This window comes from Pseudoalteromonas sp. 1CM17D (assembly GCF_023161805.1).
Lineage (GTDB): Bacteria > Pseudomonadota > Gammaproteobacteria > Enterobacterales > Alteromonadaceae > Pseudoalteromonas > Pseudoalteromonas atlantica.
The window spans coordinates 403,701-838,460 of the sequence record NZ_JALNTP010000001.1; the positions used below are offsets into that span (position 1 = coordinate 403,701).

Annotated in this window: 370 protein-coding genes, 3 tRNA genes and 2 pseudogenes (1 of these 375 cut by a window edge); 164 read left to right on the forward strand and 211 right to left on the reverse strand. The window is 40.5% G+C overall.

The window, feature by feature from the left end:
- The 6 genes from MSC25_RS01800 to MSC25_RS01825 all read left to right on the forward strand — a co-directional run.
- Window positions 1–149, forward strand: partial view of a hypothetical protein gene (locus tag MSC25_RS01800; protein ID WP_248442279.1) — the end only. Its footprint begins 1,906 nt before the window's first position; only the last 149 of its 2,055 coding nucleotides appear in the window; the start codon falls outside the window, past its left edge; the stop codon is at window positions 147–149.
- Between the two features lie 35 nt (window positions 150–184).
- Window positions 185–595, forward strand: a complete 411-nt coding sequence (locus MSC25_RS01805; RefSeq protein WP_248442281.1) for a hypothetical protein — start codon at window positions 185–187, stop codon at window positions 593–595.
- Complete coding sequence (locus MSC25_RS01810) at window positions 592–1,029, forward strand: hypothetical protein (protein ID WP_096041701.1); 438 nt, start codon at window positions 592–594, stop codon at window positions 1,027–1,029. The genes MSC25_RS01805 and MSC25_RS01810 overlap by 4 nt, the downstream gene beginning before the upstream one ends.
- A gap of 80 nt (window positions 1,030–1,109) precedes the next feature.
- Window positions 1,110–2,273 (forward strand): hypothetical protein, encoded by a 1,164-nt coding sequence (locus MSC25_RS01815; RefSeq protein WP_248442283.1) that lies wholly within the window; start codon window positions 1,110–1,112, stop codon window positions 2,271–2,273.
- 89 nt (window positions 2,274–2,362) lie between these two features.
- Window positions 2,363–3,157 carry a hypothetical protein gene (locus MSC25_RS01820; protein WP_248442284.1) on the forward strand — a complete coding sequence of 265 codons (795 nt, stop codon included), beginning with the start codon at window positions 2,363–2,365 and terminating at the stop codon, window positions 3,155–3,157.
- A gap of 382 nt (window positions 3,158–3,539) precedes the next feature.
- Complete coding sequence (locus MSC25_RS01825) at window positions 3,540–6,596, forward strand: ATP-binding protein (RefSeq protein WP_248442285.1); 3,057 nt, start codon at window positions 3,540–3,542, stop codon at window positions 6,594–6,596.
- A gap of 17 nt (window positions 6,597–6,613) precedes the next feature.
- Here MSC25_RS01825 and MSC25_RS01830 read toward each other — a convergent pair whose 3' ends face one another.
- The 6 genes from MSC25_RS01830 to MSC25_RS01855 all read right to left on the reverse strand — a co-directional run bounded on the left by MSC25_RS01830 (window position 6,614) and on the right by MSC25_RS01855 (window position 13,548).
- On the reverse strand, window positions 6,614–7,453 hold the full coding sequence (locus MSC25_RS01830) for a UDP-2,3-diacylglucosamine diphosphatase (protein ID WP_029773612.1): 840 nt from the start codon (window positions 7,451–7,453) through the stop codon (window positions 6,614–6,616).
- Window positions 7,454–7,681: 228 nt separating this feature from the next.
- Window positions 7,682–9,406, reverse strand: coding sequence for a proline--tRNA ligase (locus MSC25_RS01835; protein ID WP_248442286.1), 1,725 nt, complete (start codon window positions 9,404–9,406; stop codon window positions 7,682–7,684).
- A gap of 90 nt (window positions 9,407–9,496) precedes the next feature.
- Entirely contained in the window at window positions 9,497–10,201 is a 705-nt protein-coding gene (tsaA, locus tag MSC25_RS01840; RefSeq protein ID WP_004586655.1) for a tRNA (N6-threonylcarbamoyladenosine(37)-N6)-methyltransferase TrmO, read from the reverse strand.
- Window positions 10,202–10,493: 292 nt separating this feature from the next.
- Window positions 10,494–11,063 carry an outer membrane beta-barrel protein gene (locus MSC25_RS01845; protein WP_024033565.1) on the reverse strand — a complete coding sequence of 190 codons (570 nt, stop codon included), beginning with the start codon at window positions 11,061–11,063 and terminating at the stop codon, window positions 10,494–10,496.
- A gap of 240 nt (window positions 11,064–11,303) precedes the next feature.
- The gene (locus MSC25_RS01850) at window positions 11,304–11,768 is read right to left on the reverse strand and encodes an acyl-CoA thioesterase (RefSeq protein WP_004586653.1); all 465 of its coding nucleotides are present in this window, start codon (window positions 11,766–11,768) and stop codon (window positions 11,304–11,306) included.
- 133 nt (window positions 11,769–11,901) lie between these two features.
- The gene (locus MSC25_RS01855; RefSeq protein WP_248442287.1) at window positions 11,902–13,548 is read right to left on the reverse strand and encodes an electron transfer flavoprotein-ubiquinone oxidoreductase; all 1,647 of its coding nucleotides are present in this window, start codon (window positions 13,546–13,548) and stop codon (window positions 11,902–11,904) included.
- A gap of 206 nt (window positions 13,549–13,754) precedes the next feature.
- Here MSC25_RS01855 and MSC25_RS01860 point away from each other — a divergent pair, with 206 nt between their 5' ends.
- Both MSC25_RS01860 and MSC25_RS01865 read left to right on the forward strand, forming a co-directional pair.
- Window positions 13,755–14,504: an electron transfer flavoprotein subunit beta/FixA family protein gene (locus tag MSC25_RS01860; protein WP_121637524.1), complete on the forward strand. Its 750-nt coding sequence runs from the start codon at window positions 13,755–13,757 to the stop codon at window positions 14,502–14,504.
- On the forward strand, window positions 14,505–15,431 hold the full coding sequence (locus tag MSC25_RS01865) for an FAD-binding protein (protein WP_248442288.1): 927 nt from the start codon (window positions 14,505–14,507) through the stop codon (window positions 15,429–15,431). It abuts the gene before it with no gap.
- Between the two features lie 50 nt (window positions 15,432–15,481).
- Here MSC25_RS01865 and MSC25_RS01870 read toward each other — a convergent pair whose 3' ends face one another.
- The gene (locus MSC25_RS01870) at window positions 15,482–16,414 is read right to left on the reverse strand and encodes a substrate-binding domain-containing protein (protein ID WP_248442290.1); all 933 of its coding nucleotides are present in this window, start codon (window positions 16,412–16,414) and stop codon (window positions 15,482–15,484) included.
- A gap of 151 nt (window positions 16,415–16,565) precedes the next feature.
- Window positions 16,566–17,963, reverse strand: coding sequence for an asparagine--tRNA ligase (asnS, locus tag MSC25_RS01875; protein WP_024033570.1), 1,398 nt, complete (start codon window positions 17,961–17,963; stop codon window positions 16,566–16,568).
- Between the two features lie 447 nt (window positions 17,964–18,410).
- Here asnS and MSC25_RS01880 point away from each other — a divergent pair, with 447 nt between their 5' ends.
- Window positions 18,411–18,845 carry an ATP-binding protein gene (locus MSC25_RS01880; protein ID WP_004586647.1) on the forward strand — a complete coding sequence of 145 codons (435 nt, stop codon included), beginning with the start codon at window positions 18,411–18,413 and terminating at the stop codon, window positions 18,843–18,845.
- A gap of 18 nt (window positions 18,846–18,863) precedes the next feature.
- On the opposite strand, the pseudogene MSC25_RS01885 reads toward MSC25_RS01880, so the two are convergent.
- From MSC25_RS01885 to bioA, 7 genes and pseudogenes are all read right to left on the reverse strand, one after another.
- Window positions 18,864–19,310, reverse strand: a pseudogene (locus tag MSC25_RS01885) (CatB-related O-acetyltransferase); the annotation flags it as partial.
- A gap of 312 nt (window positions 19,311–19,622) precedes the next feature.
- Window positions 19,623–19,811, reverse strand: a pseudogene (locus MSC25_RS01890) (chloramphenicol acetyltransferase); the annotation flags it as partial.
- 18 nt (window positions 19,812–19,829) lie between these two features.
- The gene (locus tag MSC25_RS01895) at window positions 19,830–20,843 is read right to left on the reverse strand and encodes an ABC transporter ATP-binding protein (RefSeq protein ID WP_004586644.1); all 1,014 of its coding nucleotides are present in this window, start codon (window positions 20,841–20,843) and stop codon (window positions 19,830–19,832) included.
- Between the two features lie 14 nt (window positions 20,844–20,857).
- Entirely contained in the window at window positions 20,858–22,357 is a 1,500-nt protein-coding gene (locus MSC25_RS01900; protein ID WP_126007128.1) for an iron ABC transporter permease, read from the reverse strand.
- Window positions 22,358–23,398 carry an extracellular solute-binding protein gene (locus tag MSC25_RS01905; protein WP_248442292.1) on the reverse strand — a complete coding sequence of 347 codons (1,041 nt, stop codon included), beginning with the start codon at window positions 23,396–23,398 and terminating at the stop codon, window positions 22,358–22,360.
- Window positions 23,399–24,211, reverse strand: coding sequence for a hypothetical protein (locus MSC25_RS01910; RefSeq protein ID WP_004586641.1), 813 nt, complete (start codon window positions 24,209–24,211; stop codon window positions 23,399–23,401).
- A 163-nt stretch (window positions 24,212–24,374) separates the two neighbouring features.
- Window positions 24,375–25,676 carry an adenosylmethionine--8-amino-7-oxononanoate transaminase gene (gene bioA / locus MSC25_RS01915; RefSeq protein WP_248442295.1) on the reverse strand — a complete coding sequence of 434 codons (1,302 nt, stop codon included), beginning with the start codon at window positions 25,674–25,676 and terminating at the stop codon, window positions 24,375–24,377.
- Window positions 25,677–25,768: 92 nt separating this feature from the next.
- Between bioA and bioB the strand changes: the two genes are divergently transcribed.
- The 6 genes from bioB to htpX all read left to right on the forward strand — a co-directional run bounded on the left by bioB (window position 25,769) and on the right by htpX (window position 32,394).
- On the forward strand, window positions 25,769–26,809 hold the full coding sequence (gene bioB / locus MSC25_RS01920; protein ID WP_004586639.1) for a biotin synthase BioB: 1,041 nt from the start codon (window positions 25,769–25,771) through the stop codon (window positions 26,807–26,809).
- Between the two features lie 11 nt (window positions 26,810–26,820).
- The gene (locus MSC25_RS01925) at window positions 26,821–27,978 is read left to right on the forward strand and encodes an 8-amino-7-oxononanoate synthase (protein WP_248442297.1); all 1,158 of its coding nucleotides are present in this window, start codon (window positions 26,821–26,823) and stop codon (window positions 27,976–27,978) included.
- A complete protein-coding gene (locus MSC25_RS01930) occupies window positions 27,975–28,871 on the forward strand; it encodes a methyltransferase domain-containing protein (protein ID WP_248442299.1) in 897 nt (298 codons plus the stop codon). The genes MSC25_RS01925 and MSC25_RS01930 overlap by 4 nt, the downstream gene beginning before the upstream one ends.
- A 29-nt stretch (window positions 28,872–28,900) precedes the next feature.
- Window positions 28,901–29,584, forward strand: a complete 684-nt coding sequence (bioD, locus tag MSC25_RS01935; protein ID WP_248442301.1) for a dethiobiotin synthase — start codon at window positions 28,901–28,903, stop codon at window positions 29,582–29,584.
- Window positions 29,585–29,729: 145 nt separating this feature from the next.
- The gene (locus MSC25_RS01940; protein ID WP_248442302.1) at window positions 29,730–31,301 is read left to right on the forward strand and encodes an FAD-dependent oxidoreductase; all 1,572 of its coding nucleotides are present in this window, start codon (window positions 29,730–29,732) and stop codon (window positions 31,299–31,301) included.
- A gap of 229 nt (window positions 31,302–31,530) precedes the next feature.
- Window positions 31,531–32,394, forward strand: a complete 864-nt coding sequence (gene htpX / locus MSC25_RS01945; RefSeq protein WP_248442304.1) for a protease HtpX — start codon at window positions 31,531–31,533, stop codon at window positions 32,392–32,394.
- 82 nt (window positions 32,395–32,476) lie between these two features.
- On the opposite strand, the gene gloA is transcribed toward htpX, so the two are convergent.
- On the reverse strand, window positions 32,477–33,004 hold the full coding sequence (gloA, locus tag MSC25_RS01950) for a lactoylglutathione lyase (RefSeq protein ID WP_248442306.1): 528 nt from the start codon (window positions 33,002–33,004) through the stop codon (window positions 32,477–32,479).
- Between the two features lie 115 nt (window positions 33,005–33,119).
- Window positions 33,120–33,503, reverse strand: a complete 384-nt coding sequence (locus MSC25_RS01955) for a hypothetical protein (RefSeq protein ID WP_064387312.1) — start codon at window positions 33,501–33,503, stop codon at window positions 33,120–33,122.
- A 308-nt stretch (window positions 33,504–33,811) separates the two neighbouring features.
- On the opposite strand from MSC25_RS01955, the gene MSC25_RS01960 reads away from it, so the two are divergent.
- Entirely contained in the window at window positions 33,812–34,321 is a 510-nt protein-coding gene (locus MSC25_RS01960; RefSeq protein WP_096041721.1) for a YetF domain-containing protein, read from the forward strand.
- A gap of 76 nt (window positions 34,322–34,397) precedes the next feature.
- Here MSC25_RS01960 and MSC25_RS01965 read toward each other — a convergent pair whose 3' ends face one another.
- Window positions 34,398–35,018, reverse strand: a complete 621-nt coding sequence (locus tag MSC25_RS01965; RefSeq protein ID WP_058550084.1) for a trimeric intracellular cation channel family protein — start codon at window positions 35,016–35,018, stop codon at window positions 34,398–34,400.
- Window positions 35,019–35,433: 415 nt separating this feature from the next.
- Between MSC25_RS01965 and MSC25_RS01970 the strand changes: the two genes are divergently transcribed.
- From MSC25_RS01970 to MSC25_RS01980, 3 genes are all read left to right on the forward strand, one after another.
- A complete protein-coding gene (locus MSC25_RS01970; protein WP_248442310.1) occupies window positions 35,434–36,030 on the forward strand; it encodes a cold shock domain-containing protein in 597 nt (198 codons plus the stop codon).
- 301 nt (window positions 36,031–36,331) lie between these two features.
- On the forward strand, window positions 36,332–36,967 hold the full coding sequence (locus tag MSC25_RS01975) for a hypothetical protein (protein WP_096041723.1): 636 nt from the start codon (window positions 36,332–36,334) through the stop codon (window positions 36,965–36,967).
- A gap of 202 nt (window positions 36,968–37,169) precedes the next feature.
- Window positions 37,170–38,126: a 5'-nucleotidase gene (locus MSC25_RS01980; RefSeq protein WP_096041724.1), complete on the forward strand. Its 957-nt coding sequence runs from the start codon at window positions 37,170–37,172 to the stop codon at window positions 38,124–38,126.
- Window positions 38,127–38,370: 244 nt separating this feature from the next.
- Here the strand turns inward: MSC25_RS01980 and MSC25_RS01985 are convergent, their stop codons facing one another.
- Both MSC25_RS01985 and MSC25_RS01990 read right to left on the reverse strand, forming a co-directional pair.
- Window positions 38,371–38,973 carry a thiamine biosynthesis protein ThiC gene (locus tag MSC25_RS01985; RefSeq protein ID WP_096041725.1) on the reverse strand — a complete coding sequence of 201 codons (603 nt, stop codon included), beginning with the start codon at window positions 38,971–38,973 and terminating at the stop codon, window positions 38,371–38,373.
- A 403-nt stretch (window positions 38,974–39,376) separates the two neighbouring features.
- The gene (locus MSC25_RS01990; RefSeq protein ID WP_096041726.1) at window positions 39,377–40,078 is read right to left on the reverse strand and encodes a metal-dependent hydrolase; all 702 of its coding nucleotides are present in this window, start codon (window positions 40,076–40,078) and stop codon (window positions 39,377–39,379) included.
- Between the two features lie 420 nt (window positions 40,079–40,498).
- Here MSC25_RS01990 and MSC25_RS01995 point away from each other — a divergent pair, with 420 nt between their 5' ends.
- The 4 genes from MSC25_RS01995 (at window position 40,499) to MSC25_RS02010 (ending at window position 46,127) form a co-directional block, all read left to right on the forward strand.
- The gene (locus MSC25_RS01995; RefSeq protein ID WP_167381761.1) at window positions 40,499–41,221 is read left to right on the forward strand and encodes an ATP-binding cassette domain-containing protein; all 723 of its coding nucleotides are present in this window, start codon (window positions 40,499–40,501) and stop codon (window positions 41,219–41,221) included.
- A complete protein-coding gene (locus MSC25_RS02000) occupies window positions 41,221–42,669 on the forward strand; it encodes a DUF3526 domain-containing protein (RefSeq protein ID WP_096041728.1) in 1,449 nt (482 codons plus the stop codon). Before MSC25_RS01995 ends, MSC25_RS02000 begins: the two co-directional genes overlap by 1 nt.
- Entirely contained in the window at window positions 42,666–43,928 is a 1,263-nt protein-coding gene (locus MSC25_RS02005; RefSeq protein ID WP_248442312.1) for a DUF3526 domain-containing protein, read from the forward strand. The genes MSC25_RS02000 and MSC25_RS02005 overlap by 4 nt, the downstream gene beginning before the upstream one ends.
- Before the next feature lie 90 nt (window positions 43,929–44,018).
- Complete coding sequence (locus MSC25_RS02010) at window positions 44,019–46,127, forward strand: TonB-dependent siderophore receptor (RefSeq protein ID WP_248442314.1); 2,109 nt, start codon at window positions 44,019–44,021, stop codon at window positions 46,125–46,127.
- A 53-nt stretch (window positions 46,128–46,180) separates the two neighbouring features.
- On the opposite strand, the gene MSC25_RS02015 is transcribed toward MSC25_RS02010, so the two are convergent.
- The 3 genes from MSC25_RS02015 to msrA (MSC25_RS02025) form a co-directional block, all read right to left on the reverse strand.
- On the reverse strand, window positions 46,181–46,939 hold the full coding sequence (locus MSC25_RS02015) for a transporter substrate-binding domain-containing protein (protein ID WP_248442316.1): 759 nt from the start codon (window positions 46,937–46,939) through the stop codon (window positions 46,181–46,183).
- 137 nt (window positions 46,940–47,076) lie between these two features.
- Window positions 47,077–47,991 (reverse strand): 2OG-Fe(II) oxygenase family protein, encoded by a 915-nt coding sequence (locus MSC25_RS02020; protein WP_248442318.1) that lies wholly within the window; start codon window positions 47,989–47,991, stop codon window positions 47,077–47,079.
- Between the two features lie 201 nt (window positions 47,992–48,192).
- On the reverse strand, window positions 48,193–48,792 hold the full coding sequence (gene msrA / locus MSC25_RS02025) for a peptide-methionine (S)-S-oxide reductase MsrA (protein ID WP_138576380.1): 600 nt from the start codon (window positions 48,790–48,792) through the stop codon (window positions 48,193–48,195).
- Between the two features lie 236 nt (window positions 48,793–49,028).
- Here msrA (MSC25_RS02025) and MSC25_RS02030 point away from each other — a divergent pair, with 236 nt between their 5' ends.
- A complete protein-coding gene (locus MSC25_RS02030; RefSeq protein ID WP_004586615.1) occupies window positions 49,029–49,223 on the forward strand; it encodes a CPXCG motif-containing cysteine-rich protein in 195 nt (64 codons plus the stop codon).
- A gap of 63 nt (window positions 49,224–49,286) precedes the next feature.
- On the opposite strand, the gene MSC25_RS02035 is transcribed toward MSC25_RS02030, so the two are convergent.
- On the reverse strand, window positions 49,287–49,490 hold the full coding sequence (locus MSC25_RS02035; protein ID WP_004586614.1) for a hypothetical protein: 204 nt from the start codon (window positions 49,488–49,490) through the stop codon (window positions 49,287–49,289).
- A 99-nt stretch (window positions 49,491–49,589) separates the two neighbouring features.
- Between MSC25_RS02035 and MSC25_RS02040 the strand changes: the two genes are divergently transcribed.
- The 3 genes from MSC25_RS02040 (at window position 49,590) to MSC25_RS02050 (ending at window position 51,771) form a co-directional block, all read left to right on the forward strand.
- Window positions 49,590–50,072: a GNAT family N-acetyltransferase gene (locus tag MSC25_RS02040; protein ID WP_248442320.1), complete on the forward strand. Its 483-nt coding sequence runs from the start codon at window positions 49,590–49,592 to the stop codon at window positions 50,070–50,072.
- Window positions 50,073–50,244: 172 nt separating this feature from the next.
- Window positions 50,245–50,856, forward strand: a complete 612-nt coding sequence (locus MSC25_RS02045) for a MarC family protein (protein WP_096041735.1) — start codon at window positions 50,245–50,247, stop codon at window positions 50,854–50,856.
- Between the two features lie 30 nt (window positions 50,857–50,886).
- On the forward strand, window positions 50,887–51,771 hold the full coding sequence (locus MSC25_RS02050) for an alpha/beta hydrolase-fold protein (RefSeq protein WP_096739640.1): 885 nt from the start codon (window positions 50,887–50,889) through the stop codon (window positions 51,769–51,771).
- Between the two features lie 344 nt (window positions 51,772–52,115).
- Here the strand turns inward: MSC25_RS02050 and MSC25_RS02055 are convergent, their stop codons facing one another.
- Both MSC25_RS02055 and MSC25_RS02060 read right to left on the reverse strand, forming a co-directional pair.
- A complete protein-coding gene (locus tag MSC25_RS02055; protein ID WP_096739641.1) occupies window positions 52,116–53,252 on the reverse strand; it encodes an MFS transporter in 1,137 nt (378 codons plus the stop codon).
- Window positions 53,253–53,455: 203 nt separating this feature from the next.
- A complete protein-coding gene (locus MSC25_RS02060; protein ID WP_096739642.1) occupies window positions 53,456–54,667 on the reverse strand; it encodes a porin in 1,212 nt (403 codons plus the stop codon).
- A gap of 637 nt (window positions 54,668–55,304) precedes the next feature.
- Between MSC25_RS02060 and MSC25_RS02065 the strand changes: the two genes are divergently transcribed.
- The 5 genes from MSC25_RS02065 (at window position 55,305) to MSC25_RS02085 (ending at window position 62,569) form a co-directional block, all read left to right on the forward strand.
- The gene (locus MSC25_RS02065; protein WP_083901794.1) at window positions 55,305–56,894 is read left to right on the forward strand and encodes an ABC-F family ATPase; all 1,590 of its coding nucleotides are present in this window, start codon (window positions 55,305–55,307) and stop codon (window positions 56,892–56,894) included.
- Between the two features lie 150 nt (window positions 56,895–57,044).
- Complete coding sequence (gene purE, locus MSC25_RS02070) at window positions 57,045–57,527, forward strand: 5-(carboxyamino)imidazole ribonucleotide mutase (RefSeq protein WP_024033606.1); 483 nt, start codon at window positions 57,045–57,047, stop codon at window positions 57,525–57,527.
- Between the two features lie 2 nt (window positions 57,528–57,529).
- Window positions 57,530–58,681, forward strand: coding sequence for a 5-(carboxyamino)imidazole ribonucleotide synthase (locus MSC25_RS02075; RefSeq protein WP_248442322.1), 1,152 nt, complete (start codon window positions 57,530–57,532; stop codon window positions 58,679–58,681).
- A gap of 115 nt (window positions 58,682–58,796) precedes the next feature.
- Entirely contained in the window at window positions 58,797–59,960 is a 1,164-nt protein-coding gene (locus MSC25_RS02080; RefSeq protein ID WP_248442326.1) for an endonuclease/exonuclease/phosphatase family protein, read from the forward strand.
- 104 nt (window positions 59,961–60,064) lie between these two features.
- Window positions 60,065–62,569: a prolyl oligopeptidase family serine peptidase gene (locus tag MSC25_RS02085; RefSeq protein WP_248442327.1), complete on the forward strand. Its 2,505-nt coding sequence runs from the start codon at window positions 60,065–60,067 to the stop codon at window positions 62,567–62,569.
- A gap of 78 nt (window positions 62,570–62,647) precedes the next feature.
- Here the strand turns inward: MSC25_RS02085 and rrtA are convergent, their stop codons facing one another.
- Window positions 62,648–63,232 (reverse strand): rhombosortase, encoded by a 585-nt coding sequence (gene rrtA / locus MSC25_RS02090; RefSeq protein ID WP_248442329.1) that lies wholly within the window; start codon window positions 63,230–63,232, stop codon window positions 62,648–62,650.
- 97 nt (window positions 63,233–63,329) lie between these two features.
- On the opposite strand from rrtA, the gene ggt reads away from it, so the two are divergent.
- The 3 genes from ggt (at window position 63,330) to MSC25_RS02105 (ending at window position 67,825) form a co-directional block, all read left to right on the forward strand.
- A complete protein-coding gene (ggt, locus tag MSC25_RS02095) occupies window positions 63,330–65,108 on the forward strand; it encodes a gamma-glutamyltransferase (protein ID WP_248442332.1) in 1,779 nt (592 codons plus the stop codon).
- A 142-nt stretch (window positions 65,109–65,250) separates the two neighbouring features.
- Window positions 65,251–66,945 carry an NAD-dependent malic enzyme gene (locus tag MSC25_RS02100; RefSeq protein ID WP_004586602.1) on the forward strand — a complete coding sequence of 565 codons (1,695 nt, stop codon included), beginning with the start codon at window positions 65,251–65,253 and terminating at the stop codon, window positions 66,943–66,945.
- A gap of 151 nt (window positions 66,946–67,096) precedes the next feature.
- Window positions 67,097–67,825 (forward strand): SIMPL domain-containing protein, encoded by a 729-nt coding sequence (locus MSC25_RS02105; protein WP_248442333.1) that lies wholly within the window; start codon window positions 67,097–67,099, stop codon window positions 67,823–67,825.
- Here MSC25_RS02105 and MSC25_RS02110 read toward each other — a convergent pair.
- Complete coding sequence (locus tag MSC25_RS02110; RefSeq protein WP_248442335.1) at window positions 67,815–69,173, reverse strand: DUF2254 domain-containing protein; 1,359 nt, start codon at window positions 69,171–69,173, stop codon at window positions 67,815–67,817. The genes MSC25_RS02105 and MSC25_RS02110 overlap by 11 nt on opposite strands.
- A 118-nt stretch (window positions 69,174–69,291) precedes the next feature.
- Between MSC25_RS02110 and MSC25_RS02115 the strand changes: the two genes are divergently transcribed.
- From MSC25_RS02115 to MSC25_RS02185, 15 genes are all read left to right on the forward strand, one after another.
- Window positions 69,292–69,666, forward strand: a complete 375-nt coding sequence (locus MSC25_RS02115; protein ID WP_054982679.1) for an MAPEG family protein — start codon at window positions 69,292–69,294, stop codon at window positions 69,664–69,666.
- Between the two features lie 11 nt (window positions 69,667–69,677).
- Window positions 69,678–70,307: a sulfotransferase gene (locus MSC25_RS02120; RefSeq protein ID WP_248442337.1), complete on the forward strand. Its 630-nt coding sequence runs from the start codon at window positions 69,678–69,680 to the stop codon at window positions 70,305–70,307.
- Between the two features lie 75 nt (window positions 70,308–70,382).
- On the forward strand, window positions 70,383–70,955 hold the full coding sequence (locus MSC25_RS02125) for a tRNA-(ms[2]io[6]A)-hydroxylase (RefSeq protein WP_024033616.1): 573 nt from the start codon (window positions 70,383–70,385) through the stop codon (window positions 70,953–70,955).
- A gap of 183 nt (window positions 70,956–71,138) precedes the next feature.
- Window positions 71,139–73,058 carry a pilus assembly protein N-terminal domain-containing protein gene (locus tag MSC25_RS02130; protein ID WP_248442339.1) on the forward strand — a complete coding sequence of 640 codons (1,920 nt, stop codon included), beginning with the start codon at window positions 71,139–71,141 and terminating at the stop codon, window positions 73,056–73,058.
- Entirely contained in the window at window positions 73,055–73,732 is a 678-nt protein-coding gene (locus MSC25_RS02135; RefSeq protein ID WP_248442341.1) for a hypothetical protein, read from the forward strand. The genes MSC25_RS02130 and MSC25_RS02135 overlap by 4 nt, the downstream gene beginning before the upstream one ends.
- 396 nt (window positions 73,733–74,128) lie before the next feature.
- Window positions 74,129–74,518, forward strand: coding sequence for a hypothetical protein (locus MSC25_RS02140; protein WP_024033620.1), 390 nt, complete (start codon window positions 74,129–74,131; stop codon window positions 74,516–74,518).
- A gap of 64 nt (window positions 74,519–74,582) precedes the next feature.
- Window positions 74,583–75,350: a hypothetical protein gene (locus MSC25_RS02145; RefSeq protein ID WP_248442343.1), complete on the forward strand. Its 768-nt coding sequence runs from the start codon at window positions 74,583–74,585 to the stop codon at window positions 75,348–75,350.
- Window positions 75,351–75,356: 6 nt separating this feature from the next.
- Window positions 75,357–76,655 (forward strand): ATPase, T2SS/T4P/T4SS family, encoded by a 1,299-nt coding sequence (locus MSC25_RS02150; protein ID WP_248442345.1) that lies wholly within the window; start codon window positions 75,357–75,359, stop codon window positions 76,653–76,655.
- Window positions 76,648–77,523: a type II secretion system F family protein gene (locus tag MSC25_RS02155; RefSeq protein ID WP_121637481.1), complete on the forward strand. Its 876-nt coding sequence runs from the start codon at window positions 76,648–76,650 to the stop codon at window positions 77,521–77,523. The genes MSC25_RS02150 and MSC25_RS02155 overlap by 8 nt, the downstream gene beginning before the upstream one ends.
- Window positions 77,520–78,335 (forward strand): type II secretion system F family protein, encoded by an 816-nt coding sequence (locus MSC25_RS02160; protein WP_121637480.1) that lies wholly within the window; start codon window positions 77,520–77,522, stop codon window positions 78,333–78,335. Before MSC25_RS02155 ends, MSC25_RS02160 begins: the two co-directional genes overlap by 4 nt.
- Window positions 78,336–78,344: 9 nt before the next feature.
- Entirely contained in the window at window positions 78,345–79,508 is a 1,164-nt protein-coding gene (locus MSC25_RS02165) for a hypothetical protein (protein ID WP_248442347.1), read from the forward strand.
- The gene (locus MSC25_RS02170) at window positions 79,505–82,336 is read left to right on the forward strand and encodes a response regulator (protein ID WP_248442349.1); all 2,832 of its coding nucleotides are present in this window, start codon (window positions 79,505–79,507) and stop codon (window positions 82,334–82,336) included. The genes MSC25_RS02165 and MSC25_RS02170 overlap by 4 nt, the downstream gene beginning before the upstream one ends.
- 337 nt (window positions 82,337–82,673) lie before the next feature.
- Entirely contained in the window at window positions 82,674–83,498 is an 825-nt protein-coding gene (locus MSC25_RS02175; protein ID WP_248442351.1) for an alpha/beta hydrolase, read from the forward strand.
- A gap of 466 nt (window positions 83,499–83,964) precedes the next feature.
- Window positions 83,965–84,276, forward strand: coding sequence for a hypothetical protein (locus tag MSC25_RS02180; protein WP_248442353.1), 312 nt, complete (start codon window positions 83,965–83,967; stop codon window positions 84,274–84,276).
- Between the two features lie 95 nt (window positions 84,277–84,371).
- Window positions 84,372–85,004 (forward strand): DNA/RNA non-specific endonuclease, encoded by a 633-nt coding sequence (locus MSC25_RS02185; protein WP_248442355.1) that lies wholly within the window; start codon window positions 84,372–84,374, stop codon window positions 85,002–85,004.
- A 729-nt stretch (window positions 85,005–85,733) separates the two neighbouring features.
- On the opposite strand, the gene MSC25_RS02190 is transcribed toward MSC25_RS02185, so the two are convergent.
- From MSC25_RS02190 to MSC25_RS02215, 6 genes are all read right to left on the reverse strand, one after another.
- Window positions 85,734–86,693: a sugar-binding transcriptional regulator gene (locus MSC25_RS02190; RefSeq protein ID WP_004586535.1), complete on the reverse strand. Its 960-nt coding sequence runs from the start codon at window positions 86,691–86,693 to the stop codon at window positions 85,734–85,736.
- 164 nt (window positions 86,694–86,857) lie between these two features.
- The gene (gene ugpC, locus MSC25_RS02195; protein WP_029772719.1) at window positions 86,858–87,871 is read right to left on the reverse strand and encodes a sn-glycerol-3-phosphate ABC transporter ATP-binding protein UgpC; all 1,014 of its coding nucleotides are present in this window, start codon (window positions 87,869–87,871) and stop codon (window positions 86,858–86,860) included.
- Window positions 87,872–87,881: 10 nt separating this feature from the next.
- A complete protein-coding gene (locus MSC25_RS02200; RefSeq protein WP_004586533.1) occupies window positions 87,882–88,712 on the reverse strand; it encodes a carbohydrate ABC transporter permease in 831 nt (276 codons plus the stop codon).
- A gap of 2 nt (window positions 88,713–88,714) precedes the next feature.
- Entirely contained in the window at window positions 88,715–89,587 is an 873-nt protein-coding gene (locus MSC25_RS02205) for a sugar ABC transporter permease (protein ID WP_024033631.1), read from the reverse strand.
- A gap of 118 nt (window positions 89,588–89,705) precedes the next feature.
- A complete protein-coding gene (locus MSC25_RS02210; RefSeq protein ID WP_029772292.1) occupies window positions 89,706–91,010 on the reverse strand; it encodes a sugar ABC transporter substrate-binding protein in 1,305 nt (434 codons plus the stop codon).
- A 139-nt stretch (window positions 91,011–91,149) separates the two neighbouring features.
- A complete protein-coding gene (locus MSC25_RS02215) occupies window positions 91,150–92,472 on the reverse strand; it encodes a hypothetical protein (protein WP_248442357.1) in 1,323 nt (440 codons plus the stop codon).
- A 466-nt stretch (window positions 92,473–92,938) separates the two neighbouring features.
- Between MSC25_RS02215 and MSC25_RS02220 the strand changes: the two genes are divergently transcribed.
- From MSC25_RS02220 to MSC25_RS02240, 5 genes are read left to right on the forward strand one after another with little or no spacing between them, the layout of a single operon-like run.
- The gene (locus tag MSC25_RS02220; RefSeq protein WP_248442359.1) at window positions 92,939–93,322 is read left to right on the forward strand and encodes a response regulator; all 384 of its coding nucleotides are present in this window, start codon (window positions 92,939–92,941) and stop codon (window positions 93,320–93,322) included.
- A gap of 12 nt (window positions 93,323–93,334) precedes the next feature.
- A complete protein-coding gene (locus MSC25_RS02225) occupies window positions 93,335–94,240 on the forward strand; it encodes a MoxR family ATPase (protein WP_248442361.1) in 906 nt (301 codons plus the stop codon).
- Between the two features lies 1 nt (window position 94,241).
- Window positions 94,242–95,237, forward strand: a complete 996-nt coding sequence (locus MSC25_RS02230; protein WP_248442364.1) for a DUF58 domain-containing protein — start codon at window positions 94,242–94,244, stop codon at window positions 95,235–95,237.
- Entirely contained in the window at window positions 95,230–97,191 is a 1,962-nt protein-coding gene (locus MSC25_RS02235; protein ID WP_248442366.1) for a DUF3488 and transglutaminase-like domain-containing protein, read from the forward strand. The genes MSC25_RS02230 and MSC25_RS02235 overlap by 8 nt, the downstream gene beginning before the upstream one ends.
- Window positions 97,192–97,199: 8 nt before the next feature.
- A complete protein-coding gene (locus MSC25_RS02240) occupies window positions 97,200–98,522 on the forward strand; it encodes a Na+/H+ antiporter family protein (protein WP_054982498.1) in 1,323 nt (440 codons plus the stop codon).
- Between the two features lie 212 nt (window positions 98,523–98,734).
- Here the strand turns inward: MSC25_RS02240 and MSC25_RS02245 are convergent, their stop codons facing one another.
- Genes MSC25_RS02245 through MSC25_RS02255 form a run of 3 tightly spaced genes read right to left on the reverse strand, consistent with a single transcriptional unit; the run spans window position 98,735 to window position 100,840 of the window.
- Window positions 98,735–99,166, reverse strand: coding sequence for an acyl-CoA thioesterase (locus MSC25_RS02245; RefSeq protein WP_029772286.1), 432 nt, complete (start codon window positions 99,164–99,166; stop codon window positions 98,735–98,737).
- A 5-nt stretch (window positions 99,167–99,171) separates the two neighbouring features.
- Window positions 99,172–99,990: a M23 family metallopeptidase gene (locus tag MSC25_RS02250; RefSeq protein WP_248442368.1), complete on the reverse strand. Its 819-nt coding sequence runs from the start codon at window positions 99,988–99,990 to the stop codon at window positions 99,172–99,174.
- Window positions 99,983–100,840 (reverse strand): 6-carboxytetrahydropterin synthase, encoded by an 858-nt coding sequence (locus tag MSC25_RS02255; protein ID WP_248442370.1) that lies wholly within the window; start codon window positions 100,838–100,840, stop codon window positions 99,983–99,985. Before MSC25_RS02255 ends, MSC25_RS02250 begins: the two co-directional genes overlap by 8 nt.
- Before the next feature lie 204 nt (window positions 100,841–101,044).
- Between MSC25_RS02255 and fabA the strand changes: the two genes are divergently transcribed.
- Window positions 101,045–101,560 (forward strand): bifunctional 3-hydroxydecanoyl-ACP dehydratase/trans-2-decenoyl-ACP isomerase, encoded by a 516-nt coding sequence (gene fabA, locus MSC25_RS02260; protein WP_004586523.1) that lies wholly within the window; start codon window positions 101,045–101,047, stop codon window positions 101,558–101,560.
- 66 nt (window positions 101,561–101,626) lie between these two features.
- Here the strand turns inward: fabA and rmf are convergent, their stop codons facing one another.
- Window positions 101,627–101,797 carry a ribosome modulation factor gene (gene rmf / locus MSC25_RS02265; protein WP_004586522.1) on the reverse strand — a complete coding sequence of 57 codons (171 nt, stop codon included), beginning with the start codon at window positions 101,795–101,797 and terminating at the stop codon, window positions 101,627–101,629.
- Window positions 101,798–102,407: 610 nt separating this feature from the next.
- Between rmf and MSC25_RS02270 the strand changes: the two genes are divergently transcribed.
- The 3 genes from MSC25_RS02270 to MSC25_RS02280 all read left to right on the forward strand — a co-directional run bounded on the left by MSC25_RS02270 (window position 102,408) and on the right by MSC25_RS02280 (window position 104,570).
- On the forward strand, window positions 102,408–103,040 hold the full coding sequence (locus tag MSC25_RS02270; protein WP_248442372.1) for a TetR/AcrR family transcriptional regulator: 633 nt from the start codon (window positions 102,408–102,410) through the stop codon (window positions 103,038–103,040).
- Window positions 103,041–103,090: 50 nt separating this feature from the next.
- Entirely contained in the window at window positions 103,091–104,080 is a 990-nt protein-coding gene (locus MSC25_RS02275; RefSeq protein WP_248442374.1) for an MDR family oxidoreductase, read from the forward strand.
- A gap of 73 nt (window positions 104,081–104,153) precedes the next feature.
- Window positions 104,154–104,570, forward strand: coding sequence for a VF530 family protein (locus MSC25_RS02280; RefSeq protein WP_004586518.1), 417 nt, complete (start codon window positions 104,154–104,156; stop codon window positions 104,568–104,570).
- A 255-nt stretch (window positions 104,571–104,825) separates the two neighbouring features.
- Here the strand turns inward: MSC25_RS02280 and MSC25_RS02285 are convergent, their stop codons facing one another.
- A complete protein-coding gene (locus MSC25_RS02285) occupies window positions 104,826–105,257 on the reverse strand; it encodes a DUF3859 domain-containing protein (RefSeq protein WP_004586517.1) in 432 nt (143 codons plus the stop codon).
- A 164-nt stretch (window positions 105,258–105,421) separates the two neighbouring features.
- Here MSC25_RS02285 and MSC25_RS02290 point away from each other — a divergent pair, with 164 nt between their 5' ends.
- On the forward strand, window positions 105,422–106,417 hold the full coding sequence (locus MSC25_RS02290; protein WP_248442375.1) for a YHYH protein: 996 nt from the start codon (window positions 105,422–105,424) through the stop codon (window positions 106,415–106,417).
- Between the two features lie 23 nt (window positions 106,418–106,440).
- Window positions 106,441–106,965, forward strand: coding sequence for a hypothetical protein (locus MSC25_RS02295; protein ID WP_248442377.1), 525 nt, complete (start codon window positions 106,441–106,443; stop codon window positions 106,963–106,965).
- 55 nt (window positions 106,966–107,020) lie between these two features.
- Here the strand turns inward: MSC25_RS02295 and MSC25_RS02300 are convergent, their stop codons facing one another.
- A complete protein-coding gene (locus MSC25_RS02300) occupies window positions 107,021–108,838 on the reverse strand; it encodes a serine/threonine protein kinase (protein WP_248442379.1) in 1,818 nt (605 codons plus the stop codon).
- Between the two features lie 235 nt (window positions 108,839–109,073).
- Between MSC25_RS02300 and MSC25_RS02305 the strand changes: the two genes are divergently transcribed.
- Window positions 109,074–111,089 (forward strand): TonB-dependent receptor, encoded by a 2,016-nt coding sequence (locus MSC25_RS02305; RefSeq protein ID WP_248442381.1) that lies wholly within the window; start codon window positions 109,074–109,076, stop codon window positions 111,087–111,089.
- A gap of 60 nt (window positions 111,090–111,149) precedes the next feature.
- Here the strand turns inward: MSC25_RS02305 and MSC25_RS02310 are convergent, their stop codons facing one another.
- Window positions 111,150–111,809: an NAD(P)H-dependent oxidoreductase gene (locus MSC25_RS02310; RefSeq protein ID WP_248442383.1), complete on the reverse strand. Its 660-nt coding sequence runs from the start codon at window positions 111,807–111,809 to the stop codon at window positions 111,150–111,152.
- 162 nt (window positions 111,810–111,971) lie between these two features.
- Window positions 111,972–112,772, reverse strand: coding sequence for a hypothetical protein (locus tag MSC25_RS02315; RefSeq protein ID WP_248442385.1), 801 nt, complete (start codon window positions 112,770–112,772; stop codon window positions 111,972–111,974).
- 429 nt (window positions 112,773–113,201) lie between these two features.
- Between MSC25_RS02315 and MSC25_RS02320 the strand changes: the two genes are divergently transcribed.
- Complete coding sequence (locus MSC25_RS02320) at window positions 113,202–114,401, forward strand: Nramp family divalent metal transporter (protein ID WP_024032231.1); 1,200 nt, start codon at window positions 113,202–113,204, stop codon at window positions 114,399–114,401.
- A 13-nt stretch (window positions 114,402–114,414) separates the two neighbouring features.
- Here MSC25_RS02320 and MSC25_RS02325 read toward each other — a convergent pair whose 3' ends face one another.
- The 4 genes from MSC25_RS02325 to MSC25_RS02340 form a co-directional block, all read right to left on the reverse strand.
- Window positions 114,415–115,320 (reverse strand): cation diffusion facilitator family transporter, encoded by a 906-nt coding sequence (locus MSC25_RS02325; protein ID WP_248442387.1) that lies wholly within the window; start codon window positions 115,318–115,320, stop codon window positions 114,415–114,417.
- A 76-nt stretch (window positions 115,321–115,396) separates the two neighbouring features.
- The gene (locus tag MSC25_RS02330; protein WP_248442389.1) at window positions 115,397–115,852 is read right to left on the reverse strand and encodes a hypothetical protein; all 456 of its coding nucleotides are present in this window, start codon (window positions 115,850–115,852) and stop codon (window positions 115,397–115,399) included.
- Window positions 115,853–115,869: 17 nt separating this feature from the next.
- Window positions 115,870–116,106 (reverse strand): hypothetical protein, encoded by a 237-nt coding sequence (locus MSC25_RS02335; RefSeq protein WP_029772273.1) that lies wholly within the window; start codon window positions 116,104–116,106, stop codon window positions 115,870–115,872.
- A 71-nt stretch (window positions 116,107–116,177) separates the two neighbouring features.
- On the reverse strand, window positions 116,178–117,191 hold the full coding sequence (locus tag MSC25_RS02340; RefSeq protein WP_248442390.1) for a DUF5924 family protein: 1,014 nt from the start codon (window positions 117,189–117,191) through the stop codon (window positions 116,178–116,180).
- A 556-nt stretch (window positions 117,192–117,747) separates the two neighbouring features.
- Between MSC25_RS02340 and MSC25_RS02345 the strand changes: the two genes are divergently transcribed.
- Together MSC25_RS02345 and MSC25_RS02350 are read left to right on the forward strand one after the other, a co-directional pair.
- On the forward strand, window positions 117,748–118,722 hold the full coding sequence (locus MSC25_RS02345; protein WP_248442391.1) for a DUF1852 domain-containing protein: 975 nt from the start codon (window positions 117,748–117,750) through the stop codon (window positions 118,720–118,722).
- 29 nt (window positions 118,723–118,751) lie between these two features.
- Window positions 118,752–119,783 carry a methionine synthase gene (locus MSC25_RS02350; protein WP_096041772.1) on the forward strand — a complete coding sequence of 344 codons (1,032 nt, stop codon included), beginning with the start codon at window positions 118,752–118,754 and terminating at the stop codon, window positions 119,781–119,783.
- 113 nt (window positions 119,784–119,896) lie between these two features.
- Here the strand turns inward: MSC25_RS02350 and MSC25_RS02355 are convergent, their stop codons facing one another.
- Together MSC25_RS02355 and MSC25_RS02360 are read right to left on the reverse strand one after the other, a co-directional pair.
- A complete protein-coding gene (locus tag MSC25_RS02355; protein ID WP_248442392.1) occupies window positions 119,897–120,700 on the reverse strand; it encodes a Stf0 family sulfotransferase in 804 nt (267 codons plus the stop codon).
- A gap of 490 nt (window positions 120,701–121,190) precedes the next feature.
- Window positions 121,191–122,165, reverse strand: coding sequence for a transposase (locus MSC25_RS02360; protein ID WP_248442394.1), 975 nt, complete (start codon window positions 122,163–122,165; stop codon window positions 121,191–121,193).
- A gap of 90 nt (window positions 122,166–122,255) precedes the next feature.
- Here MSC25_RS02360 and MSC25_RS02365 point away from each other — a divergent pair, with 90 nt between their 5' ends.
- Entirely contained in the window at window positions 122,256–122,888 is a 633-nt protein-coding gene (locus MSC25_RS02365; RefSeq protein ID WP_248442397.1) for a hypothetical protein, read from the forward strand.
- A 697-nt stretch (window positions 122,889–123,585) separates the two neighbouring features.
- Window positions 123,586–123,786, forward strand: coding sequence for a phage integrase N-terminal SAM-like domain-containing protein (locus MSC25_RS02370; protein ID WP_248442633.1), 201 nt, complete (start codon window positions 123,586–123,588; stop codon window positions 123,784–123,786).
- Between the two features lie 100 nt (window positions 123,787–123,886).
- Here MSC25_RS02370 and MSC25_RS02375 read toward each other — a convergent pair whose 3' ends face one another.
- From MSC25_RS02375 to MSC25_RS02405, 7 genes are all read right to left on the reverse strand, one after another.
- Window positions 123,887–124,657, reverse strand: a complete 771-nt coding sequence (locus MSC25_RS02375; RefSeq protein ID WP_248442399.1) for an SDR family oxidoreductase — start codon at window positions 124,655–124,657, stop codon at window positions 123,887–123,889.
- A gap of 9 nt (window positions 124,658–124,666) precedes the next feature.
- The gene (gene mmsB / locus MSC25_RS02380) at window positions 124,667–125,566 is read right to left on the reverse strand and encodes a 3-hydroxyisobutyrate dehydrogenase (protein WP_248442401.1); all 900 of its coding nucleotides are present in this window, start codon (window positions 125,564–125,566) and stop codon (window positions 124,667–124,669) included.
- Window positions 125,563–126,726 (reverse strand): enoyl-CoA hydratase/isomerase family protein, encoded by a 1,164-nt coding sequence (locus tag MSC25_RS02385; protein WP_248442403.1) that lies wholly within the window; start codon window positions 126,724–126,726, stop codon window positions 125,563–125,565. Before MSC25_RS02385 ends, mmsB begins: the two co-directional genes overlap by 4 nt.
- The gene (locus MSC25_RS02390) at window positions 126,726–127,511 is read right to left on the reverse strand and encodes an enoyl-CoA hydratase (RefSeq protein WP_248442405.1); all 786 of its coding nucleotides are present in this window, start codon (window positions 127,509–127,511) and stop codon (window positions 126,726–126,728) included. Before MSC25_RS02390 ends, MSC25_RS02385 begins: the two co-directional genes overlap by 1 nt.
- Before the next feature lie 10 nt (window positions 127,512–127,521).
- Window positions 127,522–128,679 carry an acyl-CoA dehydrogenase family protein gene (locus MSC25_RS02395; RefSeq protein WP_248442407.1) on the reverse strand — a complete coding sequence of 386 codons (1,158 nt, stop codon included), beginning with the start codon at window positions 128,677–128,679 and terminating at the stop codon, window positions 127,522–127,524.
- Between the two features lie 140 nt (window positions 128,680–128,819).
- Window positions 128,820–130,310, reverse strand: a complete 1,491-nt coding sequence (locus tag MSC25_RS02400) for a CoA-acylating methylmalonate-semialdehyde dehydrogenase (RefSeq protein WP_248442409.1) — start codon at window positions 130,308–130,310, stop codon at window positions 128,820–128,822.
- A gap of 103 nt (window positions 130,311–130,413) precedes the next feature.
- A complete protein-coding gene (locus MSC25_RS02405) occupies window positions 130,414–131,595 on the reverse strand; it encodes an acetyl-CoA C-acyltransferase (RefSeq protein ID WP_064385417.1) in 1,182 nt (393 codons plus the stop codon).
- Between the two features lie 330 nt (window positions 131,596–131,925).
- Between MSC25_RS02405 and MSC25_RS02410 the strand changes: the two genes are divergently transcribed.
- The 9 genes from MSC25_RS02410 to MSC25_RS02450 all read left to right on the forward strand — a co-directional run bounded on the left by MSC25_RS02410 (window position 131,926) and on the right by MSC25_RS02450 (window position 141,499).
- Window positions 131,926–132,360 (forward strand): MerR family DNA-binding transcriptional regulator, encoded by a 435-nt coding sequence (locus tag MSC25_RS02410; protein ID WP_004587901.1) that lies wholly within the window; start codon window positions 131,926–131,928, stop codon window positions 132,358–132,360.
- A 46-nt stretch (window positions 132,361–132,406) separates the two neighbouring features.
- Window positions 132,407–133,582: an isovaleryl-CoA dehydrogenase gene (locus MSC25_RS02415; protein WP_024034119.1), complete on the forward strand. Its 1,176-nt coding sequence runs from the start codon at window positions 132,407–132,409 to the stop codon at window positions 133,580–133,582.
- A 10-nt stretch (window positions 133,583–133,592) separates the two neighbouring features.
- Window positions 133,593–135,200, forward strand: a complete 1,608-nt coding sequence (locus MSC25_RS02420) for a carboxyl transferase domain-containing protein (RefSeq protein ID WP_248442411.1) — start codon at window positions 133,593–133,595, stop codon at window positions 135,198–135,200.
- Between the two features lie 13 nt (window positions 135,201–135,213).
- Window positions 135,214–135,984, forward strand: a complete 771-nt coding sequence (locus MSC25_RS02425; protein WP_248442413.1) for an enoyl-CoA hydratase/isomerase family protein — start codon at window positions 135,214–135,216, stop codon at window positions 135,982–135,984.
- 8 nt (window positions 135,985–135,992) lie between these two features.
- Window positions 135,993–137,984 (forward strand): acetyl/propionyl/methylcrotonyl-CoA carboxylase subunit alpha, encoded by a 1,992-nt coding sequence (locus MSC25_RS02430; protein ID WP_248442415.1) that lies wholly within the window; start codon window positions 135,993–135,995, stop codon window positions 137,982–137,984.
- Window positions 137,984–138,886: a hydroxymethylglutaryl-CoA lyase gene (locus tag MSC25_RS02435; RefSeq protein WP_248442418.1), complete on the forward strand. Its 903-nt coding sequence runs from the start codon at window positions 137,984–137,986 to the stop codon at window positions 138,884–138,886. Before MSC25_RS02430 ends, MSC25_RS02435 begins: the two co-directional genes overlap by 1 nt.
- Before the next feature lie 45 nt (window positions 138,887–138,931).
- Window positions 138,932–139,630 carry a CoA transferase subunit A gene (locus MSC25_RS02440; RefSeq protein WP_004587895.1) on the forward strand — a complete coding sequence of 233 codons (699 nt, stop codon included), beginning with the start codon at window positions 138,932–138,934 and terminating at the stop codon, window positions 139,628–139,630.
- 15 nt (window positions 139,631–139,645) lie between these two features.
- Window positions 139,646–140,302, forward strand: a complete 657-nt coding sequence (locus MSC25_RS02445) for a 3-oxoacid CoA-transferase subunit B (RefSeq protein WP_248442420.1) — start codon at window positions 139,646–139,648, stop codon at window positions 140,300–140,302.
- Window positions 140,303–140,617: 315 nt separating this feature from the next.
- Window positions 140,618–141,499, forward strand: a complete 882-nt coding sequence (locus MSC25_RS02450; RefSeq protein WP_248442422.1) for a LysR family transcriptional regulator — start codon at window positions 140,618–140,620, stop codon at window positions 141,497–141,499.
- An 853-nt stretch (window positions 141,500–142,352) separates the two neighbouring features.
- On the opposite strand, the gene MSC25_RS02455 is transcribed toward MSC25_RS02450, so the two are convergent.
- Window positions 142,353–143,108, reverse strand: coding sequence for a transporter substrate-binding domain-containing protein (locus MSC25_RS02455; RefSeq protein ID WP_004587892.1), 756 nt, complete (start codon window positions 143,106–143,108; stop codon window positions 142,353–142,355).
- A 115-nt stretch (window positions 143,109–143,223) separates the two neighbouring features.
- A complete protein-coding gene (gene msrA, locus MSC25_RS02460) occupies window positions 143,224–144,513 on the reverse strand; it encodes a peptide-methionine (S)-S-oxide reductase MsrA (RefSeq protein WP_248442424.1) in 1,290 nt (429 codons plus the stop codon).
- A 196-nt stretch (window positions 144,514–144,709) separates the two neighbouring features.
- Here msrA (MSC25_RS02460) and pxpB point away from each other — a divergent pair, with 196 nt between their 5' ends.
- From pxpB to MSC25_RS02480, 4 genes are all read left to right on the forward strand, one after another.
- Window positions 144,710–145,369 (forward strand): 5-oxoprolinase subunit PxpB, encoded by a 660-nt coding sequence (gene pxpB / locus MSC25_RS02465; RefSeq protein ID WP_248442426.1) that lies wholly within the window; start codon window positions 144,710–144,712, stop codon window positions 145,367–145,369.
- A gap of 1 nt (window position 145,370) precedes the next feature.
- A complete protein-coding gene (locus MSC25_RS02470) occupies window positions 145,371–146,303 on the forward strand; it encodes a biotin-dependent carboxyltransferase family protein (protein ID WP_248442427.1) in 933 nt (310 codons plus the stop codon).
- A gap of 438 nt (window positions 146,304–146,741) precedes the next feature.
- A complete protein-coding gene (asnB, locus tag MSC25_RS02475) occupies window positions 146,742–148,415 on the forward strand; it encodes an asparagine synthase B (protein WP_248442428.1) in 1,674 nt (557 codons plus the stop codon).
- Window positions 148,399–149,238 (forward strand): PhzF family phenazine biosynthesis protein, encoded by an 840-nt coding sequence (locus MSC25_RS02480; RefSeq protein ID WP_248442429.1) that lies wholly within the window; start codon window positions 148,399–148,401, stop codon window positions 149,236–149,238. Before asnB ends, MSC25_RS02480 begins: the two co-directional genes overlap by 17 nt.
- A gap of 4 nt (window positions 149,239–149,242) precedes the next feature.
- Here the strand turns inward: MSC25_RS02480 and egtD are convergent, their stop codons facing one another.
- A complete protein-coding gene (egtD, locus tag MSC25_RS02485) occupies window positions 149,243–150,217 on the reverse strand; it encodes an L-histidine N(alpha)-methyltransferase (RefSeq protein WP_248442431.1) in 975 nt (324 codons plus the stop codon).
- Window positions 150,214–151,488 (reverse strand): ergothioneine biosynthesis protein EgtB, encoded by a 1,275-nt coding sequence (gene egtB / locus MSC25_RS02490; RefSeq protein WP_248442433.1) that lies wholly within the window; start codon window positions 151,486–151,488, stop codon window positions 150,214–150,216. The genes egtD and egtB overlap by 4 nt, the downstream gene beginning before the upstream one ends.
- Window positions 151,489–151,923: 435 nt before the next feature.
- Here egtB and MSC25_RS02495 point away from each other — a divergent pair, with 435 nt between their 5' ends.
- The gene (locus tag MSC25_RS02495) at window positions 151,924–153,504 is read left to right on the forward strand and encodes a BCCT family transporter (RefSeq protein ID WP_248442435.1); all 1,581 of its coding nucleotides are present in this window, start codon (window positions 151,924–151,926) and stop codon (window positions 153,502–153,504) included.
- A gap of 118 nt (window positions 153,505–153,622) precedes the next feature.
- Here the strand turns inward: MSC25_RS02495 and MSC25_RS02500 are convergent, their stop codons facing one another.
- From MSC25_RS02500 to MSC25_RS02520, 5 genes are all read right to left on the reverse strand, one after another.
- Window positions 153,623–154,327 (reverse strand): 3'-5' exonuclease, encoded by a 705-nt coding sequence (locus MSC25_RS02500; RefSeq protein ID WP_248442437.1) that lies wholly within the window; start codon window positions 154,325–154,327, stop codon window positions 153,623–153,625.
- A 3-nt stretch (window positions 154,328–154,330) separates the two neighbouring features.
- Window positions 154,331–156,226, reverse strand: coding sequence for a DUF294 nucleotidyltransferase-like domain-containing protein (locus tag MSC25_RS02505; protein WP_248442439.1), 1,896 nt, complete (start codon window positions 156,224–156,226; stop codon window positions 154,331–154,333).
- Window positions 156,227–156,363: 137 nt separating this feature from the next.
- Window positions 156,364–159,441, reverse strand: a complete 3,078-nt coding sequence (locus tag MSC25_RS02510) for an efflux RND transporter permease subunit (RefSeq protein ID WP_248442442.1) — start codon at window positions 159,439–159,441, stop codon at window positions 156,364–156,366.
- Window positions 159,442–159,443: 2 nt separating this feature from the next.
- Window positions 159,444–160,460 (reverse strand): efflux RND transporter periplasmic adaptor subunit, encoded by a 1,017-nt coding sequence (locus MSC25_RS02515; protein WP_248442444.1) that lies wholly within the window; start codon window positions 160,458–160,460, stop codon window positions 159,444–159,446.
- A 253-nt stretch (window positions 160,461–160,713) separates the two neighbouring features.
- On the reverse strand, window positions 160,714–161,721 hold the full coding sequence (locus MSC25_RS02520; RefSeq protein WP_248442447.1) for a rhodanese-related sulfurtransferase: 1,008 nt from the start codon (window positions 161,719–161,721) through the stop codon (window positions 160,714–160,716).
- A gap of 198 nt (window positions 161,722–161,919) precedes the next feature.
- Here MSC25_RS02520 and MSC25_RS02525 point away from each other — a divergent pair, with 198 nt between their 5' ends.
- Both MSC25_RS02525 and MSC25_RS02530 read left to right on the forward strand, forming a co-directional pair.
- Entirely contained in the window at window positions 161,920–163,245 is a 1,326-nt protein-coding gene (locus tag MSC25_RS02525; protein ID WP_248442449.1) for a DEAD/DEAH box helicase, read from the forward strand.
- A gap of 2 nt (window positions 163,246–163,247) precedes the next feature.
- Complete coding sequence (locus tag MSC25_RS02530; RefSeq protein WP_248442451.1) at window positions 163,248–164,078, forward strand: S1-like domain-containing RNA-binding protein; 831 nt, start codon at window positions 163,248–163,250, stop codon at window positions 164,076–164,078.
- Window positions 164,079–164,327: 249 nt separating this feature from the next.
- Here MSC25_RS02530 and MSC25_RS02535 read toward each other — a convergent pair whose 3' ends face one another.
- From MSC25_RS02535 to gyrA, 10 genes are all read right to left on the reverse strand, one after another.
- Window positions 164,328–164,702 (reverse strand): hypothetical protein, encoded by a 375-nt coding sequence (locus MSC25_RS02535; protein WP_004587876.1) that lies wholly within the window; start codon window positions 164,700–164,702, stop codon window positions 164,328–164,330.
- Window positions 164,703–164,793: 91 nt separating this feature from the next.
- Window positions 164,794–165,498 (reverse strand): orotidine-5'-phosphate decarboxylase, encoded by a 705-nt coding sequence (gene pyrF / locus MSC25_RS02540; protein ID WP_248442454.1) that lies wholly within the window; start codon window positions 165,496–165,498, stop codon window positions 164,794–164,796.
- 46 nt (window positions 165,499–165,544) lie between these two features.
- Complete coding sequence (gene lapB / locus MSC25_RS02545; protein WP_054982456.1) at window positions 165,545–166,681, reverse strand: lipopolysaccharide assembly protein LapB; 1,137 nt, start codon at window positions 166,679–166,681, stop codon at window positions 165,545–165,547.
- Window positions 166,682–166,683: 2 nt separating this feature from the next.
- Window positions 166,684–166,965 (reverse strand): LapA family protein, encoded by a 282-nt coding sequence (locus tag MSC25_RS02550; protein WP_248442456.1) that lies wholly within the window; start codon window positions 166,963–166,965, stop codon window positions 166,684–166,686.
- A gap of 21 nt (window positions 166,966–166,986) precedes the next feature.
- Window positions 166,987–167,274: an integration host factor subunit beta gene (gene ihfB, locus MSC25_RS02555; RefSeq protein WP_004587872.1), complete on the reverse strand. Its 288-nt coding sequence runs from the start codon at window positions 167,272–167,274 to the stop codon at window positions 166,987–166,989.
- A gap of 65 nt (window positions 167,275–167,339) precedes the next feature.
- A complete protein-coding gene (gene rpsA, locus MSC25_RS02560; protein ID WP_004587871.1) occupies window positions 167,340–169,007 on the reverse strand; it encodes a 30S ribosomal protein S1 in 1,668 nt (555 codons plus the stop codon).
- A gap of 95 nt (window positions 169,008–169,102) precedes the next feature.
- A complete protein-coding gene (gene cmk, locus MSC25_RS02565) occupies window positions 169,103–169,813 on the reverse strand; it encodes a (d)CMP kinase (RefSeq protein ID WP_248442458.1) in 711 nt (236 codons plus the stop codon).
- 107 nt (window positions 169,814–169,920) lie between these two features.
- Window positions 169,921–171,198, reverse strand: a complete 1,278-nt coding sequence (aroA, locus tag MSC25_RS02570) for a 3-phosphoshikimate 1-carboxyvinyltransferase (RefSeq protein WP_248442460.1) — start codon at window positions 171,196–171,198, stop codon at window positions 169,921–169,923.
- A complete protein-coding gene (serC, locus tag MSC25_RS02575; RefSeq protein WP_024034095.1) occupies window positions 171,198–172,280 on the reverse strand; it encodes a 3-phosphoserine/phosphohydroxythreonine transaminase in 1,083 nt (360 codons plus the stop codon). Before serC ends, aroA begins: the two co-directional genes overlap by 1 nt.
- Before the next feature lie 110 nt (window positions 172,281–172,390).
- A complete protein-coding gene (gene gyrA / locus MSC25_RS02580) occupies window positions 172,391–175,090 on the reverse strand; it encodes a DNA topoisomerase (ATP-hydrolyzing) subunit A (RefSeq protein ID WP_054982454.1) in 2,700 nt (899 codons plus the stop codon).
- Between the two features lie 178 nt (window positions 175,091–175,268).
- Between gyrA and ubiG the strand changes: the two genes are divergently transcribed.
- The 5 genes from ubiG (at window position 175,269) to yfaE (ending at window position 180,830) form a co-directional block, all read left to right on the forward strand.
- Complete coding sequence (gene ubiG, locus MSC25_RS02585) at window positions 175,269–175,979, forward strand: bifunctional 2-polyprenyl-6-hydroxyphenol methylase/3-demethylubiquinol 3-O-methyltransferase UbiG (protein WP_004587866.1); 711 nt, start codon at window positions 175,269–175,271, stop codon at window positions 175,977–175,979.
- Window positions 175,979–176,659: an HAD-IA family hydrolase gene (locus tag MSC25_RS02590; RefSeq protein ID WP_248442462.1), complete on the forward strand. Its 681-nt coding sequence runs from the start codon at window positions 175,979–175,981 to the stop codon at window positions 176,657–176,659. Before ubiG ends, MSC25_RS02590 begins: the two co-directional genes overlap by 1 nt.
- A gap of 412 nt (window positions 176,660–177,071) precedes the next feature.
- A complete protein-coding gene (nrdA, locus tag MSC25_RS02595; RefSeq protein ID WP_054982452.1) occupies window positions 177,072–179,354 on the forward strand; it encodes a class 1a ribonucleoside-diphosphate reductase subunit alpha in 2,283 nt (760 codons plus the stop codon).
- Between the two features lie 73 nt (window positions 179,355–179,427).
- Window positions 179,428–180,558 (forward strand): class Ia ribonucleoside-diphosphate reductase subunit beta, encoded by a 1,131-nt coding sequence (nrdB, locus tag MSC25_RS02600; protein ID WP_004587863.1) that lies wholly within the window; start codon window positions 179,428–179,430, stop codon window positions 180,556–180,558.
- Complete coding sequence (gene yfaE, locus MSC25_RS02605; protein WP_248442464.1) at window positions 180,558–180,830, forward strand: class I ribonucleotide reductase maintenance protein YfaE; 273 nt, start codon at window positions 180,558–180,560, stop codon at window positions 180,828–180,830. The genes nrdB and yfaE overlap by 1 nt, the downstream gene beginning before the upstream one ends.
- A gap of 2 nt (window positions 180,831–180,832) precedes the next feature.
- Here yfaE and MSC25_RS02610 read toward each other — a convergent pair whose 3' ends face one another.
- Together MSC25_RS02610 and MSC25_RS02615 are read right to left on the reverse strand one after the other, a co-directional pair.
- The gene (locus MSC25_RS02610; protein WP_248442466.1) at window positions 180,833–181,435 is read right to left on the reverse strand and encodes a DUF1287 domain-containing protein; all 603 of its coding nucleotides are present in this window, start codon (window positions 181,433–181,435) and stop codon (window positions 180,833–180,835) included.
- Between the two features lie 27 nt (window positions 181,436–181,462).
- On the reverse strand, window positions 181,463–181,936 hold the full coding sequence (locus tag MSC25_RS02615; RefSeq protein ID WP_248442467.1) for a hypothetical protein: 474 nt from the start codon (window positions 181,934–181,936) through the stop codon (window positions 181,463–181,465).
- Window positions 181,937–182,295: 359 nt separating this feature from the next.
- On the opposite strand from MSC25_RS02615, the gene MSC25_RS02620 reads away from it, so the two are divergent.
- From MSC25_RS02620 to MSC25_RS02630, 3 genes are all read left to right on the forward strand, one after another.
- On the forward strand, window positions 182,296–182,727 hold the full coding sequence (locus MSC25_RS02620; RefSeq protein WP_248442635.1) for a hypothetical protein: 432 nt from the start codon (window positions 182,296–182,298) through the stop codon (window positions 182,725–182,727).
- Window positions 182,728–183,273: 546 nt separating this feature from the next.
- Window positions 183,274–183,474, forward strand: coding sequence for a hypothetical protein (locus tag MSC25_RS02625; protein ID WP_248442468.1), 201 nt, complete (start codon window positions 183,274–183,276; stop codon window positions 183,472–183,474).
- A 254-nt stretch (window positions 183,475–183,728) separates the two neighbouring features.
- On the forward strand, window positions 183,729–183,899 hold the full coding sequence (locus tag MSC25_RS02630; RefSeq protein WP_248442469.1) for a hypothetical protein: 171 nt from the start codon (window positions 183,729–183,731) through the stop codon (window positions 183,897–183,899).
- Window positions 183,900–184,395: 496 nt separating this feature from the next.
- Here the strand turns inward: MSC25_RS02630 and MSC25_RS02635 are convergent, their stop codons facing one another.
- The gene (locus MSC25_RS02635) at window positions 184,396–184,824 is read right to left on the reverse strand and encodes a tetratricopeptide repeat protein (RefSeq protein ID WP_248442471.1); all 429 of its coding nucleotides are present in this window, start codon (window positions 184,822–184,824) and stop codon (window positions 184,396–184,398) included.
- Between the two features lie 212 nt (window positions 184,825–185,036).
- On the opposite strand from MSC25_RS02635, the gene MSC25_RS02640 reads away from it, so the two are divergent.
- Window positions 185,037–185,426, forward strand: coding sequence for a YkgJ family cysteine cluster protein (locus tag MSC25_RS02640; protein WP_248442473.1), 390 nt, complete (start codon window positions 185,037–185,039; stop codon window positions 185,424–185,426).
- Window positions 185,427–185,550: 124 nt separating this feature from the next.
- Window positions 185,551–187,932, forward strand: a complete 2,382-nt coding sequence (locus MSC25_RS02645; RefSeq protein WP_248442475.1) for a TonB-dependent receptor — start codon at window positions 185,551–185,553, stop codon at window positions 187,930–187,932.
- A 267-nt stretch (window positions 187,933–188,199) separates the two neighbouring features.
- Here the strand turns inward: MSC25_RS02645 and MSC25_RS02650 are convergent, their stop codons facing one another.
- The 7 genes from MSC25_RS02650 to MSC25_RS02680 all read right to left on the reverse strand — a co-directional run bounded on the left by MSC25_RS02650 (window position 188,200) and on the right by MSC25_RS02680 (window position 193,657).
- Window positions 188,200–188,820, reverse strand: coding sequence for an FKBP-type peptidyl-prolyl cis-trans isomerase (locus MSC25_RS02650; protein WP_004587856.1), 621 nt, complete (start codon window positions 188,818–188,820; stop codon window positions 188,200–188,202).
- Window positions 188,821–188,889: 69 nt separating this feature from the next.
- Window positions 188,890–189,276, reverse strand: a complete 387-nt coding sequence (locus MSC25_RS02655) for a hypothetical protein (protein ID WP_248442477.1) — start codon at window positions 189,274–189,276, stop codon at window positions 188,890–188,892.
- 53 nt (window positions 189,277–189,329) lie between these two features.
- Window positions 189,330–189,420: transfer RNA gene (locus MSC25_RS02660), tRNA-Ser, on the reverse strand.
- A gap of 128 nt (window positions 189,421–189,548) precedes the next feature.
- Window positions 189,549–189,926: a hypothetical protein gene (locus tag MSC25_RS02665; RefSeq protein WP_024034084.1), complete on the reverse strand. Its 378-nt coding sequence runs from the start codon at window positions 189,924–189,926 to the stop codon at window positions 189,549–189,551.
- Between the two features lie 204 nt (window positions 189,927–190,130).
- Window positions 190,131–190,679 carry an NAD(P)H nitroreductase gene (locus MSC25_RS02670; protein ID WP_004587853.1) on the reverse strand — a complete coding sequence of 183 codons (549 nt, stop codon included), beginning with the start codon at window positions 190,677–190,679 and terminating at the stop codon, window positions 190,131–190,133.
- Between the two features lie 242 nt (window positions 190,680–190,921).
- Complete coding sequence (locus tag MSC25_RS02675) at window positions 190,922–191,605, reverse strand: DoxX family protein (RefSeq protein ID WP_248442479.1); 684 nt, start codon at window positions 191,603–191,605, stop codon at window positions 190,922–190,924.
- Between the two features lie 90 nt (window positions 191,606–191,695).
- Window positions 191,696–193,657, reverse strand: a complete 1,962-nt coding sequence (locus tag MSC25_RS02680; RefSeq protein WP_248442481.1) for an NADPH-dependent 2,4-dienoyl-CoA reductase — start codon at window positions 193,655–193,657, stop codon at window positions 191,696–191,698.
- A 219-nt stretch (window positions 193,658–193,876) separates the two neighbouring features.
- On the opposite strand from MSC25_RS02680, the gene sppA reads away from it, so the two are divergent.
- Both sppA and ansA read left to right on the forward strand, forming a co-directional pair.
- Window positions 193,877–195,742, forward strand: coding sequence for a signal peptide peptidase SppA (gene sppA / locus MSC25_RS02685; RefSeq protein WP_054982445.1), 1,866 nt, complete (start codon window positions 193,877–193,879; stop codon window positions 195,740–195,742).
- A gap of 82 nt (window positions 195,743–195,824) precedes the next feature.
- Window positions 195,825–196,835 carry an asparaginase gene (ansA, locus tag MSC25_RS02690; protein WP_248442483.1) on the forward strand — a complete coding sequence of 337 codons (1,011 nt, stop codon included), beginning with the start codon at window positions 195,825–195,827 and terminating at the stop codon, window positions 196,833–196,835.
- Window positions 196,836–196,901: 66 nt separating this feature from the next.
- Here ansA and gndA read toward each other — a convergent pair whose 3' ends face one another.
- Window positions 196,902–198,275: an NADP-dependent phosphogluconate dehydrogenase gene (gndA, locus tag MSC25_RS02695; protein WP_024034078.1), complete on the reverse strand. Its 1,374-nt coding sequence runs from the start codon at window positions 198,273–198,275 to the stop codon at window positions 196,902–196,904.
- A gap of 384 nt (window positions 198,276–198,659) precedes the next feature.
- Here gndA and pyk point away from each other — a divergent pair, with 384 nt between their 5' ends.
- Window positions 198,660–200,096, forward strand: coding sequence for a pyruvate kinase (pyk, locus tag MSC25_RS02700; protein WP_004587847.1), 1,437 nt, complete (start codon window positions 198,660–198,662; stop codon window positions 200,094–200,096).
- Window positions 200,097–200,158: 62 nt separating this feature from the next.
- On the opposite strand, the gene MSC25_RS02705 is transcribed toward pyk, so the two are convergent.
- The 10 genes from MSC25_RS02705 to thrS all read right to left on the reverse strand — a co-directional run bounded on the left by MSC25_RS02705 (window position 200,159) and on the right by thrS (window position 210,722).
- Window positions 200,159–200,983 carry a LytTR family DNA-binding domain-containing protein gene (locus MSC25_RS02705; protein ID WP_248442485.1) on the reverse strand — a complete coding sequence of 275 codons (825 nt, stop codon included), beginning with the start codon at window positions 200,981–200,983 and terminating at the stop codon, window positions 200,159–200,161.
- Window positions 200,980–202,053, reverse strand: a complete 1,074-nt coding sequence (locus tag MSC25_RS02710; protein ID WP_024034075.1) for a histidine kinase — start codon at window positions 202,051–202,053, stop codon at window positions 200,980–200,982. Before MSC25_RS02710 ends, MSC25_RS02705 begins: the two co-directional genes overlap by 4 nt.
- A 231-nt stretch (window positions 202,054–202,284) precedes the next feature.
- Entirely contained in the window at window positions 202,285–203,841 is a 1,557-nt protein-coding gene (locus MSC25_RS02715; RefSeq protein WP_004587844.1) for a SulP family inorganic anion transporter, read from the reverse strand.
- Window positions 203,842–203,970: 129 nt separating this feature from the next.
- A complete protein-coding gene (locus MSC25_RS02720; protein ID WP_002960703.1) occupies window positions 203,971–204,429 on the reverse strand; it encodes an Lrp/AsnC family transcriptional regulator in 459 nt (152 codons plus the stop codon).
- Between the two features lie 90 nt (window positions 204,430–204,519).
- Complete coding sequence (locus MSC25_RS02725; protein ID WP_248442487.1) at window positions 204,520–205,161, reverse strand: MBL fold metallo-hydrolase; 642 nt, start codon at window positions 205,159–205,161, stop codon at window positions 204,520–204,522.
- 1 nt (window position 205,162) lies between these two features.
- The gene (locus MSC25_RS02730; RefSeq protein WP_248442488.1) at window positions 205,163–206,980 is read right to left on the reverse strand and encodes a M14 family metallopeptidase; all 1,818 of its coding nucleotides are present in this window, start codon (window positions 206,978–206,980) and stop codon (window positions 205,163–205,165) included.
- 421 nt (window positions 206,981–207,401) lie between these two features.
- Window positions 207,402–207,764, reverse strand: a complete 363-nt coding sequence (gene rplT / locus MSC25_RS02735; RefSeq protein WP_004587841.1) for a 50S ribosomal protein L20 — start codon at window positions 207,762–207,764, stop codon at window positions 207,402–207,404.
- Window positions 207,765–207,779: 15 nt separating this feature from the next.
- Window positions 207,780–207,980 (reverse strand): 50S ribosomal protein L35, encoded by a 201-nt coding sequence (rpmI, locus tag MSC25_RS02740; protein ID WP_004587840.1) that lies wholly within the window; start codon window positions 207,978–207,980, stop codon window positions 207,780–207,782.
- A 211-nt stretch (window positions 207,981–208,191) separates the two neighbouring features.
- Window positions 208,192–208,752 carry a translation initiation factor IF-3 gene (gene infC / locus MSC25_RS02745; RefSeq protein WP_024034072.1) on the reverse strand — a complete coding sequence of 187 codons (561 nt, stop codon included), beginning with the start codon at window positions 208,750–208,752 and terminating at the stop codon, window positions 208,192–208,194.
- A 59-nt stretch (window positions 208,753–208,811) separates the two neighbouring features.
- Window positions 208,812–210,722, reverse strand: a complete 1,911-nt coding sequence (gene thrS, locus MSC25_RS02750) for a threonine--tRNA ligase (protein ID WP_004587838.1) — start codon at window positions 210,720–210,722, stop codon at window positions 208,812–208,814.
- A gap of 383 nt (window positions 210,723–211,105) precedes the next feature.
- On the opposite strand from thrS, the gene MSC25_RS02755 reads away from it, so the two are divergent.
- Window positions 211,106–211,552, forward strand: a complete 447-nt coding sequence (locus MSC25_RS02755) for a DUF3010 family protein (RefSeq protein ID WP_004587837.1) — start codon at window positions 211,106–211,108, stop codon at window positions 211,550–211,552.
- A gap of 304 nt (window positions 211,553–211,856) precedes the next feature.
- Window positions 211,857–213,590, forward strand: coding sequence for an AMP-binding protein (locus MSC25_RS02760; RefSeq protein WP_248442490.1), 1,734 nt, complete (start codon window positions 211,857–211,859; stop codon window positions 213,588–213,590).
- A 62-nt stretch (window positions 213,591–213,652) separates the two neighbouring features.
- Here the strand turns inward: MSC25_RS02760 and MSC25_RS02765 are convergent, their stop codons facing one another.
- The 5 genes from MSC25_RS02765 to MSC25_RS02785 all read right to left on the reverse strand — a co-directional run bounded on the left by MSC25_RS02765 (window position 213,653) and on the right by MSC25_RS02785 (window position 218,368).
- Window positions 213,653–214,117 carry a DUF1456 family protein gene (locus tag MSC25_RS02765; RefSeq protein ID WP_054982440.1) on the reverse strand — a complete coding sequence of 155 codons (465 nt, stop codon included), beginning with the start codon at window positions 214,115–214,117 and terminating at the stop codon, window positions 213,653–213,655.
- Window positions 214,118–214,230: 113 nt separating this feature from the next.
- On the reverse strand, window positions 214,231–215,475 hold the full coding sequence (locus MSC25_RS02770) for a lipoprotein-releasing ABC transporter permease subunit (RefSeq protein ID WP_248442492.1): 1,245 nt from the start codon (window positions 215,473–215,475) through the stop codon (window positions 214,231–214,233).
- Window positions 215,465–216,163: a lipoprotein-releasing ABC transporter ATP-binding protein LolD gene (gene lolD / locus MSC25_RS02775; protein ID WP_029774428.1), complete on the reverse strand. Its 699-nt coding sequence runs from the start codon at window positions 216,161–216,163 to the stop codon at window positions 215,465–215,467. The genes MSC25_RS02770 and lolD overlap by 11 nt, the downstream gene beginning before the upstream one ends.
- Window positions 216,156–217,373 (reverse strand): lipoprotein-releasing ABC transporter permease subunit, encoded by a 1,218-nt coding sequence (locus MSC25_RS02780; RefSeq protein WP_248442494.1) that lies wholly within the window; start codon window positions 217,371–217,373, stop codon window positions 216,156–216,158. The genes lolD and MSC25_RS02780 overlap by 8 nt, the downstream gene beginning before the upstream one ends.
- Before the next feature lie 125 nt (window positions 217,374–217,498).
- Window positions 217,499–218,368 carry a LysR family transcriptional regulator gene (locus MSC25_RS02785; RefSeq protein WP_029774426.1) on the reverse strand — a complete coding sequence of 290 codons (870 nt, stop codon included), beginning with the start codon at window positions 218,366–218,368 and terminating at the stop codon, window positions 217,499–217,501.
- A 131-nt stretch (window positions 218,369–218,499) separates the two neighbouring features.
- Between MSC25_RS02785 and MSC25_RS02790 the strand changes: the two genes are divergently transcribed.
- Window positions 218,500–219,621, forward strand: coding sequence for an S-(hydroxymethyl)glutathione dehydrogenase/class III alcohol dehydrogenase (locus tag MSC25_RS02790; protein WP_004587830.1), 1,122 nt, complete (start codon window positions 218,500–218,502; stop codon window positions 219,619–219,621).
- Between the two features lie 68 nt (window positions 219,622–219,689).
- Window positions 219,690–220,532 (forward strand): S-formylglutathione hydrolase, encoded by an 843-nt coding sequence (gene fghA, locus MSC25_RS02795; RefSeq protein WP_055253436.1) that lies wholly within the window; start codon window positions 219,690–219,692, stop codon window positions 220,530–220,532.
- On the opposite strand, the gene MSC25_RS02800 is transcribed toward fghA, so the two are convergent.
- Window positions 220,486–220,860 carry a hypothetical protein gene (locus tag MSC25_RS02800; protein WP_248442495.1) on the reverse strand — a complete coding sequence of 125 codons (375 nt, stop codon included), beginning with the start codon at window positions 220,858–220,860 and terminating at the stop codon, window positions 220,486–220,488. The two genes, fghA and MSC25_RS02800, sit on opposite strands and share 47 nt — an antisense overlap.
- A gap of 158 nt (window positions 220,861–221,018) precedes the next feature.
- Window positions 221,019–222,512: a BCCT family transporter gene (locus MSC25_RS02805; RefSeq protein WP_248442497.1), complete on the reverse strand. Its 1,494-nt coding sequence runs from the start codon at window positions 222,510–222,512 to the stop codon at window positions 221,019–221,021.
- A 228-nt stretch (window positions 222,513–222,740) separates the two neighbouring features.
- On the opposite strand from MSC25_RS02805, the gene MSC25_RS02810 reads away from it, so the two are divergent.
- Window positions 222,741–223,157, forward strand: coding sequence for an MgtC/SapB family protein (locus MSC25_RS02810; RefSeq protein ID WP_004587826.1), 417 nt, complete (start codon window positions 222,741–222,743; stop codon window positions 223,155–223,157).
- Between the two features lie 169 nt (window positions 223,158–223,326).
- Complete coding sequence (locus MSC25_RS02815; RefSeq protein WP_248442637.1) at window positions 223,327–224,511, forward strand: acyltransferase family protein; 1,185 nt, start codon at window positions 223,327–223,329, stop codon at window positions 224,509–224,511.
- A 62-nt stretch (window positions 224,512–224,573) separates the two neighbouring features.
- Here MSC25_RS02815 and MSC25_RS02820 read toward each other — a convergent pair whose 3' ends face one another.
- The 3 genes from MSC25_RS02820 to MSC25_RS02830 all read right to left on the reverse strand — a co-directional run bounded on the left by MSC25_RS02820 (window position 224,574) and on the right by MSC25_RS02830 (window position 230,288).
- Window positions 224,574–225,599, reverse strand: coding sequence for an energy transducer TonB (locus MSC25_RS02820; RefSeq protein WP_121637411.1), 1,026 nt, complete (start codon window positions 225,597–225,599; stop codon window positions 224,574–224,576).
- Between the two features lie 390 nt (window positions 225,600–225,989).
- Window positions 225,990–227,798 carry a DNRLRE domain-containing protein gene (locus MSC25_RS02825; RefSeq protein WP_248442499.1) on the reverse strand — a complete coding sequence of 603 codons (1,809 nt, stop codon included), beginning with the start codon at window positions 227,796–227,798 and terminating at the stop codon, window positions 225,990–225,992.
- Window positions 227,799–228,380: 582 nt separating this feature from the next.
- Window positions 228,381–230,288, reverse strand: a complete 1,908-nt coding sequence (locus tag MSC25_RS02830; protein ID WP_064385486.1) for a beta-ketoacyl synthase — start codon at window positions 230,286–230,288, stop codon at window positions 228,381–228,383.
- A 124-nt stretch (window positions 230,289–230,412) separates the two neighbouring features.
- Here MSC25_RS02830 and MSC25_RS02835 point away from each other — a divergent pair, with 124 nt between their 5' ends.
- Window positions 230,413–231,423, forward strand: coding sequence for a helix-turn-helix domain-containing protein (locus MSC25_RS02835; protein ID WP_248442501.1), 1,011 nt, complete (start codon window positions 230,413–230,415; stop codon window positions 231,421–231,423).
- 75 nt (window positions 231,424–231,498) lie between these two features.
- Complete coding sequence (locus MSC25_RS02840; RefSeq protein WP_248442502.1) at window positions 231,499–232,725, forward strand: EAL domain-containing protein; 1,227 nt, start codon at window positions 231,499–231,501, stop codon at window positions 232,723–232,725.
- Window positions 232,726–232,769: 44 nt separating this feature from the next.
- On the opposite strand, the gene MSC25_RS02845 is transcribed toward MSC25_RS02840, so the two are convergent.
- The 3 genes from MSC25_RS02845 to MSC25_RS02855 are packed head-to-tail and all read right to left on the reverse strand — an operon-like array spanning window position 232,770 to window position 235,806.
- Window positions 232,770–233,282 carry an MgtC/SapB family protein gene (locus MSC25_RS02845; RefSeq protein ID WP_029774420.1) on the reverse strand — a complete coding sequence of 171 codons (513 nt, stop codon included), beginning with the start codon at window positions 233,280–233,282 and terminating at the stop codon, window positions 232,770–232,772.
- 16 nt (window positions 233,283–233,298) lie between these two features.
- The gene (locus MSC25_RS02850; RefSeq protein WP_248442503.1) at window positions 233,299–234,408 is read right to left on the reverse strand and encodes a GNAT family N-acetyltransferase/peptidase C39 family protein; all 1,110 of its coding nucleotides are present in this window, start codon (window positions 234,406–234,408) and stop codon (window positions 233,299–233,301) included.
- Window positions 234,409–234,411: 3 nt separating this feature from the next.
- A complete protein-coding gene (locus MSC25_RS02855; protein WP_248442504.1) occupies window positions 234,412–235,806 on the reverse strand; it encodes a RimK family protein in 1,395 nt (464 codons plus the stop codon).
- Window positions 235,807–236,111: 305 nt separating this feature from the next.
- Between MSC25_RS02855 and MSC25_RS02860 the strand changes: the two genes are divergently transcribed.
- Window positions 236,112–236,450, forward strand: a complete 339-nt coding sequence (locus tag MSC25_RS02860) for a zinc ribbon domain-containing protein YjdM (protein WP_096041827.1) — start codon at window positions 236,112–236,114, stop codon at window positions 236,448–236,450.
- Window positions 236,451–236,614: 164 nt separating this feature from the next.
- Here MSC25_RS02860 and MSC25_RS02865 read toward each other — a convergent pair whose 3' ends face one another.
- The 5 genes from MSC25_RS02865 to MSC25_RS02885 form a co-directional block, all read right to left on the reverse strand.
- Window positions 236,615–237,109 (reverse strand): transposase, encoded by a 495-nt coding sequence (locus tag MSC25_RS02865; RefSeq protein WP_004587815.1) that lies wholly within the window; start codon window positions 237,107–237,109, stop codon window positions 236,615–236,617.
- Between the two features lie 197 nt (window positions 237,110–237,306).
- Window positions 237,307–237,783 carry a GreA/GreB family elongation factor gene (locus tag MSC25_RS02870; protein ID WP_024034053.1) on the reverse strand — a complete coding sequence of 159 codons (477 nt, stop codon included), beginning with the start codon at window positions 237,781–237,783 and terminating at the stop codon, window positions 237,307–237,309.
- 116 nt (window positions 237,784–237,899) lie between these two features.
- Window positions 237,900–238,832 (reverse strand): protein translocase subunit SecF, encoded by a 933-nt coding sequence (gene secF / locus MSC25_RS02875; protein ID WP_248442505.1) that lies wholly within the window; start codon window positions 238,830–238,832, stop codon window positions 237,900–237,902.
- On the reverse strand, window positions 238,825–240,663 hold the full coding sequence (secD, locus tag MSC25_RS02880; RefSeq protein WP_248442507.1) for a protein translocase subunit SecD: 1,839 nt from the start codon (window positions 240,661–240,663) through the stop codon (window positions 238,825–238,827). The genes secF and secD overlap by 8 nt, the downstream gene beginning before the upstream one ends.
- A 105-nt stretch (window positions 240,664–240,768) precedes the next feature.
- Window positions 240,769–241,230 (reverse strand): hypothetical protein, encoded by a 462-nt coding sequence (locus tag MSC25_RS02885; protein WP_248442509.1) that lies wholly within the window; start codon window positions 241,228–241,230, stop codon window positions 240,769–240,771.
- 98 nt (window positions 241,231–241,328) lie between these two features.
- Between MSC25_RS02885 and MSC25_RS02890 the strand changes: the two genes are divergently transcribed.
- From MSC25_RS02890 to MSC25_RS02900, 3 genes are all read left to right on the forward strand, one after another.
- Window positions 241,329–243,110, forward strand: coding sequence for an ABC transporter ATP-binding protein/permease (locus MSC25_RS02890; protein ID WP_248442511.1), 1,782 nt, complete (start codon window positions 241,329–241,331; stop codon window positions 243,108–243,110).
- Window positions 243,111–243,204: 94 nt separating this feature from the next.
- On the forward strand, window positions 243,205–243,930 hold the full coding sequence (locus tag MSC25_RS02895) for a YebC/PmpR family DNA-binding transcriptional regulator (RefSeq protein WP_248442513.1): 726 nt from the start codon (window positions 243,205–243,207) through the stop codon (window positions 243,928–243,930).
- A gap of 73 nt (window positions 243,931–244,003) precedes the next feature.
- Window positions 244,004–245,299: a leucine-rich repeat-containing protein kinase family protein gene (locus MSC25_RS02900; protein WP_248442515.1), complete on the forward strand. Its 1,296-nt coding sequence runs from the start codon at window positions 244,004–244,006 to the stop codon at window positions 245,297–245,299.
- Between the two features lie 69 nt (window positions 245,300–245,368).
- Here the strand turns inward: MSC25_RS02900 and gap are convergent, their stop codons facing one another.
- The 5 genes from gap to glk form a co-directional block, all read right to left on the reverse strand.
- Window positions 245,369–246,373, reverse strand: coding sequence for a type I glyceraldehyde-3-phosphate dehydrogenase (gap, locus tag MSC25_RS02905; RefSeq protein ID WP_029773117.1), 1,005 nt, complete (start codon window positions 246,371–246,373; stop codon window positions 245,369–245,371).
- A 10-nt stretch (window positions 246,374–246,383) separates the two neighbouring features.
- Window positions 246,384–247,004 carry a bifunctional 4-hydroxy-2-oxoglutarate aldolase/2-dehydro-3-deoxy-phosphogluconate aldolase gene (gene eda / locus MSC25_RS02910; RefSeq protein ID WP_004587806.1) on the reverse strand — a complete coding sequence of 207 codons (621 nt, stop codon included), beginning with the start codon at window positions 247,002–247,004 and terminating at the stop codon, window positions 246,384–246,386.
- Window positions 247,005–247,038: 34 nt separating this feature from the next.
- Window positions 247,039–248,889 (reverse strand): phosphogluconate dehydratase, encoded by a 1,851-nt coding sequence (edd, locus tag MSC25_RS02915; protein ID WP_029773525.1) that lies wholly within the window; start codon window positions 248,887–248,889, stop codon window positions 247,039–247,041.
- Between the two features lie 325 nt (window positions 248,890–249,214).
- Complete coding sequence (locus tag MSC25_RS02920; RefSeq protein ID WP_024034047.1) at window positions 249,215–250,228, reverse strand: LacI family DNA-binding transcriptional regulator; 1,014 nt, start codon at window positions 250,226–250,228, stop codon at window positions 249,215–249,217.
- Window positions 250,229–250,262: 34 nt separating this feature from the next.
- Complete coding sequence (glk, locus tag MSC25_RS02925) at window positions 250,263–251,255, reverse strand: glucokinase (RefSeq protein WP_024034046.1); 993 nt, start codon at window positions 251,253–251,255, stop codon at window positions 250,263–250,265.
- 279 nt (window positions 251,256–251,534) lie between these two features.
- Between glk and MSC25_RS02930 the strand changes: the two genes are divergently transcribed.
- Window positions 251,535–252,551, forward strand: coding sequence for a LacI family DNA-binding transcriptional regulator (locus tag MSC25_RS02930; RefSeq protein WP_248442517.1), 1,017 nt, complete (start codon window positions 251,535–251,537; stop codon window positions 252,549–252,551).
- 108 nt (window positions 252,552–252,659) lie between these two features.
- Here MSC25_RS02930 and MSC25_RS02935 read toward each other — a convergent pair whose 3' ends face one another.
- The 6 genes from MSC25_RS02935 to MSC25_RS02960 form a co-directional block, all read right to left on the reverse strand.
- Entirely contained in the window at window positions 252,660–255,071 is a 2,412-nt protein-coding gene (locus MSC25_RS02935; RefSeq protein ID WP_248442519.1) for a glycoside hydrolase family 15 protein, read from the reverse strand.
- A gap of 9 nt (window positions 255,072–255,080) precedes the next feature.
- On the reverse strand, window positions 255,081–256,580 hold the full coding sequence (locus MSC25_RS02940; protein WP_248442520.1) for an MFS transporter: 1,500 nt from the start codon (window positions 256,578–256,580) through the stop codon (window positions 255,081–255,083).
- On the reverse strand, window positions 256,573–258,432 hold the full coding sequence (locus MSC25_RS02945; protein WP_248442522.1) for an alpha-amylase family protein: 1,860 nt from the start codon (window positions 258,430–258,432) through the stop codon (window positions 256,573–256,575). Before MSC25_RS02945 ends, MSC25_RS02940 begins: the two co-directional genes overlap by 8 nt.
- A gap of 88 nt (window positions 258,433–258,520) precedes the next feature.
- Window positions 258,521–260,377 (reverse strand): glycoside hydrolase family 13 protein, encoded by a 1,857-nt coding sequence (locus tag MSC25_RS02950; protein ID WP_248442524.1) that lies wholly within the window; start codon window positions 260,375–260,377, stop codon window positions 258,521–258,523.
- Window positions 260,377–261,870 carry a tryptophan halogenase family protein gene (locus MSC25_RS02955; RefSeq protein ID WP_248442526.1) on the reverse strand — a complete coding sequence of 498 codons (1,494 nt, stop codon included), beginning with the start codon at window positions 261,868–261,870 and terminating at the stop codon, window positions 260,377–260,379. Before MSC25_RS02955 ends, MSC25_RS02950 begins: the two co-directional genes overlap by 1 nt.
- Before the next feature lie 115 nt (window positions 261,871–261,985).
- On the reverse strand, window positions 261,986–264,772 hold the full coding sequence (locus MSC25_RS02960; protein WP_004587796.1) for a TonB-dependent receptor: 2,787 nt from the start codon (window positions 264,770–264,772) through the stop codon (window positions 261,986–261,988).
- A 652-nt stretch (window positions 264,773–265,424) separates the two neighbouring features.
- Here MSC25_RS02960 and MSC25_RS02965 point away from each other — a divergent pair.
- Window positions 265,425–267,050 carry an alpha-glucosidase family protein gene (locus MSC25_RS02965; protein ID WP_096041840.1) on the forward strand — a complete coding sequence of 542 codons (1,626 nt, stop codon included), beginning with the start codon at window positions 265,425–265,427 and terminating at the stop codon, window positions 267,048–267,050.
- A gap of 126 nt (window positions 267,051–267,176) precedes the next feature.
- On the opposite strand, the gene MSC25_RS02970 is transcribed toward MSC25_RS02965, so the two are convergent.
- Window positions 267,177–267,728: a TIGR00645 family protein gene (locus tag MSC25_RS02970; protein WP_096041841.1), complete on the reverse strand. Its 552-nt coding sequence runs from the start codon at window positions 267,726–267,728 to the stop codon at window positions 267,177–267,179.
- A gap of 235 nt (window positions 267,729–267,963) precedes the next feature.
- Between MSC25_RS02970 and MSC25_RS02975 the strand changes: the two genes are divergently transcribed.
- Entirely contained in the window at window positions 267,964–268,206 is a 243-nt protein-coding gene (locus tag MSC25_RS02975; RefSeq protein WP_004587793.1) for a hypothetical protein, read from the forward strand.
- Between the two features lie 119 nt (window positions 268,207–268,325).
- On the opposite strand, the gene topA is transcribed toward MSC25_RS02975, so the two are convergent.
- Window positions 268,326–271,022, reverse strand: coding sequence for a type I DNA topoisomerase (topA, locus tag MSC25_RS02980; protein WP_248442528.1), 2,697 nt, complete (start codon window positions 271,020–271,022; stop codon window positions 268,326–268,328).
- A 249-nt stretch (window positions 271,023–271,271) separates the two neighbouring features.
- The gene (locus MSC25_RS02985; RefSeq protein WP_248442530.1) at window positions 271,272–274,577 is read right to left on the reverse strand and encodes an Ig-like domain-containing protein; all 3,306 of its coding nucleotides are present in this window, start codon (window positions 274,575–274,577) and stop codon (window positions 271,272–271,274) included.
- A gap of 188 nt (window positions 274,578–274,765) precedes the next feature.
- Here MSC25_RS02985 and MSC25_RS02990 point away from each other — a divergent pair, with 188 nt between their 5' ends.
- Window positions 274,766–276,097: a dicarboxylate/amino acid:cation symporter gene (locus MSC25_RS02990; RefSeq protein WP_004587790.1), complete on the forward strand. Its 1,332-nt coding sequence runs from the start codon at window positions 274,766–274,768 to the stop codon at window positions 276,095–276,097.
- 62 nt (window positions 276,098–276,159) lie between these two features.
- On the opposite strand, the gene sohB is transcribed toward MSC25_RS02990, so the two are convergent.
- Together sohB and MSC25_RS03000 are read right to left on the reverse strand one after the other, a co-directional pair.
- Window positions 276,160–277,176, reverse strand: coding sequence for a protease SohB (gene sohB, locus MSC25_RS02995; RefSeq protein WP_248442532.1), 1,017 nt, complete (start codon window positions 277,174–277,176; stop codon window positions 276,160–276,162).
- A gap of 100 nt (window positions 277,177–277,276) precedes the next feature.
- Window positions 277,277–279,706, reverse strand: a complete 2,430-nt coding sequence (locus MSC25_RS03000) for a VolA/Pla-1 family phospholipase (RefSeq protein ID WP_248442533.1) — start codon at window positions 279,704–279,706, stop codon at window positions 277,277–277,279.
- Window positions 279,707–279,933: 227 nt separating this feature from the next.
- Here MSC25_RS03000 and MSC25_RS03005 point away from each other — a divergent pair, with 227 nt between their 5' ends.
- The gene (locus MSC25_RS03005) at window positions 279,934–280,680 is read left to right on the forward strand and encodes a YciK family oxidoreductase (RefSeq protein ID WP_004587787.1); all 747 of its coding nucleotides are present in this window, start codon (window positions 279,934–279,936) and stop codon (window positions 280,678–280,680) included.
- A 228-nt stretch (window positions 280,681–280,908) separates the two neighbouring features.
- Here the strand turns inward: MSC25_RS03005 and rluB are convergent, their stop codons facing one another.
- The 4 genes from rluB to MSC25_RS03025 all read right to left on the reverse strand — a co-directional run bounded on the left by rluB (window position 280,909) and on the right by MSC25_RS03025 (window position 283,691).
- Window positions 280,909–281,778, reverse strand: a complete 870-nt coding sequence (gene rluB / locus MSC25_RS03010; protein WP_004587786.1) for a 23S rRNA pseudouridine(2605) synthase RluB — start codon at window positions 281,776–281,778, stop codon at window positions 280,909–280,911.
- The gene (gene scpB / locus MSC25_RS03015) at window positions 281,775–282,365 is read right to left on the reverse strand and encodes an SMC-Scp complex subunit ScpB (RefSeq protein WP_248442535.1); all 591 of its coding nucleotides are present in this window, start codon (window positions 282,363–282,365) and stop codon (window positions 281,775–281,777) included. Before scpB ends, rluB begins: the two co-directional genes overlap by 4 nt.
- Window positions 282,366–282,516: 151 nt before the next feature.
- Entirely contained in the window at window positions 282,517–283,038 is a 522-nt protein-coding gene (locus MSC25_RS03020; RefSeq protein ID WP_004587784.1) for an EF-hand domain-containing protein, read from the reverse strand.
- Between the two features lie 221 nt (window positions 283,039–283,259).
- Complete coding sequence (locus MSC25_RS03025) at window positions 283,260–283,691, reverse strand: exonuclease III (RefSeq protein WP_248442536.1); 432 nt, start codon at window positions 283,689–283,691, stop codon at window positions 283,260–283,262.
- Between the two features lie 241 nt (window positions 283,692–283,932).
- On the opposite strand from MSC25_RS03025, the gene xthA reads away from it, so the two are divergent.
- The 3 genes from xthA to MSC25_RS03040 are packed head-to-tail and all read left to right on the forward strand — an operon-like array spanning window position 283,933 to window position 286,189.
- On the forward strand, window positions 283,933–284,739 hold the full coding sequence (xthA, locus tag MSC25_RS03030; RefSeq protein ID WP_248442537.1) for an exodeoxyribonuclease III: 807 nt from the start codon (window positions 283,933–283,935) through the stop codon (window positions 284,737–284,739).
- 5 nt (window positions 284,740–284,744) lie between these two features.
- A complete protein-coding gene (locus MSC25_RS03035; RefSeq protein ID WP_248442539.1) occupies window positions 284,745–285,392 on the forward strand; it encodes an energy-coupling factor ABC transporter permease in 648 nt (215 codons plus the stop codon).
- Entirely contained in the window at window positions 285,389–286,189 is an 801-nt protein-coding gene (locus MSC25_RS03040; protein ID WP_248442540.1) for a putative RNA methyltransferase, read from the forward strand. The genes MSC25_RS03035 and MSC25_RS03040 overlap by 4 nt, the downstream gene beginning before the upstream one ends.
- Before the next feature lie 132 nt (window positions 286,190–286,321).
- On the opposite strand, the gene yfbV is transcribed toward MSC25_RS03040, so the two are convergent.
- Entirely contained in the window at window positions 286,322–286,768 is a 447-nt protein-coding gene (gene yfbV, locus MSC25_RS03045) for a terminus macrodomain insulation protein YfbV (protein ID WP_054982400.1), read from the reverse strand.
- Window positions 286,769–287,068: 300 nt separating this feature from the next.
- Between yfbV and MSC25_RS03050 the strand changes: the two genes are divergently transcribed.
- The 7 genes from MSC25_RS03050 to MSC25_RS03080 all read left to right on the forward strand — a co-directional run bounded on the left by MSC25_RS03050 (window position 287,069) and on the right by MSC25_RS03080 (window position 293,724).
- On the forward strand, window positions 287,069–288,283 hold the full coding sequence (locus tag MSC25_RS03050) for an acetate kinase (RefSeq protein WP_126008737.1): 1,215 nt from the start codon (window positions 287,069–287,071) through the stop codon (window positions 288,281–288,283).
- Window positions 288,284–288,285: 2 nt separating this feature from the next.
- Entirely contained in the window at window positions 288,286–290,445 is a 2,160-nt protein-coding gene (gene pta, locus MSC25_RS03055) for a phosphate acetyltransferase (RefSeq protein ID WP_004587777.1), read from the forward strand.
- A 226-nt stretch (window positions 290,446–290,671) separates the two neighbouring features.
- Complete coding sequence (locus MSC25_RS03060) at window positions 290,672–291,061, forward strand: ACT domain-containing protein (RefSeq protein WP_029772079.1); 390 nt, start codon at window positions 290,672–290,674, stop codon at window positions 291,059–291,061.
- On the forward strand, window positions 291,062–291,559 hold the full coding sequence (locus MSC25_RS03065; protein ID WP_248442542.1) for a PTS glucose transporter subunit IIA: 498 nt from the start codon (window positions 291,062–291,064) through the stop codon (window positions 291,557–291,559).
- Window positions 291,560–291,563: 4 nt separating this feature from the next.
- Window positions 291,564–291,908, forward strand: a complete 345-nt coding sequence (locus MSC25_RS03070; RefSeq protein WP_096041847.1) for an ArsC family reductase — start codon at window positions 291,564–291,566, stop codon at window positions 291,906–291,908.
- Window positions 291,908–293,038, forward strand: coding sequence for a succinyl-diaminopimelate desuccinylase (gene dapE, locus MSC25_RS03075; protein ID WP_055253265.1), 1,131 nt, complete (start codon window positions 291,908–291,910; stop codon window positions 293,036–293,038). The genes MSC25_RS03070 and dapE overlap by 1 nt, the downstream gene beginning before the upstream one ends.
- A complete protein-coding gene (locus tag MSC25_RS03080; RefSeq protein ID WP_248442544.1) occupies window positions 293,038–293,724 on the forward strand; it encodes a M15 family metallopeptidase in 687 nt (228 codons plus the stop codon). The genes dapE and MSC25_RS03080 overlap by 1 nt, the downstream gene beginning before the upstream one ends.
- Window positions 293,725–293,788: 64 nt before the next feature.
- On the opposite strand, the gene MSC25_RS03085 is transcribed toward MSC25_RS03080, so the two are convergent.
- Window positions 293,789–294,661, reverse strand: coding sequence for a DMT family transporter (locus MSC25_RS03085; protein ID WP_054982394.1), 873 nt, complete (start codon window positions 294,659–294,661; stop codon window positions 293,789–293,791).
- Between the two features lie 383 nt (window positions 294,662–295,044).
- Here MSC25_RS03085 and MSC25_RS03090 point away from each other — a divergent pair, with 383 nt between their 5' ends.
- The 4 genes from MSC25_RS03090 to MSC25_RS03105 all read left to right on the forward strand — a co-directional run bounded on the left by MSC25_RS03090 (window position 295,045) and on the right by MSC25_RS03105 (window position 298,157).
- Window positions 295,045–296,409, forward strand: a complete 1,365-nt coding sequence (locus tag MSC25_RS03090) for an adenine DNA methylase (RefSeq protein ID WP_248442546.1) — start codon at window positions 295,045–295,047, stop codon at window positions 296,407–296,409.
- An 8-nt stretch (window positions 296,410–296,417) separates the two neighbouring features.
- A complete protein-coding gene (locus MSC25_RS03095; protein ID WP_024032667.1) occupies window positions 296,418–296,843 on the forward strand; it encodes a YcfL family protein in 426 nt (141 codons plus the stop codon).
- A gap of 11 nt (window positions 296,844–296,854) precedes the next feature.
- On the forward strand, window positions 296,855–297,472 hold the full coding sequence (gene lpoB / locus MSC25_RS03100; protein WP_024032666.1) for a penicillin-binding protein activator LpoB: 618 nt from the start codon (window positions 296,855–296,857) through the stop codon (window positions 297,470–297,472).
- A gap of 217 nt (window positions 297,473–297,689) precedes the next feature.
- The gene (locus MSC25_RS03105) at window positions 297,690–298,157 is read left to right on the forward strand and encodes a glycine zipper 2TM domain-containing protein (protein WP_004587767.1); all 468 of its coding nucleotides are present in this window, start codon (window positions 297,690–297,692) and stop codon (window positions 298,155–298,157) included.
- Window positions 298,158–298,242: 85 nt separating this feature from the next.
- On the opposite strand, the gene MSC25_RS03110 is transcribed toward MSC25_RS03105, so the two are convergent.
- Both MSC25_RS03110 and MSC25_RS03115 read right to left on the reverse strand, forming a co-directional pair.
- On the reverse strand, window positions 298,243–299,460 hold the full coding sequence (locus MSC25_RS03110; RefSeq protein WP_004587766.1) for a pyridoxal phosphate-dependent aminotransferase: 1,218 nt from the start codon (window positions 299,458–299,460) through the stop codon (window positions 298,243–298,245).
- A 264-nt stretch (window positions 299,461–299,724) separates the two neighbouring features.
- Window positions 299,725–300,069, reverse strand: a complete 345-nt coding sequence (locus MSC25_RS03115) for an Hpt domain-containing protein (protein WP_055253260.1) — start codon at window positions 300,067–300,069, stop codon at window positions 299,725–299,727.
- 137 nt (window positions 300,070–300,206) lie between these two features.
- On the opposite strand from MSC25_RS03115, the gene MSC25_RS03120 reads away from it, so the two are divergent.
- The 3 genes from MSC25_RS03120 (at window position 300,207) to MSC25_RS03130 (ending at window position 302,360) form a co-directional block, all read left to right on the forward strand.
- Window positions 300,207–300,803 (forward strand): tRNA-uridine aminocarboxypropyltransferase, encoded by a 597-nt coding sequence (locus tag MSC25_RS03120; RefSeq protein WP_248442547.1) that lies wholly within the window; start codon window positions 300,207–300,209, stop codon window positions 300,801–300,803.
- A 16-nt stretch (window positions 300,804–300,819) separates the two neighbouring features.
- On the forward strand, window positions 300,820–301,602 hold the full coding sequence (locus MSC25_RS03125) for a CLCA_X family protein (protein ID WP_248442549.1): 783 nt from the start codon (window positions 300,820–300,822) through the stop codon (window positions 301,600–301,602).
- Window positions 301,603–301,700: 98 nt separating this feature from the next.
- A complete protein-coding gene (locus MSC25_RS03130) occupies window positions 301,701–302,360 on the forward strand; it encodes a type IV pili methyl-accepting chemotaxis transducer N-terminal domain-containing protein (RefSeq protein ID WP_248442551.1) in 660 nt (219 codons plus the stop codon).
- 93 nt (window positions 302,361–302,453) lie between these two features.
- Here the strand turns inward: MSC25_RS03130 and dcd are convergent, their stop codons facing one another.
- Both dcd and apbC read right to left on the reverse strand, forming a co-directional pair.
- Entirely contained in the window at window positions 302,454–303,041 is a 588-nt protein-coding gene (gene dcd / locus MSC25_RS03135) for a dCTP deaminase (protein ID WP_004587761.1), read from the reverse strand.
- Between the two features lie 7 nt (window positions 303,042–303,048).
- Window positions 303,049–304,125 carry an iron-sulfur cluster carrier protein ApbC gene (apbC, locus tag MSC25_RS03140; RefSeq protein ID WP_248442553.1) on the reverse strand — a complete coding sequence of 359 codons (1,077 nt, stop codon included), beginning with the start codon at window positions 304,123–304,125 and terminating at the stop codon, window positions 303,049–303,051.
- 187 nt (window positions 304,126–304,312) lie between these two features.
- Between apbC and metG the strand changes: the two genes are divergently transcribed.
- Together metG and MSC25_RS03150 are read left to right on the forward strand one after the other, a co-directional pair.
- Complete coding sequence (metG, locus tag MSC25_RS03145) at window positions 304,313–306,334, forward strand: methionine--tRNA ligase (RefSeq protein WP_248442555.1); 2,022 nt, start codon at window positions 304,313–304,315, stop codon at window positions 306,332–306,334.
- 266 nt (window positions 306,335–306,600) lie between these two features.
- Window positions 306,601–307,257, forward strand: a complete 657-nt coding sequence (locus MSC25_RS03150; protein WP_248442556.1) for a bifunctional 4-hydroxy-2-oxoglutarate aldolase/2-dehydro-3-deoxy-phosphogluconate aldolase — start codon at window positions 306,601–306,603, stop codon at window positions 307,255–307,257.
- A 57-nt stretch (window positions 307,258–307,314) separates the two neighbouring features.
- Here MSC25_RS03150 and MSC25_RS03155 read toward each other — a convergent pair whose 3' ends face one another.
- The 12 genes from MSC25_RS03155 to MSC25_RS03210 form a co-directional block, all read right to left on the reverse strand.
- Window positions 307,315–307,959 carry an MOSC domain-containing protein gene (locus MSC25_RS03155; RefSeq protein ID WP_248442557.1) on the reverse strand — a complete coding sequence of 215 codons (645 nt, stop codon included), beginning with the start codon at window positions 307,957–307,959 and terminating at the stop codon, window positions 307,315–307,317.
- Complete coding sequence (moaE, locus tag MSC25_RS03160; RefSeq protein WP_248442558.1) at window positions 307,960–308,439, reverse strand: molybdopterin synthase catalytic subunit MoaE; 480 nt, start codon at window positions 308,437–308,439, stop codon at window positions 307,960–307,962.
- Window positions 308,439–308,732 (reverse strand): MoaD/ThiS family protein, encoded by a 294-nt coding sequence (locus tag MSC25_RS03165; protein ID WP_096041864.1) that lies wholly within the window; start codon window positions 308,730–308,732, stop codon window positions 308,439–308,441. Before MSC25_RS03165 ends, moaE begins: the two co-directional genes overlap by 1 nt.
- Window positions 308,710–309,180: a cyclic pyranopterin monophosphate synthase MoaC gene (moaC, locus tag MSC25_RS03170; RefSeq protein WP_096041865.1), complete on the reverse strand. Its 471-nt coding sequence runs from the start codon at window positions 309,178–309,180 to the stop codon at window positions 308,710–308,712. The genes MSC25_RS03165 and moaC overlap by 23 nt, the downstream gene beginning before the upstream one ends.
- A 1-nt stretch (window position 309,181) precedes the next feature.
- Window positions 309,182–309,721 carry a molybdenum cofactor biosynthesis protein B gene (gene moaB, locus MSC25_RS03175; RefSeq protein WP_004587753.1) on the reverse strand — a complete coding sequence of 180 codons (540 nt, stop codon included), beginning with the start codon at window positions 309,719–309,721 and terminating at the stop codon, window positions 309,182–309,184.
- Window positions 309,718–310,344, reverse strand: a complete 627-nt coding sequence (locus tag MSC25_RS03180; protein ID WP_096041866.1) for a molybdenum cofactor guanylyltransferase — start codon at window positions 310,342–310,344, stop codon at window positions 309,718–309,720. The genes moaB and MSC25_RS03180 overlap by 4 nt, the downstream gene beginning before the upstream one ends.
- Before the next feature lie 2 nt (window positions 310,345–310,346).
- Window positions 310,347–311,318 (reverse strand): GTP 3',8-cyclase MoaA, encoded by a 972-nt coding sequence (moaA, locus tag MSC25_RS03185; RefSeq protein WP_096041867.1) that lies wholly within the window; start codon window positions 311,316–311,318, stop codon window positions 310,347–310,349.
- A 16-nt stretch (window positions 311,319–311,334) separates the two neighbouring features.
- Entirely contained in the window at window positions 311,335–314,025 is a 2,691-nt protein-coding gene (locus tag MSC25_RS03190) for a nitrate reductase (protein WP_096041868.1), read from the reverse strand.
- 21 nt (window positions 314,026–314,046) lie between these two features.
- The gene (locus tag MSC25_RS03195) at window positions 314,047–315,573 is read right to left on the reverse strand and encodes an FAD-dependent oxidoreductase (protein ID WP_096041869.1); all 1,527 of its coding nucleotides are present in this window, start codon (window positions 315,571–315,573) and stop codon (window positions 314,047–314,049) included.
- Between the two features lie 228 nt (window positions 315,574–315,801).
- Entirely contained in the window at window positions 315,802–316,995 is a 1,194-nt protein-coding gene (locus tag MSC25_RS03200; RefSeq protein ID WP_248442560.1) for an alginate export family protein, read from the reverse strand.
- A 9-nt stretch (window positions 316,996–317,004) separates the two neighbouring features.
- Window positions 317,005–318,744: a bifunctional protein-serine/threonine kinase/phosphatase gene (locus MSC25_RS03205; protein WP_096041871.1), complete on the reverse strand. Its 1,740-nt coding sequence runs from the start codon at window positions 318,742–318,744 to the stop codon at window positions 317,005–317,007.
- A gap of 13 nt (window positions 318,745–318,757) precedes the next feature.
- Complete coding sequence (locus tag MSC25_RS03210) at window positions 318,758–320,227, reverse strand: NarK family nitrate/nitrite MFS transporter (RefSeq protein WP_096041872.1); 1,470 nt, start codon at window positions 320,225–320,227, stop codon at window positions 318,758–318,760.
- Between the two features lie 286 nt (window positions 320,228–320,513).
- Here MSC25_RS03210 and moeB point away from each other — a divergent pair, with 286 nt between their 5' ends.
- On the forward strand, window positions 320,514–321,272 hold the full coding sequence (moeB, locus tag MSC25_RS03215; RefSeq protein WP_096041873.1) for a molybdopterin-synthase adenylyltransferase MoeB: 759 nt from the start codon (window positions 320,514–320,516) through the stop codon (window positions 321,270–321,272).
- A gap of 39 nt (window positions 321,273–321,311) precedes the next feature.
- Here the strand turns inward: moeB and MSC25_RS03220 are convergent, their stop codons facing one another.
- The 3 genes from MSC25_RS03220 to modA are packed head-to-tail and all read right to left on the reverse strand — an operon-like array spanning window position 321,312 to window position 323,767.
- Window positions 321,312–322,349, reverse strand: coding sequence for an ATP-binding cassette domain-containing protein (locus MSC25_RS03220; protein ID WP_096041874.1), 1,038 nt, complete (start codon window positions 322,347–322,349; stop codon window positions 321,312–321,314).
- Window positions 322,342–323,028, reverse strand: a complete 687-nt coding sequence (gene modB / locus MSC25_RS03225; RefSeq protein ID WP_004587743.1) for a molybdate ABC transporter permease subunit — start codon at window positions 323,026–323,028, stop codon at window positions 322,342–322,344. Before modB ends, MSC25_RS03220 begins: the two co-directional genes overlap by 8 nt.
- Entirely contained in the window at window positions 323,015–323,767 is a 753-nt protein-coding gene (gene modA / locus MSC25_RS03230; protein ID WP_096042569.1) for a molybdate ABC transporter substrate-binding protein, read from the reverse strand. The genes modB and modA overlap by 14 nt, the downstream gene beginning before the upstream one ends.
- A gap of 47 nt (window positions 323,768–323,814) precedes the next feature.
- Here modA and glp point away from each other — a divergent pair, with 47 nt between their 5' ends.
- Window positions 323,815–325,029, forward strand: a complete 1,215-nt coding sequence (gene glp / locus MSC25_RS03235; protein ID WP_096041875.1) for a gephyrin-like molybdotransferase Glp — start codon at window positions 323,815–323,817, stop codon at window positions 325,027–325,029.
- 54 nt (window positions 325,030–325,083) lie between these two features.
- Here glp and MSC25_RS03240 read toward each other — a convergent pair whose 3' ends face one another.
- From MSC25_RS03240 to MSC25_RS03265, 6 genes are all read right to left on the reverse strand, one after another.
- Window positions 325,084–325,536, reverse strand: a complete 453-nt coding sequence (locus tag MSC25_RS03240; protein ID WP_096041876.1) for a DUF1311 domain-containing protein — start codon at window positions 325,534–325,536, stop codon at window positions 325,084–325,086.
- Between the two features lie 278 nt (window positions 325,537–325,814).
- Window positions 325,815–326,981 carry a 2-methylaconitate cis-trans isomerase PrpF gene (gene prpF, locus MSC25_RS03245; RefSeq protein WP_096041877.1) on the reverse strand — a complete coding sequence of 389 codons (1,167 nt, stop codon included), beginning with the start codon at window positions 326,979–326,981 and terminating at the stop codon, window positions 325,815–325,817.
- A gap of 12 nt (window positions 326,982–326,993) precedes the next feature.
- Window positions 326,994–329,603 (reverse strand): Fe/S-dependent 2-methylisocitrate dehydratase AcnD, encoded by a 2,610-nt coding sequence (gene acnD, locus MSC25_RS03250; protein ID WP_096041878.1) that lies wholly within the window; start codon window positions 329,601–329,603, stop codon window positions 326,994–326,996.
- A 116-nt stretch (window positions 329,604–329,719) separates the two neighbouring features.
- Complete coding sequence (prpC, locus tag MSC25_RS03255; protein ID WP_096041879.1) at window positions 329,720–330,847, reverse strand: 2-methylcitrate synthase; 1,128 nt, start codon at window positions 330,845–330,847, stop codon at window positions 329,720–329,722.
- Between the two features lie 47 nt (window positions 330,848–330,894).
- A complete protein-coding gene (gene prpB / locus MSC25_RS03260) occupies window positions 330,895–331,773 on the reverse strand; it encodes a methylisocitrate lyase (protein WP_055253209.1) in 879 nt (292 codons plus the stop codon).
- 253 nt (window positions 331,774–332,026) lie between these two features.
- A complete protein-coding gene (locus tag MSC25_RS03265) occupies window positions 332,027–332,713 on the reverse strand; it encodes a GntR family transcriptional regulator (protein WP_096739737.1) in 687 nt (228 codons plus the stop codon).
- A 265-nt stretch (window positions 332,714–332,978) separates the two neighbouring features.
- Between MSC25_RS03265 and rsmF the strand changes: the two genes are divergently transcribed.
- Window positions 332,979–334,430: a 16S rRNA (cytosine(1407)-C(5))-methyltransferase RsmF gene (gene rsmF / locus MSC25_RS03270; RefSeq protein ID WP_096041881.1), complete on the forward strand. Its 1,452-nt coding sequence runs from the start codon at window positions 332,979–332,981 to the stop codon at window positions 334,428–334,430.
- Window positions 334,431–334,649: 219 nt separating this feature from the next.
- Here the strand turns inward: rsmF and MSC25_RS03275 are convergent, their stop codons facing one another.
- From MSC25_RS03275 to yceD, 14 genes are all read right to left on the reverse strand, one after another.
- A complete protein-coding gene (locus tag MSC25_RS03275) occupies window positions 334,650–336,509 on the reverse strand; it encodes an alkaline phosphatase D family protein (RefSeq protein WP_096041882.1) in 1,860 nt (619 codons plus the stop codon).
- 3 nt (window positions 336,510–336,512) lie between these two features.
- Complete coding sequence (locus MSC25_RS03280; protein ID WP_029773701.1) at window positions 336,513–337,292, reverse strand: YchF/TatD family DNA exonuclease; 780 nt, start codon at window positions 337,290–337,292, stop codon at window positions 336,513–336,515.
- Between the two features lie 371 nt (window positions 337,293–337,663).
- A complete protein-coding gene (locus tag MSC25_RS03285) occupies window positions 337,664–337,990 on the reverse strand; it encodes a PilZ domain-containing protein (RefSeq protein WP_004587696.1) in 327 nt (108 codons plus the stop codon).
- 11 nt (window positions 337,991–338,001) lie between these two features.
- Window positions 338,002–338,916: a DNA polymerase III subunit gene (locus MSC25_RS03290; RefSeq protein WP_096041883.1), complete on the reverse strand. Its 915-nt coding sequence runs from the start codon at window positions 338,914–338,916 to the stop codon at window positions 338,002–338,004.
- A gap of 1 nt (window position 338,917) precedes the next feature.
- Entirely contained in the window at window positions 338,918–339,544 is a 627-nt protein-coding gene (gene tmk / locus MSC25_RS03295) for a dTMP kinase (RefSeq protein ID WP_004587694.1), read from the reverse strand.
- A 7-nt stretch (window positions 339,545–339,551) separates the two neighbouring features.
- On the reverse strand, window positions 339,552–340,538 hold the full coding sequence (gene mltG, locus MSC25_RS03300; protein WP_096041884.1) for an endolytic transglycosylase MltG: 987 nt from the start codon (window positions 340,536–340,538) through the stop codon (window positions 339,552–339,554).
- Window positions 340,532–341,335, reverse strand: coding sequence for an aminodeoxychorismate lyase (gene pabC / locus MSC25_RS03305; protein WP_096041885.1), 804 nt, complete (start codon window positions 341,333–341,335; stop codon window positions 340,532–340,534). Before pabC ends, mltG begins: the two co-directional genes overlap by 7 nt.
- Before the next feature lie 73 nt (window positions 341,336–341,408).
- Complete coding sequence (fabF, locus tag MSC25_RS03310) at window positions 341,409–342,647, reverse strand: beta-ketoacyl-ACP synthase II (RefSeq protein ID WP_004587691.1); 1,239 nt, start codon at window positions 342,645–342,647, stop codon at window positions 341,409–341,411.
- 272 nt (window positions 342,648–342,919) lie between these two features.
- Window positions 342,920–343,156: an acyl carrier protein gene (acpP, locus tag MSC25_RS03315; protein WP_004587690.1), complete on the reverse strand. Its 237-nt coding sequence runs from the start codon at window positions 343,154–343,156 to the stop codon at window positions 342,920–342,922.
- A 250-nt stretch (window positions 343,157–343,406) separates the two neighbouring features.
- The gene (fabG, locus tag MSC25_RS03320; RefSeq protein ID WP_096041886.1) at window positions 343,407–344,153 is read right to left on the reverse strand and encodes a 3-oxoacyl-ACP reductase FabG; all 747 of its coding nucleotides are present in this window, start codon (window positions 344,151–344,153) and stop codon (window positions 343,407–343,409) included.
- An 11-nt stretch (window positions 344,154–344,164) separates the two neighbouring features.
- Window positions 344,165–345,091 carry an ACP S-malonyltransferase gene (fabD, locus tag MSC25_RS03325; RefSeq protein ID WP_054982359.1) on the reverse strand — a complete coding sequence of 309 codons (927 nt, stop codon included), beginning with the start codon at window positions 345,089–345,091 and terminating at the stop codon, window positions 344,165–344,167.
- A gap of 53 nt (window positions 345,092–345,144) precedes the next feature.
- Window positions 345,145–346,182 (reverse strand): phosphate acyltransferase PlsX, encoded by a 1,038-nt coding sequence (gene plsX / locus MSC25_RS03330; protein WP_096041887.1) that lies wholly within the window; start codon window positions 346,180–346,182, stop codon window positions 345,145–345,147.
- An 11-nt stretch (window positions 346,183–346,193) separates the two neighbouring features.
- On the reverse strand, window positions 346,194–346,364 hold the full coding sequence (gene rpmF, locus MSC25_RS03335) for a 50S ribosomal protein L32 (RefSeq protein ID WP_004587686.1): 171 nt from the start codon (window positions 346,362–346,364) through the stop codon (window positions 346,194–346,196).
- A 10-nt stretch (window positions 346,365–346,374) separates the two neighbouring features.
- Window positions 346,375–346,899, reverse strand: coding sequence for a 23S rRNA accumulation protein YceD (yceD, locus tag MSC25_RS03340; protein WP_004587685.1), 525 nt, complete (start codon window positions 346,897–346,899; stop codon window positions 346,375–346,377).
- 131 nt (window positions 346,900–347,030) lie between these two features.
- Between yceD and MSC25_RS03345 the strand changes: the two genes are divergently transcribed.
- Entirely contained in the window at window positions 347,031–347,624 is a 594-nt protein-coding gene (locus MSC25_RS03345) for a Maf family protein (RefSeq protein ID WP_029772049.1), read from the forward strand.
- Here the strand turns inward: MSC25_RS03345 and MSC25_RS03350 are convergent.
- Window positions 347,621–348,280, reverse strand: coding sequence for an HAD-IA family hydrolase (locus tag MSC25_RS03350; RefSeq protein WP_096041888.1), 660 nt, complete (start codon window positions 348,278–348,280; stop codon window positions 347,621–347,623). The two genes, MSC25_RS03345 and MSC25_RS03350, sit on opposite strands and share 4 nt — an antisense overlap.
- On the reverse strand, window positions 348,280–349,239 hold the full coding sequence (rluC, locus tag MSC25_RS03355) for a 23S rRNA pseudouridine(955/2504/2580) synthase RluC (RefSeq protein WP_004587682.1): 960 nt from the start codon (window positions 349,237–349,239) through the stop codon (window positions 348,280–348,282). Before rluC ends, MSC25_RS03350 begins: the two co-directional genes overlap by 1 nt.
- A gap of 756 nt (window positions 349,240–349,995) precedes the next feature.
- Between rluC and rne the strand changes: the two genes are divergently transcribed.
- Entirely contained in the window at window positions 349,996–353,145 is a 3,150-nt protein-coding gene (rne, locus tag MSC25_RS03360) for a ribonuclease E (protein WP_248442562.1), read from the forward strand.
- Window positions 353,146–353,534: 389 nt separating this feature from the next.
- Here rne and yejK read toward each other — a convergent pair whose 3' ends face one another.
- A complete protein-coding gene (gene yejK / locus MSC25_RS03365; RefSeq protein WP_024032606.1) occupies window positions 353,535–354,551 on the reverse strand; it encodes a nucleoid-associated protein YejK in 1,017 nt (338 codons plus the stop codon).
- Window positions 354,552–354,613: 62 nt separating this feature from the next.
- Here yejK and MSC25_RS03370 point away from each other — a divergent pair, with 62 nt between their 5' ends.
- The 6 genes from MSC25_RS03370 (at window position 354,614) to MSC25_RS03395 (ending at window position 360,382) form a co-directional block, all read left to right on the forward strand.
- Window positions 354,614–354,826, forward strand: a complete 213-nt coding sequence (locus tag MSC25_RS03370; protein ID WP_004588923.1) for a DUF1414 domain-containing protein — start codon at window positions 354,614–354,616, stop codon at window positions 354,824–354,826.
- Between the two features lie 5 nt (window positions 354,827–354,831).
- Window positions 354,832–356,328, forward strand: a complete 1,497-nt coding sequence (locus MSC25_RS03375; RefSeq protein ID WP_064386469.1) for a DUF3413 domain-containing protein — start codon at window positions 354,832–354,834, stop codon at window positions 356,326–356,328.
- Between the two features lie 82 nt (window positions 356,329–356,410).
- Entirely contained in the window at window positions 356,411–356,890 is a 480-nt protein-coding gene (locus tag MSC25_RS03380; protein ID WP_029772054.1) for a hypothetical protein, read from the forward strand.
- Window positions 356,891–357,090: 200 nt separating this feature from the next.
- Complete coding sequence (gene aceK, locus MSC25_RS03385; protein ID WP_096041890.1) at window positions 357,091–358,809, forward strand: bifunctional isocitrate dehydrogenase kinase/phosphatase; 1,719 nt, start codon at window positions 357,091–357,093, stop codon at window positions 358,807–358,809.
- A gap of 17 nt (window positions 358,810–358,826) precedes the next feature.
- Window positions 358,827–359,765: a LysR family transcriptional regulator gene (locus MSC25_RS03390; protein ID WP_024032602.1), complete on the forward strand. Its 939-nt coding sequence runs from the start codon at window positions 358,827–358,829 to the stop codon at window positions 359,763–359,765.
- A gap of 173 nt (window positions 359,766–359,938) precedes the next feature.
- Window positions 359,939–360,382, forward strand: a complete 444-nt coding sequence (locus tag MSC25_RS03395; protein ID WP_096041891.1) for a PA2169 family four-helix-bundle protein — start codon at window positions 359,939–359,941, stop codon at window positions 360,380–360,382.
- 302 nt (window positions 360,383–360,684) lie between these two features.
- On the opposite strand, the gene MSC25_RS03400 is transcribed toward MSC25_RS03395, so the two are convergent.
- Genes MSC25_RS03400 through MSC25_RS03410 form a run of 3 tightly spaced genes read right to left on the reverse strand, consistent with a single transcriptional unit; the run spans window position 360,685 to window position 365,380 of the window.
- The gene (locus MSC25_RS03400; protein WP_248442564.1) at window positions 360,685–363,720 is read right to left on the reverse strand and encodes a TonB-dependent receptor; all 3,036 of its coding nucleotides are present in this window, start codon (window positions 363,718–363,720) and stop codon (window positions 360,685–360,687) included.
- Window positions 363,721–363,728: 8 nt separating this feature from the next.
- The gene (locus MSC25_RS03405) at window positions 363,729–364,808 is read right to left on the reverse strand and encodes a FecR domain-containing protein (RefSeq protein ID WP_096041892.1); all 1,080 of its coding nucleotides are present in this window, start codon (window positions 364,806–364,808) and stop codon (window positions 363,729–363,731) included.
- A complete protein-coding gene (locus MSC25_RS03410) occupies window positions 364,805–365,380 on the reverse strand; it encodes an RNA polymerase sigma factor (protein WP_004588915.1) in 576 nt (191 codons plus the stop codon). Before MSC25_RS03410 ends, MSC25_RS03405 begins: the two co-directional genes overlap by 4 nt.
- 119 nt (window positions 365,381–365,499) lie before the next feature.
- Between MSC25_RS03410 and MSC25_RS03415 the strand changes: the two genes are divergently transcribed.
- Window positions 365,500–366,015, forward strand: coding sequence for a DUF2937 family protein (locus tag MSC25_RS03415; protein ID WP_248442566.1), 516 nt, complete (start codon window positions 365,500–365,502; stop codon window positions 366,013–366,015).
- On the opposite strand, the gene MSC25_RS03420 is transcribed toward MSC25_RS03415, so the two are convergent.
- Window positions 365,995–366,882, reverse strand: a complete 888-nt coding sequence (locus MSC25_RS03420) for a LysR family transcriptional regulator (RefSeq protein ID WP_248442568.1) — start codon at window positions 366,880–366,882, stop codon at window positions 365,995–365,997. The genes MSC25_RS03415 and MSC25_RS03420 overlap by 21 nt on opposite strands.
- Window positions 366,883–367,002: 120 nt before the next feature.
- Here MSC25_RS03420 and MSC25_RS03425 point away from each other — a divergent pair, with 120 nt between their 5' ends.
- The 8 genes from MSC25_RS03425 to MSC25_RS03460 all read left to right on the forward strand — a co-directional run bounded on the left by MSC25_RS03425 (window position 367,003) and on the right by MSC25_RS03460 (window position 376,043).
- The gene (locus tag MSC25_RS03425) at window positions 367,003–367,653 is read left to right on the forward strand and encodes a peroxiredoxin-like family protein (protein ID WP_096041894.1); all 651 of its coding nucleotides are present in this window, start codon (window positions 367,003–367,005) and stop codon (window positions 367,651–367,653) included.
- On the forward strand, window positions 367,653–368,420 hold the full coding sequence (locus MSC25_RS03430; RefSeq protein ID WP_055255349.1) for a haloacid dehalogenase type II: 768 nt from the start codon (window positions 367,653–367,655) through the stop codon (window positions 368,418–368,420). The genes MSC25_RS03425 and MSC25_RS03430 overlap by 1 nt, the downstream gene beginning before the upstream one ends.
- A gap of 381 nt (window positions 368,421–368,801) precedes the next feature.
- On the forward strand, window positions 368,802–369,410 hold the full coding sequence (locus MSC25_RS03435; protein ID WP_054982349.1) for a PilZ domain-containing protein: 609 nt from the start codon (window positions 368,802–368,804) through the stop codon (window positions 369,408–369,410).
- A gap of 57 nt (window positions 369,411–369,467) precedes the next feature.
- A complete protein-coding gene (locus tag MSC25_RS03440) occupies window positions 369,468–370,523 on the forward strand; it encodes an agmatine deiminase family protein (RefSeq protein WP_248442570.1) in 1,056 nt (351 codons plus the stop codon).
- Window positions 370,520–371,413, forward strand: coding sequence for a carbon-nitrogen hydrolase (locus MSC25_RS03445; protein ID WP_248442573.1), 894 nt, complete (start codon window positions 370,520–370,522; stop codon window positions 371,411–371,413). The genes MSC25_RS03440 and MSC25_RS03445 overlap by 4 nt, the downstream gene beginning before the upstream one ends.
- Window positions 371,414–371,464: 51 nt before the next feature.
- Complete coding sequence (gene mfd, locus MSC25_RS03450; protein ID WP_248442575.1) at window positions 371,465–374,938, forward strand: transcription-repair coupling factor; 3,474 nt, start codon at window positions 371,465–371,467, stop codon at window positions 374,936–374,938.
- Window positions 374,938–375,774, forward strand: coding sequence for a peptidoglycan binding protein CsiV (locus tag MSC25_RS03455; protein ID WP_248442577.1), 837 nt, complete (start codon window positions 374,938–374,940; stop codon window positions 375,772–375,774). The genes mfd and MSC25_RS03455 overlap by 1 nt, the downstream gene beginning before the upstream one ends.
- 17 nt (window positions 375,775–375,791) lie before the next feature.
- A complete protein-coding gene (locus tag MSC25_RS03460) occupies window positions 375,792–376,043 on the forward strand; it encodes a hypothetical protein (RefSeq protein WP_004588905.1) in 252 nt (83 codons plus the stop codon).
- A 67-nt stretch (window positions 376,044–376,110) separates the two neighbouring features.
- On the opposite strand, the gene MSC25_RS03465 is transcribed toward MSC25_RS03460, so the two are convergent.
- The 3 genes from MSC25_RS03465 to MSC25_RS03475 all read right to left on the reverse strand — a co-directional run bounded on the left by MSC25_RS03465 (window position 376,111) and on the right by MSC25_RS03475 (window position 381,547).
- Window positions 376,111–377,463 (reverse strand): hypothetical protein, encoded by a 1,353-nt coding sequence (locus MSC25_RS03465; RefSeq protein WP_024032591.1) that lies wholly within the window; start codon window positions 377,461–377,463, stop codon window positions 376,111–376,113.
- A gap of 103 nt (window positions 377,464–377,566) precedes the next feature.
- A complete protein-coding gene (locus tag MSC25_RS03470; protein ID WP_138579716.1) occupies window positions 377,567–380,269 on the reverse strand; it encodes a TonB-dependent receptor in 2,703 nt (900 codons plus the stop codon).
- An 852-nt stretch (window positions 380,270–381,121) separates the two neighbouring features.
- Entirely contained in the window at window positions 381,122–381,547 is a 426-nt protein-coding gene (locus MSC25_RS03475) for a hypothetical protein (RefSeq protein WP_138579715.1), read from the reverse strand.
- Between the two features lie 339 nt (window positions 381,548–381,886).
- On the opposite strand from MSC25_RS03475, the gene ccoN reads away from it, so the two are divergent.
- The 11 genes from ccoN (at window position 381,887) to ttcA (ending at window position 391,934) form a co-directional block, all read left to right on the forward strand.
- Window positions 381,887–383,320, forward strand: a complete 1,434-nt coding sequence (gene ccoN / locus MSC25_RS03480) for a cytochrome-c oxidase, cbb3-type subunit I (RefSeq protein WP_004588826.1) — start codon at window positions 381,887–381,889, stop codon at window positions 383,318–383,320.
- A gap of 12 nt (window positions 383,321–383,332) precedes the next feature.
- Window positions 383,333–384,007 carry a cytochrome-c oxidase, cbb3-type subunit II gene (gene ccoO / locus MSC25_RS03485; protein WP_004588825.1) on the forward strand — a complete coding sequence of 225 codons (675 nt, stop codon included), beginning with the start codon at window positions 383,333–383,335 and terminating at the stop codon, window positions 384,005–384,007.
- A gap of 5 nt (window positions 384,008–384,012) precedes the next feature.
- Window positions 384,013–384,198, forward strand: coding sequence for a CcoQ/FixQ family Cbb3-type cytochrome c oxidase assembly chaperone (locus MSC25_RS03490; protein ID WP_004588824.1), 186 nt, complete (start codon window positions 384,013–384,015; stop codon window positions 384,196–384,198).
- Window positions 384,195–385,229, forward strand: a complete 1,035-nt coding sequence (gene ccoP, locus MSC25_RS03495; RefSeq protein WP_248442579.1) for a cytochrome-c oxidase, cbb3-type subunit III — start codon at window positions 384,195–384,197, stop codon at window positions 385,227–385,229. The genes MSC25_RS03490 and ccoP overlap by 4 nt, the downstream gene beginning before the upstream one ends.
- Window positions 385,230–385,370: 141 nt before the next feature.
- Window positions 385,371–385,862 carry a FixH family protein gene (locus tag MSC25_RS03500; RefSeq protein ID WP_004588822.1) on the forward strand — a complete coding sequence of 164 codons (492 nt, stop codon included), beginning with the start codon at window positions 385,371–385,373 and terminating at the stop codon, window positions 385,860–385,862.
- A gap of 8 nt (window positions 385,863–385,870) precedes the next feature.
- The gene (locus MSC25_RS03505) at window positions 385,871–388,246 is read left to right on the forward strand and encodes a heavy metal translocating P-type ATPase (RefSeq protein WP_248442581.1); all 2,376 of its coding nucleotides are present in this window, start codon (window positions 385,871–385,873) and stop codon (window positions 388,244–388,246) included.
- Window positions 388,243–388,410: a cbb3-type cytochrome oxidase assembly protein CcoS gene (gene ccoS, locus MSC25_RS03510; RefSeq protein WP_002963071.1), complete on the forward strand. Its 168-nt coding sequence runs from the start codon at window positions 388,243–388,245 to the stop codon at window positions 388,408–388,410. Before MSC25_RS03505 ends, ccoS begins: the two co-directional genes overlap by 4 nt.
- A complete protein-coding gene (locus MSC25_RS03515) occupies window positions 388,403–389,074 on the forward strand; it encodes a sulfite exporter TauE/SafE family protein (protein WP_029774532.1) in 672 nt (223 codons plus the stop codon). The genes ccoS and MSC25_RS03515 overlap by 8 nt, the downstream gene beginning before the upstream one ends.
- Window positions 389,075–389,142: 68 nt before the next feature.
- Window positions 389,143–389,880 (forward strand): FNR family transcription factor, encoded by a 738-nt coding sequence (locus tag MSC25_RS03520; protein WP_024032585.1) that lies wholly within the window; start codon window positions 389,143–389,145, stop codon window positions 389,878–389,880.
- Window positions 389,881–389,986: 106 nt separating this feature from the next.
- Window positions 389,987–390,913 carry a universal stress protein UspE gene (gene uspE / locus MSC25_RS03525; protein ID WP_248442583.1) on the forward strand — a complete coding sequence of 309 codons (927 nt, stop codon included), beginning with the start codon at window positions 389,987–389,989 and terminating at the stop codon, window positions 390,911–390,913.
- 103 nt (window positions 390,914–391,016) lie between these two features.
- Window positions 391,017–391,934, forward strand: coding sequence for a tRNA 2-thiocytidine(32) synthetase TtcA (gene ttcA, locus MSC25_RS03530; protein ID WP_029774533.1), 918 nt, complete (start codon window positions 391,017–391,019; stop codon window positions 391,932–391,934).
- Between the two features lie 63 nt (window positions 391,935–391,997).
- Here ttcA and MSC25_RS03535 read toward each other — a convergent pair whose 3' ends face one another.
- The 10 genes from MSC25_RS03535 to MSC25_RS03580 form a co-directional block, all read right to left on the reverse strand.
- Window positions 391,998–393,065, reverse strand: a complete 1,068-nt coding sequence (locus MSC25_RS03535) for a hypothetical protein (protein ID WP_248442584.1) — start codon at window positions 393,063–393,065, stop codon at window positions 391,998–392,000.
- A gap of 87 nt (window positions 393,066–393,152) precedes the next feature.
- Window positions 393,153–394,214 (reverse strand): hypothetical protein, encoded by a 1,062-nt coding sequence (locus MSC25_RS03540; protein WP_248442586.1) that lies wholly within the window; start codon window positions 394,212–394,214, stop codon window positions 393,153–393,155.
- Window positions 394,215–394,680: 466 nt separating this feature from the next.
- Window positions 394,681–395,079 carry a hypothetical protein gene (locus tag MSC25_RS03545; RefSeq protein ID WP_096042570.1) on the reverse strand — a complete coding sequence of 133 codons (399 nt, stop codon included), beginning with the start codon at window positions 395,077–395,079 and terminating at the stop codon, window positions 394,681–394,683.
- Window positions 395,080–395,773: 694 nt separating this feature from the next.
- Complete coding sequence (recD, locus tag MSC25_RS03550; protein ID WP_248442587.1) at window positions 395,774–397,732, reverse strand: exodeoxyribonuclease V subunit alpha; 1,959 nt, start codon at window positions 397,730–397,732, stop codon at window positions 395,774–395,776.
- Window positions 397,729–401,292 (reverse strand): exodeoxyribonuclease V subunit beta, encoded by a 3,564-nt coding sequence (gene recB / locus MSC25_RS03555; RefSeq protein WP_248442589.1) that lies wholly within the window; start codon window positions 401,290–401,292, stop codon window positions 397,729–397,731. The genes recD and recB overlap by 4 nt, the downstream gene beginning before the upstream one ends.
- Window positions 401,279–404,581: an exodeoxyribonuclease V subunit gamma gene (recC, locus tag MSC25_RS03560; RefSeq protein WP_248442591.1), complete on the reverse strand. Its 3,303-nt coding sequence runs from the start codon at window positions 404,579–404,581 to the stop codon at window positions 401,279–401,281. The genes recB and recC overlap by 14 nt, the downstream gene beginning before the upstream one ends.
- A 160-nt stretch (window positions 404,582–404,741) precedes the next feature.
- Window positions 404,742–405,803 carry an alkaline phosphatase D family protein gene (locus MSC25_RS03565; RefSeq protein WP_248442593.1) on the reverse strand — a complete coding sequence of 354 codons (1,062 nt, stop codon included), beginning with the start codon at window positions 405,801–405,803 and terminating at the stop codon, window positions 404,742–404,744.
- Window positions 405,800–406,927, reverse strand: coding sequence for an alkaline phosphatase family protein (locus tag MSC25_RS03570; RefSeq protein WP_248442638.1), 1,128 nt, complete (start codon window positions 406,925–406,927; stop codon window positions 405,800–405,802). The genes MSC25_RS03565 and MSC25_RS03570 overlap by 4 nt, the downstream gene beginning before the upstream one ends.
- 71 nt (window positions 406,928–406,998) lie before the next feature.
- Entirely contained in the window at window positions 406,999–409,272 is a 2,274-nt protein-coding gene (locus MSC25_RS03575) for a TonB-dependent receptor (RefSeq protein WP_055255334.1), read from the reverse strand.
- 508 nt (window positions 409,273–409,780) lie between these two features.
- The gene (locus MSC25_RS03580) at window positions 409,781–410,824 is read right to left on the reverse strand and encodes an alkene reductase (RefSeq protein ID WP_121637301.1); all 1,044 of its coding nucleotides are present in this window, start codon (window positions 410,822–410,824) and stop codon (window positions 409,781–409,783) included.
- Window positions 410,825–411,239: 415 nt separating this feature from the next.
- Here MSC25_RS03580 and MSC25_RS03585 point away from each other — a divergent pair, with 415 nt between their 5' ends.
- Entirely contained in the window at window positions 411,240–411,632 is a 393-nt protein-coding gene (locus MSC25_RS03585) for a DUF2750 domain-containing protein (RefSeq protein WP_004588808.1), read from the forward strand.
- Between the two features lie 102 nt (window positions 411,633–411,734).
- Here MSC25_RS03585 and MSC25_RS03590 read toward each other — a convergent pair whose 3' ends face one another.
- From MSC25_RS03590 to MSC25_RS03670, 17 genes are all read right to left on the reverse strand, one after another.
- On the reverse strand, window positions 411,735–413,060 hold the full coding sequence (locus tag MSC25_RS03590; RefSeq protein ID WP_248442596.1) for an OprD family outer membrane porin: 1,326 nt from the start codon (window positions 413,058–413,060) through the stop codon (window positions 411,735–411,737).
- A gap of 179 nt (window positions 413,061–413,239) precedes the next feature.
- Window positions 413,240–414,718 carry a VWA domain-containing protein gene (locus tag MSC25_RS20310; RefSeq protein ID WP_248442598.1) on the reverse strand — a complete coding sequence of 493 codons (1,479 nt, stop codon included), beginning with the start codon at window positions 414,716–414,718 and terminating at the stop codon, window positions 413,240–413,242.
- Window positions 414,711–416,252 (reverse strand): AAA family ATPase, encoded by a 1,542-nt coding sequence (locus tag MSC25_RS03600; RefSeq protein ID WP_248442600.1) that lies wholly within the window; start codon window positions 416,250–416,252, stop codon window positions 414,711–414,713. Before MSC25_RS03600 ends, MSC25_RS20310 begins: the two co-directional genes overlap by 8 nt.
- A gap of 11 nt (window positions 416,253–416,263) precedes the next feature.
- On the reverse strand, window positions 416,264–416,794 hold the full coding sequence (locus MSC25_RS03605) for a HEPN domain-containing protein (RefSeq protein ID WP_138739908.1): 531 nt from the start codon (window positions 416,792–416,794) through the stop codon (window positions 416,264–416,266).
- A gap of 125 nt (window positions 416,795–416,919) precedes the next feature.
- A complete protein-coding gene (locus MSC25_RS03610) occupies window positions 416,920–417,624 on the reverse strand; it encodes an amino acid adenylation (protein WP_248442602.1) in 705 nt (234 codons plus the stop codon).
- A gap of 94 nt (window positions 417,625–417,718) precedes the next feature.
- A complete protein-coding gene (locus MSC25_RS03615; RefSeq protein WP_248442605.1) occupies window positions 417,719–419,053 on the reverse strand; it encodes an McrC family protein in 1,335 nt (444 codons plus the stop codon).
- A gap of 10 nt (window positions 419,054–419,063) precedes the next feature.
- Window positions 419,064–421,409, reverse strand: a complete 2,346-nt coding sequence (locus tag MSC25_RS03620) for an AAA family ATPase (RefSeq protein ID WP_248442607.1) — start codon at window positions 421,407–421,409, stop codon at window positions 419,064–419,066.
- Between the two features lie 43 nt (window positions 421,410–421,452).
- Complete coding sequence (locus MSC25_RS03625; protein ID WP_248442609.1) at window positions 421,453–424,500, reverse strand: DEAD/DEAH box helicase family protein; 3,048 nt, start codon at window positions 424,498–424,500, stop codon at window positions 421,453–421,455.
- Window positions 424,501–424,522: 22 nt separating this feature from the next.
- Entirely contained in the window at window positions 424,523–425,707 is a 1,185-nt protein-coding gene (locus MSC25_RS03630; RefSeq protein ID WP_248442610.1) for a restriction endonuclease subunit S, read from the reverse strand.
- Window positions 425,704–426,948, reverse strand: coding sequence for an N-6 DNA methylase (locus tag MSC25_RS03635; protein WP_248442611.1), 1,245 nt, complete (start codon window positions 426,946–426,948; stop codon window positions 425,704–425,706). Before MSC25_RS03635 ends, MSC25_RS03630 begins: the two co-directional genes overlap by 4 nt.
- An 81-nt stretch (window positions 426,949–427,029) precedes the next feature.
- Window positions 427,030–427,284, reverse strand: a complete 255-nt coding sequence (locus tag MSC25_RS03640) for a type I restriction-modification system subunit M N-terminal domain-containing protein (protein WP_248442613.1) — start codon at window positions 427,282–427,284, stop codon at window positions 427,030–427,032.
- Window positions 427,285–427,341: 57 nt separating this feature from the next.
- Window positions 427,342–430,785 carry a DEAD/DEAH box helicase family protein gene (locus MSC25_RS03645; RefSeq protein ID WP_248442615.1) on the reverse strand — a complete coding sequence of 1,148 codons (3,444 nt, stop codon included), beginning with the start codon at window positions 430,783–430,785 and terminating at the stop codon, window positions 427,342–427,344.
- A 70-nt stretch (window positions 430,786–430,855) separates the two neighbouring features.
- On the reverse strand, window positions 430,856–431,992 hold the full coding sequence (gene csm6, locus MSC25_RS03650) for a CRISPR-associated ring nuclease Csm6 (protein ID WP_248442617.1): 1,137 nt from the start codon (window positions 431,990–431,992) through the stop codon (window positions 430,856–430,858).
- Between the two features lie 128 nt (window positions 431,993–432,120).
- A complete protein-coding gene (locus MSC25_RS03655; RefSeq protein ID WP_248442619.1) occupies window positions 432,121–432,786 on the reverse strand; it encodes a hypothetical protein in 666 nt (221 codons plus the stop codon).
- A 450-nt stretch (window positions 432,787–433,236) separates the two neighbouring features.
- Window positions 433,237–433,326, reverse strand: a tRNA-Ser gene (locus MSC25_RS03660).
- A 166-nt stretch (window positions 433,327–433,492) separates the two neighbouring features.
- Window positions 433,493–434,533, reverse strand: coding sequence for a quinolinate synthase NadA (nadA, locus tag MSC25_RS03665; protein WP_248442620.1), 1,041 nt, complete (start codon window positions 434,531–434,533; stop codon window positions 433,493–433,495).
- Window positions 434,534–434,683: 150 nt separating this feature from the next.
- Window positions 434,684–434,759: transfer RNA gene (locus MSC25_RS03670), tRNA-Lys, on the reverse strand.
- Window position 434,760: the final 1 nt, after the last annotated feature.

Consider the following 434,760-nt stretch of genomic DNA (forward strand, 5'->3'; position numbering starts at 1 on the left):
AGTTTAAATACTGGTATGAAGAAAATTTAAGGCAAGAGTCGATTGACGCATTTTTAAAAGATGACTCTTATAGCATTATTGGTAAAGCCACAGCAGTAGCCGATGATCTTTATAAAAAACTAAAAAGTGAACGTAAAAATAATAATTAAGAGTGAATAAGGGAACGTTATGTTAAAAAAAAACCATGTGTGTATTGCTCTGTTCATTAGTTTTGCAAGGGTGTGTAGACTCCCACTTAGTGACGGGGGTTATTGAAGATTCAATTAAGTTTGAATCTGGCGATAGCATGTTAATCTATGATGTAAGCATTGAGGGTAGTAAGCATAGCTGCACAATGCTATTGGCTGTAATGGGAGAGGACTTATGGGCGCTAGAAAACGAAGATACCTTATTAGGGGGGTTAGCATGTATTGATAAAGAGGGTCGAATTTTATCTGGTCCTCCGGAAGTAGATGGTTTTACTTGGAAACCAGTAGAGGGCGGTTTTGAATTTACTATGAACGCGACTGCTACAGAGCAAAATAATAAAAGTGAAAAACTTAATATTTACACAACGTCCCCCTTATTTGTTCCGTTAACAAAGGATTTGAAATGAAATCACAATTAATAGCGCTTTCTAGCATCATATTTTTAAGCACAGCAGCTTTTGCTGATGAATCTAACGTAAATTTGCCAGCCAAGGATAATCAAGATCCATTATTTATAAAAAAATGCGAAGAATTTAGACAAGCAAAAGCTGATAAAGACATTGATACTTTGATGACTTTTGTACCAAAGCATTTTAAAGATACGGAAGACGAAAAAAAACGAGCTATTGCATATTTGAGTAAAGAAGCTGAGAAGTTTCAGGAGTATGCACAAGATCCTAATTTTGAGATTACCTCTATTAAAATATCTACTAAAGCACCTAAAAAAAATGCATCCGTTAGGATTGAAGCTAAATCAGGTGATAAACGTAGTTACTCTACGGGTTGTGCTTTTGAAAAAACAAAAGCTGACGGTTGGATAATCATTGTTGCGTCTAGTTAATTAGCTTTTCGACTACTTTAAGTATTTTTATATTATGAGAGTATGTAACTAAGCATACTTTTTTATTCAAAGAGGGAATTTTGGCTAATTCAATTATATTAAAATCACTATTAGAAACGATTAAATGGCTATTTATTTGGCTAACATTAGCAGGGCTTGTGCTAGGTGTTTTAAGTCAAGGCTTTATTTTTGATACAAGCGATGGGCTTGATGTTTTATTAATTATTGTGCTTTTGATGTTTCAACACCGATTAAAATTTGATGAACACAATAATCGAATAGATATAAAGTTGGGGGCTTATTTTTTTAAGAAAGAAATCTTCACGTATAGTCACCACAGCATTGATACAAACAGTATAAACACAATATCGTTTAGAGCAGATAAAGCTGTAAATATCATAGATATTAATTACACTTCAGCAGAAGGTAAATTGAGCACTTATACGTTTAGGTGTTTCAAGCAAGACAAACAAGCACAGCTAGTAGTGAGTAAACTCTCAACTGTTGAGCGCGTTTATGCAGCTAAACGTGAAGAGGCCGAGGCTGAAAAAACAAACTCAGCAACGGTGAACAAATTTACAAAAATATTTCCGCAACATACTATTTTAGGTAATGCGGAGGCTAAAAATAATATTCCCATACTTAGGTGTGCGCTACCGCTCCCTGATAGTAAGAAAAGCTTAGTTCATTTTGTCGTCGTGTGTTTTGCTTTGCTTACACTATTTATTGCTTTTTCATCACAAAATTGGAAATCATCTTTTGCATTTTTAGTAATAACTTATGTAAGTTATCACTTTGCTAGGGTTATTGTTTGTAATAAATACTATTTTATAAAAACAGCGCCTCTAAGCTCCATTATAGTAAATGGTGACGAGCTTTATTTACCCGCACTATTATTTACTGATAAAACACCGCGTACATTAACTAAGCAGGATATTATTAGCATTGAGGCTAAATGGAATTACAACTACGATTCAATTGATGACTCTATTGGCAGAACTACAAAAAGGTCACACTTAATATCGCTTGTTTTTAATACCACAAAAGGGCAGAGCATTTCGCTGACGCACTGGAGTGTTGATAGTGAAGCCCTAGTATATTCGTTATTAAAATACCAATACCCAGTTTCATTAGATAGAGCAAGCGAAATGGTTTACCCATTTAAGCGGCACGTAGGATTATTCGTTTTATTATTCATACTCATTATACTTGTTATGAACCTAGAAAAAGTTATATCTATTTAATCTAATAGGTACTTTATTACATGCGCTGATAACAGCTTAATATAGCGTGTTATATCGCTTTTTAGCTCCTAAGTTTTAAGGATGAAATTTTGAAAAATATTGTTAAGTTAATAGTTTTTATCACTGTGGTTTTTTGTGGTTATGCACATGCGCAAAATAGCCTAACACTTAATTATCAAGTCACTAAAGAGTTAAATCATTTCGCACATATTAAAATAAAGGTCACCGATAAATACCTTCGTACAGATTATATTTTGCCAAATAAAACCTTTACAGAAATGACCATTAAAGATGATGGCCAATATATTCTAGATCATCAAAAAAACATTGCTTACAGAACTGATTACTCAGTTACGTATAAGCGCGCAGAGGATGCTTTAAAAGGAATGCTGCAATACGCTCCAGGATTTACCAAAGAGCAAATTTATGAAATGAGCTTAGATCCTAAAAATGACCCTAATAATTACATTGCTTATGAAAAGGAAGGAGATAACTTATTTGTAGGATATTTAGATGGTGATAAAGTAAAAACAGTTAAAATAAGTGCATTCCCAAATCAATTTATATCATCTACTGAATATACTTGGCTGTTAAAACGAGCAAAAGAAGATACTTATTTTGGAAAAGCGTTGGTTGGTTTTTTAGACGTGCCTTTAATAGACTTTATGCGCAAATTTAAATACGACACAGGTCAATTACCGACGGAAATCACATTGCACAATGAAGGAAAAGCTGTTTTTTTAAAGACAGTTAGTAACGATGGCATAGATCAAGACGATCTTGAAATAGAGTCTAAGTTTATAATTAAAGACATAACACATGAATCGATTCAATTTTTGAATAATTTAAAGAATATCGCCAAAGAAACAGGGGTAATAGAATGAAAAACTTCACTGTAATAATTATTTCATCTTTAATAGCTTTATTTATATTGAGCTATGGCCTTTTTTCGATGACTCTAGACTCTGATTCGAGCCCATTAATCAACTATATCTGTATTGGAGGAGGGTTTACCTTTTGTGTGGTTATAGCGATATTTGTTGTAAAAGAAGGTTTGCATAACCAGAAGACTCCTAAGTAGCTCCTTGATTGAGCGCTTGTTCATCTTGGGTTAACTCTTTGAGGTGGTTATTTGTTTTGTCTAATACATTAGTACTTTAATTATTAAAAATATTAAAGTTAATAACGATAAGTAGTTAGTTTTGGGCTCCTTTTTAGCTTTTAATACTCTATACTGTAGCGAGTAAAATCTGTTGGTGAAGGTTAATGTTAGAAAGGAATGTATTTATAACAGCAGCAAAAGGTAATAAATTATTACTGGTTGCCATTATTGTTTTTTTAGTTATTGCATTGCCTTCGGTGTATGTGTTTGAAAAAAAAGTACGCGCAGAGATATATAACGATGCTCGTAGTGAACTCAATCGTGAGCTTGAAACAAAAGCCGCGTCTTTAAAAAATCATTTAAACGACAGTATTACCGCGATTCGCTTTTTAAACGCCACTCCACCTATTCAAGGTATATCTAGAGCGACCGACAACCAATTAATTGACCCTCTATTACAAACCCCAATTGCTGTATGGCAAGACCGCCTTGCTGATATTTTTAGCGGGTTTATGCAAACCGACGATTCTATTTTGCAAGCACGTTACATTATGCTTGCTGAAAATGGCCAAGAGATAGTACGAGTAGACCGCTTTTTAGGTGACATAATTAGGCTAGAGGGCGCACAACTGCAAAAAAAAGGCGGGCGAGACTACGTACTTAAAGCCAGCATGCTTGATGAAAAAAGCGTGTATATATCGCCTATTAACTACAACCGCGAAAACGGTGAAATACAAAAACCCTTTGTGAGTACATACCGCGTAGCTAAGCCTGTTTTTGATCATTTAAAGCAAGTGTTTGCAATTTTAGTGACAAACTACTCCGCAGATAAGTTATTTGAAAGTTTAACGTTTGAACTTCCACCTGGGATTAATATTTATTTGCTTAATAATGAAAGCGAATTTTTATACCACCCAAATCCAGATTTACGGTTTGGCTTTGAATTTAACCAAGCCAAAACCTGGAGCGATGAATTTAGCCCCACACAAAACATGAACTCTCACGAAACCTTGTTAATAGGTGATGCGCCAAAACAGTACTTTTTAAATAAACGAGTAAGTTTTGAAGGCGATATTGCCATGCTGCCGTTAGAGATGGCCGTTTCTATTGATTCTGAAACCTTGTTGGAACGCGTTGCAAAAAGGCGCGAAAGTTTTATTGCCATCACCGCCACATTTTTTACCATATTTATAATTATTACGCTGTTGTATCAGCGCTATATTAATCGCAAGCTGCTTATACACTCTTTAACAGAGCAAAATAATAAAGTGATTGAAAATTCACTCGACGCTATTTTTACCATAGACAGTGATGAAACTATTATTCACTGTAATCAAACGGCTAAAAAAGTTTTTGCAAGTAGGCTAGGTAATGACAACACCCGCTTTAGTAACTTATTTACCCTTGCAGATGAAGATAAAAACTGCATTAATGAAACCATAGAGCATGGCTCTAAAATGCCATTTGAAGCGGTTTATACTGGTGATGATGGCAATAAAGAATATTATTCAATCACGCTGACCAGCGTATTTGATGTATTTAGCAACCGTTATCAGGTTGCTGCTATTTTACGTAATATCAGCTCGTTAAAGCAAACTCAATCACAGTTACAGGGTTTAAATAGCACCTTAGAGTTAAAGGTATCTCAGCGTACTGTTGAACTTGAGCGAGCGATTGACCAAGCCCTTGCCGCAAGCCAAGCAAAAAGTGACTTTGTAGCCAATATTTCCCACGAAATACGCACACCCATGAACGGTGTTTTAGGCATGCTTGAAATGCTTAAAGAAGACAGCCTCACTGAGCAACAGCAACACTATTTAAAATTAGCTAATAGCAGTGCGCACTCGTTAATGAATTTAATTAACGATATTTTAGATTTTTCTAAAATTGAAGCGGGTAAACTAGATATTGATAATCACTCGTTTGATGTTATCTCTGTCTGTAGCGATATGATTAATTCAATTGCGCTGCAGGGCCAACGTAAAGGGCTAGAGGTCTTTTTAAATACCCAAAACGTGGTTGATAGAATGGTTATTGGTGATAGCCATCGCCTTAAGCAAATTTTAATTAATCTAATAAATAATGCGTTTAAGTTCACGCATAAAGGCGAAGTAAGTTTGACCTTAAACTCTAAATATATTACCGACAGTAAAATTTTAATGAGCTTTATAATTAAAGACACCGGTATTGGTATTGCCCCTGAAAACATCGATAAACTGTTCGATGTGTTTACCCAAGAAGATTCAAGCACAACCCGCCATTTTGGTGGCACCGGTTTAGGGTTATCTATATGTAAAAAACTGGCGCAATTAATGGGCGGTAATATCACCGTTAGCAGTGAAAAGGGCGTAGGCAGCACCTTTGTTGCAACGGTAGAGCTACATGTGGCGCAACAGCAAAAACTTAATACCGGCATCGAGCTTTCTAAAGAGGTCAGTGTGGCGGCGCTTATTGCCCGCGATAACGTATTTAAAAATGTATGCGGATTATTAACTCAAACCTGTAAAATTCAGCCAAGCCATATTACAAGGCTCGACTACTTTAGTGAACACAGCGAATTTGATGCCGATTTACTGATTATTGATGACGAACACCCGCAAGTTAATGCGCTAATAAGCTACTGCGAAAAGGCAGATAAAAAATATGTGCTTATATTGCGAGACATGGTGGTGAATAAGCAATCTAAAAAGGTGTTTCCTGAGCATAGCCACATTTTGCACAAACCACTTACGCAAGATCAATTTACCTATAAGCTAGGCAGTATTTTTGGCGCTAATAATGAGTTTGTTTTAACCGCGCCTAAACAAGCAAACGACATAGAGCCAGAGCCTGAGTTGTCTAAGTATCATGTATTATTGGTAGACGACAACATGATTAACATTGAGGTAGCGAAGGCTATTTTAAAACGCACTGGGATAAAAATTACCTGTGCAAGTGATGGTATAGAAGCACTCTCTGCCCTTAAATTTAATCAAGAGCAACCGTTTGACTTAATTTTAATGGATTGCCAAATGCCTAACCTAGATGGCTACGATACCACCAGCGAGATAAGAAATGCTAAAGCTGGGGTTGAGTATATTAGCATTCCAATTATTGCCATGACCGCAAGTGCAATGGAAGGCGATAGAGAGCGTTGCATTACCGCCGGCATGAATGATTATATTACCAAGCCAATAAAGCCTAAAACACTTAAAAATAGGCTACTAACCTGGTTAAACTAAATGGGCTAAGTCAGCAGTTACGCTGCTGACTTACTTGGTTTGGTATCAGTTTGAATAGGTTTAACTAAGCTGGTTACATCGGCTGTATCAAGTACTTTTTGCGTATCAGACCAATGCAACAGCTCTATTTTACCGTTTGGTTGCTCAACTAATGCGGTACAGCTTTCAATCCAATCACCATCATTACAATATACTATGCCATCTACTACTTTAATTTTAGGGTGATGGATGTGTCCGCAAATAATGCCATCGACCTTTTGTTTTTTTGCCTCATGAATAGCGGCATCTTCAAAAGCGGCAATGGCTTCACGGGCTTTATGTACACGTGCTTTTATCCATGCAGCAAGAGAATAGTAGTTACCGCCAAACACTTTACGAACTCGGTTAGTCCAACGATTTAAAAACAGCAGTAAGTCGTAACCTGCATCGCCTGCAATACTTATGAGCTTGTTGTAGCGGGTTGCCGAGTCAAAGTCATCACCGTGGATCAGTAAAAAGCGCTTATTGGCTTTTGTGGTATGGATAAACTGCTGGTGGACTTCTACACCAAATAAAGTTTGATTTATGTAGTGACGAAAGGTCTCGTCGTGGTTACCAGGTATGTATATTACACGGGTGCCATCAAGGGCTTTTTGTTGAATACAACTAAGCACTTGGTAGTGAGATGGGTGCCAATAAAAACTGCGCTTCATCGACCACAGATCAACAATATCACCCACTAAATAAAGCGTATCGCATTCAATTGAGTTTAAAAAATCTAATAAGTAGTCAGCTCTACAGTCTTTATACCCTAAATGTACATCCGATATCCAAACGGCTGGATAATGTTGTTTTTTACGCTGTTGATTGTTTGTCATGCCCGTCATCCATAGTGTAATAATTAAACACTGTAGATAAATCTAATGACACTTATGAGACACTTTAGCGAAGCCTCCATGACAATTTATATCAAACCAGCTAATTAAAGTTTATTGTTATGGAAAGGAGATTAGGTGAGCAGTTTTATATACATTACCATTAAACGCGCATAAAAAAGGCCGCATGTTTAAATGCGGCCTTATAGTTTGTTTTAAGCGTAGGTGTTATTAACCTTTAACAGCCGCTTTTATAGTCTCTATTGCGGTGCCTAAATCAACCATTAACTTTTCACCGGTGCGGCGATTTTTAAGCTCAACCTTATTTTCATCAAGGTTACGCTCACCAATCACTAAAGTATAAGGTACACCCATTAATTCCATGTCGTTAAACATAACGCCAGGGCGCTCTTTACGATCATCAAATAAAATATCTAAGCCTGCATCTTTTAAACCTTGGTATAGATTATTAGCAATATCAGGAATACGATGCGACTTATGCATGTTCATTGGCACAATAGCTAAATCAAATGGGGCAATAGATTGTGGCCAAATAATACCGTAATCATCATTATTTTGCTCAATAGCCGCTGCCACAATGCGCGAAACACCAATACCGTAACAACCCATAGTCATTACTTGGTTTTTACCCGACTCGCTCAGTACGCCTGCTTTCATGGCTTCTGAGTACTTAGTACCAAGTTGGAAAATATGACCAACTTCAATACCGCGTTTAATTTGTAAAGTACCTTGTCCACACGGGCTCGGATCGCCTTCAACAATGTTACGAATATCAGCAACTTGATATTCTTTAACATCGCGATCCCAGTTAATTCCGCTAAAGTGCTCGTCATCTTTATTAGCACCGGCAACAAAATCTGCCATTACATTAGCGGTTCTGTCTACAATAATTGGCATTGTTAAACCCACAGGGCCAAGTGAGCCTGGCTTTGCACCAATTGCTGCAACAATGTCAGCCTCAGTGGCCATTTCAAGTGGAGAGTCTACAAGTGGGTGCTTTTCAGCCTTTAATTCGTTTAACTCGTGATCGCCACGTAGTACAAGCGCAACTAAACCACGTTGTTCGTTTTCATCAGGCGTACCGTACACAATTAATGTTTTAACACCGCGGTGTGGTTTAACGCCGTAGTGCTTTTTAAGCTCGCTAATGGTTTTAGCATCTGGTGTAGGAAACGCTTTAAGCTCTTTAGATGGCTCAGGACGACTTTGAGTTGGAGCTAACGCTTCTGCTTTTTCGATGTTAGCTGCATAATCGCTTGCATCACTAAAGGCAATTGCGTCTTCACCCGATTCAGCAAGCACATGAAACTCATGCGATAAGCTACCACCAATAGAGCCCGTATCAGCAAGTACTGGGCGGTATTCTAAGTTTAAGCGTTCAAATATATTACAGTACGCTTTGTGCATTACTTTATATGTGGCATCTAAACACGCTTCACTTAAATGAAATGAATACGCGTCTTTCATCGTAAATTCACGTGCACGCATTACACCAAAGCGTGGGCGTCTTTCATCGCGCACTTTAGTTTGTACTTGGTACAAAGTAACAGGCAGTTGTTTATAGCTGCTAATCTCTTTACGAACAAAATCTGTAATTACTTCTTCATGCGTAGGACCTAGCGCAAACTCACGGTTATGGCGGTCATTAAAGCGCACAAGTTCAGGACCAAATTGCTCCCAACGGCCAGACTCTTGCCATAAATCAGCAGGTTGAATAACCGGCATCAACATTTCTATTGCGCCTGCTTTATCCATTTCTTCACGAACAATATTTTCTACTTTACGAAGCACGCGTAAACCAGAGGGTAACCATGTATATAAACCCGAAGCGACGCGACGGATCATACCTGCTCTAAGCATTAATTGATGCGAAACAATTTCAGCATCTGATGGCGTTTCTTTAAGTGTTGCGAGTATATATTGACTGGTACGCATGATTTTTCCGAAATTAAGTAATATGTTCTTTTTAATAGGGCGCTAAGTTTACCAGCGCTTGCTTTTACACTAAAGCGCTAACTGCACTTTTTAGTTATTTTCTATACTTGTTACTAAGTTATGCTCGCCGTTAACCTGCCAGCGTATATTATAATTATACAGTGTCATACCATAACTTTGCTCGCCTTGTTTTTGTTTTTTATAGGCAGGGCGTGGGTCTTGTTTTAGTACATTAGTAATAAAATCTTCAAGCTCAGGGTAGTGTGTTTGCTTGGCAATAAAGTCAATTGCCTCGGGTGAAAACGCGACGCTCATTTGTGTTTCTGGTCGGGTATCGGCAAAACCGGCACTGGCGTCATGCATTGCATCTGAATACGGTAAGTAAGGCTTTATATCCACAATAGGCGTGCCATCGAGTAAATCTATACCAGCAAGCAGTAAACTAAGTTGGCCGTTTTTATACTCAACACCTTCAAGTTTTACAGCGCTCATCCCAATGGCGTTGGGTCTAAATGTGGCACGCGTTGCAAAAACGCCTTTGCGCTCATTGCCGCCTAAACGTGGTGGGCGCACCATAGCTGAATACCCTTTATCGGCGGTTTCATGAAACCTAAATAACAGCCAAATATGGCTAAATTCTTCAATACCTCGCACAAATTCTTCACGATTAAACTCAGCAGTAAAAATAAGTTTGGCTTTAGCTTGAGGCACTAAACGTGGTTGCCTAGGTATTGCAAACTTTTGTTTATAAGGGGATTGAATGTGGCCAACAGCCGAAATGCTATAATCGCTCATAATGCTCAGTTAACAAAAAAATAGGGCCCTATTCTACCTCTATTTAGTATTTATAGCAGTACAGTTAATGCGTTATATTTTAGACTAGCTGGTTTAATTGAGTATTAGACTAAACGGTTTAAAATATAGCGATTAGTGTTTATTCCAATTTGCTAAATTAAGTGGAGCTATTTTGAGGCTGGAGCGACACGTTTAGCGCCGCGATATGATTAGCTATTATTACGGATGGATATTATGTATAAGCAACAAAAAGGTGAGCACATGGCTCACCCTTAAGTGTTTTAAATGCTAATTAAAACATGTATTGAATTGATACTGATGCAACATCCATTTCTGGGTCAATTTCATCATCTAGTTCGTAGCGTTCGTACTCTAAGCGCATTTGAACATTGCTAGAAAACGCGTATTGAATACCCGCGCCGTAAAACACGTCGCCGCCGTCTTGTGATGCTGAAATGCTACCAACAGGAAGCTCTTGCTCTACATCTGCATCCCATTCAAACCAACCACCTTTAGCATATACTGAAAAGCTTTCAGAAAGCGGAGCCGCTAAAATAGCTGCTAATGACACACCATCAACTTCTGCTTTGCTGTCGATGTCGCTCACTTCATCAAAGTTTTGATAAGCTAACTCAACGCTAAAGTGTTCGTTAAATTGTGTACCAATGTAACCTTTTAGCATTTGTGCATCGTCATCAAATTCAGTGTCGTTTTCGCTGTCTTCAAATTCAAATGAGTATTGGCCATAACCAACACCTGTATAAATGCGAGGAGAATCAAAATCCGTAATGTCAGCGTGTGCTGCAGAGTTAAAACCCAGTGTTGCTAAAGCAATTGCAGAAAGAGAAAGTGTTTTAATCATTGTATAGCTCCTTTAAAAAAATAATAAATGTTTGATTTAACTTATCAAACGACAATTAGTTATTTGCAGTGAGCATGCCAACAATAGGCTGTGGTTACAAAATAGCCGTAAAAACGACTTATACGGCATTTTTACGGCTATTTTGTATTTTTTATAAGCAGGGTGAACTTTTTTAGTTTTTTGTTTTCTAAGTAAAGGTTGTACCTTTTACATGGTCTATGTGAATTTTACATTGTACTTTTATACTTTATGAAGCAAATTTTCTGTCTCAATTGCAATTTGTTTCATTTTAATAGCGTAGTTTTCCAATTTAATATCTTCTTCTGTTTGTGCTTTAAAAGCAGGAACCTCTACCGGGTAACCTGTTTCGTCCATTGCTACAAAGCTAATAACACAGTGGTTTGTTTCTACCATGTTTTGAGTTTTAGGATCGCCACACCGTACCTGAATAAATATCTGCATACTTGTTGACCCTGTATGCGCAATCTTTGCTTCAACTTCGACAATCTGCCCAACCAAAATAGGGCGTCTAAATTTAACCCCAGCAACAGAAACGGTAACGCAATAATGGCCGCTCCAACCTGCAGCGCAGGCATAACCCGCTTGGTCAATCCATTTCATGACCACACCACCATGAACCTTCCCACCAAAATTTACATCGGTAGGCTCTGCTAAAAAACGAAATACAACATTTGACGACGGCATATTAAATACTCACTTTATGAAACTTACCTATGAGCATACCGTAAAAAAGGGGCCGAAGCCCCTGCAATTTAGGATAGGTTTATAATTTATATGTAAAAGATAGGTTTTTAATGCACCTTTGTGCATAAAATAGTTACATATTAGGGTAGTTTGGCCCGCCAGCGCCTTCGGGTGTTACCCACGTAATGTTTTGGCTTGGGTCTTTTATGTCGCAAGTTTTACAATGCACACAGTTTTGAGCATTAATCACAAACTGATCTTCACCTTCAATTTGTTGCACTTCGTATACCCCTGCAGGGCAATAGCGCTGTGCGGGCTCGTCAAACTTTACTAAATTAACCGCAATAGGAATGGCGGGATCTTTAAGCTTTAAATGGCAAGGCTGCGACTCTTCATGGTTAGTATTAGATAAAAACACGCTAGAGAGTTTATCAAAGCTAAGTAGGCCATCAGGCTTAGGGTAGTCAATGTGAGGGCTGTTAGCTGCATCTTTTAGCGTGTCGTAATCGGGCGTGTTGTCTTTAAAGGTAAAGGGCAGTGCACCGTTGAAGATGTTTTGATCAAGGGTATTATACGCCCCCCCAGCAAACTTACCTAATGTATGCATAGCGGGGCCAAAATTACGCGATTGGTAAAGCTCTTTATAAGCCCAAGATTTTTCAAACGCGTTTTTATAATCGGCTAAATCAGTATTAGCTTGGCCATTTTGGAGTGCTTTAAAAATAACATCTGCCGCCACCATGCCTGATTTCATTGCGGTATGGTTACCTTTAATTTTGGCAAAATTGAGTGTACCGGCATCGCAACCTATTAATAAGCCACCAGCAAAATGCATTTTTGGCAGCGAGTGAAGGCCGCCTTTTGCAATTGCACGGGCGCCATAGGCAATGCGTTCACCCCCTTCAAGGGTTTGCTTAAAAACAGGGTGGTGTTTCATTCGTTGAAACTCATCAAATGGGCTTAAATGCGGGTTAGAATAATTTAAATCAACAATTAACCCTACAACCACTTGATTGTTATCGCAGTGATACATAAAAGAGCCGCCATTGGTATCGCCACTTAGCGGCCAGCCCGTACCATGCACTACTTTACCTTGCTGGTGCTTACTGGCATCTATTTGCCAAATCTCTTTAAAGCCTAAGCCATAGTGCTGTGGTGACACATCTTTATCAAGCGCAAACTCGTTGATAAGCTGTTTACCTAAATGCCCGCGACACCCCTCAGCAAATACAGTGTATTTAGCGCGAAGTTCCATACCTGGCATATAACCATCTTTTTCATTGCCGTCTTTATCAACGCCCATATCGCCCGTAATAATGCCTTTAACGGTGTCTTGCTCAATAATTAAAGAGTGAGCGCTAAAGCCTGGGAATATTTCAACGCCTAAATTTTCAGCTTGCTCGGCAAGCCATCGGCACACATTGCCCATAGAAACAATGTAATTACCTTCATTATGAAATGTTTTAGGGGTCGCAAAGTGAGGGAGAGTAGTGGCTTTTTCACTGTTATTAAACCAATAAATTTCATCCTGTGTCACTTGTGTAGTGACGGGGGCGCCAAGCTCTTGCCAGTTAGGCAAAAGCTCATCTAAGGCTTTGGTTTCAAATACCGCGCCTGAAAGAATATGCGCGCCTACCTCGGAGCCTTTTTCTACTACACAGATAGTTTGTTCTTGTTGTTTTTCTTGCGCTAGCTGTGCGAGCTTAATTGCACTGGCAAGGCCGGCTGGGCCCGCACCTACAATAACTACATCAAATTCCATGGTTTCACGTTCGACCATAATAACCTCTTAATCAATGACGGGCTTAGCTAAATTAGATAAGCAATGCAGCCTTTTTAATACTTGCACATTAAATGTTACAGGCTGTGAATACTTTAAGGTTATTTTAGGTTGACGTTTACGTCAACAGGAAGTAGTCTGAATTCATAAAATAAATAGGTTGACGTACACGTTAGCTTGTAGGTTTAAATATAGATGGAGTTCCTATGAAAGTTCTCGTTCCAATAAAAAGAGTGATCGATTACAACGTTAAAGCACGCGTAAAGGCTGATAACAGCGACGTTGACTTAGCAAATGTAAAAATGGCAATGAACCCATTTTGTGAAATTGCGATAGAAGAAGCCATTCGATTAAAAGAAGCGGGCACTGCAACTGAGGTTATAGCGGTAACAATTGGTGCAAAAGCAGCGCAAGAGCAGCTACGCACCGCACTTGCATTAGGTGCAGATAAAGCCATTCACATCGAAACCGATGAAAAACTAGAATCGCTGCACATTGCTAAATTATTAGCAAAATTAGTTGAGCAAGAAGCCCCAGAACTGGTTATTTTAGGCAAGCAATCTATTGACTCAGACAACAACCAAACAGGCCAAATGCTGGCGGCTTTAACTAAGCGCGGCCAAGGTACGTTTGCCTCTAAGGTGGATATAAACGGTAACACAGTGAATGTAACCCGTGAGGTAGATGGTGGCTTACAAACTGTTGCACTAAAACTGCCCGCTATTGTAACTACCGATTTACGCTTAAACGAGCCTCGCTATGCATCGCTGCCTAATATAATGAAAGCAAAGCGTAAACCACTTGATGTAATAGCAGCAGATTCGTTAGGTGTTGATTTAACACCCCGCGTACAGTTAATAAAAGTAGAAGAGCCGGCTAAGCGCAGTGGCGGTATTGTTGTTGAAGATGTAGCCCAGCTGGTAGAGAAACTTAAAACAGAGGCAAAGGTGATTTAAATGAAAACACTTGTAATTGCAGAGCACGATAACGGTGCACTAAAACCAGAAACCTCAAAAACAATCAATGCGGCAAGTAAATTAGGCTTTGATATAGATGTACTTATTGCGGGTTTAAATGTAGGCGCAATGAGCGAACAGGTTGCCAGTATTGAAGGTGTTACAACTGTACTCACCGCCGATAATGCACTTTATCAGCATCAGTTAGCTGAAAATATGGCTGAGCTTGTTTTAACTATTGCCGATAATTATACACATATTGTTGCCAGTGCAACCACCACAGGTAAAAACTTTATGCCTCGCGTTGCAGCGCTTTTAGATGTAGCGCAAGTGTCAGAAATAATAGAAGTAATAGATAGTGATACATTTAAACGCCCCATTTACGCCGGTAATGCAATTGCCACGGTTAAATCGCTTGATAGTAAAAAAGTGATCACCGTACGAGCGAGTAGTTTTGACTTACAAAGCCAACAATCACCTGCCAGCATAAATGCATTAGATACGTTAAGTGATACTCAATTAAGTGACTTTGTAAGTGTTGAACAAACCGAGTCAGAGCGTCCTGAGCTAACTGCAGCAGAGGTAATTATATCAGGTGGTCGTGGCATGCAAAATGGTGAAAACTTTGCTTTATTAAACGGTATTGCTGACAAGTTAGGCGCTGCAATTGGTGCGTCTCGTGCTGCCGTTGATGCAGGCTTTGTACCGAACGATATGCAAGTAGGGCAAACGGGTAAAATCGTGGCGCCTAATCTGTATATTGCCGTGGGCATAAGTGGTGCTATTCAACATTTAGCAGGTATGAAAGACTCAAAAGTTATTGTAGCGATTAATAAAGACCCAGACGCACCTATATTTCAGGTGGCTGATTACGGCCTGGTTGCTGATTTATTTGAGGTATTACCGCAGCTTGAAAACGCGCTATAAACATATTCTGGTTGTAAAGCCGCGGTGAACTTAGGTTCCTGCGGCTTTTTTTATTCCACCTCAAGCATAGAATAATGATGCGCTGACAAAGTATCTAAAACACGCTTATTTTTTAATAAATTGAGCAACACCTCTGCTTGTTCTACAGAGCGGCTAGATTGGCTATTTACCAATAAAATTAGGGGGCGAACAAACGTATATTCACCATTTTTAATAGTTTCATCTGAAACATTAACGCCATTAATACCCAGTAAATTTATTTTATTTATTTTTTTAGAGCCAAGCAGCTGCGAGACTGCACCGTAAGAGTCAAAAGCAATGGCATTGGGCATGCGTTGTACTATGCCAAGGGCTTGGTTAAATTCGTCATACATCTGCACTTCCATTTTAGGAAATAACCCGTGGTTACCTGCCTGCTTTAGTTTAATTGTATTACCATTTGGAACCCGCATAAAAGATAGGTTTAAAAACTCTAATAAAATATCAAAGGTGCCATGGTTATAGGCCTTACTAAACAGGAGAATTTTATTATCTCTTTGTGTCTCTGGTTTATAATCTGGGTTAACTTCTTGCCACGTTTTATATTTGCCCGCATAAATGTCGCTGAGTTGCTCTACGCTTAGCGAATCAATGTTATTTTTTTTGTTAGTAAAAAATACCAGCGCATCTTGCGCAATAACAATTTGACGTACATGAGGGTATTGCTCTTGCTCTGCATTGGTTAAATAGCGCGATGAAGTGCCAATATCAATAATGTTTTGTGCTATGGCTTTAATGCCTTTAGTGCTGCCCATAGAGCGGACTTGCATGGCCGTATTAGTTTGCTCTTCATAGTTGGGCTTTAATAAAAGCAACAGGTGCGAGACCGAAGAAGAGCCGCCAATAAGTAAAGGCTTGTGATCGGGGGCGATATCAGAAACTGATGTTGCAATGTTAGAGGAAGAAAGCAGAACGGTGGCTGCTAAAATAAGGTTTTTTATCATGCTATTAGCCAAATAACGAATACGTTATAAAACTATAGTTCAAAATTTATAAATCTCTAATTTATAGACAGTATTTAACAAAGCCATAATTAAAAACAACAGGCATTAAAAAGCCAGCAAAAAAGCTGGCTTTTAAAATCAATTAATTTGATTAGTAGGTTGCGCTGCCTTTAGTACGAGGGAAGGCAATTACATCACGTACGTTGCCCATACCTGTAACATAAGCAACTAGGCGTTCAAAACCTAAACCAAAGCCAGAGTGTGGCACGCTACCGTATTTACGTAAATCGCGGTACCAGCTGTAATCTTCTTTGTTTAAGCCCATTTCATCTAAACGCGCATCAAGCACATCAAGGCGCTCTTCACGTTGTGAACCACCAATAATTTCACCAATGCCTGGTGCTACAACGTCCATAGCGGCAACGGTTTTACCGTCTTCGTTTTGGCGCATGTAAAACGCTTTAATATCGCGCGGGTAGTTTTTAATAACAACCGGTGCTTTAAAGTGCTCTTCAGCTAAGTAGCGCTCGTGCTCAGATTGTAAATCTACACCCCATTCAACGGCGTACTCAAACTTTTTACCACATGATTTAAGTATTTCTACGGCGTCAGTGTAATCAACTTGGGCGAAGTCTTTTTCTACAAACTCTTCTAAACGGCTAATCGCTGTTTTTTCGATACGTTGTGCAAAAAATTCCATGTCGTCACGGCGCTCTTCAAGTACTGCTTTAAATACGTACTTAAGCATGTTTTCAGCAAGTTTTGCAATATCTTCTAAATCAGCAAATGCTACTTCAGGTTCAACCATCCAAAACTCAGCCAAGTGACGAGACGTGTTTGAGTTTTCTGCACGGAATGTTGGGCCAAAGGTGTAAATTTTTGACATAGCCGATGCGTATGTTTCACCATTTAACTGGCCAGATACCGTTAAAAAGGCTTCTTTACCAAAAAAGTCTTCGCTGTAATCAACGTCGCCTTTATCAGTGCGTGGCAAGTTTTGCATATCAAGTGTTGATACGCGGAACATTTCACCTGCGCCTTCACAGTCACTGGCTGTGATGATTGGGGTGCTGATCCAGTAAAAGCCTTGCTCGTGGTAAAAACGGTGAATAGCTTGTGCTAAACAGTTACGCACACGTGTTACTGCACCTATCATGTTTGTACGTGGGCGAAGGTGAGCGTGCTCACGTAAATACTCAATGCTGTGGCGCTTAGCGGCCATAGGGTATGAATCTGGGTTTTCTACCCAACCTAAAACTGTGACAGAATTAGCTTGAATTTCAAATGACTGACCTTTACCTGCAGATTGCACTAACACACCAGTAACCGACACAGAACAACCGGCTGTTAAGCTAGTAACTTCATCATAATTATTTAGTGAATTAGGAACTACCGCTTGAATAGGATCAAAACACGAACCGTCATGAACGGCTAAAAATGATATTCCTGCTTTTGAATCGCGGCGTGTACGGATCCAGCCTTTTACTGTTACTTGGCTGTCTACCGCAACATTGCCTTTTAATAGCTCTGAAATCGCTAAATGGCTCATCTTCACTCCAATGATATAAGTTGCCTAACTGTATAATATTAACTACTCAACGCAGCGGTTAAATTTAGTGCGTTGAACTTGAACCGTGTATCTTACCTAGTTAAATAAAATAAAAAAACTATTGTGAGCAACTCTTTAAAAGTTTTTATGCAAGTGGGTTACTTTTAAAGCGTTTTTTGCTTTAAATTACCACTATTGTTATTTGGTGCTCTGAAATTTAGTGATTTTGTGGCATTATTACTGCGTGTTGACTCTACGGATTGAAATTAGCCAACCTTAAGGCTATTCAATCACCGAGCAAAATTTGTAAGCTAGTGGGCGCGCTAACTGCTTCAGCGTTATTCTAATGGCTTACAATGATGAAATAATAAGTAACAATTAAGCCGGTAAATCAGCACATCATAATTTTAACTATTTAATATTTACCATTACCCAGAAATGGATGCTATGAAACAAGTTTTTATTTTAAGAGGGCTACCAGGAAGTGGTAAGTCTTACTATGCACAAACCCTAGCCGATGAGCTTGGTGGAGTAGATACAAGCCAGTATTTAATATGTTCAACCGATGACTACTTTGTCAATGAACAGGGCGAGTATCACTTTGATAAATTTAAACTACCGCAATATCATAATTTAAATTTAGCGCGCTTTATAAATGCTTTAGCGCAAAATATTCCGCTTGTAATTGTTGATAACACCAATATAAAAAAATGGGAGTTTATTGCGTACTCTCAAGCAGCACATGCACTTGGTTATCAAGTTAAAGAAGTTATTGTTGGTGAAGTAAAAGACAAGTCTATGCAGCATTTATATGCTAAGCGCAACACGCATAACGTGCCTTTAAAAACCATTAGTAAAATGGCGTACATGTTTGAGTGGTAGGTGAGTGTTACTTATGGGTTATTTAAGCTTTATTAAAGCGCTTAAATCACATTGAGTAATGGCATCTAGATGAGCAGTGATTTTTTCATTGCTCCAATCCCACCAAGCTAAATCTAATAACGTACTTATTGTGTTGCTATCAAACCTGGGCTTAATTACTTTTGCCGGATTACCACCTACCACGCTATAAGGGGCTACATCGCAGGTAACCACCGATTTACTTGTAATGATAGAGCCACTGCCAATATTTACCCCTGGCATTATGGTTGCGTCATAACCAATCCATACATCGTGACCGATAACCGTATTGCCTTTAAAGGGTAACTCGCCAGCCTGCGGGGCCGATTTTTCCCAGCCGTTGCCAAATATAAAAAATGGATAGGTAGAAAACCCCGCGGTTTGATGATTAGCGCCGTTCATTATAAAGGTCACATTTTTAGCTATGGCGCAAAACTTCCCAATAAGGGTCTGTTTACCTTTCAGGATTAAAATTTGTTCAAACTAGTGGCAATTTAATCGCGGCGCGAGGTTTGTGACCTAGTGGGCTAAGTGAAAACGGAGCAAAGCTTCCGCATCCTGCTCACGCCCCTTACCTACATCCATGTAGGCAACAAAGAGTTAATTGCCCCTAGGCAGAACCCTTCGGGCAGTGCGTGTTTGGTCTTTATACTGCGTTATCGGCTATTTATGTGAAATAACCACACTACATAGGCTCTGCCTTGTCTAAAAACCAAACACACTACTGCAAATTTAATCTCGAAAGATAAACAGACCCTCTCGATCCCCAATAAAATCGAAATGGTAAAGGACATTTTTTTCGAAGTTTTCAGGGCCGTCAGGATCGTCGTAATAGGTATAATCACCCACCACTATATTAGGCGAGGTAATAAAGTTTTTTAAAAAGCCAACCTGAGGAAAGCCCTCAACAGGGGCAGGGTTATTTGGATTAGGGCCCTGTTTAGACATAGCTACCTCATAGTTTAATTATTGTTTTTTATACACAGCCAGCGGGTGGGTAGTAACAATAGATACATGAACGCTGTCACCCGGATTAACCACAACCTCGTGGCTTACACGGCTAGTAACGAGCGTATTACAGCTTAATTTAACCGCACATAAACGGCTGCCACCTTCAAAGCGTACCCAAACAACTTCACCGTTAGGTTGATTTAAGTTTTGAATAAGTTGTACATCGTCAGGGCGAAGCAACACATCTACATCGCCACTGTCGCAGTCTATACCTTGGCCAGGTGCTACGCCAATGCTAGTGGTTGCTTGGCCATTTTCAAACTGCCCAGCAATAAAGCTTGCTTCACCTAAAAAGCGCGCTACAAAACGGTTGTTTGGCATGCTAAAACATTGTTCAGGGCTGTCGAGTTGCTGTATTTTACCGTTTTGTAATACACCTACACGGTCACCTACCGAAAGCGCTTCTTCTTGGTCGTGAGTAACCCAAACGGCAGGTACTCCCGCTTCTTTTAGGGCGTTTCTTATATCCCAGCGCAGCATATCCTTTAATGCGGCATCAAGGTTAGAAAGTGGTTCATCAAGTAACACAAAATCTGGCTGGTGAGCAAGTGTACGGGCAAGTGCTACACGCTGTTTTTGACCACCAGAGAGGGTGGCTGGCTTTTTTGCTCTAAAATCATTTAGACCAAGTAGTTTAATCCAATGATCGGCAATGGCGGTGTCTTTTAATCTAAAACAAATGTTTTGCTCAACCGTTAAATGAGGAAACAATGCAAAATCTTGAAACACCATACCAACACTGCGTTTTTCAGGGGGGACATTACGTTTTGGTGTTGCGCGCCATTTGCCTACGTTTATTTCACCCTCGCTAATGGGGATAAGCCCTGCAAGTGCTTGCAATATTGTACTTTTACCGCAGCCCGTAGGGCCTACTAGCATGAGAATTTCATTTTCACCTAACGATATATTTAAATCGCTTACTACACGGTTACTGCCGTAATCTATAGACAACTGGCTTACAGATAGCATTTGTTTTTAAATCCTCAATGTTCGAGTTGGTTACGTTTTTCGCCAGACATCATAATAGCTAAGCCACAGGCAGAAATCACCACTAACAATAAACCGGGAATGGCAGCGCGGCCAAAATAACCGGCTTCGTACACACGCCATAAATAGGTTGAAAGGGTTTCAAACCCGGTTGGGCCTAGCAATAGCGTTGCTTCAAGCTCGCGCATTGATTCTAAAAATACCAATGCAGCACCGGCAATAATACCACGCATTGTTAGCGGCAGGGTAATGCGAGTAAAGGCTTCACGCGGGCTTGCGCCTAATACGCGCGCCGACTTTATTAAGCTTTGATCTAAATGCTCTGTACTGGTGCGAATAGAGCCAACGGCAAGCGGTAAAAATCGTAGCATGTAAGCAATAATCAGAAGCGCTAATGTTTGATATAAAAACGGGAGTTGCAAGCCGCCATATACCAGCGCGGTGCCCATCACAATGCCAGGAATACCAAAACCAAAATAGGTAACACGCTCCATTATTCTGCCGGCTTTACCACTTAATGCGGCATGAGCAACAGGAATAGCCACAATAACCGCCACTATGGCAGCAATGGCTGAGGCATACGCTGAGTTCCACGCTATGCTAAAGTCAAAATTGCTGTAACCATCGCGTGCTAGCCAAACAAAAAATATCGCCAGCGGTAAACCAATAGCTAACAATAAAATAGGGCCAAACGCAGCAATCATTGCGGTTATTTGCCATTTAGTTGGAAATAAAACCAGTGGGCGGCCGTGTCGTTCAGAGGCGGTTTTTATTTGTGATTCTATTAAAAGTAAAAAGCCAACAATAACCATTAATTGCAGCGACAACATCGCCGCGCGCCCTAATGCAAACGCATTGTATTCTACGTAAATTACCCGGGTAAAGGTATCTAGGCGCATCATTGCGGGTGTACCAAAGTCTGAAAGTGTATAAAGCGCCACTAATAATGAGCCCGCTGCAATACCGTTAACTACACGGGGTAAAATTACTTTAAACACACTTTGTGTCATCGACATACCCAAGGTACGCGCTGCATTTACCATGCTGGCATCTAAACTGAGCAGGGACGAGCGTGTGGTCATCATTACAAAAGGGAAGGTATACAAGGTCATTACAATGGCTGCACCGCTTAACCCGTACATGGGTGGGGTTTCAAAGCCAAGTAGGTTATTTATTTCACCCCCTGGGCCAAACGCAGCGTACAAAGTAAATGCGCCAATATAACTTGGAATAGCCAAGGGCGCGGCAAAAATCACCAGCCATATTTTTTTAAAAGGCAAATGCACATAAGCACTTATAAAAGCCAGTGGTACCCCAATCAAAATTGAGCCTAATACGGTTAAGCCCATTAGCGATAACGTATTGCCCAGTATTTTTAAATTATGACTGTCAAAAAGGGTACTGGTGTCGCTAGCAAGGGTAATTAAAATATAAACAGGGGTAATCGTAATGAGCGCTGCAAGCAGCGCCATTGGGTAAGAAGCAGGTATTCGCATTTATAAAACGCCGTTGTTGCGCATCAAGTTGATGGTGGGGCGTAAATCCGCAAGTTGAGTTAAATCAACCTTTGGTGGAGATATGTCACTCAGCGACGGTAAGCCTGCCGGTTGAGTAATGCCATTAACAAGCGGTATTTCATACGCTTCTCGGGCTAAATAACCTTGTACTTCTTCGCTTAATAAGTAACGCATAAAGTTAGTAGCAAGTGGGTCATCGTTTAGCGTTAAAATACCCGAGGCATTGACTAAACAACCTGCATCTTGCTCGGTAAAGGCTAAGTCTAATTTAGCATCTGGTTTACCCGATTTAAGACGCAGCGTGTAGTAGTGATTAGCAAAACCAATATCTACTTCACCACGTTCTACCGCCATTACAACACCGAGTTCACCGGCGTATGTTTTAGCGCGCTTTTTAACTTTTTTAAGCCATTTAGCGGTTTTATCATCGCCTTCTAAAATACGCATAGCGGTAACAAACGATTGAAACGATGCATAAGCAGGGGCCCAACCAATTGATAAATCGCTATCTGCAATGTCCATTATGCTTGTTGGAATTTGATCTTTAGTTAAACGTGATGTGTTATACGGCAAGGTTCTGATCCGACCGGTAACCGGCGCCCATTGATCGTATCTAAATTGCGTTTGTAACTGTGCAGATAAATCACTCGGCAATGGCTTTGCAAGGCCTGCATCGGTAACTAGGCCAATAGCGCCTGAGTCAACCGCCCAAAATAAATCGGCACGGCGTACACCTGCCTTTGCCTCTGCCACTATAGTATTGGCAAGTGCAGCAGTCGGACCGCGGCGAATAGCTAAGTTAAAGTCAGGATTATTTTTCTGAATCGCTTGTAATACATTTTCATACAAACCACCTTCACCACGGCCTAAGTATAAGGTTAAATCACCTTTAAGCTTTGGTAAATTATCAACAGAAACTGGGTTTGCTATATCGGCAGCTAGTGCGCGAGAAAGGGGCAGTGGCAAAGCGCCAACAACCCCTAACGCAGCTAGGCCTTGTATAAAGGTCCTACGCTTCACTTAAAAAACATCCTTACGCGACTTCTCCGCTTTTTCTATTAGCGTTTTAGCGCGGTCTAATTTAGTGTGCATATCACTTACCACATCACGTACTTCATCAACGCTTTTAGCGCTTTTAATTGTTTGCGGTAGTGTTACGTTAAAATCTTTTTCCAGCACTTCTACTAATTTTGCATCTTGTTCGATAAGCGTACCTTCTACGCCTTCAAAAAGATGTAAATACGTATCGTGAACAATTTCAGTGGCTTCTTCGTTTAAGCGCTCTGCAAATTTAGCAACAACACGGTCAAGCTTGTGCTTGATTTCGTCAATGGTGGCACTTTGGGTCATGCCTTCTGTAGCAGTGGCTTTAACTGTATCAAGTAAGCCTTTTTGCTGGAATTTTGCCGCAAGCTTAACAGCACCGAGACCTTGCCACAAGGCTATGTTCATGGCTTTTTGTTGATTGCGCACTTCTTGGGCAGGCTTGTTGTTATCAATAGCCATTTTTACACCATAAATACCTTGCCAAATAGAGGCATATACAGGCACAAAGTTAGTTTCAATGGCGCTGTGAAACTTAACCGACTCCCAATATTCAATTAAATCGTCGCTGTTTACAGCCTTAGCACCGCTTTTGCTGTAGTCAGTTACCATGGTGTCTACTTTACCAACCATCCATTCAACTTCTTCTGAATAGTCTTTAATGTTTTCTTGTAAATGGTTTACGTGTTCACCAATTGGGCCGTTAGCTAGCGCCGGTTGCGTTACAAAAGCAGAAGCTAACAATAAGCTTGCACCTAATGTTTTTACAGATTTAGAAAGGTGTTTCATAGTAAAGATTCCGAAAAGGTAATTGTAAATGATAGACATTATCATATCCGTAATATTTACTAAAATCAATATAACAAATACGTCAATGAAAAGCTCAAAACCTGAGCAAAATTAATACCTAACAGGCAAATAATGACTATGCCTCTTAGGTATAATTTAACGCTTAGCAGTAATGCTTACCTGCAATTGCAGTGTAAATGGCATCACATAAGGTGTTTATACTGGCTGAGTCACTTATATACGGGGGCATTAGGTAAATAAGTTTACCAAAGGGTCTAATCCATACGCCTTGTTCTACAAAAAAGGCTTGAATTTTAGCAACATCTACATTGCCAGCAGCATTAGTTAGCTCTACAACACCTATTGCGCCTAAGGTACGCACATTGGCTACCGCATCTAATTCATTGCACTTTTTAAGCTGTTGTAGTTGAGTGTTTATATCGCTAATGCGTTGTTGCCAATCCTGCGCCAAAAGTAAATCTATACTGGCGCACGCAACCGCACAGGCAAGCGGGTTGCCCATAAATGTAGGTCCGTGCATCAAAACGCCGGCTTCGCCTTCACTAATGCCTATGGCTATTTTATCACTGGTTAGTGTGGCCGAAAGGGTCATTGAGCCACCGGTAAGGGCTTTGCCAATACATAAAATATCGGGCTCTATATTAGCGTGCTCTACAGCAAATAATTTACCTGTGCGGCCAAACCCTGTGGCTATTTCATCGCAAATCAGTAATACATTATATTGCGTGCATAATTTACGAACGCAGGCTAAATACGCGGGGTGATAAAAGTTCATGCCGCCGGCGTTTTGTACTATGGGCTCAATAATAAAGGCGGCTACCTCGTGGTGGTGCGTTTTAAAGTATTGTTCAAGCGTTTGGGCTTCTGCTTGGTTAAACTCGCCATCAAATTTACTTACAGGGGCGGGTACAAACACATGCTCTGGTAAAAAACCTTTATACAAACTGTGCATTGAATTAACCGGATCGCACACGCTCATAGCGGCAAATGTATCACCATGATAACCCTTATACGGCGTCATTAATTTTTGCTTGTGTGTAAACCCTTGGCTTAACCAATATTGCAGCGCCATTTTAATCGCTACTTCTACACTTACCGAGCCGCTATCGGCTAAAAACACCTTAGTTAAACTTTTTGGGGTAATTGTAATAAGCCTTTTACACAGCTCTACCGCGCTATTATGGGTAATGCCGCCAAACATTACATGGCTCATACTATTAATTTGTTCAATCATGGCGTTATTTAATACCGGATGATTATAGCCATGAATTGCGCTCCACCATGAGGCCATGCCATCAATGAGTTGCTCGCCGGTTTCTAGATAAATTAAATTATGATTTGCATGAGTAACAGGGTAAACCGGAATAGGCTGTGTCATTGATGTGTAAGGGTGCCAAATATGGTCACGATCAAAATCAAGGTCAATCGCTTGTTTTTTATTCATATGTAAACTTTAACGTGGTGGGTTTCGTTGACAATGGTACTTCAAGACGTAGACTAATCCAACATCACCACTGAGAAAAATAAGAGACTACTATGGAACTTGCACCTGTTCGCCACGATTGGACCCATGCCCAAGTAAAGGCATTATTTGAAATGCCATTTAACGATTTATTATTTAAGGCGGCATCGGTTCATCGCGCTAATTTTAATCCTAACGAAGTACAAATATCTACTTTATTATCAATTAAAACAGGGGCTTGCCCAGAGGATTGTAAATACTGTCCGCAATCGGGGCATTATAAAACCGATTTAGAGCGCGAGCGCCTACTAGAAGTAGAAAAAGTGGTAGAGCAAGCACGCCTAGCTAAACAAAAAGGCGCAACCCGTTTTTGTATGGGCGCAGCATGGTCAGATCCAAAAGACAGAGACATGCCGTATATTTCTAAAATGGTAAAAGAAGTAAAAGAACTTGGCCTAGAAACCTGTATGACGCTTGGTAAACTTACCAACGAAAAAGCACATGAGCTAAGTAGTGCAGGGCTTGATTACTACAATCATAACCTCGACACTTCGCCTGAATATTACGAGCAAATTATATCAACGCGTACCTTTGAAGACAGATTAAATACCATAGATCACGTACGCGATGCCGGCATGAAAGTATGCTCAGGCGGTATTGTCGGTATGGGCGAGCAAGCAAGCGACCGTTACGGTTTATTAATGCAGCTGGCAAATTTACCGCAACAACCTGAAAGCGTACCTATTAATATGTTGGTAAAAGTTAAAGGCACACCGCTTGAAAACGTAGACGATTTAGATCATTTTGAATTTATACGTACCATAGCTACCGCCCGTATTATGATGCCACACAGCTATGTGCGTTTATCGGCAGGTCGCAGCGCCATGAACGAGCAAATGCAATCAATGTGCTTTTTTGCAGGCGCTAATTCAATATTTTATGGTGATAAGCTACTCACAACCGAAAACCCAGAAGCCGATGCCGACATGAAGCTAATTAAAAAATTAGGCATGAACCCAGAAAAACACCAAGACTACTCAGACGAAGCCGTTGCCGCATCGCTGTCATCGCAAGTGGCCGATAAAGCAACGTCAGCCTTATTTTACGAAGCCTAAGCTTACCCTTTATGCCATTTGAATTTTTAAATACGCATTTGCAGCAACAACAGCAACATGCGTTATTACGTAAACGCCATGTGGTGCAGCGCGCTACAGCACGTACCATTACGGTAAATAACGCAACGTACCTTAATTTTGCCAGTAATGACTACCTAGGTTTTGGTGATTGCAGTATTAACCTTGAGCAAAACAACGTACTCGGTAGCCAAAGCTCACCTTTAGTGACTGGGTATCAGGCGCAGCAACAACAGCTAGAGCAATACTTATGTAGCGCGCTTGGCTACGAGGCTGGCATGTTGTTTAACTCGGGCTTTAGTGCAAATAGCAGTGTAATTAAAGCGCTGTTTAACGATAAAAGCACTGCGCAAAACAGTGCTATTTTTCAAGATAAGCTAAACCACGCTAGCTTGATTGACGGCGCAATGCACTCAAATGCCGCATTGATCCGCTTTAACCATAACGATTTAAAGCATTTACGTTCGCGGCTCGAAAAATCAAAAGCACACAATAAGCTAATTATTAGCGAAGGGGTGTTTTCGATGGATGGCGACACCGCCCCTATAAAAGAGTTGCTTGCTTTAGCTAAAGAGCACAATGCTTGGCTTATGATTGACGATGCACATGGTTTTGGTGCACTAGGTAAAACCGGTTTAGGTAGCTGTGAGGCATTATTAGATGAAGGCTTAGCACTTCCCGATATACTGGTTATTACTTTTGGAAAAGCAGTAGCAAGCAGCGGAGCCTGTGTATTAGCAAATAACCAATTTATTAATTACATGCTGCAGTTTAACCGCGACTACACGTATTCAACCGCTATGTCGCCGCTTATGGCTGCACTTACGCTTACGCGCTTGCAAGCCATTAAATGTGCAGATGTTAAACGCGAGAAGCTTAGTAGTAACATTGCTTTTTTTAAGCAGCTTTGTAAACAACATGCCATTGCGGTAATGGAGTCAAACACTGCTATTCAGCCCATTATACTTGGCTGCGCCGAACAAACGTTACACGCAGCACAAAGGCTAAAACAGCAGGGTATTTGGCTAACCGCTATTCGCCCACCCACGGTTGCGCATAATACCGCGCGGTTACGTGTAACCTTAACAGCGGCGCATACTCATGCAGATATAACAGCACTTGTTGAGCAATTAAAAGGCGCCATAGCATGATTGCGCAGGCTTTAGCTCATACCCACAGTAAGCAAGCTTTAAATAAAAAGCCCGCGCTTTTACCTATAAATGGGGCTCCACAAAATAGTGCGCTTATACAAAGTGCTGAGCAAGTACGCCCTCATACAGCGCTTAAAAAGGGGGCGAATGATAAGTTTTCTAAAGCAGCTGAGCAATACAACAGCCATGCCAATGTACAAAAACAGGCAGCAAGCGATTTATTTAAATTAATAAACTCTCAGTCGCACAACCAAAATAAGCGCTGTTTAGATTTAGGAGCTGGCCCACTGGTTAATACCTCACAGCTAAGCAAACAATACGGCCAAGTAATTGCCATAGATTTAAGCTTAAACATGCTTAAAAGCGCTGCATTAACTAACCCAAAAATTTGCGCCGATATGGATAACCTGCCGCTACAAGCAAACAGTATTGACGCTATATTTAGTAACTTTGCAGTGCAGTGGTCGGCTAATTTTGAAAAATTAATGCATTCGCTTTTTAAAAGCTTAAAGCCTGGCGGGCAGGCTTATATAAGCACAGTGGTTGCGGGTTCGCTTAACGAAATTAAAACAGCGTTTGCAGCGCTTGATAACCGTAGCCATATAAATACCTTTAATACACACGCTTATATAAACCAGTCGGTCCAAAGGGCAGGGTTTAGTATTAATAGCTCACAAAAAGTAATTTATACCGATTGTTATTCAAGCCCGTTAAAAGCCATTAAATCTATTAAAGCCATTGGTGCTACAACGCAAAATCATGCTAATTCACGCCAAGGGTTATTAACTAAGTCGGCGCTACAGCGGGTGTGTAATGCGTATCCGCTTTTAAACAATCAAGCGTGTGTATCTTACCATGTGGTATTGTTATCATTACAAAAAAGCCATGAGTAGCTAATACTAAAATTAATCAAGGCATTAAAATGAAAGAATTTTTTATTACCGGTACCGACACCGACGCCGGAAAAACCCACGTGACTAGTTTGCTATTAAAGCTACTTGCCCAACATAAAAAAAACGCAATTGGCTTTAAGCCACTTGCCGCAGGCTGCGAAATGGCGTTTGATCAGCTAGTAAATGCTGATGCACTAATGCTAATGGAAAGCGCCACGGTCAGTGCCAAATACGATGTAATAAACCCCTTTGCCTTTGCGCCGCCCATTGCGCCGCACATAGCCGCAGAGCAAGTAGGGGTTAATATTACGCTCGATAAACTAAGCGCAGCGTACTCAACACTCAAACAACAAGGTGCCGATTACCACCTAACCGAAGGCGCTGGTGGCTGGGCACTGCCAATTAATAATACCGACTATTTATACGACTGGGTTAAGGCCGAGCAACTACCCGTAATTTTAGTAGTAGGCATGAAACTAGGCTGTTTAAACCATGCTTTACTCACCGCTGCCCATATGCAAAGTTTAGGCATTAACTGTGTAGGCTGGATTGCCAACCAAGTAGAGCCAAATATGGACGAATACCAAGCTAACCTTGATTCGTTAAAAGCACGCTTACCATTTCCTATTTTGGCTATAAGCCCATACAGCGAGCAAACCCCTAAACTGCAAATATACAAAACCTTGCTTAATACCCTCAATATACAGAGCTAATTGTGGCTGCTTTGCGTTTTTAAATGCAAAGCAGTTTTTATATTAAATACATGAGCTTATTAATTGTATTTACGCCTTGAAATTACCCCCTTTAGTACACATATTACAAATTAAAGCTATTGTTACTAAGGAAATAAACCGCTACATGACGCACCCATACATTAAACGCTTCGCTCAAAACACACAGGTAACGGGGGAACCCGAGGTAAAGCCAAGTGCTCAGCCTAAAACCCGTGTGGGCATTTTAGGTGGCGGCACAGCAGGGGCAACAATAGCTATTCGATTGGCAGCGCTAGGGATTCAGACCACTATTTTTGAGAAAAAAAAGTCACTTATAGATGGCCCACCTATGTGCCATTTACATGCTGGTGGTAATTTATACCGTGAAATACCAGACGAAGACTGCATAGATTTACTCAAACAATGTATCGATATTTTACGCCTATACCCCTACACCATAGATGTACGCCCAACCGTGTTTGCAGTGCCTACGCGCGATGACGACTCACCCGATGATTTACTACCACGATTAAATAAAATCACCAACGCGTATAAAGAGTTAGTTGAGCAAGACCCTAACAACAAAGTACTTGGCGAGCCCGACAATTACTACCAGCTGTATAGCCATGAACAAATGATAGCGCTGAGTAAAAAAGAGCAGGTTAGTGAGCCTAAAACGCTAGATGAGTGGATGATCCCCGTTGCTAAGCACCTAAACTTAAACAAAGTAAAATACCCGCTAATTGTTGCTCAAGAATACGGATGGAATATTTTTAGGTTATCGGCCAGCGCCCAACTTGCGCTTGCCCAGTACGAACACGCTAATGTACTTACCAGCACAGAGGTAAAGCAAGTTAGCCAAGTTGAGCAAACCAGTGCTAATAACCAATCGCCAACCTGGAAAATTGAATACCAAAATAACCAAAGCGTCTCTACGCAAACACTAGAGGTAGACTACCTAATTAATGCCTGTGGCTTTCAAACCGGTATTGTAGATGACATGGTAGGCGTAGAGGCCAAACGTATGGTCGAATTTAAAGCCTCTTACATTACGCATTGGCAAGGTGCTGGCGGGCAAATTCCAGAAATTATTATTTATGGTAACCGTGGCACGCCAGAGGGTATGGCACAGCTAACGCCTTATCCTAATGGCTATTATCAGATTCATGGTATGACCAACTCAATTACCTTGTTTAACGATGGTCTAGCCGATACCAACGAACAAAGTGCACAGCCGCAATTGCCAGCTAAATACTTAAATTACATAAACAATGGGTGGGATCAGCAGGTACTAAAAGCACGTAGTCAAAAAGCCATTGATTATGTAGCCGAGTTTGTTCCGGCATTTAAAAACGCCAACACGCAAAACAATGCCTTGTTTGGTGGCCAGCAAATCCCAGGAGAAGACGACACCTTGCGCGTCGCAGATGTTAGCTTATATTCGCATATTAGCTACGCACGTGCTGAAAATGTAAAAGCGTCATCTACCTTAATCGCTGCCGATGAAATAGTGGCTGAATTTACTAAACTTGGCCTAATAAGCGACGATGCGCACATAAATGAGCATCGTACTCATCACCAGTGGACGTATCTTCAACAACACAACCATGCAGATATAACCAAGGTGGCACAATTACTCGCAAAAGAGCGCGGTTTTCCTACAGATATGGCAACAATTAATAATTGCATTACAACTAGCGGCATAACCAGCAACTAATTGTTTTTATTGGCGTAACGAAGTTTCATAATTGCGTTACGCCACACTTAACTCCCTTTTTAAACTCCCCAAAAAATTTATTAATAAACCTGCAAATAACCCTTGCGTTATGACATAGTTTGTCACAGAATAGCCTCAATGCTATGACATAGTGTGTCATAACGTAATGATTGCTTTAACCTAATTTAATTTTATGTTCGGTGATCAAACCTATTTTTGTGAGGACAATATGAAACGTATATTTTTGTTTTTATTAACTAACCTAGCGGTTATGTTGGTATTAGGTGTAGTGCTTTCAATAATAATGAGCGCGCTGGGTTTAAGCCATCGTAGCCTTGGCGGAATATTACTTATAGCCTCTGTATTCGGCTTTGGTGGCTCGTTTATTTCGTTATTTATGTCTAAGTGGATTGCTAAAAAATCAACGGGCGCACAGGTAATTACTCAACCGCGCAACGAAACCGAGCACTGGCTTTTACAAACGGTATCAGCACAAGCTCAAAAAGCAGGTATAAAAATGCCTGAAGTAGCAATTTACGACAGCCCAGAAATGAACGCCTTTGCAACTGGCCCAAGTAAAAACAACTCGCTGGTGGCGGTAAGTACAGGTTTATTACATAACATGAATCAAGACCAAGCCGAAGCCGTACTAGCCCACGAAGTATCGCACGTTGCTAATGGCGACATGGTAACGCTTACGCTAATACAAGGCGTGGTAAATACCTTTGTAATATTTGCCGCAAAAGTACTGGCAGGCATAGTTGATAACTTTTTAAATGGCGATGAAGAAGAGGGCGGTAGTAGCTGGTCTTACTTTTTATTCGACATGTTATTCCAAGTTGTATTTGGTGTGCTTGCAAGCATAGTGGTTGCAAGTTACAGCCGTAAGCGTGAATTTGCAGCCGACAGCGGCGCAGCTAAATTAGTAGGTGCAGACAAAATGCGCTCAGCGCTTGAGCGATTAAAGCAAAACCATCCATCGCAATTACAAGGCTCAATGATGGCCTTTGGTATTGCAAGTGGTAAAGGTGTGGCTGAGCTGTTTTCATCTCACCCACCGCTTGATGCGCGAATAGACGCCCTGCGTAAATAAGCTAACCCTTATTTAAAAACACAAAAGCCAGCTAATTAGCTGGCTTTTTAGTATGTGGTAAACGGTTTATCAAGCGTTCAGATTATTTACCAAAAATAATATCGGTAATGCCCTCAGGTGAAAGTATTTCAATCCAGTAGCCGTCAGGGTCTTTTATAAATGCTAAGCCCTTCATTGAACCATCATCTGGCTTTTTAACAAATTCTACATCGTACTTTGCAAAGCGCTCACTCGCGGCGTATACATCGGGTACGCTAATACCAATATGGCCAAAGCCTTTAGGCTCTTGGTTACCGCTGTGGTAGCCCTCAAAGCTATCGTCGTCTTCTGTGCCCCAGTTATGGGTAAGCTCAATTAGCGCAGGGCGACCAAATACCCATTTAGCTTTGGTTTTATCATCACCTTGCGGCTGTTCTGGCTCGTAGCCTAAAAAGTACAATGTAAACTTCATTTCAGGAAAGTCATACTTACCTAACAGCTTCATACCTAATACACTTTGATAAAATTCGAGCGACGGTTTGGGATCTTTAATACGCAACATAGTTTGCTGCATCACATAGCCTTTAGTGGCTTGTTCTATTTGCTCTGGAGATTCGTTATAGCTAGACATGGTAATCCTTTGTATAAATTAAGAAGCGAAAACTTAGATATAATGCTTAAGTTATCATAATCAACCATCGTTTAAATTTAAACTGCCCTGAGCATAAAAGAGTGGTGCAAAATAGTCAGTGAAGCTTAATATCATTTATCATTAATGCGCCCCATGTAGTTTCATCGCTACAGCCATTTATTTCTGAGCTTATAAACATACACCCATACCCATTGGCTTCTGTTTTTTGAATTTCTGTGTAAACACTAGCACCATCATCAGATAACCAAGTAGTGGTGCGTTCACGGCCATAAGGTAATATAAGAGGAATAGGAATGATTGGCGAAATTATAACACCCACCCATTTAAAGCCATCTCCATACTTAATTTGTTTAACGGCGGTACCTTTAACTGGCTTTTGGCCTGAAGTATACGTTTCAACGTGCACTAAATCGTAAGAAACACACCCTTGTACCAGTATTAATACTCCGATAACTATCGCTTTTTTAATTAATTTCAAGATAAATCCCTTTATAACGTTATTGAGCAAAGAAAACTGTTAATTTGTACCTAAAATGATAATCACATTATCCTTTGAAAAAGTAAACTTATAACTCCATATCGGTTACTTTGAATACTTGTGTAATACGTAGGTACCTATGCCGATAAACAAAGTACGATGCAAAGTAAAATTGAGTTTGTAAAACAATTAGCAAAATAAAATAGGGCGCTTTATTCATCGTTATTTAACTATGTGCCATGTAGGGTTTAATTAACTATTGCAGGAACTACTTACAGTAAGTAAATAACGCATATAAAGGAGTAACTATGTTTTTTGATGATATGCAGGGCTTAATACGCGTACTTATTATTGGCGTACTTGGTTATGTGGCGCTGGTGTTTTGGCTGCGTATATCGGGTAAGCGTACGCTTTCTAAATGGAACGTGTTTGATTTTATTGTCACTATTGCGCTGGGCTCTATTTTAGCCTCGGTGATCATTACAAAAAGCGTTGCGCTGCTAGAGGGCATGCTCGCGTTTGTTGTATTAATAGGGCTGCAATATTTTATTACGTGGCTAAGTGTTCGCTCATCTAAATTTGCTTCGCTTATAAAAGCAGAGCCTACGCTATTGCTGAGTAATGGTGAATATTGCACGGCGGCACTTAAATCGCAGCGGGTAACTAAATCAGAAATTCGCGCTGCCATTCGTGGCGCGGGTATATTAGCCATAGAAGATGTAGCCGCTGTAGTGCTAGAAACCGATGGCAGTTTTAGCGTACTAAAACAAAATAACAGTGGGTTAAAAACCGCGTTAAGTGATGTAAGCGAGCAATAAAGTAAGGCGCTAGTACTTATACTTATATTAATTAAGGCAGGTTTAATACCTGCCTTAATTTGTATTAGAGCCTAAGTTATTTAGCGTGCTGCTCTAACAAACTAAAGGTAGGTAAGCGCCACTTAAAGCGAATTGACGCCATACGTATTAAGTAGCCTGCAACAAGGCTTACAATAATGCTGATATTGTCATCAATATTGTAATGGTGCAGTGCCAAGAATAAGCAGGCAACCAGTAACGATACACTCGCGTATAACTCGTTATGTAATACTAAAGGCGCTTGGCGACAGATTAGATCGCGCAGTAAGCCACCAAAAACACCGGTTACAACCGCAGCCACAACACAAATACCATAGTGCAGGCCCATATTTAGCCCAACTTGGCAGCCTATAATGCTAAACGCCGCAAGCCCTAGCGCATCTAAGCGCATAAAAATGCCTTTAAATTTAACCACCCACTTAGCAAGCCACGTAGTCACAATGCCCGCTATACAAGTAATTAAAAGGTATTCAGGGTGCTGAACCCAGGTAAGTGGGTAATTGCCAAGTAAAATATCTCGCACACTGCCACCACCAATTGCTGTTGCACTGGCAACCAGTACAACGCCAAACCAATCCATTTTCATTCGCCCAGCGCTAAGTGCGCCGGTCATGGCTTCTGCAGTAATACCAATAATATAAACAACGGTTAATAGCATGAGATAATCACTTGAAAATTGCACGTAAAAATAAGGTGTGGATTGTATAGATAAATTAAGTAAATAACGAATGAAAAATCACACTAAAAACGCTTAATTCAGATAGAAATAACTAATAACAAAACCGAGTGTAAACAAGCTGTTAAGCTAATCGCTTCGCAAAAGTTAGCAGTCCTAGAATAAAGGACAAATGGCCGTAATTTATAAAATAAAACAGGCTATTTTTTGCTGATTTTAAAAGCTCATAGCTCGGTATTTTCCCTATATGGTTAAGTGTTTTGCCAACTAATTGGCGTGTTTAAATTAACCTAATATGAATATTTGGTTGCGTGGTAGCAATTTAGGAACGTATACTAACAACTCTTAACTTAAATGGAATTTGCGTAATCGCAGCTTAATCAGCACAGGTAAATACATGAACAAAGGATTGTTAAAAGCGTGGAATGACGAAAAGGGCTTTGGTTTTATTAAATCAGATACCCTAGCGCACGACACCTTTATACACATTTCAGCGCTCAAACACATGAGCCGCAAGCCCAAAGTGGGCGACACCATTTATTTTGAAGTCGCTACACAGCCCGATGGTAAAACCAAAGCCGTAAATTGCCGGATAGAAGGCGTAGCTGCGCTTAAAGTCACGCCTAAAAAACCAAACCATCATCGTGTTGCTAAATCTAATTTTACCGATAGTTTTTTAGGCAAAGTCGCTTCAATTAGCATTATCGCCGTACTTGGCTTTATCGCAGTAAATAAATACACCCATTATAAAAGTAACGAGCAATTTAATAACCACACTCCCGTTATTACCAACGCCGATTTAGCCACATTTGATGAAAAATACCCAAAAATTGTAATTCCTCAAAACACACAAAATTTTACCTGCGATGGCAGGCAGCACTGTAGCCAAATGACTTCCCGTGCAGAGGCGGTGTTTTTTATAAATAACTGCCCAAATACAAAAATGGATGGCGATAGAGATGGCGACCCGTGTGAGAACGATACAAGGTTTTAGTGGCTAGGGCATTTATAATTTTTGTAGTTAAAGAATAAGTAAAGATAGGATTTATCGTGTGCTGTATGTAAATACAGTGGTGCGCAATTTATCCCATAACATTATTAAAAAGCGTTTGGGGTTAAATAACAAAGGCTACTGAGTAGCAATTGTTATTGTCTGATTATAAAGGGGTTGTTTGGTGTAATTATCGAACAAAGTAATATACGCCGTTTTGGGGCGTTATAACTCCCCAAAGTGGTATTCAATAAGCTGTTAGCTTTACTTAAGTTTGTGTTGTCAATTTATAAAAGGAATGTAGATGAGTCTGAAGTGGTGGGAAAAAACGGTTGAGTACTTTTTTATCCGTAATTGTATTGGCGATTCAATGGTTATTGCCCCGTTAGATGGTAAAGAAGAAAGAGCGGGAGATTCAATTTTTTCCCAAGGCAACAAGTGGGTTCTGATCGAGTTTAAAAACAAACTCGAAAGCTTAAAAAGTGAAGAAGATAAATTTAGTAATTTTGAAACTGCCAAAGCACACTTTTTAGATAAAGATTCACATCATTTTCTTGTATATGGTGGAATGTTTGAAAACAAAGAAAAAAACGGCCAAAAGTTTGGTATTTCAGTCACTACTTATTTTTCTAGGAACTCAGTAAAGAATGTTAAATCAATGCTGTCAGCCGGATTGGAGGGAGATGACTTTTTCGCATATATAAAAGATTTCACCTCGTTCAAAAAAGTTAGTGGCGAATCAGGTGGTGGCCTAAGTTTTGAATCATATGGTTTAGTTGCTGGCATCAATAGTGAAAATCAAATTGTTGAGTGCATCAGCCTTGCGGAACTTGGACAGGAATTAGGATTAGATTTGACGCCTGAAGTAACCCCAGAGCCGCCTAGTCCTTCTCCATCACCATCTAGCTCAAGAGGAATGTCAGGTCCCGGTGGCATGTAAAGCTAACAAGTCGTTTAAAAGGACAAAAAACAGTTAGCTTTTGCTCCTTCGTTGCTTATTTTAGCCAACAATTTTTTGCCTCTTAACGAGGCGTTAACATATAAAAGCAATATAGTAGGGTAATGTGACGTAAAAGGATTCAAAGCCAAAGCAAAGCGTTAGAGTTCTCAGTAGTTCATCATTAATATTTTGGAGTGTATATATGCCCTATGATTTGGGTAAAAGGTTAGTAATTGGCGTTGCATCAAGTGCAATGTTCGATTTAACTGAGTCTGATAATGTTTTTCGTACTAAAGGTGAAGAGGAGTATCGTAAATATCAGTCTGATAACATTGATAATCCTTTAGAAAAAGGGGTATCATTTTCGTTTGTTAAACGTCTACTTTCTCTAAATGATTTGAGTGATAAGCCGGACATAGATCCACTGGTAGAAGTCGTATTGTTGTCGCGAAATGACCCAGATACAGGGCTTCGTGTTATGAAATCAATTGAGCATCATAGCTTGCCTATTTCGCGTGCGATTTTTATGCAAGGTAAATCTCCATATGACTATATTCCAGCTTTAAGTATTTCTTTGTTTCTATCAGGTAATTCGTCTGATGTGAAAGAGGCGATAAGGTTAGGTTATCCGGCAGGTCATGTAATGCAATCGACGATTATCGATGAAGATGATGACGACTTACGAATCGCTTTCGACTTTGACGGTGTTCTTGCTGATGATGAATCAGAATCTGTTATGCACAACACTAACGATCTTAGCCAGTTTCATCAACATGAAACTAAGAATGTATTGCAACCTCATAATCCAGGTCCGTTGAAAGAGTTCTTAGTTAAAGTCTCAGCAATTCAAAAAATTGAAGAGAAGAAGAAGCAATCAGAACCTGATTATCGTAATCGTCTAAGAGTTTCAATTGTTACGGCAAGGAATGCACCTTCACATGAGAGGGCTTTAAATACACTTAATGAGTGGGGCGTAATGACAAATGATGCATTCTTCTTAGGTGGTGTTGATAAAGGTCTTATATTAGGGGTACTCAAGCCTCATATATTCTTCGACGACCAGTCTGGTCATTTAAGCTCGACTAGCTCAGTCGCTCCGTCAGTTCATATACCATTCGGTGTTAAAAATACTGAAGATAGTGCGGAAAAAGAACTCTAACAAAGTGTTTAAGTTGATTACCAACGTTTTATTAGCCCTCTAAAGCGAAGCGCCTCATAACCTCTTTGTGAATTAGTCTTTAGAGATTACGAAGAGGGCATTAACTTGGGATACGGTAGACGAACGCTTTAAGTTGAAAGTGGGCGTCACTTTAAACGTAAAACATCGGCGAATTAGCATCTCTAATACACGCCAATGTTTATAACTTATTTAAATAAGCACATTACTTGTAAGGTATTAAACCTTAGTCTTGTTTACGGTAAAGGCTTATTAAACAGATTGCTAAAAGTAATGTTGCAATCATACCTGAGGCACCAGCAACACCTGATGGCAAGAATCCATCACGGCCAAAGGTGATTAAAATACCATTGGCAAGCATTGCAACTGCGCCTGCTAAGGCTGTAAGGCCGCCAATGGCTTTGCCACCTTTAGCTAAGTAAGACAGGCCAAAAACAACAGCTGCTAATCCTAATAGTAATTTAGCTGCGTAGTAAATCATGAATGACAAAGACACCACACCACCAATTAAAGGTTGTGCGCCTTCTACTGCTCCCGCTACTTTGCCAAATGTTGAAAACAACGTTAGGCCAATGCTTACCTGTACTATGTTTAATATTGCGCTAAATGTGATAGCCGACCAACCTAGTTGAGCGTTTTTAGCTTGTACCATAGTGGTACTTGCAAAGGCCACAAGCACAGTAAACAGCACGGCTTCTAGTCCCCATGCATACTGTCTTGAAAAGCTAATTTCAGCACTGTAAAGGGCAGTAAAAATAGCCTGGGTTATCGCCAACGCCAACAATAACGATGCTGTAATTAGGGTGGTGCGCTTATGTGTAAATTCCATTATGTACCTCTTATAATTTTATATTTGACGCTTTAAAAGTTGCAGTTGCTTTGCATACATCAAACAGATGAAAGTATTGCTGCTATAAGACAGGTAAAGCGGAGTAATTATTTCACTAAAACCAATAAAAATAATAATTAATATCAAATAGGCTAAAACTTGCGCTTTTAATGAAACTTAAATTGGCAAAGCCGCATTGAGTTAAGCTGTTAAGCCTATAAAAGCGAGGCGCCTCTTATCCTCTTTGTGAATCAACTTTTAAATTAAATGTTGGGGTGATTTCGACTAACTAAGGTGGCTGTTTTTAAGAAAAAGCCTTAAAACAATCACTTCAAAAAAGCATTTATACCCATAAACAATGTTTATGGGTATTTTGTGTGACTAAGCCTATAAATGTTATTTATTAAGATAAAAGCCTAAAGTGAGACCAATCACTTAATGCGGTAATAGTTTGCTCTGTAGGCGGGGCTACATAGATTAAACCTGCAATGGCAATTATTGATGCCAAGGTAATTAATTTATTGTCGAAGTCGGCTATTTTTAACGCGGTGCCGAAAGAGCGTTTAATGGTTACATTATTTAAATCTACACTGTAAAGCTCATCGAGTAATAAATGGATTAACCCGCCGAGTAAAATAAACCCACCTGTTAACCAGGCAAAGGTGGCTGCTTGTGTGGTTGTTTGCTCGTTTAGTTGCCACGTTACTTGCGTTGTTAACAGCGCGCATAGCACTAAAAATAATAATGAGTGGCAGCTGCCTCTGTGCACGGTGATCCATTCAAAAATGGGCCTAATAATGTATTTCATGAACCCGTACACCAATAACGGCACTACTATTAGCTCAATAAAGCTAATTTCGATTATTAGCTCGGTGGTTATGTAATGCAGCACCAGTAATACAGCGCTTAGTGCGAATAAGTTAAAAATAGTATTGAGCGAGCTTGAGTTATCTGAATCTATGTCGGGTAATAAGCCGCCAATTGAGCCTAAAAACCATAACCAAAGTGCGCCGTTTAAATCAATATGGCCTGCAGTTAATAAAGTGGCCGAGCCTAAACCTGTGATGATGACTGCAGTATTAAGATGAGTATTGAAATTTGCCATTGTATCTCTTGATAGAAAAATAGGTTGGCATTTTAGCAATTTAAAAGTTCATTGTTCAATTTACTTTAAAGGTAAGGCGTAAATAACTTAAGTACTTAATTTTAAACGCTGCGTTTGAAATGATTTTAGCCTAAATGGTGATGGATTTTGTAATAGGCAAAACCCGTTGAATAAACCAACGTGGGTAACACTATTAAAACATCTGCATCATTTGTTAATTATTAATATGTTATAGTGTTGCAATATATATTTGATATAGTATAACATTCACTGCATTCTAATTTCCCTTAATAGAGTTTGAATGTGAGTACACCTACAGCTGTTAATCAAACATCACCGAAAGAATCTCCACGTGTGGAACAAACACGTAATGAAGCCCTAAATACAACTCAAGCCGCTACTCAAGCAGCTACTCAAACAATTAAAAGCGAAGCCATTATTGAAGTGGACTCGTTAAGTTTTAGCATTAAAAACAACGCTATTTTAAAAAACTTAAACTTTAGCGTAGGCTCAGGCGAAATTTACGCGTTACTTGGCGGTAATGGTGCGGGTAAATCAACCACGTTAAAAACCTTGCTTGGGTTTAATAAACCCACTCAAGGCTCTGTAAAAGTAGCGGGCAAAGAGGTAACACAGGCACTTGATTTTGTACGCGGTAAAACGGCGTATTTGCCAGAGTCGGCCACGTTATATCCGCATTTAACTGCCCGCGAAAACGTGGCGTATTTTTTATCGCTTGCTGATATTAAAAAAACCGATGAGCAAATTAATGCTGCGTTTAACCGTGTAGCGCTACAGCAAGCTGCATGGGAGCGTCCTATGCAAACGTATTCTAAAGGCATGAGGCAAAAAACTGCGATTGCACTGGCTATTTTACGCCAAGCCCCGATATTTTTGCTCGATGAGCCTACATCGGGCCTTGACCCTGTTGCTATTGATGAGTTTAACCAGTTAGTGCGTGAGCTTGCATTAACCGGCGCCACTATTTTAATGGTAACGCACGATGTATACGGCGCATGCCAAGTTGCAAACCGAATTGGTTTATTAAGAGCGGGCGAGCTGGTGGGCGAATTTGACGCGCCAGAAAAAGGCCGTATTGATACCGAGCAAGTTCATGCCGCGTTTGCGCAAAGAGGCGCGTAATGAGCAAAAATAATTTTTCAAAAATGGTGATAGTTGCCAAAGATGAGTGGCGCTATTGGCTTCGCTCAAAACTGGCGATGACCGTTTTAGCCATTGGTTTATTACTTACGCTTTCATCTGTGGTGGTTACTGCCATAACAATGCACGAACTTAGCCACACTCGTAATGAATTACAAAGCAATGCAGAGCAAAGCTTTGCTGAGCAACCCGATCGCCATCCACACAGAATGGTGCATTACGGGCATTACGCTTTTAGAACGCCAACACCACTTAGCACACTCGACCCAGGGATTGATGCCTACACAGGTAACTCAATATTTTTAGAAGGGCATAGGCAAAATAGTGCAATGTTTGCCGAGCAGCGACAAGGCACAGCTTTAACAAAACTGGGCAGCTTAACGCCTGCTTTTATTGTGCAAACATTAGCGCCGTTACTGCTTATTTTAATTGGTTACAGCTCTATTAGCCGTGAGCGCGAATCGCAAACGCTGTCGTATTTATTGGCGCAAGGCACCAAGGGCAGCACGCTTATTGCGGGTAAAGGGCTGGCGCTTTTGTGTGTTGTTGGGTTAATTATTGCGCCATTAGCGGTGTCGGCGTTATTTACGCTTAGCGCGGGTGAGAGCCTTTTAGCAGTTGTTAGTTTTATTGTGGGCTATGCATTGTATTTAAGCGTGTGGGTGTTAGTTGTTTTATTAGCATCGAGCGTGTTTAGTAAAAATAGTGGTAGCTTTACAGCGCTTGCGTTTGTGTGGATTTTACTGTGCATTGTTATGCCGCGCGTAGCAAGTACCAGTGCCTCTACGGCTGTGCCATCGGCCGGTAAAATAGAAACCGACTTTGCAGTAAAAGCTGAACTTAGAAAACTAGGTGATGGCCATAACACCAACGACCCCGCCTTTAAGCAATTTAAACAATCTCTGCTTAAAAAATACAACGTAAACAGCATTGATGAGCTGCCAGTAAACTTTAGAGGGTTAGTGGCCAGTGAATCAGAGGCCAAACAAACTAAGGTATTAAACCAGTTTGCCGAGCAGCGCATGCAAAGTGAGCTTAAACAAACGCAGGTATCGCGTTACTTTGGTTGGGTATCGCCTATGGTGGCTATTCGCTCGCTGTCGATGATTGTAGTGGGCACAAGCATAGAAACCCATCATCGCTTTTTACGCGAAACCGAACAGCTGCGCTTTGATTTTGTGCAAGGGCTTAACAAAGTACACATTGAAAAGCTTGATTACCAAGTTGATATGAACCGCAACGCCAATACCGAGGCTACTAAAAAAGCGCGCGTAGGATCAGAGAACTGGCAAATACTGCAAAACTTTACCTTTGATGTAGATAGCGCAGATGTTCGCGCGCAAAGAAGTGTACCTGCTTTTTTACAGTTAATACTGTGGATTGTAGTACTTGTAGGCGGTATTAAATTGGTAGGAAAACGTTTGATATGAGTTATTTAATTACACAACTTATACGAGAATGGGGCTTTTTACTCCGTCAAAAGTACCTTGTGGTATTGCTGTTATGTAGCTTTGTTTTATCGGGCTTTGCAATATATAGCGGGATTAGCGAAGTAAGCGCGCAGCAGCAAACAATAGAGCGTTTAAAAGCTTCAGATCAAAGCGATCGCGCTAAAGTGCAGCAAAAGCAAGACGATCCGGGCATGTTGGCTTATTACAGTTTTCATTTAACGTATTCTCAGCCATCTAACCTTGCTTTTGCAGCATTAGGGGAACGCGATATTTTCCCGTGGAAACACCGTATTAATTTATTGGCCATAGAGGGGCAAATTTACGAAAGCGATGCACAAAATGCCGAGCTGGCACAGGCCGGTAAAATTGATTTTGTATTTGTAATTAGCGCCTTAGCACCACTGGTTATTATTTTGCTGTTTCATGACTTATTTGCAAACGAGCGCACCAGCGGCAGGCACGACTTACTGGTTACTACAGCTAAATCGTACTTTGCTTTGTGGGGCGCACGTATAACGGTAAGGTTTTTAGCTGTAATAGTGTGTTTAATGCTGCCATTTTTTATAGGTGCATTTATAGCTGGGGCAAGCGCGTTTGAAATTGCGTATGTATCGCTGCTTTGTATTACATACCTTGCATTTTGGACTGCGCTGAGTGTGTGGTGGGGCAAAAACGCAACTAGTGCCCCGCGCGTGGCCTCTGGCCTAATTGGCTTATGGGTATTATTTGCTTTTATTATTCCTATTTTAGGCGACCTTGCTATAAACAAGTCGGTGCATTCGCCTAAGGGTGGCGACATTATGCTTACTCAGCGTGAAGCCGTAAACGATGCATGGGATTTACCAAAATCTGCCACTATGCAGCCTTTTATTAAAGAGTACCCAGCACTTGCTCCATACATTGCTATGAGCAGTGAGTTTGAGTGGAAATGGTATTACGCATTTCAGCAAATGGGCGATTTAAAAGCAGCGCAGCTCTCTAAAGCATACCGAGACGCAGCCGCTAAAAAATATGATTTAGCAGGCGTTGTGTCGTGGTTTTCGCCACCGCTATTATTGCAGCGCAGCTTAACACGCGCCGCCCAAACCGACTCAGTAGCGGCGTATGCATACGAGCAGCAAATTCGCGATTATCATCAGCAATTACGTGAGTTTTATTACCCTTGGTTATTTTATAAGGGTAACCCGCCTAAATCAGTTCTCAATAACATGCCACGCTTTGAGGCTATAGCAAAGTAATCCTTACTAGGCGCGCTAACCGCCGCTGTTTAGCGCACCTAGTAACAACACCATAATTATAAAATACTTATATTACTAACAAGGTTCACAATGAAAACCAACACAACAGGGCTTAAGCTCACCTATTTAAGTGCGTGCCTAGTAAGCTTATTTAGCAGCCAGGTTTTAGCTGCTGATCAAAACCAGCAAACACACAGTGCTAACACAAACATTGAAAGGCTGTCTGTGGTTGCTACGCGTCAAGCTTACCAAGGTAACTTTAGCCAACTAGAAACTCCACAATCAGAGCTTAAAATTGATTTAGAAGCCCTTGAAAATGCAGGTGCAGTAAGCCTTGACCAAGCGCTTGACTTATCGGCCTCTGTTGCACGGCAAAATAACTTTGGAGGGCTTTGGAATAGTTTTTCGTTACGTGGCTTTGTAGGCGATGAAAATCTACCCAGTAACTACTTAGTAAATGGTTTTAATGCTGGGCGCGGTTTTGGTGGCTCGCGTGATTTGTCGGGTATTGAGTCGGTTGAGGTTTTAAAAGGCCCGCGTGCGGCTTTATTTGGCCGTGGTGAGCCAGGTGGTACAGTAAACCTAGTTACTAAACGCCCAACGTTTGATACGCAAGGTGAAATTAAGCTCTCGGTAGCAAGTTTTGATACTTACCGCGCCGATGTAGATTACACCACAGCGCTTAACGATGACGTTGCAATTAGACTGGTTGGTTTTTACGAAGACGCCCAGAGCTTTAGAGACACCATAGAAACCACTAAACACGGCTTTAGCCCGTCAATAGTGTGGAATATTAACGACAGCAGCCAACTTGTTTACGAGCTTGAATACAGCGACCAAGAAGTGCCGTTTGATAGAGGCGTATTAGCCATAGATGGCGAGCTTGGGCTTATTCCACAAAGCCGTTTTTTAGGTGAGCCGGGCGATGGCCCAATTGAAGCCGATGTACTAGGGCATCAGTTAGAGTACATTCATGACTTTGATGATAACTGGAGCATTTTATTTGGTGCAAACTACCGTGATACCTCTATGGAAGGCTTTGCAACCGAAACCGGTTTTGGCGGCGTAGTTGATGGCGAAGTAAACCGCTTTAGGCGCTACCGCGATTTTGATGCTCAATACCATGTATTGCGTGCAGAGCTAAGCGGCAGCCTTGAGCTTGGCGGTTTTGAGCACCGTTTAATTATGGGTGTTGACGCTGATAAATTTGAAAACGATCAATTTATTTTACGTGTACGGGGCGATCAATACATTAATGTATTTAACCCTGTATACGGCGCGTATGAATTACCAACGCCTACATCTAATACCGACCGCGTAGAGATTCAAGAGTCGGTAGGGGTATTTATTCAAGACCAAATAAGCGTAACCGATAAGTTAGATATTCGTATTGGTGCCCGTTTTGATGATTACGAGCAGCGCTTAAATAACCGTTTAGCAGGCACTAATACTAAACAAACGCAGTCGCGCGTGAGCCCGCAGTTTGGTGTGGTGTATGAAGCCGGTGATTATGTATCTATATATGCAGCCTATGGCGAAAACTTTCGCCCGCTTTCGGGTGCTGATGCCAATGGCGATGGTTTTGAGCCAAACCAATCTACCTCTGCTGAGCTAGGTGTAAAATTTACCCTTAACGATGGCGCGTTATTTGGTACCGTTGCCGTATTTAAAGTAGATCAAGACAACATGCTAGTAGTAGATGACCCAACAGCGTTTACCTACGCAGCCATTGGCGAAGCGCAAAGTAAGGGAATAGAAATAGACCTAACGGGTGAGCTTAGCGATAGTTTAGAAATTTGGGCGTCGTATGCGTATGTAGATGCCCAAATAGAAAACTCATTTTTTGATGCTAACTTTGGCTACACAGTAGAGGCCGGCGAGTCACTTTTAAATGTACCAGAGCATCAACTTAGCTTTCAGCTTGTTAAATCGGGCGAGTTATATGGCAATGCAATTAAATTTGGTGGCGGGCTATTATTTGTAGACGAACGCAATGGCTATTTTGGTACCGACTTTAAACTACCCAGTTATACAACCGCGCGTGTATTTGTAAATTACGATGTAACAGACGCGATTGGTGTTACGGCTGAGGTAAATAACCTGTTTGATGAAACGTATTACACAAACTCGTTTGCCGATGCATGGGTACAACCTGGTACACCGCGTAACGTTAAATTTTCTGCCTCTTATAAGTTTTAATTGGTATTTTGCGCTGTAAACGTAAAAAGGTCGCTTAGTTAAAGCGACCTTTTTTATTTGGCGTGTTTGTATTTTTTTAATATTTTAGAGTACTCGCCTGAATTTTTTAACTTTTGCAGCTGAATATTAAAGTCATCACGTAATTTTTTTGATTTAAATAAATAGCCACTAGGGCTTTTACCAAACAGCGCAAAGTGATCTACAGGTTGTGTGCTATCAATACCTTTAAGGGTTGAGCGATAGTAATCAAAACTTTGTTTATCCATTTGAATGACATTAGCCTTGTTTGAAAAAAGCATTTTAACTTGAAGAGATTGGTCGTGCACTTCGTAATATTGTGTATTGGCTTTTGCCATTTTTGCATATTCTTCACCTAAATGTATGCCGGCGCTGGGCCACGAGATTAAGCTGTAATGTGTTAAATCTGAGATTTTAGTAAAGTTAAAATGCTTGCTCCTTAGGGCTATCGCAACGTTTTCGTATTCATAGGCTTCATTTGAAATATAACCGCTTAGGAGATTACCGTTTTCTGTGCTTAAGTTTATGTCGGCTAGTATGTCGAGCTTTCCATCTATATACTCTTTAGCGCGGCGAGTATAAGGGTAATAGCGTGGCTCTATTTGATAACCTAAAGGCGTTAATGCGGCTTTAATAATATCGAGGGTTAGCCCGCTGTTGGTATGTGACATTACAAAAGGTGGTAGGGTTTCGCCAAAACCTACAACTAATTTTTGTTTAGTAGGCGATGCACAGGCAAAAGAGGATACAAGCAGTGTAGTTATTGTGGTTATTATAAAAAAGTTTAACTTCATTAGGCTGTTTAAATTAACTTGGCATACTAAAAAGATAGTAACTAAGTGGTTATGCAACAAGTAAATAGCCCATTAAAGTATTATTAAATATCTTTAATGGGCAAGTATTAGGCACAAAAGGTTAAACTTGGCACCGTTTAAAAAGGTGCGTAGCCGTCTGGCGTTGTTTTAGGCGTAGTCCAACGCTCTTTTGCGTCAATATCTGTACGTTTTGACCCCGGTGCTGGTATACGGCCATTATCGCCAAAAAGCCATAACACTAGGTTTGTTCTGTCGCCACTGGTTATAGGTTTTGCCGCGTGTGGCACATTGCCTTTGTGGATCATGGCGGTGCCTGGTTTAAAGCTAAGTTGTACAACTTTTGCGTTTACTTGGTCGTAAAAATCAAGCTCTGATCCGCTAAATTCTTCCCCAGGTAAGTTTAAATTAATATTTAATGTTACTGATGATGCATCGGTATGCGGACGAATAGACGCATCTGTACTTGGGTCGTAATAAATAGAAAACCCAAATGTTTGGGTATCGAAACCTATGATTTCAGGAAACAATAAACGTGAAATAGGGCGCATGTATGTATTTAATACTTGGTTATAAAATGCCTGAAAACTAGGAGCAGCTAAATAGCCCTCTGAGCGTTCGTCGAGCATAGCTCCGCGGCGGTTTAATACAATACCGTATGGTGGACGCATAGGAATGTTAGCATTCCATACTTTTTCTAGGTAACCACGTAAAACTGCTAGGCGCTCAGGATCAAAAAATTGAAACTGATACACATCAGTTGCTACTTCTTCTAGTAGTGATTTTACTAAATGCTCTTTTGATGGATCTTGCCATGCAGCATTAACGGCTTCACGTAAGTTTTTATCTAGTAATGAATCGTCAAGGGTAAAGGTGGTTGTATCTACTTCGGTTTCTTCCCACTCTTTCCAGGCTTGTGTAAGTAGTTGGTCGTTGTTGTACCAAAAATGCTGTACAGAGTGCTCACGATTTAACATGGCCTCTCTCGAAGGTAACGCTAGAGCACGAGCAAGTTGTAATTGGGTGGCAGACATAATGTGTAACTCCAGTTGTTGAATTAGGTTTTATCAATCTAGGAGTGCAATTTATTATATTTATAAAGTTAGATAAATAAGCTGTTTTAGGAAACAGTATCAAAATAATGTTTATAATTAGGGGCGGAATGAATAGAATTAGCAGATAGCTGTAATGGGGATGGGTTTGTGTAAACCCATCAATTGTTCTAACAATAGTTTTTAATGTGTGACTCTATCGCCCCAAATTTCTTCTAGGCGGTTATCGCGTCCGCAGCGCCAGCGGTAGGTATTGTAGCGTATGGGGTTATTTTTATAATAATCCTGGTGGTAGCTTTCTTTACCTTTAATTGGGTAAAAAGTGCTGGCATTAAGTATTGGCGTGACCACTGTTTGATTTGGGAATTCTGCTATTACGGCTTGTTTGGTTTGCTCTGCTATTTTGCGCTCTTGCTCGTTAGCTACAAATATGGCGCTTAAATAACTTGGGCCTTTATCGCAAAATTGGCCTTTGGCATCAAAGGGATCAATATTTACCCAAAAATGATCAAGTATGCCTTTGTAGCTTACTACATCAGGGTCGTAAGTAATTTGTACTGCTTCGTAATGACCTTGATGGTTACCATTGTAGGTCGGGTTTTTAATTTTACCGCCGGTAAAACCCGATATAACATCTTTTACGCCTTTGAGCTTTTCAAAGTCGCTTTCCATACACCAAAAACATCCACCGGCTAAAACTGCTTTTTCGGTTTTGGCTGCATGTGAAAAGGTGCTAAACAACATTGCGGCAGATGTTAATGCAAGCGTAAGTGATTTTTTCATATAATAATCTACCTCTAGTATGAGTTTAAATACATATTCTTAATAGTTAGACCCTTTAACTGTAAAACCTATTTCATTGTTTTTAGTAGGCTAACGTGAATAGCGGAAAAAGTAATATACGTAATGGTTTTTAATTAAGGCCATACGTACATTAGCTAACCTCAATAGCACAATGTTGTATTATTAGAGTGTGTTTATTAAAGTGAAAGCATTGAGATAAAAGTAGCAGGTGTTAAATGAACCAGTTAACCGAAAAATCGATAAGTTGCCCGTATTGCGGCGAAAGCATAGAAGTATTATTAGACGCTGCAGATATTGGTGAGCAATACATAGAAGACTGCCAAGTATGTTGTAAGCCTATTTCGTTTGTTGTTTTTGAAGATGAAGACGAGTTAAAAGTAAATGTATACAGTGAAGACGATACATTTTAATCCTTCGTTACTCTATATATAGTTGGCTGCACAGTGGCAGCCACTTCCGTTTATACACGGGCGCTAGCTATTATTTTGCTCTCGGGCTAGTTGGTTTGGTAACAGCTCTTCTACTATTTCGCGTGCGGGGAGTGTATAACGTGTGCCGTCAAACATTACCGAGGTAAACTCGTTTATATTAGTAATGCCTGTTAGGGTCCAGCCCTCACCACGTTTAGGGCAGTATACGGTTGTGGTAGGTTGAATTACTTTAAAATCGTCGCTCATTATTGCTCTCAATATTGGCTATAAAGATAATACTTGTGAATACGCTATGGTAAGTTAATAATGCTTAACCATAAAGCGCTATTTTAACTCCTGTATAAAATGTTTAAAACAACTCAGCTTGAACGCGTTACATTGCGTTTAATTACCCATAAGCATGCCCCGCAGTTATTTTCTATTTTGAATCACCCGCAAGTGAGCGAATTTAACGACTATATAACCCCATTAAGTAAATGCCAAATTAAGCAATTAATACAAGACGATATTACCGCCTATTACGAAGGCGAAGTGATAAGAGTGGCAATTGAACATAATATAAATGGCAAACTTATGGGCACCTGCGGGCTTTATAATTTATCGCCTTGTAAAAGTAGGGCGTTTATTGGATTTGAGCTTGATCCTATGTATTGGGATAAGGGCATTATGTTTGAGGTAATTACCGGCTTTGTTAAAACACTTAAAGAGGCTATACCGCTTAATTACTTAGCGGCGCAGGTAAGTGCACATAATGCGCGTTCGCATAACTTATTAGTTAAATTAGGCTTTAGCTTGGGTGAGCATTCTATCTGGTATAAACACGTTTAGTACTGCATTAGTAATGTATTAGTGCTGCATTTGCATTATACACGTTAGTAAATTTCATCATAAGAGGAACAAATGCAATATAAAAAATAGCCAATTTGGCTTATAGTTAAGCGTAAGCAAATGAATTTGTTACCCGAGTTTTTAAAACGTGTTCGCTTAACAAGGATTTTATATGCTAGAAAAACTATCTCAAGATGCCCTCGTTATTTGGGCCACTATTGACCCAATAGGGACTATGGCGCTTTTTGCTGCGCTCACTTCTCATTTAACTGATCAACAACGTCGTAAAACTGCGTTTAAAACTGTGCTATATGCAGGCGCTGTGTTACTTGGCTCTATTTTAATAGGGCAGCTTATTTTAAATGCGATGGGTATACGGCTGGTATCGTTTCAGTTAGGGGGCGGGATAATTTTATTTTTGTTTGGCTTACAAATGATATTTGGCAATGATTCTAACAAAGCAAAACAAGACCCAGGGCACGATATTGCAGTGTTTCCGCTTGCTATACCTGCTACTGCCACACCAGGGGCTATTTTAGCCGTTATATTACTTACCGATAATCACATTCATCCAATTACAACCCAAATAGGCACAGCGTTAATTACACTGGCAGTGTTGGGTGTAACCTTAATTTTGTTGTTGCTGTCGGGCAAAATTATAAAGCTAATTGGTATTGGCGGGGCGTCTATTTTAACGCGTGTGATGGGGATGATACTGGCCGCTTTTTCTGTAGAGCTGATTATGACTGCACTTGAAGTTAAGCAGTGGGTTAAGCTCGATTAAATAACTCCTAAACATCTAAAGGAATGACGCATGGCAATAAAAATAACAAAACACTATTTTATTAATTTAAGTTTAGCCGTAGTCATTTTTGCTATCGGTATTTTAGCCATACGCTATTACAACCATTATGTATCGCACTATACCGACGTAACAATTAACTCAAGCGTGCTTAATGAGTCGCGCAAAGTGTTTATAAGATTACCCGTTAATTACGATCCTAAAAGAGCGTATTCGTTAATTATTAAAACCGATGGTAACTTTAATTTAGATACATGGGATAAAGTACTTACAAAACAAGCTAAGAGCGAAAAAGGGGATAAGGCTATATTGGTGTCTATTCCTAATTTGTTTTTTACAGATACACGTAATCGCGATTTAGTGCCTCCTTATGCTCGCCAAGATGTAAATACACAAGCGCGCACAGAAAATGAAACACTTATAGAGCCAAATGGTGAAGCTGACAAGTTTTTAGCGTTTATTGAAACTGAGTTACTTCCGTATTTATCGGTAAAATATAAGCTTAGTAATAACCGTGTATTAAGTGGTTTTTCGGCAGGTGGCAGCTTTGTGCTTTATACACTGCATACAAAACCTGAACTGTTTAATGGCTACTTTGCTTTTAGCCCAGCGGCTTGGTATGACGATATGACAGTGGTTAATAATGTAGAAGCATTTTTAACTACTCAAGCAAATAAAATTAAGTCGCCTACTTATTTATACCTTTCTGTGGGTGGTGCAGAACATCCGTTAATGTTAAAAGCGTTTGATAATTTAGAGTCTGCTTTAATAGCAAACCCTAATAACAACCTTGTGTGGCAAAGCGCTATAAACGAAGGTGCTGAACATTCAGATAATCCAACACTGAGTGTATCAAAGGGGTTAGCTGGCTATAGTACATTTATTAAAAATAGGTAGATAGTCTCAAACGATAACTGTATGCATATACAGCTATCGGTGTTTTATCTATTTATGATAAGGAATTAACTGGATAGCACTTCACTTAGTTTAATGTTATTAACGAGTTACAGAGGGAAGTTGTTTTAATTTATTTTTGCACAAAAAATAAATTAAACTGTGTTTATATACTCTTAATGCAATTAATACAAATTCGCTGGTGGCTTTACAGCAAAAGAACACATCATACTAAGTTATCGTTAAGTGCTTAACTTAGCTAATGAGTGAAAAAGAATAAAAGTAGCCAATAAATGGGAGATAATTGGCTACTTAATTTGATAATTTTACCGGTTATTGATTGCTACTTAGTGCGCTTTAGGTTTTACAAGAAGGGCGATAGCTACAACGGCGCTTAAAATACTGCATATTATAAATACGTTATGTTCACCCCCAGGTATGTACTCCATAAAAGAGGTAAAAAACTGACCGGAGAACACCGCCATTGTAAAATACGATAAGTTACGTCCGCGAACATTTTCAGGGCTTAGCTCTACGGTCATGTGGTTTAAAAGAGGAATGCTAAAACCAAAGCCAATACCAATTAATAGCGCGCCTAATACTAATATCAATGTACTTGATTGTATAAAGCAAAGGTATGATAAACCAAAGGAAAAAAATGCGATTGCTAGTACATTTTTCTCACTAAGGCGTTTAGTTGCTTTAGGCATAAATCCCGCTGTAAATACCGCAATTAACGATATAAAAGCCAATAGTTGGCCTATTTCAGACTCGTTAAAATTTAGTGCGTGCAAGGTAATAGGTAAAAGCACGGTAGAGGTAAAAAATATGGTCATAGCTAGGGTTGATACTATATAAACCCCTTTAAGCGTTAATGCATTTGAATTGCTCTTTTTTATTTGTTGAGTTTGCTCTGTGTTTTGGGCGTTCAATTGCTGCTTACGGGGGACAAACATGAGCAACATAGCTAAAAATACCCACGCAATTAAATACAAAGCAAGGGGTAATCCCCAATACATTGACGCTAAAACCCCGCCTAAAAATAAAAATATAACGCCACCTAGCTCTATCGCCATGCCTTGTTTGGCAATCATATTCAGTCGGGCTTCGCCGCTGTACCACGTTGAAATTAATACGGTGCAACTTGCCATCACTATTGCTGTAATACCACCTAATGCAAAACGATTAATAAATACTAAGGTTGGGCCATGTAAAAAGTAGGCACATGCACCCACTAATCCGTATAAAAATAAACCTATTATAAGTAAAGGGTATGCGCCGTACTTGTCTATTAATCTTCCGGCTAGGGGGGCAAACACCACCGCACCTAAAGAAGGTAAAGTAATTAATAATACGCTGTTGCTTTGTATGCCTAAGCCATCAGCAATAGTAACTAAACCCGGCGCTAACAGGGTACCAACCATTATGGTTAAGCTGGCTATGCATAGTAGAGTAAAATTACCGGCGGTTTTGAGTGAACTCATTTTCTCTCCATTAATTTTCGGGTGAATTTATAAGCATGCTTACAAGGAATAAATAATACGCAGCGCACACAGCTTTTATAAAGTGTTATAACAAATAATAGCGATTGTTAACGCCTTCAAACATTTAATTTTTTTCATCATTTAACGTTTAAAATAAAAAGCCCAGCATATAGCTGGGCTTTGTGTGTTGTTATGGTGGGAAATTAAAACTTGTATCTAAAACCAAATGCAATCCCGTCGTCTTCTGTGGCTTCCATTTGTGATTGCTGGTCTTTGTCATCACTTTCAAAGTCGCTAAAATCTTTACGGGCTTCAGCGTAGGCAATGGTGTTTTCGTCAATTAAGTAATGAACACCAATCACAGCAAATTGACGTTTGAATACATCATTAGGATCGGTATTAAAGTTAGGTTGAATAACGTAATCGTCACCGGCATCTAAAATGTTATAAGCCACAAAAGGGCGCACATCGTTATCAAAACGGTACGACATAAAGGTTTCTACACCAATAGAGTCTTTAATTAAGCGCCCTAGGTTATCGGTATCGTGGTTTTCACTTTTATTTATGTTAGCGGCAACGTATAAACCTGGTTTTTCAATGCTGCCCCACATTACACCCGCACCAAAAATTAAGTCTTCAACAGTTTGTGTTGTGCCATCGCCATACGTTACATCAAATTCACCACGGTTTACGCCTGCTGTTAACGTTAGCATGTCGGTTGCGTTATAAGTTACAGACCCACCAAAGGTGTAGTTAAATTCTACTTCTTGAGCTGCACTGTCGCCAGTATTCCATAGGGCTTCACACGCTTCTTCAGAAATGTCATCAACATCACAGGTATAAAATTCGCTGTTTTTAAGTTGCGCTTGAACTGCAAAGCTAAAGTCGTTGTAGCTATTACGGTATTGAATTAGTTTATCACCACGGCCAGTACCATTTACTGCACCGTCGTCTTTATTGTATGTGTAAACACCCGCAGCATTACCATCCCATACAAAGCTGTTATTGGTGCCATAAACTACGTCGTACCACGCACCCCATTGTTTACCAATGGTAATTTGCCCGTACTTTTCGTGCGAAAGGCCAGCATAACCTAAACGGTTATATAAAAACTCATCTTGAATAGATTCAAAGCGGTTATTATAAATAATGTCGCTACTACCAACAGGGTTTACACCCCATTCAACTAGCGCTAGTGCCGACCAGTCTTTTTTAAGTTGGCGAGTAAAGCCAAAGTTTATACGCGATGTACCATTTACCACTTCGGTTTGGTTTTGCGTATTAATAACGCGCACATCAAGGTAACCACCTACTTTAATAGTGTTCTTTTCATCCTTATAGAGCTCTACTGCTGAAGCAGCTGGCGCAACTACTATGCTTGTTCCTAATAGTAGGGTTACAAAGTTTTTAATCATTTGTGATGCCTTGTGTGTATTAACTTTAAAAAGTGACATTAAATTTAGAAGGCATGAAGACTAGCAAAGCCCTAATAGGCTCAAAAGTGAAAAATAATCAATGAAATTAACACCAAAAATGAATAAATATTCACTGGAGGTTAATGGTGTTTTTTATCTGTTAAGGGATAGGTTTTTTTTGATTAAAAACTACGTAAATAGTGCTGAAAATAGCGCAAGTAAGTGGGTTTTAAATTGAGTTTTTTTCATGTTGGATAAAAATAAAACGCTAGTGCAAAAAATCTAAAAAGCATTTTATATCATAAATATATACCCAGTTATCTGTTTTTTAAAATGCTTTGCGATAAACAATCGACTTATTAAGTTAAACGGGTTTATTAATTAAAATTTAAACCCTGATATGGCGTACAAATCGCGCTATTATTTTTAGCTAAGCGCATTTTTTTAGTTGAATAAGCATTCACTGGCTTAATCGCGTTTTTAGGCACTATTTGTTAGGCATTAATTTACGCCTTTAATGAGTGGAATAGGGCATAGTTCATACGCTTTCAACCTTAAACTTTCATAGAAAAAAAGCTGTATTTAGTTTAAACTGCGCGCAATTTAAATACATCATGTCCCCTTGGAGGGTAGCGCTATTATTAGTACAGCTAACATCACCATGCAATTTGGTGCTAAACCGTTATTTGAAAACATATCTGCAAAGTTTGGCGAAGGAAACCGTTACGGTTTAATTGGTGCAAACGGCTGTGGTAAATCTACATTTATGAAAATCCTAAGTGGCGAACTAGAGCCCTCTGCAGGTAACGTAAGTACAGATCCAAATGAACGTGTGGCTAAACTAAACCAAGACCAGTTTGCTTACGAAGAATACTCTGTAATTGATACTGTGATCATGGGCCATAAAGAATTATGGGATATTAAACAAGAGCGCGATCGCATTTACTCATTACCAGAGATGAGTGAAGAAGACGGCATGAAAGTAGCCGATTTAGAAACTGAGTTTGCCGAAATGGACGGCTATTCAGCTGAGTCTAAAGCGGGTGAGCTTTTATTAGGGGTAGGTATTTCGACAGAGCAGCATTACGGCCCTATGTCTGAAATAGCACCCGGTTTTAAACTACGTGTGTTACTTGCGCAAGTACTGTTTTCTGACCCTGATATTATGCTACTTGATGAGCCAACCAATAACTTGGACATTTACACCATTAAATGGTTGGAAGATGTGCTTAATCAACGCGACTGCACCATGATCATCATCTCGCATGACCGTCACTTTTTAAACTCAGTATGTACGCACATGGCCGATATTGATTACGGCGAACTTCGTATTTACCCAGGTAACTACGATGAGTACATGTTTGCAGCAACACAAGCACGTGAGCGCCTATTAAGTGAAAACGCGAAAAAGAAAAGCCAAATTGCTGAACTACAACAGTTTGTATCGCGCTTTTCTGCAAACGCGTCAAAGGCTAAACAAGCAACGTCGCGTGCAAAACGTATTGATAAAATTCAGTTAGAAGAAGTAAAAGCCTCTTCTCGCCAATCGCCGTTTATTCGCTTTGAGCAAGAAAAACAGCTATTTCGTAATGCATTAGAAATGACCAACCTAAGCCAAGGTTTTGAAGACAATACGTTGTTTTCAAATTTAGAAGGTTTAGTAGAAGTAGGCGAGCGCATTGCTATTATCGGTGAAAACGGTGTAGGTAAAACAACCTTACTTAATACGCTTGCTGGGCGTTTAGCACCTAAGTCGGGCGAGTTTAAGTGGTCTGAAAATGCCAATATTGGTTACTACGCGCAAGATCATGCTGACGAGTTTGAAAAAGACATGAACTTGTTTGAGTGGATGGAGCAATGGCAACAAGAAGGCGACGACGAGCAAGTGGTTCGTGGCTTTTTAGGACGCATGTTGTTTTCGCAAAACGATATTAAAAAGTCTGTAAAGGTTATTTCAGGTGGTGAACAAGGCCGTATGTTATTTGGTAAAATTATGATGCATAAACCAAATATACTGTTAATGGATGAGCCAACAAACCACATGGATATGGAGTCTATCGAGGCGTTAAACCTTGCATTAGAAGCGTACGAAGGCACTTTACTGTTTGTATCGCACGATCGCCAGTTTGTATCATCGGTTGCTACCCGTATTTGGGAGATAAAAGACGGCCAGGTGATTGACTTTAGAGGCAACTATAGCGAATACCTAGCAAGCAAAGAAGTATAAGCACTTTGTAACTGCAACCCTTTAAAAGCCATGTTTAAACGTGGCTTTTTTTGTTTTTGTGAGTCGCAATTAAACTTGGTTTGGGTATAATACCCGCCTAAAACCGGACATAAGTCCGCTATTTTTAAAATACATTACTGAGGAGTATTTATGACTGTTGGCATTATTATGGGTTCTAAATCAGATTGGCCAACCATGGAACACGCAGCGCTCATGCTCGAAAAATTTGGTATTGAGTACGAAACAAAAGTGGTCTCTGCGCACCGCACTCCTCAACTTCTTGCAGATTATGCAAATTCAGCCGCAGATCGTGGTATAAAAGTGATTATTGCTGGCGCCGGTGGTGCTGCGCATTTACCGGGTATGGCAGCGGCATTTACATCGCTTCCTGTGCTTGGTGTTCCAGTTAAATCTAAAGCCTTAAACGGTGTAGATTCATTGTTATCTATTTGCCAAATGCCAAAAGGCGTAGCCGTAGGTACACTTGCTATTGGTGAGCCAGGCGCTGCTAACGCAGGTTTACTTGCTGCACAAATTTTAGGGTGCCAAAACCCAGAAATTTTTGCAAAAATTGAAGCATTTCGTAAAGAGCAAACCGAGACTATTTTAGCTAACCCTAATCCTGCAGAGTAAAAATGAAAATTTTAATTTTAGGTGCCGGCCAACTTGCGCGAATGATGAGCCTAGCAGGCGCCCCCCTTAATTTAAATGTGGTTGCGTACGACGTAGGCAGCCAAAAAATTATGCATCCGTTAACCGGTGAAATTTACACAACGACACTTGAGCAGGCAATTAGTGACGCTGATGCGATTACCGCAGAGTTTGAGCATATCCCCGATGATGTACTTACACTTTGCTGTAACAGTAATAAATTTTACCCAGGTAAAGCTGCCATTAAAACCGGTGGCGACCGCGCATTAGAAAAAGCGCTACTAGATAAAACAAACGTAGCATGTGCGCCGTATCAACTGATCACAGAAAAAGCGCATTTAGAATCAGCGGTTAAAACCCTAGGCAAACCGCTGGTTATTAAAACGTGCCAAGCAGGGTACGATGGTAAAGGGCAGTGGCGTTTAAAATCAGATGACCAAATAGAGCAAATTTGGTCGGAAATGGCTGATTTTATTGCCTGTGGCACACAGGATGCTCCACACAGCATTATTGCTGAAAAAATGATCCCGTTTGACCGTGAAGTCTCTATTATTGGTGCACGCGATAAGCAAGGTAATGTGGCTATTTACCCAATTACTGAAAACGAGCACACCAACGGCGTGCTTACTTTGTCAATTGCAGGTAAAAATAACACGCTGGTTGAGCAGCAGGCCCATAGTGCATTTACAAAAATTGCCAACGAGCTTAATTATGTTGGCGTACTTGCCATTGAGTTTTTTGATGTAAACGGTACTTTACTGGTGAACGAAATTGCGCCGCGAGTTCATAACTCAGGGCACTGGACACAGCAAGGCTGCCATTGTTCGCAGTTCGAAAACCACATGCGAGCTGTAGCGGGTTTACCGCTAGGTAATACAGAGCTTAAGCATATTACCGCCATGGTTAATGTGTTGGGCCAAGGATGTATTCCTACCGAGGTTTTAACAGTCAGTGATGTAACCAGCCACTGGTACGGAAAAACGGCAAAACCTGGGCGTAAAATGGGGCATATTAATGTATCTGCAGATAACATTAATAACCTTGCCGATAAGCTTGGGCAACTTACCGATTACCTACCTGAGCAAGCGTACCCCGGCATTTTAAAAGCTGCTACTGCACTTATGCTAAGTGAGTAAAGGCTGCAATTAACTAATTAAATACCGGCTTAAGCCGGTATTTTTTTGTCATAAAAATAGGTATTAATTGTGTAATACTGGTAAAGTCTATTTTTTAATTTTTTGAAGTAAAAAAATGAAACTAAACATACTTTATGGCGCATTAGCCATTGCCGCTTCATTTAGTTTAAATGCTACAGCCAGCCAAAGCCTTCGTATTGCCACCTTTAATGTGAGTATGGATGCAACTAATCACACGCCAAAAGGCGAGCAAGTTAACCCCGATGCGCTAGTTAATGCACTAAAATCAAACCACCAGCAAATAAAAAATATAGCCGAAATAATTCAGCGTGTTCGCCCTGACATTATTTTATTAAACGAGTTTGACTATGTACCAAAAGCGCAAGGTATAGATTATTTTAAACGCCAGTTTTTAAATGTAAGCCAAAATAAACAAGACCCCATTGATTACCCATACAGTTTTATTGCCCCTGTAAATACAGGCCTTGCTACTGAGTTTGACCTTGATAACAACGGTAAAAAAACCGCTGTAATGGGCGATGCGCAAGGTTTTGGTTTTTTTGAAGGCCATTACGCGATGGCTATTTTATCTAAATACCCCATTAACTTTGAGAAACTGCGCACGCTTCAAACGTTTAAATATAAAGATATGCCTAATGCGCAAATGCCAATAGACCCTAAAACAAAAGAGAATTGGTATAACACGCAAGAATGGCAAGCGCTTAGGCTTAGCTCTAAATCGTTTTGGGATGTACCTGTTGTAGTAAACAATAAAACAGTGCATGTACTTGCCTCGCACCCAACACCGCCGGTGTTTGATGGTGACGAAGACAGAAACGGCAAACGTAATCATGACGAAGTTAGGTTAATTGCCGATTATGTTGCTAATAAAGCCTATATTTACGACGATAACGGCCAAAAAGGTGGATTAAAAGCAAACTCGCGGTTTGTTATTTTAGGTGACTTAAACGCCGCGCCTGAAGGGGATAAAGCACGGGTTGAAACCACCAATCAAATTTTAAATAACCCACTTATAAATTCGCAATTTATACCGCAAAGCGCCGGTGCTAAAGAGCAGTACCCGCAGTCATACGCAAAGCACTTTACCGCTAACTGGCAAGCGCGTGTAGATTATGTATTACCCTCTACCTATGGGTTTAAAATACACGATGGCGGGGTGTTTTGGCCCACTAAAAACAGCGAGCAATATAGATTAATAAAAGATAGAAACGCATCGAGCGATCACCGATTGGTGTGGCTCGATTTGCTAATAGAGTAAACTCAGCTTTACCGTGAAAATGCGTTATTTATCTTAAAAAATTGCAATAACTCAAGTGCTTCTGCTTAAATACGGCTCAATTATAATAACCGTATAGAAGCACTATGATTTTTAACCTATCGTCATCAAAAACATTAGTAGCGCTTGCTGTAACCTCTAGCATTATGCTTGCAGGTTGTAGTGCTACCGCTAATACCTCTTCATCACAGCAAAGCGCTTTACCAGCAACTCCCGTTGCTGCGGTTGTAAACACACCTGCTGATGCTGGCTCGCAAAATATTACGCTAGAACAAGCCATGGCAAATCCTGATTGGATTGGCAACCAGCCTAAAAATGCGTACTGGGCAAGTGATTCAGCCACCATTATTTATGCTCAAAAGCAGCAAGGCAGTAACTTAAACGATATTTATAGCCAGCCAATTAACAGCAAAAAAGCGATGCAAGTTTCACTTGATAAACTGCATACTGTAGGTGCTTCTAAAGCGGTTTATTCATCAGATAGAACACTTCAAGCTTATACGTTTAAAGGCAATGTATTTGTTAAAAACCTAACAACGGGTGAACTTAAACAAATAACAGCCACCTCAGCTAATGAGTCTAAACCACAGTTTTTAAACAATGGCGATTTAGTTTACCGCCAAGGCAATGTGTTTTTTAAAGTTGATTTAAAAACAGGGCTAAGTACAGAGCTTGCTAACTTAAAATTGGCCGATGAGCCAAAAGGCTTACAAGAGCCAACTAGTTACATAGCAAAAGAGCAGCATAAACTGATTGAGTTTGTGGCGCTGCAACATAAAAACAAACAGGATACACAAACACGCAATGAACAAATAAACGCGCAAAATAGCTCCATTGCTAACACCGCTTTTTATTTAGGTGATGGCAATGTAATTAAAGAAGCGCAACTATCGCCAAACGGTGATGCTTTAATTGTTGTGCTGCAAAAGCAGCAATCGTGGCGTGATAAAGGCGATATTATGCCTAACTACATCACCGATGATGCCACTATTGAGCCTAAAAAAGTGCGCCGTCGTGTGGCTGATGCAAAAGAGCAAACATCATCGGTGATACACATTAACCTTATAGATAAAACACAAACGCCACTGAGCTTTGATACGCTACCGGGCTTTGATGAAGATGTTTTAGCCGAGGTTAAAAAAGAAAACTACGCGCGTGATGGTAAAACGTATAAATCTAAAAAAGCGCCACGCGGTATTAACTTAATTACTAATTGGGGTTTAAACCAAGCTCCCATAGTGTGGAACGATGACGGCACGCAAGTTGCCATTATGCTAGAGGCGTGGGATAACAAAGACCGCTGGATAGCCACAATCGACTTTGATAAAAACGAGCTTGTGTCGCAGCACCGCCTGCATGATGATGCTTGGATAGCTTACGCGTTTAACAATTTTGGCTGGTTACATAATTCAAACACCCTGTATTACTTATCAGAAGAGTCGGGCTATAGTCAGCTTTACAAAAAACCGCTTAACGGCAAAGCAACCGCTTTAACTAGTGGCCAGTTTGAAGTATCGGACATTACGTTAACTCATGATAATAGCGCTATTTATTACAAGGCAAACGTAGAACACCCAGGCCTTTACGAAATTTACCGTGTTAACCCACAAACAGGTAAAAACGAGCAAGTGACAGACCTTAACGGTATGACCGACTACACGTTAAGCCCAGACGAAAGTAAATTACTGCTTAAGCACTCTAAAATAACAATGCCAACAGAGCTTTTTGTTGCCGATGCTAAAGCTAACACCACGGCTACACAGCTCACCCATACGGTGTCGGATGAATTTTTAGCTAAAAAGCTCACCGCACCTAAAATAGTTGCCGTGCCATCTAGCCACACAGAGCAACCTATTTATGCCAAGGTGTATTACCCAAGTGACTATGTAGAAGGTGAAACAGGCAAAACCCGTAAAGCGGTTATTTTTAACCACGGAGCAGGGTACTTACAAAACTCACACATGGGTTGGTCTGTGTATTTTCGTGAGTTTATGTTTCATTCATTACTTGCCGATGAAGGTTACATAGTGATGGATATGGATTACCGCGCTTCTAAAGGTTATGGCCGCGATTGGCGTACTGCGATTTATCGCCAAATGGGTACACCTGAAACGCAAGATTTAGCAGATGGCGTTAAATGGATGGCGCAAAACGCAAATGTTGATACCAACGCAGTAGGCACATACGGTGGCTCATACGGCGGGTTTATGACCTTTATGGCGCTATTTACTGCCCCTGAGCTATTTCAATCTGGGGCAGCACTTCGTCCAGTAACCGATTGGGCGCATTACAACACCGCTTACACGGCTAATATTTTAAATCACCCAGATGTAGATCCCATTGCGTATGAGCGCAGCTCGCCAATTTATTACGCTGAGGGCTTAAACAAGCGCTTATTAATTAACGCACCTATGGTTGACGATAACGTGTTTTTTCAAGACTCAGTACGTTTAGTACAGCGATTAATTGAACTTGAAAAACAAAACTTTGAAACAGCTATCTTCCCGGTAGAGCCGCATGGCTTTGTGCAGCCGTCAAGCTGGTTAGATGAATACCGCCGTATTCATAAATTATTTAAAGAAACGCTTTAATCTTAAATTTTTAAATTAAAGTATAAAAACAAAAACGCCGCGTTAACTAACGCGGCGTTTTTATTAATATTGAAAAGCTTAATCGCTATTTTTTAAGTATTTAATTGCTAAAGGTATGCCTAGTAATGTGCCGCCCACCGCGCCAATTAAGTGCGCATCAATGGCAACCGTTGAATCAATTAATTGGCCAATACTTGCATCGGGGCCGTTTACTTGCTCCATTATTATTTTTATCCACACGCCTATAAATAATAAATAACCCGATTTAAGCGATAGGGTAATGTCTTTCACCGCTCCCCAAATAATGACACCATGCAATAGGGCGCTTAACCCCGTGTAAATAGATATAGCAGGGCAAAACCATAATACGCCGAGCCCACACCACAGTGCTAAAAAACACACATTAAAGGCATAACGCGCAGGCGACGTGTATTCGCCATGCAGCAACCAAATTAAAAATACGCCTAATGCGTTTAATCCTAAATGCGCCCAGTTAGCATGTACAAATTGACTGGTAAACACTCGCCAAACTTCGCCGTTTTCAATGAGTGCTCGGTTAAATTCAAGTAAATTATTTAAATCAAATGCAGCAAAAACAATACTAAAAAGCATCAAAAATAATGGTGGAAGTAAATAACGAGGTTGTAGCGGTAAATTAAGCATTTTATTATGTTTTTTTAGTCAAAATTTTTGCATATTGTGCCCGTTTAACTTTAAGATGCCAAATACAACTACGTAATTAAGTGTTTTTAGTATTTTTATGCATTTTAAACTTAAGTCATTATTTACTATTGGTTTGTTTGCAGTAACGCTGCCAACAATAGCAAAAGAACCTGCAAAATTAGAAATTCGCGAGCCAGAAGCCACCACCTCAATTGTACAAAAACAATTAGTAACTGGTGATCAATACATGGTGGCCGCGGCCAACCCGTATGCCTCACAAGCTGGACAACAGATTTTAGCTAAAGGCGGAAGCGCGGTAGATGCGGCAATTGCAACGCAATTAGTACTTACCTTAGTTGAGCCACAATCATCGGGCATTGGTGGTGGTACATTTATGATGTACTACAACAAAGCCGATAACCTACTTACAAGCTTTGATGGCCGTGAAACCGCGCCACAAAATGCAGACGAAAACCTGTTTTTAGATAAACACGGTAAAGCCGTTAAGTGGATTGAAGCAGTTGTTGGCGGTCGCTCTGTGGGTGTGCCAGGTATTTTGCATGCCTTTGCAAGTGCGCATCAACAATACGGTAAACTTGCGTGGAGCGAGTTATTTAAACCCGCTATTAAACTTGCCGAGCAGGGCTTTGAAGTGTCGCCACGTTTACACGGTTTATTGGCACGCCAATTAAACCCAGGTGTAATGAGTATGCCGGTGATTAACGAGTACTTTTACCCTAATGGCGAATTAATTAAAGCCGGTACGATTAAAAAAAATCAGCCCTTAGCTAATTTATACAAAGACATTGCTAAACAAGGCATTGATGCATTTTATAAAGGCGATAACGCTAAGCAAATGGTAAACGCAGTGCAAAATTCAAAAATTGCACCGGGTACATTAAGCGAATCAGACCTGGCTAATTACAAAAGCAAGCAACGCGACGCAGTATGTATTAAATACCGTGCTTATAATGTGTGCTCTATGGCCCCACCGAGCAGTGGTGGTGTAGCGGTATTACAAATTTTGGGCTTGCTTGAACACAAAGACATGAGCGCGCTTAAACCTAATAGCGAAGAGGCAATTCATTACTTTAGCCAAGCCTCACGCATAGCATTTGCCGATCGTAATATGTACATGGGTGACCCAGATTTTACACAAGTGCCTACCAAAGAGCTGTTAAATAAAAAGTACATTGCATCGCGCGCCAAGCTTATTACTGAGCAAGACACAAAAGCAGTTGCAGGTAATCCGGTAGGCTATTTAAGCTACGCAAAAGATGATTCTTTTGAACTGCCATCAACATCGCATGTATCCATTGTAGATAGCTTTGGTAATGCCGTATCAATGACCAGTTCAATTGAAATGGCGTTTGGCTCAACTGTGATGGTTAATGGCTTTATTTTAAATAACCAATTAACCGATTTTGCGCTTTCGCCACGCATTGGCGGCAAATTAGTAGCTAACCGCGTTGAGGCGGGCAAACGCCCACGCAGCTCTATGTCGCCAGTAATGGTGTTTAACAACGACGGCAGCTTACGCTTAGTGGTTGGCTCGCCAGGTGGCAGCCGTATCATTGATTATGTAGCGCAAGTGGTTATTGGTGTGCTGGATTGGAATTTATCGGCACAAGAGGCGATTAACCTGCCAAGAACCACCAATCGTAACGATTACACGAGCCTTGAAAAAGGCACTGCGCTTGAAGCCATAGCCCCGCAATTAACTAAACGCGGCCATGCTGTACGTGTACTTGATTTAAACTCTGGCTTACATGCCGTAGAGGTTAAAAACAATAAATTGTATGGCGGTGCCGATCCGCGCCGTGAAGGGGTTGCTTTGTCGGATTTAACTGACAAAAACGCCACTATCAAATTTTAATTTATGTATAATAGCCATGCAGGCAGTGAAGCCTGCATGTGTTTTCTCTCAATGGTCTGACAAGCTTAATTGTCATTGCAATTTAACCTTTTACAATGATAATGGCAGATCATAACTTAAGACTCCGTTAAAGCCTGGAAATATGACAACTAATACTGATCCTAACTACCTTTATATTCCTTACTCTGGCCCTGGCCTAATTGAAACTCCGCTTTTAAACAAAGGCAGCGCGTTTAGTAAAAAAGAACGCGAAAACTTTAACCTTGCGGGTTTGCTTCCTCCACGTTTTGAAACAATTGAAGAGCAGGTTGAGCGTTGTTATCAGCAGTATTCAAGCTTTAACGATAACTTAAACAAGCATATTTACTTGCGTGCCATTCAAGATAACAACGAAACACTTTACTACCGTTTAGTGCGTGATCATCTTGAAGAAATGATGCCAATTATTTACACGCCAACGGTTGGTGATGCCTGTGAAAAATTCTCAGATATTTACCGCAGTGCACGTGGCTTATTTATTTCGTACGAAGATCGCTATCAAATTGACGACATTCTACGTAACGCCACCAAAGGCAAAGTAAAAGTAATTGTGGTTACCGATGGCGAACGTATTTTAGGCCTAGGCGATCAGGGTATTGGTGGCATGGGTATTCCTATTGGTAAGTTATCACTTTACACAGCGTGTGGTGGTATTAGCCCAGCGTACACATTACCTGTAATGCTTGATGTAGGTACTAACAACGAAAAACTGCTTAATGACCCTATGTACATGGGCGCGCGTCATAAGCGTATTGCGCAAGATGAATACGATGAGTTTTTAGACTTATTCATTAAAGCAGTTAAACGTCGCTGGCCAAATGTATTACTGCAGTTTGAAGATTTTGCACAGCCAAACGCTATGCCATTACTTAAACGCTACCGTAACGAAATTTGTAGCTTTAACGATGACATTCAAGGTACTGCAGCGGTAACTGTGGGCTCTTTATTAGCTGCATGTCGTGTTAAAGGCTCAACCCTTAGCGAGCAAAAAGTGGTATTTGTTGGCGCAGGCTCAGCCGGTTGTGGTATTGCTGAGCAAATTATTAGCCAAATGGTGTTTGAAGGTATTAGCGAAGCACAAGCGCGCAGCCAAGTATTTATGGTTGACCGTTTTGGCCTACTCACTGAAGGCATGGAAGGCTTACGCGATTTCCAACAAGCACTAGCGCAACCACAAGCTGCATTAAGCGAGTGGACTTACAGCGGCGAATACGCTTCATTATTAGATGTAATGCACTGTGCAGCACCTGATATTTTAATTGGTGTATCGGGTCAACCGGGCTTATTTACCGAGCAAGTTATCCGCGCTATGCACTCAGGCTGTGAGCAGCCGATTATTTTCCCATTAAGTAATCCATCTAAGCAGGTTGAAGCACACCCAGCAGATGTTATTAAATGGACTGAAGGTAAAGCACTTGTAGCAACGGGTAGCCCATTTGAACCAGTAGAGTTTAATGGTGAAGTGTTCCCAATTCCACAGTGTAACAACAGTTATATTTTCCCAGGTATTGGCCTAGGTGTAATTGCAGCAAAAGCAACACGCATTACCGATGCAATGCTGAGTATGTCGAGCGAAATGCTTGCTGAGTCATCACCACGTGCAAATACCGGTAAAGGCAGCTTATTACCTGCACTGACTGAAATTGAAACGTTAAGTAAGCGTATTGCATTTGCAGTGGCTAAAAAAGCAATTGAAGAGGGCGTAGCTCTTGAGATTAGCGACGATGCACTGTGGGCTGCGATTGATAGAAATTACTGGTTACCTAAATACCGTAACTACAAACGTTGTAGCATTTAATTACGCTAAGTAACGTTAAGTAAATAAGGCTGTACGTTGGTTACAGCCAGTTACAAAAAACAGGCAATTGCCTGTTTTTTTGTGCTTGTTCATTTATTGTTAACCACGTAGGCTCTTTAATGGTGACAACAAAAATACAATGGATAATGCAATGAAAACACACATTCTTTTATTAAGTAGCGCAATTGCCTTAAGTACCTTGAGCCTTGATGCGTATGCAAACTCAACACCTAATGCTCCTCATATTTATGTTAAAGGTGAAGCAACCGTAACCACTATGCCTGACTACGTACAATTAAGCTTAGGCATTGTAGAAATAGATAAAGACCTAATTGATGCTAAAAACAAGGCCGATAAAACCATGGCTAAAGCGATCAAATTAGTAAAAGAGCTTGGCATTAAAGACGGTAATATTAATGCAGGGCATATTTCTATAAATCGCGAAAGCCAATACAACAGAAGCTCTGGCGAGCAAGAATTTAAAGGCTTTAGAGTGTCGCGCACGTTAAGCGTTAAGCTCTCGCAAATCGAAAAATACCCTCAGCTGTTACAAAACCTAGTAAATAACGGCATTAACCAAATAAACCAAACGCAATTTTTAGCGAGCAACTATGAAGAGCTGCACAAACAGGCGCAAAAATTGGCCATTCAAGATGCCCGTAAAGCCGCCAAAGAATTAAGTGCCGATTACGGCGTTGAGCTTAAAGGGTTATATACGGCGTCGCTAAGCCCAATGAACGTACCTGCGCAGCCTTATGCACGCTCAGAAAAAACCATGATGGTGGCAGATACCGCACCCGGTAACTTTGTTCCTGATGCGTATCATGCTGGAGAAATTAAAGTAACAGCGTCTAGCTATGCGGTTTACTTTATTGACTAGTGTGCTGGCAGGTAAAACGAGCCACTAGTTTATCCCCTTGTGGCTTGCTAATGCGGGCAATAGCGTTAAGCATGTTGGTAATTTCTTGTCTGTCGTATTCGTTACTTACATGCTCGTTTATGTCATCTACAATGGCATTTAAGTAATTAAATAGGCTGTTTCGGGCTGCATCATTGCCATGCGCCACAAACAATATATTTTTAAATGCCTCTAAAACGTTTGTCATTACATACGCATCGCCTTTTGCATAATTACGCAGTGGCGTAAAGTTATCGTGTAGTAACTCATCAAAACTGGTTTCGTGTATAAAGAGTAACGGGGCGTTGTCGCTGTGTTTAAACGAATAATTTGTATCGTTAAGCGACAGGCGCTCAATTAATAAAATACTCAGCATATCTATCGATTTAACCGCTGTACCGGGATCGTTAATACCTGGGCTCATTGCTTTAACGGCAATTTCTGAAATTTGCGTTAATCCATAACGGTAATGGTCGCTAATGTACTCTTCTATATAAAAAATAAAGCAGTCTAAAATTTTAGCGATAAGTTCTTCGTTATTTGAAATGTCTTTATCGCATTTTAAAAACGGATAGCCTTTAACGGTAAAGTAACCTTGGTTTACCGAGATATACACCCGAATATTTTCCTCGGCTAATATGGCGCATAACTTATCTGTATGCACCCCTTTGTAATAACCCTCGGTGGTGCTATTAACTGAGTGCCATTGTGTAAAATCAGGAAAGTCAGTGAATGGTTTTTCTGATTGCCTATCAATAATGGCTTTAATTTCGCGTTTAGTTTGGCTAAATAAACCGTTAAGTACATTATCTACTTGAATGGCTTTAGATATTGAATGAATAAAAAATACAAACAAGCCAAGCGATACTAAGCCAAACACCAATGACAGCAGCACCCCAAGCGATGGAATAGCGGTATCGCCACCTTCAAGCTTATTAATATTAATGAGCATAATAATTGAGTAAATTATGCTGCCTAAATAAAAGCCCAATACCATTTGATGCGATTTACGGGTAATAAGCCCAGGTACAACCCGTGGAGATAAACTGGCGCTGGCCGAATTTAAAACCACCATCACCATAGAAAAACTAAACACCGTAAGCGATATAATACTGCCTGCTAGGGTGCTTAAAATGGTGCGGGCATTTTCGGCGCTATCTACCAGCACAACAGATATAAACGCCTTGAGCTGCTCTACAGGCGCTATGTATTCAAGCGACATGGTAATTACAGCAAAAAGTAAAAAACCAACCGAAAGTACAGAAGGGTAAAAGCCAATGCTGTTGATCATTTCACGATAGCGGTCGGCTACTTTGCGAGGGACAAACATAAATTCCTTTCATTGCGTTATAAAATTCAACTAATACACACTGTAGCATAGTTACTAAGTAAACTTATGATTGTGCAAAACTATGTTATTATTGCCAAAAGTAAAATAGGACAACACCGTGATAGTTTCTACGTATGCTGCGCTTTTAGCGTTTTATTATATTTACTTAAGTTTTAATGTGATCAAAGTGCGCCGCAGTGAGCAAGTGTCACTTGGCGATAACGGCAACCCTAAATTACAACGTGCTGTGCGTGCCCATGCTAATTTTATGGAATACGTACCCTTTGCGATTATTTTGCTTTTTTTAGCCGAATACCAAGGCCTTGCCAGCCATTATTGTAATATTTTAGGGGGCGCATTATTAATAGGGCGCGTTTTTCACAATTTAGGCATTGTTGAAAACAATCTTAAATATCGCCAAATTGGTACCATTGCCACCTTTTTAGTGATGGTTATTAGTGCCTTTTTGTTGCTTGTAACACGCAATAGTTAGTAATAGATGTTATGAGTAAAATATTTATAATAGGGCTTCCGCGTACAGGCACCACCAGTGTATGCCACGCATTTTTAGAGTTTGGCATTGCCACGGCGCACACTGCGTACACCTCGTATTGTTTTGAAAACGCCACAGCCATAGCCGATACCCCTGTGTTTAATGACTACCCAGCATTAGATAGCCATTACCCCGGCGCTAAATTTATATATTTAGCGCGCGAAAAAACACCCTGGATTGCCTCAATTAGGCAATTGCTGCTGCGAATGCATACTAATTTAACGCGCCCAGACGGTGGTTTTAATATTCATATAAAAAGGTGTTACTTAACGACCTTTACTGACTTATCTATTGATAATATTAACCAAGATGATTATTTAACAAAGTGCTACAACACACATTTAGCAAACGCGCGTGAGTATTTTAAGCACCGCAGTAACGACTACTTAGAAATTGATATAGCAAAGCCACAAAGTTTTGCCCAGCTTACTGCGTTTTTGGGCATTAAAAGCGAGCGCACCGACTTTGAAAAAATGAACATAGGCGGCAAAGTGACCGCATGGAATGATATTAAACACCCGTTAAAAATTGACTCAACAGCAAAAGGGCGCATAGATAAGCATTTACCTTATATGCGTTAATTTTGCTCTGCGCTGCAAGATTTTTACTATTAAATACGCTAAAATCCCCGCATTATTTTTTAAGTAGTACAAAAAATGTTTGAATTAAAATACAACACCCCCTTTGAATGGACCGAAGCGGTTTTAGCCGACTTTAATACGTTTTTACAAGACCACGCTGCTGCTGAGAAAAAGGCATCGGGCATGGCTATTTCTATGCTGTCTCATTACCCAGACAAACGTAAACTGGTAAAAGCCATGACCGATTTAGCGCTTGAGGAGTTAATCCACTTTAAACAAGTGCTTAAACTGCTTATTGAACGCGATACTAATTTAGGTGATGACAAAAAAGATCCATACATAAAACAAATACGCGCTTTATTTAGACATGGCCGTGATGGATTTTTAATGGATAGATTACTGGTTGGCGGTGTTATTGAAGCCCGCGGCCACGAGCGCTTTTCATTGGTTGCCCAAGCATTACCAGAGGGTAAAGAAAAAGACTTTTATGTGGCGATTGCTAAATCAGAAGAAAAACATAAAAACTTATTTGTAGAGTTAGCGTACGAATACTTTGATAAAGAAGAAGTTGATGTTCGTTTAGAAGAGCTACTAGTCGCTGAAGCTGAAATTTGTAAAAACATTCCTTTTACTGCCGCACTGCATTAATACTTTTGGCACAAAGCACTGCTTTGTGCCTTCTCTCCTAACTTCATTTGCATTTTGCAAATCAAAATACTAAAGCCGCCTGTGCTTATATCTCCAATCATTTTAATTTATTGAATTTAAAGCTAAATATTTGCTGGTCTTAAACTTGCTCTGTTAAACCAACGCATACTTGAGGACGCGCATATGTTTAAAGCCATTATTTTTGTAATACTTTTTTTACCGTGCTGTGTATACGCCAAGCAAAGCAATTTAAATTACATAGAAAACGCCAATGGCGATAGAGTAAAAAAAGTATCCCACTTAGTTAAGTGGACCCATACTCGCTTTGTATTTAACCGCGATATAGCACGTGTTGCGCTAGGCCACGAAACCACACTCGATGTAAACGTAGTAAACGGACGCGAGCTATTAATTTTAGCTAAAAAGTTGGGCCGCACCTCTATGATGGTTTGGTATGACGACAACACATCAGAAACATTTTTACTGGGCGTGACCGAAGACTACAGCGTACTTGAAAATGCGCTTAACGATATTCACCCTAACTTAGCGCTCACCATCGCACCTGATAGGCACGCGGTAGTTCTACGCGGCGAAGTACCTACGCTTAATTATCGCCATGCAGCCCACGAAGCGGCAAAAAATTATTTATATGCAAGTAGCTCGCAATCGACGCAACCTGTTATTACCTCTACGCCTAACCAAGGAATGTTTAATTCTTTAGCCCAGCGTTTACAGGGCATGGGTAATTTAAACAATGGTTTAGCACAAAGCTCAAGTAAAGTAGCGATTATTAACCTTATTAAAGTTACGCAAGCGCCAAAGCCTAAGGAGGCGCGCATAGCGCAGGTGTTAAAATCGATGGGGGCTGACAAAGTAACTGTAAAACGTATTTCGGTTGATGAGTTATCAAACGATGATAACGATGTGTTTATGCTCAGCGGCACTGTTAAAAATCAAATTGAACTGGTGCGTTTGTTAAATACCATCAATAAATTATTTGAACCAGAGCAAGCAAGCCAAGCACCCACTTCGGCACTAGATCCAAACGGGCTTATCAGTAGTGCAACGCAAAAAGAAACAAGCGCTATTGAAGTACTCGCAAATGAGTCTGGCGGGTTATTAAATGGCGATTCTGGCCTGACTTTAAGCAATGTAAATTCAAACGTAGCGCGGGCTACTTTGCTTTCGGTGGCTAAAGGTAAAGTGCTCTCAAGCATTGAAGTAGAAGACTTACCTCAAGTGAGGGTGTCGGTGCAGCTTTATGAAGTTAATCAGCGCCGCTTAAAGCAATGGCGTCCAGATATTAGTGTGCTTTCTAATGGGTATAACAACGAGCAAGGTTTATTTGGCCTAGAAGGCATGAATGCCCGTGAGTCTGGCTCAGCATCAATAGAAAACGCACTGCAATTAATTGGCGGACAATTAACAAATAACTTGCAGTTATCAACCTCGCAATTTGCCATTGATATGTTGTTTTCTTTGCTAGAGCAAGAGGGAATTGCAAGAACGCTTTCGCGACCTACACTTACCGTACTTGCAGGCGAAAGCGCGGTATTTAAAGTAGGCGGCGAAGTGCCAGTACCTACAAGCTACAGCCCATCTGGCGTTACCAGCGGGCAACAAGGTAACAGCGGTTCAGTGTTTAGTGGTACTGAGTTTAAATCGTTCGGCGTTGAGCTCAATGTTCGTGCTTTAGTGGATGACAAAGACCGCATAACCCTTGATTTAAACCCGGTTATTTCATTGCCAGACACCACACTCACAGCAGAAATAGCACAAAGCACCGGCAGCAGTTTAAACAGCAGTGCATTTAATACGCGCAGTATGCAAACATCTACCCGTTTACAAGACGGGCAACCTTTAATTATTGGTGGATTAATTAGTACAGATAACAACGCTAGTCACGACTTTGTACCCGATGCAAACGGCGAGAGCCTGTTTGGTAAATTAAGCGAAACAACCAGTAAAAGCGAAAACAACCGCGAGTTGATTATTGTGGTTACCCCTAATTTAGTCCGCGAGCCGGTTAATAATTTACGTGTGTGGCAAACAGTTGATTTAGATAGCCAAATGGCCAGTTTTATACAGGAGCAAGGGTTATGAAAATAATATATATCGTTATTTTACTGAGTATATCGGGCTGCGCACATATAGATTATGCGCCCAGTGTAAACCCACATACTGCACTAAGTGAAATTGTTACTAAGTATGCATTAAACAGCAGTGCTTTAACTTGTGAAGGGGTAAGCGCGGTTAATTGTTTAGCCTTAGTGCATGAGCTTAATCAGTTAATGCTTGAGCACCCAAACAATAAGGTCATTTTATCTGTATCAGCTTATGCACTTTATAAAAGCGGACGAGCTAATCAGGCGCAATCGGTAATAAACAAGCTTCTTAATTTACCTAATCCGCCTTTAAACGCGCTATCTTTAGGCATTAACTTGGCTATTGAGCAAGGCAATTTAGCCAAAGCAAAACAAATTGCCCAGTACGCTATTGATGAATTTGGTACTGAGGCTTCACCGTATTTACAAATGGCGTCTATTTATTATGCGCAAGGGCATTATGTTATCGCAGCTAATTATTTAGAGCTTGCCTATAAATTTGGCACGCATAAAAGCCATTATTACTATCACAAAGGGCTAATAGCTGAGGCGACACCTGATAACGCATTGGCGTGTCATTATTATAATGAGGCAATAGGTTTTGATGCGCAGCACAGCCAAGCCACAGCGCGCTACGCGAAGCTTTCGGTACTTGGTAATTGTAAAAGTTAAGGCCGCAAGGCCTTTTTATTTTATAAAACTGCGCACTCCTTAGTTAAACCCGCTCATAAAAAGTAAAAACAACGTACCGACCTAAACAATTAAAATACCCTTACTCGTCGTTGTTTAAACCTATCTCGCTTTGTGAATAATCCCCCTCTAATTGCTAGTCACTCTTGCTTTTAAAAGCTTTGTATAAATGAGTTAACAGCTTGCCTTTTAATTAATCTCTGCTTGCGTTGTAACGTACTTTAATAATGATTTGCAAAATGCGAATCATAACAAGGATAAACAAAACATATTTTAAATAGCAAAAATAAACCATTGATTTTCATGGGCTTAATTAATGGCACGGTCCTCGCTATATGTAAAGTGGGCATAAGCTCTAACACATTTAAGGTGATCATTATGAAAACTATGAAAAGCAACTTAAACGGTAAAAAACAACAAGGCTTTGTACTTACTTCTGAGCTAATTATTCTTTCAACTTCTATGGTGGCAGCGCTGGTAATTGGTTTATCAACCTTACGAGACTCTGTAACCAGCGAGCTTGAAGATGTAGCAGAAGCAATTGGCTCGTTAGATCAAAGCTATGTATTTGATGGCATGATCAACGCCGAAGGCACTGCAGAAATTTCAGGCTCAGGCTATGTTGATGCAGTAGATGTTTACGCAGGCGATGGTAGCTCGTTTACTTTTGTTGCCTCTGACTTTAGTGAAAGTGCTGCACTTATTAATGCAACGCCAAGTGGCGATGCTGCAACACGTACAGCAGCAGGTGGTTCACAAGGTAATTAAAATTATAACTACCTAAATCACACTGCCACAACCGTGTGGCAGTGAAATTTGTCAGGAGGAAATTATGAAAAGTAAAAATAATAAAGGGGCGACTACCGCTGCACTCACCTTACTTATCACCTCTGGCATGTTGGCCTCAGCGCTTGGCATCAGACAAGTAAACGAACAAGACTTAGTTACTGCCTGGGTGGTAAATAAAAATATGTCGGCGGGGCAAGTAGTGAGTGTGCACGATATTGCCCAAAAAGATGTAAACCCCAGTAACTATGCAAATATGGCGCTAAGTATACAAAATCCCCGCGCCTTTATTGGTAAGCAATTAGCCACTAATAAAATGGGTGAACAACCACTACTTGAAACAGATTTTAAGCAGGTTAAAAGCCAAAATTTATCAGAGGCGATCCCCGCAGGCAGAGTGCTTTATACATTAAAATTAACCACTTTAGATATTCCATTATCGCGGGTGCACAAAGGCGACCGCTTAGATATTGTTGCTAAAACAAACCGGCTTGTAAGAACCGTTGCGCGCGATGTGCAGCTCATTGGCATTTCAAAAGGTCATGGCAGTAAAGCGCAAAAAAATGGCGTGATGGACAGCCTAGCAAAAAAGGAGCCGGCAACCAGCGCGGGTGTGTCATTAGTGTTGGCTGTACTTCCTAAAGATGTGTATTCGTTAGCCGCAATTGATACCCAAGATAAGGTATCGATAATTGTGCACAGCGCTTATGACATTGAACAAGGGCGCTTACAAAATTTCTCCCAATTACAAACTAGCCGAACAATTCAAGTGGTTAAAGGCGTTAAAAACCAAGCTGTTTATGTAGCTAAGTGAGGCGCTATGTTTAATTTATCAAGTAAACCAGAGTCTGTAGAAGCCAATTTAAATACCTTTGAATCACTTAAAAAAATTCTCCACGATGCAGTAATTGAAGAATATGAGCAAGACCCAAGTGCTTTACTGAATGATGCGCTGCTTGAAAAAATATCCGCCCTTTGCAGTGATATTGACGAATTTGCACAATCATCATTTAACAGCCATCAACAAGCTCAAGTAGTACAAGCCGTTTACGACGAAATACAAGGTTTAGGACCAATAGCGCAATTTATGCTGGATGACCAAGTAAGCGATATTTTAATTAACGATACGCAAAATATTTGGATAGATAAGCAAGGTAAATTGCTATGTACAGCCAGTAAGTTTGACGATGAACGTCACTTACGTCGTTTTGTTGATAGATTAATTGATAGTTGCGCTCGACAAGTTAACGCTCTGACTCCCATTGTAGATGGCAAACTAAAAGATGGCAGCAGGGTACATATTGTAGTGCCACCGGCATGCACCAGTGCTGCTATTGTTTCGATTAGAAAATTTAATCACAAAAAAATTAACGATGATTTTTTAATCGACAATAAGTTTTTAAGCAAAAACTGCCTCACTTTTTTAAAAACCGCGGTGGCCTTAGGGGTTAATATTTTAGTGTGTGGTAATGCCGGCGCAGGTAAAACTACTTTGTTAAATGTACTGGCTAATTCAATAAATACTAACGAGCGGGTAGTAACTATAGAAGAAAGTGCAGAGCTAAATTTGCACCATAATCATGTGGTGCAATTAGAGGCGCACGACACCAACAGCGATGGAAAAGGCGCCGTTACCCTGCGTGATTTAGTAAAAGCGGCACTAAGAATGCGCGCCGATAGAATACTCGTAGGTGAAGTACGCGCAGGTGAAATAATAGACATGCTGCAAGCCATGAACTGCGGCCACCAAGGCTCAATGACCACCGTACATGCTAATAGTGCAAGCGATGCGGTAACCCGATTATCAACGCTAGTGCAATTACATAACGCGCAGCTAAGCGATACCCACACCAGCGCATTAATCGCATCAAGCATTCAGTTAATTGTACATGTTTCTAGAAATACAAACGGTGTAAGAACCCTAAAAAGTATTGGCGAAATAAAGCGTGTAGATGGACGTGCGCAATACTCTGCGCTTTATAGCGTAAGTGATACCGAGCAAGTAAATGATAAGGCAATTAGTACCTCAAGCGTGGTGAGCTTTATGCAAAGCCAAGGTGCCAATGCAAACGAAATAAGTGCATTACTGCAACCGGCCAGGGAGCGTAATTATGAATAAGCTTGATTACTTACTGGCCATAGCAAGTGTTATGTCATTTACTTTAGCACTGAGTGTTTTTATAACACTTAAAGTAAAAACACACGCTGCAAATACTAAGCACGAGGTTGATGTACTTGAAGAAAAAGACATTATCACAGTGTCACTGCGGGTACTTGGGATTAACATCAGTAATGCTTTATTTATAAGCGTTGCTTGCTCGCTTGCCACCAGTACTTGGTATGTTGCACAGTACTTTTATCCTCAAGCAACTACAAGTGCATTAATCGTTTCTTTGGTTGTATTTATAACCTGCTTTATAGTGATTATTGATTTAGCGCACTATAAATTAGCCAGGTTTGAGCACTTATTTTTAGAGTACATAGAAACCGTACAATCGTGTTTAAGTACTGGGCTTTCACTTGTTCAGGCTATGCAATTTGCCGACGAACACGCCGATAAATACATTAAACCCCAAAGTCATTTATTACTGCAGCGCTTAAATATGGGCAGTGATATACAAAGCTCGTTTGCCCCTTTGATTAAACGCTACAACTGCGAAACCGTGCGGTTATTTTCACATAGCATAATTACTCATACACAAAGCCAGTGCGATTTAACTGACATGCTTAAAAGTGTATGCAAAATGATGTCGTTAAGAACGCTAGATCGCCAGCAGCTCAAAGCTAAGCTTTCTGGTACTAAATACGCTGCGCTGTTTAGTGGCGTTTTACCCTACGCTTTAGTGCCTTTATTTAATTACACCGATCCAACCTGGTTCGATCCGCTGTTAAATAACCCCAATGGCATGGCCTTTATTACCGTTGCTGTGCTTTGCCAGTTATTTGGCTTTTTATGGCTTCGCCTAAGCTTGAGGGTAACGCTATGATAGACATATTTTTATTTGTTGGCTTATTGGTGAGCATGGGTGCATTTATCCATATTCAAAAGCAGTCATTAAAGGCTGAGGTTCAGCAATCTATCAAAACCAATATAAATTGGTATCCATTAATTGTTATTTCAAAAAGCCAATTTAGACAAGCAGGGTATCAGTTAAATAAAATTTTATTGAGCATGTACTGCTTTAAAATGGCCGCCACATTTTGTGCTTATACTGCCATAGAGATCACTGGTTATGTATTAAGTACACCGCTTGTAGCCATTATCTGTTTTATTAGCTTTTTTGCGCCTGATATGTGGTTTTTATTTAAAAAAGGCCAGCGTAAAGTACAAATAAACAATAGCTTAGAGTTTTTTTTAAGTGTGCTGTTAGTGTATATGCGCGCTGGCTTTTCGCTAGAGCGCGCATTTGCTTTAGCGGTTGATCACGGGTTAAGTAAAAAACACCCTTTATATAAAGAGCTTAAACTATTTTTGTTTGAGCTCAGTGCCGGTAAAGACCGCGAAACAGCCTTTAATTCGTTATATGACAGAACAGGGGTTTCGGGTTTAAAAAAATTAGCTAATTTAATGCTTATTGGCTCTAAGCTTGGCACCCCGTTAATACAGGCGGTTGAGTCACAATTAGAAAGCTTTGCGCTTAAAAAAAATATTTTATTAGCTAAAAAAGTAAATAAAAAAGCATTGCATACCACCTTTCCCATTATCTTAATTTGTTTTCCTATGTTTTTAGTACTGGTGTTTTTTCCTGCGGCGCTGCAGGTAATGAATGTACTAAAAATGCTGGTTGAAGTGCTATAGGAGCGCTCTATGAATAAACAATACCAACAGGGCTACATACTCACTATTGAGCTGATTTTAATTATTACCATTTTAATTATTGGCTCTATTGGGGGTGTTATTTTAGTGCGCGATGCACTTATTAAGCGCTATCACACAAAAGTAGATAACCAAATAACAGTGGTTGATGCTAATAACACCCCTTTAGGAATCGCCATTGGGTTTGATGAGCACCAGGCCCCTTTAATTTTTTACACAGACCGCCAAGCAAATGCAACATACCGTGCTTTAATTGGGATACGCGATGACAGGTTCACCTCACGAGAAGCCATTTATTACGATGCGCCTAATTGCCAAGGCAACCCGTGTATAAAAAGTTTAAGTGATGAGTTTTCAGATAGTTTAGGAGTTAGTAACACCGCTAATAGTGGCAATGTAAGTTATATCAATGCGCTACAACAAGGCCCTAATTATGCCATTGGGCAATTAAGTAACTCCGTAATGGGGCAATTACTAAAAAGTACAGCATTAGCGTGCCCCGCAACAGGTGACGAAATTGTATCGCGCTATATGTCTCAAAAGGTAGTTACTGGTAACCCGTGCGAAAGCTTTTCAATTGCTAAACAGCAAGCCGATAGTAGTTGTTTGGTTGGTGTAACTGCACTTGGTAATCCGTTATTAGGCATAGACAGTCAGCAATTATCGCAGTCGTGCAATAGTTGCCAAACAGGGTATGAGCCGCAAGGCGATATTCTTGATTTATATTTGCCACAAGTTGAAGTGTTATTAGGAACCGCGCTTGATGCACTTTCGCTCATAGGTGTAGCAAGCAGAGTAGATGTAGAGCTAGGCAGTATTTGCTGCCCACAAGGTACGCAACTAGAAGAAGATGAAAATATAGTAGAAACACTGGTATTTACAATTTTAGAAACAACCTTTGAGCTGCTAGGTATCGATTTAATAAATAACGACATAATTATTCAAACGCTGGCCCTTATTGGCATAGAGCCTGGCGTAACTTACTGCGAGGCTTCGCTCAATTTAACTTCGGCAGAGCCGGTGTTAAATACAAAAGGCGAACCTGCTTTAAATAACTTACTTCCGCCATTTAGAGTAAAACTTCCATCACATACAAGTGCTAACAGCACGCGTTGGATTTCTACACCGCCGAAAGGTGAAGGAGTGCGCCCATGAACAGCTCATATGCAAATAATATAAATGAATTTAACAACACACAAATAGATGAAATAAAACAAGAAATAACCGAAACGCTGACCCTAATGAAGCAGTTTTATGATGTTTCTATTGTTAAGTTCGTTGATTATAATGCCTTGTATACGCAACAAATTATTAGCTGCGATGACCCATACAAAGCCGACAGTGAATTAAATAGCTTGGCACAAACGTGCACACAAGAAAAACTCTACATAATTGAAGACACCTTATTTGACCCACTAACAAAAGGGCGCTTCCAACAGGTACGCTTTTACTCTCAATATCCCATTTATAATTTAGATAACAGCTTAATTGGCGTACTGATCATTGCCGATATTTCACCTAAAACACTTATAGGCTCTCAAAAAGAACAATTTGTATCTTTTGCGCAATTACTGCAAACCCAGCTTAATAAGCATTTTACCCCAACTAAGGCAATTAAACCGAGTGAGACAAAATCACTGAATCGATTTGTTCACTTATTTAGCTTAGCGCCTGTGGCCTTTTTAATTGCGCTGGTTATTTGCTCGTTCTCGGCTTTGCTTTTATATACGTTAGATAAAAAAGATAAAAAAAGTGCCTATGCCATACAAACTCAGCAGTTAAGGCAAACGCTGTTTGATGCATTAGAGCGCTTTGACAACCAAGCACTTTATATTACTCAAAAAGATAAAATTGTCGCAGGCTTTTTAAAAAGCCAACAAAGTTATACTCAGCAACAATTAAGTGATTTAGTAAAAACGCAGGTATCAAGCAGTTTAACGTATAAAGGTTTTGTTGTATTTGATAATGACTATAAACAACTTGCCATATGGTCTAAAAACAACTTTGATTTAGCAGCTTACGGCTTTACTAATTGGCTAAACGCATTTTCAATGCGAGCAAATAAACAATCAGTAGAGGTATTTACTGTTGCCGATACAGCGTTTTTAATTTCAGAAATAAACATGGGTAATAGCGCAATTTATACACTCACAGCCTTTGATTTAAGTAAGTTTTTAAATGCCATAATAGGTAAGCTAAATACGCAAAATTATAATTTATTTATATCAACCCCTCAGTTTATATTAGGAAGTAGGGGGGAGCTAAATGTTAAAACTATCCCTAACAGCATAAGCGCAGCAAGTAGTCGTTTTCCTGCTACGTGGCGCTTGCATGTGCAACCCATTAAACCGATAACGCCTGCTAATGTATCTAGGTTCGACTTATTTAAACTGGCATTAATTAGCTTAGCTATATTTGCATTTGTTTATTACTTTTTACGTTTACCAAGGCGCTTGCATGATGAAATTAAGCAAAAAAATACCCTTATACTTAATAGAGAATCGCTGTTTTCAAGCTCGCTTGATGCGCTGCCGCATGGCTTTGCCATTTTTAATAGTAACGAATTTCCGGTAATAACTAATCAGGCATTTAACGAATTGTTTTCTCATGTTATTCAAAACAATAAGCAATTAAGTTACAGCCAAATAATGAGTATTTCTCAACAAAATAATATTATTACCCATTATCAAGAACATAATAAATTAGCTAATGAACATAGCCAATTAATAGATATCGGCTTTAGCGATGGCCGCTGGATCACCGTTGTGCAAAGGCATACCGACTTTGGTGGCTTTGTTTGTTACTTTAGAGATGAAACACAAGCGCATCAAAAAGAGTTATTACTTGCCCAAGTAGTAGAAAAATCTAAGCAAGCTAACCAGCTAAAAGATAAATTTGTAGCACGCTTAGCAATGCAATTAAAAGCACCACTTAGTTCACTGCAATCTATAGTAGAGCTTAATTATAAAAACAGTAAAGGCAATTTTAACAATGAGTTAGAAAATGCATGCACACAGTTAAGTTGTGTTGTGCAGCAATTAGTTAATATAAATAAAACCGATACCGGTAAATTAAAGCTTAAAATGAGCGCTATTAATTTATCTGACTTACTTAAAAATACGGCCGATATTCTTAATAAAGACTCTGATGATAAAAATATAATCATTAATAACAACATGCCCATAGATAAAGGCATAAGCAGTGATGAAAAACTGATTATGCAATTAATTATTCAGCTTGCTAGTGAGCTTATAGAAAGCACACATCAAGGTAAATTGTCGTTAAATTCTGAGCTGATTAACGAGCAAGGTAAACATTATTTGTCGCTGGACTTTTCTATAAATAACTTAGCAAATCAGGGCAGTTTTTATAGTCAGTTACAAATGGTATGCAAACAACAGTCTTTTGAAAGCGATATTAATTTTGATGCTACATTAGAGCTGCGGTTTTTTATCTCAATTTTTAAAATGCTCGGCGGTAAAAATATTACTGTGCACGAGCGCGGTAAAACAACATCTATTAATTTATCGTTATTAGTTAACACCGTAGAATTGTTACCCGTAAGTGCAAACAAGCAAGAACCCATTACTGTAACTACAACGCATACAGAATTTAACAACACCAAATCGTTGTTATTAGTTGATGATGAACCGCTCGTAGAAATGGTTATTAAAGCCATGCTGAAAGATGAAAACGTAGCAATAGATTATGCAAGCAATGCAATAGAAGCTATGTTGATGGTGTCGCAAAATAATTACGATATTATTTTAATGGATATTGTTATGCCAGAACTCTCGGGCACTGACGCGATGCTTAAAATAAAAAAACATAATGCAGACATGCAAACCAAAATTATTGCCCACACTTCAGATTCTGACACAAATAGTAATGCTAAGTATGTTGAACTTGGGTTTGACGACATGCTTGAAAAACCAGTAAAGCAGCAAGTATTAATTAATAAAATTAAGCATTTGCTAAGCTAGTCCAAATTAAACAATATACAATTGTAAAATACACAGGGCCTATTCTTTTAATAGGCCCGAACTGGCAGTAATTATTTCATGTAGCTGCTACTTTATTTCATAATTTTAAAAATGAAGGTTATTTTATAACTCTTTATTTTTTACTCTTTTCGCTTAACTCAAAATAAATCCTACTTACTATTAATAGCCGCAGACCGCATTTTAAAACGCTCTCAGGTTTTTGTAATTACTAAAACATCAAAAAAATTATGTAAAAAACAAGCTGGGATGATAATTGCTCATCACTATACATACACAGGTTTAGGCTAAATTTTAAATATTGATGAGGATAGTAAGTATGAGTAAAACACAAACCATTACCGTTGAAGGCCACAAAATAGCGTATCAAGAAATGGGCGAGGGGACACCTCTACTATTATTACATGGTATTCCGACTAACAAATCGCTATGGCGAAATGTTATGCCAACACTGAGTGAGCAACATCGTGTTATTGCACCTGATTTACTCAATTACGGCGAATCTGATATGCCAAAAAATACCGATGTATCAATTAATGCCCAGTGCAAAATAATCAGTCAATTTATGGATGAGCTAGGTATTGCTAAAGCAAACGTTGCCTCTCATGATATAGGTGGCGGAATAGTACAACTCATGGCGGTAAATTACCCAGAAAAAGTAAACAGCTTAATATTAATTGATAGTGTTTGCTTTGATTCTTGGCCAATACCCGAGTTTGAACCTTTGCTTGAGCCTGGTGTAGAGCAAGAAACATCGGTTGATGAGTTTGTTGATACGCTAAATGAATTTATGCCAAAAGGTGTATACGATAAAAGCATAATGACCGACGAACTTAAAAAACAGTATTTAAAGCAATGGAGTAATGAGCAAGGTAAAGCAGCGTTATTTAATAATATGCGCCGACTTAATAAAGAGTACACACAAGCAATTGCCGGTGAGCTTAAAAGCTTAAAGCATGAAACCCTCATTTTATGGGGTGATGAAGATAACTTTCAAAAACCTAAATATGCACCTCAGTTAGCTCAAACCTTACCAAATGCAACACTAACTTGGATAGAAAAAGCAGGGCACTGGGTTATAGATGAAAAACCAGAACGAGTAACTTCGTTAATGGGTGAATTTTTGGCTGATAAAAAGTTTTAAAATACCTTAATTTAGAAGGCCTTGTTAGCCACTTTGGCTAACATGTATATAAAACCATGCCGTTTGAGCTGTATTAATTTTTATAAATTAGTTACTCAAACGGCTTTTTTATTTTCATCTTTTTTAGTATTAAACCATTTAAGTATAAATCGCTATTAATAGCTCAATATTCATACATTAAAAGTGTGCGCATACGCTTTATATTAGGGTGATTACGCATGGGAAACTATAAACAAGCTAATTTAACATAATGCATGTAGGTATATAAAAACACCTTTATTCGCTAGATCTACAAGTGACGTTACTGCGTTAAATATAAGGCGAGGGTAACTGTATACTCGCGACTTTTATTAGTAATACCAAAAGCCTAAGACGATATTATTGTATTTATAAACAATTAGTTAGATACATATTGCTGTAATAATACACTGCTAATTTTTACCCTCATTTAATTGAGGATAAAACAATGAAGACAATAATAAAGGCATCAATAGTACTTACAGGTTTATGTTTTGCACACAGTGCAAGTGCAGACAATTGTTTACACGGTTGCCCAACAGGTTTAGATAATGGCAATACAATTGAGCGAAGTATTTATACTTTAAAAAATAATCGTTATACAAAGTTTGAAGATTGGGTGGCTTACCATGTTACGACTAGCACTATGAGTGGACCATCGAGAAGCAGAAGTTGGAAAGCCGCTCCTGATCTATACTCACTATACAAAGGGCGTGCCTGTCTTTCAGGATTAAATTTGTTCGAACTAGGGGCTATTTAATCGCGGCACGAGTTTTGTAACCTAGTGGGCTAAGTAAAAATCGAGTAACAAAGAGTAAATAGCCCCTAGAAAGAACCTTACTAGGCAACGCGTGTTTGGTATTTATGCTGCGTTATCGCCAATTTATGGGGAATAACCACACTACATTGGCTCTGCCTTGCCTAAAAACCAAACACACTGTTGCAAATTCAATCTCGAATGACTGGCACGCCCTTAAACCTAGTGATTACACCGATGCATATGCAACAATAAATACCGATAGAGGCCATCAAGTTCCATTAGCATCTTTCAGTAATACGGCTGATTGGAAACTAACAAACTTACTTTCTAATATTACGCCGCAATCATCCGCATTAAATCAAGGCCCATGGGTTAGGCTTGAATCTGCAGTGCGAAATCACGTAGGAAATGGAAATGATCTATATGTAGTAACAGGTCCATTATACGAATATTATTTTGCAGAGTTACCACAAGCTAACGAAGCGCATACCATTCCAAGTGGCTATTTTAAAATTGTTATGCAGCAAACTGGTAGCACAAATAAAGCATCGGCATTTATTATGGAGCAAACAGCAAGTCGCAGTGATAACTTTTGTAATACCGAAGTAAGTATTGATGAAGTTGAATCGCGCTCGGGTATAAATGTAATGCCAAACTTATCGTATAACAGTGCACAAACAATTGAATCATCAGTGTATGGTTTAAGGTCTGAACTAGGTTGTAACTAAGCCATATTATTTTTGCGTTAGGCCTTAGGTTTTGAAGAACTTAAATCTAAGGCTTTAAATTAAACCTGATATGAGTCGCAAAAAATCTTGTAGCAATAAGTTAGCTTCAAATAAAATGATAGAAACGAAAATTACAAAATTTGAGCCTGTTTAAAAAAGGTAATTAATTTTTATAAAGGGAATATAGAGGCAGCTATATGGAATTTGTAATTGCTAGGCTTTATAAGATTGAAATACTAAATAAACATTAGCGAAAATATCGGTGTAAAATGTAGTGCGTAAGTTGTTGTTAAAAGTTACTGTGCATAACAATTTAAACGGTTAACTGAAAGACCAACTTTAAAAGACTATTACTCAAAACACCATAAATAGGGGTTTATACGTAAATAATAGAAGCTACTTACTTTGATTACGTATTAATTTACCTTATTTAACATAATATAAATTATAGGTAGTTATGTGTATTATAATAAAGAGTGCGTATTACACTCCTGCTATGTCCAATACTAGACGGTATCGGACATTAAGATTATTTTTACCAAGCTATACCAAGCCTTACTTTGCTAAGTGCTTTTAGTTTATTTCTGGTCATTACGCTTTTATTATCCATTACACTTAAAACTTTACTAACTATATTAATGAGCCTATTAGTTTTCCTTTTTGAAAAAAAAGGCTCATTCTGTCAGTTATTATCCGTAGATTTTAAAAAGCTACCTAAAACAACCTTAGCTAATCCATACTTAAAATACGTTCTGCTGTGTATTCGTTAGTAATTAAACCACTGATCATATTTGATCTAACTGCACCAAGTATCGCAAGTACTTTATCTTCACCGGCGGCTATAGCGTAAATTTGTTTATTACCTTCAATTTTTAATGGCGTACTGGCAACACGTTGGTTTACAGTGCAGTCAATTAATTGGCCGCGTTTGTCGTAAACCCAGCTGATCATTTCGCCCACAGCCCCTAAATTTTGTAGCTCTTTTAGCTCTTGCTCATCAACAAAGCCATCAATATGCAATGGCGATTTTTCGCCTAGGCTACCTACACCCACAAACGTTACGTCGGCTTGAGTGGCCAATTTTAGGTTACTGGTAATATTATGTTGTGAATGCAATTGCTGCTTTTCTTCAACACTTCTTGGTAATACAGGAAGCGGCATTGGGTAATGCTTTGCATTTATATGCTCGGCCATTCTAACGACTACATCATAAGGTGAAGCCGACCCATCAAGTGCCATATTACCTAGCATCGCCACTACTTTGTGTTGGCTACAATCTAACGTTGGCAGTTCATCAACGCATGCACGTAATACGCGCCCAGTACCCATAGCTAAAATTTTCGGTGTTTCTGATTTTAAATGGCGTTGTATTTCAGCAGCACCGGCTTGCGCTAAACCCACTGTTGAGTTTGGATCTGAGCCATCGCTAGGCACTACTTCACAAGAGTCTAAGCCAAAACGGCTTTTAATTTTTTCTGCTAAATCCATACATTTAGCAATAGGATGATCGAGCCTTACTTTAATAAGCCCTTGGCTTACAGATAATGCCACCATACGTTGAGCCGATTGACGAGATACATTGAGCTTTTTGGCAATTTCGTCTTGTGTTTTACCCGCAACATAATAGAGCCACCCTGCTCTAGCTGCATCATCGAGCTTACGTATTTCTGTATTTGATAGCTTTGCCACATAAACCTCTTATTTTGATAAGCCGCTTAGTTTTAGCGATAAATCATTTTATAATATTTGCAAATATATCATTCATTTATAAAATGCCGAAGTGTCACATTAATTTAATAGCCAATACTTTAGGTAAATTTGCTATTCCTAAAGTAATGGCTTAAAACGCTCGATTAAACTGTTGGGTTTTTAATCGTTAAACCATTTTTATCAAATCTATGTACCTTGTGCTCAGGCGCACTTAAATAAATTGTATCGCCATATTGTAGTGGGCAATCGCCATCTGCTTTTACCGTAACCGTACTGCCATCGTTAATAGTTACATGTAAAAAGCTTTCAGAACCTAAATGCTCGATTACGCCCACTGTACCTTGCCAAGTTCCTGACTCAGTTGAAATTTCAAAGTGCTCAGGACGCACACCTAAACTATGCGTTTGTGCATGGCTATCGTTATCTACTTCAATAAAGTTCATTTTTGGTGAACCAATAAAGCCTGCCACAAATTTATTTACCGGGTGCTGATACAGCTCAAGTGGCGTACCGACTTGCTCAATAATCCCGCCATTAAATACCGCAATTCTGTCTGCCATTGTCATCGCTTCAACTTGATCATGTGTTACATAAATCATTGTTGTAGCTAAGCTTTTGTGTAGCTCAGAAATTTCTAAGCGCATATTTACACGCAGTGATGCATCTAAATTTGAAAGCGGTTCGTCAAACAAAAAAGCCGACGGTTGCCTAACAATTGCACGCCCTATTGCTACACGTTGGCGTTGCCCGCCCGATAATTGCCCTGGTTTACGGTCTAGGTAATCAGTTAAATTAAGTATTTTAGCGGCATTTGCTATTTTACTTTCAATTTCAGCAGGGCTTACTTTTGCACGTTTTAGTGGAAACGCAATGTTATTGCGTACACTCATGTGCGGGTACAAAGCGTACGACTGAAATACCATAGCCAAACCACGTTTTGCCGGTGGCGTCTGTGTTGCATCTTGGCCATCAATCTCAATTGTCCCGCTGGTTGTGTCTTCCAATCCGGCAATCATACGTAGTAATGTTGATTTACCACAGCCCGATGGCCCTACAAATACAATAAATTCACCGTCTTTTATCTCTAAATCAAGCGGTTTAATTACGTTAACTTCATCAAAACTTTTGGTTACTTTTTTTAGTGTGATGCTGCCCATGTGTGTTCTCCTACTTTACTGCGCCAAAGCTTAAGCCGCGCACTAATTGTTTTTGACTAAACCAACCAAGAATTAATATTGGCACAATGGCCATGGCAGAAGCTGCCGACAACTTGGCGTAAAATAACCCTTCTGGGCTTGAGTAACTGGCAATAAATGCCGTTAGTGGAGCGGCATTCGCAGCGGTTAAAATGAGTGTCCAAAATGCTTCGTTCCATGCCAAAATTACGTTTAACAGTAATGTTGAGGCTATGCCGGGTAATGCGATTGGAAGTAATACATGAAATATTTCCTCGCCAATAGTTGCACCATCCATTCGTGACGCTTCTAAAATTTCACCCGGAATCTCTCTAAAGTAGGTATATAACATCCATACCATAATCGGTAAGTTTATTAAGGTCATAACAATAACTAAGCCCAGTTTTGTATCTAATAAGGCAAAGTCTCTAAAGAGTAAATAAATAGGAATTAACACCCCTACCGGCGGGAGCATTTTTGTAGAAAGCATCCACATAAGTAGGTTTTTAGTTTTTTTTGTTTGCACAAACGCCATTGACCACGCGGCTGGTACGGCTATTAGTAAGCCCAATAAACTTGAACCGAGTGATATAACCACCGAGTTCCAAAAGTGATCAAAATACGGCGAGCGGGCTAACACATCTTGATAGTTTTCCAGTGTCCAATCAAAAGCAAATAACGCTGGTGTGGCTGATATTGCTTCTGCTTCGGTTTTAAAACTGGTGATTAATGTCCATAAAATTGGGAAAAATATCATCCCACTGATGGTCCATGCTGCCAGGGTATAAATTAGTTTTGATTTTTTATTTGCTGCACTAGCCATGATTAACCCTCTAAGTTTTTACCAATAAGGCGCATTAAAAATATGGCTACAATATTGGCAATAATTACTGCAACTATGCCCCCTGCTGAGCCCCCGCCTACATCAAATTGTAATAACGATTGGGTGTAAATTAAGTAAGTAATATTGGTTGATGCATACCCAGGCCCGCCACTGGTTGTCACTAAAATTTCTGCAAAAATAGACAGTAAAAATATAGTTTCAATTAAAATAACAGCGGTAACAGCGCGTGATAAATGCGGCAGCACTATGTAAAAAAACTTACTAAAAGGCCCTGCTCCATCTAAATCGGCAGCTTCGAGTTGTTCGCGGTCAAGGGATTGTATTGCCGTGAGTAATATCAACGCAGCAAACGGTAACCACTGCCAAGAAACAATAATAATGATTGAAAACAAAGGCATTTGCGCAAAAAAGTCGATAGGTTCAAAGCCGAGCCAAATTGCAAAGTGTGCAAATAATCCATTTACAGGGTTCATAAACATGTTTTTCCACACCAAAGCCGATACGGTTGGCATAACAAAAAATGGGGCGAGAACCATAATACGAACATAGTTTCGCCCCCATATTGCTTGGTCGAGGAGAACAGCTAAACCGATACCACCACAAATTGTGATAGCTAATACACCCGTTACTAAATAAAGGGTATTAAAAAAGGATTCAACAAATGCGGGATCTGTTAAAAAAAACTCGTAGTTTAAAAAGCCTACAAATTCACGTTCACCAGGAATAAGTAAGTTGTAATCTACAAACGAGAAATAGAGTGTCATGCACAGCGGCACTATCATCCATCCTAGTAATAAAATTACACTAGGAAATAGCATTATGCGTGCAAGCGTACGAGACTGTGTAGTTGCCATATCAGTGACCTTCAAAAAGTCAGCATTATCCTTAGCAACAACGACAAACGGCTACTAGATAACATGCTAATGCTGACGAAAAATACGAGGTAAGCGTTAAACTTACCCGCCTACTTATTTATTTTGGGTAGCGTGCTTTACGCATTGTGCGCTCAACTAGGCGTTGTGATGTGTTAAGCGCTTGCTCAACAGTCATTTGCCCAGTAAGTGCAGCGGAAAACTGCTGCCCAACAGCAGTGCCAATTCCTTGAAATTCAGGGATAGCAACAAACTGAATGCCAACATAAGGCACGGGTTTAACAGTAGGGTTTTTCGGGTCGGCCGAATTAATAGAATCAAGCGTTATTTGTGCAAACGGTGCTGCATTCATGTATTGCTCGTTTTCATAAAGTGATGCGCGAGTACCCGGCGGTACTTTTGCCCAGCCTTTGTTATCGGCAACTAATTGGCTGTACTCTTTTGATGTAGCCCAGCTAATAAATTTCATTGCAGCATCAGATTTTTTACTGCTAGAAGGAATTGCAAGTGTCCATGACCATAGCCAGTTACCACGTTTACCTAGGCCATTATCTGGTGCAAGTGCAAAGCCTACTTTATCAGCGACTTCAGAATCTTTTTTATTGGTTACAAATGCGCCAGCAACCGTTGCATCAATCCAAATACCACATTTACCCGTTTGAAATAACGCTAGGTTTTCGTTAAACCCATTCGCTGACGAACCCGCAGGTCCAGACTCTTTCATAACATCTACATAGTACTGGAGTGTGGCTTTCCACTCAGGGGTATTAAATTGTGGTTTCCAATTTTCATCAAACCAGCGAGCGCCAAACGAATTTGCCATTGAAGTAATTAAAGCAACATTTTCGCCCCAACCTGCTTTACCACGTAAGCAAAGGCCATAAACACCTTCATCTTTATTGGTCATCGCTTTTGCAGCTTTTTGAATAAAGCTCCACGTAGGCGCGTTTGGCATTTCTAGGCCGGCTTTTTCCATTAGGTCTGTACGGTACATAACCATAGAGCTTTCGCCATAAAATGGGGCCGCGTATAATTTGTTATCTATGGTTAAACCACTGCGAATAGCCGGTAGTAAGTCATCAACGTCGTAATTTTCACCTAGGTTATCAAGCTCAGTTAGCCAGTTTTGTTTACCCCAAATTGGCACTTCATATGTGCCAATTGTCATTACATCGTATTGGCCGCCTTTTGTGGCAACATCGGTTGTTACACGTTGACGTAAAATATTTTCTTCTAGTGTTACCCATTTTAATGAAATATCTGGGTTTTGTTCTTCAAAATGATTGCTTAGCTCTTTCATGGTGATCATGTCACCATTATTAACAGTGGCAATGGTTATGGTTTCTTTAGCGGCTACGTTAATAGCCATAACTGAACACGCGAGCATTAATAATTTAGTTTTCATCGGGTTAACCCTCATAAATATGTTAAATGACGCTTAAAAAATAACTGTAAAGCGCCTTAGTAAATAAAGCGGTGAGTAATTTCAACGTATTTACAGCGCTGAAATTACCTTTAAACCAAACAGTAAGTTAGTAAGCTATTTAAAATTTAACTGAGATTTCTGAGGTGAAACCGTCAAAACCACGACCAATTTGGCCGCCTGAGTTTGCGCCTTCTTCTTGGTTTACATACTCAACTTTTAAAAGTGTAGAATCTGTAAACCAGTAACCTGCGGCTACTTGTAAGCGCTCAACGGTGTTATCTTTTTGGCTGATTAAATCGGAAGTGTTTTCTGACTCTGCATAGCGTGCGGCTACGTAAAGTTTTTCAGGAATGATATATTGCTGTGCTTCAACGGCGTAATATTCTACTGAGCTTTCGCCTTTAATTACACTGTTAGAATCAAACGAGGTACCGTTTTCGTCTGCCACGCCATCTGTACCAAAGTAGGTAATACCTGCCACTGCGTTACCTGCAGAGTCTGCAAAGGTATAATCGTCAGACGATTTACCCAACATTAAAATGATGCTGGTTTGATCTGATGGCTGATACGCTAAATTTAATTGAATGATTGACTGATCAAGCCCTGGCATAACACCTACGTGAGTATCACGCTCGCTTGATGGAGAAGCCGAAAAGTTATAGTTTTCGCCATCACCAAAACGGTAATTTGTTGTTGTGAGTCCATCTAAGCTCGCTACGCCATTTTCAAAACGAAGTTGGTCGCCTTGGTTAGCTTGTAAGTAATTTAAGCCAACTTTAAAGCCACCTTCAAACTCTAATGTACCTTGTAAGCGGTAATTAAAGCCTCTATCTTCTTGAAATGCTTCGCCAAAACTTGATGTAGTAATGTGACCTGCCACGTTATAAGAACGAAGCACACCACTATCAAAATTTTCTGTGTAACTTAATTGTGCACCGTTTTCTGCGGTTGCGTAGTCGTTAATGCCGTTACCAATTAAGGCATTACCTTGGTTATCAGCGCCGTCTTGAAAACCTTTAAACTGAAATGGAGACGCGCCAATATTACCTAAACGAAGCGTTAAATTTTCGTTTTCGTTTGGTGTGCCGTATAAGCCAAGTAAATCAAATTCAATACCTGCAAAGTCGTTATGGAACGAAAAATCACGGTCGCCGCCGCCAAAATCGTTTGGCTCTTCGGCTATATCAATGTCGGCAGTAATGTATTCATTTATATGAAACTTAAGCATTAAGTTAGCTCTAATACGCCCAAAACCTGATGATTGCTCTTCATCTCCAGGGCGAAATGCACCGTCTTTAGCTTGAATAGACTGAAAGTTTTGCATTGCTAGAAAGTTAACGTCAAGGCGGTCAAAGTAATCTGACATCTCTGCTTGTGCAGGCGCCGCCAACGCTGCTGCTACTAAAGTTAGCGCAAATTTAGCTTTCTTATTATTTAACATAATGAACTCTCTATTTAGTGTGTTGTGTATTTTCAGTGTGCAGCTAAAGCAAATGGGCATTTTATTTAAATGTGTTTTTAAACTTCGTAATGGGCATTGGCTCAGCTAGTGAGCATAATCACAAATGAATAATGTAACGTCAACATCTTTTATTACAAAACATTTACATGAAATCGTGTTTATAAAAATTTACATTTATAAACAAGGGTTTAATAGTTTTGAATTCCAAAATAAAATTGCCAGTTATGACTAAAGTCTTATTTAAAATGTTCTGTAGAGGGCTATTGAAGAGCGTTATTTAACATTTATTAACCAATTAAATGGTGTGGGCGTTTAATTAATACGGCAGGTTTAGGCGCGTAAAAGCGCTAATTGGTTGTTTTTTGATTTACTTTCTTGAGCTTATACAGTGCTTAGCATAAAATTAAATTACTTTAGATGTATAAAAAATAGAAGTAATTAACATATGGAATTTGTGCGCCCGCTTGAGCCTATACTTATTATTGATGACGTTAAGGAAATACGTGACTACCTAAACCAAATATTAACGGAGCTAGGCTTTGAAGATATTTTAGAAAGCAACGATTACCTTTCTGCAAAACCCCTTCTTGATAAAAAATCACCCAATGTCATATTTTTGGATGTGGACTTACCTGATTCTGAAAGCTCTGATATTCTAGAACATATTAATGATAGCTACCCTCACGCTCACGTTGTTATGTGCTCGGGTCATAACACCCTTGAAAACGTGCAAAACACATGGGAATTAGGCGCTAAAGGCTTTATAGAAAAACCTTTTAACGCTAAAAAAGTTTATTCTGTTATGAAGCGCCTCGAACTAAGCGAATAATATAAGGTCAGTATGCAAAGCACTGTTACGGCAATTATCGACGATTTATCGAGTGTTATTTTTGGAAAAAAACAACAAATAAAACTAGCACTCACCTGCTTATTCAGTGAAGGACATTTACTGATAGAAGATTTACCCGGTATGGGCAAAACTACGCTCTCACATGCACTTGCTGCTGTGCTTGGGCTGTCGTATCAGCGTATACAATTTACAAGCGATCTTTTACCTGCCGATATTTTAGGAACTAATGTATTTAACGCTAATGAGCACACGTTTACATTCCATAAAGGGCCGATTTTTAGCCAAGTTGTATTAGCAGATGAAATAAACCGCGCGGGCCCTAAAACGCAAAGTGCATTGCTTGAGGCAATGGAAGAGCAGCAAGTTACAGTAGATGGTACTAAGTACACATTACTAAATCCTTTTTTTGTAATTGCCACGCAAAACCCGCTTTATCAGTCGGGTACTTACCCACTACCAGAATCGCAGTTAGATCGATTTTTAATGCGTATAAGTTTAGGTTTTCCTCCTAAAGAGGCTGAAAAACAACTTATTTTAAACATTAAACCGCGAGACTACAGCAAATTACCACAAAGAATAGACGCTAAGCAGCTACAACAAATTCAAACCTTAATTAACCAAATTGTGATAAGTAGCCCTGTAATCGATTATATTATTGAATTAGTAACGCATACTCGTCAAAGCGCAGCATTTGCAGGCTCGCTGTCTCCACGGGCAAGTATGGCGCTTGCCAAAGCGGCTAAGTCGTGGGCATTTATTGAAGGGCGAGAGTTTGTAACCCCTGACGATGTACAAGCTGTATTTGCAAGTGTGTGCCAACACCGCTTAGGACTGCATAACGAGTCGGGAGAAGCGCAAGTAAATGAAATCTTAAAAACCGTTGCTGTGCCAGTTTAACGTGTTATTTAAAAAAAAAGCCAAAAAGGTCAGTATATTAGGCGCATTAAAAAAGCGTTTACTTAATAAACTACTTAAAAACAAGCATTCAAAGCAATCCATTACGCTGGCTCATAACAATATATATGTAGTGCCCTCGCAACTCGGCTTTTACTTTATTATTGTGGCTATTTTAAATTTTGTTATGGGCATTAATTATCAAAATAACTTAATTTTGGTGATGGCTTATTTAATGTTTGTGGTGATGATTATTGCCGTTCTGCTTGGTTATACAAATGCCAAAGGGCTAAAAGTTGAATATATAAAAAGTTTTGCCAGCTTCTCACCAAATAAAGGCTCGGTTAAATTTATTTTAAAAGCCCCTACACTTACGCAATCAGTATCGCTTAGCTACTCGAGTGACCCAGAATACGCAAAGCACTTAGCGCAAGTTACGCCCAAAGACAGCGCTTTAATTATTAACCTACCTTATAATGCCCGCGGTAAATATACCCTTGAACGTTTTAAAATACACAGTAATTACCCATTTGGGCTGGTAAGCGTGTGGAGTTATATACAACCCAATGACTCTGTTTACGTTTACCCTGCGCCAGAGCATGTATTAAACGACACTTACAACAGTACGTTTGAACACACAACGCAAACAGGCAGTATTAAAGAGCCCGGCAGCGAAGAGTTTGATGAGCTAATTACGCATTTACCAGAAATGGGATTGCAGCGAATTTCATGGAAACATTACGCTAAATCACAGCAGTTACTCGTAAAAGAATTTATAGATTATAAAAAGTCCGATATTGTTTTTGATTTTAACCTGCTAACGGGTAACACCGAGCAACGCTTGAGTCAGCTTTGCTTTTTAGTGTGTAATGCATGCGAAAACAACACACCGTTTACACTGATTTTGCCCTCAGCAAATTACAAAGCAACTAACAACGCGCACGATAAATCACAGTGTTTAGCACTTCTGAGCGAATACGGCGGAGCAAATAATGGCTGAGCTATTAAATTACCGGGCAATTAATTCAGCAATGAGCTTTATATACGCCTGCTTATTTGCGTTTTATTTATCGCATATGCCTGTACTGTTTATTGGGGTTTTATCGCTTTTATGCCTTTGGAACGTGTACTTAACACTGACTAACAACCCTAAACCTAACGCGTGGCTTGCAAATATTTTGGCTGGACTAGCTTTAATATTAATGATTTACACCATAGGTATAGGCGATACAGTAATATTATTTGTTGCTATGTTATTGCTCTCTAGTATTTTTAAATTACTGCAGGCTAAAACAAAAAAACATTACCATATTATTGTCACACTCACGTTTTTTTCTATTTCATCGGCGTATTTGTTTAACCAAAGCATAATAACCACCTTAACCATGAGCGCCCTATTTTTACTCAACTTTGCTGTATTGAGCTTAATTGAATCTTCTCATAGTTTAAAATTAGCCTCTAAACAAAGTGCTAAGCTGTTATTTATTGCTTTGCCTTTAGCAATATTTTTGCTGTTGTTTTTACCTAAAATGCCTGCTTTTTGGCAGTTACCTGGGCCAAAGCTTGCTAAAACAGGGCTCTCTGAACAGGTAGACCCGTTTGATATTGCAAAGCTGTCTAATTCTGATGAACTGGTTTTTAGAGCACGTTTTGATAACGACACGCCCGTCTCGCCTTATTATTGGCGAGCACTTGTACACGATACCTTTGATGGTAAAGCGTGGAAAACATCTGATTTATTAAAATATAATAATCAAAGTGCTGATCCCAATAAACAAATTGCAGTACAAAATACCTACACTATTATTGCCGAGCCTGCTAATCAAAAATGGTTATATGGGCTTGATTACGCAATTAGTAACAATAAAAATGTTGAAAGTAATGCGCTAGGCCTTTTACGAAAAAAACAATATCAAGCTAAAAGCTTGCAGTATCAGGTATCAAGTACAGCACTGAGTACAGAGCAACTTTCAGATTGGCAAACCGCTTATTACACACGCTTAAATAACCAAACAAACCAACAAGCAGCCAAGCTTGCTGCCAAACTTAAACAATCAACCACCTCGCAAAGCGACTTTTATAATGCATTGCTTAGCTACTTTGCTAAACAAGAATTTAGCTACACGTTAACCCCTGAGCCAATGACCGGTGACAGCACTATTGATCAATTTTTATTTGATAAAAAACGCGGCTTTTGCGGCCATTACGCCAGTGCAGCAGCGTATATTTTTAGAAGCGCCGGTATTCCCGCGCGCTTGGCCAGCGGTTATTTAGGTGGCGAAAAAAACCAAACAAATAACTATTTATCGGTTCGTCAATACGATGCCCACGCTTGGGTTGAAGTGTATATTAATAATCAGTGGCACATTTTTGATGCCACTGCGGTGGTCGCCCCTGAGCGTTTAAATGGTTCACTTTCGCAAAACGAAGAACTCAATGATGAATTTAAAAGTAATCTCGATTTTGGCTTAGTGAGCTTAAGTAACTTTGCAGCCGTTAATTGGTTAAGGCTCAAACTAGAAACCCTTGATTACCAATGGACCAGCTGGGTACTTGGCTTTGACGAAGAAAAGCAAAGCAACTTTTTAAAATCACTTTTTGGTAGTAAACATCTTTGGCTGGTACCTTTAGCTGTTATTTTAGGACTTGCTTTTAGCTTTGCTGCTTACTTTATTTATTTAAATTGGCCACGCAATAAAAGTAAACGGCCGCCGTTAGTTTCAGAATTTGAAGCAGTTAGGCACTGGGCAGATAAAAACGACATAGCGGCGCCTAGTCACTATTCTCCTAATCAGCAGTTAATATACTTTGCTGAGCAAATCCCTGATGCTGCGGAACCATTAAGCGAATTTAGCTATTTATTTAACCAAGTGCGCTACGCTAAAAAACCTTTTACTAAAGAACGTAAAAATCAGGCTAAAGATCTGATAAAATTAATTAAATCTTCAAAATAGAGAAAACTATGAATGCGGTTGTTATAGGCGTTATTTTAATGCTTGGGCTCTCCTTAGCCCGTGTAAATGTCATTGTAGCTATGATAATTAGTGCACTTGTAGCTGGTTTAACAGCGGGTTTAGGGATAAAAGAAAGTGTTGATGCATTTAATTCTGGCTTGTCGGCCGGCGCTGAAATTGCACTAAGTTACGCAATGTTAGGTGCCTTTGCAGTGGCTATTTCAAAATCGGGATTAACCCGTATCCTCGCCGAAAAGCTATTAAACAAAGTGAATGCACAAGGTGCTGGCAGCGAAACCTTTTTAAGCTATTTTATTTTATTAATTATATTAGGCTGCGCTATTTCTTCTCAAAATTTAGTGCCTGTGCACATAGCCTTTATACCTATTTTAATCCCCCCTTTGCTGGTTGTGTTTAATCAACTACGTTTAGACCGCCGCGCTATTGCTTGTATATTAACGTTTGGTTTAGCTACCTCTTACATGGTATTGCCTTATGGATTTGGTGGCATTTACTTATACTCTATTTTGCATAAAAACTTAGTTGATAACGGCCTAGACATAGTTAACACACAAGTGCCTATGGCAATGATTATTCCTGCCTGCGGTATGTTGGTTGGGTTAATTATCGCGGTGTTTATAAGTTACGCAAAGCGCCGTGACTACCAAGCGCAACCGTTAACAACACAAAGTAAAGCTAGCGACATTGAGAAACCAAAAAAAGTGATGATCGTGGGTTTGTTTGCTGTGCTTTCATCATTGGTTGCACAAAACCTAAGTGGCTCTATGATATTAGGCGGCCTTGTTGGCGTAATGATATTTAGTGTATTTGGTGTTGTTAAGTGGGAAGAAAACGGCGACGTATTTAGTAAAGGCGTCGCCATGATGGCGATGATTGGCTTTATTATGATTTCGGCTCAAGGATTTGCCTCAGTAATGAAAGCAACCGGTGATGTAGCAAGTTTAGTTCACAGTGGCGCTGCATTATTTGATGGCAATAAGCCCCTCGCTGCGGCCTCTATTTTATTGGTGGGATTATTGATAACAATGGGTATTGGTAGTTCGTTTTCTACAGTGCCAATTATAGCTACCTTATTTGTTCCTTTATGTTTAGATTTAGGTTTCTCGGTTATGGCGACCGCGGCTTTAGTGGGTACTGCGGGTGCATTAGGTGATGCGGGCTCTCCTGCCTCAGACTCTACACTTGGGCCAACCTCGGGTTTAAATGCCGATGGTCAACATGACCATATACGAGATTCGGTGATCCCCACCTTTATACATTTTAATATTCCATTACTTATATTTGGTTGGATTGCGGCTATGGTGCTTTAATACCTCTGCACTTACAGTGTGTAAAATTCGTTATTTTTAAGGCATGCATTCCATGCCTTTTTTATACTTACCTCTTTGCTGACTTAATCTATATATTTTTATAGCTGCTAAGATTGCTTTTACAATTCACTAGTATGATGTGTTCTTTTGCTATAATTAAATAAGCACCTAATAAAGATGCTTATTTAAAGGCCGCTTGCCTTAATATTTACTTATTCAAAACCGTAAATCATTTTATCGCACACAACCGGTGTCGGTCTGTGGTCATCATCTACCGCTACAAAGGTAAAGCTGCCTGAAATAGCCGAGTGCTTATCATCTTTATGCATGGTTTCTAAACAAATATCCACATCCACTTTAAGTGATGTATTGCCCACATGCACAACTTTAGCAATTAGCTCAGCAAAAGTCCCCGCTGGAATAGCCTCTTTAAAATCAACTCTATCAGATGAAATAGTCACTAACGGCTTTCGGCAAAAACGAGTGGCGGCAATAAAAGCAACCTCGTCCATCCATGCTAACGCATCGCCACCAAATAATGTGTTGTGATGATTAGTGCGCCCAGGAAAAACCGTTTTAGTAACCGAGGTAGTTGAGTCTTCAATACGCTTTGCAATAATTGCATCGCGGTTAATGTCTGTCATAGTATCTACTTTTTATTAGCAAGCTTATCTTGCATCAATAATGCTGGGTCTAGGCGCTCGCCTTCCCAGTTAAAACGCCAATCAAGGTGTGGGCCTGTTACACGCCCTGTTGCACCTATTTCAGCAACTTTGTCGCCTTGGCTTATTGTATCGCCTACTTTTACATCTAATTTGCTTAAATGAATATATGTAGAGGTAACGCCATGGCCGTGGTCAATAATAAGCGTACCGCCCGAGTAGTATAAATCGGGATCAGCAAACACCACGGTGCCACTAATCGGTGCATAAACAGGCGAGCCGGTTTTATTGGCAATATCTAAACCAAAATGTGGGCGTCGCGGTTCACCGTTAAAATAACGTTGGCTACCATAAACACCCGATATACGCCCTTGTGCAGGCTTTAATACCGGGTCTAAAAAGTACTGTAAATCAGAGTTAACTGCGCGCGCTTTACGTATTGCTTGTGCCTCACGGCTAATACGTGCGCTTACTTCTTTAGGGGGCGACACATACTTTTTTGCCACACCGGTAATTTTATCAATTTTATAATCACGTTTAGTGATCATTAAATCTTGCGTGTGTGTTTTACCGTTATTATCTACCCACGTAAGGGCGTGTTTTGCTTTCGCGTCGCGACCAAAGCCAAACACAAAATCGCCAGAGTCTGATAACTTTAATGTTTTACCATCTAGCGATACCGACTTCACATTTTCAAGCTTGCCTGTCACTAAGCCGCCCTGCGTAAGGTGCCCTTTTAGCTCAAGCGCTAATGCACTAAAGCTAGTTGTGGTTACAAGCGCTGTTGCTAAAAGAGTTTTAAGCATAACTAATCGATCCCTTTCCTACGCCTTCATATGCGGTAATTTTTACGTCTTTGTCTGGGTATTCTGCCTTAACTTGCTCAGCAAGGTGTTGAGCAATACATTCTACCGTTGTATCAACAGGTAAAATGTCACAGCGTGACTCGCTAATCGCCATTTCAAAGTAACCTTGTGCAGCGGTATAAGCAAAACACACATCATCGTTTTTAGCGCTTATGTGTTTTAATTCGCTTGCAGAGATTTGGTCTTCACGTGTGGCTAAGTAAATATCTTGCCATTTTTCTGCCCATTGTTTTTGTAAGCGTGGCATAGACATACCATCTAAACTAATACCAATTTGCGAACGATGGCCATGAATAATACGCTGACAGTTGCCATCGTGCTTTTTAAGGCCATGGCTGTAATGGTAATAAAAACTTTGGCTGTGCTCTGGTTTAAGCGACAACTCAATTTTTTCAATGTTTCCTGGCAGTTTTGGTAAAATAGTGTCGATTAAAAACTCAGTCACTGATTCAACGCTAATTTCTGGCGCATCTATCATGCAATAAGCTTGATGCGGAGCACTCATGGCTAAATGGTGGTTACCACCAAATGTGCAATCGAGCGTTTTGTGCGAATCAAATTCTTGTACTGTGCCATTTAAACCTTTAGCAATTGCTAATTTGTGGTCTAAACAGTCGTCAATTATGCCTTTAATTTGCTTTTTAACTAAGCCAAAGTCTAACACCATAGACTCTTCATTTAGCTTGCCATGCAACGTTAAATCAACAATCCAGCTCTCGCCAACGGCGCCGCGTTTGTTACATAAGTAAGAAAAATCAATCACTGTTAGTGAGTTAACAAAAAGGATCATAAACTTCCTTTAAACTGGTTATAAGTCAGGGCTAATTATAATGATTTCTGATTGTAATTGCGCGGTTTTATAGTGCAAAAAGCAATCGCCACTACTGATTGGCGATAAATCACGCAAAAAAGTGTTTTTTTCAACTGCTCCGAGTTGTTTAGCGTACAAGTGTACGCTAAAGTACTTGGCAATTTCTAAGCGAAGATAAGTGTTATGGAACCTAAAAATAGCTATACAAAAGAAGATTTGATCCTATGTGGTCAAGGTGAAATGTTTGGTGAAGGTAACTGCCGTTTACCAAGCGACAACATGTTAATGATGGACCGTATTACTTCAATCACTGCTGATGGCGGCGAGCACGGTAAAGGCCAAATTGTAGCTGAGCTTGATATTGACCCAAGCCTATGGTTTTTCGATTGCCATTTTAAAGGCGACCCAGTTATGCCAGGTTGTTTAGGCCTAGATGCTATGTGGCAACTCGTTGGCTTTTTCTTAGGCTGGTCTGGTGGCCCTGGTTTAGGCCGTGCTTTAGGCGTGGGTGAAGTTAAATTTACCGGTCAAATTTTACCTACCGCTAAAAAAGTAACATACCGCCTTGATATGAAACGTGTAATTAAGCGTAAACTATTTATGGGTATGGCTGATGGCACAGTTGAAGTAGATGGCCGCGTAATTTACGAAGCAAAAGATTTAAAAGTAGGCTTATTTCAAGACACAAGCGCATTCTAAAGTTAGTAATGTATGCAAAAAGGCCTCCAGTTGGAGGCCTTTTTACATTAATTCTTATCTGATGAATTAGGTTTTATACATGTTTCGGTTTTCAATTGCTTCACGCCAACCGCCTAACCATTCGGACTTAGGATCGATTTGCTGATAAGGGCATAGCTCTTTTGAGCGCCCGGCTAAACCTGCTTTAAAACCTTGAGAATGAGCTCTTTCTAAACGATCTCTTTTTTGTCTCTTCATCGGTAATATCCTCACCTTTTTTAATTATAAATTTTGTAGCATTAGTGAAATCTACATTTAATGAATAGTTAATAAAAATGTTAAATTCAAATAGCAAAATTAATTAATTTGTTTGACATTAACTAACATGCTGATGCAAAAATAATTTAACATTAATAAAAACACAGTGGTCGTACCACTTCATTTCTTACTGCTTCTTTAATTTACAATACGGCTATTTAACCGCTTAAATGCACTTATGTGCTAAGGCGTGTTCTACTTTGCTGATTTAAATATCTCCATTAAAGCGATTAAATAACTGCTTAATGAAAGCAGCTAATGGGAAGCATATAGTTGGTATTTATGGTGCTTTACCGCCTTGTCTAAATGCCAAACACCACTGCAAATTTAACCAGCAAAAATCAACACGACCTATTTATCCGACACAGCTTTTTTGGCTAAGTTCCAAACAAAAATGTAATCATGACGATTTTATTGCAATTTGCCCTTTTGTTTAAAAAACAGCTTTAACGATTTATTTTTAAACAATTGGTATTTATGCTTGATTAATTAAAGTCGATCGGTCTAATATGGGTTAACTTTAAAAAAAAGCTATTAGGGGTTACTTATAATGAACACAGCTCAGACACCTGCACGGCGCGGAAGACCCCCTAAAATACCTCGCGAAAACGCCGATACCAAAGCGCACCTTATTAGGGTTGGCCTAGAAACCTTAACTGAATTTGGTTTTAGCGCAACTGGCCTTGATACCATTTTAAAAAAAGCCGGCGTGCCTAAAGGCTCATTTTATCATTACTTTAAAAGTAAAGAAGCGTTTGGTATTGCCTTAGTAAATGCCTACGATGACTACTTTATTACTAAGCTCAAAAAATATTTAACCGATAGCAATACACCGCCCCTGGAGCGCTTAATTCACTTTACGCAAAGTGCCATTATGGGCATGCAAAAATACCAGTACAAACGCGGTTGTTTGGTCGGCAATTTAAATCAAGAGCTAAATCATTTAAGTGATGAATTTAAAATCCGCCTACTACAAAGCTACGTAGCATGGCAGCAGCAAGTGGAGCAGTGTTTAAATGAAGCACAGCAACAAGGCACGATTGCTAAAACTGTTGATACGCAGCTTATGAGTGAATATTTTTGGATTGGCTGGGAAGGCGCCGTTATGCGCGCTAAACTTACCCAATCAAGTAAACCCCTTACGTTGTATACAGAAATGTTTTTACGCGCATTACTTACCTAATGCGCATTTTATTTAGCCATTAAAAACCGATCGGTCTAAAAGGATATGTTATGAGTAACTCAGTTAAAGCTATTGTAATTACGAAAGACGAAAACTACGCTGCGGCGCTTAGTGAAGTGCAGCAAAGTAACCTACCAGATCAAAACGTGCAACTTGATGTACTTTACAGCACGCTCAATTACAAAGATGGGCTAGCCATTACTGGTAAAGGCCCTGTTGTGCGCAGTTTTCCTATGGTGCCAGGCATCGATTTAGTGGGCAAAGTAAGTGAAACAAGTACGGATGAATTTACTGTTGGCGATAATGTAATTTTAAATGGCTTTGGTGTGGGCGAAAAACACTGGGGGGGCCTTGCACAAAAGGCATCGCTTAATAGTGATTGGTTAATCCCCCTCCCTGCAGCGCTTTCGCCAAAACAAGCAATGCAAATTGGCACCGCGGGCTACACTGCAATGCTAAGTGTTATTGCCCTTGAAAAACAAGGCATCACTCCAAGTGATGGTGAAATATTAGTGACCGGTGCAAACGGCGGTGTTGGCAGCTTTGCCATTTATTTATTAAATCAGCTGGGCTATAACGTAACCGCTGCAACAGGTAGAATGGAGCAAAGCGATTACTTAAAAGAGCTAGGTGCGTCACAAATTATTAGCCGAGATGAGCTTTCAAACCCAGGTAAGCCACTTCAAAAAGAGCGCTTTGCAGGTGCTGTAGATTCGGTAGGCAGCCACACGCTTGCTAATATTTGTGCATCGCTTAAATACGGTGGTGTGGTTACTGCGTGTGGTTTAGCCCAAGGCATGGATTTACCCGCATCAGTAGCGCCCTTTATTTTACGTGGTGTATCTTTAATTGGTATAGACAGCGTTATGCGCCCTAAAAAAGACAGAGTAGAAGCATGGGACAGACTAGCAAGCTTAGTTAAAGCCGATTACCTTGATAAAATATCAACCGAAATTACACTTGAACAAGTAATCGAAAATGCCGAGCAACTTATGGAAGGTAAAATTCGCGGCCGCGTAGTTGTTAATTGCCAAAGTTAAGCAATTTTATCTATTAAAGCCTCGTTATTAAATTTATAATGGCATTTGTATTTTTATTAATGAGGCAACACCTATGAGCAACCAAGATCTTTACAGTAATAACCCACTGCAAGGCGTAAAATTAGAGCAAGTGGTTGAAGAACTGGTTGAGCAATATGGGTGGGAGCTACTACACGCTTATTTGCAATTAAACTGTTTTAAAAACAATCCTGATGTAAAATCGGCGGTTAAGTTTTTACGTAAAACACAATGGGCACAAGAAAAGGTAGATAACTTTTACCTATACCGCCTTAAAAACTTACCTAAGCCCGACGATGTGCAATACGAGTTACCACCACGAGATAGAGTTATTCCTGCGGATCATAAACCGGGGGAGCCGTGCGAATTAAGTTTTAGTGATGCAAAGCGAATTATGGAAAAAAAGGCCACTAAACAACGCGCAAGGGCACGAAAACAACGCTCAAATGCAACTAACCCGTGGGGTAACTAAGTTAACCTCAACTCTGGATAATAAATCTATCTCTAGCAGCTATTTTCAGCGCTAACAGCGTTGAATTTACTTGCAATAGGCTAGCTATTGACGCGTAAATTCGCCTTGTTTTCACCGAAAACCGCTGGCTAGAGAATTAAGCTTAAAGATCATCATGATAAATTATGTTGGTATATCTCTTAACCAGAGTTCAGGTTAAGTTATATTTTTAAAGCCAATGTATATTGGCTTTTTTTAGCTCTGCAATTTTAGGACTTAGTAACCTCGTTTACGCCAAAAATCATTAACAGAGCCTTGCTCTTCAAGTGCAACGTTAAATGTTTTATCGGCAATAATTTTATTATTTAGGGTGAGTGTCATTCGCCAATCACCTAATTTATTTTCAATAGGCTCCCACAGCGTATCACCTAAATAAAACTGCCAGTCGTTCTCTTTAATGTATTCAACGCCTTCAAAGGGCGGCATTATTTCGCCATTACTGTCTGGTATATCGGGGTGATAAATACAAAAGTGAAGTTTTTCGCCTTTTGCTTTTTTGATATTAATTATTAAACCAAATTCAACATCAAGCTTGGCAATTACATTGGTTGTAAACTGCTCAATTTGTGGCAATGCTTTACTTTTGCTATCCCATGTAGAATAAATCCCACAACTTTGAATCGACACCTCAGGTTTTGATTTTGCCATTACACCATTCTTTACTTTAGGCTGTTAATGCACTGATTTTATAATACATGCAGCTTAAGTAAAATCACCTGATTAACAAACATACTCAATGTTGATTTATTTTTGCACATTGCTTGCACATTTAAGATCAAAAATAGCGTCAATTAGTACTTAATTGGCTGTGTATGATAAATCACTCTCTATGTAATAAAGTTAAACTATTAAAAATTTCGTTATTAAGCGCAGCAATTTCTTCTCTTGTTGCATGTGGCAGTGATGAGCAAAACCTAACAACCGCCACTGATGAAAGTACAAGTTTAAGCAGTGACAGCACAACAGCAACAAGTGGCACCATCTCAACCGAGCAAGTGCTATGTGAATACAGTTACAATGAATACAACGACTCAACATCAGTGCAAACCACCAGCACTGCTGATTGGGCATGCACAGGTACAACACGCGATGTAGTTGCTAATGGCATTCCAGATCATGATGTGGGCACGTTTCCTAACCCCGATAATCCAAACACCATTTCTGAGCAAACAGTGAATGAGAGCTTTACGTTAACGCCTATACAAAGCGATACCGCAACCTTAATGGGCGGCCCTCGAGGCGTGTTAGGCATAGTACTAAATGGCGTTAAAATTGATGCTGGTACCGGCGGCGGTTGTGATGACTCTGGCGATAATTGCTCGCTTGGCGATAACAGTGGCAACTGGAGTATTGAAGCACTAAGCCAAGATATCTTTAGTTTTGGTACTGACGATAACAACGCACACGTACAGCCCGATGGCACATATCATTATCATGGCATGCCTGAGGGATTTATCTCCCTTAGAGGCGGCAACAGCTCAACAATGACTCTAATTGCATGGGCGGCTGATGGGTTTCCTATTTATGCGCGTTATGGCTATAGCACCGCAGATGATGCAAGTTCGTCACTTAAAGTCATGACTGGTAGCTACCAACATATTATTACGGTAAGCGATAACCGCCCTTCTACCGAGATTTATCCACTAGGAACTTTTGCACAAGATTGGGAGTATGTAGCTGGCTCTGGCGATTTAGATGAGTGTAACGGGCGCTTTGGGGTGACCCCTGAATTTCCACAAGGCATATACCATTACTATGCAACCGATACTTATCCGTTTTTTCAACGCTGTGTTAAAGGCGAACTATAAATTTACTTATAGGCAAAGTGAGCATGATGAAATTACATAAAAAAGCACTGGTTGCACTTATTTTAGTGGCCAACATTGTTATAGCACCGGTTGTTTATGCACATTTAATGGTGGCTCAACACGGAACATTAAACGTGATAGATAACCATGCCTTTATTGTGCTCTCGCTGCCTATTTCTGCATTTAATAACCTTGATGATGATTTAAATAAAAAAGTATCTATGGATGAATTTAACGCCCATAAAAAGCAAATCAGCAAAACCATAATGCGAGGGGTTTATTTAAACGATCATCATTATAAGTTTTCTTTAGAGGGCTTATTACTAAACCCTGAAGTGTCGCATACTGATACTAATAACATTGAGTACATAACGATTACGGGCCGATATACAGTGCCCGATATAAGCGCACAGCTAAAATTAAACGTTAGGTTATTTAGTCAAAATTCTGATTTAAATAAGTACCACATTACCGCCACTAACAAACAGCAAAAAATGACTCATCAGTTTGCTTTAACACCGCGTACGCCTTTTAGCACAGTGTTTTAAACTAACAATTAAGTAGCCAAGGGCAGACTTAATATTAAGCTGCCCTTTTTTATTTTTACTGCGCTAATAATTTTGGATTTTTAGGAAAGAAATTCTCTGGTTGTTTTTCGCAAAGCGAAAATTCGCGAGTGTTTTTATAAGGAAGCTTCATAAATCCTGCTACCCCCACATCAGTAATGTTAACTGCATACTGCATTAATTTATTAAGTAACCGTTTAAACTCTACTTCTTTGCTTTCATCGAGTAAGCGATAGTAATGGTGTATTTTCATTCTATCTGGCAGGGCTTCAAATATAATACAGCCAGTATGATGAATTTGGTTTAACTCAAACACGCATCTAATCACTTTTTTAGGCAGTTGTAGCTGCTCATCAGGGTCTTTACCGTCTTCAAAGTAAGAATGTGGACGTGCAATTTCGTTTGCCTTCATACTGACCACTTCATAATCAAGCTCAGGGAGGTTATCAAACTTAAACGCCCCGGTTCCATCTCGCTCTAATTGAATGGTTTTACGCGCATCAAATAAACAACACTTAAATAAACCTTTTTGACTTATCGCTTGTGCAAGCATCACGGTATTATTAATGGCATCGGTAAAGGCTGTTTTTAAACTTTCATCATGCATAATAAGCGATGACTCAACAAACACCGACTCATCTTTCCAATGAAAACTCAATCCACCCACTACCGGGTATTTAGCTAGGCGGCTAATAGAGGCCAAAAAGGCTTTTTCGGTATCGCCGGTATCAAACAAAAACTCTTTATAGTAGCGATCTAATTGAGCATCGTTTACATCAAGCAATTGCTGATTATGATCGGCTTGTCGTAAAAACTGCTTGCGCGAGCTATATACTACGGTGTCGGGCTTATCGCCTTTGCCAAACCAATAAGGTATAGCAGGACGAGGCTCCGCTTTTTTAAGCTCAGGTAAATACGCCTTAGCCATTTTGGTAATGTTACGCATAAAGTAATCGCCAGCGCCATCGCGTATGGTTTTATTTTTAGACAGCATGCCATCAATTACATTGGCAAGCTCTTTGGGTAAGCCAAGCGAGCTTGCAGGAATGGCTTGCGCACCAAAACGACACGACTGAGCGGAGGCAAGTGCATATAAAGTAGAAGCCACGCCTTGTTCATCAAATCGTGGCGATGACTGCTCACCAGACATTTGCGCATCACCTATAAAATACACATCGCCCATTCTGGCATTAGTAGTGCTTAAATCTCCCGACATTAAATCCATAAAATTACTGGCTATAGGCTCACCCTTACTATCAACCTGTGCGTAAACAGAGCTTCCCCAATCAACTAAAGACAGCGCATCGCTTTGCTCATCCCATACTAAGTTAGAAGGTTTAATATCGCCATGCACTATAGGTTGAGGGGTTAAACCATTTTTATGATTACGCAGGTCAATTAATACATTACGCAGCCGCACCGCTAATTGCATAATATGGGCGGCACTAAAACGCCCTTTTTTTAGCGATACTTTTTCAAGGTCTTCTCCAATGGCGCGGGCCATCATTAAAATACCTTGCTTTTTTATACGCTCAAAAGCATAAAAGCTGGGCACTAGGGGGTTATTAATTTGCGAGAGCATATACGCTTCGTCTTCTAGGCGGTCGCGTACGCTTTGGGCAAGCGTAATACGCGAGAACTTAAACACCCAAGGTAAGGCATTTTCGTCATTGCCAGCAAACACAAAGCCAAACGCACCAGAGCCAATCATCTCTACATTTTTATACCCAAGCGCACTCAGTTGTTTAATACAAATATTAAGCCATTGACGGTGTTTTTTGGCATCTCTATGTGACAGCAAATAAACAGATTGCTCTTCGTTAATATAAAAATTGCGAATTTCTTTGGCTTTCAATACAGGCTCTTTGTTTTATAGGTTAAATAGTGAGTTAGCCACATGATTATTAGTGTTATATAGCCAGATTACAATACTCACCAGTTAGTTTTTACTCATACCTAAAAAGCTAACTAGCTTAGTGCTAAACATGCAGTATTACACCTTGCTAACAAATGTTGCATCCAATCGATTAGCTAAGCCGTATTTAAACTATCTGCTTATTTTAGATAGTAAATACATAGGGATTTTAGCGATGAAGAGATTAGCTTTACTTACACTGAGCACGTTATATAGCATTAGCACCTACGCGAATATAGAGACCCTTACTGTTTATGGACATAGAGATGGTTTAATTGGCGAGTCTATCAGTGCCTCAAGCGGTATTATTGGTCAAGGAGAAATACAGCAGCGCCCCATGCTCAGAAGCGCCGAAATGTTAGAGCTTATTCCAGGCATGGCGGTTACACAACATAGTGGCTCGGGTAAGGCTAATCAATACTTTATTAGAGGCTTTAATTTAGATCATGGCACCGACTTTGCCACCAGCATTGAAGGTATGCCCATAAATATGCGAAGCCATGGACACGGGCAAGGTTATACCGATCTTAATTTTATTATTCCAGAAGCTATTTCAACTATAAATTACCAAAAAGGATCATACAGCGCTACACAAGGCGACTTTTCAAGTGCGGGGAGTGCGCAATTTAATTTAGCTAATAACTTAAAGCACAAGCAAATAGAGCTAAGCATTGGTGAAGATAACTATAAACGTGCAGTAGTGCTTAGTGCAGTTGATGTATCTAATGCCAAGTTAATAGCAGCAGCTGAGTGGCAAGGCTATGATGGCCCATGGGATGATATAGACGAAAACGTAAATAAGAAAAATGCCCTACTTCGTTATGTTGGCAAAGCTTTAAATGGAGATTTATCTATTACAGCAATGGCCTACGACAACACATGGCAATCAGCCGATCAAATTCCACAGCGCGCAGTGTCACAAAATATAACGTCACCCTTAGGGTCGCTTGATACCACCCTTGGGGGGAGTTCGGGTCGCTATAGCCTATCAAGTGTTTGGCAAGGCAAGCATATAAAAACCAGTATTTATGCCATAAATTATGATTTAACGCTGTTTTCTAACTTTAGCTATTTTTTAAACGACCCTATAAATGGCGATCAGTTTAACCAACAAGATAGCCGCACTATTTATGGTGGTGAGCTAAGTTATCAATTTGACTCCCTTACTGCTGGTTTGAATATGCAGCACACTGCTGGGCTTGAGGTTCGCCATGACGATATAGACAAGGTAGGACTTTATAACACTAAAGCGCGAGAAAGACTCAATACAATAAGACAAGATGCAATAAAACAAACAAGCTATTCGAGTTATTGGCAAACAAAAATACTTTTCACACCTAAATTAGAGGCCAATGCAGGCGTGCGGTACGACTATTTTGATACCGATGTAAGCAGTATTACACAGGTAAATTCGGGAAAAGAAAACGATGACTTAGTAAGCTTTAAAGGCAGTTTAAATTATAAACTTACTGATTTGTTAGTCGCTTATGCAAACTGGGGGCAGTCTTTTCATTCAAACGATGCCCGCGGCACTACCATTAATATTGACCCTGTTAGCCAACAAAGTGCCGAAAAAGTAGATTTACTGGTAAAAAGTGAAGGTGCTGAACTAGGCCTGCGTTTTGCCGATGATAAAAACGTTAATTTATCAGCCGCTTTATGGTGGCTTACACTCGACTCAGAGCTTTTATTTGTAGGTGATGCGGGTAATACAGAGCCCAGTGATGCATCAAAACGTTATGGTCTAGAGCTAAGTGCGTATTATTGGATTAATGAACGCTTTAGCCTAGACATGGAAGCCTCGTTTACTCATTCAAGATTAAATATAAACTCTGACAAAAACTATATAGAAGGCGCAGTACCTGTTGTTGCAAGTGCAGGTTTAAATTGGCATATAAGTCAAATGTGGCAATCATCATTTAGAGTACGCCACATAGGTAAACGTACGCTTTCTGACTCTGGTGATATTCGATCTGAACCATTAACGGTAATTAATAGTGCTATTAGCTATAAACAAACTCACTGGAAAGTCGATTTTGAACTACTGAATTTATTTGATAGTACCGATCACGATATAGATTACTACTACGCTTCGCGCTTACCGGGCGAGCCTGCACAAGGTGTAGAAGATAACCACTTTCATCCTATTGAGCCTCGCACAGCCCGCTTATCAATTAGCTTATTGTTTTAATCGAGTAAAATACTGTATATAAAAACAGTACACATATAAAAGCGCACCTTAATACATTTTTTAAGGTGCATTTCGCTGAGATGGCGCTGTTTTAAAACTTTTTAACATAGCGTGGGGATCTACGTTTTTACTATGTTGGCTGCTCGCCTGTGCCCACCACATCAGTTGGCTAAAAGTACGCGAATAATAATTAAACCACGATTTTTCGTCTTCACCCTCTTGCATTGAACCATCGCTATTTAGCACCTCTTGAGCCTTTGGTACATGAACCATTGCAGAGACTGGCAAACACCCAAGTTCAGATAAAAAGGTACGTAAACTAATTGCCGCACGTAATCCTCCCCATTGCCCTGCCGAATAGGTGACAATAGCGCTTGGCTTGTACGAGAACAACGAGCTGCCAAAATGGTTTAGCAAATCAGCTAATGCCGGGCTCATACTATGATTGTACTCTGGGCTTACGATTATATAGCCATCGGCTTGGGTAATTTTATCTGCTAAGGCTGTTAAATGTGCTGGAGCTTGGCTTTTTGCATAGGCAAAATGAGGTTTAAATACATCCTCTGAAGGAAAGTCGAGCGCGTCTATAAGTTCAAACTCGTGCTCGCTGTAGCGCTCGTTTAAACAATTGAGGCATGACTCAGCCACTCGCTCTCCTAATCGTGCTGGCTTAGGGGGTGTGCTATCTCTAACGGTGCCTAAAAAAACTAAAAATTTCATAAAAGCCTCTTTAATTGAGTGTTGTACCCACTATACCTTAAACCTAAAACATATTAAAAATGCGAGGCTTTTATTTGTTTGCACAATTTTTAGCACTCTAAACAAAAATTAATAAGGGTGGCACCCATCACTTACGCTTTAACGCTAACGCCAAGCCTACCCTCAATTAAATTGATAACTAACACCAAACCCTGCCCAAAATAAGGAGCGTAAATGTTCATCACCGCTATAGTGTACAGCATCTTTGTTTATTGCAACGCTGTAACTGGCATAGCCAGATAGCATGACATTATTTAATAGTTGATAAGATAAATTAGCAGCAAGTTTTACGTTATTAAGGCCATTGTGGCCATCGCTTACATAACCACTATTAAAACCCGCCGCAGTTTGCAGCTCCAATCGCATTAAATCACTAAATGCATACTCTTTTGTAATTCCCACCTCTATAAAAGAGCCGCTTAGCGATAACGAGTGGTAGATACTCGCTATTGCATGTATATCCCAATCATATGCATAGCTTATATCGAGGCTAAGCTCATTATCATGGGAATTTACTCCTTCCTCGCGTGCTTTTATATGGTTGTAACCTGCATACAAAGTTAGGTGCTCTGCAAGCTCAGTTGAATAAATAGCATTTAAATTTAGCTCATCGTAGTCATTATCAGTGCCTGTTGCTAACCAAGGGATAAACGTAAAGTCATTGTAATTTATTTCGCCCGCAATAGAGGCTAAAGCGCTACCGGGCAAGTTATCGCGCCCTTCTGTCACATAATGGCTTTCCCATAAAGGATGAATATGAATATTAAATTTTTTATTTGCGTGATCAGGGTGTGCAACGCTTTTTATATTCCCGCCTACACCTACCTCAAGCTCTTGTAGCGACTCATTCGCAGCGCTTTTACTCGTACCTAAAGCCAGCGACATAATGCAGATTATGTGAGAGATTTTTAAATTAGTTTTCATTAAAAGGTCCAAAACCAAAAAGTTGCGCATAATAGTGCTATATAACGAAGCTCAGCAATAAAAAGATGCCTTTTTAAACAATTTATTTAAAAAATTGCCCACATCATTAAAAAACTAAGTAACTTGCTCATTTTACAATCTATAAGGTAGGATAAAAATGAGAAACCAACAACGCACATGGCTGATTTATAAATATAACTCGCGCATATTGTGCATTTAACAAGCAGGTAATCGTTTGGCTCTTTAAATCTATATATAAGTTGGTATCCTACGCGGCTTTTTGGTAGTCATATTAAAATAATTACCCAGAGTGTAAGGTTAATTAGCCAAGGTGGGGCTCTCGCTGCATGGCACGTAAAGTGGCAGCGATCTAGGTTCAACGTAATAAAACGTTGTTCTAAATTTAAAAGCAAATATTAAGGTAACAGTATGCGATTTGGCCCAGGATTACTTGTAACAGCCGCATTTATTGGCCCCGGAACAATCACAACGGCAAGTGTTGCCGGTGCAAACTTTGGGTTTGCATTAATTTGGACATTACTATTTTCGGTTATTGCCACTATTTTGTTGCAGTCTATGGCTGCTCGATTAGGAGTAGCAACAGGGCAAGATTTAGCACAAGCGTTACGTGCACACATTAAAACCCCTTATCTTAAAGCGCTTGCTAGTTTTTTAGTAATAAGTGCAATTGGTGTGGGTAGCGCTGCATATGAAGCAGGAAACCTCAGTGGTGCAAGTATGGGGCTAGTTGGTATTTTCCCAGGGGTAAGTGCACAAATATGGACGCCGTTAATTGCTGTATGTAGCGCTATTCTTTTATACAGTGGTAAGCACAAAGTGGTAGAAAATGCATTAATACTGCTAGTGATCCTTATGAGCCTGGTATTTATATCTACCCTAATTATGGCTGCGCCACCAATGGCTAAAGTCCTCGCTGGGTTTATACCTACAATGCCAAGTGGCTCAATTACAACGGTATTGGCCCTCATTGGCACAACCATTGTACCGTATAACTTATTTTTGCACTCTGGTGTTTTAGCAGCGCAAGATCATTCTAAAAGTGATAAAGACACTGTTATTAAACAAACTAACTTAGATACAGGTTTATCAATTACGCTCGGTGGGGTGATCACCCTTGCCATTTTATCAACCGCGTCTGTTGCCTTTTATGGCACCGATGCCGGTAAAATTAGTGCAGCAAATATGGCCGTGCAACTTGAGCCTTTACTTGGCGAAGCAGCGCATTACTTTTTTGCTATTGGCTTATTTGCCGCAGGATTAACAAGCGCAATAACAGCCCCATTAGCAGGCGCGTATGCGGTATGTGGCATGCTTGGTTGGTCAAGCGAAATGAGTAACACCCGTTTTAAAACAGTCGCCATTACTATTTTAGCTTTCGGTGCATTTGTGGCCTCACTGGGGCTTGACCCTGTTGCGGTAATTATATTTGCACAAGCTGCGAATGGATTACTACTGCCCATAATTACCGCGTATTTGGTGTGGTTAGTGAATCAAAAATCAGTCATGGGAAAATACACCAACTCAACACTTTTAAATGTAGTTATATTACCCGTGCTACTACTCATTTTTTCGTTAAGTTGTTACAAGCTATCAGGGTTAATTTTTTAAAACCAATTAACGTTTAACCATGGGCATGCCCATGGTTAAACATACAACCTGTGCTGCCTTGGCTGCTTTCAACTTGAATGGTGGCATGTTCAATGTCAAAGTGGTCATGTAAATGGTGCTGTAGTTCAATTAAAAAGTCGTTATTTAATGCGTTGTTGTCAGTTACTAAGTGAACAATAAGCGCAGACTCTGTGGTACTTAGTGGCCACACATGTAACCCATGCACACCTGTTACATGCTCAATGCTTAAAAAATACTGCTTTAGTTTTTCTATACTAATATTTTTGGGTACGGCGTCTGTGGCGTAATTGAGCGAGTCTTTAAATAATCCCCATGTGCCAATAAACACAATCACGACAATACTCAAACTTACAACAGGGTCTACCCACTGCCAGTTTTTAAATAAAATAACAATGCCGGCAATTACCACACCTAAAGACACCGCAGCATCGGCCGCCATATGTAAAAAAGCACCTCGAATATTTAAATCGTGCTTTTGACCTTGCACAAACAACAACGCAGTTAATGTGTTAATTACTACACCAATAAGCGAAACCACTATAACCGTCATGCCTGTAACCGGCTGAGGGTTTTCAAAACGTTCTATGGCATGCCAGGCTATGCTAGCAAGGGCAGCCATAAGTAAAACAGAGCTCATTAATGACGCTAACACCGTTGATTTTTTATAGCCAAAGGTGCGCTTGTCGGTAGCGGCTTTACTTGCCAAAACATTTGCCCCCCACGCAAGTAATAAACTAACCACGTCGCTTAGGTTATGCCCTGCGTCGGCTAAAAGCGCGAGGGAGTTGGCAAAAAAACCGTACCCTGCTTCTATCACGACAAATATAAGATTGAGTAAAACGCCTATAGCAAACGCGCGATTATAGTGACTAATATGATGGCTGTGATCGTGACTCATGTTGCTCCTTACATAGTAAATAACTTGATTAACCTGAGCTGTGAAAAATCTATTTTTAGCGCTCGCTGTGTTTAATTTATACAGTTAATGAGGTATGTGTTCGGAAAAGTTTAAGCGTACCTAATAAATAAAACAGCCCATAAATACTGCATACAATTGAGCTTACAATCCAAAATACAATGGAGTTGTGATGAATTAACTGACTGGTTGTTACAAAAGGAGCTATTAACCCTGCTATCCCCCTTAGTAAATAAACACCTGTTATTAATACCAAAGCCGTTTTTAAAAAAGGCAGCTTTAAAATAACACCTGCGCCAGAGAGCGCATACATGCCCCATATAGCAAGTATGGCTGATATAATTAAAGTAACAAAGGTAGGATACGTACTTCCCTGCTCAGCCAACTGCGCCATGTGCTCACCAGCACCAAAAAAGCGATACCAATCAGGGCCGCCAAAAATACAGGCAATATGTAAAAGTGACGCTATAAAACTTAAAACCCCCGCTATAACCAATAGCTTATTAAACTTCATATACTTATAAACCTAAGTTATTGGCTTATGTAAGCAACAAAACCAATTAACGCTGCGTAAAAGCTAAAGCCAAGTAAACATATTAGGTAAACGTTTTTAGCTTTATTTGCCTTAAAGCTCACATAATCTTTAATGTCAGCTTTAAACTTACCAAAGGTGAAAACGTTTAAAATTGCACAGCCGGTAGAGTACAAAATAAACCCTAAAATGGTTTCTATCATTAGCCACATAACAATATCTAAAGCAATGCTCATAACACTCATCCATTAAGTAATGTAAAAACAGCGTATCAAATCTATAGTTGATTATCAGCGTATTTATAGCGTTAAGGTGTAACAATAAATTTCGTAAGCCCTATTAATTGCCCAGACTCAGTTACCACTTTTACTTGCCACTTACCTTTAGCATCATGCGGAAAATTTACTTTATGAGTCCATGCTCTGTAGCCTTGTTTTCGCCCGCCATTAATATTGAGCGTAATTCTGTCGACCTCTTTTTTATTGTGTATCCATACATGAAATATTTTTTCGTTTAGGCCTCTTGGCGCTTTTACTGCGGTCCATGTGTATAACCCTTCATGATGAAGTGTATATAAATCAAGAGTATCAATGCTACCTAGTGGTTTTTTATGCTCAACATCTACTTTGTGTGCCAAGGTAATATCGGTTAAACGCAGGGCTGCTGGCGGAACAAAGCTGCGAAGCTGCCAAACCCCGGCGCTTATTACGCATAAAATTAAAACTAAAATAGGAAAACGCCACCAGCGCGCATCAGGCATTAAGTTTGTTAAGCTAGGTAAAGTAATAAGTACTGAGGTTACAAGCGCAATTGCTAAGCTTTGGCTCGTAGTTAGGTTTAATAAAATAGGTAACGTAACAAGCAAAACCACAAATAATGCAAAGTTATGAAATACTGTAAACAGCGTGCGGTTTTTAGCTAACTTTTTATAGTAAAATGGATCTATTACCGATATGAAGGCACATATAATTATCAGCGATGTAAAGAGTGCTTGTGGGTGATCCCACTGAGTAACCGCTAAAAAAAACGGTAACGCAAAAAATAGGCTTTCTTGTTGCACCATTTGCAGTGCAAAGCGCATTACATTAGGAGATACGGCTACCCCAAAGCGCTCTTGTACTTTATCGCGTAGCCAGTTGTCGATGATCAACCAAAACCAGCTCACCAGTAAAACAATGGCAATAACCTGCGAGAGCGACTCTTTTCTATCAACCATTACATAGCTTGCAACACCTGAGCAAAACGCCAATACAGCCAATAGCCCTGGGCGCTTTTGCATTGCCACTATAAATTGAGTAATGAGATTTTTTAGTTTGTTCATTTATTTTAGTGTCCGTACATAATATACTTTATTATTATCAAGTTAGTTAAGTCAGTGTAACTAAGCTTAGATGAACAACACATAGATGCCTGCAGGTATTATTGTTAGTTGTTGCATTAAAAACCACTCCCTTTTAACCGCTATTTTAATAAATAAGTGCCTATAACTCGCCGTAAAATTACAGTAATTTTTAAAACTGTAACTTTAAGCGTTAATTAAAATAAGGGTTACAGCCGTGCCTGAATTTTATTTATGCGCAACGTGAAATTATCACAACAAACACATCTAGACGTCTAAACACCTATAAATTATACGCTGCACTATTTTTTTACATGCCTAAACACAGGTATATGTTCTCTCAGTAACACATTTAATTTATATAAATGAATCAAACTCATGTTTTATGTGAAATTAAACCGTTTTTATTAAAGCACCAATCAACGTATAAATTATCCATCGGCCAGCGCTTATAAGCATTAAGCCTGTTTATTACAAAACCACCCTTTGAGCACGCTAAAGGCTCAGGTTTTAAATATACAATATGGATAGAGTCACCATGAGTAAAAACATTACATTTAATATTAAAAGTCAGCGCCTTGATGAAAACTACCAACCCGCTGAAAACACCCGTATTACCACTAATTTTGCAAACTTAGCACGAGGCGAACACCGCCAACAAAACTTAAGAAAAGCGCTAAATATGATCAACAACCGCTTTAACACCCTTGCTAATTGGGATAACCCAACCGCTGAGCGCTACAGTGTAGAGCTTGAGATTATTTCTGTAGATATTGGTTTAGATGAAAACAGCCAAAGCTTTCCTTCTATAGAAATATTAAAAACGAATATTATTGATACCAAAACAAACAAGCGCATAGAAGGTATTGTTGGTAATAACTTTTCATCGTACGTTCGCGACTACGACTTTAGCGTGTTACTTCAGCAACATAATAAAAATAAACCACAATTTAGTATTCCCGATAATTTTGGTGAGCTGCATGGTAAATTATTTCAATCGTTTGTACGCTCAAACACCTATAAGCAACACTTTAAAAAGCCACCGGTAATATGCCTCAGTGTGTCAGATAACAAAACCTATCATCGCACTGCCAACGAGCACCCTATTTTAGGTATTGAATACCAACCAAACGAATCTTCGTTAACAGAGCAATACTTTAAAAAAATGGGCCTACAGGTGCGTTACTTTATGCCTGCAAATAGTGCCGCACCTTTTGCCTTGTTTTTCTTTGGTGACTTACTAAACGATTACACCAACCTTGAGCTAATAAGCACCATTAGCACAATGGAAACCTTTCAAAAAATTTATCGCCCAGAAATTTATAACGCCAATGCCAAAGCGGGTAACGCCTTTAAGCCTAATTTAAAAAATGCCGACCACTCACTCACGCAAATTATTTACGACAGAGATGAGCGCAGTAAATTAGTCGCAGAACAAGGCAAGTTTGCTGAAGAGCATTTTATAAAACCGTATAAATCAGTGCTTGAGCAATTTACAACAGCAAACGTTTAACCTTATTTTAATAGAGGGTCACTCTTATTATGAAAACATTATTACCTACATCTACAGCAGGCAGTTTACCAAAGCCCTTATGGCTTGCAGAGCCAGAAACCCTTTGGTCGCCGTGGAAGCTTCAAAACAACGAACTCATTGAAGGCAAAAAAGACGCACTGCGCATTGCACTTCACTCACAACAACTCGCTGGTATTGACATAGTGAGCGATGGCGAGCAAACACGCCAACATTTTGTAACTACATTTATAGAGCATCTAAACGGTGTTGATTTTGAAAAACGAAAAACGGTAAAAATACGCGACCGTTACGATGCAAGTGTACCAAGCGTAGTGGGCCCTGTTAGCCGCCAAAAACCTGTGTTTGTAGAAGACGCTAAGTTTTTGCGCTCGCAAACTAACCAACCTATAAAGTGGGCACTACCCGGCCCAATGACCATGATAGATACACTTTATGACGACCACTACAAAAGCCGCGAAAAACTAGCCTGGGAATTTGCCAAAATACTCAACCAAGAGGCCAAAGAACTAGAAGCCGCAGGCGTAGATATTATCCAATTTGATGAGCCCGCGTTTAATGTATTTTTTGATGAAGTAAACGATTGGGGCATTGCCTGTTTAGAGCGCGCAATTGAAGGGTTAAAATGCGAAACTGCTGTGCATATTTGTTATGGCTACGGCATTAAAGCCAACACCGATTGGAAAAAAACACTTGGCAATGAATGGCGCCAGTACGAAGAAGCTTTTCCTAAATTACAGCAATCAAATATTGATATTATCTCACTTGAGTGTCACAACTCACACGTACCTATGGACTTACTTGAACTGATCAGAGGTAAAAAAGTAATGGTAGGCGCTATTGATGTTGCCACCAATGAAATAGAAACACCCGAAGAAGTAGCCGCTACTTTACGCAAAGCCCTACAGTTTGTAGATGCCGACAAACTCTACCCCTGCACAAACTGCGGCATGGCCCCGCTTTCGCGCGAAGTTGCGAACGCTAAGCTTAATGCATTGAGTAAAGGCGCGGAAATAGTAAGAAAAGAGCTATTAGAGAAGTAAAGGTTTATCTAAAAGTGACTATCATTAAATTGGCCCACTAGTATATTTTTACTAATGGGCCATTAAATATAAAAAGCACGAGGAAAAAATCGCTTAACCTATAAATATACAAATTAAGACAACACTTTCTTAACCTTTTTCTTAATCTTTTTTATAAGTTCAGGTTTTTGTTCAGGAATTAATTTGCTTGATAAGTTAAACTCTGAGCAAAAACGTTCTTCCCAGTCTTTGTTTAGCTTATTACTTTGTTTACTCGTAACTTGTTCAGTAGGTATATCTTCAACATTTACTGAAACACCCATAAATTTAGCTATATCAGAAATAGTCTTATCCAAATTATTTTTGACGTTATCAAAATTCATTTCCATATAATTACAGTCACTCGCCGCGAGAGAATATCGCCAAGACGAGTTATTTTTAATAATACTTTTAAGACTTTTATCAATACTCGAGTAATCATATTCAGGGTTTTCGTTTACAGGCTCTTGCCCCGCAATCCATACCCCAGTTTGGCTTGCTATTGATAAAGACACAGCTTGATTAAGCACATTTTCTCTTGATAACAAAACATAATAAGCATCAGGAAAATAATTAACTAATTGTTCAAATCCACCAAATTCTTCAATGTGCTGATAATGTAACTTTATTCCAAATACCCCATTGGGTGATGTTCTGCGTTTTTGTATCTCATCTAAAACCTCATAAAAATCATCGGTTTTAAATTTTTCTTTCCATTTTTTTAAATTAGCAGGATTGGCATATTCTAGGGGAAAACCGAACGCATGCGTATTATGTAAAGCATGACCAAGCATATGACTACCACAACGTTCAGTTGATGCGATAATAAGCACTTTTGTAGGTTTAGAAACTCGTGGGTAATCATGCTCTTCTAAAAACTGTTCCTCATATAAGTGCATAAACAGATCCTTGTTGTTTAGTGAAAATAATAATAAATCATTAAAAATACTACACCTATAGAATAGGCTTGTAAATATTGTATATTTTCATTAAGCAACATATATAGTGCAATAGATTGATAATAAAGGGATTAAAAAGTTCAAATATTGTACACACGCATTATTCTTCAGAATAATCTACATTGTATAATTTTGTTAAAAAAACGATAAATCCTATCGTATTGAAAATATATTAGATCCGTATTTTAAATAAACAGAGAATTTTAAATAACAATCCAATTTTCTAAAAACCTCTAGAGCCTTATTAGTTAAGGGTACAAATAGCAAAATCGATAACTATTTTGTACTGACTAAAAAAAAGCGAGCTAATAAACCATGAGTCACTTGTATTTCATCCATTAAAGAAGTCATTAGCATTCCCAAACCTGAATTACACGCATGAAAATAACTGCAAGATTGCAGTTTTAATTTTTACTGAGTAATTTTTAATTTATGCGAGTAGCTTTTCGCAATTGCTAATATTTGAACGCCGTTTGCGCTTTAAATTTTCACAGTAACTTGCTTGTGAAGTGGGCCTCCCTACTGCACCATGAAATACGCGCGTAAATTGTGTGGTAAGTTTTAACCAGTTTTCAGGCGATATATTAAGCCTTTCTAACAAAGGAATGGTCATATTATTTATATGCCCAAGCTTATCCTCTCGCATTATTCGCCCTGTTAGCTCAACGAGTTCAAGGTACGATTTAAGCTCAAACGGCAGTCCTTTAGGCATAATCTGACGTGGCATACCTGCAAAACGTAGTAACTGCTTAGGTTGTTTACCTTCTGCCGCGCATGTTAAGCGATTTTGTACACTGGTATGGTCTGATTCTTCTGGTTTGTTAGCCATTTTAGCTCTAATGGGATTTAAATCGACATAGGCCATACAGGCTGCAAGTGCTGCTTCATCAAGAAGTGCTTGAGATTTGAATCTACCTTCCCAGAAACGCCCTGTGCAGTTATCTTCTTTATTTGCTCTGCGAGCAATGTTTTCATTTAACAACCGCATAAACCAGCTGATACTTGATAGGCGCTCTCGGTATTGCTTTACTGTTTGATTAAAAAAGATAAGTTCAACTTTACTTAGCTTTTCACCCTGTATGTATTTTTGTGTTAACAATGTGCCTTTACAGAGTTTATGCCAGCGAATAATAATCGCTTTATCATTTAGCCTATTCGCTTTTTTATCATCTACATACAGTACTAAGTGCGTGTGATTACTCATAACGGCATAAGCACACACGTCGATACAAAATACCTTAGCTAATTCAAGCAACTTATCCTCAACCCACCCTCGTCGATGCTCGTAAGATTGACCAGTAAAACGGTCTTCCCCACATAAACAAGCACGACGAACACACCGTGAAATACAATGGTAGTATTTTGTATCAACCAAACTTACTTGTCGCTTTCTTGCAATTGCCATAAGACACCCAGCTCGTTTTTTACACTGATTAAAACGTAGTCTTCGATTTTAAAAAGAGCAAAATTTAAGATGGGTGTCTAATTTATTTTTATGTATTTTTTTGATAAAGAGCGAAAAACCTCGGCGGATGGAATTGAACTCAATTTTGCAGTGCATGTCGTTGGCCCTTATGCATTAACAGTTCACTTGATGCCTTTGTTAAAAGAAACAAAGGATGCAAAAGTGATCACTATGTCTTCTACAGAACATAATGGTCATCCTGTTGATTTAAAGGATTTACAACTTACACAGAAGTTTTCAGAAAAAGGGAATATGGAGGCGTATTCTCGCAGTAAATGGGCAGGATTAGCGATGATGTATGAATTGGATCGTCAATTTAAGAAAACCAATTATTCACTTCATAGCTTGGCTGCGCATCCAGGAGTTTCAATCACTGGAATTCAGCACAAAGGTAACCCAACGGCTATTCAAAAAATAGCGATTTGGTTATTTGGAAAAATAGTAGCAGGTAAACCAGAAGATGCTACTCAACCATTAGTCATGGCAGCTTTGCAGGGAAAAAGTGGACAGTTTTACGGTCCAACTGGATTTAAGCAATTAAAAGGCAAAGCTGGATTGGTTGGTGCTGATATAAAAACAAAGAACACAGTCTATGGTAAAGAAATTCTCCGTCAAGTGTGTGAATTAACAGAGCTTAATATTCTAGATGTATTAAGCCCTTAATTAAATATGACTGACTTAACAATGCAATACATAACGCCGCAAACAAAGGCGAGCGTTAGCGAGTCCAGCACTGAAAGTGCGTTTTTGATTTGCTTTGTTATAAGTTTCTCGGTTTATGTTCATATTGCTTACGTTCGCTTTCTGAGATTACATGTTTTTTCATTGCTAATTCACATGAACCAAGTTCTTTGAAATTGTGTCTACCTTCTCGGAGAGTTATCCCGTGATTTGGACCAGACCCTAAATCGATCTCATCTACATCGTGGCCGTCATCTTCCCAAAAGCAGATAGGGCATATTAGATAATTGCCACGCTCTGCTAGAGAAATATAGTCACAACACGGGCATTGCTCGCGCGGAGTAGGATCTTCAGGTTCATACCACTCCGGCTTCTTGTTTTTAAAAATGCTAACGATTTTTTCGAACATGACTTACTTATAACAATTTTGTCTACGACATTTGTCGTTTTATAAACCGACAAATGTCCATATATTACAGTCCATTTATCTTAAACATCAAATAAAAACCTGTAAACAATTAGTTAACTGGAAAATATTTTTAATCAATGCACAAATACACCGAAATGGTGGAGATCAGTAATATTAGACAAAACAACAAGCTCTGTCTATATATACAGTTAATTTTTACTAGAGATTCATATCATGAAATCATCTTTTTTAACTAAGATAGCCGAACAAATGTATCTAAAGCGTTTTGCTAAAAGTACCATTAAAGCGTATTTATACTGGATAGCTTCGTTTATTCGATTTAACTCTATGAGGCACCCAACAACAATGGGAAATAATGAGGCCGAACTTATTTTGAATCACTTAGTCAACCAAAAAAAGTGGCTCCTAACACTCAAACCAAGCCTTAAATGCGTTGAGCTTATTATTTAAAGAGGTGATTCAAAAGCCACTCTTATTAGGCATTTTTTAAAACAAAAAAGCACAGCCCACAAGCGCCATGCTTTTTAAATCAATTTTAACCCAGTTCGGTTTACAAACGAATACCGCCGTCTATTTCAACCACGCGACCGGTGAAAAAGTCGTTTTCGATTATGTACTGTGCAGTATGGGCAATTTCGTCGCTTTCGCCTAAACGCCCTACGGGTGTTACTGCAAGCATACGTTGTTTGGCTTCGGGTTTCATGGCGTCGGTCATAGCGGTACTTATTACACCTGGTGCAATAGCGCCTACGCGTATACCAAAACGGCCAAGCTCTTTAGCCCACGTGGTTGTAAGTGCCACTACGCCTGCTTTTGATGCCGCGTAGTTTGTTTGCCCTATGTTACCTGCTCGCGCTACGCTCGACATATTGACTATAACGCCGCCTTTGCCTGATTCAATAATATGGCTTGCAGCTTCACGCCCTGCTAAAAATACGCCAGTGAGATTTACATCAATTACTGATTGAAATTGCTCAAGGGACATTTTTTTAACCACTTTGCCGTCTTTAGCTTTTATAAACATGCCGTCGCGTAAAATACCGGCATTGTTTATAAGCACGCCAATGTGGCCAAAATCGCTTTTAATGGTATTAAATACGTTTTCTACTTCGCTCTCAACAGTTACGTTTGCGGCGTAGCCTTTAATAGTGCCAGATACACCTTCCAGCTGTGTTAGTTTCTCGCACGCTGTGTTTAATAACTCTTGCGCCATATCTATAAGTGCGATGTTAGCGCCCATAAGGGCAAATTTTTGCGCCATTGCAAAGCCTAAGCCTTGTGCGCCACCGGTTATTACTACCGTGTTATTTTTAATTTCCACGCCTTGCTCCTACTTAGAAAACAGTTTAAAAATGGCGCTAAAATCATCACTGCCAGCACCTTGGTGCTGTAGCATAGTGTATAAATTTTTAGCCATTGAACCCATTGGGGTTGCAGAATTACTTTGCTGCGCGGCTTCCATGGCAAGCCCTAAATCTTTAGCCATTAAATCGACCATAAAGCCAGGTTTGTAATCGTTACTTGCAGGGGCTGCATCCATTACACCTGGGCATGGGTTGTAAAGTTCAAGGGTCCAGTTACGGCCAGAGCTTGCAGTCATAATGTCGCTGAGTACTTTTGCATCTAGCCCATTATTAATACCCATTTGCAGGGCTTCGCTCGTACCTGCCATTAAAATACTGAGAAGCATGTTGTTGCATATTTTTGCAACTTGTCCTGCGCCAATATCGCCTGCATGAAATATGTTTTTACCCATATCATTAAGCACAGGTTGTGCGGTATTAAACGCGGCTTTACTACCACCAACAATAAACGTAAGCGTGCCTGCGGTTGCTCCAGCAACACCGCCCGATACCGGTGCATCTACAAAGCTAATACCCTGCTCGCCAAGTGCGCTGCCAACCACACGGGCCGACTCTGCATCTATTGTTGAGCAATCTATCACTAAGGTGTTTTTGCTAAGTACCTTAATTAAGCCGCTATCATCGTTATTGCCTAAATAAAGTGATTTAACATGTTTGCCCGCAGGTAACATACTAATAAGTATATCGGCATTGGTTGCACATGCATTTGCATTTTCAGCTGCGTGTGCGCCTTTACTTGCAAGTTCATTTAAGACCGACTGGTTTAAATCAAATGCTGTAACATTATGGCCGGCTTTAATTAAGTTAGCCGCCATAGGGCCGCCCATATTACCTAAGCCGATAAAACCAATATTGAGTTTAGTCATCGTCTTTCCTTTATGTGTGTTGGGGTGTCTAAGCCATTGAGTGGGTGATTTTCGCCAAAACGGTTAGCAAAAAAGCTCTCTATTATGGCTTGTGGTACATCATTCAGTGTTTTGTATTGCCAATTAGGCGCGCCGTCTTTATCTATTAATAGTGCTCTTACGCCTTCTTGAAATTCACCTACTTCGCCAGCGCGTACCGACATGCCCAGCTCCATTTTAAAACACGCTAGTAAGCTTTTGCCTTTACTGGCTTTTAGCTGCTCACTTACTAGCGCGCAACTTAGTGGGCAACCATGCTTAAGTGATTTTTGGGCGCGTTGCAGCCATTTATCGTCCGTAGCTAGGCCTAAAATATAATCAACTTGTTCTTGTAGCGTATTAAATTCAGCTAATTTTTGAATGGTTGCTAAGTTAGCTTTAATATTGCCTTTGGGCATACGCGCAGATTGGTTATCTAAATCGGTTAATAATTTAGTCAAACGCTCATGATTTACACTTGCGGTTTTGCCCCACTTAGCCGCTAAAATTTGTGCTAGCATGGCATCATATTTAGTGCTGTCGATAAAGTGATCGGCAAGCGATACAAAGCGTGCATCTTCACAATTAATAGAGGCCGATGTTAACCCTAAAAATAGCCCCACACCTTGTGGCATTTTATGTAAAAAGTAACTACCGCCTACATCTGGGTATAAGCCTATGGTTTGCTCTGGCATGGCAATGCGCGATGTTTCGGTTACTACGCGGTGGCTAGCACCGGCCATTAGGCCTAAACCACCGCCCATAACAATGCCATTACCCCATACTAAAAGTGGTTTTTCGTAGCAATGAATAAGGTAGTCAAGCTGGTACTCTAGGGTAAAAAAGTCTTCCACTAAGCTTGTGGGTTTTCCTTGCGCCATTGCATGATGAAGACTCACTACATCGCCACCGGCGCAAAATGCTTTATCCCCTGCGCCTTTTAACAATACCATTGCGATTGCATCATCGCTTTGCCAAGCGCGCAGCTGCGGCTCGAGTAATTTGATCATATCAAAATTAAGGGCGTTTAATGCTTTAGGTACGTTGAGTGTAATAAGCCCAATTAAGCTGCCGTTTGCTGCACTTGCCGTTTCAAATAGCACGGGGTCGTCGGCATTATTTAATAATGTTAAATTACTCATTAGCCATTTACCCAATTAGCGCGGCGTTTTTCTAAAAAGGCATTAACGCCCTCTTGTTGATCTTGTGTATCAAACAGCCCTACAAACAATTCACGCTCAAGTGGTAATACACTTGCCATAGGTTGATGTCGCCCTTTTTGAATTAGTGTTTTACATGCAGCTACCGAGCTTGGGCTTTGTTCGCTTACTTGGTTGGCAAGTTTTAACGCCGCTGCAAAGCTTTCCCCTTGTGGGACTACTTCCTCTACTAAGCCAATTTGCAGGGCTTTATCGGCTTTTAAGCGCTCGCCACATAAAATCATGCGTTTTGCCCAGCCTTCACCTACAAGCCATGCTAAATTTTGCGTGCCACCCGCGCACGGTAACAAACCCACTTTTGCCTCTGGCAGTGCCATTTGTGCTTGCTCTTCTGCTATGCGAATATCACACGCAAGCGCAACTTCTAGCCCGCCGCCCATGGCATAACCGTTAATGGCCGCAACCGACACCCCTGTAAAATTAGTCAGTGCTTCAAAGGCTTCACCAAATACACGCGACATATCAGCGGCAACGCCTTTATCGCCACTAGCAAATACATTTAAATCGGCACCGGCGCTAAAAAACTTCTCGCCTTCGCCAGTAAGCACTAAGGCATAAATGTTTTTGTTGCTATTAAGCTCGTTAACTTTGTTTTTTAAGTCAATTAAGGTGTCTTTTGTCCAGGTATTAGCTGGTGGGTTAGACATAGTTAAAATAGCAACATGGCCTTCGGTAGTCAGTTCAATACTCGGGTTAGATTGTGACATAACTTGCTCCTTATAAAACGTCGCTTGCAGATTCAGCTAAAATACGGCGCGCTATAATTACACGCATAATTTCGTTAGTGCCTTCTAAAATTTGATGAACGCGTACATCACGTACATGGCGCTCAAGCGGGTATTCTTTTATGTAACCGTAACCACCATGTACTTGCAGTGCCTCGTTACACACAGTAAAGCCAACGTCGGTGGCAAAGCGTTTAGCCATGGCGCAATAGGTGGTTTTTTCACTATCGCCGGTATCAACTTTAAATGCCGCCAGCCTTACCATTTGGCGTGCAGCTACAAGCTCAGTGTTCATATCTGCAATTTTAAACTGCAAAGCCTGAAACGCAGCTAAGGGCTTACCAAATTGAGTGCGGTCTTTTAAGTACTCTTTTGCCGTGTTTAGCGCAGCTTGTGCAGTACCAATTGAGCATGTGGCAATATTAATACGCCCGCCATCTAGGCCTTGCATGGCAAATTTAAAGCCTTCGCCCTCTTTACCTAATAAGTTATGCGCCGGAATACGCACATCTTCAAAACTAATTAAGCGTGTTGGTTGTGCGTTCCAACCCATTTTTTCTTCTGCTTTACCGTATTCAACGCCTTGTGCGTCGGCAGGGACTACAAATGCCGAAATACCCGCAGCACCTTCGCCACCGGTACGCGCCATAACCACTAAAACTTCAGTTTCACCCGCACCCGATATAAACATTTTTGAGCCGTTAATAACGTACTCATCACCTTCAAGCACAGCTTTTGTTTTTAGTGATGCTGCATCTGAGCCCGCCCCTGGCTCTGTTAAACAATAAGAGGCAAGTAGCTCGCCCATTACTAGTTGCTCTACGTATGCATCTTTAACTGCATCTGTACCAAAACTTGCTACCATCCACGTGGCCATATTATGAATAGTTAGCATGGCCGTTGTAGCTGTACAGCCCATCGCAAGCTGCTCAAATATAATGCTTGAATCTAAGCGTGATAAACCAAGGCCGCCGGCTTCCTCTGGCGTATATAAACCGCAAAAGCCAAGCTCGCCTGCCGCTTTAATCGTATCTTTAGGAAAAATATGCTCGCGATCCCACTTTGCTGCATGTGGAGCAAGTTCTGATTCTGCAAATTGACGTGCAGTTTCTGCAAAGGCTTGTTGATCTTCTGATAAGTTAAAGTCCATGGTAGACCTCTTTAATTGTGTTGTTAGTGTGTCCCATTAGGGTAAATGAGTGAAGAGCGGCAAAGACTGATGTGTGTGTTCTAGTTGCTTGTCAGCGAGTTTAGCCTTTGCGCCCTTCTTTATTATTATTTTTGGTGTGTTTATTTTAAATTAATGCTCATGTTTGGACCTGAAGCGATGTCGTCTTCAAACCAACGTGAGGTAATAGTTTTAGTTTCTGTGTAAAAACGTATACCTTGCTTACCATAGGTGTGTGTATCGCCGTAAAACGAGCCTTTCCAACCCGTAAACGAGAAAAACGGCAGCGGCACCGGAATAGGCACATTAATACCCACTTGGCCTACTTCAATTTCGTGTTGAAATTCACGAGCCGCAGCACCACTTGATGTAAATAACGAGGTACCGTTGCCGTACGGGCTTTCGTTAATAAGAGCAATTGCCTCATCAAGCGTATCTACAAACATACAGGCAAGCACAGGGCCAAAGATTTCTTCTTTGTATAAGTCCATGTCTTTTGTCACATCGGTAAATAGTGTTGGGCCAACCCAGTTACCTTGATCAAAGCCCTCTACTGTGTAGTTTGAGCCATCAATTAAACAGGTGGCGCCTTGCTCTTTACCGCTTGCTATAAGCGATAAAATACGCTCTTTTGCTGCTTTTGATGTTTGTGGGCCGTAGGCTGCGTCTTTGTCATCCCATACGCCTGGGCGTACGTTTTCAAAGCCTGCTTTTATTTCATCTACCCACTCACTTGCTTGGCCTACAAACACAGCCACCGAAATACCCATACAACGCTGGCCTGCAGCACCAACCGATGCGCCAACTAGGTTATTTACCACGTGCGATTTACTCGCATCTGGCATAATAACCATGTGATTTTTAGCACCCACACACGCTTGTACGCGCTTAAGGTTTTGTGTGCCTTTAGAATAAATGTATGCGCCTACACCACACGAGCCCACAAACGAAATTGCACGTACGGCTTTGTCTTCTAATAAGCGGTCTACTTGCGGTTTTGTACCATGAACCACTTGTAATACGCCTTTTGGTGCGCCGGCTTCAATAAATAGCTCAGCTAAACGCATTGGTGTGAGTGGGTCTTGCTCAGAGGGTTTTAAAATAAAGGTGTTACCACATACAATAGCTAGCGGAAACATCCAAAGTGGGATCATCGCCGGAAAGTTAAACGGCGTGATGCCTGCACATACGCCAAGGGGCTGCATGTAAGAATAGGTATCGATTTTACGGGCAACGTTTTCCATTGTTTCGCCCATCATTAGTGATGGTGCGTTAGCTGCTTGTTCTACTACTTCAATACCGCGCCATACATCGCCTTTTGCATCTTCAAACGTTTTACCTAGTTCGTGGCAAATAATGGTCGCAAGCTCATCGTGGTGCTCTTTTAACAGCGCCGCGTATTTCATCATAATGCGAGCACGCTCGGTAATGGGCACATCTTTCCATGTTTTAAATGTTTCTGAGGCCGAGGCAATAGCTGCATCCATTTCTGAGTCGGTAGTGCATGGAACTTGCGCAAGTACTTCTTGGTTTGCTGGGTTAATTACATCAATAAGCTCGTTTGAAGCCGACTGAACAAATTCGCCATTTATGAGTAGTGGAACTTGGTGCATGGGTAAATCCTGTTGTTAGTGTGTTCTTTTAAAAAATGGCACCGTTTTGTTATTAGTATGAGTACGGTGCATTTTAGTTGCTGTTAGTTAATTAACTTTTTTGTTAGTAAGCCTCTACAGCCATGGCTACAGCTTCGCCGCCGCCAATACATAAAGACGCAATTCCTTTTTTAAGGCCACGGTTTTTAAGTGCGTGAATAAGCGTGACTAAAATTCTCGCGCCGCTGGCACCAATTGGGTGGCCAAGTGCACACGCCCCACCGTTTACGTTTACTTTGCTCTCATCAAGTTTTAATTCGTTAATAGCAAGCATGGTCACCATGGCAAAGGCTTCGTTAATTTCCCAAAGATCTACATCAGCGGTTGTCCAGCCTGCTTTTTCAAGCACGCTGTTCATTGCGCCTACAGGTGCTACTGTAAATTCGCTTGGTTTTTGAGAGTGCGTGCTGTGCGCTACAATTTTACAAAGCGGTGTTAAGCCTTGCTCTTTAGCTTTTGATTCGCTCATTAATATAAGCGCTGCGCCACCATCAGAAATTGACGATGAATTAGCCGCAGTGATGGTGCCGTCTTTTTTAAAAGCAGCACGCAGGCTTGGTATTTTTTCTGGGCGGGCATTACCGGGTTGCTCATCAACCGATACGGTTACATCGCCTTTGCGAGTTTTTATGGTGTGCGGCGCAATTTCGTTTTCAAAGCTGCCGTTTTCAATTGCCGCATTAGCTTTACTTAAAGAGCTAAGTGCAAACTCATCCATTTGCTCACGGCCAATGCCGTACTCATCGGCAGTATCTTGTGCAAAACAGCCCATTGCTTTGTTATCGTAAGCATCTTCTAGGCCATCGCTCATCATATGATCTTTAATTTCGCCGTGGCCCATACGCATACCGCCACGTGCTTTAGGTATAAAATACGGTGCGTTACTCATGCTTTCCATGCCACCAGCAATTGCACTGCTAATTGAGCCCGCTTTAATTAAGTCGTTAGCGAGCATGGCGGCTTTTAAACCAGAGCCACATACTTTATTAATGGTGGTAGCTCCCGTGCCCAGAGCAAGGCCTGCTTTTAACATGGCTTGGCGTGCTGGCGCTTGGCCAAGGCCCGCCGGCAATACACAGCCCATAATTACTTCATCTATTGCATCATTTGCTAAACCAGTTTGTGCAAGCGCACTTGCAATGGCGGTTGCGCCAAGCTCGGTAGATTGTGCATCGGTCAATGCGCCCATAAACCCGCCCATTGGCGTACGCTTTGCTGCTACAATTACCACTGATTCTAAAGTCATAATTAACTCCGTTGTATTTATATGCAAATAGTTGTTAGAATATTTGCTCTATTAATTTAGTATTCATTTATTGTTTAACACCCTTACACAATACTAACGTTTACGCTAACGTCAACTAAAAAGCGTTTAATTTTTAGTTTTAAAAGTGTAAGCATTATTTTCCAGTAACGGCGAAGTGAACAATTAATAAAAATAAACTATTGAATATTAATAATATAATTTAACATTTCACATCAACACTCCTTTATAAATAGTTTCATACCACACCAAGCTTTACCTTTACGTAAACTTCACTTATATTGGAGTTATTCGAATGAGGTAAACACAACTATGAAACCAGATAACCAAACAAACTTTGCAAGTTCTGCAAAAGCGCCAAGCAGTAACGATCAAACCTTTAGTATTAGCGATTTAGCTAAAGAGTTTGATATTACCACCCGCTCTATTCGTTTTTACGAAGACCAAGGTTTAGTAAGCCCAGAGCGCAATGGCCAAACCCGTATTTATTCAAAACGCGACAAAGTTCGCTTAAAACTAATACTGCGTGGCAAACGCTTAGGCTTTACGCTTGCAGAAACAGGCCGTTTGTTTGAACTGTACGACGCTGATAAATCAAGCGCTAAACAGCTGGTCACTATGCTCGATTTAATTGCAGAGAAAAAAGCCGACCTATCTCAGCAAATGGACGACATAAAAGTTGTGCTTATGGAATTAGTGACAGCGGAGCGCCGCTGCAGAGACACACTTAATAAAATAGACGAGTAGCCTATTTTAATAATAAAAACACACTGACAACACACAGGAATGAATCATGAGCACTATTTCACTTTATAAAGAGATGAACTTTGGCCTTGGCGAAACCGCCGATATGATCCGCGACCACGTAAATAGCTTTGCAAGCCAAGAAATTGCGCCACTGGCTGAACAAACCGATATGGACAACGCGTTTCCTAATCAGCTTTGGCCGCAAATGGGCGAAATGGGTGTACTAGGCATGACCGTATCTGAAGATTTTGGCGGTGCAGGCTTAGGCTACTTAGAGCATGTAATTGCCATGGAAGAAATTAGCCGTGCGAGTGCATCAATTGGATTAAGCTATGGTGCGCATTCAAACTTGTGTGTAAATCAAATTAACCGTAACGGTAACCAAGCACAAAAAGAAAAATACTTACCAAAGCTTATTAGCGGCGAACACATTGGTGCCCTTGCCATGAGCGAACCAAATGCAGGCTCTGACGTGGTATCAATGAAACTTAAAGCTGAAAAAAAAGGCGATAAGTACATTTTAAATGGCAATAAAATGTGGATCACCAACGGCCCTGATGCACACACATTTGTTATTTATGCAAAAACAGATTTAGAAGCCGGCGCTAAAGGCATTACCGCATTTATTGTTGAAAAAGACTTCCCTGGTTTTTCTACCGCGCAAAAGCTAGACAAGCTTGGTATGCGTGGCTCAAACACGTGTGAGCTGGTGTTTGAAAACTGCGAAGTACCAGAAGAAAACATTTTAGGTAACCTAAACGAAGGCGTTAAGGTACTAATGAGCGGCCTAGATTACGAACGTGTAGTACTTGCTGCAGGCCCGCTTGGCATAATGCAAGCCTGTATGGATATTGTTGTACCGTACATTCATGAACGGAAACAATTCGACACCCCTATTGGCCAATTTCAGTTAATTCAAGGCAAAGTAGCCGACATGTATACGCAAATGAACGCAGCGCGCTCATACGTTTATACCGTTGCAAAAGCGTGTGACCGCGGCGAAACCACCCGTAAAGATGCCGCCGGCGCCATTTTATATGCTGCGGAGCTTGCCACTAAAATGGCGCTCGATGCCATTCAAATTTTAGGGGGTAACGGCTACATAAACGAATACGCCACAGGGCGCTTATTGCGTGATGCCAAACTATATGAAATTGGTGCTGGCACATCAGAAATACGTCGCATGCTTATTGGCCGCGAACTCTTTACCGAAAGCCGTTAAGGATTAAATTATGACGATATTAAAATCGAGCGTTAATCCTCACGATCCTACTTTTGTGCAAAATCACAAAAACATGGCAGCTTTGGTTGATGATTTACACAGTAAAGTAGCCACCATAAGCTTAGGCGGCGGCGCTGCGTTAAAAGAGCGCCATGAAGGCAGAGGTAAGTTATTTGTACGCGACCGTATTAGCACTTTATTAGATGAAGGCTCACCGTTTTTAGAAATTTCGCAATTTGCAGCCTTTGGTGTGTACGAACAAGAAATTGCCTGTGCGGGTGTAGTTGCTGGTATTGGCCGTGTTAAAGGTATTGAATGCATGATCATTGCAAACGATGCCACGGTAAAAGGCGGTACGTACTTTCCGCTTACCGTTAAAAAGCATTTACGCGCGCAAGATATAGCCGAGCGCTGCCACTTACCGTGTATTTATTTGGTTGATTCGGGCGGTGCCAACCTGCCTGAGCAAGACGATGTATTCCCTGATAAATTACATTTTGGCCGTATTTTTTATAACCAAGCCCGTATGTCGGGTAAAGGTATTCCTCAAATTGCTGTGGTAATGGGGTTATGTACCGCAGGTGGCGCATATGTACCCGCTATGGCCGATGAAAGCATAATAGTAAAAGAGCAAGGCACTATATTTTTAGCCGGCCCGCCACTTGTAAAAGCAGCGACTGGTGAAGTAGTCAGCGCCGAAGAATTAGGCGGCGCCGATGTGCATTGTAAAACATCGGGGGTGGCTGACCACTTTGCAGAAAATGACGAGCATGCGCTGTCTATTGCCCGCCAATGTATTGAGCGTATTAATTACACGCGCCCTACAGCCCCTCTTTTAGAGGATGTAAAACCACCACGTTACGATATAAACGAGCTTTACGGCATTGTAGGCACCGACCTTAAAAAGCCATTTGATGTGCGTGAAGTTATTGCCCGTACGGTTGATGATTCATCGTTTGATGAATTTAAACGCTACTTTGGTGAAACGCTCGTCACCGGCTTTGCCAGCATTTACGGGAACCCTGTAGGCATAGTAGCTAATAACGGCATTTTATTTAGTGAGTCGGCGCAAAAAGGCGCGCACTTTATTCAGCTATGTGCACAGCGCAATATTCCTTTAGTGTTTTTACAAAATATTACCGGCTTTATGGTGGGTAAAAAATACGAAGCCGAAGGTATAGCAAAGCACGGCGCTAAAATGGTGATGGCAGTTTCGTGTGCCGATGTACCTAAATTTACGGTGCTAATTGGTGGCTCTTATGGCGCTGGTAACTACGGTATGTGTGGTCGCGCATTTGAACCCACCTTGATGTGGATGTGGCCCAATGCCCGTATTTCGGTAATGGGTGGCGAGCAAGCCGCCGGTGTAATGGCGCAAGTTAAGCAAGATGGCTTAGCACGTAAAGGCCATAGCATGAGCGAGCAAGAAGTTAGCGATTTTAAAAAGCCAATAATTGATCAGTACGAAGAGCAAGGTCATCCGTATTACGCAAGCGCCCGCTTGTGGGACGACGGCATTATTGACCCTGCCGATACCCGTAACGTATTAGGCCTTGCCTTAAGTGCAGCTCAAAATGCACCACAGCAAGACTCTAAGTTTGGCGTATTTAGAATGTAACCGGAGCGCAAAAATGTCAGTAACACTACAAATAACAAAATCTAATGTGGCTGTACTTGTTTTAAGCCGAGTTGAAAAACGTAACGCATTTAATAGTGAAGTAATACACGAGCTAATTCAGTGCATAGAGCATGCAAATACGCTCGATATTCGCGCTTTGGTTTTAAAAACTGAAGGCAAGCACTTTTCTGCCGGTGCCGATTTAGCCTGGATGAAATCAATGGCTGATAACAACTACGCCGATAATCTGGCCGATTCTATGCAGCTCGCTAAATTAATGCAGGTACTAGCCGCCTCTCCTCACCCAACCATATGTGCTGTACAAGGCGCTGCGTTTGGCGGCGCTCTGGGCTTAATTGCATGTTGCGATATTGCCCTAAGTAAAGACGATGCGCAGTTTTGTTTAAGCGAAGTAAAGCTAGGGCTTATCCCTGCGGTAATCAGCCCGTATGTAATTAAAGCCATTAGTGAGCGTGCCGCGCGCCGCTACTTTTTAACTGCCGAGGTGTTTGATGCCCACACAGCAAAACAACTTGGTTTGGTTCATCAGGTGACCGGTAATTTAGACTGTGCCCTTGATAACATGCTGCAAACATTAATCGATAACGGGCCAGTCGCTGTAAAAGCCGCTAAATCATTAATTAACGATGTAGCAAATAAGCCTATTAATGATGATCTTATTGAACTCACGGCCGAACGTATTGCAAATATTCGGGTATCGGACGAAGGCCAAGAAGGACTAAGCGCCTTTTTTGATAAACGCCCTCCCGCTTGGCAACTGTAGGACTAATTATGAACACACACACATTAAAAAAGATACTCATTGCCAACCGTGGTGAAATTGCATGCCGTATAATGCGAAGTGCAAAGCAAATGGGCTTAACAACGGTGGCTGTTTACTCTGACGCCGACAAACACGCACAACATGTAAAAATGGCTGATGAGGCCTACCACATTGGCCCTGCACCAAGTAAAGACTCATACCTTGTAACAGATAAAATTTTACAGGTTGCAAAAACAAGCGGTGCCGACTGTATACACCCTGGGTACGGTTTTTTATCTGAAAACAGCGAATTTGCTAACGCCTGTGAAGCTAACAACATTGCGTTTATTGGCCCACTTGCAAGCAGCATAGAAGCCATGGGCTCTAAAACCCGCGCCAAAGAAATTATGGCCGCGGCAAATGTACCATTAGTGCCAGGCTACTACGGTGATAACCAAGACCCTGCTTTTTTACAATCTGAGGCTGAAAAAATTGGCTACCCCGTGCTCATTAAAGCGGCCTTTGGTGGTGGCGGTAAAGGCATGCGCGTTGTTGAGCATGCCAAAGACTTTATAACTGCACTTGAGGGCGCGCAGCGTGAAGCAATAGCGGGCTTTGGTAACGACTTAGTACTGCTTGAGCGCTATGTTAACCAGCCTCGCCATGTTGAAGTACAAGTTTTTGCCGATAACCACGGTAACTGTGTTTATTTAGGGGATCGTGATTGCTCATTACAGCGCCGTCATCAAAAAGTAATTGAAGAAGCCCCAGCGCCTGGTTTGTCTGATGAACTGCGTAAAGAAATGGGTGAAGCCGCAGTACGCTGTGCCCTTGCAATAAACTACAGAGGTGCAGGTACGGTTGAGTTTTTACTGTGTGGCGATGAGTTTTTCTTTATGGAAATGAACACGCGCCTACAAGTAGAGCACCCTGTAACCGAAATGGTAACCGGCGTAGATTTAGTAAATTGGCAAATTAATATTGCCGCTGGGCAAACACTGCCACTAACGCAATCAGATATACAACTCCAAGGCCACAGCTTTGAAGCGCGTATTTACGCAGAAGATCCAAGTAACGACTTTATTCCCTGCTCGGGCACAATAGAAGCGTTAAGCACACCACTTAACAGTGAGTTTGTACGAATTGATACCGGTATTGCACAAGGCGATGAAATAAGCCCGTTTTACGACCCTATGATTGCAAAGCTTATAGTACATGATGATAACCGAGAGCAAGCATTATCGCGTTTACGCCAAGCACTTGAGCAATTTCACTTAGCGGGTTTTAGCACTAACATTGGCTTTTTACACAACTTAGCAAGCCACCCTACATTTGCTCAAGGTGCGCCAAGCACCCACTTTATTGCCGAGCAAGGCGATGCATTGGTAAGTGTTGATAGCTCAGCACTTGAAAAAGCACAACTAATTGCAGCCTTTGCCTACCTTGAATCGCTTGGTGCTAAAAAGGCAACTCAGCAAAGCGCAAGCCCGTGGCAACAACTCAGTGGTTTTACGCTTAACGCACCCCAAAAAGTGGATGTACCATTTACAGACTTAGCTATAAGCGCCGTTAAAACTAAAACGGGTTATGTTGTAACGCATAATGATAAGTCGTTCGATATAGCAGGCTCTGTAAACCAAAACGTATGTAATGTGTTTATTAATGGGGAAAAATTTACCGCCCATGTTAGCCACGTTGATAATAGTATTAGCGTGATGTTTGCTGCGCTGCAAATTAAGCTTGCTTTAAACACTAAACATTACATTAGCAGCCATGAAAGTGACGCCCTGCCCCTTGCGGCGCCACTTAATGGCACTGTGGTTAAGCATTTAGTTGATGTAGGCAGCACCATTACCAAAGGCGATGCCGTAGTGATTATTGAAGCCATGAAAATGGAATACACGCTCAACGCCCCGCACGATGGTATTTTACAAAGCTACTGCTTTGATGAAGGCGAATTAGTTTCGCACGGCGCTTTATTAGCAATTGTAGAAGACACCACGGCGCAGGAGGCATCGTGATGGCTTCTTTCCCAACTAAAGTTAAAATTGTTGAAGTAGGCGCGCGAGATGGCCTACAAAACGAAAAGTCAGTCACTGCATCTGATAAAATTTCATTAATAAATGCACTCAGTGATGCTGGCATAAAAAATATTGAAGCCGGTGCTTTTGTATCGCCTAAATGGGTGCCACAAATGGCCGATTCGGCCGAGGTGATAACAGCGCTTAATTTACCCCATGTAAATTTAAGTGCGCTTACACCCAACTTAAAAGGCGCTCAAGCGGCCCATGCCGTTGGCATAAAAGAATTTGCCATATTTACCGCGGCAAGCGAATCGTTCTGTCAAAAAAATATAAATTGCAGTATTGATGAGAGTATTGAGCGTTTTAGCGATGTTATGGCATTTGCAAAAGCCAATAACATACGTGTACGCGGTTATGTAAGTTGTGTACTCGGTTGCCCTTATGAAGGAGAAATAGACCCGCATAAAGTACTTAGCGTTTCGCAAAAGCTTTTAGATTTAGGCTGCTACGAAATAAGCCTTGGCGATACCATAGGTGTTGGCACTGCAAATAAAGTTACCCAGCTTTTAACACTTTTGCTTGAACATATTGATAAATCAAAACTGGCAGTGCATTTTCATGATACCTACGGGCAAGCGCTCACAAATATTTACGCAGCGTTAAGCTTAGGTATAGCAACGGTTGATGCCGCTGTTGCAGGCCTTGGCGGCTGCCCTTATGCCAAAGGCGCGTCAGGAAATGTTGCCACCGAAGATGTGGTTTACTTACTCAATGAGCTTGGCATAGAGCATGGAATTGATTTACAAAGGTTAAGTAGCGCTGGTTGGAAAATTACACAAGCACTTGGCAAAACGCCTGTAAGCAAAGTTTCAATTGCATTAGGCAACACACAAAAATAATAGCTTAACTTGCCAAATGGCAGTTAACACAATGAGGAGAGTCTCATGGCCGGTTTTGATAAAGTGGTTTCTAGTTACGAAGCTGCAATGGCAGGGTTAAAAGACGGCGATACCGTTATTGCTGGCGGCTTTGGCTTATGCGGTATTCCTGAGGGCTTAATTAAACAAATTAAGGCAATGAACACCAAAGAGCTAACCGTGGTTTCTAACAACTGTGGTGTAGATGACTTTGGATTAGGAATTTTACTTAAAGATAAACAAATTAAAAAAGTAATTGCCTCATACGTGGGTGAAAACGCCCTATTTGAGCAGCAATTACTAAGCGGTGAAATAGATGTAGAGCTTACCCCGCAAGGTACCTTGGCTGAAAAAATGCGGGCGGGCGGTGCAGGTATTCCTGCATTTTATACCGCTACAGGTTACGGTACGCCCGTTGCAGAGGGTAAAGATGTAAAAGAATTTGACGGTCGCCCTTATATTTTAGAAGAGTCGATCACCGGTGAGTTCGCCATTGTAAAAGCGTGGAAAGCCGACCGATACGGTAATTTAGTATTTAGGCACACTGCCATGAACTTTAACCCAATGGCCGCAACAGCAGGTAAGATTACCGTTGCCGAAGTAGAAGAAATAGTAGAGCCCGGTGAACTTGAGCCAAGCCAAATTCATACCCCCGGCATTTTTGTAAATCGCGTTATTAAAGGCGACTTTGAAAAACGCATTGAACGTGTAACAACACGAGATTAAGCAGGAGCATAGGTTATGGCATTATCACGTGAACAAGTTGCAATGCGCGTTGCACAGGAACTACAAGACGGCTTTTACGTTAATTTGGGCATAGGAATTCCGACACTCGTCGCAAACTATGTACCTGATGGTATTGAAGTTATGTTACAGTCAGAAAATGGGCTTTTAGGTATGGGTCCCTACCCAACAAAAGCCGAGCTAGACGCAGATATGATAAACGCGGGTAAAGAAACCGTGACAGCTGCCACAGGTGCAGCCATATTTAATAGTGCAGATAGTTTTGCCATGATACGGGGTGGTCATGTAGACTTAACCGTTCTGGGTGCATTTGAAGTAGACCAAAGCGGCAACATTGCCTCGTGGATGATCCCTAGAAAGCTGATAAAAGGCATGGGGGGCGCAATGGATTTAGTCGCTGGGGCAAAGAATATTATTGTTACTATGACCCATGCCAGTAAGCATGGTGATTCTAAATTATTAGAGTCGTGCACATTACCGCTAACGGGCGTTAATTGCGTTAAAAAAATAGTAACAGATTTGGCCGTACTTGAAGTTAAAGACGGCGCATTTCATTTACTCGAGCGCGCTCCGGGCGTATCGGTTGATGAAATCATTAGTAAAACAGCAGGTAAATTACTTGTTGACGGTGAAGTACCAGAAATGGTTTTTTAACGCTTTACCATGAACCGACCTCATTCCCAGTGCCAATGGCGCTGAGTTACCCAAAATCCCTCGCAAGAGGGATTTTTTTTGCCTGCCATAAACTTTTTTTCAGTTTTAATACAGTTGTAGTAAATATTATCTATAATACAAATAGCTTTTAATGTAAGCGCTTAGATTATTTGCACTAATTTGTGGATTGTCTGCACCTTTTTTGTGAACTAGTGCTATATTTAAAATTAAACTATTGATATTATTATATTAAATTATTGGTTCGATTATTGCCTATTAAAGGCGTCTTAAATTAATTAAACAATTCTGGAAAACATGCAAACTCCTATTCGAGGCCTCCGCTCTTTTTGCTTTGCAGCAAAAAGCTTAAGTTTTAAACATGCAGCTAAAGAGCTGTACTTAACGCCCTCTGCGGTAAGCCATCAGATAAAACAACTTGAAGAACAACTGGGCATTGAACTCTTTCAACGCCAAACCCGATCCATTAGTTTAACGGCTGCGGGTAAAAACTTTTTTGATGCCATTTCGCCTATTATCTATACGCTTGAAAACACCATCAATGAGTTCAGTCAATTGCAGCAAAATACTAATATAACCATTACGCTGCCTGAATTTTTTGCCAGTGAACTACTTATGCCTAAATTAAGTGAGTGGACATCTGAGCACCCTAATATAAATTTACAAATGGATACGCTCAAAACCCGTAAAGAGCTAACCCGTCACAGTGATTTATCGATTGTTTTATCCTCAAGTAAACCCTCTGAGGGCCTTACTACAGAGCTATTTAATCTTGAATATATACCGGCGTGTAACGAAAAACTGTTAAAACAGTGGAAAGACGATCACTGCCAAGCACTAAACCAAGTACCATTAATCCTTCACAAAGCAAGGCCGTGGGCATGGCACCAATGGGCAGAAAAAGCAGGTATAGATGACTTTTCGCCTACGCAAATTATACAAATTGATAGTATGTTTGGGGTCGCTCGTGCAGCGCAACAGGGTATTGGCATTTCACTTATACCGCTGCCTATTAGCCAAAGCTGGTTTGATGAAAAATGGCTTTATAAATTATTTCAACAGCCCCTTACCACCAAAGATAAATACTATTTAGTACAGCATGAAGCTAATTCGCCAAATCCCGCGCTAGATTTATTTGCCAAATGGGTTGTATCCACATTTAGCAACATTCAAGGTTAGTGCTGCCTTAGTAAATTCAATTTACATTTTGGTTTGAATACGCCAATTTTAATGTGTGCAGCACGTAGCAAGTGCTAAAGCTGCACACAATAAACTGTAAAGCTCCTTCTTTTTTACTTTCCTGAAACTTAACAACACCATTTAGTGATTTATTATTAATTAAATATTTTTATTTAATCATTCGTTTTTTCCCTACAAGCTAACCTATATAAATTTATCATTTAAAATCAATAAAATAACACAACACGTTAGACTAAATCTATAGCTTAATTTTTTTCACTTATTGGTTTTATTTTTATCGTTTGTCTGACTTTTACGATTATTTTAAAGTTAACCCATCGCAAGCAAACAGCTAAACGTTTTTACTAATTAGACATTATTTACTGTTTTGCACCAAATAAATGCAACCTTTTTAGATGTGATAGCTCTAACAAGGTAAGAAAAGAATCTTATATTGTGTGTGTAAGATGTTGTCAGTGTGAAAAGGCAGTTCAAGTCAGGTGGTGACTTGGTTTGAACTGTTTTTTATTCCACCAGCAGCACGCAGCAATAACGTAATTAGCTACTTTGTAGCAAACCAAATCTTATATTGTGTGTGTAAGATGTTGTCAGTGTGAAAAAGCAGTTCAAGTTAGGTGGTGACTTGGTTTGGACTGTTTTTTATTCCACCAGCAACACGCAGCAATAACGTAATTAGCTACTATATAGCAAACCAAATCTTATATTGTGTGTGTAAGATGTTGTCAGTGTGAAAAGCGGTTCATGTGAGGTGGAGACCTTATATGGGCCGTTTTTGTTTTATAAACACGATTACCTGCCCCACCGTTTTATACCAATTCGCTTAAATTTAGTATTATTCAACTATAAAGTTATGTTTTTGTTTAAGCTCTTCAATGGCATTTTCATTGTCTTTTAAAAATACATTAAACTTTTTAACGAGCTGTGGGTGTTTAATGCTCGATAACATAAATGCTTGGTGATCAACAGGCAACTGATGTTGAAAAAACACAGGGACGGGAGTATCAAAAAATTCTTCTATATTGTATTTAAGTACATCGTGTGAAATATATATACAATCAACTCGCTCTTTATGCAGCAGATAAATCATCTCAATAACGTTATCATTTTCGAGTACTTGCAAGCCTGGCATTGAGGTTAACTTTTCAAGCCCTTGCAATGTAAAGCCACGCACTTTTGCAAGTGATTTACAATCTTCAAGTTTAATATTGTCCTTTAAGCTCGCTATCCCTGTATGTGTAACTAATGAAGGCACAGAATAATTAATATCTTGTTGATGCTGATTTTTATAACTTACTTGCCAATTAGGGTTGTCGGGGTATTTAAAGTCAACATGGTGATGCTCTATAAATTCTTTATAAAGGCGCGGAATAGGCAAAGTGTAAAATTCAAATTTAATATTTTGTTGTTTTGCAAATAGTTCCAGTAACTCTTTACTAAAACCAAAATAATCACGCTTACTAGTGCCACTGCCATCGTAATAAGGTAGGTATTCTATATTCTCTACCCCTATTACATATTTTTCGGTTGGCTGTGCTAATACAGGGCTTATAGTTATAAGCCCTGATACAAGTGCTAACGTGTTAATCAATTTGATAGTAAATGCCGTTTATATCGTTTGGATTATTAATTTATATATCATAATCACAGTTAATTAAAGTTTAGATTTATTAAATATAAAAGAGCGAATTAATCGCTCTTATAAATTAGCTTTTGTCACGAGGTATAAACTCTAACACAGTAGCATTAATACAGTATCTATCTGTGCCTCTTGGCCCCTCACCTTTAAATAAATGCCCTAAATGTATACCGGTGCTTTTTGATTTAAGCTCAATTCGAGTCATCCCCCAGCTGGTATCTTTATGCTTAGTAACACTATTTTTAACCGGATGTTTAAACGACAGCCACCCCGTGCCCGAATTAAATCTATCGCGAGTATCAAATAATGGCTCACCACTTAATTTATCAACAAATACGCCATCGGGAGTGTTTTTAAATTCTTTATACTCTTTACAGTAAGGTCTGTCGGTGCGCTCATTAAATGCGACTTCGTAGGCATCACTATCGCCTAGCTTAAAGGCGCCAAGCGCTTTGTAAAATTCAGCGGGGCTTGCATAGCCTTGACGCGCGTACACCTCTTTTCCATTTTCTAAAAACAAAATGGTGGGGGTTGCCCAAGTTGCCGATTTTATAGTTAGGCCATTAAGCTCATCGGCGTGACGAAATGTCAGTGGGATTGAACCTTTGTAATTGTTAGCGACTGTTTTTTTAAATTTTTCACAGTAAGGGCAGTATTCGCGCGAATCAAGTACCACAATCTGCTTGCCCGTGAGTAAAACACTATTGTCTACATCTGCTTTTTTAGTTTTATTAAATACCACACCCGTGGCGTGATCTGGGCAATAGCCATTTGGGTTCTTTTGTAAATAATTTTGATGGTACTCCTCAGCAGATACAAACCCCTCAAGCGGTTTTATTACTGTTTTAATTGCCCCATAACCGGCTTCACTTAATAACGGCTGATACTCGGCTTTAACTTGCTCTGCAAGCTGCGCTTGCTCTTTAGTGGTAGTAAGAATAATTGATCGATACTGCGTGCCAATATCATTACCTTGGCGATTCGATTGTGTAGGATCATGGCTTTCAAAGTAATTTTGTAATAGCGCTTTAGAAGAAATGATATTGCTGTTGTACATCACTTGCACTACTTCAGCGTAGTTGTTTTCGTCAAACCGGCGAGATTGGTCGGTGATATTTTTATAGCTTGCTTTAAAGCCGTGCCCGTCTGCATAGCCTGATTCTGCATCAATAACCCCTTCTAGTGCTTCGTAGCGCTTTTCGGCTCCCCAAAAACAGCCAGAGCCTAACACAATGGTTTTTATATGCATTGTGGCCTCTACGTTACTGTGCTCTATTTTTTCGGTTGATAAAGCAAAACAGCCGGCGCTAAATGTAATTGCGGCGCCTAATAAATAAACTGAGCGAGAAAATGTCATAAATACCTCTTAATACCTGCGTGTTTTAATTAAGACCCAACATCCCTTGTTTTAATTTCAGAAAATAAATACGTGCTAAATTTGAATACAGTTTGAGTCTGCATTTCTTTTTCGTTTATTTTTCTTATGGCTAGGTACTGAATAAATTGACAAAACTATGTTAGCTTTGCTGCACGTTGTATAAAAAGATTAAATTATGACTGCATTTTTACAGGTATTTACTTTAACAAATAACAGTTTGCTATTAGATGCCACACAGCATAAACAAAACAATGTGTTAGACACTCAAAAAAAAATTTGGGCACTCACTAAGCAGCTAAAGCAAAGTAACGAATTTATTGATTTAGTCCCAGGCATGAACTCTTTAACGCTTTATTTAAAATCGGCAAGTAATTTAAAAAAATGGCAAAACGCCTTGCCTGATTTATGGGACAAAGTACAAGCAACAACATTTAAAGGCACTCACCATAAAATACACACTACTTATGAAGGAGAAGATTTAGATTTTGTTGCCAAACAAACTAATTTAACACCCCAGCAAATTATTCAAATACATAGCCAAGCCACTTACCACGTTTTATTTTTAGGGTTTCAGCCCGGGTTTGCTTATCTACATGGATTAGATTCACGCTTGCATATCCCACGCAGAGACACGCCGCGTACTAAAGTCCCTAAAGGTGCCGTTGCTTTAGGCGCAGAGCAAACTGCCATTTACCCAGCAGAAACACCTGGCGGTTGGCATATCATTGGCCACACAAACACGCCCCTTTTTGATAGCACACACCCAGATCCTTGCTTATTTAAACCCGGCGACACGCTATCGTTCGTTTCAATAAACACAGTGCAAGGAGCATAAAGTGATAAAAGTTCTTAAACCCGGCGTACAACTTACAATTCAAGATGGCGGGCGCTGCGGTTATCGTCATTTAGGTATTAGCCAAGCGGGTTGTTTAGACCCTTACGCACAAATAATTGCCAATAAATTAGTGGGTAACAAAGATAATGAAGCTGTGCTTGAGGTTACGTTAGGCCTGTGCGAGTTACAGTTTGAAACCGATACTATTATTGCCCTACAAGGTGCTGATTTAAATGCTGCGCTTGATGAAACGCCCTTGTACCCTGGCTGGAGTTACCAAGTAAGAGCCAAACAAACTTTAAGCTTTGATACAGGCCGCGCTGGTTTGCGTGCCTATGTAGCCGTACAAGGTGGCATTGATGTTAAAGATATCATGGGCTCAAAATCAACCGATTTAAACGCGCTCTTTGGTGGTTTAGCAGGTAAAGCACTTAGCGAGGGCGACATTATTCCTATTAAAACATCGCCCGTGCCAATAACGCGCTTTATACAGCGCGGCGCTATTACTCCGCCTAAACTAAAGGTGATTAGGGTACATGCAAGCCCACATGCGCAACTATTAGGTGATACGCTACTTAAACAGTTTTTTTCAACGGCGTTTAAAGTAAGCCATAACAGCAACAGAATGGGCCTTAGGCTAACAAACGAAAGCCCCCTAACTCATAGTCACTCACTTGCCTCTCTTGGTACAGGCCCGGGCTCTATTCAATTACCTCCCAGTGGTGAGCCTATTGTATTACTTAACGACGCTCAAACAACCGGTGGCTACCCATTACTTGGCACGGTAATAGAGGCTGATTTACATCAATTTGCGCAATTTAGACCCGGTGACTCAATTGAATTTAAGCAAGTAACCCATGAGCAAGCTAGCTTAGCAAAACAAAAGCTTAAAGGTCACTTACATCAGCTCAGCTTGGCGCTTAAATATAGTTAACTCTAAGGTGAGATATAAACCTATTACAAGGAGCTAATAAAAGTACAAGCGGCGCTCTACTTAACTTGCAATAGGTAGGCTTAGATTGGTTAATTAAGCGCATAAAATTAAAACACGCTAACGCAAAAAATTATAATAAGGCAATTTAAGCTCTGCTTTAATTTTCGCACACACTTGGTGCATTTGTGCAGTGTGCTTTTTTGCAAACACTGCACTGAATGCCTTACTAACGCCACTTTAAGCACCAAAGGTGTTGTAAATATAGCCACACCTGCGCGCAGCGCACTAATTTGGTGCGCGCACTTTTCAGTTGGTGCATAAATTATTCTTAATTAATTGTAAAAGCAGTGTGACTTGAGTAATTATTTCTGATAAAACAAGGTTTCGCAGCACAGCAAAGTTGCCCTGCTGCACACATAATAGGAATGAGGAGTTACTATGTGTTCAATTTTTGGTGTATTAGATATTAAATCTAACGCCACTCAGTTGCGTACCCAAGCAATTGAAATGTCAAAACTACTGAGGCACCGTGGCCCAGATTGGTCTGGTGTGTATTCATCTGAAAAAGCGATTTTAGTGCATGAACGCTTAGCCATTGTTGGTGTATCAAGCGGCGCACAACCATTATATAACCCTGAAAAAACAAATATTTTAGCGGTTAACGGCGAAATTTATAACCACAAAGAGCTGGCAGCAGAGCTAGAGGTAGATTTTGAATTTCAGACTCAATCAGACTGTGAAGTTATTTTAGCGTTATACAAACAAAAAGGGCCTGAGTTTTTAGATGACTTAAATGGTATTTTTGCATTTTGTTTATACGATGAAGAAAACGATGCGTACTTAATTGGCCGCGATCACATTGGTATTATTCCGCTTTATACTGGTCACGATGAGCATGGTAATTTTTATGTTGCCTCAGAGCTTAAAGCGCTTTCACCAATTTGTAAGCACATTGAAGAGTTTCCACCAGGGCACTACCTATACAGCAAAAATGGTGAACTAACGCCTTATTATAAGCGCGATTGGGAAACCTTTGATTCAGTTAAAGATAACAGCGCACAAGCGCAAGACGTAAAAGAAGCGCTAGAAAGCGCTGTAAAACGCCAGCTAATGTGTGATGTACCGTATGGTGTATTGCTATCGGGCGGTTTAGACTCGTCGGTTATTTCGGCTATTACGCAACGTTTTGCTGCTAAACGTATTGAAGATAACGATGAAAGCGACGCATGGTGGCCTAAGCTGCATTCATTTTCTGTTGGGCTTGAGGGTTCACCTGATTTAGCCGCTGCGCAAAAAGTAGCGGATATGATTGGCACAGTACATCACCCTATTCACTTTACCATTCAAGAAGGTATTGATGCGCTTCGTGAGGTTATTTACCACATTGAAACGTACGATGTAACCACCATCCGTGCCTCAACGCCAATGTATTTAATGGCGCGCCAAATTAAAGCTATGGGTATTAAAATGGTATTATCAGGCGAAGGCGCTGATGAACTATTTGGTGGCTATTTATACTTCCATAAAGCGCCAAACGCACAAGAGTTTCATGAAGAGCTAAACCGTAAAGTGTCAAAGCTGCATATGTTTGACTGTTTACGTGCCAATAAGTCAATGGCTGCATGGGGCGTAGAAGCACGCGTACCGTTTCTTGATAAAGAGTTTGTTGATGTGGCTATGCGTATCAACCCTGAAGCAAAAATGTGTAAAGATGGCAAAATTGAAAAGCACATTTTACGCGAAGGCTTCGATGGCTACCTGCCTGAAGAAGTACTGTGGCGTCAAAAAGAGCAATTCTCAGACGGTGTTGGCTACAGCTGGATAGACACGTTAAAAGAGTTTGTAAACGAGCAAGTAAGCGACCAAGAGCTTGCTAACGCTAAGTTTAAGTACCCTATTAACACGCCTGATTCTAAAGAAGCGTATTACTATCGCTCTATTTTTGAATCACACTTCCCAGGTGATGCATCAGCTAAATGTGTACCACATGGTAAGTCGGTTGCGTGTTCAACCCCTGAAGCACTTGCATGGGATGCATCATTTCAAAATAATGCTGATCCTTCAGGCCGTGCTGCTGGCGTTCACAACGACGCGTATGCAAGCAAAGGCTAAACGCACCCTTTTATCGCAACGTAGGCTACAACAGCCTAGGTTGCGATATATAAAGCACCTTTATTCAGTTCCTGTATTTTCTAGTTCACAGCATAACTTAGCTGGTTCAAGTGCGTTAATTGTTATTTATACGCAAGGGTTAAGTACGCGTGTAATGCAAAAAATTGCATCAAATTCGCAGCACCCTGCTAGCGTTTTTTTAAATGAAAATGAAATTTCTCACCGGGTATGTAACATTCGCTGGTTTAACCAAACATCAGAAATTAAGCGCTGCGGCCATGGCACCCTTGCTGCTGCAAAATGTTTATTAGCACACTTTGGTTTTTGCCCTTCACACTTTATTTCAAACGATAAAGAACGGTTTAAAATCAAGCGATCTACAGGCCAGGTTCAACTTCAGCTAGCGGCTATTAATTTAAAAAAGAGTGATGAGGTTAACAGCCTTAGTGATGTGTTTTCGCACTCTATAAAAGCTACTTACTCAACAGCTTATAAAAATGGCTATACCGTTGTACTGTTTAAAAACATGGCTGATTTAAAGCATTTAGAGGTTAATTTTACACATTTAGTAAATGTGCATAACAATGCGGTAATTGCACTGCAAATACATAGTATTAATAAAAACAGCGCAAGCGCATATTTTAGGTATTTTGCGCCGCAATTTGGGGTAAATGAAGATACGGCTACAGGCTCTGCTGTGTCGGTTATTGCGCCCCTTATTTTTAGACTGCATGGTTTAAATAAAGTAGGCCTTATGCAGCAGTCACCAAAGGGCGCGCTGCTAAACTACACGTTTAGCAGCAATCAGGTAGTTGTAAATTAAGCTATTACATTGGCCTTAGTAGGCAAAGTGCAAAGTAGCTTTTCTCGTCTTGCCATGTTTGTTCAAGCGATAAATTAGCCTGAGCAGCAAGATTTTTAAACGACTCAAGCGTATATTTGTGCGAGTTTTCAGTGTGAATACTCTCTCCCGCTACAAAGTCTATTTGCTTATCGTTAATGACCACGCTTTGATTACACTTGCTCACTAAATGCATTTCAATACGGCTGTGCACTTCGTTAAATCGCGATTCGTGTTTAAAATTATCTAAAATAAACGTGCCATTTAACTCGTTATTTATACGCTGGAGCAAGTTTTTATTAAAGGCGGCGGTAATGCCGGCCTTGTCATCGTAAGCATCAAGTAACACTTGTCGCTCTTTTACTAAATCAATACCTATTAATACATAGCCATCAACACCACATAAACGGTGGAAATTATTCATTATTTCAATGGCTTTTACTGGCGCAAAGTTACCCAGTGTAGAGCCTGGAAAATAAACTAAATTTGTTTGGCTGTCTAAGGCGGTGTCTTTTGTTAACTGCTTAACCATTTTGCTATGGGTAAAATCACCTAGCAATGGCGTAATGGCCAGCTCCGGAAATAACGGTGATAAATGCGCTAACGAGTAATTAAGCATCTCTGATGATATTTCAAAAGGAACAAAGGTTTTTACATTGCTCATATGGGCGAGTAAATACGCGACCTTTTTACCCGAGCCACAACCAGGCTCAATAATTGATAGGTTCCCGGGCAGTCTATTAGCGATAGCTTTTGAGTAATCTTCTAATATGGCAAGTTCAGTGCGGGTAACATAGTACTCTTGCAATGAGGTTATTTGCTCGAATAAAGCAGCCCCTTTATCATCGTAAAAATACTTACACGGCAGCGACTTTTGCTGTTGAGCAAGCCCATGTAATACATCATTTAAAAAGTCTAGATCGGTTATTGATTGCTGATTAATTGCTGTTACTTGGCTCATAGTATGTCCTTTGCTAGTCTAATGCCGCTGCACATCCACGCTTGGTGCGGATAAAAAAAGTTACGGTAGGTCTGTCTTAAATGATCTTTTGGGGTAAATACACACCCGCCACGCAAAACCATTTGGTTATTCATAAATTTACCATTGTATTCCCCTGCAGCTCCGCTAAAGGGTTTAAAGCCTGGGTAAGGTAAATAGGCGCTATTAGTCCACTGCCAGCATGTATCGCTTAACTGCGAGATAACATCTGGGTTTTTACATACACATGGCGTAAGCAAATCGTTTTGCTGTTGCTTAAGTGCTTGCTGCTGCGCTACATACTCCCATTCAAACTCAGTAGGTAGGCGCGCATTTACAAAATTAGCATAGGCTGCCGCTTCAAAATAACTTACATGGCTCACTGGCGCATCTAAATTTAAAGGCTGCATTCCGTAGAGAGTAAATTCAAACCACTGCCCGTCAATATACTGCCAGTATAAAGGGTGACTAAGTTGCTCGGTGTTTATATTAGCCCAGCCATCACTTAACCAAAATGAAGGGTTTTTATACCCGCCCGCCTCTATAAATTGTAAGTACTCTCTATTAGTCACTAATCGATTAGCAAAACTAAACGCATGGATAAGGGCCTGATGTTTAGGTTGTTCGTTATCGTACGAAAAGCCGTTTTTAGCATCAGCCCCTATATTGGTTATGCTTTGGCTAAATTCGGTATATTTTAAAGTGACTAACGAATCACTCACCTTTATTAAGTTATTTGGGGTTTGGCTGTAGGCAGGAAAGCTTGGATTAACCGAAAAATTATATTTAATATCCATTAGCATGAGCTCTTGATGTTGCTGCTCATGATTCAGCCCAAGTTCTATAATATTGCACAGTGTTTGGTTAGTGCCTAATTGAAGCAGCTCGTTTAGCGCATTATCAACATAGGTTCTGTAGCGCAACACCACCTCTAAACTGGGGCGAGATAAACATCCTCTATTAGCACGCTTAAACTGCTCACCTATGCCGTTATAGTAGGAGTTAAAAAGTACCTTAAATTGTTCATCAAAGAGCGTGTAGTTAGGCAGATACTTAGCAAGTAAAAATGTTTCAAAAAACCACGTAGTATGAGCTAAGTGCCATTTCATTGGGCTTGCATCATCCATTGCTTGTAGTTGGCAATCTTCTGCGCTGAGGTTTTTTATAAGTGTGAGACTATGTTGGCGAATTGACTGAAATTGAGCGTGTATTTTTTCAGTACTGTGCGCTTCATTCGTTTTCGTGTTTAGCATATTAAAGTTAGTCCTTTTCACTCTTTGCGATTAAATAAAGCCTACCCCAGATTTTACCTTTATGCATGTTACATAATGATTAAATCAAACCCTCTACCCATTTAAAACGTAGACCAATGTATTAACGACTAAACGAGTTTGGTGGCGCTGCTTTAATTTTAGTTTAATAACAAACTAATTTTTAACACTCACTGAATTAACAATAGCTTATCTTTTTAGTGATAAATAGCTTTTAGCGCTAAGTAATCAGGCATATATAACCAAATAGTTTTACATTTACGATTTAACTCATACACTATTAAGGGTATGATCAGCGATTAATTTAGTTAGTCCTCAAATAAGTTTTATTGTAAATAATGCAACTTACTTTGTGGCTAATTAACTTAGTGTTATGCCGGAACTCTCTGGCTTGTTAGGACAACATAAGAGGTATTCATGAGCGAAAATCATGACAAGTATAGTATTGATAATACGGACTACACCGTAGGTCAAGATAACGTGCAAAAATGGGGGTTTGATATACATAATCCTGTTTTTGGTATTAGTGCCGGTTTGATTGTCATCTTTTTAGTCGCCATTCTCGTTTCGGATGCGCAAACAGCCAAAGCAACGCTTGATGGTATTAAGCTCGATATAATAAATAACTTTGATGCGTTTTTTATGTGGGCAGCAAACTTCTTTGTTATATTTTGTTTGGCATTAATTGTATCGCCCTATGGTAATATTCGTTTAGGCGGAGAAGGAGCTAAACCAACGCACTCGCGTATGTCATGGCTTGCTATGTTATTTGCCGCAGGTATGGGTATTGGGTTAATGTTTTGGGGTGTTGCAGAGCCTGTAGCTTACTTTACCGGCTGGTACGAAACCCCACTTAATGTAACCGCAAATACGCCTGAGGCTGCAAAAGTGGCCATGGGTGCAACCATGTTTCACTGGGGTCTTCACCCGTGGGCTATTTATGCCGTTGTAGCGCTCTCACTTGCGTTTTTTACTTATAATAAAGGTCTTCCTTTATCAATCCGTTCAATTTTTTATCCACTATTAGGCGACAGAGCTTGGGGCTGGCCTGGTCATATTATTGATATTCTTGCCGTGCTTGCCACTTTGTTTGGTCTTGCAACCTCGTTAGGTTTAGGCGCGCAGCAGGCTTCTGCAGGTATTAATCATGTATTTGGTACTGATGGCGGCGTAGGCGCACAATTATTGGTTATTATTGGCGTTACCTTACTAGCTATTATCTCAGTAGTACGCGGCATTGATGGCGGCGTAAAGGTCCTTAGTAATATAAACATGCTTATTGCATTTGCCTTACTTCTGTTTGTTGGTTTAGTTGGCTTTGCTGTGGCAATCGGTAACGTACCAAATACGGTTATGGGTTATGTTGAAAATATTATTCCACTGAGCAACCCACATGGCCGTGAAGACGAAACATGGATGCACGGTTGGACTGTATTTTACTGGGCATGGTGGATTTCGTGGTCACCGTTTGTAGGTATGTTTATTGCGCGTGTTTCTCGTGGTCGTACAATTAGAGAGTTTTTAATCGCTGTATTATTAATTCCTACTGCGGTTACTATTTTATGGATGTCTATTTACGGCGGCATTGCAATAGACCAAGTTGTTCAAGGTGTAGGTAGCTTAGGCATAAACGGTTTAACCGATGTACCTATGGCGATGTTCCAAATGCTAGACGAACTGCCTATGTCGAGCGTGCTTTCGTTCCTAGCTGTGGTTTTAGTATTAGTGTTTTTCATTACCTCTTCTGACTCGGGTTCATTAGTTATCGACTCAATTACAGCAGGCGGTAAAGTGGATGCGCCAGTACCACAACGCATCTTTTGGGCTACGGTTGAGGGCTCTATTGCTGCTGCTCTATTATGGATTGGCGGTACAGAGGCGATTCAAGCATTACAAGCGGGTGCTGTTTCAACAGGTCTTCCGTTTACTTTAGTGTTACTACTAATGTGTGTAAGCCTATTATTAGGATTACGTACTGAGCCTCGCGCTGTTAAATAATTAGTCGCTTGCCAGTAAACTAAAAAACGCCGCATAATATGCGGCATTTTTATTGGCTAAGCTAAACGCTGGTTAATAATTTAACTCTGTATTGCATTCGCTAAAATTTAAAATAGATTTAACTTAGTAATTCAGCCAGTGGCGTATCATCGCGGTAATGGTATTGCAGCTGTGCAATCAACAGCTCTGCTGTGGCTAATGCATCAGTTAGCGCATTGTGATTATGATAAGCAGGCAAAGAGTATCGACTGCGGCAATCTGTGAGTCTAAGAGAGCCTACCTTTTGATTAAAAAAACGCCCTATTAAGCCTTGGCGGGCGCGCAACGCTCGTTGCTCAATTTCCATGGTATCGACTAATGCAAACTGGATCCCTTCGTTAATTCTCGCAAGTAATGCATTGTTTAAAAAGTGCCGCTCTATCGCTGCATAATGCACCACCACCACTTTACCACTAAGTGCATTAAGTAGCGGCCCTAGTCGAGAGTTTAAATCAGGAGCATCATCCACTTCTGAATGCGTAATACCATGAATAACAATCGACTCCTCGCTTAAGCTTTTACGAGGCTGTACTACCCAATGCTTAGCATGTGTGCAATATACTCTTTGCACTGTAAAGGGGACTAAGCCAATACTGACTATATCGTCCACCTCACTATTTAGACCGGTTGTCTCAAAATCAAGAGCCACAAACGAAATGTCTTTTATGGGCGTGTGCGTATCACCATAAGCGTGCTGATAAAACGCTTTTAAATGCTCATTTTTAGCGTTGTTAGCCAGTGTTTTATAATGAGCCTGCCAGTCAAAATACGATTGCTTAGCCATTCGCTACTTAACACCCGCATTGGCTGAGTAGCTAAACTTTAAGTAGCTTTGTGCTTTTTCGAGTATGGCAAACGCCTCTTTTAAATTGCGTTGCTCAAACGGCGAAAGCAAATGCGGGTCTATGTCGTTATCGGGCTCTTCTTCTTGCTCTATTTGCCATGCTTGATGGCGAATTCGCATCATGGCAATGTATTCTAACGCGTCACGTAAATCTTGTGCTTTACCCTCAGGTAACAGGCGCGATTCAATAATATCTTCAAGGCGTTCAAACGAATTTTGCTTACGAGAGCCTATCGCCAGTGCATGCACTCTTATCACATCAGAAAGCGGTGCGGTGCCTCTGCGTTTTAAGTTCATTGAGCGCTTATGCTGGCCGTTATGTTCAAGCACAAAGCCTTTAAAAAACCCAAGTGGCGGTGTGCGGTTTCGGGCATTGGCAGCCATATTTGCTAAAAACACACGGTTTTGTTTACTTTGCTTAGCAATAAAAATTTTAAGCTCCTCGGCCCATTTTGTTTTACCCCACACCCCATCTAAATCAAAAAATATTGAGCTGTTAAGCAGTGCTTGTGGTTTAGGTAAGGCTATCCACTGTGAGAATTGATCAAACCATTGCGAGCGTGTTTTACGCCATTTTTTGAACGAGGCCATAATTTCGCCGCTGCAATAGGTATAACCACATTGCGCTAAGCCATCACACACAAAATCAGAAATATTTTGAAAGTACTCGTTGTGTTTTTCATCATCGTAATTGTCATCCAAAATAAGCGCGTTATCTTGATCTGTTACAATAAGTTGTTCGTCTCGCGCCATAGAGCCTAACGCTATAAAACAGTAAGGTACTGGCGGCGGGCCATATTTTTCTTCAGCCAGTACTAATAAGCGCTGTTTAAAAGTACGCCCTATTACCGCCATTGCCGTACCAATCATATGTGAATTAGCATCTTCGTTTACCATACGTACAAATACATTGGGCAGCTGGCGCGCGTAATGTGCTAAATCTTCAATGGTTTGCTGCGCTAAAATACCGCGCACCAAGAGTAGACTACTTTGCGACTCGTACCTTAAAATATCGGATAGTGAAATAACCCCAATAGGTCGGCGCTTTTGTACCACAGGTAAGTGGTGCAAGTTGTCGCGCAGCATGGCAAGGACGGCTTCAAATACATAAGCATTAGAATCAAGCAGTACAAGATTAGTCGACATAATTTTATCTGCGGTAACATCAAGCCCTAGGCCTTCGGCTACCACTTTTGTGCGTATATCGCGGTCGGTAATAATGCCTACTATTTGCCCATCGTCTTCTTCTGGGTCGTCGCTTATTGGTTTGTCTAAATCGGTAACTAACACAGAAGATACCGCTTCTTCTGTCATTACTTTAGCCACATCCTGTATGGTGGTTTGCGTACTTAGCGTTACCACATCGCGATGAATGAGCGACTTAACTTTGGCGGTTGTTAAATCGTTGCTGTCGGCTTGCTCAACTAACGCTTGGCGAAGGCGTACATTGCCATCGGCTTCAAAATAATCAGCAAAGCCGTCAAACTCGTCACAAAAACGGTTAAACAGCGTAAAGTTAATACAGTACACTAGGGTATCTTCGAGCGCCTTTGCAGGAAAGCGCACTTTACGATTCATCAACAAGCCCATTTGGCCAAAAATACCGCCCACATCTAAGCGGTTATAAAGCTCGTTATTACGACGATAAATTTCTACAGAGCCACTGCGAATTATAAATAAATCAGCGATGTCTTGGCCTAACGTTAAAATATCAGTTTGCGAGCGGTAGTAAGCTACCTCAACTTGTTGCGCAAGCTCGTTTAAAGCGTTTGTCGGTAAGTCATCAAATGGCGGGTGCTGCGCTAAAAACTGCGCAATTTCAACTTGTTCGGCTTGCATTGGGGATTCCTTGTGGCCACACAAAAAGGCATGTATATGCTTAAGTGGCTATCTTAACAAACAAGTAGTGCCAATCAAGCCATAACCATGCCCAGCACACTTTTAATTTAAAAACGTTGCTGGGCATGGCTTTAAGGTTAGATTTTTTCAAGCTCTTGTGCGAGCTGCTTAGATTCATCCCCCCTTGGCGTGGTAAAGCGTGCTAAGCCTAAGTAAATTACCGGAGTAAGATAAAGCGTAAACAACACCGCAAGTGCTAATCCGCCAAACACCACCCAGCCAATTGCATTTCGGGCCTCAGCCCCTGCGCCTGTAGAGAGAATTAACGGCAATGCGCCAAGTAATGTAGATATAAGGGTCATCGTAATTGGGCGTAAACGTACCAGCGCAGCTTGCTCGACGGCTTTTCTGACCGTTAAACCTTGATCGCGTAATTGGTCTGCAAATTCAACAAGCAAAATTGCGTTTTTAGCGATTAAGCCTATCAGCATCACTAAACCAATTTGAGAGTAAATATTTAACGACGTGCCGGTTAAATAAAGCGCTAATATGGCCGAGGTAATACCAAAGGGAACGGTTATCATAACCACAATGGCACTATTTACATTTTCAAATTGAGCAGCCAATACTAAAAATACAATTAAAAAAGCAAGTACATAAGTTACAAGTACTTCGCTGGATGTTTCTTCATACGTTAGCGCTTCGCCTTTAAACGCAAGTGCAATACCTGGCTCTAACGATTGCTCAGACACCGTTTTTATTTGCTCTACTAAAGCAGCAATGGTTAACGATTCTGGCAACTCCATACTGAGCTCTATTGAGCGGCGCTGGGCATGACGTTCAAGCTCTGCAGCCACCCCCTCTTCAGAAATATAGGCCACACTACTTAATGGTACTAAACTGCTATTACCCGCTCTGATATATAAATTAGCCAAATCACTTGGACTGTTTATGGTTTGGTTTTGCGCTTGTAGCATAATTGGCACAGACTGATCGCCAATGTTTAAATCTTCTACATCGTCGCCATTTATTGCTGCGCGCAAGGTAATGGCAATGTCGTCTAGCGATACACCGAGCTCTTGTGCACGGCGTCTGTCTATATTTACTCTAAGTTGTGGTTGCGATGGCTGATACGAAATACGCACAGGTGCCACCTCAGGAACGGCTTTTTCTAATGCCGCAGAAAACTGCTGAGCCGCTTTAAATATTTGCAAATAATCTTGCCCAAGCAACGCTATTTCAACGCCTCCCCCTTGGCCACGTAAATTTAAACTATTAGCCCCACCAGGATAGGCCGGTGCTCCTGGAATATCGCCAAGTGGCTGGCGTATCTTATTAATAATTTCTTGTTGGCTAAAATGGCGCTCATCCCAATGCTTTAATGGCACAGTAATAAACACAATATTAGGGTCCCATTGACCTACCACAGTATAAATAGACTCAATTTCTCCGCTATCGACAAACGGAAGTAAAATATCTTCCATTTTTATCGCTTGCCTATCCATAAAGTTTAGTCCTACACCATCTGGGCCACGTGCAAATATACGAATTTTACCTCGGTCTTCTGTGGGTAAAAGCTCGCTGTCTAAACTGGCGTATAACGCTCCTGAGCCTGCTGCAACCAATAAACAAAGCGCAAACGTAAGCCATGCATGGTTAAGCACTTTATGAATTGTTTTTGTATAAATACCACCCAACCAATGGCCTAGTTTAGCAAATGGGTGAAAACCGCCCTGCTTTAACTTTAATTTGGAGGTAAGAGCAGGCACTAATGAAAGTGCCACAAAGCTTGATATAATTACCGCACCGGCAAGTACACCACCAAACTCTCTAAATAATCGACCCGCAGTAGAGGGTAAAAACGCAATAGGTATAAATACAGCGGCAAGTACAGCCGTGGTTGCTACAACAGCAAAAAACACCTCGCGCGTGCCTATTACAGCAGCTGCCCGACGCCCTAAACCTAGCCCCCGCTGGCGCTGAATATTTTCACTTACTACTATGGCATCATCAACAATTAAGCCTGTGGCTAATACTAGCGCCAACAAGGTTAAAATATTTATTGAAAAACCCAGTGCCCATATAAGTGCTAAAGAACCTATTAAAGCAACAGGAATAGCAAAAGCAGGCACTAAAGTGGCGCGCCAAGAACCAATAAATACCCACAAAGTGACAACCACTAACAATACTGTAAGCAATAAAGAGTAAATTACTTCATCTACTGAGCTTCTTATAAATTGTGCGTCATCGGAGGTAAGTGTAAATTCCATTTCTGGAAAGCGCGTTTGCATGCTTGTAATAAGCTTTAGCACTTCATCTGATATTTCAATTGTATTTGATTGTGCTTGTCGAATAATTTCCATACCAATAACGGGCTTACCGTTTAGCCTTACCATAGAGCGCGGATCGGCAGGGCCAAAATACACAGCTGCAATATCACTAATTCGGGTATCGCCTTGTATTATAATATCGCCAACTTGTTCTGGAGTAATAGAGGTTGCATCGGCACGTACAATAATTTGCTGATCGTTTGACTTTAAACTCCCTGCTGGCACATCAAACGGTGCTTGGCTAAGCACTTGTGCTACATCGGGCACTGTTAAATTAAAGCTACTTAGTTTTAGCGGGTTTATCCGTACTCTTAATACGCGTTCTCTATCACCGTTTAAGCGTACATCTGCGACACCCGGAATAGTTAAAAATTGCGGCGCTAAGTCAACATTTACGCGCTCGGTAAGTGCTTCAAGCGATAAATTTTCACTTGAAACAGTGAGAGACACAACTGCTTCGGCGTCGTTGTCGGCTTTAATAATAGAAACACGCTCGACCTCCTCTGGAAGGTCTCGCTCTACACGTGCAACAGACTCACGCGTTTCATTCGCGGCGTCATCTAAATTTATGCCTGGTCTAAATTCGACCACAATACGTGCATTTCCCTCTTCACTTTGTGCCCGTATCGATTTAACGCCACTTACACGCGATACTGCGCCTTCTAACTTGCTGGTTACTTCGGTATCAACGGTCTCAGGCGAGCCACCAGGAAATGGCGCCGAAACCGTAATACGTGGTCTATCTACATCAGGAAGCTCTCTTACTTCAACACCCGCAATAGCGGCAATACCTGCAATAATAATTAATAAGTTAAGCACCACAATAAGTACTGGGCGGCGAATCGCCATTGAGGGCAAGTCTTGCATCATAGGTTGCTGTTTCATACCTACTCCTGCGAATCTTGTAAGGGTAAATTAAAGCTTAGCTCTTGGCCTGCACGTAAGCGTTGTACCCCTTCAATTACTAAAGTATCGCCTTTATTTAACGGCCCAGAAACCAATAATCGCCCCGCCAAGCGCTGCTCTATTTTTACATCAACACGTGTGGCTTTTTTATCAACGCTGGTCCATACATACGGGCCTGTTGCCCCCCACAGTAATGCAGCCTCAGGAACTGCAGCAAAACGCTCGCCTAACACTTCAATATGTACTCTAAAGCTCATACCAGGTAAAAATTGTTGTTTTTCATTATTTAGCTTGGCTTTAACACGTAAAGTACGAGTTTGTGGGTCTACGCGTGAGTCTAAATAAGCAATATCAGCGTTAATGGCAGTGTCTGATTGCCAAGGAAACACCGTTAAGTTGCTTTTATTACGCAGCATACTGATAGCCGACTCCGGTGCGTTAAAATTTATGTACAAGCTTGTTGTGTCATCTATTGTGGCAATGGGTGTTTGCTCGGTTATTCTATCGCCTACCTCAACATCTGTTAAACCCATAATGCCATTTATTGGCGCAATTACTTTTCTGTCTTCAAGCTCAGTTTGGGCCTGTATGAGGGTGACTTTGGCAAGCTCTACAACGGTTTTAGCATCATCAACATCGCTTTTAGGTACTGCGCCTTTGGCCTGACTTTGTTCTAATCGTTTTAGTATTCGCTGGGTGTCGGCAAGTTTAATTTTAGCCTCATCAAGCGCTGCTTTTTGCCTACGAGAATCAAGTTCGAGTAAAGTATCGCCTTTTTTTACTTTATCACCTGGCTTAAAAAAAACGCCTGTTACTCTATCGCCTACTGCAGGGTACATTACAACCGAATGTATTGCCTCTGTATTTCCTACCGCTTGCACTTGTTGTTTAGCACTTTCGAGGGCAATTTTTTGTACAACAACGTTCGCGCTCATTGCAGGAACGCTGAAAAACAGCAGCGAACTAAGCACACCGATTAAAAAGTTTTGCGATTTCAAAGTAACACCTTAATTAATTATTATTTCCATTACCTTACGAAGTCTAACAGCTGATTGATCAATAGGTAGGATAGAACGATAAATTAGCAAAACTATAAGATGAAATTAAATTGGTAATACCAATTAATTTTTGAAAAAGGCGCCTAATGACTAAGCATTTATACAAATACAGGCAGGATTAAACTAAAAAGTGGCTATATAAATAAAAAAGCCCAGTATAAACTGGGCTATGTAGATAATAGGTAGTTAAAGATTATTTACCGCGCTGGGCTTCTTTTTGTGCTTTTTTAGCTTCTTTACGTTGTTGTAAAACCGCTTGCGCTTCATTACCAATGTGCCCTTCACCACGTGCTTGTGCTAATTCTATTTGCTTTTGACGCTCAGCAAAACGAGCACGTTGCTCATCGGTTACATTATCAATACAGTGATGACACGAAACACCTTCCATGTATTCTGGCTTTTGCTTTTCTTCTTCTGTAATCGGCATACGACACGCATGACATTGATCGTAAGAGCCTTTTTGTAAATCATGATTTACTGCTACACGATTATCAAAAACAAAACACTCGCCTTCCCACATTGTGTCTTCTTTTGGCACTTCTTCTAGGTATTTTAAAATACCGCCTTCAAGGTGGTAAACCTCATCAAACCCTTGCTCTTTCATGTAAGCCGTTGATTTTTCGCAGCGAATACCACCGGTACAAAACATGGCTACTTTTTTGTGTTTTTCTGGGTCTAAATTTTCTTTAGCCCACTGAGGGAACTCTCGGAAAGTTTTGGTATTAGGATCGACTGCATTTTGAAAAGTGCCAATTTCAATTTCGTAATCGTTACGTGTATCAATCAAAATCACTTCAGGGTCTGATATTAATGCATTCCACTCTTTAGGCTTAACATAGCTTCCCACTACTTTTAGTGGGTCAACCCCTTCAACGCCCATAGTAACAATTTCGTTTTTTAGCTTTACTTTAGTGCGGTAAAACGGGCATTCATCATCGAATGATTCTTTAGTCACTATGTCTTTTAGGTTTTCTTGTGTTTCTAACCACGCAAGTAAGTTATCTATTCCTTCGCGCTTAGCCGATACAGTACCGTTAATACCTTCAGCAGCAAGCAATAAAGTACCGCGTACTTCGTTTGCTTCCATCACATCTAAAAGAGGTTTACGTAGCGCTTCAAAATTTGGCAAACCTACAAATTTGTACATTGCACACACTATAAAGTGCTCGTTTGTTACATCATCTTTATGAACAGCAGTCATTTTACTTCCTATTTTGCTTTGATAGCCTTAAGTGGCGTTTACCGAATCGTAAATCCGGCGCATATGGGGCGCGTATTTTACGCTTTTTATAATTAATTGCAAAAAATAGCGCGTTAGAATGGTTTTTACTGTCGGCATAACCCTTGTGTAAGCTATAATGCGGCCATTAATTTAAGTTGCACATTGGAGAACACGACTTTGCACTTTACTGATCTTGGGATTGATACTCGCCTTGAAACACAATTAGCACATCAAGGGATCACCCAGCCCACAGATATTCAAGCACATGCAGTGCCTACCGCACTTGCAGGGCATGACATTTTTGCTCAGTCTAAAACTGGGTCGGGCAAAACATTAGCGTTTTTATTACCTGCTGTTCAGCGAGTTATGAAACAAAAAGCGCTCAGTAAACGCGATCCACGTGTCCTCATTGTTGCACCAACCCGTGAGCTTGCAACGCAAGTATTTACGCAATTGCGTTTATTAATTGCGGGCACAAACATTAAAGCTGTAAAAATACTCGGTGGCGAGAACTTTAACGATCAAATTAAAGCCCTTCGTAACGACCCGCACTTTGTTGTGGCAACCCCAGGGCGTTTGGCCGATCACATCACAAAACGCTCATTACAATTAAGTGGGTTAGAGCTATTAATTTTTGATGAAGCCGACCGTATTTTAGACTTAGGTTTTACTGAACAGCTGAAAATGATTAACGAGCAAGCTAATCACCGCTTGCGCCAAACATTGTTGTTTTCAGCGACACTAGATCACGCTCAAGTAGATGCCCTATCGCGTAATTTATTAAAAAAGCCAAAACAAATTACACTGAGCGCCGCTAACGAGCAACACAGTGATATTAAACAAACACTCTATTTAGCCGATCACCTTGATCATAAAGAAGCGTTACTTGAGCATTTTTTAAAACAAGATGATGTTGGCCAATGTATTATATTTACAGCAACCCGTGCCGATACCAGCCGTTTAAGTGAAGCATTAAATGCAAAAGGTTTTAAATCGGTGGCTTTAGCTGGCGATTTAACACAGAGCAAACGCCTTGAGATCATGGACTCGTTTAGCCGCGAAAACTTTAAAATTTTGATCACCACTGATGTCGCTTCGCGAGGATTGGACTTATTAAGTGTAACGCACGTAATCAATTTTGATTTACCAAAACACGCTGAAGAGTATGTACACCGTATAGGTCGTACAGGCCGCGCCGGATTTAAAGGTAATGCATTATCGCTAGTAGGCCCTAAAGACTGGGCAAGCTACTTAGCAATTAAGTCGTTTTTGAACGACGAGCTGGCTTTTGCAAGCGTTGATGGCCTTAAAGCTAAATTTAAAGGTATAAAAGAGAAAAAGCCAGCAACAGCCGCTGTAAAAACTAAAAAAGTTGCACAGGTCAAAAAGCCGCAAGTTAAACGCAAGGCAAAACCTAAAAAACCAGCTGCACCTATAAAAGCCCCAATGAACATTGATGGCAATTCACCAATGCGCCGTAAAAAAAAGCCTGAGCAGGAATAATTATGAGTTACCTAGGAACAACACAAACCTTATTTGTAAAAGAAGTGAGCAATGAAGGTGCTTACCTTGATGGCCACGATTTAGGGGAAGTGTTTTTACCAAAACACGAAATTAAAGATGAACTTGAAGCTGGCGATAGCATAAGCGTTTTTATCTTTTTAGATAACGCCAATTTAGCTACAGCAACAGTAAAAAAACCCCATGCCCAAGTAGGTGAATACGCACTGCTTCGTGTTAAAGAAATAAATAGCATCGGCGCTTTTTTAGATTGGGGTCTTGAGAAAGATGTTTTAGCTCCATTTAACGAGCAAAAACCACGTATGCAAGAAGGTCATTCTTACTTAGTTCGCTTATATTTAGATAATGCAAGCCAACGTATTTGTGCATCAAGCAACTTTAATCGCTTTTTATCAAAAGATGAGCCTGAGTACACTTATCTTCAAGAAGTTGATTTAATTGTTGCTGGAAAAACAGATATTGGCTACAAAGTGCTTATTGAAGAGTCTCACTTTGGGGTTGTGTTTTACAACATGGTATTTAAAAACTTATTTGTAGGGCAAAAGCTTAAAGGGTTTGTTCAAAAAGTACGAGAAGACGGAAAAATCGACGTTATACTTGAAAAGCCAGGCATGGGTAAAGTAAGTGAACTTGGCGATAAAATAATGGAAAAGCTTAAAAACGAAGGCGGCATACTAGCCATTGGTGATAAATCTGATCCTGAGCTTATCAAAAAAGTATTTTCAACCAGTAAAGCTAACTACAAAAAAGCCATTGGTGGTTTATTTAAGCAAGGCTTGATAGACATAGAAGCCAAATCTATCCGCTTAAAATAATTGTACACTTTTTATAAGCGCTAACATTATGTTGGCGCTTATAGTTAAATTTTTTCTAAATAGTTTAATTAAATGATTATTCAAAGATGATAAAACGTTTTGATGAATAAAAAACGTTATTTAGCTATTATCACTAACGGCACTTATATTGCCCTATTTTCTGCCCTCACCTTCGCGTAAATGAAGGTTTTAAACAAAGCTAACACTAGGTTTACCCTTCAAGAATAATTATGGAATTACTAATAGGCATTAGCCCATAATACGCTTATACGGTAACGTGCATTCTGTATATTGCTTTGAATAATCAAGTATCTCAGCTTTGGTTTCTAAGCTTAGTGGCGCCAACCTAAATACTTTATTTTCACATTCACTTTGTTTGTCGTCGTGATTTGAAATGCAATCTGACGTAGTTACGTTTTGGCGCGTTAAGCGCTCTTCATTTTTATAGCATAAGTGGTGTGCGTAGCCATGCATGGTTTGCTTAAATTCAAATAAATCGACAGGGTAATTTGCGACTAAGTCAGTAATCGTCGCTACTCCATCATAAGCTTTACTAGAAAAAACATATTTATTTACTGAAAAACCTGCAACAACAATTAAAATAGATCCAAAAATTAACTTCAAAATAAACCCCTTACTGCATTCTTAGTACTAATGTAGCATAAAAATGTATTCATAAAAGGGGTTTAGCACTAAATAATTGCTTTTTGTTAACTTAAACTAGTGATTTATTAACATCGGCTAAAGTTTGTACCGGATCTGACGATTGTGTGATTGGTCTTCCAATCACTAAGTAATCGCTACCCGCTTCAATAGCTTGCTTAGGTGTCATAATGCGTTTTTGGTCGCCCACATCACTACCAGCCGGACGAATGCCTGGAGTAACTAGCTTAAACTCGCTACCTAATTGTGCTTTTAGCGCTTTCGCTTCTTGGGCAGAACATACTACGCCATCAAGCCCTGCATCTTTTGTTAATTTAGCTAAATGAATAACTTGTTCTTGCGCTGATTTTTCAACACCCAAACGCTTTAGTTCAGCTTCGTCCATGCTGGTTAGCACTGTCACTGCAATTAATAAAGGTGCTTTATCACCAAACTTTTCAAGTGCCTGCTTTGCCTTATTCATCATTTCAAAACCACCTGATGCATGAACGTTTACCATCCAAACGCCCATATTAGCCGCTGCGGTGACCGCTTTTGCAACTGTATTAGGGATATCATGAAATTTTAAATCTAAAAATACGTCAAAGCCTAAATCGATTAACTGTTTAACGAATGCAGGGCCAAAATAAGTAAACATTTCTTTGCCTACTTTTAAGCGACACGTATCTGGTGAGAGTTTTTTTACAAAATTAAGAGCCGCGTCTTGTGAATCGTAATCTAGGGCAATAAGAACTTTTTTTGTATCTTCTAAAGACATAACTATCCTAATGAATGGCAGTAAAGTTATAAATAGTTGGGGGTTATTAAAATCCGTCTAGGCCTCTACTTGGCACAATGGTTTCCCAATGTTTACAAGATGGGCAGTTCCAATAAATAGTGTGGCTTGTAAAACCACAATGTTGGCATTGAAAGTCTGGTTTTGTAGCTATATACGACGTAACTAGCTTATCAATTTCATCAAGTACTTCTTTGGTATTTGGATTTTTATCACCCATTAGCTGTAGTAAAAAGCTAAAACCTCGAATTGTAGGCTGACGTTTTAAGCTGTCGGTTAAAAAATCAAATGCCTGTTTAGTATTTCCTTGCTCTAACAGTGCTTGGCAATGTTTTATTTTTATTAGCACCCCGCCTTTATCGAGCAAGTCACATAATAAATCATGAAACTGATGTGTTAAATTTAACTGCTTATAACTATGTGCAAGCTGGTCAATAAACAAAGGCGCAAATAACGTAAATTGGCAAACGAGTTCACGCCAATAGTAAATTGCTTTTACGTAGTCTTCACTTGTGTAAGCCGATAACCCTAATTCGTATAAAGGGCGAACCGCTTTGTAATTTAAGCTAATGGCTTTGTTCATTAATTGTGGTTTATTTTCGCTTAAGGCAGCTTCGCTGTAAAAATTAGCAATTGCTTTAAAATGCTGCTCTTTGACAAATAACTCACTATGGGCTTCGAACATATTAATGCCCTTTTCCCACTCTCGGGTTTGCGAGTATAAAGTAATAATTGGGTCAAGTGCTTGTTCATGCCCAGCTTTAACAAGCCACACTAAATGCTCTTCTGCACCGTCTAATAAGCCGGCCATAATATAATCTTCAGCTAATTCTAAACGGCTAGCGGCAGCTTGTTGTTCATTTAAGCTTGGGTGTTTTAAAAGGAGTTCATGAATTTTTATTGCGCGGTCAAGCTCACCTCTTCGGCGAAACATGGTAGCAAGGGTTGAGTAGTGGTCAACAGAGTCAGCAGCCACTTCTAATAGGTTTATTAGGTGCTCTAAGCCCTGATCTTCTTCTCTGTCTAGTAAAAACTTTAAGCCTTTACTGTATTCTGAAGTGATTTGGCGATTGAGTTGATGAGCTTGGTTTTTTGCACTATTTTTGCCCATAATCCAGCCATAACCGGCAGCAACAGGCAGTAGTAAAAACAAAAGCTCAATCATGATTAGGTGTCTTTATTAGCAATAAGCTTACTATTATTTTTTTCTGGCGCTAATTGTTTTTTTAAGCGGTAATTTTGCCACTTTAATTTAGAAAACAATTTAAAGCTAATAAAACACCCTATTATTACACCCAGTATAAAGCAGATACTTATTATTACAGCGAGTGGCAAGGTATTACTGGCAATAATATAATTGATTTTTACTAATTGTGGATTTTGAGAGCCCAATAAAAATGCGCAAAATAGGCATAGTACAACCAGAATAATTTTTAATACCTTAAACAAGTAACTACTCCAACTGGTTAACTAGGCAATACTCTCGTTTACGCGGTCGCGTAATTCTTTGCCTGGTTTAAAATGAGGTACGTGCTTACCATCAAGCTCTACTGTATCGCCAGTCTTAGGATTACGACCTGTGCGAGGAGCGCGGTAATGCAAAGAGAAACTACCAAAACCTCTGATCTCAATACGATCTGAAGTAGATAATGAGCCGGCCATTTGTTCAAGAATTTCTTTTACTGCATTTTCAACATCTTTCACTGGAACGTGTGCGTGCTGTTCGGCAAGTGTTTCTATCAGTTCTGACTTAGTCATAGCGTTTCCTTAAAGAGAATAGTGGAAGGGCAAAACTGCCCTTCCAATTAAAAACTAATTAGTAATTAGTCTTTTTGTGCATTTGCGAAAGCAGCTGCCATTGCGTTTTCAAACACTGGCTCTTCTTTCTTAAGCTTCTCTAGTACTTCTTTCTCTTCTGCTTCGAAAAGAGCTTTAACAGATAAGCTTAAAGTGCGGTTCTTACGATCAACGCCAACGTATTTAGCTTCGATTTCGTCGCCTACAGAAGCAACAGTTGTTGCATCTTCAACGCGCTCTTGAGCGATATCAGCTACACGGATGTAACCTTCAACGCCTTCGATAAGCTCTACAGTTGCGCCTTTCGCATCAACTTCAGTCACTTTACCTTTAACAATAGCACCTTTTTTGTTTGCATCAAGGTAGTTATTGAACGGGTCAGCTTCGATTTGCTTAACACCTAGAGAGATACGTTCACGCTCTGGGTCAACTTGCAATACGATAGCAGTGATTTCGTCGCCTTTCTTGAATTCACGTACAGCTTCTTCGCCAGGCGTGTTCCAAGAAATGTCTGAAAGGTGTACAAGACCATCAATACCACCGTCAAGACCGATAAAGATACCGAAGTCAGTGATTGATTTGATCTTACCAGTAACTTGGTCGCCTTTGTTTTGTAGACGAGCAAATTCCTGCCAAGGATTAGCAATACATTGCTTAAGACCAAGAGAAATACGACGACGTTCTTCGTCGATTTCAAGAACCATAACTTCAACAGTGTCACCTAGTGAAACAACTTTTGAAGGGTGGATGTTCTTGTTAGTCCAATCCATTTCAGAAACGTGAACTAGACCTTCAACGCCTTCTTCGATTTCTACGAAGCAACCGTAATCAGTAAGGTTAGTTACACGACCAGAAAGCTTAGAACCTTCTGGGTAACGACCAGCGATAGCTGCCCATGGATCTTCGCCAAGCTGTTTAAGGCCTAGAGATACACGAGTTTTATCTTTGTCGAATTTAAGAACTTTAACTGCGATTTCGTCGCCAACATTAACGATTTCTGAAGGGTGCTTAACACGCTTCCACGCCATATCAGTGATGTGTAGTAGACCATCAACACCACCAAGGTCAACGAATGCACCGTAGTCAGTAAGGTTCTTAACGATACCTTTAACTTCTTGACCTTCAACAAGGTTAGCAAGAAGCTCTTCACGTTCTTGTGAGTTTTCAGATTCGATAACTGCACGACGTGAAACAACAACGTTGTTACGTTTTTGGTCAAGCTTGATTACTTTAAATTCAAGCTCTTTGCCTTCAAGGTGAGTTGTGTCACGTACTGGACGAACATCAACAAGTGAACCAGGTAGGAAAGCACGGATTGAATCAACTTCAACTGTGAAACCGCCTTTAACTTTACCGTTGATAACACCAGTAACAGTCTCTTGCTCTTCACATGCTTTCTCAAGACGGATCCACGCTTCGTGACGCTTCGCTTTCTCACGAGAAAGGATAGTTTCACCGAAACCGTCTTCGATTGCATCTAGTGCAACATCTACTTCGTCGCCTACAGCAACTTCTAGTTCACCAGCAGCATTTTTGAACTGCTCTGCAGGGATAGCACTTTCTGATTTAAGACCAGCATCTACAAGTACAATGTTATTCTCGATAGAGATTACTGTACCTTTAACAATAGAGCCTTGCTCTGCTTCAAAACCCTTTAAGCTTTCTTCAAATAACTGCGCAAAATTTTCTGACATACGAATATACGTCTCATATATTAATACCAATAAGCAACCATGCTGCATGGGGTTGTTAAAATAGCACTGGCGTCCTGCTGGTGCATAAAATGTGTTTAGCTTCGTTTAGGAAACTTGCCTTGTGAGATAGCAATATCGACTAAAGTTATAACTTTATCAAACACTTGCTGAGCATTAAGCTCGCTTGTGTCTATTTCAATTGCATCATCAGCAGGAACAAGCGGCGCAACGGTGCGATTCATATCGCGCTCATCACGAGCTTGAATGTCCTGTAATAGACCACTTAGTGTAACATCAAGGCCGCGCTCATTCAACTCAACATAACGTCTGCGCGCGCGTTCTTGTGCACTAGCGGTTAAATATATTTTTAATGGTGCGTCTTGAAAAACCACGGTGCCCATATCTCGGCCATCAGCAATTAAGCCCCGTTCGGTTTTAAACGCACGCTGGCGTCGAAGTAACGCTTCACGTACACGCGGTAATGCAGCCACTTTTGAAGCAGCTGCCCCAACCTCTTCATTACGAATTGTCGAGGTTACATCTTCGCCTTCTAAAATAACTTTTCCAGCATTAGTTTGGCTATCAACCAAAAACTGCACATCTAAGTTTGCAGCAAGCGGGACAAGCGCTTCTTCGTTGTCTAATGCTATTTGGTGATGAAGTGCGGCAAGGGATAATACACGGTAAATTGCGCCGCTATCCAATACATCCCACCCCAATTTGTCGGCTAACAAGCGACAAACAGTTCCTTTACCTGAACCACTTGGGCCATCAACGGTGATTACGGGCATTAATAACGCCTGCATTTAAAACCTCCTGCAATGCACACCTAAATAAAACCGCGATATTATACGTCACTTCTGCAAATAGATCCGCTTTAGTGTGTAACTTTTTATAATTATTTATAAAAAGCCTACTCACTCACTGATGCTAAAACCTTGAAAAAGGTTGGAAAAGTTTTATATGTACACTTAGGATCGTTGATTGTAATAGGCTTTCCGCCTACGGCAACCATTGCAAAACACATCGCTATACGGTGATCGTCATACGTATCTATAGCCACATCATTGAATGCACTCGGTGGTGTAATTTCGATAAAATCTTCACCCTCTACAACCTCGGCACCCACTTTACGAAGTTCAGTTGCCATTGCATATAAACGGTCGGTTTCTTTTACACGCCAGTTATAAATATTGCGAATAGCCGTAGGCCCTTTAGCAAATAAAGCAACCGTAGCAAGTGTCATTGCCGCATCAGGGATAGCGTTAGCGTCAATATCTACACCTTTTAATTCGCCTTTACGAACAACTAAACGCTCGTCATACCATTTTATTTCAGCGCCAACTTGTTCCATCACTTTAGCAAAACCAATATCACCTTGAACTGATTTAGCGCCCACGCCTTTAATTTCAATTTCGCCACCGGCAATGGCCGCTGCCGCAACAAAGTAAGACGCTGATGATGCATCACCCTCCACCATAATACGCTCTAGTGATTGGTATTGTTGGCCGCCTTTAACTTTAAATGTTGTATAGTCGCTGTGCTCAACTGTCACCCCAAAACGCGCCATTACATCTAACGTAATATCAATGTAAGGCTTAGATACCAAAGTACCCTTAATGGTAATTTGCGTATCACCACTAAATAAAGGGGCAGCCATTAGCAATGCTGTTAAAAATTGGCTAGAAATACTGCCATCAATTTCAACAGTACCGCCTTTAATTTGCCCACCAATTATTTTTAGTGGTGGGTAGTCTTTATGTTTTGTGTAGGTAATATCGCCGCCAAGTGCTTGTAGCGCATCGACCAAGTGCCCTATTGGGCGCTCTTCCATGCGCGGCTCACCTATAAGCTCATATTCCCCAGCTACAGCAGCGAGTACCGCTGTTAAAGGACGATACGCTGTACCTGCATTGCCTAAAAATAAAGGGTCACTTGGGGTTTTAAATACACCGCCAACCCCTTCTACGGTTGCCACAGTGCGATCATCATTAAGCGTTACGTTAACACCTAGTAGTTTTAATGCACCCAACATGTGGCGAATATCATCGCTATCTAACAGGTTTTCTACAACGGTAGTCCCTTGAGCCAGCGCTGCTAATAATAAAATACGGTTTGATAGGCTTTTAGACCCTGGTAAGGTAACACTGCCATTTACACGAGAAATAGGCTCTAAACGAAGTTGTTCCATTAGCTGTGCTCCTGTGCAAATGCCGCCATAAAGTCAACCAAGGCTTGCACACCTGCAAGTGGCATTGCGTTATAAATACTTGCGCGCATACCGCCTACAATTCTGTGCCCTTCTAGGGCAAGTAAGCCGGCTTCTTTAGATTGCGTTACAAACTTTTCGTTTAAGCTTTCATCGTTTAGCCAAAACGGTACATTCATACGCGAACGACAATGCGTCGCTACTTTATTAGTATAAAAAGGCGATTCATCAATAAAGTCATAAAGCAGCTTAGCTTTAGCAATATTTTGTGCTTCCATTGCCTTAACGCCACCGTTTTGCTCTAGCCATTCAAATACTTCGGCCGCTAAATACCATGCAAAAGTAGGCGGTGTATTAAACATGCTGCCTTGTTTTGCTTCAAGTGCGTAATCTAAAATGCCAGGTTTAGCTAAACCTTCACGCTCAAGTAATGTTTTGCGCACAATAACAATAGCTATACCTGATGGACCTATATTTTTTTGTGCACCGGCATAAATTAAATCAAATTTATTTACGTCAATTTCTCGCGACAAAATAGTCGACGACATATCAGCAATAATAGGCGCTGTTGGGTGACTAGGCACATCAAAAATCTCTAATCCGTCTACCGTTTCATTTGGGCAGTAGTGAATGTAAGATGCATCTGCAGGTAACTCCCACTGCGCCACTTCTTTTATAGAAAACAGCCCGTTTGCGTCATTTCTAACGTTGATTGAATGGGTTTGAGTAAATTTATTAGCTTCGTCAGTGGCACTTTTAGACCAAACGCCGTTCTCGCAGTAAACCGCCGTTTTACCATTTTGATGTAAATTTAATGGCACAGCGCTAAATTGACCGCGACCACCACCGTGCATAAATAACACTTCAAATTCATCGCTAATGTTCATTAAACGACGAAGGCTGGCTTCGCATTTTGCTGTAAGCGCTAAAAAATCTTTACTACGATGACTTATTTCCATCACAGATACGCCTAAGTCTTGCCAGTCTAAAAATTCTTTTTGTGCTTTTTGCATAACAGCTTGTGGAAGCATAGCTGGCCCCGCACAAAAATTATATTTACTCATTACCTTTGCCTCATTCCAGTAATTTAAACTCTTTTGATAAACAAAAAAGGATTATTAATTTTTTTCAACATGATAAAAAAAAGCGGCCTTAGCCGCTTTTTCAATTTCAGTTATTCAGAAGGTGGATTATCATCCGTTGCTTCTTCATTTACTGTATCAACCGTTTCAACGTCTTCAATATCAACTAAGTCACTGTCTGTAACTTCAATCTCTTCGATACGTTGTAAACCAACTACTTGCTCTTCGTCAATAGTTCTGATCAAAATAACACCTTGGGTGTTACGTCCAACCGTCGATACTTCATTAACGCGGGTACGTACTAGCGTACCACGGTTTGAAATAATCATTATTTCGTCGTTGTCGTCAACTTGTACAGCGCCAACTACTGCGCCATTACGCTCACTCACCTTAATAGATACAACACCTTGTGTTGCACGGCTCTTAGATGGGTAATCTTCAAGTTGAGTACGTTTACCGTAACCATTTTCAGTCACAGTTAAAATAGCACCGTCAGACTTAGGCACAATTAACGACACTACGCGTTGGTCGTCGGCCATCTTAATACCACGAACACCGGTAGCAGTACGACCCATAGGGCGAACACCTTTGAAACGAATTTCAGGGTTGCCTTCTTCGTCGAGTACCGGGTTGCCGTTTTCATCAACAACAGCAGACTCTTCCGCTTCTTTAAAGCGTACAACTTTACCTGCATCAGTAAACAACATAATTTCGTTGCTACCGTCGGTAATATCAACCCCAATTAGGCTATCGCCTTCGTTAAGGTTTACCGCAATAATACCGCTTGCACGTTGACGGCTGTATGCCGTTAGTGGGGTTTTCTTCACAGTACCAAATGCAGTTGCCATGAAAATGTATTTATCTTCTTCGTACTCGCGTACAGGTAAGATAGCAGTAATGCGCTCATCATCTTCAAGTGGCAGTAAGTTAACAATTGGCTTACCGCGAGCGGCGCGACTAGCCAGTGGTAACTGGTATACTTTAAGCCAGTACAAACGACCCGCAGTAGAGAAACATAAAATGGTATCGTGGGTATTAGCCACTAAAAGACGCTCAATGAAATCTTCATCTTTCATCTTCGTTGCTGACTTACCTTTACCACCACGGCGCTGCGCTTCGTAATCAGACAATGCCTGATACTTAACGTAACCTTCGTGAGATAGGGTCACAACAACATCTTCTTCGTTAATTAAATCTTCAAGGCTAATATCGTGCGCTGCCGCGTTAATTTCTGTACGACGCTCATCACCATATTGCTCTTTAATTTCTACTAACTCATCACGAATAACTTCCATTAAACGCTCAGGGCTAGCTAAAATGTGTAGTAGCTCAGCAATTAAATCTAACAGCGATTGGTACTCTGCTAAGATTTTTTCATGCTCAAGACCGGTTAGTTTGTGTAAACGTAAATCAAGAATTGCTTGTGCTTGCTGCTCAGAAATATAGTACTGACCATCGCGAATACCCAGCTCACTTGCCAGCCAATCTGGGCGTGCTACGTTGTCTTCGCCTGCTTTTTCAAGCATAGCTTGTACGTTGCCTAAATCCCATGGGCGAGCTGTTAAGGCTACTTTAGCCTCTGCTGGGGTTGGCGATTTACGAATTAGCTCAATAATTGGGTCGATGTTGGCAAGCGCAATTGCTAAACCTTCAAGGGTATGAGCACGGTCGCGCGCTTTACGTAAATCAAATACGGTACGGCGTGTAACCACTTCACGGCGGTGAATAACAAACTCTTCAAGCATTTCTTTTAAGTTGAAACACTTAGGTTGGTTGTTAATTAATGCAACCATATTCATACCAAACACAGTTTGTAACTGAGTTTGTGAATATAAGTTGTTGAGGATAACTTCACCTACATCACCACGTTTGATCTCAATAACGATACGCATACCGTCTTTATCTGATTCATCACGTAGTGCGCTAATGCCTTCAATTTTTTTATCTTTAACAAGCTCAGCAATTTTTTCAATTAAGCGTGCTTTGTTAACCTGATAAGGAATTTCGTGCACGATAATGGTTTCGCGGCCTGTTTTTTCATCGGTTTCGATGTCGGCGCGTGCACGCATGTACACTTTACCACGGCCGGTTAAATAAGCATCTTCAATGCCTTTTTTACCATTGATAATGGCAGCCGTTGGGAAATCAGGACCCGGAATGTAATCCATTAATTCATGAATCGTTAAATCAGGGTTTTGAATAAGCGCTAAACAACCATTAACCACTTCAGTTAAGTTATGAGGTGGAATGTTTGTTGCCATACCTACCGCAATACCCGATGAACCGTTAACGAGCAAGTTAGGCACTTTGGTTGGTAAAACGTCAGGAATTTGTTCGGTACCGTCGTAGTTAGGAACGAAATCAACCGTTTCTTTTTCAAGATCGGCTAATAACTCATGCGACATTTTTGCCATACGTACTTCTGTATAACGCATTGCCGCTGCTGAATCACCATCAACCGAACCGAAGTTACCTTGGCCATCTACAAGCATATAACGTAGTGAGAATGGCTGTGCCATACGCACGATGGTGTCATAAACTGCACTGTCGCCGTGTGGGTGGTATTTACCGATTACGTCACCGACCACACGGGCCGATTTTTTGTAAGGCTTATTCCAGTCATTACTAAGCTCGTTCATTGCAAACAAAACGCGGCGGTGAACAGGTTTTAAACCATCACGTACGTCTGGTAATGCACGTCCTACAATTACGCTCATTGCGTAATCAAGGTAGGAGTTTTTTAACTCGTCTTCAATATTGACTGGCAGAATTTCATTGGCGAGATCAGTCATTTGATATCACATTCCTTCAGTATCAGCTCTTAGCAACCCGGTATTAGGCGCCAAGAGTATTTGTTATTATTTCTAAGCGACCATGCTATCACAATTAATTTAAATTTACAGGCGCAAAACTTTGCGATTTATCAATTTAGCCCTATATAATGGCCTCAGATTGACGAGGAAGTATTTTATGACCGAACATCAAAATGTAGATAACGCAGAAATAGCAAAATTTGAAGCCATTGCAGAGCGATGGTGGGACCAAGACGGAGAGTTTAAACCTCTTCACGAAATTAACCCATTACGATTAGACTTTGTGGCTAACAAAACCCAAGGCTTATTTGATAAAGAAACACTCGATGTAGGCTGTGGTGGCGGCATTCTTAGCGAAAGCATGGCACGCATGGGCGCACACGTAACCGGTATAGACATGGGGCAAGAGCCACTCACCGTAGCAAAGCTTCATAGCCTAGAAACCGGTGTAAATGTTGACTATATAAAAGTACCAGCGGAAGAATTTGCAACCCAGCACCCTGCTCGCTTTGATGTAATAACCTGTATGGAAATGCTAGAGCATGTACCTGACCCTGCTTCTATTATTCATGCAGTCGCAGAGCTTGCCAAGCCAGGGGCTGATGTGTTTTTCTCAACCCTAAATAAAACACCTAAAGCTTATTTGTTTGCTATTGTAGGTGCTGAAAAGCTGTTAAAAATGGTGCCTGAGGGCACACACGATCACAACAAATTTATCAAACCTGCACAACTTATTGCATGGGCTGAACAAGCCGGTTTAAAAGTACGTGCCAGTGCTGGCCTGGGCTACAACCCGCTTTCTAAGCAGTATTCATTAAATACAGATGTGAGTGTTAATTACATTCTTCATTTTGAGAAGTTAGCGTAATGGCTAGCTCTCATACCCCCTTAACTCCTTTTGAGTACGACGCTTTCTTATTTGATTTAGATGGCACCTTGCTTGATACAGCAGACGATTTAGGTGCTGCTTTAAATGCTGTACTTAAAAGTGAAGGTGTTGTGCAAGTTACGCCTGAGGCGTATAGAAAAGTAGCGTCTAATGGCGCCGGCGCACTACTTGAACTTGGCTTTAAAGCGCAATGGGCATCGCAACCACAAACTGAACGTATAAAACAGTTAGTCAGCCACTACAGCCAAAACCTAGCGACACACACCCGCTGCTTTGAAGGTATAGAATCATTACTCATAGCCCTTGATAACCAAGGTATAAAATGGGGAATAATGACTAATAAGCCAGGGTTTTTAACCGATCCATTAGTGGCTGCTATACCCGCTTTAAAAAATGCACACGTTGTGATCAGTGGCGATACCCTCACCGAGGCTAAACCATCACCTTTACCCTTACTACACTGTACAAAACTGATGAACGTAGATCCTAAGCGTTGTTTATACATAGGTGATGCTCAACGTGATATAGAAGCAGGTAAAGCCGCAGGTATGCACACAGCAACAGCCCTTTGGGGCTATATACCAAGTATTGATGAGGCCAAGGGCTGGGAAGCCGATTTTAACTGGCACACCCCTATTGATGCTTTTAACCATATATAGTGCCATGTAAATTTTTAAGCACTATATATTGTGATTGTGTTAGTTTTTATGCAAAGCTTGATGATAAAAAAAGCAGTCGAAATTTATTTTCAAAATGCGTAAATTTAGCAGATCATTAGTTGATTTTTAGCTATTTCAACTTAAATGATTGTTCGAAGGTGAGTGACTACTAACACAAATACGTTATCCCAAAGTTATCCACAAATAGGGGCAATTATGTCCCTTGCAAATCAGCTCAGACCACACTATCTTGTGATCTCTAAATTGAACAACACCAGATATTGTGGCCAAATGTTATTCAATTAAATTCGCCAATACGGTGAAACTTATAATAAATGAATACGTACCTTGCTTTGGCGAGGTATAAAGCATTGGTCAAAATACACAATTCCCAAGGAATACAGGCAAAGCTATGAACCAACAGTTATCTGTAAGCAAGCGTGACGGGCGTAAAGAGCCTTTAGATCTTGATAAGATCCATCGCGTTATTGAATGGGCCGCCGAAGGTTTAAACAACGTATCGGTTTCACAGGTTGAATTAAAGTCACACATTCAATTTTACGACGGTATTCGTACAAAAGACATTCACGAAACCATCATTAAAGCAGCAGCCGATCAAATTTCAAAAGAGTCGCCTGACTACCAGTACTTAGCTGCCCGCTTAGCTGTATTCCATTTACGTAAAAAAGCGTATGGCCAGTTTGAGCCACCACGTTTATTTGACCATGTTACAAAAATGGTTGAAGACAAACGCTACGACGCGCACTTACTTGTTGATTACACAGAGCAAGAGCTTGACGAGCTAGATGCTTATCTTGATCATTCGCGCGATCTTAACTTTAGCTACGCAGCAGTAAAGCAGCTTGAAGGTAAATACCTGGTACAAAACCGCGTAACGGGTGAGATTTACGAAAGCGCTCAGTTTTTATATATCTTAGTGGCTGCGAGTTTATTCTCTGACTACCCGCGCGAAACGCGTACTGACTACATCAAACGTTTTTACGATGCAGTATCAACGTTTAAAATCTCTTTACCTACGCCAATTATGTCGGGTGTGCGTACGCCTACGCGTCAGTTTAGCTCGTGTGTACTTATTGAATGTGGCGACAGCCTTGATTCAATTAACGCCACATCATCTGCCATTGTTAAGTACGTTTCACAACGTGCAGGTATTGGTATTAACGCTGGCCGTATTCGTGCTTTAGGTAGCCATATCCGTAATGGCGAGGCGTACCACACAGGTTGTATTCCTTTTTATAAGCACTTTCAAACAGCAGTTAAAAGCTGCTCGCAAGGTGGTGTACGTGGCGGTGCTGCAACGTTATTCTACCCGCTTTGGCATTTAGAAGTAGAAAACCTACTGGTACTTAAAAATAACCGTGGTGTTGATGATAACCGTGTTCGTCATTTAGATTACGGCGTACAGTTTAATAAACTAATGTATTCTCGTTTAATTAAAGACGACTACATTACATTATTTAGCCCATCAGATGTGCCTGGCCTTTACGATGCATTCTTTGAAGACCAAGACGAGTTTGATGCGTTATACGTAAAATACGAGCAAGACGAGTCTATTCGTAAAAAGCGTATTAAAGCGATTGAGCTTTTCTCAATGTTCGCACAAGAGCGTGCCAGCACAGGTCGTATTTATTTACAAAACGTGGATCACTGTAATACGCACAGCCCGTTTATTTCTAAAGTTGCGCCAATTCGCCAATCTAACTTATGTTTAGAAATTGCATTGCCAACTAAGCCGTTAAATAACGTAAACGATGAAGAAGGCGAAATTGCACTTTGTACGCTATCTGCATTTAACCTAGGCGCTATTGAGTCACTTGATGAACTTGAAGAACTTGCAGAGCTTGCAGTACGTGCACTTGATAACCTACTTGATTTCCAAGACTACCCAGTACCGGCTGCACGTAATGCCACTATGGGCCGTCGTACGTTAGGAATAGGCGTAATTAACTACGCTTACTACCTTGCTAAAAATGGTAAGCGTTACTCAGATGGCAGTGCTAATGCACTGACTCACAAAACGTTTGAAGCAATTCAATACTACCTAATGAAAGCATCAAACGAGCTGGCTAAAGAGCGTGGCGCGTGTCCTAAGTTTAACGAAACAACGTACTCTCAAGGTATTATGCCAACTGATACGTACAAACGTGACTTAGATAAAATTTGTGATGAGCCACTGCACTTAGATTGGGATTCATTACGTGCCAGCATTAAAGAGCACGGCATGCGTAACTCAACACTTAGCGCATTAATGCCTTCAGAAACATCGTCGCAAATCTCTAACGCAACTAACGGTATTGAGCCACCACGTGGTCACATTAGCGTTAAAGCAAGTAAAGACGGTATTTTAAAACAAGTAGTTCCTGAGTACGAACGCTTAAAAGATAACTACGAGCTACTGTGGGATATTCCATCAAACGATGGTTACTTACAGTTAGTGGGCATAATGCAAAAGTTTATTGACCAAACTATTTCGGCCAATACTAATTATGATCCAAACAAATACGAAGGCGGTAAAGTACCTATGAAAGTCTTATTAAAAGACTTACTAGGTGCATACAAGCTTGGTGTTAAAACACTTTACTACCATAACACCCGCGATGGCGCATCAGATGCACAAGACGACACTCCAGAAGTGGAAGATGATGATTGTGCAGGCGGCGCGTGTAAAATTTAATAGTTAAACTTAAAGCGGGCTCTTTGCCCGCTTTGTCCTGATAGTTTTAGTGATAGTTTTTTGAGTGATAGACATGTCTTATACTACTTTTAGTCGTAACCATAATGATCAAATGCAAGAGCCAATGTTTTTTGGCCAAACCGTTAACGTTTCGCGTTACGACCAACAAAAATACCCTATTTTTGAAAAATTGATTGAAAAGCAACTTTCGTTTTTTTGGCGTCCAGAAGAAGTAGACGTAAGTAAAGACCGTTTAGACTTTCAAGCATTACCAGAGCACGAAAAGCACATATTTTTAAGTAACTTAAAATATCAAACGCTGCTTGATAGTGTACAAGGCCGCTCACCAAACGTTGCCCTACTCCCCATTGTATCTATTCCTGAGCTAGAAACATGGATAGAAACATGGGCATTTAGTGAAACTATTCACAGTCGCTCTTACACCCACATTATTCGTAACGTTACACAGTCACCAGAACTTATTTTTGATGACATAGTAAGTAACGAAAAAATTAGCGAACGTGCTGATGCGGTAACCACCTACTACGATGATTTAATCAATGGCGTGTCGCTTTATAACCTGTATGGCGAAGGCAAGCACGAAATTAACGGTCAAACCGTTGTGATTAGCTTATTTGATCTTAAAAAGAAACTTTACCTTGCCATGATGTCGGTAAATATTCTTGAAGCCATTCGTTTTTATGTCAGCTTTGCGTGTTCGTTTGCCTTTGCTGAGCGTGAATTAATGGAAGGTAACGCTAAAATCATCAAGCTAATAGCACGTGATGAAGCGCTTCATCTGTCGGGTACGCAGCATATTTTAAACATTATGCAAGATGGTAAAGATGACCCTGAAATGGCGATTGTTGCCGCGCAGTGTCGTGAAGAAGCCATTAAAATGTTTGTTGAAGCCGCAGAGCAAGAAAAAGAATGGGCAGAGTACTTATTCAAAGATGGCTCTATGATTGGTTTAAACAAACACATTTTATGTCAGTATGTTGAATACATCACTAACGCACGTATGACCGCCATTGGCCTGCCTGCGCAATTTGAAAACAACAGTAACCCAATTCCATGGATCAACTCATGGCTTGTGTCTGACAATGTGCAAGTTGCACCGCAAGAAGCAGAAATTAGCTCATACCTTGTAGGTCAAATTGACTCACAAGTAGATGCCTCAGAATTTGGTGACTTTGATTTATAATGTGTGACAAACCCACTGCAAGTATAACGCTTGCAGATAACAGCCAGTGTATAGAGTTTAGCACTGGCTGCCCTTCTGTTTTAGATTGCTTAGAAAACCAAAAAATAGACGTAGCGTATCAATGCCGCGAAGGTTATTGTGGCGCGTGCAGAGCCACGTTAGTCTCAGGCCAAGTGCACTATAACGAAGAGCCTTTAGCGTTTGTACGCGAGGGAGAAATACTGCTGTGCTGCTGTAAGCCAAACGGTAATATAAGTATTAATTTAAAATAAATTTACTGCGTTTTATTCAAATGCTGTGGTTCAAACCGGTAGTGCCCTGTGATTATATAATCAAAAAGCATATCGGTTTTTTCTGCCCCACGCCCAATGTTATGTACAATTAATGGATTGCCAGTTTGTACTGAACGCTCATTAACTACCATACCTATATGTGGCAGGTTACCCGGTAACATCCAAGTCACTATATCACCTGTTTTATAATCTTCAGGGCTATCAGATAACACTAACGCACGACCCTGTCTTTTAAAGTAGGTTTGTAAGTTAGGCACTCTTCGGTGGTCTATATTTTTATCAGGCTTATTTAAACCCCAAATACGTTTAGATGGATACAGTGTAAAGTTATTTTGCATGTCTTCATGCACGAGTTTCTGTAAATCGATGCCTAACTTTCTGTAACTTCTAATTATTACATCGGTGCACACACCTACATTCTCAGGTACATCACCACCAGGATAGCCAATAGAGCGATAAGACCCATCGTAGGTAACGTTATGTGTTGTTCTTTCAAGTAATGCAGCCACAATATCGTCATCAAACGATGCCGCATAGGCATTTACACTAAGTAAGCTCAGTAAAAAAACAGTAAAGCGTGTCATATGCAATCCTGTGAAAATGTTAATTAACTACAAAGCTTGAACCACGTGTTCAGGCACGTTTATTTTATTGCCATTATTTGTAAAGTGCTTATCAAGACCATACGCCATTACTTCAAGTGGCGCAGCTGCATAACCAACCTGCTGAATTTCGGTTAAGTAACGTAACATAAAAGCCTCGGCGCCAAGTTCACTCCATTGGGCTACGTGAACAAGTTCATGAAAATGTACAGCTAAATTATCAGCTACGTAAGGAAGCATGTAATAAGTGTTTTTGTATGTAGTACCTGCGGCATCCATGTCAATAAAATCGTCTAATCCCATTTCACGCAAAAAAGGAAAGTTAGGTTTGGGTATTTCATCGACAATAACGTAAAAGGCATTTTTTAAAAATTCGACAGGATAAAACCCTGTAAACTCACTAGCAAATTTCTCACAACTGATTCTTTGGGTTTTATATTTAATATTTGTTGCATCAATCCATTGTTCTATTTGTTCGAGCACGTCCTTTCTCCAAAATACTAACTTAACATTGTATAAGTGTTGTAAGCCAACAACTCAATTGTAACAAAAGTAAATTAACGAATCTCTTTTTTAAAATTTAAAAATGTTAATCACTCTTCGGTTTAATTTAAAGACAGCGCGTATTTGCCATGTACAGGAAGTAAGCACATAAAATAGGCGTGGTTTACCTTAAAACCAAACTCTATGCTAATAATTTCAACATAGAAAAATAAACAGTTCCTAGATAGTTAGACGTCTTCTTTATACTTAAAAAACTGTTATTATTTGTAACTAAAATCGTAACTAAAACACTTATGTATAAATTTAACCTTACATACGTGAATTTGAGTATTAACACAATGCGTTTATGTGCAAGCCTTTTACTAATTTTACTTTCTGGTACAGCTAATGCTGAAAATATAAAACCCTTTACATCAGATGGGTGTAGCTCATTCCCTGATGGGACCATACAGCATAAAAAGCTCTGGTTAGCGTGCTGCACAGCGCATGACTATGCCTATTGGCAAGGTGGTACGTACGAGGAACGTTTAAAAGCAGATAAAGTATTACAGCAGTGTGTTGCTGATGTAGGCGAGATACATATAGCTAATCTCATGCTTGCTGGGGTACGTATTGGTGGAAGCCCTTTTATACCAACCACGTTTAGGTGGGGCTATGGCTGGTCTTATCCTAGGTTATATCAAGCATTAACAGCAGATGAGGTTGAGCAAATCACTGCTTTAAAAACTGAGTTAACTAAATCTGACCAAGGTCTTGTTGTAAAAAACTGACTATAAAAATAATATCAAAAGGAATTGAATCACTGTGCTTATACTTATACTACTGAACGTCGTTTTAATTTTATTTCCAACAGTAATATCTTACTTTATTGCGCGTAATTACGCTAAAACCGCGAAATCAACAAATAAAGGAGCCTATATTAGAGCAGTGCTTTGGCCTAGTGTTTTTTCGTGGACAATTTTTGCTGCTTTTGGGCACGGTGCAATCATCTTTCCCCTACCCTCAATACTCGCCGCAGTATTATATTTTTGTTTTTATGGCGAACGAGACGTCTATTATAACCCCCATGTTTTACTAAGCCCAACTATTCCAATAGCGGTTTATTTAATAAGTTATTTCAAATGCAAAAAAGCTGCCAATAAAGAGCTGACGCCCTAACCTACTGCATACTTGATAGTACGTTCTAAAATCACACATACTATTACTGTATTCCTATTAGTTATAATAACGTGAACACTATTAACTGAATATAATTGTGTAAATAACAGGTCTGGTAAATTAATAAAGCGTCATTACCAAAAATAACGAGTTTACTTATGCACCCAGATATACAAAAAAACTTTAAAATAAAACCTGCTCACATCATTTCATTCATTGTGTTTTTACTAGTTTCTATGTCTACACTAACCGCCAAAGTGTATGCCGCTGATGCTGTATGGCCTTCAAAAACCACTTACAAATATGCAAATGTAAATGGTAAAAAAAATCGTCTATCGAGAAGCTGGTACACAACATAAACAAACTATTATTTTATTACATGGTTATCCATCATCGTCACATAGCTACCGTGAACTAATTCCTCTTTGTCTGGGCGCTACCACGTAATAGCGCCTGATTATTTAGGTTCTGGTTATAACGCACGCTCAAACCCAGAAACTCAAAAATATACTTTTGATTTTCTGGCTCAATACTTGAAGAGTTACTAACAACGCTTAAAGTAAGGCGCTACGGCCTATATATACAAGACTTTGGAGCACCTGTGGGCTTTAGCATGTTGTTAAGTAACCCAATTAGACTTGTTGCACTTATTGTACAAAATGGCAATGCGTATTTAGAAGGGCTAACCCTACCGAGGCAAGCGTTTTTTAAAGCCGCGAATGAGCAGAAAACACAAGCTCAGAGGGATAAATTTATTCATTCACGTCTAATAAAGCCATTATAAATAAGCAATATTTATGATACGTACAAAGTAACCCAGAAGTGACGAGCCCAGATAGCTGGACTCACGTTCTTCACTTTTTACAAACCAAATCCGATAGAGTAATTCAAGTACAATTGCTACAAGATTACTACAACAACCTTCTCGACTATCCAAAATGGCAAGCTTATTTACGCAATTACCAACCCCCAACGTTAATTGTATGAGGTAAAAACGACCCTGCGTTTATAGCCGCAGGCGCTAAAGCATACTTAAAAGATGTACCGAACGCTGAACTACATTTACTCGGTTCAGGACACTTTAGTGTTAAAGAAAAACCAGTAGAAATTGCAAAGTACATTGTCGATTTTATGAATAAGCTAGCTCAATAGTAAGCCTTTTCTTTTGGTTTAGTATTTATAGCGAACATAAAAAAGCACTGAGGGTATAAACCATCAGCGCTTTATTAAGCTTAAGCCAAATCCACAAGAATCACATTTAATATGGATAAGTTATGTATTTAGCCTTCTTCTTCAATAAGTGACTCTAGTAGGTCGTGTATTTCGGCTTTAAGCGCTTTATCTTCAATTTTATTAGCGCTGACCTTGGCATTTTTTAAGTTTTTAATCGCTTCGTTTTTTTGTCCAAGCTCTATTTGTAGAGTTGCCATTGAATAAGCAACCGACGACATATGATCTTTATTATTGATTGCAACCGACTTCTGTAGCGCTTTTTCATACGTGGTAATTGCCTCTTCAAGTTCTTCGGTAAAGTCAGCTAAGGTTTCCCACTGTACAGGGTGATCTTTTGAAGTATTCTCGTTTTCTTCACAAATAGCTTTGAGCCTAGAAAATAATAATTCAAACCTTTTACGGTCGTTTCTATTTGCAGCTTCCATCAGTTGCTCTGCTAAATCATGTACTGCTTTATATACTTTGGTGTTCATCATCAGGAACTATCCTTAACTGGTCACTAAACTAACTATTTAGAGGCGCCCTAATCTTATTAGAACGGCTAATTATTTAGGTGTAATAATACATTAATAATAGATAGCGGGTTGGAATTAAAAGTGTGGTTTTAAAATTATATATAAAAAAGTAATCCACGTTAGTTACAGTGATACACTGAAAAACAAATGGACACCTAATATACTGGCTAAAAATGAAAGAGTGCAACCAATGCGGTAAATGCTGTATTAAATACGGTGGGGGCGATTTAAGTGCAACCGTACAAGAAATTGAAATGTGGGCACTGTTTAACCCAGAGATTTATCAATATGTTAAAGATGATGAAATTTGGTTTGATCCAAAAACGCAATTGAGACTCTCCACTTGCCCCTTTTTAGAAATAGCGCCCAAAAAAGAGCCCTCCCATAAAACAATTTATACCTGTAGCATTTACCTAGATAGGCCAGAAGATTGCCGCCATTATCCAAGCCTGGTCTCAGAAATGATACGTGATGAATGCGAAATGATAGAACCTATCGATGTAAAAAACCAAACTAGAGCACAACATAAGCTTAATATAATTATGCTTGATAGCCGCTCTTAAACAACTTATCTTATTTGCGTGTTTATTCATCGAAAAACATTAAGCTATAGTATAACATTGTTGATAAGTCAAAAACGCAGTGTTATATTATATCACAACATAGTAACCGCGAACCTTTAAGACAATGACAAAGTTAACATTAATTTCCTCTGCAGTTTTTTCTGTTTTATGTTCTCATTCAGCATTTGCTGCTACCATTACCGGTAAAATAACAGACGATAAAAACCAACCTATTGAAAACGCAGCTGTACACGTACATGGTAAAGACCAAGGTGTAAAAACCAACGCACAGGGCGAATTTTCTATTGATGTAGACTCTCAAAGTCAATTGCATGTAAGTAAAGACAACTTTATAGACTCGCGTATTGCGGTAAATGAAAACTCAAGCAATGTAACGGTGTCGCTTACCCCAACCTCGGTAGAAACCGTTGTTGTATATGCCTCTGCACTACATAAAAATAGCTTAGAAATGATTTCGCCGGTAAGCGTTTTATCGGGTGATGAGCTTAAAAACAAATCAAAAGCGACCCTTGGCGAAACACTAAAGGGCTTACCAGGTGTTAATGCCAGTTATTTTGGTCCAGTGTCATCAAGCCCTATTATCCGTGGTTTAGATGGCCCTCGCGTTAAAATTACCCAAAACGGTTTAGATGCCAGCGATGCATCGCGCATTGGTCCTGACCATGCAACCTCAAGCGACAGCTTAGCAGCGGAACAAATTGAAGTATTGCGCGGACCAAGCACCCTACTTTATGGCTCAGGCGCAATAGGTGGTGTGGTAAATGTGGTTGATAACCGTATTCCAACGAGCAATTTAGATGATTTAACCGGTGCTGCTGAATACAGCCATGACACGGTTTCTAACTCAAATACCGTGGCTGCAAAACTAGAAACAGGAAATGACGGATTTAACTTTCATTTTGATGGGACTAAACGCAGCGGCGATGACTATGAAACGCCTACATTTAACATTACAGATGAAGATGGTGATGTAGAAACCCATAACTCTGTAGAAAACACTTTTATTGATAGCGACACATTTAATGTGGGTACGAGTTATGTGGGCGATCATTTAACGGTTGGCTTTTCTTACGGTAGCATTGAAACCGATTACGGTATTCCTGGGCATGAGCATCATGACCATGACCATGAAGGTGAAACCGAAGAAGAACACGATGAGCACGCAGATGAAGAGGAAGAAGAGTCTGTTTATGCACATCTAGAGCAAGATCGTTGGCAAGGTCTTATAAGCTATGCGCTCGATAACAACTGGATTGAAAATATTAACCTTCGTGTTGGCTACACTGATTACAAACACAGTGAAATTGAAGACGGTGAAATTGGCACCACCTTTAAAAACGAAACAACCGAAGCACGCTTAAATGTAGAGCACAAGTTAGCGCAGTGGCACGGTATGATGGGCTATCATTATAGCGAATCGGACTACGACGCAATTGGCGAAGAAGCATTTACTCCTGCAAGTGTAACCACTACACATGCGTTATACCTACTTGAAGAACGTGAATTTGGTGATGTTACACTAGAGCTTGGTGCGCGTATTGAAGATTACGAAATAACAAGCACAATTACCGACAGCGAGCACGCACATGATCACGATGAAGAAGAAGATCATGACGAAGGCGAAGAAGAAAGCATTGCATACAGCGAAAGCTTTACTAATGTAAGCGCCTCTGCCGGTGCTATTTGGCAATACACACCAGGGCAAAGCGTAGCACTTAGCTTATCTCACTCTGAGCGTGCGCCCCTTTCTGCTGAGCTTTTATCAAACGGATTACACATTGCTACAGGTACTTACGAGCTAGGCCTTGGCTATCATATTGAAGATAACGAGGTTCACTTTGAGCCAGAAGACATTAAACAAGAAAAATCGACCAATTTAGATTTTAGCTTTAGGCGTTTTAGCGGTGACTTTGGTTACACAGTTAATTTTTTCTATAACGATATTAAAAACTTTTATTATCAACAAAACACTGGATTAGTTTACGACGAAGAAGATGGTTTAGAGTCTGCAATTGGCGCTCACGATGATGCGGTTGCCGTATATCAATTTGCCAGCAAAGATGCTGAACTCTATGGTGTAGAATTTGATGTACACTATCAAATTGACCCTAATGCCATGGTTAAAATATTTGGTGATTCAACACGCGCTAAGCTAAAAGACGACGAAGGTAACTTGCCGCGCATACCAGCAAATAAATTAGGCTCTGAATTACAATATAATGTAGGCGATTTACAACTAACACTCACAGGTACGCACTACTTTGAGCAAGATAATATTAGCGCCTATGAAACTAAAACCGACGGCTACACAATTGTTGATGCTCAAGCTAATTATCAGTTAAGTTTAGGCGCTATAGATACGCAGTTATACTTAAATGTAGATAACATTACAGACGAACTTGGCTTTGTTCACAGCTCGTTTATAAAAGATAAAGCCCCACTACCAGGTAGAAACTTCCGCTTTGGTATTAGAGGTTATTTTTAATAACGCTTTGGCATTTATTCAGTTACTTTTAAAGCCGCATTTTATATGCGGTTTTTTTATGCCTACTCATATAATTAACTAGGTTATTTACTTGTTGTAATAGCGTTTGTAGCGCAGGTAGCAAGTTTACCTTTCCCCCAAAATAACTCACTTAATTATGCGGATTGGCCTAAATTATTAACGTTTTATAGCTTGGAATTAAACCACAAGACACAAAAAAGCCGCGGTCAAGACCACGGCTTTATAAATACTGACTTAATAACTAAATTAAGAAAGGATTTCGTGCAGCTCAACGTCAAATACAAGCGTTGAGAAAGGTGCAATTGCAGCACCTGCGCCACGTTCACCATAAGCAAGCTCATGAGGAACGTAAATACGCCATTTAGTGCCAACTGGCATCATTTGTAAAGCTTCAGTCCAGCCTTTGATCACGCCACCTACTGGGAATTCAGCTGGTTGACCGCGCTCGTAAGAGCTATCAAATACTGTACCGTTAATTAATGTACCGTGGTAATCAACACGTACTGTAGACTCAGCAGTTGGCTTTTCGCCTTCGCCTGTTGCTAGTACTTCGTATTGTAAACCAGACTCGGTAACAGTGATTTCAGGACGCTTAGCGTTTTCTTCTAAGAATGCAATACCTTCAGCAGAAAGTACTTTTGCTTCTTCTTCACGACGCGCTTGGATCTCTTCGTTAATTTTTTCAAATGCAGCTTGGATCTCAGGGATCTCAACTTGAAAAGCGCTACCAGCGTACGCATCTTTCATGCCTTCAAATACTGAATTTAGGTTTAAGCCTTCAAAAGGGTTAGACTTAAGTTGCTCACCCATTTGTAAGCCAATACCGTAACTTGCTTTTTCAGCATCTGTAGTAAAATTATCTGACATAATGTGTTTTTCACGTTTTGTTAGTTAAAAGACGCGTACATGCTAACATAAAATAAAACCGGTTTGGGGCTAGTTTTTACTGTGTTTTACCTTAATTTTGCCAACTATGTAGCTACAAAGGGGTAAACTGAATAAAAATCCAACAAGCAATGGCCACGCTAGTAAACCGCCACTGCCAAACAGCACCAATGGCACTAATACTAAACCAACTAAAGCAATAAAAGCAGCGCCAATGACAGGCCAATGCGTATCGTATTTAGTAATAAGATGCGCAGTTAATACGTTAAAGCCAATACCATACACAAAGGCGGTGATAAGCGCTGCGTCTGGTTGTGCATCTGCTGCCATTTTTATTAATAAATTAATCGCGCTTTGATAACAGTAGCCAAATACAATCCACAGTAGTACATGCTTTACTAAGCGTTGCGATGTTGTAAGGTTTGCTTCTTTTGACATTTATTAAACTCCACAAAGCAAAAAACCGCCCATAAGGCGGTTTTTTTAAATAATGGTGGAGAGATAGGGATTTGAACCCTAGATAGGCTACAAACCTATGCCGGTTTTCAAGACCGGTGCATTCGACCACTCTGCCATCTCTCCGTACGGCGCGAATAATAGGGGGTATTGAGCAACTTGTAAAGACCTAAATGTAAATAATTAGCTAAAAACAGCATTTGGTTCAAAAAAACACCACAAATAGCTAAAAACCTACATTGCTCATTGCCCTATTAATAATATTGCTTTGGCCTACGTGCAATCCACGAACAAATTAAGCACAGTAATAAACTGAGTGCTAAAAATGTAACGCTTTGAAATATTAAATCAAAACGGTTTAAATCATCACTTGGTACTACCACAAATAAAAATGCAGGTAATACACTAAGCAATAACACATAAAAACAAATTTTAAAGGCCCGACCAAAATCAAACCTTTTTGACTGCTGCATCCACCAGGTTAATAAAACAAGCATTCCCATAGCAGAGCCAGCTATAAAATGTGCAGTATTCGTGCTCATTGCCACATAAAGTGTAATAAAAGCACCCACTATTCCCCAAATTGACCATGCCAGCCAATTCTCTTTTTCTTGTAAAAATAAATTTCCCATCGTTTTCGTCTTCTTTATCGTTATTTTTATTAAGACTTTCCATACTTTAACAAAAAACAACCGATTAAAAAACAAACTGAAGAAGAAAAAGTTAACCTATATTGCTTCCGTGCACTTCTCACAGCTAAATCAAAAAAGGACGAGCCTAACAGCAGCAACCTTAATGCTATATGACTGCGCAGAACTATAATAGTTCATTATTTATTATAAATAAGTGAAGTAATCATCTGGTTTATGCTTAGCTGCCTTTTTGCACTCAATCTCTGGGGTGCCTAAATATAAATACCCAACAATTTCATCTTGCTCGTCTAAATTAAGGGCATTTTTGACTGCTGTGCTTTGTGCAAAATACCCTGTACGCCATACACCACCTAAACCTTGTGCAAATGCGGCTTGTTGCATGGCAAGTACACTGCAACCGGCGCTTTGTACTTGCTCAATACGCGGCACTTTTGGATGGGCTTGATACTTAGCAATAGCAATAATGATCATCGGTGCGCGCAGCACAAGCTCTTTTGCGCGTTTAATCACTTTTTCTTCTTGCTGCTCAGCAACGGCGCTTTGATGGTATATCTCACCTAATTTATGGCGGGCATCACCTTGAACAACAATAAACTGCCAAGGCGCAATACATCCGTGATCAGGCACCCGTAACGCGGCTTGCTTTATTATATCGAGCTGCTCTGAATTTGGCCCTGGGGCGGTTAATTTAGCGTCAGATTGGCGGGTTAGTAAAAGCTCAATAGCATCCATAGCGTACTCTCATAATTCAAAACGTTAGAGTACCATTTATGCCTTTAAAAAATAAACTCTGCGTAATTATCAATTTTATTAAAACCCTACTTATTCTCTCGTATTACAGCGCCATTACTGCGTAAACAATATTCATATACCACTGTATAAATCCGAGAGAGGCGCGATGCGTTTAACACACGTTACAAACAAAAAGGGCGTATAAAAAATATTTATACGCCCTTTTTAAACCAATTTGTTTGCTACTCTTTTACTACTGCACGCCTGAGCCAATAATCAACACTAACAAAGCGACCGCCACCTACAAAAAACAAGCTAAGTAACATAGCAAAATAAATAGCAGAAAATTCAATACCGTTATTTATTATGGAAGGTTTCCCTTTTTCATATAAGTAATCAGTAAATCCGTGCTCTTCAACTATGCCCCTAATTTTACCTATACGTTCTTGTACTTCTAGTGAGTTTTCAAGGCTTTCTTTAGCCCCTGGAATTGATAACCAATCAAGTACTTGAGCTGAACTGGTTGTAGGGCTTGATGGCGCTATAGCAAACCAACCATTATGCCAATGCACAGTTGTTGCTGCCACAACCATTGTAAACATCAGCGGAATGCTTACTAAGCGGGTAAATAGCCCAAAGAGTAAAAACCACCCGCCTAAAAATTCACTCCAGCCTGCTAAAAAGGCAAGTAAGTCTGGAAATGGTAAGCCTAAACCCCATTCACTATTGCCAAACCATTGCACAACGCTTGCATCAGCAAGAAAATAGCTAAAAAAGCCGTCGGTTTCTCCACTTAGGGCTAATTTATTAAAGCCCGCAATAATCATTACGGGGGCTAAAATTAAGCGAAAAAGTAACGCAGGTAATCCGTCGGCATACGATAGATTACCCATGATTTTATTATACAAACGAAATAATTTACTCATGTGTGGCCTGCTTTGTCAGTGTATTAAGTTATGGACTCTATACACACAAGACCTGAGGGCACTGTAAATTATTTCATTTTATTAACACTGTTAAATGGCTCTGGCCACTTGAAGCGCTTCAAAAATTGCACGCTTTGCATCAATTGCTGCTGCTAATTTAGCGCCACCAATAACATGTACCTTTGCATTTTCCCGGTGTTGCTCAAGCACTTCATTATTAGAAACCTGCCCTATACACGCAATAACCGTATCAACCGGCAGTACTTGTTTTTCTCCGGCAACAGTAACTGTAAGGCCATTGTTATCAAAACTGTGGTACTGGCAATCAGCAATTTGTTTAACACCATGTTGCTTAGCAACTTGACGATGTATCCAGCCTGTGGTTTTTCCAAGCCCGCTACCAAAGCGCCCTGCACTGCGTTTTAGCATGTATAATTGTCGCTCATCTTTATCCGGCTCTGCCTCGCACTCAATACCCCACTGCTTTTTAAACTCAGGAATAGATTGCGATTTGTGCTCACTTAAAAAAGCAACCATATCAAAGCCAATACCGCCGGCACCTAAAATGGCTATTGATTTGCCCAGTTCGACCTCACCGCGTATAACTTCATCATAAGCAAATACACGCTTAGAGTCTGCGCATTCAATTGCAGCTTCACGCGGGCGTACACCTGTGGCAAATACGATATCATCGTATTTTTGTAACATTGCATCATCGTAGGCTTTACCAAGTTCTACATTTACGTTGAGCCTTTCAAGTTCATTAGTAAAGTAGCTAAGCGTATGATTAAAGTCTTCTTTACCTGGAATTTGCATAGCTAGATTAAATTGGCCACCCATTTGTGTTTTTTGATCGATAAGCGTTACTGTGTGCCCTTTTTCAGCCAAATAACAACTTGCCGAAAGCCCAGCAGGACCCGCTCCAACAACTAATACATTTTTAGCGTTAGTAGCTTTATCTAACGGGTAATCAAGTTCAAAGGCGGCTTGTGGATTAACTAAACAAGTTGCACGTTTATTTTTAAAAACGTGGTCTAAACAGCCTTGGTTACAGCCAATACAAATATTTATTTGTTTAGTTTGCTGATTTTGATATTTGTTAAAAAACTCCGGATCGGCCAATAAAGGGCGCGCCATTGAAATTAAATCGGCTTCATTATCGTTAAGGATTTGGTTGGCTATATCCGGCGTATTAATACGGTTTACAGCTATAACAGGTACATTCACCACTGACTTTAATCGTTTTGAAGCTTCTTTAAATGCTCCAGGAGGCACCATACTGGCGATTGTTGGCACGCGTGCTTCATGCCACCCAATGCCAGTATTAAAAATATCAACACCGGCCTGCTCAAGTGCTTTTGCCTGAATAGTGACTTCATCAGGGGTTGAGCCATTCGGGATTAGGTCCATAACAGATAATCTAAAAATAATTAAAAACGTATCAGATACTTTAGCCCTAACGGCTTTAACTATTTCAAGCGCTAATCGCATTCTATTTTCTAGGCTGCCACCAAATTCGTCATCGCGCTTATTGGTGTGTGGCGCCATAAATTCATTAATTAAGTAACCTTCAGAGCCCATAACTTCAACACCATCGTAACCTGCTTTTTCTGCCATATGAGCTGAGTGCGCAAAGTCTTTAATGGTTTTTTTAATCGAGCCTAACGACATTTGTTTAGGTTTGTATGGATTTATAGGCGCTTGAATAGCGCTCGGGGCTTGGTTAAACGGATGATAAGCGTATCGACCAGCATGTAAAAGCTGCAAACATATTTTTCCGCCATGTTTATGAACGGCGCCTGTGTATGCACGGTGTTTAAATACATCATAATAGCTGTTAAATGATGAAGAAATAGGCGTTAATTTACCGCGCAAGTTAGGGCTGTAGCCCCCGGTAATGATCATGGCCGTGCCGCCTTTAGCACGCGCCTCGTAAAAAGCGCTTAACCTTTTGCGGTTGTGCCAGCCCTCTTCAAGGCCTGTATGCATTGAGCCCATTACCAAGCGGTTTCGTAATTGTGTGTGTTTTAATTGTAATTGTTGTTCTAACATCCTGTGCCCCGTTAACTGGTCTAACCTGTATACATTAGCTAATTCTGCTTTAATGGCAAGTAATAAGCAATATGTGCCTGCATTTAATTAAAAATACTATTAAAAACGTATATTTATGTTACCTCATAAACACTTCGTTACGATTTAGCAGTTAAAATTATTTTTATTCTAGGCTAAGATGGAACTAATGTATTAGCTGTACCAAATTAAGGAGCTATTTTGATAGCAAAGGTATTTAGAGGTATTTGGGCTGGAATAAACTTTTCTCGTCGTTTAATACTCAACATTTTGTTTTTATTACTGGTTGTTGTATTTTTTATGTCGCTATCAAGCGATGACGATACAATAATAATAGAAGATGGCTCTGTACTTAGGCTTAATCTTAATGGGCCTATTGTGGAAGAAAAAACATATATAGACCCTGTCGAAGCAGCCATTAACGATGCTACGTCTAATTCAGAAGCACCTAGTGAAATTTTACTTGATGATGTAGTCAAAGTGATTGATGAAGCCACTAATGACGAGCGCATCAGCGTTATCTTACTAGATTTGCAAGAAATGCCGAAAGCCCACCTAAATAAGCTAAAGCGTATTACTAAATCGTTAGATGCCTTTAAGCAAGCGGGTAAAAAAGTGATTGCATCGGGCTACTATTACACTCAATCGCAATATTATATTGCTTCGCATGCCGATGAAATTGCAATGCATCCTTATGGTTCGGTAGCCATTGAAGGCTATGGAATGTATCCACTTTACTTTAAAGAAGCACTAGAAAAACTTAAAGTAACGCAGCATATTTTCCGTGTCGGTACGTTTAAGTCGGCGGTAGAGCCGTTTATTCGTAACGATATGTCTGAGGCTGCTAAAGAAGCAAACCGCGTTTGGCTTGGTGCATTATGGAGCGAATATAAGCAAGATGTTGCTGCGGTTCGCCCTTTTGATGAATCTAACTTTGACGAAACCATGGATGCTTACCTTGCTAAAATGAAGGCGGCAAATGGCGATGCAGGTAAATATGCACTTGACCATCAATGGGTCGACTCGCTTAAAACAACTCAGCAAATTCGCCAACAACTCATTGATTTAGTTGGCGCACAAGAAGACGGTAAAACATTTAAGCAAGTGTCTTTTCGTGAATACTTAAGCTTAGTTAAACCCCCTATCGAATTTGATAACCCAATTACAGAAAAAGTTGCTGTAGTTGTTGCTAAAGGTACGATTGTTGATGGTGAGCGCAAAGCAGGTGAAATTGGCGGTGACTCTACCGCAGCACTACTTCGCAAAGCACGCCTTGATGATAAAGTAAAAGCGGTTGTTCTACGTATTGATTCAGGTGGCGGCAGCATGTTTGCCTCTGAGGTTATTCGTGCTGAAGTATTAGCACTTAAAGCCGCAGGCAAACCTGTAATCGCATCAATGAGCTCAGTTGCCGCATCTGGCGGTTATTGGATTGCCTCAGCAGCTAACGAAATTTGGGCAGCACCAAGTACTATCACCGGCTCTATTGGTGTGTTTGGTACATTTATGACTTTTGAAGATACTTTATCTGAAATTGGTGTGTACTCAGATGGTGTTGCAACGTCAGAAATGGCTGGATTTTCTATTACTCGCCCGCTTAATGAAAAAATGGCGCAAGTTATTCAAATGAGTGTTGAAGAAGCTTATAGCCGCTTTATAGATGTGGTTGCTGATGCGCGCAATATGACACCAGAGCAGGTTGATAAAATTGCACAAGGGCGTGTGTGGATTGCTTCACAAGCACAAGAGCTTGGCCTAGTTGATAAGCTTGGTGATAAACAAGATGCGATTGATGCCGCAGCGGCGCTTGCAAAACTTAATCACTACGAAGTGAAAACAATTAAGCAAGACCTAAGCCCGCAAGAAAAAATGCTGCAAGATATTTTTGGCAGTGCATCCGTTAAATCTATGCTTGGCTTAAATACAGATACAGCCTCTGTTTTAGCCACTCAAGCTAATATTAATACGGTGATAAAGCGCCTAAGTAGTGAAGTAGCTGATTTGAAAGATTATAACGATCCGCAAGGTGTATACGCACGTTGTTTAGAGTGTAGCGTTGCACAATAAAAGTGCACGTATTTACTCAAGCAGCTGTATTTAAAACAACTTAACGTTATACTAAGCCCAGTTTTTTTACTGGGCTTTTTTTATGAAACGTAAACGCATTTATATCGCATACACTGGCGGTACCATAGGTATGAAAAAATCGAGCCGTGGCTACATTCCGGCTGAAGGTTTTTTAACAAAAACAGTGGTCAATAACGCAGAATTTAACCGTGAAGAAATGCCCCTTTTTGATATTCACGAGTACTGCCCTTTAATCGATTCATCAGATATGTCGCCAGCGCATTGGCAACTAATAGCTGATGACATTAAAAGCAAATACCACGATTACGATGGTTTTGTGGTACTTCATGGCACCGATACAATGGCTTACACAGCCTCTGCTCTGTCGTTCATGTTCGAAAACTTAACTAAACCCGTTATTGTTACTGGCTCACAAATTCCTTTATCGCAATTACGCTCTGACGGCCAAGTTAACTTATTAAACGCCATGTTTTTAGCGGCTAATTACCCCATTGCTGAAGTGAGCTTATTTTTTAATAACCAATTATTTAGAGGTAACCGAGCCACGAAAGCACATGCCGATGGTTTTAATGCCTTTGCGTCTCCTAACCTAGAGCCTTTAGCGTTATCTGGAATTAATATTCAGCTAATTAAAGGTCAGCTAAGTCCTTATGTAGAAAACGAACTACAGGTAACCACCATTACACCTCAGCCAATTGGTGTACTTTATTTATACCCAGGCATTAGTAAAGACGTGGTTAAAAGTTTGGTTAATGACAATATAAAAGCACTAGTATTGCTTAGCTTTGGCGTAGGTAATGCCCCACAAGACCCCGACTTTTTAGACGTGCTAAGTGAGGCAAGTAAACGCGGCATGGTTATTGTTAATTTAACGCAGTGTTTAAAAGGCCATGTAAATATGGGCGGTTACGCTACGGGTAACGCGTTATTAAATATTGGTGTAATAAGTGGCTACGATATGACACTAGAGGCGTGTTTAACAAAGCTGCATTATTTGTTTAGCCAAAACCTAGAAATTGAAACGATTCGCCATTTAATGCAAGACAATTTACGCGGTGAATTAAGCCGCTAATTTTAGTGACCAAAACGCAAAAGGCACGCTAAATAGCGTGCCTTTATTAATTTATAAACGCGGTAATTATCTTACTTTCGCGTCTATACCCACTAAATCAGTTAAGTGGCACACTTCACCTGAGTGAGTTTTAATACCATGCTCACCAAAGTAATCACGCTGAGCTTGTACTAAATGCCCATTACTTGGTGTGGTTAATGTTGCTAAATACGTTTGTGTTGATGCAAGTACAGGGAACGCTAAGCCAGTCATTACAGCTTGCCCAGTTACTTTGCGAAGCGCATTAGATTCATTTTCAAGCGTATCAATGTATTCAACGCCTTGCGCTACACTATCTAGGTAGTCAGCGCGAATAATACAACCAGCACGCCATGTTTGCAGCGTTTTAGACAAGTCTACTTTCCACTGATGGGTACGAGATGCCCCTTTAATTAACGCTAAACCTTGGCGATAAGCTAATAAACTCGCCAATGTAAAGGCATCTTTTAGCTCTTCAAGGTCAATATCAACCTTGTTTGTAGCTTTAGCGGCATATGTCATTTCTTGTGCTGCGGTGGTGTCACATACATTGGTTAAGTGGCGAGCTTGCACCGCGGCAACCAGAGAAGGAACAGCAATACCCAGTTCAAGTGCATTTTGCGCAGTCCACAGGCCTGTGCCTTTTGCGCCTACTTTATTATCAATTAAATCAACAAGCGGCTCTTGCTTGGTGTTTTCAAGAGATAAAATATGGCTAGAAATAGCAAGTAAGTAGCTATTTAAGTGACCGGTAGACCAGTCATCAAAAATTTCAGCCACTTCTTTTGGTGAGCGGCCTGTGCCAATACGAAGTAGTTGATACACTTCAGCAATAAGCTGCATAATTGCGTATTCAATGCCGTTGTGAACCATTTTTACAAAATGGCCACTGGCCGATTGACCAACGCGTGCAAAACACGACTCGCCATTGTAGCTAGCGGCTACTTTTTCAAACCACGGTTCGATTCGCTCCCAACCGCCTTCTGAGCCACTTGCCATCATTGCGGGACCATGACGAGCGCCTTCGGCACCGCCAGAAATACCCATGGTGGCAAATTCAAATTTGTTTTGATACTTAAGTTTACGATTAATACCGTCTTTGTAGTTACTGTTACCACAATCTACAATCATATCGTTACACTGTACGCCAGCTTCAACAAGCTCATTACACACAGCATCAACCAGTTCGCCTGCAGGCACTAATAATAAAATAGAGCGAGGTGCTTCTAAACGCCTTACCATGTCTCCTAAATCAGAAACAATATGAAGTCTATCGGCCATGCCTTGCGATTTAGCACAACTTAATAACTCTTCACCCGCATGTGGATTTTTATCATATGCGACTAACGTTATGCCTTTTTCAATCATGTTTAAGGCAATATTTTTGCCCATAACGCCTAACCCGACTAATGCAACTTGCATTTAGTGTCCTCCTCGGTAACAACTATTTGGTTAGTAAACTAAGTAATTCATTAAATAATACCGCGTGCATTATACTCATACCGTCATAAAATGCGAACGTTGAGCTAATACAGCATGCTTTTTTATTACGCTATTAAAAAGCACTGCAATTGTATCAAATATAAGGGCTGTGCGGTTACAAATACTCTGCGTATTTTGAATTTAAGATCATTGACGGATTTTGACACCGGTGTCATAATGATGACATATTCGTTTTGTATAAAATAGTGGCAATACTAACTAGTTTGCCTATAACTAAAAATGTTTATACATAAGTTATAAGTATTTTGAAGTCACAAAATAACCGTCAACCTGCTTACACATCTAAGCACACAGGAGAATTTGATGCTAAGACGCACAAAAATAGTCGCTACACTTGGGCCTGCAACAGATCGAGATAACAATCTAGAAAAAATTATTCGCGCTGGCGCTAATGTAGTACGTTTAAACTTCTCACATGGTGTTGCACAAGATCATAAAGACCGTGCACAAGCTGTACGCGAGATAGCCACAAAATTAGGTAAACATGTTGCTATCCTTGCAGACCTTCAAGGTCCTAAAATTCGTGTTTCAACGTTTAAAGAAGGTAAAGTAAACCTTGAAGTAGGCGCTAAATTCACCCTAGATGCAAAAATGGAAAAAGGTGAAGGCGACGTAAACGCGGTAGGTATTGATTACAAAGAACTACCACAAGATGTAAGCCCTGGCGATTTATTACTATTAAACGATGGCCTTATTCAACTAACCGTTGAGCAAGTAGAAGGTCACTTAGTGCACTGCTCGGTTACGGTAGGTGGTGTATTATCAAATAATAAAGGCATTAACCGTTTAGGCGGTGGTTTAACAGCCCCTGCGTTTACAGAAAAAGACAAAGAAGATTTAATCACTGCCGCTGAAATAGATGTTGATTACATTGCAGTATCGTTCCCACGCAGTGGCGATGATATGCGTTATGTACGCTCTTTAGCAGAAGCTGCAGGTTCTAAAGCACAACTACTTGCAAAAATTGAACGTGCAGAAGCCGTAGAAACACAAGAAGCCGTAGATGACATTGTTTTAGCATCAGACGCTGTAATGGTTGCTCGTGGCGATTTAGGTGTTGAAATTGGTGATGCTGCGCTAATGGGTAAACAAAAACTCATTATTCGTCGTGCTCGTTCATTAAACCGTACTGTTGTAACGGCAACACAAATGATGGAATCGATGATCGATAACCCAATGCCAACACGCGCAGAAGTTATGGATGTGGCAAACGCGGTACTTGATGGTACTGATGCAGTTATGCTTTCAGCAGAAACCGCTGCCGGTGATTACCCTGAAGAAACAGTCGCTACAATGGCACGTGTTTGTTTAGGTGCAGAATCGCAAAAAGAAACCCATGTATCTAAGCACCGTTTAGACAGCCGTTTTTCTAACAATGCAGAATCTATCGCACTTTCAGCTATGTACGCTGCTAATCACTTAGATTCGGTTAAAGCCATTGTTACCTTAACTGAGTCAGGTAGCACCGCTAAACTTATGTCGCGTATCAGCTCTGGTTTACCTATTTACTCGCTTTCACGCCATGCAAGCACGCTAGGCCAAACAGCGCTTTATCGTGGTGTTTACCCTGTGTTTTTTGATTCTACAAAAACTGAAAAAGACGGAATGGTTAAAGCCGCACTTGATACCCTTGTAGCACAAGGTTCATTACACTCTGGCGATACAGTAATTATTACTCACGGTGACTCTATGGAAACTGTGGGCGCAACGAACACAATGAAAATTGTAACTGTTGCGTAATTTCTGCCTTATATAAAAAATGCGAGCTAAGCTCGCATTTTTTATGCCTGTAAAATACCAAACTAGCTGGCTAGCGCTGCTTTTACTTTATCGCGGTAGCTTCGGCTTACTTTAAGCTCTTGTCCGTTTTCAAGCACTAATAAATACTCACCGCTTACTTGTGTAACCAGCTTGCTTATTTGTTTTGTATTTACAATTGCACTGCGGTGAACGCGCACAAACAAATGTGGGTCGAGCTCTTGCTCAAGCTCTTTCATTGTTTTGCGCAAAATATGTGTTTGCCCATCTTGGCAATGTAAACACATATAATCGCCGGCGGCATCAACCCACTGAATTGTCGCAACCGGGACACGAATAATTTCACCCTGCTCTTTTACCGCCAGTGATTCTGGGTAACGTTTGTCGGTTAGGGTATCGCCTGTGGCTAATTTTTTAAGTATTTCTTCACAGTTATTACCTGTAATACCGGCAACAAAACTCGCTAGTTTTTTCTTATGGGCGTTGTCTTGCTGTGTTTTTAAGTAACTATGCACTTTTTCTACCGCCTGTTTTAGTCTGTTATCGTCAACGGGTTTTAAAATGTAATCCAAAGCATGTATTTCAAATGCCTTTACTGCAAATTGATCAAATGCAGTAACAAACACAATCGCGGGTAACGCTTTAGTGCTTTCGCTTAAGGCACGGGCAACTTCAAAGCCATTCATTCCTGGCATTTGTATATCTAAAAAAACTAAGTCTATAGGGTGCTCTTTACATGCTGCTATTGCTTCAGAGCCTGAACTACACAGTTTAATTACTTCTATATCAGTATATTCTTCAAGTCTTACTGCTAAGCCCTTTCTTGCTAATGGTTCATCATCAACAATGATGGTTTTAATTTTAGTCATTTCTTCACAGCCTTCTCAAACGGTACTCGCAGATTAACTTTCAATCCACTTGGCGTATTATGTGATAATACAAACGAATAATTATTTTCATAGAGCGTTTTTAATCTGTCTTTGGTATTTGCCACCCCTACCCCTTGTGCATTTACAAGTTGTCCGTCTATTAGCTCGGTACCGGGGCCATTATCACCTACTTCAAGTAATAGCTCGTTGGCAAAAACCTGTGCTTTTATGTCTATCACACCGCCTTGTGACATATGCGCAATGGCATATTTAATTGCGTTCTCAATTATCGGTTGCAAAATTAAGCTTGGCACAAGTGCCTCTTTTGCTTGCTCGCTTACATCTACATTTACTTTTAAGCGCTCATCAAATCTAACCCGCTCTATTTCTAAATACAGCATTAATGCGTGTAGCTCTTGCTCTAAAGGCACTTTTTTAATGGGATCGGTATTTAGTGTATAACGCAAAAAGTCGCTTAACCTTGCCACCATTAAGTTAGCATCTTTGTTTTCTTTTACCAAAACTAATGTAGAAATAGCATTAAGCGTATTAAATAAAAAATGCGGATTAAGTTGATATCTGAGCATTTTTAATTGCGCTTCATGGGCCATTGTAGTTGCTTTAAGCGCTTTTTGTCGCTCACTTTGTAATAGCTGGTAATACTTTATGCCAAAGTATAAGCCACTCCAACATAAAATTATGTAAACAGAGTCTAAGCCATGCTGTAAATAGTAAAACCAATCTTCTGGGCGATAACCATGGCGGTATATTTCCCATAAATTAAATTTTTGTACAATTGCCCACAACGTACCTGTAATGTACGAGGCACCAAATACAACCACCATTAATATCCACGGCGATGCATTCCAGGTTTTTCGATAAATATAACGAAGTGGGACTGTCATTAAACAGCCCGCATAGGCATTTAATAATATAACAAACACGTAAATATCACGCATTTCAAATACTTTAGAGCCGATATAATTTACAAGCGCATAACCAATCCAGCCCGCAATTTGCAATAGCCAAAAAAAGCGTTGCCTGTTATCAACTAAAGATTGCCAATTCAAAATAAAATACAACTCCGTATAAGTTAGCCAATAAGTTAAAATTACGTTAGCTAATTTAACCACTGGTTTGGTTATTATATCGATTATTACAAAGTGTTAGCAGTACCAACTGTCTTAATTTTTAAGAGCCTTACCGCAAAGTTAAGCCAATAAAAAAGCGAAAGGCTTTAACACCTTTCGCTTTTAAAATGCCGATTCAATCAGCTCGTATTGGCAAAGCCACCTTATATACTAGGCAAGTTTATCAGAGGCTACTTTATAAGTTGGGTCTTCAATTACGTTTACCTCAACTAAGTCACGCGCTTTGTGTAACAGCTGCTTACAGTCTTTACTTAAATGACGTAAGTGAAGCTGTTTACCTGCTTTAGTGTACTTATCAGCTAAGCTGTCGATGGCTTCTATGGCACTGTGATCCGCAACACGGCTGTGTTCAAATTCAATAATTACATCTTTAGGGTCGTTTTTAACATCGAATAACTCAGAAAAGTTTTTAACTGAGCCAAAAAATAGCGGGCCGTGAAGCTCGTAAACTTTAGCACCTTGCTCATCAATGTAATTAGTTGTGTAGATATGTTTTGCATGATTCCAAGCAAATACCAAGGCAGAAACAATAACACCAACACACACGGCAATCGCTAAATCGGTTACTACGGTTACGCCAGATACCAATACAATTACAAAGGCATCAGACAGTGGTACGCGCTTCATCATTTTAAAGCTTGCCCATTCAAACGTACCAAGTACAACCATAAACATAACACCTACAAGCGCAGCCAGTGGGATCATTTCAATTAAACTTGAAGCAAATATAATAAATGCAAGCAGCATTAGTGCAGCACTTATACCCGACAAGCGCGAGCGCCCGCCCGAATTAATGTTGATCATTGATTGCCCAATCATGGCACAGCCACCCATTGCGCCAAAAAATCCACAGGTTACATTAGCAGCACCTTGGCCAATACACTCTTTATTTGAGTGACCACGGGTTTCGGTAATTTCATCAATCAAGCTAAGCGTTAATAACGACTCAATTAAACCAATAGCCGCTAAAATTAATGCATACGGAAAAATTATATAAAAAGTTTCCAGGGTAAATGGAACCATAGGAATGTGAAATTCAGGTAAGCCGCCAGCAATGGTAGCCGCTTCATTACCTGTCATCCCTTTTAGGAAATCAAGTACAGTGCGCGAGTCTAAATCAAGGCCTATTACTAACGCGGTTACCGTTACAATAGCCACTAAAGAAGAAGGCACTGCAGTGGTGAGCTTAGGTAAAAAGTGAATGATAGCCATGGTTAATGCAACTAAACCTAACATGATGTAAAGCGGGTTGCCCGTCATCCATTGCTGGCCGCCTGCGCCATCTGGCACTTTAAACTGCCCAAGTTGCGCTAGAAATATTACTATCGCTAATCCATTTACAAAGCCGAGCATAACTGGGTGGGGGACCATGCGAATAAACTTACCGAGCTTAAATATCCCCGCGAGTATTTGCAGTATTCCCATCAGCAACACCGTGGCAAATAAATACTCAACACCGTGATCAAGTACCAAACTTACCATTACAACAGCTAATGCACCGGTTGCGCCCGAAATCATACCAGGGCGACCACCAAAAATAGCCGTAATTAAACCAACGATAAACGCGGCGTAGAGACCAACTAAAGGTTCGACATTTGCAACAAAAGCAAACGCAACAGCTTCTGGAACTAAAGCAAGTGCTACAGTTAAGCCAGATAAAATATCGTTTTTAGCAGAGCTAGGCGCTTTGCTGAGTAAGTTAAACATTGAGTTCCTCAGGGGGTTATTAGGTTAGGATCGAAAAAGCGCTAAATGTTACCAAATTAGCGCTCATTTAACAATTCGCACACACCGTTATTAGCTTTCTTAGTATAGCTTAACTTTGTGTCGTTTATTTTATAGAGGAAGAGATGTACTGCGTTTTACACATGTCATGGTTACGTTAGAGTGTACCTCTTGAACGTATTCTAAGCTGAGTAAATTGTCACGTACAAAGTGCTCATAGCCTTCTATACCTTGTGAGATTATACGCAGCATAAAATCCATGGTGCCGGCCATTGTGTAACATTCTGTCACTTCGTCATAGCTCATGATTAGCTTTTCAAATTCAGCTAAGTTTTTCTTGCCATGATTTGATAAGCGCACATGTGCGTATACAAGCATGTCAAAACCAAGCTTTTTCTCATCTAAAAGCGCAACTTTACTTTTGATATAGCCATCTTGTTCAAGCTTTGCAATGCGTCGCCAACAAGGTGATTGAGATAAGCCTACTTTGTCTGCAATTTCAGCAGTTGAAAGACTTGCGTCCTGTTGTAAAAGTGCCAAAATTTGGCGATCTACGTGATTTAGAGACATTTTATTTCTTATTTATCTAATAAACTGGTTAAATTATACAGCCAATTTAAAATTCCGTCTGCAATAATTTTGCATTTTCATGGATTTTAATTAACCAAATTGGCCACTTACAAATGGATTAGTGCGTTTTTCATGGCCTACAGTGGTATCTTCACCATGGCCAGCTAAAATACGCGTGTTGTCATCAAGTGTTAAAATATGGCTTTTAATAGACTCAATGAGCTGCTCAGTATTGCCTTTAGGGAAATCTGTACGCCCTACAGCACCTTTAAAAATAACATCGCCAACAATAACGCATTGCTGATCAGGCTCATAAAACACAATATGACCCGGTGTGTGCCCGGGGCAATGCTTAACACTAAAGCTAAGTTTGCCAAGCGTTAATACATCATTATGATTAAGCCAAATATCAGGGTAAAAAGCATCAATAGCTGAAAAACCAAACATTTGTGCTTGCATAGGCAGGTTATCAAACCAAAATGACTCATCTTTTTGCGGGCCAATAATTTGCACATTGTAGTGTGAGCGTAATTCATCTGCCGCACCTACGTGGTCTAAATGCCCGTGTGTAAGCCAAATAGCGCTCAGTACTAATTTGTGCTCACTAAGCGTGGCTATAATTTTTTGTGCGTCACCACCTGGGTCTATCACCACAGCTTGCTTTGTTTCTGTACAGCTAATAATTCTGCAATTTTGAGAAAAAGTAGTCACGGGTATCGTAATAACGTGCATATTAAATTTCTTTATCTTTTTGATCGGGAATAACGGCTACTTGCTCATACGACATTAAAATTGGGTATTTCAAATACGCTTCGTCATAAAATGGCGTGTGTGAATATAACCAGTGCAAACGTGCATTGGCATCTTGCGCAAATGCTTTATCTTGAAGTTTTTTATCAAACTCGAGAGCAAGTTTTGGGTTGTCTTTAAGCATTTTCCTTGCGTAAGGGATTAACGCGTAGTTTTCCATGTACTCTGTTCGTTGAAAAATTGTATTAAACTCACCCCACGCAAAAAATGAATCAGGAGCCTCTGGGTGTAATAAATGAACCGCTAACTCACCTGCTTTTTGCTGCGTATTTACTTGATACCATCCGTCTAAATCTACATTTATTGCTGGTACATAATCAAAACTTGCAGAGACTCTAAAGCGCCCTTCAAATGGGGCTTTATCAAACGAGTAATCAAGTATTTTGGCAAGCTTTAAAGGTTGCGTATTCGCGCCTTTAAGTTTGTTTACTGACACCCCATGTAACTTAAGCTTTTCTATTATATCGCTATATACAGGCGGAACAAAAAACGCTTGGGGCACATCAACAACTCGTTCAACCTCTTTTTGCCAATAAATCGGTAAGTCAGTGTAGGTATAGGCTTTACCTAAATATTTAACCTCAGTTTGCCCCGAAAGCGCACTTACACTTGATGTGTATTCGACCCCTTTAAACTCACTGATTGTGTCTGCTTGTTTAGCATAACCTCGTTTAACAATTAGTTTCTCAGGTACAAATTCTTGCTCTTTTTTAACGGCGTTCGAAAGCTCATGACTGTACTGAGAAAGCGCGTTTATTGCCCCATCTAAAAATACATAGGTGCCTAATACGCGTTGTTGATAAGGTTTTAAAGAATGGTTTTCGACTAAAATTGTTGGTAATGATTTTAAATCCCCCCACCCGTTTGAAAAACGCGGTGTAGCCACCCAACCTGCAAGGCCTTTTTTAAAGTCGCGTTTATCCATAACAAATACCAATGGCCCAGGTATATGCCCTTGCTTTTGTAATGTTTCGTCAATAACCGGCTTTATATACTGATCTAACGCATCAGATATAGCAGGCGATTCGCTTGCAAATACAGGGTTATAACCATAGGTCACATCGTACTGATAATCGGCGCCATCGGTAACATGCACATCAATGTATAAGTTTGGGTTGTAATCATTAATAACCTTTAAAACACTTCTCACCTCTGGTGTATCTAATTTAGTGAAATCGCGATTAAGGTTTAGATTATTTGCATTGGTTCTAAAGCCCATTTTTTTAGGGCCGCGCTGATTTATGCGATTAAATGCGCTGCTGCGTTCATGCCCATCTACGTTTAAAATAGGAATAAAAAGTATGTTTACCTTTTTTAAAATATCACGGCGCTTACCTGTTGCAATATCGCGCAGCAACATAAACATGGCGTCTTTACCATCTATCTCACCTGCATGAATACCGGCTTGGATAAAAACGGTTGGCTTAGTGCTGTTGGCCATTTGCCCCGCTTCAAAAAAACCTTGTTCACTGGCAACCACCATTTTAATAGCACGATTACTATTACTGTAGCCTATTATTTGAGACTGAAACTGCGTGGGGTTTGCCGCTACAAGCCTATCTACAAACGCCATAGTATCGGCATAGTTTGGCGAGGCTTTGCCCTGAGATAACTCAAAATCAGTGGTTAACGGCCCTTGCTGCTGTAATAACGAAACGCTATCACCTTGCCAAGGAATAAGAGGCGGTAAATGACTGTTATCTGCCACAATTGCAGATAAAAATAACAGGCTTGCAAACATAGTTTTCTCTAACAAACGCTTTAATAAAATAAATTATACCAAGTAAACATAGCGATATTATAAAAGTGCGGTGATTCAACAAAAAAGAAAGCCCGTTTATATCCTTGCACTTAATAAAGTGATTATTAAAGTAGTTAATTTTAAGGCTAGGGAAAAGTGTCAATAGCTTAGCAAACAATTCGTTGTTTATACCAATCCGCTTAATTAAGCGATCTATTTTAGAATGGATAAACGTGTTAATAGCTAGGGAAAATTCGCTATTTAGTAGTTCTTAATGAGAGTTTTATAACGCAGATAACGACACATTTAGCCCCACAAAATAATAAAGTATTATTGCGGGGGGATATTATTAAGCGAGTCTTAAATTACAGGCACAAAAAAAGGAGCCTAGGGCTCCTCTTTATTACTTATTTAAAAAAGCTTAAGCTGCCGCTAGGCCTTCTTTTGCTTTTTCAACAAGCGCTGCAAATGCAACTTGGTCGTAAACAGCGATATCTGCAAGGATCTTACGATCGATTTCTACAGAAGTCTTTTTAAGACCATTGATAAAACGGCTGTAAGACAGACCATTTTGACGTGAAGCAGCATTGATACGTGCAATCCATAATTGACGGAAAGTACGTTTCTTAGCACGACGGTCACGGTAAGCGTATTGACCCGCTTTAGTAACTGCCTGGAAAGCTACGCGGTAAACACGTGAACGTGCTCCGTAGTAACCTTTAGCTTGCTTTAAAACTTTTTTGTGACGTGCACGTGCGACAACGCCGCGTTTAACTCTTGCCATTTCTAAAAACCCCTATTAAGCGAATGGTAACATACGTGAAACTAGACCATGGTCATTTTTATGAACCATCATCTTAGGACGTAGGTGTAACTTACGCTTAGAAGTTTTCTTAGTCAGAATGTGACGAAGATGCGCTTGTTTACGCTTGAAACCGCCAGAAGCAGTTTTCTTGAAACGCTTAGCAGCGCCTCTGTGACTTTTTAGCTTATAAGCCATTGCAATAACTCCAAATGTATTGCTTAAAAATTAGTAAGCAGGCGTGAGATATATTTCTATAGCTCCACTTTTAGGCCTAACTTACTGCCATATTCCGGTGAAAACCCAGCAAAAATGCCGCAATTTTACTTTAAAACCGGTTAGCACAGGTGAATATTTGCATATTACTTGGGTACCTGCGCTAAATTCGGTGCGCATTATCGCTTAAAAATTATTTTTTAGCAACAGGCGCCATCATCATAACCATTTGGCGGCCTTCAACACGATTTGGGAAAGACTCAACTACTGCAAGTTCTTCTAAATCAGCCTTAACACGGTTTAATAATTCGATACCAATTTCTTGGTGAGCCATTTCGCGGCCACGGAAGCGGATAGTAATCTTAGCTTTATCGCCAGCTTCTAAGAACTTACGTAAGTTGCGCAGCTTAACCTGATAGTCACCTTCATCCGTGCCAGGACGGAATTTGATTTCTTTAATCTGGATTTGCTTTTGCTTCTTCTTCTGCTCTTTTAGTTCTTTGCTTTTTTCAAAGATGAACTTACCGTAGTCCATAACCTTACAAACAGGCGGCTCAGCGTTTGGGCTAATCTCTACAAGATCAACACCCGCTGCATCAGCCATAGCTTGTGCGTCTTTTAATGACTGAATTCCGGCTTGTTCGCCTTCGATGTCGATTAAACGAACTTCTTGAGCTGTAATTTCTTCGTTAATACGATTTTTTTGAGCTGTTTGTTGCCCTTTCTTGCCGCCTCTAATGGTACGTTCCTCCAAGAATATCAATAATATAAGCGTGTAGTTGGCTGTTTGTGATTGCCCTACACGCTCGATTTTTACTGTCGATTTTTAATTTCTTCGCTAATTTTAGCTACAAAATCATCAACATTAAATTTGCCTAGGTCTTCACCTGTGCGGGTACGTACTGCTACTTCCTGTTGTTCAACTTCTTTATCGCCGACAACGAGTAAGTAAGGAATACGCTTAAGTGTATGTTCTCGGATTTTAAAGCCAATCTTCTCATTTCTCAAGTCAGCAGCGGCTCTAATTCCAAGTTTATTTAATTTTTGTACAATTTCGTGCACGTAATCTGCTTGTTTATCGGTAATGTTCATAATTACCACTTGCTTTGGAGCAAGCCACGTAGGGAATAAACCAGCGTATTCTTCAGTTAAAATACCAATAAAGCGCTCAATTGAGCCTAAAATAGCACGGTGTATCATAACTGGAGTGCGTCGTTCGTTATTTTCTGCTACATAAGTAGCGCCTAAACGACCCGGTAATGCAAAGTCGAGTTGCACTGTACCACATTGCCACGCTCTGTCTAAACAATCGTACAAAGTAAATTCAATTTTAGGTCCGTAAAAGGCACCTTCACCTGGTAGGTAATCAAATTCAATGTCGTTTGCTTTAAGTGCATCGGCTAATGCAACCTCTGCTTTGTCCCAAATTTCATCGTCGCCGATGCGTTTTTCAGGACGCGTAGAAAGCTTAACTACAATTTTGTCAAAACCGAATGTCTCATATGTATCATAAACCATCTTAATACACGCTGAAACTTCGTCCATTACTTGCTCTTCTGTACAGAACACGTGAGCATCATCTTGTGTAAAGCCACGTACACGCATTAAGCCGTGTAAAGCGCCTGATGGTTCGTTACGGTGACAACAACCAAACTCGGCCATACGCAGTGGTAAATCACGGTACGATTTTAAACCTTGGTTAAAAATTTGCACGTGACCTGGGCAGTTCATTGGTTTTATAGCGTATTCACGTTTTTCTGACTCTGTGGTAAACATGGCGTCTGAGTATTTTTCCCAGTGACCTGATTTTTCCCACAAAGAGCGGTCCATCATCATTGGACCTTTAACTTCTTCGTAGCTGTACTCACGCAGTTTTTCACGAACAAATTCTTCAAGCTCGCGGTAAATGCTCCAACCATCGTTGTGCCAAAATACCATACCTGGCGCTTCTTCTTGCCAGTGCCATAAATCAAGCGCTTTACCAATACGGCGGTGATCGCGTTTTTCAGCCTCTTCTAAGCGTTTAAGGTACGCTTTAAGTTGCTTTTTATCGCCCCACGCTGTGCCGTAAATACGCTGTAGCATTTTGTTTTCAGAGTCGCCACGCCAATAAGCGCCAGCTACTTTCATTATTTTGAAGTTTTGGCAGAATTTCATGTTTGGTACGTGCGGGCCACGACACATGTCTACGTATTCTTCGTGGTGGTATAATCCTGGGCGATCATCTTTTGCGATGTTTTCGTCCAAAATTTCCATTTTATATGTTTCGCCACGCGCTTCAAACGTATCGCGTGCTTCTTGCCAGCTTACATTTTTTTTCACTACGTCGTAGTTTGTTTTTGCAAGTTGCAACATACGCTTTTCAATGGCGTCTAAGTCTTCTTGAGACAAAGAGTGTTCCATATCAATATCGTAGTAAAAACCGTTATCAATAGTTGGACCAATAGCCATTTTAGCGTCTGGGAAAAGCTGCTTAACTGCGTGACCGATTAAGTGAGCACATGAGTGACGAATAATCTCTAGGCCGTCGTCATCTTTTGCGGTGATGATCTCAAGACGCGAATCTTCGTTGATCATATCGCACGCATCAACACGCTCGCCATTAACGCGACCAGCAATGGTTGCTTTAGCAAGGCCTGGGCCAATGTCGTTAGCTACATCAAGAGTACTTACAGGGTTTTCAAAACTACGCTGACTGCCGTCAGGAAGAGTAATAACTGGCATTATAAATCCTTACATACAGTGGTGACACCTACAATGTATCACGTGTATTTTTAAATAAATTAAATGAGAATGACTCGACAACGCTTTTACGAATAAGCATTGACTATTTTTCGCCATACATGACTAATGTAGATGCTGAGTCTGCTCAACTACAAAAAAGATATTGTCGCGTGATAGAGTATCAATTACAAGTTTAAAGCGCGCTCATTACTTGAAATTTCACCTAAAATTGTCATTTTTTTGTTTTTCGCTCGCTAATTTAAATTAAGCATGTGACAACTTGAGTTTATTGATTATTAAAATGCACCTGCACCGCCTTGCTCTCGCAATTTATTAGATGTTGGGTATAATACCAAGCAATTAAGTTATATTAGAGAACAGCAATGAGAACATGTGGTGTAGAAATTACCGGTAGTGATGTACTACTTTGTATTTTAAGTAAAGATAACGACGTATTTGATATTCGCGATGTGCGCCAAACACGCTTTACCTTAGGTAACGGTAACGACACTGAAATAATGCGTAAATTTCAATTTGATTTTGCAAAACTAATGCAAGATTACCAAATTGATTCTGTTGCCATTCGTGAGCGCCAACCTAAAGGTAAATTTGCAGGCAGTGCAAAGGGCTTTAAAATGGAAACAGCGATTCAATTAATTGAAGAGTTAGACGTTCGCGTGTTCTCAACGACCGAAATTAAAGAGCAGCTTAAACGCAACCCTATACCTATTGCGTTTGAAGACACAGGCCTTAAAAAGTACCAAGAAAACGCTTTTGTTAATGCCTATGTATACATTATGAAAAAAACCTACCGCAGTGACGAGCTATAAGTCACAAAGCGATTAAAACAAACTATAAAAACGCCATTTAGTGGCGTTTTTTTATGCCTTTATAAAAGTTAGTTTTTATTGCCCATCTGTAAAACGTTTCATTTAACTTTTCTTTATGCTTAGTACATTAGTCTAACCACCCTTTCTTTGTCGACAATTTGTGTTTATTTTAACTACAACCTATAACAATTCGTTTAACTATTTTTTATTTTGCTACACAGCTATTCGTAGCTAAGCAAATAAAAACTGACTTATCAGCACGAATTGATATAAGTAACTGACGCACACTAATACGGAGAAGCACATGCACACACCATCGCGCTCGGTAAAAGAAGTAGAAAAAATAAACACATTACCGCTTACAAAAAGCTATTTTAAAGGGGCGCAAAGCACGCCGCTCACGGATAAAACAATTGGCGAGTACTTTGACTTTATTGTCGACAAACACCCTGATTCGCTCGCTGTCGTTGTTAGCCATCAAAATGTACGTTTAACGTATAAAGCATTTCAAAATGAAGTTAATCAACTCGCTATGGGGCTACTAGCAATAGGCGTTAAACCAGGAGATAGAGTAGGAATATGGTCACCTAATAACATTGAGTGGTGTTTAACCCAATTTGCGAGCGCCAAAATAGGTGCCATTATGGTCTGCATTAACCCTGCCTACAGACCAAATGAGTTAGCCTATGCTTTGAACTCGGTAGAATGCAGCACGCTAATTACTGCGTCACATTTTAAAGGCAGTAATTATATAGATATGCTTAACAGCTTAGCGCCTGAACTTACCCAATGTGAACCCGGTGAGCTAAATGCACATGCCCTACCTAGCCTTAAAAATGTAATACGCATTGGCAATGAAAAAAGCCCTGGTATGTTTACGTTTGATGATGTGATGAATTTTGCCACCCCAGCCCACAAGCTTGAATTAAATGCGATTGCAGCAAATTTAAACGCGGATCAAGACATAAACATACAGTTTACCTCTGGCACCACGGGCAACCCTAAAGGCGCTACACTCACCCATAAAAACATACTAAATAATGCGCTATTTGTTGCAGAGGCTATGCATTTTACAGCGCAAGATAAACTGTGCATACCTGTGCCTCTGTATCATTGTTTTGCGATGGTTCTTGGCAGCCTGCTATGTGTAAGTAAAGGCGCCGCAGCTATATATCCAAGCGATGCGTTTGATGCAAAAACCACGCTTGATGTTGTCCAGCAAGAGGGCTGCACCGCGCTGCATGGTGTGCCTACTATGTTTATTAGCCAACTAGAGCTGCCTAATTTTACTAATTATAACCTCAGCACTTTACGCACCGGTGTAATGGCGGGCTCAACGTGCCCTGAGCAAGTCATGCGTAAAGTACAAACACAAATGAACATGCATCAAGTATTAATTGCGTACGGGCAAACTGAGTGCAGCCCAATCAATAATATAACCGAAACCGACTCATCAATAGAGCGCCAAGTAACAACCGTTGGCCGTGCCCTTGCTCACACTGAGGTTAAAATTATTGACGAACTGGGTAACATTCAAAAAATAGGTGTACCTGGTGAGGTCTGCAGTAAGGGCGCCGGTATAATGCGCTGCTATTGGAATGACGAAGAAAAAACAAAAGCCACTATAGATGACGAAGGCTGGTTACACTCTGGTGATTTAGGGGTAATGGACAGCGAAGGGTTTGTGAGTATTGTTGGCCGCATTAAAGACATGATCATTCGAGGTGGCGAAAACATTTACCCACGCGAAATTGAAGAGGTTCTTTACACTTACCCAGGTATTCAAGATGCCGCTATATTTGGTATTAGTGATGAGAAGTACGGCGAAGAAGTGTGTGCGTGGATCCAGCCAAAAGAAGATGCAGTACTTGATGAGCAAGCAATACGTGCATTTTTAAAAGACAAACTCGCCTATTTTAAAATGCCCCGTTATATTCGCTTTGTAGAGAGTTACCCAATGACAGTAACAGGCAAACTGCAAAAGTTTAAAATGCGAGAGCAAATGCAGCAATCACTTACTGATAAGGCCTTTTCTTAACCGCAAACATTAATTACAAAAAAGCTCAGCAATTGCTGAGCTTTTAGCGTTAAATAATTTACTTACTCTGCAGGGCGATACTGCTGCTGAACACCTGTTAAAAACAAGCGCAAAACCTGGTCGTTACACACACGGTAATGTTTATTTTCTACTTTGCGAGAAAACGCACTGAGCTCATGTTTACTTAATTCAAAGTCAACCTGTGCAAGTGTTGCTATTACATCTTCTGCTTTCATGTTTAAAGCAATACGTAGCTTCATAAAAATAATATTATTATTTAACTTAGCCTCTGGCACCGGCTGTGGGCCTTCGCGCTTGCCACGCTTAGTATTAATAAAGCCATTTAAAAACGTAGCAAACTCAGTGTCTGACATTTTAACAAACCCTTGCTCACCCTCTTTTGTTAACCATGCAACGACTTGCTCAGTGGTAACTGTAGCCTCTGCGGCGGCAAAAATACCGACCATGGCAGTATCGGTTAAATTAAAGGTATAGCGAACACGGCGTAAAATATCGTTATTTGTCAAAGTAATTTCCTGAGTAGAGAGCGAGGCTAAATTAGAGCGCCCACGTTAAATGAGCGCGCAGTTTAGCAGCTTAAGGCACGCTGCCCTATTGATATTTACACTATAAAGAGTTGTTAATTACCCAATACCTTGGCAGGGTCGACTCGAGTTGCTTGCCACGCCGGGTAAATAGTAGCAAGTACAGCTAAAATAAAGGTAACAATAACTGTTATTCCAATATCACTGAGTACTAATTTACTGGGTAAAAACTCAATAAAATAAACACCTTCAAGCGGATTAGCTGCAAATAACTGGCTAACCCATGTAAACAGCTCACTAATGTTAAGCGCTAATATAACCCCAACTAGTGTGCCAAGTAACACGCCAACAAAGGCTTGCGTTAAACCTTGCATGACAAAGGTAGCTAAAATGGTACTGTCTTTAGCGCCCATGGTTTTTAAAATAGCTATGTTGCCTTGTTTTTCGCGCACTTCCATTACAAGCGACGATACAATGTTAAAACTAGCTACCGCTATAATTAAAAACACCACAATGTACACAATTGTGCGCACCATTTGAATATCTTGATACAGGCTACCTTGCGTTCTAAACCAGCTAGAAACATACACATAATCACTAATAGTTTGCCCTACTCGCAGTGCAATTTGATGTGCAGCAAACACATCATCTACGCTCAATCGTAAACCTGTTACTTGGCTGGCGTCGTAACCTAAAACTGACTGTGCTTTATTTAAGTGAATAAATGCAGCGCTACTGTCAATTGGCCCACCCATTTCTATAATGCCCGCAAGTGTTAACGTTACGCGTTTAGGGGCTAATAGAGACTTGCCTTGCTCGCTAATTTTAGGAATCAGTAAAGTAATGTTATCGCCTATATTAGCGCCTAATTGCTTTACAATTTGCTTGCCTAAAATAACGTCATCCGTGCGCAGCTGACTAACCAGTGTGCCTTTGGTAAATTGATTTATGGCCGATACATTCCCTTCATAGCTAGGTTCAACGCCGCGTATTTCTACCGCTTTAAGCTGGCTTTTAAATTGCGCCATACCATTTACTGCTATAAATGGCGCAGCACCTGTAACATGAGGCTCTGCTTTAAGTTTTTCTACTTTGTTAGGCCAATCAGCAATCGGTCGGCTAGGCGCTACGTATTCAACTTGCGGTACCACACTTAATAGACGATGCACTAATTGCTGCTCAAAGCCATTAATAACCGAAAGTGCAACAATTAACACCGCCACCCCTAATAAAATACCAACGGTAGAGGCTTTGGCAATAAAGCTTACAAATGCGTTTTTTTCGTCTTTATGACCAGAATAGGCTCTAAAGCGTTCACTTAAAAATAAACTAAGCAACATGGTGCGACTCTTTAATGGCAAGTTTCCCATCATCTAAATACGCAATTTTACCTAGTTTGTCTGCAAGCTCTAAGTCGTGAGTAACCACCACAAAACTAGTATTTAAGCTTTTATTTAGCTCATTAATTAAATCGTAAATTTTAATCGCGTTTTGCTTATCAAGGTTACCGGTAGGTTCGTCGGCTAACACTAATGCGGGTTTAGTCACCAGCGCTCGAGCAATAGCAACACGCTGGCGCTCTCCACCAGACAGTGCCGAAGGTTTATGCTCACTGCGATGCGCTAAGCCTACTTTATCTAGCATTTGCAAGGCTTGCTCTTTCGCCTCTTTTGCGTTTAGCCCTTTAATTAGTAGCGGCATAGCCACGTTTTCAACCGCACTAAATTCCATTAATAAATGGTGAAACTGATAAATAAAGCCCAAGTTTTTATTTCTAAACGCCGCTTGCTCTGTTCGCGATAATTTAGCAACGTCTTGATTTTTTATTTTAGCGCTACCCGATGTAGCCGTATCCAGGGTTCCTAAAATATGCAATAAGGTACTTTTTCCTGAGCCTGAGCTGCCTACTATAGCCAGCATATCCCCTTGGTTAAGAGATAAGTCCACCCCTTTTAATACTTCTACTTGATTTTGACCATCTTGATAAACTTTACTTAAGTTTTGACAGCTAATAACTAAATCATTCATAACGCAATACCTCTGCTGGTTTTACTTTTGCGGCTTTGCGCGCAGGATATAAAGTGGCTAAAAAGCTCATTGCAATACTGCTAAGCGCAATAATAACGAGGCTTAACACATCAAATTTTACCGGAAGCTCTACACCTGCTAGTAGGTTTAGCCCCACAGCAGCGAGTAGTTCATTAATATATAAGCTAAACAACACACCTAAAAGTGCCCCTATCGCGGTGCCAATCACCCCGTTATACAAGCCTTGCACCATAAACACTTTTTGTACTTGTGAAGGCGTTAAACCTAAGGTTTGTAATATCGCTACTTCGCCTTGTTTTTCACTCACCATCATAGTCAGTGCCGAAACAATATTAAATACAGCCACTAATACAATCAGCCCTAACAACATAGACATAATACGTTTTTCCATGGCAACCGCGGCAAATAAAGTACCTTGGCTACTGCGCCAGTCACTTACTTGGTAGTCGCGTAAAATGCGCTGCCTGTCCTTTGTAAATTGCGCTAATTCAAAGGGTTCATGTAACGACACACTTAAGTTAGGCGCGGTATTTTTGTTAAGCTTTAATACCCGCTGTAAAGATGCGCCGCTGGTAAATGCAAGGCTCATATCTATCTCTGAGCCGGTTTCGTATATTGCGGCTATTTTAAATAAACGCTGACTAGGTACGCGCCCAAGTGGCGTGTAAGTTGAGGCATTAGGCATAATTACGCGCAGTTTTTCTCCCATACCTACGCCAAGTTTTCGGCTTAAGTAACGGCTAATAGCTATGTTGTAGCTATTATTTAAAACGTTTTGCCAATTGCCCTGCACAACTTTATCAGTAATTTTATATAGCGATCCGTTATCGCCATACAAGCCTTGCAGTAATACGCCGTGTAAATCTTTATTGGTTTGCAAAATGGCTTCACCGTGGCGGTAAAGGCTTACGTGATCTACATAATCTGAGCGCTCTAAATCGGCTTTTAACGCTGTCATTTGTTCGCTGGTGTGTTTATTGGCTTGTACTTCTACGTGAGGAATGAGCCCTAACATATTTGTTTTTAAACTGTTTTCAAAGCCATTCATTACACTGCTTACAGTGAACAAGGCCATTAGCCCTATGGCTATTCCGGCAATAGAAAAAAACGAGATAAACGATATAAACGCATTTCCTTTGGAGGAGCGGCTATATCTGAGCCCTATAAATAAGCTAACCGGTTGAAACATATTATTTAAAACATTTATGCTAAAAGTGTGCGGCTATAGTAGCACGAACTAAGATGAATTGAATATGACCATAAATGTAAGAAATAATTTATAAATCTTATACTTGGCTATATTTTAAGCGCGCTTTATTCAAGCCCAGCCACTAAATAATCAAGTAATACTCTTACGTTAGTGGCAACAAACTGACGCGGTGGGTAAATTCCCCACACGCCTTCTTGATCTGGCTGATAAGAAGTTAATACTGGCACAAGCTCGCCCGTTCGTAGCTCATTTTCAATGTAATAATTTGGCAGCTGCACTATTCCTAAGCCTTTTTTTGCACCATCAACTAATGCCCAACCACTATTACAGCGCAAGCGTCCTGCAATTTTAATGTGTTTATCGCGGCCGTTTTCGTTTACTCGCCAGTAACTGCTGTTACCAATTAAACATTGATGTTGGTTTAGCTCGCCTAGGGTATGAGGCTCACCTACTCGGGATAAATAATCTGGGGAGGCACACATTATAAAGCGCCTAGCACTTAAACGTCGTGCTCTGTGGCTTGAATCTTTTAAATGCCCTAACCGAATAGCTAAATCAAACCCACCTTCGAGTAAATTTTCTTGCTCGTTAGAAAGCGTAGCAATAACTTCGACCTCAGGATGAGCGTGCATAAAATTGTGCACAATGGGCATAATAAAAGTTTCACCATACATAACCGGTGCTGTTAATTTAATTTTACCTTTAGGCGTTGTTTGCTGCGTTGCTAAGCTTTGCGTGGCATCGTCCATAGCGTGTTGTAGTTGCTTAGTTTGATGTAAAAAGGCTTCGCCTTCTTTGGTTAATACCACTTTGCGGGTTGTACGGGTGAGTAACTGGGTATTTAAACGCTGCTCCAGCGCCGTAACATGGCGACTTATATGGGCAACCGACAACCCCAGTACATTAGCCGCTGCTGTAAAACTACCCTCTTCTCCCACTGCTATAAATTCGTCTATGCCATCCCAACGCGCCATTATTACTATACTGTAAAAGTGTTTTAATAAATCAGAGATTATCATTATTTGAGAAACAAATACAATAGAGCCATCACCCAAACAAATTGGGGCTACAATTGTTATTTAAAACCACTACAAAGGATAAACACATGTCTGAATTTATAAAATCAAAAGCAGCTATTGCGTGGGGTCCAAACCAACCATTAAGCGTAGAAGAAGTTGATGTAATGATGCCTAAAAAAGGCGAAGTAATGGTAAAAATTACTGCTACTGGTGTTTGTCACACTGATGCATTTACTTTATCAGGTGAAGATCCTGAAGGTATTTTCCCAGCAATTTTAGGCCATGAAGGTGCAGGCGTTGTATATGCAGTGGGCGAAGGCGTAACCAGTGTTGAAGTAGGCGATCACGTTATTCCACTTTACACCGCTGAATGTGGCGTATGTAAAATGTGTACTTCAGGCAAAACTAACCTGTGTTCAGCAGTGCGCGAAACACAAGGTAAAGGCCTAATGCCAGATGGCACTACACGCTTTTTTAAAGACGGCCAACCAATTTATCACTACATGGGGACGTCTACTTTTTCTGAGTACACAGTACTTCCAGAAATTTCACTCGCAAAAGTAAACAAAGAAGCGTCGCTTGAAGAAATTTGTTTATTAGGCTGTGGCGTAACCACAGGTATGGGCGCGGTAACAAACACTGCAAACGTAAAACCTGGCGATACCGTGGCTATTTTTGGCTTAGGTGGCATTGGTTTATCGGCCATTATTGGTGCAAAAATGGCAGGTGCGGGTCGCATTATTGGTGTAGATATTAATACCAGCAAATTTGACCTTGCAACAAAACTTGGCGCAACCGATTTAGTAAACCCTAAAGACTTCGACAAGCCAATTCAAGAAGTGATTGTTGATATGACCGATGGCGGTGTTGATTACTCGTTTGAGTGTATTGGTAACGTTGATGTAATGCGCTCAGCACTTGAGTGTTGTCATAAAGGTTGGGGTGAGTCGGTAATTATTGGTGTAGCCGGTGCTGGCCAAGAAATTTCAACCCGTCCTTTCCAACTAGTAACTGGCCGTGTATGGCGCGGTAGCGCATTTGGTGGCGTTAAAGGCCGTTCACAGTTACCTGAAATTGTTGAGCGTTACATGGCAGGCGAATTTGCTCTTAACGACTTTATTACGCATACCATGAGCCTTGAAGAAATTAACGATGCGTTTGATTTAATGCACGAAGGTAAAAGTATTCGTACAGTAATTCACTACTAATACGTTATTGGTAACCTATGTATTAAAAAGCCGTAATACTTAATTGTTTGCGGCTTTTAAGGATTTTTATGTTAGAAAATATCTCAAGTACAAAAGTAGCAGGTGGTTGGCACAAACAATATACCCACACTGCAACAAGTACCCATTGCACAATGCGTTTTGCGGTATTTTTACCACCTGGCGCAAGCGAAACAAATAAAGTGCCAGTGCTTTATTGGCTATCGGGTTTAACCTGTACAGACGAAAACTTTATGCAAAAAGCCGGCGCATTTAAAAAGGCGGCTGAGCTAGGTATTGCTATTGTAGCGCCTGATACAAGCCCTCGTGGTGATAATGTCCCTGATGACGACAACTACGACTTTGGCCAAGGCGCAGGCTTTTACGTAAACGCAACACAAGCACCGTTCAATACACATTTTAATATGTATGACTATGTAGTTGATGAACTACCTATGCTTATTGAGCAACACTTCCCAGTAACCAGTACTAAAGCAATTAGTGGTCACTCTATGGGCGGGCACGGCGCTTTAATGGTGGCACTTAAAAACCCTAAAGCGTTTGTTAGCGCTTCGGCCTTTAGCCCTATTGTTAACCCAATTGACTGCCCATGGGGCGTGAAAGCATTTACGGGTTACTTAGGCACTGACAAAGAGCTCTGGGCTCAATACGATTCGTGCGAGTTGATGAAAAAAGCGCAGCAGGCTGATTTTCTCCCTATGCTTGTTACGCAGGGCGAAGCCGATGGGTTTTTAGAGGAGCAACTTAAGCCACAAAATTTAGCGGCTGTTGCTAAGAATAAAGGTTACCCGCTTAGCATTGAAATGCAAGCTGGCTACGATCATAGTTACTTTTTTATAAGCAGCTTTATTGACCAACACTTATCATTTCATAGTCAGTTTTTAACTGCGTAATCTCATTAGTGTGTAGATCAGACTTATCTACTTCTACACACTCTTTCAATACTTTACTCACTTGCCTACACAATTGTACCGTATTGCCCTCACCTTTTACTAAATTGATCAGCAATGAATCTATTTTTAACCCTATATCGGTAAAACTAAACCCGTTTTTGTCTTTCGGTACAGGTTCGAGTGGATTTTTATAAGGCTCAGAGCGAGCTGGGCTATTACTATATTTATTGGCGCGTGCATTTGACTGTGCCTGCCCATCAATTATAACACCAGCGACTGTGCAGCCACTTAGGTAAATAACACATAAACATAAAGTTAGCGCTCTCATGACTCATCCTGATCAAAAACATTACCTAAATTATAAACATCTTTAAAAATAGTATTGTAAAAATATGTATACCTGTTCTATATACTTAATTTTGAACGGCCTAAGCGTACAATTTAATACAGTGCGTCATCCTTTTATTAATAAAATGGGTTTAAGCCCTAATACTTAAATTCACTTATACACTCTTTTATAAAACCCACCAGCTGTAAAATAAAAATAACTAAAAACGGTAAAGCGCCAATAATAGCAATGGTCCTGTTTAGTGGCTCATTATTTTGTATCAGCAATATAAAAGCACAAAGCCCAAGGGCGAGTGACCAACCATAAATACTCCATGCTTTTGCCTTTTTGCTATTTGTTAAATCACGTATTACTAATATCGCCGAATCGGCTGAGGTAACCACAAAAATAAGTAACAGTAACAAGCTTGACCAAATAAGTACGGCGCCTTGCCAGCCTAACTGCTGAAAAAATATAAATAGCCCTTGGGTATAGTCGGCTTTAATGGCATCTAAAATACCGGCATGGTAGGTTTTATCCCATGCGATAGCCGAGCCCGAAAACACACTAAACCACACAATAGTCACAAGCGTAGGCAGCAAAACTACGCCCAATATATATTGCCACACTGGCCGGCCTTGGCTAATTTTAGCTAAAAACACGCCAACAAAAGGTCCCCACGCTAACCACCAAAAATAATAATTGTAGGTCCAGCCATTTGCCCACTCGGGGTTATTAAGTTGGCTTTGTAATTGCCATGTCCCTGTAAAAATAAGCCGTAGGTAATCCCTTGTGCCCTCAATGGCAATAGCCATTATAGGCTGTATGGGCATTAACAAAAGCAGCCACAATAAAAGTAAAAAAGCTAGCCAAACATTAAACTTACTCAGCGTTTGAATACCTTTTTTAAGCCCAAGCTTGGCCGATATTGTATACAGCAATACAATTAAGCTGATTATGATAAAACCAGATACAAGCGCGGACTCTATCCCTAGGTTTATTTCAATTCCCTTGCGTAGCAATAACGTAGAGTTTGCAATTGTCCCAACCACACCAAAAAAAATGGCGAGCACGGCCACTAATTTAACAATAAAGGTAAGCTTGTTTTGGTATTTTATATTTATTGCGCCTTTTAATGCACTGATTACCGGTGCGCTAATATCACCACTGCAATGACTGTTTTTTGTTAAGCCACCTAACACAAGCCCAAATACTGCATAAAGAGCCCACGCATGCGCCCCCCAGTTAACCAACGTCAGCGCTAAAGCACTACTTACTTTGTCAGGGTAAAGTGTATGTTTTAAAGGAGAGTTGACTACATTCAACGCAGGCTCTGCAACTCCCCAAAAAATTAAACCCGACCCCATCCCTGCGGCAAAAAGCATAGAAAGCCAGCCAAATAAGCCAAATTCAATACGGGCATTGTCACCGCCTACTTTTCGCCTACCAAGCGGGCTTATGGCAATAACGATGACTGCAAGTAATAAAAAATTTACTAACAAAAAAAACGGCGCCCCTAAAAAACTTAAAGCGTTATTTATAAGCGGTTGCAAATGATTAGTAAGTAATTGAGGCGCCAAAAATGCAATAGCACAAAGAGTAAGGCAAAGTAATAACGCTGTTTTTTCAAGCTTGGTTGTATGTAAAGGCAAGTGAAATACTGTTTATTAATGTTTAATAATAAAATAATACGCACTTTGCATAATTATTTAAACGCATAGGCAGGGTTTATCTGTAAAAGCGTAAATTAACTATGTAAATGTTACCAATTAATCAATTAACGCCTCTCACATTTAAATTTAACACATTGATTTTAAGCAATAAAATAAGCTGGCCTGTAGGTTGCTATTAGTTTACACCCTTAACCAATAGAGACCATTATGGAAATTGATTTACAGTGGAACGAAATCATCGATAATTTAGTACACCTTGGCATTGCCTACATACTCGCACTGCCTATGGCTTACGACAGGGAGCGAAGCCACCATGGCGCAGGGTTAAGGACTTTTCCACTTGTGGCAGTTGCCTCATGCGGCTATGCGGTAATTGCTATGTCAGTGCTAGAAGGTGCAGAAGCGCAATCTAAAATGCTACAAGGGATTATTACCGGCATAGGCTTTATTGGCGGTGGTGCAATTTTAAAAAATAATAAATCTACATCGGGTACCGCAACAGCAGCAAGCATATGGAATATGGGTTTAATTGGTATAGCGGTTGCTTACAGCCGTTACGAAATTGCTATTTTATTAGCTATCATTAATTTTATAACACTGAGGTACATTAAAAAGTTTAAGTAATGCTAAGGTGTACCATTATGAAATTACTAAAAAGAAGATAAATTGTGAGTAACTACTGCAACCTAAATTAATGTAATAAATGAAGGCGCTTAAAAGCGCTCAAGCTCGCATGACGATACTATATAACATATAATATCGGCAAATTTATACAACGTATTTGAGCTTAATGATGTCGTCTCACTCTACAGCCCCTCGGTTACATCATATTGATTTATTGCGTGGCATTATCATTATATTTATGGTGATTGACCATGGTATGTATTATTGTCTTAATTACTCAGTAACCGATCCTATGGCGGTTCCGGGTACCAGCCCTGTTACTTTTTTCACCCGCTTTATTTCGCACTTTTGCGCCCCTTTATTTGTTTTTTTAGCAGGCCTTTCAGCAGCTGTTACCGAGCATAAATACGCTTCAACTAAGGCATTTTCTTACAATTTAATTGTCCGTGGTTTGGTGCTAATCATTTTTGAATTTACCATTGTTTCGTGGTCATGGAGCTTTAACCCCGCTTTTCCAATGTTATACGCACAGGTCATTTGGGCGATAGGCTGGGGATTTGTCATATTAGGCTTATTACGTTTATTAGGCATTTATGCAGTGCTAATAAGTGCTTTATTGTTGGTGTTTGGCCATAATCTATTTGATGGCGTAAGCTTTGAGCCAAATACGCTTGCGCATACACTTTGGTCTATTGCACATCAAAAAAATGTACTTGAACTACCTTTGGGCATAAAAATGAGAACAACTTACCCAGTTGCGCCCATTGTAGGTTTAATGGCTTTAGCTTACTGCGCGGGAGTATATTATAAAAAACACCAGTACAAAGCCCAGGTGATGAATTATGCAGCTATATTAGGTGCAAGCTGCCTTGCTTTATACACTGTGCTGCGCGGTTTTAATTTATACGGCGACACTTCAGTATTTACTATTCATACCAATACTATTACTACTGTTATGTCGTTTTTAAATCCGACTAAATACCCACTGTCATTACAATTTATGTTGCTAACCGTGGGCCTTGGGCTAATTGCGCTTAAACTTTTAAGCCATGTTAAAGCCGACTTTTCTCGTAACTTTTTACAAGTGCTTGGTAAAACCAGTATGTTCTCATACCTTGCGCATTTGTATTTATTGCACGCTGTCGCTTGGTTGCTTATTCCTGTTTTAGGGCTTAGTTTTAGCGATATGACTTACGGCGACACATTAGTAGGCCTTCCACCGGGTTACGGTATGAGTTATGGCGCAACTTTGGTATTTATAGCTGTGGTTATAGGCTTAACCACTTTACTTGCAAAACGCTATTTAGGCTGGAAGCGCAATAATAAGCACACTCTAATTGCTAAGTATATATAACAAAAACCCCACATAATAATGTGGGGTTTTTATTTAAGTGTTTATTACCAATAAAATACTTTTTATAAAAAGCTTTCACCAGTTTGTTTTAAAGTAACCGTTTGCGCCTGTGCACTTTTAATTAATAGCCCACAACGAATATCATTTTTTGAAATTAATATTTTATCAATCTCGTTGGTATTATAATTAACGACTTTGTTTTCACAGCGAAGTTGTACTTTAGATAACGGTTTACTCGCGCTAAGTTCAACCGTACCTTTAGAAAGTAAAGGTAAAACCGCTTTTTCAGACTCAAGCGTTATTTGCTGATTTATAGCGCCAGAATTTTTATAAATGTCATTCACTTGTGCAAGTAATTGCGCTCTATTTTCCTCGCTAAACGTTATTGATTCAATATCGCCTAATGCATCAATTGCATCGTAAGCACGTACGTAGTCTTGTTTTGAAATAAACCACTGTAAGGCATTTTTAATAACACGTTTTTTTATTTGATCCGGTAAGTTATCTCTAAACAAAAAGGCTTCATAAATTGACTTATCAAAGCTTTTCCAATCTTGCACAAAGTAGCTATGTTGGCTTTTAAGCCAAGCCAATAAAACTATTTCGACTGTGTTTTTAGTGTGTTCGTTTTCAAGCTCAGTAATATACGTTTTAGCTTCATCGTACTTTTTATCATCAATAAGCTGGCTGGCTTTCTCATAATCGTCAAAAAACGCCGGGGATGCCTGATCGTTCGAAAAACTAGCATGTACATTTTGCGAGCTTACCGTAATAGTTTTCGCCGTAGGCACGGCACTGCCATTTATCTGTGCACTTTTATAATTAAGCTTAGAAACATAATCGAGAACTTCTCGTTGATATTTTTTTTGACCAAGCGAAGCCACAATTTCGATATCACTCACTTGGCCGTTTTCATCAACCACGTAGCTACTTAAATTAATCCCTTCTAACCTTGATGCACGCGGCGAAGTATTAGTAAGCTGGTCGTAATTTTTATTAATAATTTCAGCAGCTACAAAATCATCTGCTGATACTGATAAGTGAGTAAAGGTTGAAGCGAGAGAAAGTGCTAGTAAAAGTTTTTTCATCGATATATCCATCCTAGATTATGTTTCTATTATAAAAACAAAGGTACTCCATAAATGCAAGTTAATCCATAAAAAACACGTCATTTTTTAATCAACTTTATACCAATCCGCTTTATTAAGTGATCTATTTTAAGGTTGGAGAACGTGTTTGTAGCTAGGTAAAAAATTCGCTATTTAATTATTCTAATTGAGAATTTTAACGCAGGTAGCGACATGTTTAGCCACGCAAAATGATTGAGTATTACGGATTGGTATTATTATGGGTTTTATAAAAGACACAGGCATAAAAAAGGCGCCTTAAACAGCGCCTTTGCTACACGTCGCTAAGTAAATAGTTTAAATCAGTATTCATTTTTATGTAGCCGGTTACCCTAAATTTTAATACTAATTTTACTCTTGGTTTTTCCATACTTTGACATAATCAACAAGCATTGTGGCCACAAAATCATCATCAATATTACGAGTATTACCGTCCCATCCACCGACTTGTAATGATAAGATCACATATGAGGGTAAGCTGCCAATCCGCTCGCTTTCATGTTCCCATACTTTTTCACCATCGATATACATTCCAACGTAATTAGGGGCCCAATGCATACCAAATAGATGAAAGTCATCTTCTGTTTCATTAAGGTAAAGTTTATCTGACTCTACTGATGCATGTTTACTACCGTATCCATCCCAATGTAGAGCAGCCCAACTGACACCGCTGCCCCACACGCCTAAATACTCCATAATATCGAACTCCATACCCCTACCAAAAGTGGTTGATGTATCGCCCCACACATCTTTAACCAATAAAACGGGCTCCTCGCCATAGTTTTTTTTAGCATACTCACCACCACGAACTGTTGCATCATCAGTTATTTCTATATTTGTGTCATTAACAACAAGTACAGGCCTATCAGCTGAGTTTTCTGCCTCATTACTGAATATTTCTAAGAGCTGTTTTCTCATATAGTTATCGACTAAGGCAAAGCTGGCAGCACTTTCCGCATTTTTCTGCTTTTGAATATAATCAGTAACATCAACCTCAATAATATCACCAGATGAAGCACCATAACGGTGAGTAAACCAAATGGGGTCAATCTTCGGCTTTGTATCCCACGTTACTGTACTCTGAGACCAATCACTCGAAAGTGTTTTATGTACTGCAACACTGCTTTTATTTGTTGCTTTAGAGACCTTAAGCTTTAGAAGTGCTGAGTCAACCGTATCTGATATGTCATCAAGACTAAATTTTAATAAAGCTTGGCGCCTGTAAGTATCACTCCCATAAATCCCTTTATCAGCTAACAGCCAAAAAGCAGGCCAAGTACCGTGTATTGAGTCATACTTAATCTTGGCTTCGAAGTATCCATATTGCTGTCTAAACTGGCCAAAAGTACTGATCTCAGCCCCTTTATAATGATGCGTTTTATCTCCTTGACTAAAGAGTTCTCGCTCGGCTTTGAACATCAGCATACCGTTTTCAACACTAATATTTTCACTCCCTGCATTAGCAGCAATGCCACTCATACCTAAGTATTGCTTGCCAACTTTCCACTTATCAGGGTTGAGGGTGTTTTGGTTAAAGTCATCTTCAAAAGTAAGTACCCAATTCCCTGGCGCCGGAGGGTTAGTAGTTACAATCGATTTATTCTCTTTAAAGTAGACTGAATCCATATAAAATATACCTGTGCCATAAGGGCCCTGAACACCTACTGCGAGTACATTCTCTCCTTCGTTTAAGTTAAAGTGCTTAAGGTATATTTGAACTGTATGCCATGTGTCATCTAAGTAGTCATTATGCCCTGGCTCGCCATTAATGGTCCAAAACTCGCTATTAGAATCATCTAGATTTATCTTTAAAGAGTTTTTCCCCCTACGAAACATAAGGGTCCCTTTACTACCTGACTTTCGGTATATTTTTGCTTCGAGGATAGTATCTTCATATGGCGGTACTTGTGCAATGCGCAAACCAGATTGGGTCCAATGATGGGCTGACATTACGATTGCTTGATCGCCATCAGCTACTGGTTCACCTATCTGCGTTAAGCTTGATTCACTGGATGAAGTAGACCACAAAGAGGTGCCATTTTGAGGGTAATCATCAAATAAAACGGTTGCAGCAATACTAATGTGCGGTAAAACCAACAAAATATAAAAGCTAAGTAAAAACTTACCTTTTATCCGACGAATTATTAAGGTTAATTTCATTGCTATTCCTAAACTAATTAATAATTTGAATATTTACCTAAGCAGAAATTAATCCTTAACTGTTCAGGCGTACGTTAAATTTCAAAGGGTGGTAAATAAAGTTCATAGCCAAATTAGTAATTATTTAATTGTAGGAGTAGTTTTGATATGGCTTATCTATTAAAAATAGTATGGAACATCACTAGTATTTTTCAACTATTTTTATTGTTTTATACTAGTTATAAGTTATTAGCTTTATCTTTTTTAAACTTGATATCATAGAGTTAAAAATATAATTAAATTTTTATTAAAGTGTGTTTTTACCGCAAAAATATACTTACTATTTATTCATCAATCTAATCGTGGCTTTAACAGTTATGAGCTATAAAGCACCTCTTAAGCTCATATAAATGATCACATCTGTTAGTAAGTAGAAAAAACTAAACCAGCGTGATTCGCTATTATTTACAATAATCATCGTCAACATCTAGATAAAACTTCAAAGCAGTATATTTTAATTACAAAACACGCCGTAGGTTTAGCTGATTGAAAAGATGAAAAAAAGGCGCCTTAAACAGCGCCTTTGGATTCAAGTATGTGTGCTTAAAACATATCTTGATAGGAGTTGGTTGTATTAAACGAAATTGCTTTATCAAAACCGGGAAGCTCTATTCCGTCTTCGCCAATTACAATATCGTTATCGTCAATGGCGCCATCACCAAAACGATATACTAATTCGTACTTACCAAGGTCAGCTTGCGCTTTATAGGTATTTTGCGCAGCAACAACGGATGTGTTTTTATCAGCGTAATCACTCATCGCTTTTTCACCATGACGCTTAGCAAGCATTTGTAGTGTTACTTTAGCGCTAAGTACAGTAGCAGTGGCGTTATTACCTCCAAAACCTTTTGAGTTTATAAAGGCTATGTCCATATCGCCACAATCATAATGACTGTTACGTATATCTAAGTGATCAGCATAAACATCGTCGGCAACTTTATCTATGGTAGTAATACCCGGCATAATATTATGACTAAATACACCCAGCGCAATAGCGAGCTGATCGCCACTGGCGGGGGCAATTGTATGCCCTACATAAGCTTTTGGCGCCGTCACTTTCCAGCTATCAATGGCAAACGTTTGTGCCACTTTATGATAAATAAGTGACTCTGTTACTCTATTTTGCGGCGTACTAGAACCATGCGCTAAAATAAAGCTGCGTTTTTGTAGCGCCTCTTTACCTAATAAGCTTGTTGCAAGCGCTGCAGATTTGGCCATTGTAATGTAGTTACCAGGGCCCGGTGAAGTGATTGATTTTTTAATGCCATCGGCATTTACAAATACATCAGGCACTGAGCCCATAATGTCTGCACCTAGTTCAAGTGCTAACGCATCGTCCATTAAAATGGCCACTTGTGCGCCTTCACCTAATGTAAAGCCACAGTTTTCACCGAATGGGCGGCTGCTTTTACGGTAATTAGGCTCTTGTTCACTGCTTAAATTATCTAAACGGCGCAGACCTTCAACATTGGCAAGGGCGCTCATATTACCAAAGCCTTCTACTACTTCAGGCGTAATAGCGCATTCAACACTTGCTACCACCGCAACACGGGTGCGCCCTGCTTGAATATCGTTTACTGCAGCGCGTAGGTTATATAAAAATGTGGCACATGCACCCGAGGTAGAAAACGTAGTACCTACATTACCTGTAACGTAGGCGTTTATAAAATCAGTCGACATAGTGTTTAGGCCAAGTGCTAATTGCTTTGTACTAACACGATCGCCCTGCTGGCGTGCTTTAACTAAACCGCCTAATCCTTTGTCGTCCATTTGGCCAATAACCGAGGCTGAATAAGTACCAATTTTATCTGGCTCTACGCTATTCATTATGCGTTGCCAATCAAGACCAGTTGACTTAATAGCATCGTTTGCTGCAAATATAGTGGCTTGCAAACCACGTGGCTGGTAACGGCTGTTATACATTATTGATGGATCAAACCCGGTAGGAAACTGACCTGCCGATTTAATTGGGTTATCACGGGTAGAATCTAATTTTACATCTAGCTCTGCCGCTATAGTCACTTTTACTTTTTTGCCTTCAAGCTCTTGAACTTTCCAACTGGCAGGCACTGGGGTTGGTAAATCGCGTGCGCGCGTTTCAAACACAATTGCGTTTTCATCAGAGGACTTTAACGTCATCTTTTGCTGCCAAGGCGTGGCATCTGCATCAAAGTGCTCTTTTTCAATTTTACGAATAAGTGTGCCAGCAATAATTTGCTCACCAAAGCGTGCTTCTATGTCGCTTTGCTCAACATTATTACCGTTTGTGTCTTGTAATTGACCATCAACAACGCGTACTAAGTTCATTAATGTGGCGAGGCCTAAAAATGTTTCACTACGAGCTTGTGCGTTTAATGCGTCTAACACGATACGGCGGTAACCTTGATGAAAAGAAGTACGGCCCGCGGCGTTAATACCACCCATGCCTACTATTACGGGTAATGCTGTCATAATTAACCTTTAAAACGTGTTATAGGAGAAGCAAACAGTTTAATTGGATTAACCACAACACTTTGTGCTTTAATAGCCAAATATTCAGCATTAAAGGCCAAAAAGTACTGGTCGGAGCATTCACATGCATAAAAAATCAGTAAACCCAGCGTTAAATATTGCCATAGCAGTGTACCCGCATTTACTTATTACCAGTTTAACACTGCCTATTGAAATGCTAAGAGCCGGTGAGGCTTATGCAAAAGGCCATTTAAGCAACACGGACTTTAGACCGCTTAGTATAAATTTGATTGCTAAAAATAATGAGCCAATACAAAACCGTACTGGGCTTGCCATAGTTCCCGACTGCACCACACACAACGCGCCCTACAACGACTTAATTATTGTGCCCGGTATATGGCGAAACCCTCGTCCGGTCGTACGTACTAATAAAGAAGTAGTTGAATGGCTACAAGAAAGCTTTGAAACCGGCAGTCATATAATTGGTGTAGGCACGGGTAATTGCCTAGTTGCAGAAGCGGGCTTACTGGATGGGCACCCTGCAACAACCCATTGGCATTACGCTAAACAATTTAGCAACGACTACCCATTAGTGCGCTTAAAGCCCGACTTTTTTATCACCCAATCTGAGCGCATGTATACGGTGGCAAGCTTAAATGCCCTTGCCGATGTGATCGTTCATATTATTAGCCAATACTATGGCAAAGCCGCTGCGCAACATGTAGAGCGTAACTTTTCGCACGAAGTACGTAAACCATACGAAGATCAGCGCTATCTTGAAGGCGCAGTTGACCGCCATCCAGATGAACTCATAGCGCAAATTCAGTTTTGGCTTAAAACTAATTTAGCCAGCGAGTTAAACTTACAAGAAGTAGCCGCCCAATTTAGTTTGAGTTATCGTACATTTACCCGCCGCTTTAAGCTTGCGACTAATCAAAGCCCTATAGAGTATTGGCAACAATTACGGGTAGAAGGCGCTAAAGAGTTATTAGCTTCATCTAATTTAACGATTCAAGAGGTGGCACTTGAGGTCGGCTATAACGACCAAGGTCATTTAACCCGCGTGTTTAAAAAAGTGCTTAGCCAAACGCCAAGCGAGTACAGAAAAGTAGTACGAAGAAAATTATTTGGCTAATACAAAGCTGCAATTAAGTGGCTTTTTTCCTTATATAAATTACACTATTAGCTAAAATCCTAGCTAGGTTATTGTATGAGCGATGAAATAAAACAGCACCTTTTTGAACAACAAAATAATGGCTCAGTGGACGAAAAGTTATTAAGGTTACTTTCGCTTGTTCGCAAACATCTTAAAATGGATGTGGCGTTTATATCAGAATTTACACAAACAGATCGGGTTTTTAAGGTGGTCGATAATCATACCGATAACCACTGCGTATCAGTAGGTAATTCAGATCCTATTTGTGAGACTTACTGCAAAAAAATTTCAGACAACGACCTTGAACCAATAATTCCTAACACACATAAACACCCTATTACTAAGGCTATGCCGGTCACCAAAAAATTAAATATAGGCGCTTACATAGGTGTACCGATTGTTTTAGCATCAGGCAAAACGTATGGTACCTTTTGCTGTTATAAAACCACATTTGATGACAACTTAAATGATAGAGATCTGGCTTTTTTAAAACTAATTTCAGAGCTTGCTACCGAGCTCATTGAACAAAGATCACAATCAGAGATCATAAGTAATGAGACAAAAATACTCATAGAAAATATTATAAAAACAAATGCCATCACTATTTATTTTCAGCCCATTTTTAACCTAGCGACGAATCGGCTATCGGGTTATGAATCGCTTTCACGCTTTTTTACTCAACCTTACAAAACCCCCGATGTATGGTTTAAAGATGCCGACAACTTAGGGCTAGGTGAAGCCCTAGAAATTCTTGCTATACAAAACACCCTGCATTGTATGGATGAACTTGCTCCACATGCCTACGTGACTATAAATACATCCCCTGCACATATATTATCGGGCTCAATTAATAATGTATTACAAAATGTTGATTGCACCCGCATTATATTAGAAGTCACAGAGCACTCGCCTATTTTAGATTACCAAGCTATGCGCGCGGCACTTGAGCCATTGAGAAATAAAGGCGTAAAATTAGCTATTGACGATGTAGGCGCTGGGTTTTCGTCTTTTCAGCACATATTGGAGTTAGAAGCCGATATTATAAAACTTGATATAAGCCTGACTGAAAATATAAATAACGACCAAAGAAAGTTTTTACTCGCAAAAGCATTATGTGGTTTTGCAAAAGCAATTAATTGTACGATTGTAGCTGAAGGTATCGAAAATAAAGAAGAGCTTCTCACATTGAGGCAGCTAAAAGTAGATAACGTCCAAGGCTACTTTATTGGTCGCCCTGCGCCTATTAACGAGGCAATCGAGTACCAAGCAGTCACGCTTTAGCTAATACACTCATATAATAACGCCACTAAATTAGTGGCGTTAAATCAGTGGCTTTCTGGGTCGTTAAAGTCTTTTCGGTAGTAACGTTTTTGATAATTTTTTACTTTAGTGTGCACGCCTTTGCTTAGGCTTTTAAATTTTGCCTCCAGTACATCTACACCGTATAAAATACCAACCACCAGCACCGAAAGTTTAATGGCAGCACCTAAATTGTCGGTGGCTATCATTACGCCAATTGAGGCAAGCACCCAAATGGTTGCAGCAGATGTCACCCCTACTACAGCGCCGTCTTTTGCAAGCATGACCCCTGCACCTAAAAAGCCAATGCCTGTAATTATTTGCCCCACTACACGCGAATGATCAATCACATCGCCTTGTAAGTTAAACGCGGTTGATAAAAACAAATACGTGCCCAGCGTTATGAGTGCAGAGGTACGAATACCCACAGGTTTACCGCGCAATTGCCGTTCTAAGCCAATTATGGCACCGCAAAAAGCGGCGGTGCCAATGGCTGCCCACGAATAAGGCGCTACATCAATTAAATCTAAAAAAGTCACTCTTAACGAAAACCTATTAATTATTAGCAATGGCCACCGCGGTTCTTAAACGTTGGCTACCAAATGCTGACATTTTACTAAAATCACTGCGCGCTATAGGTACGTACTGGCAATCTATAGCGAGTTGTTTGTCGCTTCCTGGCTCGCAAAACGGGTCATGAACATACACGCAGTGCTCATCAAGGTGGGTAACGCACACCCAATGAGGTGATTTTTTACCATCAAAACTGTATGTGCTAATTAGTAACAGCACACTAAAGCCTTGGCTTAACCACTGTTCAATATGCTCAAGCTCTACATCTTTATAGCTAAGCGGTATATTTGCCTGCGCTATACCCTCTACAAATTGTTGGTGTACTGTTGAAAGCACCACTTTTTTGTTTTCATTGCGTACGCCATCTAAAAACAAAGGCTCTGTGGTATTTACCATTACCTCGCTTTTAAAGCCGCGTTTATTAGCCGCCAACGCTAAACCAAACGGATGGCAACCACCGTGGCCCGATGTCATAAAAATGGTGGTGCCTTCGCGCCAAAGAGCCAGCTCATGTGATTGGCTAAGCTTAGTTGTTGGCTTAAGTGCCCCCATTGCCATTAATAGCGCAGCAGGCCCACAGGTAAACTCGGTAGTTTGTTGGTACCACGGCGTTAACCGCGCTACTTTTAGCTCATGCGTTTGGCGAATATTTTTTTGCATTCGCAGCGCATCACTGTGATCGTCATAATAATCGCTGTATTGACCAAATACTCTGTAGCCCAAACTTTTATAAAGCCCTATCGCACTTTCGTTATTTACCGCCACTTCTAAACGTAAGTAAAGTCGCCCACGCTCGCTGGTTTGTTTTTCAAGCGCAGCTAATAGCATTTTGGCAATGCCTTTACCTTGCATTGTGGGTAGTACAGCAAGCGAATATAAACGCGCTAAACGTGTGCCTTTATGGCACCACACCAGCCCATAGCCGCATACTTGCTCGCCGTTATCTGCAACGAGCAATATACCGTGCTTAGCATTTAACCAGCGCTTTAAGCTACGCGGGCTCAATTTATCGTTATTAAAGCACGCATTTTCAAGGTCTATTAGTGCGATTAAATCACTGCTAATTGCCTTTCGAATAACAAGGTTACTCATGTATTAGCCACGGCCTCGCGCTTCTAAGCGTTGTTTAAATTCATCCATAATGATCATGTATAGCTCGTCGCCTAAATAGCCGTCTTCTACTTTGTGATCAATACTTGGGTTGTCATTTACTTCAAGCACATATGCTTTGCCTTGATGTTCTTTAACATCTACGCCATATAAGCCTTTGCCCACAGTTTTACATGCTTTTAAAGCGGCATCTAACACGGCTTTCGGTAACTCAAAGGTAGGTAACGTTTCAAAGCCACCAGAGAAAAACCGTTTAGCATCATGATTATAAATTTGCCAATGGTTGCGCGCCATCAAGTAGCGACACGCATAAATAGCGCGGCCATTTAATACACCCACTCGCCAATCGTATTCTGTGTACATGTATTCTTGTGCAAGTACCAATGCGCTATATTCAAACAGCTCGGTTAATTTAGCTTCAAGCTCACTGCGGTTTGCAACTTTAAACACCCCTTTAGAAAACGACCCTTCAGGCATTTTTAAAACCAGCGGATAGGTAAACGCCTCTTCTAATTGCTCAAGCGTTTGCGCTGATTGATCAGCCACTACCACCGTTTTTAAACTGGGCACTTTTTGATAATTAAACGCATCGTGTAAATACACTTTATTACAACAACGTAAAATAGACTCAGCGTCGTCAATAACCACTAAACCAAGGCTTTGCGCTTTACTTGCAAGGCGATACGTTGGGTGGTCAATCGCTGTAGTTTGGCGAATAAATAACGCATCAAACTGGGCAATGTTGTCTATTTCTTCAAAGCTTAATGCTTGAGCATTAATACCATGCTTAGCCGCTGCTTTTATAAAGCGAGCTATGGCGTCTTTATCGCTCGGTGGTACTTTTTCGTTATGATCAACAAGGATTGCCATATCCCATCTAAAACGGCGCTGCACAGTACCAATGTGCCATTGGGTTTGAGTAAACGTATTTAGTTTTTCTACAAAATTGCTATATTGCTCATCGCTTAAAGTGCTAAGCGAACCTTGCTGTAACAAGCCTTGCTCATCTACATATAAAATAGGCGCTGGGTATTGCTTAAATACCGATTTAGCCGCTTTGCTTTGTAGCTCGTTTAAGGCATTACCAAAGTAAATTTCGCCATCAATTTGCCCAACATTTAACATAGGAGCTTGACCGCTTCGAAGCGCGTTTATTGTTTTAACACTGGGTAACACCTGATGTTTACGGGCCTCTGCAAGCAATGAGCAATAGTAACCCTTACTTAAGTATTGGCTTGAGTCGCATAAATTAATAATGCGGGTTTTAGGTTCATTATGTTTTGGGTAATCACGTAAGTAACTATTAAACGTAATTACATTTTCGAACGATTGAGCAAGTGTTTGCTCGTTGTTATCAACCACTATTAAGGTTTTAAACACGACTTTTCCTAGTTAAGTCAGAAATATAAAAAGCATGCCTAATAAAATACTCAGCACTATAAATAGAAACACCCATCGTACTAAGTGGGCATTGCGCGTATCACTTAATACGATGGGTGCTTTAACAAATACCTACTGTAAGTGTTAGCGCTTAAATTGCTTAAGCGACATCTGCTTTATATGCCCTTTTTAAAAACCACACAAACGAGATATTTTTAGCGTGAAGATAAAAAATATTGATTAACTATATTTTCCTATTAATGCAGATTAAAATACGCAAAATTAATATTTTATGAGCGTTATAAATGTCACATCCTACCTGCCCACAATGCCAATCTGAATATGTTTACGAAGACCAACAACTGCTTATATGCCCTGAATGCGCCTACGAATGGAACCCAAACAGTACAAACGATGAAGACGCAATTTCAGTTAAAGATGCCAACGGCACCTTACTTACTGATGGCGATAAAGTAACCGTAGCCAAAGATTTAAAAATTAAAGGCAGCTCACAAGTCATTAAAATTGGCACAAAAGCAGTCGTTAGACGTGTGCTTGATAAAAAAGATCACGAGCTAGATTGTAAAGTAGACGGCATTGGCGAAATGATGGTAACAGCGAAGTTTGTGAAAAAGGCTAACTAGTTGGATAGGTCGGATAAATGGCGAAGCCATGCCATCCGACGCGTAATAAAGGCCGAAATTATTTCATTTAACAAAAACTTTTGTACAAAATTAAAGTGTATTATGAAGCTATAGCTTTGTCGGATGGCGCTTCGCTTATCCGACCTACGAAATATTTATATTTTTTATCCGCACCAATTATTTGCATAAATGCCTTGTTTCACGGCTCTATGAAAACTTGAATAAGGCCAATCAGCTACTTGACTAACTAGGCCATGTTTTAACGGATTAAAATGAACATAGTTAACATGATGCCAATAATCATTATCATCCCTAATAGTATGTTCCCAAAAACGGCGCTGCCAAATTCCACGTTCATTTTTACGTTTCCGTGTTTGAGTTAAAAACTCTGTCTTTGGGAGTGATTTTGAAAATCGCTTTTTAATTTCTCGCCAGCGACTCGAATAATCCACATCATCATCTGGTAAAGTTAAAACTGCATGAAGGTGATCGGGCAGCACAACCCATGCATCTATATAAAATGGCCTTTGAGATTTAACAAAACGGATAGACTCTCTTAATAAATCGATATGCTCAACCAACAACGATTTATTCCTATCGAGCAAATTAACTGTAAAAAAGTACGTCCCACCTTTTACATAATTACGACGATATTGCATTGCATATCCATTGTATTATTTGTTACGCATTAGACAAATAAAGCGCAAATTTAGGATATATACAACATTGACGTAGGTCGGATAAATGGCGAAGCCATGCCATCCGACAATTAATTTATAAGTATAAGCGTTTATTGTATTGATATGGTTTTGTCGGATGGCGCTTCGCTTATCCGACCTACATAAAAACCAATGTTTTATAAAATTTCTACCACATCATATTCATGGTTTTTGCCTGCAATGGTTAGGCTTACTTCATCATCAAGTTGTTTGCCTAAAAGTTGTTTACCTAATGGTGCTTCGGGTGTAACAACTTGAATAGTTAGTCCTTTTACTTCAACGGTTAAGCCGCCTGCGGCTGGGCCTAAATAAAACCATTTTTGTAGGGCGTTTTCATCTTCTAGGCAAACGAGTGAGCTTATAATCACTTTATTGTGAGTGGGCTCTTTAAAAATGGCTTCAAACTGTTTAATGCTTTTGTAGCAATCGTTTACACGCTCGGCTTGGCCTTGTGCTAAATAAGCGGCTTCGAGCCCTAGGGTATCGTACTGCGTTTCTGCAACGCTTTCTTCGTGAGTGGCGGCGTCGTGCGCGGCTTTTGCTGCTTGTTTTGCACTGTTTAATTGTGCTTCGAGTGCAAATTTAAGGTGTTCTATTACGTGGGATTTATTCATGAAAGGCGCTAATAACCAATACGGTAAACTATGTAATTAATTTTACCGTTATAAGGCGCTTAAAACCATTATTTTAAGCGCCTGTATTTTAATGCTGATTTTAAAAGTATTTATTGCTAGGGCATATCGAGCAACGCTTGCGTTTCTGCATCTTGTTTTTCTTCGTAATTTTTAGCACTTAACCCTAAAAGCTCAGGTAACGTGGCGGCAATACAAATAGATGAGAACGTACCTACTACAATGCCGGTAAATAGCGCGATGGCAAAGCCTTGTAATGGCGCACCCGCGAGGAGCCAAACACTTGCAACTGTAGCAAGTGTGGTACCCGATGTAATAAGCGTGCGCGTTAAGGTACTTTTTATGGCGTTGTTAATAATACTTGCGGGGCTAAGCGCATTATTAGATTTAACACGTAAAAGCTCGCGTACTCTATCACCCACTATTATAGAGTCGTTAAGTGAGTAACCTATAATGGCCAGCAAACTGGCAAGTACGGTTAAATTAAACTCAATACTTAATAGCGAAAATAGCCCCAGTACCAGTAATAAATCATGCACTAACGCAACTACAGAGCCTACGGCTAAACGCCATTCAAACCGCACCGCTAAATAAAGCATTACTGCAACCATGGCTGAAAATAGCGCTAAACAACCTTGTTCAAACAGTTCATCACCCACTTGCGAGCCAATATACGCTGATGATAAAACCTCGGCGTTAATGTCTGCATTTTGTGTAATGGCACTTTGCCAATCACTACTATTTGCTGTTGAACCGCTGGGCGCTTCGCGTAGTTGAAAGTGATTATTACCTTGTGCGGTTAGTTCAAACTCGCCATTGTGATTTTTAGTAATAAATTGCTCAAGTTGTTTTAGCTCAACACCTTGGCTGGTGGTAAATTCTGTTAGGTAACCACCGGTAAAGTCGAGCCCAAAATTAAGCCCTTTTTGACTAAGCGTAAATACCGATAGCAGTACAAGTATGGCGCTCAAAAGCATGCCCGAAAAACGCAGACGTGTACCCGCCTCGCCCTTTAAAAAAGTGTTAAGCATGTGCATTTACTCCTGCTTTTTTAGCCATTTTTAAATATACCGTTTGGCTTAGTACTTTTGATACGTACACACCAGTAAATACCGAGGTTATTAAGCCAAGTGCCAATGTTATGGCAAAACCTTTAACCGGGCCGTAACCTATTCCATATAAAATAAGCGCGGTGATCATGGTGGTTATATTGGCATCAAATATGGTGTTAGCGGCTTGCTTGTAACCTTCTTGAATAGCTTGATAAGCAGAGCGGCCTTTTCTACGCTCTTCTTTTATTCGCTCAAATATAATAACGTTGGTATCTACCGCCATACCAATGGTGAGTACCAGCCCGGCAATACCCGGAAGTGTTAACACAACCCCTGGTAATAACGACATTAGCCCCACAAGCGACGTTAAATTTAATAATAGCGCTACGTTTGCAATAAGTCCTAAGCGGCGATACCACATCGCCATAAAGGCAAGTGTAATACCCATGCCCAGCATCAATGCGGCCAAGCCGTTAGTTATATTTTCTTGACCTAGGCTTGGGCCAATTGTTTGCTCGTGCACAATAGTAACCGGTGCAGTTAGCGAGCCTGCGCGTAATAATAGTGCTAGGTCGGCCGCTGCTTGTTGGCTTTTCATATTGGTAATACTAAAACGTGAACTTAAATGCTGCGCAATATTCGCCACATTTATAACTTCGCTTTTTTTAACGGTTTCACCTTTAGCGTTTTGAGAGTACTCAGAGTAAACCGTGGCCATAGGCTTACCAATATTCGCTTTTGAAAACGACGACATCGCATCGCCGCCTTGTCCATCAAGGCTAAGTTGCACAAGGGGTTTACCCCAATCGTCGCGCCCTATAGTGGCATTATTAATATGCTCACCGGTAAAAATTGGCACAGGATCAAGTTTGATGGTCCCACCAGATTGCATATCAAATGTTTGCCCACCGATTTCTTTTAACTGATAAAACCCAAGTGATGCAGTTGCACCTATGATGCGCTTTGCCTCTGTTGGGTCTTGCACGCCTGGCAGCTCTATGCGTATACGGTTTTTACCTTGGCGCTGAGTGACGGCTTCGGTAATGCCTAATTCTTCTATACGTGAGCGAAGCGTTGTAAGCGTTTGGCTCATTACTTCTTTATCAAAGTTGCTTCGCCCTTGCTCTGAATAGGTGAATTTTGCATTTTTAATATCACCATTACTGGTTGTTGAAACTGCTAAATTAGCAAAGCGACTTTGTAGCTCATTGATTACCGGTGTAAGCTTTTTCGCTCCATTTGGGTGTGCATTTATTTCAAAGCCGTGCCCTATTTGCAGCACTTTAAGGCCGTACGCTTTTTGCTTAATAATAATTGATTTTGCTTGTTGATACGCACTGACTAATTGCTCATCAATTGCTTTATCTAAATCTACGTCGAGTACAAATAACACACCGCCGTTTAAATCTAGTCCCAATTTTATTGGTGATAAACCAAACTCTTGCAGCCAAAGTGGGCTCGTTGCATGTTCTACAATTTTAACTTGCGTGTTTGGATACTGCGCCTTTATAGCCGCTTGGGCTTGTGCGCTTTTAGTTGGCTCGTTTAACAAAATATTTATAGATGTTTGATTATTTAGCCCTTGCTCAACTTTTAAGCCTTGGTTATTTAAAAAAGTAACTAATGCATTAGTACTTGGCACAGCTTGTGTTTCGCTATGAGGTGCATTGCTTACATGTAACCACGATTTATTAGGGTATAAGTTGGGTAATGCGCTAATGGCTAATAAAACCAGCACAATAAGCATGGCTATATAGCTTAATTTAAATTTAGCCATAAACGGCTTGTGATCTTTTTTTACACTTAACATGGTGTTTCCTTATTACCAGAACCGGTAACGTACTTTTTAAAAGCACAATTAATCTCAAGGCCTAAACGTAAAACGTTAAAACCTAATAAAAATTAAATAAGAAAATTAAGCGTGATAGGTGCTTACGGCGGTATAAAGTAAATTAGCGTCTTTCCAGCCACTGAGTCGCGACTTTTTACTATGCGTTACAAGTGTATACCATGGCCGTTGGGCAATAAACGCGTTGGGGCTTAGGTATATTTCTCTAAAAAGGGTGTGTGCAAAAAATTCAAATACAACGTCGTATTCAGGCTCACTTTGCGCGACATGTAAAAATAACGAAGAATTACTAGCCGTTAACCTAGGTTGATGAGCGTCAAACCCTGTTTGATGAGTTTTTTTGTGCTCACTCCCCTTTACCGATTTTGATATAGGCAGCGTTTTAGCTAACTCAACGCTATCAGCAAACACACTCAATGAGGTGGTTACAGTGTTTAATTTATGTGTCGCGCACTGCGCACTACTTTGAACACTAAAAAGCGCACAAAACAGTAAAAAAGCAGATATAAACACACGAATGTTAAACATGGTTGCGTCAAGCTAAAATAAGGGATGCGTAGTATATATGGGCAAGTATTTAAAATACAATGCATATTAATTAAGTATTTATTTGACTGAGATCCGTAATGCGCTCTAAACACAGTACTATAAAACGCACCGATGCAATGACCTTAAAACAAAGCATTAAAACGCTGTGGCCATACATTACTAAATTTAAAGGGCGCGTATTTATTGCACTTTTAGCCCTTATAGGAGCTAAAGGCGCAACTCTTTTAATGCCTTGGGCATTAAAAGAAATTATCGACTCGGTTGATAAATCAATCAATCCAGTTTTAGTTATCCCTGCATTACTATTGCTTTTGTATGGTGGGCTTAGGTTTGCCAGCGTGTTTTTAGGCGAAGTAAGAGATGCGGTGTTCTCTCGTGTGACAGAGCACGCGATGCGTGATATTGGGTTAAAAGTATTTAAACATTTACACTCGCTAGAGCTTGCTTTTCATCTCGATAGGCAAACAGGTGGAATAAGCCGTGATATAGAGCGTGGTACTAGTGGGCTGAGCTTTTTAATGCGTTTTTTAATGTTTAATATTGTCCCCACCCTTTTTGAAATACTGACCGTTGCTATTATTTTTGGCTCGCTATTTTCTATTTGGTTTGCGTTAATAACTTTATTAGCGGTTGCTATTTATATTACCTTTACTGTAACAGTAACGCAGTGGCGAAACCGTTTTATACGTGAGGCAAACGCCGCCGATAACCTTAGTAATACGCGCGCCATAGACAGCCTGCTTAACTACGAAACTGTAAAATATTTTAATAACGAAGAATTTGAAGCCAAAACATACGACTCTTTTTTAGCAAATTGGGAAACCGCCCGTTTAAAAAATAGAATGTCATTGCTTGCGCTTAATTCAGGCCAAGCGTTAATAATTGCAAGCGCTATTACAGCGCTAATGTGGTTAGGTGCCAAAGAAGTGGTAACGGGCGCTCTAACAATTGGCGAACTTGTAATGATAAACGCCTACATGATCCAATTATTTTTACCGCTTAACTTTTTAGGATTTGTTTATCGAGAAATAAGACGCGCCCTAACCGATTTAGAAAACATGCTGGGCTTACTTAATAAAAAACCACAGGTAACGCACCGACCCCATGCTCAACACCTTTGTGTTAGCAAAGGCAATATAGCCTTTAATAATGTCAGTTTTAGTTACGATGCCAACCGCCCTATTCTTAGTAATATTAGCTTTAAAGTTAAAGCAGGCAGTAAGGTTGCCGTTGTAGGTGCAAGTGGTGCAGGTAAGAGCTCTTTGGCGCGGTTACTTTATCGCTTTTACGATATTAGCGCGGGCAGTATAACCATAGATAACCAAGCTATAGACGCCGTCACCCTCGATAGCCTGCGTAAAGCCATTGCTATAGTGCCACAAGACACCGTGCTATTTAACACCAGCATACGCGAAAACATCGCCTATGGCAGACCCACAGCAAGCGATAGTGAAATAGATAAAGCAATAGAAATGGCCCATTTAAAGGACTTTATTTCAACTTTAGCGCAAGGCGATAAAACGTTAGTGGGCGAGCGCGGTTTAAAAGTATCTGGCGGCGAAAAACAACGTATTGCAATTGCACGTGCAATTTTAAAGCAATCTCCTATTTTAATTTTTGATGAGGCGACCTCGGCGCTCGACTCGCACGCAGAGCAAGCCATTTTAAAGGCAATGCGCGATGTAACTCAAAACCACACCAGTATTGTGATTGCACACCGGCTATCAACTATAGTTGATGCCGATAACATATTAGTATTTAAAAAGGGCGAACTGGTTGAGCAAGGCACACATTCAGCGCTTTTATTACAAAATGGTCAATACGCTCAAATGTGGCAATTACAACAGCAAGATGATTAATTAACGCCATTTACTGGCGATACTGCGGCTTTACCTTTAGAATACGGCCTTGCAATTTTATTCAATAATTTACATATATTAAGGCGAAACGCAGATGGGAAGAGCTTACCAAAACAAAAAAGATTCAATGGCTAAAACTGCGGGTGCTAAAACTAAAGTTTATTCTAAGTACGGTAAAGAAATATACATTTGCGCTAAAAATGGTGGCGTAGATCCAGATGGTAACCTTGCGCTGCGCCGTTTAATCGAGCGCGCTAAAAAAGACCAGGTACCCGCACACGTTATTGAGCGCGCAATAGACAAAGCCAAAGGCGGTGGCGGTGAAGATTACGCAGCCACACGTTATGAGGGTTACGGCCCTGGTAACTGTATGATTATTGTTGACTGTTTAACCGACAACAACAAACGCACGTTTGCTGATGTACGTATTTGTTTTACCAAAGCAAACGCTAAAATAGGCGCACAAAATTCGGTATCACATTTATTCGATCACCTCGCTATTTTTGTTTTTGATGGCGATGACGATGACGATGACGATGAAGCTGTACTAGAAGCCCTTATGATGGCCGATGTTGATGTAACAGATGTAGAAGTAGAAAACGGTAAAGTGACGGTTTTTGCACCACATACAGAATACAACAACACCCGTACAGCGCTTGAAGAAATGGGTATTACAGATTTTGACGTAGATTTAATTTCGTTTGTACCACAAGTTGAAGCCCCTATTGATGGTGAAGACGTAGAAGTAATGGAGCGCTTTTTAGCCATGCTTGAAGATTGTGACGACGTGCAAAACGTTTACCATAACGCGCAATTTTAAACTTTACTAAACGTATTTACTTTAAGCCAACAGCGATGTTGGCTTTTTTATTTTAAAAGGCTTGTGAAAATTTATGAATACCCTTGCAGAGCTTAAAGCTGGTAGGTTGAATGGTGTTACTCGCTTACAACTCGTAGAAGGCTTAACTGAGTTTCCTTTAGAAATTTTAACCCTTGCAGATACCTTAGAAGTACTCGATTTATCAAACAATAATCTCACTACACTGCCAGATGAGTTTGCGTGCTTAACAAAGCTTAAGCGGGTGTTTTTATCGTTTAACCAATTTAAACATATACCTAAAGTACTCGCTAAGTGCCCTGCTTTAATTATGGTTGCATTTAAAGGCAATCAAATAACAGAGTTTGCACTAAACAGCTTATCTAAAAATATTGAATGGTTAATACTGACCGATAACAAATTAAGCGCATTGCCAAGTGACTTTGGTAATTACACACAGCTTAAAAAGCTCGCCCTTGCAGGAAATAACCTAAAACAACTACCCGCGGGTATGGCCTCTTGTACTAATTTAGAACTAGTTAGGCTCTCCGCTAATAACCTAACAAAACTTGATAATTGGCTATTAGAACTCCCCAAACTTGCTTGGCTTGCCTTTGCGAGTAATGCATTTAATAAAGCTCAAAGCTTAACTAACAGTCGTTTACAAAACACACCACTTGAAAATTTTCAGCTTAAAAAAGTAATTGGCCAAGGTGCATCGGGCGTTATTCATTTAGCTAAAACAGCACAGCACGATGTCGCGGTAAAATTATTTAAAGGGGCAATTACAAGCGATGGCTACCCACTTGATGAAGTAAACTGCTGTTTACAAGCAGGCTATCATAAAAACTTAATTAACGTATTAAGCTACATAGAGCAAAGCACACAGCTTGGTTTAGTGATGGAGCTAATAGATACACGCTTTACTAATTTAGGTTTGCCGCCAAGTTTAGAAACCTGTACGCGCGATACCTTTAATACACACTGTCACTATTCGCCTGAGGCAATTTATAAAGTTGCCCAGCAAATGATAAGCACCCTTACCCACTTACATGCTAACAACGTAAGTCATGGCGATATTTACGCCCATAACACCATGATAAATGAACAATATGACGTTTTATTTGGTGATTTTGGTGCAGCAACAAATTTAGCCATGCTTAGCGAATATCAGCAACAGCAAATACAGTTAATAGAAGTCCGCGCTTTTGGTTGCTTAATTGAGGACTTATTAAGCACTGTTAGCACTGCAGATAAGCAAAGCGAACTGTTTAATAAAATGTCCGATATAGCAGCGCGTGCTATAAATACGGATATTGCATCGCGTCCTAGTTTTAAAGAGCTAAGCGCTCTATTAAACGAGCGGGTATAAATTAATCAAAATAAAAAAGCCTGCATAATGCAGGCTTGGTTGGATAAAGCTAAACTTTTACGCGGTCAATTATAAGTACTGACCTAATGCTTTAACTTGGTCTAACATGCGGTTTGAGAAACCCCACTCGTTGTCGTACCAAGCCATTACTTTAACTAGTTTGCCATCAGCTTTAGTTTGCGTTGCATCAAAAATTGATGACGCAGGGTTGTGATTAAAATCAATAGAAACAAGCGGAAGCTCGTTGTACTCTAAAATTTCTTTCATTGAACCTGTTGCTGCGGCTTTCATTACTTCGTTGATTTCTTCAGCTGTTGTTTCGCGCTTAGTAATAAACGTAAAATCAACTAAAGAAACATTGATAGTAGGTACACGTACCGACATACCGTCTAATTTACCCGCAAGCTCAGGAAGTACTAAGCCAACAGCTGCAGCAGCACCTGTTTTAGTTGGGATCATAGACTGTGTTGCGCTACGTGCACGGTATAGGTCTGGGTGATAAACGTCAGATAAGTTTTGATCGTTTGTATAAGCATGAATTGTAGTCATGCTACCTTGTTCAATACCTACTGTGTCGTTAATTGCTTTTGCAATTGGCGCTAAACAGTTAGTCGTACATGATGCGTTAGAGATAATGTTGCTATCAGCGTTAATTACGTCGCTGTTAACACCATGTACTACCGTTGCATCTAAATCTTTACCAGGAGCAGATACAATTACTTTTTTAGCACCTGCTGTAATGTGCTTAGCTGCGTCTTCACGCTTAGTGAAAAAACCAGTACATTCTAAAACGATATCTACGTTTAACTCTTTCCACGGTAAGTTTGCAGGGTCACGCTCTTGAGTCAAAGTAATTACGTCATCACCAATCAGCATAGTGTTATCTGATAACGTTACTTTTTGAGAAAATTGACCGTGAACTGAGTCAAATTGTGTTAAATGCGCATTTACGTTAGCCGGTGCTAAATCGTTAATTGCTACAATTTTAATTTCACTGTTTTGTGCTGACTCGTAAAGTGCACGTAGTACGTTGCGACCGATACGGCCATAGCCATTAATTGCTACATTAATCATTTTTAGACTCCTATTTAACTTCACTTGCTTGTCGAGCAAGCGCTTCAATGGCTTGCCAGTCTTTGTTTTCAATTAGTTGCTTATCTAGCATCCACGTACCACCAACACAAATAACGTTATTAAGCGCTAAGTAATTAGGGGCTGTTGCTAGACTAATACCACCGGTTGGGCAAAAAGTAATGTGCGGCAATGGCCCGCCAATCGACTTAAGCATTGCCGTTCCACCTGCAGCCTCTGCAGGGAAGAATTTTAAGTACTTAAAGCCATGGCTTGCTAACTGCATTACTTCACTTGCAGTTGCTGCACCCGGTAAAAACGGAATGTCTGAATCTTTAGCTAGTGCTAGTAATTCATCACTTACACCTGGGCTTACCATAAAATCAGCGCCTGCTTCTACTGAAGCATCAAAGCTTGCTTTATCAACCACTGTACCTGTACCAACGTAAGCTTCTGGAACTTCTGCTTTCATTAGTTTTACAGCTTCCACTGCAACAGGCGTGCGTAGCGTAATTTCAAGGGCTTTTAAGCCACCGTTGTATAACGCTCTAGCGAGTGGTGCTGCATCTTCTAGTTTTTCGATTACAACCACTGGCACCACAGGTGCCGACGCTAAGATTTTTTCAATACTCATTACTTGTTCCTCATTACCCAGTGTGTGGCAATTATTATTCAAGTCCAAAAGCACTCGCACCTAAATCGGCGCTGCTTACAATATTTCTAAATCCAGTAAATAATTCTCGGCCGGTACCAAAGGTTAAGCTTGGTTGGCTAAGTTGTAGTTCACGCTTAGCAAGCTCTTCATCGCTAACATGTACTTTTAATATTCCGTTTGGCGCATCTAGGGTTACTAAATCGCCCTCAAGAATTTTTGCAATAATGCCACCTTCAACAGCTTCTGGCGCTAAGTGAATAGCAGCAGGCACTTTACCTGATGCGCCCGACATACGGCCATCAGTCACAATAGCTACTTTAAAGCCTTCGTCTTGAAGTGTTGCCATTACAGGTGTTAATTTATGCAGCTCTGGCATACCTTTCGCTTTAGGGCCTTGCTCTTTAAGCACGGCAATAAAGTCTTGGTTTAACTCGCCACGGCTGTATGCCTCTTGCAGTTCGCCTTGTGAGCTAAATACTTTAGCTGGGGCTGTTACTACTTGGTGCTCAGTGGCTACAGCAGAGACTTTAATGACGGCTTTACCTAGGTTACCCGTAAGTAGTTGTAGGCCGCCTTGCTTGCTAAATGGATTGCTAATTGGACGCAGTACTTCTTCATCGAGTGAGTTTTCTGGGCAATCTACCCATTTAACTTTTGAAGGGCCTGTTGAGTTGCTCATAATTAAGCTGTCGTCTTTATCTAAACGCGGCTCCATCATGTAAGGCGCTAAACCTTCACCAAGCATTGTTTTAACATCAGTATGCAAGTAACCCGCGCCGGCTAATTCACGCATTAAGAAGCCCATACCGCCTGCGGCTTGGAAATGGTTTACATCGGCTGAGCCGTTAGGATAAATACGCGTAAGTAGTGGTACAACTTCTGATAAATCAGACATGTCTTTCCACGTTACTTGTATGCCCGCCGCTTTTGCGATGGCAACAATATGAATAGCGTGGTTAGTTGAGCCACCTGTAGATAGCAAGCCAACTAAACCATTAATAATGGTTTTTTCGCTGATGACATCTGCTAAACACGGGCTTTCTTTATCATCTGTAAGCTGCTTAAGCATGGTTTCTACAGCATTACCTGTTAAACCATCGCGAAGCTCAGTGTAAGGGTTAATAAACGAGCTACCTGGAAGGTGTAAGCCCATTATTTCCATTAACATTTGGTTTGAGTTAGCAGTACCGTAAAACGTACAAGTACCTGCGCTGTGGTACGAGGCGCTTTCAGCTTCAAGTAAGTCTTCACGGCTTACTAAGCCTTGTGCAAATTTTTGGCGAATACGTGCTTTTTCTTTGTTAGGAATACCAGATTGCATTGGCCCAGCAGGTAAAAAGAATACCGGTAAGTGACCAAAAGATAAGGCACCAATTAATAAACCTGGGACAATTTTGTCACATACGCCTAAACAAAAAACGCCGTCAAATACGTCATGCGATAGTGATACCGCAGTAGACATAGCAATTACGTCGCGAGAAAAAAGCGATAATTCCATGCCGTCACGCCCTTGCGTAACGCCATCACACATTGCTGGTACACCGCCTGCAACTTGGGCAGTTGCGTCGTACTTAGTAGCAAGGTCTTTAATTAAATCTGGGAAATCTTTGTATGGCACATGGGCCGAAAGCATATCGTTATATGAGTTGATAATAGCAAGATTTGGCTGCTCATCAGCCTTTAAGCGCGCTTTGTCGTCGCTGCTACACGCAGCCATAACGTGAGCGATGTTTCCGCAGCCTAGCCCGGCACGGACTCTTGTTTGTTTTTTTGCGTGCGAAATACGATCTAAATAATCTTGACGGGTTTGTTTACTGCGTTCAATAACGCGTTGGGTGACTTCTTCAATGCGAGGGTGCAACATAATTTAGCTCATCTCTATTAGTTAGAGGAAAAAGGCTCAGTAGCAATTACAGACTCCACGTAAATAACTGCACTGAGCATCTTTGATTTACCCGTTCAAAGGTACGCTACCAGGGAGCCTCTCACAACAACCCTGACACCGGTGTCACTGTATTAACGCATAGCATTGACACCGGTGTCAACCCTGAGTAACAAAAATAGTGTAAAATTTTAACGTGACCAATTAATGACCATGCTAATTTTAGTTTATTTGCTAAAATCCGCATAAAAAAAACCCGAATAAGCGTCACTCAAATTCGGGTTACTGTGAAAAACAAAAAAGGGGGTTATTTTATTGCAGCAGTAGACTCGCGGGTAATTAAGCGTGATTCTAGCGTTACCTGATACGGCTGCTCTTGTGGCTGCGAAATATGCGATATAAGCTGCGTAACAGCTTGTTTAGTCATTTCTTCAACAGGTTGTGCAATAGTCGTTAAGCCCGGCCATATATGGCGTGCAATTGGTGCGTTATCAAACCCTGCAATAGAAATATCATCGGGTACGCGTAATTGGCGCTGTGTGGCAAGCTTTAATACCGCCGCCGCCATGTAATCGTTTGATGCAAATACCGCTGTAGGACGTGGCGATAAATCTAAAATGCTGCGCGCACTGTCTACACCTGAGTGATAACTAAAGTTACCCTCTTCTACTAGGCGCTCGTCAAATTCTATACCGTGGCTTGCCAACGCTCGCCTGTAACCTTTAAAGCGCTGTTGCGTAGCACTGTGATCAGGGTGGCCTTTAATAAAAGCAATCGACTTATGACCAAGCGAAATTAAGTGCTCGGTTATTTCATAAGCGCCCTGCTCGTCGTTGCTGCGCACTGAAATTGAATCATCTTCTAGCAGGGCCGATGCAACCCGTGCATAGGGTATTTTTTTAGCTTTTAAAAAATTAGCGAGTTTTTCAAAATCACCAAATGGCGGGGTCAGTACTACGCCATCTAAACGCGAGGTTTGTAATAACTGCTCTATATCGTTAATTAAATCATCGCCACGTAATTCACACGGGTGTATTAGTAAGTTGTAGTTATTTTCTTTACAGGCAGCAAGCGCACCTGTTTGTACGCGAGTTATATAACTTTTACTGGGGTTGTCATATAAGCAGCCAATAATAAAGCTGCGATTTTGCGCAAGTCCGCGTGCTATTGGGTTAGGCGTGTAATCAAGCTCTTTAAATACTTTAAGTACTTTTTCGCGCGTAGCTGCACTCACGTTAGGCTCATTATTTAAAACCCGCGACACGGTTTTTTTAGAAACGCCTGCATGGCTTGCTACGCTATTTATGGTTACTTTTTTCATTTGTTCATTATCCAAATACAACCATTAAGCAAATTTACTTGCTGTTATATAAACACGCACCCGCCCCAATTAGCGGTATGTTATCTTGTGTTACTAAAGTAACTGGAATTTGCCCTGCATATTGCGACATAACACCTTTTTGCGAAAAACGCTCTACAAAACGGCTTTCAAGTAATCGCGTTTGCATACGCGGTAAAATACCGCCGCCTATAAATAGGCCACCTAATGCGCCGTATACTACCGCTAAATCGCCTGCCACACTGCCTATCCAGTCACAAAACTGATTAAGCGTTGCATCGCACACTTCACACTCGCCACTGTTTGCAAGGCTACTAATTTGTGCCGCATCTAAATTTTTAGCTGTAACCCCTTTCACGGCTGCCATTGCTTTGTATAAATGGGCAATACCAGGGCCTGAAAAAACAGTCTCTATAGATACATGAGGGTGCTCTTTTCGAAGCTCGTTAATTAATAAAGCGTCTAGCTCGTTTACAGGAGCAAGCGACATATGCCCGCCCTCAGAGCTTAATACTGCAGTTGACTGCGCTGTACGCACTAAACACGCAGCACCAAAGCCAGTACCTGGTCCCATAACACCAATATTTGCATTTGCATCGGCTTGACCAGGCTTAATAGTAATATTTTGCGTTGAGTCTAAATAAGGCGCTGCATAAGCAAATGCAGCAAAGTCATTAATTACTTCTAATTGTGTTAAATTAAAATGTGCTTTAAATTCACTAACACTAAAGTGCCAACCTAAATTGGTTAAATGCACTTGGCCTGCTTTTATAGGGCCTGCAACAGCTAAACATGCCTGAGTTGGCGTAACATGAGGAATCGTTGTTAGGTATTGTTCAAGTGCGCTTTCTAAAGAGCCAAAATTAGCACTGGGAAATATGTTAATATGCTCAATAACAAATTGGTTAGTTTGCTCATTAAAGTCGGTAATTAATGCAAAGCGCGCATTGGTGCCACCAATATCGGCAACTAAGATAGGGTTAAACTGGGCAGAAGAATTTTGGCTCATGGTATTATCTCTTTTGTGTAAGCGGCTTATGCTTATTATTTTACAACGACTATGCGTTGTTATTTATACACTTTGAGCTATCACCTCAAAGTAGCTATCACAGTAAAAAAGGCTGCTATATAAAATAGCAGCTAATACGTTTTGACAACAAAATGATAAAACATTGACATTATGACACCGGTGTCAGGATTAGATCAATAATAAATCGCAAAAAGCTTGAAATAATTCACTAATAGTCGAAAATGACACAATTATTTAGCATTTAATTAAGTTGTAACAATGAAAGGTAAAGCCACCTCATTTGACATTGCCCATTATGCAGGGGTTTCACAATCAACTGTATCTCGCGCTTTACGTAACAGCCCCCTTGTTAATGAAGAAACACGCAAACGCGTCCACGACATAGCAAAACAACTTAACTATAAAGTTGATAAAAATGCCAGCAACTTACGTACTCAGCAAAGTAGTACCCTTGCGCTATTGTTGTTTGAAGACCCAACATCAGATGAATCACAAATAAACCCATTCTTTTTATCAATGCTGGGCAGTATTACCCGTGCGTGTGCAAAAGAAGGTTACGACTTATTGGTGTCGTTTCAATCAGCTAGCGCCGATTGGCAAGCCGACTACGAAGACAGCCACAGAGCCGATGGTATTATTTTGCTCGGCTATGGTGATTACATAGACTTTCAGCCAAAATTTAAAACCTTGCTTGACCAAAACACTAAGTTTGTATGCTGGGGCGCCACAGTAGATAACCGCCCAGACCTTACTGTATGCTGCGACAACTACGGCGGGGGCAAACTAGCCGCTGGCCATTTAATTGCCCATAGCCGCACCGATTGCGCGTTTATCGGTGATGCATCTGATCACAGCCCAGAATTTTTTGCCCGCTTTCAGGGGTTTAAAGATGAGCTACTTAATAATGGTATAACCATTAATGAGCGAAAAATGGCCAATGCTATTTCTACTGAAGAGTCTGGTTATCATGCTACGCGCTCACTTATTGCTAATAACATTAAATTTAACGCCTTATTTGCCGCTAGTGATTTAATTGCCATTGGTGCAATTCGCGCTTTAAAAGAAGCCAATATTAATGTCCCTAACGAAGTGGCCGTGGTCGGTTTTGATAACATAGCCATTGCAAGCTACATAAACCCACCGCTCACCACCATAGCGCAAGACACCACCGTCGCAGGGCAAATGTTAGTAGAGAACCTGCTTAAATTAATACGTGAAGAAAAAGTACAAAGCACCCTTTTACCGCCGGTATTAATTGCCAGAGGGTCTAGTTAAGAATTTATCACTCAACTTCATTGTGCTTATTAAACATTAAACCCCCACTTAGATACAAAAAAGCCACGGCTGTTAACCGTGGCTTTAATTTTACATTTTGTACTAGCCTTATTTTAAAGCTTTCTCAACAACGGGATAATGATCCCAAACTTGTTTGTCGCTCAGTGAACGGACTAATTTAATATACTCGGCATGAGTCCATGCCAATGGTGTTGCTGAATTAGTTCCCTCGCCTAGCTCATAACCTGCTTTGTTAACCCCTACACCATCCCATACTTGCTCTGGTAACATAAGGCCGTTATTAGCAAATTGCTCTAAGCCTTTCACATAGCTGTTTTTAATTTGCGCTTGTTTAGCATCATCCAGAGCGTTGTTTGCATTAGCCGCTGCGATTTCGTAATGCCCGCGCTCACCGGTGAAAAATGGCCATACACGCCCACGTTGGCCTGGTGTATTACTGCCACCCTCAGCATAGTTTGTGCCTTTAACTTCATCTTCACCGTAGCCATCATTGCCATAGCGGCGGTAGCCTGCAAAAGTGCCGCTGCCATCGTCAAAGCTAAAGCTGTATTTAACTTGTAGGTTATCTTCAAGCGTTTCGTCGTCATACTCAGGTAGTGTTTTAACGATGCTTTCATCATTTGCACCGCGTACGCCATAGCGTACTAGCTCTAAAAAGCCGCCATCTAAAATTTGCTTTTTATTAAACCCTTCGCGGCCATTATTAGCGTTAATTTTAGTGTTTGAGTTTGCATCGGTATCTTGGCCTATACGAATAAAGTATTCGCCATCGCTATTCTCGCCTTTTAAGTTACCTTCGGTAGTAAACATTTGCGATTCAATATCGCTGCTGTATTTTTTAGCCGTGGCAAGGTAGCGCTGCGCGTTTTTATCATCACCACTAAGCGTTGCGATATCGCTTGCGGTAATAAGGCCTGCCACTATTGCCGCAGTTGTAGATGGCGAATAACCGCTTTGCTCTTCCCAGCGCTCTTGTTGTGTTGCCGGTGGTGTAATTTGTGTGTCGTTCCACAAAATTTTAGCAAGTCCGCCCTCTACTAAAAAATCTGCCGCTGGTTTTAACATTTTGCCGTACCAGTTTTTTAGCTCTTCATCGCTAAGTACGTTGGCTTTATGTAACTTCCATGCCAGCATGATAGGCATAGCGGTTTGGTCAAGCTGTACGCCTACCCATTCTAATTCACCATCTACGTGTGTTTTTTGTAAAAACCAGCCTGTATCGCCTTTATTACCTGGTGTTTTGCTATTTACTTGCACTTTTTCAAGGTATTCAAACGCTGTTTTTGCTGTGGCAGTATCACCAAGCGCCATAAATGCCATGGCTACTTGATAAAAATCGCGCACCCATACCGCTTTATAACCCGTAGAACCCTCTTTGGCTGAAACCGTTTCGCCCCATGGGTTAGATAAAGAAGCAATTAATGCCCCTGCGTGTGTTTTATCTTCTTGTGCTTTTAATACCATGGCGCTGGTGTATAAAAGCTTACCGTTATCGGCTGTTTGTTCAACCATGGTATTAAGCGGTTTTAGGCTTTGTAGGTAATCTTCCCAGCCTAGCGCTTCACCTTTGCCGTTGTAGTGATCGAGCACCGTTTGGTACCCTTTAGCTAAGCTTTTTTCGCCTTGCTTTATACTTTGCTGCTGCGTTTTACCAAAGCTCAGGGCTAAATCAAAAGTGGTATTTGCACTTATCTCGCCAAGCTCTGCAAGCATGCTTACATTACCAGCAGTTTCGCCGGTATTTGTGTATTGGGTAGTTATAGATTGCGTAGTTTTAAGGGTGTTAATACCGTCACTTTTTCCTGTAAACCCTACCGTTTTTGCTTTAAATGGTGACGCGGATTGAAGTGATAGATAGTTATCGTTTTCCCATGCTACTAGGCCTTGCTCTGTTGTTTTAGCAAAGTCACCTAAGCCGTTATTATTAATGTACGGATTAACAGACACATACGCTTTTAGCCCTTCAAGCTCAGTATTAAATACGCTGCGTACAAATAGGGTTTGCCCATCTGGGTCAGTAAAGATGTGTTTTTCTAGGCTAAAACGGCCTTGTTTATCAGTGCTTGTTACTTTATAAGCCAGCGATAACGGGCGACCTTGTGCATCTTTATGTAAGTAATCAATGGTGACATTTAAATCATCCGCTTCACTAACGGTAAAATCTTTACCTGTTACTATAAATTGCATGTCTTTTATTTGTGCTTGGTGAATAAGCCCAAACATGGTTTCGGTGATCATACCTTTAGCTATTGAAAACCATACTTTAGACACATCCCCCGTTGCAGCTGCATCAGTGTATTGGCCGTTTTGGTATTGCTCGTATGATGTACCAATACCTGTTTTACCCGCATAAGCCCAAAAAGGCTCTGCGCCTGGGGCGCCTGGTGCTGATGTAACCTGTGCTGTGGTACTTTCGTTAGTCGTGCTTGTGTTTTGAGCGCCGCAAGCCGTTAAACCTAACGTTAAAAGAGAGGCGGTTATAAGGTTATATTTTTTCATTGTGTGTCCTTAATGAGAATTTTTAACGCGCATTACTGCAACAGCAGCAACAACAAACGAAGCTGCACCAATTAATAATGCGTAAATAGGCTGATTAGAAAATACGTGGCGTAAAATAAGCCCTAAAACACTGGCGGCAAGTAACTGAGGTATAACTATAAAAAAGTTAAAAATCCCCATATAAACGCCCATTTTGTTACTCGGTAGTGCGTTACTTAACATGGCATACGGGAGTGATAAAATAGACGCCCAAGCAAACCCTACTCCAATCATAGGTATAAGTAACATTTTAGGGTCTTGAATAAACATAAAGCTTGCAAGACCTAACGCGCCCAGCAATAAATTAAAGCAATGCGCGCCTTTTAATCCCATTTTTTTAACTAAAAACGGAATACACATAGCGGCAATTGCGGCAAATCCATTGTAAGCGGCAAATAAAATACCCACCCAGTCTGCGCCATCGTTAAATGCTTTAGAAGTTGCATCACTACTACCATAATGAAAGCTTGTTACTGCAGCGGTGGTATAAATCCACATAGCAAATAAAGTAAACCAGCTAAAAAACTGCACCCAAGCAAGCTGCTTCATAGCCTCCGGCATAGTAAATACATCTTGTACTACTTGGTAAAAACCACCTTGGGTTTTATTCGCACTTTTAAGCGCCGCTGCAATCCACTGCACAATACCAAACGCTAATAAACCACCAGCAAGTAGGTATAATTCTTTTTCAAGGGATAAGCCCATGACTAATGCAAGAGTTGCTAAACCCAGTACCACAAAAATAATGGCACCTTTATTAAAGTTAATATCAACCACTTTGCTTGTAGTAGGTTGAGCGCTTTGCTTTTCAAAAGCCGCTAATTGCTCAGGGCTGTATTCTTTAGTACGTGCTACGGTCCAAAGCACGGCGACAAGTAACACCACCCCGCCCCAATAAAATGAGTATTTAACAGATTCAGGAATTTGCCCTGGGGCTGCGGTATTACTTACATCAAACCAGTTGGTCATCATCCATGGTAGCGCTGAGGCTAACACCGCCCCAATACCAATAAAAAAGCTTTGTAAACCGTAGCCTGTCGCGCGTTGCTTTTCTGGCAAGTTATCACCAACAAGTGCTCTAAACGGTTCCATGGTTACGTTGATTGACGCATCCATGATCCATAACATACCCGCGGCAATCCAAAGCGTTGGTGAATGCGGCATAATAAATAGTGAAAGCGTTGTTAACACTGCACCTAAAAAAAAGAACGGACGACGACGGCCAAAGCGCCCCCACGTTTTATCACTCCAATAGCCTATAATAGGCTGAACAATTAAGCCTGTAAGCGGGGCTGCAACCCATAAAATGGGAATATCATCAACTTGTGCGCCTAATGTTTGAAATATTCGGCTCACATTGCCGTTTTGCAGGGCAAAACCAAATTGTATGCCTAAAAAGCCAAAGCACATGTTCCATATTTGCCAAAAACTTAAATTTGGCTTATCGGTATTATTATTTTGATTATTCATTATTAGCCTTATTTGTTAATACTGCGCTGCTAAATGCATCAAGTGTGAGGTTAAATGTAGCGCATTGCGGGTGAGCTTTAAGCTCGGTGGTGTGATTTTCAAGTAAATCATTTAATAGCGTATTTTCACTCATTGCACCTAATTGTGCCTTTGATAAATTAACCGTAACTGTTTGTGGCTGCTCGCTAAAGTTACTTAACACATACACACTTTGCTGGCCTAAAGAGCGGGTAAAACCAACAACACGTTCACTTCCTACAAGGTTAAGTGCCGACATTTCTCCGCCTACTACAGCAGGTAAACTATTCAGTGACATAACCGCTTTGTAGTAATCACGAAGTGCTACTTGCTCTGCGGTTAAATTAGCGCCATCAAATTTTCCGTTATTCATCCATGCTTGGTGCGCTGGAACGCCAATGTAGTCAAAAATACTGGTACGTGTCGGCGCTCCAAACCCCGCGTTTTCAGAGCCATCTTCTCCCACATCTTGAGCAAAATATAAAAGTGTTGGCGCGCGGCTAATTAAATTAGAAACAACTAAAGCAGGTTTACCCCACTGGGCATTACCCGCAAAATCCGGGCTTGCGATTCGTTGCTCGTCGTGATTTTCTAAAAAATGCAGCATGTGTTGCTCTATATCGAGCACACTTTGATGCGCATCAAAAATACTATTGGCAGGTTGTTTAAGTTGCATTATCGCTTTTAAGGTATCGTAAAAGCCGACTTTATCGTAAAGGTAATCCATTTTACCTTGCTGAATATAGGCACGGTACATTAACGGGTTATATACTTCGGCCAATAAAAAGGCATCGCTTTTTTTCATTTTTATTGACGAATTTAAAAAGCTCCAAAATTCAACCGGTACCATTTCGGCCATGTCGTATCTAAAGCCATCAACGCCTTTGTCTAACCAAAAAAGCGCAATGTCTCTAAATTTGTACCAGCTATCTGGTAGCTCTTTATCTTGCCAAAACGCATAATGATCACGGTAATCTTTGTCTTTATAGTCGTTTGGCAGCTGAGCAAAATCGTAGCTACCATCTGGCTTTACGCCATAATTTACTTTTACTGTTTCGTACCAATCGTTAATATCGGGTTTTGGTGCACGGGCACCGTTACCTGTCCATTTAGCAGGTGTTTCATCAAAAAAGCCATCCGCAAGTGGGTGATCCTTTCCACCTAACACGGTATAAGTTGTAGAAGTAGGCACTTGAAATGACTGCCCAGGCACATAATAAAAGTTGTTATTTTTATCGTACGTTTTACTGGTGTCGTCTTGTGCGCCGAAATCCTCTACGCCTTTAGGCTTTCCAAGTGATTGATAATTTCGGGCAACATGGTTAGGCACTATATCAATAATGACTTTCATACCGTGGCTATGTGTACGTTCAATAAGCTGGCTAAACTCTCCCATGCGGTTTGTTACATTAACGGCTAAATCGGGGTTAACATCGTAGTAATCTTTAATTGCGTACGGTGACCCTGCGCGACCTTTTACTACATCGGGGTCATCTTGTGAAATGCCGTAGTCGGTATAATCGCCCACTAGCGCGTGGTGTAATACACCGGTATACCAAACGTGCGTGGTACCTAGCTCTTTAATACCTTTGAGGGCTGCATCGTTAAAGTCGGCAAATTTACCTACGCCGTTTTGCTCTTTAGTGCCCCATGGCACATTGGCTGTTTCGGTATTACCAAACAAACGGGTAAATACTTGATATACAACCGGCTTGGTAAGCTCATTTTGCGTGTGGGCAGGTGCTTGCTGTTGTTCAGGTTTGTTATTTTCTGAACACCCTGTAGCAATAAGTGCACTACACAGTACTGCGGGTACATAAACTGATTTTTTCATTGTGTGTCTTTTTTGTCAGTATTGTTATTAACTTTATACTAAAGATTACTGCAGCAACCATACAGTTGCTGCATACGTATTCAGGTCACTATTGTGGCGTATTTATAACGAGTACCGTTGCGCTCATCGCTGGTAATTCAATGGTTTTGCCAAGCTTTTGTGTTTTTTGAGTAAATAAATTAAATGCTGTTGTGCTGTTAGGCATTACCTCTTGCATATACTCAATATTTTTTTGTAGCGTTTGTGTGTTTTTATTCATAAATACCAACACTGTTTGCTCATCGCTAATACGCGCATAACTATAAACCCCTTGTTGAGGCGTAAAGTGTACAAGCTTTCCTTTATCTAATGCTGAGCTGTTTTTTCTAAAGTTAAGCAGCGTACTGATGGTGTTATGCATCTCTTTTTGCTGTTTTGTTAAGCCCTCTTTGGTAAAGGCATTACGTGTTTGGCCTTCAAACCCGCCGGGGAAGTCGATTCTAATATCACCATGGTCTTTACTTGGGGTGTTATCTAATAGTACTTCCGTACCGTAATACATTTGCGCTATGCCACGTGTGGTTAAAAACAAGGTCATCGCCATTTTTGTTTTGGCTACATCTTGGCCAAGCTCTGTGTAAACACGGCTCATATCGTGGTTATCGGCAAATACCATAATGTTATTGGTATCAGGGTATAAAAAGTCATTAGCTAACGATTCATATACTTTAACCCAACCCGTGTTCCAGCTTTCATCTTCATTTAGCGCTTGAATTACCGACTCTTGCAACGAAAAGTCCATCACGCTTGGTAAGCTTGATGTATAGCCATCTTGGTTATGCTTTCCACGTTGCCAGTAAGAGGCAATAGCAGGGTTAGACGTCCACTCTTCTCCAACAATATTAAAGTCTGGGTACTCTTGCATTATGGCTTTTGTCCAATCACTCAAAAATGCTTTATCTGAATACGAGTAGGTATCAACACGTATGCCGCTTAAATCGGCGTATTCTATCCACCAAATCGCATTTTGAATTAAGTATTCACTTAACAGTGGTTGGCGCTGATTTAAATCAGGCATGGTTTCTACAAACCAGCCATCGTTAAACTGGCGCTTGTCGTATTCACTGGCGTGTGGGTCTTGTATGGTTTGGCGCGCATGGCTGGTGGCATTTTTGCCTTTATTAAACTCACCATTAAAGTTAATCCAATCTTTAGTTGGCTTATCGTTAACCCAAGTATGCTCAGAGCCAAAATGGTTAAGGACCATATCCATTACCAGGCCTATACCCTGCTCTTTTGCTTTTACTGATAACGTTTTGTATAACTGGTTTGAGCCCATGCGTGGGTCAACCTTATAAAAGTCTGTAATTGCATAACCATGATAAGAATAATTAGGCATGTTGTTTTCAAGCACTGGGGTTAACCAAAGCTGTGTTACGCCTAAGTCGTTTAAATAGGGAAGCGCGTTTATAACGCCCTGAATATCACCACCGTGGCGCCCACCTTTTATACTCGGGTTTGCCGCTTCTAACATGCTAGGGACGGTATCGTTTTGTTTATCACCATTAGCAAAGCGATCTGGGTTAATTAAATAAAGCGTATCAGCTGATGTAAACCCTTGACGCTGAGCGCTGTTTTTATCTCGCTCAAGAAGTGGAAACTCAAAGTTATTGCTTGTTTCGCTGCTATTAAATTCAAGCGTTCCGGCTTTAGCGGCGTCGGTAATGGTAATATTTAAAAATACATAATTTGGATTGTCGGTACGGGTTACTTTATTTAACTTAACGCCGTTGTATTTAGCTAATTTAATTTGCTCGTTTGCAATGTTTTGCTCATGAACCATGATGGTAATCGTGTTTTTGTTCATGCCAACCCACCAATTAGCTGGCTCAACGTCAAGTGCGTAGCTAATGGTTGGTAAAGTACAGGCACTTACAAGTAAAAGTTTTTTTAAAAGTTGCATCATCAGGCCTTTTTAATTTTTGCTAAAAAATCTTTATGAGTGGGTAATTGATCTACCGTTGAGGTAATAAGCGTTTTTAGTGTTGAGAATAAATCGTTTAGTTGTTCACTACTGAGTGAGTCAACAATGCTGTTGTAATCTTCGGGGATAAGTCCTTGCCCAATAAACACCTGTTGCCAGGCAACTTCGGCAAATAATTCGTCGTTTTCGCGCACTACTTTGCCGGTTTGCTTAAATAATTTGAGCTTGTGAGCCAATGAGTCAGGAATGTCCATTTGCTTACATTGTCGCCAAAATGGGGAGTCTTCTCGCGCTGTTAGTGTATAATGCAATATTATAAAATCACGAATGTGCTCTATTTCTATCACGCTTTGCTTATTAAATTCAGTAACTAAAGCTTCGCTTATGCCATTGTGTGGAAACAGCTTTATTAAACGGGTTACGGCACTTTGTATTAAATGAATACTGGTAGACTCTAGCGGCTCTAAAAAGCCACTGGCAAGGCCAACCGATACCACATTTTTATGCCATTGTTTTAACCGCCGTCCTGTTTTAAATTTAATCACCCGCGGCTCAGTCATTGGCTCAGCGGGTAAATTATTTAATAATAACTGCGTTGCCGCATCGTCAGATAAATAACGACTACAGTACACCAAGCCATTACCTATTCGGCTTTGCAGCGGTATTTGCCACTGCCAGCCTGCGCTGTGTGCAATTGAACGCGTATAAGGTTTTAGCTCGCTAGTACCTTGAGACTGCACCGCTACGGCGCTATCACACGGTAAATAATGAGACCAATCGACAAAACCGGTGTTAAGGGTTTGCTCTATGAGTAAGGCGCGCTGGCCTGTAGCGTCTATAAAAAGGTCGCCGTTTATCTGCTGTGTGTTACCAAGGGTTAATGATTTTAACTTCCCTGATAGAGGGCATTGTTCAACCTGCTCTATTTTGGCATCAATATGCTCAACACCGCGTGATGTTGCGAGCTTTTTTAAAAACTCAGCATATAACGTTGCGTCAAAGTGATACGCATAACTCAAGCCAGGCAATTGTGTATTAGGTAGGGTATTTAAAGGTGCAAATTTATGCTGTTTAGCCGCTTGGTAGTTAAGAGAAAAATCCCATAAGCTTTCTTCTGCACCGCTAATATGCCCTTTTACCCAAAAATTGTAAAAATCGCAAAAGGGGAAGTCTTTTCCAAATGAGCCAAAAGCATGCATGTAGCTATGAGAGGGGGTTTTCCAATTTTCGAACTCAATTCCTAATTTTATAGATGCATTTGTAGCGTTTATAAAATCTTGCTCGTTTATACCCAGTGCATTGTTAAGTTGAATAATAGGCGGAATTGTTGCTTCACCCACGCCTATAGTGCCAATAGTACTTGACTCAATAAGGGTTATTTTAATTACTTTACCTAACACTTTATTAAGCAAGGCGGCTGTTATCCACCCTGCCGTGCCCCCGCCTGCGATTACGACGTGTTTTATTGGTTTCATATTATTGTCCACGTTTACAGTTTAAAGCTTTGTTAAGTTTGATAAAATTTAGATAAAGTAGCTATAAAAAAGCCCTTGTAAAACAAATTACAAGGGCTCCTACACACAACCTTTATTATAGCTTGTAGCTAAAGCCTAACAAGTAAGTACGTCCGTAATCTTGGTAGTCACGAACTTGTAGCGCGTTATCGCCAGAAAGCGATGTAAACGGCTCTTCTGTTAAGTTTTGAACTTGGAACTGAATTGATAACCCTTCAAGGCTTTCAACACCGGCCTCACTAAAGTCGTAGCCAGCTTGAATGTCCCAAATTGTTTCGCCTAGGATATCCACTTGCTCGGTATCAAAGCCTAGCCCGTATACATCACCTTTAAAGGCACTACGTTTACGCATGCTGGTACGCAGTTGAATACCATTCATTTCGTAGTAAACCGTTAAGCTTTGAATTTTATCTGAAAGACCCGGTAGCTCGTACTCATTACCGTTTTGATCTTCAATATCAGACTCAATACCTGTATGGCTTGCAATTAAACCAAAGCCTTCAAGTGACGGGTGGAAAATTTTAAATGGTAACGCTAGAGATAGCTCGTAACCGTATAGGTCACCGCCGCCGCCATTTACTTTACCACTACCAGTACCTTCAGAAGTAGCTGGGATTTCACCTGTTGAAGGGTCAGCAACGCCCGACATATCAATTTCGTATGTGCCGTCAAAAATCCACTGGGTTAAGTCTTTATAGAAAAACGCAGCAGAGAAGTAACCTTCATCGCTAAAGTAGTTTTCGTACGTTAAATCGTAACCAGTTGCTTCTTTAGGCTCTAGGTTAGGGTTACCACCCGATACAGACCAAAAGTTACCATTTTCATCAGGCGTTGTGTTGTATGATGCATCAATAGATGAGTTCATTTCGTCCAAACGGGCGCGTGAGATTGTTTTAGCTGCACCAAAACGCACTGTTTGCTGCTCATCAATCGCAAGTGATAAGTTCAAACTTGGTAAAACGTGTGAATAATCGTGGCTAATATTGGTAGGTGATGCCACAACAATGCCATCTACAGTACTAAATGCATTACCTTGCGATGACTGGTCAGTGTGAACGTAACGTACACCGATATTACCCGTTAACGCTAAGCCGCTTACTTCGGCATTAATATTAGCTTGTGCAAATGCAGAGGTAATTTCTTCTTTTACGGTCCACGATTTAGTTAAATGGCTAGTATTTGTTAAGCTTTCATCAAGTAAGTCGTAGTAGCCGTCATTAACAAGACCATTTACATCGTAGGCAATCATATCGCCCATGCCAATAAAGTCTAAATCAACGCTGCCCATTCGATACTGCTCTGGCACGGTAACTAAACCCGGGTTATCAAGTGAAAACCCAGATAACGTCATAAAGAAGCCCTGCGAATCTTTGGTTTTTTCGCGCTCTTTATAAGACATACCAAATTCAATTGAGCTGAAGTATTCGTTTTCTAATACTTTAGATGCCGCTAGTTTTAATGTAGATAACTCATCTTCAATTGTAGGTGCATTAATGAAACCATCTTGCGCTTGGTTTTCATACTCGGTGCCGGTTAAGCCATATTTATCATTTAAAGCAGAGCTTGCACCCCATGATAAAGGACCACCTAATTGCATTAAGCTGTAATCGCTGTAATCTAAATCGTGAGTAAACGTAGCACCTGTATTACCACCGTTAAATGTGTAACCTAGGTTATCTGCAACACCGCGAGCATCGCCTCGGCCTGTTCCAGAGTAACTCTCAAGACTCCAAATTTTACGGTCTACTTGAGAGTAACTTGCGTCAAACTCTACTGACCACGAGTCATCAATATCGTATTTAGTGTTAAAGCCAAACGCGGTTAATTCTGCTTCACGCTCTTCGTAGTCGTTACGCACAACCACACGTTGGCCATTTGTTACCGCACTGGTAATAAAGCCACTTGCGTCATCTACAGCTACGCTTGCAGGGTCAATCGAACCTTGACCCCATGCGAATGGAATTTCGATACCACGTAAGATTTTTTCGTCTGTAAAATCAACATATAACGCATCAAACGTCATGTTTAATTTGTCTGTAGGAGCGGCCTCTAGCACGAGCATCGCTGAGTCACGTTCTAGGGTTGATGAACGTACAAATGGTTTTGCACCCCCTAATATAGAGTACGTTTGACCATCATCAGCAGTAAATTCAGGGTAACCCCAAGAGTTCCAACGTTTTTCTTGATTTGGAGAGCTCATGGTATTTAGTGCAAACGCAACACCTATGGTGTCATCTGCAAATTGATCAATGTATGAAATAGTACCGCGGTAACCATCGTCGTTACCGTCTGGGTTTAGTTTATCAAAGCTAGTTTGCTCGTATTGGCCGTTAACTTGAAATACACGCTCGCCTTTGCTTAAAGGACGTACTGTTTGCATGTTAATAACACCGGCAATACCTTCTGCTTCAATACTTGCATTAGGCGTTTTATATACGGTAACGCCGCTCATAATTTCTGATGGGTAAAGGTCAAACTCTACGCCACGGTTATCGCCAATAGATACTTGCTCGCGGCCATTAAATGTGGTGCCACTTTCGTTTTCACCAAATCCACGAATTGATACTCTACTTGCGCGACCATCTAGGCGCTGCGCCGTTAAACCTGGTAAGCGTGCAATAGACTCAGCAATAGACGAGTCAGGAAGTTTACCTATATCTTCAGCTGAAATTGACTCAACGACTTGAGTAGAAAAACGCTTTGTGTTGATTGATTCTACAACACTGCCACGAAAGCCTTTTACTTCGATAACCTCAACGTCATCATTTTTAACTGTATCTTCTTGTGCTGCTACAGAGGCAAAGCTTGCTAATCCTGCAGTAGCCATTGCCAACGTTAATATACTTGGTTTGAACATAGACATGATGTTTTCCCGTTACCCATATTGTGATACTCGCTTCTTTATTTGAGTGATAGTCAAACAGGCGAGCTAATTTTGTTGTCAGCATCAATATTAACGCTCGAATTATTTTATTAACAACTTTATGCATACGTATTCAGTACTATGCAAAAGGCTAAAAGTTAACAATGTGTTCACAAATAAAACTTTAACCTACTGTTTTAAATAGTTTTATATTGGTGCAACCTAGTGATTTATTATCATTATAAAAATACATCAATTATTTACCTGAAATCCCTTTGTCATCGTTTGTAAATAGCGTTAATTAAAGGTTTTTTATAAATTTACACGCATATCTTTTGTAAAGATTACCAGATTAAATTGGTCTGACCAAAGAGTGGAATCACCAAAGCTGTGCAGCCCTTTAAAAATAAGCACCAAAATAGTCAGCTGTTTTAGTTACACTTAAATAAACACAATTGGTAAAATTGCTGCAGCGGTTTTTATGGGTAACTTTCCGCTTAGCTTAAACCGCTTTTATGTAAGTAAATTAGCTGCATACGTATGCAGACTTTTTACAGAGCAGCACCCTTCACGTATGCTTTTTGAAAATTTAGTGATTGTTTCAATCAAACTAATAACAATATAAATACTGTGTGGAACGACGGAGAAAAGCATGGCCCAACAGCAGTGGTATAAAGGTGCGGTTATTTATCAGGTTTACCCGCGAAGCTTTCAAGACAGCAATAACGATGGTATTGGTGATCTTAAAGGGATAATTAATCGCATTGATTACATTAAAAGCTTAGGCGTTGACGCTATTTGGATTTCTCCTTTTTTCAAATCTCCAATGAAAGATTTTGGCTACGACATAAGTGACTATCGCGATATAGACCCCATATTTGGTGACCTAAACGACTTTGATGAGTTAATAGATCAAGCACATAAACGCGACATTAAAATTATTATTGACCAAGTGTTAAGCCATACATCAGACCAACATCAATGGTTTTTAGATAGCCGCGAAAACCAAAACAATGATAAAGCTGACTGGTACGTATGGGCGGATGCTAAAGAAGATGGCACAGCGCCTAATAACTGGTTATCTATTTTTGGTGGCGGTGCTTGGCAATGGGAGCCTCGTCGCGGTCAATACTATTTACATAACTTTTTAACCGAACAGCCTGATTTAAACTTTCATAACCCAGATGTAAGAAAAGCTGTTTTAGAAAACGTAGAGTTTTGGCTTAAAAAAGGTGTAGATGGTTTTAGATTAGACGCTATTAACTTTTGCTACCACGATGCACAATTACGTGACAATCCAGCAAAGCCTAAAGATAAACGCCAAGGCCGTGGCTTTAGTGAAGATAACCCATATGCGTTTCAGTACCATTATTATAATAACACCCAGCCAGAAAACATTGAGTTTATGCAAGACATACGAGCACTACTTAATAAATACCCGGGTACTGTATCACTTGGTGAAATTTCATCGGAAGATTCATTGGCAACAATGGCAGAATATACCCAAGGCGGTGATAAGCTGCATATGGGTTACAGTTTTGAGCTACTCACGGATGATTATTCAAGTGAATACATAAGAGAAACCGTACAGACTCTAGAGCAACGCATGACTGAAGGTTGGCCGTGCTGGGCGTTTAGCAACCATGATGTAGAGCGTGTTGCGAGCCGCTGGAGCCAAAATGGTGAAATAAACCCAGCACAATGCAAAATGCTTACAGCCCTACTTGCTTCATTACGTGGTAGCGTATGTATGTACCAAGGTGAAGAGCTGGGGCTAGGTGAAGCCTCTGTAGCATTTGAAGACCTACAAGACCCATATGGCATTACCTTTTGGCCAAACTTTAAAGGTCGCGACGGCTGTAGAACGCCAATGCCATGGGAAGGTAACAACACACAAAACGCAGGATTTAGTGCTGCTAAACCGTGGTTACCGGTTGATAGCGCGCATACGCAGCAGGCTGTGTCTGTACAAGATAAAGATGCAAACTCTATACTTAATGCTTATCGTGAGTTTATGGCATGGCGTAAACAGCATACTGTGTTATTAGCAGGCGATATTAAGTTTATTGATACTGCTGAGCCTATCCTCGCTTTTTACAGAACGCTAAACGAGCAAACTATGTTATGTGTGTTTAACTTAGCTGATAGCAATCAAACATTTGAGTTGACTAAAACAGTGACTGAGGCGCATGACTCACTATCTCACTGTAATGCTACTTTAGATGGTAATAAACTAAACATGAGTGGTTTTGGCTGTTACTTTGCTTTTGTAAAATAAGAATGCCCTGACTAATAATACTCAAAAGCCCGATTTTATCGGGCTTTTTTGTGCGCTCAAATAGTGGGACTGCTATAGCCGGTTTTAAGACGAAATACAGGCCACCAAACCACTCACTTAACCTTTCTAATGTGATTGTGTTTTACTATTTAAATAATCAGTGAGCGCAAATAACACGCCAGAGCTTACAAAGGTGACATGGATAATCACTTTCCAAAATAGCTCCTCACTTGAATGAATATTAGAATTAATAAATACCTTTAAAAGCTCAACCGCAGATATGGCAACAATTGCGCTAATAAGCTTCATTTTTAAGCCTGAGAAACCTACTTTTCCCATCCATGACGGCCTATCTTCGTGGCCCTCAATATTAAGCTTTGACACAAAGTTCTCATAACCACTAAAAATAATAATAAGTAATAAACCAGCCAGTAAAGCGGTATCAACGAGGGTAAGTACACCCACCAATAACTCTTGGTTTGTTGCACTAAAAGTGGCAATACCCATTAAATAAAGTTGCTTAAAAAACTTTATTAATAGCAATATTACAGCAAATAGTAGGCCTACAAAAAACGGGGCTAATAACCAGCGCCCTTTAAATATAAACGACTCTAAGCCCTGCTCTACTTTGTGTATTTTACGAGGCGTACTGGTTGGTTTTGCTTGGTGTTCTGACATTAATCTATCTTTTTATAAAAAAGCGACCTTAGCTTATAATTTATTACAACACAATTACTTATATAATTATTTAAGCGTAATTTACTCATCTTGACGATAAAAATTTTTCGTTATCTTTTATTTTAATTTCGATTAAAAATCACTACACCAACAGAGTTGTTCTGCATTGGGCACTATTTAAATACAGCTTTAAAATGTATTTAAATCGTTAAACCATTTATTTAGGAATCAACAAATGAATAAAGCATTGCTAGCATTAATAGTTGCACCACTTTTTGCTGTATCTGCAACGGTTGCAATCGCAGATGATGCACCAGTAGCTTCTGCACAAACAATTAAAGAATACACAGATATGTGTGTAAATTGGGCTAAAGATGATGATGTAAGTAACGACGATCTATTTGGCTATGTTCTTCAATGCGTTAATGATGAATTAGAGTCTGAAGGCTACAAAAAAGTATCTACTGTACAAATCTAAACAATAAAAAATATGCGGCTAATAAAGCCATTGCGACGCATATAATCATAAAAAAACCGGAATGACACAGGCTGTGTATTCCGGTTTTTATTTGTCTTAGGCTAAATAAATTTTAACGTTTATTCAGCTTCTTTTTTTGCTTTAGGTTTAGCTGGCGATTTTTTTGCAGCCGCTTTCTTTTTAGGCGCTGCTTTTTTCTTCGCTTCTTCTACCCATTTACCCGCTTCGTAGTGAGCAGTCCAGCCTGTGGCTTTTCCGTCAACTTCAGTCATCACGTATTGCGCTTTATTTTTACGGCTATAACGTACTACGGCTAAATTACCATCAGGATCTTTATCTGGCGCATCAGCTAAGTAATAAAACTTAGGTGAAATACGCTCTCTAAAACGCTTTAGCTCAGCCACTTTAGGCGCTCGCGTCTCGCGTGATTTAGGGAAAGTGTTAGCCGCCAAGAAAATACCTGCAGCCCCGTCACGTAAAACAAAATAAGCTTCTGACTTTTCACATTCAAGTTCAGGTATGTGCACAGGATCTTCTTTTGGTGGCGCAGCTTCGCCGTTTTTAAGTAACTTACGCGTATTTTTACACTCTTCGTTGTTACAGCCAAAATACTTACCAAAACGGCCCGATTTAAGCTCCATGTCTGAGCCACATTTATCACATTCGATAATAGGCCCATCGTATCCTTTAATTTTAAAGGTACCTTGCTCAACGATATACCCTTCACATGCAGGGTTATTACCACAAACATGTAATTTACGGGTTTCGTCTATTAGGTAAGAGTCCATAGCCGTTTCACAGATTGGACAGCGCTTCATTTGCATTAATGTTTCAGTTTCAATGTCTTCAACATCTGCCGCAACCGCTTCATCCCCTGATACTAGGTTCATAGTGGTTGTACAACGCTCTTTAGGCGGTAAGTTATAACCTGTACACCCTAAAAACACCCCTGTAGATGCCGTGCGAATACCCATTTTTCTGCCACACGTAGGGCAGTCAATGTCGGTTTCGACCATTTGATTAAGGCGCATTCCGCCTTGCTCTGGCTCATCTTTGGCTATGTTTAATTGCGTAGAAAAATCAGCATAAAACTTATCAAGCACTTGGGTCCATACACGCTCGCCTTCAGCGATATCATCTAAACGACCTTCCATTTTTGCTGTAAAGTCAAAGTTCATTAAATCAGTGAAGTTTTCAACCAAACGGTCGGTAACAATTTCGCCCATTTTTTCAGCGAAGAAACGACGGTTTTCTACCCGTACATAACCACGGTCTTGAATTGTTGAAATAATTGATGCGTACGTAGATGGACGACCAATACCACGTTTTTCAAGCTCTTTTACTAAACTTGCTTCACTAAAGCGCGCTGGCGGTTTAGTAAAATGCTGCTTAGGGTCAAGCTCAATTAAACTAAGTACTTCACCTTCTTTTACTGCTGGCAGCGATTGATCTTCTTCATTCTTTTTACGTACCGCAGGTTGTACTTTTGTCCAACCATCAAAGCGAAGTACTCGCCCTTTTGCTTTTAGTTGAAACTCATCAGCGGCCACAGTAAGCGTTGTTAAGTCGTACTCTGCAGGTACCATTTGACAGGCAACAAACTGACGCCAAATTAATTCGTACAGTTTTTTGGCATCGGCATCAACACCTTCAACATGCCCAGAAAGTACAGTGACACTTGAAGGACGGATCGCTTCGTGCGCTTCTTGTGCGTTGCCTTTAGAGCTGTAGCTAATTGGGTCTTTAGGTAAGTACTTTGCGCCAAACTCTTGGGTTACATAATCACGACACATTTCAACTGCATCTTTTGACAGATTAGTTGAATCGGTACGCATATAAGTAATGTAACCGCCTTCGTAGAGGCGCTGTGCAAGCATCATTGTTTTTTTAACGCCATAGCCTAAACGTGTACTGGCGGCTTGTTGCATGGTTGAAGTAATAAAAGGCGCACTTGGGCGGCTTTTGCTTGGTTTTTCTTCAACACTTATTACTTTATATTCGGCTGTCTCAAGGCTTTTAACTGCGGCTGTAGCCTGAGCCTCATTTACCGGCTTAAATGGCTTGTCAGCTTGTTTGGTGACTTCTAAGCGTAATTGTGACTCAGTATTTTTAACATCGGCGTGTATATCCCAAAACTCTTCTGGAATAAACGCTTTAATTTCACGTTCGCGCTCTACTAATAAACGTACCGCAACCGATTGCACACGCCCAGCAGAAAGCCCGCGCGCTACTTTAGCCCATAATAATGGCGATACCATAAAGCCAACTACACGGTCTAAGAAGCGGCGTGTTTGTTGTGCATATACCATGTCGGTATTTAGTTCACCAGGTGTTTCAAACGCTTGTTGAATCGCATTTTTTGTAATTTCGTTAAATACAACGCGTTTATATTTTTCAGGCTCACCACCAATAATTTCTTGAAGGTGCCAAGCAATTGCTTCCCCTTCTCTATCCAAATCCGTTGCGAGATAAACTTGGTCTGCATTTTCGGCCAGCTTTTTTAACTCTTGAACTACTTTCTCTTTACCTGGCAAAATTTCGTAATGTGGCTCCCACCCTTTTTCAGGATCAATACCCATACGTGCAACTAAGTTAGTGTAATCTCGTTGCTGTTTATACGCTGCCTTTTCTTCAGGCTCCATTTTACGAACTTCAGCTGGCGTTTTAGTCGCCGGTACTTTAGCTTTATTCGAACCTGAAGTAGGTAAATCACGCACATGTCCAATACTGGACTTTACGATGAAGTCTTTACCTAAGTATTTATTAATTGTTTTAGCCTTAGCAGGTGACTCTACAATTACTAGCGATTTGCCCATAGTTGCCTATTTCTAACCAAATATTTAAATGTGTTTTGCCGACATAAACGGCGCGAATATTTATAGGTATATCTACAAACACCTATTGTTACAAGCTTTTAATACAAACTTTTCAGTATTTACTGAATAAACAAACAATTTTTGTTGTTAAATTATACAAACCGGTGTTTTTAAAATAATTGCTGTGGAATATATAGAACACAAATAAAAAAGCCAACCTTAAGGTTGGCATTTTTTACATTCTACCGATTATAAATCGTCGGTTACGCTAACAGAAAGCGTACTTTCTAACCCTGAAGGCGCTTCGGCAGTAACGGTTAAAATACCACTAAACTGCTCATTTCCTCCATCTAAGTCTTCACGCGTAATACCAAATGATAAACCAACAGGCACAATACTTGTTGTATTAGGGTAAGTGTAATTATCACTACCTGTTAAAATACCGTTGTCTGTGTCAATAGAGATGGTTGTTTCAGCAGGCATTGGGTTGTTATATATATCTGCTATAAATACCGTAAGCCCTAGGCTAGCAGTGCCTGATGCAGTTTGTGTTAAATCTATTGCATCAACCTGACACATTATTGCGCTAGTGGGGTCGTTTTGCACACGGCGAACAAGTGGACTTGCAGGGTCGCTGTTTACACGTACCTCTGAAGCGGTTGCACCCGCGATAGCAGAACAATCATCCGCGTATGTAACTAGCCTAAAGAATGCAGTATCACCCGACATTACGATTTCTTGGTTTTGAAATACATTAACCATTTGACGACTACAAATACCTGCAGCTTCGTCTTCTTCACGACACAGTAAGCCGTTGTATAGGCCGTTTTCTGTGGTCCATGTACCATTGCCATCAAAATCGACAAATTCTTCAAACTCATCACCGGTTGAGTTATCACGTGAACAGGGGTCGGTTCCATCATTACAGTCTTTACCGCCATAGGTGCCATCTTCATTGTTATCGATAAAGGCTTCTGGAATATCAAATAAATCATCAAAAAAGTCTTCACTGTCAAAGTAGCCGTTGCCATCTAAATCAGAAAACGTTTCTTCACCAATTGCATAAGCATGTACAGTGGCACGTCCACCTAACGGTAAATCTACCGTTAAGTCATTATTTAAAATTCCTAATGGACATGGTAAGCCACCATCACACTTTTGCGTAATGGTATTTTCATACATAGAGTCAGTAAACGGGCGTGGGTTACTGCTGGTCCACGTTACGCTACACGTACCATTGGTTGTTGTACAACTTGGCTCTATTACGCCCCCTTCTGTGATAAAGCTAACAGCTGTTCCATCTGGCACAGGGTTGTTAAAGTGATCAGCTAGGCGAGCATTAACCGATACCGTATTACCATCAACATTTAACGCATGAGGGTTAAATATAGAACGAGATAGCGAAAAGCTATTTTGATCAACAATACCTGTACTAATTACAAGAATATCTGAAGGGGCGGTTACAATAACCGTATCGCCATCTACGTCTTCTTCGCTAGATGCGATAACACGCACAGGCGTAGCAATTGAGCCCGATTGAACTGAGGTAGTCACTTCACCGCTGGCATTAGTAATTGCACTGGCTGTGCCTAACGTTATACCACCGACTGCCGTTGACAGCTCAAAGTTAACCGTTCTTGAAGCTAAATCATTGCCATTTGAATCCACAAGTTTAAATGTTACTTCAGAGATTTCAGTTCTGTCAGCACCACCCGTACCTTTTAATGCAATTACTGGCTCAGTCACTTCTACAAATTGTAAAAAGCCAATATTGGCAGGTGATACATTTATAGTAGTACTAGCAGAAACCGTATCGCCACCGGTGATCACGGTAGCCGTAATTATATCCCCACCCACACAAGTAAGCGGACGGTATGTAGAGCGTGCAAAGCCGCCAATACTGGTTACTGTTTCATCTATAAGTGCTTGGCCAGAGCCAACACAACCAGATGAAAATTCAACAGTAAGTGGTGTGGTATATAGCTCACCATCTTTTGAAATTTCAATTGAGATAAGTGCTGTTGCACCTGCAGCTAATAGCTCATCGCCTGCAACCGAGCTGCTAATAGCAATTTCAACATCTACAGCAGCAATTTGAAATGCCTTAGTTAAATCGCTATCGAGCACTGACACAGTAATTTCACCGGCGCCTACATCTTGACCAGGAACTATATCTAAAAGTGCGATACCATTTGCATCGGTAATAGCCGTGCCAGTTGAAGGTGTAATTGAGCCAATTGTTGTACTCGCTGTTACTAGGGTCTGCGTAAGAGGAGTTGTCGAATTCTCGTTAGTCACTTCGATATAAAGAATCGCCGTTGAATCACCTGAGATACTAGTTACAAGATCACACTGGCTTGCATCTCTTTGAGATTTAAAGTCTGCTGGACAATTTTCTAGGATTGAAAAACTAATATCTGCAGTACTTTGGTCTGGATTTACAGCATCACCTTTTGTATAAAAACCCAGCGTTTGCTCAACACCTTCGTACTGGGCTGTTATAACGCCTGCACCTTCTACAGTACCCGAAGTTAAGTTAATTGATGCAACACCACTCTCATTCGTTAGTGCAGTACCAATACTTGGGATTAAGTTACCTAAAGTTGATGAGAAGTTTACAACTGCCCCTTCAACTTCAACGCCATCTCCGTCAAGAATAGTTGCTTTAACAACTGCGCTATCTGCGGCGCTGATTGTGCTAATTTCTGATAACGTCGTTGAAGAGGTAAGGCTTAAACCAATAGAAAAGTCTAATGATTCACCTTGAATGGGCGCATCCCCTTCAGTTGTAAATGTATAACCTTCAGAGCTATAAACAGTATTTTCATTATCGGTGTAGGTGGCCACAATAGAGCCAGCACCAGCTTCAGTCCCTGCAAGCAAGCTAATTGTTGCAATGCCTTGTTCGTTTGTTAAAGCTGTACCATTTGTAGGATTTATACTACCTAAACCAGTAAGTACAAACTCAATTAATTGGTAAGCGGCGGGTTCATTATCTATTAATAGTTCAACCTGCGCGGTAACAGGGTTTAAATAATCAACACTTCGAGTCGTAGCCCCAGATGAATCAACAAGCGTTACACTCAATTGTGGATCTGTTGATTGTGCGCCATCCGACTCAAACGCAAACGTATCGGTGTAACTTTCGCCATCTACTGTATAGGTTGCTGTTACTTCACCAGCTCCTGCATTTTCACCCGCGGTAAGTTCCAGTATCGCTATACCATCTGATTGGGTTAACGCTGTACCTGCTGTAGGGTTTAGTTCACCGATTGAGTCAGCAAGGGTAAAAGTAATACGCTCACCTGATACTGCATCGCCATCTTCATCTTCTAAAGTAGCTCTAAGCTCTAAAGGAGCAGCCGCTGTGACCGTGTTTGACTCAGTGTCACTAGATTGTAAGTAACCTTTTAAAGTTACCGTGTAAGTGGATGTTTCTGTAGTAGAATCGTCATCATCTCCGATGGTGCCGTCTTTTTCGATTGTTCCACCACCACCACAAGCGCAAAGCAAAATGCTAAATAGTGTAATGCTGAGTAGTCGCGTTAAAGGCATGGACCTCTCCCTAGCGTTGTTGTTATTTACTAATAATTGTTTACCTAATATTAACCTATAACTTAGTCTAATATCACAGTTTTTTGTCACTTTTTTATGTAAATAATTCCGCAAAGGCTATTTTTTTCTGTAGTAAATATTTCCTTGCTGGTAGTCTATGGCAAATTTGAAAAAATAGATTAGGGAATATGTCTAAAATACGTTCAATGAGTTTAACTACCCGTATCATGATTGGCATGGCACTGGGTATTGCAGTAGGCTTTTTATTTCAGGCTATATTAGCTGGTGAAGACGATTATCTAATTCCTCTTGGGTTATTCTCTTTGCCAATTAAAGCTTTTTTTGTAGATGGCCTTTTCCATGTTGGCGGACAAATTTTTATTGCCAGCTTAAAAATGTTGGTTGTGCCGCTGGTATTTGTATCGCTTGTATGTGGTACTTGTAGCTTGAGCGATCCTAAAAAATTAGGCCGTTTAGGTGGTAAATCGATTGGCTTATATTTAGTTACAACTGCCGTGGCAATTACCGTAGCTATTTCACTGGCGTTATTATTTAATCCAGGTCAAGGCATTGCACTGCCATCAGATGCAAGCTTCAATGCTAAAGAAGCCCCTACCTTAGCGCGAGTGATTATCGATATGTTCCCTACTAACCCATTCGAAGCGATGGCTAAAGGGAACATGCTGCAAGTTATTGTGTTTGCGCTTTTATTTGGTGTATCAATGGCGCTAAGTGGCAAAGCAGGTAAACGTGTAGCCGCAGTATTTGAAGATTTAAACACGGTTATTTTAAAACTAGTAACGCTACTAATGAACATTGCACCTTACGGTGTGTTCTTTTTAATGGCTAAACTTTTTACCACTATCGAAATGGGGTTAATACTCAGCCTGGCTAAGTACTTCCTTGTTGTAGTGGCGGCGTTATTAATTCACGCATTTATTAATTACAGTATTATTTTAAAAGTATTAACAGGTCTTAACCCGCTTACCTTTTTAGCTAAAATGAAACACGCGTGTTTATTTGGTTTTAGCACTTCAAGCTCAAGCGCGACTATGCCTATTACACTTGAAACTGCGACCAAAAAACTCGGCGCTAATAACTCGGTTGCCTCTTTTACTATTCCGCTAGGCGCTACCATTAACATGGATGGCACAGCCATTATGCAGGGCGTGGCAACAGTATTTATTGCACAAGTGTTTGCTGTTGATTTAACGATTTCTGATTACTTAATGGTTATTCTAACCGCAACGCTTGCCTCGGTAGGCACGGCGGGTGTGCCTGGTGTGGGTTTAATTATGCTTGCAATGGTACTTAACCAAGTAGGTTTACCGGTAGAAGGGATTGCAATTATTATTGGTGTTGACAGGTTACTCGATATGACGCGCACAGCCGTTAATATAACGGGTGACTGTATGGTAACTTGTGTGGTTGCTAAATCAGAAGGTCAATTAGATGAAACAATATTTAACGACCCGAACGCAGCTAAAGACTTAGAAGATTACCACAAATCTACTGAGTAATTATTAAAGCCCATCAAAAAACCCTTGCTATGCAAGGGTTTTTTATTACCTTTAATAACGTTTTATGGGTTCATTGCTTTAAAACGCGACATTAAATTAACGCCTGCTTTATTTACAGAGGTACTTAGGCCAATTGCTAACTTATCACTTAACCCTTTCTTAATTTTGTATTTTACTTTGTATATTTGACGCTCAGCTTGTTGCTCTAATAACGCATCATCACTGGTTTTAATGACATCAACTAAGCCCTTTTCAATTGCTTGTGTTGCAAACCAATGCTCACCCGTTGCCACATTATCAATATTAAGTGTTGGCCGTTGGCTGCTTACAAACTCTTTAAACAAACCATGTGTTTGCTCTATTTCATCACGAAACTTTTCGCGGGCTTTATCTGTGTTTTCGCCGAACAAGGTTAACGTACGTTTAAATTCGCCTGCTGTAATTTGCTCAAACTCTACATCGTTTTTCTTTAAAATTTTATTAAAGTTAGGTATTTGTGCAATAACACCAATAGAGCCAACAATAGCAAAAGGAGCCGCTAATATTTCATCGGCCACACAGGCCATCATGTAACCGCCACTCGCTGCTACTTTATCAATAGAAACCGAAAGCTTAATACCTGCAGTTTTAAAACGCTGTAATTGCGATGCAGCTAAACCATAGCCATGCACCACGCCGCCCCCACTTTCTAAGCGAACTAATACTTTATCTTTCTCAGGATTAGCAATGGCAATAATTGCGGTCACTTCTTCGCGTAGGCTTTCAACTTCATGAGCGTCCATACTACCTATAAAGTCAATAACATATAGGCGTGGCTTCGGCTCATCCTTTGCCGCTTTTTTAGACTCGACTTTTTGCGCTTTATGATGCGCTTTTAACTCTTTTTTAGTTAAAGTATTTTCTAAAAAGCCGTGTTTTAAGTCATCTAGTTGCTCAGACAAATCGTCTATTTCTATGGCTCCTTTTTTAGCTTTAGGCTTTACTGCTGAACCCACAATAAGGGTTAAAATAATTGCAATAGCAATAACAAAGGTAACCGTTTTAGCAAAAAACAAACCGTATTCGTATAAAAATTCCAACTGGTCTCTCCATTTATAAATTTAAGCTAATTTATCATGCTTTATAACAAAAAAAAGCCACTAAACAGTGGCTTTTCAAGGTTAATAAGGTATTTGCTGATTAATCAGTCACAACCTCTGGGTTACTGACTAATAACATACGCCCGCGTGCAGCTAAATAAGTAGCTACTTGGAGCTGCATTTCAGCGTTTGCTGCTGCACTGCCCTCAACAGTTGCCGCTTGGGCATCGTCTTGTGCTGGCGTTAAAATTGAGCCATGGTGCCCTTTTGTAAATTTCACCAAATAACTCGCCGGGGTTTCACTTAGTGCTTGTGAAGTGCTTACTGTTTCAAGCCCCATTAATGTTGCTAACGGAATTGTGCCCGATATAGGGTTATTTGCTGCCGCTGGCGGAATTACTTGGTCTGGTTTGTTATCTGCGCCATCGCCTACAACTACATTAGTGTATACAGGTGTACCTAATGCATTTATCGCTGCTGCATAGTTTGTTGGGTCTCCGCTATCAAGTGCTGTTTGCGCTGCAAAAGCAAACTCGGTCATTACCGCTTGAATGTTAGCAAGTTTTGTAGTTTCCCCTGCCGTATTAAGTGAGGTTACATACGCCTGATAGCCACAAGTTAAAAACGCTTCCATATCTGGTAATAATGTACCACAGTTTGAAATAGCATCCGCTTGTAAAAACTCGTTAAACTCTTGTGATTCTGCTGTACCAGCTTGCGATAATACAGAGCCTTGAATAAATGGCCCAAACGCAGCCGATTCAAGTAAAAAGCTTGCTATACCGCCACCGCCACTGGCAAGTGCTACCGTGTTTACCTTAAATAATGGATCAACTGTATCTGCAAGCGGAGTATTAGCCTGAGCTATAAATGCAGGTGCAACAATAGATCCTAAAGAATGCCCTACATAGGTTACATCTTGTGCGTTAATTGTCGCATCATTAATAAAGTTTAAACCTAAGCGTAAGCCTAATAAATCTGCTGATGATTGACGCAAGCTATCACGAGCCACTAACAACGAGTTTAAGTTCATGTAACTTAGTACTGAACCTGTTGTTGCATTAAAGTCATCTGTCCCATCAGCATCAACATCTACACCACGCTCACCATGGCGAGGATGGTCAATCGCCGCTGTGGCAAAACCTTGAATTGACAGTTGTGCAGTGAGTGCCAACATGCTTTCTTTGTCGGTTGTTATACCGTGTTGCATAATAACAACTGGCCAGCCAGTTACTGGCATTTCAATTGGATCAAGACCTTGTGAATCACGAATAAAATTAATAACCGGTAAAATAGGTTTGGTTATTTGCACTGGCACATTCGCCATGCTTTGCACTTTAGGAATAGAGTTATACTTAGTTAAATGGCGCGTAGTGTCTAAACCTAAATCACGCAACTGTCCGTCACTTAACGCAGCACAAAGCCCATCATTATCGCTAATTGGCTCTGCAGGGAAAGCCTCGCCTGCTGCAGCTTTGTAACCTAAAACAGCTACCGCGTTGTCACACATACCTTGCCAATATGTATCATTTAAATCACTTATTTCAGTGCCTGTTGGGGTGCCTAAATACATAGGTAACATAACGCTACCTTTTAAATATTGCACACCAGAGAATGCATCCGATACGCTAACACCCGCTGCTGCAAATACTTGCTGCACATTTACCATTGCTTGTTCAGGTACACTTACCATTGGTGTTGGCAAAGCATCATTTTGTAAGCTAGCTGCCAGTAAGTTTTTAATTGTGCCAAGCACAGGACCCGCTGATTGAATGGTCATAGCAGCAGAAAATATAATATCATCTTTTGTAATATCACCTGAGCTTACAACCACATTCTCATAGCTATTTACTGCCGCTTGAAGACCAAGCTGAGCATCAGTAATCAATGGCGCTTCTTCACTTACAGAAGCGTAAGTAGAAGAAGGCTGAATAGAACGCCCTTGAGAGTCTTTTAATCCAGTGGTTAATACATTTATGTATGAACTTCCTGGTGTGAAAGGTTTTAATGGGATAATAGCAACTGCATCGCCAGAGGCTTGAGAAATAAAGTCTACGCCGTAGGTTAATTCGCCTACCAACTTACACGCTGAACCAGCTGTAACAACAGCACATTCTGCATCAGTTAAGCTTGCGCCCATAACCACTTCAAAAATTCTTACTGTACCAGGCGACGCTGCAGAGGTTTCATCAAGCGACACACCTGTAGGGAAAGTTAAATCAATTTTGTAAGGCACTTGCGATGACCAGCCATCTAACGCACCTAGCGCTAATTGCGGATCTGCATAAGCAGTGCGAGGCACAGAGACGTTATCATCGTCTAATTCACCTGGAATATTAATTGTGCCGTCTTGAGTGCCGCTCATTAATAAATCGTTAGGGACAGATAAAACCCCATTCGCAGGGTCAAAGGTCACCGTGGCATTAGGTATTATGGTTGCAGTATCGTTTTTAACGTCTTCTAATGTTTCTCCGCCGCCACAACCTGCTAACGCAGCTGTAACCGAGAGTGAGAGTAGCATTTTTTTCATATTGTTGGCTCCGCACATATCTTTATTTTTATAGTGTGTTCGTTCAAAGTAAGTGTGTTTAATCAGTGTAGTAAAGTTAAAACAATGTAATCAGTTTATTAATGAGACATTAGACCAGTTAAACTTAACGTAAAGTTTATAATTCCGCCACCTAAATTTTCAATAAATTCGATTACTTGACGATTTGCTATGTTAAAATCAAAAAAATTTTATAAATTGGTATTTATATGCAAACTTATCAAGCAACTCCAAATGCACTTCAAAATAAAGTAATTTTAATTACAGGTGCCGGCGATGGTATTGGCCGCGTAGCAGCAATTACCTACGCAAAGCATGGCGCGACAGTTATTTTACTTGGTAAAACAACAAATAAGCTCGAATGCGTTTACGATGAGATTGTCAATGCTGGTTACCCTCAGCCTGCTATTGTGCCAATGGACTTAAAAGGCGCGACAAAACAAAACTACCGTGATTTAGCAGCTACAATCGAAAGTCAATTTGGCCGATTAGACGGCTTATTAAATAATGCCGGTATTTTAGGGTCGCTCGGGCCACTTGAGCACTTTTGCTCTTCTACGTTTGAAAACATCATGAAAGTGAATGTTACTGCGCAAGCAATGATCACCAAAGCGCTATTCCCTGTGCTGCGTAAATCAGAAAATGCCTCTATTGTTTTCACTTCATCAAGCGTTGGCCGTAAAGGGCGCGAATTTTGGGGGCCTTATGCAATATCTAAATTTGCAGTTGAAGGCATGATGCAAACATGGGCCTGCGAAGTAGGTAAAACCAATATCCGTGTAAATTGTATAAACCCTGGCGCAACGCGTACCTCTATGCGCGCATCAGCCTACCCAGGGGAGGATCGCGATAAGCTTGCTACCCCAGAAGATTTAATGCCAACGTATTTATATTTAATGAGTGATGACTCGAGCGATGTAAACGGTGAATCTCTCGATGCGCAACAAAAAAAGTAAACTACATTTTTAATTATAAAAAAAGCCGCATACATTGCGGCTTTTTTGTCGGTAATTTTTTGTAATTATACCAATTCGCTTAATTAAATTATCTATTTTAAGGCTAGAAAAACGTGTTGTTCGCTTGGCAAAAAATTCGCTATTTAGCTGTGCTAAATGAGCATTTTTTTACCTAGGTAGCGACATGTTTAGCCCCGCAAAATGATTAAGTATTATTGCGGGTTAGTATTATTTACGCTTAGTTTGCTTAACACGTTGGTTATGCTTTTTAACCGCTTTACGAATTTGGTTAATTTTAGCACGCTTGTCTTTGCGCTTTTCAGGCATAACCGACAGTTTAGTTTGTGTTTCGCGGCCTAATTTAACGGTTTTGCGTAAATAGTTAACGGTTTCTAAATCAAGTTCAGCCCAGCCACCTTGAGGAAGGCGCTTATCTAGCTCTAATTTTCCGTAACGAATACGAATAAGTCGCGATACTTCTACATCCTGCGATTGCCATAAGCGGCGAACTTCGCGGTTACGTCCTTCGTTTAGCGTTACATTGTACCAGCGGTTAATGCCTTCACCACCCAAAGATTTAACCGTTAAAAATTTAGCAGGACCATCTTCAAGCTCTACGCCACGCGTTAAGTTTTTAATGGTTTCATTGGTCACTTCACCAAATACACGGGCTGAATATTCACGCTCAACTTCATAACTTGGGTGCATTAAGCGGTTCGCTAACTCACCATCGTTGGTAAATAACATTAAACCTGCTGTGTTAATATCTAGTCGACCAACAGCAATCCAACGCTCACCGTCTATGCGTGGTAAACGGTCAAAAACAGTACGACGTCCTTCTGGGTCTTTACGTGTACTTAACTCCCCTTCTGGCTTGTTGTACATAATTACACGACAAATACGGTCGGCTTTTTCTTCAATTTTTACGCTGTGGCCATCAACACGTATTAAGTCTGTTTCCTCAACACGGTCACCTAATTTAGCCACTTTACCATTAACACTTACGCGGTTTGCATCAATGTATTTTTCCATTTCACGTCGTGAGCCTACCCCTGCACGGGCTAGGACTTTTTGTAACTTTTCACCTTGAATACTCATTCGGATGGTTCTCTCACAGAAGGATCACTTAATAACTGGTTTATTTTACTTTCCTGTTGCGCTGGCAATGCAGGGAGTTCATCTAAACCGGTTAACGAAAAATAATCTAAAAATAATTTTGTTGTTGCATAAAGCGCTGGTTTACCAGGTACTTCTTTATGCCCTACTACTTTAACCCACTCTCGCTCAAGGAGGGTTTTAATAATTGCTGTTCCGGTTGTTACGCCTCGTACTTGCTCTATTTCACCACGCGTTATTGGTTGCCTGTAGGCAATTAACGACAATGTTTCTAGTAGTGCGCGAGAGTACTTAGGTGCACGTTCTTGCCATAAATTACTAAGCCAAGGGCTTAAACTACTACACGCTTGAAAGCGATAGCCACTGCCTACTTCAACTAGCTTAATGCCACGTGTTTGATAGTGGGTATGTATAGCGTCTATTGCAGTGTTAATTCGTGACATAGAAATAGCTAAATCAGCCAATACAGTATCTTTTAAGTGGCGTTTGCTAACAGGTTTGTCTGCGACAAATATAGCCGCTTCAATGATCTCAATTAATTGTTCATCACTAATTCGACGACCCGCCATAATATTTTGCTTTGCCCTTTAAAATACGTAGCCATCTATTATGACAGAACATCGCAAAAGGGGGAAAATATATCTGCTTTTAAAACAAATTAAATGCACAAAAAAGCCAGCAATTAATGCTGGCTCTTATGTGTAGCGTATTTAGCTAATATTAGCTGTTTTTATAATGCTTTAGCGCATCATCTTCAGCAACGGCTTTACCGTATTTGCTAATGTAGCCTTTAAACTCACCTTTACTGATGCGTTTATCATTGTTGCCATCCATGTAACCAAAATGGTTTGAAATATCATCATCGTCAGCTTCTTCTACTGAGATGTAACCATTTTTGTCGTTATCTAAACTTCTAAAATCATTTTCGATTTTATCAAATTTAGCTATTTTAGCTTTAAACGCCGACTCACTTACTTCGCTGTCAGTCGCTACCTTACCGGTATTTAACTGCATGTAAGTGTTAAATTCTTTACGACTGATCTCGTTATCCATATTGGTATCAATATTTGAAAAGTGGCCCCAGATGCTATCGTCATCTGCTTCTACTTTTGAAATATAACCATCACTGTCGTTATCTAAACTTGCAAAATCGCTATCGATTTTTTCAAGGCCTTGGTTTGAGGCACAAGCGGCTAAACTTAACGAAGCTAAAATAGTTGTTGCGAGTGTTAACTTTTTCATAAGACGTATCCTTGTAGTTAGTAAATGTCACTTTAACTAATACAAGTCCAATGCCAAAGTGCACAAGCCGCCAACAATCAATGAGTTACGTGCATTTAGCTTATTTTATATACATTAATCAATTACTTAGCTTTGCAATGATTGCTGCATACCTTGTAATTTTTGCAAAAAAATACCCAGTACAAACTGGGCATTATTTTAATCTATATGTTACCGCGCAATTAGATTGCTGCGTTTTGGTAACGCTTTACAAATTCAGTTACGTTTTGTCCGTTACACTTTAACGAGTTTAAGTTACCAATTTTTTGGCGAACAGGCGCAAGGCCTTGCTTTAACGCTGTGATACATAACTGTGTTTCTTGGTGTGCATCTTTTGCAAACACTTCAACTTTTGATTCAGCAGCTTGGTTAGACGTTACTTTTTTAGCAATGTCGCGAATATCTTGACCATTACATAAAACACTTTCAGAAAAACGCGATAAGTATACACCGTGTTGTGCTGCTTCTTTACGCGCTGCGCTAAAGCCTTCATTTGCACTTAATACACATAATTTAGATTCAAGTTTATTATCTTGGCTAAAGTAAGTGTTGCTTTTTGCTGATACAGACGCAGAGGCTAATAAAGCAGTAGCTAAAAGTAATTGTGTTTTCATGAGAGAGATCCTATTTGAACGACTAAACAAGTAATTTTTGCGCATTATATATTCAATAATTACGAGATCAATTGAATTTTTTATTTATTTAAATAATTAATAAAGCATTTACAATGTTTAAACTTTACGCACCAATTGATCAACATTTGCGCAGCTATTTTCTCATTTCGAGCATGTTATGTAGGCTTATTTGCTGATACAATTTAGTTATAAAAACAGAGTCTAATTAAAGGTAAATTTTATGAAGGTTATTTCTTTCAATATCAATGGTCTGCGAGCTCGCTTACACCAGTTACAAGCAATTATAGATAAACACCAGCCAGACATTATTGGTTTGCAAGAAATTAAAGTTCATGATGAGGCGTTCCCTCTCGAGGACGTACAAAAAATGGGTTACCACGTTTATTTTCATGGTCAAAAAGCGCACTACGGTGTGGCAATGTTATGCAAAAATGAGCCTAAATCGGTCTTAAAAGGTTTTGCCAGCGACACTGAAGAAGCACAAAAACGCATGATAAGTGTGACAGTTGAGCAAGAAAATAGCCGCGACCTAACGGTAATGAATGGTTATTTCCCACAAGGCGATAATATAAATCACGAAACAAAATTCCCTTATAAGCGCCAGTTTTACAAAGATTTAATGACCCATTTAGAAACAAACCACACGCCAGATGAAGACGTTATCGTTATGGGCGATATCAATATTTCGCCTACCGATTTAGATATTGGTATTGGTGAAGTAAACGCTAAACGCTGGCTTAAAACAGGTAAGTGCTCGTTTCAACCAGAGGAGCGCGAATGGCTTGCTAAATTATTAAATTGGGGCTTTAAAGATACCTTCAGAGAGCAAAACCCTGAAACAAGCGACAAATACTCGTGGTTTGATTATCGCTCTAAAGGGTTTGTAGATAATCGTGGCCTACGCATTGATGTTGTACTTGCTACCCATGCCCTTGCCGAGCGATGTATTGATACCGGCATAGATTACGAATTACGCGGCATAGAAAAGCCCTCTGACCATGCGCCAATTTGGTCAACCTTTAAATAATTGCTATGTTAACGCTTAAAATGCAAGGGCTACTTTGGGCCTTTGTTTTAATTATTACCTTTATAAGCGTAGAAAAAAACACCTATAAAGCACTTTATAAAACGCCGGCACGGCAAATAGGGGTGCTTGCGTGTGCTTTAGTGTTTGCCATGTTATGGCAAATTAAAGCGGGTATTTTAAGCGGTCTTGATCTACACATTTTAGGTGTAACTGCCGCAACGCTAATTTTAGGGTGGCGCCTTGCTATTTTAAGTAGCCTGCTAGCCAGTGCCCTACTGGCGGCTTTTGCAAACATTGATCTTAACCTTTTGCCCATGCAAATACTGTTTGGTGCATTTATTCCTACATTATTAAGCTACCTTGGCTTTATAATGAGTTATCAGTATTTACCGCGTCACTTTTTTGTTTATATTTTTGTGTGCTCTTTTATATTGGCAGGCTTTATTGCATGTCTAAAAATAAGCTTAGGGGCTTTATTTTATTTGCTTATAGGGCAATATAATTGGCAAGAATTGGCAGATAATTACGTATACCTAAGTGCTATCATTTGGTTTCCTGAGGCAATGCTTAACGGTATGGCCATTACGCTTTTGATCACTTATCGGCCACACTGGGTCAAAACTTTTTATGATAAGGACTACCTAGACTCATGAGTCTGCAATACCAATGCCCTTTATGTAACCACGCCCTTTTAAAACATAGTTCATCACTTCGATGTGACAATAATCACACCTTCGACTTTGCCAAAGAAGGCTATGTAAATTTATTACCGGTGCAACACAAAAACTCAAAGCAACCGGGTGATTCGCTCGAAATGGTACAAGCAAGGCGTGCTTTTTTAGAGCAAGGCTTTTACGCATTTTTACAGCGCGCATTAAGTAATATAATTAGTGAGCGCAAACCAAACGTGCTAATAGATTTAGGCTGCGGCGAAGGATTTTATACTCATGCCATTGCCGATAAAATAGAGGCGCAGGTATACGGCGTCGATATTTCTAAATCAGCCGTAAAATATGCAGCAAAGCGATACCCACAATGTCATTTTAGCGTTGCATCAATTAGCCAGGCGCCTTTTAAGTCAGGCACTGCTGACGTATTACTGAGTGTTTTTGCGCCTTTGTTTGAGCAAGAGCTGGCGCGTTTAGCAGCGCCAAATGCCACATTAGTAGTTGCAAGCCCAGGGCCGTGGCATTTAAAAGAGCTTAAAGAATATATTTATGCAGATGTAGCAAAACACACTGAAATTGACACGCCAAGCGGCTTTATAAAAGCAGATCAAAAGCTCATTACAGAGCAGGTTACGCTTAATTTTTCAGATATTAAAAATTTAATAATGATGACACCATTTGCGTGGAAATTTAGACCTGAACATTGGCAAACTCTTGAAGAAAAAGACGCCCAAAGCGTCACCCTATCGTTTTACATTACCGAGTTTAGTAAAGCCGATTGATGTTTTAATAACGAGTGTTAGTGAGGAAGTTACTGCCTGGCTATATTGAGTAAGCTCATATGCCAGAGGGAGTGTTATAAATAAATGGAGCAAAGCGTGCGCTCTGCTCATACACTTACAGATAAACGCGCTCTAAAATTGCTCTTTAGTAAACGCTTTATCCATTTTATCAAACATGTCTTTTAATAAGTGTGCAAGCTCCATATAACGGGGCTTGTTTTCGCTTATTTGGGCTTGATAGCCATTTGCCACCATTTTGGTATATAACTCGTTGTACCATTTTTGCATGCTCGGTTCTAATGGTGTTTCGGCTCGCTTACCTAACCAAAACAAGCCTTGCAACGGCAACGACAAAAAAAACAATGCACTGGCAATCGCTTGCGGTAAAAAATCGGGGCCTAAATAGTTAAGCTGAAAAAATAACGTTAGCATGGCTAATATTGGCATTACAGTAATTGCCAGCTCGGTTGCCTTAATTACTTTAAATTCGTTAAACAACGGTGCTAACTCTTTACGCATAGGCCATTTTTTTGCATATAACCTACCCGTTTGTAATTGTGACATCACACTTTTTTGCATCATGACTCCTCACATCTAAACTTTTAAACCCGTAGCACCTGCTTGCCACTGCCTGTAAGTGTAACACAAATAAATAGCTTCACACTTTAGCAGTAAAAGTTATTGTTTTTGTATATATAAGCAACTAAACACTAAACTAAATTTATTAACTGGGTTAAAATACTCATCTTATAAATTAGACTTTAGTCGCTTTTTTATCACCTATATGGTGGCTAAGTTTACCTTTAATTTGCACCTTAAGTGTATTGTTCATATCTTAACGTACACTTACTAAATTTATTGTTTATGGAAACTGTATCTATGCCAACTACGCCCTCTAAATCACAACACGTTTTAGTATTAAACTGTGGTAGTTCGAGTTTAAAATTTGCCATTATTGATGCTGATAACGGGCATGAAATTATTTCGGGCTTAGCTGAACGCCTAGGTTCAGAAAATCCATCTATTAAATATAAATACCAAGGTGATAAAACCGTTATCACCTTAGCTGCTAATCAAGCGCATGGTGAAGCCATTAATACGCTTGTGAGCCTAATTAAAGATCACCATTTAGATGAGCATTTAATTGCCGTAGGCCATCGTGTTGTTCACGGTGGTGAGCACTTTACTCAATCTGCATTAGTGGATGAAAAAGTCATTGCGGGTATTTCAGATGCTTCAAGCCTTGCCCCTTTACATGGCCATGCAAACTTACTGGGTATTTCATCAGCGCAGGCTTCGTTTGCTGGTTTGCCACAGGTTGCTGTTTTTGACACTGCATTTCATCAAACCATGGATAAAGTAGCCTACTTATATGCACTCCCTTACAAGCTATACACAGAGCACGGTGTTCGCCGTTACGGTATGCACGGCACAAGCCACTATTATGTAGCAGGCCAAACCGCTAAATTAATTAATAAGCCTGTTGAGCAAAGCAATTTTATTAGTGCGCATTTAGGTAATGGTTGTTCTGTGTGTGCAATTAAAGGCGGTAAAAGTGTAGATACTAGCATGGGCTTAACCCCGCTTGCTGGGTTAGTAATGGGCACCCGCAGTGGTGATATCGACCCTGGTTTATTTAACTTTTTAACAACACAACTTAATTACGATGCAAAACAAATCGACAACTTACTTAATAAAGAAAGTGGTTTGTTAGGTATTAGTGAACTGTCTAACGACTGCAGAACCATAGAAGAAGCCGCTGTAGCTGGCCATGAAAAAGCCGCCCTTGCACTTGACATTTTTTGCTACCGCCTTGCTAAACAAATTGCTGCCTACATGGTGCCATTACAGCAGTTAGATGCGCTTATTTTTACCGGTGGTATAGGCGAAAACTCAGATATTATCCGCGAAAAAGTAATCACACAACTGGCGTTTTTAGGCCTAGATTGCGATAAACAAGCCAACTTAGATGCGCGATTTGGTAATGAAGGCATTATAAGCTCTGACAACGCGACAACCAAGGCGGTTGTAATGCCAACTAATGAAGAATGGGTAATAGCCCTTGATGCCGCTAACATTGTGAAGGAGCTTTAATTATGGCACGTCGTATTATGTTAATACCGGTTTCTACGGGTGTTGGTTTAACATCTGTTTCTGTCGGGTTAGTGCGTGCGCTTGAGCAAAAAACCGTGAAAGTTAACTTTTTCAAGCCAATTGCCCAACCACGTACGGGTGAAACAGGCCCTGAAAAATCAACTCAAATTATTATGCAAGGCTCATCAATTACCCCACCAACTCCCTTTGCATTAAGCTATGCAGAGCAAATGATTGGCGATGGTAAAGGCGATGATTTACTAGAAGAAATAGTAGAGCGCTTTGAAAGTAAAATTAACGATGACGAGGTAGCTATTATTGAAGGTATGGTGCCTACTCGCCGCCAACCTTATGCTGGGCGTGTAAACCGCGAAATAGCCCAAACTCTGGGTGCCGATATTGTATTTGTATTAACCCCTGGTAATTACACCATTACGCAAATTGAAGACCGTTTAGAAATTGCTGCTGGGTATTATGGTGGCATTGATCACCCGCGTGTTTTAGGCTGTATTTTTAACAAAGTGAATGCCCCGCTTGATGAAGAAGGCCGCGCCCGCGCTGATTTGGTCGATTCATACAAAGCAGAAGAGCTTGATAACGAATTAAACCGTTTAGCTTCTTTACCTATTTTTAGAAAAAACCCATTTATGCTGTTAGGCGCCATCCCATGGGACTTTGATTTAGTTGCGCCGCGCGTTAAAGATTTAAGCGCGTATTTAAAAGCCACCATAATTAACGAAGGCGACATGCTACACCGTCGCTTACGCCGTATTACGTTTTGTGCGCGTACTGTATCAAACATTTTGAACCACTTTACACCGGGCGCATTATTAGTCACCCCAGGCGATCGTTCAGATATTTTGGTCGCTGCGTGTTTGTCGGCCATGAACGGCACTAAAATTGGTGCTATTTTACTTACCGGTGGCTTTGAACCAGAGCCGCGTATAATGGCGCTGTGTGAACAAGCAATGCAAACAGGCTTGCCTATTTTAGCCACAGAGGCTGATACTTGGCGTACATCATTACTACTGCATAATTTTAATATGGAAGTACCAAGCGATGATGACCAACGTATTGAAAAAGTAAAAGATCACAACGCAGAATATATCGATTCTGATTGGCTCGATACGCTTGCAAAAAATGTTGGCAAAACACGTAAGCTCTCTCCTCCTGCGTTTCGTTACTTACTTACAGATAAAGCCCGTAAAGCGGCTAAAACAGTGGTGCTTCCTGAAGGAAATGAGCCGCGTACTATTAAAGCCGCGGCTATTTGTGGACAACGTGGTATTGCAAAAACAGTATTACTTGGCGATCGCGATGAAATAATGCGTATTGCCGAGCAACAAGGTATTGAGCTTAACGAACATGTAAGTATTGTTGAACCAAAATCGGTGATTAATGACTATGTTGCACCTATGGTCGAAATTCGTAAAAGCAAAGGCTTAACAGAAGTCGTAGCACAAGAGCAATTACAAGATAATGTTGTACTGGGCACTATGATGCTTGAGCAAGGTAAAGTCGATGGCTTAGTATCTGGCGCTGTTAACACAACAGCTAATACAATTCGCCCACCGCTGCAGCTAATTAAAACCGCACCAGGGTCATCACTTGTATCGTCTGTGTTTTTTATGCTGCTGCCCGACCAAGTACTGGTATATGGCGACTGTGCAATTAACCCTGATCCTAATGCAGAACAATTAGCAGATATCGCTATTCAGTCAGCCGACTCTGCAGCTGCGTTTGGCATAGAGCCACGTGTTGCCATGATAAGCTACAGCACAGGTACTTCTGGCTCTGGCGCCGATGTTGAAAAAGTGCGTGAAGCCACGCAAATTGCTCAACAAAAACGTCCTGATTTAATTATTGATGGGCCATTGCAATACGACGCTGCGATTATGGAAAATGTTGCTCTTAAAAAAGCACCAAATAGCCCAGTAGCCGGTAAAGCTACGGTATTTATTTTCCCAGACCTTAATACCGGTAACACAACCTACAAAGCCGTACAACGTAGTGCCGATTTAATCAGCATAGGGCCTATGCTACAAGGTATGCGAAAGCCCGTTAACGATTTAAGCCGTGGCGCATTAGTCGATGACATAGTGTACACCATTGCACTTACGGCTATTCAAGCAGCTCAAGTTGAAGCGCTCGAAAACGCCTAAATCAAACTAGTGCTTTTTATAGCCTAGCTAATATTTACTTATTAATTAGTTAGTTAGGCTATTTATACCTACCAATTCCCATACTTATCCACAGAAATTGTGGGTAAGTTTTAAATCCTTATTACCCACAGTCACACAGCCTTTATTTTAGTGGCTGTTACACCTTTAATTTAAAGCCAATAATCTATACTATTAACTGACTCTATACGCTGTTTGCAGGTTATTAATGTCAAAACAAACATTACAATTACACAGCACGCTGTTGTCAATTCATAGTTTAGAAGTGGATGCAGACATTCCTGTAGCGCTATTAAAATTACCCCTATTTTTTATTTCTAAAACTCACGATGAGCTTTCTATTGTTTGCCCTAGTCATTTTGCTATTGAGTGTTTAGATACAGAGCCTGATTGGCAAGCACTTGAAGTGGTTGGCCCGTTGGGGTTTTCTTTAACGGGGATTATGGCCAATATATCTGGCGTGCTTGCAAAGGCTAATATTTCTATTTTTTCTATCTCAACCTACGACACAGATTATATTTTGGTAAAAAAACACACTGCGCAGCAAGCCATCACTGCACTTAAAAAAGATGGCTACAATTTAGTAGTAGATCAATAAATGAGAGCAGCCTCTATCGAGTTTTTAGCGCAAAATAAGCTCCCCGCCAGCGCATTAAAAATTACCAGCCCCTTTAGCGGCAAAGTCATTGATTTAAACCAACACCCTGAGCCCTTTTTTAAATTTTCTACCCTTGGGCCAACTATGTTGGTTGCACTAAGTAATCATAAGATTTTAGCGCCCTTTGATGGCACTTTAGTGCAGGTTAAAAATGCAGGATGTGAATTTATTCTCCAAGCAAATAACGGTCTAAAGGTTCTCATTAACTTGTCACTACCGGCGCTGCAGCCTATTACACACACACATATTGCACAGCTAAATGGCAGCAAAATAAGCAAAGGGCAGCGCTTAGCCTACTTTGATTTACGCGAACTTAAATCGCCCTTACTGGCCAGCTTAGTGCTATTAAATGGCCATAACTTAGGCACTTTTCATTATTCACACACGCACGTAAATGCGGGTGTAGACCCCCTTTTAACTATTATTAAGAAGAACTAAACCTATGATCACTCTTTACGGCATTAGTAATTGCGACACCATTAAAAAAGCCAAAAAATACCTCGCCGACAACAACATAGATTTTACCTTTCACGATTACCGAAAAGACGGTGTAAACGAGCAGCTTGTAAGCGAATTTGCTGAGCATATTGACTGGGAACAGTTAGTTAATAAGCGTGGTACAACCTATCGCGCACTCGCTGATGAGCAAAAGCAAAACCTAAGCAAAGACACTGCTATAACATTACTTGTAGAGCAACCAGCTATGATCAAGCGCCCAGTGCTTGTAAATAACAACAGCTACCACTTAGGCTTTAAAGCTGCGCAATACGATGAGATATTTAAATAATGACACATGAAGTAATTGCACTTGCACAAGCGCTTATTCAGCGCGAGTCGGTAACCCCTGAAGATGCGGGTTGCCAATCAATGATGAACGAGCGTTTAAAAGCCCTAGGCTTTAATATTGAGTCGTTATTTTTTACCGATACACTCAACACATGGGCCCGAAAAGGAAACCAGTCGCCACACTTTTGTTTTGCAGGCCATACCGATGTAGTCCCTACAGGACCTGCACAAAACTGGCAGCACCCGCCATTTTCAGGCTTAATTGAAGATGGTTTGCTGCATGGCCGAGGCGCAGCTGATATGAAGGGCTCTCTGGCGGCAATGCTTGTTGCTACTGAGCGCTTTGTGGCTAAAAACCCTGATCACAAAGGCTCTATCTCATTTTTAATTACCTCTGATGAAGAAGGCCCCTTTATCAACGGTACAACCAAAGTAATAGATACGCTTGAAGCACGCGGCGAAAAAATTGATATGTGCTTAGTGGGTGAGCCTTCATCGCGAGATGTGCTCGGTGATGTAGTAAAAAATGGCCGTCGTGGCTCCCTTACTGGCTTTTTAAAAGTAAAAGGTGTGCAAGGCCATGTAGCCTACCCCCACTTAGCACAAAACCCAATTCATTTGGCTGCCCCCGCTATTACTGAACTTAGCCAAACCGTGTGGGACAACGGCAATGAATTTTTCCCTGCAACCAGCTTCCAGGTATCAAATATAAATGGTGGCACGGGGGCCGGGAATGTCATACCAGGCGAGCTTGAGGTGCAATTTAATTTTAGATTTAGTACCGAAGTAACTCATCAGCAACTGCAAGAACGGGTTAATGCTATTTTACAAACGCATGACTTAAACTACGAATTAAGCTGGATAGTAAACGGCTTGCCGTTTATAACCGAGCATGGCCCGTTAGTTGATGCCACCGTAAATGCGATTAAATCTGTCACGGGCTTAACCACTAACCTCGAAACCACCGGGGGTACGTCAGATGGGCGCTTTATAGCGCAAACAGGCGCAAAAGTGATTGAACTAGGCCCGCGCAACGCCACTATTCATAAAGTAGATGAATGTGTAAGCACCGATGATTTAATCGCTTTAGCTGATATTTACGAGCAAATTTTAGAGCAACTGTTAACCTAATGGCACTCGATACCAATACATTAGCAATGTGTATCACTGGACAAAGTGATACACACCTCACTGAGATTCAATCGCATCGGTTACATACTGATATTATTGATGACTTTTTAGCCCTGCAAAATGGCGCTAAAAATGCTGGCTTTGAGTTGACTATTGCCTCAAGTTTTCGCGATTTTAATCGCCAAGCTATGATTTGGAATAACAAGTTTTTAGGTATACGCCCTGTTTTTAATAAACAGCAACAGATAGTGGATTTAAGCAAGCTAAATGAGCTGGAAAAATGCACGGCTATTATGCTCTACTCTGCCTTGCCAGGAGCTAGTCGGCATCATTTAGGAACCGACCTTGATGTGTATGATACCGCTGCAATTAGCGATGACTATAAGCTGCAACTTACCCCTGATGAATACCAACATGGGGGGCCATTTGCGCCACTCAGCCAGTGGCTTGATAAAAATCTAGCTAAATATGGTTTTTATCGCCCCTACAAACTGGATTTAGGCGGCGTAGCACCTGAACTTTGGCATATTAGCCATATTAAGCAATCTCAGCGGTTAGTAAACACATTGAGTGAAGCGATGCTTTACGAATGTATAAGCAACAGCGATTTAGAGGGTAAGTCAGCTATTTTAGATAATTTACCCGCGCTATATAAACGTTTTATAACAAATGTAAGCCCGCCTTAATAGCGGGCTTTTAGTCATTTAAAAAGCCATCAGTACTGATAAAACGTGGCAACTTTTATTGGCATTACCGCGCTGTATGCTTATTTAATATAAACACCAATACCGAGCCAAGTATTAGTGAGCTTGCAATAATAAACTCCACTGTTACCTGCTCAGATAAAAACAACATACCAGCGATAGCAGCCAGTACAGGCACACATAACTGTACGACCGCCGCTTGCGTGCTTTTTAGTAGCGGCATGGCCACATACCAAATACTGTAACCAATGCCTGATGCAATGGCGCCCGAGGCGCACGCTAGTAACACCCCTTGCATACTTACTGTTTTTAAATAGCCTATTGCTACAAGTAATAAAACAGGAATAGCCACTAAGCTTCTAATAAAGTTAAAGGCGGTGGTCCGCAGCGGCGATACACACGCTTTACCGCGTATACTGTAAACGCCCCATGCAACGCCACTTAACGCCATAAGCGATGCCCCTAACAAAGAAGGCACAGCGGCAGAGGGCAACATTAAATACACAAACCCAGCTAACGCGACAAAAAAAGCCCCCCACTGCAATTTACTTAGCTGCTCTTTTTTATATATGCCCCAACCAATCATGGTAAGTTGCACCGCTGAAAATAAAATAAGCGCACCGGTGCCTGTATCTAGCTCTATATAAGCAATAGAAAAACAAAGTGCATATACCAATAAACTAATACTGCTTCGCCAACTTCCGGTATCACTTAAAATAGCGTCATTAAGCGCCCCCTTACGCTTAAGGTTATACGTATATACAGCCATAATTAAGCCTAAACACACGGCACCACTTACGAGCCTGATAATTGTAAAATTCCACGCATCAATATAACCTTGCGCTAACGCCATACGGCAAAGTAAAGAATTTGCCGCAAAGGCTATTAATGCAACGAGGGTGTATAAAGTGGCTTTCAAAATCGCTCCTTAACTAAAACCTTATAATGAGATGCTTTAAATTGGCTTGCTCAGCCAGCTCTGTATTTAAACAGCTGAGCCATTTAGCTGTAAAGCGGCATTGTCGTAATTACTCTAATCTTATTCGCAGCATTATAACTTTATATACTGCTAAATTGCTGTAATTAAGCGTCTATCCTCTGGTATTCACAAGCTATTCATGATGATATGCCTACCTTAAATACACGTAATTTAACTAACTCGCGCTGACCTTAGGGAGAATAATTTTTAAATCCTCACAGGTCTATATGCCCTAAATTAGGCTACGCTTTTTTACACTATTTCACACAAATCCAAAACCAGAGTATGTTAATCTTTAAAACCTAACTATATAGGAGTGCTCAGTGCGCCAAAGTATAATTTTAAGTGTTTGTTTTATATTAAGTGGATGCAGCACCATAGGCTTTAATGATTTATTTAACGACTATGCAAGCCAAATGACGCCTGTAAGAAACGCAATTAAAAATAACAATATTGAACAGGCTCAATCACTTATTGCCAACAATAGTAAGTTACACAGTAGCTATTTACTTAACCAATTAGAGCAAGCCCGTTTAAAAGACCTTGCTAACGAGCAAAGTCTTTCACAGCAACAATTTGAAAATGTATACGCCCAGGTACAAACAAAACGAGAAGCAGCAAAAATTCAATTAAGTGCAGGGCTTGAACAAAGTAACGCCTTATTTACTAACGACTCTGCCATTACCTATGTACCACCGGCATATGAAATGAGCATGCTACATAGCTACAAAGCACTTAATTATGTATACAACAGTGATTTAGAAGGCGCCTTGGTTGAAATACGTCGCGCTAACAAAGTACAAGTCGATGCACTTGCAGATAATAAAACACAAATAAACGACACAATTGAGCAAGCACAACAGCATTACCCAAGTATGAGTAATGTGACACGCGGTATTAAAAATGGTTTTCAAAATGCCTTTACGTTTTATTTGTCTGCGCTGTTGTACCAAAGTGATAAACAATACGATGATGCCTACATTGATTATAAAAAAGCATTAGAGATTCAACCTGACAATCACTACTTACAGCAAGATGTAATGCGATTAGCTAAAAAGCAAGGTTTTAACCAAGATTTAGAAGAGTTTGAGCGCCGCTTTAGCCCATTAAAGCCCCTTCGTGCTAATCACGGTGAAGTGGTTATATTGGTTGAACAAGGCTTAGTGCCTAAACAAGATGAATTTAAATTACGCTTGCCTATTTATACCTCAGGTGGCGATGCGCGTTTTTACAGTTTAGCAATGCCGGTTTATAAAGATAATGCGTTTATAGCTAACATTAATGGCGTAAATATAGGTTCGCAAAATTTAGAGCTCAACCCATTAGTGCATATAGAAGCATTAGCGGCTAAAACATTAGAGCAACAAATACCGGCTCGCGTATCTAGGCAAGTATTACGCTTAGTAGCCAAAGAAAAAGTGCGCGCAGAGCTTGCACGTAGCACAGGTGATGTAGGCAATATCATTGCTAATATTTATAATTTGGCGTCTGAGCAGGCCGATACACGCAGCTGGCTTACTTTACCTAATCAAATAAGCATGGCACGTAGCAGTTTAAATGCAGGGTCGCATACACTTTTAATAGGCAACCATGCGCCTATTAATTTTACCGTTAGTAAGCAAGGGTTAACCTTAATTTACCTAACCTCTATTAATAACTATTTTAACTACCATGTGGTTCAACTCTAGGAGTCATCATGAAATATACTTTGCCATTAGTGGCTGCATTAATGCTTGGGGCATGTGCAAGCCAACCTGATACATCAGGCATTTCGGTTGAGCAAAGCAAAAATACATTTAACGAGCAGTTACATGTTGATAATCCTGCTCTAGGTGAAAAGCTTGCCATTACCGATGTTAAAACACGCCAAACAAACCAGTTAACCGACGTGGTAGTAACACTAAGCAGCCAATATAAAAAGTCGCAATATTTACAGTATCAGTTTAATTGGTACGACAAAGACGGGTTTGTAATTAAAGGAAACCACTCACCTTGGCAAGCCTTAACACTGTTTGGTTTTTCTAAAACACAATTACCCGGCTTAGCGCCAACACCGGATGCGGTTACATTTTCGCTCGCTGTAAGAGAAGTGTCTACCGACGCACAAGAATTTAAAGAATAAGGGTTATAAAGATGATCACTACACAATTTAAAACGTTATCGAGTTATGCAGTTATTGGCCTTAGCGCACTCATTTTAAGCGGTTGTGCCAATAAAGCCGTAGTTAGTTATGGCGACGCGCAAGCAGTAGAAACCACCGATATAAACTTTGGCTCTACCGATTTACAAAAAGTAGCCAGCCAAATGACCGACTCACTACTCAGCTCGCCGGTTATTGGTACAATGACCCAAAACAAACGCCCTGTGGTATTTGTTGAGCGCATTAAAAATAAAACCAGTGAACACATAGACACTGAATCTATTACCGACTCAATCTCTACGCAACTGTTGCGCAGCGGTAAGTTTCGTTTTGTTGACATGACCCGTGTTGAATCAGTACGTGAGCAGCTTAACTTTCAAAACGAAGATGCCCTTGTAAATCCAGCCACCGCAGTTGCCTTTGGTAAACAAATTGGTGCGCAATACATGTTGTACGGCAACTTATCGAGCATTGTAAAATCAAATGCTGATAAATCAGATGTGTATTACAAATTTACAATGCGCTTAATGGATATGCAAAGCGGTCTAGTCGAGTGGGCAGACGAAACTGAAATTCGTAAAACGAAAGAAAAATCGACATTTGGTTGGTAATAGTACCAATTAGCTTAATTAACTTATCTATTTTGAGGCTGGATAAACGCGTTGAGAGTTCGGCAGAAAATACTATTTAGTTTGTTTTTAAATGAGAATTTTTAACTTAGTTAGCGACACGTTTAGCCCCAAAATATTTAAGTATTTTTGCGCATTGGTATACATTTCCACGCAAAGGCAAAATATCGCCTTTGCGTAACACCAACAGGAGACATCTATGAAAGCCTTAACCATAGCAATGTGTGCATTGCTTACACTCAGTGCACCAAGTTTTGCTAACTATGAGCGAAACAAAGCCGTGCCTGTACAACAGGTTTTATTTGGCGATGTAAAATCTGTACGTAAAATTACCGAACAAGAGCTTGTGCAAGACAAAAACAATGGCTGGAAAACCTTTGGCGGCGCCCTACTCGGGGGTGTTGTCGGTAATCAATTTGGTGGTGGGAGCGGTCGTACCGTCGCCACTATTTTAGGCTCAGTCATTGGCGGAAGCGTGGCGCATAATAATCAGCAAAAAAGCTATTATAAGCAAACACACCTAGTAGAGTTATTGATTCAGGTAGAAAACGGCGATCAATACATGGTGGTACAAGACCAAGACCAGTCAATGCGCTTTAGTAAAGGTGATAACGTACGGTTGGTCTATTTAAGTGATAATACCGTAAGAGTTGACCGCGCGTACTAATAAGCCCGTATCAGCATTATCGCGTAAATAAAAAACGAGCTAATTGAGCTCGTTTTTTATTTTACAGCGCATTAGTTGGGATTAACTAAACTTGGCGATAGTCTTTAAAAAAGCGCTGCATTTTAAGCATCGCACTCGATAAATCGTCTTTGTTAGGTAAAAACACTAACCTAAAGTGATCAGGCTCTGGCCAATTAAATGCACGCCCATGCACTAATAATATTTTTTCTGCTTTTAGTAAATCAAACATCATTTTTTCATCATCAGTGACATTAAAATGAGCCGTGTCTACTTTAGCAAAGGCGTAAAGCGCCCCTTTTGGCTTTTTACAGCTTATCCCTTCAATAGCATTAAGCCCACGCCAAGCAATATCGCGCTGAACATATAATCGCCCGCCTGGGTCGATTAAGCTATCTATTGATTGCACGCCCCCTAGCGCTTGTTGTATCGCGTATTGCGCGGGTACATTGGCACACAAACGCATGGACGATAAAATATCTAGCCCTTTACGTAAATCTTCCATTGCTGAGGTGCGCCCGCTTAGTACCATCCAGCCCATACGAATACCCGCTGCACGGTAAGTTTTAGCTAAGCCATTAAAGGTAATAATGGGCACATCGTCGCATAACGCACCAATTGAGGTGTGAGTGATGCCATCGTATAAAATCTTTTCGTAAATTTCATCGCTAAGCAATAACAGCTTATGCTCGCGCGCCACATTAATTAACTCTAAAAGTAAATCGTCACTGTAAACCGCGCCGGTTGGGTTATTAGGGTTAATTAGTACGAGCGCTTTTGTTTTAGACGTAATTTTACTTTTTATATCAGCAATATCCGGAAACCAATCTTGCTCTTCATCACATAAATAATGAACAGGGTTCCCGCCTGCTAATTTAACTGACGCGGTCCACAGTGGGTAATCTGGCGCAGGAATAAGCACTTCATCATCGTTATTTAATAACGCTTGGGTGATCATTTGAATAAGCTCGCTCACCCCATTACCAATATAAATATTATCTACATCTAAGTTATGTAAACCTCGTTGCTGGTAATGCTGATAAACCGCTACACGGGCTGAATATAACCCCTTAGAGTCGCAGTAGCCTTGGGCCGAATACAAATTACGAATAATATCGCGGTGCATGTCCTCTGGCATATCAAAACCAAACGCCGCAGGGTTGCCAATATTAAGCTTTAGTACCTTTTGACCTTCGTCTTCCATTTTTTTGGCTTGCGCTAAAACCGGTCCACGAATGTCATAACATACACCTTCTAATTTGTGACTCTTTTTAATATCTGACATTTTTACCTCTTTGGGGCGAACTGGCTTTATGGAAAAAAAATAATTAACTAGGAGTGGGTTTGTTCAATGCGAGGGTTATAACCTAATGGGCTCGGTAAAATTGTGTTACTAGCCCAAGGGTGGTCCTTGGGCAATGCGTGATCAAATTTATTATCGAGAGGCCAAACACGCCCTAGTAAAGTCTAAGACTACCCTAGTAAAGGCGTAAAATGCCAGCGTAATTAGTTGCTTAATACTGAAATAAATTCACGTTAACAAATAAAGTTAATTAGACTCTACCCACGCTCTTAATTGGGCCTGCGAAGCACTTACTTGCGCCAACAAATCAGTTGATGCAGTAACAGCTTGCGCTAAGTTATCTTGATTGAGATTAAGCTCAATATCACGGGCTACATCAGATAAACTCGTGGCACCAAACTGTGCCGCGTTCGACTTTAAACTATGGGCATGACGAATCGCCGCTTCTTTATCGTTACCAATGGTTGCAATTACTTCATTACCAAGGCGCTCAAATTCACTGCAGCAAAATTCAAGTGTATCTTTAAACTGCTCACCAAGTAACGACTGCATACTTTCTAGAGCAGCCTCATCTATTTGTACTTCTGTCATATTTTAAGCCCTTCTAAACATTCCGTGTCATTTTATAATTAATAGTATTACTGTATATCTATGCGTAAAAAAATCCAACTTTATTACTTTATAAATGTATAATTATCAAAATACACTCGCAATAAAAAGTTTAATTAATGACTCGCCAAGTTTGTGAACGCTGTTTGTTTACGCCCTCTACCTGTATATGCGGGGCCATTAAACGTTTAACAAATAAAGTTAGCGTGGTTATTCTACAACACCCCAGTGAAGAAAAAATAGCGAAAAACACGGCAAAATTGCTTAATTTGAGCCTAACTGACTGCAAAATAATCAAAGGGGAAAATAACACCGACTTTGCCATGCTCAACTCTTTACCTGTTAAGTCCACGGTACTGCTCTACCCTAATGAGCACGCCACCTACTTAGATGATGCAAAACCAAAGCCAGCCTTAAGTAACATTACGCATTTAATCGTGATTGATGGCACCTGGAAAAAAGCCTATAAAATTTTGCAGCTGACCCCGCTACTCACTAAATTTAAAACAGTGAGCTTTAAGCAGTTACCGCATAACCGTTACGCTATTAGGAAAGCTCCCAGAGCCGACAGTCTCTCTACACTTGAGGCCGTTGCACATAGTTTGTTGTTAATAGAGCAGCTAAACCCTGCTCCGCTTTACAATTTATTAGATGAATTAATACAAAAACAAACCCAACACATGCCCGAACACGTAAAAGCACGTTACTTAAATTAGCCACCATAAAATGTAAATGCGTAATTACCCAAACAGATTAAAACGCGGATTCACTCGTAAAGGGCCAGACTACCGCTTTGACGACCAAGTTGACTTTAGTGATATTAGAGGCACCTTTGGCTTTAGATCTATGGTTGTAGGAAAATGGGTGACCAAAGAAGAGCATTTTATTAGTGCAAACTTAATTTACGATGCCCTCGCCGACCTTGCTCAAATATTACATTTACCGCCCAAAGCTATTGGCCTGCGCGGCAAACTAAATTTTGCCTTTGGGCATGGCGGTCAAAAAGGCGTACAAGCGCATTATAACGCAGCTTCACAAACCCTTGCTTTAGCAAAAAACGCCGGCGGTGGCGCATTGGCTCACGAATGGTTTCATGCGTTTGATCACCATATAAGCGAGCATTTATTTAATGCAAAACCTCGCTTTGGTTTTGCATCTAAATTATGGCTTTCAAATACGCCAAATTTATCGCACCCACTTAATAGTGCGCTAAACGATTTTTACAAAAACGTGTTTTTAGATGAAAGCGGCGCAAACGCCAATAATTACGTACAACGCAGCATTACGTTCGATAAATCGCAAAACATGCATTATATGAGTATGCCTGAGGAGCTTGCAGCACGCTGCTTTGAAGCCTGCATAGAGGCGAGCAGCACTATTCAAAATAGCTTTTTGGTTAGTGGCTTAAAAAGCAGTAACTTGATATACCCAAGTGCTCAGCATATTAATAAAGCAAACAAAGCCCTTAATAAGTATTTTGAACTACTAGGTTATGCACTTCATAAATCTCAATAAGCCACAAACTACCTTGTAAACTTTATTTACGTGAAAAATCTTATATTTAATCTATCCTATCCTAAAGCATTAATAATTTTAAATTAAGTAGCAATTAAATGGTAAATACTGATTTTACAAATAAAAAGCATGGCGCTATCTCTTTTGTTTATATTGTTCCCTTAACTGTAATTGCAGTTTTATCTATCTGTATTCACTTTATGCTTGATGAAGTAATAGACGCGCAAACCGATACTGGAAAACTCGTAAATGTAAGTGGTCAACAAAGAATGCTTTCGCAACGGGTGAGTATGTTTACTTTAGAGTACTTAATGTATGGCTCGCAGGATTCTAAATTACTGGCCATTAATGCTTTAAACTCTTTAAAAAATAATCATAAATACTTATTAAGTGAGCATTATGGGGCGCAAGTATTAGGCGATGAAAGCCCGCTATCTAACGAGTTGTTAGCAATGTATTTTAAAGAGCCTGTTAATGTCGATAAAAAATTAAGTATGTTTTCAGATAGAGTTGAAGAAGTACTAAAGTTAAAAACACAAACACTTAATTTAGATACAGCGCAAGAAAGTTTTTTTTCTTTGGCAAAAGAGCCGCTTTTAAAAGCGTTTAATACGGTGGTTATGCAGTACGAAAAAGAGAGTGTTGACAGGGTTAAAAGGCTACACACTATTCAAGGCATTGTAATTATAGTTATTTTATTATCTATATTAGTCGAGTTTTTACTCGTTTATAAAGCCAGAAATAAAAAACACATTTAATATCAGTTTAAGCAATAATGCACGTTGATATAAATTATTAAGCGTTTAAGCTAGCAAAACAAAGCCATTTAAACGCTTAATAGTTTTATATTGTTATAGGTTATCGTCGCTAATGCGGCTTGCTACCGCACTACTTTGATCTTTATATTTTGCGTCTTTACGAATGTTGTATGGGTTTTCGCAGGGTCCTGAAAGCATTTCAAAGCTCATTGCACCAATTTTCATCATTGGGCGCAGCGCTAGTGGTAACTTACCTGAGTTATAAAATTCTAAAACAATATTACCGCTCCAACCTGGGTCGATTCTGTGCGCTGTTACATGCACCATTAAACCTAAGCGGGCAAGTGATGAACGACCATCTAACCAGCCTACTATGTCGGCAGGAAGTGTTACTTTTTCATGGGTAATGGCCAATGCCAGCTCACCTGGGTGTAAAAAGAAAGCTTCGCCGTCGGCAAGTTCAATCTCTTCACTCATGATTGATTCCATAGCCTTATTTAACTGATCTTTAGGGCCACTTAAATCTACGTACGCTGCGTTATGTGCGTTAAAGGTTCTAAATTTGTTCCCTAAACGCAAATCGGCTGTCACACCCGAAATCATTTCATTAGTCGGCGCAGGCTCAATCACTATGCGGCCATCGCTTAAATATTCTTTAATATGGGTATCTGAGAGTCTCATTTTTTTCTTAGTCCTGCGTTATCACTATCTCAACACTGTGTTGGTGCTGCTGATAAAAAAGCGTGCTGGCAATCAATCTTGCCGCTGCGCTGTATGTGTTGCTAATAGCCGCGCTGGTATCGCTGGCGATTAATTTACCTTGCTCTGAGTATTCACGAATATCTATGGCAAGTGGAATATGGCTTAACACCGGTACGCCGTGTTTATGGGCAAGTTTTTCTGCGCCATCTTTGCCAAATACATGGTTGGCTTCACCGCAGTGGCTACAAATGTAGTGACTCATATTTTCTATAAGCCCAAGCACAGGTACGTTAACTTTATTAAACATTGCAATGCCTTTTTGCGCATCGGCAAGGGCTAAATCTTGCGGTGTCGTCACAATAACAGTGCCGCTGGCAGGCACTTTTTGGCTCATTGTTAGCTGAATATCGCCCGTACCCGGTGGCATATCAACAATTAAGTAATCAAGTTCGCCCCAATCTGTCTCGTTTAATAATTGGTTGAGCGCTCCCGATGCCATTGGGCCCCGCCATACCGTTGCGTCATCACTTGGCACTAAAAAGCCGATTGATTGCGCTTTAATGCCGTTGGCATCAAATGGCTGTAGTAGTTTGTTATCTTTGGTTTGCGGCTCTGCACCCACAAGCCCCAATAACATAGGAATAGATGGCCCATAAATATCAGCATCTAAAATCCCTACTTTTGCGCCTTCGCTTTTAAGCGCCCCGGCTAAATTTACAGCGGTAGTAGATTTTCCTACCCCCCCTTTACCTGAGGCAATCAGCACAATGTGTTTAATGGCTTTAAATTTTGCAGGCTCTTTTATACTCACCACAGAGTCTATGGTAACCGGTGTATTTATACTTTCACTTACGTGCTGCTCAACTAACGGCATTTCTGATTGAGCCGCAAATGGCAGCGTTATTTTAATGTGTATTGATTTATCGTCATTTTGCGAAATGGTATCAATAAAACTTTCATCAATACCTACGGCAAATGCCGCGCTTCGATACGCCGCTAAGGCAGTAATAATCGGTTGTTTTTGCACCGATTTAGAGGAGAATAGTTTCGACAGTCCAAACATAGCAATTAAATAGCGTTTCTTTGATGAAAAGTGCCACAGAATTATGTAACATTCAGGGCATTAACACCAGTCAATTAACAAAAATCCATAAGCTGCGCGTACCGTTAGTCCAAAGCTTATGGATAAATTAATGATAACCGCCTTTTTTGTAGTAAAAATGGTGGTTTATCCTCAATTCGGAATGATTATGACGCAGCGAAAGATCCTCATTACCAGCGCATTACCTTATGCAAATGGCCCTACTCACTTAGGCCATTTATTGGAATATATTCAAACTGATATTTGGTCACGTTTTCAAAAGCTACAAGGCCACGAAGCTTATTATGTTTGCGCCGACGATGCTCACGGCACGCCAATTATGCTTAATGCGCAAAAGCAAGGGATCACGCCTGAAGAAATGGTTAAAAATGTAAGCATTGAACGCCAGCGCGACTTTGCCGACTTTAACATCAAGTTTGATAAATACCACAGCACCCACAGCTCAGAAAATAAAGAGCTGAGTGAGCTTATTTATAACCGCCTTAATGATGCGGGTCATATTAAAAAGCACACTATTTCACAGTTATTCGACCCTGAAAAAGGCATATTTTTACCAGATCGCTTTGTAACAGGCACTTGCCCAACGTGTAAGTCTGAAAACCAAAATGGCGATAGCTGTGACTCGTGTGGCGCAACTTACAGCCCAACCGAATTAATAAACCCGCGCTCAGTAATGTCAGGTGCTGAGCCAATTTTAAAAGATTCAGAGCATTACTTTTTTGACCTGCCAGCATTTGAAGGCATGCTTAAAGAGTGGCTACACTCTGGCTCTATTCAGCAAGAAATGGCGAATAAGTTAGATGAGTGGTTTACCGATGGCCTGCAACAGTGGGATATTAGCCGCGATGCGCCTTACTTTGGTTTTGAAATTCCAAATGCACCGGGCAAATACTTTTACGTATGGCTAGATGCGCCAATTGGCTACATGGCAAGCTTTAAAAACCTATGTAACGAAAAAGGCCTCGACTTTGATGCATTTTGGGCTGAAGGGTCTGATGCTGAACTTTATCACTTTATTGGTAAAGACATTATTTACTTCCACAGCTTATTTTGGCCAGCCATGCTAGAGGGCGCTAATTTTAGAAAGCCAACTAACGTGTTTGCACATGGCTTTGTAACCGTCAATGGCGAAAAAATGTCTAAATCAAAGGGTACGTTTATAAAAGCACGTACTTACCTTGATAACCTAGACCCAGAGTACTTACGTTATTACTACGCAGCTAAATTAAACAGCGGTATTATTGACCTCGATTTAAACCTAGAAGACTTTGCACAACGTGTAAATTCAGACCTAGTAGGTAAAGTAGTAAACATAGCAAGCCGCTGTGCAGGCTTTATTACTAAAAAGTTTGACGGTAAATTAAGTAGCACAATTATGCAGCCAGAACTACTTGAAGAATTTCAAGCTGCTGCACCGAGCATTACTGCCCACTATGAAAACCGTGAATACAGCCGCGCAATTCGTGAAATTATGGCCCTAGCCGACAAAGCCAACCAATTTATTGATGCCGCAGCGCCATGGGTACTCATTAAAGATGAAGCAAAACAGCAAGAAGCGCACGAAGTGTGCTCGCTTGGCCTTAACTTGTTCCGTGTTTTAATTACCTATTTAAAACCTGTATTACCAGGTATGGCTGCAAACGTAGAAGCCTTTTTAAATGACGACTTAGCATGGGATGGCGTTCAAAACGCGCTCGTTGCACATCCTATCAATAAATTTAAGCCGCTCATGCAACGTGTAGAAATGGATAAAGTGAACAAAATGGTTGAAGAATCAAAAGAAAGCCTAGAATCAAAAGTAACAATTGACCCTAATAGCCCACTTGCAAAAGAGCCAATTGCGGATGAAATTGAATTTGATGACTTTGCAAAAGTAGACTTACGCGTTGCTAAAATTGCTAAAGCAGAGCATGTTGAAGGCGCCGACAAGCTACTTAAACTTACGCTGGATTTAGGCGGCGAAACACGCCAAGTGTTTGCTGGTATTAAATCGGCTTACGCACCAGAAGACATTGAAGGCAAACTGACTGTAATGGTTGCAAACCTTAAGCCTCGTAAAATGCGCTTTGGTATGTCAGAGGGTATGGTATTAGCTGCAGGCCCTGGCGGTAAAGAAATTTACATTCTTAACCCAGACGATGGTTCTGAGCCAGGCATGCGTGTAATGTAATTTATTACTTATAAAAAACCGCTGATATTTCAGCGGTTTTTTTATGAGAAAAAAACGTTTATACCAATCCATTTAATTAAGTGTGCTATTTTGAGGGTGCAAAAGCGTGTTGATAACTAGACAAAAACTCGCTATTTAGTTATTCAAAATGATCAAAGTGAGAGCTTTGTAACGCGTTTAGCCCCAAAATAATTAAGTATTATTGCCGATTGCTGTTACACGTCTGACTCTGGATTAAATAAAGTAAAGTAAAGTAAAGTGACATTATGAGCCAAATTTTAAATGCCAACAGAATAAAAATAAGCAACCAAATAAAGCAACATAAGTTAGTTGCTATACTTCGCTTAAAGCAACAAAGCGATGTAGCCCCCTTAATTAATTGCTTAGTTAATGCAGGCATTAACGCGCTAGAAATCACCTCAAATACACCTGGCTTTGAGCAAGAAATAGCAAAAGCACGGGCTGCTTATAAAAATACACTCATTGGCGCAGGCACAATAATTAACACCGCCCTTGCGCAACAAGCGATTGATGCCGGTGCGCAATTTATAGTTACACCAAATACTAATCAAGCAGTGGTAGAGCTTGCCCACCGCCATGGTTTACCTGTATTAATGGGCGCACTAACCCCTACCGATGTTGCCAATGCAATAGAGTATAACGCCGATATTATTAAGGTTTTTCCTGCAGGCAGTATGGGGGTTAATTACTTTAAAGCGCTAACGGGGCCTTTTTCTGATGTGCCATTAATGCCCGTAGGCGGCATTAATTTAGACAACCTAACACATTGGTTTGCAGCGGGGGCATGCGCAGTGGCGGTAAGTAGCGATTTTAGTAAGCCGGTAAATAACAAACAGCAATACGACACATTAAGCCAATTGGTGTGCAAATACATATCAGCGGTCGCTCACTTAACAAACTAAATAATACAGCTAAAAGTGAGCTTTTATTAAGGGTAATACAGCTTTAATAGCGCTCTTTTAACTCCCCAATTTCTTTTTGATTTTAGTTTGCCACTCAAGTGCAAGCTCGGGTAGTTCAAGTGCTGCTGATAATACGCTTTCATAATCTTGGTAGTGTTTATCAAAAAAGGCCTGAAACAACGTTTTAACCGAAATGTTATGCTCAGCTTTATGTTCAAAAGTCACGGCATCGCCCGTTTTAGCAACACCTTGCTCAAGCACTCTAAAATAAACACCCGTGTGGTAATACTGAGTAAACAGTTTTAGGCTTTGTTTATTATTAAGTGCAATAGCCAATTTAAAGCACGGCACACGGGGCTGGCTTACTTCAAGTAGTGCAGTACCTATACGAATACGATCGCCTATATGAATATTTTGCTCATCAAGGTCTGAAATTGTGAAGTTTTCGCCAAAGGCACCGACTGCTAAATCATCATTTTTAAGGGTCCGCTTCCAATAATCGTAATGATTGTGCGAAAACGCATAAACCGCTTTATCCACCCCGCCATGATTGACTAAATCGGCTTGTTCATCACCTATTATATTTAGCTTTTCAATAACAACCGGCTCTTTGGTTGGTGTTTTAAATATACCTGTTTTAATGGCTTTGCCGCTATGAACAACCGTTTTTATTTTAGAGATGTTGGTAGAGATTATATGCATTTACTTAATTGCATCCTGTTCGATATTTTGCCATTTACTCAATGCTTGCTTGTCGCTTTGTTTAAACTCAACCCAGTTTGAGGAGTCTTTAAAATGCTCTTTTTTCCAAAACGTGGCGTGGTTTTTTAAGTAATCCATAATAAACTGTGCGCCTTCAAACGCGGCTTGGCGGTGGCGGCTGGTTACGCCAACAAATACAATTTGCTCACCAAGCGCTAAATAACCTACTCGATGAATAATACTTATGCGGGCAAGTTGCCAGCGTGTTTGCGCTTGCTCGGCTATCGATTGCAGTAGTTGCTCAGTCATCCCTGGGTAGTGTTCAAGCTCAAGGGCGATTACGTTATCGCCGCTACTAAATTCTCGCACCAGCCCTGTAAACGTCACTACGGCACCATCACTTTTGTTATTACTGCAAAGTGCGTCATGTTGCTCGCCTACTGAAAAATCCTGCGTTTGTACGTTAATGCTTATACTCATTAGCCACCTGTCACTGGTGGGAAAAAAGCAAGTTCATCCCCTGCTTTTACAAGCTCATCGCTTGATGACATAGTTTGATTAAGCGCACACAATACATCACGCTCTTCAAGCCATGCCTGCCAATGTGGGTTTTGCTCAACCAGCATGTGTTTAAACGCTTTAATGCTAAGGGTGTGCGCTATCTCAACGGTTAACTTATCGCACTTTAGGCGCTCTTTAAGTTGGCCAAAAAACAGTACGTTTACATGCCCTGCATCAGTATCATTTAAATTAGTCTCGCTGCCAGCTGCCATGCTTGCCCCCTGCTTTTTGCGTTACACGCATACCGTGTATTTCCATAAGCGGATCGGCGGCTTTACACATATCAAATAATGTTAGGGTAGCCACAGACACAGCGGTGAGCGCTTCCATTTCAACGCCCGTTTTGCCTGCTAATTTACAGTAGCTGGTGACTTTAATTTGGCTATTTGCTTCATCAAGTTCAAAATCAACGCCTACTTTACTCAGTGCCAGCGGATGACAAAGCGGAATTAAATCAGCGCACTTTTTAGCGCCCTGAATACCTGCAATACGGGCAACGCCTAGCACGTCACCTTTTTTATTTTGATTAAGCAACACTTGCTCAAAAGCCTGTTTGCTCATTTTAATGTAGGCCTCGGCAGATGCATCGCGCAGAGTGACCTCTTTTAGCGATACATCAACCATGTTTGCTTGGCCGTTTTCATCTACGTGGCTCAGCATATTATTGCTCTCGCGATTCGCATTTTTTACCAATAGTAATATGCGGTGCAAAGTTACATGGCTTGTGCATTGAGTCTAACTGATCTTTTATAATACCTGTCCAGGCTGTTTTACATGCGCCCGTAGAGCCAGGCATACAAAAAATAACGGTGTTATTGGCAAGGCCCGCCAACGCACGCGATTGAATAGTTGAGTTACCAATTTCACCGTAAGAAATATGCCTAAATAGCTCTCCAAACCCATCTACGCTTTTATCAAACAGCGGTGCAAATGCCTCTGGTGTTGAGTCGCGCTCGGTAAAGCCCGTACCACCGGTTACTAAAATGGCGTGAATAGTGTCATCGGCAATCCACTGCGATGCAACTGCTCGCATTTGGTAAACATCATCTTTAACTATGTCTTTATCCGCTAAGTGATGGCCTGCTTCAGTAAGGGCTTTAATTAAATAATGGCCTGAAGTATCCGTAATTTCATCGCGTGTATCGCTTACTGTCATTACGGCAATGTTTAATGCAATTTGTGACTCTGTGGTATGGCTCATAGGGTTCTTCTCAATAAATTAGGTTTGTGTTGGTCAAATTGCTCGTTAACAGCTTTAAATTGCGCCGGTGTATTGGTATTAACAAGTGCGTGCGCTTTATTACATTTTAGCGTTTGCACACCAATACTACGGGTAAACTGTTTAATTGATTTATGACTATTTACGTTTATGAGTAATTGTTTTAAATGACGTTTAACGCTTTGGGTGTTACGAATATACAGGGGTAACGGCTCATTTTCAAAGTGCCACGCATGTATTTGTGGCTGATTTGTTTGAAAGTGGGGATTATCGCTTGCTGCTGATGCAATTTGCGATAACAACGTGCAAGTAAGCAATGGCATATCAACAGCAGTTACAAGTATATCCTGCTCCGTTGCCATTAAGGTTGAATAAATCCCCCCAAGCGGGCCAGAACCTGGGTATATATCTGCTATGTATTGCGCAGTAGTACTTTGTACATTACGGCTTATAAGTACATCACTTGCTCCTGCTGCTGTTAATAATTCACATGCATTTTGCAGTAAGGTTTTATTTTTTAAAATGAGATTTGCTTTATCGCTGCCCATTCTTGATGATTGCCCTCCAGCGAGTACAACCCCCTTAAACACGGCTTTACTGCTCATATTTAGCCGCCTAACATAGCTAAATGAGTTGTGGCGCCCGTTAAGCGTTTATCGAGCTCATGGCTAATGGTTTTGTTGCCCATTGCCGCTTGAATAGCGTTTACAGTGGCTGGCGTATCTTGCGCATTTAAATGCGGACGTAAGTCTATTCCTTGCTCGGCAAACAAGCACAAATGTAATTTGCCTAATGACGATACTCTTAATCGGTTACAGCTTTTACAAAAATCTTTACTGTAGGGCATAATTAAGCCAATGCGCCCCTCAAAATCGGGATGACAAAACTCCTCTGCAGGGCCGTTTAATTTACCTCTTACTACCTGTAACCAACCTTGTGCTAAAAGCTGTGTTTTAACACTTAGCCCGCTTAAATGGTTTTGTTCAAAAAAGGTGGCTCCATTACCTGTTTCCATTAATTCGATAAAGCGTACCGTTACTTTTTTATGTTTTACCCAGTCTAAAAAATCATTTAATTGGTTTTTATTAAATTGCTTAGCCAGCACTGCATTTATTTTTATATCTTTTATACCCAGCTCAATTGCTCTGTCTATTCCTTTTAAAATATGAGTTAGCTTGTCGTGTCCTGTAATTAATTTAAACATGCTCGGGTTTAAGCTATCTATACTAATGTTTAGCGCATCTAGGCCAGCGCTGTAAAACTCATCAATTTTATTAAATAAGTTAAAACCATTCGTTGTTATGGCGACTTTTTCTATGCCTGGAGTGTTTTTACATTGCTTTATAATCTCGGTTACGTCACTGCGTAAACACGGCTCACCGCCTGTAATACGCACTTTTTTTGTGCCAAGTGAAGCAAACGCATTTACTAAGGTGTTTATTTCGTTTTTATTTAAAAAGTTACGCGGGGTATCGCACTGATACCCGTTTGGTAAACAATAGGTGCAACTAAAATTACACACATCGGTAATTGAGAGGCGCAAATAGTTAAACTGCCGACCAAATTGATCATTAAGCATATGCTTCCTTATTTATTTACATTTCAACTGCAACATCAATACTGTTAGCGTTTTGCGTAGTATGCTGCTTTATTAATTGGCTTAACTGGGTTTTACACGACCCACAGTTAGTGCCGCATTTTAGTTTAGACCCCAATTGTTCTACTGTATTTTCACCACTTTTAATGGCGTTTATAATGGGTTGTTCACGTACTTTAAAGCAACTACATACTTGTGCGCCTTGGGTAAATTCTTCATCAGGCGTGGCATACAACAATGACTGTAATTGGCTAAAGGTTATTAAAGGCTCTGCAAATAAATGATTTATCCACTCAAGTGATATGTCTTTTTGAGCCGACGAAATAACTGCAACAAACACTAACTGCTGGTTTTGAATACATTGAACATGCATTGCTTTTGCACTGCCCATTGCCGACCACTGCCCTTGTAACCCTGTCAGTGTTTGGCAATAATAAAGCAAATCATTTTGCGGCTCATTGAGCGCTAACTGGTAGTTAACACAATTACTTGCGTTAACTTTAAGCCAAAAATCACTGTTAATATTAAGCTCTGTTTTGCTAAAAATTTGCATGTACTGAGCAAACTGCGCTTTAACTAAATCAACAGCACCATGCTTACACTCAGCCTGGCCCGAAATAGGGTCAACAACCGATTGATAAAGCCCACTTACCGTAGCGGATGAGGCAAATTGCTTGTTCCAGTGAATAGGCATAAAACATTCGCCTTTACGCACAGCATCCGTTACTTTTGCATGAGCCGTCACTTGCCCTGTTTTAGCATTGGCAGTTATTAAATCGTTTGCTTTTATGTTTAATTTGCTGGCATCTATGGGGTTTATTTCAATATATGGGCGCCTTATATGAGTAGAAAGGGCTGTACTTTTTCCGGTGCGGCTCATTGTATGCCATTGGTCGCGTATTCGCCCTGAGTTCATTACAAACGGGAAATCGCTTGATGTTTGCTGCACAGGAAGTTTGGGCGTTATAGGTATAAAGCGGGCTTTTTTATCTGCGGTGCTAAATTGTTTATTAACAAAAACCTGCCCGTTTTTATATGGCTCATTTTTTAGTACCGGCCACATAACCGGTTTTAAGTTATCGTACTGCTCCTGCGAAAGCCCCACTAAGGCTGATAAATTTAATAGCCTATCACCGTTATTTTCAAAATCAGTCAGTTGTGCCCATTCTTCAAAAATGCCACTGGGGTCTGTAAAATCAAACCCTTCAAAACCCATTTTTTGGGCAACTAAACACATTATTTGCCAATCGTTTTTAGCCCCCGAAAATGGCTCAACTAGCGGGCGCTGCCTTGATATTCTGCGCTCTGAATTAGTCACTGTGCCGTTTTTTTCGCCCCATCCGGTTGATGGAAACGCCACATTAGCAAATTTTAGCGTATCACTTTTGGCAATACAGTCAGACACAACCACCAGCTCACATTGCTCAAGTGCATGTTGTATGGCTGCGTTATTAGGTAGGCTCACCATCGGGTTGGTTGCCATTACCCAAATAGCTTTTATTTTCCCTTTGGCGATTTCATCAAACATATCAATCGCATTACACCCTGCTTTTTTAGCTATTGTTGGCGATTGCCAAAAACGCTGCACTAACTGTTGATGCGCGTCGTTTTCAATGTCTAAATGTGCTGCTAATTGATTTGCCAAGCCACCTACTTCACGCCCGCCCATAGCATTAGGCTGCCCAGTTATAGAAAACGGGCCACATCCAGGCTTTAACAATTTACCCGACGCTAAATGCGCATTTATAATGGCATTACACTTATCGACCCCTGAGCTTGATTGGTTAATACCCATTGAATAAAAACTAATAGCGGTTGGGCTTTGTGCAAATAAGGCGTAAAAGTCACTGACTAGCTGCGCGTCGATATCACAAAAATCACTGACCGCTTTAATACTCCACTTTTTAGCCTCTGCAAGCGCTGTTTCGAAGCCGTTTGTATGCGCGTTTATAAATTGCGTATCTAAATAGTTATGTTCACTTAAATAATTAAGTAAGCCGTTATAAAGTGCTGCGTCGCTGCCTGGTTTTATATTTAAAAAGGTATCGGCAAGTTCGGCTGTATCGGTTTTTCGCGGGTCGATAACCACTACTTTCATGTTTGGATTAAGCTTTTTTGCGCGCTCCATACGCTGGTAAAGCACCGGATGTGTCCACGCTGCATTTGAGCCAATTAAAATAAGTAGCTCAGTGTGCTCTAAATCGTCGTAGCTACATGGTACTACGTCCTCACCAAATGCACGTTTATAACCGGCAACCGCCGATGACATACACAGCCTTGAGTTTGTATCTATATTGCCTGAGCCTATGTAGCCTTTCATTAATTTATTGGCAACGTAGTAATCTTCAGTCAGTAACTGCCCCGATACATAAAACGCAACCGACTCCGGTCCATGCTCTTTAATAATGGCGTTAAATTTCTTGGCAACGTAATCAGTTGCCGTATCCCAGCTGGCGGGTTCGTTATCAATAAGGGGCGATGTTAAGCGATTATCAGTGCCGATGGTGTCAAGCAAGTGCGTGCCTTTAACACATAAACGGCCAAAATTAGCGGGGTGCTCGCGCGTGCCTTCAAGTTTTGTTGGGGTATTATTTAATAATGAAATATCAACCCCACAGCCTACACCACAATAAGCGCAGGTGGTTTGTTTAAGTAAAGGTGTGTTTGAACATGTGTTTAATGTTTCCATACTGCTCTCTTATTCTTTGTGTTAAGCGCTCTGTGATACTGGCTCATCTACTGGGGTTAGCGTAGCTATTTTATTATTAAGCGCACTGCTAATAACGCTTTGCACTAGTTTTTCACAGCCTCCACAACCCGTACTTGCTTTAGTGGCTTGCTGCACTTTATTTAAATCGCTACAACCTTGTATAACCGCTTGTTCAATAGTGTGTTTTGTCACTTTGTGGCACGCACAAATAATGGCATCACGTGGCAAATCATCAGCGTTTAGCTCGCCCGCGTCACCTGCAAGCGGCATTATTAATGACTCTGCGGGCACACTAAGCTCAATACCATTTAAGTGATACTGCAATAAATTATCGTAATCACTGGTATCGCCAACCAGTACAGCACCTATGAGCTTATTGCCTTGCTCATTAGTGACTACTTTTTTGTAAATACCGCTTAGTTGATCTTCAAAGTAATAGCTAATTGCGCCTTCACTGCGTGCATGAGCATCACCAATTGAGCCTACTTCAACACCCATTAATTTAAGCTTGGTGCTCATATCGGCGCCGCTAAATTCATCAGTATTGTTTGAATAGTTGCTTAAAGGTGTGTTTGAAGCTGTACTTGAAGAAAGCTGCTTTAAAACATGCCCCGCCGCTACTTTTGCCATCGCGTAGCCGGGTGCTACAAGACCAAAAATAAAGTTATTCCAAAGGGCGCATTCGCCTATTGCGTATATGTTTTTATCACTCGTTTGGCAATGGTTGTTTATTACGATGCCGCCGCGCTCACCTATTTCTAAATTAAACTCACGAGCTAGGTTATCGTATGGGCGAATACCGGCCGAAAATACAATCATGTCTGTTTCTAGGGTTTGCCCCCCTTTAAAGCACATTTTATAACGGCTGTTTTCACCCTCTATAATTTGCTCTGTCGCCACTGATGTATGCACTGTAACGCCCAGCTCGGTAATTTTATTTTTAAGCAATCGACCACCAGCACCATCTATTTGTACGCCCATAAGTTGTGGTGCAAATTCTATTACATGGGTTTGCAAGCCAAGCTGCTTTAACGCGTTGGCTGCTTCAAGCCCTAATAAACCGCCGCCAATTACTACGCCCACCTTGCTCGCATGTGCAGATTTTTTTATGGCGTGTAAATCGTTAATGGTTCTGTAAACTAGGCAATGCTCGCGATCTTTACCTGGAATGGGTGGTACAAATGCAAATGAACCGGTAGCCAATATTAACTTGTCGTATTCAAATGTTTTGCCTTTTGCAGTAGTGACTGTTTTTGCATCGCGGTTTATATCAACCACTTTAGAATGAGTATGAAAGCACACTTGCCAATCTTGATAGGTTTTACTGCAGGTAAGTGCTAAATCGTCTTCGGTTTTACCTTTAAAAAAAGACGAAAGCTGTACGCGGTCATAAGCGAGTCGGTCTTCACCGCTGAGTACGGTAATCTCCATATTTTGAGTATCACCTTGTTGTGATACTAGCTGTTGTACAAAATGATGGCCAACCATTCCATTTCCGACAACTACAACACGCTGCTTGCTTGGCATTAAAATCACCTGTTTGATTTAAAATACACTTAACTTTAAATGGGTACTTTAAATGTATAATTTATTATGTGTTGGTTATAGCAATATGCAAGCCAGATATATAAGCACTACATTTCAATAACTTAACTGAGTTAACACAGTAAAAAAGAAGTGAAAGCACCACAAGCTGGCGCTATTGCACCAACTTGTAACGCTTTAAATTAAATAACGAGGGTTTAGGTTAAATACTTAAAATTTAGCGCTTACCCATACCCACAGTTTTTGGGTATCAACTTTGCCTGCAGCGCTATCACCTGCTGAATAATCGGCATATTTTGCGCCTACAGCATAGGTTTTATTAATAGGCTTTACGTATTGTACGTTTAGCTCTGTGCCTAAATCATCAACGCCATCGGCGCTATCGTTGGCATCAAAGCTGTGATACGCCAACAGCCATTTACCGCCGTAAGCTTTACCATTTAAACTTACATAAGTGTCATCAAGCCCTTGTGCTGGGGTTGCTAAAAACGTATCGGCCCAGCCATTAAATTTATGCATTGTGGCAAGCGGCGTGGCAAAACCATAATCGCCGTTATCAGAACCCAGTGACTCAATACCAGCTTTTAATGTAACGGCTTCAATACCTAAACCGCCTAAATCTATCCCCCCTTCAAATGCATAGTAATCAGCGTCAAAATCACTCATGCTCGTTGATGCTGATTGCGTGGCGTACTGTGCTTTATGGTAAAATTTAATATCGCTGAGCGTTTTATTACCATTAAAAGACACACCATAAGTATCTAAGCTGTCATTATCTATTGCATCGTCACTTAATAAATAGCTGTATAAAACCACCTTACCTAGGCTTGTTTTAAAGCTTGCATTGATAAGATGATCGGATGCATCAATATCTTTGCTATCGGCAAATATACGGTTGCGCTTACTTATGTAGCTATAGTGCAAGTTAATATCATTAAAGGTGTAATTTACTGTTGCAGCATCAAAGGTTTGCCTGTCTTGCCTAAATCCAACGTGGCCTACAAAGCGCTGTCCATCGAGCGCTATTACTTGCCTACCTACTTTAATTGATAAAGCATCTTTTGCGTATTTAACAAAAGCCTGATCTACCTCTGTGGTTTCTGGGTCGGCTATTACTGAGTAATTTGTATTTTTACCCAGCGTATTGTTGTAATCGTCTACACCTAATAGGCTTCGGCTATCTTCGACCTCTAATAAAGCAGAAAAGCCATTCACTTCATCCGTTTTATGAGTAAGGCGAGTACGCAGCGTTAAGCTACTGGCATCTTTTAGTGCGTTATCTTGCTCTGCACTTTCATAACGCAGCCTAAAATTAAGGTCGGTTTGCGCTGCAACACTAATAGAAGGCGCAGCAATGCACCCTATCATTAAAATAATAGGTAAGTTATTTTTATAATTTAACATCTTGGTCTCTTAGTTTTTAATTATGAGCACGCACAATAAAATAATAAATAAACACAGCGAAATGCTCTTCCAGAGTAATACTGGATCGCCTTTCATTATTGAAATTTTGTTGGCTGAGCTCTGTAAATGTGGATTAGGTTTACTAATATCTGTTAAAAACTCAGAAAATGCGTGGTATCTGAGCGCTGGTTTTGGCGCAAGTGCTTTCATTAAAGCCTGATCTAACCAAAAGGGTATATCGGCTCGGTACTTGCGAATACTTGTGTATTGCCAGTGGCTGTAATCAATAGGGGTATGACTTGCCGGTAATGTTTTATAAGGCAGCTTCGAGCACAGTAACTCATAAGCAATCACCCCAAGCGAAAACATATCGCTTTTAAAATCGGCATGCAGCGAAATAAGTGTTTCAGGAGCCGTATAATCTATAGTACCTTGCGGGCAGTCATCGGCTATTTGCTTAACAGACTCATCCATAGCCGCAACACTTACAGTACCGTAATCAATTAACGTAACTTTACCGTGTGCATCTATCATCACGTTATCGAGCTTTAAATCACGATGTACCATATCTAATCGCTGAAATGCCCTTAGCGCATGCACTATTTGCTCTACAATACTGCGCACTTGCGCTATTTCTAAATAAGGGACGTCGTGCTTATAGTCACTGAGGGTTTGTCCGTCCGTGTACTCGCAAATATGATATAAAAATCGGCTTTGCGATTGCGTATTTAAAACCTTCATTACATTAGGATGATTAATACGTTGCCCTACCCACCCTTCGCGTATAAAGCCTTGAAGGTAATGTATATCGTCTTCAAAATTAACCGAGGGTGCCTTTAATACAACGGGGGGTGCATCAGGTGCTAGTTGTACCAAATAAATGTGCGATCGGCTGCTTTCGTTGATTTTACGAATAACCGTATATCCATCAATTATTTGGCCAACCTCTAATGCGGGTGGTATTTTTCGCTGCGTTAACGATTGATAAAGCTCATCTAGATTTTGCTGCGCAATGCTATTTACCTTCACTAATAAACAACTCACATTATCATCACTGCCTTGTGCTATAGCGCGTGAGGTAATGGCACTTGCTGCCTGCTCTAAGTTGTTATGGGCGTTTATTTCGTTGGCAATTTCATTATAAGGCAATACATCATGCACACCATCGCAAGTCAGTATGTAAATATCGCCGGCTTTTAGGTCAACTTCGTAAACATCAATTTCTTGATGTGACTGCGCGCCTAAAGCACGAGTGAGCGTATCGTTTACTTTATGATCCCGCGTTATCGCTTCCATTTGATTATCGCGTAAACGCGTAATGCGAGTATCCCCTAAATGAAATATATACCCCGTAGCTGATTTTAATATAAGCGCCGTAAAGGTGGTCATCCAATCAGCTTGGCGTTGCCCTAAGTGGTTATAGTTAACTGATTGCGAATATAACCACTGATTTAAGCTAGCTAAAACCTTAGAAACCGATTTTTTGACCGCCCAGCTGTCGGGTGTATTTAAATACTCATTTATAAAATGAGTAACACTGAGCTGCGATGCTTGTTTGGCATTTTTAGCCGATGAACACCCATCCGCTAAGCACGCAATAGCGCCTTTTGTTTCTTGTTGTTCGTGCTCAGTATTTAAAGCAGCAAACGCATCTTGATTTTCATCTTTTATGCCCGCGGCACTGTGCCCACCAAAAGAAACATCTAGCGTATTATTACGAACTTGAGCGTGTTGGGTTTCATCAAACATGGTTAACGCTGCCTTAAGTCACTGAAATAAGTTCAACAGAGCCATCTTCGTTTACTTCTGTGATGTGCCCATCTGGCTCTTTCATGAAAAATAACGCCCCTAAACCTAACAATGCACTGGCAGCAATAATCATAAAGAAAGTTTGGTAATCCACTAATGAGAGCGCCGTTAAATACACCACCGCGCCAACGTTACCGTAAGCGCCTGTCATACCTGCAATTTGCCCTGTTAAGCGGCGTTTGATAAGTGGCACAGCAGCAAAAACCGCTCCCTCACCAGCTTGCACAAAGAACGAACACGCCATGGCAGCAGCTACAGCAAGCCAAAGTGGCCAGCTAGCGTCAACTAAGCCCATAACAAAGTAACCTACAGCTAACCCTGAGGTAAGAACAATAAGTGTTTTACGACGACCCATTCTATCTGAGATCCAACCACCACCCGGGCGCGAGGCTAAATTCATAAACGCATAAGCAGAGGCCAGTAAACCTGCGTACACCATATCGAGGCCAAACACTTCCATAAAAAATAATGGCAACATAGATACAACGGCCAGCTCTGAGCCAAAGGTAGTAAAATATAAAATATTAAGTACAGCTACTTGTTTAAATTCGTAGCGGTGTGATTCTGGCACGGGTTGTTTAAAGATATGTCCGTTTATATCAAAGGTTTTATATACCTCGTAAGCGTATAACAGCACTAAAAATGCATAAACGGCTAAAACAAAATTGGCAGAAATTAAATTAGCGCCTGTAGGAGACAACTTCCAAGTAAGTAAAGCCAGTGCGCCATACATAGGTAATTTCATAATAAGCAATAATACAAAGTCACCTTTACTGGTTACTTCCATTGCGCCTACTTTTTTAGGCTTAAAGTATGTACCCCCTTTTGGTGTATCGGTTACGTTTATGTACCAAATAACACCAAAAATAACGCTAAGTACGCCCGTTAAACCAACGGCATAGCGCCAGCCATCGTCGCCGCCAAACATAAGCGCTAATACAGGTAGTAACATGGCAGCGGCAGCCGAGCCAAAATTACCCCAGCCACCATAAATACCTTCTGCTGTACCTAACTCGTTTGCCGGGAACCACTCGCTCACCATACGAATGCCCACTACAAAGCCTGCACCAATAAAGCCTAGTGCAAAACGCGCGATAGCGGCTTGCTCAAATGTGGTGGCCATAGCAAACATAAAACACGGTATGCTACATAAAATAAGTAAAGCGGCATAAACAATACGCGGACCAAACTTATCTGTCAGCATGCCAACAACAACACGCGCCGGAATGGTTAAGGCCACATTTAAAATGAGCAGCGTTTTTACCTGTGCCATAGTTATACCTAGCGAGCCCGCTATTGCCCCTAATAATGGAGCATGGTTAAACCATACAAAAAAAGAGATAAAAAACACCATCCAGCTTAAATGTAGTATTTTCATTTTTCCGCTAAACGATATGAGATTAAACCCAGAACTCGGTTGCATGTTTTTTTCCTTGTAACGATTATTATTTTAAGCAGTGAGTACGACTTTGGTAGTAATAACACTGCGACGATTGTTAAATTAACGTTAACCGCTTTCAGCAATTACTAAGCCAACAATTAATAGGTAGGTTTTTCAGTTACTTATATTTTTGGGAATTAATATTTATTTCGCTTTGCACTATTTAAGCAGCTTTGTTGGGCGTAAACAGTGCAAAGAATTTTTAAGCTTTACTTGCTCTAGGTTTTAACTAATTGGTATTGTTAAAAAAAATTATGAGAACTCATTAATGCAAAAACCCCCTTTAACGTATCAGCAGCAATTACGCTATTCTCGCCATATTATGCTTCCTCAGCTAGATATAGATGGACAAGAAAAAATATGGCAAAGTCATGCTCTTATTGTGGGGTTAGGTGGATTAGGTTGCCCAGTTGCGCAGTACTTAGCGGCATCGGGCGTAGGTACTTTAACGCTTGTAGATAACGATGTGGTTGATGCAACTAACTTGCAAAGGCAGGTGCTCTATAAACAAAGTGATGTTGGGTGCTTAAAAACCCACAGTGCAAAAGAACAGTTAACTCAGTTAAATGATGAAATAGAGATCCACACTATTGATGAATTTTTAAATGAAAATTCGCGCCTTGAACAATTACTTAGCAAAGTAGATGTAGTTATTGACTGCACTGATAACTTAGCAACACGTAATTTGCTCAACAGCGCCTGCTATAACACCCGTACGCCCTTGGTTTCGGGCTCTGCCATAAGGTTAGAGGGACAAGTAGCTTGCTTTACAATGGCGCCTAATAGCCATTGCTACGGGTGTGTGTCACAGCTCTTTGGCGAACAAACTCAAAGCTGTTCAGAGTCAGGGGTGCTCTCTCCTATTGTAGGGCTTATTGGCAGTATTCAAGCGACTGAAGTACTTAAAATTATTGCAGGACTGCCTAGTAAACTCACCGAGCAGCTATTACTTGTAGATGGTTTGAGTATGGAGTTTAACCGTTTTAACATTGTTAAAAATAAGCACTGCCCTGTTTGCAGTGCTTAATTTAGTACATTTTGTAAATACATGACTGCTTTTAAAAGCCTAATTTAGCGTTTCTAGGTTATTTATTGTCAAATAAATCTGCTCGCCTAGGCTTACAGCGCTTTGCTGCCATTGCCTTTTAGACACCGCGCAATACAGTAATTGCGTATCTACATTAACAGTTAGCAACCATTGCTCATCAAGCTGCTGGGCATTTTCAAGTATACCTATTAGCACGTTTGCACTGCTCTCGTTAATTGGTTTTACTTTGTTGTAGGTTATTTGGCTGCTTTCTATAATTAACTTATGGTTTTGTTTTACCAGCGAAGGCACTGCATATAAATGCTGTTGGCTATTACTAAGAGTAAGCTGGTAAAGACCAAAAGCATCATTAAATTCAGGCTTACTATAACTAAGTATACTGAGCGGCGTTTGGCTCTTATTTGTATAAATACTTTGCACCACTTCTTGTGTTGCACCGCACTGGAGCACGCTGCCTTTCGCTATATGAAGTAATGTATCGCTGCAATAAAGTAGCTCTTTTAAAGAGTGGCTAACAATAATAAATTTAATACCATGGGATTTATTAAGTTGCTGAATAGCCCCCAACATAGTAAAACGCGTTGACCAATCTAAGGCGCTAAATGGCTCATCAAGTAAAACAACAGATTGCCCACTTAGTAGTGTTCTTGCAAAAATTACGCGCTGGCGCTCCCCGCCCGAAAGCCCCGACACATCACGATTTAGTAATGGGTTTAGTGCTAATAAATCAATTACCTGATCAGGCGTTAGGTTGTTACTTTTATTTTTACAATGCTTGTGAGTAAACAGTAAATTACCCATCACATTTAAATGTGGAAATAACGGGCACGACTGCAGCTGTAAAGTAAGTAGGCGTTTATCGGGCTTTAAATGAGTAATATTATGATTGTTTATACACACATTTTGCGCCGTCGTAAGTCCTGCTATCGCCTGTAATAAGCTCGATTTGCCAGAGCCCGAAGGGCCAAACACCCCTAAAATATCAAATTGATTTATAGCTAAATCAACATGTAATTCAAAATCGTCCAAACGTTGATGACATTGTATTTTAAGCACGATTAGCAGCTCCGTTTATCACGGTTTTATTAAATTTAAACAACAACACTAAACACGCAAACGAGATTGCTAGTAATACCAACGACAATTGGTGCGCAGCCCCATAATTAAGTGACTCTACATGGTCGTACAACGCAATAGACACCACTTGGGTTTCGCCTTGTATATTGCCACCAATCATTAGCACTAAACCAAATTCTCCCAATGTATGGGCAAAGCCCAGTGCAAAGGCACTGCCTATGCTTGGCTTTAATAGCGGTAACGTTAAATACATAAAACGCTTAAATGGGCTGATCCCCAAGGCAATAGCAGCTTGATTATAAGTAGTATTTATTTGTTTAAAGCCCGCCAGTAACGGCTGCATCACAAAAGGGAGAGAGTAAAATAACGAGCCAATAACCACCCCTTGAAAACTAAACGCGAGCTGCGTACCCGTGAGCCAAAACCAAAACTGGCCAAATGCATGAGTAGGTGAAAACAATACCAATAAATAAAAGCCCATTAGCGTAGGCGGCAGCACCAAAGGCATTGCTATAAGTGCTTCTAATATAGGCTTTAACTTACCTTTATAACTGGCTAGCTGCCATGCAAGCGGAATGCATATAATCAACAAAATAGCAGCCGTTATAAAGGCAAGTTTAATTGTAAGCCACAGCGCTGTTACATCACTTGCTAACATCACTTTCCTTTGCTTTATAACCAAGCTCTAATAATGTTTTTGCGGTTGAGGGGTCATTTAAAAAAGCCATAAACTTTTTAGCTGTCGTTAAATGCTTAGTCGCGCTTATGATAACGCCTTGCTGCGTTATTTCAGGGTGTTTTTCAGGTTCGATAAGCGTGTAATTTAAATATTTTTTATTTTTAGTTTTGCGATACGCCGACTTTAACGTAGATAGCGCGACCAAGCCTTTAGCGGCATTGCCTGTTTCTACAAATTGAAACGCATGGGTAATATTATTTCCATACACAAATTCATACGGTGTTTTTATATAGTTTTTAGCATAATGCGCCGATGATTGCCCATATGGCGAAAACCTTGGATTAGCAATGGCTAATTTATTATTAATAACTGAGTTGCTTGGCTGCCACAGCGCTAATAAACCTATCGCATAGGTGGTTAAGCTATTTTTGAGTGCAAAGCCGTCTTTGATTAGTGCGTGTGGGCGTGCAGCGTCGGCTGATAAAAAAATATCGTACGGTGCACCGTGCATAATTTGAGAGTGTAATACGCCGCTAGAAGCAGCTGATATTTTAATATTAATATTTTTCAGGGCTGGGTTAGTTACCAGCGTTTGCAGCACAGGTTTAAAATTGCTCGCAACGGCTATGTGCAGCGTTTCTTTTGCGTTAAGAGGATTGCTAAATACCACTAACAGTAATAACAAATAACCACACCATGTATTGTAAAGCTTTAACATTATAAGTATTGTTTTAAAAATCAGACACATTATAAAAAACAATATATATGAACGATGTATGCAATGCACCTGGTTTATTACCAGTAGAAACCGCAATTAGTAACATGCTAAGCGCTATTAACTTTGATAAAGCCGCAGAAACCATTTCAATAATGCACAGTGTTGGCCGTGTTTTAGCAAACGATATCAAATCCAATATAAATGTGCCTGCTCACGATAATTCGGCAATGGATGGCTATGCACTTTGCCTAAGCGAAGGGCTAACAACTTATCAGCAAGTAGGCAGTGTATTTGCTGGGCAAACCTTTAAAAACATCTTAACACCTGGGCAATGCGTTAGAATTATGACCGGCGCTGCCCTGCCCCCTGGCGCTAATGCGGTAGTTATGCAAGAAAACGCCAGCGTAGATAACGACAAAATAACATCTACAGGTCATATTGAGCTCAATAATAATGTGCGCTTTGCAGGTGAAGACATTGCAAAAAATAGTGTTGTTTTTAAAGCGGGCAGAAAACTAAAAGCAGTCGATGTAGGCTTACTTGCCTCTATTGGTATTAACCAAGTAAGTGTATATGAAACACTAAAGGTCGCGGTTTTTTCTACAGGGGATGAACTTATAGAGCCTGGCAATGCCCTACCTGCAGGTGCTATTTATGAAAGTAATCGCGCTGTTATATTAAGCGAGCTTAATGATAACAATATAGAAGTGATTGATTTTGGGATAATTCCCGATGATAAAACGCTCATTAAAAATACGTTTTTAAAAGCAAACGAGCAAGCCGATGCCGTAATAAGCTCTGGTGGTGTATCGGTTGGCGAAGCCGATTTTACTAAAGAAGTATTAAATGAAATTGGCGATATACACTTTTGGAAAATCGCCATGAAACCGGGCAAACCCTTTGCTTTTGGTAAATTACCTAACAGCTACTTTTTTGGTTTACCAGGTAACCCCGTATCGGCAGCCGTTACGCTTGAGCGACTTGTAAAGCCAGCCCTTACAAAGCTTTCAGGAAATGAACATACTGCTAAGTTACGTTTAAAAGCAACCACCACAGCGCTGATTAAAAAGCGCCCCGGCCGTACCGACTTTCAACGCGGTATTGCCAGTACCGACGAAAACAATAACCTACTGGTAACGCCTATAAATAAGCAAGGTTCAGGGGTACTCTCATCGCTTAGCCACGCTAACTGCCTTATTGTGGTGCCCGCCGAAAGTGGCAATATTTCAAAAGACGAAACCGTAGAAATAGAGTTTTTGTAAAGCTAAAAATGCTACAGCTAACTTTATAATATAGCTGTAGCACTGCTGTTACTCTTAAAATATTTTAATATTGAGTGTTTGAATTAAACAATTTAGCTTTTCGCTACGTCCTACAAAATCTGCTTCGCTAAGTTTTTTAACACACTTTAGCGCATTTTTAGTCGCAAAGTATCTATCATAACTGAGGCTTCGCTCGCATTTTACGCTATACGTTGAAGGCCAACTCCCACCGGCACCAGTTGCTATGCCAACAACATTACATGTTGCATCTATATAGTGCTCCCATGCTTTTATTTGCGCTTTAACTGCATCTACTTGGTAGTCGTCATTTAGTTGCGGGTAGATTTCATTCATCATTTTACTGATTTTAATTTTGTATCTGTTGCCCTCTAAATTATAAATATTGCCTGTGTGCATTGCACCGCCTTCTGGCCAGCCATCTGCGCTTTCTCCAAGTGCACCAAACGATGAAACTGTAAAAGCTAACCCAATAACCATTTTATTCATTTTAAATCCCTTTATTTTTTTGAAACTAAGTCCTTAAATTAAAAATAAGAGCTTATTCATATTTTACAAAAATAATAAATAGATTAAAAACATTATGTTTTAGCTTTGCTAATTAATTTGAACTCTGGCTAAGATATTTACTAACATATTGAATCATGGTGATATTTAAATTTATTTTCTCTAACCAGAAATTTTAAGTAAATCCAACGCAGTTAGCGCTTAAAATGGCTGATAGAGATAGGTTTATTATCCAGAATTCAGGTTAATTTTGTTAAATACTATTGAGGTACTCTTACAACGCCCTCCATAAGCACACGAGCACTGCGGCTCATACTTGCTTTGGTAACTTGCCAATCTCCAGCTATTTTTTTAGCTTCTGCGCCTACCTTTAGCGTGCCAGAGGGGTGGCCAAAGTTAACTTCGTTTAATGTCCCGCCACCTGCGGCCACATTAACAAGCGTACCTTCAATTGCAGCGGCTGCGCCAATAGCTACTGCGGCTGTGCCCATCATAGCGTGATGAAGCTTGCCCATAGACATAGCACGTACTAATAAATCAATTGTTGTAGCTTCAATAAACTTACCACTTGACGCGTTATAATCTAATGGCGCTGCCACAAAGGCTACTTTAGGTGTATGTTGGCGTGTTTGCGCCTCGTTAATATTAGCTATTAACCCCATTTTGACTGCGCCATAGGCACGAATAGTTTCAAGCTTTTTAAGTGCGTCAGTATCGTTATTAATATCGCTTTGCAGCTCAGTGCCACTATAGCCAATCTCCGCAGCATTAATAAATACAGTAGGAATACCCGCGTTTATCATGGTGGCTTTTAAAGTACCAACACCTGGTACTTCTAAGTCATCTACTACATTGCCTGTAGGGAATAACGCCCCTTCACCATCGGCGGGGCTTAAAAACTCTAGCTTTACCTCGGCAGCAGCAAAGGTCACGCCATCAAGTTCAAAATCGCCAGTTTCTTGCACTTCGCCATTGGTGATAGGCACATGAACTAAAATGCTTTTTTTAATATTAGCCTGCCATACACGCACCACGGCTACACCGTTATCGGGTACTGTGCTTTTATCAACTAAGCCGTTCGTTATAGCAAACGCACCTACTGCGCTGGTTAAATTACCGCAATTGCCGCTCCAATCTATAAAAGGTTTATCTATTGCCACTTGGCCAAATAAATAATCCACATCGTGGTTAGGTTGCTCGCTTTTACTTAAAATAACCGTTTTACTAGTACTTGATGTTGCACCGCCCATGCCATCGGTTTGTTTGCCATATGGGTCGGGGCTACCAATTATGCGTAACAGTAAATTGTCGCGCGCCTCACCTGCCACTTGGGCAGGCTTGGGTAAGTCGGTTAACTTAAAAAATACACCTTTACTGGTGCCGCCGCGCATATAAGTTGCTGGCACTTTAATTTGTGGTTTAAACATAATGCACGCCCCTTATGCTGATTGCGTAGCTTCTAAAAAGTCTTGCGCAAAGCGCTGTAATACACCACCAGCGGCATAAATAGAAAGTTCTTCTTGGGTATCCAATCTGCATTTCATAGGTACTGTTAGTACCTCACCGTTTTTACGTGTAATCACTAAATCAAGCGTTGCACCTGGTGTTGGCTCGCCTTTTACATCAAAGCTTTCGCTGCCATCAATGTTAAGCGTTTTGCGGGTAGTGCCTGGTTTAAACTCAAGCGGTAATACACCCATGCCAATTAAGTTAGTACGGTGAATACGCTCAAAGCCCTCTGCAGCTATAACCTCAACGCCTGCAAGCCTTACCCCTTTTGCAGCCCAATCACGCGATGAGCCTTGCCCATAATCGGCACCGGCTACAATAATGAGTGGTTGTTTACGCTGCATATAAGCTTCGATTGCTTCCCACATACGGGTATTGGTACCTTGTGGCTCTAATCGTGCGTATGAACCTTGTTTAACTTCGCCGTTTTCATCACGCACCATTTCGTTTAACAATTTAGGGTTTGCAAATGTAGCGCGCTGCGCTGTTAAGTGATCGCCTCGGTGCGTTGCGTACGAGTTAAAATCCTCTTCAGGAACATTCATTTTAGTTAAGTATTCACCCGCGGCACTGCTTGCCATAATAGCGTTTGAAGGCGATAAATGATCCGTTGTAATGTTATCGCCAAGTACAGCAAGGGCGCGCATGCCGGTCATGGTGCGCTCACCTGCAAGGGCGCCTTCCCAGTATGGCGGGCGGCGAATATAGGTACTTTGCTCGCGCCAATTGTATAGCGGGTCGTTGTCTTCACCGTAATCTACGGTTAAATCAAACATAGGTTCGTACACTTTTTTAAATTGCTCTGGCTTTACGCTTTGTTTTATTACTTCATCTATTTCTTCATCACTTGGCCATAAGTCTTTTAGCGTTATGTCGTTATCATTTTGATCTTTCCCTAGTACACCTTTTTCAATATCAAATCGAATAGTACCGGCAATAGCGTAAGCCACCACTAATGGCGGTGACGCTAAAAACGCTTGCTTAGCATACGGATGTATACGCCCATCAAAGTTACGGTTGCCCGAAAGCACCGCTGTTGCGTATAAGTCGCGATCTATCACTTCTTGTTGAATTACAGGGTCAAGCGCGCCGCTCATGCCGTTACAGGTAGTACAGGCAAAGCCCACAATACCAAAGCCAAGTTTTTCAAGTTCAGGGAGTAATTTTGCTTCTTCTAGGTATGATTGCACCGCTTTTGAACCCGGTGCTAATGACGTTTTAACCCACGGTTTACGCATTAACCCTTTGGCATTTGCATTACGCGCAAGTAAGCCGGCAGCAATTACGTTGCGCGGATTACTGGTGTTAGTACAACTGGTAATAGCAGCAATAATACACGCGCCATCTGGCATTAAGCCTTCTTCGTTTTCAACAACACCAGATATACCTTCTTTGGCTAAATCGCTGGTGGATACACGACGATGTGGGTTTGAAGGCCCAGCAATATTGCGTCCAACGCTCGATAAATCAAATTTAAGCACGCGCTCATATTTTGCGGTTTTTAAACTATCGCTCCAAAGGCCAGCCGTTTTAGCGTAGTTTTCTACAAGTGCTATTTGCTCTTCATCACGCCCTGTTAAACGTAAATAATCGATTGTTTTATCGTCTATATAAAACATGGCTGCAGTGGCACCAAATTCTGGTGTCATGTTTGAAATAGTTGCTCTGTCGCCAAGGGTGAGTGCATTGGCGCCTTCGCCGTAAAATTCTAAATAGGTCGATACAACACGCTGAGCGCGTAAAAATTCGGTAATGGCCAGCACTATGTCGGTTGCAGTAATGCCAGGCTGACGAGTGCCAGTAAGCTCAACTCCTACTATATCAGGCAGGCGCATGTACGAGGCACGGCCAAGCATTACGCTTTCGGCTTCAAGCCCACCAACACCTACAGCAATTACGCCAAGTGCATCCACATGCGGGGTGTGGCTGTCGGTACCAACTAAGGTATCGGGGAATGCAATGCCATCGCGGTTTTGAATAACAGGCGACATTTTTTCAAGGTTAATTTGATGCATAATGCCGTTACCAGGCGGAATAACATCAATATTTTTAAAGGCGGTTTTAGTCCAGTTTATAAAATGAAAACGGTCGTCGTTGCGTCTATCTTCTATTGCACGGTTTTTTTCAAATGCTTCAGGGTCAAAGCCTGCGTGCTCAACCGCTAATGAGTGATCAACAATTAGCTGGGTAGGCACAACCGGGTTTACTTTTGCTGGATCACCACCTTTTGCGGCAATGGCGTCGCGCAGGCCAGCTAAATCAACTAAAGCAGTTTGGCCTAAAATATCGTGGCACACTACGCGCGCCGGATACCACGGAAAGTCTAAATCTTGCTTACGCTCAATAAGCTGATTAAGCGCATCGGTTAGCATATCAGGCTCACAGCGGCGCACTAAGTTTTCGGCAAGTACGCGTGATGTGTAAGGCAATGTGGCATAAGCACCAGGCTTTATTGCATCAACGGCTTCTTGCGTATCGTAGTAATCCACATTTGAGCCGGGCAATGGTTTTCGGTATTGGGTGTTATTAATTATGGTCATAATATCTGTTCGCTAATAGGTGACGGGAGATAAAAGGCAAGAGGTGAGCGTATTGCTCACCCTATACCAATCCGCATAATTAAATATTATTACGGATTGGTATTATGTGTAACTAATTAGCCTCTTGATTCAATTGGCGTGTAGCTACGTGCCTCTGGCCCTGTGTAATCTGCACTTGGGCGAATAATACGGTTATTAGCGCGCTGCTCTTTAACATGTGCCGTCCAGCCGGTAACACGGCTCATCACAAATATTGGCGTAAATAACTTAGTTGGGATCCCCATAAAGTGATACGCCGAAGCATGGAAAAAATCAGCATTACAAAACAGTTTTTTCTCGCGCCACATAACTTCTTCACACCTAACCGACACAGGGTAAAGCACATCATCGCCCACCTCTTTAGCTAGTTTTTCAGAAAACTTTTTAATAATAACGTTACGTGGGTCTGACTCACGGTAAATAGCGTGTCCAAAGCCCATTATTTTATCTTTGCGCTCTAGCATACCCATAATTTCTTGCTCGGCGTGCTCTGCACTTGTAAAACCCTGAATCATATCCATAGCGGCTTCGTTTGCACCACCATGCAGTGGCCCACGTAGCGTACCAATAGCGCCCGTTACACAAGAATGAATATCAGAAAGCGTTGATGCACACACGCGCCCAGTAAATGTAGAGGCATTAAATTCATGCTCTGCGTATAAAATTAGCGACACATTCATTACTTGCGCAAAAAGCTCGCTCGGTGCTTTGTCGTGTAATAGGGTTAAAAAATGCGCGCCCACTGAGTCGTCATCAGTTTGTGTTTCAATGCGTACGCCATCGTGAGTAAAGCGGTACCAGTAACAAATAATACTTGGAAACACTGCAACCATACGGTCAATCGCATCGTTTGCTTGGCTAAAATCAAGTTCCATTTCTAGGTTACCCAGCATTGAGCAACCGGTACGCATAACATCCATTGGATGCGCGTCTTTAGGAATATTTTCAAGCACGGTTTTTAGTGCATCTGGCAGGCCGCGTAAGCTTTTTAATTTAGCTTTATACTTGGCTAGTTCATTTGCTGTTGGTAGCTCGCCGCGTGAAAGTAAAAAAGACACTTCTTCAAACTGTGCTTTTTCGGCAAGTTCGCTAATATCGTACCCACAATACGTTAAACCTGAGCCTGTTTGTCCTACTGTACATAATGCTGTTTGCCCTGCTACTTGGCCGCGTAAGCCTGCTCCGCCTAATGCTTTATCTACCATGATCTTCTCCTATCTAAATTTGTGTGTGTTATCTATTTTAATAGTTATTATTTGTCAGATTTTGATGAAAAAAGGTTATCGAGTGTGTTTTCGTATGTGTGGTAATCTAAAAATTCGTAAAGCTCGGCGCGTGTTTGCATGTTCTCAATTTCGCTTTGCTGCGAGCCTTCATTTAAAATGGCAGAGTACACATTAAGCGCAGCTTTATTCATTGCTCTAAAAGCACTAAGTGGATAAAGCACCATCTCTACACCTACTTCACTTAACTGCTCTTTGGTGTAAATAGGCGTTTGGCCAAACTCTGTAATATTAGCTAAAATTGGTACATTGATCGCTTTTGCAAATGCTTGGTAGTCGGCAAGGTCGTGCACGGCTTCTGCAAAAATAGCGTCTGCGCCCGCTTCAACACACGCAGCTGCACGGTCAATCGCCGCGCTTAAACCCTCTTTTTGAAACGCATCGGTACGCGCCATAATGTAAAAATCACTATCGGTTTTTGCATCAACTGCGGCTTTAATGCGGTCAACCATTTCACCTTGGCTTACAATTTCTTTATTAGGGCGATGACCGCAACGCTTTTGTGCCACTTGGTCTTCAATATGAAAACCCGCTGCGCCTGCTTTGGTCATTTCTTTAACGGTACGCGCAATATTAAACGCCCCGCCCCAGCCTGTATCGGCATCTACCAGTAGTGGCAAATCGCTGGCACCGGTAATACGGCGAATATCTTCAAGTACATTATCAAGGCTGGTCATGCCTAAATCGGGCATACCGTAAGAGGCGTTCGCAACACCAGCACCTGAGAGATAAATAGCTTGGTGGCCCATTTTTTCAGCCATCATGGCTGTGTATGCATTAATAGTACCCACCACTTGTAATGGGCGGTTATTCGCAATGGCCTGTTTAAATTTTAATCCTGCTGACATTATTTTCTCCTCACTTTGAACGGTTGCTACATGGAGTAACTTATATTTTTAATCTTACATTGTGACTGTTTAACTGTTACTAGCTTTTAGAAGTTTTTGTTTATGACAAATACCAATCTGTATGTGTATGAGGTCTATTTAACGCTAAGAAAATCGTTCTGTAACTAGGCAATAATTTTTATGTTAGTGGTTCTAAATAAAAAATTCTTAACAACGTTATAGAGCGTTTTAATCAGTTAAATTGTTCGAATACTCATATTGATTGGTATACATCAAATTTGGTTTGAATATTTGCTTGCGATGCACTGATGTGTCGTTTCATCAGCATTTCAGCAAGTTCACCATCGTGGTTTTCTATCGCGTTAATAATAGCTAAGTGCTCATCAAACGCTTTTGATACGCGCGGACCTACCATGCCCATTTGTACACGGTACATACGTATTAATTGGTAAAGCTCGTTACATAACAAATGGATTAAATGGGCGTTTTTACTGCCTTTAATAATGCGATAGTGAAAGTCTAAATCGCCCGCTTCTTGATAGTACGACTCACCCTCTTTAACACGCTGCGTTTGCAAATGTTGGTTAAGTAATTGCTTTAAGCCTTGAACTTCGTCAGCTGCCATATTGTCGGCAGCAAGCCTACATGCTAAGCCTTCAAGCGAGCTGCGTACTTGGTATACTTCAATTAAACGCTCTGCGGTTAGCGCCACTACTCGGCAACCTACATTGGCTTTACGCTCCACTAAGTAACAGCTTTCTAGGCGATTAAGTGCTTCTCTAAGCGTTGCACGGCTTACACCATAGCGCTTTGCAAGCTCAGGCTCCGATATTTTACTGCCCTGCTGTATGCTGCCCTCTACTATTTCACGGCGCATATCAACAAACACTTGATCAGATGCTGTAGTAATAGGTGTATCGTTTAAAAAAGGTTGCGTCATGGCTTTATAATTAAATTGTCGACAATTGATGGGTTAACTATGTGCTTAATAAAAAAACATGTCAACCCCACCTAGGGTAAAAATGAGTAAAAAACACACTCATTGTCGACACTGTTAATCTAAAGTCGTATAAAATTGCTTTAAAATTAAACTAAAAACACAATGTGTCGACACACCAATAAATTATAAAGCCGCTATTTAACACTGAAATAGTGCGTTAAAAGTGCTAATATCGCGCTTTATTTTTTAATGTACGAGCCAACGCGTGAACGCCAACACTTTTATTCCTGAGCATTTTATTGACGACGTAAAAACCTATTTACCTGCGCACCTCAATTTAGACGACTTTATAAACGCGTGCCGTCGCCCTCTCAGAAAATCTATTCGTGTAAATACATTAAAAATTAGCGTTGCCGAATTTAAACACCGTGCAGAGAAAAAAAACTGGCAACTTACACCCATACCTTGGTGTAGTGAGGGTTTTTGGCTAGAACGTCCAAGCGATGAAGAACAAAACTTAGCATTAGGCAATACCGACTTACATTTAAGCGGCGCCATGTACGTACAAGAGGCAAGCTCAATGCTGCCGCCTATGGCACTAAAACAAAGTATTGAAAGCTCAGATTTACAAGATAACTATGTGCTTGATATGGCATCAGCGCCTGGCTCTAAAACTTCGCAACTTGCCGCAATAATGAATAACCAAGGCGTACTTGTTGCCAACGAGCTTTCGTCATCACGCTTAAAAGTACTTAGCGCTACGCTTAAGCGTATGGGCGTTGGTAACTGTGCGCTTTCGCATTTTGATGGCGTCATATTTGGTAATTATATGTTTGAATGCTTTGATAGCATTTTGCTTGATGCACCCTGCTCTGGTGAAGGTACCGTACGTAAAGATGCCGACGCACTTAAAAACTGGTCAATAGAATCAAATATAGAAATTGCTCAAGTTCAAAAAGATTTAATTAAAAGCGCTTTTTACGCATTAAAACCAGGCGGTACACTGGTGTATTCGACCTGTACGCTTACCCCGCTCGAAAACCAACAAGTATGCGACTATCTACTGAATGAATTTGGCGACTATATTGAGCCGCAATCGCTAAGTGATTTATTTAAAGGGGCAGAAAAAGCCACAACCGCCGAGGGCTATTTACATGTGTGGCCGCAAACATTCGACAGTGAAGGCTTTTTTATCGCTAAGTTTAAAAAACTCGCAAGCTGCAATAACCCAACCCAAAGCGTGAAAAAAGGTGCGTTTCCGTTTAACGAGTTTGATAAAAAACAAACCAGTTCTTTTATGAGCGAGCTTAAAAAACAGTTTGGCTTAAATGCGCTTCCAGGTAAGTTAATGCAGCGCGATAAAGAACTGTGGTTATTTCCTGATGGGTTTGAAGCCGTTCAAAACAAAATAAAATACGCACGTTTAGGTATTCAACTAGGTATTATTCATAAAAACGGAGTAAGGCTAACTCACGAGTTTGCTACCGTGTTTGGTAATGAATGCAAAAGCAATATGTATGCTTTAACAAACGAGCAAGCAAACGACTACTTTAATGGTAAAGATATACGCCTAGAAGACGTTACAAAAGCCAGCGGCGAAGTAGTACTAACCTTATGTGGCTGCCCTATTGGGCTGGGTAAATGGCAAAAAAATAAAATAAAAAACTCTTTGCCTCGCGATCTTGTGCAAAATACCCAGTTAATAAGCTGGGCATAAATCACTCAACACAAAGGGTAACCTGTGCACAATATTATTAAGTCTTTGTTATCATTTGCGGTTAATAAACAAACAAAATTTAGAGTTTTGCAAATTAGTTAACTACACTTACAGGTACTTTCTTCTTCTCCCTAAGAATTGCGAAAGTGTATTTAGTTAGCGCAAGGCTCAACTAAGAGCCATTTGTAGCCCAGAGCTTATACAATGGCTCTGGGTGTTTTACTGCTCTTCTAAATCAAACTCGGTGGTGTGGCCATCGCCGTGGATTAGTTGATAACGCGCTAAATCTCCTTGCTCCAGTGTAATTAAGCTAATGGCAGAGTCGCTTACTAGGTACTTTTGGCCTTCACCTTTGGTTTGGTGTTTATCTACTTCCATGTGCCAGCGTTTGGTGAAAAAGTTAAGCGGGCTTTTGGGGCCGTATAATATTGAGTCTAGCTTATCGAGTACATTAATTAGCTTACGCGGAAATTCGTTTTTAATTCCGCTGGCGGTGAGCTGCCATATTCTATTTGGGTGATCGCCAAAACGCTTTTGCACCGAAAAACAAAAAGAATAATGCACATCACCCGATAAAATAAGCGTTTCATTGGGTGTGTCTGTACGCCTAAAGGTATCAAGCAGTTTTTTGGCCGAGCCTTCGTGTGCCATCCAGTTTTCTACATCAACCATAAGCGGCTGGCCGCACATATTAAACGCCGCCTGTATTGCTTCTATTGATTTAACGCCAAACACAGGCGCTGGCGATACAATAATTACTTTGCTGTGGCTCAGTAGGCTTTCTTCAAGCTCTGTTAAGCGCTCCCAATCAAGTAAGCCTGAGGGTTCATTAAAGTTACTTTCGTTACGCCAGCGGTGTGTACGGGTATCAAGCACAACTACTTTAGGTGTGGTGGTAAGCTCATAATGCCAATAGTTAAATTCATTCAGAGGCTTATCAAAGGCTTTAAACTGCCAACTATTGTTGGCGCTACGGCTTTGTTTAAACTCATTTATAAGCGCGCCGGTTTTATGTAGCGCGTCGTTGCCCAGCCCTTGAAATAGCCAATAGCTTATTAGCCCATTATTAATGATGCGTTTACTACTTGGGTTTTGATTTATAGCTTGCTCCCACCCTGCTGTTAGGTTCCAATCATCGGTAACATCGTGATCGTCAAACATCATCAAGGTAGATACATTAGCAAATAAACGCTCTACGCTATTTAAGCCTTTTGCGTAGTCAATTAACGCCTTTTTTTCGGCGTTAAAAATGGTGTTATTTTTTTTATTGCCTTGTGTGTAATGGCAATTTTTAGTATCAACGCATTGCCACGCGGCGGCACTAAAGTTAAGTAAATACAGAGCTATAAATTCTTCAAAGTGAATTAAGTGATTATGCGCTTTTACGCTAGAAAAATGAGGCTCGTCTTTTTTTAGCCAGTACCCAACGCCCAATTTTGAACGTTTTTGCCATGGCGTTTTTGGTAAGTAATGATGGCGGTTAAAAAGCTGCTCATTTATATCTGCTGGTAAATTGAGCTCAAGCGGTTGCTCTTTATAAAGTCCTAATGCATCTATTAGTTGATGAATAGCCAGTAGCATAGGGCCGGCTACATCATCGGCGTAAACTTGGTCTCCGCTAAGCAGTAAAAGCTGTGCGCCCTGCAGTTTATTACTGCGCTGGGTATTTTGCCATTCACTTGCTGATACTAAGCTGTCTTTTGCGGGGTGATGTGCGTTGCGACACGAGCCATGTAAAATATGCGTAAGCTTATTGGCAATTGCAAACGAAGGCGCCGTTTGCCCTTCAAAGCACCAAGGAGTTAAGTCAATTTTTTGCTCGTTAATATGCAATGTATACGCTAATAATGTGTCGAGCGGAAACTGGCTATCAACAGGTTTTATAATTATAAAATGCAGGTAAAGGTGTTTACCTAATGCAATGCTTTGCTGCTCGCTGTAGCTTTGTTGGTTTTCAAGTGTGATTTGGCAATTGCCAGGGCGTGAAGTAGCAAACTGTATACATATACCACTTTGCTCAGCTCGGCGCACCATAGGCCCCATTAATAAAAGTGGGAGTTGCGCCGATTGAGTAGTCATGTGTTAGCCTTTCGCTGCTAATTTAAAAAGTGAATAAAAGTTATCAGTCGTTGCTTTTGCAAGCTCGTTAAAGCTTATGCCTTTAAGCTCACTAATATAGTAGGCAACATCTTCTACATACGCAGGCTGATTTGTTTTTCCACGGTACGGCACAGGTGCTAAATAAGGCGAGTCTGTTTCGATGAGTAACCTATCGAGTGGGATTTGTTTTACAACTTCTTTAAGCTCTACGGCATTTTTAAAGGTAACAATGCCAGAAATAGAGATATAAAACCCCATATCAATCGCTTTTTTGGCCATATCCCAATCTTCGGTAAAACAATGCAGTACGCCACCGCAGTTTTCTGCTTTGTGCTCACGCATTAAGTTAATAGTATCGGCTCTGGCATCACGGGTATGAATAATCAGTGGCTTTTGTAGTTCGTTTGCTACTTCAATATGGCCAACAAAACTGGCTTGTTGTACTGCGTGCGTGTCTTTTGAATAATAGTAATCTAGGCCTGTTTCGCCAATCGCGACTACTTTTTCATGCGATGCTAAATCAATGAGTTGCTGTTTATTAAGGGCATCTTTTTGATCAAGCGGATGCACGCCACACGATGCCGATACATCGTCGTAATGTTTAATTTTTTCAAGCATACTTGGGAATTGATCAAGCGTTACACTTACACATAAAAAGTGCTCTACTTGCTTTGCGCGGGCGTTGTCGAGTACTTGATCTAGGTTTAAATCTAATTTGTCAAAATCAAGACGATCTAAATGGCAATGAGAATCTACAATCACTATACGGCCTGTATGGTTTTGGGTGTTAAATTATACTAACCTGCAAAAATACCTAGTTGTACCAATTTGCAATAATACCTAATCATTTTGCGGGGCTAAACGTGTTGCTACCTGCGCTAAAAAACTCTCATTTACGACTGCATGGATGCAGAAGGTAGAGCAATGCAGGAGCAATTGTCGAGCATAACTAAATAGCGAATTTTTTACCTAGCTATCAACACGTTTTTCCAGCCTTAAAGTAAATCACTTAAGTAAGCGAATGGGTATTAAACGAGTTGGAATAAGCAAGTTAGTATTGCAAGTTAACGAGAGCTAAGCGCTCGCTAACCAGCTGCTTTATGCATATCACTATTAAGCAAATGCGTTTAAAACTACATGGTATATGTAGGATTACCAGAGTTTAACATAGTGCCTAATAGCTTTTCGATTTTAGCGTTTAAATTTGTTTTATCATCTAAAAAGCTAATGCCTATACCTGGTGGGTTAGAGCTTTGTGCGCCTTGTGGTGTTATCCACGCAACTTTACCCGTTACCACGTCATCTTCTAGCGCATCAGGTAAAGTCACTCTAAGCGCTAAAGAGTAGCCGATTTCGTAACGCATATTGGTACGTACAAATAGGCCGCCCTTTTTTAAATAAGGCATGTAGCAGCGATAAAGTTCGTCAAGGTTATCTACATCAACTAAAAGCTCTTGCATATGTATTCCTATTAAATGTTACGCAGGGCATGCGCTAAACGCGACACTGCTAGAGGTAAATTAAGCCCGAGTACCTCTGTGCTATTTTGTAAAAATTCATTCAACGCTTGCTGAGCACTTTGGTAGGCGTCAAAACTTAAACCCATAATAAGCTGCTGTTTTAATTGCTCGCTTAAAAATAATGTAAAAATGCGTATTAGCTCAGGTTGTTTGTTTATAATATTTACAAGCGGACTAAAATTATGGCTTTGTTTAAACTCAGTTGCAAATTTATATAGAGTATCAATGTGTTGCAGCTGCTCTTGCGCTTGCCACTGTTTAATTAAAAGTGGTTGCGTATAAAATAAAGGCAGCCACACATAGTCACTAATATTTAAATCGGCTAACCAGGTTTTAGCCGCTTCTGGGTTTGCGACTTTAATGTCTGTTTTGGCACAGCGGCTTAAAATGGTGGCAGGTAACTGCGCAGTGTGGCTTGTGGTTAAAATTAAAAAACGGCTATTACTGGGCTCTTCTAAGGTTTTTAATAACGCGTTTGCTGCTGCCGTGGTCATTTTTTCGCAGTTTTCAATAATAGCCACTTTATTGCCATTTTGTGCAGCAGAGTGGTTCATAAAATCGCTTATCGCACGAATATCGTCAACACCAATACTTTGCCCTTCAACTTGCGTTAGCCGTTTATCAGGGTGGTTACCCGCAAGTGTTAATGCGCAACTTTTACACTGGCCGCACGGGGCTAACTTGCTACCTTCGTTTTGCATGTGGGTATTAATATTTTGACATAATAAGCTATTAGCTAATTGCTCGCTTAGCTCAAACTTACCAACGCCTTTTGGCCCGCATAACAACTGCGCATGATGAAAACGCTGCGCTTTATAACTTTGCGCAAGCTGTTGCTCTACGTTATTAAGCCAAGGCAATGCCATGTTATTTTAACCCTTCAAAAAAGGTGCGTAGTACATTGGTTATATCGCGGTGTACTTTATCAATACTTTGGTTGGCATCTACGGTTTTAATAGAGCTATCGTCATTTGCCAGCTCAACATAACGCATGCGCGTGCGCTGAAAAAACTCAATGGCTTCTTGCTCAATTCTATCAAGCTCTCCACGGCCTTTAGCACGCTCAAGGCCTATTACGGGGTCTATATCTAGGTAAATGGTTAAATCAGGTTTTAACCCTTTTAATACCATAGACGACAAAGACGATAACGTATTAGCGCTAATGCCGCGCCCACCACCTTGATACGCTTGAGATGATAAATCGTGGCGATCTGCTAATACCCACTGCCCTTTATCAAGCGCCGGGTTAATTACATTATGCATAAGCTGCGAGCGAGCTGCGTACATAATAAGTAGTTCGGTTTCAAAGGCTATGTCTTCTTCATGTTCGGCTTTTACTAAAGTACGTAAAGACTCGGCAAGCGGTGTACCACCAGGCTCGCGTACGTTAATAAAGTCTATTTGTTTTTTATTTAAAAAGTCTTGGCATAACGAAATAGCCGTTGATTTACCTGCGCCTTCAAGGCCTTCAATAACAATAAATTTTGGTTTCATATAAAGTTTAATTCGTTTTATTTAATATATACGTTTTAACTGCCGCGTTGTGTTGCTTTAACGTGGTTGAAAATTGGTGACTGCCATCGCCCTTCGCCACAAAATAAACATACTGTGTTTTAGGCGGATTAAGCGCTGCTAAAATAGCTGCTTTTGAGGGCATGGCAATGGGTGTTGGCGGCAGCCCTTTAATGCGATACGTATTATAGGGTGTGTAATCGCGTAAATCTTTTCGTTTAATGTCACCGTCAAAACTCTCTCCTAGGCCATATATTACGGTGGGATCGGTTTGTAGGCGCATATTTGCGTTTAATCTATTTATAAAAACGGCGGCTATTAACGGGCGCTCACTGGCAAGGCCTGTTTCTTTTTCGATAATAGAGGCCATGATTAGTGCTTCGTATGAGTTTTTATACGGTAGGTTTTCTGCACGTTGTGGCCATGCTTGCTCAAGTGTTTGCTGCATTTTAACGGCCGCACGTTTTAATAAACTACTGGCAGTATCACCGCTGTGATAATGATACGTATCTGGAAATAGCCACCCTTCTAAATGGCCTTTTTCACCTACTATTTGCTGCGCCAGTTGCTCTGTATTTAAGTTATTAGTTAAATGTGGCGCACTACTAATGGCTGCTATCACTTCGCGTAAGTTTTGCCCTTCAATAATAGTAAAGCTAAAACTGATTTGCTCACCGTTGTTTATTTTTTTTATATTATTAATAACGCTTGTATTCGTTAGCTCGTACAAGCCGGCTTTTAAGTCGGTTAGTGTTGGGTCAAGCTTTGCAATTACTTGATAGCGCCAGCAGCTTTTTAACCAATTATTAGCTTGCCATTGTTTACATAGCTGGTTAAAGCCCATGCCTTTTTTAACTTCAAACTGGGTAGGCGTTGTTATATTTAGCGAGCTAGTTATTGTTGCTTGTAATTGCTGATACCCTACTAGCGTTGTAACTAAAGCTAACAATAATACCGATAAAATAACTTTTAACACTTAGCCTCCTTGGCTAATAATTCATTTAATAAACACATGCTTTGCTCAACATTAAATGTATGTTGTTCTATACGACTAACGGGCACAGCGCCCATTAAGCTATTACAAATAAATACAGCACTAGCTTGGGTTAATTCATTTAGGCTTACTTGCTTAAATTCAACCGCTAATTTATCACATAACGATTGCAGATAAACCCCTTTAATACCGCATTGCTCAAGGCTTGGCGTATATACCTTATTATCACGAATAGCAAAAATATTAGCTGCCGAGGCTTCAATCACATTGTTTTGATGATCGAGTACTAAAACATCGTCACATTGCTGTTTTGCCATGGCATTTTTAATCAGCACTTGTTCTAGTCGGTTAAGTGTTTTTAAACCGGCTAATAAAGGTTGGGCTGCTAATTTTATTGGGCTTAGGGCTAAACTCACCCCTGTTTTAGATAATGCTGGGTAGCTTTGTGGAAACCCTAACACGGTAATTAAAATGGTTAAATGGGTGTGTTGCGGCAACCCATAGCCTCGCCCACCTTCTCCGCGGGTGATCACTATTTTAAGCACATTTAATTGGCAGCCAGTAATCGCCTTTGCAATATGTTGCTCAAGCTCAGTAAAGTTAATTGCAGGAAACGCTAAGCGTTCTGCGCATTCTACCAAACGTGCTTTATGGTACTGCCAATGCTCTACCTGCCCAGCAATTACTTTGGCTGTGGTAAAAAAACCATCACCGTAGTTAAGGCCTCTATCGCGTGTATTAATCGCACTTGTATCATCGGTTGTTATTATTGTTTGCATATTGAATGGCTTGCATAAAAAAAGCCCAGTTAAACAACTGAGCTCTTATAATGTGGTTCGTTGTTAAAAAGGATTATACCTTTTTAAATAGCAACGAGCCATTAGTCCCACCAAAACCAAATGAGTTACACAATGCAAAGTCGAGTTTTGCATCACGTGCAGTGTGGGCTATGTAATCTAAGTCACAGCCTTCATCTGGGTTATCTAGGTTAATGGTGGGCGATACTTTTTGATCGGCCAGCGATAAAATAGAAATAATAGACTCTACAGAACCCGCTGCACCTAATAGGTGTCCCATCATCGATTTAGACGAGCCTACCATTACATCTTGCGCTGCACTGCCAAAAATAGTTTTAACAGCTTGCGTTTCGGCTTTGTCGCCTGCGTTAGTAGATGTACCGTGTGCGTTAATGTAACCAACTTGGTCTGCATTTACTTGTGCATCGTTTAATGCATTTTGCATAGCAAGTGCCGCACCTGCACCATCTTCCGGTGGCGAGGTCATGTGATACGCATCACCGCTCATACCAAAGCCAACAAGCTCAGCATAAATTTTAGCGCCACGGGCTTTAGCGTGTTCATACTCTTCTACTACAACAACACCTGCACCATCAGATAGTACAAAACCATCGCGGTCTTTGTCCCACGGACGCGACGCAGCTTGCGGGTCGTCGTTACGGGTAGAAAGCGCACGTGCAGCATTAAAACCACCCATACCAATAGGTGTACAGGCTTTTTCTGCGCCACCGGCAACCATCGCATCGGCATCGCCGTAAGCAATCATACGCGCTGCATGGCCAATATTGTGCAGGCCTGTAGTACATGCCGTCACAATAGAAATATTAGGACCACGTAAACCATGCATCATTGATAAATGGCCCGAGATCATATTAATAATGGTTGATGGCACATAAAAAGGAGAAAGCTTACGTGGGCCACTGTTAAGCAGCTTTATGTGGTTTTCTTCAATTAGGGTTAATCCACCAATGCCTGAACCTACAGCAACGCCAATACGTGTTGCGTTTTGTTCAGTAACTTCAAGGCCTGAGTCTTGAAAGGCTTGAACACCCGCTGCAATGCCGTACTGAATAAATAAGTCCATTTTTTTAGTATCTTTCGCCGACATGTATGCAGTTGCATCAAAGTCATTTATGAGTCCAGCGAATTTAGTACCAAATTTTGATGTATCAAAGTGGGTTATATTTTGTATACCACTTTTACCATCTAATAAGCCTTGCCAGGTAGATTGCACATCATTACCTAGCGGCGTCAACATTCCTAAGCCAGTTACGACGACTCGACGTTTAGCCACGGTTTGCCTCCAATAAGGGATATTTAAACCAATTGATTAAAATAGTATTACTTTAGTCAGCCGTTTAACTCACTAAGTTTAAATCTATTGGCATTACAAAGGGAATTCATACCCAAGCGACCTCAAAGTGCGAGTCTCAAATTCAACTAAAGATGTGCTATTACAAATGAATGCAGTAGAGAGTAAAAGCGGGTGAATTTGAATCATGAACTTTGAGGTGGTTTGGATATATAGATTAAAGGCAGCGAATGCTGCCTTTAATATGCGATTAATTACTCAGCGTGAGCTGATACGTAATCGATTGCAGATTGTACTGTAGTGATCTTTTCAGCTTCTTCATCTGGGATCTCAGTATCAAACTCTTCTTCAAGAGCCATAACTAGTTCAACAGTATCAAGAGAATCTGCACCTAGGTCGTCTACGAAAGAAGCTTCGTTTTTAACTTCTTCTTCTTTAACACCTAGCTGTTCGATGATAATTTTTTTTACGCGTTCTTGGATATCGCTCATTCTTCTTTCCTTTATTAAAAACGCCAATGCGTTATTTTCAGATTGCGGCGTAGTTTACGCCGCATAATTCTCTGATTCAATGATTTGACCATAAATAATTGTCTGGTCAAACCTCTGAGTGTTTGTTTTGTCTTTTATCGCTTATTTTCACAGCGATTTCAAGTATGTTTAAAGCAAGATCATAAAAATTTCAATGTTTTTGAGGTCACTTACTTAAGTTATTTTTAGCATTTGCTTATAACAATGGCCGTTAAACCATGTACATCGCGCCATTTACATGCAAAGTCTCGCCAGATACATACGCAGCCGCGTCAGATGCTAAATAACACACTGCCGCTGCTATCTCATCAGGCTGACCTAATCGACCTGCTGGTACATTAGCAAGGGTGGCCGCTTTTTGTTCTTCTGTTAGCTCATCGGTCATATCAGTTTGAATAAAACCAGGGGCTACTACATTTACTGTAATGCCGCGTGATGCAACTTCGCGTGCAAGCGATTTAGAAAAGCCAATAACACCCGCTTTAGCTGCCGCGTAGTTAGCTTGCCCTGCATTACCCATAGTGCCCACAACTGAGCCAATATTAATAATACGGCCGTTCTTTTTCTTCATCATTGGGCGTAATACCGCTTTAGATAAACGGAAGATAGAGCTTAAGTTAGTGTCGATAATATCGTCCCACTCACCGTCTTTCATACGCATTAATAAATTATCACGGGTAATACCTGCGTTATTTACAAGTACGTCAACATCGCCTAAGTCGGCTTTTATTGCTGCTAATGTAGCCTCAATCGATGCAGGATCGGTTACATTTAAAGCATAACCCTTACCGTTATCACCTAAGTAATCGCTAATTTTAGCCGCGCCTGACTCACTCGTAGCAGTACCTGCTACTTTTGCGCCTTGCGCTACTAAAGTGTTTGCAATTGCTTTACCAATACCACGGCTTGCGCCAGTAATTAGGACAACTTTGCCCTCTAATGAAAATAAATTAGTCATTTTATATTCTCTTATTTTGCAGCGTCGATAGCAGCAGCGTCATTTACTGAGCCACATACCATTGCTTTATCAATTCGTTTTGCAAGTCCAGTTAATACTTTACCTGGGCCAAATTCGTAGCTTTGCGTAATGCCTTGAGCAACTAAAGCCTGTACTGTTTCTGTCCAACGAACTGGGCTGTATAGTTGACGTACCAATGCATCTTTAATTGCATCAGCCGAGCTTTGTGCTTTTACATCAACATTATTAATTACATCACACTTAGGTGTATTAAATGTTAAAGCGGCTAAATCGTTGGCAAGTTTTTCAGCCGCTGGTTTCATTAGTTCACAATGTGAAGGCACGCTCACACTCAGTGGTAAGGCACGTTTTGCGCCGGCATCTTTACACGCTTGTGAAGCTCTATCAACAGCAGCTTTATGCCCTGCAATAACCACTTGCCCTGGTGAGTTATAATTTACCGGTGAAACAACTTCGCCTTGTGCAGACTCTTCACATGCTGTTTTTATTTGCTCATCGCCTAAACCAATAATGGCAGCCATAGAGCCTACGCCCGCAGGCACAGCTTCTTGCATGTATAAGCCACGGTTTTCAACAAGTTTTACCGCTTCACCTAGGCTAATAACCTCACTACATACCAATGCAGAGTATTCACCTAAGCTGTGACCAGCCATAACCACATCCACATCTGGGTTTGCAGCTAACCAGTGGCGGTAAATTGCCACGCTTGCTGTTAATAAAGCAGGTTGAGTGCGGTGAGTTTGATTAAGTTCTTCTTCTGGGCCATTTAGTACAAGCGCTGCTAAATCGTAGCCAAGTGCGCTTGACGCTTCGCTAAAGGTTGCTTTTACAATGTCAGAGCTCTCTAGTAGCTCGCTTAACATGCCAACGCTTTGTGAGCCCTGACCAGGAAATAGAAGTGCAATTTTTTGTGCCATACTTTGCTCTTTTTAATTAAACAAAAATTTAGTGTAACTACGGCACCTAAACGTTATTCGGCCGCCGAGTTTTTAGAATGTGTTTTTTCGAAAATAGCGGCTATTTTATCTGGAAGTTGACGTTCAACCTCTTTTACCGCTTCATCGATTGCTGCTTGAAATGCTTTTGCTGATGCATTTCCATGGCTTTTAACGACAATACCGCGCAATCCTACCAGAGAAGCGCCGTTATACTGGTCGGGGTTCACCCGATTATAGAGTTTTTTTATGATAGGACTTAAAATAAACGCCATGCATTTGTAAATTAAGTGCTTTTCTAAGGCGCTTGTAAACTTTTTCATGATCAGTTTAGCAATGCCTTCGCAGGTTTTTAATGCAACGTTTCCGACAAACCCTTCACACACAATGACATCGGCTTTCCCCGAAAAAATATCACTGCCTTCACTGTAACCCGTGTAATTAATATAAGGGCTTTGCTGCATAAGCTGCGCTGCTTGCTTTATGCCTTCATGGCCTTTTATGTCTTCAGAGCCAATATTAAGTAAACTCACTTTAGGGTTGTCGCAGCCAAGTGCTTGGCCTGCTACTACCGAGCCCATAATGCCAAATTGATAAAGTATTTCTGAATCACAATGCACATTAGCGCCTAAATCAAGCAGATAAACTGGATTTTTTCGCTCTGTAGGAACGGCCGATATTAATGCAGGGCGTTTAACGCCAGGCAGCATTTTTAATACGTAATGAGCCATAAAAAATAAAGCGCCGGTGTTACCCGAGCTTACACAGGCTTGTGCTTCACCCGATTTAACTAAATCAAGGGCGACACGCATAGAGGAGTCTTTTTTAGAACGCACAGCTAAAGCGGGTTCGCAAGCATTAGTGACAACTTCGCTGCAATGGCGAATAATTAAACGTGGGTGTGAAAGTGAATCGAGGGATTCTAATTGTTTAGTAATTACTTGCTCGTTGCCACATAAAATGAGTGTTAAATTGGCATGAGCATTTACTGCGCAAACGGCAGCGGGGATAGATGAACGGGGGCCATAATCGCCCCCCATCATATCTAACGCTATGGTTAGATTAGTCAGCATAAAGCAATCTCTTAGTTAGAAATTACTTGAACGCCTTTGTAGTAACCGTCAGCAGTTACATGGTGACGACGATGAGTCTCACCTGAAGTTTGGTCAACTGTTAAAGTTGGACCGTTGATCGCATCGTGTGAACGGCGCATGCCGCGTCTTGCACGAGACTTTTTGCTTTTTTGTACAGCCATTAGTCTTCTCCTAAGAATCTTTCTTAAGTTGTTTCAAAATATCAAATGGATTTGGTTTATCATCTTCCGCCTTTAGTACACCAAAGCTAGCAGGCTTTGATGAGTAATTGCACGAAGCTTCGTTGTGTGTAGGCACTAATGGCACTGCTAAAATTAGCTCGTCTTCGATTAACTCAAACACGTTAATTTCACCGTTTTCATCAAGCGCTACTTCATCGTAGACTTCAGGAAGATCATCTGACTCAGCATCCAAACCAACAGGCGAATACATAAAGTCTTGATCCAAATCCAACCCTAAATCATCATTACAACGCTGACAAGTTACAGTTACGTGTGTAGACAAATTGCCACTAATCACAACTAAACCTTGCTCATCGGTTTTGCACTGAATTTTTACCGCTATTTCACCTACTTCTTCCTGTACAACACCTCGTAAACGAGCAAGTTTTTCAAGCGGTACAATACCATCGTAAGTTAAACGGTGTTGCGCTGCTTTCCCAGGATGAAGAGTGATGGGAATTTTTACCTTTTGCATAGGGGCTGCATCATATAGATAGTTAATTGGTTAGTCAAAGCAAAAAAGCATTTTTACATGGTTTTTCACGTGTTTTCATTACGGATCTGATTTATCCTAACTCAAACTAATTTTAATTAGGATAATAATTTATGAAGCACCCGCTTATATTAGCGTCAAGCTCGCCATTTAGGCAGTCTTTATTGCAAAAATTTAATCTGCCATTTAGTACTTTTTCGCCTGATATTGACGAAACCGCCATACCAAACGAACCCCCTGAGCAACTTGTTAAGCGCCTAAGCGAGCGCAAAGCGCGTGCCGCTTGCGATCATTTTGTTAAAGGCCTTGCAATCGGCTCCGACCAAGTGGCCGTATTTGATGGGCAAATACTTGGTAAACCTCATAATAAAGAAAACGCCATAAAGCAGCTTTCTTTGTTTAGCGGCCAAACTGTCACGTTTTTAACAGGCCTGTGTGTTTACGATATTGCTAGCGATAAAGCAAAAACGTTAATAGAGCCTTTTGAAGTAGTATTTAGAACACTCACCAAAGAGCAAATAGAAGCCTACTGCGATGCAGAACAGCCTTATAACTGTGCTGGGAGCTTTAAAAGTGAGGGGTTAGGGATTTGCTTATTTGAAAAATTAAACGGAGACGATCCTAATAGCTTAATAGGCTTGCCTCTTATTAAACTCAGCCAGCTATTGGCTGAGTTTAATCTCGACATACTCGCCGCTCAACCTTAGCCAAGTAGTATGCGTTGCAGCTGCTGGTAATTATCAACGGTTGCAACGGGGCTAAACTCACTTAACTGCGCTGCACTGTGTACGCCCATGGTAACGCCAATTCTATCTATGTTGGCAGCCTGTGCCATGGCCATATCTATTTTGGTATCCCCAATCATGAGTGCTTCGTCGGCATTTATTGCTAATTCAACTAATAGTTGTTCAAGCATATCGGGGGAAGGTTTAGAGTGCGCTTCATCGCTTGTGCGCGTGGCACTAAAGTAATGCCCTAACTGAGTTTGCTCTAATAAACGCATTAAACCATCACGCCCTTTACCAGTGGCAATCGCTAAAATAACCCCTTGTGCTTTTAACGCACTTAGTACATTTTCTACATTATCAAATACAGGAGTGGCAGTCGTATCAACACGGTATTGCTGTTTATAGCCGTTAATTAATGCGGGATGATGCGCTACCTCGTCAGGAAATAGCACCTCAATAGCAAGTTCAAGCGACATACCAATAATATTTTTAATTGCAGTGTCGCTCGGCGGCTCAATATTAAGCGCCAGCGCACTGTGACGAATACAATTAACAATTTTGCTAATTGAGTCCATTACAGTGCCATCCCAATCAAAAATAACCAGTTTATATTTTTTTAATACAGCGGTGGCCATTACGCTTTAGCATCTCTTAATTTTAAAATACAACTTTTAAGTGCGTTATCAAGCGGCGCCTCTACGCGCATGGTAGTTTCATTTTTAGGGTGATAAAAGCTTAAATCGTGGGCGTGTAAAAATAAGCGGTTTAAGCCTATTTTGCGCATTGATACATCAAACCCTTGGTCGCCGTATTTATCATCGCATGCAATAGGGTGGCCTTTACACTGTGTATGAACACGAATTTGGTGAGTACGCCCAGTCACAGGTGAGGCTTGCACTAACGAGCACTCGTTAAAACGCTCAAGTACTCTAAAGCGAGTATGTGAAGGTTTACCTTCGTTATTATCTACACGCACCACGCGCTCGCCCGACTTGAGGGTGTTTTTACGCAGCCCTTCCGTTACATTTTTAACCGACGAATCCCACTGCCCTGTTACCAACGCCCAGTAATTTTTTTCCATTGTTTTTTCACGCAGCTGCTCATGTAATGCGGTAAGTACCGAGCGACGCTTTGAAATTAGTAAACACCCCGATGTGTCTCTATCAAGCCTATGTACTAGCTCTAAACTGCGCTCATCTGGGCGTAATACGCGTAGTGCTTCTATTAAACCGTAGCTTAAACCACTGCCGCCATGTACAGCCATGCCCGAGGGCTTATTAATTACAATAAGGTATTTGTCTTCAAAGAGTATTGCGTCTTCTAATTGCTTCACTTTATCAAGCTTTTTAGGCACAAACTCTTCGCGCTCTGCTACTTTAATTGGCGGAATACGCACTACATCATCAAGCTGTAATTTGTAAACTGGTTTAATACGCTTTTTATTAACGCGTACCTCGCCTTTACGTAAAATTTTATAAACAGCGCTTTTAGGCACCCCTTTTAAATGGGTAATAAGAAAGTTATCAATACGCTGACCTAAATGGTCTTCGTTGATTGTGACAAAAGTTACTTGTAAGCCGGTTTTTTCTGACATTGCCTAATCACTGATTTAAGTAAAATAATTTAGTTGCTAACACGGTTATAATAGTGGGATAATCAGCAGCGCAAATATTTAGTATTTGCAAATAACAACGGTGCTTTTTAACACATTAAAACATTCGTGATGCACATTCTGGGTAGCCGATCATACAGATCCGAGTTAAGTTTTCCAAAGCTTTTATGCCTACTCAGTTAACACGTGCGATCAACTAACAGTAATGCGCGTAATATATTACTGGTTAAGTTTGAACATGAATTTACATTTAATGTAAAAATAAAAGCAATGAACAAATAATTTGTTTGATAGTGACGACGTAAAAACGTTGTTCAGCATTTGCTCACACGTAGTACCGTATAGCAGCTTATTTAGAACTAAAAATCTAGCAAATAAGCGTTTATTAACATTCGGCAGCGAACTTTGCTCGCAAGTACTTAGAAAATACTCATCGTATTTAAGTTACTTAACGAGCCCTACGCGCCTAACATAAACGTACTAAAAAGATTGATATGACAGGCCAACTTCTGGGTAAAACTTGTAAAGAGCATAAGAGCCGACAGTTTTAGCACCATAAAGAATTTAATAACGTAAGCGTACGTTATTGTTAGCCAGCATTTAAAAAATACTGCATACACATTACAGAGCGTTCCGTTACAGACCCAGTCGTGAGGCTGCACATTCTAAAAAAAGGAACAACTGAACAGGCGAACACGTTTCGTCATGTCAGCGACAAAAAATAAGTAGAGTAACAATATGAAACGTATGCTAATCAATGCAACGCAGCAAGAAGAAATGCGCGTAGCACTGGTTGACGGCCAGCGCCTATATGATTTAGATATAGAAAGCCCAGGTCACGAACAGAAAAAAGCCAATATTTATAAAGGCAAAATCACACGCATTGAACCCTCTTTAGAAGCGGCTTTCGTAGATTACGGCGCCGATCGTCATGGTTTCCTTCCTTTAAAAGAAATTGCTCGTACTTACTTCCCACAAGGTTATACTTTTCATGGTCGCCCAAATATTCGCGACGTGATTAAAGAAGGCCAAGAAGTAATTGTACAAGTTGATAAAGAAGAGCGCGGCCAAAAAGGCGCAGCACTTACTACCTTTATCAGCGTAGCGGGTAGCTACTTAGTGCTAATGCCAAACAACCCTCGTGCAGGCGGTATTTCTCGTCGTATTGAAGGCGATGAGCGTACAGACCTTAAAGAAGCACTTAGCCGATTAGAACTTCCTAAAGGTATGGGCTTAATTGTACGTACAGCAGGTGTTGGCAAATCGTTTGAAGAATTAAACTACGATTTAAAAGCACTTTTAGTACATTGGGATGCAATTCAACAAGCAGCCGACAGTGCTAAAGCACCGTTTTTGATTCACCAAGAAAGCAATGTGATTTTCCGCGCTATTCGCGATTATTTACGTCGTGATATTGGTGAAATATTAATTGATAAACCACGTGTATTTGAAGAAGCTAAAGCGCACATTGAGCGTTTTCGCCCTGACTTTATGAGCCGCGTAAAGCTTTATCAAGGCGACACGCCATTGTTTACGCATTACCAAATTGAAAGCCAAATTGAGTCTGCGTTCCAACGTGAAGTACGTTTGCCTTCAGGTGGTTCAATTGTAATTGACCCAACAGAAGCGCTTACCTCTATTGATATCAACTCGTCTAAAGCAACAAAAGGCGGAGATATCGAAGAAACAGCACTGAATACTAACTTAGAAGCGGCTGATGAAATTGCCCGTCAATTACGTCTTCGCGACTTAGGTGGCTTAATTGTTATCGACTTTATCGATATGACACCGCCACGCCATCAGCGTGAAGTAGAAAACCGCTTAAAAGATGCCGCTCGTCCAGATCGTGCGCGTGTACAAATTGGTAAAATTTCGCGCTTTGGTTTACTTGAAATGTCGCGCCAGCGTTTGCGTCCTTCACTAGGTGAAGCAAGCCAAGGCCCATGTCCGCGTTGTAGTGGCCAAGGTACTATTCGTTCTAACGAGTCTATCGCCTTGTCTATTTTGCGTTTAATTGAAGAAGAAGCAATTAAAGACAACACAGCACAAGTAAATGCACAAGTGCCTGTAGCGGTTGCCGCTTATTTATTAAACGAGCAGCGCAGAAGCGTTCATCGTATTGAAAAACATCATAAATGTGATGTGGTTATTATTCCTAATCAACACATGGAAACACCACACTACGAAGTGATGCGTTTACGTAAAGACGAAACACTAGAAACAGTAAGTTACGAGCAAGTAGTTGCACCTGAGCCAGAGTCGTTCGAAATGGCTAAACCAGCAGCTGCGCCTGTTCGTGAAGAGCCGATGCTTAAAGGTGTTGTTATGCCTTCAACGCCAGCGCCACAAGCTAAAGTAGACAAACCAGCAGCGCCTGTTGCTGTACCTAAGGTTGAAGGTGGCCTATTGGCTGCTATTGGTAATTGGTTTAAGTCGTTATTTGCTGGTGAAAGCGAAGAAGAAAAGCAAGCAAAAGAAAAAGCTGAGCAAGAAAAGCAACAGCAAACACGTAATAACAATCGCCGTGGTAACAGTGACAACCGTCGCCGCAATAACAACCAGCGTCGTCGTAATAACTCACGCTCTAAACCTCGTGGTGAACGCCCTGCTGAAGAAGAAGTGAAAACTGAATCTACCGCGAACGAAAGCCAAGAGAAAAACGAGAACCGCAATAAGCGCCGTCGTAATCCTAACTCGCGTAAGCGTAACGATAACCGTAATAACGACAATCGTACCGCCGACAAAGAGCAAGTTAAAACAGACGCAAAAGCGAATGAAACTGAGGCTAAGCAAAGCACTGAGCCTAAAGAGCAGAAGCCAAAAGTTCGCCGTCAACGTCGTAATGTTCGCAAAAAAGTACGTATCCAAGATGAAAATACTGAGCAAGTAAAAGCATCTGATACGACTGAGCAACCGCAGCAAAGCACTGAAACAGCTAAAGTAGAGCAGCCTAAAGAGCAAGCGCCAGCAGCAAAGCAAACTGCAAATGAGCAAAAGTCAGAGCAAACAAAACCTGCACCTGTGAAAGAGCAAGCGCCTAAGGCACAACCTGAGCAAGAAGAAAAGCCAGTAGCTGCAGCGTCAACTGACGAAGCAAACTCTGAAGATGAGCAAGGGCAAACACGTACGCGTTCACGCCGTTCTCCTCGTCACCTTCGCGCTTCGGGCCAGCGTCGCCGTCGTCCTGAACAAGGTGAAGCTACAGAAGAAAAAGCAGATGAAGCACCGGCATTTGTGCCAGTAGCAGATCAAGCTGCCGCTGAGTATGAGGCAGAGCTAAAAGCAAAAGCTGAACAGCCAACCTCAAACGATGCATCAGAAAATGTTGAGCAAGCGTTAGCTGTAGAAGATTTAGCTAAAGTTGAAGCTGCCCCTAAAGCAGAACAACCAACAGCCAATGACGATGCAGTACAAACTGTTGATCCTGAAACAGCTGAAGAGCCAGTTGTTGTTACTGAGCAACCAATAACAACATCTGAGCCTGTTAAATCAGAGCCTGAAGTAGCTGAGCAACCAGCAACACCAGAGCCTGTTAAAGCTGAGCCTGAAGTAGCTGAACAACCAGCAACACCAGAGCCTGTTAAAGCAGAGCCTGTTAAAGCAGAGCCTGAAGTAGCTGAGCAACCAGCGAAACCTGAGCCTGTTAAAGCAGAGACTGAAGTAGCTGAGCAAAAAGATGCCAATGCAAAAACGGTTATTAGCAAAGGGGCTGCAAGCGCACCTATGGCTCAACCGACACCAGTTGCTGATAGCGACGTAAAGCATACATCAGTTGCCATGGCACACGATAAACGTGAGTTAGTTCCTGATAGTGGCTTACGCGCAGGGTCAATTAAACCTGCAGGTCGTGCTAGTTCAGACATGACTAAAACAATGAGCGCTGAGTAACCCTTAGCCTCATTAAAAAGCCGCGCTATGTAAAAATAGCGCGGCTTTTTTGTTTTAATACCTGTCTTGTCCTGAAATGTATTTTCTCATTTGCTCCTCTTTCACTTCTCTTTGTGCAATAGATCTTCATTAGCAAAAATAAATAGCTGCGCTGCTTCTCGCGCAAGCAAGCTTTGCGCCTACAGCCTAAATTTAGCATCGTGGCTATTTTTACTTGTGGACGCACAACTTGTTGGCGTGACGGGCAAAGCCCGTAATAAAGGATTTATCCTCGAAGAGATTTAGAGACGCTGCGCTTTAGAGCATTAGTAAAACTAAATTAAAGGTAATAAAAAAGCGCGATAAAAATATCGCGCTCTTAAATCGGCTTTTAACTAGATCAAATGAGTTTACTCACTTTCACTTTCCATAAAGCGCTGTAACTGATCTTTTAAGTTTGGTGGAATGCCTTTAATAACCAGTGTATCGGTCGCTTCATTGTAAGTTACGCGCTCACCTAAATGTTTACGCTCAAAACTAACACTAACACCGCCCCCTAAACCCGAAAACTTAACCATACTGGTCACCGTTTTTTTATCGACCGGGAAAGAGTCTTCTAAATCGTAGCTTTGCTCTTTGCAAAAGTTATCAAACGGGCTGTCGTCACCTTTCGTTAGCGTAGCCGAGAGCTCAGTAACGCTTGCATCTTCACCCGTGGTCACACAATCGTTACAGTAATCAAATACTTGCTTACGTAACTCGTCTTTTTCTGATTTATCGAATGATTGCTCCGATAAATAGTCTTCAACGGCATTAAGCATCACTTGGCTTTGCTGTTTAGGGTCTATGCCCTCTTCACAACCTAAAAAGTCTAAGAAAAAGTCTGCTACTTTTCGCCCTGCTCGCCCTTTAATAAAAGAGATATAGCGATTGTCCTCAGCTTGAGTATCCCACGCGGTTAAATCGATACGTGCAGCTAGTTGCATGCGCGATATATCTAAGTGGCGCGACGCTGCTAAATCAAGCTCAGAGGTCATGCTGTAGTGCTCTTTAATATTGATCATAGCTATTAGCATGTAATCAGTAGCCACATACTGATAATGACAAAATACTAAGTAGCCTGTTTCGCTAAAGGCATATTTATCTAACTCTTCTTTTAAAACAGTGGATGCCTGCTCGGTCATGTGCCAAAAGCCTAACTCGTCATTACGATAGCTTTGCATTGCCGAGGCTACAACACTGTTTTTATCACCACTAAATGCACAGTAACCTTTACCTGGCTTTGAGTTGTATGCATGATGAAGTTGTTCGATAAAAACAGCGACTTTATCGTTTATCACCATTTCATCGTTTCGTAGGTGAATTTGCGTATCGTCGTCTTTTTTGTCTACATAATGAACGACTAATTTTTTAACGTCTGTTGTCATCTTTGTTTTTCACGCCTCTGGTGTTAAAATACGAGAATATAACTCTTTTATTGAACCAACTGATGCCAATCTTATCAAAATACTCTAATGAAGAAGTAGAACAAATCGTCGATCAGCTCATTGATGTGCTAACGCAACACAATGCGCCGGTTGATTTAAGCCTTATGTGTTTAGGAAATTCTATCACGCATATCCTAAAAGAGCATGTACCTGCAGGGAAAAGACAAGCCGTAACTGAGAACTTTGCAAAAGCACTTGCTCAGTCGGTTAAATAAATTATATGAATTTATCGCAGCACAATCAGTTTTCGTCAAAAGCGAGTCAGTTATTAAGTTGGGGCCACTGGTTCACTTTTGCAAATATTGGTTTAGCGCTTTTTATTAGCCTAAGCTTTTTATTTGCAGATTCACCGCCAACTAGCTTTATGGGTATTACCTATATGTTAGTGACGTGGTTAAGCCATACGAGCTTTATCGCTTTTTTAGCATTTGTGCTGACGGTATTTCCTTTAAGCTTAGTTTTTCCCTACCCTCGACATATTCGAGGTATGGCTGCCGTTATTGCTACGCTTGGGGCGTCTATTTTAACGCTTGATGCGTATGTATACGTTAATTTGGGTTATCATTTAAGCTCTTCTGCGCTACCGGAAATCATTTCCTTACTGTGGCATCGTCTAACTAGCTCGCCCGCCCTTACTACATTGTTAGCCGGGGGGATTGTTTTACTCATTTTAGGCTTCCAGTTAGTTGTAAGTAACTATACATGGCAGCACTTAGCGCGTTTAAAACAACTTAAGTTTGCACGTTTTGCCAGCTCGTTTTTAGTATTATGTTTTGCACTTAGCCACAGTATTCACATTTGGGCAGATGCAAATTTAAAGTTTGATATAACGAAGCAAGATAACGTTTTACCGCTGTCGTACCCTACGACCGCTAAAAGCTTATTAGCAAAAAATGATTTGCTCGACATTGAAAGCTATAAACAAGCTCACAATGTAAGAATTAATAACCAAAATATTAATTACCAAATACCTGCGCCAATGCAAAAATGTGAAGATTACACTGCGCAGCAAGTCGATATTTTTGTATTTGATACCAACGAGCAGTTAAAACGCTTTGTTGCCAAGCATAAAAACCTACATAAAACTGATCAGTTTTTACAGCCAACACACCATGGCGATAGCTTGTTTAGTTTAGTGTATGGCTTACCTTCTTTTTATAAGATGGCTATTTTATCAGAGCAAACCTTGCCCGCGTGGCAAAGTCAGCGCAGAAGCATAGAGCTAGCTGGAATTGAAAAGCTAAACTTTATAAACGATCAAGCGCATTCAAACAGCGCAATTAAAGTCATTAAAGGTGAAGATAATCCGTCTCCTCGCAGTGACGACACCCATATTTTTGCGTTTAGCTTAGCTAATAATAGCTCGGAAGTAGTTACATCATCGGTGTTATACAGTTCAGATAAGCGAATAGCCAAGGTAGATGGGCTTATTCAACCCAGTGATATTATTGCAACCAGTGTAGGCCAGTACTTAAACTGTAAGTCTGTGGTTAAACAAACCATGCTAGGTGAAAACCTGTATAAGAAAAAAACGGACACTGGCGTTAATTACTCGCAAGGCGTAGTTATTGCTTACAAAAAAGATAGAATTACGCTAATAGATTCAGACGGTAACTATAAAAATATATCTGCCGCTGAAGGTTTTTCTATTGAGCAAAGCCTCGATATCCCGTTTTTAGTACAAAGTATTAAAAAGCTAAAAACCTACACACAATAGCCCTATCCCTTAACCTAGCTTGCTATAACACCAAGCTAGGTTATATTTACTAAATCATAGTAAACGCTCAGGGATGAAATTAATGCAAAAACACACACTTTTTTTATGCGCAGTAATGGTATGCCCACTTTCTCTGCATGCGCAAAATGCCACAACTTACTATAAATGCGTGACAAAAAACGGCACTATCTTTTCGCAATTCCCTTGTAACGATAACGCTACCGCCTACACAATTAATACAGTATCGGGAATTAATACTGCACCGGCGCAAGATTACACAAAAGAGTTAAACGCATTAGAGCGCGAACGGATTGTGCTTGACCTGCAAGCTGAGCTGAGAAGTAATACTAATAAATTAGCGATTATAAAACGTAAAAAAGACCGCGCAGAGTACAACCAACAACAGCGCCTCAACCGTATTTTAGATGACGAGGACAAAAAGTTAATTAGCAAAGATATTACCAAGCAATTAAAAATAATAAATAAAGATCATAAAAAGCAAACCACCGAAATTGAAAAGCGCATTAAAAAATTAGAGAAAAAAATAGCCTCCTACCAATAGCATGGCTTTTGCCATCACACTCAATTATGCTTTAAGCTAAAAGTATAAAAACTGAGAATATTTATCTTGGTTTTAAACTTAAAATAACATAACCTTAACAACTATAGAGTTAAAGCTCTAACGTGTATAACACTACAGCACCACTAACATTTATAAATGCTGTACTAAAATCGTTATATACACTTTTTTAAGGAGTGTTTATGCAGCCACGCCACATAGCTGAATTAATTTTAACGGGTTTTAAAAAGCATTATCAGCTGTTTCAAAAAACCACCGCGCAAGCCCCGCTTGCCTTTGCAAAGCGCGATTGGCAGCAAATTAATGAAATTAGTAAACTGCGTATTAGTTACTACGATGACAGAGTAAACGAAACCACTAAAGCATTAAAACAAGCACAGTTAACTGAGCAATTAAATGAGCAACTTTGGCTTGAAGTAAAAATACTGTACCAACGCTTTTTATGCTTTCATCCTCAAGCTGAACTTGCCGAAACATTTTATAACTCAGTATTTTGCCGTTTGTACCACAGACGCTATTTTCATAACGACTTTATATTTGTACAAGCCACATTAAAAGATGCCCCTGCCATTCCTGTTGAGGCAGAGTACCGCAGCTACTTTCCAGTGGTGGATGGTTTAAAGCCCACAATAAAGCGCATTATTGAGCATTTTGATTTTAAAGCCCCGTTTGTAAATTTAGAGCGCGATATACGTTTGCTCGTAAAGGCATTTTACAAACAAGCGCCAGACACTCACCACCAGCCTTGGCAAATGCGCTTTGATATTTTGCACGCGCCTTTTTATCGTAACAAAGCTGCTTACATAGTCGGCCGAGTGGTCTCTCAAAGCGGTGTGCAGCCTTTTATTATTGCAGTACTGCACCATGAAGATAAAGGCTTATACCTCGATGCGCTATTAACCAAATCATCGCAAATGCGGGTTATTTTTGGCTTTGCACGGGCTTATTTTATGGTTGAAACCCATGCGCCCTCAGCCATGGTGCGATTTTTAAATCAACTTATGCCTAATAAAACACTCGCTGAGCTTTATAATGCCATTGGGTTTCATAAACAAGGTAAGACAGAGTTTTACCGTGAATTTTTACATCACTTGTCTCACTCAGACGATAACTTTATTATAGCGCCAGGCACACCAGGCATGGTTATGATGGTATTTACGCTGCCCTCTTTTGGCTATGTATTTAAAGTAATTAAAGATAAGTTTGGCGAAAGCAAACCGTTTGGCCGCGATACCGTGCTTAAACGCTATCAACTGGTAAAAAGCCATGATCGGGTTGGTCGCATGGCCGATACCATAGAATACTCTAACGTCGTATTTCCTTTGGCACGCTTTGATAGTAATTTACTGGCACAGCTACATAAAACCATTGGCTCATCTATGGTAATTGAAGGCCCGTGGCTTATTATCAAGCATTTATATATTGAAAGGCGCATGACACCGCTTAATTTATTTTTAGAAAACGCCAGCGAAGAAAGTGCTGCCGATGCAATAGAAGAGTACGGCCAAGCACTTAAAGAAATGATTGCGGTAAATATATTCCCAGGCGATATGCTGCTTAAAAACTTTGGGGTAAGCAAACACAAGCGCATTATTTTTTACGACTACGATGAGGTTCAATACCTAACAGATATGAACTTTAGGGCCTTCCCTAAGGCCAAAAGCTATGATGATTACTTAACTGATGAACAAAGCTACTCAGTTGCGCCGCAAGATGTTTTTCCTGAGCAACTTTGTACCTTTGTTATGCCAAACCCAAAGTACAAACAGTTTTTGCTCAGTACACACCCCGAGCTTGTTGATGTTAGTTTTTGGAAGCAAGCTCAGCAAAATATAAAAAAGGGTCATGTTAGTCACATATACCCATACCCGACAGCACAACGCTTTATTCATCACTGGTAAGCGTTAAAGGACACACAATGAACATAAGTAAAATAGATTTAAATTTGCTGGTTTACCTCGACACCCTATTACGTGAGTGTAACGTAACCCGCGCCGCTAACCAGTTAAGTATTACTCAACCAGCTATGAGTAACGGCCTTAAGCGTTTAAGAAACTTGTTTAACGACCCAATTTTGGTACGTACCAGTGAAGGTATGGTCCCCACAGAGCGTGCTATAGAGCTGCAGCCGGTTATTCGCGGTATATTAATGACCCTAGAAGAAACCCTCGCACCTAATCGCGAATTTGAAGCCAGCCAAAGTAAACGTGTTTTTAGAATAATGGCCAGTGACTATGCAGCCAGTACATTAGCGCCAAAGCTTTTAAGTAAACTTCATGAAGAAGCGCCCGATACAACCCTAGATATACTTACGCCTAGTGATGTAACATTTCATGATGTTGAAAATGGTAAAGTGGATATGGCAATTAACCGCTTTGAAAACCTTCCGCAATCTTTTCATCATAAACGCATATGGAAAGACAGCTTTTGCTGCTTAGTAAAAGCCGACAACCCAATTATCGAAAACTTTAGCCTAGACAGCTATTTAAAAGCCCGCCATATATGGGTAAGTAAAACCGGCTTTGGGGTCGGCGTAGGTATGGACCCTAAAGATGTACAAAAGCTAGGTTGGGTAGATGAAGCACTTGCCCATTTTGGTAAACACCGAAATATTGCCACGTTTACCCGTAATTACCACGTAGCCATTCATTTAGCAAAAGAGCAAAATTTAGTGGCGACCTTACCTTCAAAGGCTGCCAATATTTACTTAGATGATGCAGGCCTTAAAATTTTAGAGCCTCCATTTCCTATACCACCTTTTGAACTAGATATGATTTGGAGCCCTTTACTGCATCGCGATGCAAGTCATATTTGGTTACGCCAAAAAGTAGCCGAAGTGGCGGATGAGCTTAAATAACCTTATTACAAAAGCCATGTAAAATTTGCGAGGTTGTTTTATTTTAAATAGCCTTGCAGCTTGCTGAATAAAGAAATAATCAATAATTACAATAGTTTAAAAATTAAAATGAAATTGGAATGGCCTTTGCTTTGGTTACTATGAAACTTAAATTCATGTAAAGAGAGGTCATTATGAATACCCATCAAGGAACAGAAGCAACTCATATTACTGACATCATCCAAGTAATGAACAGTGGCATTGATTTTTATCAAAAAGCGCAAGAGAAAGTTGAAGACCCAGCCATTGGCGCATTATTTCAACGCATGATTGACGCACGAAAAGTAAGTGTTGAGCGCTTACAACCTTATGCTGTTAACGAAAAAGGTGAGCGTGAAGACGGCTCTTCTTTTGCTGTAGAAGCACGCAGAGCTTACACAGCCCTACTTACTACGTTTAGTTCTCATAACGATAAAACATACGTTAAAGAGCTTGAAGAGGTAGAAGATAAAACACTTGAAGAAATTAAAGCAGCGATGGATAAACCACAGCCAGCCGACTGTGAAGCAGCCTTAGCGAAAACCTTGCTAACGATGCAAAGCTGCCACACCGAAATGAGCCGTATGCAAAAGCATTAATTTTCAATTGCATATATTTAAAACCCAGCCTAGCCGCTGGGTTTTTTATTATTTCAACGTCCAGTTTAAACCCTGCTATGTATAGCCAAGTCCAAAATGCCTCATTTAGTATTATCAAAGCCATACAGGGGGTATACCAATCCGTAATAATGTTTAATTAAGCGAATTGGTATAATTTAACGCTGAGGTAAGGCGCAACACAATAAAAAATCGCGGTTTACAAATAAATGCTAAAAAGGCTAAATACAAAAAAAGGGCCTTACGGCCCTTTGAACTTAAATAACATAAGGGAGTGTTATTTATTAAAAACGGTATTCTGCACCTACATAGTAATAAGCACCATTAAAGCCAAATGGCGCTGAACGGCGAGAGTATTCAAATACCCCATCGCTGCTTACAATAGTATTGCCATTTGAATCTACAATTGTGCCCGAGCGTGAGTTACCAATGGTGTTTTTATCTGGGTACACGTCAAATAAGTTATTTGCACCAATATTTACAGATAAATCTTCAGTCACGAAGTAGTTAACTTTAACGTCAATTAAAATTTCTGCACCGTAGGTTTGGCGCCCGCCATCTTCTACTGTGTATTCACCAAAGCGGTTGAGTGAAAGGTTTACAGTCCAATCACCACGCTGGTAAAGCGCACTTAAGTTGATGCGATCTTCTGGTTGCCACTCTTCAATAATTGAAATTTCTTGATCAGAGAAAACATCTTCAACAGGTACGGTTTCAAGCCCTGAGCCCGATGGCGTAAATAACGATACCACCTCAGTTTCAGTAAAGTTAGCTGCTAAAGTAAAATCAAGCGTGCCACCTAACCCCTCGGTATTCCAAGTAGCTACAAAATCAATACCCGAAGTTTCGGTATCTGCACCATTTAAGAAAAACTGCCCTGCACCTGCGCCTGAGCTGATTAATGCAGCATCTAGGCTTGAAGAAAGCCCTTTGCCTAAACGATTACTAATTACTATGCGGTCGTCAATATCAATTGAGTAGTAATCCACAGTAACATTAATGTTATCCGTTACGTTGTAGACAATACCTAAACTACGGTTTTGCGATTTTTCTTCTTTAAGTTTTGGAATACCTAAACTTTGTGCAAGGGTTGAATCGTTTCTGAATGTACCTACTTCTTCAGCAACTAATGAGCCGTCTTCAGCCACAACAAATTGTGTGCTGATATTGTTAAAATACAATTGCTGCATTGATGGCGCTCTAAAGCCTGAGCTTAATGCACCACGCAGTGACACATCATCAGTAATTGCCCAGTTACCCGCAAGCTTAAAGTTTACCGTGTCGCCAAAGCCTTTGTAATTATCGTAACGCAGTGCGCCTGATAAAATGACATCTTCAATTAGGTAGGTTTCTGCATCAAGGTAAAACGAAATTACATCGCGTGACTCATCAACCGATGATGCCGGCGAAGAACCACCAAAACCTTGCGTGCCGCCAGAGGCATCTTCAGAGCCTACACCGCCACTTAAACCACTATAAATACTTACCCCATCAAGGGTGTCGTAATCACGATAAGCATATTCGCTGCCCTCTAAAATACGGTATTCATCGGTACGAATTTCTGCACCCATAGCCAATGAGTAGTCATCAAAGTTTTGTGTAAAATCTATATTAATGGTTTGCAGTGATAACTCCATGCCATAGGCATAGGCTTCACGCGGAATAGTACTACGAATATCAGCGGCACTTAAACCTTGCTCGTAACGTAAAAAGTTAGCGTACGAGGCATTGATTGTGTCACTTGTTGTGTAATCAATGCTGTTTTCACCGTAGGTGTACGATACATCTAAACTTGCATCGTTATCAAAGTCGGTTTTGTAACCAAAGTTGTAAGAAATATCATCAATTGTGGTATTAATTTTAGGTAAAAAGCCTAACGGGATAGTTGCATCGTTGTCTTGTAAAACAGGGTTACCGCCCGCATTTGCATTATGACGGAAAAACGCTGCTGATTCGTTATCGCGCGTTGAATAAGTAATAAAGCCATACAGCTCGCCATCACCTAACTCATACCCTGTATTAACGGTTAAGCCAAATTGTTGTGAGTCGGCATCGCCAATACGAAAAGTGTCTCTGTCGGCGGTCAATTCACGCGGATCGCCTGCCAGTAAAGTACCGTCGCTAAGCTCTGTACACCCATAAAACTGACACGAGCCGTGCAAACCTGCGCGGTTAGTAGGCGAGCGGTCGCGGTAATTAAGTGTTGCATTTAAGTAGCCGCTATCACCTAGGGCAAACCCTTTATTAAAATCAACGTTTACTGTTTCGCCATCACCCTCTGAGTATTGGCCGTAATTAACCGCTGCTTTGCCGCCTTCGCTACCATCTTTTAGTACAATATTAATTACACCGGCAATTGCATCTGAGCCGTATTGCGCTGCTGCGCCGTCTCGTAAAACTTCTATACGTTTAATAGCTGAGGCTGGAATAGCATTCATATCGGTACCTGCGGTACCACGCCCTACTGAGGTATTGATATGAATAATACTTGCCTGATGGCGGCGCTTACCATTAATAAGCACAAGTGTTTGGTCAGGCCCTAAACCACGCAGTGTTGCAGGTCGTAAGGCGTCAGTGCCGTCACTGATTGACGAGCTTGAAAAGTTAAATGAAGGTGCAATAGATTGCAACATACGGCCAACTTCGGTTTGGCCTGTGTTTTCAAGTGCTTCAGCACTTAAAATATCAACGGGTACGGGTAAATCTTCTACTGAGCGCCCTGCTACGCGGCTACCTACAATAGCAATTTTTTCTATTTTCTCTTGTGCAACATCCTCTGCTGCATTCACACCGTGTGAATTTGCTGCAAGCAATGCTGGTAATACAGCTGCACTAACCCCTGAAAGCTTCATCATGTTGTTATCTTTCCTATTGATTTGTTTGAGTTTTATACTCAGTAAACCATTTTGATCAACAACCGCATCGAGCTCAGTCCCACTTAATAATGCTTGCAGTGCATCTAATTGGGTATAAAAACCATAAACCGAATTTGCTTGGTAATTTTTTGCCAACTCATAAGAAAACACCACGGTTTGCTCTGTTTGTTTCGCAAATTCTATTAAGGCTTTGTCTGCTCGCTGCGCTTGTATATCAAATTGCACCATTTGCCCAGTGGTCTGTGTTGCCCCTTGCACACTCAAGCTAAAAATAGCCGGAGCAAGTACACTTAAACCACTAAATAAATGCGTTTGGTTACTGCGCAATTTATATAAACAGCTGACAAACAAAATTCCTCTATAGTTTTTTATCTTTTTTTTAAACTTTTTTTTACTAATAACATTTAAAGATGCAACTTCACCTAACATTTGTTTGATATGCATAACATTTCTTATGATTTAGTTTGCTGTGTTAGGCTCACCATATGTTCACCTAAACGCTCATGCTCAATTGCAAAGTTAGTCTGTAAACTCTCAAGTAGCCCCTCAACATCGCCAGCTTTAAAAACACCCGCCACTTTTATATTGGCAAGCTCATCGCTTGAAAGCTCAAAACGCGTAGAGGTGTAACGGCTCACTTCATTTAATGCATCGCTTAAGTGCTCACCATTAAAAATTAACATGCCATTTTGCCACGCTAAATCACGCTGTACGTCATCCATAGAAAGCTGCGTGATAGGTTTAGTAATACTTTGCTCTATAATTGCTTTTTCACCAGAGATAACAATATTGGCATTGATTTTACGTACTTTTTTAGCGTTATTATCAGCCAGTTGGTAGTCTTTAAAATCGTTGGCACTTACAGCAACACTTGGGTCGGTGATCATCACTTTACCTTCGGTTACAACCAGCTCTAAATCAGAAGAGGTATTGCGTTGTACATTAAATACAGTACCAAGTGCCGTAAAGCTCTTATCGCCAGCCATCACACTAAATGGGCGCGATGCATCTTTTGCTACATTAAAACGCCCTTCACCCTTGCTCAGTAATAACTGACGACGCCCTTTGCTATAAGCTACCTCTAATAGGCTATTCGTGTTTAATTGCACTATGGTGCCGTCGGGTAAAACATACGTGGCTTGTTCGCCCACCTTCGTTGTATATATTTTGGTGTAATTTATTTTAGCCAGCTCTTCGTTGTAGCCGTTTTCAAGGTTAATTAATAAGTAACTACACACCATTAATGCTGCAAATAAGCTCGCGGCAATCGCACTAGAAAACGCCCATCTTTTTTTCTGGGGCTGTTTTACACTTCTATGCGGAAATAAACTGCTTAACTCGTTTAATACGGCCAATTCATCCCATAGCTGCGCAAGTTCGTAGACGGCATCTTGATGGGCGGTACTTTGCATCATCCAAAGCTTAAATTGCTCTTTTTCAATTTCGCTTAAGCCCCTATCAATTGCGCTGATCCATTGGCAGGCTTTTTCTAAAATTAAATCTTTTGATGTGAATTGATGAACATTACTCATTTTGCTGCCCTCTCAATTGATAGAGCCGAATTACAAGCAGAATTATGTGCCGCAGATTGGTTATGATTTTGTTCATGTTCTTTCATGTATAACATGGTTTGTAATAAACCTTTGGCAATGTGTTTTTCTACTGTGCTTTCACTTAATTGCATGTGCTGGGCGATTTCTTTTTGGCTCATACCGTACACTTTTTTAAATATAAAACATTTACGGATAGAAGAATTTAGTTGATCCGTTGCTCTGCAAAAAAGTAAAAAACGCTCTTTTGAGGTGTACTCATCCTCAAGTTGTGAGGATTTAAGCAGCGGGGGTAATTCTGCGTCGTGCTCTAACGAGTCATTAAACTTGTTATCCCACTTGGCTATATGATTAAGCGCTAAGTGCTTTGCAGTTTTAAGCATGTAACTGCGTCTAAACTGAATATCTTGTTTTAAATCAGCTTCGTAGCTTTTAATAAAGGTTTCTTGCACAATGTCTTCTACGTCATCGGGCTGTACAATACGCGACACAAAGCGTTTTAACTGCTTAGTGATATCAACAAACGTTGATGTCATATTTACTTTGGTAGTCATCCTTAACATAGGCCTATTGTTATTTTTATTACCGATAGATTACGAGTTTTTGGCATAAAAACAAGCGCAAATGTTAATTTAGCGTTGTTTAGGTGGGTTTTGAGTAAACAGGAGATCAAATGAGTAAATTATTAGATTACATAAGGCTCAGTTTTTTTGCAGCAGGTTTACTATTAGGGGTACAAATACCAGCCTTTGTAAGCGACTTTGGGCACGCTTTAGATGCACATTTAATTGAAGCGAATAACGCATTAGCCCCGTTTAAAAAAGATGCTCAAAACTACTTTAACAACGATTTAAACAAGTTAATTGCCCACTATGAAAATATTGGTGATGATATTGTTGGTAAAGGGGCTACCCATATTAAAAGCCTCAATAATCGCCAGCACTCTTTACAAGCGGCAGTTAATAACTTTCACCAATCGCCCTATTTATTTACTTTAACCAGCGACTTTCTCACTATTAAAAAGCAAGTATGGCAACGCTTTGAAGGGCAAATAGTGTTAAAAAAAGACTCCATAATAGCAGCGCTTGTTAGCGCCATTATTATTGCTATTTTTGCTGAGTTTATTGGCTTTGCAACCTTATTCATTATTAAGCGCGGGTATTACCGCTTATTCATAGCTGGCAAATAAAGACTTCATAAACTCATAAAACACCTCGGTTTTACGGGTTGTTAAGCTATTTTGAGGCCGTAAAAACCACACCGGCGCGTCGCTTTGGGCCATTACATTGGGCATCACCTCTACTAAGTTTCCGGCACTTAGCTCATCGTTAATCGCAATTTTAGATTTAATGGCTATGCCATGTCCGGCAAGGGCTGCTTGCGTCATGTTATCGGAATTAGAAATAGTAAAGCGCGTTTTGGCATTAAAGGTGTGTATTTTATTATTTTCATCATACAGTTTTAACTGCCTTTGCCAGGGTAAACACACCCAATAGTGCGTGCTCAGTTCGCTTAGTGTACAAGGCATACCATGCTTTTTTATATAACTTGGCGCTGCACATAAAATACGGGAGTTGTTGACAATTTTACGAGAGAGCAGGCCAGAATCGGTTAATTGCCCTACTCTAATTGCCACATCTTGTGCATCATCGACCACATTGACAAAATGATCAGTAATTAAAAAGTCGAGCTTTAGTTGCGGGTATTGGGTTTCAAACTCGGTCAACTTAGGCATAACATACTTTGAAAAAACCCACGGTGGCATAGTCACACGTAATAACCCGCTCACCGAAGAGCTTCGTGCGCCAATGCTGTGCTCTGCATCGTGCAAGGCTTCTATAATAGCCCCTACGCGATGATAAAATAGCTCACCGGCGGGCGATAACCTTACTCGTCTACTGTCTCTAAACACTAACACGGTTGAAAGCTCGCGCTCGAGCTTGTTTAACCTGTGGCTTACTGTTGCCGGCGACAAACGTTGCTCACGCGCAGCTGCAAGCACCCCTTTATTTTCTACGACGGCAATAAATGTTTCTAGGTCACTTAAATTATACATACATTTGGCTAGGCAGTTTTTAGTATTTAATATTTTCGAATGAAGCTTTCAGTTTTGCAATATATATTTAAATAACTAAAACACCCATAATCGCCATACAGTTATATTCGAGATTTAATAATGAGTTTAAAAGCACAGATTGATGCCTATAACGTGCAAAAAGAAGCGAAGCTACCTGGCGATGTATTAGCCCTTATGGCGCAGACAAATGAAGAGCTCATTGCTCAGCATATAAAAGATAATGCGCTACAGGTAGGCGCTAAAGTAAGCAATTTCAGCTTAAACAATCATAGCGCTGAGCAAGTTGAGCTCGCTGATTTATTAAATAATGGCCCGGTAATAATTAGCTTTTACCGTGGTAACTGGTGTCCATATTGTAATTTAGAGCTAAAAGCACTTAACGATCACTTACCCAAATTTAAAACGCACAATGCGCAGTTAGTTGCGATATCACCACAATTACCCGACGAGACGTTATCTAGCGCACAAAAGAATGCCCTTGAATTCGATGTGCTTTCAGATATTAATAACAAGGTAGCAGAGCAATTTGGTTTACTGTTTACTTTAGACGAGCGTATTGTGGCGCTTTATAGCCAGTTTGGTATTGATTTTGAAAAGTACTACGGCAATAAAAGTTATAAATTACCTTTACCAGCAACCTATATAATTAACCAAAAAGGCATAATTACGTATGCCTTTTTAAACGAAGACTATACCCTACGCGCAGAGCCTACTGATGTATTGGCCGCCCTTGAATCGGAGCAACACTAATGTCTATTTTAAAATCGTTAAAAACCCTTACCCTATCACTACTTGTTGGTACTAGCCTTGCCTCTGGCTACGCTATGGCAGAGGAGCCACAGGCACAAGCGAAACCTAAAGTACTTATTTTTGATGTAAACGAAACCTTGTTAGATTTAACCTCCATGCGCACCTCTATTGGTAAAGCGCTTGGCGGGCGTGAGGATTTATTACCACTTTGGTTTTCGACCATGTTGCATCATTCACTCGTTGATACTGTAAGTGGCAATTATCACGATTTTGGACAAATTGGCGTTGCGTCGCTGCGCATGGTTGCCAAAAATAACAATATAGCCATTACGAATGAACAAGCAAAAACAGCCATTGTCACCCCGCTTTTAACCCTACCTCCTCACAAAGATGTGAAAGAAGGACTGGCAAAACTCAAAGCACAGGGCTATAAGTTAGTAAGTCTGACAAATTCTTCAAACAAAGGCGTTAAAGCCCAGTTTGAGAGCGCTGGATTAATGTCGTTCTTTGATGCGCGTTACAGCATTGAAGATATTAAAATTTATAAACCAGACTTACGTGCCTATGAGTGGGTGCTAACAAAATTAAATGTAAAAGCAAATGAAGCAATGATGGTAGCGGCGCACGGTTGGGATGTAGCAGGTGCTAAAGAAGCCGGGTTACAAACAACCTTTATCGCCCGCCCAGGTAAAACACTTTACCCACTGGCAAAAAAACCAGACCACGTTGTGAAAGATCTACATGAATTAGCCGCTCTACTTAAATAAGCACTCCCAGCGCTAATTAATCAATACCCAAGCGGCCGATGTTAGGATGACATTGGCCGCTTTTTTATTAGGGCGTGTTGATTTTTGATAGTTAAATTTGCAGCAGTGTGTTTGGTTTTTAGGCAAGGCAGAGCCTATCAAGTGTAGTTATTCCATATAAATAAGCGAAACGCAGGAGCAGTTATCATGCCCACTAGGTTACAAACCTCGCGCCGCAATTTAATCGCCCCTAGATTGAACAAATTTCAATCCGCAAAGTTCAACACGCCCTAATCAACATTCTTAAAAACTGGCTTATAAACAAACCATTTAGCATTTTTATCTGCTAGCAATTTACTCCCCACAACGCTACTATTTAATGAATACGCAGTGGAGATAATTATGAACAGTCAAAGATTAAGCGAATTTGAAGAATACTTTCAAATAAATGAAAGCATTCGAGTAAACTTATTTGCTGTAGAAAATCAGTTAGTGCCGCAATCTCAACTCGCGCTTGAAGACGACATACCTCCGCTATTTAAGCTAGCTAACGAAGTCAGTGAGCTTGAACAGGCCTCTTTAAGACCCCTTAGAAACCTAGGCGATTTAGCACAAGAGCTGGCGGCTTTTTTACAAGCACAGTCGCGTAAAATCGATTTAATAATGAGCCACATTTTAGCATCAGAGCAAGCTCAAGATAACGCCATACAGTGCGATAGCTACGGCGGAGGCGGTATTCGCTTTACTTCGCCTGATGTATACGCAATAGGCCAAGCATTTAGAACAAAGCTATTTTTGCACCACGAAGCCTCAGCCGTTTACTGTTATACAGAAGTTGTGGCCGTTGAAAAACAAGACAGCGAACATTACCAATACACATTACTGTTTACTGCAATAAGAACCACAGACCAAGAATTAGTTGTCAGAGCCAGCTTACATGCACAAACACGCCAGCTAAAAAAACGCCAAGAACTCGAGCAAATTGACGATGATTCTAGCGGCGATAAATAGCTGACATATGCATGTAAAATGCTAAACTAGCGCCACCGTAATTTGTATCAAAACTTCATGAACTTTAGACTTTTACCTGAATGGGCTGAGCAAGACGCCGTTATGCTTACCTGGCCCCATGCACAGACCGACTGGGCTGATACGCTTGAACGCGTAGAGCCTGTTTATGTTGAGCTTGCAACGCATATCACAGCCGTGCAGCAGCTTGTTATTGTTGCCCATAACACGGCGCTTAAAAGCCACATTACTGCCTTGCTAACAAAAGCGAATATAAACTTAAGCCACGTGCACTTTGTTGTTACACCAACAAACGATACCTGGGCACGCGATCACGGCCCTATTACCTGCGCAAATATTAACGACGCTCGCCAACTTAAAATTTACGACTTTATCTTTAATGGCTGGGGTAATAAGTTCGAAAGTGCCCTCGATAATAAAATTAACGCAGTACTGGTAAACCAGCTAAGTAATCCAAACACTGATTACCAAGCCCTGAATGTGGTACTTGAAGGTGGCGGCATTGAAATTAACGAACACGGTGTGTTGCTTACAACCAGCGAATGTTTACTGAATAAAAATCGCAACCCCGATTTATCATCAGGCGATATTGAGTCAATTTTAACAACGCATCTAGGCGCAACTGACTTTTTATGGGTAGATCATGGCTACTTAGCCGGTGACGATACCGACAGCCATATCGACACACTGGTCCGTTTTGCCCCCAATAATACACTTGTGTATGTTAAGTGCGATGCTAAAGAAGATGAGCATTTTAACGCATTAGATGCGATGGAAAAACAGCTGCAAAACTTTAAAACGCAAAATAACACCCCATATACGTTAATTGATTTACCGTGGCCAAAACCTGTGTTTGATGATGACAACACCCGTTTACCGGCAACGTACGCAAACTACTTGATTATCAATAATACGGTTTTAGTCCCGACGTATAACGATGACAACGACGCACTGGCGCTAGCGCAAGTTCAAAAAGCATACCCAGCGCACACTATTATTGGCGTTAATTGCCTACCTATTATTGAACAATTTGGTAGTTTACATTGCATTACCATGCAATTACCTCGTGGATTTTTAGCTGGAGCAGCACAATGACAAGCCCTGCAAAATTAACCGTTGCCTTAGTGCAACAAACTAACAGTGATAACGCCTGCCAAAATATGGCAAAGTCGATTGCTGGCATTCGTGATGCTGCTAAAAAAGGCGCACAGCTTGCGGTTTTGCAAGAGCTGCATCGTAGTCTGTATTTTTGCCAAACAGAAGATGTGGATGTATTTGACCTAGCCGAAACAATTCCGGGCCCAAGCACAAATACACTGGGCGAGCTTGCTAAAGAGCTCGGCATCGTTATTGTGGCTTCACTGTTTGAAAAACGTGCCACTGGGCTTTATCACAATACCGCGGTGGTACTTGAAAAAGACGGCACCATTGCGGGTAAATACCGTAAAATGCACATTCCTGATGACCCTGGCTTTTACGAAAAATTTTACTTTACCCCAGGCGATTTAGGCTTTGAGCCAATTCAAACCTCAGTAGGTAAATTAGGTGTTTTAGTATGCTGGGATCAATGGTTCCCTGAAGCGGCCCGTTTAATGGCCATGGCTGGCGCAGAGGTACTAATTTACCCAACCGCAATAGGCTGGGACCCACGTGATGACAACGCAGAGCAAACACGCCAAAAAGACGCATGGGTAATAAGCCAGCGTGCGCATGCGGTTGCGAACGGCGTCCCCGTTATTAGCTGTAACCGTGTAGGGCACGAAAACGACCCTAGCGGACAAAGCGAAGGTATACAATTTTGGGGTAACTCGTTTATTGCAGGCCCACAGGGCGAAATGCTCTCAGAGGCGAACAATATTGATGAGCAAATTTTAGTAGTAGAACTTGATCAAAAAGCCTCTGAAAACGTAAGACGTATATGGCCGTACTTACGCGACCGCAGAATTGATCACTATCAAGACTTAACAAAAATTTACCGAGACTAAATAACTGCATGGCGTTTGCGAGCAAACGCCAACTAAAAAATGGAGCACTAAATGGCGTTTGAGCAATGGGCAGCCTTGCCGTGGGTAAAATCTCAAAAAGATAAAATTCAATGGGGGCAGCTAACTGGCAGTGCACTAAGTATAGCCATTGCAGAAGGTGTAAAACAGCAAAACGATTTAGTGCTTATAGTTACGCCAGATACGCCAAGCGCATTACGGCTTGAAACCGAGCTCGAATACTTATTGCCAGATAACCCGGTAATGGTATTTCCTGATTGGGAAACCTTGCCGTATGACCATTTTTCTCCGCACCAAGATATTATTTCAGCGCGCTTAGCCACTTTAAACACTTTAAAAAACGAGCAGCAAAGCGTACTTATAGTGCCTGTATCTACGTTAATGCTACGTACTGCGCCTGCTTCGTTTATTTATGGCTCTACCCTTAATTTTAAAGTAGGCGATAAACTCGACACCCATAACCTGCGCAGTAATTTAGAACAAGCAGGGTATTTAAACGTACAACAGGTAATGGAGCACGGCGAATACGCAATACGTGGCTCTATTGTTGATTTGTACCCAATGGGCAGTGTGCACCCATTTAGGCTCGACTTTTTTGACGATGAACTCGACTCTATTCGTTTATTTGACGTAGAAACCCAGCGCTCAGATGAAAAAGTAGATAAAATTGAGTTACTTCCCGCGCATGAATTTCCAACCAACGAAGCAGACGTTGAGCGTTTTAGAATAAATTATCGCGACAAATTTGGGGCCAGCTCAGAGCAAGACTCTGTTTACATGCAAGTAAGCAAAGGTACTTGGCCTGCCGGTATTGAATACTACATGCCGCTGTTTTTTGAAAAGCTTGCCACCATTTTTGATTACTTGCCAAACACCACTACGGTTATGCAACTAGGTGATTTAGAACACGCCGCAGATACCTTTTGGCACGATGTAAACGTACGCTACGAAAACCGTAAAGTAGATCCCCTGCGTCCACTACTGGCGCCCAGCGAGTTGTATCAACCTATTAATGAGTTGTTTTCTAATTTAGGTGAGTTTTCACGAATACGCTTATCGCAAGCTAAATTACCCACTAAAGCAGGCAATAAAAACTTTAATGTGAGCGAGCTGCCCGCAGTAAGAATCGATCATAAACAACACGAACCCTACGGCGCATTTATTAACTATGTGGCAGAACAAAAAAAGAAGAAAAGCCGTATTTTATTAAGTGTTGAGTCTGATGGTCGCCGCGAGTCTTTATTAAGCGTGCTTAAGCCAAGCGGCTTAAAGTTTAAAGAATTTGAAAGCTTACAGCAATTTACACAAAGCCAAAGCGATGTAGGCTTAATTGTAAGCCCTCTTGAGCAAAGTGTTGTACTGGGTACAAAACCGAGCCTTTCTATTATTACCGAGCAAGAGCTGTTAGGTATTAAGGTGTCGCAACGCAGGCGCCGTAAACATAAATACGAAGCAAGCCAAGATGCGTTAATTCGCAACTTAGCCGAGCTTAAAGAGGGCCAGCCAATTGTTCACCTTGACCACGGTGTTGGTCGCTATCAAGGCCTGCAAACAATCGACGCGGCAGGGGTAATCACTGAGTTTGTTACCATTACCTATGCCGGTGAAGCAAAACTGTATGTGCCGGTATCGGCACTGCATATGCTAAGCCGTTATTCGGGCGGTGAAGAAGCAAGCGCCCCGCTTCACAAACTTGGCTCAGATGCGTGGGAGAAAGCCAAAAAGCGTGCCGCCGAAAAAGTACGTGATGTAGCCGCGGAGCTATTAGATATTTACGCACAGCGCCAAGCAAAACCAGGTAATAAATTTGCACTCGATGGGCAAAGCTATCGCCAATTTAGCGACAGCTTTCCATTTGAAGAAACCGACGATCAGCGTAATGCTATTGAAGCCGTACTTGGTGATATGCAATCAAAACTTGCTATGGACCGTTTAGTCTGTGGTGATGTAGGCTTTGGTAAAACAGAAGTGGCTATGCGCGCCGCGTTTGTAGCGGTTAACGATAACAAACAAGTCGCCGTGTTAGTACCAACCACCCTGCTGGCTCAGCAACATTATGAAAACTTTAAAGACCGCTTTGCCGATTTCCCTATCGAAGTGGGAGTGTTGTCGCGCTTTAATTCAACTAAAGAGCAAAAAGACACGCTTGAAAAAATGGCCGACGGTAAACTTGATATCGTTATTGGAACGCATAAGTTAATTCAGCAAGATATTAAATTTAACGATTTAGGTTTACTGATTGTTGATGAAGAGCACCGCTTTGGTGTGCGCCAAAAAGAAAAAATAAAGTCATTACGTGCTGATGTAGATATATTAACGCTTACTGCAACGCCTATTCCGCGTACTTTAAATATGGCGATGAGCGGCATGCGTGATTTATCTATTATTGCCACCCCACCTGCTAAGCGTTTAGCGGTTAAAACCTTTGTACGCCAACGCGACAGCGACTTAATACGCGAAGCCATACTGCGTGAAATTAAACGCGGCGGCCAAGTGTACTTTTTGCATAACAATGTTGAGACTATTGAGCGAGTCTCGCAAGAGATCAGCGAATGGGTGCCAGAGGCTAGTGTCACCTCTGCTCATGGGCAAATGCGCGAGCAAGAGCTTGAGCAAATAATGACAGACTTTTATCATCAAAAATACAATGTACTGGTATGTACCACCATTATCGAAACCGGTATTGATGTGCCTACTGCTAATACTATTATTATGGACAGAGCCGATAAACTTGGCCTTGCGCAATTACACCAATTACGCGGTCGTGTTGGGCGAAGCCACCACCAAGCGTATGCTTATTTATTAACCGGCGATGCTAAAGCACTTTCTAAAGATGCCACCAAACGCTTGCAAGCAATTGAGTCGTTGGAAGATTTAGGCGCAGGTTTTGCCCTTGCTACACATGATTTAGAAATACGTGGTGCGGGTGAGCTATTAGGCGACGATCAATCAGGGCAAATGCAAACTATTGGCTTTAGCTTGTATATGGAAATGCTAGAGCAAGCGGTTAATGCCCTTAAAAATGGTAAAGAGCCAACGCTTGAAAACCTGCTTCAGCAGCAAACTGAAGTTGATTTAAAACTCCCTGCCTTACTACCTGATGATTACATACACGATGTTAATGCGCGTTTAGGTATGTACAAGCGCATTGCAAGTTGTGCTAACCTTGCCGATATGGACGAATTACAAGTAGAGCTAATAGACCGCTTTGGTTTATTACCTGATGCCACTAAAAACCTATTTAGTATGCAGCAACTAAAAATGCGTGCTAGCGATTTAGGAATTACAAAAATAGAGGCAAACCCTAAAGGGGGCTACTTTGAATTTAGCCAAAATACGAAGGTTAATCCTAGCTTCATCATAGGCTTGATACAAAGTGCACCCCATGTGTACAAAATGGATGGCGCAAATAAATTGCGCTTTGCGATTAATGAGGTAAACCCTCGTGAACGCTTAAAAATGGTCACTGCAATGATTGCAGATTTCGAAAAAAAGGTTAGCCATTAATGTTGCTAAAAAAATCGCTTATCGTGTTATGTTGCTTATTTAGCAGCACCGCATTTGCAGAACGTTGGTTTGAAGTAGAAGTGCTGGTATTTAAACAGCGCCCTGCCCCCTATTTACAAGAAGACTTTAGCTTAAAGCACGAGCCCATTAAGGCGAAAAATACGTTAGAGTTACTCACTCCTTTATACACAGAGCAAGCTATGCAGGCATGTATAGATGGCGATAGTCGCTTTCAAAAACGCTCGTTTACCGATTCTTTAGTAAATGCCAACCCACAATCGGGTGTGTGTGATAACAGTATCGACTTTATGCAAAGTTACGACGAGTTGCCCGTTACGCCATTAGCACCGGCACAAGATACGATGGATGAGCCCTATTTACTCGCACCTGAGCAATTACAATTTACTGCCCAGCGCCGCGCTTTAGACAGAAAAGGTTTAGCCCCGCTACTACATACCGGCTGGCGCTTTGAAGGGGCAAGTAAATCGCGTGCGCCAAGCATACATTTAATTTCTGGGGAGCATATAAAACGCGACGTTAACACTACGCCTAATTATTCAAATCCCGACTTTATTAGCCTAGTACAAAGTAAGCCACAGCTATTTAATACCTCAGAGCAGCCCCTAAGCTATTGGGAGCTAGATGGTTTATTTAAAATACATTTACGCCACTACCTGTACATAACCGCTGATTTTGACGTAAACGAAAAACTACCTAATGGGGATATAGAATCGGCCCGCTTTTCACAATTTAAACGTGTAATTAGTGGTGAAATCCATTACTTTGATCATCCTCGTATGGGCATGATTGTACAAATACGAAAGTATAAACACTAAATCAATAGGACATAACAATGAAAAAACTCCTGATCATCGCAGCAACGCTAAGCCTGGCAGCTTGTTCAAAAGTAAGCCTAGAAAACTACGAAAAAATTGAAGTTGGCATGGATAAAGCCGAAGTAGAAGCTATTTTAGGCTCTGCTGATAACTGCGTAGAAAAAACCCTACATACTAATTGTGTATGGGGTGATGAGTCTAAAAATATTGAAATAACACTCGTTTCAGACAAGGTAACTATTTATTCTAAGCACGGTATTACACAGTAATACCGCGCTAAATTAGGTAAATTTACATGACACTAAGAGATAGCCGTTGCTATCTCTTTTTTATTTTCTATTTTTTAGAGTAAATAAGTTCAATATTAACTATTTTACTGCGATTAAGGGTTATTTTGTAACGCTGGTATAAAGTTCTTTCCTCGTCTTTTAATACCATCACTAAATTTAACTGGTAGCGCCTTTCAACCGCTTGCTTTGATATTTTATTACCATCTAGATGATACAGCTTGCCCTCGCCGCGTTTTAAATACCGTGCAAAGGGCGCCAAATTAAAACGCATACTTTGCTGTAGAGTATCGTAGCCTGGTAAAAACTCTTTAGCTGAAACACGTGTTTCACTGGCAAAATGCAGCCACTGCGCGGCTAGCTTGTTTTGCTGACGCCTTTTTGAAAATATTGTTTTTACTTCACTAGGGATTTTTTTAAAACGCATATACTCAAGCCACACAAACTGACTTGCAACGCGGTCTTTAGTGATGCTGTTTTTAAATACAAACCGCCATTTAGGACGCCCGCGAACAATAGCGCGCCAAATTACCCGCGTAATGTCTTCTTTAAATATTTCTCGCAAGCCGTAAATAACCCCTAATATTAAAATAAGGGTAGCGGTAACTTCGGTAAAGGTTGAGCGCGCGTTAAGTATAACCACCATTACAAATGCCATAATGACAGCTGTAACCGTGCCTTTTACTAAACGCTTTAAGTAACTATTTAAATAACGCGTATTGCGATGCAAAATAACGCCGTGCTCTATAAGGCGCTGCAGTAAACGCATTTTATTTGTAATGCGGTTACCATCTTGCAACGTGGTTTCTGAGTTGTAATTTTGCTCAAACCGGTATGTATTTTCGTTTTTACAAAATTGCAGTAAGTCGTTGCGCTCTTTCGCAAAGTCACTGCTGCGCGGGCCTTCATCTAATAGCTTTAAAAACGACTGCTCAACATGCCAACTTAAATAGTTATCGGCATTGGTGTAAAACGGCACCAGTTTTTCATCATCGGGGGTATATCTGCGCAGCTTTTTTAGCAGCCCTTCACTTTGCTCAAACAGCTCTTGTGCACGGGCATAAAAAGCATCCACTTCTTGAATTTTTAATGCATCTTTAATATCAGCGTCGAGCGCTAAACGCACCTGATAACAGTACAAATTAAGGTTTTGGCGGTAATCTTGTTGCTCACCTTTGTTTTTACTAACAAAGCGGCTACGCACTAAGGGTAAATGTATGTTTTTAGCGTTATAAGCTAAGTGCGATTTAAAGTGGTTATTAAAATAAGACTCTTCGCTGAGAGTTTGCACGTTTATACCCATTTCATTGGGTATAGAAAAATACAGGTCGATACGCTGCTCAGAGCGCGGGGATAACTCTGGTTCTATGACAAAAGATAAATTTTCGTCTTGTTTTATCAAACAACTCTCCTTTTATTGAGTGTATAAGTGTACTGGTCTCCTTAATTTTGTTCAATAAAAAAGGCCCAGTAAACACTGAGCCTTAATACGATTAATGTGCTAATTAAAACTTAACGTTTACACCAGCAAAGAAACGACGGCCTAGTACATCGTATGTGTACGGGTCAGTGTTAGAATCGTTGTTACCTGTGTAGTAAGGAGGTTGCTTATCAAATAAATTGTTGATACCCGCAGATAGAGACAGGCTATCATTAACTAAGAAGCTACCGCTAATATCGTGATAAACGACAGAAGGAGTCGTAGGTGCATAACAGCTGTCAGCATCATCTAAACAAGAGTAGCTATCCATACCAGCAATGTAACGCGCTTGGTACTGGGCATCCCAACGATCGCCTGATACATTTAGTGTTAAATTAGATTTAATATCTGCATACCCACCAGACCCTGATGTAATAAGACCCGCATAATCTACTGTCTCATCAAGTACAGTTACTACATATTCATCTAAATAAGTTGTATCTAAACCGGCTTTCCAATTTAAGCCAGCTGCTTCGAAGCTATACGCTAAGTTTAAATCGATACCAGATGTTTCCTCTGCACCAATATTTTGTAGCTGGTTATTAAACTTAACTCGACCAGTCGCATCCATTGACACATTAGAAGATTGGCATAAAGCAGAGCTTGAATTACCAGCATTATTTAAACATTGATCAACAATGTATTGATTATCAACAGACGCAATCGCATTCTCAATTTCGATTTTGTAATAATCCAATGTCATCGAGAAGCCATCAAGCCACTGCGGCTCATAAACAATACCTGCCGTTAGTGTATCTGCTTCTTCAGGTGTTAATTGGTCATTACCACCTACAGTTACTTCTGCCTGCTCCTGAGCGCCAGGGTAACTAATTTGCTCGAAAGAAGGTGAATTACCAGAATAAAGTTCAGATACTGTTGGAGCACGGAAAGCTGTAGAAACTACACTACGCAACATTAATTCGTCATTTACTTTCCATGTAAGACCTAGTTTCCATGTTTCATCAGAACCAAAAGTACTGTAATCAAAAGCACGAATTGCAGCACTTAGCTCTACATTTTGAGCAAAAGGCGCATCTGCAAGTAATGGGATAGCAAATTCCACATAAGCTTCATTTACATCAAAACCACCTGATGTTGGTTCTACCATAGGATCATTAGCTAAGCCTTGAGCTGTAAGCGAGTCAGGCGTATACCACGCCTTTTCTTGGCGACGTTCAACACCTGCTGCAAACGCTGCATAACCAGCTGGCATTTCAAACATTTCACCTGAAACAGATGCTGCTAAGATAAATAACTGACTACCACCATTGTTTACTTCAGTGTAAACATTTTTACGGAAATCTTCAGATGTCCATGCATTTTGATCAAGTGGGTTGAAAGTCCCCTCTAAGATCTGATCTTGAATGGCACCCATATTATGAAGATTACTTAGCTTATCAACTGAATCGTTACGACCAAAGTTAGCTGATATGTCCCAAGAGTAATCACTAATGAAACCCTGAGCACCAACAACAGCTCTTACTGTATCAACTGACTGTTCAAAATAACGTGCACCTGTATCAGACATGCGACGTCCGTAAGAAATTTTATCACCGTATTGGTAGTTAGTTTCTTGCGTGACGTAATTTCCATTTGCATCTTTATCTAAGTAGCCATCGCCATCTAAGTCAACACGATTATCATAGCTTTGACTTAGAAGTGAATCACCCATATCTTCTGTATATTCAAAATCAAACCATACTGGCTGAGGCGCCATTTGCTGCTCTGACCAACGTTTAGTATAGGTAAACTCAGCAAATAAACTTGTGTCATCAGATAGCTCATAAGTAGCAAGACCAGTTAAGTTTAAGCGCTCCATTGGCGTGTAAAGATAGCTTGAAGGAGAATAGTTGTAAGCATCTTCATTAGTGTAACGATGATAATCGCCACCACGACCAGTAACACCAGAGTCATCAATTAATGAAACACTAATATCTTTACCGCTAGCATCAACGGTGGTACCTTTTTCACCATTACCGTTCCAAATGTGACCGCCTTCGTTATATGAAGACCCTGTACAGTAAAGTCCGTTAGAGCCTTCAGCAAGTGGGCAGTTAGAAAAGCTACGATCTGCCTGCGATGCTTTACCACGGTCAGTGTACTGCATACCGATAACAATATTACCTTTATCGAATGAAGTACCTACAGTGAAGTCAACTGAATTTTCTGTAGCATCGCCTTCGCCAGTGATTGCTGTGTTAGCATTCATGTCTAGGCCTTCGAAATCATCTTTTAAAATGATATTCACAACACCAGCAACCGCATCAGTACCATAAACAGCAGATGCCCCATCTTTAAGTACTTCAACCGATTTAATCATAGAAACAGGGATAGTATTTAAATCGACAGTAGAAGCAGCGCCTGTGCCCGAGTTGATCATACGACGGCCATTTACAAGTACTAATGTACGTTGTGAACCTAAACCACGTAAATCGATAGAAGCATTACCACCCGAACCATTGTTAATACCTGGGTTGGTCATTGCACCGCCAGTAGCAGTCATCTTTTGTAATACGCTATCGATGCTTGTTGCACCCATTGCTTTAATATCGTCTGCACCAATTAATGTAACTGGACTGGCGTTTTCCATATCCGAACGCTTAATGCGAGAACCCGTTACTTGAATTTTTTCAATAGCGTTTGCGCCATCTTCGGCCGCTACTACTTGCATACTTGAGAACATTGGGATTGCTGCGATTACAGCTAAACCAAGAGTTGATTTTTTCATGAATAAACCCTACTTGTTGGAAATTTACCTTGATTGGTAATGCTCACTTTTTATAAGAATTGTGAGTCAGGGGGGCAACTTAGGCTGAGTTAACTGAACAAAAACTTAATGAAAGATCGTTATATATACAACACCAAAAAAGAATAACCAAAAGAGGTACAAAGGTTATAACTTGTTGCAGTGTTAATTAAAAAAAACAATTAAAAATCATATAAATAGAACCATCATAAAGCAATTAAAACACACCTGAAATCAAAGTTATGCAGATTGTAATCAAATGTAATTAGTGGATAAATATACCCTTTTTAGAAAAATTAACATATTAATCACAGCGCATTAGTAAAACCGTAAAGCTGTAATAAAATTAATAACCATAAATATGCAGATTTACCGCTTAAATAGTCTTATTAAGCTATTTATTTAGTTTTTTTTGTAATATTTTTTGTTCAGCGAGACTTCAACGTTTGCTCGGAACGGGAGGCGTTATTTGATTTAGTAAATCATTAGAGGGTCTTAATTTGAGGGCGATTAGCCTTATTAAAAAAGTTATCATGAAAGTAAGCAGGATTTACTTTTTTACATGCCCAGTAAGGCAATTCACTCCATAACAAGAACGAGTAAGCACACCAACATAAAACAGATGAGAATGAAAAAAAGGTTACAGCATACAAGGCAGCAAAGAGGTTTAAATGTGTGTTAGTGCTTTAAATACAATTTTATACACCTACTATTGCAGCGCTGCATATAAAAGGCGTACCGCTTAATAGTAGTGCCTTATTATAGTAATACCTTATTTATAGCTGATTTTTGTTATGCGCCAGCTAAAAAAATGATTGGCAGGAAAAAGGTACCTTAATACGTCACATAAAAATTATAAAAGTGAGTGATTTTCTCACCAGTTTGAACATTGCTTAAATTAAGCACCAGTTGCCACAGCATATTTTTCTCAGAGCATATGCCCACCATAGTGTCACTTTTATAAATAGTTGCTTCTTTAGTGAACTTTTGCGGAATAAAACCCATATACATGGTTATACTTTCAAGCTTAGCGTTATCTATTTTTAGGTGGGCGGGTAAATCAAGGTAAATACTAAAGGGGGTTTCGGGGGTAATAATTTTATCACTTAACCATACTTTAACACCGGTGTTATAAATACAGCGCTGATTCGTGTCGCAATTTGTTTTTAACAGTGCTTTTTGATCTTTTTGATTGGCATTGTCACAGCCTGTTAATACCAAAAACAGCATTAAAAACAAAGATAATCTATATATATGCATAACAAATCCGCGCTAAATAAAAACAAATCTTAATTAGCATGCTTTGAAATAACAATAGCCAGTGTGATGTTTGGTTAATATAGGTACAATCTGTATCAAAAAATAAACAACAAACTCACAAACTTTGATTGATGTCATAATTTTATGTAATTGACCTATCTTTTTTAGGCCAAAAAATTTATCATTTCACCCGCAAAAAATAAGGGTTTCTCGAGTTTGTTTTCTGAAGCATTCAGGCTTTGAACGTTTTAGGTAATACGCTTGGGGAAAATAGTAGGCCCCACTTTAAACGGTGGGTAATTCATTTCTAAACGCATTTATTGCAGCGGAAGCCAGAAAATGAGCCAAACAGTAGCATCACAAACTGAGTATAACTATAAAGTTGTACGCCAATTCGCTATTATGACAGTGATTTGGGGCATCGTTGGCATGAGTATTGGGGTTCTGATTGCTGCCCAATTAGCTTGGCCAGCACTTAACTTTGATACACCATGGTTAACATACTCTCGACTACGTCCGTTACACACGAACGCAGTAATTTTCGCATTTGGTACCAGTGCACTTTTTGCGACGTCTTATTACGTCGTTCAACGTACTTGTCAAACGCGCCTTTTCTCAGACAAACTCGCCGCTTTCTCTTTTTGGGGTTGGCAGCTTGTTATTGTATTAGCCGTAATTACATTACCACTGGGTATTACTAGCTCTAAAGAATATGCAGAGCTTGAGTGGCCAATCGATATTTTAATCGCGGTAGTATGGATAGTTTACGCAGTGGTATTTTTTGGTACGCTGATCAAACGTAAAGTATCGCACATCTACGTTGCTAACTGGTTCTACGCTGGCTTTATTATTACTGTTGCAGTGCTACACATTGTAAACAGCATGGCAGTGCCTGTGTCGTTAACTAAATCATACTCAATCTACGCAGGTGCGGTAGATGCAATGGTTCAGTGGTGGTACGGTCACAACGCTGTAGGTTTCCTACTAACGGCTGGTTTCTTAGGTATGATGTACTACTTTGTACCAAAGCAAGCAGGTCGCCCAGTTTACTCTTACCGTTTATCGGTAGTTCACTTTTGGGCACTTATTTCACTTTACATTTGGGCAGGTCCTCACCACCTTCACTACACTGCGCTTCCTGATTGGACGCAAAGTTTAGGTATGGTTATGTCTATTATCCTATTTGTACCGTCTTGGGGTGGTATGATTAACGGTATAATGACGCTTTCTGGCGCTTGGCATAAGCTACGTACCGACCCAGTACTGCGTTTCTTAGTTGTTTCATTGTCTTTCTACGGTATGTCTACGTTTGAAGGCCCAATGATGGCAATTAAATCTGTAAATGCATTATCTCACTACACAGATTGGACTATCGGCCACGTACACTCAGGTGCACTAGGTTGGGTTGCGATGATTTCAATTGGTGCTATTTACCACCTTATTCCTGCGTTATTCGCACAAGGTCGTATGTACAGCGTTAAATTGGTTAACACGCACTTTTGGTTACACACAGTAGGTGTTGTACTTTACATTGTTGCAATGTGGATCTCAGGTGTTATGCAAGGTCTAATGTGGCGCGCAGTTAACTCTGACGGTACATTAATGTACAGCTTTGTTCAGTCTTTAGAAGCATCACATCCTTTCTATATTATGCGCTTTGTAGGCGGTGTATTCATCGTTACAGGTATGTTAGTTATGGCTTACAACGTTCTGCGTACAATTTCAGCTGAGAAAGAATCACTGAAGTTAGACGCGCAAGCACAATTAGCATAACGGAGTGAGATGATGAGCAATAAAAATTCACAAAACAAACATGAAATAGTAGAAAAGAACGTTGGCCTAATGGCTATTCTGACTGTTTTTGCTATTAGTTTTGGTGCATTAGTTGAAATTACTCCGCTAATGTTCCAAGACGATACAACAAAACCTGTAGAAGGTTTGCGCCCACTTAACGCGCTTGAAATGGAAGGTCGTGACATTTATGTACGTGAAGGTTGTTATAACTGTCACTCGCAAATGATTCGTCCTTTTCGTGATGAAGTTGAGCGTTACGGTCACTACTCTGTAGCGGGCGAATCAGTATGGGATCACCCTTTCCAATGGGGTTCTAAACGTACTGGTCCTGACCTTGCACGTGTAGGTAACCGTTACTCGGACGATTGGCATTATGCACACTTAGTTGACCCACGCGCCGTGGTTCCTGAGTCGAACATGCCAGGTTTTCCTTGGTTAGCAGAGACTAAGGTTGATACCAGCCTTACTCTGAAAAAACTACAAATTTTCCGTGATACTTTTGCTATTAACCCAGAAAACCCTAAACACCCGGGTTTAGGTTATGGCAGCGACGAAGAGCTACAAGCAGATGTTGATAAAGTTAACGCTATGAATAACGGCGAAGGCGCAACAGAAATGCAAGCCCTAATCGCGTATTTACAGCAACTTGGCACCCACTTGAAGTAATTATTATGGATTACGGAACATACAGAGGCATTTTGACTCTGGTAATTTTAGTATTGTTTATTGTGATTGTTGTATGGGCATACAGCAAGCGTAGCAAAAATCGTTTTGATGACGCTGCTAATGCCATTTTCGAAGATGAAAAAAAACATAACAACACACTCTCTAACGAGGAAAAGGAGTCTGAAAAATGACTAGCTTTTGGAGTATTTGGGTTATTGTATTAACCCTAGCCTGCTTAATCATCATTTTTAGCTTATTAGTTTGGAACCTTAAAAACTATGCGGGCGTAAAAGAAGGTGAAGACTGCGGACATGAATATGACGGCATTACCGAACTAAATAATCCACTACCAAAATGGTGGACGTACATGTTCTTCGCAACATTTATTTGGTCGGTATATTACTTAGCAGCTTATCCAGGTTTAGGTAACTGGGAAGGCTTAGGTAAATGGACAAGCTCTAACCAAGGTATTACCTCTTTAGCTGAATCTAAAGAAGCCACGGCTAAAGCAAAAGAAGAAGGCCGCTATGTAAAGCTTGATAAAGAATACGAAGCAGCACAAGAGCGCTTTGGTCCTATTTTTAACAAGCTTGCACAAGTACCAGTATTAGATTTAGTTAACTCTAAATTTGAAGGTGATGCAGCGCAGCAAGTAGCCCTTGAAAATGGCGAAAAGCATAAACAAACAGACGGCCAGTTAGCACTTGAAATTGGTCAGCGTTTATTCTCGCAAAACTGTGCCCAATGTCATGGTTCAGATGCACGTGGTGCAACTGGCTTCCCTAACCTAACTGATAAAGATTGGTTATACGGTGGTTCACCAGACAAAATTAAAGAAACGCTTCTTTATGGTCGTGTAGCCGCAATGCCTTCTTGGAGTGCAGCACTTGGTGAGCAAGGCGTTAAAGAAATGACAGCCCACGTACTTAGCTTGTCTGGTCGTACTGTTAACCAAAAAGATGCCGCTGCGGGTGCCGCTAAGTTTGCGATGTGTGCCGCGTGTCACGGTGCAGATGGTAAAGGCTCTGTTGCACATAACTTACCGTTTGGTGCACCAAATCTTACAGATAACATTTGGTTATACGGTGGCTCTCAACGCGCTGTTGAAGAAACCCTTAACCATGGCCGCGCCGGTGTAATGCCAGCATGGAAAGACATTTTAGGTGAAGATAAAATTCACCTGTTAACTGCCTATGTTTACAGTTTATCGCAAGATAAATAAACACCGAGTTAACTATTAATTAATCTTTTTATTTCAACAGATTAATCCAGATCAAAAAAGCCTCCAGTCGGAGGCTTTTTTTTAGTCTTTTACAAATATTTGCTATAAAATAGCCCTACCTCAACTAATTTTAGAGCAACTATGCAACCTACTCCGTGGTATAAAAATTTTTGGCCTTGGTTTTTAATCTTTTTTCCGCTAGCGGCCATTATCGGGTGCATAACCTTAATTATTACTGCTGTGGGCAACGGCCCAGATATGGTGGTTGATGATTACTATAAAAAAGGCAAAGCAATAAACTTAGAACTTACTAAGTTTGAAAAAGCCAAAGCACTGTTTTTACATGGCAAGCTTAATGTTACAAACGAGCGTGCCAGTTTTGCCTTTACCAAAGGCGATTATAGTAACGTACACGCTTTAAAGCTGTCTTTTTATCATCGCACCATCAAAGCGCATGACTTTGAAGCAACGCTTACCCCTAATGCAAATAAAGAATTTACTGCCCTTTTAGATAACTACACACCAGGTGCTTACTCTGTATTTATAGAGCCGGTGGATGGTAGTTGGAAGTTAAAAGAAAACATTACCCTTCCTACAGAGCAGCCTTTGTTAGTTACCCCAAATTATAAGTAGCCACCACTATGAGCGTTTCTTGCTTTCATTGCCTTGAAAGTGTGCCAAATGGATTTCGCGCAACCGTAACAATAGATAACACGCCACAGCCTATGTGCTGTATTGGCTGCCAAGCGGTTGCGCAAAACATTGTTGACCAAGGCATGACCGACTATTACAAATACCGCACCGTACGCGCTGGTAAAGTAGAGCAGTTAGTCCCTGAGCAACTCGCGTTTATTAAAAGCTACGACAACGAAGACATACAAGATGAGTTTATAGCCACAACCGATAACTTATCCCAAGTACTTTTAAGTGTTGAAGGCATTACCTGCGCCGCGTGTGCATGGCTTATCGAAAAGCAATTACTTAGCTTAAAAACGGTAAAGCGCGTTGATGTTAATACCTCAACTAACCGTGCCATGATCCAATGGGATAAAACCCAAACCCCGCTGAGCGAAATTATTACTTCCTTAGCCAAAATTGGCTATAAAGCTTACCCGTTTCAAGCTGATGACGAAGCCCAACAAAAGCAACAAACAGCAAAAGCCTATATACGCCGCTTAGGTGTTGCAGGGCTGATGACCATGCAAGTGATGATGTTTGCCTTTGCCATGTACTTTGGCATGTTCTCGGGTATGGATAATAACTTTGAGCAATACTTTAGGTGGATAAGCCTAGTGCTTGCCTCCCCCGTTATTTTATACAGCGCATTACCCTTTTTAACTAACGCTATTAATGGCTTAAAAGCAAAACAGTTAAATATGGACTTACCCGTTTCGCTGGCTATTTTTGGTGCGTATAGCGCCAGCTGTTATGCCACATTTATGCAAGTAGGCGAAGTGTATTTTGAATCGGTATGTATGTTTACCTTTTTATTATTATTAGGTAAATACCTTGAGTTTAGAGCCCGATTAAAAGCCAGCGAGTTTACCGCCAACTTACAAAAGCTGCTACCTTTAACCGCCCGCACCCTTGATGATAGCGGCCAAGAGCATATTATTGCTGCAAAAAAACTTAAGCTTAATGATGTTGTACTCATCAAAGCTGGCGAAACTATCCCCGCTGACGGAGAGCTTATCAAGGGACAAACAAGCGTTGATGAATCGATGATGACCGGTGAGCATCAGCCCGTTAATAAGTTTATTGGTCACAATGTGTATGCCGGGTGTGTTAATCACGATGGCGTAATAGAAATAAAAATAAATAAAATTGGCCAAAACACCCTACTAAACCAAATTATACACTTACAACACACAGCGCTTACCAAGCGCCCTAAACTGGTAGAAATTACCGATAAAGTTGCCCAGTGGTTTATTGCCTGCTTGCTAGTTTTTGCCTCTATAACGGCCATTGGCTGGTACCAAATTGACCCAGAGCACGCTTTTTGGATCACTATTTCTGTATTGGTTGCCACTTGCCCTTGCGCGCTTAGCCTTGCTATACCTACCGCATTAACGTGCGCTGTAGCCACGCTCACCCGCAAAGGGGTGCTAATTAAACAAGCGCATGTGCTCGAAACCCTCTCGCAATTAACGCTGTTTGCCTTTGATAAAACAGGCACCCTCACACAAGGTAAATTTAGCTTAGATGCCATTGATATACTCGATGATACAATCTCTAAAGAGCAAGCGCTAAATATTGCAGCCCAGTTAGAGCGTTATTCTGAGCACCCCATAGCCAGCGCATTTAATAAATACGCCACCACCGAGCTTGCCCTTACAAACATTACTGTACACCCAGGTATGGGCATTAGTGCACAAAGCGCAGATGATCATTACGCTATTGGTAAAAGCGGCTGGTTTGACAGTAAAAAAACAAATGCCCAAGCAAGCCTATTTATAAATAAACGCGTAGTTGCTCGTTTTTACTTTATAGATAAAGTAAAACCCGGTGCCAGTGAGCTTATAAGTACCTTACAAGCACAAAACTTAAGCTGTCATATGCTCACAGGCGATGCATCAGACGCCGGACAAAAAATAGCAAAACAATTAAAGCTCAACAGCAGCCAAAGCGCCCTGTCGCCTAAAGATAAACAAACCGCCGTAGAGCAATGGTCATCACAAAACGAAGTAGTTGCCATGGTAGGCGATGGCATTAACGACAGCCCAGTATTTGCCAGTGCTCATTTATCCATTGCAATGGAAACCGGCGCTGATATTTCTAAAAACAGTGCCGATGTAGTGCTGTTAAACAGTGATTTAGCCTCAATTGCGCACCTACTCAATGTTGCTAAGCAAACCAGGCGAATCATTAAGCAAAACCTGACGCTGTCTTTGTTGTATAATGCTTCTATTTTACCGCTTGCAGCGCTTGGGCTTGTTGCCCCGTGGATGGCCGTTATTGGTATGTCTGCCAGCTCAATTATTGTGATTAGTAATTCACTAAGGCTTTTAAAGTTATGAGCATAATTTATATTTTAATCCCGATTGCCATATTATTTGTGATTATTGCCATTGGCGTGTTTTTTTGGGCCGTTAAAAGCGAGCAATTCTCTGATTTAAACAAACAAGGTCATAGTATTTTGTTTGAAGATGATAAAGAACAACACAACAAAAGTAATGATTGACCCACTTTACACCAGCGCCTTTTTAATGGGCTTAATTGGTAGCGGGCATTGCCTTGCCATGTGCGGTGGTATTGCCAGCTCATTGCAATTGGCCAGTAACAAGCGCCAATCTGTTATTTATTCATTTGCTTATAACATTGGCCGAGCGTGTAGCTACATGCTGGCTGGCGCACTCGTTGCGGGTATAAGTAGCCAATTTGCAAAGCAAAATACGTTTTTTTCTACAACCCTTTCATTCATTGCGGCTATTTTTATGCTGCTGGTAGGCGTATATATAATGCGCGTAGGCCCCACTTTGCAATGGCTTGAAAAAATAGGCAAAACACTTATTTGGCAGCATATTGTTAAGCTTAATAAATATTTAATGCCGGTAGATTCAACGGCTAAAGCATTGGGTTACGGCGCGTTGTGGGGGTGGCTACCCTGTGGTTTGGTTTATTCAGCGCTCACATGGGCAATGACCAGCCCTAGTGCATTTGATGGTGCCCTAGTGATGCTTTGCTTCGCGCTTGGCACCTTTCCGGCCATGATCACCTTAGGCCTGGCCGCCCAAAAACTTAATAGTGTTATTAACCACCCATGGACGCGAATTGTGTTAGGCAGTATTATAATTTGGTATGGTATGTATCTGTTGATCATTGCCACCGACAAACTAGTACATTAATCGTTAGCGGCATTAAGCCACTCGGTTTATTTTCACTGCTGTGTATAAAAATTAAAACGGATTAAATTATGGATTTCTCTCAAAGTCGCGCTAAAAGTAATTGTGCAATTAGCTGTAACAACTGCAGCATCAGCCAATTGTGTTTGCCGTTTTCGTTAAATGGCCAAGAAATGGATAAACTTGACGAAATCATTGAGCGCAAAAAACCCCTGCACAAAGGCGACTACTTGTTTGAATCCGGTGCTGCGCTTAATGCAATTTATGCAGTACGCTCAGGCTCATTTAAATCGTACACATTGTCTGAACAAGGTGATGAGCAAATTACCGGTTTTCACTTAGCCGGCGATTTAGTCGGCTTTGATGCTATTAGTAAAATGGCTCATCAGAGCTTTTCGCAAGCACTTGAAACATCAATGGTATGCGAAATCCCGTTTGATACACTCGATGAGTTAGCAGGTAAATTACCCAAACTTCGCCAACAAATTATGCGTTTAATGAGTAGCGAAATTACCTACGATCAAGAAATGCTGCTACTTCTTAATAAAAAATCGGCAGAAGAGCGCCTAGCGAGCTTTATTTATAACCTTTCGGAGCGCTTTGGCGAGCGCGGATTTTCGCGTAAAGAGTTTAGATTTACCATGACTCGTGGTGAAATAGGTAACTACTTAGGCCTAACCGTTGAGACCATCAGCCGCTTATTAAGTCGTTTTCAAAAAGCCGATTTAATAAAGGTAGAAGGTAAATTTATTACTATTTTAGACAGTGACGCACTCGCCAAAACGGCAGCAATAATTAAGCCTTGCTAAGCTAATAGTTGTTGTAACTTTGATTTAGAACAACAATTTGTGTGCTACCCCTTTAACTGCTGTGTATTTACGTTACACTGAAAGTAAGTTAAAAAGGGAGTAGCATATGAACACTATTAAACGTATTTTAGCCGTTATTGATCCCACTAAGGATGACCATCACGGTTTAGCTCGCTCGATTGATTTAGCCAAAAAGTCAGGCGCCAGTATTACCGCCTTTATGACTGTTTACGACTTTTCTTACGAAATGACCACCATGTTGTCGTTTGAAGAGCGCGAAGCAATGCGAAAAGCCGTTATAAACGATAGAGAATTATGGCTTAAGGATATAATTTCTTCCTACCCAGATGTAAATATCACCACCCAGGTGGTCTGGCATAACCGCCCTTTTGAAGCCATTATTAATACCGTTATTGAACAAGAATACGATTTAGTGGTTAAAAGTACCCATCAGCATGGTGCGCTAAAATCGGTTATTTTTACCCCTACCGACTGGCACTTAGTACGTAAATGCCCCACACCTGTGTTATTTGTAAAAGAAATGGCTTGGCCTGAGCAAGGTAATATTTTAGCCGCGGTCAATGCGGTTAGTGAAAACGATGAGCATGTAGCCCTTAATAAACGCATTATTAAAGATGCACAATTTTTATGTGAACTTGCCAACGCTAAACTTAATTTAGTTAATGCCTACCCTGCTACACCCATTAATATTGCCATAGAGATACCAGAATTTAACCCAGGCCTTTATAACGAATCTGTAAAAAAACACCACATAGAATCCACCAACGAGCTTGCTAAAACCTTTAGTTTAACTAATGAGCAATGCTTTATAGAAGAAGGCCTACCGGAGGATGTGATCCCCGATGTAGCAAATCGCTTAAATAGCGAACTGGTGGTGATTGGCACCGTAGGGCGTACGGGGCTAAGTGCCGCATTGGTTGGCAACACTGCCGAGCACGTAATTGATAGCCTAGATTGCGATGTCTTGGCATTAAAACCTGATGGCTATGTAAGCCCGCTTGCCAAAAGTTAAACAAAGCCTTAACTAGCGCTTTAATACCCATAGTACTTGGGTATATAATACGCCCCTTTATTTTCAGCAAATAATTTGCCGCATTGTTTTATAAGGGGGCGTAGTGTCTCACTCAGCTCAAGCCAAAGCTCAATACAACTTAAATAAGCTACAAAAGCGTTTACGCCGTCTTACTGGCCAAGCCGTCATGGACTTTAACATGATAGAAGAAGGCGACCGTATAATGGTATGCCTATCGGGTGGTAAAGACAGTTACACCATGCTTGATATGCTTAAACATTTAAAGCGTGTGGCGCCTATTAAATTTGATTTATTTGTTGTTAATCTCGATCAAAAACAACCTGGGTTTCCTGAACACGTTTTACCTGAGTACCTTGATAAACAAGATATTGAATACAAAATTGTAGAAGAAGACACCTACAGCATTGTTACCGATATCATTCCTGAGGGTAAAACCACGTGTTCGCTTTGCTCACGCCTACGTCGTGGTATTTTGTACCGTACAGCCAAAGAAATGGGCGCAACTAAAATTGCCCTTGGCCATCATCGCGATGACATGATCGAAACACTCTTTTTAAACATGTTTTACGGCGGTAAACTTAAAAGCATGCCGGCTAAATTAATGAGCGATAACGGCGAGCATATGGTTATTCGTCCACTCGCTTATTGTAAAGAAGCCGATATAAGTAAATACGCATTTAGCCAAGGCTACCCTATTATTCCGTGTAACTTATGTGGCTCACAAGAAAACCTGCAACGTAAACACACTAAAAACATGCTAGCGCAATGGAATAAAGACCACCCTGGGCGTATTGAGAGTATTTTTACTGCAATGCAAAATGTGGTGCCTTCGCATTTAGCCGATACAGAACTATTTGACTTTGAAAACCTAAAAACCGGCGACGTTATTGATGGCGGCGATATAGCACTCGATAAACCAGATATACCTAACGCGCCTGTAAGCGATGAAGATGAAAACCAACAGCAACAAGCTGATGTGGTTACTATTAACCTAAGCTAAGCTAACGGTTTTAAAAATACAGTTAAGGGGCTACTCGCCCCTTTTTTATACTCATTAATCCTGCTAAGCGCCTTTATCAGCTAACCCTTTTAAAAACTCTAAACTCATTCGCTCTTGCTCGTTTGCTTGATAAGGCAACTGTTGCAAACTATCGTAGGCAAAATCTGTAATTTCAAACTCAGTAATCTCACTGCTACCAAAACTATTACGCTCACCTGGGCTTGGCGACATGCGCTCTATCACAAAGTCACTTAAACGCATGTTAACCACCCCTTGTGGTAATACCGACCAATGCGCCTTTAAATCCACCGTTTGACTGCCTTGTGAAAGTTTCTTTTTAGTCACCAAATGTGCAAGTGGGGTCGTATCACTGTATAAATTAGCTCTAATTCTATATAAGCCACTTTTAAGCACTTTTAAATGAGCTGTGGCTATCATGTTTTCGTTTTGTGCATAGGCATTATCAAAATCAATAAGCGTCGCACTGGGTGGCATATACTGAATTTGTGCTACTGCAGGTACCTTTTTACCTGCAACATTTGCCTCTACAAATAGCTGTAAATTTCGCGGGTAGTCTTCACGGGCTTTAAATTTAACCGTAGCTTCACCCTGCTGAGCTGTGGTGGTTTTTGAACTGATTGACGCTTTAGTATCGGTATTGCTTAGCGCTACATTTACCTCTGCTAGGTTTTGCGCAGCAATATTAACGGTTATTTCTTGCGGATATACAAACCGATATTTATCTAAACTAACAACGAGGGCATTACCCGCATCGTCAATGGGGCTTGTAACTGGGTAAAACTGATTGGGCTTTAAACGGTCTTCATCAAGTGCGCTTAAAGGCTGCGAATAAGGCGGGTATTTTAGTGCGCTTTGGTATTGCATTGCCACATGCTCAGCGGCACTGGCCAAGTGCTGATCATAATGTATTTTGGGAGGGCTTTTTGCCTGTTTTTGTTTTGGCACATCAATGGTTATTACGGTGTTTTTATCTGGGCTTGCTGGATCTGTCTTGTTTTTTATTGCCAGCGCAGCGGGAGGCTCAAGCGTTTTAACTTCATTTTTATTTGTAAACCACAGTAAAAACATCGCAATACTGACTACAGCGGCACCAATGTAAAACTTTTTCATGTTGCATCAATCCTTTAAAAGCGTGCAGCAAATAACTACACGCTCTAGCGTTTAATACCTAACGCGTTTATAAAATTTAGGTACTTATTAAGGGATCACGTTATAAATAAGTGCCGAGGCGCTTTGCGTGTTTGAATCCTTAATATAGCGGTAGTGTTTTTTCCAAAACCAAGTACCCGTTGTTTTATCAAATGTGTTAAAGCCAACATTTTGACCATCTACATTTATATTGTTCATGGCAATTGTGACATTCCCTTTGCGCTGCGCATTATGGATCTCGTTGTGGCTGTAACTGTCGCTCATCATCATTGGATAATGGTGCGGCATAAAGCTATTAACGGCATCGCCTTGTGATTTTAACTGGCCATTAGTATCAATACTGCTACTACAACTACCAAATGATTTAGCTGCGCTAGCTCCACACGATGAATGCGATGCCACCACCGAATCATCATTACCTTTTAAAAACCCGCCCGTTAAACCTAGGTACTCATTACCATCGGCTACAAAACGTAAACGCGGCGTACGCGCATCTGGAAACGGCGAAATTTTGCGTGCGTTATTTACTTTTAAATCGTGTAATACGCCCACCGCTTCTGTTACATCGCTGCCTAACCACCATTTGAGTGCAGCATCCACTGCAAAGTTCCATGCTGCGCCAGTTAAAGCACTTACAGCAATATCGGCAAGCTCGCTGCCGCCCCCTGCTCCCGCTAAATCAAAGGTCGCCACAATATTAAGTGGTGTCAGGCCTGCATTTTCAAGCCAATTAGCTTGGTTATCAATAATATGGCGAGCAACTAAATCGCCTGTTGAATGCGTTACTAGCACACAGCCATCAGCACATAAGTTAGAACGCGATATTTGCTTTAATTTAGGCCATACCCAATCGGTCGCAATTTTACCTTCAATGCGCTCATAGGCAGGCCAATCAATACGTTCATCAGCACGGTTATTCCAATAGGTTTGCCAATAGGTTTCACCGTCGTTTATTACATCGCTGCCCGACTTATTGGTTATTTGCGATACCTGTAAGCCGTGGATCAGTATAATTTTGTGATCTTTACTCAGTGCAGAAAAGCTCATTAAAAATGCAGCGCTGGCAAAAAGTAGATATTTAAGTGTGTGTGTTCGTTTAGAGTTGTTCATATAAATCCTTAATGTGTTCAGTGTTTTATTTTTATGCCTATGTACTTAAGGTATTCATTTACACATGTGCAGGCGCACATGCATTGACCAGTATTAGGAACAACGCTCAAAAATGCAACAATTTATTATCATTTAAATTCTGCTAAATCTATATTGACTGTATATTCAATTACTTAAATTTAAATAATTGCAATATTTAGGACTGTAACGATTCTATAATAATAGAATTACCATCTATTTTTAACACTTTGGTGAGTGAATTAATGTATACTTAAATATATTTTTCTTTTTTAAAATGACTAATATTTACTAGTAATCTAAGTCACTAATAAATCTACTCTTTTAAGAGAAGCTTACATTAATAAAAGCTATCTACATTGTATTTTGAAGGAAATATCGAAGTGGAAATGCTAAGTTGAGAGATCAAGCAGAACACTTGATCTAAGATGATAATTCTTAAGCTGAACTAAAAATATAGGCTTTCTATTGTTTCACCACCGATTTTAATATCACACTTATCGCCAGATTTTGAGTTTGATGACTGAATTGCACCAGCCACTGCACCAAAAACCCCTCCTTTGCTACTCAAAACTGAGCCAAAGTAACAATAACTAGAAATATGTACATCTTGATAGTCACTTGCTAAGTTTAGTGTAGGAGTATATGGGGGAAAGCGCCCTTTCAATAAAGGATCTCCATTTACAGTAAGTTGTAATTCGTTGCGATTCTCATCATACTGACCACCAAACACATAAGTTTGTCCTTGATATGCAATAGTTTTTTCTTGTGCTTGAATCGGCGGTGTTGACCCACAACCAGCTAGAGCAAGTACGGGTAAAACACTGATAATAATTTTTTTTAGCATAACTGAATAAATTTCCATATAAATTAAATGAGCGAAAAATATACCCTAATGAATATTAACTTTCAATAGAGTCTTTTCTTATTATTTATTATATATAAACATAACAATAACCAACCTTGAGAACCATTAATAAAATAATTTTCTCTCTGCTTTAAACTTACAGCAGTATAAAACTAACTTTTCTTAAAAATTTTATAAATAAACCGGCTTTATAAAAAGAGTAAGTTCAGTATAAACTTATACTAATTTGCTAATTAAGTAAGCTATGCTGGGCTAGGGTGATTGCGTTAATAGTCAGACAAAAATTTGTTCTAAATAAGAGTTTTACACAGCTAGAGATGCCTCCAATGAGTGCTGCGGGTTAGTTATACATATTGCCGTAGATGTTTCCCTATACAGCTTATTAGATGCAACTCATATTTCGCTTTTAAAAATCACCAAAGTTATAATTTATCTTAACCCTTTTTTTCTAAGTTAATTATAATTCGTTAGTAGCTGCGCTTATAACCAAACCAATCATTACTACAGTATTTTTGAATGATTTTAAGCCCATCAAACTGTTATGAAGATTAAAGTACAGAAGTCGCTATTTTTCTGATTCCGAGAAACATTAAATTTACTACTACATTTTTTAAGCATTAACCCACATTATAAAAGGTAATTAGAATAAATAATCATCAGTAAAGTAGGTTAACTACTTTAGTCTTTCATACAATCCTGAGGCTCTTGATACGCTTTTGCTCATGGCCAATTGCAGTACTTTTTTATCGGCCACCAGCTCAAAGGTTTTTTTAGCACGTGTTATGCCTGTGTAGACCAGCTGTCTATTTACGCCCATACTGGCATGTTTAAGCGGCGGTAAAACCATAGCCGTATAACTAAACTCCGAGCCCTGCGATTTATGTATGGTCATTACATACACTTTATCGTGAGCAGGCAGGCGCGCGGGTGAAAACGCCCGAACCGTGTTTTGCTCATCAATAAATAACGCTTTTAACTGCCCGCTTTCATCGGGCATTAAAATACCAATATCACCATTAAACAACTTAAGTTGATAATCGTTTTGGCTTACCATTATAGGCATACCACTGTAATGGCGCTGGTTTGGGCTTACCGATATTAACCCTTGTTGCACAAGTGCGCGCTCAATGCGGCTGTTTAAGCTATTTACGCCGTAATCACCCTCACGAACGGCCGCTAATAATTGATATTGAGAAAACGCCGCGTGAACATCTGCAACACTTGCCCCTTGTGCAATTAAATTTAAATAATGAGCGTAATGCTTAGCAGCACTGTTTATTAATTTTTCTATGGGTTTTGCAACAAAGTCATAATCTAAAATAACATCGTTAAATTGCCCTTGTGTGCTTTGCTGCTCTACGTATTTTAAAATACCGTTATGGTTAGTATTAACCGCCAGCGCAAGCTGGCCAATGCCACTTTGTGCATCAAACCGGTAGCTGTGTTGTAAAAACGCAATGCAATCGGCTAGTTTAAATTCGCTATGCCCAGGCGCCGCTAATTTAGCCTCTCCTTTAAAACATAAAGTATTGAGCTCATCACATCGTGCTTGCGAGTAATTAGGCGTTTCACCTAATGCTAACCCTTGGCATAAATCACTCATTACACTGCCGGTATCTACCGAGGCAAGTTGGTCTTTATCGCCAAGCAATATTAAACGCGCATGCGCAGGCAGTGCTTCTATTAATTTAGCCATGAGTGATAAATCAACCATGCTGGCTTCATCAATAATAAGTACATCTAAATGCAGCGGGTTGGTGCTGTTATGCTTAAATTTATTAGTAAAGGGTTTAACCCCTAAAAGCCGGTGAATAGTTTGTGCGCTATCGGGAATTAAGGCCTTTATATCCTCAGGAATATTTTTAAGTTGCTCTTTTGCACCTAAAATTGATTCACTTAAACGGGCTGCCGCTTTACCTGTAGGCGCCACCAGTTTAATGCTTAAAGGTGCGCTTTTATAAAGCGACTGTAAAATAGCTAATAGCTTAGTCACGGTGGTGGTTTTACCAGTTCCTGGCCCGCCCGTAATAACGCTAAAGCCTTTTGTTGCGGCAATAGCACAAGCTACTTTTTGCCAATCAATCGCAAGTGCTGAATTATCAACAAAGTAGTCATTTAATAATTGGCTGAGTAACTGGGTATTTATATTTAAATGGCGCTCACTCATCGCAAGTAAACGAGTAGCTAAGGTGTGCTCATAATCAGCTAGGCGCGCAAAATAAAGCCGTTCGTTAAATAACTGTAAGGGTTTGGCCTCGCCCACACTGTTATGGGCACTTAAACAGCTAAGCGCATCGAGGTAGTTAAAGGCTTCGTTAAAAGGCGATGTAATATTTGGTACATTGCCCTCGGTTTTAGTAAAGTCGCTTTGGCGTAAATTAAACGGGTTTTGCCAGTCGACTTCTTTTAATGTTAAACAGCTATGTTGGCTTTGCTGTGCTAAACACAGCAATAACACTATATAAAACACGTCGTTTTGCTGGTTATCGCACAGCATTAAGGCAAGCTTTACATCTACCATTCTTATGCGTTTTTCATCTAATAAGTAGTCAAGCAGCTCCACCGTATTTAACGGTTGGGCAGGTGCTGGCGGCTCATCAAACAGGCTTTGCTGCATAGGGTAGTCACTCATAACATGGCTCCTTGGCTAAATAAGCCATCTAATAGTGTGATTTGCTCTGCACTAAGCTTATTAAAATAAACCCCTTTGCCCGCCGGCATGCCGCGTAAAAACGTATAATAAACCCCGCCTAAATGGGTTTCTATTGCATAATCACTGATGCGTTGTTTGAGTAATCGGTGCAGCGCAACGCTATAAATTAAATACTGTAAATGATACTGATGGCTATTCATGGCTTGCTCTAGCTGGTCGCTTTCATAGTCAGCGGGCGTATTACCTAAGTAATTAGACTTATAATCTAAAATATAATACTTCCCTTGATAGCAAAAAATTAAATCTATAAATCCCTTTAACAGGCCTTTTACATGAGAAAACTCGAGTTTGCTTTGGGTAAAACCAAAATGCTTAACCAGTATTTCGTTTAATTTGGGTGCGCTTAAACTATCTAAAGGTAAATTAAATTCCATTTCGACTAGGCAATCTGTCGGAGCTAATTGACTTAAGCTTAACCCCTCATTGTTTAAGGGGCAGGTTAACGAATCAAGCACCCATTGCTCGGTCACGTGTTGCCAGCTTTCGCTAATATGGTATTTATCCAGCGTATGTTTTACTACCTCTGCTAAATTTTGCTCTGGATTTGTAGGGTGTACTTGCGCACTGGTAAAGTCTATTTGTTCAAAAATTTCATGCAAACAGCTTCCAGGCTTCGCCCCCTTGGGAAAGCTGTAAGGCGATGGTATTTCATCTTGGCTGTTAGCAAATTCATCTTTTTCATGATCTTCATCGCTGCGCCCAGGCTCAATATGATCGGTGTGCTTTTTAAAGCTCAGCGCACTAAAGCTGGTTGCTCGCCAATCTCGCTCTATGTTAGCTGTAACCGTATTAACTCTTAACGCTTGGCTTTGCTGCACTGCGCTATTAAGTGTTAATTGGCCTTGTTCGGCCAATTGCTCAGCCGTAAATTGCTGATAGTGCATTTCGGTGTGAGCGTCGCAAAATTCATTTAAGTGGGTGCGCCACGTTTGGCTACTTGTAAGCTCAAGCCCTGCAAATAACACATGCCCTAATGCACTACTTTGTATAGCCAAGCGACTACTTTGCCCTTGCCCTATGTTATACACCCCAAGTGCACAAAAATGTACCGCGCGGGTAAGGGCAACATAAAGTAAGCGTAAGTCTTCAGCTAAGCGTTCTTGCTCGGCTTGTGCTAAGGCGTCTTCGTTTTTACTTAAATCGTAAACTAGCTGGCCGTTTTGATGATACAGCGCTTCTTTAGTTTCGCGATAGCCGCTGGCAAAAGGCATAAATACCAGCGGATACTCGAGCCCTTTTGAGGCATGCATAGTCACAATTTTAACTAAGTTTGCGTCACTCTCTAGGCGTACTTGCACGGTTTCGCCATCTTGCTGGCTTACTTTTTGTGCAAACCAACGTAGCAAGCGCAAAGTGCCTTCTAACTCTATTTGCTTTTGCTGCAGTATTTCACCTAAGTGTCTAAAGTCGGTTAACCAGCGCTCAACGTTATAGCCAAGTCCTTGCCACTTAGCGCTCAGCTGATTATGGCTTAACAAACGTTCAAGCATCGCCATTGCGCCTTGCTTGTTCCAAATATGGCTAAGTTGAGCAAAAAAGTTTAAGTGCTCTTGCCATTTATTTTCATCATCAGCAAGGGCGTAAATTTCGTTGTAGCTTAAACAAAATAACGGCCCGGCTAATACGCCGCGCAGTAATGACTCGTTGTATTGGCCATGCAATGCCGTTAAAAAGTTAAGTAAATGGTGGCTAAGCTCTTGGCTAAAAACACTGTCGCGCGATAAATACACGCTAGCAATATTGGCATTGCTCAGTGCTTTTTTCATTATTTGCGCTTCTACACGGTCGCGCACCAATATACAAATATCGGCAGCGGTCACCTTATGCTTACCAATGCACGCTCGCCCTTGCTCGGCTTGCTCAAGCAATGTCACTATTTTATTGGCAAAATAGCTGGCCAAATGCCCTTGCCCAACGCCTTTGCTGGTGGGTTTGTTTTTTTCATCTGCAGCTTCATCTACAAATACATTAAATTCAAACGCGGTGGCAGGTTTGCCATCTATTGTAAATGTTTCATCGGCTTTTTTGCCTTTTGCTGCTACTGCGTTAAACGGTATGGCATCGTTATAAATAAAGCTATTGGCATGTTTAGAAAACAAACTGTTTACACTGCTTACTATATCGGTGCTTGAGCGAAAATTAGTACCTAAAGTAAATTGCTGCTCAGGCTCTACTGACTCTTTTGCGCCAATATAGGTAAAAATATCAGCGCCCCTAAAGCCATAAATAGCCTGTTTTGGGTCGCCTATCATGGCAAGCGTCGTTTTTTCTTGGCCATATATTTTGCTAAAAATTCCGTACTGAATCGGATCTGTATCTTGAAACTCATCAATCATGGCAACAGGAAATAGCTGCGCTATTTTTTGCGATAAAGCCTCGCCCTGCTCGGCATTTAAAGCACTGTGTAAATTAGTCAGTAAATCATCTGGGGTGATCACACTTTGCTCTTGCTTGCGTTTTACAATTGCCTGTTTAACCCACCGAGCTGCGGTTTGTACAACGGCAATTTTAAGACCCTGATTAATTTTAGTATTAAGTGCACTGAGCTCATCAAACAGGCTAAGCAGAGGGTGGCTAAATAATGGCTGATTTTTTTTATAATTACTGGCATCACTTAAGTTTTCGCTGCTCCACACCTCAAACGAGTATTTATTGGTGCCAAATTCAAAAAATAACTCATCACCTAAACAAAATGCTTCAAGGGCCGTTAAACTGCCTTTTCGCCCGGGTGTTTTAGAGCCACTTAAACCCGAGCCCTTTATTGCGGCTATAAACTCTTGCTCCAGCACTGCTTTTTTAAAAGCGGGTACTTTAGCAATGTACTCATCGCGAGCTTTAAATACGTCATCTAAGTTTATTTGCGGCACTATGTTCGCATTGGCTTTATTTAGCACACTACTTACTTGGCTAAATAGCGATTCAGGGGCTGCAAACACCTCTAAAATAGCATCAGTGCGTTCTTTATTAAGTGGGTATACAAAGGCGCGCCAAAAATCCTTAATTGTGTCGAGCAGTATGTCGCGCTCATCTAAAATAAATTCAAGGTTAAAAGCAACGCCCGATTCAAACGCATGCTGCTTTAACATGCGTTGGCAAAAACCATGAATGGTAAATATAGCGGCTTCGTCCATAGATTTAGCGGCGGCATCGAGTAAATCAAAGGCGCGGTGTTTATCATCTACTGCGGCTATTACACCTTCTATTAATTCATCATTTGGGTTTTGGCCAAGTAATGCATCGCGCGCAGCAATAATACGGCTGCGTACGCGGTCTTTAATTTCTTGCGTTGCAGCATCGGTAAAGGTAACCACCAATATTTGCTCAACGCTTAACGGGGTGTTTATCTCCCCTGGTATTTGCAAGCCTAATAAATAACGTAAATAAAGCCCGGTAATGGTGTAGGTTTTACCTGTACCCGCACTGGCTTCTATTAAACTTTGCCCTTTTAACGGCATTGTTAGCGGGTTAAGCGCTTGCATGGTCACTCTCCTTTGCATGTGCATGTAATGGGGAGAGTAATTTTTCGCTCCACTTAATAAATTCTTCTTGGCAGTCATTGAGCGATTGCACCGTTAAACGAATATACGGGTTTTCGCCCTCGCCGCGCCCTATGTATTGTGGGTTAAACTTGCTAATGGCTTTGCCAATATCGCCACCACTTTTAACGTATTCATAGCCACTTACCGGATAAAATGCCACAGGCTCTTTGCGCAAGGCTTGGTATAACGAAAACCAATCACTGAGCAAGGCATCGGCCTCATTTTTACTCAGTGGTGCAAAGCTAATTTGCTTATCAAGCCCTAGTAATAGGGTTTCTACATTTTGCTCCATACTTTGTGCAACAAGATGATATATAAAGCCTTTAATTAAATCTTTGGCCTTTATACTGGCACTTCGGTAAAACACTTGTTTTTGAAGGTAAATATGATTAAGCCAGCCCTCAATGGTGGTGCTTTCTATGCGCAAAGACACCTCAAGCGGGTCGGTTTTGCCGCTTTTAATATGCTCTTTTACTTGCCCAGCTAGTGCATCTACTCGGTGCGCCATGCTCTCATACACTAAATTGCCCACATTGGCTTGTGGCAGCTCCCCCCGTTGCAATATTTGCTCTGTACTTAAAGGTTGCTCATTAATGTTGGCTTGCAGTATTTCGTCTAAATAAAAGTAGCGGCGCAGCGCATCTAAGCTAAAAGGCTCTTCATCTTTTGCTACTTCGTTAAATTCAGGTAGGCGTAAACCTAGTGTTTGCTGGTAAAAGCTCTCTTGAGCGTTGCACACACTGCGAATAAATACATCAAGCTCTAATTCCGCGGGCGCTGTTACATCAATGGCTGTTAGCGGCTGCGCGTCTATGCGCTCGCTTGGTAGCCAAATAGGATTAAAACTGTGATTACTCAGCTGTTCATCAGCTTCACTGTCTGCTGTGTAATACGCTCGATTAAAAGGCTGTAAGTGCTGTTGATTAATTAAACACTCAGGCAGCGTTTTTTCGCTGTTATTTGCTAACGTAAAGCTGCGGCCTATGTACTCTAAAAGCTCGCTTACTAAGGTCGAGGGCATACGCGGTTGATTGTCAAAACACGAGCGGCCAATGTAACTTATGTATAAATTTTCGCGGGCACTCAGGAGGGCTTCTAAAAATAAGTAACGGTCATCTAATTTACGTGAACGGTCACCTTTTTGTTTTTTAGAATACGGCACTAAGTCAAACCCTATTGGCTGCACCGTACGTGGATAATCGGCATCGTTTAAGCCAAGCATACACACCACTTTAAACGGCACGGCGCGCATAGGCATTAGTGTACAAAAGTTAACTTGCCCCACTAAAAAGCGCTGCCCTACGCCTTTTTCTTGAATGCCCTGTTTTATCAGGTAGCTTACAATTCGTTGCGATACATGTTTATCGTAATCGCCATTATCGTGGTGCTTTTTAAGCTCCTCTAAAACATTTTGCAGTACCAGTAAATCCCAGCTGTCTTCGCCCTCATTGTAATAAATAGCATTTATTAGCTCAGATAAAATATCCGCTTTATTGCTAAGGGTATCATCAGGGGTTAGCTCATCTTTAAAGCGCTGCAGTACATCAATAAAATGCACCAGTTTATTAAGGGTATCTAGCGCCATGCCCTCTACTTCATCGGCACTATAAATGCCGTTAAACGGGCATTGTTCATCGCGCTGGGCTATGCCTAGCAGTAAACGGTTTAAACCATGCTGCCAGGTATTTAAATCTATTGCGGGTAAATCAAAGCTACTTTTGTGCTCAGCATTTATACCCCATTTAACCCCTACACGCTCAAGCCAATATTGAATTTGTTCGTACTCGTGCGCCTCTAGCGCAAATTTTTCGGCAATTTGTGTTACTTGCAGTAAATCAAGAATATCCGAGACACCAAAACGCGAAAACGGCAAATTGGCTAAGCTGGCAAACGAGCTCAGCACCGGTTTTTCTTGCTCTATGGCTAAATCGGCCAATGCATAAGGAATAAAGCGACTGGTGTTTTGCGCGCCGCCAAATACCGCTTTAATATACGGGCTGTACGTACCTACATCAGGCATCATTACAATAATGTCTTTAGGAGTGAGCGACGGGTTTTGATTAAACAAAGTGAGCAAATAGTCGTGTAAGCGCTCAACTTCTCTAAGCGGTGTGTGGCAATCGCTTAAAGTAATGCTGGTGTCGCTGTCGCTAATGGGCAATTTGCCCTCATCATTTATAAACCACTGCTTGTTATCGGTAAGTGACTCACCTTTAAATGCCAGTTGGTAAATCTCGCTTTGAATTTGGCCCAGTAAGCTATCGTCAAACGCATCTATAAAGCCATCAATCCAACGCGCATCAAGTTGTACGAGTTGCTCAAAATAGTCGCGCCCTAGTTTTCCCCATGACGATAAAAGCGGATTACCTATAAAGTAGTATTCTTCATCAGGGTTAGTTTGTTTTTTTTGCTGCGCTTCTAAAAGCGGCATTTTGGCGTATTTGGCATTTATTTTGGCTGCTGTTTTTTCATCAACCACATCGCCCCAATAATGCTCGCTAGGATTAAAAAAGAATAAAAACACCTCTGTTTTTTTGCTGAGCGCTTCAAACACCTCAAGCTGCGAGCTCGCAATCGCCGATATACCAAATAAACTAATGCGCTTAGGTAGTAAGGTATTATCCATATTCTCAAGGGCGGCGAGTAGCTGCCCTTGCATATTGGCACGATGAAATTGGCTTTGTCCAAGCGCTTTACTGTGCGCCACCAGCTTTCGCCATAAATCGCTTTGCCAAGGAGCAATGCTTACATCAACATCGTCAAGTTCGTCTTTGCCGCTATCCCAAGTGGCAATCCAATGCGGGCGGTACATTAAATATTGGTCGTACACATCGGCAATTTTTTCACACAGGGCAAAGGTTTTTTGCCCGTCTAGGTCGCCCTCTAAATAGGTTTTTAAGGGCAAATAAAGCGGTTCATCAATACAGCTGGGCAGTATTGCAAATAATTTCCAAGCAAGGTTAGGCTTATTAAAAGCCGACTCTTTGGGCACATTGGGCAATAACTGCTGATACAACTGCCATATAAAGCTCGATGGCAGCGGAAAATCGACCTGCGCGGCTAACCCTAGGTTTTCGCTTAAACCAATTTTAAGCCACTGCGACATACCCGGCGACTGCACTAATACCACTTCTTTATCGAATGGGCTTTGCAACGGGTTTACTTTTAATAGCTGATTAAACTGAGCCTGCAGCGCTTCCATACGGTTTGATTGAATAATATTGAGCATACAACTGGAGTCCTTACTTGAAGTAAAACCAGTTTAAGATATTTTCATTTATAGGGGTAGCGCAATCAGCAAATTGGCACTAATAAATCAGCGGGTTAGCAGGGAGTTTAAACGCACAGCGTTAATTTTAATCACTGTGCGTTTTATTGCTCAGGCCATTTTATTTATAAGGGCTAATGCTTGATAAGCTAAATGCGCTTTGCATAATCACTTTACCATCTATCCCTTTAAGCTTAAGTGAGATGGCCGGATCTGCTTGTTGCCAATCTATGCTTAAATCGCCGTAATTCACATTGTGGGTGTAATCACCTACACGGTGTTTATTTGGGCTTACGTCTTTCCACTTTTCAGTGAGGCCTGAGCTGGTCATTTCTATTAAAGGGTAATCGAGGTTTTGTTGATACTTTGATATTTCGCCCCAGTGCGTATCGCCACTGATGATAATAACCCCATTCACTTGATGCTTTTTAATTAACGCAAATAAACGGTTACGATCCTCTGGGAAATTAGCCCACGACTCCCACCCTGTAAAATCGGGTAATAACTGCAAGCTTGAGGCAATTAGCTTTATAGCCGCAGGCTTTTTTAGCTCTTGCTCAAGCCATTGCCACTGGGCCTCACCTAGCATAGACGCGCCTTTCACCTCTGTTGGACTATACGGGCCTTGGTTATTAAGCTTACGCTTAGTGTAATATTCAAGCTCGCTTACGTGGTTAAGCGCATCACGGTTCCAGCGTAAATCGGGCATTATTACGTGTACGGTTTGCTCATCCTCACCATACATATACGACGTGTAAATGCCGTCCGTGCGGGTGCGTCTGGGTGAGCTTTTAGGCTCGCCCCAAAAATCGAGCATAATTTGGCGAGACTGCTCTTTATGTGAGTAGTCTTTACCAATATCGTTTTGACCAAAGTCGTGATCGTCCCACATCGCAATGATTGGCGTATTCGCTTTTAGTGTTTTAAAGCCTGGTTTTGCACCTAATTTTTGGTATTTATTAGCAAGTACCGTCATATCGTTGGTGTCGCCGTAAATATTGTCACCTAAAAATATAAATAAATCGCCCTGCTCTTTATTAATGGTGTCAAATATTGGGATGTCTTTATCTTGATGCCCACACGAGCCAAATAAAATTTTTGAAGGGGCTGCCATAGTATTTGCGCTAAACGCTAACCCTAATGCTAATACGGCGTGTGTAATAGGTTTTACTAACTGCTTCATTTTAAAATCTCACTTATTGGCGATGCCATGTTTGAATTTAGGTGTTTTGGGTTTATACCCAATGCGCTTAAAACAGTGGCTGCAACCTGCGCTTGTTTAAGCTCATTTTGTGTTTTAATTAAGCCGTGCCCTTTTATTGCAGGGCCAATGGCAGCAAGCCAAATATGCTCAGAGCCGACAATGCCCTCAGGAAATTTATTACCTGCTAAATGCAGCTCAGCCAACGCACGTTTAGAGCTATGATGTTGCCAGTCACTTGCACTGCTTCCGCGGCCGTGGTCGGTGGTAACAATAAGCGTTGTATTGTTTTTATAGCCCGGTGTAGTTTGAATTGTGTTCCATAAGTCTTTTAAAAACGCATCGCTTTGCCTTGCTGATTTTAAATACTGGTCGTAATGGCCATCGTGCGCAAAGTCGTCGGTTTCACCTAAGCTAATGACTAATAAGCGCGGCGTTTTTGCCAGCATATACGCTTTGGCAAATCGGTAAGTAAAACTGTCTAAGCGTACGTTTTCCCATGGGCTTGGAATTTCATTTTGCAATGCGTTTAAAAGCTTAGCATCAGCAAATAAATCGTTTTCTATGGGCATAAAACCCGCATTCACATACACGTTACTACGCTGTGTATTCACAATGTAAGGAAATACATCCCAACTCCCAAACAAAGCGGTTTTACCTTTAAAGTCTGCACGCTCATCTAGGCGCTCTAAAATGGTTTTATTCGCGTTTAATACTTTATTGTTGCTATTAATTTTTTCATCTACTTCACCGGTGAGAATTTCGTTATACCCAGGGTATGAAAAATACCAAGGGTTGCTCACCGACATATTAGAGCCTTTTGCTCTATCACCTACAATTACGCCCTTTTTAGCCATATACTGAGTTAAAAATGGCATGAGTAATTGCTGGCGCTTATTGGCGGTAGGCGCCCAAAATTGCTTATTTAATTGCGTTGGGTTTTTAACAAAATCGGCATTATTAATGAGGTTTTTATCTGCGCCGCTAAACACCTCTTGCCAGCGCACACCATCAAGGGTCACTAGCACTACATTTTGCGCTGCGCTTGCGGTATTGCTGATTAATACAATGATGCTAAATACCGTGGCTTTTATAATTGAGTTCATCATTACTGTGTACCTTTAACAAAAAGCCCATCAAAGATGGGCTTTTAATTATTTACTGTACATTATTGCTATTAAAACGTAGCCGATAACGTCAGTGCTGCTGTACGTGGTGCACCAATAAAGTAAGTGCTGCCATTGCCCGTACCACCCGCTAAATAGCTTTTATCGGTAACGTTATAAACAACAAAGGCAACATCAATAGCTTTAAATGGTCCTGCGTTTATATCGGTTGCGTAACCTGCGTTTAAATCAACCACGGTATAGCCATCAACTTCGCCACGCTCACCGGTGTATTTAGCCGATAAACCAAAGCGGAAATCACCGCTAAAGTAATCGGTCGATAGGACAAATAAGTCATCTACTGAGTCTATTACTTTTTCACCGGCTTCAAACCCGGGTGCATCGCCTTTGTACTCTGAGTCATTATTCGTGTACGAGCTATATACACTCCATTGTGGGCTTAGCATGTAACTTGCCGATAGCTCTAAACCTTGCGATTCAATACCCCCTACGTTTAAGTAAGAGCCATTTGTACCTATGGTGTAATCAATACCGCCAGTGTCACTACCTGGGGCAATGAACGTAATACGGTTATCAAATTCAATTGAATACGCTGTTGCGGTCAGGTTTAACGCGTTATTTTGATAACGTACACCTAAATCGATGTTTTCAGCGGTTTCAGCTTCAATGGCCGATAAATCAGAGCTGTCGCGCTCAAGCACACCGTCTTTAATAGCAGCAAAGTTTTCGCTGTAGCTGGTAAATAGCTCGGTTGAGTTATTTAGCTGATACAAAATACCACCACTAAATAGCACATCAGAGTCGCTATTAACTTTAGCGGTTGTGGCATTTTGATAATGGTCGTACTTTTCAATATCAACAAGGTACTTTTTGACACCTACGTTAAGCGTGAAATCGCCAAGGGCCATTGAATCCTGCGCGTACCATTTAAGGGTGTCGGTCTCAAAGGTGTTTTTATACTGGGTCCAGTATGGCGTGCTATCAAAGTGGTGGTAAATGCTGGCATTAATTACTTTGTGCCAATCGCGCGACTCGTCACGGTCGCTTTGCTCATACCAAAAACCGGCTTCTATGTCGTGCATGCCAAATGTAGCTTGGTAATTGGCAGTAACCCCTAAGCGGTCTTTTTTGTAATGCGTATGACGATACGACATTACAGGTATTGCCGTATCGTCGTAACATGCTGGGTTTAAACCAGGGCCCGACTCCCACGGCCAGCTTAAACTTGCCGTACACCCTTCGTTTGGTGCCAGTGCGTTACCTGCGCTATCTACAAAACCGTAAGAGCCTGCGTTAGTGCCGCCCTCTGTGGTTGGGTTGCCGTTTTCATCTACTGGAGTTGTTAAATACGGTGGGATCCAATCGCCACGGCCCGAGTTTTTATGATAATAAGGGCTCACTGTAATAAGCGATGTTGGCGAAAGCGCATACTCAAACTTTAAATACGCTAGTGTATTTTCACGCAGTGTACCCCAGCCCTCAGCAAACATTTGGTCGTAATGTGGAACGCCTGTCCAGTTCCACGTTAACTGATCCCACTCTGGCGTTTGTTCAAATTGCGCAAGACTTACACTGTTGTAGTTAGTCTCGCTTACATCATCGTAAGATAAACGCCCTGTAATTGTTAAATCAGCAAGCGTTGTTACAAATTTAAGCTCTGCGTGTTGGTTATCTTTTCCGCCGTTGCTACCCGAGCCAATCCAGCGGCTAGTATCAGTTTGCGAGTAACTTACATACGCTTGTGTATTATCAAATAAAGTACCCGTTTCGTGCTTAACGTAAAAGCGGGTCGCATCGTGACTACCCGAGGTGTAAGCAAAAGTGGTGCTGCTATCAAGGCTTGGCGCTTTACTTACAAAGTTAAATGTACCGCCTAGTGCCTCAAGCGATGCCGATTTAATATCTGAGGTGCCTTGGCCTACTTCTACAGTGGCTAAATTTTCAGTGTCTAGGTAACGGTTTGCTTTAGCGCCACCACCATAGTTTGAGCCACCGTTAGGAATACCATCAACGGTCATCCCTAATTGCTGCTGGTTTGAGTCAATACTAAAACCACGCATAGTAATTGTGGTAGACCAGTCATCGCCACCAAATGCATCGCCTTCGTTTATGCTAATGCCAGGTAAGTTATCGATAACCGATAACACACTCGAAACCGTTGTTTGTTGATCAAGCATTGCAGGCTCAATCACATTATTTGCGTAACTGGTTGGTTTTGCAGTAACGGTTATTTCTTCTATTTCGTTGTCATTTGCATAAGCTGACGTTGATACAGCCATAGCAATTGCCATGCTCAAAATCGATTTATTAGTTAAAGCGTACATTGTGATCCCGTTTGGTTTTAATTATCTAAAGTAATAATGAAAGCGGGCACAGTATGATTTCGAATTATGACAACAAAAATGAAGTTTATTTACAGGGGTGTTAAAAAAATGTGGGATTTTTATGGCTTTGTTATGTCATTTGTAAGTCAGCCTAAGCACAAAAACCTAGGCTGATTTATATATAAATACTAGGCGTGTTGATCTTTGCGGATTGAAATTTGTTCAATCTAGGGGCGATTAAATCGCGGCACGAGGTTTGTAACCTAGTGGGCTAAGTAAAAACCGAGTAAAGCTTCCGCGTCCTGCTCACGCCCCTTACCTACATCCATGTAGGCAACAAAGAGTTTATCGCCCCTAGGCAGAACCCGAAGGGCAGCGCATGTTTGGCATTTATGCTGCGTTATCGCCTATTTATGGGGAGTAACCACACTTCATAGGCTCTGCCTTGCCTAAAAACCAAACATACTGCTGCAAATTCAAACGCCAAAGGTCAACACGCCCTAATTAATTAGAATAGTTTAGCTAACATCTCGTCACTATAAGCAACAAGTTCTTCATTATTAGCCACTTTACTAATGTAATCTGGATTAGCAATAAATGGACGACCAATCGCAATTAAATCAAACTGGTCATTATTTATTGCTTGTTTTGCATCATCAAAACTATAGCTACCTACCCCTACAAGGCTGGTTTTAGTGTTAGCGCGCAAATACTGCGAGGTTGTTTTACCTTCTAAAGAGTCAAATTGAGTGCTGTCATCAAAAATACCGCCATGAATGTAAGCCAGTTTTTTGTCATCTAGCTGCGCTAATAAATAATCAAATACCGCTTTATCACGCTTATCTTCTTCCATATTAAAATAAGCACCTGGCGATAGCCTAATTGCCGTACGCTCATTACCTACTGCATTAACAACTGCATCGGTCACTTCTATTGCAAAACGCGCCATATTTTCAGGTGTTTGGCCATATTCATCTGTGCGCTCATTTGCAGCGTAATGTAAAAACTGATCAATTAAATAACCATTTGCGCCATGAATTTCTACACCATCAAAACCTGCTTCAATGGCGTTTTCGGCCGCTTTAGCAAAGTCGGCTATCAGTGAATTAATATCCTCTTTAGTGGCCGCTTTTGGCGTAATGTATGTCAGCTCACGCATACGTGGTACAGAGCCTTCAACACCAATTGCCGATGGCGCTAATACTTCGCCGTCAAAAAAGTGAGGGTGAGCAACACGGCCAACATGCCAAAGCTGTGCAAACATTTTACCGCCGTTTGCGTGTACGGCGTCGGTTACTTTTTTCCAGCCTTGAATTTGCTCGCTGGTAAATAACCCCGGTGTATTTGGGTAGCCTTGTGCATCTGGGCGAATAATAGTGGCTTCGCTAATAATTAAGCCGGCATCGGCACGGCGCGCATAATATTCCACCATATCTTGCGTGGGTACTAAATTATCATCAGCCATACAACGGGTTAAAGGCGCCATAAAAACGCGATTTTTAAGTTCAAGTGAGTCGTTTAATTTATACGGTGCCAGTAAATCTGTGGTCATTGTTAAATCCTTCATTAAGAGTATGCATATGAGATGCGGCCTTTTTAACAACATTCAAGGGCAATTTTGAATGCTCGCTCAAAATATACTTAGGGAGTACCAAAACAGATCTGAATTACAAAATTAAATAACCTGAACTCTGGTTAAGAGATTTACTAACATATTTTATCATGATGATAGTTAAGCTTATTTTATCTCTAGCCAGAGATTTTCAGTAAAAACAAGGCGAATTTACGCGTCCATAGCTAGCCTATTGCAAGTAAATTCAACGCAGTTAGCGCTTAAAATAACTGCTAGAGATAGATTTATTATCCAGAGTTCAGGTTAAATAATAATTTTTCAACACACTGTCACATAACTCGATATACTTGTAACAGTAAAATTCAAATTTGAAGCAATAAAGAGTGAGCCAATTATGACAACTGCAAATGCGACTGAAGAACAAACCGTAATTTTAGGGCTAGGGGCAAAAAAACGACTCGCTTTTATGTTTGAAACCGTACAACAGTACAAACAAGTATGGATTTTAAACGACGATGATGGCTGCGTAATGCTTGCCAACGAAGATGACGACTGTGTACCAGTGTGGCCAACCCGCGATTTTGCACAAGCTTGGGCCACGGGCGAATGGGAAGGCTGTACCCCAAAAGCCATTCCGACTAAAGATTGGTTTAGCCGCTGGACACCCGGCCTTGAAGAAGACGACTTACTTATTGCTGTGTTCCCTACCGAAGAGGACGACGGCACGGTGCTTTTTCCTGATGAATTTGAAAGCCAGTTAAAAATTCCTAAAAAGAGAAAGTATTAATTTAGGGGCAGTTTTAAATGCGGCTTAAACGAATACAACTTAGCCGCATTTTTAATAGTGTAACTTTATCTCTACTTTTGAAATTTTAATAAGGTGTAGTTCTTAAAATTTGATGGTGTAATCTACATATACACGATGATCTGCTCTGTCTCCTTTAACACCATCAACACTGCCAGTTTCATCTGTGGAGTAATCTAAAAATAACCAACGTAGGCTTAAGCCTTTTACAGCCGCGACTTTGTAGCGTGTATCAATGGCCCAATATTTTTCATCGGCTGTGCCACCTGCCTTACCCAAACTTGAGTTTTCTGCATCGCTGCCGCTGGTGTAATAGAACTTTGTGGTTAAACCCGGTGCCACTGCTTTTAGATCAACGCCTAAGCGAGCCTGCCAGGTTGCCTCATTTTGGTTTGTTAAATCGGCGCCAATTAATGAGCGCGTGGGAAACGGGTTAGTCCCGTGATCGCCACTAAAGTTATCTTCAATCCAGGCATCGTTCACCTTGGTAAATGCGGCGCCTAGTGTCCAAATATCTTTTTTCCAATTGGCATCTAGGTAATAGGCAAAACCATCGTTTTCACTTTTAGTAACGCCTGAAACCGCACCGAGTGCATCTTCATCATCTAAATCACCACCCTCTGCGCCGGTTACAAATAAATCGCCATCGTCTTGTGAGGTAAATACGCCACTTGAAAGGGTTAACTTACTTTGATCGAGCTTAATAGCGTAGCTGCCTTTAAGCCCAAGCTTTGATAAGTAGTCATGGGAGTTTAAATACTCTGCGTCTATTTTTAGCGCGTCTTTTTTGTAGCTTGCGCCCACACCCCAAATAACACTAATTGCGCCGTTATCTGACTGGTCGGTAGAAAAATCTTCCCACTTGTCATCGTGGCGGCGGCTCCATTTATCGTAGGCGTAACCATATAATTTGGTATTGCCAAACTTGTAGTCACCAAATACGCCTCTAAAAGTATTGGGAATTGCGCGGCTACCTGAGCTTTTTAACAACATGCTTTTGGTTTTTTGCCCGCCTATTTTTACATGGCCATTGTCGCCAAGTTTAACGTCGATAAAATATTGACCAAATTTAGAAAAACTATCGTCAACGCCGCCTTTTTCATCCCCTGCGGGTAAAATATTATTTTGTGCGCTGCCGGTTGAGTTGTAATTAAGTACCGTATAAGTAGAGACACCCATGCTAATTAAGTCATTAAAATAGCCCGATTGATAATTGAGCTCTATGCCTTGTGCAAACGTTGAGTCGTCGCTGGCGTCGTTATCGTAATCGCGGTCAAAGTAAATTGACCTTAGCTTAATATTAAATTCGTCTTGCTCTGTAAGCCCACTAAAAGAAGCGTACGATGGGAGGGAGGCGCCTGCTAATACTGTACATATTACTAAATTGTGTTTTAAAACTCGTAAGTTCATACGCGTAAGCTACCTTGTATTTGATGCAGAGGAATCTAATGTTAGCCTAAAAAACGTGACGTAGTTTTAGGGTATTTAATTTCGTTAGTGACATAAAACTATAGTTTAAAACGCTTTAAACGTTTAACTTTTGGAGAAGTCAAAACCTCGGATAGTTAAATAAAATGAAGAAACAAAACTCAATCCATCCAGCTTTCAATAGCAACCAGCTCATTAATACTTCCATTATGAGGGTTATATATCCATTCCTGATCAAATACTTCTCTGAGACGTTTACTTAGGTAACAGTTACCCACCACTAAAGAAAAGAACTTATTTCCGTTCAGCTTTAAAGCAGATATAGCCTCTGTTTGCGAAGTTGGAAGGCCATCCATTATAAAATCAGAAACGATAAGTAAATCAGCCTTGTTGTATGTATTTTCTGTCATTAAATTAACTGCATGGCTAATAGCTGGTCCTACATCCGTTCCACCATAAAACGACATTGATAAAAAATCTGTCAACTTTTCTAAACTAAATCCTTTGGATAGATCTAAGGTATCAATCGAAGTAGAAAAGTTAATAATATAGCAATCTCTATTTTTAGCTTGCGCTTTTAATGACATAACTAAAGCAACAGCTTTGGCAACAGTTTCAGGCGTTCCTTGCATTGAACCACTGGTATCAATGCAAATAATTACAGGGCCTTTTTGTTCATCTTCATCAACTGTCAACTCCTCCTCTATTTCAAATTCCTCATCAACAAATTGCTGACCCGACATTTCAAAGCACATTAAGGATGACTCCACATACTTAAGGTCAAATAGAATTGATGTGTCCTCGTCACTTAATAGCGCTAATTCAGAAGGAAGAGCATGTTCAATATCTTTAGATAATTTAATACCTACTATTTCTTCTTTAGAGTTAATATCAATTATTGGAGATTTTTGTATATAAGAATGAGTAACTGTTTCTATTTTTTCACTTTTTTTAACCTGGTTAATACGACCTAACAAGTCTAATAGCTTTTTAATTCCTTCATCACTATGAATTCGTTCCATTAAGCTTTTAACTTTAGCTAAATTATTTAGCCTTAAAGAACCACTAGAAAGGTCAAGTAAAATGCCTGGTTCTATATCTATGGAACTCAATAAGGTAAGCATTTCGTCAATAAGCTTTAGTTTTTTAACTAAGCTTTTTAAAAACTTTTCTCTCAATAAAGTTATTTGCTCTAGTTCCCACTGTTCATATAGTGAACACAGTAACTTTTGCCACTCCTTTGCCAATAAATTAGCAGAAGTGGCTAAATCACTAGCAGCTTTAACGTTCTTACTTTTTGACGCGACAGCCTCATTTTTGAGGTGAACTAAATCTGTATCCCAAAAGTCTTTGTTGAAATTAACGTTACCTTTTGCACACAAAGCTTTGTATTTATTTAACGCAAGTTCATATTTTCTAATAGTTAAGCTATCAAAGTTTAAGCTATTAAAAACATCCAACTCATTTTGATCATCGTAATAAGGGAACTCTAACAAACAATGTCGGTTCGCTTTATCAGCCCAGCTTTTTAGGCGATCTTCAACTTGTAATGCTAAATTTGGAGCGTGCTCAAAGGTACTTTGGTAATCGTTATTTATTTCAGCCAGCATAGTGGTTGCATATTCATCAATATTACGCACTACATAACCCTTTTAAACGGTCGCAATCTTTAATTCGTAACTTCAAATCACTTATTTGCTGATTAATACCATTTAGCGCTATATTGCATGATTGTTTAGATACAAACGGTGAATACAAGCTAGACACATACTCTGTTTGCTTAGCCTCACATAATTCTAAAGTTCTCCTCAAGCTTTGTGTCAGCTCATTAACTTCGGCTTTTAAAGCATTAATTAAGCGGTTATTGACGTTTTGTTTCTTTTGACCTTTTTTGTATAAAATTTCTGGAGTGAAAATGGCTTCAGCATCATAATAAGTATGGTTAACGTCGTTCGCATTAATTAAGCAACTTCCTTGCTTATCGAAACTACAATTAAAGTTTTCAAGTTCTTGCCCTTGAACATTCACCGGGTTAAATTCATCATCACTTCTCATTTTGCTTTTTTCAATATACAACGTCTTCTTCGCTTTCCTCTTATCCCAATGACTACCAAACTCAAAATTAATCACAGCTTTAAAAAATTCATTTCCATCAATATTTACAGTATCGTACACATCTTTTTCATGAAAAATTTCATGAGTAATTTCTTTATCAAGTGCATCTTTCTTTCTATCAAGCTCAGCTAAGCTAAGCTCTGGTGAGAAGCCAGACTCTTCTATAGCATTATTTACTATGCTCTCAACATCTTCGCGATTATTCTCGGTGGTCCAAAGGCAATAACGTAATAATAAAGCATCACTGTGGTTAGTTTGTTTTCGGTTATTAAAAAATGCCGAGGCTTTTAGCAATTGAGCTGCTTTTTGCCAACGCCTGTCTGATACATAAACACCAAGCTCTTCAAATTGTTCCGACAGCTCTTGTCTTATCAAATGAATTATTGTTAACGTTTCTTTTGAAAGCTCAACCGTATCAATCTTTTTAAGCCAGCTAGCCCATTCGTTATTCTTAATGACTACCTCATCAGTAACTCGCACTTCAGCATAAGTTGGCTTACTACTAATTAGCCTTTCAAAGTTTTCTTTTACTTCAATTGGGCCAACCATTAACCTGATAATAAAGCGATCGTATAACGCATCTAAGCCTTGGTTTTCTTCAGGTGTTTCGTTTGATGCTGCAATTAGAGCTTTTAAAGGTGCTTTTTCAAGCTCCTGTCCGTTTTTATAAACCCCTTCATTTATAAGTGTTAATAAACTATTTAATATTGCAGGGCTCGACTTCCAAATTTCATCTAAAAACGCAAACTCTGCTTTAGGCAAATAATTTTCAGTTTTACGTGTGTATTGATCTTCTTTTAACGCTTTAATCGATACCGGCCCAAACACCTCTTCTGGTGTACTAAAACGGTTCATTAAATATTCAAAATAAGGCGGGTTATCAAATGCTTTAGCAATACGTCGCGATATCAAACTTTTAGCTGTACCTGGTGGGCCATATAAAAATGTATTTTGCCCAGTTAGTGCGCCAAGTAATGCAACCGGGATTATCTCCTCACGCTCATGCATTCCGACCGAAATTTGATCAATTAATTTTTTTATTCTTGTTTGTAAACTCATTACTTATTCCTTTAAATTACTACTAATGCTTTGTCTGTTGCTTGTGCAAGCGCTTTAAAAAAGCGCAAACACTTTTCAAGCTCATCTTTTTTAATTATTTGTGGTTGAGTTGTATCAAGCTGTGCGCGGTGTACGGCTTCCCCTCTTTTCGAAATCCACTTATTTAACTGCTCTCTGGCATCTTTTGGTAGTACATTAGGCCATGACCATTGCTCAGTAATATCTACTCCAAAAAACTCTTCAAAAAGCTTTTTGGTTTTATTTGAATTTGGATTATGAAAAAACTTTAAACGCTCATGCAATTGTTTTTCTGCAAAGTGACCAAATTGAGAGCCTTTAATTAAGCTAAACTTGGCATCAAAAATTTCAGTTACCACATCTTCAACATAGGTTTCCCATGCGGTTAGCGTCATTATTAAGCTCGCTTTTTTTAAAACATCATATGAGCATAATTCTGGATGGTTATTTAACGTTTCAAAGCATGCTAATAGTTGTTCTGCTTCAGATAGGGCTCTGTTAAAATTTTGTAATGAGAGGGTCATTTTCTTCCTTAAATATTTAACTAACAATCAGGTGTTTGTTAGTACTGCTTTATTTTTTGTAATGCTATACAAAAATTTATAAAAATATAATTTCACAAGCTTGTGAAAATTTAATCTAGCTGGCTTTAATCTTTTTTATAATCACTAAAATTAATGATATTACTGGTATCAACTATTTCGTTTGATGACTCATCAACTAGTTTCTCTGAGCTGATAAGCCCTTGGCAGTAAGTGAGTAGGCGCTCTATAGGTATAAACTTCTCTTTTCGGCCAGTGGTTTTATTAGTAATACGTTTAGGTTGGGTGTTTAAATAAATAGCTAACTCAATGGCAAGGTCTTTAGGTAAATCATAAAGCCCCTCTTCTTGTAGTGTTTGAGTAACCCAAAGTGCGGCATCGCTAATATGCCCGCTTATACTTAAATCGGTATTTTTAACCCAGTGCGGTGTAAATTCTATTTTAGATAGCTCGCTTAACAGCACCGCAATATCGCTGCGTGGTATTAACTGATACACCTCAAGCGTTTCAGCCATTATTAATTGCCATTCGTACTGCAAACGTTGGGTTAACTCTTCTTGCGATAGCTTTAAACTAACCGGTATAAAAAACGTAAAACGGCTATTCGCTTCACAAACAATGATTGTTTTTTCACGAGATTTATAGCTGTTATCAATAATCTGTAATTGCCAGTTAAAATTATCGCCGTCACTAATAAGGGTATTTACCCCCGCTTGTTTACCGGGTTCATGTGGTAAACGAGGTAAATCAACTTTTAGGTATTTATTAAGTGCGTTTGAGGCGTTTAGGTTTAGTGTTATGTTATTTCTCAACTTGTAACTCTTATCATTTTTTAAATTTACGTAGATGGGTTAAGTCGCGAAGCCACGCTAGGGAGTTTGATGAACCAAACAACAAAGATATTTTCTACCCATTCGTAATTCCTAACAACTCTAATTTAACTCTTTCCTTATTTTTGTAGCCTACATCAAATGGCACGACTCTTAACTTCAGTTTTCGTTCTTCGTCGTAATAAAAATCATTCGTTAAAGCTTGTACAAAGTTATCTGTTTTAGGGTAAATCAGAACGAGATCACCCTGACCTTTCAAGTATTTGTAGCCGTAACCAAGCATTTGATAGAAGTCATCTTGAGATAAACCAAACTTATCTTTGCCTGCTTTTTTATTTTGATTAATTAACTTCCACTTGGTATCTAATACCGTATCCATTCCTATGAAACCTTTAAGATATAAATCAGGCTTAAGGCGGAAATAGCTCTTATCACCATAAGTTACCAGTGATTTACTTTGTACTTGAGAAGAAAGCTTTTGTGGACTGAAAACTCGTTGTTTCAGGTATTTAGCGACAAAGTTTTCAAATACAGCTTCCATTGGAAACAACAACGAGTAAGCATTGTTATCACCTAACATTGACTGAGGCGAGTAGCCCTCCAATATAAGCCTTGCCCAACTTAACGGCACATCGTAGTGCTGCATACCTCGTTGCAGTTTTACACTAGAAAAGTCGTTCTTGTAGTTTGTACTTAGAGGCACCTCATCAAAAGCAAATAGCAGCTCCTGAGATAGCTTCTTACTCTTATTCACATTGGTATAGGAGGCGACAGATTTAAGTCCAGAATGAATCAGTCGGTTTTCTGCTCTATCCATCAAATAAGCATCGTATTCAACGTAAAACTTGTGGCGATTAATAAAATTGTGTTTTAGCTGTTGGCTATGGAGTAATTTACCTTTTAAAAAAGCGCTATTACTTTGCTCTCGAACATAGTCACTTCTTACTCCCTTCTTAACGAGAGCATTTACCGCATTTAAAAACTGCGCGATAAAAATTTCCATCAATGGCATTTTTTGCTTCTTAATACTCGCAACCTCAGTCTCAATGTGGCGAAACTGCTTTAATGATTTAAGCATCATTAACAAGGATTTTTGTGCTTCTGTGGCTGCACTTTCCTTATTATTGGCTTTAGCTATTTTTGGGAGTATTTCTATTTGTGTTCCATCAGGGCAAAGAACTACACCTGCGTAGTTTTGCACTTGCAAAACTTCCATGCCATGAGCAATCTTCAGCTTTAAAAACCGTGATTCCGACTCATCACATAAACAACACTTTTTAAGATATTCAAAAGCACCTTCCGATATTGCTTCAACATTATCTTTTTCCGCTGCTTTATAACTAGCACTCAAGAGTCCATACTCAAATACGGTAACGTTTGTCGTTTTTTGTCGTTTTAATCCCTTAATCATGCTGAGCGAGTTAACCTTCATCCTGATTGGAGAAAGTTAAACTTCCAGCGCTATATATGCCTATATAGGTCAAAGGATCAGTCCAACGTTCAGAGTCAGATTTAATCAACCTAAAGTCCTGAACTTCATCGGCAACGTCACCTACATCCTCAGTATCACCAAAGAGCGCATCAAAATCGACATCAGACTGATTAATAAGTTGATAAGCTTCTGGCTTTTGATTGTCGCCAACAACCAAACGGATCTTTTGCCAATCTTCAAAAAAGTATTCAGCAAGTAGAGGAATAATCTTATTCTGGAAACAACTCTTCAATTCATGAAGCGCTTTCTCATCGTCACCAGCAGCAATAGCTTTTACAACAGGCATTAAAAACGCATGGCCTAGCTGATGTTCTCTGTCATATAACGCGGCAATTCGCTTATTCATTGTTTCAAGTAAACGCGCTAAATCGATTTCAAAACCGTCACTTTCAACTTTGAATGATGAGCCTTCTTCGTTATGTAGAACATTGTAATCAGGCATCATCTCAATAAAGTCAAAGCGGCGGCGAAGGGCTGTATCCATCAGTGCCAACGATCTATCAGCGGTATTCATCGTGCCAATGATGTAGAGGTTATCTGGCACTGAAAATTTATCGCCGGAATACGGTAAGGTCACTTCGATAGCTTCCGAATCCGAGTGCCCTAAGCGTTTTGATGGTTCTATCAATGTAATTAGCTCACCAAATATTTTCGATATATTGCCGCGATTGATTTCATCGATAATAAGTACATAGTTACGCTGCATTACATTCGCAGAGATAATGTCATTTCTAGGTAGTTTTCGTTGTAGTTCTTCAACAACTTTGAAAAAATATGACGCGTGGGCGCGAGCTTTGCCCATTCCACCTTGTTCTTTAGAAAAGGCAACGACATCTTTTCTTGATTCAACATTTTCGAGATATAAAGCCTTTAGGTGAGAAAATAACATCTTGTGATTGATCGGCCATGCTTCATTCCCATAAATGAATCCATCCTCTGCTACATCTAAAATGAAACATTTTTCAGTTATAGGATAACTTTCATCGGACCCTAACTGCTCAAAAATTTCGAGTTTAAATTGTTCCAATATCTGTTCAAACTCTTGTTCTCTAGTTAATTGAGCAAGTGGCTTTTTACTATCTATCAGGTTGTCTTTTGCCTTATTAGACAATTCCTTAAATACACCACTCTTTTCAAAGTATGTAATTTGTTTATCTTCGGTTTTAGCACTTAAACCTTCTACAAACTCCTCATAGCCATAACTTTGATGGAAAGTAACAAACCTTATGCGCCCTGAATTATAAAGTTCCTTGTAAAGGCGAGTTAATTCGGAACGCTGTTCAGGTGTTGTACCAAAGCTTTCATCAATACCAAGAGCATTAAACATTTCAGGTTCAGCCGCTTTTACAGCAGCATGAATTGAATGATAAGTTTTTCCGGTTCCCGGTGGGCCATACAAAATCTGGTTAAGAGAAACTGTATTCATTACTTCCACCGATGAGCTGAGATTAGTAGGTCTACTTATTTGGCTTGAATCAAAGCCTAAATCTTTAAGAGTAAGCGCGTAATAAGGTTGAAGAACTTCTTCTTCGAACATCCAATATTCGTTTTTGGGCACTTCCCAGCTTGTCCCATTAAACCTCGGTGACCAACGCTTATGCTTGCCCTTATACTTTATAGGTGCAGGCAATCCCTTAATTGTTTCGTATGACCTTAACAACCAATCATTTCCAAGAGGAGAGTCTGCTTGAGTCTCTATATCGGAAATTACTTTGACTATTTTTGCTACTTGATTGCCATAACCAAGTGAAACAATGTCACCTTTGGACATTTGTTCAAAGCATGGTACGGAGCCATTTCCAGTGTTCTTATGTACAGCTAGCAGTGAGTTTTCTTCTAGCCACATTCTCTGCTCTGTATTTATAGAGTTTGGACTGTGAGAGACTTTCCAAATTCTAGTTACGCCAGATAGTCCATCCCCCTCAAGTTCAGTAATATAGAAACCTTGTGATTCAGCTTGTCCTATAAAATCTGCAATATTCCCTTCGCCCCACTGTGTAGAGACCAGTACTTTAGTCCCTTCAATATCTAATATTTCATCATCTTTGGTAAAAAAGCGCTTTTTTACATCGTCAGAAGTTTTAAGTTTTTCATTAAACTCTTGCTCAGTACAAAAAAGACCTTTTTTGCCCTGTACTTCAACAGGAAATGCTTTGAACAACTCTGCCAGAGTAGGCTGATTTTGCTTCACAAATTCTTTTATCACGGCTAAAACCAAACGCCCCTTACCTAGAATCTGTCCGTTAAAATTATATTTTGTAAAATCTCTAGGCAATTTGACCACCTCTCATCATCTATTCCTTAGTTCTTGCCTAAACCTATGGTGAAACAAAAACTTTCAACTCAATGTCATTATCATGCGCCGTAGCTAGCCAACCATTTAATAATTGAAAAGCTTGTAAGGTTTCGCCATTTGCCTCTGAACCTAACTTTAATTGCTGCTCAAAATGTTTGGCAGAAAAGCTATTGGCGGCAACTATCCAAATTTCCTTTTTTACTGCTGTTGAGCGTCTTCTCATTGCAACGATATCCCACAGTTCATTTAGCTTTTCTAATCTTTCCTGCTCATTTTGAGCCACAAAAGTAGCACCTTGGAAAATTCTAATTCTTTCAGCGATATTGTGTGCTGCTTCTGGAGCTGGCCAAGCTGTATGTAGCCTATTCCAATTTGAAGGCTTCAGTTCAGCATCGCCACTGATTAGCATTTCGATATTCTTTACAGCTTGAGATCCTACTTCAGCAAGTGCTCCAGCCGATGAACGCGGGTTTATTGAACTACCACATTTAACATGAACGAATGCTAATGTGTTTTTTGACGATACTATAAAGTCAGCAGGCTCGGTTCCCATGTCCGTGTTAATTAGCAAGTCTGCATCAGGTATGTAGGGAGAAAATGGACCTAGTTCGTTTTTTGTTGGGTTGGCTAAGCCATTAGCTTTTAATTGATCTACTAAATAGAAAATGGAATCACTGCTAAAGCCACCATCAACAACCTGATGAGCACCATTTTGATATCCTTTCTCATCTAAATCTACACCAATAAGGGATTCAAGCCCGATAACAACATTGGCAAGGTTAGATGCACCTAATTCAAAGCTATCAGCAACAGGAAGCGTTAATTGATAGAACTTACCATTTGAATAACTAATCCCATTAGCTAAAAGTGCTTTATGTAATTGCTCGTTGAGGAAGTCAGTTATGTCTTGCTGTTCCTCACCTTCCAGCGAGTATGTTATTTCCGTTTCTGGTGCAACTTCTAAATAAGGCTCTTCTTGCTTAAAGTTGACTAAGACTTTACTTTCCTCAACACCATCAACTAGCAAAGCGCCGTTATTGTAAATTAAATACAAAAACGAATTATCGAGTGTATGTTGTTCCCCTTCTATAAAAATACTTATCGGAGACTCAAATTCTGTTAAATCAAAAATCAGGCTGTGAGCTTCAAAATTTTCATCAACAGATATTGGCTTTGCATATGAACGTACTAGGGCGTTCTGTATATTAATATTTGCAGATATGACACTATCAATGTCTGTAAGCCAATCATTAAGATCAGCCAAAGTAAACGATGACTCTTTTTGATCTGAGATTCGCCCAGAGTCTGCACCTACATAATAACTACCTTTCTTTTTATTGTATTGGTCATAGGTATCACAACGCATTGTAGCTAATCGATATGACGCATTGGCTTGCATATCAGCCATTTGCTCTAAATGTTTCCCTTTTACCGCGATGCTTTCAGGACGTTTTCTAGCAGAGCTAATCGATTTACTACTCGCTTCTTTCGTTGAGGCAGATTCACCTAATGACATTACCTTAAGCAGTTTATCTAGAGATACCGCAGAGCCAAGTTTTAGATCTTTCTCACTATTAAATCTGCGACCTCGGCTATCATAAATTGCAACAACGTTGTTCGAGAGCTGTTTATACAATGTTATTTCAAGTGAAGGCTCAAAGAAAAACTGGTCAGTTAAAAACCGAGATTTATTAAATGCGATTGATATAACACCATGAATACCAGTTTCAGTCGCAAATATTCTCGCAAGTTCACCAGCATTATTACATCGCCAATATAGATGATCAGATAAAAGCTGAACGCTGAATCCCTGCGACTGATTCAAAAAACAAATTGATGCTGTTGGGATATTAAGAGAACTTTCCGGCTCGAAGGTATTAAGATCAAACTTTCTTACAAAGCGGTTCCCGTAATAACTCACATCAGGAAATGCTTCTAGGTAACGCTCAATCAACTTGTTACTATCTAATGATGCTATGAACTTTTTAACTGAATCAGCACTATAGAGTGAACGATCAAATGTTCTGTAGTTTTGCCACATCTGGCTATTTGCATCGCTTTCAATCTCCAAAATTTTAGGTTCAATATCACCGTACAAACGAACTACTCTTCCGATGGTTTGTACTAGTTCCCGACCACTATTAACTGCATAGGCCAGAACCAACAACTTCGCCTCGGGAATATCGACCCCTTCATCCAGTTTCCGCTGGTGAATAATGACTTGGTAATCAGAGCCTTTAAGATTCGCTGGTACTGAAACTTTTACATTATCTCGTTCATCTTTAGTAAATTGTTCATGTATTGCTAATACAGTAAAATCATCGTTTAGCAAGTCATAATAGCGATTAATATCTTCGAACTTTTCACATTTGATAATGCATTTTGTGTCATCATTAGCGCCTAAAAAATCTGTAATTTTCCCGCGCAATTCAGCTAAGGTAACTGACTCAAAAGTTGGTTCTTTTAAAACACCGTCTGCAAGTGCTCTTTCAAAGGTGTAGATATAACTAGCGTCTTCAGTAACGTCGAATTGGTACAAGTCATTCCTGTAGGGAGTAGCAGTTATAACGACTTTATGAGCATCAATACCACGTACCAAGGTGCTCCATACTGGAGAAGGTTCAGCGTGCCCCTCATCAATAATAATAAGATCAATATCTTGCTTTAACCGCTCAAGCTGAGCACTATCGAAAGTTTGTAGTTTCTGAAAGGTTGAAACATAAACGCCGTTTTTAGAGGTATCGTTCACATCACTATGAACAGGCTTTCGCTTGATAACCTCACCTTCAACGCGATCACTAAAGAATTTTCCATTTATTTCTTTAAAGAGTTGATCACACACAGCACGTCGATGACATAAAACCAACACTCGTTTTTGGGTCGCTTTGTGAGATACGATACTAATTACACCCGATTTACCTGCGCCTGTTGGCAAGCTAATAAGGCAAGAGTTCGTATTTTCATTTAACGGCTTTTTTAAGTAGCTTAGCGCCGTTTGGATACTTTCTTGCTGGCAGTGTCTTAGACTTCGCCACAAATCTTCATTAACTGAGAAACCACTCACATTCATTAAAACGTCCTTGTTGTTATTCTTATAATTCGCCAGCGAAAGCTTTTTGACTTAGAGATTCAAATAAAGGCGCATTCAGAGAATCTATGACTGAGCTTTTGGTTTTCAAAAAAGTCTCTTTTATTACTGTAAATTGCTCCAATACTTCATCAGTAGGTACAGGTATCTTAATATTGCCAACTATAGTTTTATTTAAGTTGGGCATAGTTGCGCCTTGTGATTCTGACTCCAAATGATTTTTGATTGCTTGACTAGAAAGTAACTTGTTTAAGTACTCTGAAAAAACACCTGTTTGTTTCGGCCTAATGAACAAACTGCCTGTTCCGCACATCCAACCTTCTTCTTTGCTATTTACTATTGCACAACGTCCCATTTCACCTCTGCGGCCCATAACTATATCACCCGTTTTCAAATGATATTCTGATAAGGAAGCATGTTTCTCATTTGAAATGGTTAAGTTTGCTTTTGGAATAATTTCCCCTTTTACAATGTGGGTAGGGTTAATTAGTGGTATACCATTTTCTATATAGTCTTCTTTATGAAGCTGCGTACCGAATGGCCCTATTTGAATTCTAGCTATGTCCTTCAAGCTTTTTACTTCCCAGCCCTTCGGATTAGTTACAGGGTCGCCGAACATATCGAGGAATACGCTGCGCAGGAAGTCGTCGGCGAGTTGGATGGCTTGCTGGCGTTTGCGGCGGATGGCGTCGGCTTTATCTAAAATCGCCGCTATGCGTTTTTGCTCGTCCAGTGGTGGTAGGGGGATTTCTAGCTCTTTAAAGTGAGTGACTGTAAAACTAGCTTGGTTTACTGATTTTTTAGTTATCTTAGGTAACTTCGATAAGAAAATACCTGAAGAAAGATAATAATGAACAAATTTCGGATAAGCGCGTTTATTCACTCTAAAGCATAATAAGTTCATGCCATGAATAATATCCTTTCTATCACTCTCAAAAATAGCGCATTTCCCTAAGTGCTTTTCAGAGTTTATATGACTTATTAAAATATCACCCTTTTCAAGACGGTAGTTTATATAGTCACCTTTATCTATGCCAGCATATCCACATTTATCTAGGTTAACTTCTCGTTGAGCTATAGTTTCTATACGAGTAATAGGTAAACCACCAGAGCCATCTGATTGCTTAATTGAAGCACCATTTCTGAGGTGGATTGCAATATCACCAAGTTTTACCAATGGCCAACTCACAACATACCCTCCAGCTCTTTTAAATCAGCCAGTATTTCATTCTCTAAGCTCACTAGTTTGCCTAGTATCTCTTTTGGCGGATCGTATGTTTCTTCTTCGTATACCACTTCTTTATAGCGATTAATTGAAAGGTCGTATTTATTGCTGGCTATTTCATCTTTACTGACCCAAAAGGCTTTCTGGGTTTTATCGTTGCTATCACAAGTCGCTTGTGACTTATCGCGCGTTTTAAATTCGCTAATTAGGCTTGGTAAATCGTTGTCTTTTATTGGGGTGCGTTTGTCATCCAAGCTAAAACCATCGGCTTGTACGTCGTAAAACCATACGTGGTCGGTGCTGCCGCCTTTGGTGAATATAAGTATGGCGGTTGAAACACCGGCGTAGGGTTTAAACACGCCGCTTGGCAATGAGATTACGGCTTCTAATTGGTTATTATCCACCAGCATTTGTCGCAGTTGCACATGCGCTTTTGATGAGCCAAATAATACGCCGTCGGGCACAATAGTGGCTGACTGCCCGCCCACTTTTAGCATGCGCTCAATAAGGGCAACAAACAGCAGCTCGGTTTTTTTAGTTTTTACTTTACGTAATAACTCGGGGCATACGTCTTCTTCGTCTAGGCTGCCTTTAAATGGCGGGTTGGCGAGTATTATGTCAAAGCCTTCTTTGGCCTTTTGCGGGTAGTGCTCTTTAAAGTTTTGGCTTAGGGTATCTTGATAATGAATGCCCGGTTGTTTAATGCCGTGCATTACTAGGTTCATGGCGGCTACGCGTAGCATGGTGGCGTCAAAGTCAAAGCCGTTGAACATGTGAGCATCTATGTGGCTGCGCTGCTCTGGGGTTATTAAATCGCCTGAGTAAAGCACGTTTTCAAGCGGTTTGCCGCTATCATCACATTGTACGTTGCCATCTACATCAAGCACGGGCTCGCGGTCGATGCCCTCGCTTGATGTGTATTTTTGTAATAGGTATTCGTAACTTACCGATAAAAAGCCACCGGTGCCGGTTGATGGGTCGCATATTTGGCTGGTTACATCTGGGTCCATCATTTCAACCATGGCGCGTATAATGTGGCGCGGCGTTCTAAATTGGCCGTTTATGCCTGCGGTGGTGAGTTTGCTAAGCAAGTATTCGTATAAATCGCCTTTGGTGTCTGAGTTTTCAAGCGGCAGGTCGTTTACCATTTCAACGGCTTTTACCAATAGGCTTTGCTTTTGAATCATCAATTGCGCGTCTTTCATAAACTCATTAAATATCGCGCCTTCTGGCGAAACATCGCCTGAGGTTTTTGAAAAGTACGGAAACAGCTCATCTTTAACCAGTTAGTATAGCTCTTCTGCGCCTAAATGGCGCAGGTTTTGCCAACGAATATGTTGCTCATCGTCGTTAAAGCGGCGGTTAAACGGCTGCTTAGTACGTGCACTTCGTTTTTCGTCGGCTTGCTCGTTCATGTCGAGCATACGGGCGTACATTAAAAAAGTAATTTGCTCTACGACGGTAAGCGGGTTAGTGATACCACCTGTCCAAAATTCTTCCCATAGTTTGTCGATTTTACTTTTTAAAGGTCCGGTTATCATTAATGTGTATCCTAGTTAGTGCTGTTTGAGCGCGGTGTAAATTACGCGTTTATAAAATTAAAGGTGTATTTGCTTTTCAACGCTTTGGGCTTTGCTGCCTAATTTTACGTCAAACTGCTTAATAAATTGCTCAATTACGTCGGCTTGTTGCTCGCTAAATACGCCGTCGAGCCCCATGTCGTGTATTTGTGTAAAGGGCGCATCGTAAAGCTGGGCTATTTCAATAGCGCCGTGGCGAATCAGGTGGTTTTTTAACATACCAATAAAGCGTTGTTGCTTGGCATTTACATGGGTGTGTATTTGCTGCACAAAGGTAGTAAAGCTCTGCTCTATGGCGTTTTTATCCATACCGACTATGGTACGCAATATTTTGTCGAGCGTCGCGGTTGATTCGGGAAAAAACTCTTTTAATGTATTTAAATCAACACTTGGGTTTTGCGTATGCACTAACGAGCTTAATTGCGCTAAATCGGCCTCGGTTACTTGTTCGCCGTTGCGAATTTTTTTAAGTACGCTGTCGGTTTCAAATAATGGGGTGAGTGTTTTTTCTACCTCTTGGCGGTATATTTGATAATCAATAGAGACTATTTTTGTAAGCCTATCAGTTTCGTGTATTTGGTTTTCGTCTTCAGTTATATCAAGTACAAAATCACGTGTTGGTGGCTTCACGCTTTTATTACGCAGGTGAATAATACTGCGTAAATTTATACGGCTTTGCTCAAGCGCTGCATGGGTTAAATACTGCCAATATTGCTGTGTTTGTATTTCTTCTATTGCGGGTGCTTTGCTACGCACTTCGTTTAGGTGCATTTGAAGCGATTCAACCTTGTTCATTACACTTTGCTTAGCTAAATCAATTTGGTTTGCATCGGTAAATATTAGTGTTTGGATAGTGGTTAGCTCTAAATCGAATTTATACGCTTCACTTTGCCCCATTATGTTACGCCATTGCATAAGTGGCGCGACTTTTTCAAGCAGATCGCTTACTGTTTGCGGTGCAAATTGATTAAGACGTTTAAAATCTTTGTAAGTTTCGACCACTAGCCAGTTATCGCGCACCGATATTGATTCCATTGGCAGTAGGCAAATATCGTCGTGAATTAATTTAATGGTTTGATCAAACACATCCATATTTGCTTTTTTGAGGGCCGTTTGTGCAAGGGTTACCCGCGCTTCAAATAGTTTTTGCAGTAACGATTTTGCTTGTTTTACGTCGTCTTCTTCTGGGTTTTCGTCAAAGTATTCAAAGTTTGCCCAGTGATCGAATATTAAAAAGTGAGTTTTGTGCTGACCTGGGCCGTATAGGTTTTCGCATAAGCGTGTGCCACGGCCAATCATTTGCCAAAATTTTACTTTTGATTTTATGGGTTTGGCAAATACAAGGTTTACACATTCTGGTACGTCTATGCCGGTGTCGAGCATATCGACCGATACAGCTATACGCATACTGTTTTCGTCGCTTGATTTAAAGTCGTCTATTAGCTCTTCGGCCCGTTCGTACTTTGAGTGAATAACGCGGCAAAAATTAGCACCATGCTGCGGGTAAAGCTCGCTAAACAGCTGGGCCATTAATTCGGCATGAGCTATGTTACGGGCGAATATGATTGTTTTACCGGGCAGTTGGCCGTCTTTATCGCGCAGACCTTTTTCCATTAAGTTACGCAGTATGAGCCTGTTGGTGTCTTTATTTTTAATGGCTTCGTCTATTTGTTTTGCGTCAAAGTCGAGCTCGTTAGGGTCAATGCCTTGCTCTTCTAATTGGGCTATTTGCTCATCGGTTAGGTTGTCTTTTTTAATGCCTTCGCGCAAAAACTGTGTGGTGTAACTTACTATTTTGTAAGGGACTAAGTTACCTTGCTCTATGGCGTCTTCAAGTGGGTAGTTGGCTGTGGGTAGTTTGTAATCGCAACCAAACAAATCACACGTTGAGCGCGATACCATTTCTACCGGAGTGGCGGTTAAGCCTACCTCGATTGCATCAAAGTACTTAAAAATATCACCATATATATTGTAAATTGAACGGTGGGATTCATCAGCTACTATTAGGTCAAAATAGCCTACATCGTACTTGTTCATTATGCGTAGCATACCTGGGTACGTTGCTATAAACACCCGCGCGCTGGCTGCTGTGTTTTTAGCGCTTTTACCAACAATATGTACTGGCTCTTTGGTGAATTCGGTAAAGGCGTTACCCGCTTGTTTACGTAGTTCTTTTCGGTCACATAAAAATAGTACGCGCTTAGCCCAACCTGCATCGAGCAGCCGTTTGGCAAGGGCAATAGATACGCGTGTTTTACCTGTGCCGGTTGCTTGAACTATAAGCGCTTTGCGGTGTTTATCACTAAAACGCTCACACACTCGGGTTATGGTTTCCATTTGATACAAACGCCCTGCCACAGCAGTATCTATCGGCGTTTTATTTAAGTCTTTTTTAAGTGTGCGCTGCTTTATTAAGTACTGTAGGGAATCTTTTGAGTAGTAACCGTATAAACCACGGCTATTATAGCCTTGCGTATCGTCGAGAATTTTTATATCCCAGCCGTTTGAATATAAAATAATAGGGCGTTGGCCATATTGCTTTTCGAGCGCATTGGCATAAAGCGTTGCTTGCTGGCGGCCTTTTTCGATATTTTCGCGAGTGCGTTTTGCCTCTATTACCGCAAGTGGTTTACCATCGTCATCCCATAATACGTAATCAACATAACCTACGCCTGTTGTTGTAGGTTGATCTGTTACTTTTACTTCTTTGCCAACATCTTCTGTTGACTCATCATCAAGTGCAACGTGCCAACCAGCATTACGTAAATCTAAATCGATAATGCGTTTACGGGTTTCGTCTTCGTTAAAGTTAAAACTAGAGTTAACAATTTGCTCATTGCGGGTTTTAACCTGAGCCAGCTTTTCTGCATCAATAGTTTGTTTTAGTTTTGCTGCTTGCTGCTGTGCTTGTTTTTGTGCAAGCTCTGCGGCTTCTAGTTCGTCAAGTGCGCGTTTTAAACGGGCTTGGTTTTCAGCTAGCTGCTGAGTAAGTTGCTTGTTCTTTTTAGCAAACTGAGCATCACTTTGATTAGTCGGCTGTGTTTGCTCAGGCGCTTTAAACTCTGGGCACTCTTGTTGCGTGCCATTGGCATACGCCATAAATAAGTACGAAGCTACAAAGTAGCTTTCTTTTAATATCCAAATAGCTTGTTGTTGATCAACTTTGCCTTCGTGGGCTGCTTGATTACCACTTTTACGAATGGCGTGAAGTTTATCGGTAATTAAACGCGGAACTGCGCTGGTAAAGTCGTCGGCGGTAAGTTTATCAAAAATGTTAGAAGTGGGTAAAACAGGTAAACTAAGTTCTTTATATAAGTAACCTACTACTTTTTCGGCAAAGCAACGCAGCTTAACCAGTGAGCTTTGTGGATCGGTAATCGCATAGTCTTCTGCAAAAGCGGCTAACTGGTGTAGCTCTGGCCACTTAGATTGAATGTGTTCAAAGTTCATTGATTGCTTCATTCCTGATTACTTCCTTATCAACTAATTTACCATGCGTTATTATTTTTATGCGTTTGCAAGCTTGCGAATATTAAGCCGTTATATTTATTTTTATATTGTGTGTTACTGCGCTTAACCAGTAGCTTGTTTCAAAGCTTTGGTTATTAGAATCAATCGCTATTTTTTTAGCAAGCTCGTTTGGTAACACCTTATTTATTTTACTATTTATGCGGCTACGCGTTTGTTGCACAAAGGTTTTTTCCATTACTTTTAAATTACTGTGTAAACCGTCTCTAAAATCTTCGGGCTCTATGCCAAACGTATCACGAAATATACGTAAATCACTGCTATTTTGCTGTAAATGTATGAGGTACTCTTTGCTGTATCGCAAAGACTCTTCAAAATCACGACCCACCACTAGCTTTTTATGTTCACTTTGGCTGTATTGGTTTAACCATAAATAGAAGGCAGTTTCTTTTGCGGTAAGTTTAATTTCGATACCTGCAAAGGTGAGCGTTTTTGCTTTTGCGTTTACTTCAAGGGTTAAATCTTTTTTATGCGCTGAGTTTAAGCTTGCTACTGTTTGGCTAAACGATGCACTTTGCATATTTGCAATGAGGGTTTCGTCGATAGATTGGCGCATTCGTACAAAGGGAATTTCGGAAAGGGTTACATTTGCATTAATACAGTTTACTTGCGTGCCATTTTTACCATCAATAATGTGGTCGTAAGGTGTTGGGTAGTAAAAGTCTCTAACAAATTCAAATTCGTTATTCACAAATACATGACTGAGCGAATCTTGCTCACGGCCTAATAATGACATGGCATAGCCTAAATAAAACGCCATTGTTTTACGTCCACCTGCAATGGATGCATGAATACTAATATCGTTTTTATTGGTAAGTTCAAACACTTTACGCGTAATAAAGTCGGCCATGTAGGTTTGTTCTATTTCAGATTTAGCATCATTAATAGGTTGGCCTTTATCATCTTCTATTAGCCAAATATTTTCATCGGGGAGTTTAATATCAGGAAGTTTATAATCTGCTATTAATTTAGCTAAATTACCTTGCTTAAATAATCCATCGGTGAGCATAGCCTTGGTGCTTTTTGTTGTAATAACAAAAATCTCTTCAGGCATAGGCTTACCCTGCTGATAAAGCGCAAAAAGAGTTTCGGTTAATACCTGCGGGCTTGCACCGGTAACTATTAGTAGTACATTCTTCATCAACGATCCTTTTGTATGAGGAATCTGCATAATACATAAATTACATAGTTAATGAAACTTGTTTGAGCTCAGTGGATTAGAGACCTTATTTCTTGCCTTTAAGCTACGGTGTATAAACAACAGTAGCTTTAATTTAATAACTCTTTAATCAACACAGAACCCAGCTGGCGTGTATTAAACGGATTCCCGTTGCCATTTAAAATTGAAACCCCTAACTCTTTAGCAATATCACGCAAGTAAGGCTTACTAGGTGTTACAAGCTCGTTATTTAAAAACACTTCAATAGTGCCGTTTTCAAGCTCCACCAATTTGTAGTTATTCCATATAACTTCTTTTACATTTAGTAAAATACGTGGCTTAACAGGTTGGTTTATTAACTTACTCATCGCAATAGCACTCTTACCTGTTGGCCCAATATTCATGAGTGGTTTTGCTTTTTCAACCGGGGCATCTAATAAAGTCTCAACCTGCATTTCTTCAGTATTTATTTTCAGGATAATGATACGGTCAACCAACGCTAACGTATTTGTGTTAAAGCTTATATGGCCGCTTGACCCCATTTTAGCTGTTGTTTTTACCGATATCCGCTCACCACTACTTGATACAACATCGTACCCTGCCTGGTTAACCTCTGTCGCCATACGTCCATTCGTGATTAGTGCAGCGTAAAGCTCGCCTATTCGGCCGGTCAAGTGTCTTAGCTCAGTTGGGGGAACATCCCAGCTTAACTCTCTTTCTAACCAGCTCATAGCTTCACCTAGTGATTGAATAATCTGCATTTGAGTTAAAGCCATTTTATTTCCTTATTTGTATATATCTACTTTAAAACGTTTAGAGGTGTTTATGATTCATACTAATTAAGCCCCCTGATATGCATAGTGTATATGACCATTCTACGTCCACATTCACTTGTGCTTATTTTTAGTATACCTAAGCAGTGCTTTTTTTGTAGGATACTAATACCAATCGACTTAAATACTTAGCCTTTTTAGTGTGTTAAATAAAACGTTAAAGGCGTTATAAACTTCTTATGTGGAGCAACTACATGTCGAAATTTATGCCTTATTGTCACTCTATTTATCTATCGCTATAAATGTTTAGAAACCTAACACGATTGGTATAGAAGCGAATTAAACTATCGGTTTTGGTAAAACGAGCTAAGAAAGGATAGAGCTGCAACCTACAGATTTAACATAGTTGCAGGCACAAAAAAGGACGCTAAAAAGCGTCCTAATATTGAATAATGGTGGAGGAAGAGGGATTCGAACCCTCGTTAGGGATTAACCTAAACACACTTTCCAGGCGTGCGCCTTCAGCCACTCAGCCATTCCTCCACGGTGTTGCTTAGCAACAGCGCGTTATAGTATGAAATAGGTTACACAGGTGCAAGGTCTTTTTAAATTTGTGCTGTTAAGTGTCTAATAATCAATCAGCAATTTACTTTAGGCATAAAAAAACGGCTAAACCTTAAGGTTTAACCGTTTTTATGCATTAGGCTAATTACTTAGCCATGCTAGCTGTAAAGTCTAACATGCGATTAAGTGACTTGAGCGCGCCTTCGCGTAAGTCCATATCTACAAACACTTCTTTACCGCGAGGGTCTATCAGGGCTTCTTCAATCGCTTTTAAGCCATTCATTGCCATCCATGGGCAATGTGCACAACTTTTACATGACGCACCTTCACCCGCTGTTGGGGCTGCAAAAAACTCTTTTCCTGGGCATAGCTGCTGCATTTTGTAAAAAATACCGCGGTCTGTCGCTACAATAAACTTATCGTTATCCATTGTTTGCGCAGCTTTTATTAGTTGACTGGTTGAGCCAACCGCATCTGCAAGTGCCACTATTTCTGCAGGTGACTCTGGGTGCACCAATACACCCGCGTCTGGGTGCAGGGCTTTCATATCTTTAAGCGCTTTTGTTTTAAATTCATCGTGTACGATACATGCGCCGTTCCACATGATCATATCGGCGCCAGTATTTTTTTGAATGTAGCTACCAAGGTGTTTATCTGGGCCCCAAATAATTTTTTCACCTTGCTCATCTAGGTGCTCTACAATTTCAAGCGCGCACGATGAGGTTACAATCCAATCTGCACGGGCTTTAACCGCTGTAGAGGTGTTTGCATACACTACAACTTTACGATCAGGGTGCTGATCGCAAAACGCTGAAAACTCATCAATAGGGCAACCAATATCTAACGAACACGTTGCTTCTAGCGTTGGCATAACAACTGTTTTGTTTGGCGTTAAAATTTTAGCGGTTTCACCCATAAAACGTACGCCTGCAACGATGATCATGTCTGCATCGTGGCGAGCACCAAAACGTGCCATTTCTAATGAGTCGGCAACACAGCCCCCTGTTTCTTCGGCAAGTGCCTGAATTTCAGGATCTGTGTAGTAATGGGCTACCAGCACTGCATTTTTATCTTGCAGTAGTTGTTTAATACGTGCTTTATATTCGCCTTGCTCGTCTTTAGTCAACGGCGCAGGCTTAGGAGGAAAGATATAACCTTCAGGCATAATAGTTTGAGCTAGACTCATGTTCTCGACCACTTCATCTACAGTGCATTAATTACGGCAAATTATACGAGAATACACGGGCAAATAACAGCTATCTGGGCATGCTGTTTATAAATAAAAATAAGAAACTGATTTAAATAAAATAAGAGAAGAGTTGAGATTTTTTAGAAGTGGTGGGTCATGATGGACTTGAACCATCGACCAATGGATTAAAAGTCCACTGCTCTACCAACTGAGCTAATGACCCG

Bases quoted from the DNA above. Each gene is read 5' to 3' on its own strand.
- MSC25_RS01805 (WP_248442281.1), top strand. From the start codon at position 185: ATGTGTGTATTGCTCTGTTCATTAGTTTTGCAAGGGTGTGTAGACTCC.
- MSC25_RS01810 (WP_096041701.1), top strand. From the start codon at position 592: ATGAAATCACAATTAATAGCGCTTTCTAGCATCATATTTTTAAGCACA.
- MSC25_RS01825 (WP_248442285.1), top strand. From the start codon at position 3,540: ATGTTAGAAAGGAATGTATTTATAACAGCAGCAAAAGGTAATAAATTA.
- MSC25_RS01830 (WP_029773612.1), bottom strand. From the start codon at position 7,453: ATGACAAACAATCAACAGCGTAAAAAACAACATTATCCAGCCGTTTGG.
- MSC25_RS01835 (WP_248442286.1), bottom strand. From the start codon at position 9,406: ATGCGTACCAGTCAATATATACTCGCAACACTTAAAGAAACGCCATCA.
- tsaA (WP_004586655.1), bottom strand. From the start codon at position 10,201: ATGAGCGATTATAGCATTTCGGCTGTTGGCCACATTCAATCCCCTTAT.
- MSC25_RS01845 (WP_024033565.1), bottom strand. From the start codon at position 11,063: ATGATTAAAACACTTTCTCTTTCTGCAATTGCTTTAGCAACACTGGGT.
- MSC25_RS01850 (WP_004586653.1), bottom strand. From the start codon at position 11,768: ATGCCGTCGTCAAATGTTGTATTTCGTTTTTTAGCAGAGCCTACCGAT.
- MSC25_RS01855 (WP_248442287.1), bottom strand. From the start codon at position 13,548: ATGGTCGAACGTGAAACCATGGAATTTGATGTAGTTATTGTAGGTGCG.
- MSC25_RS01860 (WP_121637524.1), top strand. From the start codon at position 13,755: ATGAAAGTTCTCGTTCCAATAAAAAGAGTGATCGATTACAACGTTAAA.
- MSC25_RS01865 (WP_248442288.1), top strand. From the start codon at position 14,505: ATGAAAACACTTGTAATTGCAGAGCACGATAACGGTGCACTAAAACCA.
- MSC25_RS01870 (WP_248442290.1), bottom strand. From the start codon at position 16,414: ATGATAAAAAACCTTATTTTAGCAGCCACCGTTCTGCTTTCTTCCTCT.
- asnS (WP_024033570.1), bottom strand. From the start codon at position 17,963: ATGAGCCATTTAGCGATTTCAGAGCTATTAAAAGGCAATGTTGCGGTA.
- MSC25_RS01880 (WP_004586647.1), top strand. From the start codon at position 18,411: ATGAAACAAGTTTTTATTTTAAGAGGGCTACCAGGAAGTGGTAAGTCT.
- MSC25_RS01895 (WP_004586644.1), bottom strand. From the start codon at position 20,843: ATGCTATCTGTAAGCCAGTTGTCTATAGATTACGGCAGTAACCGTGTA.
- MSC25_RS01900 (WP_126007128.1), bottom strand. From the start codon at position 22,357: ATGCGAATACCTGCTTCTTACCCAATGGCGCTGCTTGCAGCGCTCATT.
- MSC25_RS01910 (WP_004586641.1), bottom strand. From the start codon at position 24,211: ATGAAACACCTTTCTAAATCTGTAAAAACATTAGGTGCAAGCTTATTG.
- bioA (WP_248442295.1), bottom strand. From the start codon at position 25,676: ATGAATAAAAAACAAGCGATTGACCTTGATTTTGATCGTGACCATATT.
- bioB (WP_004586639.1), top strand. From the start codon at position 25,769: ATGGAACTTGCACCTGTTCGCCACGATTGGACCCATGCCCAAGTAAAG.
- MSC25_RS01925 (WP_248442297.1), top strand. From the start codon at position 26,821: ATGCCATTTGAATTTTTAAATACGCATTTGCAGCAACAACAGCAACAT.
- MSC25_RS01930 (WP_248442299.1), top strand. From the start codon at position 27,975: ATGATTGCGCAGGCTTTAGCTCATACCCACAGTAAGCAAGCTTTAAAT.
- bioD (WP_248442301.1), top strand. From the start codon at position 28,901: ATGAAAGAATTTTTTATTACCGGTACCGACACCGACGCCGGAAAAACC.
- MSC25_RS01940 (WP_248442302.1), top strand. From the start codon at position 29,730: ATGACGCACCCATACATTAAACGCTTCGCTCAAAACACACAGGTAACG.
- htpX (WP_248442304.1), top strand. From the start codon at position 31,531: ATGAAACGTATATTTTTGTTTTTATTAACTAACCTAGCGGTTATGTTG.
- gloA (WP_248442306.1), bottom strand. From the start codon at position 33,004: ATGTCTAGCTATAACGAATCTCCAGAGCAAATAGAACAAGCCACTAAA.
- MSC25_RS01960 (WP_096041721.1), top strand. From the start codon at position 33,812: ATGTTTTTTGATGATATGCAGGGCTTAATACGCGTACTTATTATTGGC.
- MSC25_RS01965 (WP_058550084.1), bottom strand. From the start codon at position 35,018: ATGCTATTAACCGTTGTTTATATTATTGGTATTACTGCAGAAGCCATG.
- MSC25_RS01970 (WP_248442310.1), top strand. From the start codon at position 35,434: ATGAACAAAGGATTGTTAAAAGCGTGGAATGACGAAAAGGGCTTTGGT.
- MSC25_RS01975 (WP_096041723.1), top strand. From the start codon at position 36,332: ATGAGTCTGAAGTGGTGGGAAAAAACGGTTGAGTACTTTTTTATCCGT.
- MSC25_RS01980 (WP_096041724.1), top strand. From the start codon at position 37,170: ATGCCCTATGATTTGGGTAAAAGGTTAGTAATTGGCGTTGCATCAAGT.
- MSC25_RS01985 (WP_096041725.1), bottom strand. From the start codon at position 38,973: ATGGAATTTACACATAAGCGCACCACCCTAATTACAGCATCGTTATTG.
- MSC25_RS01990 (WP_096041726.1), bottom strand. From the start codon at position 40,078: ATGGCAAATTTCAATACTCATCTTAATACTGCAGTCATCATCACAGGT.
- MSC25_RS02000 (WP_096041728.1), top strand. From the start codon at position 41,221: ATGAGCAAAAATAATTTTTCAAAAATGGTGATAGTTGCCAAAGATGAG.
- MSC25_RS02005 (WP_248442312.1), top strand. From the start codon at position 42,666: ATGAGTTATTTAATTACACAACTTATACGAGAATGGGGCTTTTTACTC.
- MSC25_RS02010 (WP_248442314.1), top strand. From the start codon at position 44,019: ATGAAAACCAACACAACAGGGCTTAAGCTCACCTATTTAAGTGCGTGC.
- MSC25_RS02015 (WP_248442316.1), bottom strand. From the start codon at position 46,939: ATGAAGTTAAACTTTTTTATAATAACCACAATAACTACACTGCTTGTA.
- MSC25_RS02020 (WP_248442318.1), bottom strand. From the start codon at position 47,991: ATGTCTGCCACCCAATTACAACTTGCTCGTGCTCTAGCGTTACCTTCG.
- msrA (WP_138576380.1), bottom strand. From the start codon at position 48,792: ATGAAAAAATCACTTACGCTTGCATTAACATCTGCCGCAATGTTGTTT.
- MSC25_RS02030 (WP_004586615.1), top strand. From the start codon at position 49,029: ATGAACCAGTTAACCGAAAAATCGATAAGTTGCCCGTATTGCGGCGAA.
- MSC25_RS02035 (WP_004586614.1), bottom strand. From the start codon at position 49,490: ATGAGCGACGATTTTAAAGTAATTCAACCTACCACAACCGTATACTGC.
- MSC25_RS02040 (WP_248442320.1), top strand. From the start codon at position 49,590: ATGTTTAAAACAACTCAGCTTGAACGCGTTACATTGCGTTTAATTACC.
- MSC25_RS02045 (WP_096041735.1), top strand. From the start codon at position 50,245: ATGCTAGAAAAACTATCTCAAGATGCCCTCGTTATTTGGGCCACTATT.
- MSC25_RS02050 (WP_096739640.1), top strand. From the start codon at position 50,887: ATGGCAATAAAAATAACAAAACACTATTTTATTAATTTAAGTTTAGCC.
- MSC25_RS02055 (WP_096739641.1), bottom strand. From the start codon at position 53,252: ATGAGTTCACTCAAAACCGCCGGTAATTTTACTCTACTATGCATAGCC.
- MSC25_RS02060 (WP_096739642.1), bottom strand. From the start codon at position 54,667: ATGATTAAAAACTTTGTAACCCTACTATTAGGAACAAGCATAGTAGTT.
- purE (WP_024033606.1), top strand. From the start codon at position 57,045: ATGACTGTTGGCATTATTATGGGTTCTAAATCAGATTGGCCAACCATG.
- MSC25_RS02075 (WP_248442322.1), top strand. From the start codon at position 57,530: ATGAAAATTTTAATTTTAGGTGCCGGCCAACTTGCGCGAATGATGAGC.
- MSC25_RS02080 (WP_248442326.1), top strand. From the start codon at position 58,797: ATGAAACTAAACATACTTTATGGCGCATTAGCCATTGCCGCTTCATTT.
- MSC25_RS02085 (WP_248442327.1), top strand. From the start codon at position 60,065: ATGATTTTTAACCTATCGTCATCAAAAACATTAGTAGCGCTTGCTGTA.
- rrtA (WP_248442329.1), bottom strand. From the start codon at position 63,232: ATGCTTAATTTACCGCTACAACCTCGTTATTTACTTCCACCATTATTT.
- ggt (WP_248442332.1), top strand. From the start codon at position 63,330: ATGCATTTTAAACTTAAGTCATTATTTACTATTGGTTTGTTTGCAGTA.
- MSC25_RS02100 (WP_004586602.1), top strand. From the start codon at position 65,251: ATGACAACTAATACTGATCCTAACTACCTTTATATTCCTTACTCTGGC.
- MSC25_RS02105 (WP_248442333.1), top strand. From the start codon at position 67,097: ATGAAAACACACATTCTTTTATTAAGTAGCGCAATTGCCTTAAGTACC.
- MSC25_RS02110 (WP_248442335.1), bottom strand. From the start codon at position 69,173: ATGTTTGTCCCTCGCAAAGTAGCCGACCGCTATCGTGAAATGATCAAC.
- MSC25_RS02120 (WP_248442337.1), top strand. From the start codon at position 69,678: ATGAGTAAAATATTTATAATAGGGCTTCCGCGTACAGGCACCACCAGT.
- MSC25_RS02125 (WP_024033616.1), top strand. From the start codon at position 70,383: ATGTTTGAATTAAAATACAACACCCCCTTTGAATGGACCGAAGCGGTT.
- MSC25_RS02130 (WP_248442339.1), top strand. From the start codon at position 71,139: ATGTTTAAAGCCATTATTTTTGTAATACTTTTTTTACCGTGCTGTGTA.
- MSC25_RS02135 (WP_248442341.1), top strand. From the start codon at position 73,055: ATGAAAATAATATATATCGTTATTTTACTGAGTATATCGGGCTGCGCA.
- MSC25_RS02140 (WP_024033620.1), top strand. From the start codon at position 74,129: ATGAAAACTATGAAAAGCAACTTAAACGGTAAAAAACAACAAGGCTTT.
- MSC25_RS02145 (WP_248442343.1), top strand. From the start codon at position 74,583: ATGAAAAGTAAAAATAATAAAGGGGCGACTACCGCTGCACTCACCTTA.
- MSC25_RS02150 (WP_248442345.1), top strand. From the start codon at position 75,357: ATGTTTAATTTATCAAGTAAACCAGAGTCTGTAGAAGCCAATTTAAAT.
- MSC25_RS02155 (WP_121637481.1), top strand. From the start codon at position 76,648: ATGAATAAGCTTGATTACTTACTGGCCATAGCAAGTGTTATGTCATTT.
- MSC25_RS02160 (WP_121637480.1), top strand. From the start codon at position 77,520: ATGATAGACATATTTTTATTTGTTGGCTTATTGGTGAGCATGGGTGCA.
- MSC25_RS02165 (WP_248442347.1), top strand. From the start codon at position 78,345: ATGAATAAACAATACCAACAGGGCTACATACTCACTATTGAGCTGATT.
- MSC25_RS02170 (WP_248442349.1), top strand. From the start codon at position 79,505: ATGAACAGCTCATATGCAAATAATATAAATGAATTTAACAACACACAA.
- MSC25_RS02175 (WP_248442351.1), top strand. From the start codon at position 82,674: ATGAGTAAAACACAAACCATTACCGTTGAAGGCCACAAAATAGCGTAT.
- MSC25_RS02180 (WP_248442353.1), top strand. From the start codon at position 83,965: ATGAAGACAATAATAAAGGCATCAATAGTACTTACAGGTTTATGTTTT.
- ugpC (WP_029772719.1), bottom strand. From the start codon at position 87,871: ATGGGCAGCATCACACTAAAAAAAGTAACCAAAAGTTTTGATGAAGTT.
- MSC25_RS02200 (WP_004586533.1), bottom strand. From the start codon at position 88,712: ATGGCTAGTGCAGCAAATAAAAAATCAAAACTAATTTATACCCTGGCA.
- MSC25_RS02205 (WP_024033631.1), bottom strand. From the start codon at position 89,587: ATGGCAACTACACAGTCTCGTACGCTTGCACGCATAATGCTATTTCCT.
- MSC25_RS02210 (WP_029772292.1), bottom strand. From the start codon at position 91,010: ATGAAAACTAAATTATTAATGCTCGCGTGTTCAGTTATGGCTATTAAC.
- MSC25_RS02215 (WP_248442357.1), bottom strand. From the start codon at position 92,472: ATGTTAAATAATAAGAAAGCTAAATTTGCGCTAACTTTAGTAGCAGCA.
- MSC25_RS02220 (WP_248442359.1), top strand. From the start codon at position 92,939: ATGGAATTTGTGCGCCCGCTTGAGCCTATACTTATTATTGATGACGTT.
- MSC25_RS02225 (WP_248442361.1), top strand. From the start codon at position 93,335: ATGCAAAGCACTGTTACGGCAATTATCGACGATTTATCGAGTGTTATT.
- MSC25_RS02235 (WP_248442366.1), top strand. From the start codon at position 95,230: ATGGCTGAGCTATTAAATTACCGGGCAATTAATTCAGCAATGAGCTTT.
- MSC25_RS02240 (WP_054982498.1), top strand. From the start codon at position 97,200: ATGAATGCGGTTGTTATAGGCGTTATTTTAATGCTTGGGCTCTCCTTA.
- MSC25_RS02245 (WP_029772286.1), bottom strand. From the start codon at position 99,166: ATGACAGACATTAACCGCGATGCAATTATTGCAAAGCGTATTGAAGAC.
- MSC25_RS02250 (WP_248442368.1), bottom strand. From the start codon at position 99,990: ATGCTTAAAACTCTTTTAGCAACAGCGCTTGTAACCACAACTAGCTTT.
- MSC25_RS02255 (WP_248442370.1), bottom strand. From the start codon at position 100,840: ATGATCCTTTTTGTTAACTCACTAACAGTGATTGATTTTTCTTACTTA.
- fabA (WP_004586523.1), top strand. From the start codon at position 101,045: ATGGAACCTAAAAATAGCTATACAAAAGAAGATTTGATCCTATGTGGT.
- rmf (WP_004586522.1), bottom strand. From the start codon at position 101,797: ATGAAGAGACAAAAAAGAGATCGTTTAGAAAGAGCTCATTCTCAAGGT.
- MSC25_RS02270 (WP_248442372.1), top strand. From the start codon at position 102,408: ATGAACACAGCTCAGACACCTGCACGGCGCGGAAGACCCCCTAAAATA.
- MSC25_RS02275 (WP_248442374.1), top strand. From the start codon at position 103,091: ATGAGTAACTCAGTTAAAGCTATTGTAATTACGAAAGACGAAAACTAC.
- MSC25_RS02280 (WP_004586518.1), top strand. From the start codon at position 104,154: ATGAGCAACCAAGATCTTTACAGTAATAACCCACTGCAAGGCGTAAAA.
- MSC25_RS02285 (WP_004586517.1), bottom strand. From the start codon at position 105,257: ATGGCAAAATCAAAACCTGAGGTGTCGATTCAAAGTTGTGGGATTTAT.
- MSC25_RS02290 (WP_248442375.1), top strand. From the start codon at position 105,422: ATGATAAATCACTCTCTATGTAATAAAGTTAAACTATTAAAAATTTCG.
- MSC25_RS02295 (WP_248442377.1), top strand. From the start codon at position 106,441: ATGATGAAATTACATAAAAAAGCACTGGTTGCACTTATTTTAGTGGCC.
- MSC25_RS02305 (WP_248442381.1), top strand. From the start codon at position 109,074: ATGAAGAGATTAGCTTTACTTACACTGAGCACGTTATATAGCATTAGC.
- MSC25_RS02310 (WP_248442383.1), bottom strand. From the start codon at position 111,809: ATGAAATTTTTAGTTTTTTTAGGCACCGTTAGAGATAGCACACCCCCT.
- MSC25_RS02315 (WP_248442385.1), bottom strand. From the start codon at position 112,772: ATGAAAACTAATTTAAAAATCTCTCACATAATCTGCATTATGTCGCTG.
- MSC25_RS02320 (WP_024032231.1), top strand. From the start codon at position 113,202: ATGCGATTTGGCCCAGGATTACTTGTAACAGCCGCATTTATTGGCCCC.
- MSC25_RS02325 (WP_248442387.1), bottom strand. From the start codon at position 115,320: ATGAGTCACGATCACAGCCATCATATTAGTCACTATAATCGCGCGTTT.
- MSC25_RS02330 (WP_248442389.1), bottom strand. From the start codon at position 115,852: ATGAAGTTTAATAAGCTATTGGTTATAGCGGGGGTTTTAAGTTTTATA.
- MSC25_RS02335 (WP_029772273.1), bottom strand. From the start codon at position 116,106: ATGAGCATTGCTTTAGATATTGTTATGTGGCTAATGATAGAAACCATT.
- MSC25_RS02340 (WP_248442390.1), bottom strand. From the start codon at position 117,191: ATGAACAAACTAAAAAATCTCATTACTCAATTTATAGTGGCAATGCAA.
- MSC25_RS02345 (WP_248442391.1), top strand. From the start codon at position 117,748: ATGAGTAAAAACATTACATTTAATATTAAAAGTCAGCGCCTTGATGAA.
- MSC25_RS02350 (WP_096041772.1), top strand. From the start codon at position 118,752: ATGAAAACATTATTACCTACATCTACAGCAGGCAGTTTACCAAAGCCC.
- MSC25_RS02355 (WP_248442392.1), bottom strand. From the start codon at position 120,700: ATGCACTTATATGAGGAACAGTTTTTAGAAGAGCATGATTACCCACGA.
- MSC25_RS02360 (WP_248442394.1), bottom strand. From the start codon at position 122,165: ATGGCAATTGCAAGAAAGCGACAAGTAAGTTTGGTTGATACAAAATAC.
- MSC25_RS02365 (WP_248442397.1), top strand. From the start codon at position 122,256: ATGTATTTTTTTGATAAAGAGCGAAAAACCTCGGCGGATGGAATTGAA.
- MSC25_RS02370 (WP_248442633.1), top strand. From the start codon at position 123,586: ATGTATCTAAAGCGTTTTGCTAAAAGTACCATTAAAGCGTATTTATAC.
- mmsB (WP_248442401.1), bottom strand. From the start codon at position 125,566: ATGACTAAACTCAATATTGGTTTTATCGGCTTAGGTAATATGGGCGGC.
- MSC25_RS02385 (WP_248442403.1), bottom strand. From the start codon at position 126,726: ATGAGTAATTTAACATTATTAAATAATGCCGACGACCCCGTGCTATTT.
- MSC25_RS02390 (WP_248442405.1), bottom strand. From the start codon at position 127,511: ATGTCACAATCTAACCCGAGTATTGAACTGACTACCGAAGGCCATGTT.
- MSC25_RS02395 (WP_248442407.1), bottom strand. From the start codon at position 128,679: ATGGACTTTAACTTATCAGAAGATCAACAAGCCTTTGCAGAAACTGCA.
- MSC25_RS02400 (WP_248442409.1), bottom strand. From the start codon at position 130,310: ATGCACCAAGTTCCACTACTCATAAATGGCGAATTTGTTCAGTCGGCT.
- MSC25_RS02405 (WP_064385417.1), bottom strand. From the start codon at position 131,595: ATGACTTTAGAATCAGTGGTAATTGTAGCAGCAAAGCGTACGCCAATG.
- MSC25_RS02410 (WP_004587901.1), top strand. From the start codon at position 131,926: ATGAAACCAGATAACCAAACAAACTTTGCAAGTTCTGCAAAAGCGCCA.
- MSC25_RS02415 (WP_024034119.1), top strand. From the start codon at position 132,407: ATGAGCACTATTTCACTTTATAAAGAGATGAACTTTGGCCTTGGCGAA.
- MSC25_RS02420 (WP_248442411.1), top strand. From the start codon at position 133,593: ATGACGATATTAAAATCGAGCGTTAATCCTCACGATCCTACTTTTGTG.
- MSC25_RS02425 (WP_248442413.1), top strand. From the start codon at position 135,214: ATGTCAGTAACACTACAAATAACAAAATCTAATGTGGCTGTACTTGTT.
- MSC25_RS02430 (WP_248442415.1), top strand. From the start codon at position 135,993: ATGAACACACACACATTAAAAAAGATACTCATTGCCAACCGTGGTGAA.
- MSC25_RS02435 (WP_248442418.1), top strand. From the start codon at position 137,984: ATGGCTTCTTTCCCAACTAAAGTTAAAATTGTTGAAGTAGGCGCGCGA.
- MSC25_RS02440 (WP_004587895.1), top strand. From the start codon at position 138,932: ATGGCCGGTTTTGATAAAGTGGTTTCTAGTTACGAAGCTGCAATGGCA.
- MSC25_RS02445 (WP_248442420.1), top strand. From the start codon at position 139,646: ATGGCATTATCACGTGAACAAGTTGCAATGCGCGTTGCACAGGAACTA.
- MSC25_RS02450 (WP_248442422.1), top strand. From the start codon at position 140,618: ATGCAAACTCCTATTCGAGGCCTCCGCTCTTTTTGCTTTGCAGCAAAA.
- msrA (WP_248442424.1), bottom strand. From the start codon at position 144,513: ATGACATTTTCTCGCTCAGTTTATTTATTAGGCGCCGCAATTACATTT.
- pxpB (WP_248442426.1), top strand. From the start codon at position 144,710: ATGACTGCATTTTTACAGGTATTTACTTTAACAAATAACAGTTTGCTA.
- asnB (WP_248442428.1), top strand. From the start codon at position 146,742: ATGTGTTCAATTTTTGGTGTATTAGATATTAAATCTAACGCCACTCAG.
- MSC25_RS02480 (WP_248442429.1), top strand. From the start codon at position 148,399: ATGCAAGCAAAGGCTAAACGCACCCTTTTATCGCAACGTAGGCTACAA.
- egtD (WP_248442431.1), bottom strand. From the start codon at position 150,217: ATGAGCCAAGTAACAGCAATTAATCAGCAATCAATAACCGATCTAGAC.
- egtB (WP_248442433.1), bottom strand. From the start codon at position 151,488: ATGCTAAACACGAAAACGAATGAAGCGCACAGTACTGAAAAAATACAC.
- MSC25_RS02495 (WP_248442435.1), top strand. From the start codon at position 151,924: ATGAGCGAAAATCATGACAAGTATAGTATTGATAATACGGACTACACC.
- MSC25_RS02500 (WP_248442437.1), bottom strand. From the start codon at position 154,327: ATGGCTAAGCAATCGTATTTTGACTGGCAGGCTCATTATAAAACACTG.
- MSC25_RS02505 (WP_248442439.1), bottom strand. From the start codon at position 156,226: ATGCAAGCCGAACAAGTTGAAATTGCGCAGTTTTTAGCGCAGCACCCG.
- MSC25_RS02510 (WP_248442442.1), bottom strand. From the start codon at position 159,441: ATGAAACAGCAACCTATGATGCAAGACTTGCCCTCAATGGCGATTCGC.
- MSC25_RS02520 (WP_248442447.1), bottom strand. From the start codon at position 161,721: ATGACTGCTGTTCATAAAGATGATGTAACAAACGAGCACTTTATAGTG.
- MSC25_RS02530 (WP_248442451.1), top strand. From the start codon at position 163,248: ATGAGTTACCTAGGAACAACACAAACCTTATTTGTAAAAGAAGTGAGC.
- pyrF (WP_248442454.1), bottom strand. From the start codon at position 165,498: ATGTCTTTAGAAGATACAAAAAAAGTTCTTATTGCCCTAGATTACGAT.
- lapB (WP_054982456.1), bottom strand. From the start codon at position 166,681: ATGATTGAGCTTTTGTTTTTACTACTGCCTGTTGCTGCCGGTTATGGC.
- ihfB (WP_004587872.1), bottom strand. From the start codon at position 167,274: ATGACTAAGTCAGAACTGATAGAAACACTTGCCGAACAGCACGCACAC.
- rpsA (WP_004587871.1), bottom strand. From the start codon at position 169,007: ATGTCAGAAAATTTTGCGCAGTTATTTGAAGAAAGCTTAAAGGGTTTT.
- cmk (WP_248442458.1), bottom strand. From the start codon at position 169,813: ATGCAGGCGTTATTAATGCCCGTAATCACCGTTGATGGCCCAAGTGGT.
- aroA (WP_248442460.1), bottom strand. From the start codon at position 171,198: ATGGAACAACTTCGTTTAGAGCCTATTTCTCGTGTAAATGGCAGTGTT.
- serC (WP_024034095.1), bottom strand. From the start codon at position 172,280: ATGAGTAAATATAATTTTTGTGCGGGGCCAGCTATGCTTCCACAAGCT.
- gyrA (WP_054982454.1), bottom strand. From the start codon at position 175,090: ATGACTGATCTCGCCAATGAAATTCTGCCAGTCAATATTGAAGACGAG.
- ubiG (WP_004587866.1), top strand. From the start codon at position 175,269: ATGACCGAACATCAAAATGTAGATAACGCAGAAATAGCAAAATTTGAA.
- MSC25_RS02590 (WP_248442462.1), top strand. From the start codon at position 175,979: ATGGCTAGCTCTCATACCCCCTTAACTCCTTTTGAGTACGACGCTTTC.
- nrdA (WP_054982452.1), top strand. From the start codon at position 177,072: ATGAACCAACAGTTATCTGTAAGCAAGCGTGACGGGCGTAAAGAGCCT.
- nrdB (WP_004587863.1), top strand. From the start codon at position 179,428: ATGTCTTATACTACTTTTAGTCGTAACCATAATGATCAAATGCAAGAG.
- yfaE (WP_248442464.1), top strand. From the start codon at position 180,558: ATGTGTGACAAACCCACTGCAAGTATAACGCTTGCAGATAACAGCCAG.
- MSC25_RS02610 (WP_248442466.1), bottom strand. From the start codon at position 181,435: ATGACACGCTTTACTGTTTTTTTACTGAGCTTACTTAGTGTAAATGCC.
- MSC25_RS02620 (WP_248442635.1), top strand. From the start codon at position 182,296: ATGCGTTTATGTGCAAGCCTTTTACTAATTTTACTTTCTGGTACAGCT.
- MSC25_RS02625 (WP_248442468.1), top strand. From the start codon at position 183,274: ATGCACCCAGATATACAAAAAAACTTTAAAATAAAACCTGCTCACATC.
- MSC25_RS02630 (WP_248442469.1), top strand. From the start codon at position 183,729: ATGTTGTTAAGTAACCCAATTAGACTTGTTGCACTTATTGTACAAAAT.
- MSC25_RS02635 (WP_248442471.1), bottom strand. From the start codon at position 184,824: ATGATGAACACCAAAGTATATAAAGCAGTACATGATTTAGCAGAGCAA.
- MSC25_RS02640 (WP_248442473.1), top strand. From the start codon at position 185,037: ATGAAAGAGTGCAACCAATGCGGTAAATGCTGTATTAAATACGGTGGG.
- MSC25_RS02645 (WP_248442475.1), top strand. From the start codon at position 185,551: ATGACAAAGTTAACATTAATTTCCTCTGCAGTTTTTTCTGTTTTATGT.
- MSC25_RS02650 (WP_004587856.1), bottom strand. From the start codon at position 188,820: ATGTCAGATAATTTTACTACAGATGCTGAAAAAGCAAGTTACGGTATT.
- MSC25_RS02655 (WP_248442477.1), bottom strand. From the start codon at position 189,276: ATGTCAAAAGAAGCAAACCTTACAACATCGCAACGCTTAGTAAAGCAT.
- MSC25_RS02665 (WP_024034084.1), bottom strand. From the start codon at position 189,926: ATGGGAAATTTATTTTTACAAGAAAAAGAGAATTGGCTGGCATGGTCA.
- MSC25_RS02670 (WP_004587853.1), bottom strand. From the start codon at position 190,679: ATGGATGCTATTGAGCTTTTACTAACCCGCCAATCTGACGCTAAATTA.
- MSC25_RS02675 (WP_248442479.1), bottom strand. From the start codon at position 191,605: ATGAGTAAATTATTTCGTTTGTATAATAAAATCATGGGTAATCTATCG.
- MSC25_RS02680 (WP_248442481.1), bottom strand. From the start codon at position 193,657: ATGTTAGAACAACAATTACAATTAAAACACACACAATTACGAAACCGC.
- ansA (WP_248442483.1), top strand. From the start codon at position 195,825: ATGAAACGTAAACGCATTTATATCGCATACACTGGCGGTACCATAGGT.
- gndA (WP_024034078.1), bottom strand. From the start codon at position 198,275: ATGCAAGTTGCATTAGTCGGGTTAGGCGTTATGGGCAAAAATATTGCC.
- pyk (WP_004587847.1), top strand. From the start codon at position 198,660: ATGCTAAGACGCACAAAAATAGTCGCTACACTTGGGCCTGCAACAGAT.
- MSC25_RS02705 (WP_248442485.1), bottom strand. From the start codon at position 200,983: ATGACTAAAATTAAAACCATCATTGTTGATGATGAACCATTAGCAAGA.
- MSC25_RS02715 (WP_004587844.1), bottom strand. From the start codon at position 203,841: ATGTTTAACTTACTCAGCAAAGCGCCTAGCTCTGCTAAAAACGATATT.
- MSC25_RS02720 (WP_002960703.1), bottom strand. From the start codon at position 204,429: ATGTCTCTAAATCACGTAGATCGCCAAATTTTGGCACTTTTACAACAG.
- MSC25_RS02725 (WP_248442487.1), bottom strand. From the start codon at position 205,161: ATGCACGTTATTACGATACCCGTGACTACTTTTTCTCAAAATTGCAGA.
- MSC25_RS02730 (WP_248442488.1), bottom strand. From the start codon at position 206,980: ATGTTTGCAAGCCTGTTATTTTTATCTGCAATTGTGGCAGATAACAGT.
- rplT (WP_004587841.1), bottom strand. From the start codon at position 207,764: ATGGCAAGAGTTAAACGCGGCGTTGTCGCACGTGCACGTCACAAAAAA.
- rpmI (WP_004587840.1), bottom strand. From the start codon at position 207,980: ATGGCTTATAAGCTAAAAAGTCACAGAGGCGCTGCTAAGCGTTTCAAG.
- thrS (WP_004587838.1), bottom strand. From the start codon at position 210,722: ATGCCAGTTATTACTCTTCCTGACGGCAGTCAGCGTAGTTTTGAAAAC.
- MSC25_RS02755 (WP_004587837.1), top strand. From the start codon at position 211,106: ATGAGAACATGTGGTGTAGAAATTACCGGTAGTGATGTACTACTTTGT.
- MSC25_RS02760 (WP_248442490.1), top strand. From the start codon at position 211,857: ATGCACACACCATCGCGCTCGGTAAAAGAAGTAGAAAAAATAAACACA.
- MSC25_RS02770 (WP_248442492.1), bottom strand. From the start codon at position 215,475: ATGTTGCTTAGTTTATTTTTAAGTGAACGCTTTAGAGCCTATTCTGGT.
- lolD (WP_029774428.1), bottom strand. From the start codon at position 216,163: ATGAATGATTTAGTTATTAGCTGTCAAAACTTAAGTAAAGTTTATCAA.
- MSC25_RS02780 (WP_248442494.1), bottom strand. From the start codon at position 217,373: ATGTTTCAACCGGTTAGCTTATTTATAGGGCTCAGATATAGCCGCTCC.
- MSC25_RS02785 (WP_029774426.1), bottom strand. From the start codon at position 218,368: ATGGCGCGTTGGGATGGCATAGACGAATTTATAGCAGTGGGAGAAGAG.
- MSC25_RS02790 (WP_004587830.1), top strand. From the start codon at position 218,500: ATGTCTGAATTTATAAAATCAAAAGCAGCTATTGCGTGGGGTCCAAAC.
- fghA (WP_055253436.1), top strand. From the start codon at position 219,690: ATGTTAGAAAATATCTCAAGTACAAAAGTAGCAGGTGGTTGGCACAAA.
- MSC25_RS02800 (WP_248442495.1), bottom strand. From the start codon at position 220,860: ATGAGAGCGCTAACTTTATGTTTATGTGTTATTTACCTAAGTGGCTGC.
- MSC25_RS02810 (WP_004587826.1), top strand. From the start codon at position 222,741: ATGGAAATTGATTTACAGTGGAACGAAATCATCGATAATTTAGTACAC.
- MSC25_RS02815 (WP_248442637.1), top strand. From the start codon at position 223,327: ATGTCGTCTCACTCTACAGCCCCTCGGTTACATCATATTGATTTATTG.
- MSC25_RS02820 (WP_121637411.1), bottom strand. From the start codon at position 225,599: ATGAAAAAACTTTTACTAGCACTTTCTCTCGCTTCAACCTTTACTCAC.
- MSC25_RS02825 (WP_248442499.1), bottom strand. From the start codon at position 227,798: ATGAAATTAACCTTAATAATTCGTCGGATAAAAGGTAAGTTTTTACTT.
- MSC25_RS02830 (WP_064385486.1), bottom strand. From the start codon at position 230,288: ATGACAGCATTACCCGTAATAGTAGGCATGGGTGGTATTAACGCCGCG.
- MSC25_RS02835 (WP_248442501.1), top strand. From the start codon at position 230,413: ATGCATAAAAAATCAGTAAACCCAGCGTTAAATATTGCCATAGCAGTG.
- MSC25_RS02840 (WP_248442502.1), top strand. From the start codon at position 231,499: ATGAGCGATGAAATAAAACAGCACCTTTTTGAACAACAAAATAATGGC.
- MSC25_RS02850 (WP_248442503.1), bottom strand. From the start codon at position 234,408: ATGAGTAACCTTGTTATTCGAAAGGCAATTAGCAGTGATTTAATCGCA.
- MSC25_RS02860 (WP_096041827.1), top strand. From the start codon at position 236,112: ATGTCACATCCTACCTGCCCACAATGCCAATCTGAATATGTTTACGAA.
- MSC25_RS02865 (WP_004587815.1), bottom strand. From the start codon at position 237,109: ATGCAATATCGTCGTAATTATGTAAAAGGTGGGACGTACTTTTTTACA.
- MSC25_RS02870 (WP_024034053.1), bottom strand. From the start codon at position 237,783: ATGAATAAATCCCACGTAATAGAACACCTTAAATTTGCACTCGAAGCA.
- secF (WP_248442505.1), bottom strand. From the start codon at position 238,832: ATGCTTAACACTTTTTTAAAGGGCGAGGCGGGTACACGTCTGCGTTTT.
- secD (WP_248442507.1), bottom strand. From the start codon at position 240,663: ATGTTAAGTGTAAAAAAAGATCACAAGCCGTTTATGGCTAAATTTAAA.
- MSC25_RS02885 (WP_248442509.1), bottom strand. From the start codon at position 241,230: ATGTTTAACATTCGTGTGTTTATATCTGCTTTTTTACTGTTTTGTGCG.
- MSC25_RS02890 (WP_248442511.1), top strand. From the start codon at position 241,329: ATGCGCTCTAAACACAGTACTATAAAACGCACCGATGCAATGACCTTA.
- MSC25_RS02895 (WP_248442513.1), top strand. From the start codon at position 243,205: ATGGGAAGAGCTTACCAAAACAAAAAAGATTCAATGGCTAAAACTGCG.
- MSC25_RS02900 (WP_248442515.1), top strand. From the start codon at position 244,004: ATGAATACCCTTGCAGAGCTTAAAGCTGGTAGGTTGAATGGTGTTACT.
- gap (WP_029773117.1), bottom strand. From the start codon at position 246,373: ATGATTAATGTAGCAATTAATGGCTATGGCCGTATCGGTCGCAACGTA.
- eda (WP_004587806.1), bottom strand. From the start codon at position 247,004: ATGAGTATTGAAAAAATCTTAGCGTCGGCACCTGTGGTGCCAGTGGTT.
- edd (WP_029773525.1), bottom strand. From the start codon at position 248,889: ATGTTGCACCCTCGCATTGAAGAAGTCACCCAACGCGTTATTGAACGC.
- MSC25_RS02920 (WP_024034047.1), bottom strand. From the start codon at position 250,228: ATGAAAAAAGTAACCATAAATAGCGTAGCAAGCCATGCAGGCGTTTCT.
- glk (WP_024034046.1), bottom strand. From the start codon at position 251,255: ATGAGCCAAAATTCTTCTGCCCAGTTTAACCCTATCTTAGTTGCCGAT.
- MSC25_RS02930 (WP_248442517.1), top strand. From the start codon at position 251,535: ATGAAAGGTAAAGCCACCTCATTTGACATTGCCCATTATGCAGGGGTT.
- MSC25_RS02935 (WP_248442519.1), bottom strand. From the start codon at position 255,071: ATGAAAAAATATAACCTTATAACCGCCTCTCTTTTAACGTTAGGTTTA.
- MSC25_RS02940 (WP_248442520.1), bottom strand. From the start codon at position 256,580: ATGAATAATCAAAATAATAATACCGATAAGCCAAATTTAAGTTTTTGG.
- MSC25_RS02945 (WP_248442522.1), bottom strand. From the start codon at position 258,432: ATGAAAAAATCAGTTTATGTACCCGCAGTACTGTGTAGTGCACTTATT.
- MSC25_RS02950 (WP_248442524.1), bottom strand. From the start codon at position 260,377: ATGATGCAACTTTTAAAAAAACTTTTACTTGTAAGTGCCTGTACTTTA.
- MSC25_RS02955 (WP_248442526.1), bottom strand. From the start codon at position 261,870: ATGAAACCAATAAAACACGTCGTAATCGCAGGCGGGGGCACGGCAGGG.
- MSC25_RS02960 (WP_004587796.1), bottom strand. From the start codon at position 264,772: ATGTCTATGTTCAAACCAAGTATATTAACGTTGGCAATGGCTACTGCA.
- MSC25_RS02965 (WP_096041840.1), top strand. From the start codon at position 265,425: ATGGCCCAACAGCAGTGGTATAAAGGTGCGGTTATTTATCAGGTTTAC.
- MSC25_RS02970 (WP_096041841.1), bottom strand. From the start codon at position 267,728: ATGTCAGAACACCAAGCAAAACCAACCAGTACGCCTCGTAAAATACAC.
- MSC25_RS02975 (WP_004587793.1), top strand. From the start codon at position 267,964: ATGAATAAAGCATTGCTAGCATTAATAGTTGCACCACTTTTTGCTGTA.
- topA (WP_248442528.1), bottom strand. From the start codon at position 271,022: ATGGGCAAATCGCTAGTAATTGTAGAGTCACCTGCTAAGGCTAAAACA.
- MSC25_RS02985 (WP_248442530.1), bottom strand. From the start codon at position 274,577: ATGCCTTTAACGCGACTACTCAGCATTACACTATTTAGCATTTTGCTT.
- MSC25_RS02990 (WP_004587790.1), top strand. From the start codon at position 274,766: ATGTCTAAAATACGTTCAATGAGTTTAACTACCCGTATCATGATTGGC.
- MSC25_RS03000 (WP_248442533.1), bottom strand. From the start codon at position 279,706: ATGAAAAAAATGCTACTCTCACTCTCGGTTACAGCTGCGTTAGCAGGT.
- MSC25_RS03005 (WP_004587787.1), top strand. From the start codon at position 279,934: ATGCAAACTTATCAAGCAACTCCAAATGCACTTCAAAATAAAGTAATT.
- rluB (WP_004587786.1), bottom strand. From the start codon at position 281,778: ATGAGTATTCAAGGTGAAAAGTTACAAAAAGTCCTAGCCCGTGCAGGG.
- scpB (WP_248442535.1), bottom strand. From the start codon at position 282,365: ATGGCGGGTCGTCGAATTAGTGATGAACAATTAATTGAGATCATTGAA.
- MSC25_RS03020 (WP_004587784.1), bottom strand. From the start codon at position 283,038: ATGAAAAAGTTAACACTCGCAACAACTATTTTAGCTTCGTTAAGTTTA.
- MSC25_RS03025 (WP_248442536.1), bottom strand. From the start codon at position 283,691: ATGAAAACACAATTACTTTTAGCTACTGCTTTATTAGCCTCTGCGTCT.
- xthA (WP_248442537.1), top strand. From the start codon at position 283,933: ATGAAGGTTATTTCTTTCAATATCAATGGTCTGCGAGCTCGCTTACAC.
- MSC25_RS03035 (WP_248442539.1), top strand. From the start codon at position 284,745: ATGTTAACGCTTAAAATGCAAGGGCTACTTTGGGCCTTTGTTTTAATT.
- MSC25_RS03040 (WP_248442540.1), top strand. From the start codon at position 285,389: ATGAGTCTGCAATACCAATGCCCTTTATGTAACCACGCCCTTTTAAAA.
- yfbV (WP_054982400.1), bottom strand. From the start codon at position 286,768: ATGCAAAAAAGTGTGATGTCACAATTACAAACGGGTAGGTTATATGCA.
- MSC25_RS03050 (WP_126008737.1), top strand. From the start codon at position 287,069: ATGCCAACTACGCCCTCTAAATCACAACACGTTTTAGTATTAAACTGT.
- pta (WP_004587777.1), top strand. From the start codon at position 288,286: ATGGCACGTCGTATTATGTTAATACCGGTTTCTACGGGTGTTGGTTTA.
- MSC25_RS03060 (WP_029772079.1), top strand. From the start codon at position 290,672: ATGTCAAAACAAACATTACAATTACACAGCACGCTGTTGTCAATTCAT.
- MSC25_RS03065 (WP_248442542.1), top strand. From the start codon at position 291,062: ATGAGAGCAGCCTCTATCGAGTTTTTAGCGCAAAATAAGCTCCCCGCC.
- MSC25_RS03070 (WP_096041847.1), top strand. From the start codon at position 291,564: ATGATCACTCTTTACGGCATTAGTAATTGCGACACCATTAAAAAAGCC.
- dapE (WP_055253265.1), top strand. From the start codon at position 291,908: ATGACACATGAAGTAATTGCACTTGCACAAGCGCTTATTCAGCGCGAG.
- MSC25_RS03080 (WP_248442544.1), top strand. From the start codon at position 293,038: ATGGCACTCGATACCAATACATTAGCAATGTGTATCACTGGACAAAGT.
- MSC25_RS03095 (WP_024032667.1), top strand. From the start codon at position 296,418: ATGAAATATACTTTGCCATTAGTGGCTGCATTAATGCTTGGGGCATGT.
- lpoB (WP_024032666.1), top strand. From the start codon at position 296,855: ATGATCACTACACAATTTAAAACGTTATCGAGTTATGCAGTTATTGGC.
- MSC25_RS03105 (WP_004587767.1), top strand. From the start codon at position 297,690: ATGAAAGCCTTAACCATAGCAATGTGTGCATTGCTTACACTCAGTGCA.
- MSC25_RS03110 (WP_004587766.1), bottom strand. From the start codon at position 299,460: ATGTCAGATATTAAAAAGAGTCACAAATTAGAAGGTGTATGTTATGAC.
- MSC25_RS03115 (WP_055253260.1), bottom strand. From the start codon at position 300,069: ATGACAGAAGTACAAATAGATGAGGCTGCTCTAGAAAGTATGCAGTCG.
- MSC25_RS03120 (WP_248442547.1), top strand. From the start codon at position 300,207: ATGACTCGCCAAGTTTGTGAACGCTGTTTGTTTACGCCCTCTACCTGT.
- MSC25_RS03125 (WP_248442549.1), top strand. From the start codon at position 300,820: ATGCGTAATTACCCAAACAGATTAAAACGCGGATTCACTCGTAAAGGG.
- MSC25_RS03130 (WP_248442551.1), top strand. From the start codon at position 301,701: ATGGTAAATACTGATTTTACAAATAAAAAGCATGGCGCTATCTCTTTT.
- dcd (WP_004587761.1), bottom strand. From the start codon at position 303,041: ATGAGACTCTCAGATACCCATATTAAAGAATATTTAAGCGATGGCCGC.
- apbC (WP_248442553.1), bottom strand. From the start codon at position 304,125: ATGTTTGGACTGTCGAAACTATTCTCCTCTAAATCGGTGCAAAAACAA.
- metG (WP_248442555.1), top strand. From the start codon at position 304,313: ATGACGCAGCGAAAGATCCTCATTACCAGCGCATTACCTTATGCAAAT.
- MSC25_RS03150 (WP_248442556.1), top strand. From the start codon at position 306,601: ATGAGCCAAATTTTAAATGCCAACAGAATAAAAATAAGCAACCAAATA.
- MSC25_RS03155 (WP_248442557.1), bottom strand. From the start codon at position 307,959: ATGCATATAATCTCTACCAACATCTCTAAAATAAAAACGGTTGTTCAT.
- moaE (WP_248442558.1), bottom strand. From the start codon at position 308,439: ATGAGTATAAGCATTAACGTACAAACGCAGGATTTTTCAGTAGGCGAG.
- MSC25_RS03165 (WP_096041864.1), bottom strand. From the start codon at position 308,732: ATGGCAGCTGGCAGCGAGACTAATTTAAATGATACTGATGCAGGGCAT.
- moaC (WP_096041865.1), bottom strand. From the start codon at position 309,180: ATGCTGAGCCACGTAGATGAAAACGGCCAAGCAAACATGGTTGATGTA.
- moaB (WP_004587753.1), bottom strand. From the start codon at position 309,721: ATGAGCCATACCACAGAGTCACAAATTGCATTAAACATTGCCGTAATG.
- MSC25_RS03180 (WP_096041866.1), bottom strand. From the start codon at position 310,344: ATGAGCAGTAAAGCCGTGTTTAAGGGGGTTGTACTCGCTGGAGGGCAA.
- moaA (WP_096041867.1), bottom strand. From the start codon at position 311,318: ATGCTTAATGATCAATTTGGTCGGCAGTTTAACTATTTGCGCCTCTCA.
- MSC25_RS03190 (WP_096041868.1), bottom strand. From the start codon at position 314,025: ATGGAAACATTAAACACATGTTCAAACACACCTTTACTTAAACAAACC.
- MSC25_RS03195 (WP_096041869.1), bottom strand. From the start codon at position 315,573: ATGCCAAGCAAGCAGCGTGTTGTAGTTGTCGGAAATGGAATGGTTGGC.
- MSC25_RS03200 (WP_248442560.1), bottom strand. From the start codon at position 316,995: ATGTTAAATTATAAAAATAACTTACCTATTATTTTAATGATAGGGTGC.
- MSC25_RS03205 (WP_096041871.1), bottom strand. From the start codon at position 318,744: ATGTTTGATGAAACCCAACACGCTCAAGTTCGTAATAATACGCTAGAT.
- MSC25_RS03210 (WP_096041872.1), bottom strand. From the start codon at position 320,227: ATGCAACCGAGTTCTGGGTTTAATCTCATATCGTTTAGCGGAAAAATG.
- moeB (WP_096041873.1), top strand. From the start codon at position 320,514: ATGCAAAAACCCCCTTTAACGTATCAGCAGCAATTACGCTATTCTCGC.
- modB (WP_004587743.1), bottom strand. From the start codon at position 323,028: ATGTTAGCAAGTGATGTAACAGCGCTGTGGCTTACAATTAAACTTGCC.
- modA (WP_096042569.1), bottom strand. From the start codon at position 323,767: ATGTTAAAGCTTTACAATACATGGTGTGGTTATTTGTTATTACTGTTA.
- glp (WP_096041875.1), top strand. From the start codon at position 323,815: ATGAACGATGTATGCAATGCACCTGGTTTATTACCAGTAGAAACCGCA.
- MSC25_RS03240 (WP_096041876.1), bottom strand. From the start codon at position 325,536: ATGAATAAAATGGTTATTGGGTTAGCTTTTACAGTTTCATCGTTTGGT.
- prpF (WP_096041877.1), bottom strand. From the start codon at position 326,981: ATGTTTAAACCACAAATTAAAGTGCCAGCAACTTATATGCGCGGCGGC.
- acnD (WP_096041878.1), bottom strand. From the start codon at position 329,603: ATGACCATAATTAATAACACCCAATACCGAAAACCATTGCCCGGCTCA.
- prpC (WP_096041879.1), bottom strand. From the start codon at position 330,847: ATGGTAGATAAAGCATTAGGCGGAGCAGGCTTACGCGGCCAAGTAGCA.
- prpB (WP_055253209.1), bottom strand. From the start codon at position 331,773: ATGTCAGCAGGATTAAAATTTAAACAGGCCATTGCGAATAACCGCCCA.
- MSC25_RS03265 (WP_096739737.1), bottom strand. From the start codon at position 332,713: ATGACGCAACCTTTTTTAAACGATACACCTATTACTACAGCATCTGAT.
- MSC25_RS03275 (WP_096041882.1), bottom strand. From the start codon at position 336,509: ATGACTACTCAATCGGCGCAACTCCCACTTTTATTAATGGGGCCTATG.
- MSC25_RS03285 (WP_004587696.1), bottom strand. From the start codon at position 337,990: ATGCAAGAGCTTTTAGTTGATGTAGATAACCTTGACGAACTTTATCGC.
- MSC25_RS03290 (WP_096041883.1), bottom strand. From the start codon at position 338,916: ATGGCATTGCCTTGGCTTAATAACGTAGAGCAACAGCTTGCGCAAAGT.
- tmk (WP_004587694.1), bottom strand. From the start codon at position 339,544: ATGAAACCAAAATTTATTGTTATTGAAGGCCTTGAAGGCGCAGGTAAA.
- pabC (WP_096041885.1), bottom strand. From the start codon at position 341,335: ATGCAAACAATAATAACAACCGATGATACAAGTGCGATTAATACACGC.
- acpP (WP_004587690.1), bottom strand. From the start codon at position 343,156: ATGAGCGATATCCAAGAACGCGTAAAAAAAATTATCATCGAACAGCTA.
- fabG (WP_096041886.1), bottom strand. From the start codon at position 344,153: ATGACTAATTTATTTTCATTAGAGGGCAAAGTTGTCCTAATTACTGGC.
- fabD (WP_054982359.1), bottom strand. From the start codon at position 345,091: ATGGCACAAAAAATTGCACTTCTATTTCCTGGTCAGGGCTCACAAAGC.
- plsX (WP_096041887.1), bottom strand. From the start codon at position 346,182: ATGCTGACTAATCTAACCATAGCGTTAGATATGATGGGGGGCGATTAT.
- rpmF (WP_004587686.1), bottom strand. From the start codon at position 346,364: ATGGCTGTACAAAAAAGCAAAAAGTCTCGTGCAAGACGCGGCATGCGC.
- yceD (WP_004587685.1), bottom strand. From the start codon at position 346,899: ATGCAAAAGGTAAAAATTCCCATCACTCTTCATCCTGGGAAAGCAGCG.
- MSC25_RS03345 (WP_029772049.1), top strand. From the start codon at position 347,031: ATGAAGCACCCGCTTATATTAGCGTCAAGCTCGCCATTTAGGCAGTCT.
- MSC25_RS03350 (WP_096041888.1), bottom strand. From the start codon at position 348,280: ATGGCCACCGCTGTATTAAAAAAATATAAACTGGTTATTTTTGATTGG.
- rluC (WP_004587682.1), bottom strand. From the start codon at position 349,239: ATGTCAGAAAAAACCGGCTTACAAGTAACTTTTGTCACAATCAACGAA.
- rne (WP_248442562.1), top strand. From the start codon at position 349,996: ATGAAACGTATGCTAATCAATGCAACGCAGCAAGAAGAAATGCGCGTA.
- yejK (WP_024032606.1), bottom strand. From the start codon at position 354,551: ATGACAACAGACGTTAAAAAATTAGTCGTTCATTATGTAGACAAAAAA.
- MSC25_RS03370 (WP_004588923.1), top strand. From the start codon at position 354,614: ATGCCAATCTTATCAAAATACTCTAATGAAGAAGTAGAACAAATCGTC.
- MSC25_RS03375 (WP_064386469.1), top strand. From the start codon at position 354,832: ATGAATTTATCGCAGCACAATCAGTTTTCGTCAAAAGCGAGTCAGTTA.
- MSC25_RS03380 (WP_029772054.1), top strand. From the start codon at position 356,411: ATGCAAAAACACACACTTTTTTTATGCGCAGTAATGGTATGCCCACTT.
- aceK (WP_096041890.1), top strand. From the start codon at position 357,091: ATGCAGCCACGCCACATAGCTGAATTAATTTTAACGGGTTTTAAAAAG.
- MSC25_RS03390 (WP_024032602.1), top strand. From the start codon at position 358,827: ATGAACATAAGTAAAATAGATTTAAATTTGCTGGTTTACCTCGACACC.
- MSC25_RS03395 (WP_096041891.1), top strand. From the start codon at position 359,939: ATGAATACCCATCAAGGAACAGAAGCAACTCATATTACTGACATCATC.
- MSC25_RS03400 (WP_248442564.1), bottom strand. From the start codon at position 363,720: ATGCATATCAAACAAATGTTAGGTGAAGTTGCATCTTTAAATGTTATT.
- MSC25_RS03405 (WP_096041892.1), bottom strand. From the start codon at position 364,808: ATGAGTAATGTTCATCAATTCACATCAAAAGATTTAATTTTAGAAAAA.
- MSC25_RS03410 (WP_004588915.1), bottom strand. From the start codon at position 365,380: ATGACTACCAAAGTAAATATGACATCAACGTTTGTTGATATCACTAAG.
- MSC25_RS03415 (WP_248442566.1), top strand. From the start codon at position 365,500: ATGAGTAAATTATTAGATTACATAAGGCTCAGTTTTTTTGCAGCAGGT.
- MSC25_RS03420 (WP_248442568.1), bottom strand. From the start codon at position 366,882: ATGTATAATTTAAGTGACCTAGAAACATTTATTGCCGTCGTAGAAAAT.
- MSC25_RS03425 (WP_096041894.1), top strand. From the start codon at position 367,003: ATGAGTTTAAAAGCACAGATTGATGCCTATAACGTGCAAAAAGAAGCG.
- MSC25_RS03430 (WP_055255349.1), top strand. From the start codon at position 367,653: ATGTCTATTTTAAAATCGTTAAAAACCCTTACCCTATCACTACTTGTT.
- MSC25_RS03435 (WP_054982349.1), top strand. From the start codon at position 368,802: ATGAACAGTCAAAGATTAAGCGAATTTGAAGAATACTTTCAAATAAAT.
- MSC25_RS03440 (WP_248442570.1), top strand. From the start codon at position 369,468: ATGAACTTTAGACTTTTACCTGAATGGGCTGAGCAAGACGCCGTTATG.
- MSC25_RS03445 (WP_248442573.1), top strand. From the start codon at position 370,520: ATGACAAGCCCTGCAAAATTAACCGTTGCCTTAGTGCAACAAACTAAC.
- mfd (WP_248442575.1), top strand. From the start codon at position 371,465: ATGGCGTTTGAGCAATGGGCAGCCTTGCCGTGGGTAAAATCTCAAAAA.
- MSC25_RS03455 (WP_248442577.1), top strand. From the start codon at position 374,938: ATGTTGCTAAAAAAATCGCTTATCGTGTTATGTTGCTTATTTAGCAGC.
- MSC25_RS03460 (WP_004588905.1), top strand. From the start codon at position 375,792: ATGAAAAAACTCCTGATCATCGCAGCAACGCTAAGCCTGGCAGCTTGT.
- MSC25_RS03470 (WP_138579716.1), bottom strand. From the start codon at position 380,269: ATGAAAAAATCAACTCTTGGTTTAGCTGTAATCGCAGCAATCCCAATG.
- MSC25_RS03475 (WP_138579715.1), bottom strand. From the start codon at position 381,547: ATGCATATATATAGATTATCTTTGTTTTTAATGCTGTTTTTGGTATTA.
- ccoN (WP_004588826.1), top strand. From the start codon at position 381,887: ATGAGCCAAACAGTAGCATCACAAACTGAGTATAACTATAAAGTTGTA.
- ccoO (WP_004588825.1), top strand. From the start codon at position 383,333: ATGAGCAATAAAAATTCACAAAACAAACATGAAATAGTAGAAAAGAAC.
- MSC25_RS03490 (WP_004588824.1), top strand. From the start codon at position 384,013: ATGGATTACGGAACATACAGAGGCATTTTGACTCTGGTAATTTTAGTA.
- ccoP (WP_248442579.1), top strand. From the start codon at position 384,195: ATGACTAGCTTTTGGAGTATTTGGGTTATTGTATTAACCCTAGCCTGC.
- MSC25_RS03500 (WP_004588822.1), top strand. From the start codon at position 385,371: ATGCAACCTACTCCGTGGTATAAAAATTTTTGGCCTTGGTTTTTAATC.
- MSC25_RS03505 (WP_248442581.1), top strand. From the start codon at position 385,871: ATGAGCGTTTCTTGCTTTCATTGCCTTGAAAGTGTGCCAAATGGATTT.
- ccoS (WP_002963071.1), top strand. From the start codon at position 388,243: ATGAGCATAATTTATATTTTAATCCCGATTGCCATATTATTTGTGATT.
- MSC25_RS03515 (WP_029774532.1), top strand. From the start codon at position 388,403: ATGATTGACCCACTTTACACCAGCGCCTTTTTAATGGGCTTAATTGGT.
- MSC25_RS03520 (WP_024032585.1), top strand. From the start codon at position 389,143: ATGGATTTCTCTCAAAGTCGCGCTAAAAGTAATTGTGCAATTAGCTGT.
- uspE (WP_248442583.1), top strand. From the start codon at position 389,987: ATGAACACTATTAAACGTATTTTAGCCGTTATTGATCCCACTAAGGAT.
- MSC25_RS03535 (WP_248442584.1), bottom strand. From the start codon at position 393,065: ATGAAAAAGTTTTACATTGGTGCCGCTGTAGTCAGTATTGCGATGTTT.
- MSC25_RS03540 (WP_248442586.1), bottom strand. From the start codon at position 394,214: ATGAACAACTCTAAACGAACACACACACTTAAATATCTACTTTTTGCC.
- MSC25_RS03545 (WP_096042570.1), bottom strand. From the start codon at position 395,079: ATGCTAAAAAAAATTATTATCAGTGTTTTACCCGTACTTGCTCTAGCT.
- recD (WP_248442587.1), bottom strand. From the start codon at position 397,732: ATGAGTGACTACCCTATGCAGCAAAGCCTGTTTGATGAGCCGCCAGCA.
- recB (WP_248442589.1), bottom strand. From the start codon at position 401,292: ATGCAAGCGCTTAACCCGCTAACAATGCCGTTAAAAGGGCAAAGTTTA.
- recC (WP_248442591.1), bottom strand. From the start codon at position 404,581: ATGCTCAATATTATTCAATCAAACCGTATGGAAGCGCTGCAGGCTCAG.
- MSC25_RS03565 (WP_248442593.1), bottom strand. From the start codon at position 405,803: ATGAAGCAGTTAGTAAAACCTATTACACACGCCGTATTAGCATTAGGG.
- MSC25_RS03570 (WP_248442638.1), bottom strand. From the start codon at position 406,927: ATGAACTCAATTATAAAAGCCACGGTATTTAGCATCATTGTATTAATC.
- MSC25_RS03575 (WP_055255334.1), bottom strand. From the start codon at position 409,272: ATGTACGCTTTAACTAATAAATCGATTTTGAGCATGGCAATTGCTATG.
- MSC25_RS03580 (WP_121637301.1), bottom strand. From the start codon at position 410,824: ATGACCACAGATTTACTGGCACCGTATAAATTAAACGACTCACTTGAA.
- MSC25_RS03585 (WP_004588808.1), top strand. From the start codon at position 411,240: ATGACAACTGCAAATGCGACTGAAGAACAAACCGTAATTTTAGGGCTA.
- MSC25_RS03590 (WP_248442596.1), bottom strand. From the start codon at position 413,060: ATGAACTTACGAGTTTTAAAACACAATTTAGTAATATGTACAGTATTA.
- MSC25_RS03600 (WP_248442600.1), bottom strand. From the start codon at position 416,252: ATGAGTTTACAAACAAGAATAAAAAAATTAATTGATCAAATTTCGGTC.
- MSC25_RS03605 (WP_138739908.1), bottom strand. From the start codon at position 416,794: ATGACCCTCTCATTACAAAATTTTAACAGAGCCCTATCTGAAGCAGAA.
- MSC25_RS03615 (WP_248442605.1), bottom strand. From the start codon at position 419,053: ATGATTAAGGGATTAAAACGACAAAAAACGACAAACGTTACCGTATTT.
- MSC25_RS03625 (WP_248442609.1), bottom strand. From the start codon at position 424,500: ATGAATGTGAGTGGTTTCTCAGTTAATGAAGATTTGTGGCGAAGTCTA.
- MSC25_RS03635 (WP_248442611.1), bottom strand. From the start codon at position 426,948: ATGAAAGACGCGCAATTGATGATTCAAAAGCAAAGCCTATTGGTAAAA.
- MSC25_RS03640 (WP_248442613.1), bottom strand. From the start codon at position 427,284: ATGATAACCGGACCTTTAAAAAGTAAAATCGACAAACTATGGGAAGAA.
- MSC25_RS03645 (WP_248442615.1), bottom strand. From the start codon at position 430,785: ATGAAGCAATCAATGAACTTTGAACACATTCAATCTAAGTGGCCAGAG.
- csm6 (WP_248442617.1), bottom strand. From the start codon at position 431,992: ATGAAGAATGTACTACTAATAGTTACCGGTGCAAGCCCGCAGGTATTA.
- MSC25_RS03655 (WP_248442619.1), bottom strand. From the start codon at position 432,786: ATGGCTTTAACTCAAATGCAGATTATTCAATCACTAGGTGAAGCTATG.
- nadA (WP_248442620.1), bottom strand. From the start codon at position 434,533: ATGAGTCTAGCTCAAACTATTATGCCTGAAGGTTATATCTTTCCTCCT.